At 71.9% G+C, this 405,467-nt stretch carries 373 protein-coding genes, 4 tRNA genes, 1 rRNA gene, 6 pseudogenes and 1 riboswitch; of the genes and pseudogenes, 242 read left to right on the forward strand and 142 right to left on the reverse strand.

Features of this window, described 5'->3' with window-relative positions; genetic code table 11:
- From rrf to ACZ6K0_RS31765, 9 genes are all read left to right on the forward strand, one after another.
- Positions 1-70: ribosomal RNA gene (gene rrf, locus ACZ6K0_RS31725) — 5S ribosomal RNA — on the forward strand; the annotation flags it as partial.
- A 67-nt stretch (positions 71-137) separates the two neighbouring features.
- A complete protein-coding gene (locus ACZ6K0_RS31730; protein WP_469233053.1) occupies positions 138-785 on the forward strand; it encodes an HAD family hydrolase in 648 nt (215 codons plus the stop codon).
- Positions 786-828: 43 nt separating this feature from the next.
- Positions 829-2,031 (forward strand): MFS transporter, encoded by a 1,203-nt coding sequence (locus ACZ6K0_RS31735; protein WP_376403284.1) that lies wholly within the window; start codon positions 829-831, stop codon positions 2,029-2,031.
- Positions 2,000-3,178 (forward strand): acetoin utilization protein AcuC, encoded by a 1,179-nt coding sequence (locus ACZ6K0_RS31740; RefSeq protein ID WP_469233056.1) that lies wholly within the window; start codon positions 2,000-2,002, stop codon positions 3,176-3,178. Before ACZ6K0_RS31735 ends, ACZ6K0_RS31740 begins: the two co-directional genes overlap by 32 nt.
- A 92-nt stretch (positions 3,179-3,270) precedes the next feature.
- Positions 3,271-4,086 (forward strand): phosphatase, encoded by an 816-nt coding sequence (locus tag ACZ6K0_RS31745; RefSeq protein ID WP_376403279.1) that lies wholly within the window; start codon positions 3,271-3,273, stop codon positions 4,084-4,086.
- 127 nt (positions 4,087-4,213) lie between these two features.
- Positions 4,214-4,423, forward strand: a complete 210-nt coding sequence (locus ACZ6K0_RS31750) for a helix-turn-helix domain-containing protein (protein ID WP_030223786.1) — start codon at positions 4,214-4,216, stop codon at positions 4,421-4,423.
- A 164-nt stretch (positions 4,424-4,587) separates the two neighbouring features.
- Positions 4,588-4,686 (forward strand): 30S ribosomal protein bS22, encoded by a 99-nt coding sequence (locus ACZ6K0_RS31755; protein WP_003948845.1) that lies wholly within the window; start codon positions 4,588-4,590, stop codon positions 4,684-4,686.
- Positions 4,687-4,824: 138 nt separating this feature from the next.
- Entirely contained in the window at positions 4,825-5,889 is a 1,065-nt protein-coding gene (locus tag ACZ6K0_RS31760) for an NAD-dependent epimerase/dehydratase family protein (RefSeq protein WP_469233058.1), read from the forward strand.
- 15 nt (positions 5,890-5,904) lie between these two features.
- Positions 5,905-7,005 carry a lysophospholipid acyltransferase family protein gene (locus tag ACZ6K0_RS31765; RefSeq protein WP_376403272.1) on the forward strand — a complete coding sequence of 367 codons (1,101 nt, stop codon included), beginning with the start codon at positions 5,905-5,907 and terminating at the stop codon, positions 7,003-7,005.
- Positions 7,006-7,115: 110 nt separating this feature from the next.
- On the opposite strand, the gene ACZ6K0_RS31770 is transcribed toward ACZ6K0_RS31765, so the two are convergent.
- From ACZ6K0_RS31770 to ACZ6K0_RS31780, 3 genes are all read right to left on the reverse strand, one after another.
- Entirely contained in the window at positions 7,116-8,375 is a 1,260-nt protein-coding gene (locus ACZ6K0_RS31770; RefSeq protein WP_469233060.1) for a DUF5667 domain-containing protein, read from the reverse strand.
- Between the two features lie 310 nt (positions 8,376-8,685).
- Complete coding sequence (locus tag ACZ6K0_RS31775; RefSeq protein WP_469233062.1) at positions 8,686-9,477, reverse strand: ECF subfamily RNA polymerase sigma factor, BldN family; 792 nt, start codon at positions 9,475-9,477, stop codon at positions 8,686-8,688.
- Between the two features lie 426 nt (positions 9,478-9,903).
- Complete coding sequence (locus tag ACZ6K0_RS31780) at positions 9,904-10,866, reverse strand: HAD family hydrolase (protein WP_376403265.1); 963 nt, start codon at positions 10,864-10,866, stop codon at positions 9,904-9,906.
- Positions 10,867-10,957: 91 nt separating this feature from the next.
- Here ACZ6K0_RS31780 and ACZ6K0_RS31785 point away from each other — a divergent pair, with 91 nt between their 5' ends.
- The 7 genes from ACZ6K0_RS31785 to ACZ6K0_RS31815 all read left to right on the forward strand — a co-directional run bounded on the left by ACZ6K0_RS31785 (position 10,958) and on the right by ACZ6K0_RS31815 (position 17,766).
- The gene (locus ACZ6K0_RS31785; RefSeq protein ID WP_376403262.1) at positions 10,958-11,236 is read left to right on the forward strand and encodes a glutaredoxin family protein; all 279 of its coding nucleotides are present in this window, start codon (positions 10,958-10,960) and stop codon (positions 11,234-11,236) included.
- A 272-nt stretch (positions 11,237-11,508) separates the two neighbouring features.
- Positions 11,509-12,303, forward strand: coding sequence for a redox-sensing transcriptional repressor Rex (locus ACZ6K0_RS31790; protein WP_376403259.1), 795 nt, complete (start codon positions 11,509-11,511; stop codon positions 12,301-12,303).
- Positions 12,300-13,664, forward strand: coding sequence for a glutamyl-tRNA reductase (locus ACZ6K0_RS31795; RefSeq protein WP_376403256.1), 1,365 nt, complete (start codon positions 12,300-12,302; stop codon positions 13,662-13,664). Before ACZ6K0_RS31790 ends, ACZ6K0_RS31795 begins: the two co-directional genes overlap by 4 nt.
- Entirely contained in the window at positions 13,661-14,647 is a 987-nt protein-coding gene (gene hemC, locus ACZ6K0_RS31800) for a hydroxymethylbilane synthase (protein ID WP_056648708.1), read from the forward strand. The genes ACZ6K0_RS31795 and hemC overlap by 4 nt, the downstream gene beginning before the upstream one ends.
- Positions 14,644-16,314, forward strand: a complete 1,671-nt coding sequence (locus ACZ6K0_RS31805) for a bifunctional uroporphyrinogen-III C-methyltransferase/uroporphyrinogen-III synthase (protein ID WP_376403251.1) — start codon at positions 14,644-14,646, stop codon at positions 16,312-16,314. Before hemC ends, ACZ6K0_RS31805 begins: the two co-directional genes overlap by 4 nt.
- A 115-nt stretch (positions 16,315-16,429) precedes the next feature.
- Positions 16,430-17,434, forward strand: coding sequence for a porphobilinogen synthase (hemB, locus tag ACZ6K0_RS31810; RefSeq protein ID WP_469233065.1), 1,005 nt, complete (start codon positions 16,430-16,432; stop codon positions 17,432-17,434).
- A 62-nt stretch (positions 17,435-17,496) separates the two neighbouring features.
- Complete coding sequence (locus ACZ6K0_RS31815; RefSeq protein WP_376403355.1) at positions 17,497-17,766, forward strand: DUF1876 domain-containing protein; 270 nt, start codon at positions 17,497-17,499, stop codon at positions 17,764-17,766.
- 77 nt (positions 17,767-17,843) lie between these two features.
- Here ACZ6K0_RS31815 and argS read toward each other — a convergent pair whose 3' ends face one another.
- The gene (gene argS / locus ACZ6K0_RS31820) at positions 17,844-19,616 is read right to left on the reverse strand and encodes an arginine--tRNA ligase (RefSeq protein WP_376403246.1); all 1,773 of its coding nucleotides are present in this window, start codon (positions 19,614-19,616) and stop codon (positions 17,844-17,846) included.
- Positions 19,617-19,631: 15 nt separating this feature from the next.
- Between argS and lysS the strand changes: the two genes are divergently transcribed.
- Positions 19,632-21,530, forward strand: coding sequence for a lysine--tRNA ligase (gene lysS, locus ACZ6K0_RS31825; RefSeq protein WP_469233067.1), 1,899 nt, complete (start codon positions 19,632-19,634; stop codon positions 21,528-21,530).
- Between the two features lie 82 nt (positions 21,531-21,612).
- Here the strand turns inward: lysS and ACZ6K0_RS31830 are convergent, their stop codons facing one another.
- From ACZ6K0_RS31830 to ACZ6K0_RS31840, 3 genes are all read right to left on the reverse strand, one after another.
- On the reverse strand, positions 21,613-22,899 hold the full coding sequence (locus tag ACZ6K0_RS31830; protein ID WP_469233069.1) for a DUF2637 domain-containing protein: 1,287 nt from the start codon (positions 22,897-22,899) through the stop codon (positions 21,613-21,615).
- A 154-nt stretch (positions 22,900-23,053) separates the two neighbouring features.
- Entirely contained in the window at positions 23,054-23,797 is a 744-nt protein-coding gene (locus ACZ6K0_RS31835) for a DUF3558 domain-containing protein (protein ID WP_376403237.1), read from the reverse strand.
- Between the two features lie 122 nt (positions 23,798-23,919).
- Positions 23,920-24,900, reverse strand: coding sequence for a DUF3558 domain-containing protein (locus tag ACZ6K0_RS31840; RefSeq protein WP_469233071.1), 981 nt, complete (start codon positions 24,898-24,900; stop codon positions 23,920-23,922).
- Between the two features lie 174 nt (positions 24,901-25,074).
- Between ACZ6K0_RS31840 and ACZ6K0_RS31845 the strand changes: the two genes are divergently transcribed.
- Positions 25,075-26,268: an RtcB family protein gene (locus ACZ6K0_RS31845; protein WP_469233073.1), complete on the forward strand. Its 1,194-nt coding sequence runs from the start codon at positions 25,075-25,077 to the stop codon at positions 26,266-26,268.
- 53 nt (positions 26,269-26,321) lie between these two features.
- On the opposite strand, the gene ACZ6K0_RS31850 is transcribed toward ACZ6K0_RS31845, so the two are convergent.
- Positions 26,322-27,203 (reverse strand): hypothetical protein, encoded by an 882-nt coding sequence (locus ACZ6K0_RS31850; protein ID WP_469233075.1) that lies wholly within the window; start codon positions 27,201-27,203, stop codon positions 26,322-26,324.
- Positions 27,204-27,348: 145 nt separating this feature from the next.
- Entirely contained in the window at positions 27,349-28,113 is a 765-nt protein-coding gene (locus tag ACZ6K0_RS31855) for an SDR family NAD(P)-dependent oxidoreductase (protein ID WP_376403352.1), read from the reverse strand.
- Positions 28,114-28,297: 184 nt separating this feature from the next.
- Here ACZ6K0_RS31855 and ACZ6K0_RS31860 point away from each other — a divergent pair, with 184 nt between their 5' ends.
- Positions 28,298-28,762, forward strand: coding sequence for a hypothetical protein (locus ACZ6K0_RS31860; protein ID WP_376403227.1), 465 nt, complete (start codon positions 28,298-28,300; stop codon positions 28,760-28,762).
- Here ACZ6K0_RS31860 and ACZ6K0_RS31865 read toward each other — a convergent pair whose 3' ends face one another.
- A complete protein-coding gene (locus ACZ6K0_RS31865) occupies positions 28,763-30,178 on the reverse strand; it encodes an FAD-dependent monooxygenase (RefSeq protein ID WP_469233078.1) in 1,416 nt (471 codons plus the stop codon).
- A 114-nt stretch (positions 30,179-30,292) separates the two neighbouring features.
- Here ACZ6K0_RS31865 and ACZ6K0_RS31870 point away from each other — a divergent pair, with 114 nt between their 5' ends.
- Positions 30,293-30,853: a TetR/AcrR family transcriptional regulator gene (locus ACZ6K0_RS31870; protein WP_376403221.1), complete on the forward strand. Its 561-nt coding sequence runs from the start codon at positions 30,293-30,295 to the stop codon at positions 30,851-30,853.
- Positions 30,854-30,903: 50 nt separating this feature from the next.
- Positions 30,904-31,389 (forward strand): MarR family winged helix-turn-helix transcriptional regulator, encoded by a 486-nt coding sequence (locus ACZ6K0_RS31875; RefSeq protein ID WP_376403218.1) that lies wholly within the window; start codon positions 30,904-30,906, stop codon positions 31,387-31,389.
- Between the two features lie 34 nt (positions 31,390-31,423).
- Here ACZ6K0_RS31875 and ACZ6K0_RS31880 read toward each other — a convergent pair whose 3' ends face one another.
- Both ACZ6K0_RS31880 and ACZ6K0_RS31885 read right to left on the reverse strand, forming a co-directional pair.
- Complete coding sequence (locus ACZ6K0_RS31880; RefSeq protein ID WP_469233080.1) at positions 31,424-32,161, reverse strand: Mut7-C RNAse domain-containing protein; 738 nt, start codon at positions 32,159-32,161, stop codon at positions 31,424-31,426.
- An 85-nt stretch (positions 32,162-32,246) separates the two neighbouring features.
- Positions 32,247-33,098 carry an NAD(P)H-binding protein gene (locus tag ACZ6K0_RS31885; protein WP_469233082.1) on the reverse strand — a complete coding sequence of 284 codons (852 nt, stop codon included), beginning with the start codon at positions 33,096-33,098 and terminating at the stop codon, positions 32,247-32,249.
- A gap of 144 nt (positions 33,099-33,242) precedes the next feature.
- On the opposite strand from ACZ6K0_RS31885, the gene ACZ6K0_RS31890 reads away from it, so the two are divergent.
- Positions 33,243-33,692 carry a GNAT family N-acetyltransferase gene (locus ACZ6K0_RS31890; protein WP_376403209.1) on the forward strand — a complete coding sequence of 150 codons (450 nt, stop codon included), beginning with the start codon at positions 33,243-33,245 and terminating at the stop codon, positions 33,690-33,692.
- Here ACZ6K0_RS31890 and ACZ6K0_RS31895 read toward each other — a convergent pair.
- The gene (locus ACZ6K0_RS31895; RefSeq protein WP_469233084.1) at positions 33,689-34,231 is read right to left on the reverse strand and encodes a GNAT family N-acetyltransferase; all 543 of its coding nucleotides are present in this window, start codon (positions 34,229-34,231) and stop codon (positions 33,689-33,691) included. The genes ACZ6K0_RS31890 and ACZ6K0_RS31895 overlap by 4 nt on opposite strands.
- 15 nt (positions 34,232-34,246) lie before the next feature.
- On the reverse strand, positions 34,247-35,146 hold the full coding sequence (locus ACZ6K0_RS31900; RefSeq protein ID WP_469233086.1) for a DUF6597 domain-containing transcriptional factor: 900 nt from the start codon (positions 35,144-35,146) through the stop codon (positions 34,247-34,249).
- A gap of 124 nt (positions 35,147-35,270) precedes the next feature.
- Between ACZ6K0_RS31900 and ACZ6K0_RS31905 the strand changes: the two genes are divergently transcribed.
- On the forward strand, positions 35,271-35,855 hold the full coding sequence (locus tag ACZ6K0_RS31905; RefSeq protein WP_469233088.1) for a TIGR03086 family metal-binding protein: 585 nt from the start codon (positions 35,271-35,273) through the stop codon (positions 35,853-35,855).
- Between the two features lie 179 nt (positions 35,856-36,034).
- Here the strand turns inward: ACZ6K0_RS31905 and ACZ6K0_RS31910 are convergent, their stop codons facing one another.
- Entirely contained in the window at positions 36,035-36,283 is a 249-nt protein-coding gene (locus ACZ6K0_RS31910) for a hypothetical protein (protein ID WP_469233090.1), read from the reverse strand.
- Positions 36,284-36,557: 274 nt separating this feature from the next.
- On the opposite strand from ACZ6K0_RS31910, the gene ACZ6K0_RS31915 reads away from it, so the two are divergent.
- The gene (locus ACZ6K0_RS31915; protein WP_469233091.1) at positions 36,558-37,487 is read left to right on the forward strand and encodes an ABC transporter substrate-binding protein; all 930 of its coding nucleotides are present in this window, start codon (positions 36,558-36,560) and stop codon (positions 37,485-37,487) included.
- 25 nt (positions 37,488-37,512) lie between these two features.
- Here ACZ6K0_RS31915 and ACZ6K0_RS31920 read toward each other — a convergent pair whose 3' ends face one another.
- Positions 37,513-37,929 (reverse strand): MerR family transcriptional regulator, encoded by a 417-nt coding sequence (locus tag ACZ6K0_RS31920; RefSeq protein ID WP_469233462.1) that lies wholly within the window; start codon positions 37,927-37,929, stop codon positions 37,513-37,515.
- 106 nt (positions 37,930-38,035) lie between these two features.
- Here ACZ6K0_RS31920 and ACZ6K0_RS31925 point away from each other — a divergent pair, with 106 nt between their 5' ends.
- A complete protein-coding gene (locus ACZ6K0_RS31925; protein ID WP_469233093.1) occupies positions 38,036-40,054 on the forward strand; it encodes an APC family permease in 2,019 nt (672 codons plus the stop codon).
- A 54-nt stretch (positions 40,055-40,108) separates the two neighbouring features.
- A complete protein-coding gene (locus ACZ6K0_RS31930) occupies positions 40,109-40,657 on the forward strand; it encodes a hypothetical protein (RefSeq protein ID WP_469233095.1) in 549 nt (182 codons plus the stop codon).
- 171 nt (positions 40,658-40,828) lie between these two features.
- On the opposite strand, the gene ACZ6K0_RS31935 is transcribed toward ACZ6K0_RS31930, so the two are convergent.
- Positions 40,829-41,449 carry a hypothetical protein gene (locus ACZ6K0_RS31935; protein ID WP_376403184.1) on the reverse strand — a complete coding sequence of 207 codons (621 nt, stop codon included), beginning with the start codon at positions 41,447-41,449 and terminating at the stop codon, positions 40,829-40,831.
- A 328-nt stretch (positions 41,450-41,777) separates the two neighbouring features.
- Here ACZ6K0_RS31935 and hemL point away from each other — a divergent pair, with 328 nt between their 5' ends.
- From hemL to ACZ6K0_RS31975, 8 genes are all read left to right on the forward strand, one after another.
- Positions 41,778-43,085, forward strand: coding sequence for a glutamate-1-semialdehyde 2,1-aminomutase (gene hemL / locus ACZ6K0_RS31940; protein ID WP_469233097.1), 1,308 nt, complete (start codon positions 41,778-41,780; stop codon positions 43,083-43,085).
- Positions 43,082-43,786 (forward strand): histidine phosphatase family protein, encoded by a 705-nt coding sequence (locus ACZ6K0_RS31945; protein WP_469233099.1) that lies wholly within the window; start codon positions 43,082-43,084, stop codon positions 43,784-43,786. The genes hemL and ACZ6K0_RS31945 overlap by 4 nt, the downstream gene beginning before the upstream one ends.
- A 333-nt stretch (positions 43,787-44,119) precedes the next feature.
- Positions 44,120-45,379, forward strand: coding sequence for a polysaccharide deacetylase family protein (locus ACZ6K0_RS31950; protein WP_376403346.1), 1,260 nt, complete (start codon positions 44,120-44,122; stop codon positions 45,377-45,379).
- Between the two features lie 77 nt (positions 45,380-45,456).
- Positions 45,457-46,071 carry a TlpA family protein disulfide reductase gene (locus ACZ6K0_RS31955; RefSeq protein WP_376403175.1) on the forward strand — a complete coding sequence of 205 codons (615 nt, stop codon included), beginning with the start codon at positions 45,457-45,459 and terminating at the stop codon, positions 46,069-46,071.
- A gap of 4 nt (positions 46,072-46,075) precedes the next feature.
- Positions 46,076-46,813, forward strand: coding sequence for a cytochrome c biogenesis CcdA family protein (locus tag ACZ6K0_RS31960; protein WP_376403172.1), 738 nt, complete (start codon positions 46,076-46,078; stop codon positions 46,811-46,813).
- A gap of 5 nt (positions 46,814-46,818) precedes the next feature.
- Positions 46,819-48,681 carry a cytochrome c biogenesis protein ResB gene (gene resB / locus ACZ6K0_RS31965; RefSeq protein ID WP_469233101.1) on the forward strand — a complete coding sequence of 621 codons (1,863 nt, stop codon included), beginning with the start codon at positions 46,819-46,821 and terminating at the stop codon, positions 48,679-48,681.
- A complete protein-coding gene (ccsB, locus tag ACZ6K0_RS31970; protein ID WP_469233103.1) occupies positions 48,678-49,766 on the forward strand; it encodes a c-type cytochrome biogenesis protein CcsB in 1,089 nt (362 codons plus the stop codon). Before resB ends, ccsB begins: the two co-directional genes overlap by 4 nt.
- A 69-nt stretch (positions 49,767-49,835) precedes the next feature.
- Positions 49,836-50,366, forward strand: a complete 531-nt coding sequence (locus tag ACZ6K0_RS31975) for an SRPBCC domain-containing protein (RefSeq protein WP_376403163.1) — start codon at positions 49,836-49,838, stop codon at positions 50,364-50,366.
- 12 nt (positions 50,367-50,378) lie between these two features.
- Here ACZ6K0_RS31975 and ACZ6K0_RS31980 read toward each other — a convergent pair whose 3' ends face one another.
- From ACZ6K0_RS31980 to ACZ6K0_RS31995, 4 genes are all read right to left on the reverse strand, one after another.
- Positions 50,379-51,974, reverse strand: coding sequence for a hypothetical protein (locus ACZ6K0_RS31980; protein ID WP_469233105.1), 1,596 nt, complete (start codon positions 51,972-51,974; stop codon positions 50,379-50,381).
- A gap of 4 nt (positions 51,975-51,978) precedes the next feature.
- A complete protein-coding gene (locus ACZ6K0_RS31985) occupies positions 51,979-54,042 on the reverse strand; it encodes a hypothetical protein (protein ID WP_469233106.1) in 2,064 nt (687 codons plus the stop codon).
- A 257-nt stretch (positions 54,043-54,299) separates the two neighbouring features.
- Entirely contained in the window at positions 54,300-54,758 is a 459-nt protein-coding gene (locus ACZ6K0_RS31990) for a group II truncated hemoglobin (protein WP_469233108.1), read from the reverse strand.
- Positions 54,759-55,113: 355 nt separating this feature from the next.
- The gene (locus tag ACZ6K0_RS31995; RefSeq protein ID WP_469233110.1) at positions 55,114-56,124 is read right to left on the reverse strand and encodes a quinone oxidoreductase family protein; all 1,011 of its coding nucleotides are present in this window, start codon (positions 56,122-56,124) and stop codon (positions 55,114-55,116) included.
- A gap of 286 nt (positions 56,125-56,410) precedes the next feature.
- Between ACZ6K0_RS31995 and ACZ6K0_RS32000 the strand changes: the two are divergent.
- Positions 56,411-56,575: pseudogene (locus ACZ6K0_RS32000) on the forward strand (IS481 family transposase); the annotation flags it as partial.
- Here the strand turns inward: ACZ6K0_RS32000 and ACZ6K0_RS32005 are convergent.
- Positions 56,572-57,027 carry a nucleoside deaminase gene (locus ACZ6K0_RS32005; RefSeq protein ID WP_469233111.1) on the reverse strand — a complete coding sequence of 152 codons (456 nt, stop codon included), beginning with the start codon at positions 57,025-57,027 and terminating at the stop codon, positions 56,572-56,574. The pseudogene ACZ6K0_RS32000 and the gene ACZ6K0_RS32005 sit on opposite strands and share 4 nt — an antisense overlap.
- 31 nt (positions 57,028-57,058) lie before the next feature.
- Positions 57,059-57,343, reverse strand: a complete 285-nt coding sequence (locus ACZ6K0_RS32010) for a GntR family transcriptional regulator (RefSeq protein ID WP_469233113.1) — start codon at positions 57,341-57,343, stop codon at positions 57,059-57,061.
- Between the two features lie 149 nt (positions 57,344-57,492).
- Between ACZ6K0_RS32010 and ACZ6K0_RS32015 the strand changes: the two genes are divergently transcribed.
- The 3 genes from ACZ6K0_RS32015 (at position 57,493) to ACZ6K0_RS32025 (ending at position 58,613) form a co-directional block, all read left to right on the forward strand.
- Positions 57,493-57,840, forward strand: a complete 348-nt coding sequence (locus ACZ6K0_RS32015) for a hypothetical protein (protein WP_469233115.1) — start codon at positions 57,493-57,495, stop codon at positions 57,838-57,840.
- The gene (locus ACZ6K0_RS32020; protein ID WP_469233117.1) at positions 57,837-58,175 is read left to right on the forward strand and encodes a hypothetical protein; all 339 of its coding nucleotides are present in this window, start codon (positions 57,837-57,839) and stop codon (positions 58,173-58,175) included. Before ACZ6K0_RS32015 ends, ACZ6K0_RS32020 begins: the two co-directional genes overlap by 4 nt.
- A 246-nt stretch (positions 58,176-58,421) precedes the next feature.
- Positions 58,422-58,613, forward strand: a complete 192-nt coding sequence (locus ACZ6K0_RS32025; protein ID WP_376403144.1) for a hypothetical protein — start codon at positions 58,422-58,424, stop codon at positions 58,611-58,613.
- 105 nt (positions 58,614-58,718) lie between these two features.
- Here ACZ6K0_RS32025 and ACZ6K0_RS32030 read toward each other — a convergent pair whose 3' ends face one another.
- Both ACZ6K0_RS32030 and ACZ6K0_RS32035 read right to left on the reverse strand, forming a co-directional pair.
- Complete coding sequence (locus tag ACZ6K0_RS32030; protein ID WP_469233118.1) at positions 58,719-59,567, reverse strand: helix-turn-helix domain-containing protein; 849 nt, start codon at positions 59,565-59,567, stop codon at positions 58,719-58,721.
- 16 nt (positions 59,568-59,583) lie between these two features.
- A pseudogene (locus ACZ6K0_RS32035) lies at positions 59,584-59,970 on the reverse strand (DUF6879 family protein); the annotation flags it as partial.
- 186 nt (positions 59,971-60,156) lie between these two features.
- Between ACZ6K0_RS32035 and ACZ6K0_RS32040 the strand changes: the two are divergent.
- The 6 genes from ACZ6K0_RS32040 (at position 60,157) to ACZ6K0_RS32065 (ending at position 63,386) form a co-directional block, all read left to right on the forward strand.
- Positions 60,157-60,351 (forward strand): hypothetical protein, encoded by a 195-nt coding sequence (locus ACZ6K0_RS32040; RefSeq protein ID WP_376403358.1) that lies wholly within the window; start codon positions 60,157-60,159, stop codon positions 60,349-60,351.
- Positions 60,348-60,593, forward strand: a complete 246-nt coding sequence (locus tag ACZ6K0_RS32045; protein ID WP_469233120.1) for a hypothetical protein — start codon at positions 60,348-60,350, stop codon at positions 60,591-60,593. The genes ACZ6K0_RS32040 and ACZ6K0_RS32045 overlap by 4 nt, the downstream gene beginning before the upstream one ends.
- Positions 60,594-60,712: 119 nt before the next feature.
- On the forward strand, positions 60,713-61,297 hold the full coding sequence (locus ACZ6K0_RS32050; RefSeq protein ID WP_376403136.1) for a zinc metalloprotease: 585 nt from the start codon (positions 60,713-60,715) through the stop codon (positions 61,295-61,297).
- Positions 61,298-61,320: 23 nt separating this feature from the next.
- Positions 61,321-61,788, forward strand: coding sequence for a hypothetical protein (locus ACZ6K0_RS32055; protein WP_469233123.1), 468 nt, complete (start codon positions 61,321-61,323; stop codon positions 61,786-61,788).
- Between the two features lie 111 nt (positions 61,789-61,899).
- Entirely contained in the window at positions 61,900-62,247 is a 348-nt protein-coding gene (locus ACZ6K0_RS32060) for a DUF1330 domain-containing protein (RefSeq protein WP_376403131.1), read from the forward strand.
- Positions 62,248-62,378: 131 nt separating this feature from the next.
- Positions 62,379-63,386, forward strand: a complete 1,008-nt coding sequence (locus tag ACZ6K0_RS32065) for a DMT family transporter (protein WP_469233125.1) — start codon at positions 62,379-62,381, stop codon at positions 63,384-63,386.
- Here ACZ6K0_RS32065 and ACZ6K0_RS32070 read toward each other — a convergent pair.
- Positions 63,283-64,173: a LysR family transcriptional regulator gene (locus tag ACZ6K0_RS32070; RefSeq protein WP_469233464.1), complete on the reverse strand. Its 891-nt coding sequence runs from the start codon at positions 64,171-64,173 to the stop codon at positions 63,283-63,285. The genes ACZ6K0_RS32065 and ACZ6K0_RS32070 overlap by 104 nt on opposite strands.
- Positions 64,173-64,568: a PLD nuclease N-terminal domain-containing protein gene (locus ACZ6K0_RS32075; RefSeq protein WP_376403125.1), complete on the reverse strand. Its 396-nt coding sequence runs from the start codon at positions 64,566-64,568 to the stop codon at positions 64,173-64,175. The genes ACZ6K0_RS32070 and ACZ6K0_RS32075 overlap by 1 nt, the downstream gene beginning before the upstream one ends.
- A gap of 90 nt (positions 64,569-64,658) precedes the next feature.
- Here ACZ6K0_RS32075 and ACZ6K0_RS32080 point away from each other — a divergent pair, with 90 nt between their 5' ends.
- From ACZ6K0_RS32080 to ACZ6K0_RS32090, 3 genes are read left to right on the forward strand one after another with little or no spacing between them, the layout of a single operon-like run.
- Positions 64,659-66,116, forward strand: coding sequence for a menaquinone biosynthesis decarboxylase (locus ACZ6K0_RS32080; protein WP_376403122.1), 1,458 nt, complete (start codon positions 64,659-64,661; stop codon positions 66,114-66,116).
- Positions 66,113-67,015, forward strand: a complete 903-nt coding sequence (gene mqnP, locus ACZ6K0_RS32085; RefSeq protein ID WP_376403119.1) for a menaquinone biosynthesis prenyltransferase MqnP — start codon at positions 66,113-66,115, stop codon at positions 67,013-67,015. Before ACZ6K0_RS32080 ends, mqnP begins: the two co-directional genes overlap by 4 nt.
- 38 nt (positions 67,016-67,053) lie before the next feature.
- On the forward strand, positions 67,054-67,791 hold the full coding sequence (locus ACZ6K0_RS32090) for a UbiX family flavin prenyltransferase (RefSeq protein ID WP_469233127.1): 738 nt from the start codon (positions 67,054-67,056) through the stop codon (positions 67,789-67,791).
- Here the strand turns inward: ACZ6K0_RS32090 and ACZ6K0_RS32095 are convergent.
- Positions 67,788-67,925 (reverse strand): hypothetical protein, encoded by a 138-nt coding sequence (locus tag ACZ6K0_RS32095; protein ID WP_267044219.1) that lies wholly within the window; start codon positions 67,923-67,925, stop codon positions 67,788-67,790. The two genes, ACZ6K0_RS32090 and ACZ6K0_RS32095, sit on opposite strands and share 4 nt — an antisense overlap.
- Positions 67,926-68,038: 113 nt before the next feature.
- Between ACZ6K0_RS32095 and ACZ6K0_RS32100 the strand changes: the two genes are divergently transcribed.
- Both ACZ6K0_RS32100 and mqnE read left to right on the forward strand, forming a co-directional pair.
- On the forward strand, positions 68,039-68,494 hold the full coding sequence (locus ACZ6K0_RS32100) for an Lrp/AsnC family transcriptional regulator (RefSeq protein WP_376403111.1): 456 nt from the start codon (positions 68,039-68,041) through the stop codon (positions 68,492-68,494).
- A 61-nt stretch (positions 68,495-68,555) separates the two neighbouring features.
- Positions 68,556-69,719 (forward strand): aminofutalosine synthase MqnE, encoded by a 1,164-nt coding sequence (gene mqnE, locus ACZ6K0_RS32105; RefSeq protein WP_376403107.1) that lies wholly within the window; start codon positions 68,556-68,558, stop codon positions 69,717-69,719.
- Between the two features lie 56 nt (positions 69,720-69,775).
- Here mqnE and ACZ6K0_RS32110 read toward each other — a convergent pair whose 3' ends face one another.
- Together ACZ6K0_RS32110 and ACZ6K0_RS32115 are read right to left on the reverse strand one after the other, a co-directional pair.
- Positions 69,776-70,651 (reverse strand): AraC family transcriptional regulator, encoded by an 876-nt coding sequence (locus ACZ6K0_RS32110; RefSeq protein ID WP_469233129.1) that lies wholly within the window; start codon positions 70,649-70,651, stop codon positions 69,776-69,778.
- A gap of 129 nt (positions 70,652-70,780) precedes the next feature.
- A complete protein-coding gene (locus ACZ6K0_RS32115; protein ID WP_469233130.1) occupies positions 70,781-71,314 on the reverse strand; it encodes a GNAT family N-acetyltransferase in 534 nt (177 codons plus the stop codon).
- 39 nt (positions 71,315-71,353) lie between these two features.
- Between ACZ6K0_RS32115 and ACZ6K0_RS32120 the strand changes: the two genes are divergently transcribed.
- The 5 genes from ACZ6K0_RS32120 (at position 71,354) to ACZ6K0_RS32140 (ending at position 76,650) form a co-directional block, all read left to right on the forward strand.
- The gene (locus ACZ6K0_RS32120) at positions 71,354-71,743 is read left to right on the forward strand and encodes a hypothetical protein (RefSeq protein WP_376403098.1); all 390 of its coding nucleotides are present in this window, start codon (positions 71,354-71,356) and stop codon (positions 71,741-71,743) included.
- A 118-nt stretch (positions 71,744-71,861) separates the two neighbouring features.
- A complete protein-coding gene (locus ACZ6K0_RS32125; RefSeq protein WP_376403095.1) occupies positions 71,862-72,128 on the forward strand; it encodes a DUF4229 domain-containing protein in 267 nt (88 codons plus the stop codon).
- Between the two features lie 368 nt (positions 72,129-72,496).
- A complete protein-coding gene (locus tag ACZ6K0_RS32130; RefSeq protein ID WP_469233132.1) occupies positions 72,497-73,843 on the forward strand; it encodes a dicarboxylate/amino acid:cation symporter in 1,347 nt (448 codons plus the stop codon).
- Between the two features lie 108 nt (positions 73,844-73,951).
- Positions 73,952-74,644 (forward strand): TetR/AcrR family transcriptional regulator, encoded by a 693-nt coding sequence (locus tag ACZ6K0_RS32135; RefSeq protein ID WP_469233134.1) that lies wholly within the window; start codon positions 73,952-73,954, stop codon positions 74,642-74,644.
- 149 nt (positions 74,645-74,793) lie between these two features.
- Positions 74,794-76,650 carry an AMP-dependent synthetase/ligase gene (locus ACZ6K0_RS32140; RefSeq protein ID WP_469233465.1) on the forward strand — a complete coding sequence of 619 codons (1,857 nt, stop codon included), beginning with the start codon at positions 74,794-74,796 and terminating at the stop codon, positions 76,648-76,650.
- 19 nt (positions 76,651-76,669) lie between these two features.
- Here ACZ6K0_RS32140 and ACZ6K0_RS32145 read toward each other — a convergent pair whose 3' ends face one another.
- From ACZ6K0_RS32145 to ACZ6K0_RS32155, 3 genes are all read right to left on the reverse strand, one after another.
- The gene (locus ACZ6K0_RS32145) at positions 76,670-77,338 is read right to left on the reverse strand and encodes a pyridoxine/pyridoxamine 5'-phosphate oxidase (protein ID WP_469233135.1); all 669 of its coding nucleotides are present in this window, start codon (positions 77,336-77,338) and stop codon (positions 76,670-76,672) included.
- Complete coding sequence (locus ACZ6K0_RS32150; protein ID WP_469233136.1) at positions 77,335-78,684, reverse strand: FAD-dependent monooxygenase; 1,350 nt, start codon at positions 78,682-78,684, stop codon at positions 77,335-77,337. The genes ACZ6K0_RS32145 and ACZ6K0_RS32150 overlap by 4 nt, the downstream gene beginning before the upstream one ends.
- 120 nt (positions 78,685-78,804) lie before the next feature.
- Positions 78,805-79,968: a thiolase C-terminal domain-containing protein gene (locus ACZ6K0_RS32155; RefSeq protein WP_376403077.1), complete on the reverse strand. Its 1,164-nt coding sequence runs from the start codon at positions 79,966-79,968 to the stop codon at positions 78,805-78,807.
- A 106-nt stretch (positions 79,969-80,074) separates the two neighbouring features.
- On the opposite strand from ACZ6K0_RS32155, the gene ACZ6K0_RS32160 reads away from it, so the two are divergent.
- Both ACZ6K0_RS32160 and ACZ6K0_RS32165 read left to right on the forward strand, forming a co-directional pair.
- Positions 80,075-81,322: an acyl-CoA dehydrogenase family protein gene (locus ACZ6K0_RS32160; protein WP_469233138.1), complete on the forward strand. Its 1,248-nt coding sequence runs from the start codon at positions 80,075-80,077 to the stop codon at positions 81,320-81,322.
- Positions 81,323-81,793 (forward strand): nitroreductase family deazaflavin-dependent oxidoreductase, encoded by a 471-nt coding sequence (locus ACZ6K0_RS32165; protein ID WP_376403071.1) that lies wholly within the window; start codon positions 81,323-81,325, stop codon positions 81,791-81,793.
- Positions 81,794-81,974: 181 nt separating this feature from the next.
- Here ACZ6K0_RS32165 and ACZ6K0_RS32170 read toward each other — a convergent pair whose 3' ends face one another.
- Positions 81,975-82,622, reverse strand: coding sequence for a TetR family transcriptional regulator (locus ACZ6K0_RS32170; protein ID WP_376403068.1), 648 nt, complete (start codon positions 82,620-82,622; stop codon positions 81,975-81,977).
- 330 nt (positions 82,623-82,952) lie between these two features.
- Here ACZ6K0_RS32170 and ACZ6K0_RS32175 point away from each other — a divergent pair, with 330 nt between their 5' ends.
- A complete protein-coding gene (locus ACZ6K0_RS32175) occupies positions 82,953-83,738 on the forward strand; it encodes a VOC family protein (RefSeq protein ID WP_469233141.1) in 786 nt (261 codons plus the stop codon).
- A 170-nt stretch (positions 83,739-83,908) separates the two neighbouring features.
- The gene (gene afsK / locus ACZ6K0_RS32180; protein ID WP_469233143.1) at positions 83,909-86,359 is read left to right on the forward strand and encodes a protein serine/threonine kinase AfsK; all 2,451 of its coding nucleotides are present in this window, start codon (positions 83,909-83,911) and stop codon (positions 86,357-86,359) included.
- A gap of 69 nt (positions 86,360-86,428) precedes the next feature.
- Here the strand turns inward: afsK and ACZ6K0_RS32185 are convergent, their stop codons facing one another.
- A complete protein-coding gene (locus tag ACZ6K0_RS32185) occupies positions 86,429-87,040 on the reverse strand; it encodes a hypothetical protein (protein ID WP_469233144.1) in 612 nt (203 codons plus the stop codon).
- Positions 87,041-87,162: 122 nt separating this feature from the next.
- On the opposite strand from ACZ6K0_RS32185, the gene ACZ6K0_RS32190 reads away from it, so the two are divergent.
- On the forward strand, positions 87,163-87,771 hold the full coding sequence (locus ACZ6K0_RS32190; RefSeq protein ID WP_469233145.1) for a hypothetical protein: 609 nt from the start codon (positions 87,163-87,165) through the stop codon (positions 87,769-87,771).
- Here the strand turns inward: ACZ6K0_RS32190 and ACZ6K0_RS32195 are convergent.
- The 3 genes from ACZ6K0_RS32195 to ACZ6K0_RS32205 are packed head-to-tail and all read right to left on the reverse strand — an operon-like array spanning position 87,758 to position 90,132.
- The gene (locus ACZ6K0_RS32195) at positions 87,758-88,540 is read right to left on the reverse strand and encodes an enoyl-CoA hydratase/isomerase family protein (RefSeq protein WP_376403054.1); all 783 of its coding nucleotides are present in this window, start codon (positions 88,538-88,540) and stop codon (positions 87,758-87,760) included. The two genes, ACZ6K0_RS32190 and ACZ6K0_RS32195, sit on opposite strands and share 14 nt — an antisense overlap.
- Positions 88,537-88,968 (reverse strand): Zn-ribbon domain-containing OB-fold protein, encoded by a 432-nt coding sequence (locus ACZ6K0_RS32200; protein ID WP_376403333.1) that lies wholly within the window; start codon positions 88,966-88,968, stop codon positions 88,537-88,539. The genes ACZ6K0_RS32195 and ACZ6K0_RS32200 overlap by 4 nt, the downstream gene beginning before the upstream one ends.
- A 21-nt stretch (positions 88,969-88,989) precedes the next feature.
- Entirely contained in the window at positions 88,990-90,132 is a 1,143-nt protein-coding gene (locus ACZ6K0_RS32205; RefSeq protein ID WP_376403051.1) for a lipid-transfer protein, read from the reverse strand.
- A gap of 154 nt (positions 90,133-90,286) precedes the next feature.
- On the opposite strand from ACZ6K0_RS32205, the gene ACZ6K0_RS32210 reads away from it, so the two are divergent.
- Positions 90,287-91,849 (forward strand): FadD3 family acyl-CoA ligase, encoded by a 1,563-nt coding sequence (locus ACZ6K0_RS32210; protein ID WP_469233467.1) that lies wholly within the window; start codon positions 90,287-90,289, stop codon positions 91,847-91,849.
- A gap of 147 nt (positions 91,850-91,996) precedes the next feature.
- Positions 91,997-92,656 (forward strand): LppU/SCO3897 family protein, encoded by a 660-nt coding sequence (locus tag ACZ6K0_RS32215; RefSeq protein WP_376403048.1) that lies wholly within the window; start codon positions 91,997-91,999, stop codon positions 92,654-92,656.
- On the opposite strand, the gene ACZ6K0_RS32220 is transcribed toward ACZ6K0_RS32215, so the two are convergent.
- A complete protein-coding gene (locus ACZ6K0_RS32220; RefSeq protein WP_469233147.1) occupies positions 92,644-94,035 on the reverse strand; it encodes a DUF2079 domain-containing protein in 1,392 nt (463 codons plus the stop codon). The genes ACZ6K0_RS32215 and ACZ6K0_RS32220 overlap by 13 nt on opposite strands.
- 94 nt (positions 94,036-94,129) lie before the next feature.
- Between ACZ6K0_RS32220 and ACZ6K0_RS32225 the strand changes: the two genes are divergently transcribed.
- Positions 94,130-94,819 carry a response regulator transcription factor gene (locus tag ACZ6K0_RS32225; RefSeq protein WP_469233149.1) on the forward strand — a complete coding sequence of 230 codons (690 nt, stop codon included), beginning with the start codon at positions 94,130-94,132 and terminating at the stop codon, positions 94,817-94,819.
- The gene (locus ACZ6K0_RS32230) at positions 94,812-96,392 is read left to right on the forward strand and encodes an ATP-binding protein (protein ID WP_469233151.1); all 1,581 of its coding nucleotides are present in this window, start codon (positions 94,812-94,814) and stop codon (positions 96,390-96,392) included. The genes ACZ6K0_RS32225 and ACZ6K0_RS32230 overlap by 8 nt, the downstream gene beginning before the upstream one ends.
- 260 nt (positions 96,393-96,652) lie before the next feature.
- Here the strand turns inward: ACZ6K0_RS32230 and ACZ6K0_RS32235 are convergent, their stop codons facing one another.
- Both ACZ6K0_RS32235 and afsR read right to left on the reverse strand, forming a co-directional pair.
- The gene (locus ACZ6K0_RS32235) at positions 96,653-96,874 is read right to left on the reverse strand and encodes a hypothetical protein (RefSeq protein ID WP_314613358.1); all 222 of its coding nucleotides are present in this window, start codon (positions 96,872-96,874) and stop codon (positions 96,653-96,655) included.
- 233 nt (positions 96,875-97,107) lie between these two features.
- A complete protein-coding gene (gene afsR / locus ACZ6K0_RS32240) occupies positions 97,108-100,206 on the reverse strand; it encodes an SARP-family global regulator AfsR (protein ID WP_469233153.1) in 3,099 nt (1,032 codons plus the stop codon).
- A 179-nt stretch (positions 100,207-100,385) separates the two neighbouring features.
- Here afsR and ACZ6K0_RS32245 point away from each other — a divergent pair, with 179 nt between their 5' ends.
- On the forward strand, positions 100,386-101,636 hold the full coding sequence (locus ACZ6K0_RS32245) for an amidohydrolase family protein (RefSeq protein ID WP_376403041.1): 1,251 nt from the start codon (positions 100,386-100,388) through the stop codon (positions 101,634-101,636).
- 60 nt (positions 101,637-101,696) lie between these two features.
- On the opposite strand, the gene ACZ6K0_RS32250 is transcribed toward ACZ6K0_RS32245, so the two are convergent.
- Entirely contained in the window at positions 101,697-102,227 is a 531-nt protein-coding gene (locus ACZ6K0_RS32250) for an RICIN domain-containing protein (RefSeq protein WP_376403038.1), read from the reverse strand.
- Between the two features lie 300 nt (positions 102,228-102,527).
- Here ACZ6K0_RS32250 and ACZ6K0_RS32255 point away from each other — a divergent pair, with 300 nt between their 5' ends.
- From ACZ6K0_RS32255 to ACZ6K0_RS32280, 6 genes are all read left to right on the forward strand, one after another.
- Positions 102,528-103,448 (forward strand): LLM class F420-dependent oxidoreductase, encoded by a 921-nt coding sequence (locus ACZ6K0_RS32255; RefSeq protein WP_469233156.1) that lies wholly within the window; start codon positions 102,528-102,530, stop codon positions 103,446-103,448.
- 14 nt (positions 103,449-103,462) lie between these two features.
- Positions 103,463-104,224 carry an SDR family NAD(P)-dependent oxidoreductase gene (locus tag ACZ6K0_RS32260; protein ID WP_376403032.1) on the forward strand — a complete coding sequence of 254 codons (762 nt, stop codon included), beginning with the start codon at positions 103,463-103,465 and terminating at the stop codon, positions 104,222-104,224.
- A gap of 175 nt (positions 104,225-104,399) precedes the next feature.
- Entirely contained in the window at positions 104,400-105,524 is a 1,125-nt protein-coding gene (locus tag ACZ6K0_RS32265) for an LLM class flavin-dependent oxidoreductase (RefSeq protein ID WP_376403328.1), read from the forward strand.
- Positions 105,525-105,668: 144 nt separating this feature from the next.
- A complete protein-coding gene (locus ACZ6K0_RS32270) occupies positions 105,669-107,408 on the forward strand; it encodes an N-acyl-D-amino-acid deacylase family protein (protein WP_469233158.1) in 1,740 nt (579 codons plus the stop codon).
- Positions 107,405-108,877 (forward strand): aldehyde dehydrogenase family protein, encoded by a 1,473-nt coding sequence (locus tag ACZ6K0_RS32275; RefSeq protein WP_376403026.1) that lies wholly within the window; start codon positions 107,405-107,407, stop codon positions 108,875-108,877. The genes ACZ6K0_RS32270 and ACZ6K0_RS32275 overlap by 4 nt, the downstream gene beginning before the upstream one ends.
- A 283-nt stretch (positions 108,878-109,160) precedes the next feature.
- Positions 109,161-110,726: an APC family permease gene (locus tag ACZ6K0_RS32280; protein ID WP_376403023.1), complete on the forward strand. Its 1,566-nt coding sequence runs from the start codon at positions 109,161-109,163 to the stop codon at positions 110,724-110,726.
- A 125-nt stretch (positions 110,727-110,851) separates the two neighbouring features.
- Here ACZ6K0_RS32280 and ACZ6K0_RS32285 read toward each other — a convergent pair whose 3' ends face one another.
- Together ACZ6K0_RS32285 and ACZ6K0_RS32290 are read right to left on the reverse strand one after the other, a co-directional pair.
- A complete protein-coding gene (locus ACZ6K0_RS32285; protein WP_376403020.1) occupies positions 110,852-111,067 on the reverse strand; it encodes a hypothetical protein in 216 nt (71 codons plus the stop codon).
- Positions 111,068-111,159: 92 nt separating this feature from the next.
- Positions 111,160-111,606, reverse strand: a complete 447-nt coding sequence (locus ACZ6K0_RS32290) for a carboxymuconolactone decarboxylase family protein (RefSeq protein ID WP_469233469.1) — start codon at positions 111,604-111,606, stop codon at positions 111,160-111,162.
- 59 nt (positions 111,607-111,665) lie between these two features.
- Here ACZ6K0_RS32290 and ACZ6K0_RS32295 point away from each other — a divergent pair, with 59 nt between their 5' ends.
- On the forward strand, positions 111,666-112,169 hold the full coding sequence (locus ACZ6K0_RS32295; RefSeq protein WP_469233471.1) for a GNAT family N-acetyltransferase: 504 nt from the start codon (positions 111,666-111,668) through the stop codon (positions 112,167-112,169).
- Here ACZ6K0_RS32295 and ACZ6K0_RS32300 read toward each other — a convergent pair.
- The gene (locus ACZ6K0_RS32300) at positions 112,135-112,605 is read right to left on the reverse strand and encodes a carboxymuconolactone decarboxylase family protein (protein WP_376403015.1); all 471 of its coding nucleotides are present in this window, start codon (positions 112,603-112,605) and stop codon (positions 112,135-112,137) included. The two genes, ACZ6K0_RS32295 and ACZ6K0_RS32300, sit on opposite strands and share 35 nt — an antisense overlap.
- A 140-nt stretch (positions 112,606-112,745) precedes the next feature.
- Positions 112,746-113,486 carry a GNAT family N-acetyltransferase gene (locus ACZ6K0_RS32305; protein WP_469233161.1) on the reverse strand — a complete coding sequence of 247 codons (741 nt, stop codon included), beginning with the start codon at positions 113,484-113,486 and terminating at the stop codon, positions 112,746-112,748.
- Positions 113,487-113,612: 126 nt separating this feature from the next.
- Here ACZ6K0_RS32305 and ACZ6K0_RS32310 point away from each other — a divergent pair, with 126 nt between their 5' ends.
- The 6 genes from ACZ6K0_RS32310 to ACZ6K0_RS32335 all read left to right on the forward strand — a co-directional run bounded on the left by ACZ6K0_RS32310 (position 113,613) and on the right by ACZ6K0_RS32335 (position 119,983).
- The gene (locus ACZ6K0_RS32310; RefSeq protein WP_469233163.1) at positions 113,613-114,254 is read left to right on the forward strand and encodes a hypothetical protein; all 642 of its coding nucleotides are present in this window, start codon (positions 113,613-113,615) and stop codon (positions 114,252-114,254) included.
- A gap of 196 nt (positions 114,255-114,450) precedes the next feature.
- Complete coding sequence (locus tag ACZ6K0_RS32315) at positions 114,451-115,284, forward strand: LLM class F420-dependent oxidoreductase (RefSeq protein WP_376403006.1); 834 nt, start codon at positions 114,451-114,453, stop codon at positions 115,282-115,284.
- 40 nt (positions 115,285-115,324) lie between these two features.
- Positions 115,325-115,786, forward strand: a complete 462-nt coding sequence (locus ACZ6K0_RS32320) for a prevent-host-death family protein (RefSeq protein ID WP_469233165.1) — start codon at positions 115,325-115,327, stop codon at positions 115,784-115,786.
- Positions 115,783-115,968 carry a hypothetical protein gene (locus ACZ6K0_RS32325; protein WP_469233167.1) on the forward strand — a complete coding sequence of 62 codons (186 nt, stop codon included), beginning with the start codon at positions 115,783-115,785 and terminating at the stop codon, positions 115,966-115,968. Before ACZ6K0_RS32320 ends, ACZ6K0_RS32325 begins: the two co-directional genes overlap by 4 nt.
- Positions 115,969-116,026: 58 nt before the next feature.
- The gene (locus ACZ6K0_RS32330; protein ID WP_469233169.1) at positions 116,027-118,609 is read left to right on the forward strand and encodes a bifunctional FO biosynthesis protein CofGH; all 2,583 of its coding nucleotides are present in this window, start codon (positions 116,027-116,029) and stop codon (positions 118,607-118,609) included.
- 15 nt (positions 118,610-118,624) lie between these two features.
- Complete coding sequence (locus tag ACZ6K0_RS32335) at positions 118,625-119,983, forward strand: TerD family protein (protein WP_469233171.1); 1,359 nt, start codon at positions 118,625-118,627, stop codon at positions 119,981-119,983.
- Positions 119,984-119,996: 13 nt separating this feature from the next.
- Here ACZ6K0_RS32335 and ACZ6K0_RS32340 read toward each other — a convergent pair whose 3' ends face one another.
- On the reverse strand, positions 119,997-121,067 hold the full coding sequence (locus ACZ6K0_RS32340) for a tyrosine-protein phosphatase (protein WP_469233173.1): 1,071 nt from the start codon (positions 121,065-121,067) through the stop codon (positions 119,997-119,999).
- A 165-nt stretch (positions 121,068-121,232) separates the two neighbouring features.
- Here ACZ6K0_RS32340 and ACZ6K0_RS32345 point away from each other — a divergent pair, with 165 nt between their 5' ends.
- On the forward strand, positions 121,233-122,351 hold the full coding sequence (locus ACZ6K0_RS32345) for an ADP-ribosylglycohydrolase family protein (RefSeq protein WP_469233175.1): 1,119 nt from the start codon (positions 121,233-121,235) through the stop codon (positions 122,349-122,351).
- On the opposite strand, the gene ACZ6K0_RS32350 is transcribed toward ACZ6K0_RS32345, so the two are convergent.
- Together ACZ6K0_RS32350 and ACZ6K0_RS32355 are read right to left on the reverse strand one after the other, a co-directional pair.
- Positions 122,336-123,901, reverse strand: coding sequence for a sodium:solute symporter family protein (locus ACZ6K0_RS32350; RefSeq protein WP_469233177.1), 1,566 nt, complete (start codon positions 123,899-123,901; stop codon positions 122,336-122,338). The two genes, ACZ6K0_RS32345 and ACZ6K0_RS32350, sit on opposite strands and share 16 nt — an antisense overlap.
- Positions 123,902-124,076: 175 nt before the next feature.
- Positions 124,077-124,859 (reverse strand): SDR family oxidoreductase, encoded by a 783-nt coding sequence (locus tag ACZ6K0_RS32355; RefSeq protein ID WP_376402988.1) that lies wholly within the window; start codon positions 124,857-124,859, stop codon positions 124,077-124,079.
- Between the two features lie 202 nt (positions 124,860-125,061).
- On the opposite strand from ACZ6K0_RS32355, the gene ACZ6K0_RS32360 reads away from it, so the two are divergent.
- The gene (locus ACZ6K0_RS32360) at positions 125,062-125,862 is read left to right on the forward strand and encodes a hypothetical protein (protein WP_469233473.1); all 801 of its coding nucleotides are present in this window, start codon (positions 125,062-125,064) and stop codon (positions 125,860-125,862) included.
- 172 nt (positions 125,863-126,034) lie between these two features.
- On the opposite strand, the gene ACZ6K0_RS32365 is transcribed toward ACZ6K0_RS32360, so the two are convergent.
- The 3 genes from ACZ6K0_RS32365 to ACZ6K0_RS32375 all read right to left on the reverse strand — a co-directional run bounded on the left by ACZ6K0_RS32365 (position 126,035) and on the right by ACZ6K0_RS32375 (position 128,178).
- Complete coding sequence (locus ACZ6K0_RS32365) at positions 126,035-126,235, reverse strand: DUF397 domain-containing protein (RefSeq protein ID WP_469233474.1); 201 nt, start codon at positions 126,233-126,235, stop codon at positions 126,035-126,037.
- Positions 126,236-126,426: 191 nt separating this feature from the next.
- On the reverse strand, positions 126,427-127,287 hold the full coding sequence (locus ACZ6K0_RS32370) for a helix-turn-helix domain-containing protein (protein WP_376402985.1): 861 nt from the start codon (positions 127,285-127,287) through the stop codon (positions 126,427-126,429).
- Between the two features lie 189 nt (positions 127,288-127,476).
- The gene (locus ACZ6K0_RS32375) at positions 127,477-128,178 is read right to left on the reverse strand and encodes a GOLPH3/VPS74 family protein (RefSeq protein ID WP_376402982.1); all 702 of its coding nucleotides are present in this window, start codon (positions 128,176-128,178) and stop codon (positions 127,477-127,479) included.
- Positions 128,179-128,361: 183 nt separating this feature from the next.
- On the opposite strand from ACZ6K0_RS32375, the gene ACZ6K0_RS32380 reads away from it, so the two are divergent.
- The gene (locus ACZ6K0_RS32380) at positions 128,362-130,737 is read left to right on the forward strand and encodes a D-alanyl-D-alanine carboxypeptidase family protein (RefSeq protein ID WP_469233179.1); all 2,376 of its coding nucleotides are present in this window, start codon (positions 128,362-128,364) and stop codon (positions 130,735-130,737) included.
- 508 nt (positions 130,738-131,245) lie between these two features.
- Positions 131,246-132,931 carry an MFS transporter gene (locus tag ACZ6K0_RS32385; protein ID WP_376402979.1) on the forward strand — a complete coding sequence of 562 codons (1,686 nt, stop codon included), beginning with the start codon at positions 131,246-131,248 and terminating at the stop codon, positions 132,929-132,931.
- A 181-nt stretch (positions 132,932-133,112) separates the two neighbouring features.
- On the opposite strand, the gene ACZ6K0_RS32390 is transcribed toward ACZ6K0_RS32385, so the two are convergent.
- A complete protein-coding gene (locus ACZ6K0_RS32390) occupies positions 133,113-133,550 on the reverse strand; it encodes a hypothetical protein (protein ID WP_469233181.1) in 438 nt (145 codons plus the stop codon).
- 156 nt (positions 133,551-133,706) lie between these two features.
- Here ACZ6K0_RS32390 and ACZ6K0_RS32395 point away from each other — a divergent pair, with 156 nt between their 5' ends.
- The 4 genes from ACZ6K0_RS32395 (at position 133,707) to ACZ6K0_RS32410 (ending at position 136,723) form a co-directional block, all read left to right on the forward strand.
- Positions 133,707-134,195 carry a DUF1269 domain-containing protein gene (locus ACZ6K0_RS32395; protein ID WP_376402973.1) on the forward strand — a complete coding sequence of 163 codons (489 nt, stop codon included), beginning with the start codon at positions 133,707-133,709 and terminating at the stop codon, positions 134,193-134,195.
- Positions 134,196-134,338: 143 nt separating this feature from the next.
- Entirely contained in the window at positions 134,339-135,433 is a 1,095-nt protein-coding gene (locus ACZ6K0_RS32400; RefSeq protein WP_376402970.1) for a baeRF3 domain-containing protein, read from the forward strand.
- 109 nt (positions 135,434-135,542) lie between these two features.
- A complete protein-coding gene (locus tag ACZ6K0_RS32405) occupies positions 135,543-136,184 on the forward strand; it encodes an FxLYD domain-containing protein (RefSeq protein WP_376402967.1) in 642 nt (213 codons plus the stop codon).
- Positions 136,185-136,210: 26 nt separating this feature from the next.
- Positions 136,211-136,723: a DUF1269 domain-containing protein gene (locus ACZ6K0_RS32410; RefSeq protein ID WP_469233184.1), complete on the forward strand. Its 513-nt coding sequence runs from the start codon at positions 136,211-136,213 to the stop codon at positions 136,721-136,723.
- Between the two features lie 121 nt (positions 136,724-136,844).
- On the opposite strand, the gene ACZ6K0_RS32415 is transcribed toward ACZ6K0_RS32410, so the two are convergent.
- The 3 genes from ACZ6K0_RS32415 to ACZ6K0_RS32425 all read right to left on the reverse strand — a co-directional run bounded on the left by ACZ6K0_RS32415 (position 136,845) and on the right by ACZ6K0_RS32425 (position 139,995).
- Positions 136,845-138,113: an arginine deiminase gene (locus ACZ6K0_RS32415; protein ID WP_469233186.1), complete on the reverse strand. Its 1,269-nt coding sequence runs from the start codon at positions 138,111-138,113 to the stop codon at positions 136,845-136,847.
- Between the two features lie 67 nt (positions 138,114-138,180).
- Positions 138,181-139,641, reverse strand: coding sequence for a basic amino acid/polyamine antiporter (locus ACZ6K0_RS32420; RefSeq protein ID WP_376402958.1), 1,461 nt, complete (start codon positions 139,639-139,641; stop codon positions 138,181-138,183).
- 281 nt (positions 139,642-139,922) lie between these two features.
- Positions 139,923-139,995: transfer RNA gene (locus ACZ6K0_RS32425), tRNA-Arg, on the reverse strand.
- A 204-nt stretch (positions 139,996-140,199) separates the two neighbouring features.
- On the opposite strand from ACZ6K0_RS32425, the gene ACZ6K0_RS32430 reads away from it, so the two are divergent.
- Complete coding sequence (locus ACZ6K0_RS32430) at positions 140,200-141,288, forward strand: ROK family transcriptional regulator (protein WP_469233188.1); 1,089 nt, start codon at positions 140,200-140,202, stop codon at positions 141,286-141,288.
- 16 nt (positions 141,289-141,304) lie between these two features.
- Here the strand turns inward: ACZ6K0_RS32430 and erm are convergent, their stop codons facing one another.
- On the reverse strand, positions 141,305-142,117 hold the full coding sequence (gene erm / locus ACZ6K0_RS32435; RefSeq protein ID WP_469233190.1) for a 23S ribosomal RNA methyltransferase Erm: 813 nt from the start codon (positions 142,115-142,117) through the stop codon (positions 141,305-141,307).
- 197 nt (positions 142,118-142,314) lie between these two features.
- Complete coding sequence (locus ACZ6K0_RS32440) at positions 142,315-143,331, reverse strand: LuxR C-terminal-related transcriptional regulator (protein WP_376402949.1); 1,017 nt, start codon at positions 143,329-143,331, stop codon at positions 142,315-142,317.
- Between the two features lie 236 nt (positions 143,332-143,567).
- Here ACZ6K0_RS32440 and ACZ6K0_RS32445 point away from each other — a divergent pair, with 236 nt between their 5' ends.
- A complete protein-coding gene (locus tag ACZ6K0_RS32445) occupies positions 143,568-144,695 on the forward strand; it encodes an ATP-grasp domain-containing protein (protein WP_469233192.1) in 1,128 nt (375 codons plus the stop codon).
- A gap of 65 nt (positions 144,696-144,760) precedes the next feature.
- Here ACZ6K0_RS32445 and ACZ6K0_RS32450 read toward each other — a convergent pair whose 3' ends face one another.
- On the reverse strand, positions 144,761-145,510 hold the full coding sequence (locus ACZ6K0_RS32450) for a phytanoyl-CoA dioxygenase family protein (protein WP_376402944.1): 750 nt from the start codon (positions 145,508-145,510) through the stop codon (positions 144,761-144,763).
- 81 nt (positions 145,511-145,591) lie between these two features.
- Between ACZ6K0_RS32450 and ACZ6K0_RS32455 the strand changes: the two genes are divergently transcribed.
- The 20 genes from ACZ6K0_RS32455 (at position 145,592) to ACZ6K0_RS32550 (ending at position 167,347) form a co-directional block, all read left to right on the forward strand.
- Complete coding sequence (locus tag ACZ6K0_RS32455; RefSeq protein ID WP_469233195.1) at positions 145,592-146,623, forward strand: AraC family transcriptional regulator; 1,032 nt, start codon at positions 145,592-145,594, stop codon at positions 146,621-146,623.
- Positions 146,624-146,768: 145 nt separating this feature from the next.
- The gene (locus tag ACZ6K0_RS32460; RefSeq protein WP_376402939.1) at positions 146,769-146,930 is read left to right on the forward strand and encodes a hypothetical protein; all 162 of its coding nucleotides are present in this window, start codon (positions 146,769-146,771) and stop codon (positions 146,928-146,930) included.
- Positions 146,931-147,123: 193 nt separating this feature from the next.
- Positions 147,124-148,053 carry a polysaccharide deacetylase family protein gene (locus ACZ6K0_RS32465; RefSeq protein ID WP_469233198.1) on the forward strand — a complete coding sequence of 310 codons (930 nt, stop codon included), beginning with the start codon at positions 147,124-147,126 and terminating at the stop codon, positions 148,051-148,053.
- A gap of 57 nt (positions 148,054-148,110) precedes the next feature.
- The gene (locus ACZ6K0_RS32470) at positions 148,111-149,370 is read left to right on the forward strand and encodes a hypothetical protein (protein WP_376402933.1); all 1,260 of its coding nucleotides are present in this window, start codon (positions 148,111-148,113) and stop codon (positions 149,368-149,370) included.
- Positions 149,363-150,022 carry a hypothetical protein gene (locus ACZ6K0_RS32475; RefSeq protein WP_469233200.1) on the forward strand — a complete coding sequence of 220 codons (660 nt, stop codon included), beginning with the start codon at positions 149,363-149,365 and terminating at the stop codon, positions 150,020-150,022. The genes ACZ6K0_RS32470 and ACZ6K0_RS32475 overlap by 8 nt, the downstream gene beginning before the upstream one ends.
- Positions 150,023-150,132: 110 nt before the next feature.
- Positions 150,133-150,795 carry an HAD-IA family hydrolase gene (locus ACZ6K0_RS32480; protein WP_376402927.1) on the forward strand — a complete coding sequence of 221 codons (663 nt, stop codon included), beginning with the start codon at positions 150,133-150,135 and terminating at the stop codon, positions 150,793-150,795.
- A gap of 7 nt (positions 150,796-150,802) precedes the next feature.
- The gene (locus ACZ6K0_RS32485; RefSeq protein ID WP_469233202.1) at positions 150,803-152,077 is read left to right on the forward strand and encodes an MFS transporter; all 1,275 of its coding nucleotides are present in this window, start codon (positions 150,803-150,805) and stop codon (positions 152,075-152,077) included.
- Positions 152,078-152,080: 3 nt separating this feature from the next.
- Positions 152,081-152,971 (forward strand): phytanoyl-CoA dioxygenase family protein, encoded by an 891-nt coding sequence (locus ACZ6K0_RS32490; RefSeq protein WP_376402922.1) that lies wholly within the window; start codon positions 152,081-152,083, stop codon positions 152,969-152,971.
- A gap of 182 nt (positions 152,972-153,153) precedes the next feature.
- Positions 153,154-153,855 (forward strand): hypothetical protein, encoded by a 702-nt coding sequence (locus ACZ6K0_RS32495; protein ID WP_376402919.1) that lies wholly within the window; start codon positions 153,154-153,156, stop codon positions 153,853-153,855.
- A 26-nt stretch (positions 153,856-153,881) separates the two neighbouring features.
- Positions 153,882-154,634, forward strand: a complete 753-nt coding sequence (locus tag ACZ6K0_RS32500; protein ID WP_469233205.1) for a hypothetical protein — start codon at positions 153,882-153,884, stop codon at positions 154,632-154,634.
- Positions 154,635-154,691: 57 nt separating this feature from the next.
- A complete protein-coding gene (locus ACZ6K0_RS32505; protein WP_469233207.1) occupies positions 154,692-155,762 on the forward strand; it encodes a Gfo/Idh/MocA family protein in 1,071 nt (356 codons plus the stop codon).
- A gap of 71 nt (positions 155,763-155,833) precedes the next feature.
- Positions 155,834-158,044, forward strand: a complete 2,211-nt coding sequence (locus ACZ6K0_RS32510; RefSeq protein WP_469233209.1) for a B12-binding domain-containing radical SAM protein — start codon at positions 155,834-155,836, stop codon at positions 158,042-158,044.
- A gap of 17 nt (positions 158,045-158,061) precedes the next feature.
- Entirely contained in the window at positions 158,062-159,351 is a 1,290-nt protein-coding gene (locus tag ACZ6K0_RS32515; RefSeq protein WP_469233211.1) for an aspartate aminotransferase family protein, read from the forward strand.
- The gene (locus ACZ6K0_RS32520) at positions 159,341-160,285 is read left to right on the forward strand and encodes a PHP domain-containing protein (RefSeq protein ID WP_376402904.1); all 945 of its coding nucleotides are present in this window, start codon (positions 159,341-159,343) and stop codon (positions 160,283-160,285) included. The genes ACZ6K0_RS32515 and ACZ6K0_RS32520 overlap by 11 nt, the downstream gene beginning before the upstream one ends.
- A 15-nt stretch (positions 160,286-160,300) precedes the next feature.
- Entirely contained in the window at positions 160,301-161,014 is a 714-nt protein-coding gene (locus tag ACZ6K0_RS32525) for an HAD family hydrolase (RefSeq protein ID WP_376402901.1), read from the forward strand.
- A 22-nt stretch (positions 161,015-161,036) separates the two neighbouring features.
- On the forward strand, positions 161,037-161,948 hold the full coding sequence (locus tag ACZ6K0_RS32530) for a glycosyltransferase family 2 protein (RefSeq protein ID WP_469233215.1): 912 nt from the start codon (positions 161,037-161,039) through the stop codon (positions 161,946-161,948).
- Positions 161,945-163,201 carry an MFS transporter gene (locus ACZ6K0_RS32535; RefSeq protein ID WP_469233217.1) on the forward strand — a complete coding sequence of 419 codons (1,257 nt, stop codon included), beginning with the start codon at positions 161,945-161,947 and terminating at the stop codon, positions 163,199-163,201. Before ACZ6K0_RS32530 ends, ACZ6K0_RS32535 begins: the two co-directional genes overlap by 4 nt.
- 139 nt (positions 163,202-163,340) lie before the next feature.
- The gene (locus tag ACZ6K0_RS32540; RefSeq protein ID WP_469233219.1) at positions 163,341-164,387 is read left to right on the forward strand and encodes a hypothetical protein; all 1,047 of its coding nucleotides are present in this window, start codon (positions 163,341-163,343) and stop codon (positions 164,385-164,387) included.
- Positions 164,384-165,517: a hypothetical protein gene (locus tag ACZ6K0_RS32545; protein ID WP_469233221.1), complete on the forward strand. Its 1,134-nt coding sequence runs from the start codon at positions 164,384-164,386 to the stop codon at positions 165,515-165,517. The genes ACZ6K0_RS32540 and ACZ6K0_RS32545 overlap by 4 nt, the downstream gene beginning before the upstream one ends.
- A 60-nt stretch (positions 165,518-165,577) precedes the next feature.
- Entirely contained in the window at positions 165,578-167,347 is a 1,770-nt protein-coding gene (locus ACZ6K0_RS32550; protein ID WP_469233476.1) for a class I adenylate-forming enzyme family protein, read from the forward strand.
- On the opposite strand, the gene ACZ6K0_RS32555 is transcribed toward ACZ6K0_RS32550, so the two are convergent.
- Positions 167,334-168,605 (reverse strand): M6 family metalloprotease domain-containing protein, encoded by a 1,272-nt coding sequence (locus ACZ6K0_RS32555; RefSeq protein ID WP_376402887.1) that lies wholly within the window; start codon positions 168,603-168,605, stop codon positions 167,334-167,336. The genes ACZ6K0_RS32550 and ACZ6K0_RS32555 overlap by 14 nt on opposite strands.
- Before the next feature lie 297 nt (positions 168,606-168,902).
- Here ACZ6K0_RS32555 and ACZ6K0_RS32560 point away from each other — a divergent pair, with 297 nt between their 5' ends.
- On the forward strand, positions 168,903-169,568 hold the full coding sequence (locus tag ACZ6K0_RS32560; RefSeq protein WP_376402884.1) for a TetR/AcrR family transcriptional regulator: 666 nt from the start codon (positions 168,903-168,905) through the stop codon (positions 169,566-169,568).
- Between the two features lie 74 nt (positions 169,569-169,642).
- Positions 169,643-171,169, forward strand: coding sequence for an MFS transporter (locus tag ACZ6K0_RS32565; protein WP_376402881.1), 1,527 nt, complete (start codon positions 169,643-169,645; stop codon positions 171,167-171,169).
- 133 nt (positions 171,170-171,302) lie between these two features.
- Here ACZ6K0_RS32565 and ACZ6K0_RS32570 read toward each other — a convergent pair whose 3' ends face one another.
- The gene (locus ACZ6K0_RS32570; protein WP_376402878.1) at positions 171,303-171,809 is read right to left on the reverse strand and encodes a MarR family winged helix-turn-helix transcriptional regulator; all 507 of its coding nucleotides are present in this window, start codon (positions 171,807-171,809) and stop codon (positions 171,303-171,305) included.
- 109 nt (positions 171,810-171,918) lie between these two features.
- Here ACZ6K0_RS32570 and ACZ6K0_RS32575 point away from each other — a divergent pair, with 109 nt between their 5' ends.
- The gene (locus tag ACZ6K0_RS32575; RefSeq protein WP_469233224.1) at positions 171,919-172,707 is read left to right on the forward strand and encodes a dioxygenase family protein; all 789 of its coding nucleotides are present in this window, start codon (positions 171,919-171,921) and stop codon (positions 172,705-172,707) included.
- A 3-nt stretch (positions 172,708-172,710) separates the two neighbouring features.
- Here ACZ6K0_RS32575 and ACZ6K0_RS32580 read toward each other — a convergent pair whose 3' ends face one another.
- Complete coding sequence (locus ACZ6K0_RS32580) at positions 172,711-173,772, reverse strand: questin oxidase family protein (RefSeq protein WP_469233226.1); 1,062 nt, start codon at positions 173,770-173,772, stop codon at positions 172,711-172,713.
- Between the two features lie 373 nt (positions 173,773-174,145).
- On the opposite strand from ACZ6K0_RS32580, the gene ACZ6K0_RS32585 reads away from it, so the two are divergent.
- Complete coding sequence (locus ACZ6K0_RS32585; RefSeq protein ID WP_024760604.1) at positions 174,146-175,147, forward strand: sigma-70 family RNA polymerase sigma factor; 1,002 nt, start codon at positions 174,146-174,148, stop codon at positions 175,145-175,147.
- Positions 175,148-175,292: 145 nt separating this feature from the next.
- Here the strand turns inward: ACZ6K0_RS32585 and ACZ6K0_RS32590 are convergent, their stop codons facing one another.
- Positions 175,293-176,252, reverse strand: a complete 960-nt coding sequence (locus tag ACZ6K0_RS32590) for a helix-turn-helix transcriptional regulator (RefSeq protein ID WP_469233228.1) — start codon at positions 176,250-176,252, stop codon at positions 175,293-175,295.
- Between the two features lie 62 nt (positions 176,253-176,314).
- Here ACZ6K0_RS32590 and ACZ6K0_RS32595 point away from each other — a divergent pair, with 62 nt between their 5' ends.
- A complete protein-coding gene (locus ACZ6K0_RS32595) occupies positions 176,315-177,850 on the forward strand; it encodes an MFS transporter (protein ID WP_376402865.1) in 1,536 nt (511 codons plus the stop codon).
- A gap of 94 nt (positions 177,851-177,944) precedes the next feature.
- Here ACZ6K0_RS32595 and ACZ6K0_RS32600 read toward each other — a convergent pair whose 3' ends face one another.
- A complete protein-coding gene (locus ACZ6K0_RS32600; protein ID WP_469233231.1) occupies positions 177,945-179,387 on the reverse strand; it encodes a hypothetical protein in 1,443 nt (480 codons plus the stop codon).
- A 280-nt stretch (positions 179,388-179,667) separates the two neighbouring features.
- Between ACZ6K0_RS32600 and ACZ6K0_RS32605 the strand changes: the two genes are divergently transcribed.
- Entirely contained in the window at positions 179,668-180,804 is a 1,137-nt protein-coding gene (locus ACZ6K0_RS32605) for a glycosyltransferase (RefSeq protein WP_469233233.1), read from the forward strand.
- 34 nt (positions 180,805-180,838) lie between these two features.
- Here the strand turns inward: ACZ6K0_RS32605 and ACZ6K0_RS32610 are convergent, their stop codons facing one another.
- The 5 genes from ACZ6K0_RS32610 to ACZ6K0_RS32630 all read right to left on the reverse strand — a co-directional run bounded on the left by ACZ6K0_RS32610 (position 180,839) and on the right by ACZ6K0_RS32630 (position 187,831).
- Positions 180,839-181,687: a DUF6227 family protein gene (locus tag ACZ6K0_RS32610; RefSeq protein ID WP_469233477.1), complete on the reverse strand. Its 849-nt coding sequence runs from the start codon at positions 181,685-181,687 to the stop codon at positions 180,839-180,841.
- 74 nt (positions 181,688-181,761) lie between these two features.
- On the reverse strand, positions 181,762-182,886 hold the full coding sequence (locus ACZ6K0_RS32615) for a P1 family peptidase (RefSeq protein ID WP_469233479.1): 1,125 nt from the start codon (positions 182,884-182,886) through the stop codon (positions 181,762-181,764).
- Between the two features lie 44 nt (positions 182,887-182,930).
- Positions 182,931-183,731, reverse strand: a complete 801-nt coding sequence (locus ACZ6K0_RS32620; RefSeq protein WP_469233235.1) for an SDR family oxidoreductase — start codon at positions 183,729-183,731, stop codon at positions 182,931-182,933.
- A 314-nt stretch (positions 183,732-184,045) separates the two neighbouring features.
- Positions 184,046-186,601, reverse strand: a complete 2,556-nt coding sequence (locus tag ACZ6K0_RS32625; protein WP_469233237.1) for an AfsR/SARP family transcriptional regulator — start codon at positions 186,599-186,601, stop codon at positions 184,046-184,048.
- A 54-nt stretch (positions 186,602-186,655) separates the two neighbouring features.
- On the reverse strand, positions 186,656-187,831 hold the full coding sequence (locus ACZ6K0_RS32630) for a low temperature requirement protein A (protein WP_376402850.1): 1,176 nt from the start codon (positions 187,829-187,831) through the stop codon (positions 186,656-186,658).
- Between the two features lie 169 nt (positions 187,832-188,000).
- Between ACZ6K0_RS32630 and ACZ6K0_RS32635 the strand changes: the two are divergent.
- The 10 genes and pseudogenes from ACZ6K0_RS32635 to ACZ6K0_RS32680 all read left to right on the forward strand — a co-directional run.
- Positions 188,001-188,618, forward strand: a pseudogene (locus ACZ6K0_RS32635) (nitrite reductase (NAD(P)H) small subunit); the annotation flags it as partial.
- Between the two features lie 143 nt (positions 188,619-188,761).
- Entirely contained in the window at positions 188,762-190,195 is a 1,434-nt protein-coding gene (locus ACZ6K0_RS32640) for an MFS transporter (protein WP_469233239.1), read from the forward strand.
- A 175-nt stretch (positions 190,196-190,370) separates the two neighbouring features.
- Positions 190,371-192,641 carry a formate C-acetyltransferase gene (gene pflB, locus ACZ6K0_RS32645; RefSeq protein ID WP_469233241.1) on the forward strand — a complete coding sequence of 757 codons (2,271 nt, stop codon included), beginning with the start codon at positions 190,371-190,373 and terminating at the stop codon, positions 192,639-192,641.
- An 80-nt stretch (positions 192,642-192,721) separates the two neighbouring features.
- Positions 192,722-193,507: a pyruvate formate-lyase-activating protein gene (pflA, locus tag ACZ6K0_RS32650; RefSeq protein WP_376402841.1), complete on the forward strand. Its 786-nt coding sequence runs from the start codon at positions 192,722-192,724 to the stop codon at positions 193,505-193,507.
- Between the two features lie 67 nt (positions 193,508-193,574).
- The gene (locus tag ACZ6K0_RS32655; RefSeq protein WP_469233243.1) at positions 193,575-194,735 is read left to right on the forward strand and encodes an MFS transporter; all 1,161 of its coding nucleotides are present in this window, start codon (positions 193,575-193,577) and stop codon (positions 194,733-194,735) included.
- The gene (locus ACZ6K0_RS32660) at positions 194,732-197,056 is read left to right on the forward strand and encodes a molybdopterin oxidoreductase family protein (RefSeq protein WP_469233245.1); all 2,325 of its coding nucleotides are present in this window, start codon (positions 194,732-194,734) and stop codon (positions 197,054-197,056) included. The genes ACZ6K0_RS32655 and ACZ6K0_RS32660 overlap by 4 nt, the downstream gene beginning before the upstream one ends.
- A 7-nt stretch (positions 197,057-197,063) precedes the next feature.
- Entirely contained in the window at positions 197,064-197,663 is a 600-nt protein-coding gene (locus ACZ6K0_RS32665; protein WP_055642974.1) for a 4Fe-4S dicluster domain-containing protein, read from the forward strand.
- Positions 197,660-198,328, forward strand: coding sequence for a QcrA and Rieske domain-containing protein (locus tag ACZ6K0_RS32670; RefSeq protein WP_376402828.1), 669 nt, complete (start codon positions 197,660-197,662; stop codon positions 198,326-198,328). Before ACZ6K0_RS32665 ends, ACZ6K0_RS32670 begins: the two co-directional genes overlap by 4 nt.
- Complete coding sequence (locus tag ACZ6K0_RS32675) at positions 198,325-198,741, forward strand: hypothetical protein (RefSeq protein ID WP_376402825.1); 417 nt, start codon at positions 198,325-198,327, stop codon at positions 198,739-198,741. Before ACZ6K0_RS32670 ends, ACZ6K0_RS32675 begins: the two co-directional genes overlap by 4 nt.
- A gap of 85 nt (positions 198,742-198,826) precedes the next feature.
- Positions 198,827-199,048, forward strand: coding sequence for a hypothetical protein (locus ACZ6K0_RS32680; RefSeq protein WP_469233248.1), 222 nt, complete (start codon positions 198,827-198,829; stop codon positions 199,046-199,048).
- 19 nt (positions 199,049-199,067) lie between these two features.
- Here the strand turns inward: ACZ6K0_RS32680 and mscL are convergent, their stop codons facing one another.
- From mscL to ACZ6K0_RS32710, 6 genes are all read right to left on the reverse strand, one after another.
- Entirely contained in the window at positions 199,068-199,637 is a 570-nt protein-coding gene (gene mscL, locus ACZ6K0_RS32685; RefSeq protein ID WP_376402820.1) for a large conductance mechanosensitive channel protein MscL, read from the reverse strand.
- Positions 199,638-199,709: 72 nt separating this feature from the next.
- Positions 199,710-200,240, reverse strand: a complete 531-nt coding sequence (locus ACZ6K0_RS32690; RefSeq protein WP_469233250.1) for a hypothetical protein — start codon at positions 200,238-200,240, stop codon at positions 199,710-199,712.
- A gap of 134 nt (positions 200,241-200,374) precedes the next feature.
- Positions 200,375-201,220 carry an S-methyl-5'-thioadenosine phosphorylase gene (locus tag ACZ6K0_RS32695; RefSeq protein ID WP_469233252.1) on the reverse strand — a complete coding sequence of 282 codons (846 nt, stop codon included), beginning with the start codon at positions 201,218-201,220 and terminating at the stop codon, positions 200,375-200,377.
- 115 nt (positions 201,221-201,335) lie between these two features.
- Positions 201,336-201,680: an FmdB family zinc ribbon protein gene (locus ACZ6K0_RS32700; protein ID WP_376402811.1), complete on the reverse strand. Its 345-nt coding sequence runs from the start codon at positions 201,678-201,680 to the stop codon at positions 201,336-201,338.
- Between the two features lie 68 nt (positions 201,681-201,748).
- A complete protein-coding gene (locus ACZ6K0_RS32705; protein WP_469233254.1) occupies positions 201,749-203,020 on the reverse strand; it encodes an MFS transporter in 1,272 nt (423 codons plus the stop codon).
- Positions 203,021-203,271: 251 nt separating this feature from the next.
- Complete coding sequence (locus ACZ6K0_RS32710) at positions 203,272-204,864, reverse strand: potassium/proton antiporter (protein ID WP_376402806.1); 1,593 nt, start codon at positions 204,862-204,864, stop codon at positions 203,272-203,274.
- A 259-nt stretch (positions 204,865-205,123) separates the two neighbouring features.
- Between ACZ6K0_RS32710 and ACZ6K0_RS32715 the strand changes: the two genes are divergently transcribed.
- Positions 205,124-207,883, forward strand: a complete 2,760-nt coding sequence (locus ACZ6K0_RS32715) for a penicillin acylase family protein (RefSeq protein ID WP_469233256.1) — start codon at positions 205,124-205,126, stop codon at positions 207,881-207,883.
- On the opposite strand, the gene ACZ6K0_RS32720 is transcribed toward ACZ6K0_RS32715, so the two are convergent.
- Positions 207,873-208,487 carry a 5-formyltetrahydrofolate cyclo-ligase gene (locus ACZ6K0_RS32720; protein WP_469233258.1) on the reverse strand — a complete coding sequence of 205 codons (615 nt, stop codon included), beginning with the start codon at positions 208,485-208,487 and terminating at the stop codon, positions 207,873-207,875. The two genes, ACZ6K0_RS32715 and ACZ6K0_RS32720, sit on opposite strands and share 11 nt — an antisense overlap.
- A gap of 104 nt (positions 208,488-208,591) precedes the next feature.
- Here ACZ6K0_RS32720 and galU point away from each other — a divergent pair, with 104 nt between their 5' ends.
- The 8 genes from galU (at position 208,592) to ACZ6K0_RS32760 (ending at position 215,781) form a co-directional block, all read left to right on the forward strand.
- Positions 208,592-209,503: a UTP--glucose-1-phosphate uridylyltransferase GalU gene (gene galU, locus ACZ6K0_RS32725; RefSeq protein WP_376402798.1), complete on the forward strand. Its 912-nt coding sequence runs from the start codon at positions 208,592-208,594 to the stop codon at positions 209,501-209,503.
- Positions 209,504-209,627: 124 nt separating this feature from the next.
- Positions 209,628-210,896 (forward strand): molybdotransferase-like divisome protein Glp, encoded by a 1,269-nt coding sequence (gene glp / locus ACZ6K0_RS32730; RefSeq protein ID WP_376403308.1) that lies wholly within the window; start codon positions 209,628-209,630, stop codon positions 210,894-210,896.
- A 138-nt stretch (positions 210,897-211,034) separates the two neighbouring features.
- Positions 211,035-212,690 (forward strand): nuclease/transposase family protein, encoded by a 1,656-nt coding sequence (locus ACZ6K0_RS32735; protein WP_469577495.1) that lies wholly within the window; start codon positions 211,035-211,037, stop codon positions 212,688-212,690.
- A 47-nt stretch (positions 212,691-212,737) separates the two neighbouring features.
- The gene (gene moaC, locus ACZ6K0_RS32740) at positions 212,738-213,223 is read left to right on the forward strand and encodes a cyclic pyranopterin monophosphate synthase MoaC (RefSeq protein ID WP_024754798.1); all 486 of its coding nucleotides are present in this window, start codon (positions 212,738-212,740) and stop codon (positions 213,221-213,223) included.
- Positions 213,220-213,813: a MogA/MoaB family molybdenum cofactor biosynthesis protein gene (locus tag ACZ6K0_RS32745; RefSeq protein ID WP_469233261.1), complete on the forward strand. Its 594-nt coding sequence runs from the start codon at positions 213,220-213,222 to the stop codon at positions 213,811-213,813. The genes moaC and ACZ6K0_RS32745 overlap by 4 nt, the downstream gene beginning before the upstream one ends.
- The gene (locus tag ACZ6K0_RS32750; protein ID WP_376402789.1) at positions 213,810-214,421 is read left to right on the forward strand and encodes a GNAT family N-acetyltransferase; all 612 of its coding nucleotides are present in this window, start codon (positions 213,810-213,812) and stop codon (positions 214,419-214,421) included. The genes ACZ6K0_RS32745 and ACZ6K0_RS32750 overlap by 4 nt, the downstream gene beginning before the upstream one ends.
- A gap of 136 nt (positions 214,422-214,557) precedes the next feature.
- Positions 214,558-215,613: a divisome protein SepX/GlpR gene (gene sepX, locus ACZ6K0_RS32755; RefSeq protein ID WP_469233265.1), complete on the forward strand. Its 1,056-nt coding sequence runs from the start codon at positions 214,558-214,560 to the stop codon at positions 215,611-215,613.
- Positions 215,614-215,707: 94 nt separating this feature from the next.
- A tRNA-Ala gene (locus tag ACZ6K0_RS32760) sits at positions 215,708-215,781 on the forward strand.
- Positions 215,782-215,860: 79 nt separating this feature from the next.
- On the opposite strand, the gene ACZ6K0_RS32765 is transcribed toward ACZ6K0_RS32760, so the two are convergent.
- Positions 215,861-216,340 (reverse strand): GNAT family N-acetyltransferase, encoded by a 480-nt coding sequence (locus tag ACZ6K0_RS32765; protein WP_376402783.1) that lies wholly within the window; start codon positions 216,338-216,340, stop codon positions 215,861-215,863.
- Between the two features lie 50 nt (positions 216,341-216,390).
- On the opposite strand from ACZ6K0_RS32765, the gene ACZ6K0_RS32770 reads away from it, so the two are divergent.
- Complete coding sequence (locus ACZ6K0_RS32770) at positions 216,391-217,200, forward strand: exodeoxyribonuclease III (RefSeq protein WP_469233268.1); 810 nt, start codon at positions 216,391-216,393, stop codon at positions 217,198-217,200.
- 6 nt (positions 217,201-217,206) lie between these two features.
- Here the strand turns inward: ACZ6K0_RS32770 and ACZ6K0_RS32775 are convergent, their stop codons facing one another.
- A complete protein-coding gene (locus ACZ6K0_RS32775; protein WP_376403305.1) occupies positions 217,207-217,830 on the reverse strand; it encodes a MerR family transcriptional regulator in 624 nt (207 codons plus the stop codon).
- Positions 217,831-218,042: 212 nt separating this feature from the next.
- On the opposite strand from ACZ6K0_RS32775, the gene ACZ6K0_RS32780 reads away from it, so the two are divergent.
- From ACZ6K0_RS32780 to ACZ6K0_RS32795, 4 genes are all read left to right on the forward strand, one after another.
- Positions 218,043-219,614, forward strand: coding sequence for a flavin-containing monooxygenase (locus ACZ6K0_RS32780; protein ID WP_469233270.1), 1,572 nt, complete (start codon positions 218,043-218,045; stop codon positions 219,612-219,614).
- 8 nt (positions 219,615-219,622) lie between these two features.
- Positions 219,623-220,531, forward strand: a complete 909-nt coding sequence (locus tag ACZ6K0_RS32785) for an alpha/beta fold hydrolase (RefSeq protein WP_469233480.1) — start codon at positions 219,623-219,625, stop codon at positions 220,529-220,531.
- Positions 220,528-221,418, forward strand: a complete 891-nt coding sequence (locus ACZ6K0_RS32790; RefSeq protein WP_469233272.1) for an SDR family oxidoreductase — start codon at positions 220,528-220,530, stop codon at positions 221,416-221,418. Before ACZ6K0_RS32785 ends, ACZ6K0_RS32790 begins: the two co-directional genes overlap by 4 nt.
- A 179-nt stretch (positions 221,419-221,597) precedes the next feature.
- Entirely contained in the window at positions 221,598-221,783 is a 186-nt protein-coding gene (locus ACZ6K0_RS32795; RefSeq protein ID WP_376402772.1) for a hypothetical protein, read from the forward strand.
- Between the two features lie 65 nt (positions 221,784-221,848).
- Here ACZ6K0_RS32795 and ACZ6K0_RS32800 read toward each other — a convergent pair whose 3' ends face one another.
- Positions 221,849-222,637 (reverse strand): IclR family transcriptional regulator, encoded by a 789-nt coding sequence (locus ACZ6K0_RS32800; protein ID WP_469233274.1) that lies wholly within the window; start codon positions 222,635-222,637, stop codon positions 221,849-221,851.
- Between the two features lie 129 nt (positions 222,638-222,766).
- Between ACZ6K0_RS32800 and ACZ6K0_RS32805 the strand changes: the two genes are divergently transcribed.
- On the forward strand, positions 222,767-223,261 hold the full coding sequence (locus ACZ6K0_RS32805; RefSeq protein WP_376402766.1) for a GNAT family N-acetyltransferase: 495 nt from the start codon (positions 222,767-222,769) through the stop codon (positions 223,259-223,261).
- Positions 223,262-223,279: 18 nt separating this feature from the next.
- On the opposite strand, the gene ACZ6K0_RS32810 is transcribed toward ACZ6K0_RS32805, so the two are convergent.
- Complete coding sequence (locus ACZ6K0_RS32810; protein ID WP_469233277.1) at positions 223,280-226,726, reverse strand: S41 family peptidase; 3,447 nt, start codon at positions 226,724-226,726, stop codon at positions 223,280-223,282.
- Between the two features lie 196 nt (positions 226,727-226,922).
- On the opposite strand from ACZ6K0_RS32810, the gene ACZ6K0_RS32815 reads away from it, so the two are divergent.
- Both ACZ6K0_RS32815 and ACZ6K0_RS32820 read left to right on the forward strand, forming a co-directional pair.
- On the forward strand, positions 226,923-227,495 hold the full coding sequence (locus ACZ6K0_RS32815) for a TetR/AcrR family transcriptional regulator (RefSeq protein WP_376402760.1): 573 nt from the start codon (positions 226,923-226,925) through the stop codon (positions 227,493-227,495).
- 126 nt (positions 227,496-227,621) lie between these two features.
- Positions 227,622-229,781, forward strand: coding sequence for an MMPL family transporter (locus ACZ6K0_RS32820; protein ID WP_469233280.1), 2,160 nt, complete (start codon positions 227,622-227,624; stop codon positions 229,779-229,781).
- Between the two features lie 58 nt (positions 229,782-229,839).
- Here the strand turns inward: ACZ6K0_RS32820 and ACZ6K0_RS32825 are convergent, their stop codons facing one another.
- On the reverse strand, positions 229,840-230,199 hold the full coding sequence (locus ACZ6K0_RS32825) for an SsgA family sporulation/cell division regulator (RefSeq protein WP_376402754.1): 360 nt from the start codon (positions 230,197-230,199) through the stop codon (positions 229,840-229,842).
- Positions 230,200-230,342: 143 nt separating this feature from the next.
- Here ACZ6K0_RS32825 and ACZ6K0_RS32830 point away from each other — a divergent pair, with 143 nt between their 5' ends.
- From ACZ6K0_RS32830 to ACZ6K0_RS32855, 6 genes are all read left to right on the forward strand, one after another.
- On the forward strand, positions 230,343-231,374 hold the full coding sequence (locus ACZ6K0_RS32830) for an energy-coupling factor ABC transporter permease (protein ID WP_376402751.1): 1,032 nt from the start codon (positions 230,343-230,345) through the stop codon (positions 231,372-231,374).
- Between the two features lies 1 nt (position 231,375).
- Complete coding sequence (gene cbiQ, locus ACZ6K0_RS32835; protein WP_376402748.1) at positions 231,376-232,140, forward strand: cobalt ECF transporter T component CbiQ; 765 nt, start codon at positions 231,376-231,378, stop codon at positions 232,138-232,140.
- Entirely contained in the window at positions 232,125-232,883 is a 759-nt protein-coding gene (locus tag ACZ6K0_RS32840; protein ID WP_469233283.1) for an energy-coupling factor ABC transporter ATP-binding protein, read from the forward strand. Before cbiQ ends, ACZ6K0_RS32840 begins: the two co-directional genes overlap by 16 nt.
- Positions 232,884-233,003: 120 nt before the next feature.
- Complete coding sequence (locus ACZ6K0_RS32845) at positions 233,004-234,191, forward strand: serine hydrolase domain-containing protein (protein WP_469233285.1); 1,188 nt, start codon at positions 233,004-233,006, stop codon at positions 234,189-234,191.
- Positions 234,192-234,394: 203 nt separating this feature from the next.
- Complete coding sequence (locus tag ACZ6K0_RS32850; RefSeq protein WP_469233287.1) at positions 234,395-235,384, forward strand: ArsR family transcriptional regulator; 990 nt, start codon at positions 234,395-234,397, stop codon at positions 235,382-235,384.
- Between the two features lie 69 nt (positions 235,385-235,453).
- Positions 235,454-235,939: a YbaK/EbsC family protein gene (locus ACZ6K0_RS32855; RefSeq protein ID WP_376402737.1), complete on the forward strand. Its 486-nt coding sequence runs from the start codon at positions 235,454-235,456 to the stop codon at positions 235,937-235,939.
- 36 nt (positions 235,940-235,975) lie between these two features.
- Here the strand turns inward: ACZ6K0_RS32855 and ACZ6K0_RS32860 are convergent, their stop codons facing one another.
- A complete protein-coding gene (locus ACZ6K0_RS32860; protein ID WP_376402733.1) occupies positions 235,976-236,593 on the reverse strand; it encodes a LysE family translocator in 618 nt (205 codons plus the stop codon).
- A gap of 86 nt (positions 236,594-236,679) precedes the next feature.
- The gene (locus ACZ6K0_RS32865; protein WP_469233290.1) at positions 236,680-237,336 is read right to left on the reverse strand and encodes a 2OG-Fe dioxygenase family protein; all 657 of its coding nucleotides are present in this window, start codon (positions 237,334-237,336) and stop codon (positions 236,680-236,682) included.
- Positions 237,337-237,574: 238 nt separating this feature from the next.
- Between ACZ6K0_RS32865 and ACZ6K0_RS32870 the strand changes: the two genes are divergently transcribed.
- From ACZ6K0_RS32870 to ACZ6K0_RS32890, 5 genes are all read left to right on the forward strand, one after another.
- Positions 237,575-238,375 (forward strand): SDR family NAD(P)-dependent oxidoreductase, encoded by an 801-nt coding sequence (locus ACZ6K0_RS32870; RefSeq protein WP_469233292.1) that lies wholly within the window; start codon positions 237,575-237,577, stop codon positions 238,373-238,375.
- 126 nt (positions 238,376-238,501) lie between these two features.
- Positions 238,502-238,825: a hypothetical protein gene (locus ACZ6K0_RS32875; protein WP_376402725.1), complete on the forward strand. Its 324-nt coding sequence runs from the start codon at positions 238,502-238,504 to the stop codon at positions 238,823-238,825.
- Positions 238,826-238,928: 103 nt separating this feature from the next.
- Complete coding sequence (locus ACZ6K0_RS32880; RefSeq protein ID WP_469233294.1) at positions 238,929-239,543, forward strand: RNA polymerase sigma factor; 615 nt, start codon at positions 238,929-238,931, stop codon at positions 239,541-239,543.
- Entirely contained in the window at positions 239,540-239,893 is a 354-nt protein-coding gene (locus ACZ6K0_RS32885) for a hypothetical protein (RefSeq protein WP_469233296.1), read from the forward strand. The genes ACZ6K0_RS32880 and ACZ6K0_RS32885 overlap by 4 nt, the downstream gene beginning before the upstream one ends.
- Before the next feature lie 125 nt (positions 239,894-240,018).
- A complete protein-coding gene (locus ACZ6K0_RS32890) occupies positions 240,019-240,561 on the forward strand; it encodes a hypothetical protein (protein ID WP_469233298.1) in 543 nt (180 codons plus the stop codon).
- 83 nt (positions 240,562-240,644) lie between these two features.
- On the opposite strand, the pseudogene ACZ6K0_RS32895 reads toward ACZ6K0_RS32890, so the two are convergent.
- From ACZ6K0_RS32895 to ACZ6K0_RS32905, 3 genes and pseudogenes are all read right to left on the reverse strand, one after another.
- Positions 240,645-240,896, reverse strand: a pseudogene (locus tag ACZ6K0_RS32895) (YdcF family protein); the annotation flags it as partial.
- Between the two features lie 66 nt (positions 240,897-240,962).
- Entirely contained in the window at positions 240,963-241,163 is a 201-nt protein-coding gene (locus ACZ6K0_RS32900) for a DUF397 domain-containing protein (protein ID WP_469233300.1), read from the reverse strand.
- Positions 241,164-241,178: 15 nt separating this feature from the next.
- Positions 241,179-242,042: a helix-turn-helix domain-containing protein gene (locus tag ACZ6K0_RS32905; protein WP_469233302.1), complete on the reverse strand. Its 864-nt coding sequence runs from the start codon at positions 242,040-242,042 to the stop codon at positions 241,179-241,181.
- Between the two features lie 563 nt (positions 242,043-242,605).
- Here ACZ6K0_RS32905 and ACZ6K0_RS32910 point away from each other — a divergent pair.
- The 4 genes from ACZ6K0_RS32910 to ACZ6K0_RS32925 all read left to right on the forward strand — a co-directional run bounded on the left by ACZ6K0_RS32910 (position 242,606) and on the right by ACZ6K0_RS32925 (position 244,841).
- Complete coding sequence (locus tag ACZ6K0_RS32910) at positions 242,606-243,025, forward strand: ATP-binding protein (protein WP_376402707.1); 420 nt, start codon at positions 242,606-242,608, stop codon at positions 243,023-243,025.
- Positions 243,015-243,305: a DUF7848 domain-containing protein gene (locus ACZ6K0_RS32915; protein ID WP_376402704.1), complete on the forward strand. Its 291-nt coding sequence runs from the start codon at positions 243,015-243,017 to the stop codon at positions 243,303-243,305. The genes ACZ6K0_RS32910 and ACZ6K0_RS32915 overlap by 11 nt, the downstream gene beginning before the upstream one ends.
- A gap of 79 nt (positions 243,306-243,384) precedes the next feature.
- Positions 243,385-243,984, forward strand: a complete 600-nt coding sequence (locus ACZ6K0_RS32920; RefSeq protein ID WP_469233304.1) for a TetR/AcrR family transcriptional regulator — start codon at positions 243,385-243,387, stop codon at positions 243,982-243,984.
- Positions 243,981-244,841: an alpha/beta fold hydrolase gene (locus ACZ6K0_RS32925; RefSeq protein WP_469233306.1), complete on the forward strand. Its 861-nt coding sequence runs from the start codon at positions 243,981-243,983 to the stop codon at positions 244,839-244,841. Before ACZ6K0_RS32920 ends, ACZ6K0_RS32925 begins: the two co-directional genes overlap by 4 nt.
- Here the strand turns inward: ACZ6K0_RS32925 and ACZ6K0_RS32930 are convergent.
- From ACZ6K0_RS32930 to ACZ6K0_RS32945, 4 genes are all read right to left on the reverse strand, one after another.
- On the reverse strand, positions 244,829-245,680 hold the full coding sequence (locus ACZ6K0_RS32930; RefSeq protein ID WP_376402695.1) for an EamA family transporter: 852 nt from the start codon (positions 245,678-245,680) through the stop codon (positions 244,829-244,831). The genes ACZ6K0_RS32925 and ACZ6K0_RS32930 overlap by 13 nt on opposite strands.
- A complete protein-coding gene (locus ACZ6K0_RS32935; protein WP_376402692.1) occupies positions 245,677-246,171 on the reverse strand; it encodes a YbaK/EbsC family protein in 495 nt (164 codons plus the stop codon). The genes ACZ6K0_RS32930 and ACZ6K0_RS32935 overlap by 4 nt, the downstream gene beginning before the upstream one ends.
- A gap of 92 nt (positions 246,172-246,263) precedes the next feature.
- Positions 246,264-247,910, reverse strand: a complete 1,647-nt coding sequence (locus ACZ6K0_RS32940; protein WP_469233309.1) for a penicillin-binding transpeptidase domain-containing protein — start codon at positions 247,908-247,910, stop codon at positions 246,264-246,266.
- A 116-nt stretch (positions 247,911-248,026) separates the two neighbouring features.
- A complete protein-coding gene (locus ACZ6K0_RS32945) occupies positions 248,027-249,775 on the reverse strand; it encodes a dolichyl-phosphate-mannose--protein mannosyltransferase (RefSeq protein WP_376402687.1) in 1,749 nt (582 codons plus the stop codon).
- Between the two features lie 52 nt (positions 249,776-249,827).
- Between ACZ6K0_RS32945 and rsmI the strand changes: the two genes are divergently transcribed.
- The 8 genes from rsmI to ACZ6K0_RS32985 all read left to right on the forward strand — a co-directional run bounded on the left by rsmI (position 249,828) and on the right by ACZ6K0_RS32985 (position 257,199).
- On the forward strand, positions 249,828-250,688 hold the full coding sequence (gene rsmI, locus ACZ6K0_RS32950) for a 16S rRNA (cytidine(1402)-2'-O)-methyltransferase (protein WP_376402684.1): 861 nt from the start codon (positions 249,828-249,830) through the stop codon (positions 250,686-250,688).
- Positions 250,689-250,863: 175 nt separating this feature from the next.
- Positions 250,864-251,346 (forward strand): hypothetical protein, encoded by a 483-nt coding sequence (locus tag ACZ6K0_RS32955; protein ID WP_469233312.1) that lies wholly within the window; start codon positions 250,864-250,866, stop codon positions 251,344-251,346.
- Between the two features lie 61 nt (positions 251,347-251,407).
- A complete protein-coding gene (locus ACZ6K0_RS32960) occupies positions 251,408-252,277 on the forward strand; it encodes a TatD family hydrolase (protein ID WP_376402678.1) in 870 nt (289 codons plus the stop codon).
- A gap of 72 nt (positions 252,278-252,349) precedes the next feature.
- Positions 252,350-253,663, forward strand: a complete 1,314-nt coding sequence (locus ACZ6K0_RS32965) for a ubiquitin-like domain-containing protein (RefSeq protein WP_469233314.1) — start codon at positions 252,350-252,352, stop codon at positions 253,661-253,663.
- 70 nt (positions 253,664-253,733) lie between these two features.
- On the forward strand, positions 253,734-254,606 hold the full coding sequence (rsmA, locus tag ACZ6K0_RS32970) for a 16S rRNA (adenine(1518)-N(6)/adenine(1519)-N(6))-dimethyltransferase RsmA (RefSeq protein ID WP_055643021.1): 873 nt from the start codon (positions 253,734-253,736) through the stop codon (positions 254,604-254,606).
- Entirely contained in the window at positions 254,603-255,517 is a 915-nt protein-coding gene (locus ACZ6K0_RS32975) for a 4-(cytidine 5'-diphospho)-2-C-methyl-D-erythritol kinase (protein WP_469233315.1), read from the forward strand. Before rsmA ends, ACZ6K0_RS32975 begins: the two co-directional genes overlap by 4 nt.
- A 68-nt stretch (positions 255,518-255,585) precedes the next feature.
- On the forward strand, positions 255,586-255,846 hold the full coding sequence (locus tag ACZ6K0_RS32980) for a hypothetical protein (RefSeq protein WP_469577510.1): 261 nt from the start codon (positions 255,586-255,588) through the stop codon (positions 255,844-255,846).
- 48 nt (positions 255,847-255,894) lie between these two features.
- Entirely contained in the window at positions 255,895-257,199 is a 1,305-nt protein-coding gene (locus ACZ6K0_RS32985) for an acyltransferase family protein (protein WP_376402665.1), read from the forward strand.
- Positions 257,200-257,201: 2 nt separating this feature from the next.
- On the opposite strand, the gene ACZ6K0_RS32990 is transcribed toward ACZ6K0_RS32985, so the two are convergent.
- Together ACZ6K0_RS32990 and ACZ6K0_RS32995 are read right to left on the reverse strand one after the other, a co-directional pair.
- Positions 257,202-257,594, reverse strand: a complete 393-nt coding sequence (locus tag ACZ6K0_RS32990) for a PIN domain-containing protein (RefSeq protein WP_376402662.1) — start codon at positions 257,592-257,594, stop codon at positions 257,202-257,204.
- Positions 257,591-257,878, reverse strand: a complete 288-nt coding sequence (locus tag ACZ6K0_RS32995) for a hypothetical protein (protein ID WP_376402658.1) — start codon at positions 257,876-257,878, stop codon at positions 257,591-257,593. The genes ACZ6K0_RS32990 and ACZ6K0_RS32995 overlap by 4 nt, the downstream gene beginning before the upstream one ends.
- A 94-nt stretch (positions 257,879-257,972) precedes the next feature.
- Here ACZ6K0_RS32995 and ACZ6K0_RS33000 point away from each other — a divergent pair, with 94 nt between their 5' ends.
- The 8 genes from ACZ6K0_RS33000 (at position 257,973) to ACZ6K0_RS33035 (ending at position 268,924) form a co-directional block, all read left to right on the forward strand.
- Entirely contained in the window at positions 257,973-259,778 is a 1,806-nt protein-coding gene (locus tag ACZ6K0_RS33000; RefSeq protein WP_469233319.1) for an ABC-F family ATP-binding cassette domain-containing protein, read from the forward strand.
- Positions 259,779-259,924: 146 nt separating this feature from the next.
- Complete coding sequence (locus tag ACZ6K0_RS33005) at positions 259,925-261,829, forward strand: outer membrane protein assembly factor BamB family protein (RefSeq protein WP_469233321.1); 1,905 nt, start codon at positions 259,925-259,927, stop codon at positions 261,827-261,829.
- A 13-nt stretch (positions 261,830-261,842) separates the two neighbouring features.
- Positions 261,843-263,705, forward strand: coding sequence for an outer membrane protein assembly factor BamB family protein (locus ACZ6K0_RS33010; RefSeq protein WP_469233323.1), 1,863 nt, complete (start codon positions 261,843-261,845; stop codon positions 263,703-263,705).
- Positions 263,706-263,881: 176 nt separating this feature from the next.
- Entirely contained in the window at positions 263,882-264,568 is a 687-nt protein-coding gene (locus tag ACZ6K0_RS33015; protein WP_376403298.1) for a response regulator transcription factor, read from the forward strand.
- 121 nt (positions 264,569-264,689) lie between these two features.
- Positions 264,690-265,736: a galactose-1-phosphate uridylyltransferase gene (gene galT / locus ACZ6K0_RS33020; RefSeq protein WP_469233325.1), complete on the forward strand. Its 1,047-nt coding sequence runs from the start codon at positions 264,690-264,692 to the stop codon at positions 265,734-265,736.
- On the forward strand, positions 265,733-266,731 hold the full coding sequence (gene galE, locus ACZ6K0_RS33025) for a UDP-glucose 4-epimerase GalE (protein ID WP_376402645.1): 999 nt from the start codon (positions 265,733-265,735) through the stop codon (positions 266,729-266,731). Before galT ends, galE begins: the two co-directional genes overlap by 4 nt.
- Entirely contained in the window at positions 266,728-267,876 is a 1,149-nt protein-coding gene (galK, locus tag ACZ6K0_RS33030; RefSeq protein ID WP_376402643.1) for a galactokinase, read from the forward strand. The genes galE and galK overlap by 4 nt, the downstream gene beginning before the upstream one ends.
- 241 nt (positions 267,877-268,117) lie before the next feature.
- Complete coding sequence (locus ACZ6K0_RS33035) at positions 268,118-268,924, forward strand: LuxR C-terminal-related transcriptional regulator (RefSeq protein WP_469233328.1); 807 nt, start codon at positions 268,118-268,120, stop codon at positions 268,922-268,924.
- Here ACZ6K0_RS33035 and ACZ6K0_RS33040 read toward each other — a convergent pair.
- Entirely contained in the window at positions 268,883-269,380 is a 498-nt protein-coding gene (locus tag ACZ6K0_RS33040) for a MarR family winged helix-turn-helix transcriptional regulator (protein WP_024754861.1), read from the reverse strand. The genes ACZ6K0_RS33035 and ACZ6K0_RS33040 overlap by 42 nt on opposite strands.
- A gap of 163 nt (positions 269,381-269,543) precedes the next feature.
- On the opposite strand from ACZ6K0_RS33040, the gene ACZ6K0_RS33045 reads away from it, so the two are divergent.
- A complete protein-coding gene (locus ACZ6K0_RS33045) occupies positions 269,544-270,377 on the forward strand; it encodes a trans-aconitate 2-methyltransferase (RefSeq protein WP_376402635.1) in 834 nt (277 codons plus the stop codon).
- A gap of 75 nt (positions 270,378-270,452) precedes the next feature.
- Here ACZ6K0_RS33045 and ACZ6K0_RS33050 read toward each other — a convergent pair whose 3' ends face one another.
- The 4 genes from ACZ6K0_RS33050 to ACZ6K0_RS33065 form a co-directional block, all read right to left on the reverse strand.
- The gene (locus ACZ6K0_RS33050) at positions 270,453-272,174 is read right to left on the reverse strand and encodes an FG-GAP-like repeat-containing protein (protein WP_469233330.1); all 1,722 of its coding nucleotides are present in this window, start codon (positions 272,172-272,174) and stop codon (positions 270,453-270,455) included.
- 52 nt (positions 272,175-272,226) lie between these two features.
- Positions 272,227-273,927, reverse strand: coding sequence for an FG-GAP-like repeat-containing protein (locus tag ACZ6K0_RS33055; RefSeq protein ID WP_469233332.1), 1,701 nt, complete (start codon positions 273,925-273,927; stop codon positions 272,227-272,229).
- A gap of 256 nt (positions 273,928-274,183) precedes the next feature.
- Positions 274,184-274,897 carry a TetR/AcrR family transcriptional regulator gene (locus ACZ6K0_RS33060; protein WP_469233334.1) on the reverse strand — a complete coding sequence of 238 codons (714 nt, stop codon included), beginning with the start codon at positions 274,895-274,897 and terminating at the stop codon, positions 274,184-274,186.
- Positions 274,894-275,886 (reverse strand): acyl-CoA desaturase, encoded by a 993-nt coding sequence (locus ACZ6K0_RS33065; RefSeq protein WP_469233336.1) that lies wholly within the window; start codon positions 275,884-275,886, stop codon positions 274,894-274,896. The genes ACZ6K0_RS33060 and ACZ6K0_RS33065 overlap by 4 nt, the downstream gene beginning before the upstream one ends.
- 237 nt (positions 275,887-276,123) lie before the next feature.
- On the opposite strand from ACZ6K0_RS33065, the gene ppc reads away from it, so the two are divergent.
- A complete protein-coding gene (ppc, locus tag ACZ6K0_RS33070) occupies positions 276,124-278,853 on the forward strand; it encodes a phosphoenolpyruvate carboxylase (RefSeq protein WP_376402623.1) in 2,730 nt (909 codons plus the stop codon).
- Between the two features lie 82 nt (positions 278,854-278,935).
- Here ppc and ACZ6K0_RS33075 read toward each other — a convergent pair whose 3' ends face one another.
- The 5 genes from ACZ6K0_RS33075 to ACZ6K0_RS33095 form a co-directional block, all read right to left on the reverse strand.
- On the reverse strand, positions 278,936-279,757 hold the full coding sequence (locus tag ACZ6K0_RS33075; protein WP_469233338.1) for an LPXTG cell wall anchor domain-containing protein: 822 nt from the start codon (positions 279,755-279,757) through the stop codon (positions 278,936-278,938).
- Positions 279,758-279,881: 124 nt separating this feature from the next.
- Positions 279,882-280,325, reverse strand: a complete 444-nt coding sequence (locus tag ACZ6K0_RS33080; RefSeq protein WP_469233340.1) for a hypothetical protein — start codon at positions 280,323-280,325, stop codon at positions 279,882-279,884.
- Between the two features lie 42 nt (positions 280,326-280,367).
- Entirely contained in the window at positions 280,368-280,964 is a 597-nt protein-coding gene (gene pth, locus ACZ6K0_RS33085; protein ID WP_376402615.1) for an aminoacyl-tRNA hydrolase, read from the reverse strand.
- Between the two features lie 126 nt (positions 280,965-281,090).
- On the reverse strand, positions 281,091-281,678 hold the full coding sequence (locus ACZ6K0_RS33090) for a 50S ribosomal protein L25/general stress protein Ctc (RefSeq protein WP_376402612.1): 588 nt from the start codon (positions 281,676-281,678) through the stop codon (positions 281,091-281,093).
- A 201-nt stretch (positions 281,679-281,879) separates the two neighbouring features.
- Entirely contained in the window at positions 281,880-283,502 is a 1,623-nt protein-coding gene (locus ACZ6K0_RS33095; RefSeq protein WP_376402609.1) for a penicillin-binding transpeptidase domain-containing protein, read from the reverse strand.
- Positions 283,503-283,588: 86 nt separating this feature from the next.
- Here ACZ6K0_RS33095 and ACZ6K0_RS33100 point away from each other — a divergent pair, with 86 nt between their 5' ends.
- Together ACZ6K0_RS33100 and ACZ6K0_RS33105 are read left to right on the forward strand one after the other, a co-directional pair.
- Positions 283,589-284,536 (forward strand): LysR family transcriptional regulator, encoded by a 948-nt coding sequence (locus ACZ6K0_RS33100; RefSeq protein ID WP_469233343.1) that lies wholly within the window; start codon positions 283,589-283,591, stop codon positions 284,534-284,536.
- Positions 284,533-285,411 carry a serine hydrolase gene (locus tag ACZ6K0_RS33105; RefSeq protein ID WP_376402603.1) on the forward strand — a complete coding sequence of 293 codons (879 nt, stop codon included), beginning with the start codon at positions 284,533-284,535 and terminating at the stop codon, positions 285,409-285,411. Before ACZ6K0_RS33100 ends, ACZ6K0_RS33105 begins: the two co-directional genes overlap by 4 nt.
- 61 nt (positions 285,412-285,472) lie before the next feature.
- On the opposite strand, the gene ACZ6K0_RS33110 is transcribed toward ACZ6K0_RS33105, so the two are convergent.
- The 3 genes from ACZ6K0_RS33110 to ACZ6K0_RS33120 all read right to left on the reverse strand — a co-directional run bounded on the left by ACZ6K0_RS33110 (position 285,473) and on the right by ACZ6K0_RS33120 (position 288,195).
- The gene (locus tag ACZ6K0_RS33110; protein WP_056649212.1) at positions 285,473-286,447 is read right to left on the reverse strand and encodes a ribose-phosphate diphosphokinase; all 975 of its coding nucleotides are present in this window, start codon (positions 286,445-286,447) and stop codon (positions 285,473-285,475) included.
- Between the two features lie 121 nt (positions 286,448-286,568).
- Complete coding sequence (gene glmU, locus ACZ6K0_RS33115) at positions 286,569-288,014, reverse strand: bifunctional UDP-N-acetylglucosamine diphosphorylase/glucosamine-1-phosphate N-acetyltransferase GlmU (RefSeq protein ID WP_469233345.1); 1,446 nt, start codon at positions 288,012-288,014, stop codon at positions 286,569-286,571.
- A 109-nt stretch (positions 288,015-288,123) separates the two neighbouring features.
- Positions 288,124-288,195, reverse strand: a tRNA-Gln gene (locus tag ACZ6K0_RS33120).
- Between the two features lie 146 nt (positions 288,196-288,341).
- On the opposite strand from ACZ6K0_RS33120, the gene ACZ6K0_RS33125 reads away from it, so the two are divergent.
- Positions 288,342-289,664 (forward strand): sensor histidine kinase, encoded by a 1,323-nt coding sequence (locus ACZ6K0_RS33125; RefSeq protein WP_376402595.1) that lies wholly within the window; start codon positions 288,342-288,344, stop codon positions 289,662-289,664.
- A gap of 74 nt (positions 289,665-289,738) precedes the next feature.
- On the opposite strand, the gene ACZ6K0_RS33130 is transcribed toward ACZ6K0_RS33125, so the two are convergent.
- On the reverse strand, positions 289,739-290,233 hold the full coding sequence (locus tag ACZ6K0_RS33130) for an SUKH-3 domain-containing protein (RefSeq protein ID WP_376402592.1): 495 nt from the start codon (positions 290,231-290,233) through the stop codon (positions 289,739-289,741).
- A gap of 10 nt (positions 290,234-290,243) precedes the next feature.
- On the reverse strand, positions 290,244-290,756 hold the full coding sequence (locus ACZ6K0_RS33135; protein WP_376402589.1) for a YwqJ-related putative deaminase: 513 nt from the start codon (positions 290,754-290,756) through the stop codon (positions 290,244-290,246).
- 263 nt (positions 290,757-291,019) lie between these two features.
- Here ACZ6K0_RS33135 and ACZ6K0_RS33140 point away from each other — a divergent pair, with 263 nt between their 5' ends.
- From ACZ6K0_RS33140 to ACZ6K0_RS33155, 4 genes are all read left to right on the forward strand, one after another.
- The gene (locus ACZ6K0_RS33140; RefSeq protein WP_376402586.1) at positions 291,020-292,018 is read left to right on the forward strand and encodes an SMI1/KNR4 family protein; all 999 of its coding nucleotides are present in this window, start codon (positions 291,020-291,022) and stop codon (positions 292,016-292,018) included.
- A gap of 7 nt (positions 292,019-292,025) precedes the next feature.
- On the forward strand, positions 292,026-294,533 hold the full coding sequence (locus ACZ6K0_RS33145; RefSeq protein WP_469233349.1) for an SUKH-4 family immunity protein: 2,508 nt from the start codon (positions 292,026-292,028) through the stop codon (positions 294,531-294,533).
- A gap of 160 nt (positions 294,534-294,693) precedes the next feature.
- The gene (locus ACZ6K0_RS33150; protein ID WP_469233351.1) at positions 294,694-295,677 is read left to right on the forward strand and encodes a cellulose-binding protein; all 984 of its coding nucleotides are present in this window, start codon (positions 294,694-294,696) and stop codon (positions 295,675-295,677) included.
- A 65-nt stretch (positions 295,678-295,742) separates the two neighbouring features.
- Positions 295,743-296,132 (forward strand): VOC family protein, encoded by a 390-nt coding sequence (locus ACZ6K0_RS33155; protein WP_469233353.1) that lies wholly within the window; start codon positions 295,743-295,745, stop codon positions 296,130-296,132.
- Here ACZ6K0_RS33155 and ACZ6K0_RS33160 read toward each other — a convergent pair.
- Positions 296,129-296,980, reverse strand: a complete 852-nt coding sequence (locus tag ACZ6K0_RS33160) for an ArsR/SmtB family transcription factor (RefSeq protein WP_469233354.1) — start codon at positions 296,978-296,980, stop codon at positions 296,129-296,131. The genes ACZ6K0_RS33155 and ACZ6K0_RS33160 overlap by 4 nt on opposite strands.
- 75 nt (positions 296,981-297,055) lie before the next feature.
- Here ACZ6K0_RS33160 and ACZ6K0_RS33165 point away from each other — a divergent pair, with 75 nt between their 5' ends.
- The gene (locus ACZ6K0_RS33165) at positions 297,056-298,306 is read left to right on the forward strand and encodes an MFS transporter (protein ID WP_469233356.1); all 1,251 of its coding nucleotides are present in this window, start codon (positions 297,056-297,058) and stop codon (positions 298,304-298,306) included.
- A gap of 159 nt (positions 298,307-298,465) precedes the next feature.
- On the opposite strand, the gene ACZ6K0_RS33170 is transcribed toward ACZ6K0_RS33165, so the two are convergent.
- Complete coding sequence (locus ACZ6K0_RS33170) at positions 298,466-299,665, reverse strand: serine hydrolase domain-containing protein (protein ID WP_469233358.1); 1,200 nt, start codon at positions 299,663-299,665, stop codon at positions 298,466-298,468.
- A gap of 147 nt (positions 299,666-299,812) precedes the next feature.
- The gene (locus ACZ6K0_RS33175; protein ID WP_469233360.1) at positions 299,813-301,399 is read right to left on the reverse strand and encodes an MFS transporter; all 1,587 of its coding nucleotides are present in this window, start codon (positions 301,397-301,399) and stop codon (positions 299,813-299,815) included.
- Positions 301,400-301,590: 191 nt separating this feature from the next.
- Here ACZ6K0_RS33175 and ACZ6K0_RS33180 point away from each other — a divergent pair, with 191 nt between their 5' ends.
- From ACZ6K0_RS33180 to mfd, 3 genes are all read left to right on the forward strand, one after another.
- The gene (locus ACZ6K0_RS33180; protein WP_376402564.1) at positions 301,591-302,379 is read left to right on the forward strand and encodes an ABC transporter ATP-binding protein; all 789 of its coding nucleotides are present in this window, start codon (positions 301,591-301,593) and stop codon (positions 302,377-302,379) included.
- Positions 302,376-304,949, forward strand: a complete 2,574-nt coding sequence (locus ACZ6K0_RS33185) for an ABC transporter permease (protein ID WP_469233362.1) — start codon at positions 302,376-302,378, stop codon at positions 304,947-304,949. Before ACZ6K0_RS33180 ends, ACZ6K0_RS33185 begins: the two co-directional genes overlap by 4 nt.
- A gap of 288 nt (positions 304,950-305,237) precedes the next feature.
- Positions 305,238-308,768 (forward strand): transcription-repair coupling factor, encoded by a 3,531-nt coding sequence (gene mfd, locus ACZ6K0_RS33190; RefSeq protein WP_469233365.1) that lies wholly within the window; start codon positions 305,238-305,240, stop codon positions 308,766-308,768.
- Between the two features lie 154 nt (positions 308,769-308,922).
- Here mfd and ACZ6K0_RS33195 read toward each other — a convergent pair whose 3' ends face one another.
- Positions 308,923-310,182 (reverse strand): SGNH/GDSL hydrolase family protein, encoded by a 1,260-nt coding sequence (locus ACZ6K0_RS33195; protein WP_469233367.1) that lies wholly within the window; start codon positions 310,180-310,182, stop codon positions 308,923-308,925.
- Between the two features lie 48 nt (positions 310,183-310,230).
- Entirely contained in the window at positions 310,231-310,809 is a 579-nt protein-coding gene (locus ACZ6K0_RS33200; protein WP_376402552.1) for a TetR/AcrR family transcriptional regulator, read from the reverse strand.
- A 135-nt stretch (positions 310,810-310,944) separates the two neighbouring features.
- Here ACZ6K0_RS33200 and ACZ6K0_RS33205 point away from each other — a divergent pair, with 135 nt between their 5' ends.
- Positions 310,945-311,814, forward strand: a complete 870-nt coding sequence (locus ACZ6K0_RS33205) for an SCO6745 family protein (RefSeq protein WP_469233482.1) — start codon at positions 310,945-310,947, stop codon at positions 311,812-311,814.
- A 52-nt stretch (positions 311,815-311,866) separates the two neighbouring features.
- Here ACZ6K0_RS33205 and ACZ6K0_RS33210 read toward each other — a convergent pair whose 3' ends face one another.
- Positions 311,867-313,696, reverse strand: a complete 1,830-nt coding sequence (locus tag ACZ6K0_RS33210) for an endonuclease/exonuclease/phosphatase family protein (protein WP_469233369.1) — start codon at positions 313,694-313,696, stop codon at positions 311,867-311,869.
- A 94-nt stretch (positions 313,697-313,790) separates the two neighbouring features.
- On the opposite strand from ACZ6K0_RS33210, the pseudogene ACZ6K0_RS33215 reads away from it, so the two are divergent.
- From ACZ6K0_RS33215 to ACZ6K0_RS33225, 3 genes and pseudogenes are all read left to right on the forward strand, one after another.
- A pseudogene (locus ACZ6K0_RS33215) lies at positions 313,791-314,054 on the forward strand (hypothetical protein); the annotation flags it as partial.
- Positions 314,055-314,151: 97 nt separating this feature from the next.
- Positions 314,152-314,907 carry an HNH endonuclease family protein gene (locus tag ACZ6K0_RS33220; RefSeq protein ID WP_376403293.1) on the forward strand — a complete coding sequence of 252 codons (756 nt, stop codon included), beginning with the start codon at positions 314,152-314,154 and terminating at the stop codon, positions 314,905-314,907.
- A gap of 64 nt (positions 314,908-314,971) precedes the next feature.
- Positions 314,972-316,093, forward strand: a complete 1,122-nt coding sequence (locus tag ACZ6K0_RS33225; protein WP_469233371.1) for a DUF6183 family protein — start codon at positions 314,972-314,974, stop codon at positions 316,091-316,093.
- A 111-nt stretch (positions 316,094-316,204) separates the two neighbouring features.
- Here the strand turns inward: ACZ6K0_RS33225 and ACZ6K0_RS33230 are convergent, their stop codons facing one another.
- The 3 genes from ACZ6K0_RS33230 to ACZ6K0_RS33240 all read right to left on the reverse strand — a co-directional run bounded on the left by ACZ6K0_RS33230 (position 316,205) and on the right by ACZ6K0_RS33240 (position 320,123).
- Complete coding sequence (locus ACZ6K0_RS33230; protein WP_376402544.1) at positions 316,205-316,804, reverse strand: DUF6262 family protein; 600 nt, start codon at positions 316,802-316,804, stop codon at positions 316,205-316,207.
- Positions 316,801-318,675, reverse strand: a complete 1,875-nt coding sequence (locus ACZ6K0_RS33235) for a tyrosine-type recombinase/integrase (protein ID WP_469577520.1) — start codon at positions 318,673-318,675, stop codon at positions 316,801-316,803. Before ACZ6K0_RS33235 ends, ACZ6K0_RS33230 begins: the two co-directional genes overlap by 4 nt.
- A 326-nt stretch (positions 318,676-319,001) precedes the next feature.
- Positions 319,002-320,123, reverse strand: coding sequence for a tyrosine-type recombinase/integrase (locus tag ACZ6K0_RS33240; protein WP_376402538.1), 1,122 nt, complete (start codon positions 320,121-320,123; stop codon positions 319,002-319,004).
- A gap of 123 nt (positions 320,124-320,246) precedes the next feature.
- Here ACZ6K0_RS33240 and ACZ6K0_RS33245 point away from each other — a divergent pair.
- Both ACZ6K0_RS33245 and ACZ6K0_RS33250 read left to right on the forward strand, forming a co-directional pair.
- Positions 320,247-320,687 (forward strand): annotated as a pseudogene (locus tag ACZ6K0_RS33245) (HNH endonuclease family protein); the annotation flags it as partial.
- A 60-nt stretch (positions 320,688-320,747) separates the two neighbouring features.
- Positions 320,748-321,494: an N-acetyltransferase gene (locus tag ACZ6K0_RS33250; protein ID WP_376402536.1), complete on the forward strand. Its 747-nt coding sequence runs from the start codon at positions 320,748-320,750 to the stop codon at positions 321,492-321,494.
- A 7-nt stretch (positions 321,495-321,501) separates the two neighbouring features.
- Here the strand turns inward: ACZ6K0_RS33250 and ACZ6K0_RS33255 are convergent, their stop codons facing one another.
- Together ACZ6K0_RS33255 and ACZ6K0_RS33260 are read right to left on the reverse strand one after the other, a co-directional pair.
- Positions 321,502-322,323, reverse strand: a complete 822-nt coding sequence (locus ACZ6K0_RS33255) for a hypothetical protein (protein WP_469233374.1) — start codon at positions 322,321-322,323, stop codon at positions 321,502-321,504.
- Positions 322,324-322,432: 109 nt separating this feature from the next.
- Positions 322,433-323,224 carry a DUF4190 domain-containing protein gene (locus tag ACZ6K0_RS33260; RefSeq protein ID WP_469233376.1) on the reverse strand — a complete coding sequence of 264 codons (792 nt, stop codon included), beginning with the start codon at positions 323,222-323,224 and terminating at the stop codon, positions 322,433-322,435.
- 250 nt (positions 323,225-323,474) lie between these two features.
- Between ACZ6K0_RS33260 and ACZ6K0_RS33265 the strand changes: the two genes are divergently transcribed.
- From ACZ6K0_RS33265 to ACZ6K0_RS33280, 4 genes are all read left to right on the forward strand, one after another.
- Positions 323,475-325,634, forward strand: coding sequence for an N-6 DNA methylase (locus tag ACZ6K0_RS33265; RefSeq protein ID WP_469577545.1), 2,160 nt, complete (start codon positions 323,475-323,477; stop codon positions 325,632-325,634).
- A 98-nt stretch (positions 325,635-325,732) separates the two neighbouring features.
- Positions 325,733-326,329, forward strand: a complete 597-nt coding sequence (locus tag ACZ6K0_RS33270) for a hypothetical protein (protein ID WP_469233380.1) — start codon at positions 325,733-325,735, stop codon at positions 326,327-326,329.
- The gene (locus ACZ6K0_RS33275) at positions 326,326-327,912 is read left to right on the forward strand and encodes a serine/threonine-protein kinase (protein ID WP_469233382.1); all 1,587 of its coding nucleotides are present in this window, start codon (positions 326,326-326,328) and stop codon (positions 327,910-327,912) included. Before ACZ6K0_RS33270 ends, ACZ6K0_RS33275 begins: the two co-directional genes overlap by 4 nt.
- 122 nt (positions 327,913-328,034) lie before the next feature.
- On the forward strand, positions 328,035-328,442 hold the full coding sequence (locus ACZ6K0_RS33280) for an LppU/SCO3897 family protein (RefSeq protein WP_376402519.1): 408 nt from the start codon (positions 328,035-328,037) through the stop codon (positions 328,440-328,442).
- A 77-nt stretch (positions 328,443-328,519) separates the two neighbouring features.
- On the opposite strand, the gene ACZ6K0_RS33285 is transcribed toward ACZ6K0_RS33280, so the two are convergent.
- Entirely contained in the window at positions 328,520-329,320 is an 801-nt protein-coding gene (locus ACZ6K0_RS33285; protein WP_376403290.1) for an ArsR/SmtB family transcription factor, read from the reverse strand.
- Positions 329,321-329,470: 150 nt separating this feature from the next.
- Between ACZ6K0_RS33285 and ACZ6K0_RS33290 the strand changes: the two genes are divergently transcribed.
- From ACZ6K0_RS33290 to ACZ6K0_RS33315, 6 genes are all read left to right on the forward strand, one after another.
- The gene (locus tag ACZ6K0_RS33290; RefSeq protein WP_376402516.1) at positions 329,471-329,866 is read left to right on the forward strand and encodes a VOC family protein; all 396 of its coding nucleotides are present in this window, start codon (positions 329,471-329,473) and stop codon (positions 329,864-329,866) included.
- A 412-nt stretch (positions 329,867-330,278) separates the two neighbouring features.
- Positions 330,279-331,085 (forward strand): helix-turn-helix domain-containing protein, encoded by an 807-nt coding sequence (locus tag ACZ6K0_RS33295; RefSeq protein ID WP_469233384.1) that lies wholly within the window; start codon positions 330,279-330,281, stop codon positions 331,083-331,085.
- 23 nt (positions 331,086-331,108) lie between these two features.
- The gene (locus tag ACZ6K0_RS33300; protein WP_469233386.1) at positions 331,109-331,411 is read left to right on the forward strand and encodes a ribbon-helix-helix domain-containing protein; all 303 of its coding nucleotides are present in this window, start codon (positions 331,109-331,111) and stop codon (positions 331,409-331,411) included.
- Complete coding sequence (locus ACZ6K0_RS33305; protein ID WP_469233388.1) at positions 331,408-331,824, forward strand: type II toxin-antitoxin system VapC family toxin; 417 nt, start codon at positions 331,408-331,410, stop codon at positions 331,822-331,824. The genes ACZ6K0_RS33300 and ACZ6K0_RS33305 overlap by 4 nt, the downstream gene beginning before the upstream one ends.
- A gap of 92 nt (positions 331,825-331,916) precedes the next feature.
- Complete coding sequence (locus ACZ6K0_RS33310) at positions 331,917-332,645, forward strand: DUF2625 domain-containing protein (RefSeq protein WP_376402504.1); 729 nt, start codon at positions 331,917-331,919, stop codon at positions 332,643-332,645.
- Positions 332,642-333,142 carry a GNAT family N-acetyltransferase gene (locus ACZ6K0_RS33315; protein WP_376402501.1) on the forward strand — a complete coding sequence of 167 codons (501 nt, stop codon included), beginning with the start codon at positions 332,642-332,644 and terminating at the stop codon, positions 333,140-333,142. Before ACZ6K0_RS33310 ends, ACZ6K0_RS33315 begins: the two co-directional genes overlap by 4 nt.
- Positions 333,143-333,176: 34 nt before the next feature.
- Here the strand turns inward: ACZ6K0_RS33315 and ACZ6K0_RS33320 are convergent, their stop codons facing one another.
- Both ACZ6K0_RS33320 and ACZ6K0_RS33325 read right to left on the reverse strand, forming a co-directional pair.
- The gene (locus ACZ6K0_RS33320; RefSeq protein ID WP_469233390.1) at positions 333,177-333,992 is read right to left on the reverse strand and encodes a tetratricopeptide repeat protein; all 816 of its coding nucleotides are present in this window, start codon (positions 333,990-333,992) and stop codon (positions 333,177-333,179) included.
- A gap of 9 nt (positions 333,993-334,001) precedes the next feature.
- The gene (locus tag ACZ6K0_RS33325; RefSeq protein WP_469233392.1) at positions 334,002-336,362 is read right to left on the reverse strand and encodes a YfhO family protein; all 2,361 of its coding nucleotides are present in this window, start codon (positions 336,360-336,362) and stop codon (positions 334,002-334,004) included.
- 126 nt (positions 336,363-336,488) lie between these two features.
- Here ACZ6K0_RS33325 and ACZ6K0_RS33330 point away from each other — a divergent pair, with 126 nt between their 5' ends.
- The 3 genes from ACZ6K0_RS33330 to ACZ6K0_RS33340 all read left to right on the forward strand — a co-directional run bounded on the left by ACZ6K0_RS33330 (position 336,489) and on the right by ACZ6K0_RS33340 (position 339,322).
- The gene (locus ACZ6K0_RS33330; protein ID WP_376402493.1) at positions 336,489-337,484 is read left to right on the forward strand and encodes a glycosyltransferase family 2 protein; all 996 of its coding nucleotides are present in this window, start codon (positions 336,489-336,491) and stop codon (positions 337,482-337,484) included.
- An 80-nt stretch (positions 337,485-337,564) separates the two neighbouring features.
- Positions 337,565-338,215 carry a SurA N-terminal domain-containing protein gene (locus ACZ6K0_RS33335; RefSeq protein ID WP_376402490.1) on the forward strand — a complete coding sequence of 217 codons (651 nt, stop codon included), beginning with the start codon at positions 337,565-337,567 and terminating at the stop codon, positions 338,213-338,215.
- Between the two features lie 141 nt (positions 338,216-338,356).
- Positions 338,357-339,322: a nucleoside triphosphate pyrophosphohydrolase gene (locus ACZ6K0_RS33340; RefSeq protein WP_376402487.1), complete on the forward strand. Its 966-nt coding sequence runs from the start codon at positions 338,357-338,359 to the stop codon at positions 339,320-339,322.
- 54 nt (positions 339,323-339,376) lie between these two features.
- Here the strand turns inward: ACZ6K0_RS33340 and ACZ6K0_RS33345 are convergent, their stop codons facing one another.
- A complete protein-coding gene (locus ACZ6K0_RS33345) occupies positions 339,377-340,594 on the reverse strand; it encodes a globin domain-containing protein (RefSeq protein WP_469577525.1) in 1,218 nt (405 codons plus the stop codon).
- Positions 340,595-340,675: 81 nt separating this feature from the next.
- Here ACZ6K0_RS33345 and ACZ6K0_RS33350 point away from each other — a divergent pair, with 81 nt between their 5' ends.
- The 9 genes from ACZ6K0_RS33350 (at position 340,676) to ACZ6K0_RS33390 (ending at position 351,341) form a co-directional block, all read left to right on the forward strand.
- Positions 340,676-341,923 (forward strand): cytochrome P450 family protein, encoded by a 1,248-nt coding sequence (locus ACZ6K0_RS33350; RefSeq protein ID WP_376402481.1) that lies wholly within the window; start codon positions 340,676-340,678, stop codon positions 341,921-341,923.
- A 184-nt stretch (positions 341,924-342,107) separates the two neighbouring features.
- Positions 342,108-343,208, forward strand: a complete 1,101-nt coding sequence (locus ACZ6K0_RS33355; protein WP_469233398.1) for a transglycosylase family protein — start codon at positions 342,108-342,110, stop codon at positions 343,206-343,208.
- Between the two features lie 258 nt (positions 343,209-343,466).
- Positions 343,467-343,640: riboswitch (cyclic di-AMP (ydaO/yuaA leader) on the forward strand.
- Positions 343,641-343,643: 3 nt separating this feature from the next.
- Entirely contained in the window at positions 343,644-344,384 is a 741-nt protein-coding gene (locus tag ACZ6K0_RS33360) for a transglycosylase family protein (RefSeq protein ID WP_376402475.1), read from the forward strand.
- A 370-nt stretch (positions 344,385-344,754) separates the two neighbouring features.
- Positions 344,755-346,041 (forward strand): phosphopyruvate hydratase, encoded by a 1,287-nt coding sequence (gene eno, locus ACZ6K0_RS33365; protein WP_376402472.1) that lies wholly within the window; start codon positions 344,755-344,757, stop codon positions 346,039-346,041.
- Positions 346,042-346,131: 90 nt separating this feature from the next.
- Complete coding sequence (locus tag ACZ6K0_RS33370) at positions 346,132-346,602, forward strand: FtsB family cell division protein (protein WP_376402469.1); 471 nt, start codon at positions 346,132-346,134, stop codon at positions 346,600-346,602.
- Positions 346,603-346,642: 40 nt separating this feature from the next.
- The gene (locus ACZ6K0_RS33375; RefSeq protein WP_376402466.1) at positions 346,643-347,185 is read left to right on the forward strand and encodes a DUF501 domain-containing protein; all 543 of its coding nucleotides are present in this window, start codon (positions 346,643-346,645) and stop codon (positions 347,183-347,185) included.
- Positions 347,182-348,096 (forward strand): Ppx/GppA phosphatase family protein, encoded by a 915-nt coding sequence (locus ACZ6K0_RS33380; protein WP_469233402.1) that lies wholly within the window; start codon positions 347,182-347,184, stop codon positions 348,094-348,096. Before ACZ6K0_RS33375 ends, ACZ6K0_RS33380 begins: the two co-directional genes overlap by 4 nt.
- Before the next feature lie 380 nt (positions 348,097-348,476).
- Positions 348,477-349,856: an NAD(P)/FAD-dependent oxidoreductase gene (locus ACZ6K0_RS33385; protein WP_469233404.1), complete on the forward strand. Its 1,380-nt coding sequence runs from the start codon at positions 348,477-348,479 to the stop codon at positions 349,854-349,856.
- Between the two features lie 171 nt (positions 349,857-350,027).
- Complete coding sequence (locus ACZ6K0_RS33390) at positions 350,028-351,341, forward strand: class I SAM-dependent methyltransferase (RefSeq protein ID WP_469233405.1); 1,314 nt, start codon at positions 350,028-350,030, stop codon at positions 351,339-351,341.
- Between the two features lie 62 nt (positions 351,342-351,403).
- On the opposite strand, the gene ACZ6K0_RS33395 is transcribed toward ACZ6K0_RS33390, so the two are convergent.
- Positions 351,404-353,935: an ABC transporter permease gene (locus ACZ6K0_RS33395; protein ID WP_376402456.1), complete on the reverse strand. Its 2,532-nt coding sequence runs from the start codon at positions 353,933-353,935 to the stop codon at positions 351,404-351,406.
- A gap of 87 nt (positions 353,936-354,022) precedes the next feature.
- Positions 354,023-354,793, reverse strand: coding sequence for an ABC transporter ATP-binding protein (locus ACZ6K0_RS33400; protein ID WP_030315258.1), 771 nt, complete (start codon positions 354,791-354,793; stop codon positions 354,023-354,025).
- Positions 354,794-355,172: 379 nt separating this feature from the next.
- Between ACZ6K0_RS33400 and ACZ6K0_RS33405 the strand changes: the two genes are divergently transcribed.
- A tRNA-Leu gene (locus ACZ6K0_RS33405) sits at positions 355,173-355,259 on the forward strand.
- A 45-nt stretch (positions 355,260-355,304) separates the two neighbouring features.
- Here the strand turns inward: ACZ6K0_RS33405 and ACZ6K0_RS33410 are convergent.
- On the reverse strand, positions 355,305-355,919 hold the full coding sequence (locus ACZ6K0_RS33410; RefSeq protein WP_469233408.1) for a hypothetical protein: 615 nt from the start codon (positions 355,917-355,919) through the stop codon (positions 355,305-355,307).
- A gap of 183 nt (positions 355,920-356,102) precedes the next feature.
- On the opposite strand from ACZ6K0_RS33410, the gene ACZ6K0_RS33415 reads away from it, so the two are divergent.
- Complete coding sequence (locus tag ACZ6K0_RS33415) at positions 356,103-357,002, forward strand: Bax inhibitor-1/YccA family protein (protein ID WP_376402450.1); 900 nt, start codon at positions 356,103-356,105, stop codon at positions 357,000-357,002.
- Between the two features lie 66 nt (positions 357,003-357,068).
- Here ACZ6K0_RS33415 and ACZ6K0_RS33420 read toward each other — a convergent pair whose 3' ends face one another.
- The gene (locus tag ACZ6K0_RS33420) at positions 357,069-357,626 is read right to left on the reverse strand and encodes a TetR/AcrR family transcriptional regulator (protein ID WP_469233410.1); all 558 of its coding nucleotides are present in this window, start codon (positions 357,624-357,626) and stop codon (positions 357,069-357,071) included.
- Positions 357,627-357,727: 101 nt separating this feature from the next.
- Between ACZ6K0_RS33420 and ACZ6K0_RS33425 the strand changes: the two genes are divergently transcribed.
- Entirely contained in the window at positions 357,728-358,600 is an 873-nt protein-coding gene (locus tag ACZ6K0_RS33425) for an alpha/beta fold hydrolase (protein ID WP_376402444.1), read from the forward strand.
- Positions 358,601-358,653: 53 nt separating this feature from the next.
- A complete protein-coding gene (locus tag ACZ6K0_RS33430; protein ID WP_469233413.1) occupies positions 358,654-358,983 on the forward strand; it encodes a hypothetical protein in 330 nt (109 codons plus the stop codon).
- Between the two features lie 125 nt (positions 358,984-359,108).
- Here the strand turns inward: ACZ6K0_RS33430 and ACZ6K0_RS33435 are convergent, their stop codons facing one another.
- The 3 genes from ACZ6K0_RS33435 to ACZ6K0_RS33445 all read right to left on the reverse strand — a co-directional run bounded on the left by ACZ6K0_RS33435 (position 359,109) and on the right by ACZ6K0_RS33445 (position 362,920).
- Positions 359,109-359,981: a hypothetical protein gene (locus tag ACZ6K0_RS33435; RefSeq protein ID WP_469233415.1), complete on the reverse strand. Its 873-nt coding sequence runs from the start codon at positions 359,979-359,981 to the stop codon at positions 359,109-359,111.
- Positions 359,982-360,423: 442 nt separating this feature from the next.
- On the reverse strand, positions 360,424-361,644 hold the full coding sequence (locus ACZ6K0_RS33440; protein ID WP_376402435.1) for an acetyl-CoA C-acetyltransferase: 1,221 nt from the start codon (positions 361,642-361,644) through the stop codon (positions 360,424-360,426).
- 253 nt (positions 361,645-361,897) lie between these two features.
- Positions 361,898-362,920, reverse strand: a complete 1,023-nt coding sequence (locus ACZ6K0_RS33445) for an SGNH/GDSL hydrolase family protein (protein WP_376402432.1) — start codon at positions 362,918-362,920, stop codon at positions 361,898-361,900.
- Between the two features lie 103 nt (positions 362,921-363,023).
- Here ACZ6K0_RS33445 and ACZ6K0_RS33450 point away from each other — a divergent pair, with 103 nt between their 5' ends.
- On the forward strand, positions 363,024-364,412 hold the full coding sequence (locus ACZ6K0_RS33450; protein ID WP_376402430.1) for a cystathionine beta-synthase: 1,389 nt from the start codon (positions 363,024-363,026) through the stop codon (positions 364,410-364,412).
- A 444-nt stretch (positions 364,413-364,856) separates the two neighbouring features.
- Entirely contained in the window at positions 364,857-365,702 is an 846-nt protein-coding gene (locus ACZ6K0_RS33455; RefSeq protein WP_469233418.1) for a MurR/RpiR family transcriptional regulator, read from the forward strand.
- A 33-nt stretch (positions 365,703-365,735) separates the two neighbouring features.
- Here ACZ6K0_RS33455 and ACZ6K0_RS33460 read toward each other — a convergent pair whose 3' ends face one another.
- The 6 genes from ACZ6K0_RS33460 to ACZ6K0_RS33485 all read right to left on the reverse strand — a co-directional run bounded on the left by ACZ6K0_RS33460 (position 365,736) and on the right by ACZ6K0_RS33485 (position 369,949).
- Positions 365,736-366,107 (reverse strand): hypothetical protein, encoded by a 372-nt coding sequence (locus ACZ6K0_RS33460; protein WP_376402424.1) that lies wholly within the window; start codon positions 366,105-366,107, stop codon positions 365,736-365,738.
- An 83-nt stretch (positions 366,108-366,190) separates the two neighbouring features.
- On the reverse strand, positions 366,191-366,583 hold the full coding sequence (locus tag ACZ6K0_RS33465) for a roadblock/LC7 domain-containing protein (RefSeq protein ID WP_469233420.1): 393 nt from the start codon (positions 366,581-366,583) through the stop codon (positions 366,191-366,193).
- Positions 366,584-366,624: 41 nt separating this feature from the next.
- Positions 366,625-367,443, reverse strand: coding sequence for a transcriptional regulator (locus ACZ6K0_RS33470; RefSeq protein ID WP_376402418.1), 819 nt, complete (start codon positions 367,441-367,443; stop codon positions 366,625-366,627).
- The gene (locus tag ACZ6K0_RS33475; RefSeq protein ID WP_469233422.1) at positions 367,440-367,853 is read right to left on the reverse strand and encodes a hypothetical protein; all 414 of its coding nucleotides are present in this window, start codon (positions 367,851-367,853) and stop codon (positions 367,440-367,442) included. Before ACZ6K0_RS33475 ends, ACZ6K0_RS33470 begins: the two co-directional genes overlap by 4 nt.
- A 140-nt stretch (positions 367,854-367,993) precedes the next feature.
- Positions 367,994-368,473, reverse strand: coding sequence for an SRPBCC family protein (locus ACZ6K0_RS33480; RefSeq protein WP_376402412.1), 480 nt, complete (start codon positions 368,471-368,473; stop codon positions 367,994-367,996).
- 150 nt (positions 368,474-368,623) lie between these two features.
- A complete protein-coding gene (locus ACZ6K0_RS33485; RefSeq protein ID WP_376402409.1) occupies positions 368,624-369,949 on the reverse strand; it encodes a type III PLP-dependent enzyme domain-containing protein in 1,326 nt (441 codons plus the stop codon).
- A 263-nt stretch (positions 369,950-370,212) separates the two neighbouring features.
- Here ACZ6K0_RS33485 and hutU point away from each other — a divergent pair, with 263 nt between their 5' ends.
- From hutU to ACZ6K0_RS33510, 5 genes are all read left to right on the forward strand, one after another.
- Positions 370,213-371,928: a urocanate hydratase gene (gene hutU, locus ACZ6K0_RS33490; RefSeq protein ID WP_376402408.1), complete on the forward strand. Its 1,716-nt coding sequence runs from the start codon at positions 370,213-370,215 to the stop codon at positions 371,926-371,928.
- 17 nt (positions 371,929-371,945) lie between these two features.
- Positions 371,946-373,154: an allantoate amidohydrolase gene (locus ACZ6K0_RS33495; protein ID WP_469233485.1), complete on the forward strand. Its 1,209-nt coding sequence runs from the start codon at positions 371,946-371,948 to the stop codon at positions 373,152-373,154.
- Complete coding sequence (locus ACZ6K0_RS33500) at positions 373,145-374,482, forward strand: formimidoylglutamate deiminase (protein ID WP_469233425.1); 1,338 nt, start codon at positions 373,145-373,147, stop codon at positions 374,480-374,482. Before ACZ6K0_RS33495 ends, ACZ6K0_RS33500 begins: the two co-directional genes overlap by 10 nt.
- 26 nt (positions 374,483-374,508) lie before the next feature.
- Entirely contained in the window at positions 374,509-375,756 is a 1,248-nt protein-coding gene (gene hutI, locus ACZ6K0_RS33505; protein ID WP_376413620.1) for an imidazolonepropionase, read from the forward strand.
- Positions 375,757-375,865: 109 nt separating this feature from the next.
- On the forward strand, positions 375,866-376,615 hold the full coding sequence (locus tag ACZ6K0_RS33510; protein ID WP_469233428.1) for a hypothetical protein: 750 nt from the start codon (positions 375,866-375,868) through the stop codon (positions 376,613-376,615).
- Between the two features lie 3 nt (positions 376,616-376,618).
- Here the strand turns inward: ACZ6K0_RS33510 and ACZ6K0_RS33515 are convergent, their stop codons facing one another.
- The gene (locus tag ACZ6K0_RS33515) at positions 376,619-377,251 is read right to left on the reverse strand and encodes a phosphotransferase (RefSeq protein WP_469233430.1); all 633 of its coding nucleotides are present in this window, start codon (positions 377,249-377,251) and stop codon (positions 376,619-376,621) included.
- A gap of 167 nt (positions 377,252-377,418) precedes the next feature.
- Between ACZ6K0_RS33515 and ACZ6K0_RS33520 the strand changes: the two genes are divergently transcribed.
- From ACZ6K0_RS33520 to ACZ6K0_RS33545, 6 genes are all read left to right on the forward strand, one after another.
- The gene (locus tag ACZ6K0_RS33520) at positions 377,419-378,501 is read left to right on the forward strand and encodes a GNAT family N-acetyltransferase (RefSeq protein WP_469233486.1); all 1,083 of its coding nucleotides are present in this window, start codon (positions 377,419-377,421) and stop codon (positions 378,499-378,501) included.
- A gap of 247 nt (positions 378,502-378,748) precedes the next feature.
- Positions 378,749-380,137, forward strand: coding sequence for a glycosyltransferase family 2 protein (locus ACZ6K0_RS33525; protein WP_469233431.1), 1,389 nt, complete (start codon positions 378,749-378,751; stop codon positions 380,135-380,137).
- A complete protein-coding gene (locus ACZ6K0_RS33530) occupies positions 380,134-380,943 on the forward strand; it encodes a polysaccharide deacetylase family protein (RefSeq protein WP_469233433.1) in 810 nt (269 codons plus the stop codon). Before ACZ6K0_RS33525 ends, ACZ6K0_RS33530 begins: the two co-directional genes overlap by 4 nt.
- 116 nt (positions 380,944-381,059) lie before the next feature.
- Complete coding sequence (locus ACZ6K0_RS33535; RefSeq protein WP_469233435.1) at positions 381,060-382,997, forward strand: hypothetical protein; 1,938 nt, start codon at positions 381,060-381,062, stop codon at positions 382,995-382,997.
- 116 nt (positions 382,998-383,113) lie between these two features.
- Positions 383,114-383,572 (forward strand): hypothetical protein, encoded by a 459-nt coding sequence (locus ACZ6K0_RS33540; protein WP_469233437.1) that lies wholly within the window; start codon positions 383,114-383,116, stop codon positions 383,570-383,572.
- Positions 383,569-384,630, forward strand: coding sequence for a glycosyl hydrolase (locus tag ACZ6K0_RS33545; protein ID WP_469233439.1), 1,062 nt, complete (start codon positions 383,569-383,571; stop codon positions 384,628-384,630). Before ACZ6K0_RS33540 ends, ACZ6K0_RS33545 begins: the two co-directional genes overlap by 4 nt.
- A gap of 19 nt (positions 384,631-384,649) precedes the next feature.
- On the opposite strand, the gene ACZ6K0_RS33550 is transcribed toward ACZ6K0_RS33545, so the two are convergent.
- The 3 genes from ACZ6K0_RS33550 to ACZ6K0_RS33560 form a co-directional block, all read right to left on the reverse strand.
- A complete protein-coding gene (locus ACZ6K0_RS33550; protein ID WP_469233441.1) occupies positions 384,650-386,881 on the reverse strand; it encodes a lipopolysaccharide biosynthesis protein in 2,232 nt (743 codons plus the stop codon).
- Positions 386,878-388,074 (reverse strand): DegT/DnrJ/EryC1/StrS family aminotransferase, encoded by a 1,197-nt coding sequence (locus ACZ6K0_RS33555; protein WP_469233443.1) that lies wholly within the window; start codon positions 388,072-388,074, stop codon positions 386,878-386,880. The genes ACZ6K0_RS33550 and ACZ6K0_RS33555 overlap by 4 nt, the downstream gene beginning before the upstream one ends.
- A 204-nt stretch (positions 388,075-388,278) precedes the next feature.
- Complete coding sequence (locus ACZ6K0_RS33560) at positions 388,279-389,175, reverse strand: RNA polymerase sigma factor SigF (RefSeq protein WP_376413415.1); 897 nt, start codon at positions 389,173-389,175, stop codon at positions 388,279-388,281.
- A gap of 233 nt (positions 389,176-389,408) precedes the next feature.
- Between ACZ6K0_RS33560 and ACZ6K0_RS33565 the strand changes: the two genes are divergently transcribed.
- The 6 genes from ACZ6K0_RS33565 to ACZ6K0_RS33590 all read left to right on the forward strand — a co-directional run bounded on the left by ACZ6K0_RS33565 (position 389,409) and on the right by ACZ6K0_RS33590 (position 394,696).
- On the forward strand, positions 389,409-389,780 hold the full coding sequence (locus tag ACZ6K0_RS33565; protein ID WP_469233445.1) for an STAS domain-containing protein: 372 nt from the start codon (positions 389,409-389,411) through the stop codon (positions 389,778-389,780).
- A gap of 114 nt (positions 389,781-389,894) precedes the next feature.
- A complete protein-coding gene (locus ACZ6K0_RS33570; protein ID WP_376413417.1) occupies positions 389,895-390,314 on the forward strand; it encodes an ATP-binding protein in 420 nt (139 codons plus the stop codon).
- Positions 390,315-390,433: 119 nt separating this feature from the next.
- Complete coding sequence (locus tag ACZ6K0_RS33575; RefSeq protein WP_469233488.1) at positions 390,434-391,159, forward strand: peptidase; 726 nt, start codon at positions 390,434-390,436, stop codon at positions 391,157-391,159.
- The gene (locus ACZ6K0_RS33580; protein ID WP_469233447.1) at positions 391,159-392,001 is read left to right on the forward strand and encodes a COG1470 family protein; all 843 of its coding nucleotides are present in this window, start codon (positions 391,159-391,161) and stop codon (positions 391,999-392,001) included. Before ACZ6K0_RS33575 ends, ACZ6K0_RS33580 begins: the two co-directional genes overlap by 1 nt.
- Positions 391,998-393,116 (forward strand): neocarzinostatin apoprotein domain-containing protein, encoded by a 1,119-nt coding sequence (locus ACZ6K0_RS33585; protein ID WP_469233449.1) that lies wholly within the window; start codon positions 391,998-392,000, stop codon positions 393,114-393,116. Before ACZ6K0_RS33580 ends, ACZ6K0_RS33585 begins: the two co-directional genes overlap by 4 nt.
- Positions 393,117-393,130: 14 nt before the next feature.
- Positions 393,131-394,696 (forward strand): hypothetical protein, encoded by a 1,566-nt coding sequence (locus tag ACZ6K0_RS33590; RefSeq protein WP_469233450.1) that lies wholly within the window; start codon positions 393,131-393,133, stop codon positions 394,694-394,696.
- 66 nt (positions 394,697-394,762) lie between these two features.
- On the opposite strand, the gene ACZ6K0_RS33595 is transcribed toward ACZ6K0_RS33590, so the two are convergent.
- On the reverse strand, positions 394,763-396,283 hold the full coding sequence (locus tag ACZ6K0_RS33595) for a peptide MFS transporter (RefSeq protein WP_469233452.1): 1,521 nt from the start codon (positions 396,281-396,283) through the stop codon (positions 394,763-394,765).
- Positions 396,284-396,709: 426 nt separating this feature from the next.
- Between ACZ6K0_RS33595 and ACZ6K0_RS33600 the strand changes: the two genes are divergently transcribed.
- The gene (locus tag ACZ6K0_RS33600) at positions 396,710-397,387 is read left to right on the forward strand and encodes a response regulator transcription factor (protein WP_055643128.1); all 678 of its coding nucleotides are present in this window, start codon (positions 396,710-396,712) and stop codon (positions 397,385-397,387) included.
- Between the two features lie 33 nt (positions 397,388-397,420).
- Positions 397,421-398,692 (forward strand): ATP-binding protein, encoded by a 1,272-nt coding sequence (locus ACZ6K0_RS33605; RefSeq protein ID WP_376413426.1) that lies wholly within the window; start codon positions 397,421-397,423, stop codon positions 398,690-398,692.
- Between the two features lie 73 nt (positions 398,693-398,765).
- Here the strand turns inward: ACZ6K0_RS33605 and ACZ6K0_RS33610 are convergent, their stop codons facing one another.
- Entirely contained in the window at positions 398,766-399,281 is a 516-nt protein-coding gene (locus ACZ6K0_RS33610; RefSeq protein WP_376413428.1) for a GtrA family protein, read from the reverse strand.
- Positions 399,282-399,415: 134 nt separating this feature from the next.
- Between ACZ6K0_RS33610 and ACZ6K0_RS33615 the strand changes: the two genes are divergently transcribed.
- From ACZ6K0_RS33615 to ACZ6K0_RS33630, 4 genes are all read left to right on the forward strand, one after another.
- The gene (locus ACZ6K0_RS33615) at positions 399,416-400,609 is read left to right on the forward strand and encodes a 5-(carboxyamino)imidazole ribonucleotide synthase (protein ID WP_376413429.1); all 1,194 of its coding nucleotides are present in this window, start codon (positions 399,416-399,418) and stop codon (positions 400,607-400,609) included.
- Positions 400,610-400,644: 35 nt separating this feature from the next.
- Entirely contained in the window at positions 400,645-401,142 is a 498-nt protein-coding gene (gene purE / locus ACZ6K0_RS33620) for a 5-(carboxyamino)imidazole ribonucleotide mutase (RefSeq protein WP_376413441.1), read from the forward strand.
- Positions 401,143-401,201: 59 nt separating this feature from the next.
- Entirely contained in the window at positions 401,202-402,389 is a 1,188-nt protein-coding gene (locus ACZ6K0_RS33625; RefSeq protein WP_376413443.1) for a dipeptidase, read from the forward strand.
- A gap of 123 nt (positions 402,390-402,512) precedes the next feature.
- Positions 402,513-403,433, forward strand: a complete 921-nt coding sequence (locus tag ACZ6K0_RS33630; protein ID WP_469233455.1) for a membrane dipeptidase — start codon at positions 402,513-402,515, stop codon at positions 403,431-403,433.
- Between the two features lie 82 nt (positions 403,434-403,515).
- Here the strand turns inward: ACZ6K0_RS33630 and ACZ6K0_RS33635 are convergent, their stop codons facing one another.
- Complete coding sequence (locus ACZ6K0_RS33635; RefSeq protein WP_469233457.1) at positions 403,516-404,847, reverse strand: UDP-glucose dehydrogenase family protein; 1,332 nt, start codon at positions 404,845-404,847, stop codon at positions 403,516-403,518.
- Positions 404,848-404,973: 126 nt separating this feature from the next.
- On the opposite strand from ACZ6K0_RS33635, the gene ACZ6K0_RS33640 reads away from it, so the two are divergent.
- Positions 404,974-405,467: acyl-CoA dehydrogenase family protein (locus ACZ6K0_RS33640; protein WP_469233459.1), on the forward strand; the 494-nt coding region annotated here is incomplete at its 3' end.

The following is a 405,467-nucleotide window of genomic DNA, read 5'->3' on the forward strand; positions in this document are numbered from 1 at the left end:
GGAAGCTAAGCCTTTCAGCGCCGATGGTACTGCAGGGGGGACCCTGTGGGAGAGTAGGACGCCGCCGAACAATTTTTAGCCTCAACCCCCGGACTCTGTCCGGGGGTTGAGGCATTTTTGCGTTCTAGGCTTTGTCCATGCGATACGACTTGGTCATCTTCGACAACGACGGTGTGCTCGTGGACAGCGAGCCGATTTCCAATACGCTCCTCGCCGGCTATCTGACGGAGCTCGGGCATCTGACCTCGTACGAGGAGTCGGTGCGCGACTACATGGGGTCCGCCATGCATCGCATTCACGAGCTGGTCGAGGAGCGGACGGGGGAGCGGCTGCCCGCGGACTTCGACGAGACGTTCCACGCGCGGGTCTTCGCCGCCTTCGAGAGGGAGCTGGAGGCCGTGCGGGGGGCCGCAGAGGTGCTGAAGGGGCTGGCCGAGGCCGGGATTCCGTACTGTGTGGCCTCCTCCGGCAGTCATGAGCGGATTCGGGTGGGGCATCGGAAGACCGGGCTCGACGCGTGGTTCCGGGACGAGAACGTCTTCAGCGCCGAGGACGTGGGCCGGGGCAAGCCGGAGCCGGACCTGTTCCTGTACGCCGCCGCGCGGATGGGCGTGGCGCCGGAGCGGTGTGTGGTCGTCGAGGACAGCGGGCTCGGGGTCCAGGCCGCCGTTGCCGCCGGGATGGACGTGTACGGGTTCACGGCGATGACGCCCGAGGCGAAGCTCGCCGGCGCCACGGGGTTCTTCGGAACGATGGGCGAGCTCCCCGCGACATTGGGTCTGTGATCCATCTACCCCTCGGTAGGTTCCGGCCCTACGCTGAGCCGCCATGACAGATGCGCGGTTGCGGCGTGGGCGGGGATCCCTGGCGGTCAGTTTCTTCGTACAGGGGGTCACGTTCGCCCTGCTCGTGACCCGAATACCGGGGATCCAGGACCGGTACGGGATCTCGGACGCGCTGCTGCCGGCCTTCCTCGCCGCCGTACCGATCCTTGCCGGGGTGGCGAGCGTGGCGGCCGAGAAGGTCGTCGCCCGGGTGGGGCCCGCCGTGGTGCTGCGGTGGGCTCAGCCCGTCGTCCTGCTGGCCCTCCTGGGTGTGGGGGCGGGGACGGAGCTGTGGGAGGCGGCGCTCGCGCTCGGGGTCTTCGGCCTCGCGGTGGGGGCCCTGGACGCCTCCATGAACATGCTGGGGGTGAGCCTTCAGCGGGCGTACGGGCGGAGCATCATGCTCGGCTTCCACGCCTCGTACAGCCTCGGCGGGATCGTGGGTGCCTCGCTGGCCTGGGTGGGGGCGCACTGGCACCTGTCGCTGTTCGTGTCGTATCTGCCGGTCGTCGCGCTGCTGTTGCCCGTCGCCCTCCTGGGCAGCCGGTGGTACGTGGCCGGTGAGAACCGGGGCCTGGCGGAGAAGGCGGGGGAGAGCGGGGGGAGTCGCGTCGCCTTCGCCCTGCTGCTGCCGCTCTGTCTCGTCATGACCTTCGCGTACATAGGGGACTCCACCGTCTCCAACTGGAGTGCCAAGTACCTCCAGGACGTGCTCGGCAGTTCGGAGGAGCTGGCGACCGTGCCGTACAACGCGTACATGGTGACGACGCTGCTGGGCAGGGCGGTGGGCGACTTCGGGGTGCGGAAGCTGGGGGCCGTGACCGTCGTGCGGTGCGGGGCGGTGCTCGCGGCTCTGGGGTTCGCGGTGGTGGCGGTGGCGCCGGGGGCGTGGGCGGGGATCGCCGGGTTCACGGTCCTGGGGCTCGGGCTGAGTGTGATCGTGCCGCAGACCTTCGCCGCGGCGGGAAGGCTGTTCCCGGAGGCGAGCGATGCGGCGGTGGCGCGGCTCAACGTCTTCAACTACGTCGGGTTCCTCGTCGGGTCGCCGTTGGTGGGGGCGCTCGGGGACGCGTGGAGCTATCGCGGGGCGATGCTGGTGCCGATGGTGCTGGTCCTGGTGACGGTGGTGTACGCCACGTCGTTCGGTTCGCGAGAGGCCCGATACGGTGGCGGTCATGAGCGGCCGCGCACTGTTGATGTGGGATGAAGCTGTCACGCAGTACGACTTCGGGTCCGAGCATCCGATGGATCCGGTACGGCTCGCGCTGACCATGGGGCTGGTGCGGGCGTACGGGCTCGACCGGGCCGTGGACGTGGTCGCGGCGCCGCCGGCCGGGGAGTCGACCCTGCGGCTCGTGCACCGCGAGGACTACGTGGCGGCGGTGCGGGCGGCCTCGGTGGATCCGCGTCATGCCGACCAGGCGTACGGGCTGGGGACGGTAGACGATCCGGCGTTCACCGGGATGCACGAGGTGTCGGCGCTGATCGCCGGGCAGTCGGTCGGGGCGGCGGAGGCGGTGTGGCGCGGGGAGGCCGCGCACGCGGTGAACTTCGCGGGCGGGCTGCACCACGCGATGCCGGGGAGCGCGTCCGGGTTCTGCATCTACAACGACGCGTCGCTGGCCATCGCCCGTCTCCTGGAGCTGGGGGCGGAGCGGGTCGTGTACGTGGATGTGGACGTGCACCACGGTGACGGGGTGCAGGCGGCGTTCTGGGAGGATCCGCGGGTCCTGACGATCTCGCTGCACGAGCATCCGCGGACGCTGTTCCCGCAGACGGGGTGGCCGGAGGAGACGGGTGCGGCGGGGCCGGGGGAGGGCGGTGCCGTGAACGTGGCGCTGCCGGCCGGGACGGGCGACGCGGGGTGGCTGCGGGCCTTCCACGCGGTGGTGCCGGAGCTGATCGCGGATTTCCGGCCGCAGGTGCTCGTGACGCAGCACGGGGCGGACACGCACTTCGAGGATCCGCTCGCGCATCTGGCGGTGTCGCTGGACGCGCAGCGGTCGGTGCAGTCGGCCTGCCACGACCTGGCTCACGAGTACGTCGAGGGCGGGAAGTGGGTCGCGCTCGGCGGTGGCGGGTACGCGGTGGTGGACGTCGTGCCGCGGTCGTGGACGCATCTGGTGGGGATCGCGGCGCATGCCCCGGTGGATCCGGAGTCCGTGATCCCGTCGTCCTGGCGGGACGAGGTGTACGCGCGGACCCGGCAGTTGGGGCCGGCGCGGATGACGGACGGGCGGTGGCCGGTGGGCTTCCGGGACTGGGCCGAGGGGTACGACCCGGCGGATCGGTTGGACCAGGCGGTGCTCGCGACGCGGAAGGCTGCCTTCCCGCTGCGGGGGCTGCTTCCCTAGGGGTGTGAACGTCTTCTCGTGCGTTACGCCGACTGTGCACTGTCCCGGGGGTTTCGGCTCCGGGGGCGGTGTGTTCCGGCAGCATCGGGAGGGTGTTGAGTACCGGGGCGCTGCGGGCGCATCTTTTGGCGGCGGGGTTGGCGGGGACGGTGGCGACGTCGCGGGAGGAGAGTCTGCGGAGCTATCGGCTCTTCGCCGCGCGTGATCCGCGGGTGCTGCTGGGGCTCGATCCCGCCTGGGGATGGGGTGAGGCGGATCTGCTGCGGCTGATGGCCGACAAGTGCGGGGTGTCGGGGGATCCGGCGCACCGGTCGGGGCCGGACGTCATCGATCCCGAGCGGACGCTGAGGGGGCTCGACGCCTTCGCGGCGCGGTTGGGGGCGGCGGCCGCGCGACGGGTTCCGGTGCTGTTCGGGACGGGGCATCCGCACCGTCTGCTCGGTTTCTACGTCGCGCTTGCAGACGCTTTGTCGGCGGCGGGATGTCTTGTCCTCACCCCGGCGCAGGGGCGATGTGTCGACATAACGACCCGGTTCGGCGTACGTACGTACCTCCTCGACTACGTACGGGGGGTCGCGTTGGTGCGTGAGCCCGGGCTGTCGGGGAGTGGCCGCGAGCCGGGGGCGCACTCGCACTCCGCGCTGCCGGTTAGGGCCGCGCTCGAAAGTGCGGCCGAGGGTGGCGGGCCGCTGCCGGAGCTGGTGGTCGGGGACCACGGATGGGTCTGCGGTGCAGGTCAGCTGGGTATCGAGGCCATCGGTCTTGCCGATACGGATGATCCGGCGCTGTTCGTCGGTGAGGCGGAGGGGCAGGTGTCGGTGGCCGTTCCGCTTGATGACGGCGTGCGCTCCGACTACTACCGTCCGCTCACGCGCTATGTACTCAATCGAGCGTGTCTGTCACGGTAAACGGCCGATGGCAGCTCCTCTTCCCCACTCGTACCACCCGCCCCTAGTCTGGCGAGTGAGCGCTCGGCGACGAAGAGTCACCGGAGGGGAAGCCGGTGGGCGTCGCGGCGGAAGGTACAGGTGGGTCATGGCTGCTGGCGATCGACCTCTCAACGAGGTCAAGTTTCTGACCGTGGCGGAAGTCGCCTCGGTGATGCGCGTGTCGAAGATGACCGTGTACCGCTTGGTGCACAGCGGTCATCTGCCGGCGATCCGGGTGGGCAGGTCCTTCCGGGTGCCGGAACAGGCGGTTCACGAGTACCTGAGGGAGTCCTTCGTGGGGGTGGGGACCGCGTAGCGAGCGCGCGGCCGATCAGCCGGGAATGTCGCGTACGGCCCTCGGATTACAAGCGCGGTGCTCGGGACGGTAGGCTAGGCCGACGTAGGTCGTGTGGGCCCAGACGCCCCGCACCGATCCCCGCCGGGAGGCGGGGATGTTCCGAGAAGTGAGCGAGGGTAGTCGTGGGCTCTGTTATCAAGAAGCGGCGCAAGCGGATGGCGAAGAAGAAGCACCGCAAGCTGCTTAAGCGCACGCGCGTTCAGCGTCGCAACAAGAAGTAAGGCGACAGCTGCACCGCAGCGATTCGTGCGTCAGGCGTGGCCCTTCACCGTTCGCGGTGGAGGGCCACGCTTTATTCGCGCCGAAATACGAAGGCGCTACGGTGGCGACCAACGGAAGACGGACGGAAGGCGCTGATCTTGGGCAGGGTCGTGCTCGTCACCGGTGCCGCCCGGCACCTCGGGGGCCGTTTCGTGCGGCGGATCCAGCGGGACCCGGAAGTGGAGCGGGTGGTCGCGGTGGACGCGGTCGACCCGACGCACCAGCTCGGCGCCGCCGAGTTCGTCCGGGCGGACATCCGCCGGCCGGCCATCGCGAAGGTCCTGGCCGAGCACGAGGTCGACACGGTGGTCCACATGGACGTCACCGGGACGGCGCTCGGCGCCGGCGGCCGTACGTCGGTCAAGGAGACCAACGTCATCGGCACCATGCAGCTGCTCGGGGCCTGCCAGAAGTCGCCGCGGATCAGACGGCTCGTGATCAAGTCGAGTACGAGCGTCTACGGCTCCGCGCCGCGCGACCCGGCGGTCTTCACCGAGACCACGCCGGCGAAGTCGCTGCCGAGCGGGGGCTTCGCCAAGGACGCCGTCGAGGTCGAGGGGTACGTGCGGGGCTTCGCCCGGCGCCGGCCGGACGTGGCCGTGTGCGTGCTGCGGTTCGCGAACATCCTCGGGCCGCGGATCGACTCCCCGCTGGGCGAGTACCTGTCGCTGCCGATCATGCCGACCGTGCTCGGCTACGACCCGAGGCTCCAGTTCGTCCACGAGGACGACGTGATCGACGTGCTGCGCCTGGCGGCGCACGAGCCCCGCAGGGCCACCCTGAACAGCGGCACGTTCAACGTGGCCGGCGACGGGGTGCTGCTGCTCTCCCAGTGCGCGCGGAGGCTGGGGCGGCCGACCGTTCCGGTGCTGCTGCCCGCGGTCACCTGGGTGGGGACGGCGCTGCGCACGGTCGGGATCACCGACTTCGCGCCCGAGCAGATCCGGCTGCTCACCCACGGCCGGGTGGTCTCGACGGTGCAGATGCGCGAGGTCCTCGGGTTCTCGCCGCGCTTCACGACGGCGGAGACCTTCGCGGACTTCGCGGGCAGCAGGGGGCCGGGCCTTCTGCCGCCGGAGATGCTCGCCGGGGCGGTGGACCGGCTCGCCGGCCGGCTGGCCCCGGCCACGACTGACACCGACCCACTTCACCACGGCGCCTGAGGGGACCGGACAGCGATGGCGGACGCCAAGGTCATTCCGTTCGACGACGACCGTTCGCGGGCCCGTCGTCGGCCCAGCCGGGCCGACGGGGAGGCGGCGGCCGTACGGGCGCTGCCGGGGGCGCAGCAGGGCCCTCATGAGCCGGAGGGGGCCGGGGGAGGGCTTCCTGGGGCCGAGGCGCGGTCCGGGGCCGGGTCCGGGGCCGGAGGTGAGGGCGGTGCGGGCGTGAGTGCGGGTGCGGAGGCCGGGAGCGGTGTCGAGGCCGGCGCCGGTGCCGGCGGGTGGGAGCGGCGGCTCGCGGGCGGGCTCGCGTTCCTGCGGCGGCGGATCACGGGTGAGTACGAGGTCGACGAGTTCGGCTACGACGAGGAGCTCACCGATCAGGTCCTGATGTCGCTGCTGCGCCCGCTGTACGAGAAGTACTTCCGGGTCGAGGTGAAGGGCGTCGAGAACATCCCCGACAAGGGTGGGGCCCTGATCGTCGCCAACCACTCGGGGACCCTGCCGCTGGACGGGCTGATGCTGCAGGTCGCCGTCCACGACCGGCATCCGGCGGGCCGGCATCTGCGGCTGCTCGCGGCGGACCTCGTCTTCATGCTGCCGGTGGTCAACGAGCTGGCGCGGAAGGCGGGGCACACCCTGGCCTGTGCGGAGGACGCGGAGCGGCTGCTGCGGGCCGGTGAGATCGTCGGTGTGATGCCGGAGGGCTTCAAGGGCATCGGGAAGCCGTTCTCGGAGCGGTACAAGCTCCAGCGGTTCGGGCGGGGCGGCTTCGTCTCGACGGCGCTGCGGGCGGGGGTGCCGATCGTGCCGTGCTCGATCGTGGGTGCGGAGGAGATCTACCCGATGGTCGGGAACGCCAAGACGCTGGCGCGGGTGCTCGGGCTCCCGTACGTCCCGATCACCCCGACGTTTCCGTGGCTGGGGCCGCTCGGGGCGTTGCCGCTGCCGACGAAGTGGACCATCCAGTTCGGGGAGCCGATCGCGACGGACGGGTACGCGCCGGAGGCGGCGGAGGACCCGATGCTGATGTTCAACCTGACGGACCAGGTCAGGGAGCAGATACAGCACACCTTGTACAAGCTGCTGGTGCAGCGGCGGTCGGTGTTTTTCTGAGGGAGGGGCCCTCTGAGGGGGGCTTTCTGAGGGAGGGCCCTCTGAGGGAGGAGCCTTCTGAGGACAGAGTCGAGGGGCGCCCCCGTCCGTGGGGCGCCCCTCAACTCTTGCTAGCGAGCGTCCTCGCTGTCGATGCCGAAGCCTGGTAGCAGGCCTGGCAGGAGTGGCGGAAGAGTCACGTCCGGCACCTCGGTGGGTGTCGGGGGCGTGGGTGACGGTGCCGTCGGCGGGCCGGTCGGGATGGGCTGCTGGAGCAGCCCGCCCGTGTTGCCGCCGAGGAGGCCGTCGTCCTCCGGTGATTCGGTGCTGCCGCTGTCCGTGCTCGCGCTCGTGCTCGTACCGGTGCTCGGGGCGGGACCGGACGGGCGGGGCGGGGCGGAGGTGCCGCTGGTGGGCGGCGCCTCGTGGGTGGACGGCGGATTCTGGGTGTCCGGTTCCTGGGTGTCCTGCGGGGTGCCGGTCCCGCGGGTCGGGTTCTGCGTGGTGACCCCGCCCTTCTCCAGGGTGCGGGGAAGCACCGACTGGAGGGGCTCGACTTCTTCGTCCATGGCGTCGAAGACCCCGGTCACGTCGCTGCCGACGTCCGCGAGCTGGACGGGGAGCCGGTCGCGCAGGCCGTTCCAGGTGTCCCGGTGGGCCTGGGCGAACGAGTTGAGCCGGGCCATCGGGCCGATCTCGCCGTCCCGCTCGTACGCCTGGCGGAGCAGGCGGTGGCCTTCGCTGGCGTCGTGCTTCATTCCGCCCAGGACGCGGCGGATCTCGCCGAGCGACTCGTGGTCGAGGTCGCCGGAGCGGCCGCGCTCCATGAGTCTGCGGGCCTCGCTGAGCCGGGTGGACGCCTGGTCGAGGTAGATGCCGCCGCGATCCGCGTCGTCGTCCGCCATCCCGAGCTTGATGTCCTCCATGCCTCGCTTGAGCCCGTAGAGCGAGTCACCGGGGAGGGCGTCGGAGCTGGCGGCGGCCACCCCGCCGAAGGCTCCCGCGGCCACACCGACCGTGAGCCCGCCGGCGGCGAGGCCCTTGGTCCAGCGGGAGCGGGGGCGGAGCTTGCGGAGCGGGGAGGCCCGGTGGGCTCCCTTGCCGCCCGGTGCCCGTTGTTCCGGCACCGTAGGGCCCGCGGCCGCGCTGCCCTCCATGAGCATCGCTTCCATGGCGGCGACGAGCTGCGCTCGCTGCACCACCTTGACCTCGGGGTCCAGCTGCGGCTTCGGTAGTTCACCGAGGCCGCTCGCCAAGGCCAACAGCCGCCCCTGCTCCGCCGGTTCGGCCGGCGCTTCGGGCTGCTCGGCTGCCGCGCCCTCGGCTGCCTGATCCTCCAGGGCCTGGGCGAAGGCGTTCGCCCGCCGGTGCGCCGATACGTTCGCGATCACTGGCGGCACCTCCTCTCGTCATGACGGTCGACTCCCCGGGGTGTCCGGAGGGTTGCACGCCTTGAACACATCCACACGAACGAGTGAGTGGCTGCGGGCATGGCGTGACCACAGGGAGCCTGCATTCCGCACAACGAGCGGCGCGGCACTTGGGTTACGCGCGAAAGATGATCGGACCAGTGCGTCACCGAGGGGTCACCGACTGTGAGTGGTTCGGGGGTCGTGGGGGTGTGGGGGGAGGTGCGGGGGGTGGAGCGCGCACCGGAGTGCGGACCGGGGTGTGGGGGCGCGTGTGGGGGGCGCGGACCGGTCAGCGTGCGTCGTCCGGGAGGAGGCGGGCCAGGGTGCGGACGGCCCGGTACTGGAGGGTCTTGATGGCGCCCTCGTTCTTCCCCATGACGCGGGCGGTCTCGGCGACCGAGAGGCCCTGGAGGAAGCGCAGGGTGACGCACTCCTGCTGTTGGGGGTTGAGGCGGCGGACCGCGTCGAGGAGTGCCGCGTTGGAGAGGGACTCCAGGACGGAGTCCTCGGGGCTGCGCTCGACCTCGTTGGCGTCGAGCATCTCGCCGGTGGTGACTTCCAGGCGGAAGCGGCTGGACTTGAAGTGGTCGGCGACGAGGTTGCGGGCGATGGTGACGAGCCAGGCGCCGAAGTCGCGACCCTGCCAGGTGAAGGTGGAGATCCGGCGCAGGGCGCGCAGGAACGTCTCGCTGGTCAGGTCCTCCGCGGTCGCCTTCCCGCCGACGCGGTAGTAGATGTAGCGGTAGACGGTGTCGCTGTACTGGTCGTACAGGCGGCCGAAGGCCTCGGCCTCGCCGGCCTGGGCGCGCTCGACCAGGTCCATCATGCGAGCGCTGTCGCTGTCGGCGGTGGGGCGGCGGGCGGCGGTCGAGGTTCCGGCGCCGCCGCGGGTTCCCCGTCTGCCCACGGCGGCGCTGCCGTCGGCCAGGGCATAGCAAGGACCGGCGGGTGTCGGTGAGGCGAAGGCGAAGGCGGGGACAGGGCCGGCGTACGCGGTGGGGACGAAGCCGCGCAAGTGGTCGAGGACCGTTGCGCGCAGCGTAGCCAGGCCCGAGGTGTCAACCCCGACGTGTGGGTACACGGGACTCCCAGAGGCAGAGCTTCCATCACGTGCAGTGCGGGACCGTTCACTCGTCGTGGCGACGGGAGGGGTCCTTTGTGCGTCTGAGGAGAATAACGCTTCGTACAGGCAGCGCTACACCCAGTTGCTCAAATCACCGATTACGTCGTTTCCGTTACTGCTTGCAGTCGTAACTGGTCGCTGTTCGTGACCGGTTGTTGATCGGATTGCTTCCGAGTGTGACTGCGGCGGCGTTGCGTTGTGCTCAAGTGCAGAACGGGTGAGTGATCGGGGCCGCTGCTGGGTAAGGAGTCCGGAATGCCTGGGAGTCGACCTGTGCGGGGGTGTTCGACCACGGACGGGTGAGGGTCGCTGGTCCGGGGTTGTCGCAGATGATCGCAGCCGAAACGTATCGGCAGGGCGGCGGCGCGCCGGGTGGCGGCCGCGTCAGTGGCGGCGGCGGTGCAGGGCGACCGCGGCGGCGGTGCCGCCGGCGAGCGCGCCCAGTCCCGCGGCGGCGGGGATGCCGACCTTGGCGGCCTTGCGGCCGGTCCGGTAGTCGCGGAGTCGCCACTCCCGGGCCTTCGCGTACTTGCGCAGCTTGGTGTCCGGGTTGATCGCGTACGGGTGCCCGACGAGCGAGAGCATCGGGATGTCGTTGTGCGAGTCGCTGTAGGCGGCGCAGCGGTTCAGGTCGAGGCCCTCCGCGGCGGCGAGGGCCCGTACCGCTTCGGCCTTGGCCGGTCCGTGCAGGGGCTCGCCGACCAACTTGCCCGTGTAGACGCCGTCGACGGACTCGGCGACCGTGCCGAGTGCGCCGGTCAGGCCGAGTCGCCGGGCGATGATCGTGGCGGTCTCGACCGGGGCGGCCGTGACGAGCCAGACCTTCTGGCCCGCGTCCAGGTGGGCCTGGGCGAGGCCGCGGGTGCCGGGCCAGATGCGGTCGGCCATGTACTCGTCGTAGATCTCCTCGCCGATCGACATCAGTTCGGAGACGCGGTGGCCCTTGACGATGGACAGGGCGCTGTCGCGGGCGTCCTGCATGTGCTCGGGGTCCTCGACGCCGGCGAGCCGGAACCAGGCCTGCTGCCAGGCGAAGCGGGCGAGTTCGCGGCGCTGGAAGAACTTCCGCTTGTACAGGCCGCGGCCGAAGTGGAAGATCGCGGCGCCCTGCATCACGGTGTTGTCGAGGTCGAAGAAGGCGGCCGCCTGGACGTCGCCGACGACCGGGAATTCGGGTTCGGCCGGGGCGGTGGGCTCCGCGGCGGCCGTCTCGGCCGCCGCCTCCTCCCGCTCCCGTTCCAGCTGGAGCGAGGACTTCCGCGCTGCCTCGGCAGCGGCCTCGCCTGCGAGGACGCTGCGCGCGGTGGCGGAGCGCCTACGAGGGGTGAGCCATCCCAGAGCGGCCATGCCTGGAGCATAGCCAGTCTGTTCGGTACTTCCCGACTTGTGACGATGCCGGGTCGTGAACACTGCGGGGCTCCCCTGTTAATTGGACAGAATGGACGTCATGTTCGGACGGACGAAGAAGAAGGACGCCGCATCGCGCACCGTGACGCTGATCGGCAAGCCGGGATGTCACCTCTGCGACGACGCCAGGGCGGTGATCGAGGCCGTGTGCGCCGAAACGGGGGCACGATGGGAGGAGAAGGACATCACGCGCGACGAGGAGCTCCACCGGGCGTACTGGGAGCAGATCCCCGTCGTTCTGATCGACGGCGAACAGCACACCTTCTGGCGCGTGGACCCCGGGCGGCTCCGGCGCGAACTGGGTGTGTGACCGAAAGGCGGTTACCATCGTGGACGTTTTGTTGGGTTTCGGGGGTGACGTCGTGAGGAGTGTGTGCGGCTTTGCCCCCTTCGGGATCCCAACGCTCTGACCTGCTCCGCGGTTCCGTGACGATAGGAACCAGCCGCGTGACCCCGGTCACTTTGGCCGGACAAAACGGACACCATCTTTGTGCACGCGTTCACAAAGACATAGCCTGCATTCGACGGGGCGGTCTTGGGACATACGGCCGCCTGCAGCCCCGCTCATCCCGCAGGAGCACCGTGGCAACTGGCCGAACTCACCGACCGGCGACCCGTAGCCGAGGAATTCCCGAGGCCACCGTCGCCCGGCTTCCGCTGTATCTGCGCGCACTGACCGCGCTCTCGGAGCGCTCCGTACCCACGGTCTCCTCCGAGGAGCTCGCGGCCGCCGCGGGCGTCAACTCCGCGAAGCTGCGCAAGGACTTCAGCTACCTCGGCTCGTACGGCACCCGTGGTGTCGGTTACGACGTCGAGTACCTCGTCTACCAGATCTCCCGCGAGCTGGGGCTCACCCAGGACTGGCCGGTCGTCATCGTCGGCATCGGTAACCTCGGTGCCGCGCTCGCCGGCTACGGCGGCTTCGCCTCCCGTGGCTTCCGGGTCGCCGCGCTGATCGACGCCGACCCCGCCATGACCGGCAAGCCGGTCGCCGGGATCCCCGTCCAGCACAGCGACGACCTCGAGAAGATCATCAACGAGGACGGCGTCTCCATCGGCGTCATCGCGACCCCCGCAGGCGTCGCCCAGCAGGTCTGCGACCGGCTGGTGGCCGCCGGGGTCACCTCCATCCTGAACTTCGCCCCGACCGTGCTCTCCGTGCCCGACGGCGTGGACGTCCGCAAGGTCGACCTCTCCATCGAGCTCCAGATCCTCGCCTTCCACGAGCAGCGGAAGGCCGGCGAGGAGGCGGGCGCCGAGAACGGCCCGGAGACGGGTACGGACACCGGCGCGCCCGCCGCACCGCCCGCCGCCCGCGCCGGGGGCAGCAACCGCAAGGGACCCGACGGGGACGTCCCCGCCGTGATGCCGGCATGAGCCTCCTCGTCGTCGGGCTGAGCCACCGCAGCGCCCCGGTCTCCATCCTGGAGCGGGCCGCGCTGTCGGCGGACACCCGGATCAAGCTGCTCCAGGACACCCTCGCCGCCGAGCCGGCCGCCGAGGGCACCGTCCTGGCCACCTGCAACCGCATCGAGCTCTACGCCGACGTGGACAAGTTCCACGCCGGTGTCGCCGAGCTGTCCACGCTGCTCGCCCAGCACAGCGGCGTCGGCCTGGAGGAGCTCACTCCCTATCTCTACGTGCACTACGAGGACCGGGCCGTCCACCACCTCTTCTCGGTGGCCTGCGGGCTCGACTCCATGGTCGTCGGCGAGGGCCAGATCCTCGGCCAGATCAAGGACGCGCTCGCCCTCGGCCAGGAGCAGCACACCGCGGGACGCCTCCTCAACGACCTGTTCCAGCAGGCCCTGCGGGTCGGCAAGCGCGCCCACAGCGAGACCGGGATCGACCGGGCCGGGCAGTCGCTCGTCACCTTCGGCCTGGAGCAGCTCGCCCAGGGTACGGGCGACGCCGACGTCGACACCTGGGCCAAGGGCAAGCGGGCCCTCGTCATCGGGGCCGGTTCGATGTCCTCGCTGGCCGCCGCCACGCTCGCGCGCTCCGGTGTCTCCGAGGTCGTCATCGCCAACCGCACCCTGGCCCGCGCCGAGCGGCTCGCCCAGATCCTGAGCGAGCCCGGCGGCACGGGGGTGGCCGCACGCGCGGTCGAGATGGTTGCCGTCGGCGACGAACTGACACGTGCCGACGTCGTCGTCTCCTGCACCGGCGCCACCGGACTCGTCCTCACCGGCGAGGCCGTCGAGGCCGCCGTACAGGGCCGCCGTGCCCCGCTCGGCCTGCTCGACCTCGCCATGCCCCGCGACATCGACGCCGCCGCGCACCGGGTCCCCGGAGTCCGGCTCGTCGACATCGAGTCGCTCGCCGAGGCCTCCGCCGACGCGCCCATGGCCGCCGACGTCGACCAGGTCCGCGGCATCGTCTCCGACGAGGTCGCCGCCTTCGGCGCCGCACAGCGCGCCGCGCACATCACTCCGACCGTCGTCGCCCTGCGCACGATGGCCGCCGATGTCGTGGCCGGCGAGGTCGCCCGGCTGGAAGGCCGGCTGCCCGACCTCGACGACAAGCAGCGCGCCGAGATCACCCAGACCGTGCGACGCGTGGTCGACAAGCTCCTGCACGCGCCGACCGTGCGGGTCAAGCAGCTGGCCAGCGAGCCCGGCGGCGCCGGGTACGCGGACGCGCTGCGGACACTCTTCGACCTCGACCCGGAGACGGTGGCATCCGTCAGCCGGGCCGACCTGAATGACGCCGACGTCAAGAACCGAGGGCGAGTATGACCGAGAGGGCACTGAGGCTCGGGACCAGGCGCAGCAAGCTCGCCATGGCCCAGTCCGGGCACGTGGCCGACGCCGTCCGGCAGCTGACCGGCCGGCCCGTCGAGCTCGTGGAGATCACGACGTACGGGGACACCTCCCGGGAGCACCTCGCGCAGATCGGCGGCACCGGCGTCTTCGTCGCCGCCCTGCGCGACGCGCTGCTCGCCGGTGAGGTGGACTTCGCCGTCCACTCGCTGAAGGACCTGCCGACCGCCCAGCACCCCGAGCTCGTGCTGGCCGCGATCCCGAAGCGCGAAGACCCGCGCGACGTGCTGATCGCGCGGGAGGGCGTCACGCTCGACCGGCTGCCCAAGGGTGCCCGCGTCGGCACCGGTTCGCCGCGTCGCATGGCCCAGCTCCACGCGTACGCGCGCAGCCACGGCCTGGAGATCACCTGTGTCCCGATCCGGGGGAACATCGACACCCGGGTCGGCTACGTACACAGCGGTGAACTGGACGCGGTGGTTCTCGCCGCGGCCGGTCTCAACCGCATCGGCGGGACCGCGGAGCTGACCGGCTCCCTGTCGCTCGACCACCTGTCGGTCGACTCGGTCCTGCCCGCCCCCGGCCAGGGGGCCCTGGCGATCGAATGCCCGGCGTCCGACGCCGAGCTCGTCGCCACGCTCGCCGCTCTCGACGACCCGCACACGCGGGCCGCCGTGACGGCCGAGCGATCCCTGCTCGCCGCCCTGGAGGCCGGCTGCTCCGCACCCGTGGGTGCGCTGGCCGACCTGCTGGCCGACGACCCCGGTCACGGGCAGGTTGTCACCGAAATGCGCCTGCGCGGCGTCGTCGGCACCACCGACGGCTCGACGCTGGTGCAGCTGTCCACCACCGGTCCCGTACCCACGTCGCACGACGAGGCGATGGCACTCGGACGCGAACTCGCGGACGAGATGCTCGCCAAGGGTGCGGCTGGTCTTATGGGGGAGCGAGCACTTTGAACCCCACCCGCCCGACCACCAGCCCAGTGTCCTCGGCCTTCACCGGCCACGGGCACGTCACGTTCCTCGGTGCAGGACCGGGAGACCCCGGACTGCTGACCCTCAGGGCCGTCGAGGCCCTCGCGGGCGCGGACGTCCTGATCGCCGAGCCGGAGGTGCTCGAGGTCGTTCGCGACCATGCGCGCGCGGGGGTGAGCACGCCTGAGCTGACGGTTGTTGACGAGGCGTCAACAGCCGCCGGAGTCCCCGTGTTGAGGGATGCCGCCAATCTTGTCATGGAGGCCGCGAGGGGCGGCAGGCGGGTCGTCCGTGCGGTGACCGGCGACCCCGGTCTCGACGGGAACGCGGGCGCCGAGATGCTGGCCTGCGCCGCCGAGGGCATCCCCTTCGAGGTCGTCCCCGGTGTCGCCACCGCCGTCGGCGTGCCCGCGTACGCCGGTGTCCCGCTTCGCGACGCGCAGGGCACGGACGTGCGGTTCGTCGACGCCAGGACCGCCGACGAGCGGTGCTGGTCCGAGGTCGGCGCCTCCGACGGCACCGTCGTCGTGTCCACCTCGCTCGACTCGGTGGCCGCGGCCGCCGGTGAACTGGTGGCGGCTGGCCGTAAGCCGGACACCCCGCTCACCGTCACCATCGCCGGTACGACCACCCGCCAGCGGACGTGGAACGCGACGCTCGGCACCATCGCCCAGGTCTTCAAGCAGGGCAAGATCCTCCCCTCGCCCGAGGGCCACCGGCCGGTCATAGCCGTGGTCGGCGAGCGCAGCGCCCCGGCGCAGCGGGACCAGCTGTCGTGGTTCGAGTCGAAGCCCCTCTTCGGGTGGCGGGTGCTCGTGCCGCGTACCAAGGAGCAGGCCGCCTCGCTCTCCGACCAGCTGCGTTCGTACGGCGCGGTGCCGCACGAGGTGCCGACGATCGCCGTCGAGCCGCCGCGCACCCCGCAGCAGATGGAGCGTGCCGTCAAGGGTCTGGTGACCGGGCGGTACGAGTGGATCGCCTTCACCAGCGTGAACGCCGTGAAGGCGGTGCGGGAGAAGTTCGAGGAGTACGGGCTCGACGCGCGCGCCTTCGCCGGGATCAAGGTCGCGGCCGTGGGCGAGCAGACCGCCGCGGCGCTCGTCGACTTCGGCGTGAAGCCCGATCTGGTGCCGAGCGGTGAGCAGTCGGCCGCGGGCCTCCTTGAGGACTGGCCGCCGTACGACCCCGTCTTCGACCCGATCGACCGGGTGTTCCTGCCGCGGGCCGACATCGCGACGGAGACGCTGGTCGCCGGGCTCATCGAGCTCGGGTGGGAGGTCGACGACGTCACCGCCTACCGGACCGTACGGGCGTCGCCGCCGCCGGCGGACACGCGCGAGGCGATCAAGGGCGGCGGCTTCGACGCCGTGCTCTTCACGTCGTCGTCGACGGTGCGGAACCTGGTGGGCATCGCCGGGAAGCCGCACAACGTGACCGTGATCGCGTGCATCGGCCCCGCCACGGCCAAGACGGCCGAGGAGCACGGGCTGCGGGTGGACGTGCTGTCGCCCGAGCCTTCCGTGCACAAGCTCGCGGAGGCGCTGGCCGACTTCGGGCTGCGGCGCCGGGAAGCGGCGCTGGAGGCGGGGGATCCGGTCACTCGGCCCTCCGAGCGGCGGCCGGGCGCGCGGCGGCGTCGTACGACGTAGTCGGGTTTCACGGGGTGCGGGGCCTTGCGAAGGTCCCGCACCCTTTGCTTTGCGTGGCTTTCCGGCAACAGGTTGTCGGTAAAACCACTGTTTGGGCGGGCGTAGCCTCGGGCCTATGAACTCGTACGGATCCTTTCCCGGGGCACGGCCGCGGCGGCTGCGGACGACGCCTGCCATGCGGCGCATGGTTGCCGAGACGCGGCTTCAGCCGGCCGACCTGATCCTTCCCGCGTTCGTGCGCGAGGGCATCGCCGAGCCCGTGCCGATCACGGCCATGCCCGGCGTCGTCCAGCACACGCGGGACACCCTGCGGAAGGCAGCGGTGGAGGCCGTGGAGGCCGGCGTCTCCGGGATCATGCTCTTCGGCGTGCCCGAGGACGCCAAGAAGGACGGCGCCGGCACGGCCGGGACCGACCCGGACGGCATTCTGCAGGTCGCCATCCGTGACGTGCGGGCCGAGGTCGGCGACGACCTGGTGATCATGTCGGACCTCTGCCTCGACGAGTACACCGACCACGGGCACTGCGGCGTCCTCGACGCCGACGGCCGCGTCGACAACGACGCCACGCTGGAGCGGTACGCCGAGATGGCGCAGGTCCAGGCCGACGCCGGCGTCCACGTGGTCGGACCCTCCGGAATGATGGACGGCCAGGTCGGAGTCGTCCGCGACGCCCTGGACACCATCGGCAAGGAGGACGTGGCGATCCTCGCCTACACCGCGAAGTACTCCTCCGCCTTCTACGGCCCCTTCCGCGAGGCCGTCGGCTCCTCCCTCCAGGGCGACCGCAAGACCTACCAGCAGGACCCCGCCAACCTGCGGGAGTCGATGCGGGAGCTCGCCCTCGACCTGGAGGAGGGCGCGGACATGGTGATGGTCAAGCCCGCCGGACCGTACCTGGACGTCCTCGCCAAGGTCGCCGCGGCGGTGGACGTCCCCGTCGCCGCGTACCAGATCAGCGGCGAGTACGCGATGGTCGAGGCCGCCGCCGAGAAGGGCTGGATCGACCGCGACCGGGCGATCTTCGAGACCCTGACCGGCATCCGGCGCGCCGGCGCGAAGATGATCCTCACGTACTGGGCGACCGAGGTCGCGCAGAAGCTGGGGTCGGCTCGCCCCTGAGGGCCGGGCGGCGCACTCTGGAGAGGTACCCGACAGGTACCTCGCTGGAGGTGGTCCTCATGATGAACACGCTTGTCGGATGGCACGTGGAGATGGAGTTCCAGGAGGAGGGCGACCGGACGAGGGCGGCGGCCATGGTCCGGCTCACCGACGGCACCGAGTTCCGGGCCCACGGCACGGCCAACCGGCACCCCTCCGATCCCGACCAACTGCGGGTCGGCGAGGAGATCGCGGGCGCCCGCGCGCTCATGGACCTCGCCTCGCAGCTGCTCCAGAAGGCCCACACGGAGATCGACGAGGTCTCGGGCAGGACCTCGCACAATCTGCGATGACGACGAAGCCCCCGGCACGGGATTCCCGCGCCGGGGGCTTCGCTTCGCTGCTCTCTACGGCTCCGAACCCCCGAGCCTCAGAGGCGCTCGGGCGTCCGGATGCCCAGGAGGGCCATGCCCTGGTGGAGCGTGCGGGCGGTCAGGTCGCAGAGGAAGAGGCGGTTCTCCGCGATCTCCTTCGGCGGCTCCGGCTTGATGACGGGGCACTGGTCGTAGAACGTCGTGTACAGCGACGCCAGCTGGTACAGGTACGCGGCCAGCTTGTGCGGGGCGTACTCCGCGGCGGTCTCGGCGATCACCTCGCCGAACTGGTCCAGGTGCAGACCGAGCGCGCGCTCGGCCGGGGCCAGCTCCAGTTCGGGGTGGGCGAGCGGCGAGCGGTCGCCGGCCTTCCCGAAGATCGACTTGATGCGCGCGTACGCGTACTGGAGGTACACCGAGGTGTCGCCGTTCAGCGAGACCATCTGGTCCAGGTCGAACTTGTAGTCGCGCGCGGCGGACGTCGACAGGTCGGCGTACTTGACCGCGCCGATGCCCACGTACTGGCCGTTCTCGACGATCTCCGACTCGGTCAGGCCCACCTTCTCGGCCTTCTCGCGCACGACGGCCGTGGCGCGGTCCACGGCCTCGTCCAGCAGGTCCACCAGCCGGACCGTCTCGCCCTCACGGGTCTTGAACGGCTTGCCGTCCTTGCCGAGGACCGTGCCGAACGCCAGCTGGACGGCCTTCACGCCGTCGTTCAGCCAGCCCGCCCGGCGGGCCGTCTCGAAGACCATCTTGAAGTGCAGCGACTGACGCGCGTCCACCACGTACACCAGGGACGTCGCCTTCAGGTTCGTCACCCGGTCGCGGATCGCCGACAGGTCCGTCGCCGCATAGCCGAAACCGCCGTCGGACTTCTGGACGATCAGCGGCGTCGGGTTGCCGTCCGGGCCCTTCACGTCGTCGAAGAACACACACAGCGCACCCTCGGAACGGACGGCGACGCCCGACTCCTCCAGCAGGCGGCACGTCTCGTGCAGCATGTCGTTGTAGCCGGACTCACCGACGATGTCCGGGTCGCTGATGTCCATGTCGAGCTTCTCGAAGACCGAGTAGAAGTAGATCTTCGACTCGTCCACGAACCGCTGCCACATGGCCAGCGTCTCCGCGTCGCCCGCCTGGAGGTCGACGACCCGGGCACGCGCCCGCGTCTTGAACTCCTCGTCCGAGTCGAACAGCGCACGCGAGGCCTTGTAGAGCCGGTTCAGGTTCGACATGGCCTCCTCACCGGAGACGTCGGCACCCTCGACCTTGTGGTCCAGCTCGTGCGGGTGCTCGATCAGGAACTGGATGAGCATGCCGAACTGCGTGCCCCAGTCACCGATGTGGTGACGACGGACCACCGTCTCGCCCGTGAACTCCAGGATCTCCACCATCGCGGCGCCGATCACGGCGGACCGCAGGTGACCGACGTGCATCTCCTTCGCCACGTTCGGCTGGGCGTAGTCGATCACCGTCGTGCCCGCCGACTCGTTGAACGGCACGCCGAGACGCGCGTCCGCGGCACGGGCCGCGAGCGTGTCGATGATCGCCGAGTCCGTCACCGTGATGTTCAGGAAGCCGGGGCCCGAGACCTCGATCTCCTTCAGCACGTCGTTCGCCGGGATCGCGTCGACGACCTTCGTCGCCAGCTCACGCGGATTGCCCTTGAGCTGCTTCGCCAGCGCCAGGATGCCGTTGGCCTGGAAATCGGCCCGGTCGCTTCGTCGCAGCAGCGGGTCGGCGGACGCGGCCTCCGGCAGAGCTGCCGAGAGTCCGTCCGCGAGGCGCTGCTGCACGGTCGAAGCGAGGGAAGGGACCGAGGCCATGAGCTTCCGTTCCTGTTGAGTTCGTCAGGTCTATTTCGCTTGTCAAGTGTCCCATGGGAGAGCAACGTGTTTTCTCCGCCTGTGGACAACCACGGAGTGCGTGCTTCCGTCTGGGAGAATGGCTCACGTAGGGCTGTACCGCAGCGAGGCCATCCAGCAGGACCCCTCAGGAAGAAGGACGTACCGACCGTGGCTCAGAGCAGCACCGAGACCGACTGGGTCTCCCGTTTCGCGGACGAGGTCATCGCCGAGTCGGAGCGACGTGCGCCTGGCAAACCGGTCGTCGTCGCCTCCGGCCTCTCCCCGTCCGGCCCGATCCACCTGGGCAACCTCCGCGAGGTCATGACCCCGCACCTGGTCGCCGACGAGATCCGCCGCCGCGGGTACGAGGTCAGGCACCTCATCTCCTGGGACGACTACGACCGCTACCGCAAGGTGCCCAACGGCATCGAGGGCATCGACGCGTCCTGGGCCGAGCACATCGGCAAGCCGCTGACCTCCGTCCCGGCCCCGGCCGGCTCGCCCCACCCCAACTGGGCCGAGCACTTCAAGGCCGCCATGGTCGAGTCGCTGGCCGAGCTCGGCGTCGAGTACGACCCGATCAGCCAGACCGAGCAGTACACCGCCGGCGCCTACCGCGAGCAGATCCTGCACGCCATGAAGCACCGCGGCGACATCGACGCCATCCTCGACCAGTACCGGACGAAGAAGGCACCGAAGAAGCAGTCGCAGAAGCCCCTCGACGAAGCCGAGCTGGAGGCCGAGGAAGGCTCCGGCGCGGCCGCCGAGGACGACGGCTCCGGCGGCGCCTCCGGCTACTTCCCGTACAAGCCCTACTGCGGCCGCTGCGAGAAGGACCTCACCACCGTCACGTCCTACGACGACGAGACGACCGAGCTCGCCTACACCTGCACGAACTGCGACTTCGCCGAGACCGTGAAGCTCAGCGAGTTCAACCGCGGCAAGCTGGTCTGGAAGGTCGACTGGCCCATGCGCTGGGCCTACGAGGGCGTCATCTTCGAGCCCTCCGGCGTCGACCACTCCTCGCCCGGCTCCTCCTTCGTCGTCGGCGGCCAGATCGTCCGCGAGATCTTCGACGGCGTCCAGCCCATCGGCCCCATGTACGCCTTCGTCGGCATCAGCGGCATGGCCAAGATGTCCTCCTCCCGCGGCGGCGTGCCGACCGCGGCCGACGCACTGAAGATCATGGAAGCGCCGCTGCTGCGCTGGCTGTACGCCCGCCGCAAGCCGAACCAGTCCTTCAAGATCGCCTTCGACCAGGAGATCCAGCGGCTCTACGACGAGTGGGACAAGCTGGAGGCCAAGGTCGCCGACGGCTCCGTCCTGCCCGCCGACGCCGCCGCCCACACCCGCGCGGCCCGCACCGCCGCCGGCGAGCTGCCCCGGACGCCGCGCCCCCTGCCGTACCGCACGCTCGCCTCGGTCATGGACATCACGGCCGGCCACGACGAGCAGACCCTGCGGATCCTGACCGAGCTCGACCCGGAGAACCCGGTCACCTCCCTCGACGAGGTCCGGCCGCGCCTCGACCGCGCCGAGAACTGGATCACCAACCAGGTCCCGGCCGACCAGCGCACCATCGTCCGCGACGAGCCCGACACCGAGCTCCTCGGCACCCTCGACGACGAGGGCCGCGAGTCGCTGCGCCTCCTCCTGGAAGGCCTGGACACCCACTGGTCGCTCGACGGGCTCACCACGCTCGTCTACGGCGTCCCGAAGATCCAGGCCGGGCTCGACCCCGAGGCCAAGCCCACGCCCGAGCTGAAGCTGGCCCAGCGCGCCTTCTTCGCCCTGCTCTACAAGCTCCTCGTCAGCCGCGAGACCGGACCGCGCCTGCCCACGCTGCTCCTCGCGGTGGGGGCGGAGCGGGTGAGGAAGCTGCTCGGCGCGTGAGCGTGAGCGTGTGAGCACGTGAGCACGTGAGCACGCGAAAGGGCCGCCACCCGGATCCGGGTGGCGGCCCTTTCACATCGACCTACGGGGTGTCGACGTCGGCCCTCGCCTGCTGCACCCGCTCCTGCGCCCGCGGGATCGTCTGCCGCAGCAGCTCGATGTCGGTCGCGGGGTACTCCTGGAGGCCGTACTGCTCGGCCACCAGCTGCGCCAGCTCGTCCTCGTCGGGGAGACGCTCGTGCTCGAGCACGTACGCCCCCAAGACCTTGTAGACGACATCCTCGAACTCGTCGGCCTGCGGCTCCTGCCGCTCGACGTACTCCGGATACTCGACGAACTGCTCGGGGCCCGGCGCGGGAACGTCCTCGGGACCCTGCGGCACCGGGACCGGCGTCGGCTCCAGACCCTCCACGATCCGAGGGTTGTACGTACCCTCGTACGACTCCGGGGAGACCTGCTGCGCGGCGAACCACTGGCTCTCGTGGCTCGACTCACCCGGCGCACCCGGCTCACCCGGTGCGCCGACCTGACCCGGCTGACCCGGCTGACCGGCCTGCCCCGGCGCGCCCTGGGGGAGCTGGGGCTGCTGGAGCTGTTGCGGCTGGGGGAGCTGCTGGGGCACGGACGCCCCGACCGCCACCGGCTGCGCCGCCTGCTGCACCTGCGGAGGCAGCACCGCCGGTTCGATACCCGCCGCCGCCAGGCCGGCCGCCGCCGTCTCCGCCAGCGGCACCCCGTACCGCGCCAGCCGCAGCGGCATCAGCGCCTCCACCGGGGCCTTGCGCCGCCAGCTACGGCCGTAACGGGCCTGCAGCCGCGCCTGGTAGATCAAGCGCTCCTGCTCCAACTTGATGACCTGCTCGTACGAGCGGAGCTCCCAGAGCTTCATCCGGCGCCACAACCGGAACGTCGGCACCGGAGACAGCAGCCAGCGCGTGAGCCGGACACCCTCCATGTGCTTGTCCGCCGTGATGTCCGCGATGCGGCCCACCGCGTGCCGCGCGGCCTCCACGGCCACCACGAACAGGATCGGGATCACCGCGTGCATCCCGACGCCCAGCGGGTCCGGCCAGGCGGCCGCGCCGTTGAACGCGATCGTCGCCGCCGTCAGCACCCAGGCGGTCTGGCGCAGCAGCGGGAACGGGATCCGCAGCCACGTCAGCAGCAGGTCGAGCGCGAGCAGGACACAGATGCCCGCGTCGATGCCGATCGGGAAGAAGTACGAGAAGGTGCCGAAGCCCTTGTCCATCGCGAGCTCGCGGACCGCGGCGTACGAACCCGCGAAACCGATCCCCGCGATGATCAGCGCACCGCCGATGACGAGGCCGATGAGTATTCGGTGTGTGCGTGTCAGCTGCATCGCGGCCACCCGCGATCCCCTCCCCGTCAAACGACATCTCGCGCGCACAGAGTGGCACATGCACACGGAGCCCGGCCCTCGGGGGAGGGACGGGCTCCGCGCGGACGTGGCGGTCTGCGCTGGTTTGTGACTACTTGTTGGCTACCCGTCGGCTGCTTGCCGGCTACTTGTTGGCTGCCGCGACGGCGGCCACGGCCTCCTTGGCCGCCTTCACCGCGCCGTCCATGACCTTCTTGTCGGACGGGGCGTCGGCACCCGCGTAACCGGCGCCGTTGTACGAGAGCAGGACCAGGACGTTGCCCGTACGCGCGACCACGGAGGCGTAGACGAAGTCCTCGTCCGTCTTGCGCAGCTTGTACGCGACGGCCTTCGCCTCGTCGCCGATGCCCGAGGCCGTCGTGGTGCGGAGGTTCTTCGCGCCGGACGTCTCCTGGATCTTCGCGAGCTCCTTCGTCAGGTTCTCCCGCGCCCGCTCCTCGCCGCTGCCGAGCGAGACGTCCGACTCGTACCGGTAGAACGACACGTCGAGCCAGCGGTACTGCGAACCGTCCACGCCGTTGTCGTCGAGACCGTTCCACGAGCAGCCACCACGGCTGGCCAGGTCACTGGAGGCGGCCGGCGTGCCCTTCTTGCTCTTCGCCTTGGGCACCAGGGACGCGGTCGTCTTGGCGGAGATCGCCTTGCAGACCTCGGGCAGCTTCGCGAACTTCGCCGGCGCGACCGTCGGCGTCGGCGAGGGCTTCGGAGCGGCGGAGGCCGACGCCGACGCCGACGTCTTGTCCTGCGTCCCCTTCTTGCCGGAGTCGCCACTGTCGCCGGAGTCCGACGAGCAGCCGGCGACGACGAGCATCACCGGGACGGCTGCGCAGGCGAGTATGCGGGGGAGTCGCGGGGCTGATCGCTGCATGGTTCCTTCAGTCGCTTGTCGTACGGTCCGGCCGGCCGGTCGGCGGCCACGGCCATCGGGCGGCCACGGGTACGCCGACACGTTACGTGGTCGCCGTCCGCTCACGGATCGTCCGCGAACGGCTACTCCTCCAGGCGCTCGGCGAGCGTCCGGGCCAGGTTCCGGGCCCTGTCCTGCAGTTCCTTGCTGTCGGGAGCCTCCACGGAACCGGTGGTCTGCTCCCGGTAGGAGACCGTCACGATGACGTTGGATGTGCGGAACACCACGCTGACGGCACGCTGGTGGCCGTTCGCCGTGACGGTGGTCAGGGCGTCGTCGACGTACGCGATGTCGCCGAGACCGTCGAGGACGCGGGGCTCCAGGCCGGTGGAGGTGGAGGTGGGCCCGGTGGACGGCGTGCCGCCCGAAGGCGCTCCCGTGGCGGGCGCTCCCGACGTCGGATCCGCGGGGCCGGTGGCGGTGCGGCCGTCGGCGGGCGGGGTCTTGCTCGGCGGCGCGGTGGTGTCCGTGGTGTCCGCGGTGTCCGCGGTGTCCGTGTTGGTCGTGGTGCTCTTGGGGTCGGCGGTGCCGGTGGCCGTGGCCGTGGCCGTGTCGGTGGGGGTGGGCGAGGCCGTGGGGGGCACCGGGATGCCCGCCGCGAGCTGCTTGCGGAGGTACACCTCCTGCGCCCGGGCGTCGTCGCTGACGGCGGGGTCGTACGACACGACCCGCTCGATGTCGAGGACGAGCCGGTGGGAGACCTCGGGGCTGTCGGCCTTCCACGTGCAGCCGACGCGCCGGTCGGTGTCGTACGTGACGGCCGCGGCGCCGCGGTACGCCTTGGCGCGCTCGGGGTCGGCCAGGGCGGTGGCGCCCGGGAGCAGCTCCTTCAGCATGGCCTGCGAGACGGAGCCGCAGGGCTCGAAGAGGGTGCGGTAGCGGCCCGGTGGTGCGACGGGCGTGACGGGGCCGGCCTTGGCGTCGACGGCGATGTCGTCCGTCGTGGTGCCGGCCGAGCATCCCGTGAGGCCTAGCCCGAGGCCCAGTCCGAGGACGCTGGTGAGGACGGCGGCGGTACGTGCCGTGGACCCGGTTCGGCCGGGGGCGTACCTCTTTCGCTGCACGGTCCCAGGCTCCCTTCTCCCGAAGTCTTTCCCGAAAACTGTTTGCCGCGCGAACCCGGCCGGTGGACACAATGTCTATCGCACACGCAGCTGTTGATGCCGGTCCGCTGTCACCTGTACGGGCTTTGGCTCCGGTTTTTGCGTTATCAGACTTTTCGGGGGAATTGAGGAAGTATGTCGTACGTAGAGGTACCGGGGGCGAAAGTACCCATCCGGATGTGGACCGATCCTTCCACGGTGGACGACGGCGCCATGCAGCAGCTGCGGAACACGGCGACGCTGCCGTGGATCAAGGGCCTGGTCGTGATGCCGGACGTGCACTACGGCAAGGGCGCGACGGTCGGTTCGGTGATCGCGATGCAGGGGGCGGTGTGTCCGGCGGCGGTCGGTGTCGACATCGGCTGCGGGATGTCGGCGGTCAAGTCCTCGCTGACGGCGAACGACCTGCCGGGTGATCTGTCACGACTGCGGTCGAAGATCGAGCAGGCGATCCCGGTGGGCCGCGGCCTGCACCGGGAGGCGGTGGACCCGGGGCGGCTGTACCAGTTCCCCACGGCGGGGTGGGACGACTTCTGGTCGCGGTTCGACGGGATCGCTGAATCGGTCAAGTTCCGTCGTGAACGTGCAGGACAGCAGATGGGAACGCTCGGCTCCGGAAATCATATGATCGAGGTCTGTCTCGATGAGTCGGGTTCGGTCTGGCTGATGCTGCACTCCGGCTCGCGCAACGTTGGCAAGGAGCTGGCCGAGCACCACATCGGCGTGGCCCAGAAGTTGCCGCACAACCAGGGCCTGGTCGACCGCGACCTGGCCGTGTTCGTCTCGGACACCCCGCAGATGGCGGACTACCGCAATGATCTGTACTGGGCTCAGGAGTACGCCAAGTACAACCGCGCGCTCATGATGGCGCTCCTGAAGGAAGTGATCCGCAAGGAGTTCCGGAAGGCCAAGGTGACCTTCGAGACCGAGATCTCCTGCCACCACAACTACGTGGCGGAGGAGCAGTACGAGGGTATGGACCTGCTGGTTACACGGAAGGGCGCGATCCGGGCCGGCCGTGGCGACTTCGGGATCATCCCCGGGTCGATGGGCACCAGCTCGTACATCGTGAAGGGGCTCGGCAACGAGAAGGCCTTCAACTCGGCCTCGCACGGCGCGGGACGCAGGATGAGCCGGAGCGCGGCGAAGCGGCGCTTCACGGTGCGGGACCTGGAGGAGCAGACGCGGGGCGTGGAGTGCCGTAAGGACTCCGGCGTCGTGGACGAGATCCCGGGCGCGTACAAGCCGATCGAGAAGGTGATCGACCAGCAGCGGGACTTGGTGGAGGTCGTCGCCAAGTTGAAGCAGGTCATCTGCGTGAAGGGCTGAATGTGAGCAGCAGTCGACCCCGGCACCATGTGTCAGGGTCGATTGTTTGTGGCCTACAGGCCGTATGGAGTCGTTGACGGACCGGTGCCGTTCACCAGGCGCCAGCGACGGACCTTGCAGCTGCTTTGGGACCGGCCCAGTTCTGCGGCCGCTTGGGAAAGAGTGGGCGCGGTGAGCAGGATGCGGTCGGCTTCGGCCGTCCAGGGCTTCCGGGGAGGCCGAACCTTCATCCCGGGTGGGCGTACCCAGGAGGCAAGGGCCGCGGCGGCGCTCCTCTTGCGTTCCAGGGCGAGGCAGCCGGGGGAGTAGAGGTGCTCGGCCAGCTGGATGGCCGCCTCCTTCGTGTACAGGATGTTGTAGACCCCGTCACGGGTGTTTCGCTTGATCCGGCGTTCTGCGCCGGTGACCTTCTTCGCGTAGTGGCACAGGTAGGCGCCGACAGCGGTGCTGGATGTGGTGAGCGAGACGAACGGGAGGCCTTGGCCCGTGAAGCCGACCGACCCGTCTGCGTCGATGACGCCGCGGAGGTAGTCCCGACGGGAGAAGGGCACGCGGGGCGGGGTGATCTTCTTGGACTTCTTGCCGTAGGGCAGGCCGAGCTGGTTGAGCGTGGTGCGTGCTTCCAGCGCGCACAGGGTCCAGGTCGCCGAGTGGTGGCTCTCCGAGAAGTTCGTCGAACGAGTGCGCTCGGTGATGCTGGTGTTGTACGGGGTCAGGTCCTGGAACTCGCGGAGGATCTGGATGTCCCGTGCATTGAGTTCGACGGTGAGGGATCCCCTCAGGCGCGTTCCTGCTGCCATGTGCCCGTCTGCCTGGAGGAAGCCGAACATGTAGGCGTAGTTGGGGTCTTCGAGGTCCATGAAGGACCGCGGTGCTGCGGGCGTGAGGGCGCTCATGTCGAAGAGCGCGGGCGCGCTAGGGTCCTGTTCAGCCATGGGAAGTGTTGCCTTCCTGATGGTGAGGCCCTCGGCCGGGACGGGAATCCCGGTCGAGGGCCGTTCTGTATGGAGTTGTCTTCGACGTTAGGCCTGGTCTTCGGGGGTCGTGCCGGTGATCGAGTGGGTTCACTCGATCGGGGGGTTACAGCTCGCGGTGGACCTTGGTGTTGGAGGCCTGGGCTCGGGGGCGGACGACCAGGAGGTCGATGTTGACGTGCGGGGGGCGGGTGCAGGCCCAGGTGATGGTGTCGGCCACGTCGTCCGCGGTCAGGGGTTCGGCCACGCCCGCGTAGACCTTGGCCGCCTTGTCGGTGTCGCCGCGGAAGCGGGTCGTGGCGAACTCGTCAGTCTTGACCATGCCGGGGGCGATCTCGATGACGCGGACCGGGGTGCCGACGATTTCCAGGCGGAGGGTCTCGGCGAGGACGCGGGCGCCGTTCTTGGCGGCGACGTAGCCGGCGCCGCCCTCGTAGGTGGAGTGGCCCGCGGTGGAGGAGAGGACGACGACCGTGCCGTCGCCGCTCGCGGTGAGGGCGGGGAGCAGGGCCTGGGTCATGTGGAGGGTGCCGAGGACGTTGACCTCGTACATCTGGCGCCAGTCGTCGGGGTCGCCGGTGGCGACGGAGTCGGCGCCGAGGGCGCCGCCGGCGTTGTTGACGAGGACCGCGAGGGTGCGGAAGGCGGAGGCGAACTCGTCGACGGCGGCGCGGTCGGTGACGTCGAGGGCGTAGGCGGTGGCCTGGTGGCCGGCGTCGTTGATCTCGGCGGCGAGGGTCTCGATGCGGTCCTTGCGGCGGGCGGTGAGCACGACGCGGTAGCCGGCGGCGGCGAGCTGCTTGGCCGTGGCGGCGCCGATTCCGCCGCTCGCTCCGGTGATGACGGCGATGGGGGTCCCGGGGGCGGTCATGGCGTGCTCCTCGCGCAGGTGGTCGATTACGTGCATCGCCCGGTCAGGATAGGTGGGGGTGCCGATCGGTGGCCGCGTGGGTGGCTGCGTGGATGTCCGGGGAGTGGTCCGGGACACGCTGACTGACTGGGTGTCAGGTTGTTGAGTGCTATTTAGGTATTTTGTGCTTATGCGTGGAATGCGGATGGCTGTGCTCGGGGTCGTGCTCGCGGTCTCGGTGGTGATGGGTACGGGGACGGGTGCGAGTGCCCGTGTCGTGGGGCCCGAGGCGGATCTTGCTCATCATGGGCATGTCTCCCTGTGGGACGGGCGGGTCGGTGTCTGGCTGGTCAGCGAGAACCACGGACCCTCCGATCTCTCCCAGGCGACGGTCCGGCTCGCCTTCTCCGAGCCGATGGCGGGGGGTCACGAGCTGCCGCCGGCCTGTCTGTGGAGCAGTGACCGCGTGGTGTCCTGCCGGACGGGTGAGCTCCGGGCCGCCGGGGGCGTCGGTGAGCTGGCGCTCGACCTGCGGACCGCGGGTCTCCCGGACGAGCTGATGGTGGAGATCACCACGGCCTGGCGGGACGGGGCCGCGGTCGACCGGAATCCGGGGAACGACCGGCATCGGGTTCTGGTGCTCGCCACCGGGGATCCGTACGTCTTCTGATCAGCGGGTCGTCCAGTGGACGTAGCCGTCGGGGCGGATCAGTACCGCCTCGCGCCGGGATCGGTCCGGCCAGGTGGCCCGTATCAGCCGCTCGGGGGCGAACGGGGCCGTCGGCGGCAGGGCGGGGGTCGTGCCCTCCGGGGCGATCAGGACGAACTCGCCCGCGCGCAGCAGCTCGTGGAGCCGGCCCTCGCGCAGGTGTAGGTCGGGTGCGCGGCGGCCTGCCGGGCGGCGGGAGCCCGTCGGCGGGGCGTAGGCGATGCCGAGTCCGCTGATCATGCCCAGGGCTCGGGCGGAGGCGGGGGCGACCGTGTTCAGGAAGCGGGCGGCGGTGGCGCGGGCGGCTCGGGTGAGGGGCGTGCGGGCCATCGCGAGGCGCACGATCGCCCCGCTGCTGCGCAGCACCATGGCGCCGACCGGATACCGCTCGGACTCGTAGCTGTCGAGGAGTGCCTCGGGGTCGGGGGCTTCGCCGCGCAGGACGGCGGTGAGCTTCCAGGAGAGGTTGGCGGCGTCCTGGAGGCCGGTGTTCATGCCTTGCCCGCCGGCGGGGGAGTGGACGTGGGCGGCGTCTCCGGCGAGGAGGGCGCGGCCCACGCGGTACGCCGGGGCCTGGCGCTCGTCGCTGTGGAAGCGGGAGATCCAGCGGGCGTCGTGCATGCCGTAGTCGGTGCCGAAGGCGGTGCGGGTGATCTCGCGGACCTCGTCGAGGTCGACGGGCTCGCTGTCGGGGACCTGGCGGGTGCGGCTCCAGCCCATGGCGCGGTACCAGCCGTCGCCGAAGGGGGCGAGGAAGGCGAAGGTGTCTCCGGAGCTTCGGACGGTGAGCAGTTCGGCGGGCTCCTCGGCGAGGCGGACGTCGGCGAGGACGAGGGAGCGGATCACGGAGCCGCCGGGGAAGGGGAGGCCCAGGGCGGAGCGCACGGTGCTGCGGTGGCCGTCCGTGCCGACCAGGTGGAGGGCGCTGAGGGTGCGGGGGGTGCCGTCGGGGTCGGTGAGCTCGGCGGTGACCGTGTCGCTGTTCTGGTGCAGGCCGCGGAGCGTCGTCCCGTACCGGAAGGTGACGCCCGCTGCGGCGGCCCGGCGCTCCAGGAGTCGTTCGACTTCGTACTGCGGGGTGATGAGCAGGTGGTTGAAGCGGCTGGGCAGGCGGGTGAGGTCCATTTCGAGGGCGCCGAAGAGGCTCATCCGGGTGAGGGTCGTGCCGGTGGCGAGGAGTTCGTCGGCGAGGCCGCGGGCGTCGAGCTGTTCCAGGGTGCGGGCGTGGACAGTGAAGGCCCGGGTCATGTTGCCGAGGCCGTGCGGGCGGCGCTCGACGAGGGTGACGCGGCTGCCGGCGGTGGCGAGGTCGCCGGCGAGGAGCAGGCCGGTGGGTCCGGCGCCGATAACGAGTACGTCCGTGTCCGTGGTGCTCATGGCTGCCTCCAGGGTGCCCACGACCGTTTGCCAACAGGTGTTGGTCAACGCTTGTTGGCAAATGTAGGCCGCTCGTGATGGTGTGTCAACGCTTGTTGGCCTACAGTTGTTGATATGACTGCAGTACGCCGTTCCGACGCCACCCGGGCCGCGATCCTGGAGGCCGCCCGCGAGCGGTTCGCCTCCGATGGATACGAGCGCGCCACCATCCGGTCCATCGCCCGCGACGCCGGGATCGACCCGTCGATGGTCATGCGCTACTACGGCAACAAGGAGGGGCTGTTCGCCGCCGCCTCGGAGTTCGAGCTGCGGCTGCCCGAGCTCGGCGCCCTGCCTTCGCAGCACGTCGGGGCGGTCCTGGTCACCCACTTCCTCGACCGCTGGGAGCGGGACGAAGTCCTGACCGGGCTGCTGAGAGTGGGGGTCACCAACGCCGCCGGAGCCGAGCGCATGCAGGCGATCTTCGCCGAGCAGCTCGGCCCCGTCACCCTCGGCGTCTGCCCCGACCCCGCGGACGCTCCGCGCCGGGCCGCGCTCGCCGCGTCCCAGATCCTCGGCATGGCGCTCGTCCGCTACGTGCTGCGTCTCCCGCCGGCCGTCGAGATGTCCCGCGAGGAGGTCGTCGCCTGGCTGGGTCCGACCGTGCAGCGCTATCTGACCGCCGAGGCGCCCTGAGGCGCGGAAGCGGAGCCCGCGGGCCGGTGGCTGGTTCGTACAATTTCTGCATGCCGCAGAAGAGTTCCGCCCGGCGCGACGCGCTGATGACCGAGCTGTACGGGGAGGCCCGCCGCTACATGGCCTCCTACGCCCTGTTCAACCAGGCCGTCGCCGACCATCTGCGGCTCCACCCGACCGATGTGCAGTGTCTGAACCTGCTCAGCCTGGAGGAGGGGCCGGTGACCACCGGCCGGGTGGCCGAGCTGACCGGGCTCACCACGGGCTCCGCGACCCGGCTCGTCGACCGGCTGGAGCGGGCCGGGTACGTGACGCGCGAGCGGGACACCGAGGACCGCCGTCGTGTCCTGGTGGCGCTCGTGCCCGGGCGGATGGCCGAGCTCGCCGCTCTGTGGCGCAAGCTCAACGGGACCTGGGGCACGATGTTCGACGTCTACAGCGACGCCGAGGTCGCCCTGCTCATCGCCCATATGCGGCGCACCGTCGAGGTCAGCGCCGCACAGGTCGAGCGGCTGCGCGGCGGCGAGTTCGGCTGACCGGGCCGGCCTGGCCGGCCCGGCCGGGCGGCCCTCAGCGGGCGGGCGCGCCGCCGAACTCGCGGACCGCTTCGGAGACGATCGCCTCCAGGCGGGCGTGGTGGGCGCCGCGCCAGTAGACCCGGCCGCACTCCACGCACTCCGCGAAGACGTCGTAGGTCTTCTCCGTGCCCTGCTCCAGCCGCTCGCGGACCGCGTCCTTGTCGGTGTCGGACAGCTGTCCGTTGCACGCCGTGCAGCGGGTCCAGGGCGTCAGTGGCGGCGCGAACCGCTCCAGTACGTCGCGGAGCTGGTCCTCCGGCCGGTCGCTGTACACATAGGCGCCTGCCCACAGCTCCCGGCGGCGCAGCAGGCCGCGGTCGCGCGAGAGCATGACCCGCCGCTCGCGCGCGGAGAGCGCGGCCAGGGCGGCGTCGCCGATGTCCTCGCTCTCGTACGCCGCGTCCACGCCGAGCAGGCGCAGCCGGCGGGCCAGCGTGCCGAGGTGCACGTCGAGCAGGAACCGGAGCGGCGCGCCCGGCACCGGCTGGGGGCGGGCGACGTCCTCCACCTCGACCGTCTCGCCCGCGGCCGGGACGTGTGAGTGGTCCACGGGCCGGCCGTCGACGAGGAGCCGTCCCGCCTCGGTGAGCGGCACGCCGAGCGACTCCACCACGTGCCCGAGGGAGGAGGTGCCGTCGGTGGCCACGGGGGTGTGTCCCGAGCGTCGCTCCGCCGAGACGAAGATCCGCAGGCCGGGGGCGAATCTGATGTTGATCTCCGGTCCGTTCACGGGGACAGGATGGCACCGGGGGTCGGGCGGGGGCCAGGAGGATTCGCCCCGAGGGGAGGGGGGGGCCGGTTTCCGGAGGGGGCTGTCAGGGGCGGAAGGCGTCGGCGTGGTCGGTGACCCAGGCGGCGAAGGTGCGGGCGGGGTGGCCCGTCAGTTCCTCGACGGTGCGGGTCAGGGGCGTCGGCCGGCCGTCGTGCGCGGCCCAGTAGGAGAGCAGGGCGTCCGCGAAGGCTTCCGGTATGAAGCCGGCGACCGACTCCTTCCACTCCTTAGGCGTGGGCACGGTGTGGGGCGCCGGCCGGCCCGTCACCTCGGCCAGGATCGCGAGCTGCTCGGTGAAGTCCAGTGACTCGGGGCCCGTCAGGACGTAGGAGGAGCCTCGCAGCCGGGGCTCGGTGAGGACCGCGAGGGCGGCCTCGGCGATGTCGCGCTCATGGATCGGGTCCCCGTACGCGTGCGGATACGGCAGGGCCGGCGCGCGGCCGTCCCGGAGCGCCCACGACCACTGCAGGGCGTTGGAGGCGAAGGCGCCCGGCCGCAGGTGCGTGGCCTCGAAGGCTCCGGTGTCGGCGACGGCGGACAGGGCGCGCTCGGCGGTGAGGTGGGAGGCGGCGATCGCATTCTCCGCGGCGTCCGGGGCGAGGACGGAGCTGGAGGAGAGGAGTACGACGTGCTCGACGCCGGCGGTCCGGGCCCGGTCGGCGAAGGTGTCGGCGTGGGCGGCCTCGGCGTACAGGAAGACGGCGTCGACGCCGGTCAGGGCGGTGTCGAAGGTGCTCGGGTCGGTGAGATCGCAGCGCACGGTGTCGACCCCGGGCGGTGGGGAGAGGTCGGCGGGGTTCTTGGAGGCGGCTGTGACCTTGACGCCCGCGGCGTCGAGCAGGCCGATCAGGGTGGAGGCGACGCGGCCGCGGCTGCCGGTGACGAGAACGGTCATGGGGTGTCCTTCCGGAGGGAGATGGATCGCAAGACGATTGCTTGCGTGATTCATTGCGTAGAGAAGAATCTGCGTGACGCAGATAAATATCCGTGAGAGTGCCTCGTCCGTCAACCCTGAAAAACCCTGGGGTACCGTCCCGGCATGAAGATCATCGACCTGGAGCCGGGCGATCCCCGGCTGGAGACCGACCTCCTGCCGGTTCTCTCCGAACTCCGCCCCCACCTCACCCCGGAGCTCTTCCGCGAGGTGTACGAGGCCGGGCACCCGCAGGGGCTGAGGTTCAGCGCCGCCTACACCGACGCCGGGCGCTGCGTCGGCGCCGCCGGCTGGCGGATCGTCGACAACACCAGCTCCCTGCGCCAGCTCTACGTCGACGACCTGGTGACCGCCGCCGCCGACCGCTCCACCGGCGTCGGCCACGCGCTCATCGCCTACCTGGAGGGCCACGCCCGCGCGGCCGGCTGCCACGAGCTCAACCTCGACTCCGGCACCCACCGCACCGGAGCCCACCGCTTCTACCTGCGCGAGCGCTTCGACATCGTCGCCTTCCACTTCACCCGGTCGCTGACCGCGCAGGAAGACGCCTCCTAGCCGGCAGCTGGTCCCGGGGCGGGGCGCAGGTCGAGCCGCCAGTCGTTGCAGAGCATCGGACGGCCCGGCGGGTACTCGAAGTCGCGCTCCCCGAGCAGCTCGAAACCCGCCTTGCGGCACACCGCGTTCGACGCGGTGTTGTCCGCCGACGGGAACGCGTGCAGATGGCGGCGGAGGCTCGCGGCCCGGGCCTCCGCCGCCACCGCGCGCGTGGCGGCCGTCGCGACGCCCCGGCCCTGGAAGCCGGGCAGCACGGTCCACCCCGTCTCGTACACCGCCTCGCCGTCCCAGGTCTGCGCCCAGAAACCGATGCTGCCCACGACCACGTCCTCCGGCAGCAGCCGGATCCGGAACATCCGCCCCGCGCCCGTGTCGTCGGCGCTCAGCGCCACGTACCGCCGGTGGCGGCCGGCGAGCTGTTCCTCCGTCTCCGGGCCGCCGAGGTGCTCCATCAGCTCCGGTGCGTTCAGCGCGCGCAGCAGCCCCGCGTCCTCTTCGGACCAGGGCTCCAGGCGTACGGGAGAGGTGTCGTCGTCCATGGTCCGTACGGTAGGTCAGGGCACTGACACTCCGCGGGCGTACGCCGTCGGCGGCACCCCGATCGTCGCCGTGAAGTCCCGTACGAGATGGGCCTGGTCGCTGTAGCCGAGCTCGGCCGCGAGCCGGGCCCAGTCGGGGACGACCGCCGTCCCGGCGGACTCGGCGCGCTCCAGGGCCTCGTGGATGCGGTAGCGCAGGATGACCCACTTCGGCCCGACGCCGACGCAGGTGGCGAAGAGGCGCTGGAGCGAGCGGGCCGACAGGCCGGAAGCGGCGGCCAGCCCGGACACCCTGCGGAGCCCGCGGTCCGCGCGGATCAGGTCCACGAGCTCCATGGCCTGTTCGGCGGCCGGGTCGGGCGCCGGGCCGTGCGCCAGGAGGAAGGCGTCGAGCGCCGCCACGCGCGCGTGGTCGCCGTCGGGGGAGAGGACCGCGGACAGCGGGTCGGGACTCCCGTCCTCGCCACCCTCCGGGAACACCTCGGTGAGGGGAATCCGGCGGCCCGTCCACGTCGAGACCGGCCACGCGGGCGCGAACGGCCGGAAGCCGCCGGGCCGGAACTGCACCCCGCAGACCCGGCCCACGCCGGTCAGCTTCTGCGTGAACAGGCCGAGCCCGATCCCGGAGACCTCGGCGGAGATGTCGGCGGACGGATGGGCCCCGTCGGGGGAGCCGTCGAGCGGGGCGTACCGCTGGAAGACGACGTTCACCGACGGGTGCGGGACGACATGGCTCGCGTACGGCTCCGTCAGCTCCCAGTCGATCAGCCAGTAGTGCTCCAGGTAGGGCCGCAGCTCCGGCGCCGGCGTGTGGCGGCGGAAGCGGACGCGGGCGAGCAGCTCGGCGGGGTCGACGATGCCCCGGGTGTCCCGGCGCGGGGCGGAGGCGGCGGAACCGGAGGAATCGACGGACATGATCCGCATGCTAGGGGCCGTCGGCGGCGGCTCGGGGTCTTCCTTAGGGGATCTTTCGGGGGCGGGGGCCGGCCTCGGCGCGTTTCTTCAAGACCGGGGCGGGCAGATTCTCTAGCGTCGACGCATGACCTACGACGCCCCGCCCCGCATCGGCGATCTGCTTCGCACCGCCGCCGCCCACGCCGCTCCCGTGGTCGGTGGCACCACCGACGCATCGCTCGGCGCGCCCACGCCCTGCGCCGCGTACGACGTGCGTGCCCTGCTCAACCACCTCTTCGCCGTCGTCGTGAACTTCCAGGCCCTCGCGGCCAAGGAGGGGGCCGACTTCACCGAGACCCCGGACCGGCTCGCGGAGGACGGCTGGCGCGAGCGGTTCTCGGTGGAGACCGGGAAGCTCGTCACCGCCTGGTCGGCGCCCGGCGCGGAGGAGGGGACCTCCGGGGCCATGGGGCTGCCCGCGCGGACGGTCGGCTCGATGGTCCTGCTCGATCTGACCGTGCACGCATGGGACCTGGCCCGTGCCACCGGACGCGGCTTCGAACCGGATCCGGCCGTGGTGGCCGGCCTTGTGGAGGAGGTGGAGCGGATGGCGCCGATGGCCCGGAAGATGAACGTCTTCGGGGAGGGCGTCGACCTGCCCGCGGGGGCGACGGCGTTCGAGCAGCTCCTCGCGGCGACGGGGCGCGACCCGCGCGCCTGGGCGGCCTGAGGTCGCGTGCCTGGGGGCGCGAGCGTGAGGTCACGAGCCTGAGGTCACGAGCCTGAGGTCACGAGCCCGAAGTCGCGAGCCTGGGGGGCGCGAGCCCGAAGTCGCGAGCGTGAGGTCATGAGCGTGCCACAGCGAGCCTGGGGTCACGAGCGTGCCGCCGCGAGTGTGCCGGGCGCGGCTCAGCGCAGGCGGCCCGGGGCGCCCAGGGAGAGGCGGGAGACGACCTGGCCGAAGGCGTGCTCCTCCGCGGGGGTCAGCGGCACCGACTCCTGCGGGTGCCAGACGCGTGCCAGCGGCCCGGCGGCCCGGTCGCGGCGGGCCCGGGCGCGGGCCCGCAGGCCCAGCGCCAGCCACACGGCCGTCGAGACGGCGAGCAGGCCGAAGAGCGTGAGGACACGGGGGTCGGAGAACTGGCCGGGCAAGGACATGGCTCACTCCATGGCGTGAGGGCCGTCCGTACGCGCTGCGCCCCGGCAGGTGGCGCGCGGGCACGAAGGCGCTGGCGATTCCTACTACTTCCTCCCGACCTGTTCAGTTAACACCACGCCGGGGGCCTTTCGGCAGGGGGGTTCGGGGCCAAAGTCCCGGGCGGTCGGCGGGCGGAGGGGGCGCTCGCGGGTGGTCGCAGGCCCTCTTGTGCGGGCCGGGGAACCGTTCCAAGGTGGCGGAGGAGGCAGTCTCGGCCGGGGAGGGAGCAGCCGCATGTCCGGAGCGCAGCCATGGGGATTCACGGACGACAGGGGTACGGAGCTGGGGGCGGCCCGCGTGCCGGAGCGCGTCGTCGCGTACGTACGGGCCGGGGCGGCGCTGCTCGACCTGGGGGTGACACCGGTCGCCGTCTACGGATCCGGGCACGACGGCCCCGGGTACGACCCGGCCAAGGCGGGCGGCCTCGACGCTGCCGGGGTGCCGTACCTCGGTCCCGGCCGGGCCCTGGACGAGGGGCTCCTGCGGGAGCTGCGGCCGGATGTGATCGTCGACGTCACGTACGACGGGAAGAGTCCGTACGCGCTCGACGAGGCGGTCGCCGACCGGCTCGGGGTGCCGCTCGCCGCGCTCTCCGTCGGGAACGAGCTCACCCTTCCGGAGATCCTCGACCGCTTCGGTGAGCTGAGCGGCTCGCTCCGGGCGGCCGAGGTGGCCGGGGTGGCCGGGGTGGCCGGGGTGGCCGGGGTGGCCGGGCCGGTCCCGTCGGCCGGGGCGGCAGACGGGACCGGCCCGACGGCTCCGACGGCTCCGGCGGGGCTGAGGGATCTGGTGGAGGCCGAGGCCGTCCTCCGGGGGGTCGCCGGGCGGACCGGGCTCGCCGTGCTCGCGCTCTCCGGGGCCGGCCCTGACCAGGTCCATCTGGCCCGCCCGCAGGCCTGGCCCGAGCTGGCGCGCCTCGCGGCGCTCGGCGTCCGGCTGCTCGACCCCGGTCCGGGGCCCGGCGCCAACTGGCTCACCGCCGACTGGGGCCGGGTCGCCGAGCTCCGTCCCGATCTGATCCTCTTCGACGACCGCTTCCACGCCGTCCCGCCGTACGAGACCCCGCCCGGTACCCGCCTCGCCGCGTGGAACCCCGAGACCCCGCCGAGCCCGGCCGCGTACGCCCGCTTCTTCCGCGATCTCGCGGAGGTCCTGGCCGCGTAGGGCTCCGAGGCTCAGGGGCTCAGGGTCAGGCCGGGGTGGACGTGAGGCGGCCGCGGAGGGACGTGGCGAACTCCTCCGCGCGGGCCAGCTGGGTCCGCAGTTCGGTGACCCGCTCCGCGGCCGCCTGCTCGTAGCGGCGGACGCGGGTCACGAGCGCGGCGCGGTCCTCCGGGGCGAGCTCCGTCTCCGTGCCCGGGCGGTCGGCGGTGAGCCGGTCGATGGCCGTGAGCAACTCGCGGGTCTCGTCGAGGGTGAAGCCGAGCGGCTTCATCCGGCGGATCACCATCAGCCGGGAGACGTCCGCGTCCGTGTAGAGGGGGAATCCGCCGGGCGAGGCCGCCGACGGCACCACCAGGCCGTTGTCCTCGTACTGGCGGATGGTGCGCAGGGACAGTTCCGTCCGTGCGGCGACCTCGCCGATCTGCATGGGTTCGCCGGCCATTCGTACTCCGCTCACGCGTGACGTCCTTCCTCGTACAGGGCGTACAGGGCTCCCACAGGGCGCGGCTTCCGCGCATTACATACCATTCGTCCTAACTTCAGCACTTATGAGAGCTGGAAGTGCGGCGAAACGCCTGCTCGTAGGACGTCCGTTGGACAGCGGTCGGCTCGGTGAGACCCTGCTGCCGAAGCGGCTGGCCCTGCCGATCTTCTGCAGCGACCCGCTCTCCTCCGTCGCCTACGCGACCGAGGAGATCCTGCTGATCCTCGCCCTCGGTGGCCTCGCCGTGCTCCATCTGACCTGGTACGCGGCGGCCGGCATCGTGATCCTGCTGCTGGTCGTCGTCGCGTCCTACCGGCAGACCTGTTACGCCTACCCGGGCGGCGGCGGGGCCTATGTCGTCTCCGCCGAGAACCTGGGGCAGACCGCCGCGCTCACCGCCGCCTCCGCCCTGCTCATCGACTACGTGATGACCGTCGCCGTCTCCGTCGTCTCCGGGGTCGCCGCGATCACCTCGGCCGTCCCCTCGCTCGACGGGCACGCCGTGGCCCTGTCGGTGGGCTTCGTGGCGGTGCTGGCCTGGCTGAACCTGCGCGGCGTGCGCGAGTCGGGGCGGTGGTTCGCGCTTCCCACGTACGCCTTCATCGCCGTCATCTACGTCATGTTCGCCGTGGCGGCCGTCCGCATGGCGACCGGGACCACGATCCGCGCCGAATCCGCCGACCTGCCCGTCAACGCGGTCTCGTCCTACTCCGGGCTCGCGCTCGTCCTCCTCGCCCTGCGCGCCTTCGCCTCCGGCTGCACCGCGCTGACCGGCGTCGAGGCCGTCAGCAACGGCGTCCCCGCCTTCGCCAAACCGAAGAGCCACAACGCGGCCATGACCCTCGCGATCATGGGCGTGCTCTCGGCGACCATGTTCTCCGGGATCACCGTGCTCGCCATGGTCTACGAGGTCCACGTCGCCGAGGACCCCACCGAGCTCGGGCTCGCTCCCGGCACCCCGATGTCCACGGCGCTCGCCCAGATCGGCCGGGCGACCTTCGGCGACTGGCACGTCCTCTTCTACGCGCTCCAGGCCGTCACCGCGGGCGTCCTGATCCTGGCGGCCAACACCGCCTTCAACGGCTTCCCGATGCTCGCCTCGGTGCTCGGCCGCGACCGCTACGCGCCCCGCCAGCTCTTCCACCGCGGGGACCGGCTCGTCCACTCCAACGGCATCGTCCTTCTCTCGCTCGCCGCGATCGTCCTCATCGTCGCCTTCGACGCGCAGCTGACCCGGCTGATCCAGCTCTACATCATCGGCGTCTTCGTCTCCTTCACCCTTTCCCAGGCCGGGATGGTCAAGCACTGGCGGCGAGAACTCGCCGCGCCCACCGGGGCCGACCGCCGCCGCCCCGCCCCGGCCCGCCGCCCTGCCCCGTCCCGTAGCCCCGCCCTGACCCGTCGCTCCATCAGGATCCGCCTCGCGATCAACGCCTTCGGTGCCTGTCTGACCGCGGTCGTCCTCGTCATCGTCCTCATCACCAAGTTCACGCACGGCGCCTGGCTGGTCGTCATCGCGATGCCGGTGCTCTTCGCCGGGATGAAGGGGGTGCGGCGGCACTACGACGCCGTCGCCGCCGAGGTCGCCGTCGGCCCCGGCGCACGCCCCCACGCCCTCGCCGAGAACCACGTCCTCGTGCTCGTGGCCTCGGTCAACGCGCCCAGCCTGCGTGCCCTGTCGTACGCGAAGACCCTGCGACCGGCCTCCCTCACGGCCGTGACCGTCGCCGAGGACCCGGCGGAGGTGGAGGTGCTCCGCGCGACCTGGGAGGCCCACGGCATCGACGTGCCGCTGCGGGTGCTCAGCTCCCCCTACCGCTCGCTCGTCCAGCCGATCCTGCGGCACGTCAGGGAGACGACCGAGCGGGCGCCCGACTCGGTCGTCTCGGTGGTCATCCCCGAGTACGTGGTGGGGCACTGGTGGGAGCAGCCCCTGCACAACCAGAGCGCGCTGCGCCTCAAGACCCGGCTGCTGTTCATGAAGCACGTCGTGGTCATCGACGTGCCGTACCGGATCGCCTCCGCCCGCGAACTCGCCGAACAGGAGCGAGAGCAGAGAGAGCAGCGAGAGCAGAGCGAATGACAAGGCTTCCAGTTCGGCTAGTTGTGCCCTATCCGTGATCGATACCGTGACCGCATGCGCCACTACTCCGAGCCGCGGCGGGGCCGCAGGGCCCTCGTCATCGGCCTGATCACGCTGGTGGTCCTGGCCGTGCCGGCCGCGCTCGTGTTCCTCTGGGTCGCCGTCGTGCGCGGCATGTCCGACCCCGTCGGCCCCAGCCTCCTCGGGCTGCGGATCGACGGGGACACGGTCACGGTGAAGGCCGCCCAGTGCCCGTCGGAGCGGGTGCGGCGGGTGGAGCTCCGGGACAGCGACAAGGAGAAGCTCGTGTGGCGGGCCGACGGGCCGCTGACCGAGGAGGGGCGGGGCGGGGTGCTGCGGCTGTGGGCCGCGGAGGAGTACCGGACGTCCCTTCCGGCCACCCGTCCCGCGGAGCTGCCGAAGCTGCTCGACGTGTCGGTCGGCTACGGCTCCGAGGACGGGGCGGGCGCGGTCTTCGACCTCGCGGCGGTACGGGCGGCCGCGCCGCCCGCCGGCTCGTACTGGACTGCCCAGGGGGTCGTGACGGGCCGGGAGCTCGACGAGCTCGTCGACTGCGACGGCGGAGGCGAGAAGGCTCCGTAGGAACGAGACGGCCCCGTAGGAGTGCGACGGCTCCGTAGGAACGAGACGGCCCCGTAGGAGTGCGACGGCTCCGTAGGAACGAGACGGCCCCGTAGGAGTGCGACGGCTCCGGAGGAGCGGGAAGGCCGCCTGTGGTCGTACCACCGGCGGCCCTTTCCTCTCGGAGCGGGGTTACGGCCAGACCAGGCAGTACGGCTGGTGGCCCGCCTCGTGGAGGCGGACCGAGAAGTCCTGCCACTCGTGGAGCAGCTGGTAGACGTCGAAGGCGTCGCGCGGGCCGCCGCGGTCGGGGACCGTGGACCAGATGAAGGCGGCGGCGCCGACCGACTCCTCGCCGATCCCGCGCAGCGGGTCGACCACGGTCATCGGGAGCTTCACGACGGCGTAGTCAGGGTGGAGGACGACGAGCTCCAGCGGGGGCACCTTGTGCAGGGGCATGCCCTGGATGCCCGTCAGGACCATCGCCGCTATGGTCTCCGGCTTGATCTTGGTGAACATGCCGCCCATGCCGAGCTCGTCACCGCCGAGTTCCTCGGGGCGCATCGAGATCGGGACGCGGGCCGCCGTCGCGCCGTCGGGCGCGCCGAAGTACTTGTACGTCACTCCCAACGACCGGCCACTCCCGCTTCCGGGTCCGGGATCCGCCTCGGGGCCCTGGCCGCCGGGGTTCCCCGGAGTGCCGGGCGCGCCCGGAGTCGGCCCGTCCGCCCGCCGGCGCCGGTGCCTCCCCCGCCGGGCAGACTCCGGACCCAGGTCGTCCGTCCCCTCGCCCGGTCCGCCACCGCGATGCATATCTCCACCCGACTGCTTTTTCTCGGCAACACGACCCCGCCGCGCAACCCGATCATCGTGTCAGTGACCTCCCCCACGTTCGTACGGTGAAACACCTGTCCGCAAGAACGCCGTGGCCTCTGACACCATGGATTCCGTGAGCCATCCCTATGACGCCCCAGTTTCGCAGACGCGGCGGACAGCCGCCCCGGCGTCATACCAGGGTGTTCACGCCGTTCCTCCGAACTCGATGCCGTACCCGAAGTAGCACCCGAAGCCGTTCCCGAAGTCGTCACCGAAGCTGTAACCGAAGTCGTACTCGCAGCCGTACTCGCAGGTCAGGATCACAGTGCCGTATTCATACGAAGCCCCAGTCTCACAGACGCTTTTCGACCGCGCGTCCCTCGTGACGCCCGGCGGCGTGAACTCACCGGTGCGTGCCTTCCGAGCCGTGGGCGGTACGCCCCGGTTCATGGTCTCCGGTACCGGTCCGTACCTCACCGACGCCGACGGTCGTGAGTACGTCGACCTGGTCTGCTCGTGGGGGCCGATGATTCTCGGCCACGCGCACCCCGAGGTCACCGCCGTGGTGCAGGCCGCCGTGGCCCGCGGCACCTCCTTCGGTACGCCGGGCGAGGGCGAGGTCGCGCTCGCGGAGGAGATCGTCGCGCGCGTCGAGCCGGTCGAGCAGGTCCGCCTCGTCTCCTCCGGTACGGAGGCCACGATGTCCGCGATCCGGCTCGCCCGCGGGTTCACCGGGCGGGCAAAGGTCGTCAAGTTCGCCGGCTGCTACCACGGTCACGTGGACGCGCTGCTGGCCGCGGCCGGTTCCGGTGTCGCCACCCTCGGCCTCCCGGACACGCCCGGCGTGACCGGCGCGCAGGCCGGGGACACGGTCGTGCTGCCGTACAACGACCTCGAAGCGGTGCGGGCGGCCTTCGCCGCGCACCCGGGCGAGATCGCCTGTGTGATCACCGAGGCCTCGCCCGGCAACATGGGCGTCGTGCCGCCGGCGGCGGGCTTCAACCAGGGCCTGGCGGACCTGTGCCGGGAGAACGGCGCGCTGTACATCTCCGACGAGGTGATGACCGGTTTCCGTACGTCGCGGGCCGGCTGGTACGGCGTCGACGGCGTCAAGGCCGACCTGCTGACCTTCGGCAAGGTCATGGGCGGTGGCTTCCCGGCCGCCGCGTTCGGCGGCCGCGCCGACGTCATGGGACACCTGGCCCCGGCCGGGCCGGTCTACCAGGCGGGCACGCTCTCCGGTAACCCGATCGCCACCGCCGCCGGTCTCGCGCAGCTGCGGCTGCTCGACGACGCCGCGTACGAGAAGGTGAACGCGGTGTCGAAGGAGATCCAGGGGCTGGTCACGGGCGCCCTCGCCAAGGAGGGCGTCGCGCACCGGCTGCAGACCGCCTCCAACATGTTCTCGGTCTTCTTCACCGCGGACGAGGTGCGGAACTACGACGAGGCGAAGCAGCAGGAGGCCTTCCGCTTCAACGCCTTCTTCCACTCGATGCTGGCCGACGGCGTGTACCTGCCGCCGTCCGCCTTCGAGTCCTGGTTCGTGTCGGCCGCCCACGACGAGCGGGCGATCGAGCGGATCGCCGCCGCGCTGCCGGCCGCCGCCCGCGCCGCCGCGGAGGCCACGGCATGAGCGAGACGACGAACACGCGGAAGGCCGGCGAGGACATCACCGTCGTCCACCTGATGCGGCACGGCGAGGTCCACAACCCGGACGGGGTCCTCTACGGCCGCCGCCCCGGCTACCACCTCTCCGAGCTCGGCCGTCAGATGGCGGACCGGGTCGCCGAGCACCTGGCCGGCCGGGACGTCACGTACGTCGTCGCCTCCCCGCTGGAGCGGGCGCAGGAGACGGCGATGCCGGTCGCCAAGGCGCACGGGCTCGACCTGGCGAGCGACGAGCGGCTCATCGAGGCGGCGAACGTCTTCGAGGGCAAGACCTTCGGCGTCGGCGACGGGGCCCTGCGCAAGCCGGGGAACTGGAAGCACCTCACCAACCCGTTCCAGCCGTCGTGGGGCGAGCCGTACGTCGAGCAGGTCGTCCGGATGATGGGCGCGCTGGACGCGGCGAAGGACGCGGCCCGCGGGCACGAGGCGGTCTGCGTCAGCCACCAGCTGCCGATCTGGATCGTCCGGAGCTTCGTGGAGAAGCGGCGCCTCTGGCACGACCCGCGGCGCCGGCAGTGCACGCTGGCCTCGCTGACCTCGTTCACGTACCAGGGCGACCGGATCGTCTCGGTCGGGTACAGCGAGCCGGCCCGGGACCTCGTCCCGGCGCACCTCCTCGCCGGGGCGAAGCCGGTGAAGGGGAAGTCGAAGGCTTTCGGGGCGTAATTCCGACGGAATCTTCGGAGCGTGGTTCCGAGGGTCTTCGGGGCGTGGTTCCGGGGATCATCGGGACGTGGTTCCGAGGATCTTCGGAGCGTGGTTCCGGGGATCTTCGGGGCATAGCCGTAGTCCTGGGATCTTCGGGAACGGCCCCACTGGACACGGCGCGCGAAGAGGTCCATCGTCAGGGCGGTCAGGTGGTGTACATGCCATCCGGCCGCCCTTGAAATTTATGTGCGAATTTCCGGAACCTCCGTGTTCCTCCCTGCATCTCACTCATTGTCGGTTTGGATGACGTTTAGGTCATACGTCAGCGCGAATGGGGATGTCATGCGCGGGATCAGCGGAATCAGTCGAAGGGGGCTCCTCGGGGCAGGCGTTGGCGCCGCCGCGGCGATGGGAATCGCCGGCTGCGGCAGCAACAACGAGGACAAGCCGGGACGTTCCGGACCCGGCAAGGGAGGCGACGCGTCAGCGCAGCCGACCACACCCGCTCCGACCAAGGACGACGCCAAGCTCATCGGCGACGGTTCCACCGCCGACACCGGCAAGCAGCCGCACCAGCCCGACGCCCCCGTGCCGCTCGAACCCGGCCAGACCCCGCCGCAGTTCGTGATCTTCTCCTGGGACGGCGCCGGAGAGGTCGGCAACGGCCTCTTCCCCCGCTTCCTCGAACTCGCCAAGAACCACGACGCGGCGATGACCTTCTTCCTCTCCGGGATCTACCTCCTCCCCGAGTCGAAGAAGGACCTCTACCGCCCGCCGAACAACCGCGTCGGCGCCTCCGACATCGGCTACCTCACCGACGACCACATCAAGGACACGCTGAAGTACGTCCGGCAGGCCTGGCTCGAAGGCCACGAGATCGGCACCCACTTCAACGGGCACTTCTGCGGCGGCTCCGGCTCCGTCGGCAACTGGACCCCGGCCCAGTGGCAGAGCGAGATCGACCAGGCGATGAAGTTCGTCACCGAGTGGAAGACCAACAGCGGCTGGACCGACCTCGACCCGCTGCCCTTCGACTACTCGAAGGAGCTCGTCGGCGGCCGTACCCCCTGCCTCCTCGGCCAGGACAACCTGCTCCCCACCGCCAAGCGGCTCGGCTGGCGTTACGACGCCAGCTCGCCCGGCGGCCGGCAGACCTGGCCGGTCAAGCGCCAGGGCATCTGGGACCTGCCGCTCCAGGCGGTGCCCTTCCCCGGGCACTCCTTCGAGGTCCTCTCCATGGACTACAACATGCTCGCCAACCAGTCGAAGAACACGACGAAGGGCATGCCGTCCCGCTACCCGGGCTGGCGCAAGCAGGCCACCGACGCCCTGCTCGGCGGCTTCAACCGCGCGTACGAGTCGAACCGCGCGCCCTTCTACATCGGCAACCACTTCGAGCAGTGGAACGGCGGCATCTACATGGACGCCGTCGAGGACGCCATCAAGGGAATGGCCGGAAAGAAGGACGTCCGGCTCGTCTCCTTCAAGCAGTTCGTGGACTGGCTCGACGTGCAGGACCCGAAGATCCTCGCCACGCTGCGCTCGCTGGAAGTGGGACAGAAGCCCACGGGCGGGTGGAACACCTTCCTCAAGCCCACCCCGACGCCTTAAGCGACCTTGACAAGGGGCTTTACGGGCACGTAGGGGGGTGCCCAAGATCCCCCAAACGCCCATGCGAAACTTTTCACATGAGCCTTAGCCGTGCCAGCCGTGCCCCACGACGCACCCTGCTCGCCGTCGGAGTGCTGTCCGCCGCCCTCACGCTCTCGGCCTGCGGCGGCGACAGCAACGGCAAGTCCGGCGGCGGTGGCAACACCAACTTCGTGACCAACACGGGCGGCATCTCCACCGCCGCCAAGGGCGAGCGGGCGAGCACCGGGAAGCTCGCCGGCGAAACCCTCGACGGCAAGCAGCTCGACGTCGCCGACCTCAAGGGCAACGTCGTCGTCCTCAACGCCTGGGGCTCCTGGTGCGCCCCCTGCCGTGCCGAGGCTCCCCACTTCGCGAAGGTCGCCAAGGACCTGGAGGGCAAGGGCGTCGAGTTCGTCGGACTCAACACCCGCGACCCCAACAAGCAGCCCGCGCTCGCCTTCGAAGAGGACTACGGGGTGCCCTACCCGAGCCTCTACGACCCGCAGGGCAAGCTGATCCTCTTCGGCTTCCCCAAGGGCACCCTCAGCCTCCAGGGCATCCCCTCCACCGTCGTCCTCGACAAGGAGGGCAAGATCGCCGCCCGTTCCCTCATGGCGCTCGACGAGGAGAAGCTCCGGTCGATGATCGAGCCTCTCCTCAAGGAGAAGTGAGCCCGTGATCGAGACGGTCAACAGCGGAGCCCTGCTGCTCGCCCTGCCCATCGCGGTCCTCGGCGGTCTGGTCTCCTTCTTCTCGCCGTGCGTGCTCCCGCTCGTCCCCGGTTACCTCTCGTACGTCACCGGGGTCACCGGCGCCGACCTCGCGGAGAGCCGCCGCGGCCGGATGACCGCCGGCGCCGTCCTCTTCGTCCTCGGCTTCACCGCCGTGTTCGTCTCCGGCGGCGCCCTCTTCGGCTACTTCGGGTCGACCCTCCAGAAGTACAGCGAGACGCTCACCACGATCCTCGGCGTGCTCATGATCCTCATGGGCGTCTTCTTCGCCGGCCTGATGCCCTGGTTCACGCAGCGCGAGTTCCGCTTCCACAAGAAGCCCGCCGCCGGACTGATCGGCGCCCCGGTGCTCGGCGCGCTCTTCGGCATCGGCTGGGCCCCGTGCATCGGCCCGACCCTCGCCTCCGTCCAGGCGCTCGCCTTCCAGGAGGCCAGCGCCGGACGCGGCGCGATACTCGCCTTCGCGTACTGCCTCGGCCTCGGCGTACCGTTCGTGCTCGCCGCCATCGCCTTCCGCAAGGCGCTCGGCGCGTTCGGATGGGTCAAGAAGCACTACGTGTGGGTCATGCGGATCGGCGGCGGCATGATGATCGTCACCGGCCTCCTGCTCCTCACGGGCGCGTGGGACGACATGGTCGCCACGATGCAGGGCTGGTCCAGCGGTTTCACGGTGGGGATCTGAGTTCCATGAGCACGACCGATACATCCGGTAAGCCCGGCACATCCGGTAAGCCCGGCACGGCTGACACGCCCGACACCCCCGGTGCACCCGGCGCGGCTGACGCGTCCGGCGCGGCGGAGACCGAGCGCAAGGCCGACGAAGCGGCCGGCGCCCAGCTCTCCACCGCCCCCGCCGAGGACCGCGGCGAGACCCCCCTCGGCGGACCCGTCCTCGGGGTCGTCGGCTGGATCCGCTGGTTCTGGCGGCAGCTGACCTCCATGCGGGTCGCGCTGATCCTGCTCTTCCTGCTCTCCCTCGGCGCCGTCCCCGGCTCCCTCATCCCGCAGACCAGCGCGGACGAGCTGAAGGTCCAGGCCTTCAAGGACGCCCACGAGACGCTCACGCCGATCTACGAGAAGCTCCAGTTCTTCGACGTCTACAGCTCCGTGTGGTTCTCCGCGATCTACATGCTGCTGTTCGTCTCCCTCATCGGCTGCATCGTGCCGCGCAGCTGGCAGTTCGTCGGCCAGCTCCGCAGCCGTCCGCCGGGCGCCCCCCGCCGCCTGGACCGGCTCCCCGCGTACACCACCTGGCGCACCGAGGCCGAGCCCGAGCAGGTCCGCGCGGCCGCGCTCGCCGTCCTCAAGGGCCGCCGGTTCCGCGCCCACACCGCCGGCGACGCGATCGCCGCCGAGAAGGGCTACCTGCGCGAGGCGGGCAACCTCCTCTTCCACGTCGCCCTGATCGTGATCCTCGTCGCCTTCGCCTGGGGCCAGCTCTTCAAGTCCGAGGGCGGCAAGCTGATCGTCGAGGGCGACGGCTTCTCCAACACGCTCACGCAGTACGACGACTTCAAGTCCGGCTCGCAGTTCGGTACGGAGGACCTGGAGCCGTTCACCTTCACCCTCGACGCCTTCGACGGCACGTACGAGAAGAGCGGCCCGCAGCGCGGCACCCCCCGCACCTTCGAGGCGAAGGTCCGGTACTCCGAGGCCGACGGCGCGGAGAAGAAGGCGGTCATCCGGGTCAACGAGCCGCTCAAGGTCGGTTCGTCCAAGGTCTATCTGATCGCCCACGGCTACGCGCCCGTCGTCACCGTCAAGGACGGCAGCGGCAAGACCGTCTACCACGGCGCCGTGCCGCTCCTGCCGATCGACAACAACATCACGTCGACCGGCGCGATCAAGGTGATGGACGGCTACCGCGCCGGGAACGGCAAGGGCAAGAAGGAGCAGCTGGGCTTCCAGGCCTTCTTCGTGCCGACCTTCGCGGGCGCGGGCGCGGGCACGATGTTCTCGCAGTTCCCGGCGCTCGACTTCCCGGTCATGGCACTCACCGGCTACCACGGCGACCTGCGCGTGAACTCCGGTCTGCCGCAGAACGTGTACCAGCTCGACAAGTCCAAGATGACCCAGTTCACGGACGAGTCGGGCAACAAGCTCGCCGACCGCCTGCTGCCCGGCGAGACGATGAAGCTCCCCGACGGGGCCGGCTCGATCACCTTCGAGAAGGACGTCAAGGAGTGGGCCAGCTTCCAGATCTCGCAGCAGCCGGGCAACGGCCTCGCCCTCGCGGGTGCGATCGCGGCGATCGCCGGTCTGGCCGGTTCGCTCTTCATCCAGCGGCGCCGGGTCTGGGTCCGTGCCGTACGGGGTGAGGACGGCGTGACCGTCGTCGAGATGGCCGGCCTCGGCCGGAGCGAGTCCGCCAGGCTCCCGGAGGAGCTGGGCGACCTCGCGGTCGCGCTCACGGCGCAGGCGCCCCCGGCTCACGACGCGCCGCCGCCCACAGCGCCAGAACTCGCGCCAGAACCCGCGCCAGAACTCGCGCCAGAACCCGCGGAAGAACCCGCAGAAGACCCTGCCCCTTCTGGAGAGGCCGACAAGTGATCCTCGCCGCCACCACCAACGAAGGCCTGGCGAAGATGAGCGACCTGCTCATCTACTCCTCCATGGCCGTCTACACCCTGGCCTTCTTCGCGCACATCGCCGAGTGGGTCCTCGGCAGCCGCAGCAAGGTCGGCCGCACCGCCGCCGCCCTCACGCGGCAGACCCCGGCCGCGGCTGCCGCCGTGACCGTCCAGGTCAAGCAGGCGGCCGGCGCCACCGCAGTCCTCGACAAGCCGAAGATCGTCACGCGCTCCGCGGCCGGCACCCGGGACGTCCCGGACGGCCCCGGCGCGTCCGGCGGCACCTTCAAGGGCGACCTGTACGGCCGGATCGCCGTCTCGCTCACCGTCCTCGCCTTCGCGGTCGAGGCGGCGGGTGTGGTCAGCCGGGCCCTCGCCGTGCAGCGCGCCCCCTGGGGCAACATGTACGAGTTCTCCACCACCTTCTCGACGGTGGCGGTCGGCGCGTACCTCGGCTTCCTCCTCGCCAAGAAGAACGTCCGCTGGATCGGCCTGCCGCTGGTCACCACCGTCCTGCTCGACCTGGGCCTCGCCACCACCTGGCTGAAGACCCCCAGCGACCAGCTGGTGCCGGCGCTCGACTCGTACTGGCTGTGGATCCACGTCTCGACCGCGATCTTCTGCGGCGCGGTGTTCTACCTCGCGGCCGTCGGCACCGTCCTGTACCTCTTCCGCGACTCGTACGAGAGCAAGCTCGCGAGCGGCGGCTCCCCGAGCGCCTTCGCCCGCTCCGTCCTGGAGCGGCTGCCCTCGGCGGCCTCGCTCGACAAGTTCGCGTACCGGGTCAACGCCGCCGTCTTCCCGCTGTGGACCTTCACGATCATCGCGGGCGCGATCTGGGCCGGCGACGCGTGGGGCCGCTACTGGGGCTGGGACGCCAAGGAGGTCTGGTCCTTCATCACGTGGGTCGGCTACGCGGCGTACCTGCACGCGCGCGCCACGGCCGGCTGGAAGGGGCGGAAGGCCGCGTACATCGCGCTCATCGCCTTCGGCTGCTTCCTCTTCAACTACTACGGCGTCAACATCTTCGTCACCAGCAAGCACTCCTACGCGGGCGTGGAGTAACGGAGCAGGTAGCGGAGTCGCGGTAGGCGCGGAGTCGCGGGCGGGGGACCCCGGGGCCACGCTGGAGGTATGAGCGAGATACCCCGGGGCAGGTGCGAGACCCACGACGGCGACACGCACCTGCTGCGGTACGTCATGGAGCTCCCGCATCCGCCGGCGGAGGTCTGGGAGGCCGTCTCGACCCCCGAGGGCCTGCCGGGCTGGCTGTGCGCGGCGGACCCGCTGGAGCCCCGGCTCGGCGGCCGGGTCACGCTCCGCTGGCTCAACAGTGAGACGGAGGTCTCGGGGCGGGTGACCGCCTGGGACCCCGAGTACGTCGCCGAGTACACGGTCGATCCGCCGCACGGCCGGATCCGGTTCCATCTGGAGCCGGGGTCCGGGAGCGGCGGGTCGACCGTGCTGCGTTTCACCAACGAGTTCCGGGGGACGCGGGAGTACCGGCTGGACTGCCTGGCGGGGTGGCACGACCACTTCGAGCGGCTTGCGGCGGCGCTGGAGGGCCGCCGGACGGACTGGGCCGCCTGGTCGCCCGAGCGGTGGCGGGACCTGCGGGCGCTGTACGAGCGGGACGAGGCGCCCTGGCCGAAGTGGGTGCCGTAGGCGGCGAGCTCCTCACCCCCGCTTCGGCGGCAGGCAGGACGTGCTCGGGGGGTTCTTCTCCGGCCAGGCGATCTGGACGAAGCGCTGGGAGCCGTCCAGGGCCAGCTCCACGATCGGGACGGCCTTGTTGTACGGGTTGCCGTAGTTGTCGAGGCAGATCCAGCCGCTCGCGCCCTGCACCCGCAGCGAGCCCTTCACCTGCGGCCACTGCGTGACCACGTCCGAGAGCTCCGGGTACCGGGCGTCGAGCGGTGTGGCCTGGCGGATCGCGTGGACGGCCGTCGCCATCGCGTCGTACGCGACGATCGCCTGCCCGTCCGCGAGCGCCACCGGCTTCTTCGAGGCGCGGGCGATGTCCGTCTCGAAGGTCGTGTACGCCACCACCGAACCGCCCGTCGCCGGGACCGTCCGCCCGGGCGCCGGCTTCCAGGCGTCGGGGTGGGCGAGCGCGGCGTAGCGGACGGTCAGCTTCGCCTTGAGCGCGTTCCGGTCGAGCTGCTTGTCGGCGCCCAGGTACGAGCCCTCGTCGCCGGTCAGGATCGTGAAGGCGCGGTCGGTGCAGCCCCGCGATCCCAGCGCGTTGATGAACTGGCGCAGCTGGGTGTGGCGGCCCGCGAAGAAGACCGTCTCGGCGCGGGTGTCGCAGATCAGGTGGGTGATCTGGCGGAAGGTGTTGGCGGTGGTGCCCTCGTCGGTCGGATCGGGCGGCGAGGTGAACAGCTGCGGCTCGTAGGGCGCGCCCTTGAGGGAGGCGGCGAAGGCGGACTTGAGGGTGTCCGTGTAGTGGTCGCCGCTGCGGGTGTCCTGGACGAGGAGGGCCTTGGCGGCGTTGACGCGGCCGAAGTGGGCGAGGGCCTTGGCCTCGTCGCTGTTGGTGGGGGAGACGCGGGCGAGGCCGGGGTAGCGGTTGTTCCCGGTGCCGGGGCCGTTGGCGATGTCGTCGGCGGTGATGGTGGTGCCGACGACGGCGATCCCGCCCTGGGTGAGGGCGGTCACGGCCTCCCGCATCGCGGTCGAGGAGGTGGCGACGCCGGAGACGACCCGCAGCCGGTCCGGGGCGCCGGTCATCGACGCGAGCTGCCGGGTGGTGGCCTGCCAGTGGGCGTTGCCCCGGCCGGTGTTGGCGAGGACGAGCCGGATCTTCGGGGTCTGGCTGTTGGACTCGTGGTTGGCGCGGTACTGGTAGGCGTAGGCGCCCTGGACCTCGTGGAGCACCTTGGTCCGCATGCCTCCGTCGGGGGAGGTCAGGGGCAGGAGCACGGCGACGGTCGCGTACTCGTCGGGCTTGAGCGTGGCGTTCTCGCGGCCGATGGCGCCGGCGACCTCGGTGAGTTCGGCGATGCCGAAGTCGTGGCCGTCGCCGTTGACGCCGACGCACTCGGAGCTGCCCTCGGGGCGTTCGACGCCGGCCGCGCAGGAACGGTCCTCCGGGGTGGTGAGCCGGGCGATCCCGTATCCGCCGAGACCGATGACGACGGCGGCCGTGGCGAGTGAGGCGACGAGCTTCTGGCGGGGGGTACGGACGCGGCGGCGCAGCCGGCCGGGAAGGCTGCCGGGGATGCGGCCGGGGATGCGGCCGGGGACACGGCCGGGGGCACGGTCGGGCATGGCGTCAGACTCCGTCCTCGCGGCCCGGCGGCAGCGAGAGCTCCCGCCAGGCGCGGATGTCGCGCGGCCAGTGGGTGGCCGCGTCCCAGAGCGAACCGCTGCCCGTCAGATGGCGGCCGGAGAGCCTGCGCAGTTCGTGCGCGAGGCGGTCGGCCACGTCGTCGTCGGGCAGTGCGAGCGGATCGGTGAGCAGCCATACGGCGTGCAGCAACCGCCGTACGGACAGGTGGAGTTCGGTGCTTTCGGGGTCGAGCCCGGAGAAGGCCGGGTCGCCGACCGGTTCCTGGCCCAGGGCGATCGCCCGGCGCGGGTCGGGCCCCGGCCGGCCGCGCTCGCGCGGGTACGGGGCGGCGGCGACGAACCGCAGCCGCCCGAGCCAGCCGAGGACGTCCTGCTCGGGGAAGGTGACCCGCAGGTGGGTGACGGCCTCCTCGGTGCGGCCGAGCGCGAGGTCGTGATGGAGGCGGTACGGGCCGGGCGCGGGCCCGTAATGCCGGTGCAGGGTCTCGTGGGCGGCGCGCCAGGCCGCGTAGCGCGGATGGTCGTCGTCCTCGAAGCGGAGCCGGTGGAGGAGCAGGGATCGCAGGAGGGGGTCGGCGACGAAGTGGCGGGGGCCCTCCTGCCAGTCCTCGGAGCGGAGCTGGTCGCGGACGCGCAGCGCCACGTCCCCGTCCAGGGACTCGCCCTGGAGGCGGGCGTGGGCGAGGAACCGTGCGGACTCCTCGTCGTGGGTGGCGGCGAGCACGGCGTACGGTCCGGGCCGCCGTACCGGGAGGAGTTCGGCGAGGAGGGTGGGGGCGACGGGCACCGGCGGGGCGTCCTCGCGCAGTTCCACCGTCAGGTCGAGGAGCCCGCCCGGGGTGAGGTCGGCCCGGAGCTCCGCGGGGGCCTCGCCGGCGGCCCGGCCGAGGAGGGCCACGCCGAGCGGCCGGCCGCCGGTCAACCGGTGGACGGCGCGGGCGAGTTCGGCGGGGGTGCGGCCGGCCGGGTCGTGGTGGTCGAAGGCGGTGCGGGTCTGGGCGGGGGAGAGCGGCGTGAGCTCGACGGCGAGGATGCCGGAGCCGACGCTCGTCCCGCGCGGGCAGGGCGCGCGGTGCGCGGTCTCCGGTAACCGGGTCCGGACGGCGTGCCGCAGGCCCTCGTGCTCGCGGACCCGGGAGGTGGCGAGGACGACGACCCGGTCGCGGCGGCCGTCGGCGCGGGCGCGCAGGATCGGCTCGACGAGCTGCCGGCCGAGCGGTTCGTGGGCGTTGTCGAAGAGCAGGAGGGGCCTCCCGATCCGGGTGCCGCGCCGGAGCCCCGTATAGGCGTGGAGCAGGTCCTCGGTGAGGGCGCCGACGAGGAAGTCCTCGGCCTCGCGGCGGCGCCGGCCGCCCTGCTCGAAGTCGATCGCGAGCTGCTGGAGCCCGGCTTTGCCCCGGCCGCCGGCGTTGCGATAACTGCCGTACCAGTTCTCGGAAGTGCGCTGGAACCGCCCGAAGACCTCCTCCAGGACGGTCTCCACCGTCGCCTCGGCGAGCAGCCCGGCGAGCGGCGCGGCGCTCTCCGCGAAGGTGGCGGCCAGCTTGGAGAGGACCTTGGAGACCCAGTTCCCGGCGGCGCCCTTCGTCGCGTCGACGGTCGCGAGCAGCGGCCCGAGCCGCTGGAGGTCGGTACGGGCCCGCTCGTCGTCCTCCTGGGACCAGCCGAGCGAGGCGACGGCCACGAGCCCCAGCGAGAGCCTCGGGAACTGCACGGGCTTCGCCGCGAGCACCTTCGGCGACAGCTGCACGGCCAGCTCGGTGAGCGCCCCGGTGACCTCGCTCCAGCCGGGCCCGTGCTCGGCGGGCGGCTCGACGTGGGCGCAGTCGAGCAGCGCGAGCGGCGTGTACCCCTTGTACCGGTTGCGGACCTCCTTGAGCAGGGCGGTCTTCCCCATGCCGCGCCCGCCGGTGAACACGGTCACGGGCGGATCGTCACCGTGCTCGTACGCGACCCGCGCGGCACCGTGCCGGGTGAGCCCGCTGAGCCGTGCGACCAGACCACCGTCGTGCAGGACCGCCTCGCGGCCGTAGAGCTCCCTGTCCACCCGCCACCCCCCTGCTTCCCCCTGCTACCCCACGAGATGCGCCCCGTCACATCTCAAATCAAGGATATCGACAGGGTGTTGGGATCACGTCAACCTTTGCGAGGTTGTTGTGAGGACCCGTCAGGGACCTTCGGCAGGGATCTGCCCAGCGGGGCAGGCCGCCTCACCGGGGCGAGCGCCTCGGTCGAGCGCCTCGGGCGCGCACCCGGTCGAGCGCCTCGGCCGAGTGCCGGGGGCGAGCACCCCGGTCGAGCGGCTCAGGCGAGGCCGTCCCAGCCCCAGCGCGGGGTGGGGCCGGGGTCGCCGAGGTCCGTACCCGGGGCGGAGGCCGAGACGTCCTCGGCGATCCGCGTGCCCCAGTCGAAGTACTCCAGCACCCGGCGGCGCAGCAGGGCGTCGTCCGGCAGCTCCTTCTCCACGGCCGCCGTCATCAACTCCATCCAGCGCAGCCGCTGCTCCTCGGTGATGCCGAGCCCGAGATGGGCCCGGAGGAGGGCCTGGTGCCCGCCGTGCTCCGCCGTGAACGCGGCCGGCCCCGAGAAGACCTCCGCCAGCCACACGGCCACGTGCTCCACATGGGTGGCGGTGAAGTCGGCGAAGACGGGTGCGAGGAGGGGGTCGGCCAGGACCCCCTCGTAGAACGTCTCGGAGAGCCGGCGCAGCGCGTCGGCGCCGCCCACGGCCTCGTACAGGGTGTTCGTGTGCTCGGCGCTCATGGAGGGCCTCCGGGATCAGGGATGTGTCCCGCCCCAGCTTTCCCGCAACAGGGCCTGGATCCAAGGATGTTCACTCTCGGCGGGGCTGATTGGTCTGCTGCCTCGCCGTCGCCGGATGGGTAACGACCGACGCAACGACCCACCACGTCACAGGTGTTCTGTCCCGGGAGGTTGTGGACGGGTGAGCCAGGTCTCGGCTGAGGGATCTTGAAGGGGCGTGACCCGGATGCGCGAAACCCGCCAGAACTTGATCTTGGCCTGCTGAGTGCCTGACGCTGTCGGGGATCTTGGCGATGACGGTCGGCCATGCCTTCGACATCTCAGTCTCCAAGATCCCCGACCTCGTCACCCGCGATCAGCTCTGCGTCTCCTCGCGGCGTCCAACAGCGGCCGCATCGGGTATGACGAGCAGCTTGCCGGTGGTACGCCGAGCCTCCAGATCGCTGTGGGCCTGGGCGGCCTCGGACAATGCGTAGCGGCCCGTTACGGTGACCTCAAGCGCCTTGGAGCGCACCCACTCGAACACATCGGCGGCCCGTCGGAGCAGTTCGGACCGATCGGCGACGAAGTCCCCGAGGCTGGGCCGGATCAGGGTCAGCGAACCGCCGTGGGCGAGCCGAATCGGATCAAACGGCGGCACGGCACCACTTGCCGCGCCGAAGAGCACGAGATGGCCGCGGGGTCGCAGGCTGGCGAGGCTCGCATCGAAGGTGTGCGCGCCGACGCCGTCGAAGACAACCGGCAGTCCCTGACCGCCGTTGAGCCGCCTCACCTCGGCTGCGAGATCGTCGACCGCGGAGGAAAGGATCACCTCAGCGGCCCCGGCACGCTTCGCCAGCTCGGCCTTCGCCGTGGTCGACGTCGTGCCGATCACCCTGCCGCCGAGATGGGTGATGAGCTGGGTCAAAAGCAGCCCCATGCCGCCGGCAGCCGCATGCACGAGCACCGTGTCGCCCCCCTGAACCGGGTAGGCGTCCTTGACGAGATAGTGCGCGGTCATGCCTTGGAGGAGCACGGCGGCGGCTGTCTCGAAGCCGATGTCGTCGGGCAGCGGCACCAGCCGGGAGGAGTCCACGACGGCCCGCTCGGCATACGTGCCGGGAATCTCCACCCAACCGACCCGGTCCCCGACTGCGACGTCAGCGACGCCGGGTCCGACTTCGACGACCGTGCCGGCGCCCTCAGCGCCCGGGGTGAAGGGCAGCGGGAGGCTGTACCGGCCTTCGCGGTGGTAGACGTCGAGGAAGTTGACCCCGGATGCGGCGACCTCCACGATCGCCTCGCCCGGACCCGGCCGCGGCTGGTCCACCTCGGCCTCCTGCAGCACCTCGGGACCGCCCACTTCGTACACCTGAATCGCTCGCATGACCCTCCAATAACGGCTCGTCCCCCACCAACCCCGTTGATGGCGATCCGATTCCCGGCAAGCAGACCAGCCCGCTGCCCCCGCCGAGAGCCGAGACGCCTGCTTTGCACCCGGGTCCGGGACAGGAGGCCGAGGCCGTCAAGGGCCGAGGAATGCACCACCCGCCGCTTCCGCACCGCCGTACGGCCACCCTCCATAACCGGCGTAGCCTCCGGCAGCTCCACCGCGCGGCGCACGAAATCGACCACCGCCTCCGGATACTCCTCCGGCCTCGGGAACCGGCCCCCTGCTCGACGAATGGGCCTACGCCCGCCCCTACCGGTCAGACATCGAACTCCGCGAAGCGTTCCCCGGCTGGCTCCGCTCCTGCAATCACCACCGCGGACACACCGCACTCACAGGCAAACCACCCGCAAGCCGCGTCCCCAACCTAGCGAGGCAATACAGCTAGGGCTCTTCTCCGATGTCCTCGTGCCAGAGGGCGGGGTGCGCGGCGATGAACTCGGTCATGAGCGTGACGCACGCGGGATCGTCGAGCACGATCACTTCGACGCCGTGCCGGGCGAGCCAGTCGTGCCCGCCGTGGAAGGTCTCGGCCTCGCCGATGACGATCCGTGAGATCCCGAACTGCCGGACGAGGCCGGAGCAGTACCAGCACGGCGACAGGGTCGTGACCATGGTCGTCCCCCGGTACGAGCGCTGCCGGCCGGCGGCCCGGAAGGCGGCGGTCTCGGCGTGCGTCGACGGGTCCCCGTCCTGCACGCGCCGATTGCGCCCGCGCCCGAGGAGCGCGCCGTCGGCCCCGTAGAGCGCGGCGCCGATGGGGATGCCGCCTTCGGCGAGCCCGGCCCGTGCTTCGGAGAGGGCTGTGGCCAGCCACCTGTGGGCCTGTTCGTGATCCATGCGGGGAGCCTTCCCCGCCGGACCCGGGCCGTCACACCTGCTGGGGGCCCTCGTTCGTCGGCAGCGGATCGACGACGAAGGTGCCCTTGCCGTGGACGGTCAGGATCAGGCCCCGCTCGCGCAGGACCCGGGCCGCGCGGCGCACCGTCAGGTAGGCGACGCCGTACTCCTCGGCAAGGTCCCGTTCGGCGGGCAGACGGGCGCCCGGGGCCAGCTCTCCTGCCGCGATACGGGCGGTGATGTGGTCGGCCACCGCGACGTACACCAGTTGGGGGCCCTGCGGGTCGAACTCGGGGATCTGGCTGCGGTCGGTCACACGACCAACGTAAGCATCGAAGACCTGTGCGAACCATTAGTGAGCTATGCAGAGCTATACATGCCTTATAGGCTCGTGTGACACGAGACCCCGGCGAGGTGGCTAGACCTCCCGGGGCATGGCCACCAACTATCAACGGAGTTGATGACGTGCGGAACACTATCGCGCGCGTACTGGGCAGGGTGCTGATCCCCCTTTTGCTCGGGCTGCTGATGCTGAGCCTGCCGCCCACCGGCAGGCACCGGCCTCGCCCGGTCACCCACCCGCGCCCGGCGGCGCCGACCCCCGGGCCCCGCCACCGCGCACCGACCCGGCGATCCCCCTACGCCCGGGAGCAGACCGCGCTCCTCGACGGCGCCCGGTCACCGCTGGAGCGCCCGTACCTGGCGGCGGACTCGGCCCGGGCCGTGCAGCGGCGGCGTCGGCGGGCGTTGTGGCTGGCCACGGTCGGGGTGGACGTCGACCACCGGAACATCCACGCCGGGAGCGCCCGATGAGCCGCTGCGGGGCGAGGCGGTCCGTGCTCGACGTCGCCGAGGTGGTGCGGCCGGTGTGGGGCGGCTCGGTCTGCGTACTCACCGCGGGGCACGAGGGCCCGCACCGCGACCGCGCGGGCGACGGCTGGTGGGTGACGCCGGAGGTCGCCGACGCGGTGACCGTGTCCCTGCTGACCCGCGCCCTCGCCTCCGCGCCGGAGCCGGAGTTCCGGTCGCCACGGTGCATCGTCGGCCGCCATGACCGCTGCCGGGACCACGTCCCCCGCGACAGCGGCGTACAAGGAGTCCGCTACCTCGTGTGCGAGTGCCTCTGCCATCCGGCGCCCCTCCGCTGACCGACGACTGCCCTTGTGCCGCCGCCCCGGCACAAGGGCCTCAGGGGTCAGAGTGCCCCGGCCTCGGCGTCCTGTCGCGCACCCTCGTCCATGCCGGGACTCTTCCCCCGGCGGACCGCCGACAGCACGGGCCGCTGCCGCCGATCGGTTGAGGCTCCGGGCCGTACCGGCCGGGTGCGGGGACGGCGGGCGGCGGGTGGCCTTAGCTGGCGGGGTGCTCTGCCGTCCTACTGAGAGGTCTCTGCCATGCGTTCCCTGCTGACCGCCCTCGCCGCCGGTGCCATCGTCTTCGGCACCGCCGGCGTCGCGAGTGCCGATGTGTACGTCGACTTCGAGCCGGAGGCCTCGCACACCATCGTCTTCGGTGACTGGCTCCAGTTCGCGAAGGACGACGTGTTCAACGCCGGCCGTGACAACACCGTCGGCTCCGACAACTGACGCCTCCCGTTCGTCACCGCGCCCCGGGAGCAGGCTTTCCGGGGCCGCAGGCGGGGTTCGGCGTAAGCCGCGTCCAACAGGCCGGCGCGTAGCGGCGTCCTGCCCTCATGCGTTCAGCGTCCGCCGCACGCTTCTGATCAGGTTCTGGGCGTCCGTTCCGAAGGCGGCGGATTCGCGGAGCGTCTTCCACGCTCGCAGGTAGAGCGCGAGGGAATCGGCATCGTCGAGCCATAGCTCCGCGTGCCAGTCCTCGGTGATCACGAGTCTCTCGTCGAGGACCCAGAAGCCGTTGGCGGTCGGGATCTTCAGGGGTGCCCCGAGCGGGATGATGCCGAGTTCCACCGTGTCCATCCCGATCACGCCTGTGAGACGGTCGAGCTGGGCTGCCAGCACCGAGGGAGGGCAGATGCGGGCGTGCAGCGCGGCTTCCCATACGAGCGCACGGAACTTCCTGCCCGACTCGTAGAGCCAATCCTGGCCCTTCACCCGCGCACGCACGGCCGACTCGGTGTCCCGCGGCGAGTTCTGGAGCTCTGCGGAGCGCGTGAAGACGTGCCGCGCGTATTCGGCTGTTTGCAGCATGCCCGGGACGACGGCCTGTTCCCACGCGTGGATGACCGTGGAGCGCGAGACCTCGGCGCTCCAGTTCTCCTGTACCGGCCGGTGTCCTGCGGCCAGCTGGCGGCGCCATGAACGGATGTGGGACTCGAACCCCCTGAGCCGGTTCTCCAGCTCTTCGCACGCCTCCGGCAGGCCGGTTGCCTCGGCCCAGGCCCTGAGGTCCTCGGGTGTCGCTGTCTGGCGTCCGTTCTCCAGCTTGGAGATCTTGGAACGGGGCCAGCCCAGCTGCTGAGCCAGCGCCGTACCGGTGAGCCGGCCGCCAGGGCCGGAGACGCGCAGTTCCCGGAGTCTCGCCCCGAGGGCTTCCCGCGCCTGCTGGTAGTCCGTGCTCACCGGTACACGCTAACCGCTATTCGCGTTGGGGCAGTTGTGCCGCGAACCGGCTGTACGGGGTGGCGTGGTGCATCGCAGCATCGCGCACCTGGACGTACCGCAGGACCTCGGACGGCTCCGTGATCACCTCGATGTCGAGCAGGTTGTCGGCGTCGTCGAAGTCGAGGAGCGCGACCAGGCGCGAGTCGAAGATCCAGAAGTCCTCGGCGGGCAGCCGAATCCGGTCGGCGTCCGCCCGCCACAGGTTCCGCACGTCCTCGCCCGTGGCGGCGTTGCACGCCGCGTAGCCCAGCAGGAACAACTGCCCTTGGGTGGGAGGGTCGTCGACGACGCGTACCCGCCCCACGGTCTTGCCGGTCGAGGTCTGGTGCCGGATGTTCGTGCACCACTCGCTGTCGAGGTCCCAGCGTCGCGGCATGGGTGTCCTCTCCACAGGTGGATGTCCGTTCAGCATCCCCGGAGCCCGGAGCCGCACACCAGAAGACGAAGGGCTTCGCATGAGAACGTACGAGAACATCTCGCCGGGAAGCGAGAACAGTCGAGAACACTGCGTGGTGCGCGTCAACTCCTCGTCCCTAGCGTCAGGTTCATGGAGAACGCCAAGACGACCATGTGCGACCCCGTCCACCTCACTCTCCCTTCCCCCGACCCGGAGCCGGTCGAAGGCTGTGCCGGCTGCGTCGAGCTCGCGAACGTGCGGGACCGCGCGCGGGCCGGCGGGGACTTCACCACCGTGTCCGACTGCAACGTCTTCCTGCGGCGGCACCCTCAGGGGCACACGTGATCACGGCCGACGACATCGGGAGGCGCGTCCAGGGCGGTGCCGGACGGGTCGGCATCCTGCGCGATGTCATCGCCGACTACGAGGACCCGGCGGAGCTCCCCGGTGAGCGCCGGAAGCGGGCCATGGCGTTCCTGGGGGCCGAGCGCGGTGACAGGGAGTGGGCGGTCCCGCCGGACGCGGTCGCGCCGGCCGCGGCGGGCCCCCGGGGAGGGCGCCCTGTCGGCCCTTCACCAGTGCGATAGGGGGCGTGAACCGGCGTGCGGGGGAGGTGAAGGGGAGTGCGGCGGGCGGTGGGGTGGCTGCTGGAGGTGGGTCATTACGCGACATCGTCACGGAACGCTATCGTCCGGTGACTATGAGGATGGATGACTTAGCTCTGGCAGCCGCTTCCGCCGCCGTCGTCCTGCTTGCCGTCCCGGCGCCGGTGCACGCGGCTTCGGTTGCGGCTCCGCACAAGTGCGAGAAGGGAGAGGTCGATTCCCGTGGCCGCTCCTCCGTCGACGGCAACGAGATCGCGTGGGACGACGAGTCGAAGTTCGACGACGCGCGCAAGCATGCGGTCAAGGTCTGGACGGCGGGCACGCTCAAGCAGGTGAAGATCAAGGCCGACGGGGCGACGTCGTACGCCGACCTGGAGTGGCGGGACGCCAACAGCGTCACCGGCAAGTGGAGCGACGTGTACGGCATGTGGGCCGCGAGGCACGGGACGGATCACCTGTTGCTCAATCGCGCCTACCTGGACGACGGGAAGCGGTACGGCAAGACCGAGCATCGCAGGCGGGTCGCCGCCCACGAGCTGGGCCACGCGCTGGGGTTCTGCCACAAGGAGTACGGGTACGGGATGTACCCCTCGCTGCTGTGGGCGGACTACGGCCACATCGAGGGGAAGCGGATCGACGCTCCGACCTCGCACGACGTCAATGCCTATCACGCACTGTGGGGATGAGTATGAGCACGAGCAGGAAAGCGATGGCTTTGGCGGCGGGAGCCGTGGTCGCCGGGGCGCTGGCGCTGGGCGGCTGGTTCGGCTACCAGCAGCTGGAGGAGCAGGTCGGGGCGGGCGAGGTCCTGCGGGGCTATGACGCCACCAGCCCGGCCGGCACCGCCCCCCACACCGAGAACGTCTTCGCCGGACGCGTCGCCGCGTTCGAGGAGCAGCGCGACATCGAGGGGTGGACACAGGACGTCTACCAGGTCGAAGTCGCCTCCGTCCTGCGGGGGACCGTGCACGGGACGGTCCGCGTGACGTACGGCCTCGACGAGGGCACCGCCGACCGGCTGGAGGAAGGCAGCACGTACGTGTTCGCCACTCACGCCTGGGCGGACGCCACGAAGGACGGTCACGCGCAGCTGTACCAGGGCGACATGAAGCCCGTGGACGACGCGCAGTTGGCCGTGTGGCGGAAGGCGGTCGCCCTTCCGATGGCGCCGCGGTAGTCGGGCGCGGGCGGCCCCGGGGGATTACCTGGCAGGTCATCGACCCCTGTGCGTGTCGATGCCACGATCAGTTGCACAAGGAGCCCGAACGACCGGAAGGACATCACCACCATGACCGCCTACGCCATAGCGAAGCTGTTCAACGTGACTCCGCACATCGAGGTCGTCGAGTACATCGAGCGCATCTCCGCCACCTTCGAGCCGTACGGCGGCCGCTTCCTCGTGCACGGGGCGACGCACGAGGTGAAGGAGGGCAACTGGCCCGGGCCGGTGGTGGTGATCGGGTTCCCCGGGATCGCCGAGGCGCGGGCCTGGTGGGACTCGCCCGCGTACCAGGAGATCGCGCCGATGCGGTTCCGGCACATCGACGGCGACATCGTCCTGGTCGACGGCACCCCTGACGGCTACGACCCGGCCGCCACCGCGAAGGGCCTGCGGGACGCCCTGCCCGCCGACTAGGCCGCGCCCATCGGCCGCCCCGCATCGGCTCTGCCGATGGACCGCCCATCGGCCGCGCCGATCGGCGTCATCGGGAGGACGCCCCACTGGCTCGTGGACCGTCCCCGGCCCCCGCTCGTAGCGTCGCAGTCATGAGAAACGAGACCAGGGGAACCGTCGAACTCACCCTCGCCATGGTGCTCTCCGGCACTCTCGGCGTCTTCGTCGTCGAGTCCGGGGCATCGCCCTTCGAGGTGGTGTTCTTCCGGTGCTTGTTCGGGGCCGTCGCACTCGGGGCGTACAGCCTCGCCCGGGGGTTCTTCACCGGGCACGGGTTCACCGCGAAGAAGCTGGGGCTCGCCGCCCTCGGCGGCGTGTTCATCGTCTTCAACTGGGTGTTCCTCTTCGAGGCTTACGAGGCCACCTCGATCTCCCTCGCCACCGTCGTCTACCACACGCAGCCGTTCTTCCTCGTGCTGCTCGGGGCGGTGTTCATGCGGGAGCGGATCTCCGCGGCCAAGCTGGGGTGGCTCGCTCTCGCCTTCTTCGGGCTCGTGCTCGTCTCCGGTGTGCGGCCCGGGGACACCGCCTCCCTCAAGGGGCTCGGGTTCGCGCTCGCCGCCGCCGTGCTCTACGCCCTCGCGACCTTCGTCACCAAGCGCGTCACCGGCGTACGGCCGCATCTCGTCGCGCTCGTCCAGGTCCTCGTCGGCCTGCCGCTGCTCCTGCCCTTCGCCGACTTCGGCGCCGCCGCCGGGCTCGGGGGCGGATGGTTCTGGCTCGTCGGGCTCGGGCTGATCCACACCGGGCTGATGTACGTGCTCATGTACGCCGCTTACGCCAAGCTGCCCACCGCCAAGATCGCCGTCCTCGCCTTCACCTACCCCGCCGTCGCCATGGGCGTCGACTGGGCGGTGTACGGGCACCACATCGGGCTCGTTCAGGCGCTCGGCGTGCCGCTCATCGTCCTCGCCAGCCTCAAGGTCACGCTGGCAGGCAAGGCCACGCCGGCCGGCACGGTCAGGTCGGGCGGCGCGGTCACGCCGGCCGCCACGGTCACGCCGGGCGGCTCTGCTCGGACACCAGTCGCCGCGCCTGCTCCACGAACAGCCGGACATGCGCCGGAAGCTTCTTCCCCCGTCGCCACGCGAGCTGTGTGAAGAGGGTGAAGGGGGCTTCCCAGTCCAGGGCGATCAGGGTGCCGGAGGTCAGTTCCTCCGCCACCGCCACCTGGGGGAGGAGAGCTATCCCCAGGCCCGACGTCACTCCGCGCTTCGTCGCCTCGATCGTGCCGAACTCCATGAACGGCGGCGCCCACTCCCGCAGCTCCTCCTCGAAGAGGTCGCGGTACGGGCAGCCCGGTTCGGTGCCCACCAGGTGGGCCGCCGCCAGGTCCGCGCTCGTCAGCCCCGTACGGCCCGCCAGGGGGTGGCCCGGGCCGGCGACCAGGACCAGGGGTTCGGGTGCGAGGACCTCCGACTCCAGGCCCTCGTGCTCCGTGTCGGGCTCCATCAGGAAGCCCACGTCGTACGTGCCCTGCCGCAGCGCCTGCCGGGTCGCGTCGCCGAGCGTCGGGCGCAGCGTCAGCCGCACCTTCGGGTAGCGGTGGTGGAAGTACTCCAGAAGCGGCGGCAGGCGGTACGAGGTGAGGGACTCCATCGTGCCGACCGCGATCGTTCCCGACGGGTCCCCCGCGCTCGCGACGGCCGCCCTGGCCTCCTCGGCCAGCTCCGTCATCCTGCGGGCGTACGGCAGGAGCCGCTCCCCGGCCTCGGTGAGCCGGATGCGGCTGCCGAGCCGCTCGAAGAGCTCCACGCCGAGCGAGGTCTCCAGGGAGCGGATCTGACCGGTGACGCTGGACTGGGCATAGCCCAGGTCGGCGGCGGCACGGGTGAAGGAGAGGACGTCGGCGACCTTCTCGAAGGTGACGAGGAGCCTGAGCTCCATCACGCGTCGGAGTCCTCGCCGCTCTCGCGCTTCTTCAGCTCTTCCTCGCGGCGGCGCAGGTCCGCCTCCCAGTCCTTGAGCGCGGCCGCCTCGTCCGGGCCCTCCTGCTTGAGGGCGGACGCCTCGTCCGGGCCCTCCTGCTTCAGGGACTTCAGGAACTCCGGGTTGTCGTCGGGGGCCACCCAGCCGCCCGCACGGCCCCGCGCTCCGGCGGGGCGCCGCACCTTGCCCGCGAAGAACCAGACGATCGGCCCGACGATCCAGAACAGCAGGATGATGATGACCCAGACCACCTTCGGCAGGTGCTTGGTCTCTTCTTCCGGCGTGTTCAGGCAGTCGATGAAGGCGTAGATCGTCAGCGCCAGCGGCAGGATGTACAACAGCGCCCTGAGCATGTGGGACGGCCCCCTGGAAGCGGTGGCGGAGGCGCGTTTCGGCGGCCCCGGTGACAGGTCAAGGGTAGCCGGTGACCGATACTGGCCCTTATGGCTTACGACGATCTCCGCTCGCTGCTCAGGGCCCTTGAGCGCGAAGGCGACCTCAAGCGCATCAAGGCCGAAGTCGACCCGTACCTGGAGGTCGGGGAGATCGTCGACCGGGTGAACAAGGCAGGAGGCCCGGCGCTTCTCTTCGAGAACGTCAAGGGCTCCTCGATGCCGCTCGCGATGAACGTCTTCGGGACCGACCGCCGGCTGCTCAAGGCCCTCGGCCTGAAGTCGTACGGCGAGATCAGCGAGAAGATCGGCGGGCTGCTCAAGCCCGAACTTCCGCACGGTTTCGTCGGGGTCCGCGAGGCCTTCGGCAAGCTCGGCTCGATGGTCCACGTGCCGCCGAAGAAGGTGAAGGCCGAGAACGCCCCCGTGCAGGAGGTCGTCCTCACCGGGGACGACGTCGATCTCGACCTGCTTCCCGCGCTGTTCACCTGGCCCAAGGACGGCGGCTCCTTCTTCAACCTCGGGCTCACCCACACCAAGCACCCCGAGACGGGTGTGCGGAACCTCGGGCTCTACCGCCTCCAGCGCCACGACAAGCGCACCATCGGCATGCACTGGCAGATCCACAAGGACAGCCGCAATCACTACGCCGTCGCGGCCGCCCGCGGCGAGCGGCTGCCGGTCGCCATCGCCTTCGGCTGCCCGCCGGCCGTGACGTACGCGTCGACGGCCCCGCTGCCCGGCGACATCGACGAGTACCTCTTCGCCGGCTTCGTGCAGGGCAAGCGGATCGAGATGGTCGACTGCAAGACCGTGCCGCTCCAGGTTCCCGCGCAGGCCGAGGTCGTCATCGAGGGGTGGCTGGAACCGGGCGAGACGCTGCCGGAGGGTCCCTTCGGCGACCACACCGGCTTCTACACGCCGCAGGAACCGTTCCCCGCGCTGAAGATCGACTGCGTGACCATGCGGAAGCGTCCGCTGCTCCAGTCGATCGTCGTCGGCCGGCCGCCGACCGAGGACGGGCCGCTCGGGCGGGCCACGGAGCGGTTCTTCCTGCCGCTCCTCAAGATCATCGTGCCGGACATCGTCGACTACCACCTGCCGGAGTCGGGCGGCTTCCACAACTGCGCGATCGTCTCGATCGACAAGAAGTACCCGAAGCACGCGCAGAAGGTCATGCACGCCATCTGGGGCGCGCACATGATGTCGCTGACCAAGCTGATCATCGTGGTCGACAAGGACTGCGATGTGCATGATCTTCACGAGGTGTCCTGGCGGGCGCTCGGGAACACCGACTACGCCCGTGACCTGACGGTGGTGGAGGGGCCGGTCGATCACCTCGACCACGCCTCCTACCAGCAGTTCTGGGGCGGCAAGGCCGGTATCGACGCGACCAAGAAGCTGCCCGAGGAGGGCTACACCCGGGACGGCGGCTGGCCGGACATGGTGGAGTCGGACCCGGCGACGGCGGCCCTCGTGGACCGCCGCTGGAAGGAGTACGGGCTGTGACCACGGCCGCCGTACCGGGCGCACAGCCGGGACGTACGAAGGCGTTCCTGCGCCTCGTGATGATCGAGCACTCGGTCTTCGCGCTGCCCTTCGCGTACACCGCCGCGCTCACCGCGATGTTCCAGCTCGACGGGAACATCCACTGGTGGACGCTCTTCCTCGTCACCGTCTGCATGGTGGGCCTGCGGACCTTCGCCATGGCCTGCAACCGGATCATCGACCGCGAGATCGACGCCCGCAATCCGCGGACGGCGGGGCGCGAGCTGGTGACCGGTGCGGTGTCCGTGCGGTCCGCGTGGACCGGGGCCGGGATCGCCGTCGTGGTGTTCCTGGGGGCCGCGGCCCTCCTCAACCCGCTCTGCCTGGCGCTCGCGCCGCTCGCCGTCATCCCGATGGTCGTCTACCCGTACGGCAAGCGGTTCACGAACTTCCCGCACGCGATCCTCGGGCTCGCCCAGGCCATAGGGCCCATCGGCGCCTGGCTCGCGGTCACCGGCGAGTGGTCCTGGGACGCGGTCCTCCTGGGCCTCGCGGTCGGCGTCTGGATCGGCGGCTTCGACCTGATCTTCGCCTGCCAGGACGTCCAGGCGGACCGCGCCCACGGCGTGATGTCCGTCCCGGCGCGCTTCGGCATTCCGGCGGCCCTGTGGGGCGCACGCGCCTCGGCGGTCGTGACGACGGGTCTGCTCGTCTGGTACGCGCTGGCGACGGACGCGGGCGGCTTCTTCTGGGTCGGCCTCGTGATCGTGGCGGCCGCGTTCTGTTACGAGCACTCGATCGTGAAGCCGACCGACCTGTCCCGGCTGAACCGGGCGTTCTTCACGGTCAACGGCTTCATCGGGATGGCGCTCTTCGTGTGCGCCCTGCTGGATCTGCTGGTCCGCGGGCTCACGCCGTAGCCCGGGCCGGTTGACGGATGACGGATAGGCTCGACCGCATGAACGACGGCAAGCGGACCCCTTGGGTCGTGGGGGTCTCCGGGGCATCGGGTACGCCGTACGCGGCCTCCGTCCTGCGGGGGCTGCTCGCCGCGGGGGAGAGCGTCGACCTCGTCGTGTCGCGGTCCTCGCGGCTCACGCTCCTCGACGAGACGGGGATCTCCTTCCGGGACGCGCACTGGCGCGAGGACCTGGCGGCCTGGCTGGCGCGGGGCGCCGACGGGAAGCCCGACACGTTCGACGTGTCGTCGGCCCTCGGGGACGTGCGGTACTGGGCGGCCGGCGATCTGGCCGCGGGGCCGTCGTCGGGCTCGTACCCGGCGAAGGGGATGCTGGTGGTGCCGGCCTCGACCGCCGCGGTGGCGGGAGTGGCACTGGGGCTCTCGAAGGACCTGTTGCAGCGGGTCGCGAGCGTGACGCTGAAGGAGCGGCGGCCGCTGGTGGTCGCCGTGCGGGAGACCCCGCTGAACGGTCAGACGCTCAGGCACATGGTGACGCTGGACGAGGCGGGCGCCGTGGTGCTGCCCGCCTCTCCGGCGTTCTACGCGGGGGCGACGCACATCCAGGATCTGGTGGACTTCGTCGCCGGGCGGGTGCTGGACGCGGCGGGTGTGCCGCACCAGCTGTACCGCCGGTGGGAGGGAGAGCTGGGCGGAGGCGGTGCCTCGGCGCGAGCTCTCCCGGCCGATCGGGCCGATCAGCGCGGTGTGCGCGATCAGCGTGACCGGCGTGATTAGCGCTTCTTGGCGCGCTTCTTCGCGGCGCGCTTCGAGGCGGAGGTCGACTGGTGGGCACGCGAGCGGTTGGCCAGGTCCTGCAGCTCGCGCATACGGGCGTAGGCCATCTCGATCGTGTACACGGTGAACACCACTCCTGAAAGATCGTCTTTGATCAGCTGAAAGATTCGCAGGGCTTCTTCCCTGTGTACCTTAGATTCTACACCTAAACTCGCGGTATCGCTGGACAATGGAAGGCTTCATACCTATGGACGCCGTGGACAGGCAGCTCATCCAGGCTCTGCGCGAGAACGGTCGTGCCTCGTACGCCGAGCTCGGCCGGCTCGTCGGGCTCTCCGGCCCCTCCGTCACCGACCGCATCAACCGCCTTGAGGTCGCCGGGGTCATCACCGGCTACCGCGCCACCGTCGACGCCGCCTCGCTCGGCCTCGGCGTCACCGCCCTCATCGGCATCTCCCTCTCCGACGCCGCCGACCACGAGGACGTGGCCCGCCGCCTCAAGGACCTGGCCGAGATCGAGGACTGCTGGTTCATCGCCGGCGACGACTCCTTCATGCTCAAGGTCCGCGTCGGCGACGTCGACGGCCTGGAGAAGACGATCCGCCGCCTCAGCGGCACGAAGGGCGTCTCCCGCACCCGTACGACGATCGTGCTCTCCACCAAGTGGGAGAACCGGGTCGGGGACCTGCCCGAAGAGGGCTGAGAGTACGGTGGTGGAGCCTGATTTCGGAGACGTTGGAGACAGAAAAGGGAGGCGGCCGTACATGGACGCTGGACTCAAGCGCGAACTTGAGCAGAAGGTCCGGGACGGTGAGCGGCTGAGCCGCGAGGACGGCATCGCCCTGTACGAGTCCGACGACCTCGCCTGGCTCGGCGGTCTGGCCCACGAGGTCCGGACCCGCAAGAACGGCGACGTGGTCCACTTCAATGTCAACCGGCATCTGAACATGACCAACGTCTGCACCGCCTCCTGCGCCTACTGCTCCTTCCAGCGCAAGCCGGGCGAGAAGGACGCGTACACCATGCGCATCGAAGAGGCCGTGCGCCTCGCGAAGGCGATGGAGAACGACAACCTCACCGAGCTGCACATCGTCAACGGGCTCCACCCCAACCTGCCCTGGCGGTACTACCCGCGCTCGCTCTCCGAGCTCAAGAAGGCCCTGCCGAACGTCTCCCTCAAGGCCTTCACGGCCACCGAGATCCACCACTTCGAGACGATCTCCGGGATGTCCGCGTCCGACATCCTCGACGAGCTGATCGAGGCCGGTCTGGAGTCCCTGACCGGCGGCGGCGCCGAGATCTTCGACTGGGAGGTCCGGCAGCACATCGTGGACCACCGCACCCACTGGGAAGACTGGTCGCGGATCCACCGCCTCGCGCACTCCAAGGGCCTGAAGACCCCGAGCACGATGCTGTACGGCCACATCGAGGAGCCGCGCCACCGCGTCGACCACGTGCTGCGGCTGCGCGAGCTCCAGGACGAGACCGGCGGCTTCCAGGTCTTCATCCCGCTGCGCTACCAGCACGACTTCGTCGACATGCAGGACGGCAAGGTCCGCAACAAGCTCCAGGCGCGCACGACGATGGCCACCGGCGCCGAGGCCCTGAAGACCTTCGCGGTCTCCCGGCTCCTCTTCGACAACGTGCCGCACGTCAAGGTCTTCTGGGTCATGCACGGCGTCCAGACCGCCCAGCTCGCGCTCCAGCACGGCGCGGACGACATGGACGGCTCGGTCGTCGAGTACAAGATCACGCACGACGCCGACAACTACGGCACGCCGAACAAGCTGGGCCGCGAGGACCTGCTCGAACTGATCAGGGACGCGGGCTTCCGGCCGGTCGAGCGGAACACCCGGTACGAGATCATCCGCGAGTACCCGGGCCCGGACGCGGACCGGCGCGAGACGCCGCAGTCGATGCGGTTCTGACGACGTGTGACGCGTAGGGAAGAGGGCCGGCGGGGACATCCCGCCGGCCCTCTTTCTCATTCCTCCGTGCGCTCCACCGGGATCCACAGCTCCGCCCGCGCCGTCGTCCAGTCCGCCGACGGCGCGACGGTCAGCAGCTCGGGGCCCGGCCGGCTCGCGTACGGGTTCGACGGGAACCACTGGGTGAAGATGTCCCGCCACAGGTACTGCAGGGTCTTCGGGAACGGTCCCTCGTTCTCGAAGACGGCCCAGGTCCCGGCGGGCACGTCGAGCGCGTCGAACTCCTCGGGGACCGCGCCGCCGCTCACCACCCCGTGCCAGTAGTCCAGCTCCGCCCCCTCCTCCCGGCTGTCCGTGAGGTGGACGACGGCCGAGAGGACGCCCGCCGGTTCCGCGTCCGACAGGCGCGCGAGCCGGTCCAGGGCCTCCTGGCCGATGGACCGGATGTGCGCGGCGATCGCCGGGTTCTCGCCCTCGTGGACGAGGGGCACCCGGGCCCCGCGCCCGACGATCCGGAAGTCTTCCCGCTCCACGATCCTGTACCGCATGGTGCTGTTCCCTTCGACGACGAGGCGGAAGGACATCCGCGGCTGGGAGTGGAGCGCGGCGCCCGTGCGGCGGGCGTCGCCGGGGCCGATGCCGTGCACCGCGCGGAACGCGCGGGCGAAGGCCTCCCCGGAGCCGTAGCCGTACCGGACCGCGATCTCCAGGAGCGTCCGCTCGCCGGCGAGCACCTCGGCACCGGCGACGGTGAGCCGCCTGCGCCGTACGTACTCCGACAGGGGCATCCCCGCCAGCGCCGAGAAGAGGCGCCGGAAGTGGTACTCCGAGGTCATGGCGATCCGGGCCAGCTCGGCCGTGTCGAGGTCGCCGCGGTCGCCGCGGAGATGGTCCTCGATGTGGTCCAGGGCCTGGTTGAGTCGCTCCAGCACGTGGGGTCCTTCCTCTGCTGTGCCTTCACCGTAGGAAGGGTCACGGGGTGCCGACCCGACATCCTGTGCCCGTTCCGGTCGGGTGCGGGCCACCCAGGGCCTGTCCGGCCCTGATCCGCCTGACCGGCGCTAGTTCAGGGGCAGCAGCATGATGATGTCGTCGCGGTCGTCGCCGGGGGCGACCCGGATCGCGTCGGGGACGCGGCCGACCTCCTTGTAGCCGGACCTGGCGTAGAAGGCGTCGACGCCGGTGCCGCCCCGGCAGGTCAGGCGGATCGCCTCGATCGCCTCGAAGCCCACGGCGGTACGGGCGGCGTGCTCGACGGCCGCCATGAGGTCGGTGCCGTACCCCTTGCCCTGGTGGCGGGGGTGGACCATCACCGTGTAGAGCCACACCCAGTGGGTCATCAGCGGGTGGGTGTTGAAGGTGAAGAAGGCGGTGGCGGCGACCTCGCCGTCCTCGTCGCGGCCGACCAGCAGGCGCGTACCGCCCTCGGCCATGCCGACGAGGTGCCTGAGGAGCGCGGGGCGGATCTCGTCGGGGGTGACGGGGGGTACAAAGCCGACGGCGCCGTCCGCGTTGGAGACGTCGGCCCAGAGGGCGAGCACGCCGTCGCGCAGGGTCCGGTCGACTGCCGGGTCCAGCTCGAAGGTAAGGGTCATGTGTAGATCTTAACTATTACTTGGGGGAGGGCTCAAGAGGTGGCGACCTCGGCCGGAGCGTGGATCAACGGCGGGCACCCCACCGAGGGCTTCCTCCTCCACGGCACGAGCGGCCCCTTCGCCCACCTCTTCGACTCGGTCGCCGGAGCCTGGTGGCTCGACACCCTCTTCATGCTCGGCCTCCTCGGCGTCGGCCTCGCGATGATCCTCGGGATCGGCATGCGCGTCGCCGCCGGCGCGGGCACGCTGATGATGGCCTTCATGTGGCTCGTCACCCTCTGGCCCGGCGCCAACCCCTTCATGGACGACCACTGGATGATCGCCCTGGTCCTGCTGATCACGGCCGCGACCGGCGCCGGGAGCCACTACGGCCTGGGCGCGAAGTGGGCCCGGCTCCCGATCGTCCGCGACCACCGCTGGCTGGTCTGAGCCACGGAACCTCCGGGCTCGACCCCCCGCTCCCGGCGAGCGCCCCTCCCCGTGCTTCACTGGAGGGGCGCTCGTCCCGTATGGGAACTTTTCGGAACGGAAGAGTGGACTGACTGACATGCTCCGCTACACGCTGATGCGGCTCGGCATCTTCGCCGGGTGCTTCTTCGCCCTGTGGGGTCTCGTCTACGTCGGCGTGCTGCCGCGCGGCCTGGGCGACTCGAACCTCCTCTGGGTCCTCGTCCTCGCCATCGTCGTCTCCGCCCCGCTCAGCTTCGTCCTCCTGCGCAAGCAGCGCGACGACATGAGCGTCGAGATCGTCGAGAAGGTCGACCGCGCGAAGGGCCGCCTGGCCTCGAACAGGTCCCAGGAGGACGCGCTCTAGCCCTGTAAGGGCCGCGTAAGCTTCATCACAGATCCCCACAGATCCACCCACCCCAGTCGGAGCTTCCCAGGCTCCCGCCTGGGGTGTTCTGCGTTTCGGAGGCGCGGAGGCCTCTTCAGGTCCCAAAGAATGGCTTTGAGGATCTCAAAGTTCAAGTGTTAACGTGTTCGACATGACGACAGCAGTGCGCCCCTCTCATGCCGCGAGCATCCCGCTCGTGGCGCGCCTGCACGTCGATCTGTGCCGCTGTATGTCCGCGGTCTGTTGCCGCGAGCTCTGACCCGGCATCATGCAGCGGCCCGCGTGAAAACGCGTGTGTGCCGCACCCCCGTCCCGTATTTCCCGATACGCACCTGTGGAGTGTGTCTGTGTCCGCGTCCGCGACCACACCCGAGCAGAAGTCCCCGGCTTCCTCGCGCATACCGAAGGTCCCCTTCTGGGCCCAGATCATCGCCGGCCTCGTCCTCGGCGCCCTGCTCGGCTGGATAGCCCGCAGCCAGGACGTCGCCTGGCTGAAGGAGACCCTCGGCCAGATCGGCGACATCTTCGTCCAGCTGCTCAAGCTGGCCGTCGCCCCGCTCGTCTTCTTCGCGATCCTGGTGTCGATCACCAACCTGCGGAAGGTGAACAACGCCGCCAGGCTCGCCACCCGCACGCTGCTCTGGTTCATGATCACCTCGCTGATCGCGGTCGCCATCGGCCTCGCGATCGGCCTGATCACCAACCCGGGCGCCGGTACCGGCCTCACCCCGCAGGACGGCAAGCTGCCGAAGCGCGAGGGCTCCTGGATCGACTTCCTCACCGGCATCATCCCGTCGGACGTCATCACGCCCTTCACCGAGCTGAACGTCCTCCAGATCGTCTTCATGGCCGCCGTCGCCGGCATCGCCGCCCTCAAGCTGGGCGACAGGGCCAAGCCGATCCTCACCCTCTCCGAGTCGATCCTGGAGCTGCTCCAGAAGGCCCTGTGGTGGGTCATCCGCCTCGCCCCGCTCGGCACCGTCGGCCTCATCGGCTTCGCCATCGCCGACTACGGCTGGGACCTCATCGGCAAGTACGCGACCTTCACCGCCGACGTCTACATCGGCTGCGCCCTGGTGCTCTTCGGCGTCTACCCGCTGCTGCTCGCCACCGTCGCCAAGGTCAACCCGATCCAGTTCTTCAAGGGCGCCTGGCCCGCGATCCAGCTGGCCTTCGTCTCCCGCTCCTCGGTCGGCACCATGCCGGTCACCCAGAAGGTCACCGAGCGCCTCGGCGTCCCGAAGGAGTACGCCTCCTTCGCCGTCCCGTTCGGCGCCACCACCAAGATGGACGGCTGCGCCGCGATCTACCCGGCGCTCGCCGCGATCTTCATCGCGCAGATCTTCGACGTGCAGCTCGGCATCGGCGACTACCTGCTGATCGCCTTCGTCTCGGTCATCGGCTCGGCGGCCACCGCCGGCCTCACCGGCGCGACGGTCATGCTGACGCTGACCCTCTCCACCCTGGGCCTCCCGCTGGAGGGCGTCGGCCTCCTCATGGCGATCGACCCGATCCTGGACATGATCAGGACGGCTACGAACGTGGCTGGCCAGGCGCTCGTCCCGGTGATCGTCTCCGCCCGCGAGAAGATCCTCGACCACACCGCGTACGAGAACGCCTCCGCGTCCCCGATCGACGAGCTGGTCACGGTCGGCGAGACCGACCAGAAGGTCGCGGTCACCGCCGCCGCCTGACGTACGCGACCCGCCTGAACGCCTTCGTGCCCCCTGCCCCCGTCCGGGCAGGGGGCACGTAGGCTTTCGCGGGGCATCCGGTTGATCTTGGAAACAGGGGTGGGCGCCATGGCCGACGGAGTGAAGGTGCGGCGGCTGCCGCGGGTCGTGCGCGAGCGGCAGATGATGGACGCGGCCGTGACGTGCTTCGCCCGGCACGGGTACCAGTCGGCGTCCATGGACGAGATCGCCGAGCTCGCGGGGGTCTCCAAGCCGCTGGTCTATCTCTATCTGGGCTCCAAGGAAGAGCTGTTCACCGCCTGCATCCGGCGGGAGGCGGGCGCGCTGCTCGCCGCCGTGGCCGCCGGGGTCGAGGACCGGAGCCGGCCCGCCGACGAGCAGCTGTGGGCCGGGCTGCTCGCCTTCTTCACGTACGTGGCGGACCATCCGGACGCCTGGGTGGTGCTGAGCCGGCGGGCTTGGACGCAGGGCGAGCCGTTCGCGGGCGAGGCCTCGCGGATGCGGGAGGAGATCGCCGCCTTCGTGGCGGGGCTGATCGGGGACGTGCACGGGGGTGTCGCGGGGCCGGGCGTGGAGGTGCGCGGGGGTGGTGCCGGGCCGGACCCGGACGGGCACGGGGGCGGGGTCGGCCGGGGTGTGGACGCGCTCGCGTTGGCGCTCGTCGGGGCCGCCGAGTCGCTCGCCGACTGGGCCGCCGAGACGCCCGGGACCACGGCGAGGGACGCCGCCGCGACGCTGATGAACTTCGCGTGGGCGGGGCTCGGAAACCTCGTGAAAAGCGAGCGCTGGTCTCCCCCTTGAGGCTTACTCCGCAGTAAGGTTACCGGCTAGTCAACACCTGGCACGGCCACCGTCACGGGTCCCCAGGAGCGCAACGTACCGACGCACGACCTCAGTTCATCGCGAAGACCGAGGAGTCGCACGTGTCCGTCGTCACCGCCGCATCCGGGATCGAGCCGGTCGAGCCGCAGAAGATCCTGGTGGACGGGCGGGTACGGGAGGTCTCCGTCCCCGCGCTCGTGCCCCGGGTGGCCCGCGGCTCCCTCGCCGACCTGCCCTACGACAACGCCCGCCAGGACCCCGAGGCCCCGCTCTTCTCCCGCAAGGGGCCGCAGGGCGAGTGGTACGACGTCACCGCCGCCCGCTTCGCCGCCGACATGCACGCCGTCGCCAAGGGGCTCATCGCCCACGGGCTCCGCCCCGGCGACCGGCTCGCCCTCATGGCCCGCACCACCTACGAGTGGACCCTGATCGACTTCGCCGCCTGGGCCGCCGGACTCGTCACCGTCCCCGTCTACCCCACCTCCTCCGCCTTCCAGACCCGCTGGATCCTCCAGGACTCCGGCGCCGCGGCCTGTGTCGTCGAGGACCCCGAGCAGGCCCGGCTCGTCTCCGCCGAGCGCCGCCAGCTGCCCGGCCTCGCCCACCTCTGGGTCCTCGACACCGGCGCCGTCGACCTGCTCCGCAGGGCCGGGACGCGGGTCGCCGACGAGGCCGTCACCGCCCGGCGCGGACTGCTCACCCCCGAGACCCTCGCCACCCTCGTCTACACCTCCGGCACCACCGGCCGCCCCAAGGGCTGCGCCCTCACCCACGCCAACTTCTTCGCCGAGGTCGACAACGCCGTCCGGCTCCTCCACCCCGTCTTCGTCTCGGAGAGCAAGGACCCCGCCGCCACCCTCCTCTTCCTGCCGCTCTCCCACGTCTTCGGACGGATGGTCTCCATCGGCTGCGTACGGGCCCGGGTCCGCGTCGGCCACGCCCCCTCCGTCGAGGGCGAGGAGCTCCTCGCCGACCTCGCCGCCTTCCGGCCCACCTTCCTCCTCGCCATCCCGTACGTCCTGGAGAAGGTCTTCAACACCGCCCGCGCCACCGCCGAACGCGGCGGCAAGGCCGCGGCCTTCGACCGGGCCGCCAGGATCGCCCGCCGGTACGGGGGGACGTCCGCGCCCTCGCTCCCGCTGCGGGCCGCGCGGGCGCTGTACGACCCGCTCGTCTACCGGCGGATCCGGGCCGCGCTCGGCGGCCGGGTGAAGTACGTGGTCTGCGGCGGCTCCCCGCTCGGCGCCCGGCTCGCCGAGTTCTTCACGGGCGCCGGCGTCGAGGTCTTCGAGGGGTACGGCCTGACGGAGACCACGGCCGCCTCGACGGTCACCCCGCCGCAGCGGCCGCGCACCGGCACCGTCGGCTGGCCGCTGCCGGGCACGGCCGTCCGGATCGCCGGCGACGGGGAGGTGTGGCTCAAGGGCGCCCACGTCTTCGCCGGGTACTGGGACGCCCAGCGCGGGGCGGCCGTGCCGTATACCGACGACGGCTGGTTCCCCACCGGGGACCTGGGCTCGCTCGACGAGGACGGCTATCTGCGGATCACCGGCCGCAAGAAGGACATCCTCATCACCTCGGCAGGGAAGAACGTGGCTCCGGCCCCGCTGGAGGACTGGCTGCGCGCGCATCCGCTGGTCTCCCAGTGCATGGTCGTGGGCGACGACCGCCCGTACGTCACGGCCCTGATCACCCTCGACCACGAGGGGCTCACGCACTGGCGGCGGATGCGGCACAAGGACCATCTGGCGCTCTACGAGCTGACCGGGGACGAGGAGCTGGTCGGTGCGGTCCAGCGGGCCGTGGACGACGCCAACCGGCTGGTCTCGCGGGCCGAGTCGATCCGCGCCTTCCGGCTCCTGACGACCGACTTCTCGGAGAGGTCCGGGCACCTGACCCCGTCGCTGAAGCTCAAACGGCGGGCGGTGCTGCGGGACTTCGCGCGGGAGATCGAGGAGATGTACGGGGCGGGGGGCGTCCTCTAGGGGGGGTGTCTTGGGCCTTTCAGGGCCAGAGCAGCTCGCGGACCCAGCCGGCGCCGGTGCCCGTCGCTTCTTCCCGGCGGTAGCGGAGGCGGAGGTGGCGGCGCCGGGCGTCGCCCTGGAAGAACTCGACCTCGGTCGGTTCGACCACGTACAGGGTCCAGGTGGGGGCGTGGGCGGCCGGTTCGGCCTCGGCCCGGAGCCAGGCCGCCGCGCTCGCCTCGGCGAGGGCCTCGGGGGAGTCCAGGACCTCGCTCTGCCGGCCGACGAGCGCCGAGGCGAGGGCGCCGGTGGTGCGGGCGTGGAGGTCCGCGTACGCCTCCTCGGGGGTGGCGGTGGTGACGTGGCCCCGGATCCGGACCTGGCGGCCCTGGACCGGCCAGTAGAAGCCGAGCGCGGCCTCGGGGCGGGCGGCGAGCTGGCGGCCCTTGGCGCTGGTGGCGTGCGAGGCGAAGTGCCAGCCGCGCTCGTCGGCGTCGTGCAGCATCACCGTACGGACGTCGGGCCTGCCGTCCTCGTCCGCGGTGGCCAGGGAGAGGGTGTGCGGCTCGGTCTGGCCGGCCGCGACCGCCTCCGTGAACCAGCCGTGGAAGAGGGCGAGGGGCTCGGGCGGGGCGCCCGCCGGGTCGAAGGAGGGGAGCTCGGTGTCCCAGACCCGGAGGGAGTGGAGGGCTTGCTGGAAGTCGGTCATGCCGTCACGGTAGGGCGCGGGGCGGCCGGGGCGGGAGTGGCGTTCCGCGTGGTGGTCGGTGCGGCGGGCGTCGTGGTGGCCGGTGCGGCGGTCGGCGTGACCGTCAGGGCGCTGTAGTCCTCGATCGGGACCGCGTTGGCCGCCGACTGGATCCCGTCGCGGATCTTCTTCGCGATGAGGTTCTTCCAGGGGGTCTTCGGCAGGGTCCGCACCATGAGCATGCGCAGGGCGATCTTCCACTTGGAGCCGACGGTCATCTCCTTGACGAAGCCCTCGGCCATCTTCTGGTTCTGCTCCACGCCCGGCCGCATCCGCTCCTCGTAGCGGGCGAAGGCGACCGTGTGGTCGCCGCCCGCCCGGGCCAGCTCGCCCGCCAGGACGTAGGCGCCGGTGAGGGCGAGGCCGGTGCCCTGGCCGGAGGCGGGGGAGGAGCAGTGGGCGGCGTCGCCGAGCAGGACGACGCGCCCCCGCGACCAGCTGTCCATCTCGACGATCGACATGGAGTCGAGGTAGAAGTCGTCGGCGTCGGCCGCGTGTCCGAGGAGCCGGGGGACCTCCCAGCCGTCGCCCGCGAACGTGTCGGCGAGCAGCCGCTTCTGGTCGGTGACGTCCCGGAGGTCGTAGGGGACGTCCTCGGGTGCGGAGAAGATGAAGAGGTTCTTGGCGTCCGTCTCGCCGCCGGCGCTGTAGACGCAGAGCAGCTTCTTCGGGAGGGCGTGGTACGTCTCCCAGCGGTCCAGGCCCAGGTGGTTGGGGGCGGTGAAGATGGAGATGTACGCGCCGAGGTGGCGCTTGAACCGCTGCTCGGGGCCGAAGGCGAGCTTCCGGGTGTTCGAGTGGAGTCCGTCGGCGCCGACGACCAGGTCGAAGCGGCGGACGGTGCCGCTCTCGAAGGTGACGGTGACGCCGTGGGCGTCCTCGTCGAGGGCGGCGATCGAGTCGTCGAAGAGGTACTCGACGTCGTCGCGGGTCCGGTCGTAGAGGATGCGGGCGAGGTCGCCGCGCATGATCTCGTCGTCCTCCTCGACGCGGCCGCCGAAGATGTCGGCGGGCAGCTCGCCGATGGTGCGGCCGGCGTCGTCGACGTACGAACCGCCGCGCATGTCGGTGGACTTGGCGCGGATCTCGTCGAGCACGCCCATCCGCCGGCAGACCTCGATCGCGGTGCCGCGGATGTCGACCTTGTAGCCGCCGGTGCGGAGTTCGGGGGCGCGCTCGACGACGGTCGGGGCGAAGCCGTAGCGGTGCAGCCAGAGGGCGAGGGCGGGGCCGGCGACCGAGGCGCCGGAGATCAGGACGGTCTTGGCGGTGGTCTTGGCGGCGGTGCCGGTGGTGTTGCTGTTCATGGCAGGACTCCTTGTCGGGTGTCTGCGGGCCGTTCCCCTGCCCGCAGACATGACTATACGGATGTCCTACACGGTTGTCTATGACGCTTGTATAGATTCTTGCCCGGGGGTCGGCCGGGGTCAGTCGCGGCCCAGCACCACCGTCCCCGAGGAGCAGAACCAGCCCCCCGTCCCCGAGGCCACCGCCAGCCGCGGCAGCGAGCCGTCCGGCCGGCGCACCTGGAGTCCGGGCGCCTCCCCGCGCAGCTGCCGTACCGCCTCCACCAGCAGGAACAGCCCGCGCATCCCCGGGTGACAGGCCGAGAGGCCGCCGCCGTCCGTGTTCACCGGAAGGTGGTCCTTGTCCGCGAAGAACGCCCCGCCCTCGCCCTTCGCGCAGAAGCCCAGGTCCTCCAGGGTCACCAGCGTCATGTAGGTGAAGGCGTCGTAGACCTCGGCGAGGTCGATGTCGGCGGGGGTCACCCCCGCCCGCTCGAAGGCGAGCCGGCCGCTGACCGCCGCCGGGGAGACCGTGAAGTCCTCCCACTCCGACATCGTGGTGTGCGAGACGTGCTCGCCGGTGCCGAGGACCCAGACGGGCTCGGTCCTGCAGTCCTGGACGTACTCCTCGGCGACGAGCAGCACCGCGCAGCCGCCGTCGCTGCGCAGGCAGCAGTGCAGCTTGGTGAACGGGTCCGCGATCATCGGCCCGTCCAGCACCTCGTCGACGGTGATCGGGTCCCGGAACATCGCCTCGGGGTTGAGCGCCGCGTTCGCCCGCGCCTGCACGGCGACCTCGGCGAGCTGCTCCAGGGTCGTCCCGTACTCGTGCATGTGGCGGCGGGCGGCCATCGCGTACTTGGCGATCAGGGTGTGCCCGTAGGGGACTTCGAACTGGAGCGGGCCGCGCGAGCCGAAGGAGAGGTTCGCGGTCCTGCGCCGGGCCCGGATGTCGGCGCGGGCGGTCGAGCCGTACACGAGCAGGACCGCGTTCGCGTGGCCCGCGGCGATCGCGTCGGCGGCGTGTGCGGCCATGACCTCCCAGGTGGCGCCGCCGACGGCGGTGGAGTCCACCCAGCGGGGGCGCAGGCCCAGGTACTCGGCGACCTCGACCGGGGCGAGGGTGCCGAGCCCCGCCGAGGCCAGGCCGTCGATCAGCGAGCGGTCGAGGCCGCTGTCCGCGAGGGCGCGACGGGCGGCCTGGGCGTGGAGCGCGTACGGGGTGGCCTCGTCGACGCGGCCGCAGTCGGAGAGGGAGACGCCGACGACGGCGACGCGGCGGGGGCTGCGTGGAGTGGCAGGCATGAATCTGACGGTACATCAGATTTGCTGAATCGGGACCGGCGCCTCTCTGGGCAACCGGCCCCGTACCGCCCTAGCATGACGCACCGTCAGATACGGAGGGAGCTCCATGGACGCCGCCGACACCGCAGCGCTCGCCGCCGCGCTCACCGAGGAGCAGCAGGAGATCCGCCGCACCCTGCGGGACCTGCTCACCGAACGGGCCGGGCCACGCGAGAACCGCGAGGCCACCGCCACCCCCGAGGGATACGACACCGCGCTCTGGGCCCGGCTGTCCGGCACCCTCGGCCTCGCCGGGCTCGCCCTTCCCGAGCGGTACGGAGGCGCCGGCCGCGGGCCCGCCGAACTCGCCCTCGCCTGCGAGGAGGCCGGCCGCGCCCTCGCGCCCTCGCCGCTCCTCGCCACCGCCGTGCTCGCCGCCCCGCTCGTCGCGGCCCTCGGCACCCCCGCCCAGCGCGCCGAACTCCTCCCGCGCATCGCCGACGGGAGCCTGACCTGCGCCCTCGCCGTCCCGGGCGGCTCGCTCGCGCTCGCCCTCGGGCTGACCGGCGACAACACGGCGGAGGACTGGTCGGGCGGCGGCCGCGCCGGCGGGATCCAGGCACGGGCCGCGGATGGGGGCGGGGAGGGGAGTGGGGCCGGGGCCGGGGGCTGGCGGCTTTACGGGGAGGCCGCCCAGGTCCTCGACGGGCACAGCGCGGACCTGCTGCTCGTCGCCGCCCACGCCGGCGGCTTCGCCCGGAGCCGTACCCTCCTCTTCCTCGTACGGACGGATCCGGCGACCCCCGGGCTCGTACGGACCCGGCGGACCGCCCTCGACCCCACCCGCCCGCAGGCCGCCGTCGAACTCCGGGACGCCGAGGCCGAACTCCTCGGCGAGGAACCCGTCGACGCCCTCGGCGCGCTCGCCGCCGCCGGCCGCACCGCCGCCGTGATGCTCGCCGCCGAGGCGGTCGGCGCGGCCGGGGCCGTACTCGACCGGACGATCGCCCGCCTCGGCGCGCGCGAGCGCTTCGGCCGGCCCGCCGGCCCGCTCCAGGCGGTCAGGGGCACCCTCGCCGACCTGTACGTCCAGGTCGAGGCCGCCCGCTCCCTGACGTACGGCGCGGCCCGGGAACCCGGGCCGGGGCCCGAGGGCGGGCCGCTCGCGCTCGCCCAGGCCCTGGAGGCCCTGCGCGCCACGGCGGGCGAGAGCGTCCGCCTCGACGACGGCGCCGGTGCCGGCGGCGGCGGGGAACACGAGGCGCAGCTCTTCTTCCAGCGGGCCGCCTCCGACGAACTGCTCTTCGGGCCCGCCCGGCGACTGCGCGCCCGGGCGGCGGAACGGACCGGACTCTTCGGAGAGGTGGCGGCGTAGATGCCCGTCGGCGTGAGACTGATGCAGAAGGTGTCCTCGACGAGGACGTTCGCCCGGATCGCCCCGCACGTGATCCCGGCGATGGACAGGACCGTGCACCGGCTGACGCGGGGGAAAGTGCTGCTCAGCGCCCGGATGCTGCCGGGGGTGATCCTCACCGCCCGGGGCGCGAAGACCGGACAGCCCCGGGTGACGCCGCTCGCCTGCATGCCGGAACCGGACGGCGGCTGGCTGCTCATCGGCTCCAACTTCGGCCGACCGGGTCACCCGGCCTGGACGGCGAACCTGCTCGCCCATCCGGACGTCGAGGTCAACTGGCGGGGCGAGGACGTCCCCGTACGGGCGGAGCTCCTCGCGGGGGAGGCGCGGGCGGCGGCCTGGAAGGCGGCGCTGGCGTTCTGGCCGCCGTACGCCACGTACCAGCAGCGGGTGGAGCGGGAGATCAGGCTCTTCCGGCTGACCCGACGCTGAAAGCCGGCGCTGAAGGCCGGGGGCGAAGGCCAGGGGTGAAAGCCGGCGCTGAAAGCGCGACGCCGCCGGGGACGAATGAGGGGGAAACGCCGACGCCGACGGCAGTCGTGCTCCGTGGGGGCGGAGCGGGACCGCCGTCGGCGTCGACGACAGGACGGGGGAAGGAGGGGTGGGGGAGGGGCTATCTGGTCGGCTTCTTGCCGGTGATGCCCAGGTGCACCAAGAGGGCGAGGTTCGGCTTGAGTTCGGCCTGCTTGACGCCCCAGGTCTGGAAGCCCTTCTGGTGGCCGGCGACCGAGGCCAGCATCGCCACCAGAGAGCCCGCCATGGCGGCAGGGTTGACGTCCTTGTCGACCTTGCCCTTGGCCTGGAGCTCCTTCACCGAGTCCGTGAGGGAGTTGGTGACCGAGTTCAGGATCTTCATGCGGATCTTGTAGAACCGCTTGTCTCCCTCGGCGGCGCCGAGGTCCACGACCCGGAGGATCGCGTCGTGCTTGCGCCAGAAGTCGAGGAAGCCTTCGACGAGTTCCTCGGAGGTCTGCCAGCCGGCCTTGCCGACCCAGGAGCGGCCGGAGACCAGCTCGGTCAACCCGGCGCCCTCCTTGGCCATTTCCTCCGCGATCTCGAGAACCGCGCCCTCGACGTCCGGGAAGTACTGATAGAACGTCGCGGGTGAAGTACCCGCCTTCCGGGCCACATCGATGACCTTGACGTCCCGGTAGGGCGAGGAGCTGAGCATCTCACCGAGGCAGTCGAGCAGCTTCTGCCGCGTCGCCTGGCCGCGTCGTCCGGCCACGCGGCCGTCGACGGTGCGTACTTGTCCTGTCATGCCGTCAGCTTACCGAGGGGCGATCGGCGCGCGATTCGGCCGACTGCAAATGGGGTGCGGCCCTGCGCCGGGAGTGTTCCGGGAGGTGGGGGCGGGTCTGCGGCCCGGGGCGGAGGGGCGGGTTCAAGCCACGTCGGTGGCGTCACGGTGTCGTGGCGGTGGCGTCTCCGGGGCGGCCGGGGGAGTCCCGTACCCGAATAGGCTTATGAACAGCCTGTGGAAAACTTCGGTGGACAACTCAAGCGCCCCAAGGGTTCCGGACCCATAAATCGCCTTTATGTTCCCATGTCAGGGCGTGCGGGAGATCCCCCGCCGACCTAGCGTGGAACCATGGCGGCACGCACTGAGGGCACCCCCTGCTGGGTGGACGCACAGCTCCCCGACCTGGAAGCGGGCAAGCGCTTCTACGGCGAGCTCTTCGGCTGGACCTTCGACCCCGACCGTGACGAAGCCCTCCTCGACGGGCGCCGGGTCGCCGGGCTCCTCCCCAAGCGGGACGGTCGCATGCCCACCACCTGGACCCTCTACCTCGCCACCGAGAACGCGGGCACCCTCGCCGAGCGGATCAAGGCCGCCGGCGGCCAGATGGTCATGGAGCCGTACCCCGTCGGCCCGTTCGGCGTCCTCGCGCTCGCCGCCGACCCCGGCGGCGCCGTCTTCGGAATCCGTCAGTCCGGCGACGACGACGGCTTCGAGAAGACGAACGAGCCGGGCGCCTTCTGCTGGATGGAGGTGTACACGCGGCGGCCGGACGCCGTCGACACCTTCTACGCCACCGTCTTCGGCTACCTCGGCCGTCAGGCCGACCCCGACGAGGAGGGCCGCAAGGCCGGCTTCGACTACCGCGTCTGGTCGCCCCCCGGCTCCCGCCCCGGCGACGACAGCGCCTTCGGCGGGCGGGCCGTCATCACCGACGACTTCCCCGCCGAGATGCCCGGCCACGTCCTCGTCTACTTCGTCGTCGACGACTGCGACGAGGCCTGCGCGACCACCGTCCGTCTCGGCGGCCGGGTCGCCACCCCGCCCTTCGACACCCCCCACGGCCGCATCGCCGTCCTCCACGACAACCAGGGCGCCCGCTTCGCCGTCCTCGCGGAACCCGCCGATACGCCCTGATCCACCCCGATACGCCCCTGCCGGGGGGCCCGGAGCACCCCGCATCGGCCGACCCGATATGACCTGTGACACCCCGATCCGCCCCCGGGTTCGCAACCGGGCCCTCGGACAGGAAGAATCAGGGCCACGGGGCCGTACCCTCATGGCCCGTACGGGGAGGTGGCAGGCAAGTGGAACAGCTGACGCAGCACGACCCGAGACGTATCGGGCCCTTCGAGGTGCTGGGCCGGCTCGGCGCGGGCGGAATGGGCCTGGTCTATCTCGCGCGCTCGGCCTCGGGCCGGCGCGTGGCGATCAAGACCGTGCGTACGGAGCTCGCCGAGGACCAGCTGTTCCGGGTCCGTTTCACCCGGGAGGTGGAGGCCGCCCGGGCGGTCTCGGGCTTCTACACGGCCGCCGTGGTGGACGCCGACCCGCGGGCCGCCGTGCCGTGGCTGGCCACCGCCTACGTCCCGGCGCCCTCCCTCGAAGAGATAGTGAACGAGTGCGGGCCGCTCCCGGCCCAGGCCGTCCGCTGGCTCGCGGCCGGTGTCGCCGAGGCCCTTCAGTCCATCCACGGCGCGGGCCTGGTCCACCGCGACCTCAAGCCGTCCAACGTCCTCGTCGTCGAGGACGGCCCCCGGGTGATCGACTTCGGCATCGCGTCGGGCGTCTCCAACACGCGCCTGACCATGACCAACGTCGCCGTCGGCACCCCCGCCTACATGTCGCCCGAGCAGGCCCGCGACTCGCGCAGCGTCACCGGCGCGAGCGACGTCTTCTCGCTGGGCTCGATGCTGGTCTTCGCCGCCACCGGCCACGCGCCCTTCCACGGCGCCAACCCGGTCGAGACCGTCTTCATGCTGCTCCGCGAAGGCCCCGACCTGGAGGGCCTGCCCGACGAGCTGCGGCCCCTCATCGACTCCTGCATGCAGATGGACGTCACCCGGCGACCCAGCCCGGCCGACCTCCAGGCCCAGCTCGCCCCGCACCTCTTCGGTCCCGGCAGCGACGACAGCGGCACCGCCTCGGCCTGGCTGCCCCGCAGCGCCACCGAGATGATCGAGATCCGCCGCAACGGCGGCCGTCCGGCCCCCGGGCCGACCGCGCCGCCGATGCCGCCGCGCCCGCCCCGCGAGCCCGCGGACTGGTCCGGCGACCCGCGCTCCCCGGAGCCCGCCGCCCGGCAGCCCTCGCACGTCGGTGGCGGCCGGCAGCCCGAGCCCGCGCACAACGGCGGCCGGCACGCGGGCCCCGCCGAGAGCGCCGGCGGCCCCGTCCGGCTCGGCGGCGCCACCGTGCCGATCGGACCCGGCCCCCGGGTCTCCGACACCCGCGCCGCGCTCGCCGTCGGCCGGAGCGCCGACGCGGGCCCGGCGACCGGCTGGATCCGGCCGCCCGCCGGCGGCCCGCACGGCGCCGAACCCGGCCCGCTGCCCGGCTCCCGCCCGGTCTCCGTGCCCTCCCAGGGCGCCGAGCAGGCCGCCCCGCCGTCGGAGCCGGGCCCCTGGCGGCCCTGGCGCTTCCGGATGTCGAACGACGTCTGGGGCACCCCGGTCGTCGACGGCGACCTGCTCTACGTGACCTCCTTCGAGGTGCACGCCCTGGACACCGGGAGCGGCCGCCGCCAGTTCAAGACCCGGGACGTGGCCTGGTCGATGGCCGTCGCCGCGGGCCGTATCCACGCCTCCGACGGGCCCACGCTGTACGCGCTCGACGCGACCGACGGCAGCGAGCGCTGGCGGCTGCACACGGACGCCTGGGTGTACTCCCTCCGGGTCGACCGGGGCACGGTCGTCACCGGTACGCGCGGCGGCGGGGTCCAGGGCTGGGAGGCCTCCAACGGCGCCAAGCTGTGGGAGGTCACCGGCGCCCAGACCGACTTCGAGACCCCGGAGGCGGGGCCCGCCGTGCACGGCGACACCGTGTACGTGTGGCGGGAGGCCCGGCTCCAGGCCCTCGACGCCCGTACGGGTGTGGAGCGCTGGTCGTACCCGATCGGCGACGCCGCCTCCTGCGCCAACGTGCCCGTCCGGGTGGCCCCGGCCGAGGACGGCTGCGTGTACGTCTCCGCCGGCACCCGGGTCCTGTCGATCGACATCGCCTCCGGGCACGTCCGCTGGCACTTCGAGGCGCCCGCCGTCTTCCTCTCCCCGCCCGTGTTCGCGCCGGGCCCGGCCGTCACGGGCGGCGGGGTGTACCTCTCCGACCACCTCGGCACGGTGTACGCGCTCGACGCCACGACCGGCCAGGACCGCTGGCGGATCGCGACCGAGCCGCGCCAGTCGGCCGAGCCGGTGCTCGTCGCCGACGGCAACGTCCACGTCGGCAGCGGCAGCGCGCTCTACACGCTCGACGCGGTCACCGGCACCCCGAGGTGGCGGTTCGCGGCGGGCGGCGAGCTCGTCGGCTCCCCCGTCGTCGCCGACGGACGGGTGCACTTCGGCTCCGCCGACCACGTCCTGTACACCCTGGACGCGACCGGCGGCCAGCTCCGCTGGAAGCTCGCGACGGGCGGCGAGATCACCGGCTCGCCGGTGGCGAAGGGCGGGGTCGTGTACGCGTGCAGCAAGGACCGCTGCGTGTACGCGCTCGACGCGGTCAAGGGCACGGCCACCGGCAGGGGGTCCGCGCCCCGCTGACGCGTCGGCTCCCGCTGACGCGCGCCGGCTCCCGCCGACGTGCCGGCTCCCGCTTCCCGCCGGACAGGCCTAGCGCTGCTGCGGGGGCGGGCCGTCCCGGTCCGGGTCCCAGACCGGGACCTCGAAGGGCTGGGTCGGCGCGGCGTACGGGGGCGAGGCCTGCGGGTGCGGGCGGGGCCCGTCGTCGGGGAGGTCGCCGACGGGCGGGCCGTCCAGCGTGGGGTGGGTGGGCCGCGGCTTGTGGGCCACCGGCTCCACCCGGTGCGCGCGGACCCGGCCCGACATGACGAGCGCGCCGAGCAGCAGCAGGACCCCGCCGCCGAAGGCGTTCGCGACGCCGTCGCCGAGACCCCGGCCGTCGCCGGAGACCACGAGGCTGCCCTCGGCCTGCCCGACCCGCACCATCCAGAAGACCGTGAAGCCGAGGACGACGAGCCCGGCGAGGGCGACGAGCAGCCGCGAGCGCAGGACGACGCCCACCACGGTCACCAGGGCGGCGAACGCGAAGGGCAGCAGGATCGAGCCGATCACCTCGGCCTTGGCGTCCGTGATGCCCGTGAACAGCTCGTCGATGGCGTAATCGCGTCCGTGACGGCCGTCGTACCAGGCACGGAAGGGGCTCCAGACGGCGGCCGTCGCTCCGGTGAGGGCCAGGACCGAGCCGACGACGTTACGGATCATCGATCGGCCTCCTAGACGGTCCGGCTCTCGTTCACGACGCTACGCCGGGTGTGGGGGGCCCGCCATGCGGCCCGGACCATGGCCTAGGGTGTGGCGCGAACACGACAGAACGGGGAGGGCCGATGGTGCGCACGCGCCTGAAGATGGCGGCGACGCTCACGGTGGTGGTGCTCGCGCTGACCGGATTCCACACCGGCCACGGCCACGGCAGCAGCAGCGGCGGCGGCAGCGGGAAGAGCAAGAGCGGCAAGAGCCGCAGCCACTCGGACGACGACGATTCGGGCGGCGGCTGCTCCAGCGACGAGAAGGACAACGACGACTACAGCGGCTCGGGCGGCTCCGGATCGCAGACGACGGCGCCCACCCCCACCGCCTCCCGCGCGGTGGCCGAGGTCGTGGTCGTCGACTGCGTGAAGCCCGCGCAGAAGAAGCGCAAGGGCAAGCCGGCCCGCAAGGCGGACACCACGGCGACCCTGCGGATCACCTCGAAGAGCGCGTACACGGAGACGTTCGAGGTGACCCTGGAGTTCAAGGGCTCGAACGGGTCCGCGGTGGACTCGGCCGACGCCCTCGTCACCGTCGAGGGCGGCGGGACGAAGACCTTCGAGGTCGCGATGAAGACCCCGAAGGCCGTCGGCCAGGTGAAGAACTGCTGGGTGTACGACGTGCGCGAGGACGACAGCGCGACCGACATCCCCTCGGAGACCCCCTCCGCCACTACCTCGTCCTGAACCCCGGCCCCCGCCCCCGCCCGGTGAACAGCTCCGCCTGACGCTCCGGCGTCAGGTTCCCCAGGGTGACCAGGTGCGGCGCGTGGGCGAGGGCCGGGGCGCGGGACGGCTCGGTGACCGACCAGAGGGCCCGGACCGTGCCCTGGACGGCCTCGGTCGGGTGCGCGGCGATGACGGCCGCGGCCTGCCGGGCGGCCTCCAGGGCCCCGCCGGTCGCGGTCAGCTCGGAGACGAGCCCCGTCTCGTACGCGCGCCGGGCCGAGATCCGCTCCGCGCTGCCCATCAGGGCCATCCGGGCGATCTCCCCGTAGGGCATCCGCTGCGCCATGTGGACGGTCTCGAAGGCGCTGACCATCCCGTAGGTGGTGTGCGGGTCGAAGAAGGTGGCGTCCTCGCCGGCGATCAGGAACTCGGCCTCGCCGAGCAGGTAGAACGCCCCGCCGCAGGCCATGCCCTCGACGGCGGCGATCACCGGTTTCCACAGGTCGTTCGCCTTGGGGCCGATCGTGAGGAGGGGGTCGTCGATCGTGTACGGGGAGGAGGGCTGCGGGATGTTCCCGACGGCGTCCCGGTCGATCCCGGTGCAGAAGGCCCGCCCGCCGGCCCCGGTGACGACGATCGCGCGGACCTCGTCCTCGTACCGGAAGCCCCGCCAGACGGCGGCGAGGTCGCGGGCCATGTCGAGGGTGATCGAGTTGTGCTTCTCCGGCCGGTCGAGGGTGACGACGGCGACCCCGGTCTCCTTGTCGCGCTCGACGCGTACGGTCATCCCCGCTCCAGGAGCCAGCGGGGGACGGTGACGCCGTCGACCTCGGTGAAGGCGACCTTCACCGGGGCGCCGATCCGCAGCCGGCCCGCGTCGACCGAGTTCAGGGGTGCGTCGGGGGCGGCGACGACGTTGCCGACGAGGCGGATGCGGGGTGCCTCGGCCAGTTCGACGAGGACCGCGTTGTACCCGGGCTGGGCGGCGTAGTCGGGCAGGAGCGGCGGGTGGGGCAGGACGTACGACCAGATGCGGCCGCGTCCGGACATGAGCCGCCACTCGCTGTCGAAGGAGCGGCAGTGCGGGCAGCAGGGGCGGGGCGGGAAGCGGAGCTCTCCGCAGTCGGGGGCCGCGCAGGCCTGGACGCGGAGTTCGCCCCGGGCGGCGTACTCCCAGAAGGGAGCGCCGTCCCCGTCGGCGACGGGTGTCAGCATCGGCATCGGTGTCTCGGCTCCTCAGGCTCGTAGGAGGATCGCGGAGGTGGGGACGCCCTCGCCGGCCGTGACCAGGCAGGTGGCGGCGTCGGGTACTTGGGCGGTGGAGGTGCCGCGGAGCTGCTTCACGCCCTCGTTGATGAGGTTGAAGCCGTGGACGTACGCCTCGGAGAGGCCGCCGCCGCCGGTGTTGAGGGGCAGCCGGCCGCCGATCTCCAGGGCGCCGCCCTCGGTGAACGCGGCGCCCTCGCCGCGCCCGCAGAAGCCGTAGCCCTCCAGGGAGAGCGGGACGAGCGGGGTGAAGGCGTCGTAGATCTGGGCGACGTCGACGTCCTGGGGGCCGAAGTCGGCCTGTTTCCAGAGGTGTCGGGCGGCGGTCCAGGCGGGTCCGGAGAGCGGGTCGTCGTTCCAGTAGTTGACCATGCCGTGGTGCTGGGCGGGCAGGCCCTGGGCGGCGGAGTGCACGTACACCGGCTTCCGGCGGCAGTCGCGGGCCCGTTCGGCGGAGACGATGACGCAGGCCAGCGCGCCGTCGGTCTCCAGGCAGTTGTCGAAGAGGCAGAGGGGTTCGCTGATCCAGCGGGAGGTCATGTACATCTCGCGGGTCAGCGGGCGCTCGTACATGATCGCGGCGGGGTTCTGGTTGGCGCGGTTGCGGCAGGCGAGCGCGACGTTGAAGAGGTGGTCGCGGGTGGCGCCGTACTCGTGCATGTAGCGGCGGGCGAGCATGCCGATCTCGTCGGCGGGGCGGAGCAGCCCGAAGGGGCGGGTCCACTGGCCGGGGGTGGCGAGCTGGGCGGCCGTGTTGGTCCAGGGCCGGGGGCCGCTGCCCCGCTTCCGGGAGCGCCAGGCGACGCCGACGCTCGCCTGGCCGGTGGCGACGGCGGCGGCGAGGTGGCCGACGGTGGCGCAGGAGCCGCCGCCGCCGTAGCCGACCTTGGAGAAGAAGGTGACGTCGCCGGCGCCGATGGCCTTGGCGACCTCGACCTCGTCGGTCTCCTCCATCGTGTAGGAGGCGAAGCCGTCGACCTCGGAGGGGTCGATCCCGGCGTCGTCGAGGGCGGCGAGGATCGCCCGGCAGGCGAGGGCCTTCTCGCTCTCGGGGAGCTGTTTGGCGAAGTCGGTCTGTCCGATCCCGACGATGGCCGTGGCGTCCTTGAGCAAGACAACCTCCCGGAGTGGCAACGCTACTGACAGCGCGTCAGGTTACAACTAATCTGACGGATAGTCAGCTCACGGGAGTGGGCGGAGTGGACTGCCGGAGGTGGAGATGCGCGGTGAGATGCGCGGTGAGATGCAGGGCGGGATGCCCGGCGGGATGCGTGGCGACCTGGAGTGGGGCACGATCCCCGGGCTCGTACGGGCGGCGGCCGGGCGGTACGGGGAGCGGGAGGCCGTCGTCGACGGCCGCGTCCGCGTCACGTACGCCGAGCTCGGCGAGCGCGTCGAACGGGCCGCCGCGGCCTGTCTCGCCACCGGGATACGGGCGGGGGACCGGGTGGCGGTCTGGGCCCCCAACACCCTCGACTGGATCGTCTCGGCGCTCGGCGCCGTCACCGCGGGCGCCGTCCTCGTCCCCCTGAACACCCGCTTCAAGGGCACCGAGGCGGCCTACGTCCTCCGGAGCTCCCGGGCCCGGCTGCTCTTCGTCACCGGAACCTTCCTCGGCACGTCGTACGTGGCCTCCCTGCGCCGCTCGGGCGTCGAGCTCCCCGACCTGGAGAAGGTCGTCGTCCTCGGCGACACCGCGCCCGACGAGGCGGGCTGGACGACCTGGAAGGCCTTCCTCGCGGAGGGCGACCGGGTCCCGGCCGCGCGGGTCCGCGCGCGGGCCGACGCGATCGACCCCGCCGACCCCTCCGACATCATCTACACCTCGGGCACCACGGGCCGGCCGAAGGGCGCCGTCATCGGCCACGCCCAGACGCTGCGCTGCTACGCGGTCTGGTCCGAGCTCGCCGGCCTCCGGGAGGGCGACCGCTATCTCGTCGTCAACCCGTTCTTCCACACCTTCGGCTACAAGGCCGGCATCCTCGCCTGCCTCATGCGCGGCGCGGTGATCGTCCCGCAGCCCGTCTTCACCGTGGACACCGTCCTCGCCAACATCGCCGCCGAACGCGTCACGGTCCTGCCCGGTCCGCCCACCCTCCACCAGTCCCTCCTGGACCACCCCGCCCGCCCGGCGCACGACCTCTCCTCGCTCCGGCTCGTCGTGACGGGCGCGGCGGTGGTCCCGCTCCGGCTCGTCGAGCGGCTCCGCACGGAGCTGGGCGTCGGCACGGTCCTCACGGCGTACGGACTCTCCGAGGCGAGCGGCATCGTCACGATGTGCCGCCGCGACGACCCGGACGAGACCGTCGCCACCACCTCGGGCCGCCCGATCCCGGACACGGAGGTCCGCCTCTCGCCCACCGGCGAGGTCCTCGTCCGGGGCCACCACGTGATGCGCGGCTACTTCGAGGACGAGGGGGCGACGGCGGCGGCGGTCGACGAGGACGGCTGGCTCCACACCGGGGACATCGGCGTCCTCGACGAGGCCGGCAACCTCCGCATCACGGATCGCCTGAAGGACATGTTCATCGTCGGCGGCTTCAACGCCTACCCGGCCGAGATCGAGCAACTCCTCGGCCTCCACCCCGACATCGCGGACGTCGCCGTCGTCGGCATCCCCGACCCGAGGCTCGGCGAGGTCGGCAAGGCCTTCGCGGTGCGGAGGCCGGGGGCGCGGGTGACGGCGGACGATCTGATCGCCTGGTCGCGGCGGGAGATGGCGAACTACAAGGTGCCGCGCGAGGTCGAGTTCGTGACGGAGCTGCCGAGGAACGCGAGCGGGAAGGTGGTGAAGGGGGAGCTGAGGGAGAGGGCGGCGACGGGGGGCTGACGGCGTGGGCTGACCGACGGGGGCCCGCGTGGGGCTGACCCACGCGGGGCCGGCACGCGTGGGGAGTGCAACCAACTCCCCACATGCACACGTCATACGGGCAGTCTTACGCCTCCTTTACCCCGCCCCCTCCTCCAGGAGCAGCCGGTGTCGACGCAAGAGATCCGCCTCACCCTCACCCCGCAGCAGGCCGCGACCGGCGTCGTCATCCCGGTCAACCTGCCGACCGGCCCCGCCCAGCTCAGCGTCCCGCCCTGCCGCCACGGCGACCTCGTCCCGGCCCGGCTCGGCAACGACACGGTGTACGTGCGCATCACGGTCGGCGGCGGCCCGCAGCAGGCCAAGAAGTCCGGCGTCCTCGGCTGCCTGGTCCCGCTGATCGTGATCGGCGCGCTCGTCGGCGGCGCGTTCCTCCTGGACGACGACAAGGACTCCGCCGGCTCCCGGGGCCCGGGCCCGATCCCGACCTTCTCGGTCTCGCCCTTCCCGAGCCTCGACCTCGACCCCACCGCGACCGCCGCCCCCACCGAGAAGGAGCCCGACCCGTTCGAGAAGGGCACCTGCCTCAACGGGCAGCTGCCCGACTCCGAGACCGCGCAGAGCGTCGAGGACGTCGAGGAGGTCTCCTGCTCGGCCTCCGACGCCCACTACAAGGTGATCCAGACCTTCCCGTTCACCTCGGACATGAACAAGTGCAACGCCAACCCCAAGACGGAGTACGCCTTCTCGCACCGGTACACGATGAACGGCGCCGTCATGAGCGAGTACGTGTACTGCCTGGTCGGCCTCGGCTCCTACGCCCGCTGATGTACGAGCACGACGACCCCGGCCTCCTCCCGCACGACCCGCCACCCCCGCTCCCCGGCCCGCGCCAGGACACCGCCGACCGCGCCGACGGGGAAGTCGTCCCGTACGTCGGCCACGATCCACTCCACCGCCGGGCGCCGGTCGAGCACCCCGTCCGCGACCAGGTGCACGGTCGCCCGGTCGGTCAGGTGCGGGGCCAGACCGTTGCTCGCCGCCACCCGGGCCCCGTCCGGCACCAGCTCCACGGCCCGGCGCGCGGCGGCCTCCCGGGGCGTGTCCCGCCAGAAGCCCGGGGTGACGAGCGCGGCCACCGGCTGCGTGGGCAGCAGCAGGAGCGCGACGGCCACCGGTACGGAGAGCGGCAGCCGCACGCCCCGGCGGAGGGCGTCGACGAGGGCGGCCAGGGCGATCGGCACGAGGACCGCCGAGTAGTGCAGGCCCGGCTCCCAGTGCGCCGGGTTGGCGGAGGTGAACCGCCAGGCCAGGGTCGGCAGGAGCAGCCAGGCGAGCGGACTGCGCACCACGAGCCCGCCGGTCACGGCGAGCAGGAGGAGCACGGTCAGCGCCTTCACGTGCCAGCCGTCGAGGAGCCCGTACGCCGGTGAGGCCTGCGCCAGGTACACGTACCGCCCGTCGGCAGCGAAGGACGGGATCACCCCGTGCACGATCAGCGCGGCGCCGAGGAGCGACCCGGCGGTGAGGGCGAGCCCGGTGCGGCGATCCTGCCGGGCGAGCAGCAGCCCGAAGACGGCGGCCGTCGCGCCCAGGTCCTCCTTCACGAGGAGCAGGGCGGCGGCCCAGCAGGCGGCGGCCCGGGTCCGCCCGTCGAGGTAGGCGCGGCAGGCGAGGGCGAGCAGGGGGACGGCGAAGGCGACCTCGTGGAAGTCGAAGCCGATCAACTGCTGCACGCCCCAGCCGAGCCCGCACGCCGTCCCGATGGCAAGCGGCGCGAACGCCCGTCCCGGCAGCTGCTGTTGGGCGGTCCGCGCGAGGACGTACACGGCGAGGGCGACGAGCGCGGCCTGCGCGACGAGGAGCGTCTCGACGTGCGGGGCCAGCCGGTAGAGCGGCGCGAGGAGGGCGAGGACCGGGTGGAAGTGGTCGCCGAGGAGCGGGTAAGCGTCGCCGGCGAAGCCGGGCGGGGCGGTCGCGGCCCGGATCTCCGAGGCGGGCGCCCGCCCTTCCGCGTACGCGCGCACGGCCTGCCCGAAGATCCCGAGGTCGTAGCCGGTCGTCCGGAAACGGGCGTGCTCGCGCAGTGCGAACACCGTGTACAGGACGAGGAAGCCGGCGGCGAGGAGGGCGGGGAGGACGCGGGAGGGGGTGGTGCCGGTGGTCGTGGACGTGGTGGTCAAGGGCTCGGTGATCAAGGCGGCCATGCGGGGGACCCTCGCCGCCCGCACCTGAGAGGGTCCTGAAGGACCCTGAGGATTTCCTCAGCACCGCCTTCGCCGCCCCGGCGATACTCGGCCCATGCGCGTACTGGTGATCGAGGACGAGGAGAGGATCGCCGCCTCGCTGCGGCGCGGCCTCTCGGCCGTCGGGTACACGGTCGACGTCGCCCACGACGGCGTCACCGGGCTCCACCTGGCCCGGGAGCACCGGTACGCGGCGGTCCTGCTCGACATCATGCTGCCCGGCCTCAACGGCTACCAGGTCTGCTCCCGGCTGCGTGCCGAGTCCAACGACGTGCCGGTGATGATGCTGACGGCCAAGAACGGCGAGTACGACGAGGCCGAGGGCCTCGACACGGGCGCCGACGACTACCTGGCCAAGCCCTTCTCGTACGTCGTCCTGGAGGCCCGCCTCCGCGCCCTGCTCCGCCGGGGCGGCGCCCGCACCCGCACGCTCCTGGAGTGCGGCGACCTGTGGCTGGACCAGGCCCGCAGGGCGTGTGGCCGGGGCGCGACCGACATCGCCCTCACGCCGAAGGAGTTCGGGGTGCTCCAGTGCCTGTTGACGCGCCTGGACGAGGTCGTCCCGACGCTCGACATCCTCGACGAGGTGTGGTCGGCGGACTTCACCGGCGACCCGAACATCGTGCACGTCTACATCAGCGCCGTACGGCGGAAGATCGACGCGCCGTTCGGACGGGAGACGATCGAGACGGTACGGGGGGCGGGGTACCGGGTGGCGGGGAACAGCGGGGGCGGCCGTGGCTGAACAGCGCTACCCGTACCGGCCGGTGTGGGCGTCGGGGCTCGCGGCGTGGCTCGTCGTGTCGGTGTCCGTGTGGTGGCTGGAAGCGGCGGACCAGGCGGTGGGCCCGCTGCCCTGGGTGATCCCCGAGGTGATCGCCACCGACCGGGTGGGCCCGCAGATCGCGTACCTCGCCTGGCCGGGATGCGCGCTCGGCGCGCTGTGCGTGGTCGTCGCCGGCTGGCTCGCCGGCCGGGGGCACGGAACGGCGGCGCGGCTCCGGGCGGCGCCGACCGCCGGCCTGACCTCGGGGGCGCTCTTCGCGACGTACGCGCAGTGGCTGGTCAGGGAGAACCCGATCAAGCCGTGGCTGGTCGCGAAGGAGGCGTTCCGCTGGGGCCTGATGTTCATCGGCCCCTCGGCGGGCCTCCTCACGGCGGCGGCGGTGTGGGCGGCGCTCGGCAGCGGAGCGGGCCGGCTGCCGTACCGCGGCCGTACGGTCCTGGCGGCGGCGACCACGACGGGGGTGCTGTTCGCGGCGGCCGTCGAGGTCCTGCGCCGGGCACAGCCGGAGCACCAGGAGCCGTGGAGCAACACGTACTGGATCATGCTGACCACGGGGGCGCCGCTCATCGCCCTGCTCACGGGGGCGCTGGTCCACGTGGCGGCGGGTCGGGCGCTCCGCCCCGTCGAGGCGATCCGCCGCGAACTCGCCGACATCACGGGCCAGTCGCTCGACCGGCGCGTCCCGGTGCCGCCGACGGACGACGTGATCGCCCGGCTCGCCGAGACCACGAACGACACGCTCGACCGGCTGGAGCAGGCCTCGGCGCGACAGCAGGAGTTCGCGGCGGACGCCGCCCACGAACTCCGCAGCCCCCTCGCGGCGTTGCGCGCCCAACTGGAGACGGCGCTGCGGCACCCGGACTCGGTCATCGACTGGCCGGAGGTGGTGGCCGGGGCGGCGGCCGACGTCGTACGGCTCCAGACGCTCGCCGACGACCTGCTGCTCCTCGCGAGCCACCGGGCCACGGCGGCGGTGCGGGAGCCGGTGGACCTGGCGGCGCTCGCGGAGGACCTGGTCCGCGAGCACCAGCACCTCCCGGACGCGGCCCACCTCGGCCTCACGTGCGAGGCCCCGCTCCCGGCCGTCGTCCACGGCGACGCGACCCGCCTGGAACGCCTCCTCCGCAACCTCCTGGCGAACGCGTGCCGCCACGCGACGACGAAGGTCGGGGTCAGTGTCGGTGTCACCGGGGCCACGGTCACCCTGACCGTTGAGGACGACGGCCCGGGCATCCCACCCGCCGACCGGTCCCGCGTCTTCGACCGCTTCACCCGCCTCGACGCCTCCCGCACCCGCGCCTCGGGCGGCGCGGGCCTGGGCCTCCCCATTGCCCGCGACATCGCCACCCACCACGGCGGCACCCTGACGATCGAGGACGCGGCGCGGGGCGCACGCCTGGTGGCCCGCTTCCCCGCAGGTCCCGCCCGCCCGGCCGACGCCATCCAGGAACCGGTCTCTTCCCGCGACCGCTGGACGGCCTGCGTGTCCCGGGGGAGCGTGGCCCCGACCCGAAGATGCACCGAGGCGTAGACGCCGGCCGGGGATCCGGTGAGATCAGGATCTGTCAGGTCGGTCCGCCGGCCGTCCGCGCACGCCAGAGGGGCCGGGCAGCTGCCCGGCCCCTCTTCGCGGTGGTCCGATCGCGTTGCGCACGGGCCCTGCCCGGACGGATCCCCCCTGGGTCCGTCGGGTGTCCCCCGAGTCCGTGTGCTCCCCCGTCGACCGGACCTCCCTGGGCCCCGGCAGCTCCCCCGAAGTCGCCGCCGCGGCCTTTCCCCGTCGGGAATGGTCTACTTGGCCGGCTCCGTGGTGACGTGGATGTTGCCGAGCGGAGCGGCGGTCTCCGTGTCAGCCGGCTCGCCGGTGACGTGGATGTTCTTGACGCCGATCTTCTCGGCTATGGAGTCGCCGGCTTCGCCGCCGGTGACGTGGATGTTCTTGGTCTCGATGTCAGCGGCCTCGCCGCCGGTGACGTGAATGTTCGTCGGCTTGACGATCGACTCGTCGCTCATCGCAACCTCCCGTGGTTCTTCTTGAGACAGATGGGTCGTCGAGCCCCGCCCGGCTGTTCCCCCGTGGACTGCCGGGCGGGGTCTCTCTACAGGGCCGCTCACCCTAGTGCTTCGGCCGAACGGCCTCTTCGGCGACCCGTCTGCCCCCCGAGGCGACGGATCGATGAGTGAAGCATGTCCGGCGGCGATAAACGAACGATGAACGCCCAGCCCGGGCCGGTGATCCCGGGCCGTCAGGCGGCTGCCACGGGCGTGAGGAGAGCCCGGACCTCCGTGGCCTCGGGGGAGTGCAGCTCCTCGTAGATGGCCAGGGCGTCCCGCCAGCAGACCTCGGCCCGGCCCGACTGGCCGATGCCGGTGAGGGCGCGGCCCAGCACGGTGAGGACGTTGCCGCGCCGCCACTCGCCACCGATCCCGCGCAGGACGGTCAGCGCCATCTCCGCGTTGGCGGCCGCCTGTGCGTATCGGCGTCCCGCGACGTCCACCTCGGCCATGCGGAACAGCGTCATGCCCTCCCACAGCCGCTGCCGGCTGTCCCGGAAGACCTCCAGAGCAGCCGCCAGGCTGGCGTAGGCGTCGGTGAGCTGGCCGCTCTGCGTCAGCGCGACTCCCATGGCGTACCGGCCGTTGGCGCCCTTCAGGGCGTGGCCCATGCGGTCGTACATGTCCGTGCCTCGGCGTGCCAGGACGACGGCGCTGCCCGTGCGCCCGGTGAGCAGGTGGATACGGGAGAGGTTGCACAGGGCGCTGGCCTCGCCCGGTTCGTCCTGGCAGTCCCGGAACTCCTCGATGGCACGGTTGAGGAACTCCTCGCCCTCCTCGTACCGGTTGCGGTAGACCGCCATGACGCCGAGGGTGTTGGCGGCCCAGGAGCGCGGCATGCGGTCGTCGACCCGGTCCGCCAGCCCCATGGCCTCACGGGCCTCCTGGTCGGCCTGGTCGAACCGGCCGGACACGTGATGGACGTAGGCCGACGTGATCGCCGCGCGCCCCGCCGCCTTGGTGTCGCCCGTGCGCCCCGCCGCCTCCCGGAGGACCGTTGCCACCGCCTCGTACTCCTTCGAGTTCGCGCCCGACTCCGCGAGGTCGAGCGACGCCCACAGCAGGTCCACCGCGCGGCGGAGGGTGCCGGGGGAGGAGGCGGACTGGCGGACCGTCGCGAGGAGGCAGTTGGCTTCCGCGTAGAGCCAGTCCTGGGCCGTGTGGCGGTCGGTGAAGGTGAGGCCCTCGTGGGTCGTGGGTTCCAGGTGGTCGACCAGGCGGTCGCCCGGGCGCTCGATGGCGTACACCCGCGCCGCCGTCGACAGGTAGAAGTCCAGGAGGCGGGAGAGGGCCGATTCCTTCTCCGACGGCGGTTGTTCGTCGCGATCCGCGCAGGCACGCGCGTAGAGCCTGACCAGGTCGTGGTAGCGGTAGCGGCCCGGCGCCGCCGATTCCAGGAGGGACGTGTCGACCAGGGCCTCCAGGAGGTCCTCCGTGTCCCAGAGGGGGAGGTCCAGGACGGCCGCCGCCGCCGCGAGCGAGATGTCCGGGCCGTCGGCGAGGCCGAGGAGGCGGAACGCGCGGGCCTGGGCCGGTTCGAGCTGGCCGTAGCCGAGTTCGAAGGTGGCCTTGACCGCGAGGTCGCCCGCCTGGAGTTCGTCGAGGCGCCGGCGCTCGTCGGCGAGCTTCGCCGCCAGGACCGAGACCGTCCAGGTCCGGCGGGCCGCCAGGCGGGACGCCGCGATGCGGATCGCCAAGGGGAGGAAGCCGCAGGCTGCCACCACGTCCAGGGCCGATTCGCGTTCCGCCTGGACCCGTTCCTCTCCGACGATCCTCGTGAAGAGCTGGAGCGCTTCCTCCGGGGACATCACGTCCAGGTCCACCAGGTGCGCGCCCGCCAGGTCGACCATGCGGATACGGCTCGTGACCAGGGCCGCGCAGCCCGCCGTGCCGGGCAGGAGGGGGCGGATCTGGGCGGCGTCCCTCGCGTTGTCCAGGAGGACCAGGACCCGGCGGCCGTCGAGCGTCGAGCGGTAGAGCGCGGCGCGGTCGTCGAGGGAGTCGGGGATGGCCGAGTCGGGGGTGCCGAGGGCGCGGAGGAAGGAGCCGAGGACGGTTTCCGTGGCGGCGGCGCGGTTGCCGGCGCCCTGGAGGTCCACGTACAGCTGCCCGTCGGGGAAGTGCGGCCGTGCCTCGTGGGCGACGTGCACCGCGAGGGTCGTCTTCCCGACGCCGCCGATTCCCGCCAGCGCGGAGACGGCCATGACGTGGCCCTCGGCGGTGGCGAGCCGGGCGCCGAGTTCCCGTACGAAGGAGGCCCGGCCCGTGAAGTCCGGGACGGTGGCGGGGAGCTGCGCGGGGCGTGCGACGGGCGCGGCCGCCGGGGCCGCCTCCTCGACAGGGCGGGCCAGTTCGGCGTCGCCCTGGAGGATGCGCTGCTGGAGCCGGGAGAGTTCGGGGGTCGGGTCGACGCCGAGTTCGTCGGCGAGGAGCCGGCGCGTGTCCGCGTACACGGCGAGCGCCTCCGCCTGCCGTCCGCTCCGGTAGAGGGCGAGCATGAGCAGCTCGCGGAGCCGCTCGCGCAGCGGGTGCGCGGCGGTCAGCGCGGTCAGTTCGGAGACGGCCTCGGCGTGCGCGCTGACCTCCAGGTCGATGTCCAGGCGGGTTTCGAGGAGCGTCAGCCGCCATTCCTCCAGGCGGGTCCGCTGCGTCTCGGCGTACGGGCCGGGTACGGAGGCCAGCACCTCGCCGTCCCACAGGGCGAGGGCCTCGGCGAGCCGCGCCCTGGCGCCCGCCCGGTCCCCGGAGGACCGCAGCTTCTCGGCCTCGGTGGCCAGTTCCTGCGCGGTGAGGAGGTCCAGGGCCTTGGTGCGCAGCGCGTAGCCGCCGGATTCGCTGACGAGGACCTTCGGGTCGAGGGCCTTGCGGAGCCGCGAGGCGTAGGTCCGTACGGCCGCGAGGGCCTGCGAGGGCGGTTCCTCGCCCCACAGCGCGTCGATCAGTTCGGAGGCGGTGGCGGTGCGTCCGCCGCGCAGGAGCAGGGCGGCGAGCAGGGCGCGCTGTTGGGGCGAACCGGTGGACAGCGCCTCGCCGCCACGCCAGGCCCGCACGGGCCCGAGCACCCCGAAGCGCAGCTCACCGCCGGTGGCGCGCTCGATGCCGGTACTCGTGCCGGTGCTCTTGTCGGTACTCGTGCCGGTACTCGTTTCGGTACCCGTGCCGGTGCTCTTGTCGGTTCTCTTGCCGGTGTTCGTGCGCACCTCGGAATCCGTGCTCGCGCCCGCGTCGGCACCCGCGCTCGCCTTCGGAGCCCGCTGCGCCGGAACTCGCTGCCCGTCTTCACGGTGCATAGCTCCCCCTGCCCGTACCGCTGGTTTCGCCCAGGACAGTCTGCCTTGTCCGGAGGGAGTCCGTCAGCAGCGGGTCGGCCCGGAGGCGGGGCCGGAACGGGGCTGGAACGTGGCCGTTGCGCGACCGTTGTACGCCGCGATAGCTGACGGGCCGTCAGATCGGCGCTACCGTGAAAGCCATGGAGAGCATGGAGAGCATCGAGACAGCCGCCGAGGCCTTCCCGAGGATCATCTCGGTGGACGACCACACCGTGGAGCCCCCGCACGTCTGGCGGGACCGTCTCCCGTCCCGCTTCCACGACACCGGGCCCCGGATCGTCCGCGCCCCCCTCAAGGAGATGACCTTCCTCGGCGGCAAGTTCGCCCCGGTCATGGGCGCCAAGGGCGACGACGGGCCCATCGGCGACTGGTGGGTCTACGAGGACCTGCACCGTCCCCTCACCCGGCTCGACACCGCCGTCGGGTACGACAGGGACGAGATACGCCTCGAAGTCATCACGTACGAGCAGATGCGGCCGGGCTCCCACTCGGTCCCCGACCGCCTCGCCGACATGGACGTCAACCACGTCCAGTCCGCTCTCTGCTTCCCGACCTTCCCGCGCTTCTGCGGCCAGACCTTCACCGAGGCGAGCGACCGCGAGCTCGGACTGCTCTGCGTCCGCGCCTACAACGACTGGATGGTGGAGGAGTGGTGCGGGCCCGAGGCCCACGGGCGGCTCATCCCGCTCACCCTCATCCCGCTCTGGGATCCCGAGCTCGCCGCCGCCGAGGTGCGCCGCAACGCCGCGCGCGGGGTCCGGGCCGTCGCGTTCTCCGAGATCCCGCCGCACCTCGGGCTCCCCTCGGTCCACACGGACCACTGGGACCCCTTCTTCCGGGCCTGCGACGAGACCGGCACCGTCATCGCCATGCACATCGGCTCGTCCAGCCGGATGCCGTCCACCTCCGCCGACGCCCCGCCGGCGGTCGGCTCCACCATCACCTTCGCGAACTGCTGCTTCTCGATGGTCGACTGGCTGATGAGCGGCAAGTTCGAGCGCTTCCCGAACCTGAAGATCATGTACGCGGAGGGCCAGATCGGCTGGATCCCGTACATCCTGGAGCGCGCCGACGTCGTCTGGGAGGAGAACCGCGGCTGGGGCGGGGTCGCCGAGAAGGTGCTGCGCCCGCCGTCGGAGCTCTTCGCCGGCCATGTCTTCGGCTGCTTCTTCGACGACGCCTTCGGGCTCCGCAACCTCGACGCCATCGGGGCCGGGAACGTCCTGTACGAGACGGACTACCCGCACTCCGACTCGACCTGGCCCAAGTCGAAGGAGGTCGGCGAGGCCCAGATGGGTCACCTCGCGCCGGATGTCGTCGAGCGGATCGTGCGCGGCAACGCGATCGATCTGCTGGGGCTGACGCCGGAGGGGCTGTGGCCCGGGCGGTGAGGCCGGGTGGGGCGGATCAGGGTCCGTTCGGCGCCCTGATCCGCCCGGTACGGGCAGGTCTCAGCGCGCCGCCCACATCTGATTGGTGCCTCCGGTGCACTCCCACTGCTGGGCCCGGGCGCCGTTGGCCTTGCTCCAGCCGGAGATCTCCAGGCACTTCCCGCTGTTCCTGTTGATCAGGTAGAAGACGTTGTCGTCGATGAAGTGCTCGTCCCACACCTGGTTGGCTCCCCCGTGGCAGTCCCACTGCCGGACGGTCGCGCCGTTGTCCTTGCTCCAGCCGGCGACCTCCAGGCACTTGCCGCTGTTGGCGTTCTTCATGGTTCCCCACCAGCGGTTGCCCTCCCAGCCGCCCTCCGCGACCCAACGCTGGTTGGCGCCGTCGTGGTAGTCCCACTGGTTGACGAGGGCGCCGTCGTTCATGGCCCAGCCGCCGACTTCCAGGTACCTCTCGCTGTACAGGTTCTGCCAGTGGTGCCCGCCGAGGTCCTGCGCGGCGGCGGGCGCCGCCTGGGCGCCGGCGACGAGCCCGAGGGCCGCGGCGGCCGTCCCGAGTGCGCGCAGTGCGGTGGCCGTCTTCTGTCCGAGCATGCTTCCCCCGTGGGCTCTCCCTGATCGGGGCCGCTTACCGGTGCGGTCCCGATGTACGGCGCCGAGCGTAGGGTCCCGGATCCGACCCGGGCTCCTGCGGAGGGCGGATCCCCGTCCCGGGATGCCCGTGGGCCGTCCCAGGGACGCCCGGGACGCCTGTAACCCCTCCCCGGGACGTCCGTAACCCACTGCCTGGACTCCCGAACCCATCCCGCGCGAGCCTTGCCTGATGGGGCGTCAGGTACCAGCATGGGGGCTCGCCCGCACACGTGACGGTTCGTCAGATCGAGGGGGTTTCCCATGGTGGTCTACGGGATGCAGCTGCCCGTCCAGTCGCAGTCCACCCTCTACGCCGAGGCCTGGGAGGCGGCCGCGGGGCCGGCGGACCTGCTGGCCGTCGCCCGGGCCGCCGAGGCCCACGGTTTCGACTACCTCGCGAGCTGCGACCACGTCGCCATCCCGCGCCGCCTCGCCGGGGCGATGAGCACCGTCTGGTACGACCCGGTCGCCACGCTCTCCTTCCTCGCCGCCGCCACCGAGCGGGTCAGGCTCCTCTCGCACGTCGCCGTCGTCGGGCTGCGCCATCCGCTCGTCACCGCCAAGGCGTACGCGACCCTCGACCACCTCTCCGGTGGCCGGCTGGTCCTCGGCGTCGGCGCCGGGCACGTCCAGGAGGAGTTCGAGGCGCTCGGCGTGGACTTCGCGCGCCGGGGCGCCGTGCTCGACGAGACCGTCGACGCGCTCCGGGCGGCCCTCGGCCCCGAGGAGTACCCCGAGCACCTGGGCGAACTCTTCGCCTTCAAGGACCTCGGGCAGCTGCCCCGGCCCGCCCAGGAGCGGGTCCCGGTCTGGGTGGGCGGCTCCTCGCCGGCCGCCGTGCGCCGCGCCGCGCTCCGGGGCGACGGCTGGCTGCCGCAGGGCGACCCGCGCGACAGGCTCGCCGAGCAGATCCAGCGGCTCCTGCGGCTCCGCGCCGAGGCCGGGATCGCCGAGCCGATCACGGTCGGCGCGATCACCGAGGCGCTGTACGTCGGCGAGCCCGGCTGGGCGGTCGGCCGCCGCACCCTGAGCGGCCCACCGGAGGAGCTCGCCGCCTCCCTGCGCGCGTACGGGGAGATGGGCGTGCACCAGATCCAGGTCCGGTTCCGCTCCCGGAGCCGTACCGAACTCATCGACCAGATGGCGGCCTTCGGCACGGAGGTCGCCCCCCACCTGAACTGAGGAGCGTGGCAGGCATGGGCAAGCTGGACGGACGGGTCGTCCTCGTCACCGGCGCGGCGCGCGGGCAGGGCGAGCAGGAGGCGCGGCTCTTCGCCGCCGAGGGGGCGCGGGTCGTCCTCGCGGACGTGCTCGACGAGGCCGGCGAGGCGCTCGCCAAGGAGCTGGGGGAGGAGCGGGCCGCGTACGTCCGGCTGGACGTGACCGGCGAGGACGACTGGGCGGCGGCCGTGGCCTTCGCCAAGGAGCGGTTCGGGAAGATCGACGGGCTCGTCAACAACGCCGGGATCCTCCGCTTCAACGAGCTGCTCTCCACTCCCCTGGAGGAGTTCCAGGCGATCGTCTCGGTCAACCAGACGGGCTGCTTCCTGGGCATCCGGACGGTCGCGCCCGAGATCGCCGCGGCCGGCGGCGGGACGATCGTCAACACCGCCTCGTACACGGGGCTCACCGGCATGGCCGGGGTCGGCGCCTACGCGGCGAGCAAGCACGCCGTCCTCGGGCTGACCAAGGTCGCGGCGCTCGAACTGGCCGCGCGGAACATCCGGGTGAACGCGGTCTGCCCCGGGGCGATCGACACCCCGATGAGCAATCCGGAGGGCGTGGACCCGGCCTCCACGGCCGAGCTGTACCGGAAGCTCGTGCCGCTCGGGCGGATCGGGCGGCCGGCGGAGGTGGCGGCGCTCGCGCTCTTCCTGACGGGGGAGGACTCGGCGTACATCACCGGGCAGCCGTTCGTGATCGACGGCGGCTGGCTGGCGGGCGTCAGCCTGTTCTGAGTCCGCTCGGAGTTCGCTCTGCGTCCGCTCTGCGTCCGCCCCGAGTCCGCTCCGAGTCAGCCAAGAGTTCTGTTCTGACGAGTCGTCAGGTATTGACGCACCCACTCCGTGGTGCGAAAGTCGGGCACATCAGAGATCTGACGGTTCGTCAGAAATAATGAGGACGGTGAACCCCTTGGAATTCGGGATCTTCGTACAGGGATACGTCGGCAAGCGCGCCGAGACCGATCCCGAAGCCGAGCACAAGGCCCTCATGGAGGAGACCGAGTACGTCATCCAGGCCGACAAGTCCGGGTTCAAGTACGCCTGGGCCTCCGAGCACCACTTCCTGGACGAGTACTCGCACATCTCGGCCAACGACGTCTACCTGGGCTACCTCGCCCACGCCACCGAGCGGATCCACCTCGGCTCCGGCATCTTCAACCCCCTCGCCCCGGTCAACCACCCGGTGAAGGTGGCCGAGAAGGTCGCCATGCTCGACCACCTCTCCGGCGGGCGCTTCGAGTTCGGCTCGGGCCGCGGCGCGGGCTCCCACGAGATCCTCGGGTTCATGCCGGGCATCACCGACATGAACCACACGAAGGAGATCTGGGAGGAGACGATCGCCGAGTTCCCCAAGATGTGGCTCCAGGACGAGTACGTCGGCTTCCAGGGCAAGCACTGGTCGCTGCCGCCCCGCAAGATCCTGCCCAAGCCGTACGGGGCGTCCCACCCCGCCATGTGGTACGCGGCCGGGTCCCCCTCCTCGTACGCCATGGCCGCGAAGAAGGGCCTCGGCGTCCTCGGCTTCAGCGTGCAGAAGGTCTCCGACATGGAGTGGGTCGTCGAGTCGTACAAGACGGCGATCAAGGAGGCCAAGGCGGTCGGCGACTTCGTCAACGACAACGTCATGGTGACCTCCACCGCGATCTGCGCGGAGACCCACGAGAAGGCCGTCGAGATCGCCGTCTCCGGCGGCCTCAACTACCTCCAGTCGCTGCTCTTCCGCTACCACGACACCTTCCCCCGGCCCGAGGGCATCCCCGAGTGGCCCGAGCTGCTCCCCGAGTACTCGGCCGAGATCATCGAACTCCTCATCCAGGAGGAGCTGATGATCTGCGGCGACCCCTCGGAGGTCCTCGCCCAGTGCAAGCGCTGGGAGCAGGCCGGGGCCGACCAGCTCTCCTTCGGCATCCCGATCGGGATCTCGTACGAGGACACGATGAACTCGATCAAGCTGATCGGCGAGCACGTGATCCCCAAGATCGACACGGACCCGGTGCACCGCACGACCCGCTTCCGCCAGGCCGCCGGTTCCTGACGGCAGCGCGGGGCGCAGCCCCCTCGTACGAGCGCGGGGCGGTGTCTTCCCGGACCGCCGCCCCGTACCTGCCCCGGCCGGTGGCCGTTCCGCGGCGGCCCCGGTCCGGGGCACACCCGCGTCCACGGACAGAAAGGGACCGTCATGCTCGACCACCTGATCACCGGCGCCACCGTCGTGGACGGCACCGGCGCCCCCGCCTTCACCGCCGACGTCGGGATACGCGACGGACGCATCGCCGTCGTCGCCGAACCCGGGACCGTCAGCGAGGAGGCCCGGACCACCGAGGACGCCACCGGCCTCGTCCTCACCCCCGGCTTCGTCGACCCCCACACCCACTACGACGCCCAGCTCTTCTGGGACCCGTACGCCACCCCCTCCATGAACCACGGCGTCACCACCGTCGCCGGCGGCAACTGCGGCTTCACCCTCGCCCCGCTCCACCCGGACCGGCCCGAGGACGCCGACTACACGCGCCGCATGATGTCCAAGGTCGAGGGCATGGCGCTGGCGGCCCTTGAGGAGGGCGTCGACTGGGGCTGGTCCTCCTTCGCCGAGTACCTCGACGCCCTCGAAGGGCGGATCGCCGTCAACGCCGGCTTCATGGTCGGCCACTGCGCCCTGCGCCGGTACGTGATGGGCGAGGACGCCGTCGGCGGACAGCCCACCCCCGAGCAGCTGGAGCACATGGTCGCCCTCCTCAAGGAGGCCATGGAGGCCGGGGCCTGGGGACTCTCCACGACCCAGTCCTCCACCCACTCCGACGGCGACGGCGCCCCCGTCGCCTCCCGGCACGCCACGCCCGCCGAGCTCATCGCCCTCTCCCGGGCCGTCGGCGAGCACGAGGGCACCCAGCTGGAGGCGATCCTCGCGGGCTGCCTCGACCAGTTCTCCGACGCCGAGATCGACCTGTTCGTCGAGATGACGGCGGCGGCCGGACGCCCGCTCAACTGGAACGTCCTCACCATCGACGCCGCCGTCCCCGAGCGCGTCCCGCGCCAGCTCACCGCCTCCGACCGGGCCCGCAAGTCCGGCGGCCGGATCGTCGCCCTCACCATGCCGATCCTCACCCCCATGAACATGTCGCTCGGCACGTTCTGCGCCCTCAACCTCATCCCCGGCTGGGGCGAGATCCTCGCCCTCCCCGTCCCCGAGCGGATCGCCGAGCTCCGCGACCCCGACGTCCGGGCCGAGATGCTGCGGCGCGCCGACTCCAAGGAGGCCGGGGTCTTCCGGCGGCTGGCCCACTTCGGCCGGTACGTCATCGGCGACACGTACAGCAAGGAGAACGAGGGCCTGAGCGGCCGGGTCGTGAAGGACATCGCCGCCGAGCGCGGCCAGGACCCCTTCCAGTGCCTCGTCGAGATCTGCGCCAACGACGACCTGCGGACCGTCCTGTGGCCGATGCCCAGCGACAACGACCCGGCCTCGTGGGCGCTGCGCCGCGAGACCTGGGACCACGAGGACGTGCTGCTCGGCGGCTCGGACGCCGGCGCGCACCTGGACCGGATGTGCGGGGCGCCGTACACGACCCGGTTCCTCGGCGACTGTCTGCGCGGCCGGAAGCTGGTCCCGCTGGAGCGGGCGGTGCGGATGCTGACCGACGAGCCGGCCCGGCTCTTCGGGCTGCGCGAGCGGGGCCGTATAGAGGAGGGCTTCCACGCCGACCTCGTCCTCTTCGACCCGGAGCGGATCGAGGCGGGCCCGGCGACCCTCGTGCACGACCTGCCGGGCGACAGCCCGCGGCTGGACTCGCGGGCGATCGGGATCGTCTCGGTCCGGGTCAACGGCGTGGAGACCGTACGGGACGACGAGGTGACCGGCGCGATCCCGGGGAGGGTGCTGCGCTCCGGCCGTGACACGAGGACGGTGGCGACACGATGACCGGTACCGCGAAGGTGAGGACCGAGCGGCTCTTCATCGGCGGCGAGTGGGTCGAGCCCGACGGCGGCCACTACGAGGTGATCGACCCGGCCACGGAGGAGGTCGTCGGCCTCGCGCCGGAGGCCTCGCGCGCCCAGGTGTACGAGGCGGCCGCCGCGGCCCGCGCGGCCTTCGACTCCTGGTCGCGGACGAAGCCGGAGGAGCGGGCGGCGATCCTCGACCGGGCCGCGGACCTCATGGCCCGGGACGCCGAGGAGAACGTCCTGCTCGCACGGGCCGAGACCGGCGCCACCACCGGCACCGCCCGCGGCATGCAGGTCGCGGTCGGCTCCTCCCGCTTCCGGCGGTACGCCCGGGGCGCGATGGAGCCGGTCGAGCAGGCGCTGCCGCCGCAGATCAACGAGGCCGGTCCGATGGGCAAGGCCGGGGTGTTCGGCGCGGTGGCGGTGCGGCGCCCGGTCGGCGTCGTCACCTGCATCACCTCGTACAACAACCCCTGGGCCAACCCGGCGGGCAAGATCGCGCCGGCGCTCGCGATGGGCAACACGGTCCTCGTGAAGCCGGCCCCGCAGGACCCGCTGTCGGTGTACGCGATGACCCGGGCCCTGGCGGAGGCCGGCGTCCCCGCGGGCGTCGTGAACGTCGTCACCGGCTCCTCCGTGGAGTCCGGGCAGGCGGCCGTCGACTCCCCGGACGTCGACATGGTCTCCTTCACCGGCTCGACGGCCGTCGGGCAGGCGATCGGCGAGGTCTGCGGGCGCTCGCTCAAGCGGCAGCTGATGGAGCTGGGCGGGAAGGGGGCCGCGCTCGTCTTCGACGACGCGGACCTGGACTCGGCCGTCATGGGCATCGGGACGACCTTCGCCTTCTACAGCGGGCAGATCTGCACGGCCCCGACCCGGGTGCTCGCGCAGCGCGGGATCTACGAGCAGCTCGTCGAGAAGCTGACCGGCTTCATGGCCTTCATGACGGTGGGGGACCCGGCGGAGCGGGGCACGGTGGTCGGCCCGGTGATCTCGGCGGCCCACCGCGACCGGGTGGAGTCGTACGTCGAGCTGGGGCGGAAGGAAGGGGCGCGGGTCGTCGCGGGCGGCGAGCGCCCGGACTTCGCCAAGGGCTTCTACGTGGCCCCGACCCTGCTCGCGGACTGCACCAACGAGATGCGGGTGGTCCGGGAGGAGATCTTCGGTCCGGTGGTCGTGGTCGTCCCCTTCGACGGGGAGGAGGAGGGCATCGCGCTCGCCAACGACAGCGACTACGGGCTCATCGACTACGTGTGGTCCGGCGACGTGGCCCGCGCCTTCCGTGTCGCGGCCCGGCTGCGGGCCGGCGGGGTGGGCGTGAACACGATCGGGCGGAACATGGAGGCGCCGTTCGGCGGATTCAAGAAGAGCGGGGTCGGACGGGACGTCGGCTCGTACGCGCTGCACGCGTACAGCGAGCTCCAGTCGGTCGTCTGGCCGGGCTGAACCCGGGCCCGGCCCGGGCTCTCCCCGGGTCGACGGCATCCCGGGGAACCGCCCGGAAAATTCCTCGGGAAATTTTGAAAACGGACATTTGGGGTACTGCTGCGGTTCCCGCATATCGGACACGGATCGACCGACCTACCAGTTGGTCGGTCCGTTCCGGTCGTCGATCTTTCAATCATTGGTCGGTGTCCGCTTCGACCCGCGCAATGCAAGGCGATGATCGATCAAATGAGCGGAGTTCGATCTTCCGGATATGGAAACCGCAGCATTTAACGTCCTGTTCATGACTCAGGTGGATGTGCGGCCCCAGGCCGGAGACACGGTAAGGCCAGTCGAGGACCCGGGCGGCACCCAGGCTGTCCGCACCAAGGGCCTCGGAGGCAACTCCGTCGGCCTGCTCGGCAGTGCCGTCATCGGCATCTCGACCGTCGCCCCCGTCTACTGCCTGACCTCGACGCTCGGCTCCACCGCCGGCGAGGTCGGCCTGCAGATGCCGGCGATCTTCCTCGCGGGCTTCCTCCCGATGCTCCTCGTCGCCTTCGCGTACCGGGAGCTCAACAAGGTCATGCCCGACTGCGGCACCTCCTTCACGTGGACCGTGAAGGCCTTCGGCCCCAAGATCGGCTGGATGTGCGGCTGGGGCCTCGTCATCGCGACGATCATCGTGCTGTCCAACCTCGCCGGCGTCGCGACCTCCTACTTCTGGCTCCTCGCGGGGGAGATCAGCGGCAGCGACTCCATCGCCGCCCTGGACGACAACAAAGCCGTCCACATCATCACGTGCCTCACGCTCATCGCCGTCGCCACCGCGATCAGCTACCGCGGCATGACCGCCACCAAGGGCCTCCAGTACACCCTCGTCGGCCTCCAGCTCGTCGTCCTCGTCGTCTTCGTGGCGATGGCGCTGTCGAAGGCCGGCGACTTCGAGACCTCGGTCTCCTTCTCCTGGTCCTGGATGAACCCCTTCGCGGTCCAGTCCTTCGCCGCCTTCACCGCCGGCCTCTCGCTCTCGATCTTCATGTACTGGGGCTGGGACGCCTGCATGGCGACCAACGAGGAGACCACCGGCAGCGCGAAGACCCCCGGCCGCGCCGCGCTCATCGCGATGGTCGTGCTCGTCGCCTCGTACCTCGCCACCGGCATCGCCGCGCAGATGGTCGTCGGCTCCGGCGAGGAGGGCCTCGGCCTCGCCAACCCGGAGACCTCCGACAACGTCTTCGCCGCACTCGCCGGCCCCGTCATGGGCCCGACGCTCGGCATCCTGCTCTTCGTCGCGGTCCTCGCCTCGGCGGCCGCGAGCCTCCAGACGACCTTCATCCCGGTCGCCCGCACGGTGCTCGCCATGTCCACGTACGAGGCGCTGCCGAAGTCCTTCACCAAGGTCCACCCGGTGTTCAAGACCCCCGGCAAGGCCACGATCGTGGCCGGCGTCGCCACCGGCGTCTTCTACACCGTCATGACCCTCGTCAGCGAGAACGTCCTGGTCGACACGATCTACGCGCTCGGCCTGATGATCTGCTTCTACTACGCCCTGACGGCCTTCGCCTGCGTCTGGTACTTCCGCGGCGAGCTCTTCCGCTCCGGCCGGAACTTCGCCTACAAGGGCCTCATGCCGCTGCTCGGCGGGCTGATGCTCACGGCCGTCTTCGGCAAGACCCTGTACGACATGTGGGACCCGGCCTACGGCTCCGGCTCCGCCGTCTTCGGCGTCGGCTCGGTCTTCGTGATCGGCGTGGGGCTGCTGCTCCTCGGCGTGGTGATCATGCTGGTCATGCAGCGGAAGAGCCCGGCGTTCTTCCGGGGCGAGATCCTGACGAAGGAGACCCCGTCGCTGGTGGTCGCCGACTGACCGGTCCGGTAGCCGAATCCTGAGTCATCCGAAACGCGAAGGCGGCGGGCCCGTGGGGGGTCCCGTCGCCTTCGTCATTCCGCCGTACGGGGTAGGGGGTACGGGGTCGGGCCGGGGTGCGGGGGTCAGTGCCCGGGGAGCAGGTGCTCCACGGCCGCGTTGGCCGGCGGCAGGTCGGGGGTGCCGGCCGGCTTCGCCTTGGGGGTCAGGACGCCGCTGAGCGGGACGACGGAGGGCAGGTTCATGCCGCCGGTGTCGGCGGCGGCGGTCCCGGCGGTGGCGCCCGCGGCACCCGCGGCGGCGAAGACGGTCAGGGCGGCTGCGGTGAGGATCCTCTTCATGCCCGCTCCAACGCGGACGGGTCGGATCCGGTTACGACCCGTCCGGGGCGCCGCCCGGGCCGACCGGCCGGGCCGCCACCGCCCCCGGCCGACTACCAGGAGGCCCCGGCCGGCTGCCGGGTCGTCGCGTTGAGCCGGTTGAAGAGGTTGGTGACCCCGAGCCACAGCACGAGCTGGGACAGCTGCGTCTCGTCGTAGTGGCGCGCGGCCTCCTCCCACACCTCGTCCGGCACGGCGTCCGCGCGGTCCGCGAGCCGGGTCGCGTGCTCCGCGAGCGCGAGCGCCGCCCGCTCCGCCTCGGTGAAGTACGGGGTCTCCCGCCAGGCCGCCACCGCGTGCAGCCGCTCGTCGGTCTCGCCCTCCTTCTGCGACTTCAGCGCCCCGCCGACCACGCAGAAGCCGCAGCCGTTGATCTGGCTGGCGCGGAGGTGGACCAGGTCGAGGGTGGTGGCGGGTATGTCGCCGCCGGCCTGGACGGCCTTGACCAGGCGGAGGATCGCGGGCAGGGCGTCGGGGAGGACGGTGGCGGGGTTGGACATGCGGGCGGCGGCCACGGCGGGCTCCTTAGGATGCGTGCGTGGATTACGTGTATGGGGAAATGAACTGGTCGCTGCGCCCGGGCACGGCGGAGGACGTCGAACCGGTCGCCGAGCTGAGGGCGGTCGTCATGCGCGACGACCTCGTGCGGCTCGGGCGCTACGACGAGCACCGGGTACGGCAGCGGCTGCGGGACGGGTTCTCGCCCGCGTACACCTCGGTGATCGAGGTCGGCGGCGCCTTCGCGGGCTGCGTGACGCTCCGCCCGTACGGGGAGGGCGACGGGGCGGGGGCCGAGTCCGGGGTCTACCTGGAGCACTTCTACCTCGCCCCGGAGGTGCAGGGGCGGGGCCTCGGGACGGCGGTGCTGCGCGGCCTCCTCGACCGGACCGACGCGGAGGGGATAGCCGTCCGGCTGGTGGTCCTGAAGGGGAGCGCGGCCCGCCGTCTCTACGAGCGCGAGGGATTCACGGTCGAGTCCGAGGAGGACCCGGTCGACGACCTGATGGTGCGGGAGGCGGCCCGTACCGTCAGAAGCCCGCGCCGGCCGGCTGCCGGACGGTGACGTTGAGCCGGTTGAAGAGGTTGGTGATCCCGACCATCAGCACGATCGACGCGAGCTGCTTCTCGTCGAAGTGATCGGCGGCGGCGTCCCAGACCGCGTCCGGTACGGCGTCCGAGACGTCGGCGAGCCGGGTCGCGGCCTCGGCGAGCGCGAGGGCCGCACGCTCCTCGTCGGAGAAGTACGGCGCCTCGCGCCAGGCGGCGACGGCGAACAGCTTCTCGTCGCTCACCCCGGCCTTCCTGGCGTTCTTCGCGCCGATGTCGACGCAGAAGCCGCAGCTGTTGATCTGGCTGGCCCGCAGGTGCACGAGCTCCAGGGTCGACTCGGGGACACCGCCCTGCCGGGCGGCCTTCACCAGGTTCATGATCGCCGGGCCGGCGTCGGGCAGGACGTAGGCGGGGTTGGTCATGCGGGCCTTGGGCTCGTGCGTCGCCATGATGATCGCTCCTCAGCGTCTCTCGTCAGCGTCTCTCGTCCGTCGCTTTCACTGCAATGACGGAGCGCGCGCCGAGGATGTGACACGACGGGAGAACTTTCTTCGAGGAACTTTTCGCGGACGCTCCTACGCCTCCGCGATTACGCCTCCGCGATGAGGGCGGTCGCGATCGTGCGGAAGCCGAGGCGCCCGTAGAGCCGGGCCACGTCCGCGTCCGACGCCGTCAGGAACACCAGCTCGGCGCCCCGGGCGCGGGCGTCCGCGACGAGCGCGGCCGTCACCGCGAGCCCGAGGCCGCGACGGCGGGCCGCCGGGACGGTGCCGACGCCGACGACCTCGGACACCGGTCCGACGGGCTGGTGCTGCCCGGCCGCGAGGGCGGTGCCCGCGCCGTCGAGGGCCGCCGCGAGCCGGGTCAGACCGGCGGTGATCCGCTCGGCGACCAGCGGGGCGGTGCCGGGCGTCGGGTCCATGCCGAAGGCCGCGTACGGGGCGGCGACGGCGGTCTCCAGCGCGGCGTCGTCCGGGTCGACGAGCCGGACGGTGACTCCCTCGGGGTCGGGTACGGCGAGCCCGTCGCCCTCCAGGACCATCAGCGGGTGCTCGTGCACGGTGAGGCCGCTCGCCTCCACGGCCGCCCGCAGCCCCGGCGTCGTCTCGGCGACCCACTCGAAGGCCTCGGGCACCCCCAGCTCGCGCTGCCGGGCCCGCACCTCCTCCACGGCGTCGGCCGGCACGTCGCCGGTGTGGCCGAGGGCGGGGCGGGCGTAGTAGGGCCAGCCCTCGCCCTCCCGCACGAACAGGGTCAGGGGCCCGTGCGGCTCGGCGCGGGCGGAGGAACGGGGGACGGCGTCGTAGAACGCTTCGATTCGCTGGAGCACCGGGCCACGGTAGGCGGCGGGGCGGAACGGCGCAGGTGGTTATCGGGCGGGCCGGACAGGAACCGTTGATGGCATGATCCCGTCACCCAGTGCAGGATGTGACGGGGGAACAGCCGAGGGGGAGCCATGAGCGGGACGCACACCTGTCCGGGATGCGGCAAGGACGACCGGGTGCAGGCCGTTCCGGCCGTCTACCTCGCCGGTCAGGACGCGGTCACGAGCCGGGAGCGGAACCGGGACGGCGACATGCGGACCGTGACGCGGACGGTGACCACCGGGCTCTCCGACGCGCTCGCGCCGGCGCCCCGGGAACCCGTCCACCGCATCGGCGCGCTCGGCTTCCTCGCCGGGTTCGTGTGCGTCGGCTCGTTCCTGGGCTGGGTCTTCGTCGGCGGCGCCCTGGAGGACGAGCAGGCCTCAGAGGAGGACTTCGGGATGTTCGGGACGCCGCCCGAACCCGGTCCCGACCTGGGGTTCCTGGGCTGGGTCTCGGCCCTCGCCCTGGTCGTCACCGTCCTGGTCCTCCTGGAACTCCGGCGCCGCCGGACCGCTTTCGCCCACCTCACACGCGGCCGTGGGCGCGCCGAGGAACTGTGGTCGCAGGGCTGGTACTGCCACCGCTGCGGCACGGTCCACCTCGCGGACGTCCCCGGCGAGGACCGCGCCCCGCTCACCCTCCAGCGCTTCCGCGAGCGGGTGTGGGAGGAAGGCGGCTACGGCGACCTGGCGGCGGAGCAGCGGGCGACGGACCCGGTACGGCGCCGCTGACCGGCCGGGCGCGACTCCGCGTCGGGGAGGCGACTCCGCGTCGGGCAGGCGACTCCGCGTCGGGCAGGCGCGCCCGCCCGTGTCGTATCGGGCAGGCGCGCCCGCCCGTGTCGTAGTCGTACCCGACCGGAAGGCGCGCGCCCGCGCCGTGTCGTACCCCTCGGAAATCCACCCCGCACCCCCTACCGTGCCGCCTATGCGGATCTCGACCACGATTTTCCTGACCGACGAGACCATCACCCCCGTGCGGCTCGCGCGCGAGCTGGAGGAGCGCGGCTTCGCCGGGCTGTACCTCCCCGAGCACACCCACATCCCCGTCGAGCGGACCACGCCCTACCCGCAGGGCGGCGAACTGCCCCGGGAGTACAGCCGCATCCTCGACCCCTTCGTCGCGCTCGGCCAGGCCGCCGCCGTCACCGAGCGGCTCGGGCTCGGCACCGGCGTCACGCTGATCGCCGAGCACGACGCCATCGCCCTCGCCAAGCAGATCGCGACCCTCGACCACCTCTCCGGGGGCCGCTTCACCCTCGGCGTCGGCTACGGCTGGAACCGGGAGGAGGCCGCCGACCACGGCGTCGACTGGTCCACCCGCCGGGCCCTCACCCACGACCGGCTGGCCCTGATGCGGGCCCTGTGGGCACCGGAACCCACGGCGTACGAGGGAGCGTTCGGCCGCTCCGTCCGCGCCTCGGAGGCCTGGCCCAAGCCGCCGCGCGGCAACGCGCCCCGCATCCTGTTGGGCGGCGCGGCGGGCCCGAAGCTCTTCGCACGGATCGCCGCGGAGGCGGACGGCTGGATGCCGATCGGCGGCCGGGGCCTGACGGAGTCGCTCCCGGTCCTGCGCGAGGCCTGGGAGTCCGCCGGCCGCGACCCGAAGACCCTCCGGCTCGTCCCGTACGCGGTCCTCCCGAACCCCGGCAAACTCGCGCACTACGCGGACCTGGGCTGCGACGAGGTCGTCCTCCAGCTGCCCCCGGGCGACGAGACGGAGGTCCTGGGGGTCCTCGACGCGTACGCGGCGTACCTCTGAGCGATTGACTTCGGAATACGTTCCGAAGTACCGTCGGTCCATGCTGACCCCGACCGTCTCCTTCTCCGAACTCTCGAAGAACTCGAAGCGGGTCGCCGAGCGGCTCGACAGCGAGCACCGCCTGCTCGTCACCCGCCGCGACGGGCAGGACCTCTACCTCACCACCGCCGGCTACGACCAGGACCGCGAGGAGACGGCCGACGTCACGGCCCGCCTCCTCGCCGCGCTCCTCGTCGCGGACGACGGTGCGCGCGTCATAGGGCGCGCCCTTCCCGCGGTCTTCCCCTGGGTGCGGCACCTGTCCGTCGAGGAGTCGCGGGAATTCGTCCAGGACCTGCTGGACGCGACGCACGACGCCGCGCAGCTCGACGTCCACGCCACCCTGCACCGCACGATCGTGGAGTGGCGGGCGACGGCGCGCATCCTCGCCGACCCGGGCCTCACGGCCCAGCTCACGCGGGCCCTCCCCGACGAGGACCACGGCGAGGTGACGGCGCCGTGACACCGAAGCGCGGCGACGACGTCGCCCCGCCACCGGTCGGCGACGAGTGGCGTCTGCGCTTCGCGACGAACGAGGCGGCCAAGGGCTGGGGCGAACTCGCCGCCGAAGCCCCTGGCAATACGCGGCGCTGCTTCGAAGCCCTGCGCGGCGACCCGCTCCGGCATCCCAAGGACACCGACTGACCGTCCTTCCTACGGGGACCCGAACCCGCCCCGTGGCGCCCGCTCGTATGCTCGGTTCATGACGGATCACCAGGCAGCACGTCCCACCGAGAACGCCATGCGTCGCGCACTCAAGCGGGCCAGGGACGGGGTCGCGCTCGATGTCGCCGAGGCCGCCGTCCTGTTGCAGGCGCGCGGGGAGGACCTGGCGGACCTCGTCGCGTCCGCCGGGCGGGTGCGGGACGCCGGACTCGAGGCCGCCGGGCGGCCCGGGGTCATCACGTACTCGAAGAGCGTGTTCATACCGCTCACCCGGCTCTGCCGTGACAAGTGCCACTACTGCACCTTCGTCACCGTGCCCGGCAAGCTGCGCCGCGACGGGCACGGGATGTTCATGTCGCCGGACGAGGTCCTCGACATCGCCCGCCGCGGGGCCGAGCTGGGCTGCAAGGAGGCCCTGATCACCCTCGGCGACAAGCCCGAGGACCGCTGGCCCGAGGCCCGCGAGTGGCTCGACGCGCACGGCTACGACGACACCCTCGCGTACGTACGGGCCATGGCGATCCGGATCCTGGAGGAGACGGGTCTCCTTCCGCACCTCAACCCCGGCGTGCTGTCCTGGACCGACTTCCAGCGCCTCAAGCCCGTCGCGCCGTCCATGGGCATGATGCTGGAGACCACCGCGACCCGGCTGTGGAGTGAGCCCGGCGGCCCGCACTACGGCTCCCCCGACAAGGACCCCGCCGTGCGGCTGCGGGTCCTGGAGGACGCCGGCCGCTCCTCCGTGCCGTTCACGAGCGGGCTGCTGCTCGGCATCGGCGAGACCGTCGAGGAGCGCGCCGAGTCGCTGTTCGCGCTGCGCCGCGTGGCCCGCGCGTACCACTCCGTCCAGGAACTGATCATCCAGAACTTCCGCGCGAAGCCGGACACGGCCATGCGCGGCATGCCCGACGCCGAGCTGGACGACCTCGTCGCCACCGTCGCCGTCGCCCGGCTCATCATGGGCCCCTCCGCCTGCCTCCAGGCCCCGCCCAACCTGGTCGACTCCGAGTACGAGCGGCTCATCGCCGCCGGCATCGACGACTGGGGCGGCGTCTCCCCGATCACCATCGACCACGTCAACCCCGAGCGTCCCTGGCCCCGGATCGAGGAGCTCGCCGAGCGGTCCGCCGCCGCCGGCTTCGAGCTGCGCGAACGCCTCTGCGTCTACCCGGAGTTCATCCAGCGCGGCGAGCCCTGGCTCGACCCCCGACTCCTCCCGCACGTCCGCGCCCTCGCCGACCCCGAGACCGGCCTCGCCAACCCCGACGCGCCCGTGCGCGGCCTGCCCTGGCAGGAGCCCGACGAGGCCTTCACCGCCACCGGCCGCACCGACCTGCACCGCACCATCGACACCACGGGCCGCACGCACGACCGGCGCGACGACTTCGACGAGGTGTACGGGGACTGGGAGGCGCTCCGCGAGGCCGCCGCCCCCGGCATGATCCCCGAGCGCATCGACACCGACGTCCGCGAGGCCCTCGCCGTCGCCGCCGACGACCCGACGAAGCTCACCGACGCCCAGGCCCTCGCCCTGCTGCACGCCGACGGGCCCGCGCTCGACGCCCTCACCCGGATCGCGGACGACGTCCGCCGCGCGGCCGTCGGCGACGACGTCACGTACATCGTCACGCGGAACATCAACTTCACCAACGTCTGCTACACCGGCTGCCGTTTCTGCGCCTTCGCCCAGCGCCGCACCGACGCCGACGCGTACACCCTCTCCCTCGACCAGGTCGCGGACCGCGCCCAGCAGGCCTGGGAGGTCGGCGCCGTCGAGGTCTGCATGCAGGGCGGCATCCACCCCGACCTGCCCGGCACCGCCTACTTCGACATCGCGCGCGCGGTGAAGGAGCGCGTCCCCGGCATGCACGTGCACGCCTTCTCGCCGATGGAGGTCGTCAACGGCGCGACCCGGACCGGTCTGTCGATCCGGGAGTGGCTGACGGCCGCGAAGGAGGCCGGGCTCGACTCGATCCCCGGCACCGCCGCCGAGATCCTCGACGACGAGGTCCGCTGGGTCCTCACCAAGGGCAAGCTGCCGACCGCCACCTGGATCGAGGTCGTCACCACCGCCCACGAGCTGGGCATCCGGTCGAGCTCGACGATGATGTACGGGCATGTGGACCAGCCCCGCCACTGGCTCGGCCACTTCCGCACGCTCTCCCGCATCCAGCAGGAGACCGGCGGCTTCACCGAGTTCGTGACGCTCCCCTTCATCCACACCAACGCGCCCGTCTACCTCGCGGGCATCGCCCGCCCCGGCCCGACCGCCCGCGACAACCGCGCGGTCATCGCCATGGCCCGGCTCCTCCTCCACCCGCACATCCCCAACATCCAGACCAGCTGGGTGAAGCTGGGCACCGAGGGCGCCGCCGAGATGCTCCGTTCGGGCGCCAACGACCTGGGCGGCACCCTGATGGAGGAGACCATCTCCCGTATGGCCGGGTCGAGTTACGGCTCGTACCGCTCGATCCGCGACCTGGTCGCCATCGCCGACGCGGCCGGCCGCCCCGCGAAGCCCCGGACGACGCTCTACGGGGAGGTCCCGGAGGAGCGGCAGCGGACGGCGGCCGCCTCCGACGGCCACCTCCCGGAACTGCTCCCGGTCCTGGAGAGCTGAGTGCATGATGCGTCCATGACGCAGATCATCAAGGGGGGAAACCTTCCGCTGAGCGGCGAGCCCATGCGGGTCGCCGTCGTCCGCCGGTCCGGCGGTCCGGGAGAGCCGCAGGTCGACGCGGCGGCGCTGCTCGTCGCCGCCGACGGCACGGTCAGGAGCAGGGACGACCTCGTCTTCTACAACCAGCCGGAGCACGCGGGCGGCGGGGTCCGGCTGCTGGGCCCCGCCCACGGTGAGGACGGGGTCCTCGCGGACTGGCTGGAGATCGACCCCGGCCGCGTGGAGCCGTCCGTGGAGCGGATCGTGGTCGCGGCGTCCTGCGACGACGCGACGTTCGGTGAGGTCGAGGACCTGTACCTGCGGGCGGTGAGCGCGACCACCGGGGAGCAGCTGGCGCTGTACGCGGTCGAGGACGCGACGACGGAGACGGCGATCCTGCTGGGCGAGTTCTACCGCAGGGCCGGCGGGTGGAAGTTCCGCGCGGTGGGGCAGGGGTACGACTCCGGACTGCCGGGCCTGGCCGAGGACTTCGGGTTCTCGGTGCCGGAGGTGACGGTGCCGGAGGAGACGGTGGAGGCGGAGCGGGAGCCGGAGGATGCGGTGGTGCCGGCTCAAGCCCTCGCGCCCGCACCGGCCCCCGTAGAGGCACCTGCCTTCGTGCAGGCACCGGCTCCCGTCCCCCTCGCCGTCGGGGCCGTCGGCAAGCTCCACGGGCACGTCCCCCTCTCCGTGCCGTCCCTCGGCGTGCCCCTGGCGCGGTGCAACGACCTGCCGGGGGAGATGGGTCCGGAGTTCCCGGCCGTCGAGTTCTCGGGGCGCGGGAAGGAGGACGTCGACCCCGGTCTCACCCTTCCCAAGGGCTTCGTCGTCGTCGACGTGCTGAGGAAGGGCGACGGGTACATCGAGGTCGTCACGCTGACCGTGCGCGGGCGCCGATGGCGGGAGGTCCTGGGCAGCGGCCTCCCGGACCTGAGCGGGGTGGGCGTCTTCCACCACGACGGCCGGACGCCGCTGCGGCTGCGGGTCGACGCGCCGGGCATGGCCGCGTGGACGATCAGGCTCCGGCCGGTGTCGACCCTGCGTACCTTCGACGGTCCCGTGGAGGGGTACGGGCCGGACGTCCTGGCCCACACCGGCGACGAGACCGACCTCAGGTTCCGGTTCCGGGGCGACGAGGACAAGGAGGGGTACTTCGGCGTCCACGTCCACCGGCGCGGCGGGCACGCGCAGCACACGTACAGCAGGCGGGACCGGGGGCGCGGCAGCGGTTCGATTCCCCGAGGCCCTCGCCTGCTGGTGATCGAGGCCGACGGCGGCTGGTCCATGGAGCCCGGCGCGTCGAGGATCACGAGCTTCTGGACCCGCCGCCGCTAGGGGGTGTCGTGAGCTACCCGACCAGCAGGTCCTCCTTCAGCTCCTTGAGCTCCTGCCGGTCGAGGCCGAGGCCCTTCCGCAGGTACGCGCGGAAGGAGCCGTACTCCTCCTCGACCTCCGCGAAGCTCGCGTTGAGGTAGGCGGGGCGGACGTCGAGGAGCGGCTTGTAGACGGCGGCCTGCGGGGCCGGGAGGTGGGAGAGGATCGCCTCGTTGGCGGCGGCCCGGTAGGTGTTGCTGGCCAGGTAGTCCGCCATGACCGTCTCCTCGGGGACGCCGAGGGCGGTGAGCAGGGCCGCGTTCGACCAGCCCGTGCGGTCCTTGCCCGCGGTGCAGTGGAAGAGGACGCCCCGGCGGTCGTCGTCGGCGATGCCGTCGAGGACGGCCGTGTAGGCGGTACGGGCGGTGTCGCCGCTCACCATGAAGCGGTTGCCCTCGACCATCATCGCCTCGGCCTCGGCGGGGCTCTTCGGCATCGAGGTGAAGGTGCCGCTGCCCGCGAGGACGTCGGCGACGACGTGGGTCGCGCCGGCCGGGACCCGGTCGGGGGCGGTGCTCCGCTCGGACTCCATGCGCAGGTCGAAGACGGTGCGGACGCCGAGGCGCTTCAGCTTGGCGAGGTCGGCGTCGGTGAGCTTGTCCAGGGAGTCGGAGCGGTAGACCTCGCCCATCTTCACCCAGTGGCCGTCGCGTGTGCGGTAGCCGCCCGCGTCACGGAAGTTGACCGTGCCCTGGAGGCGTATCAGCCGGTCGGCGAGGTGCAGCGGCGTGCCCCGGTCGGGGACGAGGTCGAACCAGCGGCGGTCGGCGGCGGCCAGGCCGGAGACGGTGACGGAGCCGGTGGCGCCGCCGCGGGCGACGGTCCGGCCGCCGGTGCGGACCGTGACGCCGTGGGTGCCGGGGGCGGACCACGTGACGGTGTAGGTGCCGCCGGTGTTCTCGGTGACGGTCGCGGAGGCGAAGGGGATCCGCCGGTCCGACCGGGAGTGCGGGTGCGCGGAGGCGGCGGGCGCGGTGATGCCGAGGAGCAGCGCGGCGGCGAGGGCCGCGGTCGAGAGGGCCTTGACTCGTGTCACGGGGTTCATGCCGCGGATGGTTCAAGTCGCAACCGAACCTCGGGTGAACTGCGGTCAAAAGTGGACTGAAGGGCGTCGGATCACATAACGTTCCGGCCCCTGAACACGCCTACCCGGTCGATTACAGTGCGGCAAGGAACCGTCAGCGAACCGCCGACCGGGGGAGGGCACGTCGTGGCCACGACAGCCGCAGCCGTGTGGGGCCGTGCCGAACAGCAGGACTTCCGGGCCCGCGTACGGGGCTGTCTCCTCGGTGGAGCCGTCGGCGACGCGCTGGGCGCCGGGGCCGACGGACTGACCCTCGCCCAGGTGCGGGAGGCCCACGGACCTGACGGACTGACGGAGCCCGTGCCCGCGTACGGCCGGCGGGGCGCCGTCACCGCCGCCACCCAGATGAGCCTGTTCACCGTCGACGGCCTCGTCCGCGCCCAGGTCCGCCGCGACACCGGCGCCTGGCACCCGCCGACCGACGTCCACCGGGCCCATCTCCGCTGGGCCGCGACGCAGCGCGACTGGGGCCCCGACGAGCGCCGCAAGGACAACGGCTGGCTCGCCCGCGAGGAGTGGCTCTACGCCCGCCGCAACCCGCCCCGCGCCTGCCTCACCGGCCTCGGCGACGAGCTGCTCGGCACCCTCGACAAGCCCAAGAACCCGCAGGCGGCCGACTCCGGCGCGCTCGTCCGCTCGGCCCCCTTCGGGCTCCTCGTCGGCTGGGAGCCGCAGCTGGTCTGCCAGCTCGCGGTGGAGTGCGCGGCGCAGACGCACGGCGCCCCGGAGGCCACCCTCGCGGCGGGCGCCTTCGCCGTCACGGTCCACGGGCTCGCGCGCGGCGGCTCCGTCGAGGCGGCGGTGGCCCGGGCGGTGGAGCAGCTCGCGGAGCGCCCCGGCCACGAGCCGGTCACCGAGGCCCTCACCGGGGCCCTCGGAGCCGTACGGGAAGGGGCGCCGGACGCGGAGCGGGTGGCCGGTCTCGGGGCGGACGAGGACCGGGCCGAGGGGCAGTTGGCGGCGGCCGTCTACTGCGCGCTGGTCGGCGAGGACGTCCGGCACGGGCTGCGGCTCGCCGTGAACCACGACGGGCCCTCGTCGGTCACGGGGGCGCTCACCGGCGCGCTGCTCGGCGCCCTGCACGGCGAGACGGCCCTCCCGCCGGCCTGGCTGGCCGAACTGGAGGGCCGTGCGACGGTCCTCGAACTGGCCGACGACTTCTCGATGGAGATGACCCAGGGCGCCGCCCTCCACTCCGCGACCGAGGCCTCCCCGGGCTGGCTGGCGCGTTACCCGCGGGGTTGATCGGCGGTCCGCCCGGGCCCGCCCTGCGCGGGTACGGAGGCGGCCCCGGCGCTCCCGTCCTCGTCCCCGTCCGGGTCCGTGCCGATCCGGTCCAGGAGGGCGTCCCGCTCCGGGGTGTCCTCCGGGCGGAGGAAGCCGATGAGGACGTACAGGACGAGGGAGGTGGCGAGCGGCGAGACGATCTGGATCTGGAGCTCGATGCCGTCGAGGCCGTAGTTGGTGAGCCAGAAGACGAAGAGCCCGGCCGCCCAGGAGACGAGGGCCGCAGTCGGGCCCGACTTCCGGAAGGCCTTCAGGAGACCCAGCATGAAGGGGATGGCGATCGGGCCCATCAGGCCGGCCACCCACTTGATGACGACGGTGATGATGTCCTTGAAGGTGGGGGAGTTGACCTGGGTGGCGACCGCCATCGACAGGGCGAGGAAGGCGATCGTCGACCAGCGCGCGGCGATCAGCCCGGCCCGCTGCGTCCAGCTCCGCGCGGCCTTGCTGAGGACGGGGGCGATGTCCCGGGTGAAGACGGCCGCGATGGCGTTGGCGTCGGAGGAGCACATGGCCATCGTGTGCGAGAAGAAGCCGACGACGACCAGGCCGAGCAGTCCGTGCGGCAGCAGTTGCTCGGTCATTAGGGCGTAACTGTCGGAGGCGTCGGGCTTCTTCGGGTCGACGAGCAGCGGCGCGACCCACATGGGGAAGAAGAGGACGAGCGGCCAGACGAACCACAGGACGGCGGAGAGCCGGCCGGAGCGGGTGGCCTCGCGGGCGTTGGGGGTGGCCATGTAGCGCTGGGCCTGGTTCCACATGCCGCCGCTGTACTCGAAGGTCTTGATGAAGAGGTACGCGAGGAGGAAGGTCAGGGTGTACGGGCCGGCGGTGGGCGAGGTGTGCCCCTGGAGCTCGGGCCGGTCCCAGACGTCCCACAGCGCGCTGAACCCGCCGAGCTTGGCGAGGACGGCGACGAGCATGGCGATGCCGGCGAAGAACTGGATGACGAACTGGCCGAGTTCGGTGAGCGCGTCGGCCCACAGGCCGCCGACCGTGCAGTAGATGCCGGTGATGACGCCGGTGATGAGGATGCCCTGGTTGAGGGAGATCCCGGTGAAGACGGAGAGCAGGGTGGCGATGGCGGCCCACTTGGCGCCGACGTCGACGATCTTCAGGAGGAGGCCCGACCAGGCGAGGGCCTGCTGGGTGGGGAGGTTGTACCGGTTCTTCAGGTACTCCAGCGGGGAGGCGACGTGGAGCCGCGAGCGGAGCCGGTTGAGGCGGGGCGCGAAGAGGTGGGCGCCGATCGCGATGCCGATGGCGATGGGGAAGGACCAGGTGACGTACGAGGTGACGCCGTAGGTGTACGCGATGCCGGCGTACCCGGTGAACATCACGGCGCTGTAGCCGGACATGTGGTGCGAGATGCCGGAGAGCCACCAGGGCATCTTGCCGCCGGCGGTGAAGAAGTCGGAGACGTTGTCCACGCGCTTGTGGGACCAGACGCCGATCGCGACCATCACGCCGAAGTAGCCGATGAGCACGGCCCAGTCGAGACTGTTCATTGAGCCCCCTCCAAGGGGTCCGGTCCGCCTTGTGAACGCCGTTCATGGTGTGGCGAGTTACAAGGCAGGGACAAGGCAATGGAGGGTCAAGGGACAGTAAAACCGTTCTGTTTACTGACCCTTGTTCACATCTATGAATTTATGGAGGGGGCTCCGGAGCAGACTCCGGCCGGTGTCAGCGCATCAGCTCCCCGGCGTTGACCAGCAGCGACTGCCCCGTGATGGCCCGCGCCCGGTCCGAGGCGAGGAAGGCCGCGGCCTCCGCCACGTCCCCGTCCGTCGCCAGCTCCGGAAGCGCCATCCGCTCGGTGAGCCGGGCGAGGACCTCCGCCTCCGGTACGCCCTCGGAGTCCGCGGCGAACCGCACGTACGCCTGGACCGGCGGCCCCCACATCCAGCCCGGCAGCACGGTGTTGACCCGGATCCGGTGCGGCCCCAGCTCGTGCGCGAGGGAGTACATCGCCGAGGTCAGCGCCCCCTTCGAGGCCGCGTACGCCGCCTGCCGCACCTGCGTGGGGGCGGCGATCGCCGACTGCGTACCGATCAGGACCACCGAACCGCCGCGCTCCTTGAGGGCGGGGAGGCAGGCCCGGGTCATCCGCAGCGTGCCGAGGAGGTTGACGTCCAGGACCGCCTGCCAGGTCGCGAAGTCGGCGTCCTCCAGGCCTCCGAAGTAGGAGTCCCAGGCGGCGACGTGGACGACCGCGTCGACCCCGCCGAAGCGCTCGACCGCGATTCCGGCGAGCGCCGCGCACTGCTCCTCGTCGGTGATGTCCGTGACCCGGTAGGCGGTACGACGCCCCTCCGGGTCGATCTCGGCGGCGGACTTGGCGAGGTTCGCCTCGGTGCGGGCGCCGAGGACCGCGTTGCCGCCGTCCCGCACCACCGTCTCGGCGATCCGGTGCCCGAGCCCGGCCCCGACACCCGACACGACGACCGTCTTCCCCTGGAGCAGCATCCGGACCCTCCTCGACCCTGGCGAAGCATCTGACGGTCCGTCAGAGTAGGTCTCCGTCACCGACTTGGGAAGGGATGCGCGAGTGAGCGACACGAACGATGCGAGCGGGACGAGCAGTACGAGCGATACGGGCGGAACGGGTAGTACGAGCAGCACGGGCAGCGCGGGCAGCACGGGCAGCGCGAGCGACACGTATGCGGAGCTGGCCGCCGTCGGCCCGTACGGCGTGCGCCCCGGCCACGCCCTGATCACCATGGTCGAACCGCACGCGGGCCACGAGTACGCGTACAACCGCTGGTACGAGGACGACCACTACTACGCGGGCGCCATGGCCATGCCCTGGATGTACGCGGGCCGCCGCTGGGTCGCCACCCGCGAGCTCCAGGAGCTGCGGCGCCCGGAGAAGTCCGCCGTCGCCCGGCCCGTCACCGCGGGCTGCTACCTCTCCACGTACTGGATCACCGACGGCCGCTACGACGAGCACATGAAGTGGACCGTCGCCATCAACAAGCGCCTCAACCGCGACGCCCGCGTCCACCAGGACCGCACGCACGTCTTCACGGCCTTCCAGGACCACGAGGCGACCGTGTACCGCGACGGGGCGGGCGGCCCGCGCGACTTCCACGCCCTCGACCACCCCTACGCCGGCCTGATCCTCCAGGTCGTCGACACCGAGGGACCCGAGGCGCGGGCGGAACTCCTCGACGGGCTGCGCTCACGCGAGCTGCCCCGGCGGCTCGCGGGCTCACCGGCGGCGATGGTGACGGTCTTCCGTCCGACCCCACTGCCCGGCGACCGCATGACGTACGTGAAGCAGGTCGAGGGCGTCGACACCCGGCTGACCCTGCTCTGGTTCCTGGAACGGGACCCGAGGGAGTGCTGGGCGGACCACTTCGCGGACCTGGAGACCCTCGGGGCGACCGCCGGCGGCCGGGTGGAGCTGGTGGCCCCGTTCATCCCCACGATCCCGGGCACGGACCGGTACGTGGACGAACTGCGCTGACAGGGAAGGGGAAAGGGAAGGGGAAGGGAGGAGAAAAGGGCTGAGCCCCCTCGGCCAGGACGGCGGACCGGTCGAGAGGGCTCTTCGGGTACTGCGGGTCGTGCGGGTACTGCGGGTCGTGCGGGTACTTCGCGTCCTGCGGTGCTTCGGATGAAGACGGGCGCATCGGGGCTCAGAGGGCCCCGATGCTCACCTCGCCGACGAACGCGTTCCACGAACCCGGTCCGAAAGAGAGGGACGGGCCTTCGGGAGCCTTGGAGTCACGCACCGCGATGGCGGCCACGACGGGGGACTTCACCTCGACGCAGGCGCCGTTCCCGCCGGAGTACGAAGACTTCGTCCACACGTCCGTTGCACCCTGAAAAATCGCCATTATGCTCAACTCCCGGTCAGCCAGTGGGGGTGTCTTGCCGACGTTCTTGCCGACGTGATCGACGTTACTTGCCGACTCCGCCCGGCGGGACCGGCGTTCACCCGACCGGGTGGCATATTCCAACTGCGCTTCCATGGGAGCGATCACGCGGTGTACGGTGCCTGACCCGCCCGCCCGTGACCCGTCCGGGCTCAGCCCTGGGCGTGCTTCTTGGCCATCTTCGCGATGAACTCACGGGTCTGGTCGACGTTCAGCGCCTGCGCCCTGAGGTGCTCGTACATGACGCTGTACTTGCCGACGTCCTGGGCCTTCTCCAGGTACAGGTCGCTCGTCACGCCCTCGATGTAGACGACGCTGGAGTCGGACGTGTCCGGGAACTCCAGGATCGAGTACTGGCCGCTGATCCCGGGATGCGCGCCCATCTCGAAGGGGATCACCTGCACGGTGACGTGCGGCAGGTGCGACTGCTCGATGAGGTGCTCCAGCTGCTGCACCATCAACTGCCTGCTGCCGACGATCCGGTGCAGGGCGCCCTCGTCGATGACCGCCCACAGGCGCAGCGGACGCTCCTCGTCCCGGATCCGCTCCTGACGGCGGGTGCGGACCGTGACGCGCTTGTCGATGTCCGCCGGCGTCGACTCCGGCATCGCGCCGGAGATCACGGCCTCCGCGTACGCGGGGGTCTGCAGCAGCCCGGGGATGATCTGCGACTCGTACATCCGCAGGCTCTCGGCGTCCGTCTCCAGGCCGATGTAGACGCTGTACGGGATGTCGCCGAAGGCGTGCCACCAGCCCTGCTGGCGCGAGTCCTTCGCCATCTGCATCAGCGAGTCGACCATGCGCTCGTCCTCGACCTCGTACACCCCGCAGAGGTCGCGCACGTCGCGCTGGCTGATGGAGCGACGGCCGTTCTCCAGGCGGCTGATCTTGGACTGGGAGACGAGAAGGCGCTCGGCGACCTGCTCGGCCGTCATGTTCTTCGCTTCTCGGAGCTTGCGCAGCTCCTGGCCCAATCGGCGTCGCCTGACGGTGGGGTTGACGTTGGACGCCACGGAAACTGCACCTCCGGCTGCTGTCTGCCTGCGTAGCTGTGAGTATCTACTGCTTGGCAGACTGCCACCAAAGGTCCGGTGTGCGCTGGGAAACCGGCACAACGTACGTGTGCGGGGCGGTCGTCACGACCGCCCCGCACACCTGTGCGGCTCCCGGAAGGGTTCCTTTGTGGTTCCTTGCGCGTCGGCTCAGTGAGCCGCCGCGCGGGCCATGCTGCCGCGGGGCTGCGCCGGTACGCCCGCGGCGGGCGCACGGCGCGGCTGTGCCGCCGCACCGTTCTGGACGTCCATGACGGCGTGCGCCACGAGACCGCCCATCGGGTCGTGCCGGATCAGATCGCGCAGCCGGGACCGCGACGAACGTCCTTCATTGCCGGGGTACAGGTGCTTCCCGAGACCGACCGCGTGGGCCAGTGCGGCAAGCGCCGCGGTCCGCGGGTCCGGCGGTACGCCGGTGCGGATCGCATTGTCCAGCCGGGAACGGATCTCCCTGCTGATCGCCGTCTCCGTCGCCTGGTAGCGAGTCGTCGGCAACACCCCGCACATCTGGGTCTCCACGGCATGCACCATGCCGCATCGCTCCAGATGCGAGAGATACGTCTGACGGAGCCCCAGTCGGGGTCCGCCGATCCAGTGGACGGCCCGAACCGGGCTGCCGCGCCTGCGCAGCAGCTCCAGCGCGGAGTCCAGTGTCGGATCTCCGGTCGGCCGTGGCATCACCACGGCGATACGATCCCCGTCAGGGGCTATCCGGCCTGCCAGCGCCAGCTCTACTAGCTGTGCTCCGGCCAGACCGAGGTCGAGCGACTGCGGCTGCGCTGTGGTACCCGTGGTCGGGTCCAGAGCGAGCAGTAGAAGCTCTTCCGGAATGGTTCTGCGGCTCCTGCCCATCCATGCCTCCCCGCGTGGATGAATGACAGGGTGACCCCTCTCACATTCATCTGTCGAGAGTGCCTGGGTGGTTCATCCGGGAACCAGTAGGTATGTCGTTCTCGTCTAGCACGGGAGCCAAGGGGTTCACACAGGACACTGGTAGACGGTTCGGACGTACGCATGACGCATGGAGGAGGCACGGTGGCGGGCGAGTCCCCCGACAAGTCGGAGCAGCAGGGGTCGTCGGAGGAGACGGCGGCCTCGGGCGGCGGCGGCCGGGATCCTCGGCTTTCCGCCCTCCGCGAGTCAAATTCCGCGTCGTCTTCGTCGCAGTCGTCGTCGCTTTCGTCGTCTTCATCGTCTTCGTCGTCTTCGTCGGTTCAGGTCGATCAGCCGACGGCCGTGTTCAAGACGCTGGCTCCCCGGACGCCGGAGGACGACGCGCCGAAGCCGGCCGCGTCCGCGTCCGCGGACGAGCCCGAGAGCGAGCGGCTGAAGGCGGCTGTGGCGGCGTGGGTCGCGTCGGCGGACGACGAGGACTCCGAGCGCGCTTCCGAGCCGGAGAGCGCCGCCGAGGCCGAGGACGCCGCCGAGAGCGAGGCGGAGCCGGAGCCGGAGTCGGAGGACGGGGCCGAGGTCGAGGCTGAGGCCGAGGCTGAGGTCGAGGCTGAGGCCGAGGAGTCCGACGTGCCGGACGCGGAGGCCGCGGCGGACGAGGCTCCCGCCGACGAGCCCGCCGACGAGCCCGTCGAGGACAAGGCGCCCGCCGCGTCCTGGTTCGCGGCGCGGAAGCCCGGCGAGGCCGAGAAGGCCGAGAAGGCCGCGGAGAAGCCCGCCGCCGAGTCCGAGCCCGCCGCCGAGTCCGAGCCCGAGCCCGAGGGTGAAGGCGAGCCCGCGGCCGATGAGCCCGCCGACGAGCCCGTCGATCAGCCGACCGCCATGTTCAAGATCGTCCGGCCGCCCGTGGCGCCCGCCGTCGATCAGCCGACGACGGCGCTGAAGCTCCCGCCCACCCTGCGCGCGGAGTCCGCGTCCGGGTCCGCGGCCGATTTCGACAGCGAGCGGACGAGCACCTTCCTGCCGCTGCGTGCGGACATCCCCGCCGAGCGGAAGGCCGAGGAGGCCCAGGAGGCCCGGAAGGCTCCGAAGGCCCCGGAGACCCCCAAGGCGCCCGCGCCCGCCCCGAAGGCCGCGACAGGGGCCCCCAAGGCCTTCGCGCCCGCCGCCGACGCCCCCGTACCGCCGGCGTCCCTCGTCGAGGCCGAGCGGACCCGGCAGCAGCCGCTTCCGCCGCTGCCTCCGCTGGACCTGCTCGCGGAGCTCACGAACACTCCGCCGCCGAAGCCGAACGCCCTGCGGACGACCGTGCGCCGGGTGCGGATCTGGACCCCGCTGGTCGTGCTCGTGCTGATCGTCTTTGCGATCGTGCAGATGGTCCGGCCGCTGCCCGCGCCCGCTCTGACCCTCTCCGCCGCGCCGACGTTCACCTTCGAGGGCGGCGAGCTGAAGATGCCGTGGCCCACCGAGGGCCAGGGCGCCGTCGAGGTCGAGGGCGTCGGTTCCATGGGCACGTACGGGGCGCAGAAGCCGGCCCCGATCGCGAGCGTCACGAAGACGATGACGGCGTACGTGATCCTCCGCGACCACCCGCTCAAGGGGAGCCAGAAGGGCCCCGAGATCGAGATCGACCAGAAGGCCGCCGATCAGGGCAAGGCGGCGCACGAGTCGACGGCGGCGGTCCAGAAGGGCCAGACGTACACGGAGAAGGAGCTCCTGGAGCTCCTCATGATCCCGTCCGCGAACAACGTGGCCCGGCTGCTCGCGCGCTGGGACGCCGGTTCGGAGGCCGCGTTCGTCGAGAAGATGAACGCCGCCGCGAAGGACCTGGGCATGACCCAGTCCACGTACACCGACCCGTCCGGTCTGCTCGACAGCACCGTGTCGACCCCGCAGGACCAGCTGAAGCTGGCGAAGGCGGTCATGCAGTACGACGTGTTCCGCGAGATCGTGAACATGCCGAACGTGACGGTGGACGGCATCCCCGGCCGGATCGAGAACAACAACAACATCCTGCTCCAGCCGGGGGTGAGCGGCATCAAGACCGGCTCCTCCACCCCGGCCGGCGGCAACCTGCTGTGGTCGGCGAACACCGTCGTGGACGGCGAGACCCGCCGCGTCCTGGGCATCGTGATGGGCGCGAAGGACGCGGACCAGCTCGGCGAGAAGCTCCAGCTCGCCATCGACAACAGCCTGAAGCTGATCCAGCAGGCCCAGAAGGACGTCACCTCCGCCGCCGTGGTCCGCAAGGGCCAGGTGATGGGGTACATCGACGACGGGCTCGGCGGCCGGACGCCGGTCGTGGCCACCAAGGAGCTCAAGGCCATCGGCTGGCCGGGCCTCCAGGTGAAGCTGACGCTCACGGACGGCGGCAAGGCCGTCCCGCACGCCGGCAAGGCGGGCGACATCGTCGGCCAGGTGTCCATCGGTACGGGTGTGGGCAAGGTCAGCTCGCCGGTCGCCCTCCAGGCGGACCTGGTCGAGCCGGGCTTCGACAAGAAGCTGACGCGCGTCGGCTGAGCCGGCGCCGGCCCGGCCGCTGCTGCCGCCGCGGCGGCAGCCACCGGCTGGGCGGCCACCGCCCTGGCCACCTGCCCGGGCCACCCGCCCCGCCACCCGCTCGGCCGGGTGCCCCGGACCTCCGGGGCACCCGGCTGTTAGCGTTTCCGGGGGACGAGAAGCGAGACGGTACGGGCAAGCACGGGAAAGGGCAGCAGTGACCACCGCTGAGCCGACACGCGCGGACCGCGCCGACCACGCCGACGGCGAGGACCACACGGATGAAGCCGACCGAGCAGCAGACCGCACCGATTCCCTTCCCGAATCGGCGGCCTCTTCCCTTTCGCGAATAGTGCTTCCGTCCCAGCGGCCCGCCCCGGAGCCCCCGGCGTCTCCGGCCCGCCCCCAGCCCGCCGCACACCAGACGCCGACCCCGTCGACCGCTCCGACTCCGTCGACCGCTCCGACCCCGCCGACTCCGCTGACCCGGTCGACCCCGTTCTGGCGGCGGAAGCGCCGCTACACGGTCATGGCGGCCACCGGCGTCGCGGCCGTCACCCACATCCTCTGGTTCTTCTTCTTCGCGAACAGCGGCGGCGACCTGGCCGCGCAGGACGCGTGGGCCGAGTTCGTCGGACGGCACCCGGACTCCGCGTACAACCTTGCCTGGTACGGCGGGATGCACCCGGTCTCGTACAGCGTCGTCTCGCCGTACCTGATGTCGCTGCTCGGCGTCCGCAGCACGATGATGGTCGCCGGGACGCTGTCGGCCGCGCTGACCGCGCTGATCCTGGTGCGGGTGCCCGCCGTCCGCAACCCCATGGCCTGCTCGCTCGCGGGTGTCTTCGCCTTCCTCTGCAACGCCATGTCGGGGCGGGTCACCTTCGGCCTCGGCATGATGTTCGCGCTCGGCGCGGTCGCCGCCGTCTTCTGCTGGCCGCACCGCTGGCGCCGCAAACGCTGGGCCAAGGCGGCGGTCGCCGCCCCCCTCGCCGGTCTCGCGACCGCGTGCAGCCCGGTCGCCGGGCTGTTCCTGGGGGTCGCGGCGGCGGCGCTCTTCCTCAACAAGCGGCGCCCCGGCGCGTACGCCCTCGGCCTCGCGCCGGTCGCGGTGGTCGCGCTCTCCTCCTGGCTCTTCCCCTTCTCCGGTACGCAGCCGATGGCCTTCGGCTCGACGGCGCTGCCCCTCCTCTTCGGGGTCCTGGTCTTCGTCCTGGTCCCGGGGGACTGGCGGACGGTCCGCACCGCCGCGGCCGTCTACACGGTCGGCACGCTCCTGACCTGGCTGATCGACTCCCAGATCGGCTCGAACATCTCGCGGCTCCCGATGCTCTTCGCGGGCGTCGTGCTGCTCGCGGCCCTGCCGTACACGGCGCCGCGCTCGCGCCGCTGGTACGCGCTCGTGCTCGCCTTCGCCGGGCTCAACTTCTGGATCGGCTTCAAGGGCGTCGACGACGTCATCCGCACCGCGCCGGACGCGTCCTGGGCGCGCGAGCTCGCCCCGCTGGTCAACCAGCTCCAGGTGCGGGACGCGGGCAAGGCGCGGGTCGAGGTCGTGCCGGCCTCCAGCCACCGCGAGTCCTCCGCGCTCAGCCCGTACATCAACCTGGCGAGGGGCTGGAACCGCCAGGCCGACATGGAGCGCAACCCGCTCTTCTACGACGACACGCTCAACGCCGTGAACTACCAGGACTGGCTCGACCGCTGGGCCGTCCACTACGTGGTCCTGCCCACCGGCGCCCCCGACTCGGGCGCGGAGCAGGAGGCGGAACTGGTCGGCGAGGGCCTGTCGTACCTGAAGCAGGTCTGGTCGGACGAGAACTGGCGGCTGTACGAGGTCGAGAACCCGACGCCGCTCGCGGACGCTCCCGCGCAGGTGATCAGCGCGGAGGAGAACGAGGTCGTGATCCGGGTGGGCAGCCCCGGCCGGGTCCAGATCCGCGTCCCGTACTCGCCGTGGCTCGCGCTCATGGACGAGAACGGCGGCAAGATCGAGGCGCCGCAGGAGACCGAGGCCTCGAAGGCGGCCCGCGAGGAGTCGGAGACGGAGCTCCCGAAGGCCTTCGCCAACGAGGAGGGCTGCCTGTTCAAGGCGGAGGCCGACGCGGAGGGCGACGAGTGGACCGAACTGGTCGCCCCGAAGGCGGGCGTCTACCGCCTGGGAGCCCCGTACAAGCTCTCCCGGGGCACGCCCTGCCCGGAGGAACTCCGCTGAGGCGCCCAGGGCCTTTCCGGCGGTTCATGGCCGGGGTCGGCCCGGATGGCCGGGGCCGGCCCGGATCCGCGGGACAGGCGCTGTCGGGGCAGGCCCTGGCGGGACAGGCGTTGGTGGGACAAGCCCTGGTGGGACAAGCCCTGGTGGGACAAGCCCTGGCGGGACAGGCCCTGGCGGGCCGTCACGGGCGCCGGTAGCCGGCGAGCAGCCGTCGCATGCCGAAGGCGTGCCCGCCGCTGCCGATGACGAGCAGCCGGTAGACCCGCCCTGCCGGCCCGGGGAACACGGCCCGCGTCTCGGCCGTCAGCCGCGACCGCCCTTCCCCGAGCTCCTGGAGCCGGAAGACCAGGCTGTACGTGGAGAACCGGTGACGGCCCTCAAGGGCCAGCTCCCGCCCCGGTACGACCCTGACGGCGCGGAACCCGGGGTACCGCGAGCCCTCGGCGAGCGGCCGCGGCCCGGCCGGCTCGCGGGGGTCGGCGCGGACGAGCCGGGCGTACCGGGCTCCGGCCTCCCGCGACAGTGACCTCTCCAGGCCGTCGAGGAGCCTGCGCCACAGTTCCTCGACCCCGGCGTCCACGTCCACGGCGTGCTCGTCGACGTACGGAAGCGTGCTCATGCCGTCACCCTATGGGCCGCCCTCGGGGCGGAGGCGGGGTCGCCCGCTCGGTCCCGCTGCGGGATCTGCCGGACCCACCAGGTCGCGAACCATCCTATTTCGGGCAAAGATGTCGAATCGTGGACCGGCTGTCGTCGAACCTTCTGGAGGGCAGGGATGTCCGAGCTCATCGTCATCGGATACGACGATCCCGACGTGGCCGAGAAGGCGTTCGGCACCGTGCAGGAGCTGCAACGCGACTACGTCGTGCACCTGAACGGGCTCGCGATCGTCTCCGTCGACGCCGACGGCAGGACCCACGTCGACACGACGAGCCGCATCGTCGGCGTCTCCGCCGCCTCGGGCGCCCTGTGGGGAGCGATCTTCGGGATCCTGTTCCTGCTGCCCGGCGTCGGGCTCCTGACCGGTGCGGCACTCGGCGGCCTGGTCGGCAAGCTCAGCAAGTCCGGTGTGGACGAACGGTTCCGCGAGCAGGTGCGGGATCTGCTGAAGCCGGGCTCGGCGGCGGTCGTGATCATGGCTTCGAAGATCACGGACGACAAGTTCACCGCGGCGATGCAGCCGCACGGCGGCACGGTCCTGAAGACGTCGCTCAGCGACGAGGACGAGAAGGAACTGGCCGAGCAGCTCGCCGGCCCCCAGTAGCGACCGCGTAGCCCCCCGCCCGTAGCCCCCTCGTAGCCCGCCCCTCGTCGCACCCGCCCATAGCCCCCTCGTCGCACCGAACCCCTCGCCGTACCCCGCGTCACGGCCCCGGGATCCCGGGGATTCCCACGAAAGGTTCCTTCATGCACCCCGCGCTCGACTCCGACGCCCTGGCCGAGCTGCGCCGGCCCCGCCCCTACCCGGCCGTGTCGGTCGTGATGCCGACCCACCGCCGTGAGCCGGACAACGCCCAGGACCCCGTACGGCTGCGGAACCTCCTGGCCAAGGCGGCGAAGGCCGTCCAGGACGACCCGGGCGTGACGCGGGAGCGGCGCGCGGACGTGCTGGAGCAACTGGAGCGGGCCGCCGCCGAGATCGACCTCGTCCACGCCGAGGACGGCCTGGTGATCTACGCGGCCCCCGGAGAGCACCAGGTGTGGTCGGTCGCCCGAACGGTCCCCGAGCGGGTGGTCGTCGCCGACACCTTCCTCACCCGCAACCTCGTCGCGGCCCAGGCCGCCGAACGGCCGTACTGGGCACTGACCCTGGCGGCGGACCGGGTGTCGCTGTGGAGCGGCGGGCCGGAACGGGCCGTCGAGCACACGGCGGACGGCTTCCCGCTGACGCGGAGCCTGGAGGACCCGGACGCGGAGCGCAAGGAACAGGTCGGCGACCTCCCGAGCACCTTCCGCGACGAGGACGCGCGCACCTTCTACCGCGACGCGCACGAGGCCCTGCGGACCGTCCTCGCCGCCGAGCCCCGCCCGCTGTACGTGCTCGGGGAGCCGCCCGCGGTCTCCCTCCTGGAGGAGACCGGATCCCTGCCGCTGGGCACGACGTCCCTCCACCAGGGCGGCCTGGGGCGCGGGCCCGAGGCGGCCGTGCGCAAGGCCGTGGCCCCCCTGCTCGCCGCCCACGAGGCGGCCCTGACGGCCACCGTCGTGGCCGAGCTGGACGCGGCACAGGGCCGACGGGAGTACGCCGGCGGTCTCGACGAGGTGTGGAAGGCCGTGAAGGAGGGCCGGATCCGTCTGCTGGCCGTCGAGGAGCACTACCGCACCGCCGTCCGCGACGCCGGCGACCACCTCGAACCCGCGGACGCCTCCGACCCCGGCTCCCGGGACGACATCGTGGACGAGATCGTCGAACAGGCCCTGGAGACCGGCGCCGAGGTGAGGTTCGTACGCGACGACACCCTGGCCGGCAACGGCCGCGTCGCAGCCGTACTGCGCTACTGACCGCGACGGGACCACCAGGCCTCACCCAACCCAACGCAACCCAACCCACCCCAACGCAACGCAACGCGATCAGGACCCGACCCCACCCATCACGCCGGAGGAACCCACCGTGAACCCGTCATCGTCCCGCGGGAGGCGACCGCTCCGCGTCCGGGCCGCCGGCGCCGCCGTGGCCGTCGTCGTCACCGCCCTCGGCGCGGCCGCCCTCGTGTCCTGCGACTCGGGCGGTGACGACACCGGCGGCCCGACGTTCAGCGAACGCCCCACGGCGCCCGACACGGCCTCCTTCTCCGGTGAGCATCCCTCCTCCGTCGCCTCGGCGGCGAAGTCGGCGGTCGCGTCCGTGCAGGCGTCGGCGTCGTCCGCCGCGGCCTCGGCCTCCGCGCGGGAGGCCGAGCGCAAGGCGTCGATCGGAGCCGAGGTCGAACGCTCCCGGCAGGCGGCCCAGGACGCGCTCAAGGGCGTCGAGGGCAGCGGGAACGCCCTGAGCGAGGTCGGGATGACCGGCAAGCCCCGGGCCGACACGGGCGGCCTGCTCACCGTCGTCGTCACCATCACCAACAACACGGACGCGACGGCGTCCTACGCGGCCCAGGTCGACTTCCTCGACCCCTCGGGCAAGGTCGTCGAGACGCAGTTCGTCGGAGCCGAGGACCTTCCGCCGGGCGAGCGGAAACAGCCCCTGGCCATCAGTCGGCAGCCGGCCGACACACCGCTGACGCCGAGGCTCACCAAGGCGCAGCGGTACTGAACGCAGAGACCCAGGAGGAGAACCGCATGTCCGAACTCATCGTCATCGGCTACGACGACCACGCGGTCGCGGCCAAGGCCTTCAAGGCGGTCCAGAAGCTGCGTGACGACCACGCCGTCGAACTCAAGGGTCTCGCCGTCGTCAGGGTGGACGCGGACGGCGAGACCCATGTGGACACCCCCAAGAAGTCCGAGGAGGTCGCGCTCTCGGCCACCGCCGGCGCCCTGTGGGGGCTGGTTCTCGGCATGGTCATCCTCACCCCGGGGATCGGTGTGGTGGGTGCCGCGGTCGGGGGCCTCATCGGCAAGCTGAGCCAGATGGGCGTCGACAACGGCTTCCGCAACAAGGTGAAGGAGCTGCTGGAGCCCGGCTCGGCGGCCGTCGTGATCATGGCCTCCCGGATCACCGAGGACCGGTTCGCCGAGGCCATGGAGCCCTTCGGCGGCACCGTCCTCAAGACCACGCTCCCGGAGGACCGCGAGCGGGAGCTCGCCGAACAGCTCACCGGTTCCGGCTCCGACACCGAGACGGCGGGGTGACCCGGAGCCGTACGGCCGTACGCACCACCGCTCGACTCGGAACGGACGCCCGCAACCCGCGGGCGTCCGTTCCGGCGGTCTTCCGGCGTCTTCCGGCGTCCGTTCCGGCGTCCGATCCGGATCAGAAGTCGACCGCGTCGCGGATCAGCGGGCAGGTCATGCAGTGGCCGCCGCCCCGCCCGCGGCCGAGTTCGGCGCCGACGATGGTGATGACCTCCACGCCCGCCTTGCGCAGCAGGGTGTTGGTCTGGGTGTTGCGGTCGTAGGTGAAGACGACGCCGGGTTCGAGGGCGACGGCGTTGTTGCCGCTGTCCCACTGCTGGCGTTCGGAGGCGTACACGTCGCCACCGGTCTCGATCACCCGGAGCCCGGGCAGCCCGAGGCCCTTGGCGACGACGTCGACGAAGGGGGTGGTGCCCTCGTCGATGATCTCCACGCCCGGCGCCTTGTCGCTCGGGCGCAGGGAGAACGTGCGAACGGCGTCCATGATCGTCGGGTAGAGCGTGACGATGTCGCGGTCGGCGAAGGTGAAGACGGTGTCGAGGTGCATGGCCGAGCGCAGCTTCGGCATGCCGGCGACGATCACGTGCTGGGCCGCCCCGTTCGCGAACAGGGAGGCGGCGACCTGGGTGATGGCCTGGCGTGAGGTGCGTTCGCTCATGCCCATGAGGACGACTCCGTTGCCGACGGGCATGATGTCGCCGCCTTCGAAGGTGGCCTGGCCCCAGTCCTGTTCGGGGTCCCCCCACCAGACGGTCGAGCCCTTGAAGTCGGGGTGGAAGGCGTAGACGGCCTTCATGAGGAGGGTCTCGCCGTGCCGGGCGGGCCAGTACAGCGGGTTCAGGGTGACGCCGCCGTAGAGCCAGCAGGTGGTGTCGCGGGTGTAGAGCGTGTTCGGCAGCGGCGGCATGAGGTACTCGCGGGCCCCCACGCCCTCCCGGGCCAGCGACACGTACCCGGAGCGGAACTCGTCGGGCAGGTCGGCGGTGGACAGTCCGCCGATGAGGAACTCGGCCAGCTCGCGTGGGGGGAGGGAGTCGAGGAAGGCCCGGGTGTCGTCGACCAGACCGAGGCCGACCTCGTTGGGGACGATCTTCCGGTCGAGGAGCCACGCCCTGGCCTCGGGGAGGGCCATGGTCTCGGCGAGCAGCTGGTGCAGCTCGACGACGTCGACACCGCGCTGGGTGAGCTTGTTGACGAAGTCGGCGTGGTCGCGCTGGGCGTTCTCCACCCACATGACGTCGTCGAAGAGCAGGTCGTCGGAGTTGGTCGGGGTCAGCCGCCGGTGCGCGAGGCCGGGGGAGCAGACCAGGACCTTGCGGAGCCGCCCCACCTCGGAGTGGACGCCGAGCGCGGACGGGGCGGTGCGGGAATCGGTGGGGGTGGTCATGGTCAGCCTTTCCGATGGAGCGTCGGACGTGTCTTCTCGGAGGGGGCCGGAGGTTCCCGGCGGGGGGTCAGAGCTCGATCCAGCCGACGGCGAGGGCGACGACGCCGATCACCGCCCCGATGACGGAGACGGCGCAGATGACGGCCTCGCCGGGGGAGAACAGGCGCCGGTTCTGCTCGCGCCTGGCCTTGATGAACAGGAAGGTGGCCGGGGCGTAGAGGATGAACGAGACGAGGACGAACTTGAGGCCGGCCGCGTACAGGAGGAAGGCGGTGTAGAGGGTGGCGAGGGCGCCGACGACCAGTTCGCGCCGGGTGCTTCGCCCCGCGACGTTCTCCGCCCCGGGCCTCCGCGCGATCTTCACGGCGAACGCGGCGGCCAGGAGGAACGGGATCAGGCTCAGGGCGCTCGTCAGGTCCAGCGCGAAGTTGAAGGCGTCGTCGGAGAAGGCCGTGACGATCAGTACGACCTGGCTGAGCGCCGTCGTCATCAGCAGCGCCGGGACCGGGACGTCGTCGCCGCTGGAGCGGCCCAGGAAACGGGGCATGTCCTCGTCCTTGGCGGCGACGAACAGCACCTCGGCGGCCATCAGCGTCCAGGCGAGATAGGCGCCGAGGACGGAGATGATGAGGCCGACGCTGACGAAGACCTTGCCCCAGGTGCCGACCGCCGCCTCCAGGACGCCCGCCATGGACGGCTGGCGGAGCTCGGCGATCTCGCTCATCGGCAGGATGCCGTACGACACGATCGTCACCGAGGCGAAGACCGCGAACACGCTGACGAAGCCCAGGAGGGTGGCCCGCCCGACGTCCTCGCGGCGCTTGGCGTGCCGCGAGTACACGCTCGCGCCCTCGACGCCGAGGAAGACGAAGACGGTGGCGAGCATCGTGCCCCGGACCTGGTTGAACAGCGAGCCCGCGTAGTCGGCGCCCGCGAAGTTGTCGGCGAAGACGGACGGATCCAGGTAGACGAGCGCCAGGACGATGAAGACGAGGATGGGGACGACCTTGGCGACGGTCACGATCCTGTTGATCGCGGCCGCCTCCTTCACCCCGCGGCGGATGAGGAGGAAGAACCCCCACAGCCCCGCGGAGGACAGGACGATGGCGAGGGCGGTGTCGCCGTCGCCGAGCGCCGGGGCGATCGCCCCGATCGTCGACATGATCAGGACCCAGTAGGTCACGTTGCCGACGCAGGCGCTGGCCCAGTAGCCGAAGGCCGAGAAGAAGCCGAGGTACTCGCCGAAACCCGCCTTCGCGTACGCGTAGACGCCGGCGTCGAGGTCCGGCCGCCGCACCGCGAGGGTCTGGAAGACGAAGGCGAGCATCAGCATGCCGAGGCCGGCGACCGTCCAGGCGATCAGCGCGCCGGCGACGCCCGTCTCCTGGGCGAACCGCCGGGGCAGCGAGAAGACACCGGCCCCGACCATGGAGCCGACCACCATGGCGGTGAGCGTCAGCAGGGTGAGCTTGGCCGTCGGCGGTGTTCCACCGGAGGCGGTCTCGGTATCGGTGTCCGCACGGGTCATGGGGTGTCCTCGTAGACGGGGCCGGTGCCGGTGCGACAGCGGCTGGGGCCTGGGCGGCACATGCCCAGCAGCCAGGACCGGCCGACACCTCAAGGAAGCGGCCGACCGGACGCCTCGACCGCCCATTGCCACGAAAATCTAATCCGAATGCCCCGCTTTGTCCTGATAAACACGAGCCCGTACGCCACCAGGACCCCCCACTGGCACCCCCGCCCGGCTGCTGCGCCCACCCCGAACGCCAAAGGGCACCCCTCGACATCGAGAGGTGCCCTGTGCGCTTGTGCCCCCGGCAGGATTCGAACCTGCGACACCCGCTTTAGGAGAGCGGTGCTCTATCCCCTGAGCTACGAAGGCGTGGCGTGCTTGCCGCCGCCAGTGTAGCGGGTGGTGTGCTTGGCGCACGGTGGAGACCTTCATGGCAGCTAGTGGACTTGCACGTTGGTGAGCGGGGATGCGCTGGACCCGGTCGGCGGGGCTGGTCGAGCATGGAACGCGTGGTGGGGCGGGGCGCGTGTCAGGTGTTCGTGCGCCGGGAGCTGGGACTAGGGCGGTGGGTCCATGGGGCGTCATGACGTGTCGACGGCCGGTGGGACGGCGGCGGTCGGGGTTCGGCAGATCCGGGAGATGAACGACGAGGCGGCGCTGTCGGCGCTGCTTCGGCGAGGGCGGGCCACCGCGGGGGAGCTGAGTTCCGAGCTCGGGCTGTCCCGGCCCACGTCCTACGCGCTGCTGTCCCGGCTCGAAGCCGCGGGGCTGGTCGTCGAGACCGGGCGTCGCGGGGGGAGGACCGGGCCCCGCGCGAAGGTGTACGAGGTCGCCCCGGGGCTGAACCAGATCGTGGGGATCGAGCTCTCCTCGACGCGGATCACCGTGGCTGTTGCGGATCTCGTCGATCTTGTGGAATGTGCGGGCCGGCCTCTGGCCACTGCTTCCTGGCCGCTCCTTGAGCGCGAGCCCGAGGCCGTGGCGCGGTTGGCCGGAGCCCTTGTGCGGCGGTTGAGCGGGGCCCTTCCCGCCGGGGGGCGCGCGGTGCGGCACGCCGTCGTCGGGCTTGAGGCCGTTCTGGATCCGGAGACGAACGCCGTGACCTCGGCGGTGGTGCCCGTGTGGGAGAAGCCCCGCTTCCGGGAGCTGCTCGCCAGGGAGCTGCGTTCCGAGGTGACGTTCGCCCGGGGTACTGAGCTGGCCGCGATCGCGGAGAACACCGAGGGCGTCGCGCGGGGCGCCGGCTCCTGTGTGCTGTTCACGGCGGGGGAGCGGGTCGGTGTGGCCGTGTCCGTGGACGGGGTCGTGCGCCGGGGGGCCCGGGGGCGTGCCGGGGATGTGGGGCGCGTTCCGCTCTTCTCGGCCGGTGAGCTGTCGCGGCGGTACGGGGCCGGGGTCGCGGCCGTCCTCGCGCCCGTGGTGGTGGTCCTCGATCCCGAGATCGTGGTGCTGGCAGGGCCGCTCTGCGCGGCCGGCGGCGAGGTCCTGCGCGGCGAGGTCGAGCGGGACCTCCGGGGCCTCCTGCCCTCCGTGCCGCGCGTGCTGCTGTCCCGGCTCGGTGATCAGGCCGTGCTCCGTGGCGCCCTCCACGTGGGACGGCGCCATGCCCGGGAGTCCGTCTACGAGACCGCTCGCGTGTACGCGCTGTCGTCGGGGCGATGACCGGCGCGGCACTCCCTCAGCGGCGCTTTCGGCCGCCCCGGCCTCGGGCGCCCTGCGTGCGGCCGCCGTGGGTTCTGGCGCCGGGCGGGGGGTTGCGGGCCATGTAGAGCTCCACCCAGTCCTGCGGATCGAGTTGCTTGACGAGCGCGCCGGCCGGGACCTGGGCGCGGCGCAGCCAGTGGCTCGTCGAGCCGCGGGCCGCCTTGCGGAGCGCCGTGCCGATGTCGGCGTGGCCCGTGTCGTACACCGCCGCGACGAAGTCCTGGTAGGTGCGCCGCTCCCGCCAGTCGATCTCCCATTCCTCCCGGGGGATCACGAACAGCGTGGACGTGTCCGCCCGGGGGACCGGCTGGAAGGCCTGGCGGGGGAAGGCCCGGCCCTCGTGGAAGGTGTACCAGGGCCACCACTGGGCGTTGAAGGAGTTGCCCCCGTACCGGCCGACGCGCTTCGAGACGTACTCCTGCTGCATGAGGAAGACGGCTTCGAGGAGGGAGTACGGGCTGAACTCGAGGCATCGGCGCAGGATGTCGGTGCCGGTGCCGAAGGGGAGGTTGCCGATGGCCACGAAGGGGTCCTCGTGGGGTTCCCATTCGAGGAAGTCCCCGCACTGCACGTCGACGTTGGGGAGGCGTAACGCCTGGAGCTTCTCGTGCCAGTGCTCGTCGATCTCTACGGCGACCACGGGATGGCCCAGGCGGGACAGGGAGGTCGTGATGCGGCCGGAGCCGGGGCCGATCTCGACGACGCACCGGGCGTCCTCGGGGTACGTCAGCTGCTCGGCGAAGGCGCCGGCGTCGGACGGGCTGCGGAAGAAGTTCTGGCTGAACACCCTTCGCCGTGTCCCGGGATCGGGGTCCGGCGCGATCCCCTCGGGTTCCGGGCGCGAACTCCCCCGCTGCGGATGGAGAGTTCCGGAGACGTTCGGCCGGTCGGCCTTACGCGTCGACTTGTTGGGCATCCCTGAGTTCCAGCCTTATGTCCGTGCTGATGTCCGTGCTGAGGTGTGTGCTTGGCGCGCGGCGTTCGTTATTTCTGGGCGTCCGGCTGGCGGGCCGCGGGGTCCAACGCGCCCGTGCTGGCGGCCAGATATCCGCCTTGGAACCTGCTGTTCGCCCCCATGCCCTGGAGGAGTTCGGCTATGTGGCGGCGGCAGGTGCGTACGGAGACGCCGATGCGGCGCGCGATCAACTCGTCCTTGTTGCCCTCGATGAGCATCTGGAGGATCGTCCGCTTGGTGTCGTCGAGGTCGTCGGCGAGCGGTTCGGTGAAGGGGTCGGCGCCGTGCCATAACTGGTCGAAGACACTGCAGAGGAACTCGACGATCGACGGTTCCCTGGTGAGCACCGCACCGTCCTTGCCGGTGTGCGCCGGAATGAAGGCCGCTTCGCGATCGAAAATGATCATGCGTCCGAAGAGTTCGCCCACGGTCCTGACCTCGCCGCCGATTTCCTCGATGGTGGAGACGTACTGCTGGGTGGGAAAGCTGAATCGCGCGGTGTGCTGATAAAGGACGCGCATGCGGACGCCCCGTGCCAGCATGGCGCGGTCGCGCTCCACGGCTTCCTTGAGGATGTGGGAAGGCCGGCCACCTCCCGGCTGGATGGTCATGACCTCCTTCTTGCACTGCGCGGCCATCCGGGAGAGCACGGAGACGACGGTCGGAGCGTCGTCGAGAATGTCCACGGCCTCGCGGGGGCGGCGCAGTTGCCGCCTTTCGAAATACAGCGGTAAGAGGGAGGAGAGGTCCGAACGGATCTGCTCGGCCGCTTCCTTGTAGCTGCGGATCTCGGCTTCCAGCGGGGTGATCAGCTGGGCGACGGCCGCCTCCGGACTCACGGGGACCAGTCGGCTGTCCACGCTGCCGATGGGGCGGAGAAGATGGAGGGAGAGGAGTTTCCGCAGCGTCTGTTCGACCTGTGCGCGAGGCAGTCCGGTCATCTCCGGGACGGCTTCGGGGTCGAGGTAGCCGTGATCCAGGGCGAGCTGGTAAACCACGGTGCAGAATTTGTCGAGCTGTGGAACGGGACGTTCGCGGTCGGACATCCATCCCCCCTGATTTCGAGTCTTCGCCAGATTGGGAACCGGTTTCAGGTGGGTGCGTCGGACGCGCTGGAAGCTCCGACCCTGGCCGAGCCTCGGTCGCCCCAATCCCCGGTAAACGAAAGGGACTTGATCCTTCGCAATCGTAGTGGATCAGCCTAGCAGCTCGCCCGGACGGGTCAAGATGATTAAGGCGGGCGTGAGCAATAGCGCCTCATGTGCGCATTTGTCATCGGAATATGGAATCTTTCCGTCAATATCTTGCCGTGTCGGAGGGGAATCGAACCTGCATTTGGGGGAGAGGGGTGGCGGGTGGCCGGCGGGTCGGAGCGCTTCACCAAGCTGCACGACCTCTAGCTGTCACATGTCCCGATGGCCTGGCCTCCGGTGCGGCGGCGCCCTACCGTAAATCCACTATGAAGAAATTGGATTCCCGATCCGTCGTCGTGCTCGCAAGAGACCGGGACGACTTCGACCTGAAGGTCCTCTCCTCGATGCTGGGAAGTCGTGGGATCGAGTTGCAGATCGCGGACCCGTTGGATCTCGCCATCCAGTGCGAAGGCCCCGAGATCAGAATGTGGAACAACGACTCGCCGGTCCGTCCGGGCCTCGTCATCGGCTGGCGGAGCGGGGGTGCGGCCCTGCATGCGATAAAGCAGTTGGACGCGATCGAGCAGGCGGGTATCGACGTGCTCAACTCGGCTGTCGTTCTGCTGCGCGGGCTCAGTCCGTTCCTGAAGAGCGTCACGTTGCAGACGAATTCCGTGCCGCACTATCCCATCATCTCGGGAAAGGCTCCCTCGGGGGTGATGAGCATGGCGGACCGGGTCGGATATCCGATGGTCGCCCGGCCGCTGATGACCCGGGATCTGGACGCGAACGCGGCGGTGCGCGGTCAGGACATCGTCTTCGAGGACGCGTCCACGCTCAAGGAGTTCGTGACCGGAAAGGCGGCCAGCGGGCATTTCTACATGCAACTGCGGCCGCCCAGGACCGGGCAGCGGCTGAGGGTGTTCTGTGTGAACCATCATCCGGTGGCCTGTCTGCCCGACGTGCCGGACGAGCGGCAGTCCGATCCGCTGGCGATCCTCTCGGAGCCGGCGGCGCACGTGGCCGGCCTCGCCTCCCGGGCGATCGGCGGCCACCCGTCCATGGTCGAGATCTCGGAGGACCGGCCGGGCAGCCGCAACTGGCGGGTCGAGGACGTCACGGTGTGTCCCGGACCGGACCCCGATCTGTCGAGATCAGGCCTCCACGAGACCGTCATGCGGGCGCAGGCCCGGTTCCTGGCCGCCCGGCTGGAGGAGGGCCCGGCGGCGCGGGGCGGCCGGCGGTCGTCGTCCGCGGCGCACGATTCGTGGGCGTAGGTGTGTGGGCGTAGCTGTGTGGGTGTGGGTGTGGGTGTGGGCGTGGGTGTAGGGGGTGGGGGTGCTCAGGTTTGTGCGAGTCCGTGGTCCATGCCCTCTCGGCGTTCCAGGGCGACCATCGCCGCCGGGCGGAAGTTGAGGAAGTAGGCCCGCCGTTGGCGGTCCGGTGTGGTGTTCCCGCGCGAGTAGTGGAGAGTACGTCCGCCGTGGGCGGCGGCGAAGCCCGGCTCCAGCTCCACCCAGGTGGCGCCGGGATCGGTCTCCGACCCGTCGCACTCCAGCGCGTAACCGGTGCCCGCCTGCCGGTGGGGGCGTACGGGGCCGAGGTGCGAGCCCTTGATGTACCACATGCAGCCGTTGTCGAGGACGGCCTCGTCCAGGGCGACCCAGATCGAGGCCTCGCGCTGGTCGGGAAGGTCGATCTCGTAGGAGATGTCCTGGTGCCAGGGCGTGACGGTGTCCGTGCCCGGGGCCTTGTTGATGAGCATGTCGAAGTCGAACTCGGCGTCCGGGCCGATGAGTTCGCGGGCGAGCGCCAGAGCCCGTCCGTGCAGGGGGAGATCGAGCAGCTCGGGCGCCAGGACCGACGGCCACATGATCTGGGTGATGCGCTCCGGGGCGCCGTCGGGGCGGTCCTCGCCCGCGAGGTCGCAGCGCTTGGTCCCGCAGTGGATCTCTCCGTTGAGGAACCGGTCGTAGATCTTCAGGTAGGCCCGGACCTCGCCGGGTTCCAGTAGCCGGCCGAGCTCGGCATAGCCGTCTCGCCGAAAGGCGGCCCGGACGTCGGGGGCGGTGAGCGCGGTGATCGTGTTCATGGTCGCGACGGTAGGCCGGTGGACGAGAGGTGGCGTTCCTCCCTCTCCTGCGGAATCTCGTGGACACGAAGGAGGGCGCGCGTGCTGCCGACCGGTCGTACCACCGCGGCTCCGGCCGAGGGGCTGGGCGTCGTGACCCTCTCCGGACGGGGGCTCGACCCGCTGCTGACGTTCCGTCACCACCGGTACCCGGACGGCTGGTCGGCGCGTTCCGTGCGACGTGACAGTAGCCGCATTCTGCTGGTCCTCCCGTCGCGCGGCGGCATCGGGTGCGAGGTCGACGGCCAGGCGTACAGCCTGCGGCCGGGGCAGTCGCTGCGGATCCCGCCCGGTGTCGCGTACCGGACCCGGCACGCCCGGCCCCACGACGCCTGCTGGACGCTCGCGATGGGCGCGCCGCGGGGCGCGCCCGCGGTCACCGCGCTGGAGCGGGCCGCGGTCCTGCTCGCCTCCGCCCCCGGGCCGCTGCTGCGCCGGACCTCGCGGGAGGCCGACGCGGCCCTGGCCCGGCTGCGGGTCCCCCGGCAGCCCGTCCACTGGCTGGCCGAAGGGCTGTGGGAGCACACCCTCGCCACGCTCGTGCTGCTGCTCGCCCGTGAGCACGCGACGGCCGTCCCCGCTCCTCTCCGGGAGCTCCACCCGGCCGTCGCGCGCGTGATCGGCTGGATCGAGGACCACGTGGAGGAGGCCGTCGACGTCGCCAGGCTGACGCGGATCTCGGCGCTGTCGACGAGCAGGTTCTACGACCTGTTCACCTCGCAGGTGGGCACGAGCCCCAAGGACTACGTGCTGCGGCGCAAGACGGAGGTGGCGCGGGACTGGCTCCTGGCGGACCCCTCGGTGACGGTGACCCAGGTGGCTCACGCGCTGTCCTTCTCGACCTCGCAGCACTTTGCCACGGTCTTCCGGCGCTACCAGGGCACGTCGCCCTCGGGCGTGCGCCGGCCGGCTGCGGCGACCCCAAGTGGAACATACGTACGACTTCGGGAGGTGCAGCTCGGCGGGCCGGCCGGTGGGGAAACGGAACAGTGCGAAACGCCCGTACGCCGCTCCATTCGGCCGGCCGGAACTCCGTCACGCACCGGCTTCTCCGCCCGCCCGTCCGGTTGTTGACATGCATCTTGTTGAGGCCGGGGCGTGTAGACGGAGGTCGGAGCGATGGTCAATAGTCGATTGGGCCAGAGGCGAACGGGAGTTCCGGACATCGGGACCCGGTGATCTGGTTCCATTCCTCGACAACGCAAACGGGAGATTCGACGTGCACTCTGAAAGGCTCGCCGGTGTCATCTGCGCAGTCATCGCCTGTGTCGCCCTCGCGTACTCCGGAGGACACACCGACGAATCCGACGCCGGCAGCACCACCCACACGGCGTCCGCGATCAACGGCCAGGACATCGGGGACGACACCGGCTGGGGATGAGAAGCGAATACACCCGGCGCGCCTAGGGTGGGAAAGCGGTATGCGAAGCGGTACGGAGAGTGGTCCAGCAGGCTTTGAGGGGGGAGCTGAGATGTGGTCGGCCGGAATCTCGTGGGACGTCCTGGGATACGAAGTCTCCTGTGTGCACGACGACGGCAGAGTGCTCCGCCCCGCACGTTTCGCGTCGAATGAGGTGCCCCTTCTCGCCGCCTATCTGAACAGGATGTGCGGCGACCGGGTGATCGCTGTCGTCGACAGCACCAACGGCCTTCTCGACGGCCCTCTGCGCCATGCGGGAATCCGTGTCTTCCGGGCCGATCCGTGGGATCTTCCGCAGCGTCCGGTCGCCGGATCCGTCTCCGCGCACGCCCTCGCCCTCCGGGGGAGGGAACGTGCCGGCGGACTCGTCGAGACCGACACCGAGAACGGCACGCTGAAGGGCCGCTTCGACGAGCTGGACCGGGGCGTCGAGAGCAGCGCACCGCGGGAGGCCGAGCTCACCCGGCGGGGCTACTGCCTCACCCGCGGCGCCACGACCGCCCCCAGAGTGGCGCTGACCTTCGACGACGGACCCAGCGAGCCCTACACGGGCCAGGTCCTGGACGTCCTGCGCGACTACGGCGTGGCCGGCACGTTCTTCTGCGTGGGACTGCACGCGAGTACGGCCCCGGGGACGCTCTCCCGGATCCGGGAGGAGGGCCACGCCATCGGCAACCACACCTGGTCGCACCCGTTCCTTCCGGACCTCACGCACGACGAGATGCTGTTCCAGCTGGACGCCACCAACAAGTCCATCGCCGACGTGACGGGTGAGGCTCCCACGCTCATTCGTCCCCCTTACGGCTCCCGCACTCCCGAGACATTGCGCTGGACCGCGGACCACGACATGACCACGGTGCTGTGGGACAGGGATTCGTGGGACTGGGCAAAGCCCGGCCCGGAAACCATCGTGGAAAACGCGCTGGACGGAATCTCCAACGGCTCGATCGTGCTCATGCACGACGGCGGAGGCGACCGTTCGCAGACGATCGCGGCGCTTCCCGTGGTCATCGAGTCGCTCCTGACCGACGGATTCCGGCTGGTGACCGTCGACCAGTTGCGCGGCAGCCTGCTGCAGAGCTGAAGAAAAGGACTGCGAAAGATGCCTGCCCCACCCGAAATACGTCTCAGTACCGTCGTCATGCATCACCCCTCGCGCGCCGCCGAATTACCGGAGCTGCTCTCCCGGCTCGCCGCTCTCCGGCCGCGCGTCGTGTGCGATCCCGACCCTTCCGGCCCCCCGAGCCCGCTGCGTACCGCGAAACTCGCCTGGGCCGCCATCGAGCCCGGAGCCACCCATCACGTCGTATTCCAGGACGACATCCACCCGGTCGCGGAAATAGCCCAGGACCTGCTCGCCGCGGTGGCGGCCCGGCCGGACCACGGAATATCGCTCTACGTCAACTGGAACAGCCCCCAGAATTCCTACCTGGTCCGCAGAAGCGCCGCTCTGGGCTCTCCCTGGGCCCCCCTCTCGCCCAGGGAGTACACCCCGACCCTCGGCCTGGTGCTGCCCGCCGGCGCCGCCGCCGACCTCGCCGCGTACCTGAGCACCCTGCCCGACCACCTGCGCGACGACGACGAGATGGTCACCCTGTTCTGCCGCGGGGCCGGCATCCCGGTCGTCGCCGCCGTGCCCCACCTCCTGGACCACGGCGGCGACCGGAGCCTCGCGGGCAACGACAACCACGGCTCCCGCCACGCCACGGTCTTCCGGCCGGAGCGGCGCACCGGCAGGGGTCACTGGACGCCGGAGCCGACGGTCGCGGAGCTTCCCGCCCGGCAGCCGGGCTCCGGACCCGCCCCGCGCTACGCCGTGGAGCTGACGGACTCGACCTGCCGCATCCGCTTCGTGCTCGCCGGCGTCGACGAGCCGATCGAGCACCCGCTCGGCTGGTACTGGTACGACTGGTGCGCGCTGCTCGGCATCGACCGGGACCGTGTCGTCGACTCCTGGCGCGCGGTGGTCTCCCCGCCGACGTCGCTTCCCGGTGCCGGCCCGTTCGCCACGACCGGCGACCACGCCGCACTGGGCCTGGAACTGTGGGCCGCCTGCTACCTGTTGGGCGCCGACGCGGCCGGGCTCGCCGAGGGTCGCGACGTGACGGGCACAGCCATCGCCGCACACGCCACCGCCACGCACGCCGCCACCGCCGCTCACGCCACCCCCACGCACGCCGCCACCGCCGCTCGCGCCACCGCCGACCTGGCGCGGAAGGCGGTCGGGTCCTGGGTCGCCTCGGGGCTCGGCGTCCGTGACCACGAGCTCCTCGGCGCAGAGGAGCGACGCGGCCTCGTCGAGCTCGGCATGGCTGCGCTGGACCGGGGATGGCGCGACCGCGCGGCCGGCCCCGGACACCGGCCCGGCACACGGTCCGGACTGGAGCAGGTCCATGCGTGAACCGGCGCTCGCGCTCCCGCAGCGCGCGGCGATCGAGCGGATGGCGCGGCGGGAGGCGGCCGCCCAGCTGCTTCCAGCCCTCGACGCCGCGGTCGTCACGGTCGACGTGCTGGAGTGCCCCACCTGCGGCGGCGGCGAAGAGGCGTCACGCGCCTCCCCGTTGGCGGTGCGGCCGGGCCTCACCGTCTTCGGGGACGTACCGGACCCGACCGCCGTGGTGGGGCCCGCCGTCACCGTCCTGGGCTGCGAGATCCTCACCCCCCGTGCCCTGCTGCCCGCCCTCGTGCTCCGCCACCACGACGGATCCCCCGCCGTGTGGCGGACCCGGGCGGTCGCCTGGGCGCAGTCGGCCGGTCCGGGGGTCGACCGGCGCGGTGACGTGGAACAGCTCATCGTCGAACTCGCCGAGGAGGAAGCCGAGTCGGACGTGGCCCTCGCTCCGGCGGGCGGCCACCGCCTGCCGCCCCGCACCTCGCCGCGGGCGCTGGTCCTCCCCGCGTCGACCCGGCTGAACCCGGCCGCCGTGGGGCTGCGGGAGAGCGCCCCACCGGCCGCCCGCTTCCTCTCCCCGCACCTGGACGGGCCCCAGGCGCAGCTTTACGAGAAGGCCTACCGCGGCTCTCTTCTGCGCACGGTCGCCGCCCACCTGTGACCGCCGCCCATCCGTGACGCCCGCCCATCCGTGACGCCCGCCCATCCGCGACGCCCGCCCATCTGTGACCGCCGTCGGCGATCAGGCACATCCCCTACCGAGGAGCTTCGATGTCCCCGTCTACCTGGACCGGCAGCGCCATCCTCTTCGACCTGGACGGAACGCTGGTCGAATCCATGAGCACCATCGAGCGGCACACCCGGCTCTGGGCGCTGCGCCACGGCCTGGACCCCGATCACACCCTGGAGGTCTGGCACGGGCGCCGTGACAGCGACGTCATCGCCGACTTCGTACCCCCCGACCAGGTCGAGGCCGAGCTCCAGTGGATGCGGGACCTGTCGTGCCGCGACGTCACGGGCATAGCCGCCGCACCGGGCAGCCGGGAGCTCGTCGCCGCGCTGCCCGAGGACGCCTGGGGCATCGTGACCTCCGGCGAGCGCGAGGTGGCCCGGTGCCGGCTGGCCGCCGCGGGCATCCCGGAGCCCCGGGTCCTGGTGTCGGCGGACGACGTCGTGAACGGGAAGCCGCACCCCGAGGGCTTCCTCAAGGCCGCGGCCGCGCTGGGCGTCGATCCCACCGGCTGCCTGGTCTTCGAGGACGCGATGGCGGGCGTGGAGGGCGCGCGGGCGGCCGGCATGGAGGCGATCATGCTGGGCGACGCGGCGACGTCCGGTGCCGGTGTCCGGTACCTGTCCGGCTTCAAGAAGGTGCGCGCGGCCGTGGCCCCGGAGCCCGGGACGCCGAGCCGCCTGCTCCTGCGCTTCACGGCCTGAGCCGGCCGTGACCATCACCCCCACCGCCCCGGTCGACCCGCGGTCACGGCTCGGCGGCGCGCACCGGGCCACGGCCGTGACCTTCTTCCTCAACGGACTGCTGCTGTCGACCTGGCTGATCCGGATCCCCTCCATCAAGGAGGCGACCGGGCTCGGCACCGGCGCGTTCGGCACCGTGCTGATCACCCCGGTGATCGTCTCCCTGCTGTCCATGCAGTTCGCGGGCCGCCTGCTGGCCCGCATGAGCAGCCGGACGTTCGTCCGGGTCAGCGTGGTGGCGACGGCCGTCGCCCTCGTGGCGACCTCCCTGGCGCACACAGGGCTCCAACTCGCCCTGGCGCTCGCGCTCTTCGGGATCTTCGACGGTCTGCTGTTCGTCGCGTCGAACGTGCAGGGCGTGGCGGTGGAGCGGCTCACGGGCAGGCCCTGCCTGAACTCGTTCCACGCCGCGTGGAGCATCGGCAACCTTTCCGGGGCGCTCGTCGGCAGCGCGTTCGCCTGGTTCGGAGCCGGTACGACGACCCAGTTCGTCCTCGTGGCCCTGCTGGCCACGTGGGCGTCCGGCGCGCTCCTCCGCCCGCTGCTCCCGCCGGCCGAGGCCCCGGCGCCCGGTGCGGAACCGGGGTCCGGTCCGCAACCGGCATCCGGGTCCGCGTCCGGGTCCGGCGGGTGGCGTGCGGGCTGGAACGGCCGGGTGCTCCAGCTCGGACTCCTCGGGCTGTGCTGCCTGGTGGCCCAGGGGGCCCTGGAGGACTGGGGAGCCGTCTACCTCCGGGAGGAGCGCGGCGCCTCGACCTTCCTGGCCATGGCCGGCCTCGTGGCCTTCAGCGGCACGCTCGTCGCCGGCCGTCTGATCGGCGACCGGCTGCGCGAGAAGTACGACGACGGCACGCTGCTCCGCGCGTTCGCGCTGCTTGCGGCGGCCGGCCTCGGACTCTCGCTGGCGACCTCGTCGTACGGGGTGTCCCTCGCCGGATACGCCCTGTTCGGCGCCGGGCTCTCCGTACTCGATCCGATCGTGTCGAGCGCGGCGGGCCACGCGGCGGCCGACGACCGCGAGGAGACCATCGCCTCGGCCGTCGCGCACGTGGCGACGCTCAGCCACACCGGGCTCCTGCTGGGGCCGCCGGCGATCGGCTGGCTCGCGCACGGGGTGGGCCTGACCCGGGCCCTGGTCCTCCCGGCGCTGCTCGTGCTGGTCGTGGCGGCGGCGGCGCCCGCCGTCTTCCGGGCCCTGAGGAACAGCGCACCCACACAAGGACACATCTCAGCCGAAAGGTAACCGGTGACCAGTCTGCCTACCAGCCTGCGGAACACCCCCCTCACCTCCGACGAGATCGCCCGGTTCCACAAGGACGGGTACCTCCACCCCAACCCCGTCCTGACGCAGGACCAGATCGACACCGTCCTCCAGGCCGTCGACGAGCACCGCGCGGGCCTCTTCGACTCGAAGACGTTCGAGCTGACCGACCCCGTCGCGATCCGCCGCAGCCAGGGCGAGGAGGGGCAGGACGTCTTCGAGTACGAGAGCAACGAGGGGACGGTGGGGCACACCTTCTCGTTCCTGTTCAACATGCGCCTGCGCGACGAGCGCATCCGCGACCTCGCCGCCGACCCGGTGATCGCCGGCATGGCACGGCAGCTCCTGGACGCCGACGAGGTCGTGATCATGGAGGACAACGTCGTCGTCAAGGAACCGGGCTCGAAGCTGCTGCCCTTCCACCAGGACTACTCGTACTGGCCGCTGGCGACGCCCGACGCGGTGACGGTCTTCATCGCCCTGGACCGGATCACCGTCGACAACGGGGCCATGATGGTGGTCCCCGGTTCGCAGAACGCCGGCGAGCGCCTGCCCGTGTCGTTCGGCGAGGTCGAGTCGTACATGAAGGACGAGCGGCCGGGCGTGCCCGAGGTGCCGGCCGACCCGGCGGCCGAGGGGCATCCGGTCTCGTACATCGAGCTCCAGCCGGGCGAGTGCTCCATCCACAGCTCGATGGTGTGGCACGGGTCGACGCCGAACACGACGCCGAACCGGCGGCAGGCGCTGATCCTGCGCTACGTGAAGGCCGGGACGATCTGGCTCGGCAACGAGCGTTTCCCGTACGACGAGGTGCAGTGCGCCGTCGGCGACCCCATCGGCGGACCGGTCTTCCCGGTCGTGCCGACGGCCTTCTAGGGCCGCCCGTCCGTCGACCGGCTCGCCCGTCCGCCCGTCGATCCACCGGGGCCCGCCCGTCCGTCGATCCACCGGCCCGTCCGCTCGTCCGCCCGTGCGGCGCCCGGTCCCGTTCCCGTGGGCCGGCGCCGCACCGGGGCGGCGCACCCTTCCCCGATCCGTACCAACCGAACGGAGGCGTGATGGAATCTCCGCGCATTCCCCAGCCGAAGATCATCCTTGAGGGAACGCATCTGACGCGCAAGACCGACATCGCCTTCGCGCTGGCGGAGCACCCCCGGATCATCGGCGAGCGCAAGCACCGGTGGCACATCCCGCTGGTCTCCTCGGAGTGGGACACCTTCTCGGACGAGCAGCCGACGAAGGCGAACCCCGGGCGCAGCATGATCGAGTACGAGCCGTACCAGGAGGCCCGGGCGCTGGAGGCGTTCCACACCTACACCCGGCTCTTCGAACTCCAGCGGGACTACTACTGGATCGTCGACCGCTTCCACATCTCCACGCTGTCCTACCAGTCGACGGAGCGGGGCCGGGAGGTCGACTTCGACTGGCTGGAGGAGCGGCTGCTCGCCCTCGACTTCCACCTGGTGCTGTGCAGCCGGCGCCCGGAGACCTTCGAGCGGGCCAGGGCCGAGCGCCTCGTCTACTCGGAGAACCCGCGGCGCTACGACGACCTCCAGGTCTTCGTCGACGAACAGGACACGATGCGCCGGTTCTTCGAGAAGTCACGCCTTCCGAAACTGGAGATCGACGTCTCGGACCACGACGAGCACCGGGCGGCCGACAGCATTCTCGACTGGGTCGAATCGACCGGCGGATTCTGGCGCAAGGAAATCGACGAAGAAGCAATCGGAAACAACGACACGACTGGGGGAGCGCGTTGAGCAACTCGGCAGGAATCCAGGTCGGAATGCCGGACGTCGTCGCCGCCTCCTCCTTTCCGCAGTACGCGTACGGGACCCTGCTCGCCGCCTTCCTGGCCCGCCGGCTGGGGCTCGGCGAGGTCTCCGTCGCGGAGCTGGGGGTGGCCGGCGGCAACGGTCTGGTGGAGCTCGAACGGGTCGCCGCCGAGATCGGCGCGGCGCAGGGGGTGAAGGTCGGCACGTACGGCTTCGACCTCGGCAGCGGCATGCCCACCCCCGTCGACCACCGCGACAACCCGTCCATGTGGCAGCACGGCTTCTTCAGGATGGACGAGGACCTGATCAGGTCCCATCTGACCTCGGCCGAACTCGTGCTCGGCGACATCGCCGACACCGGCCCCCGCTTCATGCGGTCGGGGGCGCCGCCCATCGGGTTCCTCTCCTTCGACCTCGACTACTACTCCTCGACCGTGGTCGCCATGAAGGCCCTGCTGGACGAGTCGCCCGAGCACTACCTCCCGCGCATCGTCTGCTACTTCGACGACACCGTGGGACCGCACGAGGAACTGCACTCCGAATTCACCGGCGAACTGCTGGCCATCAAGGAGTTCAACGCGGCGCACGAGCACCGGAAGATCGGCCGGATCAACGGCCTCCGGTACAAGCTGCTGCCTATGACGGAATCCAACGACGAATTCTCGTGGATCGAGGGAATGTATGTCCTTCACCTTTTTGATCACCCGCTCTACAACCAGTACGTCTACCCGGAGGCCGACCGGCAGTTCCCCCTCGGCGGCTGAGGGCGCGGCGGCTCACGGCCAGGAGACTCGCGACGAATCGGAGAGGCAGGGAGAGCGGTGGGATTCCGGCAGCTGGTGGAAGAACCCGGGCCTGTGGGGGCGCGGCAGGGGAAGCCTGGGCTCCGGGGCGCTCTGATCGGCTACGGCACGATCGCCGAGGGCCATCTCACCGGGATCTCGCGGACGGACGGCCTGGAGATCACCGCGGTGGTCGACGTGTCCCCCGCGCGCCGGGCGGCCGCGCGCCGCGAACTGCCCGGCGTCCGGGTCTTCGCGGAGCTCGACGAACTCCCCGTGGAGGAGCTCGACTTCATCGACGTGTGCACGCCGCCCCACGCGCACCTCGACGGCATCCGCTTCGGACTGCGCCACGACCTGGCGGTCCTCTGCGAGAAGCCGCTGCTCCTCGACCGGCAGGAGCTGGAGGCGCTGGAGCCGGCGGAGAAGGCCAGTCGCGGATTCCTCTTCCCCTGCCACAACTACCGGTTCGCCCCCTCCGTGATCGCCATGAAGGCGGCGCTGGACGGCTGCGGGGCCCCGGACGGCGACTTCCGCGGACACTTCCGCACGCTGCGCACCTCGCACGCCCGGGGGACGGCCGACTGGCGGCCCGACTGGCGGCGCGAGCGGTCCGTCGGCGGCGGCGGGATCCTGCGGGACCACGGCCCGCACAGTGTGTACCTCGCCGCGCACCTCGTCGGCTCGCGGCCCGACCGGGTCCGCTGCGACCTGCGCCGCCCCGAGGGCGGCCCGTACGCCGACACGGAGGAGTACGCCTTCCTCTCGCTCTCCTTCGCCTCGGGCGCCGTCGTCGACTTCGAGCTGGACTGGACGGCCGCCGGCCGGCAGACCAGCTACCTGGTCTCCGGCTCCTGGGGTCATGTGCGGCTCATCGACGACGAGTTGGAGCAGTGCGTCGACGGGGCGGCGCTGCGGAGCCGGCTGCCGTCGGACTTCAACGACCCGCGGCACGGCAACTGGTTCAAGGGCGTGTTCGAGGAGTTCCTCGCGGAGGTCTCCGAGGGCGGCCGGAGCGCCCGGCTGCGGGAGGACGCCGCCGTCACGATCCGCGTCATCGAGGCGGCCTACCGGTCCGCGGCGCTCGGCGGCCGCTGGATCGACGTGTAGCCCGGCGACGCGTCACCCGCCGTTCGAGAGACCCGCCGTTCGAGACCGACAGCGAGAAGGGGATGGCACGGATGCAGAGCGAGACCACGCGGGGCGAGACCACGCGGAGCAAGGCAGCCATGCGGAGCGAGACCACGCGGGGCGAGACAACCATGCGGAGCGAGACCACGCGGGGCGAGACAGCCATGCGGAGCAGGACCATTCTGATCAGTGAGCCGCAGGGCGCGACCGGCGAGCTGCAGTTCGACAACGCGAAGCCGTACTTCCCGTACATGTGGGCGATCCTCAAGTCGTACTGGGAACGGAACGGCGACGCCTCGGCGGGCTACGAGTGGCTGGAGCCGATCTGGCGCAACGACGCGCCGAGCGTGCTCCTCGACCCGTACCGCGACACGGAGATCGGCGTCCTCGGGCTGAGCTGCTACACCTGGAACTGGGAGATCCAGTGCGAGCTCGCCCGCGAGGTGAAGGAGCTCAACCCGGACTGCCTGGTCGTGGCCGGCGGACCCGAACCCGACTACAAGGACCCGGAGTTCTTCGCCAAGCACCCGTACATCGACGCGGTGGCGATCAAGGACGGCGAGATCACGTTCCGCGAGATCCTGGTGAAGGCGGCGCGCGGCGACCGCGACTTCTCCGACATCGGCGGGCTCTACCTGCCGGGCGGGGAGGGCGGGACGATGGTCTTCACGGGCCCGCCCGAGGTGCCGACCGAGTTCGAGCACAGCCCGTACCTGGACCAGGCCGCGTACTACGACCGGCTCGTCGCGGAGCACGGCTCCGACGCCTTCGAAGTGATCATGGAGACCAACCGGGGCTGCCCCTACGGCTGCAGCTTCTGCGACTGGGGTTCCAACACCAACTCGAAGGTCCGGCGCTTCGGCATGGAGCGCGTCGCCGCGGAGATCGACTGGCTCGGCCACCTCAGGATCGAGAGCGTCATGCTCGCCGACGCCAACTTCGGGATCCTCCCGCGCGACCTGGAGATAGCCGACAAGTTCAACGAGGCCCGCGACGACCACGAGGGCTACCCGAAGTACATCTTCTACAGCGCGGCGAAGAACAACCCCGACCGGGCCATCGCCATCGCCATGAAGTTCGCCAAGAGCGGCATCTGCACGGTGCACTCCCTCTCCGTCCAGCACACGAACAAGGAGGTCCTCGCGGCCACGGCCCGCAAGAACATCTCCGCCGACAAGCAGGTCCAGGTCGTCAAGCACATGATGGACGCCCACGTCCCCGTCGAGGTCCAGCTCATCCAGGGCATACCCGGCGACACGTACGACATGTGGAAGGGCTGCCTCGCCGACCTCATGGAGTGGGGCATCCACGAGGACTACCTGATCCAGGCCTACCGCCTCCTGCCCAACGCGCCCGCCGGCGAGCGCGCCTTCCTGGAGGAGTGGCAGGTCGAGACGATCGACCGGATCACGTACGACCTCACCACCCGGGAGATCGACGAGACCCGCCGGGACGTCTTCCGCAAGCCGGAGCGGATCCTCGCCTCCACCAAGTCGTACACCCGCGAGGACTGGGTCCGTACGTCCGCCTACTCGGCCTTCATCAAGGCCCTGCACAACTCCAGCGCCACCCAGCGCGTGGCGACGTACCTGAGGCTCACCCACGGCGTCCCGTACCGGGACTTCTACGAGAGCCTCCTGGAGGACCCCGCGGTCCGCACCCCGCTGCTGCGGGAGTGGCAGCTCAAGGTCCTGGACCACTACCAGTACTTCCTGACGCACGACGACGCCAGCGACCACATCCGCGTCGACGAACTGCCGAGCCTGGCCTACACCCTGCACCCGTCGCGCTGGCTCTACATCCAGGTGTGCCTGCACCTCGAACGGTTCTACGACGAGCTGAAGGAGTCGCTCCTGAAGCGCTACCCGGAGGTGGCCAACCTCGCCAGTGTCATCGACTACCAGCGCGACATCGTGATCATGCCCGACTACGACCGCGAGGCCGGAAAGCTCATCGAGTCGGACTTCGACTGGCCGGCGTACTTCGAGCAGGCCCGGGTCAGGGACGGCTCCCAGCCGCTGCTCGACGAGCCGGCGCCGCTGGACGGAGCGGTGCTCCAGGCGGTCGACCGCGTCTCCGGCGAGCGCCCCACGATGCGCGACGGCGTCCGGATCGGCGGCTTCTACGGCGAGCCCCTGGAGTGGGGGACCGGCGACCTCGGCGAGCGCTGGGCGACCTGGGTCCAGCGCGTGGCCATCGGCCGCAGCTCCGCCGGCATGCACAACCACAAGGAGTTCAAGGTCCTGGGGCAGCGGCCTTGACCAGGAGGGAGGAAGACATGGACGCGGACGTGAAGGAGCTGGACGCGGACGTGAAAGGCATGGACGCGGACCTGGCCGGCCGCCGGTTCGCGAAGTCCGAGGAATGGGCCCGCCGGGGGGAGCGCAGCGACGCCTGGGCCGCCACCCGGGGCGACATCCTCGCCGACGACCGGTTCACCCGCGGCTATCCGCGGTACGTGAGCCGGGCCCAGGGCGCCTACCTCTGGGACGTCGACGGGAACCGGTACGTCGACTACATCCTCGGCTACGGGCCCGCGATCCTGGGCCACGCGCACCCCGAGGTGACGGCGGCGGTCACGCGCGAGCTCGCGCTCGGCAGCTGCATGTCCCCGCTGTGGAGCCCCCGGCAGGTCGAGCTGACCGAGCTCCTCACGTCGGTGATCCCCGGCGCGGAGATGGCCTATCTGATGAAGACGGGCTCCGACGCCACCAGCGCGGCGGTACGTCTCGCACGCATCCACACCGGCCGGTCGAAGGTGGTGCGCTGGGGGTACAACGGCTGGCACGACTGGACGGCGCCGCGCCCGGCCGGGGTGCCGGAGTCGGTCCTGGCCGACACCCTGAAGTTCCGCTACAACGACCTCGACTCGCTGCGGGCGGTGTTCGCGGAGCACCCCGAGTCCGTCGCCTGCGTGATCATGATGCCCTTCGAGGTCGAGCCGCCCGAGCCCGGTTTCCTGGCCGCGGTGCGGGACCTCGCGCACGCCCACGGCGCGCTGTTCGTCCTCGACGAGATGCGGTCGGGATTCCGGATGGCGCTGGGCGGGGCCCAGGAGTTCTTCGGGGTCCGGCCCGACCTCTCGACCTTCAGCAAGGCGATGGCGAACGGCTTCCCCATCTCGGCCGTGGTGGGCCGTGAGGACGTCCTGCGCGGCCTGAGCGAGACCCACATGTCGTCCACGTTCTACGGCAACCCCGCCGAGATGGCCGCCGCACTCACGACCGTCCCGATCCTGCGGGACACCGACGCCCTCGCCACGGTCTGGCGCCTCGGCGAGGCCCTGCGGACGGGGCTCGCCAAGCTGGTGGCGGAGTCCGGTCTGCCGGCCGAGGTGGTCGGCTACGCGCCGGCCCCGTTCCTCCGCTTCGACGACGGTCACGAGGCGCTGAAGCTCTCCTTCTACGAGGAGACGACGCGCCGGGGGGTCCTCCTGCACCCCAACCACCAGTGGTTCCTCTCCGCCGCGCACACGGACGAGGACGTCGAGTTCACCCTGGACGCGATCCGGGAGGGCCTCGGATCGGCACAGGTCGCCCGGAAGCTGGAGACGCTCGATGCCGGCTGACGCGCCGGAGGCGGGCCTCGCTGAGGAGCGGGGCCCCGCCCCGGAGGTCGACCTCCACATCCACACCCACTTCAGCAGCGACGCGGACCATTCCCCGGCCGAGGTCCTGGGGATGGCCGCGGCCCGGGGGCTCAGGGCCGTCGCGATCGCGGACCACGACGTCGTCGCCGGCTCGGCGGAGGCGCTGGGCCTCGCGTCCGCGTACGGCGTGGAGGTCGTCCCGTGCGTCGAGCTCACGACCTTCCTCGGCGGCCGGGAGTTCCACGTCCTCGGCTACTTCGTCGACCCGGCGGCCCAGGGCTTCACGGACAGGCTGGCCGAGGTGCAGCGCCGGGACGAGGCACGCGCCCGCGCCCTGGTGGACGCCCTGGTGCGGCTGGGCGTGGACTGCACCTACGAGGAGGCCCGGGCGCTGACCCCGCGGGCCGTGCCCAAGTGCTCCGTGGTGGTGCGGGCCGCGATGACGAACGGCCGCAACGACGACCTGGCGCTGTTCGACGACTACCGGGAGGGCGGGCCCCGTGCGGGCCAGCCATACCACAACTTCTTCCTCGACCACATGCGTCCCGGTGGCACCGCCTATGTGGAGTCGGACAGTTCGTTCTCCACGGTGGCCGCCGTCGCGCTGGTGCGGGAGTACGGAGGCGTGTCCGTCCTGGCCCACCCGGGCGGAAGCCTGCCCCGCGGCGAGGGCACCGCACTGCTCGACGAGCTGCGCGCGGCGGGCCTGGACGGCATGGAGGTGTTCTCGCCGTACCACTCGGAGCAGGACGTGGCCGGGCTGTCCGCGTACTGCGAGGAGGCCGGTCTCGTACGGACGGCGGGCTCCGACTTCCACGGCGAGACCGTGAAGCCGGGGCTGCGGATCGGTGGTCCGGCCCGGAGCCCGTACAGCGTGGTGGAACAGCTCAGGGAACGGGCCGCGTATGTATGAGAGGGAGTGGCGTTCGTGAGTCTTCTCGCCCGGCGGCTCGCGGCCACCGAGGCCGTCGTCTTCGACTTCTACGGGACGCTCGTCGAGCACGACACGGAGTTTCCCGCCATGTGGGAGTTCCTCGACGGCCTCGGCTACCGCAGCCACCCGGAGCTGGAATCGGCCTTCGAGCCGAACGCCTTCGACGGGTGCCTGACGCCGGCCGTCACGGACGATCCGGACCACCAGAGCTGGCTGGAGGGGAACTGGCGCGGCTTCCTCCGCCTGAGCGGGGTGCCGGAGGCCGACGTCGACCAGGTCCTGAAGCGGCTCCAGGAGTTCCAGGCCACCTATCGTCCACGGGCCGTCGCGTGCGCGAACGCCCTCATCGGAGTCGTACGGGAACGGGGGCTGAAGGTCGGGCTCTGCTCCAACTGGGAGACGCCGATCCAGCCTTGCCTGGACGAGGCCGGACTGGCGCCGTTCGACGCGGTGACCGTGTCGGCGGAGGAGGGCGCGCGCAAGCCGCACGGTCTGCTCTTCGCCCGCGTCGCCGCCGAACTCGGCGTCGCCGCCGACCGGATCGCCTTCGTCGGCGACACCTGGTCGGCGGATGTCGTCGGCGCCCTGCGCGCCGGCATGTCGCCGGTGTGGATCCGGGGAGGCCGGCCGTCCCGTGGACTCCCCGACCTCGTCGCCGAGTTCGACACCCTGGGTGATTTCCACCGATATATACGCGATTCCCTGTGACGAGAGCGAGGATGGGAAAGCCATGGAGAAGATCACCGTCATCACGCTCACCCGAGGACGCCCGGACATGCTCCGGCGGTCGATCGAGTCGGTCCGACGCCAGGACTACCCCGGCCCGGTCGAGCACCTGGTCGTGATCGACGACTGCGAGCGGACCGCGCGCGAGATCGCCGACGAGGTGAGCACGGACCACCGGAGGCTGACCACCCACCTCGTACGGCGCCCGGGCGACGGGGGCGACGAAGGCGACGGGGGCGCCGGAGGCGACGGGGGCGCCGGAGGCGACGTGGGCGACGGGGGAAGCGCGGGGGGTGCCGGCGACACGGACTCCCGGGCGTGGATCTACCCGCGGATCTCCCGCCTCCTGAACAAGGGCGCCGCCCTGGCCGATTCGACCTGGATCTCGTTCCTGGACGACGACAACGAGTACCGGTCGGACCACCTGCGCGGACTCATGGCGCTCGTCGAGAAGACCGGCTACCCCGCCGTGCACTCGGCGCGCAGCATCCACTGGGCGGACGGAACCCCCTACCTGGAGCCCCGCTTCCCGTGGGCCCATGTCCCGGGGACCGCCGAGGAGATCTACGAGCTCATGTGCGCGCGCGGCATCTGGGTGCGGGGCACGAACGTCCTCCGGGACAGGGCCGTCCCGATCGACGTCTCCGTCTTCCGCAACAGCACGATCATGACGTCACGGGACGCGCCGTTCCTCGTCGACCAGAACATCTGGCTGATGCGCCGCGACCTGATGCTCGCGCACCCGATCCCCGACGCCTTCTCCGCGCGCGACCTGCACGAGAACATGGGGCCGGACGACATGCAGCTGAAGGTGCTGCTCTCCCAGCGGATCCCCATCGCCTCCACGGGCGAGCCCACCGTCCGGTACTACCTCGGCGGCGTCTCCAACAACCTGAGGCCGGTGCCTCGCGGGTGACTCACGCGCTTCATCCCGGATCCGGATCCGGATCAGAGTCAGGACCCGCGTCCGCGTCCGCATCCGCCTCCACCAGACGGCGCCAGTTCTGGGCCGCGTCCTCGCTGTTCGCCGTCATGGGCTTCCACACGGGCGTGTGGACGGTGCTGCTCGTCGACCTGTCCCACTGGTTCGGTCTCGACCTGCAGACGCTCGGTACGTTCATGACGCTGGCGTGCGTCGCGTCCGTACCGGTCCAGCTCGCCGGCGGATGGCTCTCGGACCACTTCGGACGGCGTCCGCTCCTGTTCGTGGGGCTGGTCTGCATGGGCCTCACGCTCACGCTGCTCACCGTGGCCCGCAGCGACGTCCTGGCGTTCTCCGTCTTCGCCCTCATGGGGCTCTTCGGAGGAATCCTCGACCTCGGCGTGAACAGCATAGGGAGCGACTACGAGAGCCAGTACGACGTTCCCGTCATGACCCAACTCCACGCCGGATTCAGCGGTGGAGCCATAGGCGGGGCGCTTTTCGTGGCCCTGGCAATGGGGGGCCTCGGCTGGGATTTCCGGGTCGTCTACGGAATCGACGCGGTGCTCCTGGTGGCGTTCGGCGTACTGGCGCTGCTGCTCCCGCTCTCGGGGCGCGTATCCAAGCCCGACGGAAAACTCCGCGGCGGTTTTGCGGAACTGCGCAAGCTCGCCGTGGTCCTGCCCGCTTCCCTGCTGTTGGCGCTCTATTTCTTCAGCGACAGCGCGATCGAGAACTTCTCCTCCCTCTATCTCCGCGATCTCCTCAAGGGCGGGGTGGTGGTCAGCGCCGTCGGCGTCGCCGGTTTCTATTTCGCCTCCTTCGTCGGCCGGCTGTGCGGCAGCGCGATCATCGGACGGCACGGCGAGGCGCTCCTCGTGAGAGCCGCGGGACTCGGCATGTTCGCCGGCATCATCCTCATCGTGACCGGCGGATCCCCTGTGGTCGCGGCGGCCGGGCTGCTGCTCTTCGGCCTCTCCGAAGCGCCCGTCGCACCGGTGGGATTCTCGCTGGCGGGGCGGGCCACGTCCGACCGGGCGGGCCTGGCGATGGCCGTGGTGAGCTCGATCAGCTTCGGCGCGTACAGCCTCAGCCCGCTCGTATTCGGGGTCATCGCGAGTACGTCGTCCTATCAGGTGGCTTTCTCCACTCTCGCCGGAACGGCACTTCTCATCTTCTTCTTCGGGTTTTCGCGAAAGGCCGGACTCTCGGGCGCCGCGCCGGTGTTCACCTCGCGACGTCAGTGAACCTCCTGTTAAAGTTCGTGACCGGCTGTTGAGTCAAGCCCGCGGAAGAAGTGTGGTCATGCTGAGCGGTGCGATTGTTTCAGGGCGCGAGAAGACGGAAAGCGCGACCCTGGCGCAGGCCCTCCTGGGGGGAATGCCCGTGATCGGGAGAGGTGATCGCAGCCGGCTGGAAACCTTCTCGACCGCCTGGTCCACGCGTGACGGGAAGGCGACGCACCATGTCGTTCTCGGCGAGGGCGCCGAGCCCGGCCGGGGTGCCCTGGAGAGTCTCCGGCTGGCGGCCGAGACCTTTCCGGAGGCCGCCGTCTCCCTCTACGCGGGATGGGACGAGCCGAACGGCTCGGCGGTCCGCCTGGCGGCGCTCTCCTCCTGCTCCTGGGTGGAGGGAATCCAGCTGCATTCCTTCCCCGCGACGGCCGTCATGCTCCCGATGGGGCAGGCGGAGGAGTTCTCCCGGTTCCTGGAGCGGTTCAAGGAGCTCGAACCGAGCTGCGACGCGGCGCTCTTCGACTTCCTCCAGCTCGCCGGCATCGACGTGTACACGATCCTTCCCTCGCCGGTGGAAGCCGAGGGGAAGGCAGCCTGGTTCGCCCCCGAAGCGGGCCGTCCTTTCGCGGGCGGGGGCGCGCGGGGCGCGGGAGGCGCACGGGGCGCGGGAGGCGCGCGGGGCGTGCTGCGCGGCTACCGCGTCGTCCCGCACTTCCAGCGAGGCGTTCCGTACTGCCTGATCCGGTACGGCGGCGGGGGCGCGGGCGCCGACGACCACACCTGGCGCCACTTCCACTGGACGCGCCAGGCGCCCGAGTTCGGTCTCGACCCGGCGCAGCTGCGGCACGACTTCGACACGACGATCGCGAAGTCGGCGTGGGTCGAGGAACGGCCGGTGGCGGAGCGGGAGTTCCTCTTCGGCTTCTGGATCACCGCGCTGCTCCTCGCGGTCGTCGCCCGCCGCACGACCGCGGAACCCGCGTCGCAATCCGGGTCGGAACCCAGGTCGCAACCCGGGCCGCAATCCGGGCCGGAACCCGCGGCGGCGATCCCCGACCGGCTGGTGGAGACCCTCGCCCTCGGCGGTCTCGTCGGGTCGGCCCTGCCCGCGGGCACGTTCACGGGCCTGGAGCCCGAGCTGAAGTCCATCGCCCTGGACGGGTACGCGGCCGGAACGGCGCAGGGGGTGGGCGTGTGACCGCCGCATCGCCGCGCCTCTCGCCCGACGGCCTCGTCTCGCTCGACGGTGTCGTGATGACCCATCCGCGCCGGAGCCACGCGGCACGGGCGCTGTCGGCCGAGCTGGGGGACCTGCGGATCGTCATGGACCCGCACCCCGGCGGGTCGAACGCCCTCATCACCTCCATCGAGGCGTGGGGGGCCTACGCGGCCGACGCGACCCACCACCTCGTGCTCCAGGACGACGTGATCGTGCGCCCCGACCTGCTCCGGCAGGCCCGGCGCGCCGCGGAGCTCTTCCCGGACGCCGCCCTCTCGTTCTACGCGAACTGGGACAGCCTCAACGGCGCCGCCGCGCGGCTCGCCCTGATGGCCGGCTGCGGGTGGGTCGAGGCGGTGCGGTGGGAGTTCTTCCCGACGCTGGCCACGGTGCTGCCCGTGCGGCTCCTCGACGAGTACGGACGGTTCGCGGAGGCCGCGGCGCAGGTCCACTTCGAGGACGACGAGGTCCTGTTCGACTTCCTCCAGGTGAAGGGCGTGCCCGGATACGTGTCCGTGCCCGCGCTCGTGGAACACGGCGACCTGGCCAGTCTCGTCGGCAACCCGAAGCGGAGAGCGGCCTGTTACGGAGGCGGCGAGCCGCTGCGGGGGCCGGGGCAGGACCGGCTCGCCCACTCGCTCACCCTCTGCCCGTTCTTCTACCGGGGCATGGCCTTCCTCCTGGTCAGGGTCGGGGAGCCGGACGATCACGCGTGGCGGTACGTCCACTGGAGCCGCGTCGCCCCGCGGCTCGGCCTCGACCCCGAGGCGCTGCGCCGGCGCTTCGACCGCGAGTTCGCGGCGTCCGTCGCCCCGTGGGCCTCCCCGGGGCAGAGCGAGTTCCTGTTCTCGCTGTGGATCGTCGCGCTGCTCCTCGGCCTGATTCCGCGCACCGGGCATCTGAAGGTCTCCGGACCGCCGGATTCCGGCGCGGAGGGAGAGGCCGACGAGGCACAGCACCAGGCCCTGATCGCCGAGGCGCTCGGCACCCTGGCCCCGGGGGCGCTCATGGACTCGGCGCTCCCCGACGACGCCTTCGCGGGCCGGAGCGAGTGGCTGCTGAGGATCGCGCATGATGGTTACGAGGCGGGCCGCGCGGGGTTGACCTGACACGGGGAGGCGCATAGCGTCGCGGCGCTGGGGTGAGCAAGCGCTTAGGAGGTCCTCGTGGTGGTGTCCGGTGGGCAGACGGGCGAGGCGGGCCGGACGGGCGGCCAGGCAGGCCGGGCGGGCCGGACCGGGGAAGCGCGGCTCAGCGAGCCCGGGGCGCCCTTCGCCGTCGAGGACGGGGTGTACGCCGTCGGGCCGCGGACCCTGCGGGAGTTCGTGGAGGCCGTCTGGGCCTACGGGGACCGGGTGTTCCTGGTGTCCGAGACCGGGTCGACGACCTATCGGGAGTTCTTCGACGCCGCCTGCGGGCTCGCCCGGCAGCTCGTCGGGGAGTACGGGCTGCGGCCCGGTGACCGGGCCGTCGTCGCCATGCGGAACCTTCCCGAGTGGCAGGTCGCCTTCTGGGCCACCCAGCTCGCCGGCCTCGTCGCCGTACCGCTCAACGCCTGGTGGACCGAGGACGAGTTCACGTACGCCCTCGACGACTGCGCACCCGGCGTGCTGCTCGTCGACGGGGAGCGCGTCGGGCGCGTGCGGGCCTGGGCGCGGCGGCACGGCGTGCCCGGGGTCGTCTTCCAGGGCGAGGCGGAGGAGGGGTTCGCGGCGTACGTCCCCGATCGTGATCCCTTCCTCGGGCCGCCGCAGGTCGACGTCCTGCCCGAGCACGACGCCACGATCATCTACACCTCCGGCACCACCGGCCGGCCCAAGGGCGCCGTCGCCACCCACCTCGCGCAGGCCGGGGCCGCCATGCACCCCCGCTTCTTCGCCGCCGCCGCGGCCCTCGCGCGCGGGGAGGTGCCCGGGACGGGACCCGCGCCCGTGTCGCTGACCACGTTCCCCTTCTTCCACGTCGCCGCGTTCACGTCCTTCTACGCCGTCATGGCGGCCGGCGGGACCCTGGTGATGATGCGGAAGTGGGATGCCGGGACCGCCCTCGGGCTGATCCGGAAGCACGGCGTCACGCATTACGCCGGGGTGCCGACCACCGCGCTCCAGCTGATCGAGGCCGCGCACGACGCCGGCGACGAGCTGAAGAGCCTCGTCCTCCTCAGCACGGGAGGCGCCGCCGCCCCGCCCGGGATCGTCGCGGGGATCACCGCCGCGTACGGCGAGCGCGTCGAGCCCCGCAACGGCTACGGGCTGACCGAGACCTGCGGCGGCGTCCTGTCGAACGTCGGCGCCGAGTACCGCGCCCACCCCGGGAGCGTCGGCCGCCCCTCGCCCGCCACCGAGGTGCGGATCGACCGGCCCGACGCGGAGGGTGTGGGGGAGCTGTGGCTGCGGGGGCAGTCGTTGATCCGGGGGTACTGGGGGAACGAGGACGCGACCCGCGCCGCCTTCACCGACGACGGGTGGTTCCGGACCGGGGACCTCGCCCGGGTCGACGCCGACGGGCGGGTCAGCGTCGTCGACCGGCTCACGGACATGGTGATCCGCGGCGGCGAGAACGTGTACTGCGTCGAGGTCGAGGCCGTGCTCCACGAGCATCCGGACGTCCTCGACGCCGCCGTCCTCGGCGTCCCGCATCCCGTGCTCGGCGAGGAGGTCGTGGCCGTCGTGCGGCTGCGCCCGGGGGCCGCCGGCACCGACGGGGAGGCGCTGCGGGCGCACGTCGGCGCGCGCCTCGCCGCCTTCAAGGTGCCCGCCCGTGTCCTCGTACGGGAGGAGGAGCTGCCCCGGAACCCGACAGGGAAGATCCTCAAGCGCCGGCTCAGGGACGACTTCAGCGGGTTCGACGGGGCCGACGGAGCCAACGGAGCCAACGGAGCCGACGGGGCCAACGGGGCCGACGGGGCCGACGGGGCCGACGAGTTCAGGACCGCGTGACGCGGATGCGGTACGCGCCCGTCGGCTCCTCGGCGAGGACGCTGATCCGGATGCCGTTGGCCCGGTCCGTGAAGATCTCGCCCGGACGGTACGGGGCGTCCGACAGCTCCGCGTGGACGTTCGGGCGCCGCGTGCAGCCGCCGCTCGTGTGGTCGCTGTCGGACACGGTCACCGGGCCGTGGCCGGTGTCCACGTCGGACTCGACCCGGTAGACGAGGACACCCTGCTCGCAGACCGCCTCGTCGTTGCCCTCCTTGCTGCGGACCTCGACCGCGTACCCCGAGGTGCCGGAGAGCGGGACGAAGGTGAGCTTGGGGCCGCCGGGGACGGCCAGCGGGGTGAGGGTGTAGTCGGTGCTGCCGGGGCTCGACGCGCAGTTGATCTGGTCGTTGTCGAGCCAGCCCAGCTTCCACTTGTGCCAGCCGAGCAGGTCGTTGTTGGCCCCCCAGTCCTCCGACATGATGTCCCAGTGCCCGACGGTGCCGCCGCCGTCCGAGGTGTAGAGGTCGGGCAGGCCGAAGACGTGGCCGTTCTCGTGGGGCAGCACCCGGTAGCCGGTCTCGTCGAAGTTGCCGGAGCCGTCGTCCTGGCGGCTGTAGACGAAGGACGTGTTGGCGAGCGGCACGCCGTCGGCGTAGGGGGCGTCGTCGTTGCCGGAGAAGGTCACGGACAGGACGGTGTCGAGGGCGGACGGCCCGGCGTTCGGCGTCACGAGGACGTTGACCAGGTCGTACGCGCTGAAGTCCACCTTCGCGTCGGCGGCCTTCACGATGTCCTCGACGAGGGAGCGGTAGCCCGGCTCGTACGGTGAGCCGCGCTCGATCCCGTACGCGGAGAACGGCCGGGGCATCCGCAGCCAGTCGGTCATCGGGACCTCGGCCTGGTACTTCAGGCGCCCGTACGAGCTGGTGCGGAACCAGTCGGCGGTCTGCGGGAAGAACTCGCGGAAACGGTCCACCGCGGGGCCCTCCCCGACGGCGTCCGGGAAGTCGACCATCAGGGTGAGGGCCCTGACGCGGCCCGTGGAGCGCACGTATCCGGGGGCGGTGGGCAGCCCCTCCGACATCTGCACACCCATCGTGGTGGCGATCCGGCACGGCCCGAGCTGCGCGTTGCGCGGCGCGGCGGCCACGGGGCCCGCCGACGCCGGTGCGGGGTCGGGGAGCGTCGTGCTCGCGGAGGCGAGCAGCGCGAGGGAGAGGGCCGTGGTCGCCGCCAGGGCGACGGGTCTGCGTATCCGTCGGCGGGGGTGCTGCATACGGGCGCCTCTCCGGTGGGGGCAGGTCTGCGGCACGGATCTCCTGCGCGGGGAGGCATCTCCTCGGGGGAGACGGAGATCCGTGCCGTGCGATCAGCCTGTGGTGATCGGCTCGGAGGCGCGCGCCGGGTGGACCGATCGTGTGGGCATCCCGCGCGGCGTGTCGCATGTGATCCAGGTCACACGATGAAGGGGAAATAAGCGGGGAGCCCGTCCCCGTTTAACCCTGTGTTCCACGAAGTGGGGAGTCCGTCCCCGGATACGTCCCCGGATACGAGTCGTAGAGGAGGCTGTGGCGTGATCAGCACCCCGGACACCGCGCCCGCCCGCCGCGTACCCCGCCCGCGCGCCGACGCCCTGCGCAACCGCGAGCGGATCGTGACGGCGGCCCGCGAGATGTTCGTCGAGTTCGGCCCCCAGGTGCCGTACGACGAGGTCGCGCGCCGCGCCGGCGTCGGGAACGCCACGCTCTACCGAAACTTCCCCGAGCGCGCCGACCTCGTCCGCGAGGTCGTCCTCTCCCTCATGGCCCGCGTCACCGAACTCGCCGAGCGGGCCACCGAGGAGGAGACCGACACCTTCGCCGCCCTCCGCCGCTTCACCCACGCCGCCGCCGACGAACGCATCGGCGCCCTGTGCCCGATGCTCGACGGGGCCTTCGACAAGGACCACCCCGACCTGACCGTCGAGCGCGACCGCCTGGAGGAGGCCGTCCAGGGCCTCGTCGAGCGGGCGCAGCGCGCCGGCCGGCTCCGCGCCGACGTCGGCGTCGGGGACCTGATGGTGGCGGTCTCACAGCTGACCCGCCCGCTGCCGGGCACCGCCTGCGTGAACTTCGACCAATTCGTCCACCGTCACCTGCAGCTGTTCCTCGACGGCCTGGAGGCGCCCGCGCGCTCCGAGCTGCCGGGGACGGCCGCGACGCTGGAGGACCTGAGACGCGACTCCTGCCGGCGGTCGTGACGCACTTCTAGCACTTTCGCCTGACGCCTTTACGTCCTTTTTTCACCTGTACGCGCCAAGAGGTGGCTACCCCCATGTCCAAAATCCCCGAGAGCCCCGCGATCCAGGGAGCCGACCCCGGCCGCTGGAAAGCGCTCGTCTTCATCGCCCTCGCCCAGCTGATGGTCGTGCTCGACGCGACGATCGTGAACATCGCGCTGCCCTCCGCCCAGCAGGACCTCGGGATCTCGGACGGCAACCGGCAGTGGGTCATCACGGCCTACGCCCTCGCCTTCGGCGGTCTCCTCCTCTTCGGCGGCCGCATCGCCGACCTGTGGGGCCGCAAGCGGACCTTCGTCGTCGGACTGATCGGCTTCGCCGCCGCCTCCGCCCTCGGCGGGGCCGCGAACGGCGAGGCGATGATGCTCGGTGCCCGCGCGCTCCAGGGCGCCTTCGGCGCGCTCCTCGCGCCCGCCGCGCTCTCCCTGCTCGCCGTGACCTTCACCGACGCCAAGGAGCGCGCGAAGGCCTTCGGCATCTACGGCGCGATCGCCGGTGGCGGCGGCGCCGTGGGCCTCATCCTCGGCGGCTTCCTCACCGAGTACCTGAACTGGCGCTGGACGTTCTTCGTCAACATCCCGTTCGCGATCGTCGCCGCCGTCGGCGCGTACTTCGTGATCCGCGAGCCCGCGGGCGGCCGCAACCGCTCCACGCTCGACATCCCCGGCGTGATCCTCTCCACCCTGGGTCTGGTCGCGCTCGTCTACGGCTTCACCCGCGCCGAGTCCGAGGGCTGGAGCGACGCCGGCACGATCGGCCTGTTCGTCGGCTCCGCCGTGCTGCTCCTCGCCTTCGTCTTCACCGAGGCGAGGGTGAAGTCCCCGCTCCTGCCGCTGCGCGTCCTGACCGACCGCAACCGCGGCGGCGTCTACCTGTCGCTGGGTCTCGCCGTCATCGCGATGTTCGGCCTGTTCCTCTTCCTGACGTACTACCTCCAGGTCGTGAAGGGGTACTCGCCGGTCAAGACGGGCTTCGCGTTCCTGCCCATGATCGTGGGCATGATCGTCGGCTCGACCCAGATCGGTACGCGGCTGATGACCCGGGTCCCGCCGCGGCTGCTCATGGCCCCCGGCTTCCTGACCGCCGGCGTCGGCATGCTGCTCCTGACCCAGCTGGAGATCGGCACCTCGTACGCCGGTCTGATCCTGCCTGCGCAGCTGCTGCTCGGTCTGGGCATGGGTACGGCGTTCATGCCGGCCATGTCGCTGGCGACGCTCGGCGTGGACCCGCGGGACGCCGGTGTGGCCTCCGCGATGGTCAACACCTCGCAGCAGGTCGGCGGCGCCATCGGTACGGCCCTGCTGAACACGATCGCCGCCTCGGCGACCACCGCCTACCTGGTCGACCACGCGGCCGGCGCGACCACCCCGGCCGCGCAGAAGCTGGTCCAGCTCCAGGGCATGGTCGAGGGTTACGCCGCGGCCATCTGGTGGGCCGTCGGCATCCTGGTCCTCTCGGCCACGATCGCCTTCGTGCTGATCAACACCGGGAAGCCGGAGATGGGCGTCGTCGCCGGGTCCGGTGCGGACGACGAGGTGAAGGTCCCCGTCATCGCCCACTGATTCCCGACACCCCGCAGTCCCTGCCCTGGCCCCTGCCCTGGCCCCGCGTATTCAGCGGGGCCGGGGCAGGTCCGCGTCCTGGCCCCGCGTATTCAGCGGGGCCGGGGCAGGTCCGCGTCCTGGCCCCGCGTACTCAGCGGAGCCAGGGCAGGTCCGCGTCCGGGTCCGACGGTTCGAGGCCCTCGGCCATCACGCGCATGATCGCCCCGAGCTGCTCGACCTGCTCCTGCGAGAGCCGGTCGAACAGGGCCTGGCGGACGGCCGTCACGTGGCCGGGCGCGGTGCGGCGCAGGACGTCCATCCCGTCCTCCGTGAGCCGCGCGAACTGGCCCCGCTTGTCGGAGGGGCAGTTCTCGCGTGCCACCCAGCCGTTCGCCTCCAGCCGGGCGACCGCGTGGGAGAGGCGGGAGCGGGTGATCTTGGCGCTCTTGGCGAGCTCGGTCATCCGCAGCCGCCGGCGCGGCGCCTGGGAGAGCTGGACGAGCAGCCCGTAGTAGATGTGCGGCATCCCGGCGTCCCGCTGCAACTGGCGGTCGAGGTGATCCTCCAAGAGCGTGGTGGCGTGCAGGTAGGCGCGCCAGGTGCGCTGTTCCTCGTCGTCGAGCCAGCGCGGTTCGGTCATGTCTCCCATGGGTCCCATCGTACGACTCGTTCTTGAAAGTTGAACTACATAGGTTTACTCTGCAGATATCGAGCTTGAAGTTTCAAGTACTCGCCCGCACGTCACGAGGATGCCGGAGGCCGTCGCCATGGACGCCACGCTGGAACGGATGCCCGCCCTCTACCTGTCCCACGGCGCCCCGCCGCTCGCCGACGACCCCGTCTGGCCCGGCGAGCTCGCCGCCTGGTCCGCGGACCTCCCGCGCCCCAAGGCGATCCTCATGGTCTCCGCCCACTGGGAGGAGGCCCCGCTCGCGCTCGGCGCCACCGAGAACGTGCCCCTCGTCTACGACTTCTGGGGCTTCCCCGAGCACTACTACCAGGTCCGGTACGGGGCTCCCGGCGCCCCGCGGCTCGCCGACGCCGTCCGCAAGCTGATCCGCGGGCCCGGCACGCCCGTGCAGGACATCCCCGACCGGGGGCTCGACCACGGCGCCTACGTGCCGCTCGTCGAGATGTTCCCGGACGCCGACATCCCCGTACTCCAGATCTCCCTGCCCACCCTCGACCCGCGCCGGCTCATGGACATCGGGCGCAAGCTCGCCCCGCTGCGCGACGAGGGCGTCCTGATCGTCGGCAGCGGCTTCTTCACCCACAACCTCGCCGCCCTCCGGCACACCGGCGGCGGGGTGCCCGGCTGGTCCGCCGAGTTCGACGACTGGGGACACCGCGCCCTGGAGGCCGGTGACGTCGACGCGCTCCTCGACTTCGCGCACAAGTCCCCGGCCGGACGCCTCGCCCACCCGCGCACGGAACACTTCGCGCCCCTCTTCGTCACCCTCGGCGCGGCGGACGCGGCCGGCGACCTCGACTCCGAGCGGTCCGTGATCGACGGCTTCTGGATGGGGCTCGCCAAGCGTTCCGTCCAGTTCGGCTGAGGGCTAGAAGATCGAGGGGTTCAGCTCGATCGAGCGGACGGCGGCGGCCAGCGCGAGCGGGTCGCCGACGTCGAGCGCCGCGTCGGTGAACTTGATCGTGTGGTCGTCGCCGTGCGCCGCCGCCCGCTCGAAGACCTCCTCGGAGGTCAGATCGGTCTTCTTGTACGGGAGCGGGTCCCTCGGGGCGTAGGCCGCCGTCACCGCGGCCGCGGCCGCCCAGGCCGCGCCCAGGCTCGGTACCCACAGCTCGCGGGGGAGCGCGGGCAGCGTGCGGAGCACCGCGTTCGGTGCCGTCGCCGCGTGCACGAGCATGATCGGCTCGCCGTGGCCGTGCGTCGCGTACCGGTGCGTCGCCGCCGTCACCAGCTCGGTGAGCTGCTCTTCGGCCGTGTCGGGATCCGGAGCCGCGCCCCACTGCGGGAACGCCGTCAGCTGGTCGAGCCGGGCCGGCATCCCGCCGTCCTGCTGCGCGACGGGCGGTACGGCCTCCAGGGCGGCCGCCGCGCTCGGCGCCACGGCCAGCGGGGCGAGCGGCGGCAGCGGCTGGTGGCGGGCCGCCCAGTAACCGAGGGCGTGCGCCAGCTCGGCGCGGCGCGGGGCGGTCGCTTCCCCGTCACCGCCGCTCAGGAGCGTGCGTACGGCGTGACCGGTACGGATCACCGGATGCGTCGACCCGCCCGCGATCCCCGGGAGCAGCCGCGGCCACCACTCGGCGAGGACCTCGCGCCAGGGGCGGGCGTCGGGACCGTCGAGCCGCCGCGCGAAGAAGCGCGTCCAGTCGGTGATCCGGGACGGGTCGCCGAGCGCCTCGCGCCAGTCGTCCGCCGTGACGGGGCGGTTCGCGGGCGGCAGCTCCTCCAGCTTGTGCGCGTAGTGGTCGAGCCAGCGGTGCACGGCCGGGGCCTGGCCGTGCCGGACGAGCGCCTCGACGGCCATCGGTGCGTGATTGGTGAGCCGGCCGTTGCGCTCGGGGCCGGTGGTGTGGAGGCGTTCGAGGGCCTCGTCGAGGGTGCCGGACGTGTCGTTGCTGCCGCTCTTGCCGTTCTTGCCGCTCGTGTCGCTCATGGGGACGACGCTAGGGCGGGGCGCGCGGCGGCGTAACGGGCTGCGGACCTAGGCCTGGGGGCCGAGGACCGCCACGGGCAACCCGATCGCCGGCGATGACGTCTGAACAGATGGCGCCGCATGTGATCGCGGTCTCACCGACAGTGTGGTCGGAGCCCCCGCGAGCGGCGCCGCAACACCCTCCGTGCCCGGTCTGACCTGCACCTCCGTGGGTTTCCCCGGCATGCCCGAAGGGGCGACGGGCGCGCAGGATACTGCATGATCGCGAAAATCCATGTGCCGGGTGGGAATTCTGTCCTGATTCCAGTCGTTGTTTCCGTCGGATGCAGGGCACCCGAAAAGGTGTCGCGACCTACTCAGCAAGGGAGCACGCATGGCAACCCGTGCCGTCGCCCGTCGTCAGACCTCCGCCAAGAGCGGGGCGAGCCGGGCCAGCAGCGTTCGCGCCGTGGGCGGGGACATCGCCGACCGCGACCTGGTCGGCATGTACCTCGACGAGATCGCGCGTACACCCCTGCTCGACGCCGCCAAGGAGGTCGAGCTCTCCCAGACGATCGAGGCGGGCGTCTACGCCCAGCAGATCCTCGACGGAGACGTAGAGAGCGAGGGAGGCGGAGCGGCCCGTGAGGAGCTCGAAGCGCTGGTCGCCGAGGGCGAGCGTGCCAAGGACCTCTTCATCAAGTCCAACCTGCGGCTCGTGGTCGCCGTCGCCCGGCGCTATCCCCGCAGCGGTCTGCCGCTGCTCGACCTGATCCAGGAGGGGAACGCGGGCCTGGTGCGCGCGGTCGAGAAGTTCGACTACGCGAAGGGCTTCAAGTTCTCCACGTACGCGACGTGGTGGATCCGGCAGGCCATCACCCGCTCGATCGCCGACCAGTCCCGTACGATCCGGCTCCCCGTCCACCTCGTGGAGGAGCTGGGCCGCATCCGGCGCGTGCAGCGCGAGTTCAACCGGGAGCACGGGCGCGAGCCGGAGCCGGCCGAGATCGCGGCCGAGCTGGACACGAAGCCCGAGCGCGTCGTGGACGTCCTGGACTGGGCGCGCGACCCGGTCTCGCTGAACATGTCGGTGGACGACGAGGGCGAGACCCAGTTCGGCGACCTCCTGGAGGACACCTCGGCGATCTCGCCCGAGCAGTCGGTGCTCACGCTGCTGCGCAGCGAGGAGCTCGACGACCTCATCGCCAAGCTCGACCACCGCACGGCCTCGATCATCCGCATGCGGTACGGCATCGAGGACGGGCGCGAGCGGACACTGACGGAGGTCGGCAAGCAGCACGGCCTGACGCGCGAGCGGATCCGCCAGATCGAGAAGCACGCCCTGCTGGAGCTGAAGAAGATGGCCCACGACACCGGCTTCGACGCGGTGGCCTAGAGCGGCCGGCGCGTCGAGTGTCACTCCGCGGAGGGGTCTTCCGGGGCCCTCCGGGGTTCCGCGCGCGGCGTGCTCGCGCCCGCGGCGAAGGGGCTCGGGGACTTCGGTCCACGGGCCCCTTCGCGTACGGCCGCTCCGGCCTCCCCTACCCCCGCGTCGACGCCGCCAGGCGGGTCGACAGCTCCTCGACGTAGCCGTGGAGGGCCGGCGGGCCGTGGATCGTGAAGGGGGCGTCCACCAGGGCCAGGCGGAGCGCCAGCCACTCCACGGAGTCGGCGGAGCGGGTGCGGAGACGGCAGGTCGTCGGTCCCGTCGCCGTCGGGACCAGATGGGACGGGAGCCGCGCCGTCACGAAGTCGGCCGGGGCGTCGAAGTTGACGTCGAGCTCCAGCTCGGGCTGCGCCCGGGACATGGAGCGGACCAGGAGCTGGGCCGCGTCGCCGGCCGGGAGCTCGCGCGGGGTGAAGCGGGCGCCCGTCGCGAGCGGGTCGCTCACCCGGTCCACCCGGAAGGTCCGCCAGTCCTCGCGCGCCAGGTCGTACGCGACGAGGTACCAGCGGCGCCCGGTCGAGACCAGCCGGTACGGCTCGACCAGCCGCTTCGACTCGGCGCCGTCGCCCGCCCGGTAGCCGAAGCGCAGCTTCTCCCGCCCCGTGACCGTGCCGGCGAGCGTCGTCAGGGTGGCGGGCGCGACCGTGGCGCCGTCGCCCCTGGTCAGCGGGAGCGTCGCGTTCTGGAGGGTGGAGACCCGGTGGCGGAGCCGCGCGGGCAGGACCTGCTCCAGCTTCGCCAGGGCCCGTACGGACGCCTCCTCGATGCCCTCGATGGCGTGGCCGGCGCCGGCGCGCAGGCCGACGGCGATGGCGACGGCCTCCTCGTCGTCGAGGAGGAGCGGCGGCATGGCCGTACCGGCGACGAGACGGTAGCCGCCGACCGCGCCGAGGGTCGCCTCGACCGGATAGCCGAGGTCGCGGAGGCGGTCGATGTCCCTGCGGATGGTGCGCGCGGAGACCGAGAGCCGTTCGGCGAGCTCGCTGCCGGGCCACTCGCGCGGGGTCTGGAGGAGCGACAGCAGATTCAGGAGTCGAACCGGGGTATCTGTCATGTCTCCCAGAATGCGGCCCATCTAGGTCATCATTTGACCTAGATGACTTCTATCTTCTTCGTATGAGTTCACACGAAGCCGTCACGGATGCGGCCCCCACGGACACGAGCGACAAGAGGCGGTGGATCGCCCTCGCCATCGTGATGACGGCCGCCTTCATGGATCTGGTCGACGCCACGATCGTCAACATCGCGATCCCCAGCATCGAGCGGGACCTCGGCGCCTCCTTCGGGGCCATCCAGTGGATCACCGCCGGCTACGCGCTCGCCTTCGCGGCGGGGCTGATCACCGGCGGCCGGCTCGGTGACATCTACGGCCGCAAGCGGCTCTTCCTCCTCGGCACCGCAGGCTTCACGCTCGCCTCGGCGCTCTGCGGCTTCGCGGCCAACCCCGAGATGCTGGTCGCCTCCCGCCTCCTCCAGGGCGCGGCGGCGGCGATGATGGTGCCGCAGGTCCTCTCGATCATCCACGTCACCTTCCCGGCGCACGAGCGCGGCAAGGTCTTCGGGATGTTCGGCGCGATCATCGGTCTCGGCGCCGTGTCCGGTCCGCTGCTCGGCGCGCTGCTCACGCAGTGGAACATCGCCGGTCTCGAGTGGCGCCCGATCTTCCTGATCAACCTGCCGGTCGGCATCGCGGGCCTGATCCTGGGCCGGAAGTTCATCTCCGAGTCGAAGGCGCCGAAGGCGCTCCGGCTCGACATCGTCGGCATGCTCCTGGTGACGGCGGCGCTGCTGATGCTGATCTACCCGCTGACGCGCGGCCGTGAGCTGGACTGGCCGCTGTGGGGCCACCTGATGATGGTCGGCAGCCTCCTCGTCTTCGCGGCCTTCGTCTTCTACGAGAAGTACAAGACGGCGAAGGACGGTTCGCCGCTCGTCGAGCTGTCGCTGTTCAAGGTGAAGAGCTTCGCGGCCGGTATCGCCGTGCAGCTGACCTTCGGTGTCGTGCTCGGCATCTTCTTCCTGGTCTGGACGCTGTACATGCAGATCGGGCTCGGCTGGACCCCGCTGAAGGCGGGCGTCACCGGAGTGCCGTTCTCGATCGCGGTCTCCGTGGCCGCCGGTCTCTCGGTGCAGAAGCTGGTGCCGCGCTTCGGCCGCAAGGTGCTCCAGGCGGGTGCCCTCACGATGATCGCGGGCGTCCTCCTCTACCTCTTCGAGGCGGGCCGGTACGGGACCGCGATCGAGTCCTGGCAGATGATCCCGCCGCTGGTGATCATGGGTCTGGGCATGGGCCTGATCGTGGCGCCGCTGACGGACGCGGTCCTCTCGGAGGTGCCGAGGGAGCACGCGGGTTCGGCCTCGGGCCTCATCAACACGACGGGCCAGATGGGCAACGCGCTCGGGCTCGGCCTGGTGTCGGTCGTCTTCTTCGGCGTGATCGACGACCGGAACCTCGCGCAGGCTCCGGCCGAGGTGGGCGCGGCCTTCACGGACGCCTTCCAGAACTCGCTGGGCTGGGCGGCGGGCGTGCTCGCCGCGATCTTCCTGGTGATGTTCGCCCTGCCGGCGAAGCCGAAGCAGCACCTGGAGGGCGGCGGCGATGACGACGACGCCCCGGAGACCGTGGCGAAGGAGCCGGTGCTGACGCACTGAGTCCGACGCCAGGCGTCAAGCGAAGGGCCCTGATCCCGGGAGTCGTCCCGGGACCAGGGCCCTTCGTGCTTGCTCCGCGGTCCTTGCCGTGCGGTCAGCTGCGGTTGACCACGCCGCCGGTCTTCAGGTCACCCTTGAAGGGGATGGCGCGCAGGGCTCCGGGTGTCGGGGTCGTCTGCTGGACCCAGGGCTCGTTCCAGAGGAAGACGTTGCCCATGATGTTGCCCTTGGTCTGGAAGACCTTGCCGTCGACGGTGACCACCTTGACGAACGCGTCGTTGCCCTGGGCCTCGATGGCGATGCCACAGGCGTTGGACGGGTAGTTGACCGGGACGTTCTCGTTGGGGGGCAGGAGCGCGTCGGTGAGGTCGTGCCAGACGATCGTCCCGCCCGGAACGCTCGCCTTGCCGGCGTAGGCGACACCGTTCGTGAGGACGGCCTGGAAGTCCTCGGTGTTGGACGGGCTGTAGGTGTCGATGTCGGAGCAGGGCCCGGTGGGCCCGGTGTCGCCGGTGGCGCCGGTCGCACCGGTCGCTCCGGTCTCGCCCGTGGCTCCGGTGGCTCCGGTTTCGCCGGTGGCGCCCGTGGCGCCTGTCGCTCCGGTCTCGCCAGTCGCACCCGTGGCTCCGGTCGCGCCGGTTTCGCCGGTCGCACCCGTGGCTCCGGTGGCTCCGGTTTCGCCGGTGGCGCCCGTGGCTCCGGTGGCTCCGGTCTCGCCCGTGGCTCCAGTGGCTCCGGTTTCGCCGGTGGCTCCCGTCGCTCCGGTTTCGCCGGTGGCTCCGGTCTCGCCGGTCGCTCCGGTGGCCCCGGTCTCGCCCGTGGCTCCGGTCTCGCCGGTGGCTCCCGTCGCTCCGGTCGCTCCGGTGGCTCCGGTCTCGCCCGTGGCTCCGGTAGCGCCCGTCTCGCCCGTGGCTCCGGTGTCGCCCGTGGCGCCCGTCGCTCCGGTCTCGCCCGTGGCGCCCGTCGTACCGGTCGCGCCAGTGGCCCCGGTTTCACCCGTGGCTCCCGTTGCTCCGGTGGCGCCGGTCGCCCCGGTGGCGCCCGTGGCGCCCGTGTCGCCCTTCGGGCCGGGCGGTCCGGTGGGGCCGGTCGGGCCTGTGGGGCCGACCTTGCAGTCGTCGCCGCCGGCCGGGACCGTGCGCAGGGCACGGATGTCCTGGCCCTCGACCAGGGGCTGGATCGCGTCGTCCAGGAACGCCTGGAGGCCGTCGACCTCCGGCGAACCGCTCTGGTCGGCGCTGCGGGGGCCGCCCTCGTGCTCCCAGGGCGGCGGGCCGTCCTCGTGGTGCGGGGGAGGACCGTCCTCGTGGTGCGGGGGCGGGCCGTCCGGGTGGTGCGGGGGGCGTTCCTCGCAGTGGCCGCCCGACGGCGGGCCCGCCGCCGTCCTCTCCGGGGAGCCCCAGGCGGCGGCGGTAGCCGCCGGTGAGGCGAAGCCCGTGAGGACGAGTGCGACGGAGGCGATGGCCCCGCCGACGACCCAGGGGCGTCGTCGGGGCAGGGGACCCAGCGGGGACCTGGTCCTGGCATCAGGACGCATGCATGCTCCTTCCTCCACCGGCCGCGCCGCGGCCGGTCCGAATGATGTCCGGGAAGCCCGTTCGAGCTTCCTAGTCGGATCATCGGATCGCGCTTGCGAAGGCTTGACGGTCTGGCGGCACTCCCAACGCCATGGCCTATCGCCCCTAGCCGAACGGATGCGTACACGAAGGCGAATTTCGAACCGCTCATCGGCGTGCCGACACCGCTCCTTCCGTAGGCGCCCGTAGGGTCGCCCACCCCCCGAGCGCTCTCCCGTCCCCACCGGAAGTGGTGTTGCCGTGCAGCCGTCCATCTGCCTGTGCATGATCGTCAAGAACGAGTCCAAAGTCATCGAGCGATGCCTCGCCTCCGTCCGCGGTCTCGTGGACACCTGGGTCATCACCGACACCGGTTCCACCGACGGGACCCAGGACCTGATCCGCAGCGCCCTCGCCGGCATCCCGGGCGAGCTGCGGGAGGAGCCGTGGGTGAACTTCGGCCACAACCGCAGCCTGAACATCGCGCGGGCCCGCGGCAGGGCCGACTACCTCCTGCTCCTCGACGCCGACCACGTCCTGCGGCAGGACGGCCCGCTGCCGGAGCTCACCGCGGACGCGTACATGATCCGCCACGAGGGATCCCTGGAGTACCGCATCAAACGCCTGGTTAGGGGCGATCTGCCCTGGCGGTACGAGGGAGTCACCCACGAGTACCTGACGGCCGACCGGGACCATGCGCAGCGGAACCTGGACGTGCTGGCCATCGAGGACCACGCCGACGGCGGGTCACGCCACGACAAGTTCGAGCGGGACGCCCGCCTCCTGGGCGCCGAGCTCGACCGGGACCCGACCAATCCCCGTACGGTCTTCTACCTCGCCCAGACGCTGCGGGACATGGGCCGCCACGACGAGGCCGTCACCCTCTACGAGCGGCGCGCGGCCATGGGCGGCTGGGGCGAGGAGGTCTACCACTCCCTCTTCCAGTCCGGTGTCCTCCAGGCCGCCGATTCCGGCGCGTGGCCGTCCGCGATGGACGCCCTCTCGCGGGCCTGGGAGTCGCGGCCGGAGCGGCTCGAAGCCTGCTACGAGCTGGTGGCGCGGCTGCGGAAGATGCGCCGGTACCGGGCCGCCCACGCCATCGTGTCCGCCGTCCTGGACGGGAAGCAGCCGGACGACCTGCTGTTCATGCAGCCGTGGGTGTACCGGTACGGGCTGCTCTTCGAGTACTCGATCACCGCGTACTGGACGGGCGACCACGCCGCCTCGCTCGCCGCCTGCGACCGGCTGCTCGCGCTGCCGGAGCTGCCCGCGGCGTACCGCGAACAGACCCGCGCCAACCGTGCGTTCGCCGTGGGGAAGCTGGCGGAGGCCGGCGTCCACGTGCCCGACACCGTCACCCCGGACCCCGCGCCCGACCCCGCCCCCGCGCTCGTCTGACGGTCAGAAGAGGTACGGGGGCAGGGCAGGGGCGTCAGCGGACCCGTGCGCGGGTCTCCATCGCCGCGCGGGCCGAGCGCTCGTCCTCGTACACCTCGCACATGTGGCGGCCGTCCGGGGTCGCCGTGTGCTCGATCTCCCAGAGGCTGACCTCGCTGCCGTCGAGCAGCAGGAACTGGTGCTCGTAGAGGGTGAAACCGGCGTCCCGGCCTCCCTTCACCGTGCACTGGCGCCCGAAGGCCTGCGTGATGTGGTGGGCGAAGGCCAGGCGGAGCCGCCGGGCCGTGCGCTCGCCCGGTCGGTCCACGTTCTCCGCGCGCCGCAGGACGCGGCGGGCGTGGTCGGCGGAGTTGTCCGGCACGTACATCCGGGGCTGGGCCGGTATCGGGCGGGCGAGCAGGGCGCTCAGGAGCGCCATGTCATCGTCGTCGTCACTGTCGAGGGCGGTGCCGTCGGCGCGCTCCGCGGTCCAGCCCGGCAGGGGCCCTGCCGGCAGGCGGGAGGCCGCGAGCCGGGCCTCCGACTCCTCGGCGTACAGCTCGTGCTGATCGGTGCCGTCCCGGCCGGTGTTGTGCGTGAGCTCCCACAGGCTGAGCGCACTGCCGTCGGCGAGCAGATACGTGTGGCGGTAGGTGGTGCGGTGCAGCGACGCGCTGTGGTGCGAGGAGTGCAGCGCGCTGGAGTGGGCGAGCGCCGTGCCGAGGCGCTCGACGGTGGAGTCGGGCAGGTCGAAGGAGTTGAGCGCCCTGCCGAGGAGCCGCTCAAGGTGCGTCTCGGTCGTCTCGTACGGATCGTGAGGATCCCGCGGATCGTTCAAGAGGGTCTCCAGGCCGTCGCCGCATGTCACTTGGTGCTTGCTAAACGTAGTCCCTGGGTCTGACATCTTGTCCTGGGTTCCGGAAAACGAAGGGCGCGCACCGGAAGTTCCCTCCGGGTTCTTCGTCAACTCCCTTGTGGTTACCGGGAGTACGGGGGTGGGTCGGCGGGTCGGTCCGTCTCCCCGGCGTACAGCTCGCCGTACGAGGGGAAGTCGCCGCCCGGGCCGCGCAGCCCGCCGGGGGCCGCGAGCAGCGCCCGGACGATCGCCCGCGTCACCAGGTCCGCGCCGGCCGCCAGGATCTCGTTCAGGGCGAGCGGACCGGGCTCCTCCGGCAGCTCCCGCCGCCCGGTGGCGAGCGCGAAGACCGTGTCCCCGTCGTTCATCAGGTGCACCGGACGCACGGCGCGCGCGATGCCGTCGTGCGCCGTGCCCGCGACCTTCTGCGCCTGCGCGCGGGTGAGCACCGCGTCCGTGGCGACGACGGCGAGCGTTGTGTTCAGCGGGGGAGGGGCGCTCGCCGCCCGGGCCTCCGCGAGCCGCCGCAGCGCCGCCTCGTGCACCGCCTCCGCCGGGAAGGCGGGCCTGCCGCCCCCGAACCAACTCCCGTACGGGACGCCCGTCGCCGGGTCGACGGCCGAACCGACCGCGTTCACGACGACCAGGGCGCCGACCGTGATCCCCGAGGCCAGGACCGTGCTCGCCGTCCCCACCCCGCCCCGCAGCCCGCCGACGACGGCCCCGGTGCCCGCGCCGACCGCGCCCGTCTCCACGCGCGCGTGGTCCCCGCTCGCGTCGGCCGCCTCCGCCGCCGCCCGTCCCGTCGCCGCGTCCGGCCTGGCGGAGAAGTCGCCACCGCGCCCCAGGTCGAAGACGCACGCGGCGGGCACGACCGGCACCACATGGGACGGGTCGGGACCCACCCGCACGCCCCGGTGCCGCTCCTCCAGCCAGGCCATGACGCCGGAGGCCGCGTCCAGGCCGTACGCGCTGCCGCCGGTCAGGACGACCGCGTCGATCCGCTGGACCACGTTCCGGGGGTCGAGGGCGTCCGTCTCCCGCGTGCCGGGGCCGCCGCCCCGTACGTCCACGGCGGCGACGGCCCCGCCCTCCGGGGCCAGGACGACCGTGGTCCCGCTCAGCGCCCCGGCCCCGGCCACGCGCGCGTGCCCCACGCGCACCCCGCTCACGTCGGTGATCGAGTCAAAGCCGCCGTCAAAGCCGCCGTCCAGGCCGCCGTCCGCGCCGCCGTCCTCGCCGTCCATCTGCTCGGGCTGTGTCATGTCCCCTGCCTACCACGCGGCTTGGCTCAGCGCTTGGGGCCGAGGTAGGTGCCGCCCGAGGCGTCGATCACGGTCCCGGTGATCCAGCGGCCGTCCTCGGAGGCGAGGAAGGCGACCGGGTCGGCGATGTCCTCCGGCTGCCCGACCCACGGCAGCGCCTGGCCGCCGATCAGCATTCCCTCCAGCGCGGGCATCGCCGCCATGGCGGCGGTGAGCGCGTCGGTCTGCGTCGGTCCCGGCGTGACCGTGTTGACGGTGATCCGACGCTCCCCGACGACGTTGGCGAGGGTACGGGTGAAGGTCTCCATCGCGCCCTTCGACATCGCGTACGCCAGCTCGTCGGAGAGCGCGATCCGCGTGACGGCCGACCCGATGTTGACGATCCGGCCGCCGTCCCGGAGCACCGGCAGGAGCCCCTGCACGAGGAAGTACGGCGCCCGGACGTTGACCGCGAAGAGCCGGTCGAACAGCTCCGGGGTCTCGTCCCAGAGGTGCCCGCCCGAGGAGGTCGTGGCGGCGTTGTTGACGAGGACGTCGAGCGCGGCCTCCCCGGTGTGGGCGGCGAGCCCGGCCCGCACGCCCTCGACGAGCGCGAGCACCCCGTCGTGCGTGGCCAGGTCGGCGCCCACGGAGAAGGCCCGGCCGCCGTCCCGCACGATCAGGTCCACGGTCTCCTGCGCGGCGGCGGCGTCCTGTCCGTAGTGGACGGCGACGACCATCCCGTCGGCGGCGAGCCGCCGGGCGACGGCCCGCCCGATACCGCGCGACGAACCGGTGACGAGGGCGGTACGGGTGGTGGCGGTCCGGTCGTGGGTCTGCTGCTGCATGACGGTCTCCTCGGGCGAGCTTCCGGTGCGCCCGGGGCGTTTCCCCGAGGCACAGAAGAAGACTCGCGCCGACCGCTGACGAGCCGCTGACCGACCACTGACAGCCCCTGACGGCACCTGACAGGGCAGCCCCTGACGGTCTCTGACGGCCCTAGAGGAGCGCGCCGACCTCCTCGCCGAGGGAGTCGTACAGCGACTCCAGGATCACGTCCTTGTCGACGACGGGGAGGCCCAGCCGCGGGGCGCGAGGGCGCGGGTCAGGGTGCGGTTGCCGCCGGCCGGGAGGCCGGCGACGACCACGAAGGCGCGACGGGTCATCGCGGCACCAGCCCGGCCCGGCGGGCCGTGTCCGCCGCGCGGGCGCGGTCGGCGGCCGCGGCGGTCGGGTCGCCGGCCGCCTCGTGGACGGCGGCGCGGCGGTGGAGCAGGTCCACGACGTCCTCGGCGACGCCCAGGGAGGCGAAGAGCGCCAGGGCCTCCGCGAGCAAGGGCAGCGGATCGGGGGAGAGGGCCGCCAGGCCCTCCAGGGCCGTCGCCGTGCCCCACCGGTCGCCGAGCGCCCGGAATCCGGCCAGGGCCTCCGTCAGGAGCGCCTCGGCGGTGGGCCGTACGTCCTCCCCGTGGCCGGTCGCGGTCATCAGGACGGCCCGGCCCACGAGGGCCAGCGACCGGGACCAGGGGTCGTCGCCCAGGCGCAGGCCCTCGACCGGGCCCACGGTCGTCGACCACAGGAACGCCGTGTACGGCTGCCGGAGCGGAGCCGTACGCGAGCCGAGGAACTCCCGGGCGCGCTCGACGGGTCCGCCCTCGCGCAGCCCCGCCGCGAGCACGCACAGCGCGTACTCCTCGCCGAGCTCCGCCGTCGGCTCCACCCGGTCCAGGAGCTCCGCGACCGGCGCGGCGACCCGGCCCCGGAGCCCGCGCAGCCACCAGTACGGGGTGAGCGCGGCCACCAGCCGCAGCCCGTCCTCCGGCGCGCCCCGGCGCAGCGCCGCCCGCAGGTTGGCGTCCTCGGCGTCCAGCCGGGCCAGCCACTCCAGCTGCGCGGAGCCCCGCAGTTCGGGGTCGGCGGCCTCCGCGAGCTCGCGGTAGTACGCGTGGTGGGCGGCGGTCGCCGGGTCCTCGTCCGGCAACTGTCCGGCGGCGTAGGCGCGGATCGTCTCCAGCATCCGGTAGCGGCCGTCCCGCGCCTCCAGCAGCGACTTCTCCACGAGGGAGGCCAGCGGGCCGGCCCCCGCGCCGCACACCCGGGCCACGGCCTCCGCCGTGGCGCCGCCCCGGAACACCGAGAAGCGCGCGGCCAGTTCCCGTTCGCCGGGTGCGAGGAGCGACCAGCTCCACTCCACCACCGCGCGCAGGGTGCGGTGCCGCTCCGGCGCCGTACGATCCCCGCGCGACAGCAGCTCGAACCGTTCGAGCCGCTCGCCGAGCCCGTCGGCGAGCTCGTCGACGGAGAGGGTCCGCAGCCGGGCCGCCGCGAGCTCGACGGCGAGCGGCAGCCCGTCGAGCGCGGCGCAGAGCTCCGGCACGCGCGCGTGGCCCGTGAATCCGGGTCGTACGGCTGCGGCCCGCCGGACGAACAGCTCCTCGGCCGCCTCGGGCGTCAGCGCCCCGAGCGGCAGCAGCGACTCCCCGGTGATCCCGAGCGCCTCCCGGCTCGTCGTCAGGACCCGCAGGTCCGGACAGACGGCGAGCAGCCGGCGTACGAGGACGGCCGTCTCGTCGACGACGTGCTCGCAGTTGTCGACGATCAGCAGCACCGGCCGCCCGGCCAGTGCCGTCTCCAGCCGCGGCGCGCCCCCGCCCCGCACACCGACGGCCACCGCGAACGCCTCGGCGACCTCGCCGGAACCGGGCCGCCCCGCCACCGCCCCGAGGTCCACGAAGCGCACCTCGCCCGGCAGGCCCGCGCCCACCTCCAGGGCCAGCCGGGTCTTGCCCGCGCCGCCCGGTCCCACCAGGGTCACCAGACGGGCGGCCGTCACCAGCGAGGCCAGGCGGTCCCGTTCCCGCTCCCGTCCCACGAAGTCCGTCAGCGGCGCGGGAAGGGAGGCGGGAAGCGTCCCCGTCGACGGACCCGTCGGCGCCCCCGCCCCGCCGCCCCGCAACAGCTCCAGGTGGACGGCGGACAGTTCCGGTGACGGGTCGGCCCCCAGCTCCTCGGCGAGCGCCGCCCGCACCTCCTCGTACACGGCGAGCGCCTCGGCCTGCCGTCCCGCCGCGCGCAGCGCCCGCATGTGCAGGCCGCGCAGCCGCTCCCGCAGCGGGTGCTCTCGGGACGACGACTCCAACTCCCGTATCAGCGGGGACGGGAGGTCTCCGCCCACGGCCAGTTCCGCCGCCGCCCACTCCTCCACCGCGTCGAGCCGCAGCCCTTCGAGCCGGGCCGCCTGACCCGCCGCGAAGGGCGCGTCCCGTACGTCGGAGAGCGCCGGCCCGCGCCACAGACCGAGCGCCTCCCGCAGCAGGTCCGCCGCGCGTACGGGGTCGCCCGCCGCCCTGGCCCGGGCGCCCTCCCCGGCGAGCGCCTCGAACCGCAGCGCGTCCACGTCCGCCGCCGGGTCCGCGACCGCCAGCCGGTACCCGGCGGGCGAGAACTCCAACGCCACCCCCGGCGGCAGGACCCTGCGCAGCCGGGAGACCTGCGCCTGGAGCGCGCCCTGCGCGCCGGCCGGCGGCTCGTCCCCGTACAGCCCGTCGACGAGCCGCTCGACGGGGACGGTCCGGCCCGCGTCGAGGAGGAGCCGGGCCAGCAGGGCGCGGACCTTGGGGCCGCCGACGGCCGCCGTCGGGGCGCTGGTGTTGTCGGTGGCTCCGGTGGCTCCGGTGGCGTCGGACAGCGCGAGCGGTCCGAGAAGGCGGAAGATCATGGGCGGGATTGTCGCGCAGGGACGGCCGGCGCCTCCAGGGTGTCTCCAGGGCCCTCAGGCGGTCGTGGACCGGGTCGCCGGGTTCCGGGAGGTCAGCGTCACCCCGGTCGCGACCGTGGCCGCCGCGACGAGGCCCGCGGCGAGGACCGCCCACCGGCCCGCGAACGTACACATCAGGATCGCGAACGACGCCACCGGCAGCACCAGTTGCTGCGCGATCCCGACCTTGAAGTAGCGCGCGTGCAGCAGCCAGACGGAGAGCAGGAACACGGCCGAGGGGATCGTCACGGCGGCGGACGCGGCGAGCGTCGAGAGGTGGGCCTCGCCCACGGCCTGCTCGACGGCGATCTCCAGGCCCGCGCCGACGGCGGCGGCCGAGGCGAAGATGACGTAGTGGCCGTAGCCCCACAGGAAGCCCTGGCGGCTGGAGGTCAGCCGGTCGTGGGCGGGCACGACGAAGTAGATCCACCAGGCGGAGAAGACGAGGAGCAGGCCGCCGACGGCGATCGGCAGGAGCTCGCCGAGGGCGTCGTTCTCGACGACGCCGGACTTCACGGCGACCGTCGCGGCGGCGACGGTCTCGCCGAGCACGATGATGGTGAACAGGCCGTACCGCTCGGCGATGTGGTGCGGGTGCCAGGTGCTGGGGGCGTCCTTCTCCGCGTACACGGGCACGGCCATCTCGGCCAGCGCCATGACGAGGAAGACCCAGCCGCGCGCGGGCTCGGGCGCGAGGACGAGTGCGAGCCAGCCGATCTGGACGGCGACGACCCCGCCCGCGTACCGCCGGCACATCGTCCGCTCGGCCGGGTCGGTGGCGTGGTGGGCGGCGCGCAGCCACTGGGAGGCGAGCGCGAGCCGCATGACGACGTAGCCGATGAAGACGACGAGGAAGTCGTGGTCCTGGAAGGCGCGCGAGACGCCGGCGGCGAGGACGAGGACGCCGGCGATCTGGACGAGCGTGACGACGCGGTAGAGGACGTCGTCGTTGTCGTAGGCCGAGGCGAACCAGGTGAAGTTCATCCACGCCCACCAGATGGCGAAGAAGACCATCGCGTAGTTGAGGATCCCCTCGCCGGTGTGGTGCTCGGCGACCGCGTGCACGAGCTCGGCACCGGCCTGCGCGACGGCGACGACGAAGCACAGGTCGAAGAAGAGTTCCAGGGGCGTGGCGGCCCGGTGCGACTCCTCGCGGGAGCGGGCGGTGAGGGGGAGGAACGGTTGTGTCATGCGTCCCAGGACAGCAGAGCGGTCGGCGCGACGCGCCGTATGCCACGCGGTACGCACCCGGGGACGGCTCCCTCCGCTGCCCGCGCGTACCGCGCCACCACGAGCCCGGCCAGGCGCGGATGGCCGGCGAGCGGCTCCCCGACCGCCCAGGTGTCCGGGACGGACGCGAGGGTGGAACCTCTACGTCTGCGGCAACGGCGGCACCAGCCCCCGCCACGCCGACCTGCTCGCCTCCGACCTGTCGGCCGCCGAGCTGTTCGCGCTGATCGACCGCTTCCTCATGTACTACGTACGGACCGGGGAGCGCCTGGAGCGCACCTCGGCGTGGCTGGAGCGGCTCGGTGGGACCGATCACCTCAAGGAGGTCCTCATCGAGGACTCCCTCGGGATCGGCGCGGAGCTCGAAGCGCAGATGGAGCGGCACGTCGCCGCGTACCGCGACGAGTGGCAGGCCGTCCTCGACGACCCCGCGGCCCTGGCCCGCTTCGCGCCGCACGTCGCCGGGGTGGAGTTCCTGGAGCCGGGGCGCGGGCGCGCCGCCGTCCTCGCGGACGGCACGGAGGCGGCGCTCTTCCGGGACGGGGACGGCGCGGTGTACGCGGTGGGGAACCGGGACCCGCTCTCGGGTGCCGACGTCATCGCGGACGGGATCATGGGCAGCCGCGGCGGGGTGCCGGTGGTGGCCTCCCCGATGCACAAGCAGGAGTTCGACCTGCGGACCGGGGCGTGCCTGGACGACCCGGAGGTGTCCCTGCCGGTGTTGCCGGTCCCTCCGGCCTCCCGCTGACGGGACCTACGCCCGCCCGTCCGGCGACCATCGGCTCTCACTTCCCCTTCATGCCGGGGCGCAGCCTGGAAGAGCAAGGAAAGTCCGCGAAGGGCCGACAGGCGAAAGCAGACAGCCGAAAGCCGAAAAGGCAGGGAAGCGCCATGAGTTCCGTAGTCCAGTCCCAGGACCAGGGCAGCAGAAGGACGGGCGGGCCCGCTCCGTCGTACGACACGGAGCAGTACCGCCCCGGGAAGCCGATCACCGACTGGGAGCCCGAGAACGAGCTCTTCTGGAAGTCCATCGGCAAGAAGGTCGCCACCCGCAACCTCTGGATCGCGGTCCCCGCCCTGCTCGTGGCCTTCGTCGTCTGGCAGGTCTGGTCGGTCACCGCGACCAACCTGAAGGACGTCGGCTTCGGCTTCTCCACCTCCCAGCTGTTCTGGCTGACGGCGATCCCCGGTCTGACCGGCGGCACGGCCCGGATCTTCTACACCTTCCTCGGCCCGATGGTCGGCCAGCGCCGTTTCACCGCGCTGTCGACGGTCGTCCTGATCGTGCCGCTGATCTGGCTCGGCATCGCCATCCAGGACCCGACGACCCCGTACGGCGTGATGGTCGCCATCGCCGCGCTCTGCGGCATCGGCGGCGCGAACTTCGCCTCCTCCCTCGCCAACATCGGCTTCTTCTTCCCCAAGGCGAAGAAGGGCAGCGCGACCGGCATCAACGGCGGTCTCGGCAACCTCGGCGTCTCCGTCGTCCAGCTCCTCACCCCGATCGTCATCACCTGGTCGACCATCGCGATCGGCTCCGCCCAGCACAAGGCCGACGGCACCCCCGTCTACCTGCAGAACGCCGCGTTCCTCTGGGTCCCGATCCTGCTGATCCTCGCCGCCGTCGCCTGGTTCGGGCAGAACGACCTCAAGGTGGCCTCCACCCCCTTCAGCCAGCAGAAGATCATCTTCAAGCGCAAGCACAACTGGCTGATGACCTGGCTGTACGTCGGCACCTTCGGCTCCTTCATCGGCTTCGCCGCCGCCCTGCCGATGCTGATCAAGACCACGTTCCCGGACTACTCCGTCGCCACCTACGCCTGGATGGGCCCGGCCGTCGGCGCGCTCGCCCGCTGGGGCGGCGGCTGGATCGCCGACAAGTGGGGCGGCGCGCGGGTCACGATCCTGTCGTTCGTGGGCATGGCCGTCTCCCTCGTCGGCGTGATCGACTTCCTGCCCTCGGGCAGTGACGGCGGCTCCTTCTACGGCTTCTTCTTCTGCTTCCTCGCCGCGTTCTTCTTCTCCGGCATAGGCAACGGCTCCACCTTCCGCCAGATCCCGGTCATCTTCCGCGGCACCCACCTCAAGGGCCTTGAGGAAGGAACTCCGGAATACGCAAGGGCGCTGAAGCAGGCGGAAATGGAGTCCGGCGCCGTCACCGGTTTCACCTCGGCCATCGCCGCCTACGGCTTCTTCTTCATCCCGGCCCTCTTCGGCTCGGTGGCCGTGACCAGCGCGATGTGGGGATTCGTCGCCTTCTACCTCAGCTGCATGGTCGTGACCTGGTGGTTCTACGCCCGCAAGAGCGCGGAGGCGCCCAGCTGAGTGTGTGTTTCCCTCCAGGAGAAGGCCCCGCCACGGCGGGGCCTTCCGGCGTACCCGGAACAGGACCAAAGCCCGTCGACCGGTGACCAATGCCGACCGGAATGATCGATCAAAAGGAGTGAAATGGAGGTAAGCAACGACGCGATCGAATGAATCGAAGAAGGCGGTGCGGGCAGTGACTGCAACTCCTGCTGAGGCAACGACGACCGAGCGGGCCTGGAAGGGCTTCAAGGGCGGACTGTGGCGCGACGGCGTCGACGTCCGCGACTTCATCCAGCAGAACTACACCCCGTACGAGGGCGACGACTCCTTCCTGGCCGGCCCCACCGAGCGGACCACCGCCGTGTGGAAGGCCATCACGGACAAGTTCCCGGAGGAGCGGGCCAAGGGCGTCCACGACGTCTCGTACGACATCCCCTCCACCATCACCGCCCACGCGCCCGGTTACATCGACCGCGACAAGGACCTGATCGTCGGCCTCCAGACCGACGCCCCGCTGAAGCGCGCGATCATGCCGTACGGCGGCTGGCGCATGGTCGCCGGCGCGCTGGAGACCTACGGCTACCCGGTCTCCGAGGAGCTTGAGAAGGTCTTCACCGAGTACCGCAAGACCCACAACGCCGGTGTCTTCGACGCGTACACCCCCGAGATCCGCGCCGCCCGCAAGGCCGGCATCGTCACCGGTCTCCCCGACGCCTACGGCCGCGGCCGCATCATCGGCGACTACCGCCGCGTCGCGCTCTACGGCGTCGACCGGCTGATCGCGGTGAAGAAGGAGGAGAAGGAGGAGCTCAACGCCCTTCCCGCCGGGAACCGCTCCCTGGAGGAGACGATCCGCCTCCGCGAGGAGCTCTCCGAGCAGATCCGCGCCCTCGGCGAACTCAAGGCGATGGCCGCTTCCTACGGCCACGACGTCTCCGCCCCCGCCACCACGGGCCGCGAGGCGATCCAGTGGCTGTACTTCGCCTACCTCGCCGCCGTGAAGGAGCAGAACGGCGCCGCGATGTCCCTCGGCCGGACGTCCACCTTCCTCGACGTCTACCTCCAGCGCGACATCGAGGCCGGTCTCCTCACCGAGGAGCAGGCCCAGGAGCTCGTCGACGACTTCATCATCAAGCTCCGCATCGTCCGCTTCCTGCGGACCCCCGAGTACGACGAGCTGTTCTCGGGCGACCCCACCTGGGTCACCGAGTCCATCGCCGGCATGGGCGAGGACGGCCGCCCGCTGGTCACCAGGACCTCCTTCCGCTACCTCCAGACGCTCTACAACCTCGGCCCGGCCCCCGAGCCGAACATGACCGTCTTCTGGTCGCCGCGGCTCCCGCAGGGCTTCAAGGAGTTCTGCGCACGGGTCTCCATCGACACCTCCTCCGTGCAGTACGAGTCGGACGAGCTGATGCGCCCGCGCTTCGGCGACGACACGGCCATCGCCTGCTGCGTCTCCGCGATGCCCGTCGGCAAGCAGATGCAGTTCTTCGGCGCCCGCGTGAACCTCGCGAAGACCCTCCTCTACGCGATCAACGGCGGCCGCGACGAGAAGTCCGGCGCCCAGGTCGGCCCGGAGAGCGGCCCCATCACCTCCGAGGTCCTCGACTACGACGAGGTCATGGCCAAGTTCGACGAGCAGATGGAGTGGCTCGCGAGCGTCTACGTCCACGCCCTGAACGTCATCCACTACATGCACGACCGGTACGCCTACGAGCGCATCGAGATGGCGCTCCACGACCGCGACGTGCGCCGCACCATGGCCTGCGGCATCGCCGGCCTCTCCGTCGCCGCCGACTCCCTCGCCGCCGTCAAGTACGCCAAGGTCACCCCGGTCCGGGACGAGACCGGCCTCGCGACCGACTACGTGATCGACGGCGAGTACCCGGCGTACGGCAACAACGACGAGCGCGTCGACGAGATCGCGGTCCGGCTGGTCGAGGAGTTCATGCGGAAGGTGCGCAAGCACCCGACGTACCGCGACGCCGAGCACACCCAGTCCGTCCTGACCATCACCTCCAACGTCGTCTACGGCAAGAAGACCGGCAACACCCCCGACGGGCGCCGCGCCGGCGAACCCTTCTCGCCGGGCGCCAACCCGATGAACGGCCGCGACACCCACGGCTACGTCGCCTCGGCCCTCTCGGTCGCCAAGCTCCCGTACGAGGACGCCGAGGACGGCATCTCGCTCACCAACACCGTCACCCCCGACGGCCTGGGCCGCACCCCCGAGGAGCGGATCAAGAACCTCGCGGGCGTCCTCGACGGCTACATGGCGAGCGACGGCTTCCACATGAACGTCAACGTCCTCAACCGCGACGTCCTCATGGATGCCATGGAGCACCCGGAGAACTACCCGCAGCTGACCATCCGGGTCTCCGGATACGCGGTCAACTTCGTCCGGCTCACCCGCGAACAGCAGCTCGACGTCCTGAACCGCACCTTCCACGGCTCCCTGTAGCCCCCTCGACGCACCCGGGGCCGGCGGCCCTCACCCCCGGCCCCGGGTCGCGCCCGACACCCTCCTGAGGAGGCCCTGCCATGACCAGCCTCACCGTCGGACCCGCCACCCCGGCCGCCGCGGCGACCCACCGGCCCTCCGAGGGCTCGGTCCACTCCTGGGACCTGTCCACCGGGGTCGACGGACCCGGCACCCGCTTCGTCACCTTCCTCTCCGGCTGCCCCCTCACCTGTCTCTACTGCCACAACCCCGACACCTGGAGGATGCGCAACGGCAAGCGCACCTCCGCCGACGACGTCATCGCCGAGGCGGGCAAGTACGTCCGCTTCATCGCCGCCTCCGGCGGCGGGGCCACCCTCTCCGGCGGGGAGCCCCTCCTCCAGCCCGTCTTCACCGGCGAGCTCCTGCACCGGATGAAGCACGAGCTCGGCCTCCACACGGCCCTCGACACCTCGGGCTTCCTCGGCGTCCGCGCCACCGACGCCCTGCTGCGCGACACCGACCTGGTCCTTCTCGACATCAAGTCCTGGGACCCGGACACGTACAAGAAGGTCACCGGGCGGCCGCTGCGGCCGACCCTGGACTTCGCCCGGCGCCTCGCCGACCTCGGCCAGGAGGTCCACGTCCGCTTCGTGCTCGTCCCGGGGCTCACCGACGACCCCGCCAACGTCGAGGGAGTCGCCGCCTTCGCCGCCGGCCTCGGCAACGTCTCCCGCGTGGACGTCCTCCCCTTCCACAAGCTCGGCGAAGCGAAGTGGCAAGCACTCGCCAAGCCGTTCACCCTGCACGACACCCCGTCCCCGACGCCCGAGCAGGTCGCCGAGGCCCGCGAGATCTTCCGCTCCCACGGCCTGCACGCCGTCTGAGCGACGCACTCACCCCGCCACCTCGCAAAACAGGACGAAACGGTACGCACGCCCTTACCGTGGCCGCGTGACCGAGCCACCCCAGACAGCCGATCCGAGCCCAGCCCCCGGCGACCCGGCAGCAGGAGCCCCCGCCCCCGGCGCCCTCACGTCCGGAGAACCCGAGGCCGGCGGACGCGCGCCGCAGACCCCCGCCGACGTGCGCCGCCGCGCCGCCGTCGCGGGCACCCTCGTCTCCGTGCTCCTGATCCTCGCGATCGTCTTCGGCAGCCGACTGCTCCGCGACTTCGACTCGGCCCTCCTGCCGTACGCCGTCGCCACCGTCTTCCTCGCCTTCGGCGTCGCCTACCGGTACACCGTCTGGGTCTCCGCCCCCGGCGCCCGACGCCTCTTCCGGAAGGGCTGGGGCTCCTTCTTCTCCGCCGCGAACTTCCGCAAGGCCCCCACCGCCCTGCCCCGGATGATCGCCACCTACCTCGGCTTCCAGAAGTTCCTCGGCGCCCGCTCCCACGCCCGCTGGGCCGCCCACCAGCTCGTCTTCTGGGGCTGTCTGCTGGCCGCCGCGATCACCTTCCCCCTCACCTGGGGCTGGTTCACCTTCACCTCGTCCACCGGCTCGGGACCCGGCTACGAGATGCGGATCTGGGGCTTCAAGGTCATCGGCTTCGACGCCCTCAGCGTCCTCGGCTGGCTCATGTTCCACGGCCTCGACATCGCCGCCGTCCTCGTCATCGCCGGCGCCTCCTACTTCCTCCGGCGCCGCATGAAGGACCGCGCGGCCATCACCGGCCAGCGGTTCGCCTACGACCTGGTGCCGCTCCTCGCCCTCATCGTCATCTCCGTGACGGGGCTCCTGCTCACCTTCTCGTCGATCTTCCTGCACGGCGGCGGCTACGAGTTCCTCGCCATCCTCCACATGGTGTCCGTGGTCTTCACCCTCATCTACATCCCCTTCGGGAAGTTCTTCCACATCGTCCAGCGGCCCGCGGCCGTCGGCATGCAGCTCTTCAAGTACACCTCCCGCGACAAGGGCGGAGCCGCCGACACCGTTCTCGCCTGCCGCCGCTGCCAGGAGCCCATCGACACCGCCCCCTACGTCGAGAACCTCCAGGGCACCATGCGCGACCTCGACCTCGGCTTCGACGAGTGGACCGAGTACTGCCCCCGCTGCAAGCGCGTCCTGCGCGGCACCGCCTACCTCGACCACGTCAAGAAGGGCTTCAAGTGACCGCGACCGACCCCGCGACCATCTCCGGGCAGGCGCTGCCGCTCGACCCCTCCCTCGCCCCGCCCGGCACCCGCGCCTTCCGCGACGCCGGGGGCATCCCCGCCGACCGCTGGCGCGCCGACCAGAACGGCGAGACGCTCGTCCCCACCCACTGCTGCTTCTGCGGCGTCCAGTGCGGCATGTACCTCCGTGTCGACCGCGGCGGCAAGGTCTTCGGCGTCGAGCCCCGCAACCACGACATCAACCGCATGCGGCTCTGCCCCAAGGGCATCAACGCCTACCAGCAGGTCAACCACCCCGACCGGCTCACCGCACCCCTCATGCGGAGCAACCGCGACGAGGAGTTCCGCGAGGTCAGCTGGGAAGAGGCCCTCGACCACACCGTCGCCGAGATCCGCCGCATCCAGGGCGAGTACGGCAACGACGCCTTCGGGCTCCTCGGCGGCGCCAGCCTCTTCTCCGAGAAGACCTACCTCGTCGGCAAGTTCGCCCGCGTCGCCCTCAAGTCCCGGCACGTCGACTACAACGGCCGCCTCTGCATGGTCTCCGCCGCCGGAGCCAACAAACTCGCCTTCGGCATCGACCGCGCCGGCAACCCCTTCTCCGACATCCTCCTCACCGACTGCCTCCTCATCGCCGGCTCCAACGTCGGCGAGTGCTTCCCCGTCATGACCCAGTACCTGTGGGGAGCCCGCGACCGGGGCGCCAGCCTCATCGTCGTCGACCCCCGCGAGACCGCGATCGCCCGCACCGCCGACGTCCACGTCGCCCTCAAGCCCGGCACGGACTCCGCCTTCTTCAACGCCGTCCTCCACGTCGTCGTCGCCGAAGGTCTCACCGACGAGGCCTACCTCGCCGCCCACACCACCGGCTGGGAAGAGGTCAGGAGGACCGTCGCCGACTATCCGCCCTCCCGCTCCGCCACGATCTGCGGCGTACCCGAGGAGCAGATCGTCCAGGTCGCCCGCATGTTCGCCGGCGCGGGCAAGGGCATGGCCTGGCACGCCCGCGGCGTCGAGCACCACTCCCAGGGCGTCGAGAACTGCCTGTCGATCATCAACCTCTGCGTCGCCACCGGGAACATCGGCAAGCCCGGCGCCGGCTACGGCACCATCACCGGCCAGGGCAACGGTCAGGGCGGCCGCGAACACGGCCAGAAGTCCGACCTCCTGCCCGGCGGCCGCTCCATCACCAACCCCGAGCACCGCCGGCAGATCTGCGAGATCTGGGGCGTCGACGAGACCGAACTCCCGCTCGCCGGCACCTCCATGATGGAGATGGTCTGGCAGATGCAGCGCCGGGAGATCCGCGGACTCGTCGGCATCTGCAACAACCCCTTCGTCTCCCTCCCGAACTACGCCACCGTCAAGGACGGCTACGACACCCTCGAATTCCACGCCCAGTTCGACTTCTTCCTCTCCGAGACCGCCGCCAACGCCCACGTCGTCTTCCCCGTCACCGTCTGGGCCGAGGACGAAGGCGTCATGGCCAACGCCGAGGCCAGGGTCGTCAAGCACAACAAGGCCCAGGAACCCCCCGCCGGCGTCCGCACCGACACCTGGGTCATGTGCGAATTGGCCAAACGGCTCGGCGCGGGCGACAAGTTCGACTTCCCCGACTCCCGCTCCGTCTTCGAGGAGCTCCGCATCGCCTCCGCCGGCACGGTCAACGACTACTACGGCATCACCTACGAGCGTCTGGAGGAGACCGGCGGCATCGCCTGGCCCTGCCCGACCACCGAGCACCCCGGCACCCCGCGGCTCTTCGAGGACGGCACCACCTACCACCCCGACGGCAGGATCCACCTTCAGGTCGTCGAGTGGCACCCGCCCATGGACCCGTACAGCGAGGAGTACCCCCTCTCGCTGACCACCGGCCGGACCGTCGCCCACTTCCTCTCCGGCAACCAGACCCGCCGGCTCGGCGCCCTCGTCGAACAGACCCCCCGCCCCTGGGTCGAGGTCCACCCCTCCCACGGCTTCCGCAACGGCGACCCCGTCCGCGTCGTCACCCGCCGCGGCAGCGAGGTCTTCCCCGCCCTGGTCACCGAGGCCATCCGCCCCGACACCGTCTTCATCCCCTACCACTGGCCCGTCCCCACCTCGGCCAACGCCCTCACCATCGACGCCCTCGACCCGCGCTCCAAGATCCCGGAGTACAAGGTCTGCGCCGCCCGCATCGAGGCAGCCGAACGCGTCGACGAGGTCCCCGCACCGCCCACCGCCCCCGGACAGCAGGCCTACCCGGAGACCCAGGTCTCCCGCACCGACCCGCTGCCCCCGACCTCCCCCCAGGGCCGCGGTACCGCGGAGAGGAGCTGACCCGCACATGATGGGCCGCACGATCTTCATCGACCCGGGCCGCTGCATCGGCTGCCAGGCCTGCGTCTCCGCCTGCCGCGAATGCGACTCCCACCGCGGCAAGTCGATGATCCACCTCGACTACCCCGACGAAGGCCACTCCGTCGCCTCCCTCCCCACCGTCTGCATGCACTGCGAGGACCCCGTCGCCCCGTGCGCCGAGGTCTGCCCCGCCGACGCGATCCTCGTGACCGCCGACGGCGTCGTGCAGCAGGCCGACACCACCCGCTGCATCGGCTGCGCCAACTGCGTCAACGCCTGCCCCTTCGGCGTCCCCAAGATCGACCTCCAGGCGAAGCTCCAGATGAAGTGCAACCTCTGCTACGACCGCACCGCCTACGGCCTCGCCCCCATGTGCGCCACCGTCTGCCCCACCGGCGCCCTCTTCTACGGAACCCTCGAAGAGCTCCAGGCCGAACGCCCCGGCGTCCAGGTCGCCGACTCCTTCACCTTCGGCACGACCACCGTCACCACCGGCGTCGCGATGGTCGTCCCCGCCGACAAGGTCCAGTGGCCGGTCCCCGGGGGGCTCCCCGTCGTCGAGATCAACGGAAGAGATGTCCGATGAGCGTCACCGACCCCCAGCCGCCGGCGCCGGACCCCCGCGCCGACGCGGCCCAGGAGGCGCTGCGCGACCGGATCGCCGCCGACTCCCTCACCACCCGCCGCGACTACCTGCGGATCGTCGCCACCGTCTCCGGCGGCCTGGCCGTCGGCGGCGTCGCCGTCGCCTCCGGCATCCTGCACCGCCACGGCGACAGCGAAGGGGCGCCCGAGGCCAAGAAGGTCGCCGACCGGATCGAGCCGGGGGAGTCGCTCGCCTTCCGCTACCCCGGCGACGAGGACAGGGCCATCGCCGTCCGGATGGACGACGGCACCCTCGCCGGATACTCCGCCGTCTGCACCCACCTCGCCTGCGCCGTGCTGTGGCGCAAGGAACGGGGCAGCGAGGGCGAGCTGTACTGCCCCTGCCACGAAGGCATCTTCGACGCCCGTACGGGCGAGGTCACCGCCGGCCCGCCGCCGAGGGGCCTGCCGAAGGTGATTCTGGTCGAGCAGGTCGACGGCAGCGTCTGGGCCGTCGGCACCGCCCGCTCGGGCGAGAGCGCCGTCGAGGGCTTCTGCCGCCAGAACGGCGACGACCGTCCGGGCTGCCCCGGCTTCGGCGCAGGCGGCCCGGCCGTCCCGGGCGTCCCCGGCCGGAAGCCGGCCGAGAGGAGTGAGCGGACATGAGCGAGACCCCGTTCCCGAGAGACCCGGGAGCACCGGAAGCCGCCCCGGCGGCGCCGGAGCCTCCGCGCCCGCCCGCCTACACCCCCGGCAGCGCCCAGCCGCGCCTGAACCGGCCGGTGCACGAGCGGTATCCGCAGATCCGGCCCACCAGCGGCTACGGCGACCCGCGGATCCGGCACACCGGTCCGGGCCCGGGAGCCGGCACGGAGCAGGAGCCGGAGCGCTCCTCGAAGCTGTCCGCCCGTCTCGCGCTGGCGCTCACGGTCGTCATCGGCCAGCTCTGGGGGCTGACGATCGTGGTGGACGAGTGGATGACGGGCGACACCGGCACCGCGTGGTGGGGTGCGGGTTTCCTCGTCCTGTCGTTCCTGGTCGTGCTCGGCATCTGGCTCATCGACCCGAAGGACCGCTGAGCCGAAGGACCGCTGAGCCGAAGCCCACTGATCAGAGGCGTACGAGGCGGGGTACGGGGCGGGGGGAGCGGCGTACCCTGAACGTATGAGTACCGCCCCCGCCCACGGACCGCGAGACGCGAAGCAGCCCGGCTCCCGACTCACCCCCGAGAACACACCGAAGCCGGTACTCGTCTTCGACGATCCGCTGGACCAGCAGTCCGCGGACGACACGGACCGCGGGTGGGGCGAGCGGCCTCCGGACGGCAGCGACAGCGCCGCCGACCTCGCGCGCTTCCTCGACGAGAAGCCGCCGCACCACCTCTGATCCCGGCGTGCTCCGCCGGTCAGGAGGTGGGGTGCGTCCCCGTGCCGCCGCCGGAGCCCGAACCGGATCCCGTGCCCGTGCCCGTCCCCGTGGACGGACCGCGCTGCGCGACGAGGTGGTCGCGGATCTCCTTGAGCACCTCCAGCTCGCTGATCTCCATGGTCTCCGCGACGCCTTCCTTCGCCTTGTCGTGCGCCGCACGCTTGGCGAGGATCTTGGCCATCGGCAGGACCATCAGGAAGTAGACGACGCCCGCGGTGATGATGAAGCTCAGGACCGCGCTGAGGACCAGGCCCCACTGGAGCTGGACGCCCTGCACCTCGCCGTTGACCACCACGCAGCTGCCCTTGATGCAGGACGAGTAGCTCTCCAGGTCCTTCGTGCCGAAGGCACCGACGACCGGGTTGATGAGGCCCTTGACGACCGAGTTCACGATGTTGGTGAACGCGGCGCCGATCACGACCGCGACCGCCAGGTCGATCACGTTGCCACGCATCAAGAAGGCCTTGAAGCCTCCGAGCAAGCTTTCCTTCTTCTCGGCCACCGAAGTGCCTTTCGTTCTCGTCAGGTGTGCTGTGTGCGGAGCCATTACGCCGTGAACGGCGCAGAGGCGTCCAATCCGTACACACGGACCGGTGACTTGACAGTGAGTCAGTGCGAATCAGCACAGTGTCACCGCCAGTGGGGACGTGACACCGGCACCTGCCAGCGCCGCCGCGGTCGACCGTGGCACGGACAGGACGACGAGTGCCCCTCCGTCCGAACGATCCTCGCCCGAGCGCGGAACTTCGGCCACTCGGGCGCCCGTCGCCACCACGCGGGCCTCACCGGCGCCGCCCATCGGGGAGTTGGGCGCGGCGATCACGTCGACCCGGTCGCCGGCGCGCAGCAGCCGTACGGTCTCGGCGTCGGCGATCCGCACCGGCGCGGACACCAGCCGTACGGCGAGGCCGGCGGCGGGCGGCCGCGCCCGAGGCGCCACGGCGGCCCCCGGCGGCGAAGCACCCGAGTGGGAGGCCGTCGCCGCCGCCAGCGCGGCGACCGTCAACGCGAGCAGCACGACCGGGGCGCGCCGCCCCCGGCGCAGGGCCCTGAGCGGTCCGCGCCGCCCGCGCCGACTCCGTACGGGCTCGAAGGCCGGCACGACGCACTGCGCCGGAACGGGGGAGAGGAAAGCGCTGGTGGTCGTCATCGTGGGTACCGCCTGTCCTGGTCGGGAGAAGGGCCACGCCCCACTCTCCCGGCCTCGCCGGATCCCCGCTCCGGCCTGGGGATCACCCGCCGCCTGTGGACAACTCCCTCACCCCTGCGGGTGGTTCGACCGCGCTACGGCAGGTCGATCCCCAGGTCCCAGCCGTCGTGCACCCGGGTGCACGGACAGTCCCGGTCGATCGTCGCCGGGAGCGCGCCCACCGCGTCGAACAGCACCTCCCGCAGCCGCTCCACGTTCTCGCCGAACACCCGCAGCACCTCGGTGTGCGAGACGCCCTCGCCGGTCTCGGCGCCCGCGTCCAGGTCCGTGACCAGCGCGAGCGAGGCGTAGCAGAGGCCCAGTTCGCGGGCGAGGACCGCCTCGGGGTGCCCGGTCATGCCGACGACCGACCAGCCGGCGGCGGCGTGCCACCGCGACTCGGCCCGGGTGGAGAAGCGGGGCCCCTCGACCACGACCATCGTGCCGCCGTCCATCGGCTCCCAGTCCCGCCCCCGGGCGGCCTTGACCGCGACCCGCCGCGCGTCGGGGCAGTACGGGTCGGCGAAGGTCACGTGGACGACGTTCGGTACGGCCCCGTCGGCCCGCCGCTCCCCGTCGAAGTACGTCTGCGCCCGGGTCTTCGTCCGGTCGACGAGCTGGTCCGGTACGACGAGGGTGCCCGGCCCGTACTCCTCGCGGAGCCCGCCGACGGCGCAGGGCCCGAGGACCTGCCGGACGCCCACGGAGCGCAGCGCCCACAGGTTGGCGCGGTAGTTGATCCGGTGCGGCGGGACGGTGTGGCCCCGGCCGTGCCGGGGGAGGAACGCGACCTGCCGGCCGGCGATCGAGCCGAGGAAGAGGGAGTCGCTGGGGCTGCCGTACGGGGTGTCCACGGACACCTCCGTGACGTCCTCCAGGAAGGAGTAGAAGCCCGAGCCGCCGATCACGCCGATGTCCGCGTACGCACCATGGGTCGTCATGGCGGTCACCCTATGCGCGGCGCCGGGAAACACCGGGGCCGGGAAACACCGAAGGCGGGAAACACCGAGGGCCCCGTCGCGTACACGCGACAGGGCCCTCGGTGAAGAGAACGGATCAGGCGGCCGAGGACGAGCTTCCGGCGCTCGACGACGAAGAAGACGACGACGCGGCAGAGGTCGAGGACGACGACGCGGCCGGCTTTGAATCCGACGTCGAGGACGTCGAGGACGAAGACGACGGGGTCGAGGACTTCGACGCGGCCGGCGAGCTGCTGGACGACGAGCCGCGGCTGTCGTTCCGGTAGAAGCCGGATCCCTTGAAGACGATGCCGACGGCCGAGAACACCTTCTTCAGGCGTCCCTGGCAGCTGGGGCACTCGGTCAGCGCGTCATCGGTGAACTTCTGGACCGCCTCAAGGCCCTCGCCACACTCGGTGCACTGGTACTGGTAGGTCGGCACGTGACTTCCTCCTGGCACTCACACTCATCGAGTGCTAACGACGATCCATCTTGACGTATTCCGTGGGTTCAGTCCACCGCCACCGGCACGCGGTGACCGATACCACGTGCCGCGACCCGGCTGGTCTCGCGCGGCTTCAGCCGCGACCGGAGGGCGAGGAGCGTGGTCAGGGCGAGCACGGTGCCCGCCATCGGCACCAGGAACCCGGCGCTCGATCCCTGGGAGTCGGCGAGGCGGCCGGCGATCGTGACGGCCGCGGCCTGGCCGAGCGCGACGGCGCCGGTGAGCCAGGTGAAGGCCTCGGTACGGGCCGACGCCGGGATCAGCGTCTCGACGATCGTGTAGCCGGTGATCAGGGCGGGGGCGATGCACAGACCCACGACCAGGCCCAGGGCGCCGAGGAGGAGCACCGAGTGCGCGGTCCAGAGCAGGGAGGCCGCGACCGTGAGGCCGGCGTAGCCGAGGATCAGGCGGCGGCGGGGGCCGGTCTTCCAGGCGACGGCGCCCATCGCGATGCCCGCGAGCATGTTGCCGGCGGCGAAGACCCCGTACAGGAGGCCGTTGGCGCCGGGGTTGCCGATCTCCTCGGTGAAGGCGGTCAGGGAGACCTGCATGCCGCCGAAGACGGTGCCGATGCCGAGGAAGGCGACGATCAGGACGCGGACGCCGGGGATGGAGAGGGCCGAGCGGTGCGGGCCGGCGGCGGTGGCCGCGGAGATCCCGAACGGCGGCTGGGTGGCGCGCTGCGCGGCGAAGAACAGGCCGCCGACGAGGGTGAGGGCGGCCTCGGCGATCAGGCCCGCGGCCGGGTGGACGCCGGTGCACAGGGCGGTCGCGAGGACGGGGCCGACGACGAAGGTGAACTCGTCGGTCACGGACTCGAAGGCCGCGGCCGTCGGCATCAGCGGCTTGCCGTCGAGCTTCGCCGCCCACCGGGCCCGGACCATCGGTCCGACCTGGGGCACGGAGGCGCCGGCGGGCACGGCGGCCAGGAACAGCGCCCAGAGCGGGGCGCCGGACAGGGCGAGGACCACGAGCAGCGAGACCGAGGCGGTGTGCACGAGGACGCCGGGGATCAGGACGGCGCGCTGGCCGTACCGGTCGGCGAGCTTGCCGCTCTGCGGGGCGAACAGCGCCATGGAGACGCCGGTGACGGCGGCCACGGCGCCCGCGCTGCCGAAGGAGCCGGTGGTGTGCTGGACGAGCAGCACGATGCCGATGGTCAGCATCGCGAAGGGCTGCCGGGCGGCGAACCCGGGAAGCAGGAAGGACAGCGCACCGGGTGTGCGCAGGAGCTGCCCGTAGCCGGGCCGCTTGTCCGAGATGACCGTGGACGCCACGGTCCTGGCCTTTCTGCCGCCTGGTAGCGCGCCCCGGCACGGTGGTGCGGGTGTCGCCGAGAGCTGTCCTCATGCGCGTTACTGCGGTAGATACCGGGCCGGCCCCACGGTGGAGGGGCGCCTCGGCCGCCATACGGTCGCGCCAGCTCTGCGTCAGGCAGAGTTGGTTCGATCAGGTGTGCCTTCATGGTACAGGGAGGAGCGTCTTCCCGCCTGGGAAAACGCTCCCGCACCTGAATTAATGCCTGCGATTAACCGGATGTTTTCTTCTCGGGCCCACGAGTGGAGTGCTCGGGACCGTTCCCGCGCCCGCTTCCGTGGCCACTTCCCTGTCCGGTCGCGTGTCCGCCCGGCAGGTGGAAGCGCGTCGCCGTACCCGCGTGCGTCCTGACCTGCGCGGCACCGCCCGTGCCGAGCCAGCCGGCGAGCTTGCCGCCCTGGCCGACCGCCCGCAGGCGCCGCTCCGTGGCGTCCCGCACCGGGTCGGTCGCGACGACGAGGAGCTCGTCGCCGCGCCGCAGGACGGTCGCGGGCCCCGGTACAAAGCTCGTCTCCTCGCGGACGACGAGGGTGACCGCCGCTCCGGCCGGCAGCCGCAGCTCCGCGACCTCGACGCCGTGCATCCGCGATCCCTCGGGGATGGCGACGGAGAGCAGGTGCCCGCGCAGCCGTTCCAGGGGAGCCGACTCGACGCCGAGGTCGGCGGCCTCGGCCGAGTCGCCCAGCTTCAGCGCCTTCGCCAGCCAGGGCAGGGTCGGGCCCTGGACCAGGGTGTAGACGACGACGAGGACGAAGACGATGTTGAAGATCCGCTCGCTGCCCTCGATCTGCGACACCATCGGGATGGTGGCGAGGATGATGGGGACGGCTCCGCGCAGGCCGGCCCAGGACATCAGGGCCTGCTCCTGCCAGGGGATCCGGAAGGGCGCCAGGCTGACCAGGACCTCCATGGGCCGCGCGACCATCGTCAGGACGAGGCCGATGACGACGGCCGGCCAGAAGTCGTGGACGAGCTCGTGCGGGGTGACGAGCAGGCCGAGCAGGACGAACATGCCGATCTGCGCGATCCAGCCGAGCCCCTCGGCGAAGCCGCGGTTGGCGGGGGCGTGCGGCAGCTTGGCGTTGCCGAGGACCATCGCGGCCAGGTAGACGGCGAGGAAGCCGGAGCCGTGGGCCAGGGCGCCGGCCGCGTACGCCACCACCGCGATGGCCATGACGGCGATCGGGTAGAGGCCGGAGGCCGGCAGGGCCACGTGCCGGAGGCCGTACGCGCCGAGGAAGCCGACGGTCAGGCCGACGGCGACGCCGATGGCGAGCTCCAGGGCGATCGTGCCGACGAGGACGTACCAGGCGTCGACGGGTCCCGCGGTGGAGAAGGCGACGACGAGGATGACGACGGGGGCGTCGTTGAAGCCGGACTCGGCCTCCAGGACACCGGTGACCCGGGACGGCAGCGGCACCTTCCGCAGGACGGAGAAGACCGCCGCGGCGTCGGTGGAGGAGACGACGGCGCCGATGATCAGCGCCTGCTGCCATTCCAGACCGACGAGGTAGTGGGCGGCCGTGGCCGTGATGCCGACGCTGACGGCGACCCCGACGGTGGAGAGGACGACGGCGGCGGGCAGGGCCGGCTTGATCTCCTTCCACTTCGTGCCGAGGCCACCCTCGGCGAGGATCACGACGAGGGCGGCGTAGCCGATGACCTGGGTCAGTTCGGCGTTGTCGAAGGCGACGTTGCCGATGCCGTCCTGCCCTATCGCGATCCCGATCCCGAGGTAGAGCAACAGGCTGGGAAGCCCGCTCCGGGACGAGATCCGTACGGCCGCGACGGCGATCAGCAACACGAGGGAGCAGATGAGCAGGAGTTCGTTGAGCTGGTGGACAGTCAGTGGCCGATCCTTCCCCTCGCATGCAGCTGGATCGTTCCTCCAGCGGCCGACACTTCGTTACCTTACCTAATCTTTAACGTTTTCTTGACGCCTCCTTTGCATCGGCCCGCTCATCAGTACGGTTCTCTTCCTGACACCGAGTCCGGGCCCTCCGGGGGCTGCGCCTAAGGTTGCTCCCGTACTCCAGGACCACCCTGCCCCTCGAAGGACAGCGATGCCCTCCAACACGACCGCGCCCCCCGCCAAGAAGAAAGGGCGGCGCGCCCGCCTGCTCCTCCTCGTCCTGGTCCTTGCGCTGGTCGCGGGCATCGGGTTCGGCGGGTACTGGGGTGTCAGCACCGTCCGGGCCTCGTTCCCGCAGACCACGGGCGAGATCCGGCTCGACAGCCTCTCCGCCGACGTCGAGGTGAAGCGGGACGCGAACGGCGTCCCGCAGATCTACGCGGACAACGAGACGGACCTCTTCCGCGCCCAGGGCTACGTCCAGGCGCAGGACCGCTTCTACGAGATGGACGTCCGCCGGCACGTGACCGCGGGCCGCCTCTCCGAGATGTTCGGCGAGAGCCAGGTCGAGACCGACTCCTTCCTGCGCACGCTCGGCTGGCGCCGGGTCGCGCAGCAGGAGTACGACACGGTCCTGTCGGCCGAGACGAAGAAGTACCTCAAGGCCTACGCGGAGGGCGTCAACGCCTACCTGAAGGACCGGGCCCCGGCGGACGTCTCCGTCGAGTACGCGGCGCTGTCCTTCACCAACGACTACGCGATCGAGCCGTGGACGCCGGTCGACTCGGTGGCCTGGCTCAAGGCGATGGCCTGGGACCTGCGCGGCAACATGCAGGACGAGATCGACCGCTCGCTGATGACGAGCCGGCTGAGCGCGAGTCAGATCAAGGAGCTGTACCCGGAGTACCCGTACGCGCTCCACCAGCCGATCCTCGACCGGGGCGCGGTCGACGGGTCGACCGGCGCCTTCGACCCGAAGGCCAAGCCCGGCGAGGGCGGCGACGGCGACGGGTCGACGACGGGCGACACCCCGGGCACCAACCCCACCGGTTCCGGTTCCTCCGCGGACAGCGGCGTGGACGCCCAGCTCAGCGGGCTCTCCGAGGTCCTCGACGGCATCCCGGCCCTCCTCGGCCCCAACGGCAACGGCATCGGCTCGAACTCCTGGGTCGTGTCCGGCGACAAGACGACCTCGGGCAAGCCGCTCCTGGCCAACGACCCGCACCTCGCGCCGCAGCTGCCGTCGCTCTGGTACCAGATGGGTCTGCACTGCCGCTCGGTCTCGGCCACCTGCCGCTACGACGTCGCCGGCTACACCTTCTCCGGCATGCCCGGCGTGATCATCGGCCACAACGACAAGATCGCCTGGGGGCTCACCAACCTCGGCGCCGACGTCACCGACCTCTACCTGGAGAGGATCGGCCCCGACGGCTACCTCGTCGACGGCAAGGTCAAGCCGTTCACGGTCCGCGACGAGGTCATCAAGGTGGCCGGCGGGGACGACCGGAAGATCACGGTCCGCTCCACCGACCGCGGCCCGCTCGTCTCCGACCGTTCCTCCGAGCTGGAGAAGGTCGGCCAGAAGGCCCCCGTCGGCAACGCCGCCCCCGACCGCGGCACCGGCTACGGCGTCTCCCTCCAGTGGACCGCGCTCCAGCCCGGCAAGTCGATGGACGCGATCTTCGCGCTCGACCGCGCCAAGGACTTCACCACCTTCCGGGCGGCGGCCAGGAACTTCGAGGTCCCGTCCCAGAACCTGGTCTACGCCGACACCGCGGGCAACATCGGCTACCAGTCGCCGGGCAAGATCCCGCAGCGCGGCAAGGGCGACGGCACCCTCCCGGCGCCGGGCTGGGACTCCACGTACAAGTGGAAGGGGTACATCCCCTTCGAGAAGCTGCCGTACGAGTACAACCCGGACCGCGGCTACATCGTCACCGCCAACCAGGCCGTGATCGACCAGAAGACCTACCCGGACCTGCTCACCAAGGACTGGGGCTACGGCTCGCGCAGCCAGCGGATCAACGACCTCATCGAGTCGAAGATCAAGGACGGCGGCAAGATCTCGCCGGACGACATGCGGACCATGCAGACGGACAACCGCAGCGAGATCGCGACCCTGCTCAACCCGCTCCTGCTGAAGGTCGACATCTCGGACCCGTACGTCCGCGAGGCGCAGAAGCTCCTGGAGGGCTGGGACTACACCCAGGAGCCCGACTCGGCCGCCGCCGCCTACTTCAACGCGGTCTGGCGCAACGTCCTCAAGCTCTCCTTCGGCGACAAGCTGCCCAAGGAGCTGCGGGCCGAGGGCGACTGCATCACCGTCCGCCCGGCCGACGCCACCGGCCCGGTCGACGAGCAGAACAAGCTCGTACGGGAATGCGGCCAGCGCGACCCCGACTCGGCGCAGCCGGACGGCGGCGACCGCTGGTACGAGGTGGTCCGCCCGCTCCTCAAGCAGGAGAAGAGCGAGTGGTGGACGACCCCGGGCAACCGCACGGACTCGGCCACCGAGACCCGTGACCAGCTGCTCGCGCGGGCCATGAAGGACGCGCGCTGGGAGCTGACCGCCAAGCTCGGCAAGGACGTCTCCACCTGGAGCTGGGGCCGGCTGCACCAGCTGACCCTGAAGAACCAGACGCTCGGCACCGCAGGACCGGGAGTCGTGCAGCAGCTCCTCAACCGCGGCCCGTGGAACCTGGGCGGCGGCGAGGCGGCGGTCGACGCGACCGGCTGGAACGCGGCCGGCGGTTACGAGGTCATCTGGGTGCCGTCGATGCGGATGGTGGTCAACGTCGGCGACTGGGACAAGTCCCGGTGGATCAACCTGACCGGGGCCTCCGGCCACGCCTTCCACGACCACTACACCGACCAGACGGACAGGTGGGCGAAGGGCGAGCTGTACGACTGGGCCTACGGCAAGGCGGCGGTCGACGCGGCGACGAAGGACACGCTGGTCCTCAAGCCGTAGGGGCCGTACGGAATCGGGTGACCCCCTCCGGGGTCACCACCGCGTGCACGGGGTGGTCGTGCGGTTCCTCCGGGACCCGGGCGACCACCTCGTCCGCGTACAGGAGCACGACGAGCGCCGGGTCGGCGCCCGCCCGCGCGAGCCGGGCGAGGACCCGGTCGTACGAGCCGCCGCCCCGCCCGAGCCGCATTCCTCGCCCGTCGACGGCGAGGCCCGGCAGCAGGACGGCGTCGGCGGTGCAGACGGCCTCGGGACCGAGGCGGGGCCCGACCGGTTCGAGCAGTCCGCGGCCGGCCTTCGCGAGCCGCTCCGGACCTTCGTACGAGGCCCAGTCCAGGTCGTTGTCGGGGAGCAGTACGGGGAGCAAAACCCGCACCCCGCGCGCGTGCAGCGCGTCGAGCAGCGCGCGCGTGCCCGGCTCGCGGCCCACGGAGACGTAGGCGGCGACGGTGGACGCCTCGGCCAGTTCGGCCAGTTCCACTCCCCGGCGGGCGAGGGATTCGGCCGCGGCGGTGAGGGATTCGACACTCAGCGCGGATCGGGCGGCCAGAAGTCGACTGCGCAGCAGGGTCTTTTCGGACAACTCGGGTGCCTCGGGCGTCATGACGGCCTCCTCTGAATTCACGAAAGTCTCGTAACTGTCTTTATGTGGATGAAGTTAATCGAACCCACATCTTTCTCTTATTCCGAACGACTAAGGTGCACCTCATGAATCAGTCGCTCCCCAGGCTCGGCCGGATCAGCAAGGCTGTCATCCCGGCCGCGGGCCTCGGCACCCGCTTCCTCCCGGCGACCAAGGCGACGCCGAAGGAGATGCTGCCGGTCGTCGACAAGCCGGCCATCCAGTACGTCGTCGAGGAGGCCGTCGCGGCCGGCCTCTCGGACGTTCTGATGATCACCGGCCGCAACAAGCGTCCCCTGGAAGACCACTTCGACCGGAACTACGAGCTGGAGGAAGCTCTGATCCGGAAGGGCGACGCCGAGCGCCTCTCCAAGGTCCAGGAGTCCAGCGACCTCGCCACCATGCACTACGTGCGCCAGGGCGCCCCGCGCGGCCTCGGCCACGCGGTGCTGTGCGCGGCCCCGCACGTCGGCGACCAGCCCTTCGCGGTGCTCCTCGGCGACGACCTGATCGACCCCCGCGACCCGCTCCTCGCGCGGATGGTGGAGGTCCAGGAGCGCGAGGGCGGCAGTGTGATCGCACTGATGGAGGTCGAGCCCTCGCAGATCCATCTGTACGGTTGCGCGGCCGTCGAGGCGACGGCGGACACGGACGTCGTGAAGGTGACGGACCTGGTCGAGAAGCCGGAGCCGTCGGAGGCGCCCAGCAACTACGCGATCATCGGCCGCTATGTGCTGGATCCGGCCGTCTTCGGGATGCTGCGGGAGACCGAGCCGGGCCGCGGCGGGGAGATCCAGCTGACCGACGCCCTGCAGAAACTCGCCACCGACGAGAAGATCGGCGGGCCGGTGCACGGTGTCGTGTTCAAGGGGCGCCGCTATGACACCGGTGACCGCGGGGACTATCTGCGTGCCATTGTCAGACTCGCGTGCGAACGTGAAGATCTGGGACCGGACTTCCGGGCCTGGCTCCGGAGATACGTCAGCGAGGAGATGTAGGACCTTGAGCAGCAGCGCGGGACCGTCGCCGTCCCACGACGACCACGAGCAGGGCCACGAGCACGAGCACGGCCATGAGCACGAGCACGGGCCTGCGGACCCCTGCGCGGGCCCCGCCCGCGGGCTGTGGTCGGTGGACGAGCACCTGGCCGACATCCTCGCGACGGTCGGCCCGCTCGAACCCATCGAGCTGCAACTCCTCGACGCGCAGGGCTGTGTCCTCGTCGAGGACGTGACGGTGCCGGTCGCGCTGCCGCCCTTCGACAACAGCTCCATGGACGGGTACGCGGTGCGGGTCGCCGATGTCGCCGGTGCCGCCGAGGAGTTCCCCGCGGTCCTCACGGTCATCGGCGACGTCGCGGCCGGTGACGGCGGGCTGCCGACCGTCGGCCCCGGGCAGGCCGCCCGGATCATGACGGGCGCCCCGCTGCCGCCCGGCGCCGAGGCCGTCGTCCCCGTCGAGTGGACCGACGGCGGTACGGGCGGGGGCGCGGCCACCGGCATGCGCGCCGCGAGCACCGCCCCGGAGGGCGCGGGCGGCGAGGTGCGGGTCCACCGGTCCGCCGAGGCCGGCGCCCACGTCCGCAGGGCGGGCAGCGACGTCCGGGCCGGGGAGCTCGCCCTCGCGGCGGGCACGGTCCTGGGGCCGCCGCAGATCGGTCTCCTCGCCGCGATCGGCCGGGGCACCGTGAAGGTCCGCCCCCGGCCCCGCGTGGTCGTCATCTCCACCGGCAGCGAGCTGGTCCAGCCCGGCGAGCCGCTGGGCGAGGGCCAGATCCACGACTCCAACAGCTTCGCGCTGGCCGCGGCCGCGCGGGACGCCGGAGCCCTCGCCTACCGGGTGGGCGCGGTCACCGACGACGCCGAGACGCTGCGGGCGACGATCGAGGACCAGCTCATCCGGGCGGACCTGATCGTGACGACGGGCGGGGTGAGCGTCGGCGCGTACGACGTGGTGAAGGAGGCGCTGACCGCCGACGGCCAGGTCGACTTCCGGAAGCTGGCCATGCAGCCGGGCAAGCCGCAGGGCTTCGGCGCGGTCGGCGCCGAGCAGATCCCGCTGCTCGCGCTGCCGGGCAACCCGGTCTCGTCGTACGTCTCCTTCGAGTTGTTCGTCCGGCCCGCGATCCGGGCCCTGATGGGCGTAGAGGACCTGCACAGACCCCGGGTCCGGGCGGTCCTCGCCGCCGACAAGGCCCTCTCGTCGCCGGCCGGCCGCCGGCAGTTCCTGCGCGGCACGTACGACCCGGAGGCGGGCACCGTCACTCCGGTGGGCGGTGCCGGCTCCCACCTCGTCGCGGCCCTCGCGCACGCGGACTGCCTGCTCGTGGTCCCGGAGGAGGCGGACGGCGTGGAGCCGGGCAGCGAGCTGGAAGTGGTCCTCCTCGGCTGAGGGGGCGAGGGTGCCATGGAGGCGGTGACGGGCGGGGTGGTTGCGTGTTCGGGGTGGGAACGGGTGACCTTCTCCGGTGTGGTTCGTTGACCAGTGCGATCTGTCGGGGGTATCGGGCCGTGGGTGGGGGTGGCTGCGGTGGCGCGTGGGGTGCGGTCGGTTTCGGGTCTGCGTGTGCTTGCTGCGCCGTTCGTGGTGTCCGGTCCCACCGGTGTCGCGGTGCGGGACCGGTTGAAGGGCCTCGCCGAGGGTGAGACGGACGTTCTGCGGTTGGTGGGCGCGCATCTGGGTGTGCTGGCCTCGCGGGACCTGAGGGTGCGCTGCGCGGATGGTCTGGAGCATTCCACCCGGTCTTGGGCGGCTCGGAAGCGGTCCCTGACGCCCGTGTCGTCGTCGCGGTGGGCGGGTGCGGTGACGAAGGCGTCTCATGATCAGTGGGCGTTGGCCCGGCGTTGTCAGGCCGCGCATGTGCAGGGGCTTGAGGCGGGGATCCGGGTGCTGCGGCACCGGCTGTCGTTGCCGGTCGGTGAGCGTGGTTCGAAGCGGGTGCCGGGTGGTTATCGGTCGCGGCGGGAGTGGCATGCGAAGTCCCGGCGGCTGGCCGCCTTGGAAGCCCGGCACGCTGCCGCTGTCGCGGACTGGCGGGCGGGACGCGTGCGGGTGGTCCGGGGCGGCAAGCGCCTGCTGAACACCCGCCACCACCTCCCCGACGCCCGACTCGTCGAGGCCGAGTGGCGGGAGCGGTGGGAGGCGGAGCGCTGGTTCCTGGCGGCGGACGGGGAGTCGGGGAAGCGGTACGGCAACGAGACCGTCCGCGTCACCCCCGACGGCGAGGTCAGCATCAAGCTCCCCGTGCCGCTTGCCGGGCTGGCGAACGCCCCGCACGGCCGCTACGTCCTCTCCGCGCGGGTGCGGTTCGCGCACCGGGGCAGCGAATGGGCCGACCGCGTCGAGACGAACCGCGCTGTCGCCTATCGCATCCACTACGACGCGGCGCGCGGGCGCTGGTACCTCACCGCCTCGTGGCAGATTCCACCCGCGCCCACGCCGGTCCCCCTGAAGGCGGCGCTCGCGCACGGCGTGATTGGGGTCGACACCAACGCCGACCACCTCGCCGCCTGGCGCCTCGACACCCACGGCAACCCGATCGGAAACCCGCGCCGCTTCTTCTACGAGCTGTCGGGCACCGCCGAGCACCGCGACGCGCAGGTCCGCCACGCCCTCACCCGCCTGCTGAACTGGGCGAGAACCTGCGGCGTGAAGGCCATCGCGGTGGAGGACCTGGACTTCCAGGGAGAGAAGACCCGGGAGAAGCACGGTGGCAGGCGCCGATTCCGACAGGTGATCTCCGGCATGCCCACCGCGAAACTCCGCACCCGTCTCACCTCCATGGCAGACCGGAGCGGCATCAGCATCATCGCCGTCGACCCCGCCTACACCAGCAAGTGGGGCGCTCAGCACTGGCAGAAGTCGTTCACCGGCACCACCCGTAAGACCACTCGTCACGACGCTGCCGCCGTGGCGATCGGACGACGCGCCCAAGGACACCCGATCCGGCGACGGACGGCACCGCCCCCACACGACCGGAGCGATCGTGTGGGGCATCGGACCGTCCAGGCCCGACCGGATGCTCTTGGGCGTGAGGAACCCCGCCCCCGCATCCCCGGACCACGCACACGATGCGTGCCGCCCGGACGCGGAGCGAAAGCGGGCGACCAGCGTGCCCAACACCGCTCGGGACACGCGACTGATCAGGGGTTCTGGCAAAAGGCCTCACTCCCGCTCAGTCTGTAGGAACGGTACGGTGTCGTCCCCATACAGCGACCGGGAGTGTCACGGCCATGAGCACGCAGCAAGGTCTCACCCACATCGACGAGGCGGGTGCGGCCCGCATGGTCGACGTCTCCGCGAAGGACGTCACGGCCCGCACGGCGCGGGCCAGCGGACGGGTCCTCGTCTCGCCGCGCGTGATCGAGCTGCTGCGCGGCGAGGGCGTCCCGAAGGGCGACGCGCTGGCGACCGCCCGCATCGCCGGGATCATGGGCGCCAAGAAGACCCCGGACCTCATCCCGCTCTGCCATCCGCTGGCCGTCTCGGGCGTCACCCTGGACCTGGCGGTCACGGACGAGGCGGTCGAGATCCTGGCGACGGTGAAGACCACGGACCGCACGGGCGTCGAGATGGAGGCCCTGACGGCGGTCTCGGTGGCGGCCCTGACGGTCGTCGACATGGTGAAGGCGGTCGACAAGGGCGCGGTCATCTCCGACGTACGGGTGGAGGAGAAGACGGGCGGCAAGTCGGGTCACTGGACGCGGAGCGGGTCGTGACGCGCGGGGGCCGGGTGGCCGGGGCCCACGAGCACGGGGCCGAGGCGCCGACGGCCGAGTCGTTCCCTGCCGCGCTCGGCGACGAGGCCGGCGGCGCGTCGACCGCCCCGTACTCCGCGCTGGTCGTCACCGCCTCCAACCGGGCGTCGGCCGGGGTGTACGAGGACAAGGGCGGTCCGCTGATCGCCGAGGGCCTGACCCGGATGGGCTTCGCCGTGGAGGGCCCGCAGGTCGTCCCGGACGGGGCGCCGGTCGAGGCCGCGCTGCGGGCCGGGGTCGCGGCGGGGTACGACGCGATCGTCACCACGGGCGGTACGGGCATCTCGCCCACCGACGAGACGCCCGAGGTCACCCGCCGGGTCCTGGACCGCGAGATCCCCGGCATCCCGGAGGCCATCCGCGCGTACGGCCGCGAGAAGGTGCCGACGGCGGCGCTGTCGCGCGGGCTCGCGGGAGTCGCGGGCGGGACGCTGATCGTGAACCTGCCGGGGTCGCCGGGCGGCGTACGGGACGGGCTCGCGGTCCTGGAGCCGATCCTCCGGCACGCCGTCGACCAGATCCGCGGCGGCGACCACCCGAGAACGTCATGATCCCGTCCTGGCCCGTGGTCCTGGTGGACGGGGACGTCGTCCTCCGCCCGATAAAGATGAGCGACCAGCGGGTCTGGCGCGAGGTGAACCGGCGCAACCGCGAGTGGCTGCGGCCCTGGGAGGCGACGGTGCCGCCCCCGGCGCCGGGCGGCCCGGTCGCGCAGCGGCCGACGTACCGTCAAATGGTCCGCCATCTGCGGTCGGAGGCGAAGGCGGGCCGGATGCTGCCGTTCGTCATCGAGTACCAGGGGCGTCTCGTCGGGCAGTTGACCGTGGCGGGGATCACCTGGGGCTCGATGTGCTCGGGGCACGTGGGCTACTGGGTGGACGGCGAGGTGGCCGGGCGCGGGGTGATGCCGACGGCGGTCGCGCTCGCCGTCGACCACTGCTTCCGCGCGGTCGGGCTGCACCGGATGGAGGTGTGCATCCGCCCGGAGAACGGCCCTTCGCGCCGCGTCGTGGAGAAACTCGGCTTCCGCGAGGAGGGGATGCGCCCCCGCTATCTCCACATCGACGGCGCGTGGCGGGACCATCTGGTCTTCGCGCTGACGGTGGAGGAGGTGCCGGAGGGATTGTTGCGACGCTGGCGCCAAGCCCGAATGGCATAAATGTTCGAATTTTATCGGCAGTTGGCACCGAACGATCCGAACAATCACAAAAAAGTTCAGTGATATCAGCCAGATCGTGCGACACACCGGGCCAATTGGCCGATGCCCGTAACGGAACCCCTCTACCGTGTGAGGCGTGAGCAGCAGCGGCCTCATCTACGCAGTCATCGTCGGGGCCTGGGCCGCCTACTTGGTGCCGATGTGGCTCCGCAGGCAGGACGAGCTGAACGAAGCCCGTCCGACGGAACGCTTCAGCACCGCCATCCGGCTGCTGTCCGGACGGGCGGGAATGGAGCGCCGGTACGCCAAGGAGCTCAAGGAGCGGGACCGTACGGCGGAGGGACCGACGCCCGACGTGGACCCGGACGCGGAGACCGAGCATCTGAGCTCGGTCGACGTCCGGGCCTTTTCCGCGCCCGCGGCCAGGACCGAGGCGCGCCTCGAACTCCCGGCCCCCGTGCCGGAACCCGCGCCGGAACCCGCCCCCGCACCCGCCCCGCAGCGCCCCTCCACGAGCGGCGCTGCGGCCGAGCGGGCCCGCCGGGGCAAGGCCCTCGCCCGGCGCCGGCGCGTCACGACGCTCCTCTTCGCCGGGTTCACCCTCGGCGCGGTCGTCGCGGCCGTCGGCGGCGTTCCCTTCCTGTGGGCGCCCGCGGTCCCGGCGCTGCTCCTCAGCGCGTACATCGTGCATCTGCGGGTCCAGGAGCGGCGGCGCTTCGTGTACGTGATGGACCGGCGCCGCGCGGAAGCGGCGGCGGCCCGGCTGCGCGAGAGCCGGCGGCCCACCCCGACGCCCGAGCTCGAGGCCGAACAGGCCCCGGTCTCGACTCCGCCGGTGTCGCCGCAGGAGGCTGGCCGGCGCGCCCTGGTCGAGCAGACGGACCACGCGGAGTGGGTGGACCAGCAGCGCGAGCGCGGTCCGGCCCGCGGCGACAGCTGGGAGCCGGTGCCGGTCCCGCTCCCCACGTACGTGACGGCGCCGGTCGCCCCGCGCGCGTCGAGCGGCGTCGACATCACGGACCCGGAGACGTGGAGCGCGGCCCGCTCCTCCACGGCGGCGGACCCGACCCCCGCCCCGTCCCCGGCCCCCCGCCGCCGCCCGGCCCCGCCCCGCCGCGGCCGGGACAGCGGCCGCACGCCCCTCTTCGACCAGTACGCGGAGGACGACCGCCCCCGGGCGGCCAACGAATGACCCCCACCGGGGGCCCGCGACGGCCCCCGGTGACCTGCGGCGGAACGGATTTTTGCGTGAGCCGGTCGGGATGCTAATGTTTCACACGTCGCAAGGGCCTGTGGCGCAGTCTGGTAGCGCACCTCGTTCGCATCGAGGGGGTCTGGGGTTCAAATCCCCACAGGTCCACAGACACGGAAATCCCGTCCGATCGAAAGATCGGGCGGGATTTCTGCTTTCCTGTGCCCTACGGCGCGTCAGGTCGGTGTCAGGTCAGCGGCTTCGCGAAGCAGCGGCTGTTGGGGTAGTCGCGGTAGTGGCCGAACTTGGCGCAGGGCTCGTAGCCGCTGGACGTGTAGAGGCCTATCGCCTCCGGCTGGGCGCTGCCCGTTTCGAGGACCATGCGGGTGCGGCCGGCCGTGCGGGCGTCGGATTCCAGGGCGGCGAGGATGCGGCGGGCCAGGCCCAGGCCGCGGGCCTCGGGGATCACGTACATGCGCTTCAGTTCGGCGTCGCCGTCCGCGTAGCCCTCGTCGTTCCGGTTCTGGGTGCGCCAGCCGCCGGTGGCCACCGGGTGGTCCTCGGGGTCGTATGCGAGGAGGTAGAGGCCCTGCGGGGGAACGAACATCGTGGCGTCCAGCGGTGTGACGTCGCCCTCGTCGCCATAGCGGGCGACGTATTCGAGTTGCACCGCGTCGTTGAGTTTGACGGCGTCGGGGTGGTCATAGGGCGTGGGCTGGATGTTCATGCGAAGGATCGTACATGTATGCGATGCGGTGGTGTCGGTATTCTCCCGGGATGCTCACTGTCACGTCCGTGAATGTCAATGGTCTCCGTGCCGCCGCCAAGAAGGGCTTCGTCGAGTGGCTGGCCGGCACCTCCGCCGATGTCGTGTGCCTCCAGGAGGTGCGCGCCGAGGAGGCCCAGCTGCCCGCCGAGGTGCGGGCGCCCGAGGGCTGGTTCACCGCGCACGCGCCCGCCGCCGCCAAGGGCCGCGCCGGCGTCTCCCTCTACACGCGCCGCGAGCCCGACGCGGTGCGCGTCGGCTTCGGGTCGAGCGAGTTCGACGACAGCGGGCGGTACGTCGAGGCCGACCTGCCCGGTGTGACCGTCGCCAGTCTCTACCTGCCCTCCGGCGAGGTCGGCACCGAGCGCCAGGACGAGAAGATGCGGTTCCTGGGCGAGTTCCTGCCGTACCTGAAGGAGCTCAGGGGCCGGGCCGCCGCCGACGGGCGCGAGGTCGTGGTCTGCGGCGACTGGAACATCGCCCACCGCGAGGCCGACCTCAAGAACTGGAAGGCCAACAAGAAGAGCGCCGGCTTCCTGCCCGAGGAGCGGGAGTGGCTGGGTCGCGTCTTCGAGGAGGGCGACGGGGGGTACGTGGACGTCGTGCGGGCCCTGCACCCCGAGGAGGAGGGGCCCTACTCCTGGTGGTCCTACCGCGGCCGCGCCTTCGACAACGACAGCGGCTGGCGCATCGACTACCAGGTCGCCACCCCCGGCCTCGCCGGCAAGGCCGTCAAGGCCTACGTCGAGCGGGCCGCCACCCATGCCGAGCGGTGGAGCGACCACGCCCCCGTGACCGCCGTGTACGAGCTGTCCTCGTAGGCGGAATCAGGTGCTGTCGGGGCGCAGGCGTCGGTCCAGGGCCATCGACAGCTCCGCCTCGACGACGCTCTTCGCGAGCGGGCGCAGCCGCCCCAGGTCGTCCTCGGCCGCGTGGGCGCGCAGCAGGTCGGTGAAGAGCTCCGCGAGGGCGTCGGCGTGTTCGCGGACGCGGGCGCCCGCCTTGAGGACCTCGGCGAGCGGGACGCCCTCGCGGACGAGCGCGGCGGAGACGTCGAGCAGGCGGCGGCTGATGTGGATGATCTCCTCGCCGTCGGTGACGAGGTAGCCGAGGTCGAGGGCGGCCGCGAGGTTCTCGGGGGTGACCTCGCCGGCGAAGTGGTCGGCGAGCTCCTCGGGGGTGAGGCGGACGGGCTCCTCCTCGGTGGGGGAGCCGAGGGCCAGGACCTCGCGGACGTTCCGGCCGCTCTCGAAGGCGGTCGTGAGGTCGGCGATGCCGTTGAGGGTGTGGCCGCGCTCCAGGAGGGCGGCGATGGTGCGCAGCCGGGCCAGGTGGTGCTCGTCGTACCAGGCGATGCGGCCCTCGCGGCGCGGCGGCGGGATCAGTCCGCGCTCGCGGTAGAAGCGCAGGGTGCGCACGGTGATGCCGGCGGCGGTCGCCAGCTCCTCCATGCGGTACTCGCGTACGCCGTCGGGCACGGTCTCGTGTGCGCCCGTGCCGGGTCCCGGTTCTTCTGCTGATCCTTCTGCCACGCACGCCAGCCTATGTTGTACCGCCGGTAACTTTCCCTCGCCGTACCCCTACCGCTCGGTATGGAGCTGCTCTACAGTCCCGACTGTGCCAGTGATTGCTGGCGTGATCTGCCGGGCGTTCGGGAGGCGGCATGGCGAAGCACGAGCACGTACGGGTGGCGGTGATCGGATCGGGATTCGGTGGCCTGGGGGCCGCCGTCCGGCTGCGCCGCGAGGGAATCACCGACTTCGTCGTCCTGGAGCGGGCCGACTCCGTGGGCGGCACATGGCGCGACAACAGCTACCCCGGCTGTGCCTGCGACGTGCCCTCGCACCTCTACTCCTTCTCCTTCGCGCCCAACCCCGACTGGCCGCGGACCTTCTCGGGACAGCGCCACATCCGCGCCTACCTGGAGCATGTCACGGACACCTTCGGGATCCGTCCCCACCTGCGCCTCAACCACGAGGTGCGGCGGATGGCCTGGGACGCCGAAGCGCTCCGCTGGGAGATCGAGACCAGCCAGGGCTCCTTCAGCGCCGAGGTCGTCGTCTCCGCGACGGGCCCGCTGTCCGACCCCAAGATCCCCGACATCCCGGGGCTCGCCGACTTCCCCGGCAAGGTCTTCCACTCCGCCCGCTGGGACCACGACTACGACCTCACCGGCAAGCGCGTCGCCATGATCGGCACCGGCGCCTCCGCCATCCAGATCGTGCCCGCGATCCAGCCCCTGGTCGGGAAGCTGACGCTCTTCCAGCGCACGCCCCCGTGGGTCATGCGCCGCATGGACCGCGCCATCAGCGGCCCCGAGCGCTGGCTCCACCGCGCCGTGCCCGTCACCGGCACCCTCCGCCGCGGCCTGCTCTGGGGCATCCGCGAACTCCAGGTCGGCGCCTTCACCAAGCACCCCAACGAGCTCGGGCTGATCGAGAGGCTCGCCAAGGCCAACATCGCCAAGGCGATCAAGGACCCGGCGCTGCGGGCCAAGCTGACGCCCTCGTACCGCATCGGCTGCAAGCGCATCCTGCTCTCCAGCACGTACTACCCGGCCGTCGCCCAGCCCAACGTCGACGTCGTCGCCTCCGGGCTCCGCGAGGTCCGCGGCTCGACCGTGGTCGCCGCCGACGGCACCGAGACCGAGGTCGACGCGATCGTCTTCGGCACCGGCTTCCACGTCACCGACATGCCGATCGCCGAGCGGGTCGTCGGCGCCGAGGGGCAGACGCTCGCCGAGGCCTGGAAGGACGGCATGGAGGCGCTGCGCGGCGCCACCGCCGCAGGCTTCCCCAACTTCATGACGGTCATCGGCCCCAACACCGGCCTCGGGAACTCCTCGATGATCCTGATGATCGAGTCCCAGCTGAACTACATGGCCGACTACCTGCGCCAGCTGAACATGCTGGGCGGGCGCGCCGCGCTCGCCGTCCGACCCTCCGCCGTCGGCGCCTGGAACCGCAAGGTGCAGACGCGCATGGAGCGGACCGTCTGGAAGGCGGGCGGCTGCGAGAGCTGGTACCTCGACGCCAACGGCCGCAACACCACCCTGTGGCCGGGGACGACGGGCGAGTTCCGCAAGGAGACCCGGCAGGTCGACCTCTCCGAGTACGAGGTGCTGAGGGCCCCCAAGGCCCCCAAGCCCGCCGAGGCCCCCAAGCCCGCCGAGGCCGCCGAGCCCGCCCCGGCGGAGAAGACCCGCCCGTCCCGCACGAAGGAGGCCGCCAAGTGAGCCGGCACCTGACCTCGCTGCCCGCGTCCCGCGAACTCACCGCCGTCTCCGCCGACGGCTCCCGGATCCACGTCGAGGTGTACGGCCCCGAGGGCGCCCCCGCCGTCGTCCTCTCCCACGGCTGGACCTGCTCGATCGCCTTCTGGGCCGAGCAGATCCGGTCCCTCGCCGCCGACCACCGGGTCGTCGCCTACGACCAGCGCGGCCACGGCCGCTCCCCGCTCCCCGCCGGACCCTCCGGATACTCCGTCAGGGCCCTCGCCGACGACCTCGAAGCCGTCCTCGCGGCCACCCTCGCCCCCGGCGAGAAGGCCGTCGTCGCCGGGCACTCCATGGGCGGCATGACCGTCATGGCGGCGGCCTCCCGCCCCGGCTTCCAGGAGCACGCGGCGGCCGTACTGCTCTGCTCCACCGGGCCCTCGCGGCTGACCGCCGAGGCCACCGTCGTCCCGCTGCGCCCGAGCGAGCGGCGCACCCGGCTGACCCGGGGCGTCCTCGGCGCGAAGGCCCCCCTCGGGCCCGTCACGCCCGTCTCGAAGAGGATCCTCAAGTACGCGACGATGGGACCGGGGTCCGCCCCCGAACGGGTCGACACCTGCGCCCGGATCGTGCACGCCTGCCCGCGCGGCGCCCGCGTCGGCTGGTCCCACGTGCTTTCCGCGCTCGACGTCGAAGCGGGCGTGCGGGAGCTGGACCTGCCGGTGGCCGTCCTCGTCGGCACCGCCGACCGGCTCACCCCGCCCGTCCACTCCCGGGCCATGGCCGAGGCGCTCCCGCAGTGCGTGGGGCTCCTCGAACTCGCCGGCGCGGGCCACATGACGCCGGTGGAGGCCCCCGAGGCCGTCACCGCGCGGATCCGTGAACTGACCGACACGTACCTGACCGACACGCGTCAGGAAGCGAAGGAGAAGGCATGAGCCGGGTGAGCCTGGAAGGACAGGTCGCGGTCGTCACCGGAGGGGCCCGCGGCGTCGGCGAACTCCTCGCCCGCAAGCTCTCCGCGCGCGGCGCGAAGATCGCGCTCGTCGGCCTGGAGCCCGAGCAGCTCAAGGAGGTCGCCGGGCGGCTGCACACCGAGGCCGACTGGTGGCACGCCGACGTCACCGACCACGAGGCGATGGCGAAGGTCGCGGCCGAGGTCAAGGAGCGGTTCGGGAAGGTCGACATCGTCGTCGCCAACGCCGGTGTCGCGGCCGGCGGCCCGTTCGTCGAGTCCGACCCCGACGCCTGGCGTCGGGTCATCGAGGTCAACCTCATCGGCGGCGCCGTGACCGGCCGGGCGTTCCTGCCCGTCCTCATGGAGTCCCGGGGGTACTTCCTCCAGATCGCCTCGCTCGCGGCGCTCACCCCGGCCCCGATGATGACGGCGTACTGCGCCTCCAAGTCGGGCGTCGAGGCCTTCGCACACAGCCTGCGCGCCGAGGTCGCGTACAAGGGCGTGCGGGTCGGCGTCGGCTATCTGTCCTGGACCGACACCGACATGGTGCGGGGCGCCGACCAGGACGACGTGATGCGCGAACTCCGCTCCCGGCTGCCGTGGCCGGCGAACCGCACGTACCCCCTCGGCCCGGCCGTCGACCGGATCGTCGCGGGCATCGAGCGGCGCTCCTCCCACGTGTACGCGCAGTGGTGGCTGCGCGGGATGCAGTCGGTCCGGGGCTATGTCCCCGGGGTGATCGCGGCGGTCGGGCAGCGCGAGATGCGGCGCTTCGAGCCGCGCCTCGGCTCCGTCTCCAAGGGGCTCGTGGGCGCGGGCGGCGCGGCCGACGAGCAGGCACGGGCGGGGGACACGAACCGGCGGTGACGGGGGACGCGACCCGGCGGTGACGGGGGACCGGCCCGACGGCGAAGGGGAGTCCGGTGACGGGGAGTGAAGGGCGGTGGCTGATCGAAATGCGTGGGATGTGCGCCCGTGCAAGGCTGGTCGAGCCCGATGGGGCATGACGCCCCGTCGCCCCCACACCCTTCTAGGAGTGAATCTTCATGGGCATGAAGGACCAGTTCCAGGACAAGGCGGAGCAGCTCAAGGCGCAGGCCAGGCAGGCCGCGGGCAAGGCGAAGGACGAGGCGTCCGAGCGCGCCTCCCAGGGCCGCGGCCGCTCCGAGGACGAGACGCGCAAGGCCCAGCAGGAGGCCCAGGACCGTTTCGACCAGGACTACGACGCCTGACGTCCGTCTCTGAGGCGTTCGGCTGAGGAAGGCGCATCCGGGACGCCGGGTGCGCCTTCGCGTGGTCAAGGCTCCGGCGGGCGGGGAGCGCGGGGCACGATCGAGAAGGTCCGGTCGAGGAGGACGCTCTCGGCGCGGTCCTGGAGGCGGCGCGCGAGCTGCTTGAGGTCGGCGGTCCGGGTGGTCGGGAGCGAGATCGCGAGGGCGGCCGCGGAGGAGCCGACCGTGATGGGGACAGCGGCGCAGACGGTGCCGAGGGCGTACTCCTCGTACTCGAGGTGGGGCAGCCCGCGCCGTTGGGAGGCGAGGCGGCGCTCGACGGCGGTGCGGCCCGCCACGGTGTGCCGGGTGAGCGGCGTCGCGGGGTTCCGGTCGAGGTGGGCGGCGCGCTCCTCGTCGCCGAGCTGTGCGAGGAGCGCCTGCCCGGCGGCGTGCGCGTGGCCGGTGAGTCCGAACTCGGCCCACTCGGTGACGGGCGGGCAGTCGGGGTTGCGGGAGACGGCCGTGACCCGTATCTCGCCCTCGCGGTAGATGACGAAGTACACGGCGGCGTCGAGTTCCAGACTGAGGGCGTCCGTCCACTCCTGGGTGGGGAGCCCCTCGGGCGCGGAGGCCTGCGGGACCGCGAGGCCGGCCGGATCCGCGAGGGCGTATCCGTGGCGGTCCTTGCTCACCAGTCCCTCGTGGCAGAGGGTCCGCAGCAGGTGGTACGCGGTGGGAAGCGGCAGGTCGGTGTCGCGCGCGAGCTGCTTGGCGCTCGCGCTGCCGCCCCGGTGGTTCAGGGCGCGCAGCAGGTGGACGGCGCGCTGGACGGACTGGATGAGGGTCTGGCCGGTAAGTGAGCGTTCGGGCATGCGGGTTCCTGTTCTGCATCTTCTGCATCCTGGACGGCGTGCTCCGCCCGGCGGGTTTCCGCCGAATCCGGCCCCGGGCCGCAGGATATTAGGGCGCCCTTTCCCCGGGCGAGCGCATAGCGTGCCCCCATGCCTGAACTGCAGCGACTGCGCCCCGACCACGCGCCCGCCCTGCTCGCGTTCGAGCGCGAGAACAGGGCCTACTTCGCCGCCTCCGTGCCCGACCGGGGAGACGCGTTCTTCGAGGAGTTCGAGGACCGGCACCGGGCCCTCCTCGACGAGCAGGAGACCGGTGCGATCCATTTCCATGTCCTGGTGGGGGAGGGCGGGGAGATACTCGGCCGGTTCAACCTCGTGGACGCCGTCGACGGGGCCGCCGACCTCGGGTACCGGGTCGCCGAGAAGGCGACCGGGCGGGGCGTGGCGACGGCCGGGGTGCGCGAGGTGTGCCGGCTGGCGCGGGAGGCGTACGGGCTGACCAGGCTGACCGCCGCCACGACCCTCGACAACGAGGGGTCGAGGGCCGTGCTCGGGCGGGTCGGTTTCGGCGCGGTCGGGAGCGTGACGCTGGACGGGAAGCCCGGGACCTCCTACGAGCTGGACCTCGGCGCGGCCCACGCGTAGGCCGCCCACGCGGGCCTGTTACGTGGTGGACCTCGGCGGCAGTTTCGGGCGGGAGCGGTCGGGGACTGCCTCGTAGCCCGGGGGGCTGGCCGCCGGGGTCTCCTCAAGGAGCGCGAGGGCGACGTGCACGGCGTCGTCGAGCTGGGCGTGCCGTCCCTCGGCCCAGTCGAGGGGGGTGCGCAGGACCGCGAGGTCGGGTTCGACGCCGTGGTTCTCCAGGGACCAGCCGTACTCGGGGAACCAGGCCGCGTTCATCGGGACCGTGATCTGGGTGCCGTCGCCGAGCCGGTGACGGCCGGTCATGCCGACGACCCCGCCCCAGGTGCGCTGGCCGACGACGGGACCGAGGCCGAGGAGCTTGAAGGCTGCGGTGATCATGTCGCCGTCGGAGGAGGTGGCCTCGTCGGCGAGGGCGACGACGGGGCCGCGCGGGGCGTTCGAGGCGTACGAGACGGGCTGGGCGTTCCGGGTGAGGTCCCAGCCGAGGATCTTGCGGGTGAGTTTCTCTATGACGAGCTCGCTGATGTTGCCGCCGGCGTTGCCGCGGACGTCGACGATGAGGGCCGGCCGGGAGACCTCCATGCGGAGGTCGCGGTTGAACTGGGCCCAGCCGGAGCCGCCCATGTCGGGGATGTGGAGGTAGCCGCAGCGGCCCCCGCTGATCTCCCGGACGACGGCCCGGCGTTTGGCGACCCAGTCCTGGTAGCGCAGGGGCCGTTCGTCGACGAGGGGGACGACGGCGACGCGGCGGGGGCGGCCCTCGTCCTCGGCGGGGGTGAAGGTGAGCTCGACGGTGGTGCCGCCGGTGCCGGAGAGCAGCGGGTACGGGCCGGTGACCGGGTCGACGGGCCGGCCGTCGACGTGGGTGAGGACGGCGCCCTCGCGGATGCCGGTGCCGGCGAGCGGGGAGCGGGCCTTGGAGTCGGAGGACTCGCCGGGCAGGATCCGCTTCACCGTCCAGCCGGTGTCCCGGGGCACGAGGTTGGCGCCGAGCAGGCCCATGGGCCGCTGGTAGTGCGGCGGGCCCTCGTTGCGGCGGGCGGGGGTGACGTACGCGTGGGAGGTGCCCAGCTCGCCGACGACCTCGCGGAGCAGGTCGGCGAACTCGTCGGGGGAGGAGACCCGTTCGACGAGCGGCCGGTACTGGTCGAGGACGGCCGTCCAGTCGACGCCGCCCATGCCGGGCTCCCAGAAGTAGGCGCGGACGATCCGGCCGGCCTCGTCGAAGGCCTGGCGCCACTCGGCGCCGGGCTCGACCTCGTGGAGGATGCGCCGCAGGTCCAGGTAGACGGTGGAGTCGCCGTCCCCGGACTCGGTGGCGGGTACGGCCCGCAGCTCGCCCTCGTCGGCGACGACGAGCCGGGTGCCGTCGCCGCTGACGGCGAACCAGTCGAGGTCCTTGGCGAGTTCGGTCTTGCGGGCCTTGGTGATGCTGAAGTGTTCGAGCGAGGGGCGGCCCGAGGTGTCGGCGGGGTTGGCGAAGGTCTCGCCGAGCGCGCCCGAGATGGGCCAGCGCAGCCAGACCAGACCGCCGCCGCTGACGGGGTGCAGCGCGGAGTACTTGGAGGCGGTGACCGGGATGGGGGTGACCCGGTCGGGGAGCCCCTCGATCTCGACGGTGACGGTGCCGTCGCCGGTGTCCGTCTCGTCGTCGGCGGGGTCGAGGCCGCCGGCCGCCGGGCGCCCGTCGGGCAGCAGCGCGAAGGGGGAGGGCGTGGCGGAGGAGAGCGGTACGAGGTAGGGGCGGCAGCCGAGCGGGAACGACAGGTCGCCGGTGTGGACGTCGTACACCGGGTCGAAGCCGCGCCAGGAGAGGAAGGCGAGGTAGCGGCCGTCGCGGGTGAAGACGGGGTTCTCGTCCTCGAAGCGCCCGTTGGTGACGTCGACGACCGTCCGGGGGCCGGGGCCGGAGATGCGGGCCATCTTGATGGAGCGCAGGGAGCGGCCGATGCCGGGGTGGGACCAGGTGAGCCAGGCGCCGTCGGGGGAGAAGGCGAGGTCGCGGACGGGCCCGTTGACGGACCGGATCAGCTCGGTGACCCCGCCGTCCGCGGAGTCGTTCCCGGGCCCTTCTCCGGGCCCGTCCCCCGCCCCGCCGTCCGCGGAGTCACCCCCGGCCCCTTCTCCGGGCCCGTTCCCGGGCCCGTCCCCCGCCCCTTCGGTCGGGGCGGGCTCCCCGGCCTCCTCCTCCGTCGCGTCGATGAGGAGGAGCCGGCCGTCGTGGGAGGCGATCGCGAGCCGCTCGCCGTCCGGGTCGGAGATCAGCTCCTCGACGCGGCCGAGGCGGCCCGAGGCGAGCCGGCGCGGCGGCCGGTCGCCGCTGGCGCGCGGCAGGTAGGCGACCTCGACGGCGTCCTCGCCGTCGGCGTCGGTGACGTACGCGACCTGGCCGCCGCTGCCGAGCATCTCGGGCAGCCGGACGCGGACGCCCGGCGCGTCGATGATCGTCCGGGCCGGGCCGTCGCGGTGCGTGAGCCAGTACAGGCTGCCGCGTACGGAGACGGCGCTGGCCCGGCCGGTCTCGTCGACGGAGACCGCGTCGACGTGGTGGGCGGCGGGCACCTGGTAGGAGCGCCGGCCGACGCGCTGGCCGCCGAGCCGGACGTCCAGCTTCCGGGGGCGGGAGTCGGCGGTGAGCTCGTCGACGATCCACAGGTCGCCCGCGCACTGGTAGACGACCCGGCGCCCGTCGGTCGACGCGTGCCGGGCGTAGAAGGCGTCGTGGTCGGTGTGGCGGCGCAGGTCGGTGCCGTCGGGGAGGCAGGAGTAGAGGTTGCCGACGCCCTCGTGGTCGGAGAGGAAGGCGACCCGGCCGCCGACGGCCATGGGGGAGTCGAGGTGGCCCCCGATGTCGGGCAGGAGCCGTTCGCCGTGCAGCCAGAGCCGTCCGGTGGCGCCGCCGAGGTACCGCTTCCAGGACGCCGGCTCGTGCGGCGGCTTCCCGGTGAGGAGGATCGTGCGGCGCTCCGCGCCGGTGGCGTCGCCGGTGATGCCGGCGTCGGCGGTGACGGCGATGTCGGAGACCGGGCCCCAGGGCATGCGGCCGCCGGGGGAGCCGTCGGTGGAGACGGTGTAGGCCCAGGAGTAGTACGAGAAGGGCTGCCCGTGCGAGGAGACGGCGAGGATGTCGGAGTGGCCGTCCCGTTCGGGGTCGGGGGGCGTCCAGCCGCAGACACGGGTGTCGGTGGAGCCCCAGTAGGTGAGGCGCCGGGCGGATCCGCCGTCGATGGGGACGAGATGGATCTCCGGGTCGAGGCTGCGCCAGTTCGTGTACGCGATGTGGCGGCCGTCCGGCGAGAAGCGCGGGTGGCCGACCCGGGTGCGGTCGACGGTCAGCCGCCAGGCCCGGCCGGGGCGGAGTCCCTCGGGGACGAGGGGGGCGATCCAGAGATCGTCCTCGGCCGCGAAGCACAGCAGGTCGTCGTGGAGGTGCGGAAACCGGAGATACGCGACGTCGTCACTCACCTGTACATGCTTTCCGCGCGGAGGGGGTGCGGCAACTCGTACGTGTATACGGGCTTCCGGCGCGGTGTGGTGCGGCGCGGTGTGGTGCGGTGTGGTCCAGGACACGTACGAAACGGTTTCGTTTCGCTGGGGCCGCGGGTACCTTCGTACTGTACGAAACCGTTTCGTTCGCACTGTCGGATCGGAGGAGCCGTTCATGGCTCGCAGCAGACTCACTCCCGAGCGGGAGTCCGAGCTGTACACAGCCGTGCTCGACCTCCTCCGCGAGGTCGGTTACGACGCCCTCACCATGGACGCCGTCGCCGCCCGCACCCACTCCAGCAAGGCCACCCTCTACCGCCAGTGGGGGAGCAAGCCCGAGCTGGTCGCCCGGGCGCTGCGCGCCAACAAGCCCGCCGATCTCGCCGAGATCGACACCGGCTCGCTGCGCGGCGACTTCCACGTGCTCATGGAGCGGACCGACGACTGCCAGATGGAGAAGGACTCCGCACTGATGCGGGGCCTGGCCCATGCCGTCCACACCCACCCCGAACTGCACCGGGCGCTGCGCGAGCTGCTCATCGAACCCGAGATGAACGGCCTCGACGAACTGCTGCGCCGAGCGGTCCGCAGGGGAGAGGTCGACGCCGACAACCCGGCGCTGAAGCTCCTTCCCCACATGCTGATCGGTGCGTTCATCGCCCGGCCGCTGATCGAGGATCAGCCGGTCGACCGTGCCTTTCTCACCGCCTACGTCGACGCCGTCGTGCTCCCCTCACTCGGCGTCTGACCCCACCCGCACCGGCACACCCGGCCGGAGCACCCACACGACACACCACACCACCTGACGCGCACCGCTCACCCGTCGGGCCGGCTCCCCATGTCCTGTCCCACCCCACAATGGGAGTACGCCCCCGTGGCCACGTTCCTCTACAAGCTGGGCCGTTCCGCCTTCCGGCGCCGACGGCTCGTCGCCCTCCTCTGGGTGGCGCTCCTGGCGGTCGCCGGCATCGGCGCCGCCACCGCGCCCGCCCCCACCTCCGGCTCCTTCTCGATACCCGGCACCGAGGCCCAGCGCGCCTTCGACCTGCTCGAAGAGCGCTTCCCCGGAGCCGGCGCCGACGGCGCCACGGCCCGTGTCGTCTTCAAGGCCCCCGAGGGCCAGAAGGTGACCGACCCGGCCCACAAGGCCGTCGTCGAGGAGACCGTCGGCGCGCTGAAGTCCGGCTCGGACCAGATCGTCTCGGTCGCCGACCCGTACACCGCGCACGCCGTCTCGCAGGACGGCTCCACGGCCTACGTCTCCGTCGCCTACAAGGTCAACGCGATGGAGCTGACCGACGAGACCCGCGAGGCGCTCACCCAGGCCGGTGAGCACGCGCAGGGCAAGGGGCTGACCGTCGAGGTCGGCGGTGACGCCCTCCAGACCATGCCGGAGACCGGCGCGGGCGAGATCGTCGGCGTGGTCATCGCCGGCATCGTGCTCGTCGTCACCTTCGGCTCGCTCGTCGCGGCGGGGCTCCCGCTGCTCACCGCGATCATCGGCGTCGGCATCGGCGTCTCCTCGATCGCCGCCCTCGCGAACGTCCTCGACCTGGGCTCCACCACCTCCACCCTCGCGATGATGATCGGCCTCGCGGTCGGCATCGACTACGCCCTCTTCATCGTGTCCCGCTACCGCGCGGAGCTCGCCGACGGGCGCGAGAAGGAGGAGGCCGCGGGCCGCGCGGTCGGCACGGCGGGTTCGGCGGTCGTCTTCGCCGGACTCACCGTCGTCATCGCCCTGGTCGGCCTGGCCGTCGTCAACATCCCGATGCTGACGAAGATGGGCTTCGCCGCCGCCGGCACGGTCGTCATCGCCGTACTGATCGCCCTCACCCTCATCCCGGCGCTCCTCGGCTTCGCCGGGGACAAGGTCGTCGGCCGCAAGCAGCGCAAGGGCACCGCGAAGGTGAGCGACAAGCCCAACGGGGGCACCCGCTGGGCCCGGTTCGTCATCCGGCGCCCCCTGATGGTGCTGCTCGTCGGCGTCATCGGCCTCGGCGCGATCGCCGTGCCCGCCGCCTCCCTGGAGATGGGCCTGCCGGACGACGGCGTCAAGCCCACCTCCACCACCGAGCGCCGCGCGTACGACACGCTGTCGGACGGCTTCGGCCCCGGCTTCAACGGCCCGCTGCTCGTCGTCGTCGACGGCGACAAGGCCACCGCGGACAAGACCGTCTCCACGATCAAGGGCCTCGAAGGCTGGGCCGCCGTCACCCCGGCGACCCCGAACAAGGCCGGCGACGCCGCGATGATCACGGTGGTCCCGAAGGACCGTCCGTCCTCCGTCGCCACCGAGGACCTGGTCCACGACATCCGGAACGCCACCGGCGACGAGGTCCTCGTCACCGGCGCCACCGCGATGAACATCGACTTCTCGCAGAAGATGAACGACGCGCTCGTGCCCTACCTGGCACTCGTCGTCGGCCTCGCCTTCCTGCTCCTGACGGTGGTCTTCCGGTCGATCCTGGTCCCGCTGAAGGCGGCCCTCGGCTTCCTGCTCTCGGTCGTCGCGGCCCTCGGCGCGGTCGTCGCGGTCTTCCAGTGGGGCTGGCTCGGCAGCCTCTTCGGGGTCGAGCAGACCGGCCCGATCATGTCGATGATGCCGATCTTCATGGTGGGTGTCGTCTTCGGTCTCGCGATGGACTACGAGGTCTTCCTCGTGACCCGCATGCGGGAGGCGTACGTGCACGGGGAGCGGCCCGGCGAGGCGATCGTGACCGGCTTCCGGCACAGCGCCCGGGTGGTCGTCGCCGCGGCGGTCATCATGATCGCGGTCTTCTCCGGCTTCATCGGCATGACCGACCAGATGATCAAGATGATCGGCTTCGGCCTGGCCGTCGCGGTCCTCTTCGACGCCTTCGTGGTCCGGATGGCGATCGTCCCGGCCGTGCTCGCGCTCCTCGGCCACAAGGCCTGGTGGCTGCCGAAGTGGCTCGACCGGGTCCTGCCGAACGTCGACGTGGAGGGCGAGGGTCTCGCCGCGTCGACGGGTGAGCCCGCGCCCGCGAAGCCGGACCTCGTGAAGGTCTGACCTCATGAAGGTCTGAACCTCGTGAAGGTCTGACCTCCGGGTCCACTCCGTTACGCCGTCAGTGTGTCGTCAGCGACGTACTGGCGGCGTACGTGTGCCGGAGGAAGCGGAGCAGGGGAGCGGTGTCGAACTGGACGACCGCGACCCCGTCGGCCGTGTGGAACTCGACGACCGTCTGCACCCGGCCGCAGGGCCACACCCCGATGTCGCCGCGGCGGGTCGGGGTGCGCAGCCCGGTTTCGAGGAGCGCGCGCGGGAAGGACCACTCGACGCCGTCGGGGAACCCGAAGCGGACGGTCGCGGGGGAGAAGTCGGCGTCGTAATGGAGGGTCACGGGCACGGGCCGGGAGAGGGGGGCGTCGCTGATGATCCGTCCTTTGGCGTGGTCGTCGACTGCGTGTTCCTCTACGGCGGCCATCGCGGGCTCCTCACGTTTTGTCCTGCTATCAGCCAATGTGTCACTCCTTCCCGCCGTGTGCGAGGGGCATGCTCCGTCTGCCCTGTGATCTGTGACCTATGCGCTCTTGCAACTGGTTCGCAAGAAGGCTCATCATTCGGGACGTGCATGTACCTGACGGATTCATCAACGCCCCCGTATCGGCCGCCGCCGGTGTCGTCGCCGCCGGCGCCGTCGCCGTCAGCCTGCGGGGGGCCCGCCGCGAGCTGGACGAGCGGACGGCGCCGCTCGCCGGGCTCGTCGCGGCGTTCATCTTCGCCGTGCAGATGCTGAACTTCCCGGTCGCCGCCGGGACCAGCGGACACCTGCTCGGCGGCGCGCTCGCCGCGATACTCGTCGGCCCGTGGACCGGCGTCCTGTGCATCGCCGTCGTCCTGCTGATGCAGGGCATCCTCTTCGCCGACGGAGGCCTCACCGCCCTCGGCGTGAACATCACCGTCATGGGCGTCGTCACGGTCGTCGTCGCGTACGCGCTCTTCCGGGGCCTCGTCCTCGTGCTGCCGCGCACCCGCCGCTCGGTGACCGTGGCCTCCTTCGTCGCCGCGCTCGTCTCCGTGCCGTCCGCGGCCGCCGCCTTCACCCTCGTCTACGCGATCGGCGGCACCACCGACGTACCGCTCTCCAAGGTCCTGACGGCCATGGTCGGCGTGCACGTCCTCATCGGCATCGGCGAGGCCGTCATCACCATGCTGACCGTCGGCGCGGTCGTCGCCGTCCGCCCCGACCTCGTCTTCGGCGCCCGCGGTCTGACGTCCCCGCTCAAGCTGCGGGTCGACGGCGAGCTCGTCGACGCGGCGGCCCCCGCTCCCGTCGCGCCCGCGGGCTCCCCGAAGAAGCTGTGGATCGGCGGTGTCGTCACCGCGCTCGTCCTCGCCGGCTTCGTCTCCTTCTACGCCTCCGCCAGCCCCGACGGCCTGGAGAAGGTCGCCGCCGACAAGGGCATCGACGCCAAGGTCGAGGAGCACGCCGCCGCCGGCTCGCCGCTCGCCGACTACGGCGTCAAGGACGTCGACAACGCCCGGCTCTCCGGCGGCCTGGCCGGCGCCATCGGCGTGGGCGCGACCCTCGCCGTCGGCACGGGCGCGTTCTGGGTCGTGCGCCGACGCCGTACGGGCCAGGAAGCCGCGGCGGTCTGACATGGGAGCCGGGCACGCTCACAAGCTCTACCGGCACGCGCACTCGCCGGTGCACGCGCTGCCCCCGCACACCAAGCTCGCGGCCGTCCTCGGCTTCGTCGTGGTCGTCGTCTCGACGCCCCGCGAGGCCGTCTGGGCCTTCGCCCTCTACGCCCTGCTCCTCGCGGCCGTGGCGGCGAAGGCCCGCGTCCCGGCCGGCTTCCTGCTGAAGCGGCTGCTCATCGAGGTGCCGTTCGTCGCGTTCGCGCTGCTCATGCCGTTCGTGGTGCCCGGCGAACAGACGACCGTCCTCGGGGTGTCGCTCAGCGTCCCCGGCCTGTGGGGCGCCTGGAACGTCCTCGCCAAGGGCACCCTGGGCGTCGCCGCCTCCGTACTCCTCGCCTCCACCACCGAGCTGCGCGCCCTGCTCCTCGGACTCCAGCGGCTGAGGCTGCCCCCGCTGCTCGTCCAGATCGCCTCGTTCATGATCCGGTACGGCGACGTCATCACCGACGAGATGCGCCGCATGTCCGTCGCCCGCCGCTCGCGCGGCTTCGAGGCGCGGGGCGTCCGCCACTGGGGCGTCCTCGCGAAGTCCGCGGGCGCGCTCTTCATCCGCTCGTACGAGCGTGGCGAACGCGTCCACCTGGCCATGGTCAGCCGCGGCTACACGGGCACCATGCCGGTCATCGACGAGGTGACCGCCACCCGCGCCCAGTGGACGTACGCCGCCGCGCTGCCGCTCACCGCACTCCTGATCTGCCTCCTCGGATGGACGACGTCATGACCACTCCCCCCTCCCTAGAGGTCCGCGGCCTCGCGTACGCCTACCCCGACGGCCACCAGGCCCTCTTCGGCGTGGACCTGACCGTCGGGCGCGGCGAGCGGGTCGCCCTCCTCGGCCCCAACGGCGCCGGCAAGACCACCCTCGTCCTCCACCTCAACGGCATCCACACCGGCGGCGCGGGCACGGTCACCGTCGCCGGGCTCCCGGTCGGGAAGAAGCACCTCGCCGAGATCCGGCGGAAGGTCGGCATCGTCTTCCAGGACCCCGACGACCAGCTCTTCATGCCGACCGTCCGCGAGGACGTGGCCTTCGGCCCGGCGGCGGCGGGCCTCCGGGGCGCCGAGCTGGAAGCCGTCGTACGGAAGGCCCTCGACCGGGTCGGCATGGCGGAGTACGCGGACCGGCCGCCGCACCACCTGTCGTTCGGGCAGCGCCGCCGGGTCGCGGTGGCCACCGTCCTCGCCATGGAGCCGGAGATCCTCGTCCTCGACGAGCCGTCCTCCAACCTGGACCCGGCCTCGCGCCGCGAGCTCGCCGACATCCTCCGCTCCCTCGACGTCACGGTCCTCATGGTCACCCACGACCTGCCGTACGCCCTGGAGCTCTGCCCGCGCGCGGTGATCCTCAGCGAGGGCGTCATCGCCGCCGACGGGCGGACCGGCGACATCCTCGCCGACACGGAGCTGATGGCCCGGCACCGCCTGGAGCTGCCGTTCGGCTTCGTGCCGAGCTCCGTGGTCTGACGGCCGTCCTTCTCGTGGCCTGACGGCCGTCCTTCTCGTGGCCCGACGGCCCCGGAATCCGTCCTTCTCCCGCCGCGTTGCACCATGGAGGGTCGGAACGACGAGTGAGGGAGTGGGGACGTGGACGTCCAGGGCACGGTGGCGGCGGGCTGGGAGCCGGTCAGGGACGCGTTCCTGCGCAACTTCGAGCAGCGCGGCGAGCGCGGGGCGGCCCTTGCCGTCCACCGCGACGGCGAGAAGGTCGTCGACCTGTGGGCGGGCAGGAGGGATGCCGACGGCGGGGCGGAAGCCGGGACGGACCCGTGGACGGCCGACACCGCCCAGGTCGTCCGCTCGGCCACGAAGGGCGTCGCCGCGGCCGTCCCCCTGCTCCTGCACCAGCGCGGCCTGCTCGACCTGGACGCCCCCGTGGCGACGTACTGGCCGGAGTTCAAGGCGGCCGGCAAGGACCGGGTGACCGTACGGCAGCTCCTCGCGCACCGGGCGGGCGTGCCCGTCCTGGACCACCCGCTCACCCTCGCCGAGGCCGTCGACCTGCCGACGGCGACCCGCGCGATAGCCGCCCAGGCCCCCGTCTGGGAGCCCGGCACCGCCCACGGCTACCACGCCCACACCTTCAGCTGGCTGCTCTCCGGCCTCGTCCACCGCGTCACCGGCCGCACCATCGGCCGCTGGGCCGCCGAGGAGATCACCGGCCCCCTCGGCCTCGACCTGTGGATCGGGCTCCCCGAGGCGGAGGCCCACCGGGTCGGCCGCCTCGGACCCGTCGAGGAGATCGACCCGCCCGGCAGCGGCGCCCTCAAGCTTCGCCCCAAGCGCTCCGTCAGCGAGGCCTACCGGGACCCCGGCTCCCTCACCCGGCGCGCCTTCGGGGTCATCGAGCCCCAGCCCGACGAGAACGACCCCGTCTACCGGGCCGCCGAGCTGCCCGGCTCCGCGGGCGTCGCCACCGCCCGCGCACTCGCCCGCTTCTACGCCGCGACCCTCGGCCCCGTCGACGGCGCCGAGCGCCTCTTCGCGCCGGCGACGCTCACCCTGGCCCGTACGGAGGAGTCGGCGGGACCGGACAAGGTGCTGCTGGTCGGCACCCGCTTCGGCCTCGGCCACATGCTGCACGGACCGGCCTCCCCGCTCCTCGGCCCGTCCTCCTTCGGCCACCCCGGCCGCGGCGGCTCCCTCGGCTTCGCCGACCCCGAGTCCGGGATCGCCTTCGGGTACGTCACCAACGGCATGCGGAAGACGGTCACGGCCGACCCGCGCGCCCAGGCCCTGGTGCGGGCGGTGCGGGCGGTCGTGGACCGGCCCTGACCTGACTGGACCTTGATCTGACCGGACCTTGACCCTGGCTTGACTTGACCTGACATTCTGAGCCACCGCCCGGCGGATGCGGGGGTGCGTGGCCAGTACCTTGTGCCTGCCCGCTGACCGGTGGGCAGGCACGGGGGTGCATGCAGGTGAGCGAGATTCCGTCGCGGCCGTCCGACTGCGCGACGAGGAGCGATCCGAACCGCGTGACGGTGCGGATCGCGAGCAGCCGGCTCTGGGAGATCTACGGCAGCATCGGGCTGCTCTCGGCGCACCGGGGCCTCGTGCCCTGGCCGTACGCCAACTGGGACAAGGCCGCCCGTCGTTCGCTGAGCCGCTCCGACGTGACCATCCCGGGCTGGCTCGTCCACCTCTTCCGGACCGGCGCCGGGACCCTCCCGCCGTTCCTCCTCACCGTCCCCGCCTCGGACGGGCCGGACCTGGCCGAGGAGCTCGCCCCCCTCGCGGCGGTCTGCCACGACCGGGCCCGCGCGGAGCTCGAACAGCGCTTCCCGCGGGGCGTGCCCGCCGAGGTGCGCCCGCTGTACGCGGACCCGGCGGCGCGCGTCGCCGAACTCCGTGCCTTCCTCCCGCGGTACTGGCGGGCCGCGCTGGCCCCGTACGCGGCGACCCTGCGGGCGACGACGGAGGAGGACATCCTGCGCCGCGCCCGCACGCTGGCCACGCAGGGCCCGGAGGCGCTCCTGAACGCGGTGGGCGGGATCGCGGTGCCCGGCGGGGTGGCCGTGCCCGGTGTGATGGCCGTGTCGGGCGTCTCCCGGCTCGTCCTCGTACCGCTGCTGTTCGGCCGCGGAGCTCCTTTCTCCACGGCGGCCCGCGACGGCACCGAGGCGGCCCTGTCCTACCCGGTCGACGGGTCCGCCCTCCTCGTCGCGGAGGCTCCGCCCGAGCGGCGCGCGGACGCTCCCGTGCGCGGCGACCGGCTGGAGATCCTCATCGGCAGGAGCCGGGCGGGTGTCGTACGGGCCCTGGTGGCGCCCACGACGACCTCGGACCTGGCGACGGCCCTCGGCCTCGCCCCGAGCACGGTCTCCCAGCACCTCACGGCCCTGGTGGCCGCGGGCGTGGTGCGGCGGCGCAGGGCGGGCGTCCGCGTGCTGTACGAACTGGACCGCCCGGGCGTCGTGTTACTCAGGCATCTGGACCACGCGCGCGGCATGCACACGGCCCGCTGACCGGCCAGTAGGGTCGACGAGCCGTACAACTCGCCGTACACGTACATCGGTTGCAACAGGAGAGAACGCATGTCCCAGGAAACGTACGAGAAGCTGGTCGCCCTGCTCGACGAGCGCGGCGCCGCCTACCGGGTGATCGAGCACGCGCCCGAGGGCGCCACCGAGGCGGTCAGCGCCCTGCGGGGGCACGCACTCGCCCAGGCGGCCAAGTGCATCATCGCCATGGTCAAGATCGGCAAGAAGGAGAAGCGGTTCGCGCTGGTCGTCGTCCCCGGTGACAAGCGGATCGACCTCGCGGCGGTGAAGGCGCTGTACGGCGGCACCTACGTCTCGTTCGCGTCCCCGGAGATCGCCGAGGAGCTCGCGGGCTCGGAGAGCGGCACGATCCTGCCGTTCTCCTTCGACGAGCGCCTGGAGCTCTTCGTCGACCCGGACCTCCTGGCGCACGGGGAGTTCTACTTCAACGCCGCCCGTCTCGACCGCTCGATCGCGCTCTCCAGCGCGGACTACCGGTCGATCGCGGAGCCGCGCGTCGAGAAGGTGTCGACGGACTGACGTCGACCGGCTGAGCTCCTTCTGCAGAGCTCGCCGTCAGGCCATGGCCGGCGTGAGCGCGAGCAGCATCCCCAGGCCGACGAGCACGGTGCCGATGACCTTGTTGAGCACGGTCTGGCGCTGCAACAGGCGGGACCGCAGGCTCTGGTTGGAGAAGAGGAGCGCGGCGAGCGCGAACCAGACCAGGTGGGCGAAGGACATGAAGAGGCCGTAGCCGACCTGCTGGAAGACGGGGGTGTCGGCGCTGACGACCTGCGTGTACGTGCTCAGCACGAACAGCATCGTCTTCGGGTTGAGCGCGTTCGTCAGGAAGCCGGTGCGCAGCGCGCCGGCCTTCGACAGGCCGTCGCCGCTCGACAGGTCGACGTCCACCTGGGTCTTGGTGACGAACGTCTTGTACCCGATGTACACCAGATAGGCGGCGCCGATCAGTTTCATCGCCGTGAAAAGCATCGGGGTCCGGGAAACCAGAAGCCCCACGCCCAGCATGGTGTAAGTGACATGGACGAGAACGCCCAGGGAAATTCCGACGGCGGCGAGAACGCCGGCGGTCCGCCCGTACAAATAGCTGTTGCGGACGGTCATCGCGAAATCCGCGCCGGGGCTGATGACAGCCAGAATGGTGATGACCGCCACGGCGATGAGCTGACCCATGTACCCGTCTTCCCGTTCTTCTCACTCAAGGGGTGCGCGGGCGGGGGCGGCGCCTCGCGGACGCCGGCCCCCACCCGCGTCTGACATCAGGGCTTGTGACGGTAGGTCACGACCAGCACGTCGCGCGAGGCCGGGGCGGTCGAATCGATCTGCTCGATGGGCGTGACGCCGTGGTAGACCCGCTCGTCGTTGACGAGCGCCAGGTCGAGGGGGTCGGTCAGGGCGAACTTCTCGACCGGCTGCTTGTCCAGGTTGAAGACGGTGCTCTCGCCGCCGGTGGCGTTGGTGCGGCCGATCATCGCCATCAGGACGAAGGTGACGCCGTCGCGGTGGACGCCCTCGGGCGTCGGCAGGCCGACCTCCTCGCCGTCGACCTCGATGCGGAACTGGTGGGCCTCGATGTGCCACGCGGAGTACGGGGCGAGCCGGCCGAAGATGTCGCAGCCCAGGGTGACCAGGCTGCTCATCGTGGCGCCGCGCAGCGACGCGTCCTCGAACGGCTCGTAGTGCCGGGCCACGCCGCCGTTGAGGTTGTTGTAGTCGAGCCCCTGGTAGTGCGGCTGGTGGGGCTCGACGCGGTAGTCGGCGCTCGACCGGGGCGCGCTCAGCGTGGCGTGCCGGCGGCGGCGGTAGCGCCCGCCGTCCGCCATGTAGCTGTCGAGCGGCATCCGGCCCCAGCTGTCGCGGAAGGGCTCCAGGTCGTCGAGCGCGTTTTCCGAGCGCTGGAGGAGAAGCTGCTTCACCTTCTCGCCGGAGCGAAGGTCAAAGCTCCGGGAAGAAAGGGACTCGCATATTTCCTCTACTCCGGATTCGTACGTCGAAGACATTGTTCCCCCTGTGTCCACGTGGTCATCGGCGTAGTCGATCGTGGTATTTGCGACGGGTGCATGTCAAAGCCTTTCGGTCGTGGCCGAATTGTCACAACTCCCTTTTGTGAACGGAATGTTGCGAGCGGATGGTGCGATGGGTAGGGGAAGCCACATGGATCTCAGGGAGAACGCGGAACACGCGAAACGCTTCGACGGGTACGCGGTACTGATCACGGGCGCGGCCCGCGGCATCGGCGCGGCCACCGCACGGCGCCTCGCGGCGGAGGGCGCGCGGGTGCTGGTCACGGACATCGACGAGGACGAGGCCGCGCGGACCGCCGCCGAGCTGCCCGGGGCGGTGGCCCTGCGCTGCGACGTCGGCGACCGGGACGCGGTGGAGGCGGCCGTCGCGTACGCGGTGGAGACCTTCGGCGGCCTCGACGTCCTCGTCAACAACGCCCTCGCCCCCGTCGCCCCCGACCGCGACCGCTTCGAGGACGAACCGGACGGGGGCTGGGCGGGCCAGCTCGACGTGACGCTGATGGGCGCGGTCCGCTGCTCCCGGGCGGCGCTGCCGCACCTCGCGGCGGCGGGCGGGCGCGGGGCGATCGTCACCATCGGCTCGGTCAACGCCGAGGTGGACTTCGGCAACCACGCCTACAGCGCGGCCAAGGCGGGCCTGGCCTCCCTCACCCGGACCCTTGCGGGCGACGCGGCACCGCGCGGTGTCCGCGTCAACCAGATCAACCCGGGGACGATCGCGACGACGGCCTGGGCGGGCAAGGAGGCCGGACTCGCGGCCCTCGCGGACCGCGTCTACCCCCTGGGCCGGGTCGGCACGCCGGAGGACGTGGCCGCCGCCGTCGCGTTCCTGGCGTCGCGGGACGCGTCCTGGATCACGGGCACGGTCCTGCGGGTCGACGGCGGGCTGCTTGCGGTGAACTCGCACTTCGCGGAGGTCCTGGCGGACTGAGGGGTCAGGAAACCTCTTGGCCCGAGAACTTCTTCGACGGGAGACGCAACCTCGGGAGGTGCCACACGTCTGGTGGGTTGAAGGCGCCCTTCACGTCCCGTCCCACCTCCTCCCTTGGAGAACCTCATGAACCGCAATTCCCGCCGCGTCCTGGGCGCCGTCGCCGGTGCCGCGCTGCTCCTCGGCGGTGCCTTCACCGCCCAGGCCGTCGCCGACTCCGGCGCCAAGCCGGCGCCGAAGGTCGTCACCCCCGCCGACTCCGGGGCCAAGCCGGCGCCGAAGGTCGTCACCCCCGCCGACTCGGTCCCGCAGCCGGCGACGAAGCCGGTCGTGGTGAAGCCGGGCACGGCGCAGCCCGCCGCCGGCGAGAAGGGCGTCCCGGCCACGAAGTCGGTCCCCGCGGAGAACGCGCCCCGCGTGGTCAGCCCGGGCACGGGCGCCAAGAAGTAACACCGGAGCGGGGGCGGACCGGTCACCCGGACCGGCCCGCCCCACCCCGCTCCCGCCCGACCCGCTCCCGCCCAATCCCCTCCCCACACCCCGAACGAGGCCCATGCAGTACGCGATAGCCGCGGCACCCTCCTGGTGGTCCCGTCTGCTCGCCCGCGTGTCCGGGACCGAGGGCGGGGCGGTCGTACGGGAACTCCGCCCGCGCGCACGGGTCACGCCGCACGACGAGGGGCCGCCCACCCTGACCGACCTGTACAGGGCCCGCCGGCTCGACATGGTGCGGCTGGCGCTCTTCCTGGTGGACGACCTGCACACGGCCGAGGACGTCGTCCAGGACGCGTTCGCGGCGCTGTGCCGCGCGTACGGGACCTCGTTGGACGGCCTCCAGGACCCGGGGGCGTACCTGCACACCGCCGTGGTCAACGCGGCCCGCTCCGTACTGCGCCGCCGCCGCACGGCCCGCGGCTACACCCCGCCCCACCAGCCGGCGAGCGCCCCGGTGGACGAAGGCCTCCTCCTCGCGGAAGAACACCGCCACGTCCTCGACGCGCTGGCCCAGCTCACCGCCCGCCAGCGGGAGGTCCTCGTCCTCCGCTACTGGTCGGAACTGACCGAGGCGCAGATCGCCCGGACCCTCGGCCTCTCGCGCGGCACGGTGAAGTCCACGGCGAGCCGGGCCCTGGACGCCCTGGAGAAGAGACTGGAGGCGTCCCCATGACCCCCCGACCACCCACCGAAGACCGCCACGCCACGACGGAGACCCGCCTCAGAGCGGCCCTGACGGCCCGGGCGGCCCAGATCACCCACCACGACCTACGCCGGGAGGACCCGCCGCAGGGCCGCGGCTGGACCGTCCGCACGCTGCGCGGCCCCGGCCTCGCCGCGCTGGCGGCAGCGGCGGCGGTAGCGGCCGTCTGCCTCCTGTACCTGTTCCCCGGCAGCCCCCTGGCCCCCACCCCGGTCCAGCCTGCCCGCCCCCCGGGCATCAGCGACCCGGCACCACCCGACGCGACGCCGACCACCCCCGTACCGGCGTCGACGCCCCGGGTCGTCAAGCCGTCGGAGTGATCCTTTCGTGGGCGCGCCGTCCGGGGTGAGGGAGCGCGCCCACGACGGAGTGAATGGCGCGAGGGGGCACACACCCCCACTTGACTGGCCTGCGTAAGTCCCGACTCACGTAAGGCCCTTGCGACATGCATGCACTTCCGCCGATCGGCGCCGAGATCCCCTGCTCCCGCCTCGCGATCAACACCCCGCTCCGGATCAAGGACGAGCTCGTCACCGTCGACTTCCGGGGCGGCATCAAGCACCGCGTCGACGTCAACCCCGACGACCCGATGAACTCCGTCCGCATGCGGACCGTCGGACACAAGATGAGCGCGGAGCTGCCGGGAGAGGACGGGAAGAGCCCGGGCACCATCACCATCGAGCAGAACGACGTCGACGTCGACGCGCCCACCATCCTGCGCCTCACCCAGAACTTCCCGCCCAAGTACGAGTTCCGCGAGGTCTCGACCTTCACGATGGTCATCGAGCGGCCCGGGGACGGGAACGGATACGCGCCGCTGGTTCTGACCACGAAAGAGCCGATGGTCCTCATCGGACAGCTGACCCAGTACCCGCCGCGCGGCGACCTCTACAAGCTGGAGAAGCCGGTCGAGCTGGTCGACCTGGAGGACCCGACCAAGGTGCTCGCCGTCATCGAGCAGTTCCCCGTCAAGGTCGGCGGCCTCTAGGCGCCGGGCGCGACGAGACGGCTGGTGAACCCCTGGTCCCGAAGGCGCTCGAAGGCGCCGACGACGGGCCGGGGGATCTCCGTCTCGCCGGCGTTCCGGGCCCGGGGCTCGACGAGGACGACGTCCTCCGGCACCCCGGACTCGAGCGCCCGCTCCCGATAGTGCTCGGCCTCGCCCCGGGGCATCCGCTCCCGCGTGGTCGGGCTGGTGGCCCCGGTGAACACGATCACCGGCGCCAGCCCTTGCCGGTACAGCCCGACGGCCACGTCGGCGACCCCGAGGTCATGACTCCCGAGCCCGACGGCGACGGAGCAGGGCCGGGGCGTGTGCCCCATCTGCTGGAAGTCCCAGAGGAGTTGGGCGTCGGCCCGGGTCCCGGGGGCGGTGCCGGTCGCCACGGCCTACAGCCGCTCGGCCTTCACGGCCCCGACGAACGACGCCCACGCCGCCGCCTCGAAGAAGACGCACGGCCCGGCGGGGGCGGCCTTGCTGTCGCGTACGGGCACGGTGCCCGAGAGGTCGTCCCTGACCTGGACGCACTGGCCGTTCCCGCTGCTGTAGCTGCTGCTTCGCCACGTGGGCTCGGCGGGGTCGTGCTGCACTCCGAACACCTTCTCTCAGTCTTTCGCTTCCGCAACCTTAGCCAGCAGGTCGGCGCTGTCGTTCGGTCCCAGCGCCACCGCCTGAAGGTGCTCGAACATCGACTTGTAGCGCCGGATCTCCGCCTCCGACTCCAGGAACAGGTCACCGGCGGGCGTGTCCAGGTAGACGAGCTCGGGGTCGTCCGCGTCCGGGAAGTCCATGTGGACGAAGCTGCCGGTCATGCCGGCGTGCGCGCCCTTCTCGAACGGGATCACCTGGAAGGTGACGTGGGGCTCGGCCATCAGGTCGAGCAGGTGCCGCGCCTGCCCGCGCATGACGTCGCGCCCTCCGACTGCACGTCTCAGGGCCGCCTCGTCGACGATGGCCCAGAGCTGCAGAGGCTGCTCCTTGGTGAGGACGGACTGCCGTTCCATGCGCGCCTGGACGCGCTGCGCGACCTCCTTCTGGCTGGCCATCGGCAGGACGCCTTTGACGACTTCCGAGGCGTAGGGCTCGGTCTGGGCGAGCCCGGGGACGAACAGCGACTCGTAGTTGCGGACCGTCCGCGCTTCGGCCTCGAACCCGATGTACGCGGTGTACTCCTCGGGCAGCTCCGAGTGGTACGGCCGCAGCCACCCCTGGTCGTTCGATCCGCTCTGGAGCGCCAACAGGTCGTTTCGCTGGCCATCGTTGGCCTGGTACAGGTCCAACAGGCTGACGAGGGTGCGCTTCTGCGGGCGCGCACGTGATCGCTCGATCCGGTAGAGGGTCGCCTCGTTGATCCCGGTCCGCTCCGTGACGTCTTCACGGGTGAGCCCCGCCTCGGCGCGGAGCTTCCTCAACTCGGCCGCGAGACGCCGGAGTCGGACGGTCGGTGGTCGCGGTCGCTTGTCCGGCATGCTGCGTCCCTTCTCTGCCGGGCTGATACCCGCGAGTGTGCGTGGTCACCGCGCAATCGCTCAACTCGATTCGAACGCCGAGAGGTATTTCGCAAGGCTTGCATTCTTTGGTGAGGCGCGGGCATTCTGTGACTGAGGTCACCCGCCGTCGCCAAGTCGTGACGATGGGTTGATCTTGCTGGCCTGTGCGCGAAACAGGCAGACCCCCGCGACCGTGCGACCGGTCCGGGGGCGTGGCCAACGCTTTCAAGGAGCGTCAACATGAGTAACCCTATCGTCCGCCTTGTCGGACTGGTCCTGCGGCTGTTACTGCCCCCGTCGGGGCGGCGGCGTTTGGGTGGGGCTCCGGTCCCGACCCCGCGCGGGTGCGTCGCTCGAACCGCAACTGATCGGTGCCGCACCCGCGTTCCCCTCCTCCGAGGGGAGGACAACCGACTCGTACGCCCCTACCTCGACGCGCACGAGACCGCGCGGGCCCAGCGTCAGCGGCGGCGGGCCCTGTGGTTGGCCACGCACGGGGTCGACGTCGGGGCGCGGCGGATCCACGGCGTGGAGGTGGCCTGATGGGGCCCGCACCCGACGGCGCCGTGGTGCTGCGCTGGCAGCCCGCCGCCCGCAGTGTGCCGCTCGCCCGGCGGGAGTTGCGCCGCGCGCTCGCCCGGTGGGAATGGGGGGCCGTCGAGGACGTCGCCTCGCTCGTGCTCTCCGAGCTGCTCACGAACGCCGTCCGGCACGGCCGCGTGGCCGGCCGCGAGGTCGAGACGCACTTCGCTCAAGTGCCGGGCGCCAGACTGCGTATCGAGGTCCATGACGCCTCCGAGCGGCGGCCGTTGATGGCGCTGCCCGACGGCGTCGGCGACGGCGGGTGGGGGCTTCCGCTCGTCGACAGTCTCGCCGTCAAGTGGGGGGTCTGCGACCGCCTCGGGACGGGAAAGCTGGTGTGGGCTGAGCTTGCCGTGGAGGGGGAGTCGGATGCGCCGTGAGGGTACTGCGTTAGGCCGGGTTGCGGGGCCGTACCACCGGGGCGCCCGGCGGCCGAAGCTCTGGGCGTTACGGGCCGACCGCTCCGGGAGCGGGCCGATCACCGAGGCCGAGTGCACCACCTGCCTGGACGGTTCCGGCGCGGCGGACGACGGGCGCGGGCCCGCCGTCTGGTGCCTGGCCCACGCCGAGGAGACCGGGCACACCGGCTTCCGCCGTATCCGTACCGACTTCTTCCGGGCGACCTCGTCCGTACCCGGTGACGGCGACGGTCCTCGCTGAGCGCGTGAGCGCGTATTTCGTTTGCTGTTCCTAGGGGTCCTAGGTTAAACCTAGGACCCCTAGGAACGGTGGAGGACACATGGCGGCGGCGCGGGCAGGGCTGACGGCGGATCGAGTGACCCTCGCGGGCGCCGAGTTGGCGGACGAGGCGGGGCTCGACCAGGTGACCATGTCGCAGGTCGCGCGGCGGCTGGGCGTCAAGGACGCGAGCCTCTACTCGCACGTCCGCGGCCTGGAGGACCTACGCGGCCGGATCGCCCTGCTGGCGGCCGACGAGAAGACCCTCCGCATCGCGGAGGCGACCGCCGGCCGTTCGGGCAAGGACGCGCTGGTCGCCTTCGCGAACGCCTGGCGGCAGTACGCCCACGCGCACCCCGGCCGCTACACGGCGACCCAGATTCCGATCCGGATCGATCCCGAACTCGCCGCGAACGCCCCCGGCCCGCGCCGCGCCGTCGAGCTGACCTACGGCATGCTGCGCGGCTACGGGCTCGCCGAGCCGGACCTGACCGACGCGGTTCGGCTGCTGCGGAGCACCTTCCACGGCTTCGTCGCCTTGGAGGCCGCTGGCGGGTTCGCGCACCAACGCGCGCCGCAGCAGTCCTGGGAACGCGCTCTCGACGCCCTCCACACCCTCCTGGAGCACTGGCCCCCGTCCCGAGAAGGAGACTCCGTATGACCGCCCCGACCCCCGGCAGCCTGCGCGTGAACGGCGCGACCCTGCACTACGAAGTACGTGGTCACGGCCCGCTCCTGCTCCTGATCTCCGGCGGGACGGGCGGCGCCGCCGCCTTCGACGGCTTCGCCGACGACCTGGCCGCCACGTACACGGTCGCCACCTACGACCCGCGCGGAATGTCCCGCAGCACGCTCGACGACCCCGAGGCCGAGCAGACCGTCGCCGAACACGCCGACGACGCGCTCCGCCTCCTGGACCTGCTCTCGCCCCACGAGCCCGCCCAGGTGTTCGGCGCCAGCTCGGGCGCGATCACCGCCCTGCACCTGCTCACCACCCGCCCCGAACGCGTCGCACGCGTCGTGGCGCACGAGCCCCCGGCGATCATGGTCCTGCCGGACGCCGCCGACCATCGCGCGTTCCTCGCACGCGTGCAGGAGACCTTCCGTACGCAAGGGCTCATGCCGGCGTTGACCGTGTTCGGCGCAGGTCTCAAGGCGGACGGTGGCACCACCGAGCCGGAGCCCGAGCCGAAGGCGGCCGACATCGAGCTTCCGCCGCAGGCCGCGGCCAGGGCGGAGCAGACGATGGCCAACCTGCCGTACTTCGTCGGGCGGATCGTCCCCGCCTTCATGTCCTACACCCCGGACCTGAACCGGCTGGCGGCCCTGTCGGACCGGCTCGTGCTCGCCGGCGGCGAGGACTCACGCGGCGAGTTGGCCTACCGCCCGGCCGCGCTCATGGCCGAGCGTCTCGGCCGGGAACTGCTCCACTTCCCCGGCGGGCACGTAGGTTCGACGACGCATCCGACCCCGTTCGGCGAACTCCTCCTTACCGCGCTCCGGGTTCAGCCCGCCTGAAGCATCAGACCGATGCCGATGACCATCAGGCCCGCCGCCGCGACCCGCGGGGCACCGAAGCGTTCCTTGAAGAAGAGCGCGCCGATCGCCGCGCCCACGATGATCGAGGACTCGCGGAGCGCGGCGATCGGGGCCAGCGGGGCCTTCGTCTGGGCCCACAGGACGAGGGCGTACGCCGTGACGGAGAGGACCGCGCCGAGGGCGCCCCGGGCCGCGTACGGGCGGAGTTGGGGGACGAGGTCCGCGCGGCGCCGCCACAGCGCGTACGCCGGGACCGCGGAGCCTTGCAGGATCATCAGCCACGCGATGTAACCGAGCGACGTGCCGGAGGCGCGGACGCCGACGCCGTCGACGACCGTGTAGAGCGCGATGGACAGCCCCGTCGCGCCGGCGGCGACCAGCGCCGGCCAGTGCGGGCGGGCGTCCTTGCCCCGGATGCCCCAGAGCGCGAGGCCCGTCAGGCCCGCGCACGCCACCGCCACCCCGAGCAGCTGCCAGCCGCCCGGCACCTCGTGGAGGAAGACCGCCGCGAGGACGGTCACGACGAGCGGGGCCGTACCGCGCGCGATCGGGTACATCTGCCCGAAGTCGCCCAGCGTGAACGAGCGCATGAGCAGGGCGTAGTAGCCGACGTGGAGCAGCGCGGACGCGACCAGGTACGGCCAGGCACCGGCCGCCGGGAGCGGCACGAAGACGGCCATGAGCAGGCCGACCAGCACTCCGCCGCCGGAGATCAGCGTGAAGGACAGCAGCTGATCTTTGATGTGGTGCGCGATGGCGTTCCAGCTCGCGTGCGTGACGGCGGCGACGATCACCGCGAGGGTGACGAGCGGCGTCACGCGGAGGGCTCGCGGACGTCCACCAGGGTGGCGCCGGCGTGGGCGACCAGCGTCTTCGGGTCGATCGCGAAGACGGTGTGCGGGGTGCCCGCCGCCGCCCACACGACGTCGTGGTCGAGGACGCCCCGGTCGGCGAGGACCCGGGTCCTGGTCCGGTGACCGAAGGGCGGGACGCCCCCGATCGCGTACCCGGTCGTCTCCCGGACCGCCTTCGCGTCGGCCCGGGTGACCTTCTCGGCGCCCAGCTCCTCCCGTACCCGCTCGACGTCCACCCGCGAGGCGCCGTCCATGAGGACGAGGACCGGCACCCCGTCGGCGGCGAAGATCAGCGACTTCACGATCTCGGCGACCTCGCAGCCGATGGCCTCGGCGGCCTGCTGGGCGGTGCGGGTCTCGTCCGGGAAGCGCCGCACCTCGACGTCGAGGCCCAACTCCTGGAGAGCGGCGGCGAACTGGGGGTGCGCGGGGGAGGTCTCGTCAGCGGTCGTCATGGCCCGCACGCTAGCGGTAGCTGTACGGGCCATGCGACAGGGTTCCAGGGGTCGGTCAGCCGGGGCGACCGGGTCGGCGAGTCGCCTGTCCGTCAGCCGGCCTTCAGGACCTGCGCGACCACCGGGCCCGCCGCGTCGCCGCCGTGACCGCCCGACTGGACGACCGCCGCCGCAGCGAGGTCGCCGGAGTAGCCGGTGAACCAGCTGTTGGAAGTGGCCTGGCCGTCGATCTCGGCGGAGCCGGTCTTCGCACCCTTGGGGGAGGAGACCCCGGCCATCGCCTCCGTCGCGGTGCCGTCCGAAGCCGTCGCCGCTGCGTTCATCATCTTCCGCAGCCCCGTGGCGACCTCGGGGTTGAGCCGGTCGGCCTGGGCGAACTCCCGGTCGTCGAGCTCCTTCGCCACCAGGTACGGCTGGAGGAAGCCGCCGTTCTGCACGGTCGCGGAGAGCGAGGCGACGTTGAGAGCGCTCATCGTGATCTTGCCCTGGCCGATGTACGAGGCGGGCGTCTCGCTGCCGGCCGACTCGGGGACGCTGCCGTCCGCCGCCGTGACGCCCACCGCCCAGCTCTGGCCGATGCCGAAGGAGTCGCGGGCGGTGTCGCCGAGGGCGGTGTCCGCGATGCCCTTGTCGCTGAGGGTGCTGATCGCCTTGATGAAGGCGGTGTTGCAGGAGCGGCGGAACGCCGCGGTGAGGGTGCCGTTGGCGATGCTGAACTTGTCGAGGTTCTGGAAGGTGCGGCCCCTCGACAGCACGGTGGAAGGACACTCGACCTTGCTGTTCGGCGTCGCGATGCCGTTCTGCATCATCATCGCCGCCGTGACGATCTTCATCGTCGAGCCGGGGGCCTGGGCGCCCCGGAACGCGGTGTTGAAGTCGGTGGCCGGGTTGTTGGCGACCGCCCGTATCGCACCGGTCGACGGCTCTATCGCCGCCACCGAGGCGTTCCCGAACCTCTTGACCGCCTTCTCGGCCGCCGCCTGCACGCCCGCGTCGATGGTCGTCCTGAGCGTGCCCGGCTTCCCCTTCGACAGGACGAGGAGGGTGGTGTCGGGCACGGACTCGCTGCCCGATTCGATCCACGTCTCGACGCCGGTCGCGCCGCCCGCCTTCGCCCCGTACCGGTCGCGCAGCGTCGCCAGGACGGGGCGCAGCGAGGGGTACTTCTCCGCCGTCAGCTCCTTGCCGTTCCGGTCGACGGCCTTCACGGAGGGGGTCTTCGCCACGCCCGTCCGCAGGGTGGCGTCGGCGGTGAGCAGCTTCGGGTGGAGGACGGAAGGCGCCCACTTCACCAGCGGCCGGCCGGTGGTCTGGCCCCGGACGACGGTCAGTTCGGAGGCGTACGACCAGGGCTTCGACACGCCCTCGAACGTGATCGTGGCCTTCACCGTGAACGGCACCTTCGCCCCGACGGGCGTCCCCGGCGTGATCTCGGCCGCCGAGACGCTCGCGCCGTCCCGGTAGGCCGCGACGGCCGACCCGGCCGTGACCGGGTCGTTCGTCAGCTGCGCGGCCTTCTCCGGCTCCCCGGCGGCCCAGGCCGCGAGGAAGTCCTTCGCGGTCGTCGTCACCTCGTCACCGGTGACGGGCCCGGTCTTCGGCGCGCTGCCGGAGTTGGACTTCACGGACGTGTCGCCGCCCGTGATCCCGTTGTAGAGGTTGAGCCCCCCGTATCCGACACCGCCGGCCACGACGAGGAACACGCCCCCGACGATCGCGGTCTTCGCTCCACTGCGCATGACTGCGCCTCCCCTCCCCAGGTGGCCGTCCAGTCAAGCAGCGTCCCTTCCGTGTGTCGAGCAACTACCGCCATATCCGTCACACTTGGCCGTCATCCCGCCCCGTGCGGGATCCGTCAAACCCAGGTGTCGAGCCACATCCGGCCCCGCCATTGGTCTATCGGAATCGGCGTTCCCGTGTAGATGGGCCAGAAGTAGATGAAATTCCAGACGATCAGCAGAACGAGACATCCCGCCGCCACCGCGCCGAATGTCCGGCGCCTTTCCGATGAACCCCGGGGGCCGATGATCGCGCCCAGCATCATGGCCACCGCCAGGCACAGGAAAGGCACGAAGACGACCGCGTAGAAAAGGAAGATCGTGCGTTCCTGGTAGAGGAACCAGGGGACCCAGCCCGCCGCGATCGCGCAGGCGATCGCGCCCGCGCGCCAGTCGCGGCGGAAGGCCCAGCGCCACAGGATGTACAGGATCGCGAAGCAGGCGGCCCACCACAGGAGCGGGGTGCCGAGGGCCAGGACCTCCTGGGCGCACTTCTCCTTGGTGGTGGCCGGGCAGCCCGCGGTGCCGGGGGCGGGGGACTCGTAGAAGTACGAGACGGGGCGGCCGAGGACGATCCAGGACCAGGGGTTCGACTCGTACGTGTGCGGCGAGGTCAGGCCCACGTGGAACGAGTAGACCTCGGACTCGTAGTGCCAGAGGCTGCGCAGCCACTGCGGCAGCCAGCCCCAGGTGCTGTCCCCGCCGCCCGGGAGCTTGTCCTGCTGGGCGGCCCAGGTGCGGAAGTAGCCCTTGTCCGAGACGAGCCAGCCCGTCCAGGTCGCCAGGTACGTGGCGAGCGCCACCGGCACCACCGACACGAACGCCGGCACCAGGTCCTTCTTGATCACCGAGAGGTACGGGCGGACGGCGCCGCCCGTGCGGCGGCCCGCCACGTCCCACAGGACCGTCATCAGGCCGAACGCCACCATGACGTACAGGCCGTTCCACTTGGTCGCCGCCGCGAGGCCCAGCATCACGCCGGCCGCGATCCGCCACGGCCGCCACCCCATGCGCAGGGTCTCCGCGATCTCCGCGTCCGGCCGCAGCACCCCCTCCTCGTCCTCGGGGAGCGCCGCCGCGAGCCGTTTCCGGTTGCGGTCGCGGTCGACGACGAAACAGCCGAAGGAGGCGAGGACGAAGAACATCAGCACCTGGTCGAGGAGCGCCGTGCGGCTCATCACGAAGTGCAGTCCGTCGACGGCGAGCAGCAGGCCCGCCAGACAGCCCAGGAACGTCGAGCGGAAGAGCCGCCGGCCGATCCGGCACAGCATCAGCACCGACAGGGTGCCGAGCAGCGCCACCATGAAGCGCCAGCCGAAGGGCTCGAAGCCGAAGATCTTCTCGCCGACGCCGATGACCCACTTGCCCATCGGGGGATGGACGACGTACCCGGGGTCGGTCGGGATGAGCACCGCGCCCGGGTCGTTCAGGATCGTCTTGTCGATGTCCTTCGGCCAGGCCCCCTCGTACCCCTGGTTGATCAGGGCCCACGAGTCCTTGGCGTAGTACGTCTCGTCGAATATCACCGCGTGCGGCTTGCCCAGGTTCCAGAACCTCAGCAGCCCGGCGACCGCCGTGACCAGGAGCGGACCGCCCCAGGCCAGCAGCCGCCACAGCCGCTCGGCCGGTCCCGGGCCGATGCCGAGGAGCGACCACATGCGCGCCGACGGGCGGGCGTACGGGGGGTCGAGCCGCTCCCGCAGCCCGATGGGAGCGGGGTTCTCGGCGCGCGGCGCGTAGCCGAAGCGCCGCAGCCTCTGCTGCCACGAAGAGGGCTCTGCCACGGCGTGCCGGCCCTCCAGGGTCTCGGGTGCGGTACTGGTCACCGCGCCATCGTAGGGAACGCGCCTGTGCGCGTCGCCTGTCCGGGCTGGGAGGATGTCCCGTGTGACAGGAACGCTGGTACTCGCAGGGACCCCCATCGGTGACATCGCGGACGCTCCGCCCCGACTCGCCACCGAACTGGAGAACGCGGACATCGTGGCCGCCGAGGACACCCGGAGGCTGCGCGGCCTGACCCGGGCGCTCGGCATCCACACCTCGGGACGGGTCGTCTCGTACTTCGAGGGCAACGAGTCCGCCCGTACGCCCGAACTCGTCGAGGCGCTCGTGGGCGGCGCCCGTGTGCTGCTCGTCACCGACGCGGGCATGCCGTCCGTCTCGGACCCCGGCTACCGTCTGGTCGCCGCCGCCGTCGAGCAGGACATCAAGGTCACGGCCGTCCCCGGCCCGTCCGCCGTGCTCACCGCGCTCGCCCTCTCCGGGCTGCCCGTGGACCGCTTCTGCTTCGAGGGCTTCCTGCCCAGGAAGGCCGGGGAGCGGCTCGGACGGCTGCGGGAGGTCGCCGACGAGCGCCGCACCCTCGTCTACTTCGAGGCCCCGCACCGGCTCGACGACACGCTCGCCGCGATGGCCGAGGTCTTCGGCGCCGAGCGCCGCGCCGCCGTCTGCCGCGAGCTGACCAAGACGTACGAGGAGGTCAAGCGCGGCCCGCTCGCCGAGCTCGCGGCCTGGGCCGCCGAGGGCGTACGGGGCGAGATCACCGTCGTCGTCGAGGGCGCCCCGGAGGCCGACCCCGGCGAGCTCGACGCCGCGGAGCTGGTGCGCAGGGTGCAGGTGCGCGAGGAGGCGGGGGAGCGGCGCAAGGAGGCGATCGTCGCGGTCGCGGCCGAGACGGGGCTGCCCAAGCGCGAGGTCTTCGATGCGGTCGTCGCGGCAAAGAACGCGGCAAAGGGCTGAGGGACCATTCCCCGGAAACGGTAAAGGACTAATCTGAAAGGCAAAGCCGAACCCGGCGCCGGGACTCTTCACAGGGCGCTTGGCAAGGGAAGAGCCAAAAGCCTTCCATGGTTCGTCTCCTGCTGATGCGCTCCGGCCCGAAAAGGCGTCCACTGATCAGTGGAGAGGAGCTGGCATGAGCGAGATCACCGGCACCGGCATATCCGTCGCCCATGAGGCGTACGCCTTCGCCTGCATGCGCTGTGGATACGGCTGGGAGCAGGCGTACGACATCGAGCACCACGTCGACGCCGCCGGCCACGAATTCGTCGTCTACAAGGCCGAAGGGGAGCGGGTCCCGTCCCCGCTGTCCAGTCCCACCTGCATGAACTGCGGCGGTCACGTCGTCCGGATCATGCGTGCGGGGCAGGTGTCGTCGGTGCTCGACCTGATCGCCGCGACGGAGAAGCACCAGCACGGGGCGAAGGCCACCAAGCCCGTCTCGATGGCCGGGCCCATCGGGCAGGAACTCACTGAAGACACTGTGGACACCGTGGGCACGGCGGACACCGTGGGCACGGCGGGCACGGCGGGCACCGCGGGCCAGGAGACCCCGCCGGTGCCGCACCACTGGCACCTCTCCGACCTCCTGCACCCCTTCCGCAACCGCGAAAGGTAGTCGCCGGAAGTCGCCGGTATCCGCGAGCGTCGGCACTCGTGGCCCTCGTACGATCGGGACCATGAGTGCCAAGGACGCCCCGCCGCCGCTGCCCGAACCCCTCCTCGTGGAGGTCGCGGACTCGCACACCCACCTGGACATGCAGTCCGGGACCGTCGAGGAGGCCCTGGTCAAGGCCGCCGCCGTCGGTGTCACCACGGTCGTGCAGGTCGGCTGCGACGTGAAGGGCTCCCAGTGGGCCGCCGAGACCGCCGCCGCCCACGCCCACGTGCACGCGGCCGTCGCCCTGCATCCCAACGAAGCGCCCCGGATCGTGCTCGGGGACCCCGACGGCTGGTCCCGGCAGGGTGCGCGTGAGGGGGGCGGGGACGCCGCCCTCGACGACGCGCTCGCCGAGATCGACCGCCTGGCCGCCCTGCCGCACGTCCTCGGCGTCGGCGAGACCGGTCTCGACTACTTCCGTACGGGACCCGAGGGCATGGCCGCGCAGGAGCGTTCCTTCCGTGCCCACATCGAGATCGCCAAGCGGCACGGCAAGACGCTCGTCATCCACGACCGCGAGGCGCACGACGACGTGCTCCGCGTCCTCGACGAGGAGGGCGCCCCCGAGCGGACCGTCTTCCACTGCTACTCCGGCGACGCCGCCATGGCCGAGATCTGCGCCGCCAAGGGCTACTACATGTCCTTCGCCGGCAACGTCACCTTCAAGAACGCCCAGCACCTGCGGGACGCGCTCGCCGTCGCCCCGCTGGAACTCGTCCTCGTCGAGACCGACGCGCCCTACCTCACCCCCGCGCCCTTCCGGGGCCGCCCCAACGCCCCGTACCTCATCCCCGTCACCGTCCGGGCGATGGCGGCCGTGCGCGGGATCGGGGAGAACGACCTCGCCGAGGCGCTCGCCGTCAACACGGCCCGCGCCTTCGATTACTGATCCATAACGGTTACGTGTCGTAGCCGGATGGTTCGGGAGAGTGACCGTGGCCGGGGCTAGTGTCCCGGCCTCGTGAGTACTTCCCAGGGCAGTCACCGAGCCGGACGGCGAGCGGCGACCCTGCCCGTCCACGAGCAGCCGACCCAAGCCGCGCCGCTCGTCGCCCCCGGACTTGGTGCCGGAGCCCCCGGTGCGGGGGCCCCCGGTGTCGTCCCCGGTGTCGTCCCCGGTCAAGGCGGCTCCCGCGCCGGGGCCCGGCGCGCCGCCCGCCGCCGCAAGACCTCCGGCGCGACCCGGGACGGCCTCCGGCGGCTCGTCCCGCAGGCCCTCGTCGTCGCCTTCCTCGCCGGCGGCACCAGCGCCTTCGTCGCCAACGACAAGGCCGTCCGGCTCTCCGTCGACGGCGTCCCGCGCAGCCTCCACACCTTCGCCGACGACATCGACGAGCTCCTCGCCCACGAGGGCCTGACCGTCGGCGCCCACGACATCGTCGCCCCCGCCCCCGGCGAGGCCCTGGCCAACGGCGACGAGGTCGTCGTCCGGTACGGGCGGCCGATCACCCTCACCCTCGACGGGCGGCGCCACCAGATCTGGACCACCGCCAGGACCGTCGAAGGCGCGCTGCGCCAGCTCGGGGTCCGCGCCGAGGGCGCGTACCTGTCCGTCTCCCGCGCGGCCCCCATCTCCCGCCAGGGCCTCGCCCTCGACGTCCGCACCGAGCGGGCCGTCACCTTCCTCGCCGACGGCCGCGAGCGCGTCGTCCGCACCAACGCCGCCACCATCCGCGAGGCCCTCGCCGAGGCCGGGATCACCCTCTCCGGCCAGGACACCACCTCCGTCGCGGCCGACGCCTTCCCCCGCGACGGCCAGACGGTCACCGTGCTGCGCATCACCGGCTCCCGGCAGGTACGGGAAGAGGCCATCCCGTACGCCGTCGAGAAGGTCCGCGACCCGGAGCTCTTCGCGGGCACCGAGACCGTCGAACGGCAGGGCGTCGCGGGCGTCCGCCGCGTCACGTACACCTTCCGCACGGTCAACGGCGTCCGGCAGAAGCCCCGCAGGACCGGCGAGGAGATCGTCCGCGAACCCGTCAGCCGCAAGGTCCGGATCGGCACCCGCGCGCTGCCCACCTCCGTCGCCGGGGCCGACGGCCTCGACTGGGGCGCGCTCGCCGCCTGCGAGTCCGGCGGCCGCCCGAACGCCGTCGACCCCTCGGGGACGTACGGCGGGCTCTACCAGTTCGACCCCGGCACCTGGCGCTCCCTCGGCGGCACCGGCACCGCCCAGAACGCGCCCGCCTCGGAGCAGACCTTCCGCGCGAAGAAGCTGTACGTCCAGCGGGGGGCGAGTCCGTGGCCCCACTGCGGCAGGCGACTGCACGGGTGAGACGGGGTGAGACGGGGTGAGACGGGGTGAGACGTGGGACTGCCCCACGGCTGCCCCGTAGGCTGTACCGGTGAGCACCACCACCGGCCCCGAAAGCCCCGACGCCCTCCTCGGCCCCGCCGACATCCGTGAGCTGGCCGCCGCCCTCGGCGTGCGCCCCACGAAGCAGAAGGGCCAGAACTTCGTCATCGACGCCAACACCGTCCGGCGGATCGTCCGCACGGCCGAGGTACGGCCCGACGACGTCGTCGTGGAGGTGGGGCCCGGACTCGGCTCCCTCACCCTGGCCCTCCTGGAGGCCGCGGACCGGGTGACGGCCGTCGAGATCGACGACGTGCTGGCCGCCGCGCTGCCCGCCACGATCCAGGCCCGCATGCCCGCGCGCGCCGACCGCTTCGCGCTCGTCCACTCCGACGCCATGCAGGTGCAGGAGCTCCCGGGCCCGGCGCCCACGGCGCTCGTCGCCAACCTGCCGTACAACGTCGCCGTGCCGGTCCTGCTCCACATGCTGGAGCGGTTCCCGACCATCGAGCGGACCCTCGTCATGGTCCAGGCCGAGGTCGCCGACCGGCTCGCCGCCAAGCCCGGCAACAAGGTCTACGGCGTCCCGTCGGTCAAGGCGAACTGGTACGCGGAGGTGAAGCGGGCCGGCTCCATCGGCCGCAACGTCTTCTGGCCCGCGCCGAACGTCGACTCCGGTCTCGTCTCCCTCGTCCGCCGCACCGAGCCGCTCGCGACCACCGCCTCCCGCAAGGAGGTCTTCGCGGTCGTCGACGCGGCCTTCGCGCAGCGCCGCAAAACCCTGCGCGCGGCCCTCGCGACGTGGGCGGGCTCGCCCGCCGCCGCCGAGGAGGCCCTGGTCAAGGCCGGGATCTCGCCGCAGGCGCGCGGCGAGGCGCTGACGGTCGAGGAGTTCGCGAGGATCGCGGAGGCGAAGGCGTGACCACTCCCAGCAGCGTGACCGTCCGCGTACCGGCGAAGGTCAATGTCCAGCTGGCCGTCGGCGCGGCCCGCCCCGACGGCTTCCACGACCTCGCCAACGTCTTCCTCGCCGTCTCCCTGTACGACGAGGTCACCGCCGCCCCGGCCGCCGAGCTGACCGTCACCTGCGAGGGCCCCGACGCCGACAAGGTGCCGCTGGACCGCACGAACCTCGCCGCGCGCGCCGCCGAGCTGCTCGCCGCCCGGCACGGCATCTCCCCGGACGTGCACCTGCACATCGCCAAGGACATCCCGGTCGCCGGCGGCATGGCGGGCGGCAGCGCGGACGGCGCGGGCGCCCTGCTCGCCTGCGACGCGCTGTGGGGCCTGAACACCCCGCGCGCCGAGCTCCTGGACATCTGCGCCGAACTCGGCTCCGACGTGCCGTTCAGCCTGGTCGGCGGGGCGGCGCTCGGCACCGGCCGCGGCGAGAAGCTCACCGAGCTGCCGGTCGGCGGCGCCTTCCACTGGGTGTTCGCCGTCGCGGACGGCGGGCTGTCGACCCCGGCGGTGTACGGCGAGTTCGACCGCCTCACCGAAGGCGCCGACGTCCCCGCCCCGACCGCCTCCCCGCTCCTCCTGGACGCCCTCCGCGCCGGCGACACCACCGCGCTCGCGGGCGCCCTCGTCAACGACCTCCAGGCGGCGGCGCTCTCCCTGCGCCCGTCCCTCGCGGCGACCCTGACGGCCGGCACGGACGCGGGCGCACTCGCCGCCCTGGTCTCCGGCTCGGGCCCCACGACGGCCTTCCTGACGAAGGACGCGGAGACGGCGCAGTCCGTCGCGACGGCCCTCATCGCCTCGGGCACGTGCCGCACGGCACGCGTGGCGACGTCGCCGGCGGCGGGCGCGGTCGTCCTCCCGACTGCCTGACACCTTCCCGTTCACTTGCGCCTGCCACCCTGGGCCCGTCGGTTCGGACGAGCCCAGGGGGGCATCGCGTGACGGTGTGGCGGTGGTGGAAGTCGACGACGGCGAGACACCGGCCGGTGCTGAAGATGGTGGACGAGTGCGGCCAGGTCGTGTTCTTCGCCTTTCTCGGCGTCCTGTGGGTTCTGATCCCGCCCTGGGACGGGTTCTGGCGGTGGCCGGCCGTCGCGGTCGACACCCTCCTGTTCCTCGGCGCCTGCCGAGGCGCCCGGCACGCCGTGCGTGTCTGGCGGAAGTGGCGCGACAACCCCGGCTACTCACTTACCGGTTGAGTATCCGCACCCTGTCGGGCCCCGGCCCCCGCGCGGGACCGTACGAGCATGGGAATCAGCGCTCGTGAACTCGCCGCCGCGACACCCGCGACCCGGGACCGGTACATCGATCTGCTGCGGGTCGCCTCGCTCGCGGTCGTCGTGCTCGGGCACTGGCTCATGGCGGCCGTCGCCGGGGACGGGCAGATCGGGAACCTCCTCGCCGTCGTGCCCGAGCTCCAGCTCGTGACCTGGGTCTTCCAGGTCATGCCGGTGTTCTTCTTCGTCGGCGGCTTCTCGCACGCCCTCGCCCACCGCTCCCGCCCCGCGTACGCCTCCTTCCTGCGGGCCCGGCTCCAGCGGCTGCTGCGGCCGACGATGGTCTTCGTCGCGGTGTGGGGTGCCGCCGCGCTCGTGCTCCAGCTGACCGGGGCCGACGGCGGGCTCACCGGGGTCGCGCTGCGTCTGGTCACGCAGCCGCTCTGGTTCATCGGGATCTATCTCGCGATGGTCGCCTTCACCCCGCCGCTGCTGCGGCTGCACGAGCGGTGGGGCTGGGGCGCGTTCGCCGCGCTCGCGGGCGGGGCGGTCGCCGTGGACGTGCTGCGGTTCGCCGCCGGGGTGCCGTTCGTCGAGTTCCTGAACTTCGCGTTCGTGTGGCTGGCGGTCCACCAGCTCGGCTTCCTGCGCGCCGACGGCATGATCCGCCGCCCGGCGCTGCTCGCCGGCGCGGGGCTCCTCGGTGCCGCCGCGCTCGTGGCCCTCGGCCCGTATCCGCTCTCGATGGTCGGGATGCCCGGTGAGAAGGTCTCGAACATGGCCCCGCCGACGCTCGCCCTGCTCTGCCACGGCCTGTGGCTGGTCGGCGCGGTCGAGCTGCTGCGGGGGCCGGGGGCGCGGTTCGTCGCGCGGGCCGGGGTGTGGCGGGCGGTGGTCGCCGCCAACGGGATCGCGATGACCGCGTTCCTCTGGCATCTGACGGCGATGCTCGGCGTGTACGGGGCGCTGCTCGGGTCCGGGGTCGGCCTGCCCGCCCCGGCGTCCGGCGCCTGGTGGGCACAGGTCCCGCTCCGGATGGTGGCGGCGGTCGTCCTCACCGCGGTACTCGTCGCCGTGTTCCGCCGCTTCGAGGCCCCGGTCCCGGCCGCGCCGGCGACCGGCGAGGGCGGCCCTGTCGCGGCCCTCGGCATCACCCTCGCGCTGCTGGGGGTCCTCGGCCTCTCCATGACGGGCTTCGCGGGTCTCCTGACCGGCCACTCGGCGACCCTGATCGCCGTCCCGGTCACGGCCCCGGCGGCCGTCGGCCTCGCCCTCGCGGGCTGGCTGCTGGTGGAGCGGGCGGGGCGGCGCGGGGCCGGGGGCGGTTGGCGGTGACGTCAGTCGTCGAGACGCTCGTCGTCGATGTTCACGGTCACGGTGCCCGGGGGGTAGAGGTCCTCCCGGTCCGTCAGGATCAGGTCCATGGTGGGACGGTGCGGTGCGGGCAACGCGGTGTAGAGCGCGTGGCAGACGTCGGGTCCGCCGAATCCGCCGCGAACCATCCGCGCGACGGTCACCGACGCCACCGTGTCGAGAGGGACGACGTCGATGCCGGGGAGCGCCAAGGCCGCGTCACCCGCCCCTTCGTCCTCCGTCTCGGCTTGGAGCAGGCACAGGGCAGGCACCTGGAGATGCCGAAACGGCGAGGCCGCCGCGTTGTCGGCGACGCGCTGGAGCTTGCGGTGGCCGCGGGCGAGGGCGAGCACGGCGGAGGTGTCGAGAATGATCACGCCGCCGTGTCTCCCAGGGCGCGGCGGGCGTTCGCGGCGGCGATCTCGTAGACCTTGTCGAGGGCGTTCGGCGTCGCGTCGAACTCTTCGTCGGTGAGCGTGGAGTGCATGCGCTCGCGCATGATCCGTCGGCTCTCGGCGACCTTCTCGCGCGCCTGCGCGGCCGTGAGCTGGGACGCGGCCAGTTCGGTGACCAGCGCTCCTATCGTGGTGCCCCGCTCGCGGGCCAGCGAGGCGAGGTGGTCGCGGGTGGTGTCCGGCACCTTGATGGTGGAGTCAGCCATACCTCCACGGTACACCGCTGGTGTACCGGAGGTGTACTCGCGGCGGCAACGTACTCTGGGACGTCGATCGATCCCCCGTACAGGAAGAGTCAACGTGGCCGTCAACCTGGTCAATGTCGAGGCCGTCAGCAAGGTGTACGGCACCCGTGCCCTGCTCGACGGGGTCTCGCTCGGTGTCTCCGAAGGGGACCGGATCGGGGTCGTCGGGCGCAACGGCGACGGCAAGACCACCCTCATCCGCATGCTCGCCAAGCTGGAGGAGGCCGACACCGGCCGCGTCACGCACATCGGCGGGCTGCGGCTCGGCGTGCTCACGCAGCACGACTCGCTCGACCCGAAGGCCACCATCCGGCACGAGGTCATCGGCGTCATGGCCGACCACGAGTGGGCCGGCAGCGCCAAGATCCGCGACGTGCTCACCGGGCTCTTCGGCGGGCTCGACCTGGCCGGCTTCGAGCAGGGCCTCGACACCGTCATCGGTCCGCTCTCCGGCGGCGAGCGCCGCCGCATCGCGCTCGCCAAGCTCCTCATCGAGGACCAGGACCTGATCGTCCTCGACGAGCCCACCAACCACCTCGACGTCGAGGGCATCTCGTGGCTCGCCCAGCACCTCCAGGAGCGCCGCTCGGCGCTCGTCTGCGTCACCCACGACCGCTGGTTCCTCGACCAGGTCTGCACCCGCATGTGGGACGTGCAGCGAGGTGACGTCCACGAGTACGAGGGCGGCTACTCCGACTACGTCTTCGCCCGCGCCGAGCGCGACCGCATCGCGGCCACGGAGGAGACCAAGCGCCAGAACCTGATGCGCAAGGAGCTGGCCTGGCTGCGGCGCGGCGCCCCCGCCCGTACGTCCAAGCCGCGCTACCGCATCGAGGCGGCCAACGAGCTGATCGCCGACGTGCCGCCGCCGCGCGACACCAGCGAGCTGATGAAGTTCGCCAACGCCCGCCTCGGCAAGACGGTCTTCGACCTGGAGGACGTGACCGTCACCGCCGGTCCGAAGACGCTCCTCCAGCACCTCACCTGGCAGCTGGGCCCCGGCGACCGCATCGGCCTCGTCGGCGTCAACGGCGCGGGCAAGACCTCACTCCTGCGCGCGCTCGCCGACGCCGCCGTCTCCGACGGCGAGCAGCAGCCCGCCGCGGGCAAGGTCGTCGTCGGCAAGACCGTCCGCCTCGCCTACCTCTCGCAGGACGTCACCGAGCTCCCCGGCTCGCTGCGCGTCCTGGAGGCCGTGCAGCAGATCCGCGACCGCGTCGACCTCGGCAAGGGCCGCGAGATGACGGCCGGCCAGCTCTGTGAGCAGTTCGGCTTCACCAAGGAGAAGCAGTGGACGCCGGTCGGCGACCTCTCCGGCGGTGAGCGCCGCCGCCTCCAGCTGCTGCGCCTGCTCATGGACGAGCCGAACGTCCTCTTCCTCGACGAGCCCACCAACGACCTCGACATCGAGACCCTGACGCAGCTGGAGGACCTCCTCGACGGCTGGCCGGGCTCCATGGTCGTCATCTCCCACGACCGGTTCTTCATCGAGCGCACCACCGACAAGACGCTCGCGCTGCTCGGCGACAAGACGCTGCGGATGCTGCCGCGCGGCATCGACGAGTACCTGGAGCGCCGCCGGAAGATGATCGAGGCGGCCGTCCCGGCGCCCGCCGCCGCGGCCGCGCCGCAGAAGGCGGGCGTCTCCGCCGCCGACGCGCGCGCCGCGAAGAAGGAGCTCCAGAAGGTCGAGCGGCAGCTCGACAAGGTCGCCCAGAAGGAGGCGAAGCTGCACACGCAGATCGCCGACAACGCGACCGATTTCGAGAGGGTGGCGAAGCTCGACGCGGAGCTCCGGGAACTGGTCGGGGAGCGCGAGGAGTTGGAGATGCGCTGGCTCGAACTGGCCGAGGACGCCTAAGGCCGACCGGCCCCGACGTCGACAGGACGCATAACAAGGGCATCACGGGCCGGTCCTCCCTTGGGTACAAGGGGCGGACCGGTCGCTTTTGCGCCATCGCGTGAGTGGTAGAAAGAAAAGTCGCTCACGTCAAGGGGGAACCGCTGATGACCCAGCCGCCCAGCAACCAGCCGCCGGGGGGCTTCGGAGCCCCTCAGGACCCGAACCAGGTCCCGGCCCCGGGCATGCCGCCCGTCCCGCCCGTCCCGCCGCAGGCACCGCCGGTGCCGCCGCAGGCCCCGCAGGCGGGCGCGCCCGGCGCACCCGGCCAGCCGGCCCAGCCGGGCCCGTACGGGCAGCCTCCGCAGCCGCAGCCGCAGCCGCAGCAGCCCGGCTACGGATATCCGCAGCAGCCCGGCCAGCCGGCCCAGCCCGGTCCGTACGGGCAGCCGCCGCAGCAGCCCTACGGCTACCCGCAGCAGCAGCCCGGCCCGTACGGCCAGCAGCCGCAGCAGCCGGGTCCGTACGGCCAGCAGCCCGGCCCGTACGGCGGCGGCTACCCCACGCAGCCCATGTACCAGGGCGGCCCCACCCCGCCGCCCGCGCCGGGCGGCGGTGGCCTCAAGGGCCGGACCGGTCTCGTCGCGGGCGTGGCGGCCGGTGCCGTCCTGATCGCGGCCGTCACCACCTGGGCGGTCGTCGGCGGCGGGGACGACGAGAAGACCCCGATCTCCCAGCCGACCGTGACCGCGAGCCCCTCGACCTCGGGGTCCGACGCCCCGAAGCCGACCGAGTCGGTGGACGAGGGCGACGGTTCGGGCGACGGCCGGGGCGGCGACGACGACCTCAACGCCGGCCGCAAGCCCGGCGAGGCGAAGGTCGGCTGGCTGCTCAAGAACAACGTCGACCTGCCGCGCAACGGCGCCGACGTCCTCGGCCCGTGGATCGTCGGCGACGTCGTCGTCAAGGCGATGTACAAGAGCATCGACGGCTACAGCCTCAGCGACGGCTCCCTGAAGTGGCACGTCGACGTGCCGTTCGAGCTGTGCGCGGCCCCGCCGGCCCCCTCCTCCGGCGGCTTCATGGTCTTCGGGCACAACGACAGCGCCAAGGACGGCGCCAAGTGCCTCGGGCTCCAGCAGGTGAACCTGAAGACCGGCAAGGTGGGCTGGAAGAAGTCCGTCCCCAAGCCGACCGGCCTCTTCGCCTTCTCCGACAACACCCTGGCCATCAGCGGCAACACGGTCACCGCGGCCGGTTCCAGCACCGCGTACGGCTTCTCCCTCGCCGACGGCAAGCAGCTCTTCAAGGGCGCCACCACCGGCTGCAAGCCCTTCGCCTTCGCCGGCGGCAGCAAGCTGATCGCCGCCATGGACTGCCCCTCGGGCAGCACCACGAAGAAGATCCAGGCGGTCGGCGAGGTCGACCCGGCCACCGGCAAGCCCAAGTACACCTTCCAGCTGGAGGCGAACTGGGAGGTCGACAAGGTCTACTCGGTCGACCCGCTGGTCGTCTCCGCCACCCAGCGCGATCAGAAGAAGTGGACCATCTTCGCGCTCGACGCCAAGGGCAAGCTCCGCTCGCAGATCCAGGGCGGCAAGGACAAGTTCGCCCCGTCCTGCGGCGGCAGCTTCGTCATCTTCGGCAAGAACCTCCAGGGCTGCACGGGTGTCGCCGCCGACGCGAACACCTTCTACATGGCCACCGAGACCTCGTACGGCAAGTCCAACGAGGTCGTCGCCTTCGACCTGAAGACCGGGAAGCCCAAGTGGCGTTCCAAGGCGCCGGAAGAGCAGTCGATGACCCCGCTGCGCATGGAGGGCGGCCAGGTCCTGGTCTACGTCGACCCGAAGTACGACAAGGGCGGCGCCGTCGCGACCATCGCCCCGACCGGCGGTGCGCCGAAGATCGTCCTCCAGCACCCGGCCTCGACCGCCGAGATCGAGAACAGCTTCTACGACCCGGGGTTCGCCTACGGCAGCGGCACCTTCGTCGTGACGAGCGGGCGCGTCTCCGCGTCGAACGACAAGGAAGAGAAGCAGGTCAAGACGATGATGGCGTTCAGCAAGTGAGGTATTCGGACCGATGACGCAGCTACCTCCGCCCCCGCCGAACCAGCCCCCGGATCCCCAGGGCGGCGGCTTCGGCGCGCCCACGCCCCCGCAGCAGCCGCCGGGTTACGGCTACCCGCAGCAGCCGCCGGCCCCGCAGCCCGAGCCCGGCTACGGCTACCCGCAGCAGCCGCCGGCCCAGCAGCCCGACCCGGGTTACGCCTACCCGCAGCAGCCCCCGGCGGCTCCGCAGCAGTCCCCGTACGGCTACCCGACGGCCCCGCAGCAGCAGCCCGTCCAGCCGCCGTACGGCTACCCGGCGCAGCCGCAGCAGCCCTACGGCGGTCACCCGCAGACCGGCTACCCGCAGACCGCCCCGATCCCGGCCGCGGCGCCCGGCGGCAAGAAGCTGTCGGCGCAGCTCCAGATCGTGATCGCGGCGGCCGTCGCCGTCGTCCTGATCGTCGGCGCCGGCATCTGGTACGCCAACTCCGAGAGCGGCGGCGGCAAGGACGACGAGGCCAAGACCTCGGCCGGCACCTCGCAGGGCACGTCGCAGGGCGGCTCCGGCGGCGACGGCGGCAACGGCGAGTCGAAGGGGACGGGCGGCGGCGGCAGCGAGAAGGCGCCGGCCGAGACCCAGGCGAAGCTCACCTTCCAGCTGCCCAAGCCCGGGGTCCCGGACGTCACCGACGTCTCCGGCTCCTGGGTCACCGACAAGGCGTACGTGAAGACGGGCGTGAACTCGCTCGCCGGCTACGACCTCGCCAAGGGCACGCCCGTCTGGACGCTGCCGCTGACCGGCCAGATCTGCGGCGTCTCGCGTCACGTGACCGCCGACAACAAGCTGCCGATCCTCTTCGAGGCCACCAAGCGGGTCCCGCCGCGCTACTACCAGCAGTGCACCGAGGTCGGCGTGGTCGACCTGAACTCGGGCAAGCTGCTCTGGTCCACCTCGGTCACCGGTGGTTCCGCCGGCGACCAGAAGGCCCGGTTCAGCGAGGTCACGGTCAGCGGCAAGACGGTCGCGGCCGGCGGCAACGACGGAGGCGCCGCCTTCGACATCGCCAACGGCAACCCGCGCTGGAAGCCGCAGGCCAACGACGAGGACTGCTTCGACCTGGGGTACGGCGGCGGCGAGGGCCTCGTCGCGGTCCGCAAGTGCGGCCCGTACGACACCCAGTACGTGCTGATCCAGAACCTCAACCCGACGACGGGCGCGCCGCTCTCGCAGTACAAGATGCCCACGGGCGTGAAGTACGCGTCGATCGTCTCCACCAAGCCGCTGGTCGTCGCGGCCGACGTCGGCGACAGCGCCGGCGACGGCAGCGGCATCTCGGACTTCTTCTCCCTCGACGAGAAGACCGGCAAGCTGAAGGCGAAGATCACGGCGGACGCCGACCAGTACGCGGGCCGCTGCCGCTCGACGAAGGTCGAGTCCTGCACCAAGGTCCTCGTCGGCAACGGCCGGCTGTACGTGCCGACCGAGGAGCACGAGGGCTCCACCGGGGAGTACGGCGACGAGACCAACGAGGTCATCGCCTTCGACCTGGCCACCGGTCAGACGGCGCCGGAGAAGGCGGACGCGGGCGACAAGTACACACTCGTCCCGCTCCGCATGGACGGCGGCAGTCTCATCGCCTACAAGGCCCCGCCCTACGACAAGGGCGGGCGGATCGTCTCCCTCGACGGCGTCACCATGAAGGAGACGCTGCTCCTGGAGAACCCGGCGGACGCCACGGTCAACGACATCGAGAACTCCTTCTCGCCGGACTACTCGGAGATCCTGTACCGCGACGGAAGGGTGTTCATGTCCGCCATGATGCTCTCCAAGCCGCGGGCGTCGGCATCGCCGGACGACAAGGAACCTCTGGCGGTGTCGTACAGCACCCGCTGAACCCGCCGACGCCGTACGGAACGCCGTACGGGCGTCCGTGGAGACTCGCGCGGCCCGGCGCATCGGTTCACCCCGATGCGCCGGGCCGTTTGCGTGGTGCGCGGGCTGGTGAGGAATTCGAGGTCGAGCGGGCCGTGCCGGGTGACGGCGGGCCCGGAGGATGGGGGATGACCGGGATGGGCGTACGCCTCGTGGTGGTCGACGACCACCGACTGCTCGCCGAGGCGCTGGCCTCGGCGCTGAAGCTGCGCGGGCACCGGGTGCTCGCGGCGGCGGCGCCGGTGGCGGGTGCGGCGGAGCTCGTGGTGAGCAGGGCGCCGGAGGTGTGCCTGCTGGGCACCGCGGCCCCCGCCGAACCGGGCGCCTTCGACGTGGTCGTCCGGATCAAGCGGGAGCGGCCGCAGGTGGCCGTGGTGGTGCTCGGTCCCGTGCCGTCGCCGCGCGGGATCGCGGCGGCCTTCGCGGCCGGGGCCTCGGGGTACGTCCGGCACGACGAGCGCATCGAGGGCGTGGAGCGCGCGCTCGTGAAGGTCCGGGCGGGGGAGACGGCGGTGGCGCCGCAGCTGTTGCAGGCGGCCTTCGCGGAGCTGCTCAACCCGGCGGTGCGGCAGGACGACGAGGGGCAGCGGCTGCTGCGGCTGCTCACGCAGCGGGAGGTGGAGGTCCTCGTCCGGGTTGCGGAGGGGGAGGACACCCGGCTGATCGCGGCGGGGATGCGGATCGCGCCGAGCACGGCGCGGACGCATGTGCAGCGGGTCCTGATGAAGCTGGGCGTGGGCTCGCGCCTGGAGGCGGCGGCGCTCGCGGCGCGCACGGGGCTCCTCGACCGGGCGGTGCCGACGCAGCGCGGCACGTTCTCGTAATCCTTCGGTCAGATGTCCGTCCGTCCGTGTGAGCGGGCGGTGGAGCTTCGCCATTGACGGTGATGTTTGAATGTGATTCTTTGTGCGTGGTTCTGTTTGATCCCGCCCGGAGGGCACCCCCGTGAAGAAGACCGTCACCACGCTCGCCGACGGGCGCGAGCTCATCTACTACGACTCGCGCGACGACGCCGTCCGCGACGCCGTCGACCCGCGCCCCCTCACCCCCGTCGTCTCCCGCTCCGAGATCCGGTACGACGAGCTCACCGGCGACCCCGTCGCCGTCGCCTCGCACCGGCAGGCCCGCACCTACCAGCCGCCGGCCGACGCCTGCCCCCTCTGCCCCGGCGGCCGGGACGGCCACGAGAGCGAGATCCCCGTCGCGGACTACGAGGTGGTGGTCTTCGAGAACCGCTTCCCGTCCCTCTCCGGCGGCGTCGGCCGCTGCGAGGTCGTCTGCTTCACCGACGAGCACACCGCCTCCTTCGCCGGCCTCACCGAGGAGCGGGCCCGGCTCGTCCTCGACGCCTGGACCGACCGGACCGCCGCACTCTCCGCGCTGCCCGGCGTCGAGCAGGTCTACTGCTTCGAGAACCGCGGCCAGGAGATCGGCGTCACCCTGCCCCACTCGCACGGCCAGATCTACGCCTTCCCGTACGTCACGCCCCGCACGGCCCGGATGCGGAGCCGCCTCGACGAGCACCGCGCCGCGACCGGACGGAACCTCTTCGACGACGTCGTCGCCCGGGAGCGGGCCGACGCCGAGCGCGTGGTCCTGGAGACCGCGCACTGGATCGCCTTCGTGCCGTACGCCGCCCACTGGCCGTACGAGGTCCACCTGTACCCCAAGCGCCGGGTGCCCGACCTGCTCGCCCTCGACGAGGCCGCCCGCACAGAGTTCGCACAGGTCTACCTGGAACTCTTGAGGCGCTTCGACCGGCTCTTCGGCCCGGACGAGCCGCCGACGCCCTACATCGCCGCCTGGCACCAGGCGCCCTTCACGGACGAGCGGCGCGAGGACTTCGGACTGCACCTGGAGCTTTTCACCGTCCGACGGGCCTCTGGCAAGCTGAAGTTCCTCGCGGGCACCGAGTCCGGCATGGGCGCGTTCATGAACGACGTACGGCCGGAGGACGCGGCCCGACGCATCCGAGAGGTGGCCACCGCATGACCACGACCGCGAAGAAGTACCTGGTGACGGGAGGGGCCGGGTACGTGGGCAGCGTCGTCGCCGCCCACCTCCTGGAGCGGGGCCACCGGGTCACCGTCCTCGACGACCTCTCCACCGGCTTCGCCGAAGGCGTCCCGGACGGCGCCGAGTTCATCGAGGGCCGCATCCAGGACGCCGCACGGTGGCTGGACTCCGGTTACGACGGCGTCCTGCACTTCGCCGCCTTCTCGCAGGTCGGCGAGTCCGTCGCCAAGCCCGAGAAGTACTGGGAGAACAACGTCGGCGGCACCATGGCCCTCCTCGCCGCCATGCGCGCGGCCGGGGTGCGCCGGCTCGTCTTCTCCTCCACCGCCGCGACCTACGGCGAGCCGGAGTCCGTGCCGATCACCGAGTCCGCGCCGACCGCGCCCACCAGCCCGTACGGCGCGAGCAAGCTGGCCGTCGACCACATGATCGGCGGGGAGTGCGCCGCGCACGGCCTGGCCGCCGTCTCGCTGCGCTACTTCAACGTGGCCGGGGCGTACGGCTCGCTCGGCGAGCGCCACGCGCCCGAGTCGCACCTGATCCCGCTCGTCCTCCAGGTCGCCCTGGGCGAGCGCGAGGCCATCTCCGTGTACGGCGAGGACTACCCGACCCCGGACGGCACCTGCGTCCGCGACTACATCCACGTCGCCGACCTCGCCGAGGCCCACGTCCTCGCCCTCGACGCGATGACGGCGGACACCGTGCCGGCGGGGGAGCACCTGGTCTGCAACCTCGGCAACGGCAACGGCTTCTCCGTCCGCGAGGTCGTCGAGACCGTACGGAAGGTCACCGGCCACCCGATCCCGGAGATCACCGCCGCCCGCCGCCCCGGCGACCCGGCCGCCCTGGTCGCCTCCGCCGAGGCCGCCCGCGAGCGGCTCGGCTGGACGCCGTCCCGCCCGGACCTGGCAGACGTGGTCGCCGACGCCTGGGCCTTCGCACGCCTTCGCGCCGAGGGGGTCCGGCCATGACGTCGACGAGTGTCGCCGCCGGCTTCGAGGCGCTGTACGGCGCCGCCCCCGACGGGGTGTGGGCCGCCCCCGGGCGGGTCAACCTCATCGGTGAGTACACCGACTTCAACGACGGCTTCGTGCTGCCGCTCGCGCTGCCGCACACCGCCGTCGCCGCCGTCTCCCGCCGCGACGACGGAATCCTGCGCCTGCACTCCGCCGACATCGACGGCGGGATCGTGCAGCTGGAGACCGACGCCCTGGAGCCGCTCTCCGGCGGCGGCTGGGCGGCCTACCCGGCCGGTGTCGTCTGGGCGCTGCGGGAGGCCGGCCACCCGGTGACGGGGGCCGACATCCACCTCGCCTCGACCGTCCCGACGGGCGCGGGGCTCTCCTCCTCGGCGGCCCTGGAGGTCGTCACCGCGCTCGCCCTGAACGACCTCTTCGGCCTCGGGCTCTCCCGGCCCGACATCGCGCGGCTCGCCCAGCGCGCGGAGAACGCCTTCGTCGGCGTCCCCTGCGGGGTCATGGACCAGATGGCCTCCGCGTGCGCCGAGGAGGGCCATGCCCTCCATCTGGACACCCGTGACCTCTCGTACCGTCAGGTCCCCTTCGACCTGGCGGGCGAGGGGCTCCGGCTGCTCGTCGTCGACACCCGCGTGAAGCACGCGCTCGGGGACGGCGCGTACGCGGAGCGGCGCGCCGGTTGTGAAGCGGGTGCGCGGGCGCTCGGCGTGCGGGCCCTGCGCGACGTGAGCGCCGCGCACCTACCCGAATCCCTCGCACTCCTGAGCGACGAGACGGTTCTGCGCTATGTCCGGCACGTCGTCACGGACAACGCCCGGGTCGAGCGCGTGATCGCGCTGCTCGACGCCGGGGACACCCGGGCCGTCGGCCCGGTCCTCACCGAGGGCCACGCCTCCCTCCGGGACGATCTGCGGGTCTCCTGCCCCGAGCTGGACCTCGTGGTCGAGGCGGCGAACGCGGCCGGGGCGCTCGGCGCCCGTATGACCGGCGGCGGCTTCGGCGGCTCGGCCGTCGTCCTGGTCGAGACCGACCGGGCGGAGGCGGTCACCGCCGCCGTCGGGAAGGCCTTCGCCGAGGCCGGGTACGCGGCCCCCGGGGTCTTCCCCGCCGTGCCCGCGGAGGGCGCGCGCAGGATCTGAACCCGGTCAACCGTACGTACGACTTCGGACAGTTCCGCCAAACGGCCCCCGCCGCGACGCCCCGCCCCTAACCTGAGGGGCAGCGCCGGTGGGGGCCGGTGCTGTTCAGGGGTCGAGACCTGCCGGGTACGGCGCCACAAGCGGGGGTAACAGTCAACGCACGGCGGCGGCCGCGCGACCGGCGGACCCGCCTCCGGCGCCGTGCCCGCGCCGGTCCGTTCCTCGACACTTGGGGGTGTCCGTGGCACGTATCCGGGTCCTGGTGGTGGACGACCACCGCATCTTCGCCGAGTCGCTGGCCGCCGCTCTCGCGGCGGAGCCCGACGTCGACGTCTCCGCCGCGGGCAGCGGCCCGGCCGCCTTGCGCTGCCTGGACCGCGCGATCGCGGAGGGGCGGCGCTTCGACGTGCTGCTCGTCGACGCCGAGTTGGGAGCGGGGACCACCGGGACCGCGGCGGGCGCCGCGGCGGCGCGCGCGGTGCCGGACCAGGCGGAGCCCGCCGTCGACGGGATCTCCCTGGTCGCGGGGGTGCGCAGGGCCCAGCCCGCCGTCCGTACCGTCGTCCTCGCCGAGAAGGACGACCCGCGCAGGGCGGCGCTCGCGCTCCAGGCCGGGGCCTCCGGGTGGGTGGCGAAGGACTGCTCGCTCCAGCGCCTCCTGGCGGTGGTGCGCGGGGTGCTGCGGGACGAGACGCATCTGCCGCCCGCGCTGCTCACGGGCGTCCTGCGGGAGCTGACGGCGGCCCGCAAGCACCGGACGGACAGCGAGCGGCTCGTGGAGGCGCTGACCCCGCGCGAGCGGGAGGTGCTGCGCTGCATGGTCGCGGGCCTGGGCCGCAAGGCGGTCGCCGAGCGGCTCTTCCTCTCCCCGCACACCGTCCGTACGCACATGCAGAACGTGCTGGGGAAGCTGGGCGTCCACTCGACCCTCGCGGCGGTGGCGCTGGCCCGCCGCGCGGGCGTCGGCCCGGCGGCGCTGGAAGCGGACGGACCGCCCGCGCAGGCGCTAGCCGGGGACGTTGTCGAACGGGGCGGTCAGCCGGCGTAGCAGCGCGGCCAGTTCGCCGCGCTGGGCGCGGGAGAGCTGCGCGAGGATGGCGCGCTCCTGGGCGAGGAGCCCGGCGAGCGCCTCGTCGGCGCGGTCGCGGCCCTCGGGGGTGAGCCGGACGAGGACTCCGCGCCGGTCGCTGGGGTCGGGGAGCCGCTCGACCAGGCCCTTCTTGGTGAGCCGGTCGATGCGGTTGGTCATGGTGCCGGAGGTGACCAGAGTCTGCGTCAGGAGCTGGCCGGGGGAGAGCTGGTAGGGAGCGCCGGCCCGGCGGAGCGAGGTGAGGACGTCGAACTCCCAGGGCTCCAGCTGGTGCTCGGAGAAGGCGAGCCGACGGGCGCGGTCGAGGTGCCGGGCGAGCCGCGAGACGCGGCTGAGCACCTCGAGCGGTTCCACGTCGAGGTCGGGGCGCTCGCGGCGCCATGCTGCGACCAGTCGGTCGACCTCGTCCTCCATGACGATCAGTGTAGAGGGTCTGTTGACATAAAGTCTCTTGTGTTCGAGTTTCTCGATCTCAAGAATCTTGATTACGAGATATATTTCCCCGGAGTGTGGGGAAGAGACCGGGCCGGAACACCGTTCCGCTTCGGCAACTCGTTCCAGCAAGGGGGCTTCGAACATGCATTCCGTGGAATCCGCCGCGCCAACCTGGGATCCGCAGCAGTACCTCCGCCACTCCGGCCACCGCACCCGTCCCTTCCTCGACCTGCTCGCCCGAATACCGCGCCTGCCGGCCCAGGGCCGGCCCGCCCGCATCGCCGACCTCGGCTGCGGCCCGGGAAACGTGACGGCGCTCCTCGCCGACCACTGGGCCGACGCCCACATCACCGGCTTCGACCTCTCACCCGACATGCTGGAGCGCGCCGAGAAGGACTGGTCCGGCACCACCCGGGGCGGCGGCTGGCTCGACTTCCGGCCCGCCGACGCCGCGCACTGGACGCCCGACGAGCCGTACGACCTGATCGTCTCCAACGCGGCCCTCCAGTGGGTGCCGAACCACCCCGAGTCCTTCGCCGCGTGGATCGACGGGCTCCGCCCCGGCGGCACCCTCGCCTTCCAGGTCCCCGGCAACTTCACCGCGCCCAGCCACGCCCTCATCGGCGAGCTCTGCGACACCCCCGAGTGGCGGGACCGCCTCGGCGACCAGGGCCGCCGCTTCGTCCACATCCTCGACGCGGCCGAGTACCTCACCCGGCTCAGCGACCTCGGCTGCGAGACCGAGGTCTGGGAGACGACCTACTGCCGGCTCCTCCAGGGCGAGGACCCCGTCCTCGACTGGGTGATGGGCACGGCGCTGCGGCCCGTCCTCACGACCCTGGGCGACGACCACGAGGCGATCGACGCGTTCGTCGCGCAGTACCGCACCCGCCTCCGCCAGGCCTACCCGCCGGGCCCGCACGGCACGGTCTTCCCGTTCCGCCGCGTCTTCGCCGTCGCGCACAAGCCGGCGTGAGCGCCTCGACGCACGGACGCTTAAGCACGGGCGCCCCGCACCGGAGAACCGGTGCGGGGCGCCCGTGAGCGTTTTCTAGTACAGGTCGGCGTAGGTCTGGAAGCCGTGGCCGATGTTCACCCGGGGGGTGAGCGTGGCCTTGCCCGTACCCAGGTAGCGGTACAGGTCGCCCGCCGCGTTCACCGCGACCAGGTCGGCCTTGCCGTCGCCGCTCAGGTCGCCCGGCACCGCCAGCTTGTTGTACGTGCCCCAGCCGCCGCCGAGGCTCACGCGCCCGGCGAACGGGGTGGTCTTGGAGCCCGTGCCCTTGTACAGCCACAGGGTGCCGGCGCCGTCGCGGGCCAGCAGGTCCGTACGGCCGTCGCCCGAGAAGTCGCCCCCGCCGAGGATGCGGTTGTAGGCGCTCCAGCCGTCACCGACGCGGATACGGGGGCCCACGGCCGTGCCCTTGCCGTTGCCGGGGTACAGGTAGAGCACGCCTGAGGCGTCCCGGGCGACGAGGTCGCCCTTGCCGTCGCCGGTCAGGTCGCCGGGGCCGACGATCCGGTTGTAGATCTGCCAGCCGCCGCCGAGGTCGACGTTGCCGTTGCTGTACAGGTGACCCTGGTAGACCTCCAGGATGTCGGCGAGCGAGCCCGGGTCCAGCGCGGAGACGTACGCGATGCTCGCGCCGGCCCAGCCGCCGGTCGTGCTCACCTGCTGGCGCGCGGCGAGCTTGCCGGTGTTCTGGCTCCGGTACTCGAAGAGCGTCCCGGCCTTGTCCCGGCCGTAGAACGCGTTCTTGCCGACGGCGGCGGGGATGCTGCCCGCCCCGGCGAACTGGTCCACGTTGTTCCAGCTGCCGGAGAGCTTCGCCGGCGCCGAGAACGTGCCGTTGCCGTGACCGCTGTAGGCCCAGAGCGCACCGGCCTGGTCCCGGGCGAGCAGGTCGGCCTTGCCGTCGCCGTTGCGGTCGTCGGGGGCGATGATCTGGTTGTACGTGTTCCAGCCCTGGCCGAGCAGCTTGGGGGCCTTGAAGGGCGCGGCGTAGTTGCCGGTGGAGGCGTAGAAGTACAGCCGGCCGTCCGTGGCCCGGGCCACGACGTCGCCGCGGCCGTCGCCGCTGTTGTCGCCGACGCCCACGAGCTGGTCGTAGACGCCCCAGCCGGAGCCGACCTTCGTGCGGCCCGCGAACGGCGCCGTCGTCACGCCGGTCGACCGGTAGTAGTAGAGCTCGCCGTTGTACTGGCGGGCCATCAGGTCCGCCCTGCCGTCACCGTCGACGTCGCCGGGCGAGAACACCTTGTTGTAGATGTTCCAGCCGTTGCCCGACCAGGCGAGCGCGCCGGAGGTCGCGGTGGCGTCCTTGTACAGCCGGAGCACGCCGTCCTCGGCGAGCGAGAGCAGCTCGGGCTTGCCCGTGCCGTTCTGGTCGCCGAGCGGAACGAGGTCGAGGTCCACGGGCGAGCCCGCGGTCTCGAACACGGTGGTCGTCGCCGCCGGCTTGCTCGGCGCGACGTACGTCCAGCTGTTCCACTTGCGGTGGATCAGATCGGTCTTGCCGTCGCCGTCCACGTCGAAACGGGACGGCACGACGGCCGTCGCCGCGGCGGCACGGGCCGTGCCCGACTCCACCGCCGGCTGCGTCATGTCCAGCTTCGGCGTCGAGGTGTCGCCGCGCTGCGGCTGCTCCAGGACGGGCCGGGGGCCGGACTCGGCCACGGCCGGCGAGGCGAGGAGCATGCCGGCGGAGAGGGCGAGCGCGGTGCAGGTGGTCACACGGCGGGCGCGGGTACGCCCGAGGAATGCGGAACGCAAAGGTCTCCCTGGGAAGGTGGAATCAGGAGAAGGGGAAAGAGGCCCGGGGGCGTCAGGACATCGAGTTGTAGATGCCGTAGCCGTTGCCGATCTTGGAACGGCCGGCGAACTTGCCCGGGGTGGTGTTCAGGTACCGGTAGAGGTCACCGGCCGAGGTCACACCGAGGATGTCGGCCTTGCCGTCGGCGTTCAGGTCGCCGGGGGCGGTGAGGTGCTTGTACGTGTTCCAGCCGAGGCCGACGCTGATGCGCGTCGTGAAGGGCGTGTTGGCGTTGCCGCTGCCCGGGTAGAGGAACAGCTCGCCGCCCGTGGTGCGGGCCAGCAGGTCCGCCCGGCCGTCGCCGGTGTAGTCGCCCGCGCCGAGGAGCTTGTTGAAGCCGCCCCAGCCGCCGCCGACCCGGATCCGGGTCGCGAAGGCGTCGCCCTTGCCGTTGCCGCGGTACAGGTAGAGGACGCCGGAGCGGTCGCGGGCGAGCAGGTCGGCCTTGCCGTCGCCGCTCAGGTCACCGGGGCCGACGAGGGCGTTGTAGACGCCCCAGCCGCTGCCGATGGGGCTGTAGTCGATCCAGAGGCTGCCGTCGCTCCAGACGTCGGCGATGTCGGAGTAGCTGTCCGAGTTGAACGAGGACGTGTTCGTGAAGCTGCTGTCCGCGTACTCGCCCGGGTCGCTCACGTCACCGGCCGCGATCAGCTTGCCGGTCGTGTCGGCGAAGTACCCCTTGAGCGTGCCGGCGCCGGTCCGCCCGACGAGGGTGTCCTTGCCCGTGTACGGGTTGCCGCCGCCGCCGGAGAACTGGACGATGCCGAGGCCGTCGCCCGGGTTGCCGAGCTGCTGGCGCCCGGCGAGGGTGCCGTTGGAGCTGGTGACGTAGGTGTAGAAGGTGCCGTCGTTGGTCCGGGCGAGGAGAACGCCCTGGCCGAAGTTGGTGATCTGGTTGTACGCGCCCCAGCCGCCGCCGATCAGCTTCTTGCCGGCGAACGGAGCGGCCGTGCTGCCCGTGCCGGAGTAGAAGAAGAGGCTGCCGGAGCGGTCGCGGCCGTACAGGTCGGCGCGGCCGTCGCCGGTCACGTCGCCGGCGCCGACGAGCTGGTCGTAGGCGTTCCAGCCGCCGCCGACGCTGATCCGGCCGCCGAGCGGACGGTCCAGGTCGCCGGTGGCCAGGTACAGGTAGAGCCGGCCGTCCTTGGCACGGGCGACCACGTCGGCGCGACCGTCGTTGTTCACGTCACCGGGCGACACGATCTTGTTGTAGACCTGCCAGCCGCCGCCCACCGTGCTCTCGTACGGCGTGCCGGTCGGGCCGACGTCGGTGTACAGCTTCAGCGTGCCGTTCTCGGAGAGGACGAGCACCTCGGGCTCGGCCGTGTCGCCGCCCTGGTTGCCGATCGGGATGATCTCCGTCGCGACGTCCTCGAAGCGGAAGAGATCGAAGAACTCCTCCTCCGCCAGCGGCGCGGTCGAGTAGAGCTCGCCGTCGATGGCACGGTAGATGAGGTCGTCGGCGCCGTCGCCGTCCAGGTCGGAGAGCGGCAGCGAGGACGCGGTCCCGGCGGCGGCCACGCCCGCGCGGGTCGTGCCCTGCTTCGGGTGCGTCAGCTGAGGCGGCGCGAAGGAACGCTCCACCTGCTTGGCCGCCGGCGTCGGCGCCGGCTCGTCCGCCGAAGCAGGGCCCGCCAGGATCATGCCGGCGGAGAGGGCGAGTGCGGTGCAGGCGGCGATGCGGCCCGCGCGCTTGGAGTTACGGAAACGCAAGGAGATCCCCCCCAGGGATCAGAGGTTCGACTGAACCGGGTTGGGGGGCTCGAGCAGCGTCGAACGGTGTCAGCGCAGGCCAAGCGCCTGTTCAGGCGAGCACGCGGAGACGGCCTCGCCCGACGGTCGGAACACCCCCCTGGATGTTGAAATGGATTCTACCCACGGGGGGATGTCGCGCCAGAGCTTTACTGAACGCATTCGAAATCAGACCGTCCGGTCCGCCTGTTCGGCGGGATGTACCCGGACGATCCGGTCAGTTCTTGCGATGCCCTATCAACCGCGGCTTCTGCTCCAGACCGTCAAGTCCGTGCCACGCCAGGTTCACCAGGTGCGCCGCGACCTCCGCCTTGTCCGGCTTCCGTACGTCCAGCCACCACTGGCCCGTCAGCGCCACACTGCCCACCAGCGCCTGCGCGTACAGCGGGGCCAGCTTCGGGTCGAAGCCGCGGTTCTTGAACTCCATCCCGAGGATGTCCTCGACCTGCGTGGCGATGTCGCTGATCAGCGAGGCGAACGTGCCCGTCGACTGCGCCACCGGCGAATCCCGCACCAGGATCCGGAAACCGTCCGTGTAGTTCTCGATGTAGTCGAGCAGCGCGAACGCCGCCTGCTCCAGGAGCTCCCGCGGATGGCCCGCGGTCAGCGCGCCCGTCACCCCGTCCAGGAGCTGCCGCATCTCCCGGTCGACGACGACCGCGTACAGCCCCTCCTTGCCGCCGAAGTGCTCGTACACCACCGGCTTGGAGACCCCGGCCTTCGCCGCGATCTCCTCCACCGACGTGCCCTCGAAGCCCTTCTCGGCGAACAGCGTGCGGCCGATGTCGAGGAGCTGCTCCCGGCGCTCCGCGCCCGTCATCCGCACCCGGCGGCCACGCCGGGGCTTCTGCTCGCCACCGCTACTGCCGCCGGCACTGTCGGTGCCGCCGGTGCCACTGGTACTGCCGTCGATCGCCACGTCTTCCATCATGCCGCTTCTGCGGACGGGTTCTGCCGCCGGGCTTCGAGGCGTTCCTTCGCCGGCCAGCGCACGTCCGACGCCCAGCCCGCCAGCTCGAACCAGCGGATCAGCCGCGCGCTGGAGTCGACCTGGCCGCGCAGCACCCCGTGCCGGGCCGAGGTCGGGTCCGCGTGGTGCAGGTTGTGCCAGGACTCGCCGCAGGACAGCACCGCCAGCCACCACACGTTGCCCGAGCGGTCACGCGACTTGAAGGGACGCTTGCCCACCGCGTGGCAGATCGAGTTGATCGACCAGGTCACGTGGTGCAGCAGCGCCACCCGGACCAGCGAGCCCCAGAAGAACGCGGTGAACGCGCCCCACCACGACATCGTCACCAGACCGCCCACCAGCGGCGGGATCGCCAGCGACAGGATCGTGAAGGAGAGGAACTGGCGCGAGATCGCCCGGATCGCCGGGTCCTTGATCAGATCGGGGGCGTACTTGTGCTGCGGCGTCCGCTCCTCGTCGAACATCCAGCCGATGTGCGCCCACCACAGGCCCTTCATCAGGGCCGGGACCGTCTCCCCGAAGCGCCACGGCGAGTGCGGGTCGCCCTCCGCGTCCGAGAACTTGTGGTGCTTGCGGTGGTCCGCCACCCAGCGCACGAGCGGACCCTCCACGGCCAGCGAGCCCATGACCGCCAGCGCGATCCGCAGCGGCCGCTTCGCCTTGAAGGAACCGTGCGTGAAGTAGCGGTGGAAACCGATCGTGATCCCGTGGCAGCCGATGTAGTACATCGCCACCATCAGCCCGAGATCCAGCCAGCTCACCCCCCAGCCCCAGGCCAGCGGCACCGCCGCGAGCAGCGCCACGAACGGCACGGTGATGAACAGCGCCAGGGCGATCTGCTCGGCCGATCCCTTGCTGTCACCGCCCAGCGTGGCGGAGGGCAGGGCCGTGGCGCCGACGGGCGCCTCGGGTGCCTCGGGCGCCGAGGTCACCTCGGGGCTAGTGGTCATGGGTGTCCCCTGGGGATGAGGGTGAGGGTGAAAGAGCGGAAAACCAGGCCGTGGCTACGCTTCCGTAACCTACGGCGTCGTAAGTATGGCAGCGCCGTGACGCGCGGCAAGAGGGCACGAGAGGGGCGTTGGCCATGCCGCCCCGGCGGACACCTATCCTGGGTGCGTCGGACAGCGCGGTCCGCAAGCCTCCAGTACCCCTCCAGACGTGCTCAAACACTGCAAGGAGCCGCACCTGTGAGCAGTGCCGACCAGACCCCCACCGCCAGCACCGAGCTGCGAGCCGACATCCGCCGACTGGGCGATCTCCTCGGCGAGACCCTCGTCCGCCAGGAAGGCCACGAGCTCCTCGACCTCGTCGAGAAGGTCCGCCGCCTCACCCGCGAGGACGGCGAGGCCGCCGCCGAGCTGCTCCAGGGCGTCGAGCTGGAGACCGCAGCCAAGCTGGTGCGCGCCTTCTCCACCTACTTCCACCTGGCGAACGTCACCGAGCAGGTCCACCGCGGCCGCGAGATGCGCGAGAAGCGCGCCGCCGAGGGCGGCCTCCTCGCCCGCACCGCCGACATGCTCAAGGACGGCGACCCCGAGCACGTCCGCGAGACGGTCAAGAACCTCAACGTGCGCCCCGTCTTCACCGCGCACCCCACCGAGGCCGCCCGCCGCTCCGTACTCAACAAGCTGCGCCGGATCGCCGCCCTCCTGGAGACCCCGGTCATCGAGGCCGACCGGCGCCGCCACGACCTGCGACTCGCCGAGAACATCGACCTCATCTGGCAGACCGACGAGCTCCGGGTCGTCCGCCCCGAGCCCGCCGACGAGGCGCGCAACGCCATCTACTACCTCGACGAGCTGCACGCCAACGCCGTCGGCGACGTCCTGGAGGACCTCGCCGCCGAGCTGGAGCGCGTCGGCGTCGAACTGCCCGCCGGGACGCGCCCGCTGACCTTCGGCACCTGGATCGGCGGCGACCGCGACGGCAACCCCAACGTCACCCCGCAGGTGACCTGGGACGTCCTGATCCTCCAGCACGAGCACGGCATCACCGACGCCCTCGAACTCGTCGACTACCTGCGCGGACTGCTCTCCAACTCCATCCGCTACACCGGAGCCACCCAGGAACTCCTGGACTCCCTCCAGCGCGACCTGGAGCTCCTCCCGGAGATCAGCCCCCGCTACAAGCGCCTCAACGCCGAGGAGCCGTACCGCCTCAAGGCGACCTGCATCCGGCAGAAGCTCGTCAACACCCGCGAGCGCCTCGCCACCGGCACCCCGCACCAGGACGGCCGCGACTACCTCGGCACCGCCGAGCTGATCCACGACCTCACCCTGATCCAGACCTCGCTGCGCGAGCACCGCGGCGGCCTCTTCGCCGACGGCCGGATGGACCGCACCATCCGCACCCTCTCGGCCTTCGGCCTCCAGCTCGCCACCATGGACGTCCGCGAGCACGCCGACGCGCACCACCACGCCCTCGGCCAGCTCTTCGACCGCCTCGGCGAGGAGTCCTGGCGGTACGCGGACATGCCCCGCGACTACCGGCAGAAGCTGCTCGCCAAGGAGCTGCGCTCGCGCCGCCCGCTCGCCCCGACCCCGGCCCCGCTGGACGCCGCGGGCGAGAAGACCCTCGGCGTCTTCCACACCATCAAGCAGGCCTTCGAGCGCTTCGGCCCCGAGGTCATCGAGTCGTACATCATCTCGATGTGCCAGGGCGCCGACGACGTCTTCGCCGCGGCCGTCCTCGCCCGCGAGGCCGGCCTGATCGACCTGCACGCCGGCTGGGCCAAGATCGGCATCGTGCCGCTCCTGGAGACCACCGACGAGCTCAAGGCCGCCGACGTCATCCTCAACGACATGCTGGCCGACCCCTCCTACCGGCGCCTCGTCTCGCTCCGCGGCGACGTCCAGGAGGTCATGCTCGGCTACTCGGACTCGTCGAAGTTCGGCGGCATCACCACCAGCCAGTGGGAGATCCACCGCGCTCAGCGTCGCCTCCGCGACGTCGCCCACCGCTACGGCGTGCGCCTGCGCCTCTTCCACGGCCGCGGCGGCACCGTCGGCCGCGGCGGCGGCCCCTCGCACACCGCGATCCTCGCGCAGCCCTGGGGCACCCTGGAGGGCGAGATCAAGGTGACCGAGCAGGGCGAGGTCATCTCCGACAAGTACCTGATCCCGTCCCTGGCGCGGGAGAACCTGGAACTGACGGTGGCCGCCACCCTCCAGGCCTCCGCGCTGCACACCTCCCCGCGCCAGTCCGACGAGGCCCTCGCCCGCTGGGACGCGGCCATGGACACCGTCTCGGACGCCGCGCACACCGCGTACCGCAAGCTCGTCGAGGACCCGGACCTGCCCTCGTACTTCTTCGCGGCCACCCCGGTCGACCAGCTCGCCGACCTCCACCTGGGCTCCCGCCCGTCGCGCCGCCCCGACTCGGGTGCCGGTCTCGACGGACTGCGCGCCATCCCGTGGGTCTTCGGCTGGACGCAGTCCCGGCAGATCGTCCCCGGCTGGTTCGGCGTCGGCTCGGGCCTCAAGGCCCTGCGCGAGGCCGGTCTCGACGCGGTCCTCGGCGAGATGTACGGGAACTGGCACTTCTTCCGGAACTTCCTCGCCAACGTCGAGATGACGCTCGCGAAGACGGACCTGCGGATCGCCCGCCACTACGTCGACACCCTGGTCCCCGACGAGCTGAAGCACGTGTTCGACACCATCGAGGCCGAGCACGCGCTGACGGTCGCCGAGGTCCTCAAGGTCACCGGCGGCGAGACGCTGCTCGACTCCAACCCGGTCCTCCAGCAGACCTTCGCCATCCGCGACGCCTACCTGGACCCGATCTCCTACCTCCAGGTCGCCCTCCTCGCCCGCCAGCGCGCGGACGCCGAGCGCGGCGCGGACCCGGACCCGCTGCTCGCACGGGCCCTGCTCCTCACGGTGAACGGTGTCGCGGCGGGCCTGCGCAACACCGGCTGATCCACCCCCTGCTCATGACGGTGCCCCCGTCGGAATCCTCGGACTCCGGCGGGGGCACCGTCATGTACGGGCTACGTGTACGTCAGTGCTGCTGCGCCTTGCGGCGACGGCTCACCAGGAACGCGCCGGCACCCGCGAGGGCCACGGCGACGGCGGCGAGGACGCCGACGGGGGCGCTGGAACCGGTCTCGGCGAGGTTGCCCTCACCCGTGGAGCCGGTGGAGCCCGCCGAGCCCGTGGAGCCGGTCGAACCCTCGGTGCCACCGGTGCCGGCGGTCTCGCCGGCCGGGGTGGTCACGGACGGGGTCGCGGAAGGAGCGGGGGACTCGGTGCCGCCGGGCGTCGTCTCGGACGGGGCCGGGGACTCGGTGCCCGGGGTCTCCGTACCGGGGGTCTCCGTGCCCGGAGTCTCGGTGCCGGGCGTCTCCGTGCCGGGGGTCTCCGTACCGGGAGTCTCCGTACCAGGCGTCTCCGTGCCGGGCGTCTCGTCCGGGCAGTCGACCTTGAAGACCTTGTGCTTGGCCTTGCCGTGCTCGCCCTCGAAGTTCCAGAACAGCTTGTACTGGCCGTCGGCGAGGGTCAGGTCCTCGGTGCGGCCGTGGCCCTCGGCGTCGAGGGTGATGGAGCCGTCCTCGACCTCGGCGCCCTTCTCCTGGTCGTTGTTCGCCCAGGCCTCGATGTGCCAGGTCGCCTTCTGCTCGGCGTCGAAGTGGAAGGCGTCGAGGTAGAAGGTGCAGACCTTCGGCTCGTTGGCCTTGATCTCCTCGCCGGTCTTCGCGTCGTGGATCTTGACCGTGCCGTTGTCGCCCTTGGGGCCTTCCGAAGCGGAGGCGGCGGGGGCCAGCACGAGGGAGCCTGCCATGGCCGCGACAAGCGCGGCGGAGGATATGAGGGTACGTCGCATGTGCAGTCGTCCATCTCGGAGATGAGGATGCCGTGGGGGGCAGCGGACGCAGCCTAGCTGTCGCTTTAAGTCAGCCTTAACCCAGAGGTCCATAACGATCGCGCCATGAATCGACGGAATCCGGTCAGATCGTGAGGAACGCCGCCACCAGCAGCGCCCCGCCCACCCCCGCGAGCGACCACGCCGTCCGCGTCATCCGCAGCCCGCCGCCGATCACCGGCGCCGCGAGCAGCAGCGCACCGCCCAGCGGCAGCCACGCGTGCAGACCGCCGCCCCACCCCGTCCGTACGCCCTCGTCCGTGCCCGGCTTCACCACCACCGGGATCGTCACGCCCTTCTCCGCCGCGATCGAGGCCTCGATCGTCAGCGTCCGCCGCGTCGACGCCGGGTCCTCGGAGGCGTACGTACCGCTGCACGTCTCCTCCGTGCAGCCGGTCACCGTCAGCGTCCCGTGCTCACGGCCCTTGGCGAGCAGGACGTGCTGGGCCGAGTCCCACGACGCCCACGCACCCCCGACGACGAGGAGCAGGGTGACCAGGGCCATGGCGGCGTTACGGACGTGCGTCATGACCCGCGATCGTACAGTCGTACGTTCCGGGCGCCAGGGACCCTACGAGTTGTACGCGGACTGGGCCCGCTCCAGGCCCTCCGCGACCAGGCACTCCACCGAGTCCGCCGCCCGGTCCACGAACCAGTCGAGGTCCTTGCGCTCCGTCGACGAGAAGTCCTTCAGGACGAAGTCCGCGACCTGCATCCGGCCCGGCGGACGCCCGATCCCGCACCGCACCCGGTGGTACTCGGGACCCATCGCCTTCGTCATCGACTTCAGACCGTTGTGCCCGTTGTCGCCGCCGCCGATCTTCAGCCGCAGCACCGCGTAGTCGATGTCCAGCTCGTCGTGGATCGCCACGATGTTCGCCGTCGGCACCTTGTAGAAGTCGCGCAGCGCCGTCACCGGACCGCCCGACAGGTTCATGTACGACATCGGCTTCGCGAGGACCACCCGGCGGCTCGAAGGCCCGGGGGGACCCATGCGGCCCTCGACGACCTGCGCCTGGGCCTTCTGCGCCCGCTTGAACGAACCGCGGATCCGCTCGGCCAGCAGGTCCACGACCATGAAGCCGATGTTGTGGCGGTTGGCCGCGTACTCGGGCCCCGGGTTGCCGAGGCCGACGATCAGCCAGGGGGCGTTGGCGTCGTCCGTCATGTGCGTCAGGTCTCCTCGTATGCGTATCCGTACGCGTATCCGTACGCGCGTCCGTGCGGGGGCAAGAGAAACGGGGTGACGGGCCGTACGGCCCGTCACCCCGTCACGTCAGGCAGAGCCTACGGCTCAGGCCTCGGCACCCTCGGTGGCCTCGGCCTCGGCCGACGGCTCCTCGGCCTGCGCGGCCAGGACCTGGAGGACGACGGCGTCGGCGTCGGTCACCAGGGTGGAGCCCTTCGGGAGGGTGATGTCCTTGGCGAGGACGGAGGCGCCGGCCTCCAGGCCCTCCACGGAGACCGTGACGGACTCGGGGAGGTGGGTGGCCTCGGCCTCGACGGAGAGGGTGTTGAGCACGTGCTCCAGCAGGTTGCCACCGGCGGCGAGCTCGCCCTCGGCCTGCACGGGGATCTCGACGGTGACCTTCTCGCCGCGCTTCACGAGGATGAGGTCGACGTGCACGAGCGAGCCCTTGATGGCGTCACGCTGGACGGCCTTCGGGATCGCCAGCTCGTTGGCGCCGTTGATGTCCAGGGAGAGCAGGACGTTCGGCGTACGCAGCGCCAGACCGAGCTCGTGGGCCGGGAGGGAGATGTGGACCGGGTCCGTGCCGTGGCCGTAGAGGACCGTGGGGACCAGGGAGGCGCGGCGCAGCTGGCGCGAGGCGCCCTTGCCGAACTCCGAGCGGACGGTGGCGGCGAGCTTGACCTCGGACATGTTGCACTCCTCGTAGATGGTGACGAAACAAGTGGTCACCCGGCCACGACTGGCGATGGCCTGCTACGAAGAGCGCGTCGATAACGGACCGCCGTGACCCTGTACATCCGTACGGGTACGGCCTCCCTCGCCGAGCAACTACGGCAGTCTACCCGCCGCCGCCGGACCGCCCAAATGGATCAACCGACACCCCGCCGGCCGTCAGCCCGCCGCGCCACCCCCGGCCAGCTCCGCCAGCAGGTCGCGGAGGACCGGACCCGCCGACCCCGAACCGCTCTCCGCCCCCTCCACCACGCACGCCACCGCGATCTCGCCGTCGTACGCGACCAGCCAGCCGTTGTTGTTCCCGTCCTCCGTCACCTCGGCCGTTCCCGTCTTCGCCCCCACCTCGCCGGGCACCCCAGCCAGCACCTTCGCCGACCCGTCCGTCACCGTGTCCCGCATCAGCGACCGCAACTGCTTCACCACCGCCCCCGGCAGCGGCTTCGTCGCCACCGCCGGCTGCTCCGCCCCCTTCACCAGCAGCGGCTGGTGGAACGTCCCCGACACCGCCGTTGCCGTCACCGACGCCATCGCCAGCGGATTCGTCCGCAGCCGCCCCTGCCCGAACAGCGCCGCCGCCTTCTCCGTCTCACTCGCCGGCACCGGCACCTCGGCGTCCACCGAGCCCACACCCGTCTTCCACTCCGGACCGATCCCGAAGTACTCCTTCGCGAACACGGTCATCTCGTCGTTCGCGAGACGCCCCCGCAGCGCCACGAACGCCGTGTTGCACGAATGGATGAAGTCCTCACGGAACGAGGCACCCGGGATCTCCGAGGTCTCCACGTTGTGGAACTGCTTGCCGACCGTCAGGTACTTCGGACAGTCCACGCGTGTCTCCGGCGTCACCGCCCCCTTCGCGAGCAGCGCCGCACTCGTGACCACCTTCCACGTCGATCCCGGCGCGTACGTGCCCTGGAAAGCCCGGTTGAAGCCGCCCGCCGGCCCGTTCGCCACCGCGACCACCTCGCCGCTGTCGATCCGCACCGCGACCAGACCCGCGTTCCGCCCGTCGAGATGCCGGGCCAGCGCCTTCTCCGCCGCCGCCTGCGTCCGCGCGTCGATCGTCGTCCGCAGCGGACCGCCGCCCTCCCCGGGATCCGGCCCGAACCGCACCGCCGTCGCCCGCGTCTCGCCCGTGATCCGGTCCACGACCTGCACCTCGCCCCGCGGCTTCCCGCCACCGAGACCCAGCACCGACACCAGCGAAGGATGCTCCGCCGCCGAGATCGCCTTCCCGTCCCGGTCCACCGCCGCCAGTTCCGCCGACTCCTCCTCCACCAGCTTGAACCGCTGCTTGTCGTTGAGCTGCGGATGGATCAGCGGCAACTCCCACCGCACCCGCCATCCCGCGTCCGTACGCGCCACCGCGAGCTCGGAGCCGTACGACCACGTCCCCAGCTCCGCCACCGGCATCCGCGCCCGGTACGGGACCCGGGCAGCGGCACCCGCCGCACCGTCCACACGGGCCGCGCCCGCCGTCAGGACCGGCTTCGCGATCTCCAGACCCGCCGTGAAGTTCCGCAACGTCTCCTCGGCCTTCGCCGGCGAGTCCGTCAACCGCGCCGCGGCGGCCAGATCCCCCGCCGCCCAGCTGCTCAGGAACGCCCGCGCCGTCCGCACCGCCTCGGGATCCGCCGTCCTCGGCGCTTCCGCACCCTTCAACGGGCCGTACGCGACCGCCCACCCGGCGGCCCCCGCCACCAGCACGCCCGTCACCACCACCGCCGGCCACCGGCGCCGCCGCCTCGCCCGCCCCACCCCTGCCCGATGTGTCGTCATACCGGCAGGGAAACAGACACGCGTACGACCAGTCCAAGACTCATATGGCCATGCAAGGCATAGTCGAATGCCTATCCTTGCTGCTCATGGACCTGCTCCTGCACCTGCGGTACTTCAGGACCGTCGCCGAGGAACAACACTTCGGACGGGCCGCCGCCCGCCTGCGCATGGCCCAGCCCTCCCTCTCCCAGCGCATCCAGCGCCTCGAACGCGAACTCGGCGTCCGCCTCCTCGACCGCGGAGCCCGCGGCGCCACCCTCACCCCCGCCGGCCGCCTCGTCCTCGCCGAGGCCGACCTCCTCCTCGCCGCCGCCGACCGGCTCACCGCCACCGTCGCCCGCGTCCACAGCGGCGCCGCCGGCACCCTCCGCGCCGCCGTACCCCCCGGCCTCGGCGCCACCGCCGTCAGCGCCCTCCTCACCGCCTTCCGCGAACGCTCACCCGGCGCCACCCTCGACCTCCGCGAACTCCCCACCACCGAACAGACCGCCGAACTCACCGCCGGCACCCTCGACGTCGGGATCGTCCGCCACCCCTGCCCCGCCCCCGGCCTCGCCTTCGGACCCACCCTCCACCAGTCCCTCGGCGCCCTCCTCGCCGCCGACGACCCCCTCGCCACCCCGCCCGAACTCCCCGCTGCCGCCCTCACCGGCCGCGACCTCGTCCTCTTCCCCCGCGCCGAGGCTCCCGCCCTCCACGACGAGACCCTCACCGCCTGCGCCCGGCACGGCTGCACCCCCGCCGCCGTCATCGCCGCCACCGGAGCCGACTTCACCCGCGGCCTCGTCCTCTCCGGCGGCGCCGTCGCCCTCGTCCCGCGCACCCCCGACGAGGCCGGCACCGTCTGGCGCCCCCTCCACGGCTCCCCCGTCACCTGGCGCACCACCACCGCCTGGCCCGAGGGCAAGGACAGCCCCGCCGTACGCCTCTTCGCCGACACCGCCCACGCAGTCCTTCGCGCCCACGCGGACATGCGCACCGCCCCATCCGCGAGGATGGTCTTCCCCCGCCCCGCATCGGAGTTCCCCCTGTGACCGCGCACGCCGCAACCCGCCGCCGCATCACCGCGGCCTTCGCCGACGCGGGCGTCACCGGACAGCTCCACGCCACCGACATCGACACGGGCGCCGCACTCGGCATCGGCTCCGACACCCTCGTACCGACCGCCAGCGTCCACAAGCTCTGCCTCGTCGCCACCCTCTACCGGCAGGCGTCACTCGGCCTCGTCGACCCCACCCGACCCGTCGACATCCCCGCCGAAGACCGCGCCCCCGGCGCCACCGGCCTCTCCGTCATGCGCGACGCCGCCCGGCTCTCCCTCCGCGACCTCGCGAGCCTCGCCGTCGCCGTCAGCGACAACACCGCCGCCGACCTCCTCTGGGACGCCCTCGGCCTCGACACCGTCAACGCCACCATGACCGGCCTCGGGCTGACCCGCACCCACGCCGTCCAGACCATGCGAGAACTCCTCACGACCGTCCGCGAGGACGCCCACGGCGAACCCACCGCACTCACCGACCCCGCCGTCGTCGCCCGGCTCCGCGCCCTCGACCCGACCCGCACCAACCGCTCGACCCCCCGCGAGATCACCGCCCTGCTCGCCGCCGTCTGGCGCGACGAGGTCTGCCCGGGGGAGTACGGGGAAGAGCTGCGGGCCCTCCTCGGCCGCCAGGCCTGGAGCCACCGGCTCGCCGCAGGCTTCCCCTTCGACGACGTCCGGGTCAGCGGGAAGACCGGCTCCCTGCCCACGCTCCGGCACGAGGCGGGCGTCGTCGAGTACCCCGACGGCGGGCGGTACGCCGTGGCCGTCTTCACCCGCGCGGCCTCCACGGACGTGACACTGCCCGCGGCGGACGCGGTGATCGGCGCGGCGGCGAGGATCGCGGTGGACGCGCTCAGGACCCCGTGAACGCGGAAGAGGCCGCCTCCCCCGAAGGGGAAGCGGCCTCTCTCACTCACCGAACCGTGGCTCAGTGCTCCTCGAAGAGGCTCGTCACCGAACCGTCCTCGAACACCTCGCGCACGGCGCGCGCGATCGTCGGAGCGATCGACAGGACCGTGATCTTGTCGAGCTCAAGGGCGCCCGGCACGGGCAGCGTGTCCGTGAAGACGAACTCGCTGACCTTGGAGTTCTTCAGGCGGTCGGCGGCCGGGCCCGACAGGATGCCGTGCGTGGCCGTCACGATGACGTCCTCGGCACCGTGCGCGAACAGGGCGTCCGCGGCGGCGCAGATCGTGCCACCGGTGTCGACCATGTCGTCCACCAGGACGCAGACGCGGCCCTTCACGTCACCGACGACCTCGTGGACGGTGACCTGGTTGGCGACGTCCTTGTCGCGGCGCTTGTGCACGATCGCCAGCGGCGCGTCGAGACGGTCGCACCAGCGGTCGGCGACGCGCACGCGGCCGGCGTCCGGGGAGACGATCGTCAGCTTGGCGCGGTCGACCTTCGCACCGACGTAGTCGGCGAGGACGGGCAGCGCCGACAGGTGGTCCACCGGGCCGTCGAAGAAGCCCTGGATCTGGTCGGTGTGCAGGTCCACGGTCAGGATGCGGTCCGCACCGGCCGTCTCCAGCAGGTCCGCGACCAGACGGGCCGAGATCGGCTCGCGACCGCGGTGCTTCTTGTCCTGACGGGCGTAGCCGTACGACGGGATGATCACGGTGATGCTCCGGGCCGAGGCCCGCTTCAGCGCATCGACCATGATCAGCTGCTCCATGATCCACTTGTTGATCGGAGCCGTGTGGCTCTGGATCAGGAAGCAGTCCGCGCCGCGGGCCGACTCCTGGAAGCGGACGTAGATCTCACCGTTGGCGAAGTCGAACGCCTTGGTGGGAACGAGACCGACGCCCAGCTGGTGCGCGACCTCCTCGGCCAGCTCGGGGTGGGCGCGGCCGGAGAAGAGCATCAGCTTCTTCTCGCCGGTCGTCTTGATCCCGGTCACAGCACTGTCTCCTCAGACGTGTTCTCTGGCCGCGGACCCACGCCCTGCGAGCGCGTGTGCGAACCAGCCGAATTTGTGTGCACGTATCACGGTACGCCGAGTTCGACGCACCCGTTTCCGGTCAGCTTTCGCTTGTGGGGTTCTCCGAGGCGACCTGAGCGGCCTGCGCGGCAGCGCTGCCGGGCCGCTTCCGGGCCACCCAACCCTCGATATTCCGCTGCTGGCCCCGGGCCACGGCCAGCGCACCGGCCGGGACGTCCTTCGTGATCACGGAGCCGGCGGCGGTGTAGGCGCCGTCCCCGATGGTGACGGGAGCCACAAACATGTTGTCCGAACCCGTCTTGCAGTGGGAGCCGACCGTCGTGTGGTGCTTGGCCTCGCCGTCGTAGTTCACGAAGACGCTCGCGGCGCCGATGTTCGTGAACTCGCCGATGGTCGCGTCGCCCACGTACGACAGATGGGGGACCTTGGTGCCCTCGCCGATCGTCGCGTTCTTCATCTCGACGTACGTGCCGGCCTTGGCCTTCGCGCCGAGGTTCGTGCCCGGACGGAGGTACGCGTACGGCCCCACGGAGGCGCCGTCGCCGACCACGGCGGTGTCGGAGACGGTGTTGTCCACGCGGGCGCCCTTGCCGACCCGGGTGTCCTTGAGGCGGGTGTTCGGGCCGACCACGGCGTCCTCGGCGACGTGCGTCGCGCCGAGCAGCTGCGTACCGGGCAGGATCACGGCGTCGGCCTCGAAGGTCACCGTCACGTCCACGAAGACGGAAGCGGGGTCGACGACCGTGACGCCGGCCATCATGGCCCGCTCGAGGAGGCGCTGGTTCAGCAGCGCACGGGCCTCGGAGAGCTGCACCCGGTTGTTGATGCCGAGGATCTCGCGGTGGTCGCCGGCGACGGAGGCACCGACGCGGTGGCCGGCCTCGCGCAGGATCGACAGGACGTCGGTGAGGTACTCCTCGCCCTGGCTGTTGTCCGTCCGCACCTTGCCGAGCGCGTCGGCCAGCAGCTTGCCGTCGAACGCGAACACGCCGGAGTTGATCTCGCGGATCGCGAGCTGCTCGGCGGAGGCGTCCTTGTGCTCGACGATCTCGGTGACGGCGCCGGAGGCGTCCCGCACGATCCGGCCGTAGCCGGTGGAGTCCGGCACCTCGGCGGTCAGCACGGTCACGGCGTTGCCGTCGGCGGCGTGCGTGCCGGCCAGGGCCCGCAGCGTCTCCCCGGACAGCAGCGGGGTGTCACCGCACACGACCACGACGGTCCCGTCCGGCGCGGAGCCCAGCTCCTCCAGGGCCATCCGCACGGCGTGCCCGGTGCCGTTCTGCTCCTCCTGCACGGCGGTCCGGGTCCCGGCGTAGTGCGCCTCCAGGTGACCCTTCACCTGCTCACGGGCGTGCCCGACGACCACGACGAGGTGCTCGGGCTCCAGCTCCCGGGCGGCGGACACGACATGTCCGACGAGCGAACGCCCGGCGATGTCGTGCAGGACCTTGGGGGTCTTCGACTTCATGCGGGTGCCCTCACCCGCTGCGAGGACGACGACGGCTGCCGGGCGGTTGGCGCTCACGGGAATGCCCTTCGGCTTTGGGTGGTGGACGCACGAAGGATACCGGGGGGCCGGGGGGCGGACATGAGTGCGGGTCCCGACCGTGGTGGTCAGGACCCGAATGAAGAAGCTCCCCCGCCAGGACTCGAACCCGGACATAAGGCACCAAAAGCCTCAGTGCTGCCAATTACACCACAGGGGATAGCACCTGGGGCCAAAACGGACATGCCGTCAGTCCTGTGCCCCGGCGGCATCCACTATGCCGTACCAGCAGCCTTCCGTGCGACGGTATAGCCCGGTGCTCCGCGCGACGCAAAAGCGCAGACGGGCGCCCGTAGGGTGGAGGGCATGACCACAACGGGGGCAGATCGGGACGCTGCGGGCGTTCGTTCGGGGAGTTGGTGGTGGTGGGGGAGACGGCGGAGTGTCGTTCTTGATGTGGGGCTCGCCCTCGTGTCCGCGCTGGAGTGCGGGTTCGAGGGGGTCGGGTTCGCCGAGAAGGCCGGGCTTCCCGTGCCCGTCGGGGTGCTGTTCGGGCTGATCGTCGGGTCCGCCCTGCTCGTGCGGCGGCGGTGGCCGATTTCCGTCGTCCTCGTCTCCATGGCCGTCACGCCCGCCGAGATGGGCTACCTGATGGGGATCGTCGGGCTGTACACGCTCGCCGCCTCCGAGGTGCCGCGCCGGATCACCGCCGTCCTCGCCTCGATGTCGACCGTCGCCGTCTTCGTGGTGACCGTGGTGCGGATGCGCCAGGACGTCGCACAGGCGGACGTCGGTCAGCCGGACCTCGATCCGAGCGGCTGGTACGTACTCGTCGTGTCGCTCTTCATGACCCTCGGGCTCAACGCGCCGCCGGTCCTCTTCGGCCTCTACATAGGGGCCCGGCGCCGGCTCATGGAGAGCCTGCGCGAGCGGGCCGACAGCCTGGAGCAGGAACTGTCGCTCCTCGCGGACCGGGCCGAGCAGCGCGCGCAGTGGGCGCGGCAGGAGGAGCGGACCCGGATCGCCCGGGAGATGCACGACGTGGTCGCCCACCGGGTGTCGCTCATGGTCGTGCACGCCGCGGCGCTCCAGGCGGTCGCCCTGAAGGATCCGCAGAAGGCCGTGCGGAACGCCGCCCTGGTCGGCGACATGGGGCGGCAGGCCCTGACGGAGCTGCGGGAGATGCTGGGCGTGCTCAGGGAGGAGACCGTGCCCGTCGCTCCGGCCGCGGTCCCGCTCGCCGCCGTGGGGCGGGCCGCTGCCGCCGCCGCGGAGGCCGCCGCGGACGACGGCCCGCGCCTCGACGCCCTGGAGGCGCTGTGCGAGCAGTCGCGGCTCGCCGGGGCGGTCGTGGAGCTCGTGGTGCTGGGGGAGGCGCGCGCGTATCCGCCGGAGGTGGAGCGTACGGCGTACCGGGTGGTGCAGGAGGCGCTGACCAACGTCCACAAGCACGCGGTGGGCGCCGCGGTCGTGGTGCGGCTCGCGCACCGGGAGGCCGAGGTCGCGATGCAGGTGGAGAACGGCCCCTGTCCGTCGGACGCCGGCGGCTCGGACGCACGGCTGCCGAGTGGCGGGAACGGGATCGTCGGGATGCGGGAGCGGGTCTCGCGGCTCGGCGGCGTGTTCGTGTCCGGCGCGACGGACGCGGGCGGGTTCCGCGTGTCGGCCGTGCTCCCGACGGGGGAGTGACGGGGGAGTAGGGGGTCCGGGGCCCTCGGTTTCCCGGTCCTGCCCCGCCGTGAGGGCCGAAGGGCGCCCGCTTCCTATCCCGCCGTCGTCAGGCGCGTCGGCTGGACGCCCGTGATCAGTGTCGACAGGGCCGCGTCGATGTCCTTGCCGAGGTACCAGTCGCCGGCGTGGTCGAGGCTGTAGACCCGGCCCTCGGCGTCCATCGCCAGGACGGCCTGGTGTTCGCCCTCCTCCCCGAGCGGCGCCAGCTCGCTCTCCAGCGCGCGCCCCAGGTCGGCGAGGGTGCGCGCGAGGTGGAGTCCGGCGAGCGGGTCGAAGCGGACGGTCGTGGGCGCTATCGTCCGCCCGTGCCCGGGCGAGGTGATCCGCAGGCCGCCGAACTCCGCCCAGGCCTCGACCGCCGCGGGGAAGACGCTGTGCCGGTGCCCGGCGGGGGAGACGTGGGCGCGCAGGGCGTCCGCCCACTCCTCGGCGAGCTTGATGTCCCAGCGGCCGGGCTGCCAGCCGGCCTCGCGGAGGGCGGCGTCGACGTTGACCGGGAAGCGCGTGGTGCTGAGGTGGTCGGGCATGGGGGTGCGGTCAGCCGTTCTCGACAGGTGTCGTGGGGTCGACGGTGCGGACACCGAAGTGGGCGAGCATCGCCGTACAGGAGCGACAGGGTGCCGCGTAACTGCCGTGGAGCGGGTCGCCGTCCTCCCTGATGCGCCGGGCGGTGAGCTTGGCGTGCTTGAGGGACCGGCGGGCCTCGCCGGGGGTCAGCGGCTTGCGCTGGGCGCGCTTGGAACGGCCGTTCTCGGTGGCGGTGAGGTGCCGGGAGAGCAGGATCGCCTCGGGGCAGCGCCCGGTGAAGCGTTCCCGCTGGTTGCTGGTGAGGGTGTCCAGGAAGTCCTGGACGAGCGCGTGCAGGAGGGGTGGGCGGTCGCCGCGGCCCGCGGTGCACGTGAGGGTCTCGCCGCGTACGGAGAGGGCGGCCCCGACGGTGGGGAGGATTCCGTCGCGGCGGTGTCGCAGTAAGGGCGCACGCGTGGCCTCGGCGCTGCTGCTCCAGTTGAGGCGTGGGTCACCCTGTGTGGGCGTCGTTGCTGTCTGCATGGTGCTGGTCTTCCCCTCCTGCAATCCCCCGAGTTGCGTGCACAGCCTGCCAAATAGGGAGCCATATGGGGAAGCTGGGGGCGCGATTGGTGGGGCCGGTGTGTCGGAATCATGGTGCAACTGTCATGGCGTCGTGACACTTGGTCACCGTCGGGCGGGGGCCGTTCGGGCTCTTGTGGCAGCGCATAGGCTGTGCCAGATCAGTCGGTAGCAGCAGTAGCAGCTAGCAGCAGTCAGCGACGCCAGTGCAGGGGGCAACCGCCATGACGACAGGTCGGCTCGGGCAGGACACCGCGCCACCGAACGCGGCCTACGCCGGGCAGGTCGTGCATTTTCCGGATCCGGTCCGCGCCGGCCGTCACCCCAGAGGGGTACGGATCGACGAGCACGGCCACCCGGACTTCTCGCCGTACGCGCGTGCGGCGGCGGAGATCGCCGACCCTCCGGAGGGCTTCGGCGTCGACGAGCTGCGTCTCACGGACTACGTGTCGGCGAACGCGGCGATGGCGGCGACCGGTCATGAGCTGTGGGACACGATCCCGTCGGTGGCGACCCCGCACGGCTGGACCTGGCACCACGTGGCGCGCAGTCGTCGGATGGAATTGGTCCCGGTCGAGGTGAAGGCGCTGCTGCGCCACCACGGTGGGGTGGCGACGGCCGCCGTCGATCACGGGAAGCGCGGCACGCGGCCGCTCCAGGAGACCCGTCCCGCGCACTTCGGCCTGCCGAAGACGCTCGTGTCGGTGTCGGAGTCGCAGCTCCAGGGCGTCGAGGAGGACCTCGGCTACCGGCTGCCCGGCGCGTACCGCTCGTTCCTGAAGGCGGCGGGCGGGTGCGCGCCGGTGGGCGCGGCGCTCGACGCCGAGCTGGGGCTCCTGGTCGACCAGCCGTTCTTCACGGTGCGGGAGCAGGCGGGGGTCAACGACCTCGTCTACGTCAACAAGTGTCTGCGCGACCACCTGACCAAGGACTATCTGGGCGTCGCCTTCGTCCAGGGCGGTCTGGTCGCGGTGAAGGTGCGGGGCGACGCGATCGGCTCGGTGTGGTTCTGCGCGTACGACGACGCGCGGGACTCCGGGCCGGAGGCGGCGGGCTGGACGGTGGCCGAGCGGGTGCAGCGGCTGCTGCTGCCCTGCGGTGAGGACTTCGACGCGTTCCTGCAGCGCCTCGCCGGCAATCCGCCGGAGCTGGAGACGGTGGCGAACCTGATGGTGGACGGCGGCTTCGCGCGTGCCGTGCCCGTGGTCGCGGTAGGGGAGTGAGCTGGCTGTGGTGACGTTCGCGCAGGCGCAGGAGCGCGCCGAGGAATGGATCAACGGCGACCTGCCGGCGTACCAGCACCGTGAGGTGCGGGTGCGGGAGTTCGAGCTGGGCTTCGTGGTGTGGTCGGAGGACCGCCAGGGCGGTCCGGTCTCGGACGGCGGCCGGCAGCGGCTGGTCATCGCGCGGGACAGCGGCGAGGCCACGCTGTGGCCGGGGCTGCCGGTGGGCGAGGTGATCCGCCGGTACGAGGAGGAGTACGGGTCGTCGGAGGAGGCGGCCGCTCCGGCGGCGCCCCAGGCGGCCCGGATCGATCTGAACCAGACGTCGTTCCTGCTGAGTCCGCCGGAATGGCTCCAGGACGCGGCGGACCGGATCGGACTGCCGCAGGGGCCGAACGCGTCGCAGGAGGGCGGGAGCTCGTCCGCGCCGGTGGATGACGCTTCGGATGCGGTGGCTGTGCCGGTGGCTGTGGCTGATGCGGGAGCTTCGGTTTCTGCTTCGGCCTCGGCTTCGGTTTCTGTGGCGTCGTCGGTTGGTGCGGAGGAGCCGACGGCTCCGGTCGCGGCTGCTCCGGTTGCGCCGGTGGCTCCGGTGGCTCCGGTTGCTCCGGTGGCTCCGCCGGCGCCGCCCGCTCCCGTACCCACCCCCGCTCCCGCGGCGAGTCCGTGGGCGGATGCGAACGCGAGTTCCGGTGGTGTGGACGGGGCGGTGCCGCTGCCCGCGACCGTGTTCGCGCCGCCGCTGTCGGGGACGGACGACGAGGACACCCCGCCCCCGTCGGTGGGTGCCGACGCGCCGACCGCCCTGATGAAGGGGGGCAGCGCGCTGCCCCCGACCGCCGTGGCCCCGCGGCTCGACCCGGCCGCGCCGCCGCCGGTGGCTCCGGTGGCTCCGGTGGCGCCTCCGGTGCAGCCCGTGCCGCCCGTTCCGCCGGTGCAGGCCGCCGGGCCCGGTGTGCCGCCGCCTCCGCCGCCCGCGCCCCGGGCGCCGGGTGCCGGGGACATCGCGGACGCCGCGACGAGCAAGGCCGCGCTGTCGCCGAAGAGCGGGCGCGGTCCGGCGACGCCGCCTCCGCCGCCGGGCGCTCCGGGTGTGCCGGGTGTTCCCGGTGGGTCGGGCGCCCCCGCGTACGTACCGACGCAGCTGGTGTCGCAGCTCGGGCCCGAGGGGCTTCAGCCGCCCGGTCCGCCCGGGCCTCCGTCCCCTCCGGGGCCTCCTGGGCCTCCCGGCCCTCCGTCTCCTCCCGGTCCGCCGACTCCGCCGCAGCCCGTGCACCAGGCGGCGACGATGCTGGCGCACCCGGGTCAGGGTGGTCCGGGCGCGCCTCCGCCGCCCCCGCCGCCGCCGGGTGTGCCCGGTGGGACGCCCGCGGGCGGTGTCGCGCATGCGGCGACGATGCTGGCGCACCCCGGTCCGGGTGGTCCGGCGGTGCCGCCGCCTCCGGGTCCGCCGGCTCCGCCGCCCCCGGTGCACGGCGGGCAGACGCCGCCGCCCGGCCCCGGTCCGGTCCCTCCCGCGTACGGGTACCCGCAGCCCGCCGGTCAGCCGACCGTCGGCCCCGGCTACCAGGCGGTGCTGCGCTACCGGGCGCCCGACGGTTCCGAGGCGCAGATCATCCGGCGTTCGGCGCCGGGCACCCCGCACCCGGAGTGGCAGATCCTGCACGAGCTGCGCGCGATGAACGTGCCGCCGCAGCAGGTGCTCGAACTGCACACCGAGCTGGAGTCCTGTGAGCTGCCGGGCGGCTACTGCGCGCGGATGATCCGGGAGACGTGGCCGCAGGCGCGGATCACGAGCATCGCCCCGTACGGCCGTGATCACACGGGCCGGCAGCAGGGCATGCGGCAACTCCTCACCCACCAGGGTGAGTTGCACCAGGTCGCGGACGGTCCGGCGCGTCCGGCGCCGGTACGGGCTCCGCTGCCGCAGGTGCAGCCGGCGCCGCCGGTCCCGCCGGAGGCGATCGCGCAGGAGCTCGCGGGGGCGTTCGGTCCGGGCATCCTCCGCTTCGACCAGCACGCGGTGTCCCGTCAGGGCGTGCCGGAGCTGGTGGCGCGGACGCTGATGTGGGCGGGCCTTCCGGCGGACTTCGGTCCGTTCTTCTGGGCGCAGCCGGCCGTGCCGGTGGTGCCGACGCTCGCGGAGCTGGCGGCGCAGCGGCAGGTACAGCCGGCGCCGGACGCGAGCTCGTACCTGGTGCTCGGTTCGGACTTCGGGCGGGCGATCTGCGTCCAGTACGGGACCGCGCACATCGTGGCGGTGCCGGTGGAGGCCGGTCCTGGCGGGCAGTCGGTGCCGCCGCAGTTCGTGAACACGGGGCTGCCGGAGTTCACGCGTGCGATGGCGCTGCTCGGCCGGATGTGGCGGCTGCGCTTCGGGCTCAACCCGGAGCAGGCGGGGCGCTGGACGGTCGACTTCCAGGCGCAGCTCGCGATGCTGGACCCGGCGGCGCTGTCGTCGCCGGAGAACTGGTGGTCCGTGCTGCTTGAGCAGATGTGGGACGGCCTTCTGTAGTCCGTTCTGCAGTCCGTTCTGCCATCTGTTCTGTAGGCACAGTTGGACAGAATGTGATGAAAGGCGCTCGACGTGTATCCACGTTGGGCGCCTTTTGTCCGTTCTCATGACGCATCCTGGACGTTCGGGCCGTTGGGGTCACAGGGAAGGGGCGTCAGGGATGAATTTCGCTGTCGGACGGGGGCGCGGATACCGCCCCGAGCAGGTCGACCGCCACCTCGCCGCGCTCTCCGAGGAGAGGGACGGGGCGTGGGAGCGGGCGGCGCGGCTCACCGTCCTCGCGAAAGACATGGAGACGGAGGCCGCGCGGCTGCGCGAGGCCGTCGCGGCGCTCGCGCCCCAGCGGTACGAGGCGCTGAGCGACCGGGCGCGGAAGATCCTGGCGATGGCCGAGCAGGAGGACGAGACGCTCGTCCGTGCCGCGGAGGCCGAGGCGCAGGCCCTCGCGGAGGCGGCCGATGCGGCGGCCCGGGAGGCGGAGGAGTCGGCCCGGGCGTACGCGGAGGGTGTCCGGGCGGCGGCCGAGTCGGCGGCCCGCGCGACCCTGACGGCCGCGGGCGAGCGGGCCGAGGAGCTGACGACGGACGCGGGACGCGAGGCGGCGGAGCAGCGGTCCGCGGCGCGGGAGGTCTTCGAGGAGACCAGGCGCCGGGCGGCGGAACTCCGCGCGGAGCAGCGGGACGAGCAGACGGCGGTGGGGGACGAGGCCGAGCGTACGGCGGAGGGCAAGGCGGCCGAACTGGACGCGCGCCACGAGGAGCTGTTCGCCCGCGCGGAGGAACGGCTCGCGGAGGCCCAGCGCGCCCTGGCGGAGACCGAGGAGCAGGCCCGGCACGGCCAGGAGGACGCGGAGGCCCGTGGGGAGGAGATCCTCGCGGAGGCCCGGATGAAGGGGGAGCGGGCCGAACGCGAGACGGAGCGGGTGCTGCGGGAACACGACGAGGCGCGGGACGAGATCCACGGACACATGGAGCACATCCGCAACTCGCTGGCGGCGCTGACGGGGCGGGTGGCACCGCCGTCGGAGCAGGAGCAGGAGCAGGAGCAGGAGCAGGACAAAAAGGTGGAGGGGCCGGACCCGGACCCGGACCAGGGCCCGGACCAGAACCCCGACTCCGACCCCGACCCGGAACAGGGCTCTTAACAGGCTCCGGAGGGCGGGGAATTCGGCTCGCGAGGGGTCGAACGGCCGGACTAGTGTCCCTCCCCATGTACATGAAGCTGACAGCCGTCACGCTCGACTGCGCCGACCCGCTGGCACTGGCCGACTTCTATCACCGGGCCACCGGACTGCCGCTCCACGAGCGCTCGGACGCCGAGTTCGCGGGCCTCGCCCGCGGCCCCGGCGGGTCCGGCCTCTTCCTCGGCTTCCAGCGCGTCGACGGTTACAGGCCCCCTTCCTGGCCCGGCCAGGGCGTCCCGCAGCAGCTGCACCTCGACTTCGACGTCGACGACCTGGACGAGGCGGCGACCCGGCTCGTGGAGTGGGGCGCGACCGTGCCCGCCGCCCAGCCCCGCCCCGACCTGTGGCGCGTGGTCCTGGACCCGGCGGGGCACCCGTTCTGCCTCACGCTGCCGCGCAAGCCCCAGGAGGGCTAAGGGGTTCGTTCGAGCAGGGCGAGGCCGAGTTCGCTGGCCCGGTAGTACACCTCGCGCCGGTACCGGTGCCCGGTCACGAGGCCCGCGTCCCGCAGCACCGCGAGGTGCTGGGAGACCGCGCCGGGGCTCAGCCCGGTCTGCCGGGCGAGGCCGGTGGTCGTGGTCGGGGTGCTCGTACGGCCGAGGAGCCCCGCACGGCTGCGCCCGAGGAGCCGCGCGAGCCCGTCGCCGGGTTCCGCGTGCCGCTCCCACAAGGTGCCGACGGCCCGCGCGGGGTAGACGAGGCACGGCGGAACGCCGTCCCGCCCGGGGAGCAGGACGCAGCGGGCCGCGAAGGCGCTCGGGGCGAGGGTGATCCCGCCCCCGTCGAGCGTGAGCCGCCCGACGGGCGGGCCGGTCCAGCTCAGCCGGTCGTCCGACCACCGCAGGCTCGGGTGGAGGTGGGCGAAGACCTCCTGGATGCCGTCCTCGGCGAGCTGCCGGGTGCGGTACGCGAGGTCGGCCTCCAGTACGGCTCGGATCCGGGGCCAGTGGGGGCGTACCCCTGCCTCCCACCAGGAGAGAAGGGCCTGGGCGAGCTCAGCCTGCCCCCGGAGGGCGGTGAGCTCCTCCTCGATCTCGGCGAGCGGGCAGCGCGGGGGAGGAGCGAGGGCGTCGAGCTCCGGGAGGCGCGGGAGCAGGTCGGTGCGTTCCCTGCTGATCGTCAACGCCTGTTTGATCCAGGGGAGATGGAGGGCGTGGCGGCCGGGGTCCGCGCTCGCCCGCAGGGCGGCGATCGTCTCCCACAGCGGCGACACGGCGAACCGGAGCTGTGCCAGGTCGTCGACCCCGAACCGTATCTCTCCCATCAGACCCCCTCGTGAGCTTTTCGCCCAGACTAAAACAATGGTCGGGTCGGGCCGTGGGTGATGGTGTTCGCCGACATGACGACCACCTCCACTGCGCCTCCCTCCCCTCCCCACCCCCGGCTCTTCCGGCTGCCGGACTTCCGGCGGCTGTGGATCGGCGACACCGTGAGCCAGGCCGGCACGGCCGTCACCGTCCTCGCGCTGCCCCTCGTGGCGATCGGCCCGCTCGGCGCGTCCCCCTTCGAGGCGGGGCTGCTCGTGATGTGCGAGTACCTGGGCTTCCTGCTCCTCGGGCTGCCCGCCGGGGCGTGGGTGGACCGGATGCGCAGCCGCCGGGTCATGATCGTGGGGGATGTCGGCAGGGCCGCGCTCCTCGCGACCCTGCCGCTCGCCGCCTGGCTGGACGTCCTGACGCTTCCTCAGCTGTACGGCGTGGCCTTCGGGTTGTCCGTCCTCACGGCGTTCTTCGACATCGCGTACCAGACCCAGCTGCCCCGGCTCGTCGACGAGGACCGGCTGGTGGAGGCGAACGTGGCCCTCGAAGCGTCCCGTACGGTCACGGCGGCCGGGGGCCCCGGTGCGGGCGGCGCGCTCGTCGCGGCGGTGACGGCCCCGGTGGCGCTCGTCGTCGACGCTCTCACCTTCCTCGCCTCCGCGCTCTTCCTCTCCCGGATCCGGCGCCCCGACCCCCGGCCCGAGCCGCGCCCGGGGGCCCGGCTGCGGGACGAGATCGCCGAGGGGCTCCGGTTCGTGTTCCGTGACCGGCTGCTGCGGGCGCTGACGCTCACCGCCGCGATCTCCAACCTCTGCGGCACGATCGGCACGTCCATGCTTCTCGTGCTGCTCGCCGGGGAGTTGGGGCTTTCGCCGTTCCTGTGCGGGCTCGTGTTCACGGCGGAGGCGGTCGGCGGCTTCTTCGGCAGCCTGCTCACGACCAGGGTCGCCGCCCGTCTCGGCCAGGGGCGCGCGATGTGCGCCTCGGTGGTCGTCAGCGGCGTGCTGTGGCTGCTCGCGTTGCCGTTCTTCCACGCGGACTGGCGGTACGCGGTGGCCTGCGTGCTCCAGGGCCTCGGCTGGACCGCGTTCATGACCTTCAAGATCAGCTCGGTGGCGCTCCGCCAGCGCCTCAGCCCGGCCCCGCTGCTCGGCCGGGTGACGGCGACCTTCCGGTTCGTGGTGTGGGGCTGCATGCCCCTGGGCGCGCTCGCCGGCGGTCTGCTCGGCCAGTACGCGAGCGTCCGGACGGCGCTCTGGACGGGAGCCCTGGGCGAGCTCCTCGCGGTGGTGCCGCTGCTGCTGGTGGTACGGGGCCGGCGGGACGTCTGAGGCGCGCCGCCCCCACCCCCACCGGCGCCCTGGAAGACGGCGGCCGGCGCCCCGCTGGGTGCTGCGTCAGCTGTCGGCGGGATCCCGTGGGGCTGCGGCGACCACGTCGTAGGTGCGGCCGCCCGCGACGAACTCGCCGAGCGGGCTCATGCCCACGCCCTAGCTGCCGAAGGCCGCGAGGGCCAGTCGCTGGGCCGCCGCGGGAACGCCGTCGACGGGACCGGCGGTGCCCACCGCGTAGACCGCGCGCAAGCCGAGGTCCCGGGAGGCGAAGACACCGCTGCGGTACCCCGGATCCGATCCCGTCTTGCCCCACAGGAGCGATCCGTCGGGCAGGGGCGTGGACATCAGCCCCACGCTGAAGCAGGCCGTGCCCCTGCCCGGCCCGGTGTTGCACTGGGAGTCGTCCGCGTACGGCAGGGGCTTGCCATCGGCGCCCTTCGGTAGCGAGAACAGTTCGGCGGTCTGCGCCGGGCGCAGCAGCCGGCCGTCGAACAGGCCGGATATGAACCGGTCCAGATCCGCTGTGGTCGAGGTCATGCTCGCGGGCAGCCCACCCTGCACGTTGACGTCGACCAGACCGCCCCCGCTCCTCGCCTGATAGCCGGGCAGGTACGGCCGGGGCACGGGTGTGTTGCGGTTCGGCACGGCGGCTCGGGTGTCCCGCATCTTCAGCGGCTTGAGGATGCGGGTGGTCACCTCGTACTGGTACGAGTGTCCGGTGATCTCCTCGATGAGCTTCCCGGCGATCCGGTAGCCGAAGGAGTTGTACTCCTGCCGTGTGCCGGGGCTGAAGTGCGGTCCCGGGCCCGGCCGGCCCTCGGGGCGGAGCGTCTCCCGGATCACCTCGTCGAAGGTGACGTAGTCCAGCCGGCGCTCGATCTCCTCGTCCGGCGTGCCGGCCGGCGCGCCCTCCAGGTCCTGCGGGAGCCCGCTGGTGTGGTCGAGCAACTGCCGCACGCTGACCGGCTCCTTGAACCGGTCCTCCGGCAGAAGGCCGGGCAGATGGCGCTGAATGCTCTCGTCCAGGTCGACACGGCCCTCGGCGGACAGCTGGAGCAGGATCACCGCCTCCATGGGCTTGCTGATGCTGCCGATCCTGAAGTGCGCGCGCGGTGAGACGGGCCGGCCGGTGACGACGTCCCCGACCGCACCCCGCCAGGTCTCCCCGCTCTTGTGCACCTCCGCCACGACGCCGGCCGCACCGTCGCCCGGACGCGGGACGATCGCCGCGCGCAGAGCGGCCCGGTCCAGTGCCGGGGAGGGGCCGGTGGCGGCGGCCTGGGCGGGCGCGACGACACCGAACGCCAGGGCGGCGGACAGGGCAAGGGCCGAGGAACGACGCGTGGAACGACGCATGGGACGACGCATGGGGAGACTCCACCTCTCGAAGCGGTGATCAGGTTCGGTTCGAGTCTGTCCGCCCGGTGCGCCCGGGCCGACGGGGATCACCCCGGTTCAACCCTGAGACGACCCTGACCCCTCATCAGGGAGACGGGCTCCGCCTCAGCCGCGTGCCTCTTCGCTCCGGTCGTCCTCCGTCGCTTCCGTCAGGACCGGGAAGCGGCGTGGTGCCAGGGTGAGGAGGGCCAGGAGGGCCAGGGCGGCCGCGGCCGCCGCGCCCAGGTAGACGTAGTCGACCGCCGCGTCGACCGCCCGGCGCAGGTGGTCCATCGTCTCGGCGGTGAGGGACGCGGGGGCGTCCAGGGCGCGGGCCAGGGTGTCCAGGTCGGTGCCACCGCCCAGGCGGGCCGCCAGGACGCCGTTCGCGACCGCGCCGAAGAGGGCCGCGCCGACGCTCTGGCCGACCTGGCGGCAGAAGAGGACGGAGGCGGTGGTCGTGCCTCGCTCCTCGTACGGGACGGTCGACTGGACGCCGACGATCAGGGGGAGTTGGAAGAGGCCGAGCGTCGCGCCCAGGAGCAGCATCAGGAGCGCGGGCTGCCACGGTTCGCCGGGGAACGGCAGGAACGGGAAGGCGAGCAGCAGGAGTAGTGCTCCCGAGATGCCGAGGATCGCGGTGGCGCGGAAGCCGATGCGGTTGTAGACGCGGTTGGAGAGCGCCGCCGAGATGGGCCAGCTCAGGGTCCAGGTGGAGAGGACGAAGCCGGCGGCTATGGGTCCCAGGCCGAGGACGGACTGGGCGTATGTCGGGAGGAAGACGGTCGGGGCGACCATCAGCAGGCCCAGGGCGCCCAGGGAGAGGTTGACGGCGGCTATCGTGCGGCGCCGCCAGACCCAGCCGGGGATGATCGGTTCCGCCGCGCGCCGTTCGATGACGACGGTGAGCGCGCCGAGGGCGGCGGCTCCGCCCAGCAGGCCGAGAGACGGGGCGGAGAACCAGGGCCAGGCGACGCCGCCCTGGACGAGCGCGGTGATGAGCAGCGCGCCGGTGGCGAAGACGGCGAGCGCGCCGGCCCAGTCGATCCGGGGCTTCTCGCGGGGCGTGGTCGTGGTGCGCTGGGGTTCTACCAGGTGGCGGGTGACCAGCCAGAGCGCGACGAGGCCGACCGGCAGGTTGATCAGGAAGATCCAGCGCCAGTCGGCGTACCCGGCGAGCAGGCCGCCGACCGCCGGGCCGGCGACGGAGGACGCGGCCCACACGGAGGAGAGCCGCGCCTGGATCTTCGGGCGCTCCTTCAGCGGGTACAGGTCGGCGGCGATCGTCTGGACCGTTCCCTGGAGGGCGCCGCCGCCGAGGCCCTGGACGACGCGGAAGGCGATGAGGGAGGCCATGCTCCAGGCGGCGGCGCAGAGCAGCGAGCCGATGAGGAACAGGACGATGCCGGCGACGAGGACGGGCTTGCGGCCGAAGGTGTCGCTGAGCTTCCCGTACACCGGCAGGGTCACGGTCACGGCGAGCAGGTAGCCGGAGAACAGCCAGGAGAAGACGGTGAGTCCGCCGAGGTCGCCGACGATCTGGGGGACGGCGGTGGAGACGATCGTGCCGTCGATGGCGGCGAGCCCCATGGCGAGCATGAGCGCGGCCACGACGGGGCCTCGGCGTGCGGCCGTGCGGGGGTCGGGGGGTGCGGTGGCGGCCGGTGTCCCGGGCCCGCCCGCTCCCGCCGGTGTCGTGGACGCCTCGGTCACCGCGAGATTCCTTTCTTCGTACACCTAAATGTTCGCGGTCAGGGTCTCACCCGTACCAGGGTCGTAGGAACCCCTAGGGGGCTCTCCCCCATACGGGCCAGGGGTCGTTCGTCCCGTCGGAGGAGGAGAAGTCCCGTTCCCGGTTCTTAACTTGAACCTACAAACCCACCCACTGCTCCTAGGAGAAGACCGTGACTTCGGCTGTGACCATCCCCAGGCACGGGGGTACTGGAGGGCGTACGGCCGTCGCCGCTCGGGCGCGTCAGGTCGTCAAGGCGTACGGCACGGGGGAGACCCGGGTCGTCGCGCTGGACGCCGTCGACGTGGACATCGCCCGTGGCCGCTTCACCGCGATCATGGGGCCCTCGGGCTCCGGCAAGTCGACCCTGATGCACTGCCTCGCCGGGCTCGACACCGTCACCAGCGGCGAGATCCACCTCGACGAGACCGAGATCACCGGGCTCAAGGACAAGAAGCTCACACAGCTGCGCCGGGACCGGATCGGCTTCATCTTCCAGGCGTTCAACCTGCTGCCGACCCTGAGCGCCATCGAGAACATCACGCTCCCGATGGACATCGCCGGGCGGAAGCCGGACGCCGAGTGGCTGCGCCGGGTCGTCGACACCGTCGGGCTCTCCGACCGCCTCAAGCACCGGCCGAACGAGCTCTCCGGCGGTCAGCAGCAGCGTGTCGCCGTGGCCCGCGCGCTCGCCGCCCGGCCCGAGATCATCTTCGGCGACGAGCCGACCGGAAACCTCGACTCCCGGGCCGGCGCCGAGGTCCTCGGCTTCCTGCGGCAGTCCGTCGACGAGCTGGGCCAGACGATCGTCATGGTCACGCACGACCCGGTCGCCGCCTCCTACGCCGACCGGGTCCTCTACCTCGCCGACGGGCGGATCGTGGACGAGATGGAGCGGCCCACCGCCGACGCCGTCCTCGACCGCATGAAGGACTTCGACGCGCGCGGGCGGACGTCATGACCGTCCTCAAGACCTCCCTGCGCAACTTCCTCGCACACAAGGGACGCATGGCGCTCTCCGCCGTCGCCGTCCTCCTCTCCGTCGCGTTCGTCTCGGGGACGCTCGTCTTCACCGACACGATGAACACGACGTTCGACAAGCTCTTCGCGTCGACCGCCTCCGACGTCAGCGTCAGCCCGAAGGCCGCGGCGGCGGACGACGAGACCCCGCAGACCGGCCGCCCCGAGTCCCTCCCCGCCTCGCTCGTCGAGCAGGTCAGGAAGGCGGAGGGCGTCCAGGGCGCGCAGGGCGCGATCGCCTCCACCAGCGTCACCGTCGTCGACGCCGCGAACAAGAACGTCGGACCCACCAGCGGCGCCCCGACCATCGCCCTCAACTGGAGCCCCAACGAGCTCCGTTCGGTGGAGCTCGTCTCCGGCCACGAGCCGCGCGGCCCCACCGACGTGGTCGTCGACGGCGCCACCGCCGAGAAGCACGGCCTGAAGATCGGCGACGAGCTGCGGACCATCGCCGTCGACGGCGACTTCACCGCGAAGATCTCCGGCATCGTCGACTTCAAGGTCACCAACCCCGGCGCCACCCTCGTCTACTTCGACACGGCCACCGCGCAGCGCGAACTCCTCGGCAAGGAAGGCCTGTTCACCCAGGTCCAGGCCGACGCGAAGCCCGGTGTCAGCGACGACGCCCTCAAGGCGGGCATCGCCGCGGCCATCGGCGACGGCTACAAGCTCCAGACGGCCGCCGAGGCCGCCGACGCGGGCCGCGAGGACGTCGCCGGCTTCCTCGACGTCATGAAGTACGCGATGCTCGGCTTCGCCGGGATCGCCTTCCTCGTCGGCATCTTCCTCATCGTCAACACCTTCTCCATGCTGGTCGCCCAGCGCACCCGCGAGATCGGCCTCATGCGGGCCATCGGCTCCAGCCGCAAGCAGATCAACCGCTCCGTCCTCGTCGAGGCGCTGCTCCTCGGCGTCGTCGGCTCGGTCGCCGGCGTCGCGGCGGGCGTCGGACTCGCCGTCGGCCTCATGAAGCTCATGTCCTCCATGGGCATGGAGCTCTCCACCCGCGACCTCACCGTCGCGTGGACGACCCCCGCCGTCGGCCTCGCCCTCGGCATCGTCGTCACCGTCCTCGCCGCCTACATCCCGGCCCGCCGCGCCGGGAAGGTCTCCCCGATGGCCGCCCTCCGCGACGCGGGCACCCCCGCCGACGGAAAGGCCGGACGGGTCCGGGGCGGGCTCGGCCTCGCCCTCACCGCCGCCGGAGCCGCCGCCCTGTGGGCCGCGACCCGCGCCGACGAAGCCGGTCCCGGCTCCCTCTGGCTCGGCCTCGGCGTCGTCCTCTCCCTCCTCGGCTTCATCGTCATCGGCCCGCTCCTCGCGGGCGGCGTGGTCCGCGCCCTCGGCGTCGTCGTCCTGCGGGTCTTCGGCCCCGTCGGCCGGATGGCCGAGCGCAACGCCCTGCGCAACCCGCGCCGCACCGGCGCCACCGGCGCCGCCCTGATGATCGGCCTCGCCCTCGTCGCCTGCCTCTCGGTGGTCGGCTCCTCGATGGTCGCCTCGGCCACCGACGAGCTGGACCGCTCCGTCGGCGCCGACTTCATCGTCCAGTCCGGCACCGGCCAGCCGATCGTGCCGCAGGCGCAGGCCGCCCTGGAGAAGGTCCCCGGCCTCGACCACGTCACCGAGTACAAGTGGGTCGACGCCAAGGTCACCGACACGCGCGGCCGGACCACGACGGCCGACCTGGCCGCCACCGACCCGACGTACATGAAGGACCTCCGCCGCGACGTCACCGCCGGCACGCTCACCGACGCCTACGGCGCGGACGCGATGTCCGTCGGCAGCGACTACGCCGCCGAGCACGGCGTGAAGGTCGGCGACGTGCTGACCCTCGCCTTCAAGGGCGGCGAGACGGCGAAGCTCAAGGTCGCGGCGATCACCGCGGACACCGGCCAGGTCGACAAGGGGGCGATGTACATCAACGTCACCACCCTCGCCCGGTACGTCCCCGCCGACCGGACGCCCCGCAGCCTGCTGATCCTCGCCAGCGCCAAGGAGGGCCAGGAGACCCAGGCGTACGAGGCGGTCAAGGACGCCCTCGCGCCCTACCCCCAGTACAAGGCCAGCAACCAGGCCGACTACAAGGAGGACCTCAAGGACCAGGTCGGCCAGCTCCTCAACATCGTGTACGGGCTCCTCGCCCTCGCGATCGTCGTGGCGATCCTCGGTGTCGTGAACACCCTGGCCCTCTCGGTCGTCGAGCGGACCCGCGAGATCGGCCTCATGCGCGCCATCGGCCTCTCCCGCCGCCAGCTGCGCCGCATGATCCGCCTGGAGTCGGTGGTCATCGCCCTCTTCGGCGCCCTCCTGGGCCTCGGCCTGGGCATGGGCTGGGGCACGGCCGCCCAGAAGCTGCTCGCCCTGGAGGGCCTCGGCGTCCTGGAGATCCCCTGGCCGACGATCCTCACCGTCTTCGTCGGCTCGGCCTTCGTCGGCCTCTTCGCGGCCCTGGTCCCGGCCTTCCGCGCGGGTCGCATGAACGTCCTGAACGCGATCGCGAGCGAGTAGCGGTCGCGGGACGGCAACGGGGGAGCGGCCCCGGTGGACCCTGCCAGGTCCACCGGGGCCGCTTGGTGTCGCCGGCTCCGGTGGTGCCGCCTGGTGTCGCCGGCTCCGTCACTCTCCCGAGTGGCCCCTTTCCTTCGGGCGAGTGACAGCGGCACGTCGTAGGCTGAGGGACGCACCGGGCGGCCGTACGCGCCCGGGACCACCCGGCCCGTGAGACGTGTCGGGCTGTTCGCGTTGCCCGCCCCGCGCCACCGCGCCCCGTACTCCGAACCCGGGATGGAAAGCTCCATGAGCCTGCACGGCCTGCTTGATGTAGTCGTCAAGGACGCGGCCCTCGCCGAGGCGGTGAAGGCCGCCGCCGACGGGAACCGCCCGCACGTCGACCTGGTCGGGCCCGCCGCCGCGCGGCCGTTCGCCGTCGCCGCGCTCGCCCGCGACTCGGGGCGCCCGGTCCTCGCCGTCACCGCGACCGGGCGGGAGGCCGAGGACCTGGCCGCCGCGCTGCGCTCGCTCCTCGACCCGGACACGGTCGCCGAGTACCCCTCCTGGGAGACCCTCCCGCACGAGCGGCTCTCGCCCCGCTCCGACACCGTCGGACGCCGCCTCGCCGTGCTGCGCCGCCTCGCGCACCCGCGCGACGACGACCCGGCCGCCGGCCCCGTGAGCGTGGTCGTCGCACCCATCCGCTCCGTGCTCCAGCCGCAGGTCAAGGGCCTCGGCGACCTGGAGCCGGTCTCGCTGCGGTCCGGCCAGAGCGCGGACCTGAACGAGATCGTCGAGGGGCTCGCGGCCGCCGCGTACTCCCGTGTCGAGCTCGTCGAGAAGCGCGGCGAGTTCGCCGTCCGCGGCGGCATCCTTGACGTCTTCCCGCCCACCGAGGAGCACCCGCTCCGCATCGAGTTCTGGGGCGACGACGTCGAGGAGATCCGCTACTTCAAGGTCGCGGACCAGCGCTCCCTCGAAGTCGCCGAGCACGGCCTGTGGGCGCCGCCCTGCCGCGAGCTGCTCCTCACCGACTCCGTACGGGAGCGGGCTGCGGCGCTCGCCGAGGAGCACCCTGAGCTGGGCGAGCTCCTCAACAAGATCGCGGAGGGCATCGCGGTCGAGGGCATGGAGTCCCTCGCCCCCGTCCTCGTCGACGACATGGAGCTGCTGCTCGACGTGCTGCCGAAGGGCGCCATGGCCGTGGTCTGCGACCCGGAGCGCGTCCGGACCCGGGCCTCGGACCTGGTGGCGACCTCGCAGGAGTTCCTCCAGGCCTCGTGGGCGGCGACCGCCGGCGGCGGCGAGGCCCCGATCGACGTCGGCGCGGCCTCCCTGTGGGGGATCGCGGACGTCCGGGACCGGGCGCGCGAGCTGGACATCGCCTGGTGGTCGGTGTCGCCGTTCGCGGCGGACGAGGTCCTGTCGGGCGACACGCTCGTCCTCGGCATGCGCGCCCCGGAGTCGTACCGCGGCGACACCGCCCGCGCGCTCGCCGACACCAAGGGGTGGCTGGCCGACGGCTGGCGCACGGTGTACGTGACGGAGGCCCACGGCCCCGCGACCCGTACCGTCGAGGTCCTCGGCGGCGAGGGCATCGCCGCCCGCCTCGACGCGGACCTGGCGGAGATCTCGCCGTCCGTCGTGCACGTGTCGACCGGCTCCATCGACTTCGGCTTCGTCGACCCGGCGCTCAAGCTCGCCGTCCTCACCGAGACCGACCTGTCCGGCCAGAAGGCGGCCGGCAAGGACGGCCAGCGGATGCCGGCCAAGCGCCGCAAGACCATCGACCCGCTGACCCTGGAGGTCGGCGACTACATCGTGCACGAGCAGCACGGCGTCGGCCGGTACGTGGAGATGGTCCAGCGGACCGTGCAGGGCGCGACCCGCGAGTACCTCCTCGTCGAGTACGCCCCCGCCAAGCGCGGCCAGCCCGGCGACCGGCTGTACATCCCGACCGACCAGCTGGAGCAGGTCACCAAGTACGTGGGCGGCGAGGCGCCGACGCTGCACCGGCTCGGCGGCGCGGACTGGACGAAGACCAAGGCGCGCGCGAAGAAGGCCGTCAAGGAGATCGCCGCCGACCTGATCAAGCTGTACTCGGCGCGGATGGCGGCCCCTGGGCACGCCTTCGGCGAGGACACCCCGTGGCAGCGCGAGCTGGAGGACGCCTTCCCGTACGTGGAGACGCCCGACCAGCTGTCCACCATCGCCGAGGTGAAGGAGGACATGGAGAAGACGGTCCCCATGGACCGGCTGATCTGCGGCGACGTCGGCTACGGCAAGACGGAGATCGCGGTCCGCGCGGCCTTCAAGGCGGTCCAGGACGGCAAGCAGGTCGCCGTCCTCGTCCCGACGACGCTCCTCGTGCAGCAGCACTTCGGCACGTTCAGCGAGCGGTACTCGCAGTTCCCGGTGAAGGTGCGGGCGCTGTCCCGGTTCCAGAGCGACACCGAGTCCAAGGCGACCCTGGAGGGGCTGCGGGAGGGTGCGGTCGACGTCGTCATCGGCACCCACCGCCTGTTCTCGTCCGAGACGAAGTTCAAGGACCTGGGCCTGGTCATCGTCGACGAGGAGCAGCGCTTCGGCGTCGAGCACAAGGAGCAGCTGAAGAAGCTCCGCGCCAACGTCGACGTGCTGACGATGTCGGCCACCCCCATCCCCCGTACGCTCGAAATGGCGGTCACGGGCATCCGCGAGATGTCGACGATCACCACTCCGCCGGAGGAGCGGCACCCGGTCCTCACCTTCGTCGGCCCGTACGAGGAGAAGCAGATCGGCGCGGCCATCCGCCGTGAACTCCTGCGCGAGGGCCAGGTCTTCTACATCCACAACCGGGTCGACTCCATCGACCGCGCGGCCGCCCGCCTCCGGGAGATCGTGCCGGAGGCGCGGATCGCGACGGCCCACGGCCAGATGTCGGAATCGGCCCTGGAGCAGGTCGTCGTCGACTTCTGGGAGAAGAAGTTCGACGTGCTCGTCTCGACGACGATCGTCGAGTCCGGCATCGACATCTCCAACGCCAACACCCTCATCGTCGAGCGCGGCGACAACTTCGGCCTCTCGCAGCTCCACCAGCTGCGCGGCCGTGTCGGCCGGGGCCGCGAGCGCGGTTACGCGTACTTCCTCTACCCGCCGGAGAAGCCGCTGACGGAGACCGCGCACGAGCGGCTCGCGACGATCGCCCAGCACACCGAGATGGGCGCGGGCATGTACGTGGCGATGAAGGACCTGGAGATCCGCGGCGCGGGCAACCTGCTCGGCGGCGAGCAGTCCGGTCACATCGCGGGCGTCGGCTTCGACCTGTACGTACGGATGGTCGGCGAGGCGGTCGCGGACTACCGGGCGCAGATGGAGGGCGGGGTGGAGGAGGAGGCGCCGCTGGAGGTCAAGATCGAGCTCCCGGTCGACGCCCACATGCCGCACGACTACGCGCCGGGCGAGCGGCTCCGCCTCCAGGCCTACCGCTCGATCGCCTCCGCGAACTCGGAGGAGGACATCAGGGCCGTACGCGAGGAGCTCACCGACCGGTACGGCAAGCTCCCGGAGCCGGTCGAGAACCTGCTCCTGGTGGCGGGCCTCCGCATGCTGGCCCGCGCGTGCGGCGTCGGCGAGATCGTCCTCCAGGGCCCGAACATCCGCTTCGCCCCGGTGGAGTTGAGGGAGTCGCAGGAACTGCGCCTGAAGCGCCTCTACCCGCGCACGGTCATCAAGCCGGCGGTCCACCAGATCCTGGTCCCGCGCCCGACCTCGGGCAAGATCGGCGGCAAGCCGGTCGTGGGGCGCGAACTCCTCGCGTGGACGGGGGAGTTCCTGACGACGATCCTCGGCTCGTGAGGTCGTGAGGTCGTGAGGCCGTGTGGCCGTGTGGCCGTGGAGTCGTGAGCTCGTGAGGCCGTAATGTCGTGCGGCCGTGAGGTCGTGCGGCCGTGAGGCCGTGCCCGTGCCCCGGGTGGTTCCGCCGAACCGCCCGGGGGCACGGACGCGTCCGTCAGAGCTCGTCGAGGTCGAGGGCGTCGGCCATCGCCTCGTAGCCCGCGTCGTTCGGGTGGAGGGCGTCGCCCGAGTCGTAGGCCGGGAGGATGCGGTCCCGGTCCGTCGGGTCCGCGACCGCGCGGTCGAAGTCGACGACCGCGTCGTACGCGCCCGACGTGCGGATCCAGTCGTTGACGGCGTCCCGCTTGGCCTCGTTCGCCGGGGAGTCGTAGAAGGAGCCCTTGATCGGCGTGAGGGTCGCGCCGACGGCCTTGAGGCCCTTCGCGTGGGCCTCGCGGATCAGGGTGCGGTGACCCGCGATCAGCCGCGCGGCGGAGACGTCGGGGGTGGGCGCGGCGGGGAAGGTCGTCGTGCTGCCGCCGATGTCGTTGATGCCTTCGAGGATGATCACGGTCCGGGTGCCGGGCTCCGTCAGGACGTCCTGCCGGAAGCGCGTGAGGGCCTTCTCGCCCGCCCAGGTGGTGTCGTTGACGACCTGGTTGCCGGCGATGCCGTGGTTGACGACGGCGCGCGGGCGCCCGGCCTCGGCGAGGCGTTCCGCCAGCTGGTCGGGGTAGCGGTTGTCGGTGTCGACGGTGGAGCCGACGCCGTCGGTGATGGAGTCGCCGAAGGTGACGACGCCGTTCCGGCGTCCGGCGTCCCGGCCGCCGGTGACCTCGATGCCGGAGAGGAAGTACCAGGACGAGCTGGTCTCCTGGAAGGCCGCGCCGGTCAGGTCGGCGCGGTGGTCGCCGTCGGCCCGGTAGCTGGTGGCCGAGGAGATGTGGTGGAAGGTGGCGGGGCCGGTCTTCTCCGCCAGGTAGAGGGTGACGGTCAGGGACTCGAAGGCCGCGACGGGGAGGTTCGCGGCGTCGCTGAGGAGCGTGCCGCCGGCCGGGATCGTCACGGACGCCTGCCCGTCGAAACGGAGTTGGCGTACGGAGCCGGGGCGTACGGCGCTGCCCTCGGCGGTACGGGCGACGGTCGCACCCGTGATCCGCAGGGGCGTGGAGCCGTAACGGTTCGTCAGCTCGATCCGGGCCCGGGTGCCGCCGGTGGTGACCCGGACGACCTGGCGGACGGTGTGGTTGTCGAAGCCCTGCTGCGACCAGTTGGCGGCGAAGGGTGCGGTCGCCGACTGCGGTGACGCGGCCCAGGCGGCGCGCCAGGAGGGGCCCTGGTGGCCGGTGTCGGCGAGGGCCGTGGGGGCCAGTCCGAGGGCGGCGGCGGTGAGGAGGGCTATGGCGGAGCGGCGCAGGGTGTTCGTCGTTTGCATGCTTGGGTCAATTACGGGCTGGCGCGGGGTATTCCCGGGGAGTAGCGGCTAGTTCCGCTGTTCCGTGGCCAGTTGGGCCGTGAAGAGCAGGCCCGTCAGTGAGCGGAAGTACTCCTCCGGGTTCCGGTCGCCCAGCGCCGACGCGATGTTCTGCGTCAGGAGCAGCGTCGCGAAGCCGTGGGCGAGCGACCAGGCCGCGATGCCGGCCGTGCGGGCGTCGGGGACGTCCGGCAGGCCGGCCACGCCCGCGCGGAGTTCGGCGGAGGCGCGCTCCTTGGCGGCGAGGAGGGCCGGGTCGTCCGTGCGGAGCAGCTCCGGCTGGAACATGACCTGGAAGTGGGCGGGGTGCTCCGTCGCGAACCGCACGTACCGCACGCCGCGTTCGCGCAGCTCGGGCGTGTCGGCGAGGGCGTCGGCCAGGAGGTCGTACCCCTCGGCGGCGATCGCGGTGAGGAGTCCGGTGCGGTCCTTGAAGTGGTGGGCGGGGGCGGCGTGGGAGACGCCGGCGCGGCGGGCGAGGTCGCGCAGGCTCAGCGCCCCGGGGCCCTCGGCGGCGATCACGTCGAGGGCGGCGGCGAGGACGGACTGTCGCAGGTCGCCGTGGTGGTAGGTCTTCCGGCTCGTCATGGCAGCAGCCTAGCCGGTATCTAGGCATTGACAAGTTCGCGGGGTCGAGGGCAATCTTGTCAGTGACAAGTCGTTGGGTCAGTCGAACGCTCGATCACTGGGGAGACAGCTGTGGAAACCGGACGCGTACGCCAGATGTGGCACCTGCTCGAACCCCTGCACGCCCTGCTCTACTACGCCCCCGAGGCCTTCGACGAGGCCGCTGCCCTCGGCTACGACACCGCCGAGCGCTGGCCCTCCTACTTCGCCTGGCGCTCCGCCCCGCTCGGCGCGCCCGGCCCGGCCCGGGTGGCCTCGGCCTTCTACAGCTTCAGCCCCGCGATGGTCGCCCGGTACGTGCCGGCGGGCGACGGTCAGGAGGCCCGGGGCCCCGCCGTGAGCCCCGTCGCGAGCGCCGCCGACGTCCTCGCCGCCCGCCTCCGGGCCGTCGACCGCACCTGCCGTGCCGTCCTCGGCGAGGACGCGGTCAAGAGCTCCGAGCTCGTCGCGGCCGCCGCCCTCGCCCGCCGCGCCGCCGAGGCGGCAGGGACGGAGGGGCGGCCCCTCGCCGCCGCCAACGCCGGCCTGCCCTGGCCCGACGCCCCGCACCTCGTCCTCTGGCAGGCCGCGACGATCCTGCGCGAGCACCGCGGCGACGGACACCTCGCCGCGCTCCTCGTCGCCGGGCTCGACCCGGTCGAGGCGCTCGTCTCCTTCGCGGCGATCGGCGCCGCCTCCGAGCCGGTCTTCGAGAGCCGGGGCTGGAGCCCGGCCGAGTGGGCGGCCGCGCGCGAGCGGCTCGTCGCCCGCGGGGTCCTGGGCGAGGACGGGGACGTCACCGACGAGGGCCGCGCCCTGCGCGCCGAGGTCGAGCTCCGTACGGACGAACTGGCCGCCGCCCCCTGGGCCGCCCTCGGCCCCGAGGACACCGCCCGGCTCGCCGAACTGCTCGGCGGCCCCTGGCTGTCCGCGATCGGCTCCGGCCTCCTCCCCGCCGAGAACACGCTGGGGATCGGCAAGGTGTGAGGCCGGCGGCCGGAGACCGGTGACCTGCATGTCACGGGATCGACCGGCGGGATCAGAAGAGCAGTTCGCCCGCCGGGAAGCTCGAACCGATCTTCACGCGCGGGGCGTACCCGCCGGTGCCGTTGCCCCTGTACGAGTACAGGCCGCCCCCGGCCTCGCGGCCGACCAGGTCCGGCTTTCCGTCGCCGTCCAGGTCGCCGGGGGCGACGAGGACGTCGTAGACGTTCCAGTTCGTGCCGATGGCCTGGCGGGCCGCGAACGTCCCGTCGCCGTTGCCCCGGTGGAGCCAGAGGCGGCCGGTGCCGTCGATCGCGACGAGGTCGGCGGCCTTCGGGCCGGCAAGGTCCTGGTCGAAGTCGACGGCGACCACGGACCGGTAGCCGCCCCAGGTGCTCCCGTCCCCGCCGGTGTCGGCGATCCGCGTGCGCGCGGCGTAGGCGTGCGCGCCGGTCCCCTTGTGGAGCCAGAGCCCGCCCGCGGTGTCGCGGGTGATCAGGTCGGGGACGGTGTCACCGTCGACGTCGCCGGGGGCGAGGAGCAGGTCGTCGTTCCCGAAGCCGGTCCCCGCCGCCGTGCGGCCGGAGCCGCCGGAGTACGAGCCGTCGGAGGCGGCGGCCTCGTAGTGCCACAGGTCGCCGGCCGCGTCGACGGCGGCGAGCGTCGTTCCCTGGCGGGCGACCAGCCTCATCCCCTTCCAGCCGGTGCCGACCTTGCACGGCTTGGCCAGGGCGGCGGTGGTGCCGTCGGCCCGGCCCTCGTAGCGGTACAGCCCGCCGACCGCGTCCCGCCGGAACACCGCGCCGGGGGTGGCGCCGTAGGCGACGCAGTCCTCCCAGGAGGCCGCGCCGCGGATCGGCAGGTGGTCGGAGACCCATCGGCCGGCGGTCGGGGTCGTCGGCTCGGGAGGCACGTCGCCCACCTCGCCGCGGAAGTACCGGGAGCTGAAGAAGGTGTAGTCGAGCTTCTGCGTCCGCGCCGTGTGCGCCGCGTCGAGCTTGGTCTGCTGCCCGCTGCGGCACCGCACGGCCGGGGCGGCGCAGAGCGTGCCGCGCATACCGAAGCGGTCGGCGTCGGTCTCGTCGGCCTCGGCGAACGTGCCGTGGCCGCCTTCGCCGGCCTCGTAGAAGCGGTCGAGCACGTCACCCCAGGGGGAGGAGTTGAAGTCGCCGCCGAGGACGACGGGGAGGCCCGCGTCCTCCCACGCCTTGGCCTGCGCGGCCAGCTTGTCGGCCTCCCTGGCCATCACCGCGTGCATCGCCCGCTGCTGGGCGGTGGGGTCGGCGGGCAGGGTCGGGAGCCCCCACCAGAGGTGGACGGAGCACGCCCAGGTCAGCCGGGACTGCACCCAGGCCTTGACGCAGGGGGCCTTGATGTCCTCCGCGTTCGAGCCCGGGACGGTGGCCAGGATCGCGGCCCGCGTGTCCAGGGCGAGGTCGACGCCGTCGACGACGACGCCCCTGACGAAGGTGGCCATCCCGTAGCTCGGGGTGGTGGTGCCGACCGGGTCCTCGCAGAGCGACCCGAGGCTGCCGGCCGGGACGGTCTCGACGTACCGGCCCGTGTATCCCCGGCTGCCGAGGCGGGCGTTCAGGTCGTCGAACTGGTACCTGCAGACCTCGACGAGGAAGAGGTAGTCGGCGTTCCAGACGCCCGCCGCCGTCTCGTCGACGATCGCGTCGTACCGCGCCTCGTTGCCGGCGGCGCTGACGTCGCACCCGCCGGTGCCGCCGCTGCCGCACATGTTGTACGTGTACGTCCTGACCGGCGGCGCGGTCGACGGGCCCACCGTGTCCGCCTGGGCCTGAGGCGCTGTCAGCACCGGACCCGCGCACAGGACGGCCAGTACGGCGGTCAGCGCCCGGAACACTCCGGACCTTTGCATGCGTCCCCCTGAGGAATCGTGTCGGAAGGTCGGAACGCTACCTTCCGGCGGTGGGGGGCGAATGCCTCATATCCACCCAGCCTAGGATTCCAGGGTGCTGACGTATCGAAAGACCCTGACCGCCGCCGCGCTCGCCGTCGCCGCCGCCCTGGTGACCACCGCCTGTACGCCCGGAGCCGGCTCCCCGTCCTCCGGGGCGTCCGACGGCGGCCCGGCCGGCAAGCCCGCCGCGCGCGGGTCCGCGCTCGCCGCCGTGGACACCCTCACCGTCAAGGGCCGGGCCCCGAAGACCGGGTACGAGCGGGAGAAGTTCGGCCGCGCCTGGGCGGACGTCGACGGCAACGGCTGCGGCACCCGCGTTATCTCTATGCTTCGCGCCGTGATGGGGCTGTTCTCGCAGCGTATGCAGGGTGTGGTCGGCTTTGCGTACTGAGAGGCACGTGAGTCACAGCGCCATGCGCACTCACCGGAAGAGGGCCGCGGTTGCGGTCGCCGTTGTCGCCGCGTTCGTCGCAGGCTGTGATGCCATCGAGCCGGGCGGAGACTCCCCGGGGTCTGGACCGGGCACCTCTGCCGGGCGTGCGGTGAGCCCGCTGGCGAATCCCGACGGGACGAAGCCGGGTCTCGCCGCACTCGCGTCGGAGACGGACAAGGCCAACGCGCGCAAGCTCATCGAAGGACTGACCACGAAGGGCCGTGGACCGAAGACGGGCTACGACCGGGACGAGTTCGGGTACGCCTGGATGGATACGGCAGACGGCGTTCCGCTCGCTCGGAATGGTTGTGACACTCGAAACGATCTTATGAATCGCGATGGTCAGGACGTGCGTTTCCGTGCGGGTTCCGACTGTGTGGTCGTCGCCATGACCCTGCACGACCCCTACACCGGCCGCACCATCGAGTGGCGTAAGCAGCAGGCCACCGAGGTCCAGATAGACCATGTGGTGCCGCTGTCCTACAGCTGGCAGATGGGCGCTGCCCGGTGGCCGGAGAACAAGCGCAAGCAACTGGCGAACGATGTGCTCAATCTGCTTCCTGTTGAAGGCCGCGCCAACTCGGCAAAGCAGGACTCAGGACCCGCCTCCTGGTTGCCGCCGAACAAGAAGATCCGATGCGCGTACGCCGTGCGGTTCGCGCAGGTCGCCGACAAGTACGAGCTCCCGGTGACGACGGCGGACAAGGCGATGATGCTGAAGCAGTGCGAAGACTGATAGTGCCCAGTGACCTGGGAAAATGCGATCGGTTTCGGGCTGTCCGACGCGTACGCTCCACACCGTGGCTGACCGCATACAGAAGATCGTGACGAAGCTGCCGGGCCTCAAGAGCGTCACCGACGTGTGGAAGATGGCCGACCGCCATCTCGCGCGGGGGGATGCTGCGTTCCTCACGGACCTCGGCATCGCGCTCGCCGGGGCTTACGGCTCCGACGCCGGGCGGATCTGGCAGTACAGGAGCGTCTTCGACCATCTGCTCCGGCTGCTGGCCACCACTCCCGGTCCTGGGAACGTCGCCCAGGCGCTGCGGCTGGTCTCCTCGGCGGAGGCCGCTGACAGGAAGCTGGACCGTTACACGGCCTCCCTGCTGGCCTCCAGCCATCCTGCTGAGGAACTGGCCGTGGCGTTTACCGGGAACGCCACGGAGGAGCTGCGTGCCTGCCTGGTCCATGAACTGGTGCTCAGGGGCGTCGGCGTCACGGAGACGCCGGCGATCGCAGGGTGGGCGACATCGCTGCACTGGAGGCACCATCCGCTGGGATGGCTGCCGTTGGCGCTGTCCGATGTGGAAGGACAGCCGGATCTGCCGAGCTACAGCGCGCGCGGCGGCAGCCACTCGATGCCATACGGTCCGTCGGCGAACCGCCGGGTGGGGGTTGATGCCGGGGCCCACGTGCCTTCGGTGGAGGAGACGACGACCGAAGCCGCTGCCAAGGGCATCGGCGCGGCTGTGGCGAACTGGGCCGAGGAGTCGAACGGCCGGGTCGAGGCACGAGTCTTCGACCTGCCAGCTTCTCTGGAGGCCGAGTCGGTACCGAGCGCGTTGCTGGCGCTGGGGCTGGAGTGTCTGAAGGGTGCGGGGAAGACCTTCTCGGTCGCGGCCTGTCCGCCGGGCCAGGCATGGCGGGTGCTCTTCGCCGCCGCGTCCACGGGAGGGGCCTACAACTCCGGCGCTCGCTGTGCCTACGGCCGTCTGGCCGCGTGGCAGTCCCTGGCCGGCCTCTCCGGGGCCGCAGAGGGCAGCCCTGCGGAGGAGGTCGAGGCACGTGCACGGGAGTGCACCTGGTACGGCTTCGGCGCCGACACCAAGTGGTTCGAGCGCGTGGCCTGGGACATTGGCCTGGCCGTGGTCCGTTCAGAACGCCGACGGCTGGCGGTGCTGGCCGCGACGGACACCGATTGATCACGACCGGGACCGTGCATCGGCGAAGCCCTGACCACTTCGCCGATGTCCCTCGCGGCTGTCCGGCAGAAGGCACGGAAGACGCTGCGAGCTATGGCCGTACAGCATGGGCTATGGAGACGGAACGGCCCGCATCGCACGGCGGAGACTTGCCCGCGCGGCGGTGAGATCGTCTTCCGCCTCGTGCAACTGGCCCTCCAGGGAGGCGATCCGATCCCTGGCCACTGATAGCTCTTGGTCCAGAGCGGTGTTCCGCCGCTCCAGCTGCTGCACTCGCTCGATCAGCTCGTTTCGGTTCACCCCGTCCAGCTCGGCACCGAGAGACAGCCGGACCCGGTTCCGGAGCCGGTCGCGTTCCTTCTTGAGGTCCTTGATCTCTTCGCGTGCCAGGGCGAGATCCGTCCGCAGCCCGGCAGGGGACACCTGTTGTGCTTCCGAAACGGTGGAGTTCTGACGTCCCTGCTCTCGCTGGGTGGTGATGCCGTCCTGAACGGCCTGGTGCACCTGGGGCTGGTTGTAGACGAACCACGTGGACACGGCCGCCTCCCGCGCCACCTGAGCGACGGTGACACGCCGTCCCGTACGGAGAAGGCCGTCTACTGCCTCAAGCGAGCGCCTGGTCTTGGCCTCACTGTCCTTGGCGCGGCTGGTGCGCAGACGCTCGACTCGCGCATCCCGGTCGTTGGAGCTGGAAGAGTCGGGGCGTTTCATTCAGGGCTCCGTGTTGTCAGCGCTTGCAAGGGGACGAAAGCCGCCGCGGAACGCGCCTTGCGCAGCTCGCGCGAAGCGGATTCGACGGCTGCCCGTTCCTCGGCGGGCATCGCTTCGAGTTTCCGCCGCATCTCGTCGGCCGACTTCGAATAGGCGCGGATCTGGTCGTCGAGATTGCGCACGACCCAGTCGGCAGCCTCCATCGCCCGGGCGGCCTCCTTGTCGGCCCGCAAGTCCGCGATCTGCTGTTCCAGGGCTGGCAGGTAGGAGGGATCGGGTCGGTAGAAGTCGCAGCCGGCGCACTGGAAGCGGATGCGACAGTGCCCACCCCCGGCCTTGACGTTGCTCGGTTCGGTGCAGCCGCCGTACGGAACCCCGACGCTCTCCACCTCATAGGCCAGAGGGTCGCTGAAGCCACGGGATGCACCGTGCCGGTCGACGGCGAGCGCCGCGACCGTTCGTACGGCCTCCTGCTTCCGGCTGAGGGAGACCTTGTAGTACCCCATGGTGACGTCCAGCGAACGGTGGTCCATGAGTTCCCGAAGGACATCGGGGCGGGTGCCCGCGTCCGCGTGACGCTGGGCGTACGCGTGTCGGAAGCCGTACGGAACGACCTGGGTGCGGTCGTGGGCAAGCGGGGCGCCGTCCTCGTCGAGTCGGTCGTCCACGAGGTCCGGGATCAGCTCGTCGACCCAGTCGCGGAAGATCCTGTTGCAGAATTGCGCGGCAGTCAGATGACCACGGCGCGGGCGGTTGCGCTGCCCTGGCGAAGGAAACAGCCACTGGGTACATCCCGGTACGGTCGGCAGCGTGTCGAGTTCCTTCTGCCAGGCTTCGACCACCTGGGCGGTGCTCTCCGAGACCGGCAGCCGACGGCCGTGCCGTCGCCGCTTGTGGTTGTCGTAGATCAGCGTCGGTTTGCCGTCGACTCGCTGAAGGCAGTCGCGGCGCAGGCTGGTGACCTCACCTGGACGTCGACCGGTGTCCCGGAGGACTGCATAGACCACCTGGTACATCCGCGTGAAGTCGGCGGCCGTCCAGCCGCCGCTCGCGTACGCCGTCGAGGTGCCCAGCAGGTCGAGGTGCGCGTCGAGCTGGGCGATGACGTGCTCGGGGATCGCACGGCCGAGGTCGTCCTCGGTCACCTCCACGGCGGCGATGGAATGGAAGCGGGGATTGAGCGCGAACCCGCCGGGCACGTGGTCCATCATCCCGGCCTGGCGTGCGTACTCCAGGAGCGTGCGCCAATGGCGGAGCAGAGCCCGGCGGTGACTGGTGGAGTAGTCGTGGCCGTCCTCGGGACGCTTGGTGATCCGGAACATGTCCACCACGGCGTTCATGTCCGCCATGGCGAGGAGCTCCGGCTCCTCCCCATGAGGCCTTTCTGCCAGGGCGGAGGATGCGATGGTCGCCGCGTAGACGGTCTGGCGAAGATCGATGACGTTGGGGCGTGCGGTACGGCCGTACTCCTTGACCAGCTCCCGCAGCCATCGCTGCCGTACCGGGCGGAAGTCGATGTCGCCGTGGACAGCGGCGTACTTGCGGCCACGCCCGGCGGTCAGTCCGATCAGGGCGCATTGCCACACGTCGCCCGAGCTCGGGTCGACGCCCTCGAACTCGACGCGGGCGCGGCGGACATGCAGGAGGATTCCGTTCAGGACACCAGCGGTTGCCGCGGGGAGCCCAGCGGGGAAGTTGGCGTCCAGGTCGAGGAGTGAGCTGAGACCGGCGGGGAGACCGGCCACGATGCGGCGTACGCGCTGGGGGCCCAGGCTGATCCCGGCGGCGTCACGCTGCTGAAGCCCGTACAGGATCTCCTGGCGAACCGCCGGGCTCGCACCGGCGAGCGAGAACTGGGAGACGCCCGGCATCGCCCCGCCCACCGAGGTGTTGGGCCTGCGGCGGGACGGAACCGGGGCGTGCGTGGTGTCGAAGTCCGCAGGGTTTCCCTGGAGGTAGCGGGCTTTTCTGCAGGCATCGCAGCGGGACCCATTGCTGGCCACATGGGTGGGACAGGCGGCCACGAAGCAGACGAACACGCTGGTCGTCGGGTTGCCGGGAGCGGCAGTGAACAGTGCCTGGTTGGGGTCCCATTCATCTGCGCGCCAGCCGGAGAGGAGACGTGCTGCGAGCCACGACGGCCACTTTGACCCGCTGGGGTCGGGAAGAACGGCAGCGGAGCGAAGGAGCGCATGGGTCATCGCCCTACCTCCAGCGGGAGGCTGTCGACGGCTGCGCGGAGATCCTCGTCCTGGGCGTGCAGGTACACGGCGGTACTTGCCGAGGAGGCGTGGCCCAGGAGGGTCTGCACGACGTCCGGAGCGACTCCGTTACGGATCCAGCGGGTGGCGGCCGTGTGCCGCATCATGTGCGGTCGGGCGCTCAAGCCACAGCGCCTCCCGATCCGTTCGATCACCTGCTTGGCGTTGGAGTACGACAGGGGACGTCCCGCGTGGATGCCGACGAGATTGACGAAGACGTAGTCGCACGCGTCCGAGCCGGCCATCTGCTCCCGCTCGGCGAGGTGCTCGCGGTATCGGTGCACCACTTCCGGCGTGAGCGGAACCATGCGATGACGCCCGGCCTTGGCCCGTGCCCCGTTGCTGTTGTCCTGCCGGGGCCTGACGTGCAGGTGTGCGCCACCGGTTCGACAGCCGAGGTGTGTGGAGTCGGGGAGCAGATGCATGTCCTCACGCCGCAGCCCGAGGACTTCACCGATGCGGAGGCCCGCCGCCACCAGGACGGTCAGCAGCAGCCGGTCACGCGCGGTACGAGCGGCATCGAGGACCTGATCCATCTGGGCGCCGGTGAGAGTCTGTGGCGCCTGCTCGATCTCCGGCGCCTTCAGTACACGGGCTTTGACCATCAGATGCTGGCCACCCTCGCCGGGGTTGAAGCCGGCCGGGGCGTGGGTGAGGAAGCGCGGCTCGCTGAGACGGGCGGCGACCTCGTGATCCACGTGGCCCTGGACGGCGCAGAAGCGGAGGAACTCGCACACCGCAGTGAGCGTGGCGTTGACCGTCTTGCCGGACGGAAGCCGCCCGTACCGGGTCGGTGTCCGCTCGATGTGGAACTTGAACAGACTCATGTCCCCGAGCCGGACGGTCCTCCAGTCGGTGCCCCGCGCCGCGCACCAGTTGAGGAAGCGACCGATTCTGGGGATGTACGCGCGCTGTGTCTGTGGTGATCGCCCGACTCCGCGCAGGTACAGGGAGAACTCGCGGGCTTCGGGATGAGGCGCGTACGTCTCCTCCTCGACCAGGAGCCAGGTGACCTCGCCGGTGGCAGGTGAGACGGCCTTCTCTGTGCGTAACGTCACGGGATCTACTTCCTGTCTCCAATGTCTCTCATGTGCCTCATGGCATGACTGATAACAGCGAGGGACAGGAATGGGTTACGCCTGTGCCTCATGTGCATCGGACTCAGGAGGGAGATAGAGATAACCCGCGACGACATACTCAAGCGCGACCTGACCGGCGTCCGCTTCACGGACGGCCACTGCAAGGTCGCCTCCGGCACCCTCACCGACGACCCGTACACCGGCACGACCGTCGCGTACGTCCGCGGGCGCAGCAAGGTCGACATCGACCATGTCGTGGCGCTCTCCGACGCCTGGCAGAAGGGCGCCGGGAAGTGGGACGCGGACACCCGCCGCCGCTTCGCCAACGACCCGCTCAACCTGCTCGCCGTCGACGCGTCGACGAACCGGCGCAAGTCCGACGGCGACGCCGCGACCTGGCTCCCGCCGAACAAGGCGTACCGCTGCACGTACGTGGCCCGGCAGGTCGCCGTGAAGAAGAAGTACGGGGTGTGGGTGACCGGGGGCGAGCGGGACGCGATGAAGCGGGTGCTCGGCGGCTGCCCGCAGCAGAAACTCCCGTAGGGAGCCGACCCGTCGGGAAAATCGTTTTGGCGGGCCGAAAATGATCTTTATCCTGCTCGCATGGACCTGAACATATCGACCCTCGCCGCACGCCCCGAGCTGGAAGGGCCGATGTGGAGCATGCTCGACCTCTGGCCCGAGTTCATGATGTACGACCCGGTCGGCTGGGCGAACATCGGCCGGATCGTGCGCGAGCTGCCGGAGTACGTCCTCGTCGCCACCGACACCGAGGGCAAGGTCGTCGCCCGCGGCTTCAGCGTCCCCTTCCGGATGGACGTCGACGGCCGCCGCGAGCTGCCGCCCCGGGGCTGGGACGAGGTGCTGCTCTGGGCCTTCTCGGACCTGAGGGCCGGCCGTGAGGCGGACACCGTCAGCGCGATCGAGATCACGGTCGACACGAGCGCACTGGGCAACGGCGTCTCGCACCGGATGCTGGCCGCCATGCGGGAGAACGTGAAGCGGCTCGGCTTCTCGGAGCTCGTCGCCCCGGTCCGTCCCAACGGCAAGCACCTGGAGGCCGGGTCCTCCATCCACGAGTACGCCTTCCGCACCCGCGAGTCCGACGGCCTGCCCGTCGACCCGTGGCTGCGGGTCCACGTCCGCGCGGGCGGTGTCATCGAGGCGGTGGCCCCGGCGTCGATGACGGTCTCCGGCTCCGTCGAGCAGTGGCGGAAGTGGACGGGCCTGCCGTTCGACACGGACGGTCCGGTCGAGGTCGACAAGGCCCTCGTCCCGGTCCACTGCGAGGTCTCGCGCGGCTACGCGGTCTACGTCGAGCCGAACGTCTGGGTGCGTCACACCATCTGACGTTCTTTCAGTCGAGGGCGGCGATGTCCTTGGCCGGCGGGGCCTTCACCTCGACCGGCCGGTCGTAGTGCGAGAACGTGATCGCCCCCGGCTCGTCGCCGCCCGTCGTGACGATCCTCAGGATGTACGGCTCGCCCTCCGTGGCGACGTAGACGGTGTTCGTCTCGGCGCCGGCCGTGCCGCCGGCGGTGCCGCCGGCGGTGCCGCCGGCGGTGCCGTCGGCCGTGCCGCCCGGCTCCGTCAGCTTCAGCGCCTTCCGTCCGCCGACGGTGGTCTCCCCGCCCTTCGCGATGCCGCTCCCGCCCTGCTCGAACTCGGCGAGGAGCCCCTTCAGGTCGCAGAGCGCCAGCATGTCCCGGGTGTCGGGGTCGTTCACGGGCGTCTTCGTCCAGCGGCCCCTGAGCTGCGTGAGCAGCGCCTGCTGGACCTCCGGGCTCTCGCCCTTCCCCTGCGCGCGCAGGAACGACTCGTCGAAGCGCAGGTACGCGTTCTCGTCGTCGGCCTTGATCAGCTCGACCGTGCCCGTCGCGCCGACGGTCAGCGTGCCCGTGCACTTCCCCCGGGTGTCCACGGAGAGGTAGGCCTTCAGCGGCTCCCCGTCGGACATCACGTCGACGTCCAGCGTCAGGGACTTCGCCGTCTTCGTCGCCGCGACGGCCCGGTCCAGGATCTGCGGGCCGGTCGACTCCCCGAAGGGGCCCGTGGGCCCGGGCGCGGGCTTCGCGGACGCCGGGCCGCCCCCGAACGGTCCGCAGGCGGTGGCGGAGAGCGCGACGGCCGCGCAGAGAAGGCTGACGGCGAGCGGGCGGCGGCGGGGCGTGACGTGCATGGTGACGGTGTCTCCGAGGGGATGGTGCGGGGGAGTCGTACGGGGGATGGGGGCCCCGCGGGGCCCCCGGTCCGGGTGGCGGCCGCCCTGGGCGGCCGGTGGTCCTGCGTCAGCCGAGCTTCAGCTCCCACTGCGAGGCGTTGTAGTCGAAGCCGGGGTTCACCTCGACGGTCAGGTTCTTGGCGTCCTTCGGGGCATCGAAGGCGACGGTGAGGGTGGCCTTCTTGCCGGGCAGGACGGCGCCCTGGAAGCCCGCGCCGACCTTCTCGTCGAAGATCTGCTCCGCCTCGACACCGTTGGCGCCGGCCCGCGCGCTCAGCTGGACCCCGACGGCGTCGAAGTTCTTCTTGCCGCCGTTCTCGACGACGACCGTGACCTGGTAGGCCTTGTTGCCCTTGGTGTGGCCGACCGCGTACTCGCTCGCGGTGTACGGCTTCGGGGCCGAGACCGTGACCTTGAGGTCGTCGTCGTAGACCGAGGTGTCGCCGTCCTCCAGGGCCTTCCCCTTGTCCGCCGCGCCGGCGTCACCCGACGGGGCCTCGGCCTTCTTCGGGTCCTTCGGGGCCGAGTCCTTGATGCTCTTGTCGATCTCGTCCACCGCGTCGCTGACCGCCGTGACCGTGATGATCAGGCCGACCGTCGCGAGGATCAGGGACACGAGGCCGAGGATCGCGCCGGTGAGCGTCACGCCCTTGTTGTTCGCCTCGCCCCGCTTCACGCGGCCCTTGCCGACGAGGCCCAGGACCAGGGCGATGAGGCCGAGGGTGCCGGCCAGCCAGAAGAGCAGCGGGATGAGGCCGGAGACCGTACCGATGATGCCGAGGATCAGGGCCGCGGTGCCGAGCCCGTTGCGCATGACCTGCCGCGGGGCGGCGGCCGGGACCTGGGTGTCGTACGACATGGGTGTGTCCTCCCGGACAGAGAAGCTGTCTGAAGCGATGGGTCAATCACAGCAGAGCTTGTGAACCGAGTCAACACGGTTCACGGAAAACGAGTTCGCTCACACTGTGAAGTGGTTTCGTGGGCCTTCGGCAGTAAGATCGATGTCACACGAGGGCGTGCATGCGCGCGGACGAGGGCGAGTCAGGGAGATGAGTCAGGTGCCGGAGAGGGCAGCAGACGCGGGCTCGGGAGACGTGGGCTCCGGAGAGGTGACCGCCGCCGGGATCGCCCGGCTCGCCGGGGTCGGCCGGGCCGCCGTCAGCAACTGGCGCCGCCGCCATCCCGACTTCCCCAAGCCCGTGGGCGGGACGGAGGCCAGCCCCTCCTTCGCCCTCGCCGACGTCGAGCGGTGGCTCCGCGACCAGGGCAAGCTGGCCGAGGTCCCGCTGCGCGAGCGCGTCTGGCAGCAGATCGCGGGCCACCCCGCCGGCGCCGTCACCGCCCTCGTCCACGCGGGCTGCGCCCTCCTTCTCGTACGGGACCGGTCGGCGGCCTGGCCGGCGCTCGCCGCGCTCCCGGACGAGCGGCTCACGGGCGTGCTCCCCGTCGCCTTGGAGGAGACGCTGACCGAGCGCCTCGGCCCCGAGCGGGCCGTCCTCACCCCCACCTCCTCCGCGCTCGTCCCCTCCGTCCCGCTCCTGCGCGGCGTCGCCGAGCTCGCGGCGGAGACGGGCGGGGTCCGGCCCGCCTTCGAGTTCCTGCTCGGCCGGCACCTCGACGCCAACCCCCGGCAGTACACGCTGACGCCGCCCGGCCCCGCCTCCCTGATGGCCGCCCTCGCGACCGGCGTCCCGGCCGGGGGCAAGGACGGCGCCGCCGGGGGTACCTCCGACGGCACTCCCGGCAGCACCCCCCACGGCTTCGCCGCCCCGCTCACCGTCCTCGACCCGGCCTCCGGCACCGGCGGCCTGCTCAGCGCGGTCGAGCGGCCCGGCGCGCTCAGCGGCCAGGACGCCGACCACGACCTCGCCGCGCTCACCGCGCTGCGCCTGGCCCTCGCGACCGACGCCGACATCCGTGTCCGCACCGGCGACAGCCTCCGTGCCGACGCGTTCCCGACGCTCGCCGCCGACGCCGTCCTCTGCCACCCGCCGTTCAACGAGCGCAACTGGGGCCACGACGAACTGGCCTACGACCCGCGCTGGGAGTACGGATTCCCGGCCCGTACGGAGTCCGAGCTCGCCTGGGTGCAGCACGCCCTGGCCCGCCTCCGCCCCGGCGGCACCGCCGTCCTCCTCATGCCGCCGGCCGCCGCCTCCCGCCGCTCCGGCCGCCGGATCCGCGCCGACCTGCTGCGCCGGGGCGCCCTCCGCGCGGTCGTCGCCCTCCCGGCCGGTGCCGCACCCCCGTACGGCATCCCGCTCCACCTCTGGGTCCTGCGCAAGCCCGTACCCGGCGAGCGCCCCGCCGCCGAACTGCTCCTCGTCGACACCGCGTCCGAGCACACCGGCCAGGGCCGCGACGGCCAGGGCAGGGACGGCAGGGACAGCAGGGACCGGCTCGACTGGCCGGCCGTCCACGCGGCCGTACTGGACGCCTGGACGGCCTTCGACCGGGACGGGACCGTCGTCCCGACGCCCGGGGAGAGCCGCGCCGTCCCCGTCATCGAGCTCCTCGACGACGACGTCGACCTCGCCCCCGCCCGTCATCTGCCGCCCCCGGCCGCCGCCGAGGGAGCGACCCAACTGGCCCTGGTCCGCGAGCGTCTCGCCGAGACCCTGCACCGGACCCGCGAGCTGACGCCGCCGCCCGTGACCGGCCCGGCCACGGCGGCCGGCGCCACGGCGGGACCCCTCACGGCCACGGCCGGCACGACCACCGTCGGTGAACTCGCGCGCGCCGGGGCCCTGACCCTGCACGCGGGCGGCGCGGGAACGGCCCCGGCCGGCGCCCCCGTCGCGGTCCTCACCGACCACGACGTCCTCGCCGCCCAGCAGCCCTCCGGCACGCTCCCCGACGGCCCGCCCGAGGAACCGGTCCTCCTCGCCGCCGGTGACGTCGTCGTCCCGGTCCTCGGCGGCGGCGCGGCCGTCCGGGTCGTCGACGCCCACGCCGAGGGCGCCGCCCTGGGCCGGAACCTCCAGCTCCTGCGCCCCGACCCGGCGGCCCTCGACCCGTGGTTCCTGGCCGGATTCCTCCGGGCCACCGCCAACACCCGGCAGGCCAGCAGCTACGCCTCCACCGCGACCCGGCTCGACGTGCGCCGCCTCCAGCTGCCGCGCCTGCCCCTGGCCGAACAGCGCCGGTTCGGCGAGCGGTTCCGCGCCCTCGCGGAGTTCGAGGAGAGCCTGCGGCAGGCCTCGCGGCTCGGCGAGCAGCTCGTGCAGGGCCTGTACGACGGCCTGGCGGACGGCACGGTCGCGCCCTGATCCGGTTCGACAACGGTTCCGGACAACCCGGAACCGTTGTCGGCGACGGTGTATACGCTCGTACTCGACCCGATCCGTTCGAGCAGGAGCAGCAGCCGATGTACGGCCCCCCGCAGGCCCCGCAGCCGTCGCCGACGCCGCCAGGCCCCGCCTCCGGCGGCCTGATCGCGCTGCGCGTCCTCTTCGTCGCGCTCCCGCTGCTCAGCTGCGGCTTCCTGGCCTGGGCGCCGATGCTGCGGCTCGCGATCCTCACGGGCAAGGTGCGGGACTGGGTGTTCTGCGGCCTGGCCTTCGTCGTGGCCACCGCGCTCTTCGTGTACATGGGCGTCACGGGCGAGAAGGAGAGCAGCGACCTGGAGGCCTTCGTCGGGGTGGGCACGATCCTGGCGCTGGGGGCCGGTTCGATCGCCTACTACCTGGTGGGGGAGATCCGGCACCACGACCGCCGCCGCGCGATGCCGCTGCCGGGTCCGGTGCCGCCCCCGTACCGGCCGCTCGGGTACGCGTACGGGCCGGACGGAGCCCCCGTCACGACGACACCGAGCGGGGGCCCGGCTCCGTACATCTGCGCCCCTCCGGCACCGGCCCAGCCGCAGCCGCCCACCGCGCCGCGCATCGAGCAGGTCCGTGCCGAGCTCGACGAGCTGAGCGATCTGCTGCGCAAGGACGGACGGGAAGGCGAAGGCCGCAGGTGAACGGACGTGTCATCGGCGGGCGTTACGAGCTCGCCACCGTCATCGGGCAGGGCGGCATGGGCCAGGTCTGGACGGCGTACGACGGGCGGCTCGACCGCCGGGTCGCGGTGAAGCTGCTGCGCCCCGCCGGCATCGCCGGGCCCGCGACCGCCGCCGGCGAGCTGCGGCGCCGGTTCGTGCGAGAGTGCCGGGTCACGGCGCAGGTCGACCACCCGGGCCTGGTCACCGTGCACGACGCCGGCAGCGACGGCGAGGACCTGTACCTCGTCATGCAGTACGTGGACGGCGCGGACCTCGCCGACCACCTGGCCGAGAACGACCCGTACCCCTGGGCGTGGGCCGTCTGCGTCGCCGCGCAGCTGTGCGCGGTCCTCGCCGCCGTCCACGCGGTGCCGATCGTGCACCGCGACCTCAAGCCGCGGAACGTCATGGTCCGCCCCGACGGCACGGTGACCGTCCTCGACCTGGGTGTCGCCTCCGTCCTGGACACGGACACCACCCGTCTCACCCACACCGGTTCCCCCATCGGCAGCCCGGCGTACATGGCGCCCGAGCAGGCCATGGGCGGCGCCGTCGGCCCGTACACCGATCTGTACGCGCTCGGCGCGCTCCTCCACGAACTCCTCAGCGGGGACGTGCCGTTCTCCGGTTCGACCGCGCTCGGCGTGCTGCACCGGCACCTGTACGAGCCGCCGCGCCCGATCCGCCAACTCCGCCCCGAGGTCCCCGAGGTGCTCGAAGCGCTCGTGCTGCGCCTCCTCGCGAAGGACCCGCGCGACCGGCCGTCGGGCGCGCAGGAGGTGTACGAGCACCTCCTTCCGCTGCTGCCGGCGCGCGGCGCCCCGGCGGGTCCGATGGACCCGACCCGCCCGTTCCTGCGCCCGCACGCGCCGTGGCCGGACCGGAGTGCGCCGACGGTGGCGGCGACCCCGGCTCCCGTCCCCGTCCCCGTACCGCCCCTGCCCCCGTCCCCACCCGCCGATCCCCGGATGTACGCGACGCCGCCGCCACCGACGCCGCCCAAGCCCGACGTCGCCGCCGTCGTCGACGAGGTCAAGCGGCTGCTCGGGGAGGGCTCGCTGACGCAGGCCGTGGACCTGCTCGGCGGCATCCTGCCCGCCGCCGCCGCGGAGCACGGCGAGCGGTCGCCGGTCGTCCGCATCCTGCGCAAGCAGTACGCGTCGACGCTGATGGACGACGGCCAGTACCGTCGCGCGCTGCCGGAGCTGCGCCGCCTCGCGGAGGACCGCGCGGCGGAGGCGGGCCCGGCGGACCCGCAGACGCTCCAGTTCCGGTACGACGCGGCGGTGTGCCTGGAGCAGCTGGGCGAAACGGCGGCCGCGCTCGCGGAGTTCCGCGCGGTCCTGCCGTTCTACGAGCAGGGCACCGATCCTGCCCGGGCCTTCGACATCCGGCACCGGACGGGGCTGCTGCACCTGGCGACGGGGGAGCACACGGCCGGACAGGCGGAGCTCCAGCGGCTGTTGTTCGACGCGGAGCGCGCGTACGGCCCGTATCACCCGCTTCCGGCGGACTTGCGCAGGGCCCTGGAGCACCAACGGCAGCTGGGACCGCGATCCTGACGTTGTACCAGGGTCACGACTCGGCATCTGATCCGGAAGTGGATCTTCGTGATCCGTTTTGCCTGTTTTGGCGGATGTAACGTTCGCGTCTGATCATGTCCGCGTCCCCCAAGGAATCCTCAATGACGACGCCGCCCGCGCCCTTCACTCCCGAGCAGCAGCCCGCCGCCTTCGGCGCCCCCGAGGCCCCCGCGGCCCCCTCGAAGGGCAAGAAGATCCTCAAGAAGGTCGGCGGCGTCCTCGTCGCGATCGTGGCCGTCCTCGCGTGGAAGCTCGGCGTCCCGTACCTCACGGGTGAGGCGCCGGTGCACGCCGAGGCGGGCGAGTGCGTCACCGTGACCGGCCCCGACAACGACCCGAAGGTCGACACCGTCGACTGCGGCTCCGGCAAGGCCGACATGTTCAAGGTCGCCAAGGTCATCGACGACACCTTCGACGTGAACGCGTGCGGCGAGGGCTTCGCGGCGCTCGCGCAGCAGCTGGAGTCGGACAAGTTCGTGCTCTGCATGACGCCGGTCACCGCGAAGTAGTCCTGCGGACGCGACGTTCGGAGAAGGGCCGGAACCCCACGGGGTTCCGGCCCTTCTCGCGTCCTGCGCTCCGGCCGTCAGGCGTGGGAGGCCGGGGACATCTCCCACGGCGCCTGCGGCAGGACCTCGCCGGTTTCGAGCAGCGACTTGAGGTTGGAGAGCACGGCCGGCCAGCCGCGCGAGATCCCGTTGAGCATCTCCGTGTTGGGGAGGTTCTCGTGGGTCACGGTGAGCCGGACGATGTCCTCGTGCGGTTCGGCGAGGAAGGTCACCACCGAGGGCCCTTGCGGCTTCTCGGTGTCGACCGAGTCGTCGAAGGTGATGACCAGGCGGTTCGGCGGCTCGGCCTCGATCACACGGCCGACGACGTCGACGGCGCCCGACCCGTCGACGCGCCGGTGCTCCCAGTCCGAGCCCGGCTTCCAGTCCGAGACGTTGGCGTGCGCCCAGTAGCGCGCGGTCAGGTCGGCGTCGGTCAGCGCCTGCCACACCTGGTCGGCGCTGGCGCGGATGTAGGTGACGTAGACGTAGGTGGGCACGGGCGTGGGCGTGACGGTATCGGTCGTCATGGCGTACTCCTCTGCCTGGTGCTTGATGCTGCTGAGGGTGAGCAGGCGGGGCCTGTCGAACCCGGCGATCCAGCGCTCCTCGATCTCGTGGATCGGTGCGGGGTTGAGGTAGTGGAGCCGTTCGCGTCCGCGTCGTACGACGGTGACGAGTCCGGCCTGGCCGAGGACGTCGAGATGCTGGGTCGCCGACTGGCGCGCCATGTCCAGGTGCTCGCACAGGTCGCGGAGCGTCTGGCCGTTGTGCTCGCGCAGACGGTCGAGGAGGAGTCGTCGGGTGGGGTCGGCCAGCGCTTTGAAGACCGCGTCCACCGCTCTCGCTTCGAGGGCCATGATTCGATTATGCAGGTAGTTACCTGCATATCGTCAAGCGCGGCAGAACGGCCGGAAACCGCGTGTCCCCGCGCGCTTCCCCGCGCAGCCCCCTTGGCTCGCCCGCGGGCGAGGCCTACCGTCGGCCGGATGGGACATCCCTCTGATGCGATCCAGCTCAACCACACCATCGTCCGTTCCTACGACCGCGCCCTCTCCGCCCACTTCCTCGCGGACATCCTCGGCCTGGAGGTCGGCGCCCCCTTCGGCCCGTTCCTCCCCGTCGACCTCACCAACGGCGTGACCCTCGACTACTGCGAGTCGAAGGACGCCCCGATCCAGTCGCAGCACTTCGCGTTCCTCGTCCCCGAGGAGCGCTTCGACGCGATGATCGACCGCCTGGAGGCGGCCGGCGTGACGTACTACGCCGACCCCGGCCACACGGCACCGGGCAAGGTGAACGACCTCTTCGGCGGCCGGGGCGCGTACTTCGACGACCCGGACGGCCACAACATGGAGATCATGACGAGGCCGTACGCGCGGTAGCGGCGGTAGCGGGTGCGGGCGCGGGTACGCGGAAGGGCCGGGCCGCGGGATTCCGCGACCCGGCCCGCGTTCTCGTAGCTCCAACTGGTCATGCTGCGGGGCGCATGGCTCGCGCCGCTCAGCGTGTGCGGCTTCGCGGTGGGCGCTCCACCGGGGCGTGAGGGGGCGCGACGCGGTCGCTCACGACATCCCTTAAGTACCCCGGCAATTACCCACCCCACCCTTCCCGTCCCCCGGTGGTCACCTTGAGGAGGGGCGTCACCCACACGAGCGAACTCTGCCAACTGGGCTGGATCTGAGGCCGGTTGCCTGGCATATGCTCGCGGCGACCCCAACTGAAAACAGTTCGGCCCCCGCCCGGGACTCGCAATCCCGATCGAGGGCCTGACCACGAGGAAGAAGACGCTTCCCCATGGATACCCGGCACTTTAGCGCGCCCGTTTCTCGCGGGGGCGTCATCCACGTCAACGTCCCCCATACGACGGACTACGTCGTCGTCGGCAACCACCTCGCGCAGAACCACGGCCTCTCGTTCAGGGCCAGGGGCCTGGGTGCGTACATCCAGTCGCTGCCCGCCGGTCGGAAGATCGGCATCAAGACGCTGGCGAGTGTGGCCAAGGAGGGCGAGATCAGCATCGCCGCCGCCCTCCGCGAGCTGGAGGCCGCCGGCTACGTGAAGCGGATCCGCGTACGGCTCCCCGGCGGCCGGATCGTGACGGAGACGTACTCGTACAACAACCCGGGCGCACTACGGGACGTGGAGCCGGACCCGGACGCGGGGGGCGTCCCGGAACCCGAGCCCGCACCGGCCCCGGCCCCGGCACCCGCACCCGCACCTCACGGGACCGTGCGGCTCCCCAAGGGCCCGGCCGCCGACCTCCTCGCGGGCCTGCGCCGCACCGACCCCCGCCTGCTGCTCTCCGTACGGGACATCGCGAAACTGGCCCCGGCCGTGGACGCCTGGTTCGCCCGGGGCGCGACCCCGGAGGCCGTGACCCGCACGCTGACGGCCACCCTCCCCGCGACCCTCCAGCGCCCGGCGGGCCTGCTCGCCCACCGCCTGACCACGCTCCTCCCGCCACCCGTACCGGACCGGCCCCGCGCGCCCGCCCCGCACCCCATCCAGTTCTGCGTGACCTGCGACGAGACGGCCTTCCGCGCCCCGCAGCCAGGCCAGTGCCCGGACTGCGCCGCCCTGTCGAGAGGGCGTGCGGCGTGACCGGCGTGGGTATGCTGGCATACATGAAGCGGACGACGATCAAGATCGACGAATCGCTGGACGCCCGAATGCGTCACGAGGCCGCACGGCGAGGCATGACCGTCTCGGAGTGGACGCGCGAGGCCATCGCCGCGCACCTGCCCGGTGACGAGCGGGGAGACACGGCTGTGCGACGCCGGTTCCACTCCACCGCGTCGGGGGCCAGTGGACGCAGTGACATCGCGGAGCGCATGGAGGAACTGTTGGCCGGACTGGCCGACGGGCGGGACCTCATCGCCGAGGAAGAGGGCGAGGCCGCGCGCGACGCGCGGCGACGCACCGCATGAGTGCACTGATCGTCGACGCCGGTCCGCTCTACGCCCTGCACGACAGGGACGACGCGTGGCACCACCGCTGCGTCCGCCTCCTGGAGACGCACCCGGGCCCGCTCGTCGTTCCCACGCTCGTCATCGCCGAAGTGGCCCACCTCCTCGGACGGCGGCTCGGGGCCCGCTCCGAACTCCTCCTCGCCCAGGACTTCGCCGAAGGCCTCTTCACGGTGGAACCGGTACACCCGGGGGACTGGCTCAGGATCGCCGAGCTGACAGCCCGGTACGCGAGCTTTCCGCTCGGCCTCGTGGACGCGTCCGTCATCGCCTGCGCGGAGCGCCTCGGTGTGCGGGAGGTCGCCACCGTGGACCGCCGCCACTTCGGTGCCGTCCGCCCCGCGCACGCCGAGGCCTTCACGCTCCTGCCCTGACCTGCGGCGCGTGGTTCTGGAAGCACGGTCCCTGCTCCGGCGCCCTCTCGCCCAGGAGCACCCGTACCGCCCGCACGTGCGAGCATGCTCCGGTGCGTGAACTGAGTGAGTTGATCGAGGTGGAGGACCCGGCGTGGCCGGTTCTCGGTGGGGAGCTGCGGGACGCGGCCGTGCCCGTCGAGGTGCTGGACGCCGACGCGGAGCGCGCCGCCGCCGCGCTGGTGCAGACGCAGGTGACCGTGCGGTCGTTCCTGGGGGCGTTCGTGCTGCACAGCGGCGGGGCGTTCGTCGACGACGGCTGGCTGCGGGTGTACGGGAGCCCGGCCGCCGACAACGACCGGCGGCTGCCCTCGCTCGCGCGGGTCAACGGCTACCCGCCCGTGACGATCCCCGACTGGCGGCCCCGGGCCGGGCTCGTCGTGGCGCACGACGTGCTGGGCGGGGTGTTCGTCATCCAGGGTGGACCGGCCGATCAGGTCGGGCTTCCGGGGCAGCCCGGGGAGATGGTCTACTTCGCGCCGGACTCGCTCCGGTGGGACGCGCTGGGCGCCGGGTACGGGGCCTGGCTGTCATGGATGCTCGCCGGCGGCACGGAGGAGTTCTACGAGGGGCTCCGCTGGCCCGGCTGGCGCGACGAGGTCCGTGAACTGGACGGCGACCGGGGGCTCACGCTCTACCCGCCGCTGTGGTCCGCCGAGGCGCACCAGGACCTGGCGGCGACGAGCCGGCGGATCGTGGAGATGGCGGAGCTGCTGGATTTCGAGAAGGACATGAGCGTGCAGTTCGACGAGGCCGACCCCGGATTCCTGGGGGCGCTGTGAGGGAGACGGTCACACGGACCGAGCGGCTCGATCTGGTGCCGCTGGCCGTCGCGCACGCGGAGGAGATGGCCGGGGTCCTGGGCGATCCCGCCCTGCACGTGTTCATCGGCGGCGAGCCGCTGCCCGCGCCCGAACTGCGTGCCCGGTACGAGCGGCTGGCCGCCGGGTCGCCGGACCCCTCGGTCGTCTGGTGCAACTGGGTCGTGCGGCTGCGCGACGAGGACCGGCTCACCGGGACCGTACAGGCGACGGTCACCGACGGCGGGCGGGTCGCGGAGATCGCGTGGGTCGTCGGCACGGACTGGCAGGGGCGGGGGATCGCCCGCGAGGCGGCCCGGGGGCTCGTGGAGCTGCTCGCGGCCGGGGGAGTGCGGACGGTGCTCGCGCACGTCCACCCCGAGCACGCGGCCTCGGGCGCGGTCGCCCGCGCGGCCGGCCTCGCCCCGACGGAGGAGTGGGAGGACGGGGAGGTCCGCTGGCGCCTGGACCTCCCCTGACGGCCGTAGCGGGCCGCCGCCCCGCCCGGCGGCGTCAGCCGTCGTACGCGCCGCCGCTGCCGCCCCACACCGTGGCGATCAGGGAGTCCGCCGCCTCGGCGTCGCCGGCCAGGCGGCCCGCCTCGCGGACCTGCTCGGCGTCCACGGCCCCGGACTTGGCCATCTCGATCGCCTCGTGGACGCCGTCCCCGTCGCCGTGCGCGAGCATCGCGAAGAACCAGCGGACCGCCTGCACCGGGTCCGGCTCGGTGCCGAAGCCGTCGCGGTACCAGCAGGCGGCGGCCTGCATCGCGCCGGTGTGACCGCGCTCGGCCGCCCAGAGGTACCAGGTCAGCGCCTCCTCGTCCCGGTCCAGCTCCGACAGCCGGTCGGCGAGGAGCGCGCCGGCGATGTCGACGCCCTCCCGGGTGGCCGTCTCCAGAAGGCGCATGGACTCGTCCGGGTCGTCGACGAGCTGGGCGAGATTGAGGCAGGCGTACGCGTCCCCGGCCTGCGCGGCCGCCCGGAACAGCTCGGTGGCGAGGCCGTCGTCCTCCTCGACGCCGATCCCTTCGAGCAGCATGTACCCGTATGTGCGCTGCCCCGCCGGATGCCCGGCCTCGGCCGCCGCCCGGGCGTACCGCACGGCGTCGGAGAGCGCCGACTCGTCGAAGTACTCCAGGTAGATCCCGGCCAGCAGCGCGGCGGCCTCCGCCGACCCCGCGTCGGCCAGGGGCACGAGCCCGACGGTCACCTGCGTCGCCAGCTCGGCCCCTTCGGCACTGCCCTCCATCGCGGCCCGCACGAACGCGTGTCCCGCGGCCACCCAGTCCCCGGCCTCGACGGCCTTCCGTCCCTCGTCCAGATGCATGCGACGACCTTAAGGCCGACCCCGGGAACGTCTGAGGGCGGCCAGACGCCAGAGCAGGAGACCCGTCAGCGCCGCCGCCCCTCCCGCCAGGCCCGCCCGCAGTCCCGGCGGGCGGAACACGCAGTCGACCGTCCCCGACGCGGCCGGGACGGCGAGGAGACCGCCGTACGAGGTCGTCCGTTCCGTCCCGGTGGTCGCGCAGTGCCAGCCCGCGATGCGGGGGGTCGCCATGACGACCGTTCCCGAGGACGCGGGGACCGTCGCGGTGATGCCGTTCGGGGTGGGGGTGATCGCCGTGGCGGAAGCGGTGCGGAGGGACCGCACCGCCGCCCGTAGCCGCTCGTGGTCCAGGCAGCCGACCTCGGCTCCCCGCCCTCCGCCCGGCACCTCCACCCGCGTGCCCGCCGTCCGCTGGACTCCCAGCGAGGTCATGGCCGCGCTGCGCTTCGGCCGGCCGCCCAGCAGGTCGGCCGTGCGCGTGCCCAGGCGGGCCCGGCCGCTCGCGTCCGGCGCCCAGAGGAAGACCTCGGTGCCGACCCGGCAGGCGCCCGCGCGCGGAGCCTCGTACACCCGGGCTCCCAGCAGGAGTTCCTGGTTGCGGAAGGGGGACGGGCCGTAGGCCGGGGGCGGGCCCGGCGGGCGCACCGTCACCAGCGGGAGGTACGTCTCCGTGCGGACGACGTCGCCGTCACGCCAGCGCGCCCCCACCCCGAACACCGCGTCCGTCACCGGATTGTCCAGGCTCAGCAGGTTCCGGCCCCGCGAGGTCCAGCCGCCGCCGAGCGCCGTCAGCGTCTCCGTGAGGACCGCCGGGGTGTGGCTGCTGTAGTACGCCGCGCCCTGACCGCCCAGGAGCAGCGGGTCGTTCCCGGCGAACCGGGGGAGGCCCGTGTCCGTGCGGTACGCGGGCCAGCCGTCGGCCGCCGCCAGGGCCGCCGCCCGGCGCTGCTGCTCCGGACCCAGCGGCGGGTAGTCGTCGAGCCGGGTCAGCCGCTCCCGGTCCGCGTAGGCCGTCGTCGCCGCCGCCTGCCCGACGAGCGTGCCCGTGACCAGGAGCGCGGCGAGCACCCCGTACCGGCCCCGGCGGGGGAGGAGCAGCGCGCCCGCCACCGCCGCGAGGCCCGCGCCCGCGAGCAGCAGCGCCCAGCGGGTGACGACCGGGCTCGGCAGCGCGCCCGCCGCGAGGGCCACGACCACGCCCGCGCCGCCGAGCAGCGCCCGGCGGTCCGGGAGGCCGTGGGAGAGGGCCGTCCAGGCGGCGAGGACGAGGACGCCGGAGAGGACGAAGGTCTGCCGGTACGGGCTGCCGTTCGGGGTGGCGAAGACATGCCAGACGAGATGGGTGGGGCCCCACTGCATCGACAGCGCGACCGCGGCGCACAGGGCCGGCCACAGCCACCGCTCACGGCCCGGGACGTCCCGGCGGAAGAGCAGCGTCCCCGCGAGCAGCGGCACCGCCGTGCAGACGAAGGCCGCCGGGGTCGCGAAGCTGTACGTCGCCGGGAGCAGCCGCGCGAGCACGTCCGTACCGGCCGCCGGGTCGAACTCCCTGACAACGCCGGGGTACGCGTGACGCGAGCCGAGGAAGACGGGGACGAGGACGGGGGCCGCGAGGCCGATCCCGAGCGCCGTCGTCGCCGCCGCCCGGAGCAGTGTCCGGAGCGGAGTCCGGAGCGGAGTCCGGAGCGACGTGCGGAGCGGCGTCCGACCCCGGGAGACGTCCGTCGTCGCCAGCCGGACCAGGAGCACGAGGGCCGCGCCGAGCGTCGCCATGTACGCCGTGTAGAAGTTCGCCAGCCAGCAGACCGCCACCACCAGCGGCCCCAGGAGCGGCCTGCGGCCCTCCCGTACCCACTCGCCGACCAGACAGAGCAGCGGGAACGCGATCAGGCCGTCCAGCCACATCGGGTTGTACGTGCCCTCCGCGAGCGACCAGCCGCACAGCGCGTACGCCGCGCCGAGGACGGACGCCCACCACCAGGTGCCACCCCCCAGGCGGCGCAGCAGGAACGTCATCGCGGCCGCCGCGACCGCCGTCTTCAGGACGGTGACCGCGTACACCGCGTACTCGATGTCCGTACGCGGGAAGAGGGCGACCAGCGGGGCGAAGGGGCTCGACAGGTAGGTGCCGTAGTCCGGGAGGAAGCTCGTGCCCCAGCCCGCCCGCCAGTCGAGCAGCAGCCCGCCGTCCGCGCGGCCCCGCAGCAGGTCCCAGAGGTGCGCGTGGAACGGCACGAACTGGTTCGCGAGGTCGTTGACGGCCCGGTGGCGCGGCCCGAAGGGGAAGACGCGGGCGACGGCGTCCCCGGCGCAGACGGCGGCCGTCGTGAGGAGGGCCGCGAGCGAAAGGGAGCGGGTGGTGTTCGGCATGACGGGTCGAATATGCCAGCGCCCACCCGGGAAGGGCCCGGCCCGGCGGGCCAGTTCACGCGATGGTCGCCTGCCCGTCATCCGCGCGGACCGGCCGGGTCACCGGGCTCCGTTGTCGTGGTCCGCGTGCTGCTCTCGATCGTGGTCCCGTGCTTCAACGAGGACGACGTCCTCACCCGCTTCCATGCCCGCGTGACCGACGAGTTCTCCCGTCTCGACGGGGAGTTCGAGCTGGTCTACGTGGACGACGGGAGCCGGGACCGGACCCTCCCGCTCCTCCAGGAGCTCGCCGCCGCCGACCCCGGCCGCGTCCGCTACGTCTCCTTCAGCCGCAACTTCGGCAAGGAGGCCGCGATGCTCGCCGGGCTCCGGCACGCCGCGGGGGACGCCGTCGTCATCATGGACGCCGACCTCCAGCACCCGCCCGAGCTCGTGCACCGCATGGTCGCCCTGCACGCCGAGGGGTACGACCAGGTCGTCGCCCGCCGCACCCGCGAGGGCGACCGCGTCACCCGCACCCTGACCGCCCGCCTCTACTACCGGGCGATCAACCGGCTCGTGGACGTCGAGCTCGTCGACGGCGTCGGCGACTTCCGGCTGCTCTCCCGCCGCACGGTCGACGCCCTCCTCGGCCTCGGCGAGTACAACCGCTTCTCCAAGGGCCTCTTCGCCTGGGTCGGCTTCCGCACCACGACCTTCTCCTACGAGAACGCCGTGCGCGAGGAGGGCCGCTCCAAGTGGACCTTCGGCAAGCTCCTCAACTACGGGCTCGACGGGCTGCTCTCCTTCAACAACAAGCCCCTGCGGGCCGCCGTCTACCTCGGCCTGCTCCTCGTCTCCCTCGCCTGCGTCTACGCCGCCTGGATCGTCGCCGACGCCCTGGCCAACGGCGTCGACACGCCCGGCTACGTCACGCTCCTCGTCGCCGTCACCGCGCTCGCCGGCGTCCAGATGGTGATGGTCGGACTCATCGGCGAGTACGTCGGCCGCATCTACTACGAGGTGAAGCGGCGCCCCCACTACCTGGTGCAGGAGACGGAGACGGGTCAGGAGGAGAGGGAGTTGCGGGCCGACACCCGGCGGTCCGGTGAATCGTTGTGGGAAACAGTCGCTCCGAAGTAGTGGCTACGGCCCCGGCGACTCCCTACCATCGATCACCGCAAGGTCGTTCAACTGACGCACGACCCGCCCGGGAGGCTCCTGTGCACCGCCGCGATCGCCGCATTGCTCTCTCCGTCTCCGCCGCGCTCCTCGCGGCGCCGTTGCTCACCGCCTGCGGGAGTGACGCCCATCCAGGAGCGGCGGCCGTCGTCGGCGGCGACCGGATCGAGGTCTCCACGCTCCAGGCGCAGGTCAAGGACGTGCGGGCCGCGCAGGCCGCCTCGCCGCAGGCCGCCCAGCTCCTCGGGGCCAGTGGCGACCTGAACCGCCGCAAGCTCAACGGTCTGATCTTCGACCGGGTCGTGGACAAGGTCGCCGAGGACAGCGGCGTCAGCGTGACCCGCGCCGAGACCCAGCAGACGCGCGCCGCGTTCGTCCGCCAGAGCGGCGGCGAGGACCGGCTCGCGGCCGTGCTGCTCCAGGAGCAGGGCGTGGCTCCCGACCAGATCGACGACGTCGTCCGCCGCAACGTCCTCATGAACAAGATCGCCGCGAAGCTGGGGATCGCCGAGACCCCCGAGGGCCAGAAGAAGCTGACGGACGTCTTCACCGCCGCCTCGAAGTCCCTCGACATCGACGTGAACCCGCGCTTCGGCGCCTGGGACGACGCGCAGGTCCAGTTGGCCGCCGCGACCAGCCCGTGGCTGCGGCAGATCAGCCGGGACCCGGGCGCGACCCCGGCCGGAGCCTGACGCCCCGGTCCGGCCGCCGGGTCCGACGCCTCCGTCCGGTCCCGGGGCCCGAGTGCCGTGTCCGGTCCCTGGGTCCGAGGGCCGTGTCCGAGGTCCGGGCCTCCGTCCGGGCCCGGGCCCGGCTCCGGGTAGGTTCGAGGGGTGACATCTGAGAGCCCCGGCCGCATCGTCCTGCTGACCGCCAGCCACCGCGTGGCGCCCGGACTGCTGTCCTGGCCCGCGTGGCAGGCGCTGCACGGAGCGGACCGGGTGCTCTGCCCCGACGCGCACCACCCCCAGCTGCCGTACCTGACGGAGGCCGGGGTCGCCGTCGAGCACGTCCTGCCCACCGCGCAGGAGCTCGTCGAGGACTGCGCCGGAGGCCGGACGATCGTGCTGCTGCCCTCCGGCGAGGGCGACCGCGCCCTGACCGACGGGCTCGCCCGACTCGCCGGCTCCGGCCGGGTCTCCATGCCCGACCTGGAGCTGCTCCCCGGCTCGTACGACCTGCCCGGCTCCCGCCTCCTCGACCTGGTGCAGGTCATGGACCGGATCCGGCGCGAGTGCCCCTGGTCCTCGCAGCAGACGCACAAGGCGCTCGCCAAGTACGGCATCGAGGAGGCGTACGAGCTCGTCGAGGCGATCGAGGAGGGTGACCGCGAGGAGCTCCGCGAGGAGCTCGGGGACGTCCTGCTCCAGGTCGTCTTCCACGCCCGGATCGCCGAGGAGGACCCGGAGGAGCCGTTCTCCGTGGACGACGTCGCCGGCACGATCGTCGAGAAGCTGATCCACCGGCACCCGCACGTCTTCGGGGACGCGACCGCCGAGACGCCGGAGGAGGTCAAGGCCCACTGGCTGCGGACCAAGGCCGTCGAGAAGCAGCGGGAGTCCGTGACCGAGGGCGTGCCGCTCGGCCAGCCGGCGCTCGCGCTCGCCGCGAAGCTCGCGGGCCGGGTGCGGACGGCGGGGCTCGGCGTGGCCCTGCCGGAGGGCGAGGGCATCGGGTACGAGCTCCTCGGCCTCGCCGCACGCGCGGAGGCGGCCGGCGTGGACCCGGAGGCGGCGCTGCGCGCGGCGGCCCGGACGTACCGCGACGCGATCCGCGCGGCGGAGGGCCTGTCCTCGTAACAGCGTCTCGTCACAGCGCTTCGTCACAGCGCCTCGTCACAGCGCTCGCGGTTTCTACGGCTCGCGCGGCGCCCGGGCCTCCGGGTTGTGCCAGAGGAGCTGCGGCGGGCCGAGGAGGCGTTCGGCCGCGGTGCTCGGGCGGACCGTGAAGCGGCCGACGGCCGGCAGCGTGTCGTGGTGGATCCGGTGCGGGTCGGTGCCGAGCTCCGTCAGGACCTCGACGACCTCCGTGAGGAAGCCGGGCGGCCCGGCGAGGTAGACCTCGTGCGCGGCCCACTGCTCGCAGGCCTGGAGCGCGTGGACCAGCCGCTCGGTCGCCTGGTCGCGGCGGCGGCCCGGGGCGGCGGTGATGTAGGTGACGTTCAGTCCGGGGAGACGTTCCTTCAGGGACTCGGCGTCGGGGCGTCCGTACAGGTGGTCCTTCGCACGGGCCACGACGAACAGCCGGCCCTCCAGCTCCGGCTCCGTCTCGGCGGCCTCCTCCAGGAGGGCCTTCACCGGCGCCCAGCCCGTACCCGCGCATATATAGGAGCGGAGTCCGGCCGGGGGCGTCCGCGCGGTGAGGCCGCCGCCCGCCGCGCTCAGCCGCAGCACCTCGCCGGGGCCGGTCTCCCCCACGAGCGCCGTGCTCATCGCGCCGCCGGGTATCCGGCTCACATGGAGGTCGAGCGTGCCGTCCTCGCGGGGCGCGTTCGCGACGGAGTAGGTGCGCCAGACGCGGGGGACGCGCAGCGAGCTGACGCTGACGTACTGGCCGGGGACGTACGGGAAGGGCTGCCGCGGCCGCAGCGTCAGGACGGCCAGGCTGTCGCCGTACCGCTCGTGGCGGACGACGTCCGCGTCCCACCACGCGGGCTCCCCGACCCCGGCGGCCTCGTCGGCGCCCGCCTGCATCAGCTCGACGACGAGCCCGTACGCCTCGGTCCAGGCCTTCTCCGCCTCGATGGTCCACGCGGAGCCGGCGGCGTGCGCGAAGGCGCCGATGAGGCTCTCCCCGACGGCCGCGTACAGCGCGGGTGACGCCAGGAACTTGCGGTGGTCGCGCCCCAGATGCCCCAGGTAGGCGGCGAGTGCGGGGTCCTCCAGGTGGGTCACCACATGCGTCAGCGCGGCGAAGAGCCGGTCCCGCTGCGGAACCATGTCCTCGGGGAAGAGCTCGCGCACACCGGGGTTGTTCCAGAACAGGTGCGAGTAGAAGAAGGTGACGGCATGCTCGGCCCGTCTCTCGACGACCGCGAACGTGCTTCTGATCAGCTGGGGATCCACTGACATGAATCTAGGGCACGTCCGGCGCCTCTTGATCACAGGTTCTCCACATACGTGCTCCTCCGGGCCTCCCTGTACGGTCGGACAGTGAGTACTAGCCCCGCCCCCGAGCTCTTCACCTGGGAGTTCGCCAGCGATCCGTATCCCGCCTACGCCTGGCTGCGGGAGCACGCGCCCGTGCACCGGACGAAGCTGCCCAGCGGGGTCGAGGCCTGGCTCGTGACCCGGTACGCGGACGCCCGCCAGGCCCTCGCCGACCAGCGTCTCTCCAAGAACCCGGCGCACCACGACGAGTCCCCGCACGCGAAGGGGAAGACGGGGATCCCGGGCGAGCGCAAGGCCGAGCTGATGACGCATCTGCTCAACATCGACCCGCCCGACCACACCCGGCTGCGGCGGCTCGTCTCGAAGGCCTTCACGCCGCGCCGGGTCGCGGAGTTCGCGCCGCGCGTGCAGGAGCTGACCGACCGGCTCATGGACGACTTCGTGGAGAAGGGGAGCGCCGACCTCATCCACGAGTTCGCGTTCCCGCTCCCCATCTACGCGATCTGCGACCTGCTCGGCGTGCCCCCGGAGGACCAGGACGACTTCCGGGACTGGGCCGGGATGATGATCCGGCACGGCGGCGGGCCGCGCGGCGGGGTCGCCCGGTCGGTGAAGAAGATGCGCGGCTATCTCGCGGAGCTGATCCACCGCAAGCGCGAGGAGCCCGGTGAGGACCTCATCTCGGGGCTCATCAGGGCCTCCGACCACGGCGAGCACCTCACCGAGAACGAGGCCGCCGCCATGGCGTTCATCATTCTCTTCGCCGGTTTCGAGACGACCGTGAACCTCATCGGCAACGGGGTCTACCAGCTGCTCCGGCACCCCGAGGAGCGGGAGCGGCTCCAGGCCTCGATCGCGGCGGGGGAGACCGGGCTCCTGGAGACGGGCGTCGAGGAGCTGCTGCGGTACGACGGGCCGGTGGAGATGGCGACCTGGCGGTACGCGACGCAGGCGCTGACCGTCGGCGGGCAGGAGATCCCGGCGGGCGACCCGGTGCTCGTGGTCCTCGCCGCCGCCAACCGGGACCCGGAGCGGTTCGCGGACCCGGACACGCTGGACCTTTCCCGGCGCGACAGCCAGCACCTCGGGTACGGGCACGGCATCCACTACTGCCTGGGGGCGCCGCTCGCCCGGCTGGAGGGCCAGGCCGCGCTCGCCACCCTGCTGACTCGCCTGCCCGACCTGCGACTTGCGGCCGATCCGGCCGAACTGCGGTGGCGCGGAGGGCTCATCATGCGGGGATTGCGCACGCTTCCGGTGGAATTCTCCCCTTCCGTACGGCTGCGGTGAACTGACGGATCGTCAAGACTGTGATCTTTACGTGATCGGGGGGCCATCGACTTGTGATGGGTGTTCGAATGCCGCTACGTTTCCCGGCAGTCTCAGCCGTCACGCGAAAGGCCTCCCTATGCGCTCCGGGAACGGACGACACCGTCGCCCCCGTCAGGCCCCCGCCATCGTCGTCGCCGCGGGAGTGACCGGATCCGCCCTGGCGCTGCCGCTGCTCGCCACCGGCTCCGCCTCCGCCGCCGACGCGGCCACCTGGGACCGGGTCGCCGAGTGCGAGTCCGGCGGCCAGTGGAGCGCCAACTTCGGCAACGGCATGTACGGCGGTCTCCAGTTCACCCAGGACAGCTGGGAGCGGAACGGCGGCCTCGCCTACGCGCCCAGCCCCGACCTGGCCAGCCGCGCCCAGCAGATCGCGATCGCCGACAAGGCGCTCGCCGCCGGCGGCACCGACTGGGCCACCTGCGCGCCCATCGCCGGCCTCACGAACGACGGCAGGGCCACCGGGATCAACCCCGGCCCGGCCGCCGCCCCGAAGGCGCCCACCGGGCCCGTGGCGGAGTCGAACCGGACCGCGGGCGTCCCGATCACGCCCTCGGAGGCCGCCGCGGCCGAGAAGGCCGCCGAGAAGGCCGCGGAGAAGACCGCCGGGTCCACCGGGTCCGCCGAGGCCGGTACGCCGTCGAAGGCCCCCACCGGGTCGACCGCCTCCGCCACGCCCACCGCGCCCGCCACCACGGGCACCCCGACCGCTCCGGCGACGGGGGCCACCACGGGCACCCCGACCGCTCCGGGTACCGCCGGTACGCCGACGGACCCGACCACGCCGACGGGCGGCTCGACCACCCCGGCCACGCCCGATGCGTCCCTTACGCCCGTATCGCCCGAAACGCCGACAGGTGACACCTCGTCGGCCACGCCCGGCACCGGCAAGCACCGGGGCGAGGCGGCCCCGGAGGAAACCGGCAAGACGGACACCTCGGCTGAATCCGGCCGACACGCCTCATCGACGGACGAGCTGGCGGAAAGCTCCGCCGCCACGCCCACGACTGACGCAATGAAGGATTCGGACACAACGGACAGTCAGGGTGCTTCGGGCGCGTACACCGTGCAGCCCGGTGACAACCTGTCCGAGATCGCGCAGGAGAACGAACTCCCCGGCGGATGGAACGCCCTCTACGACGCCAACCGCGGCACCGTGGGTGTCGACCCGGACCTCATCGTCCCTGGTCAGAGCCTTGACCTGACGATCGGTTCGGAGAAGAAGGCGGAGACGAAGGCCGGGTAGTTCGGGGGCGTATGTCCGGTTCTGGGTAAGTGAGACATGGGTCTCTTCGCCCCAACTGGCGTGTCACGTCCGCGAACTTTGCTCCCGTCACCTCTCACCTGCGCAAACACCCCCCGCCGGAAGGCAAGTAGGGGCGATATTTCCGCAATACGCCTCTTTGAACTTCCGGTGGGTCTGTGTCTACGGTCGTAACCGCTCGCCACCGCGGGCCCCGTCGACCGAAACGCCGAATCCTGCCGTCGGCCGATGGGAACAGTCGTCGCGTAAGCGCCGAAGGCAGGAGTGGGGGACCCAAGGTAAGTGCCGGTCCCGGCCGTTGAGACAGACGGCCGATGACCGGCTTGGGGTGAAGCCGCGTGCTAGGACACGCGGCCGGGCAACTTTCCGGCCCGAACCCGACAGCTCACCTCACAGGCGTCGGTGAGGAGAATCTCCATGCTGTTTTCCGGTAAGGGCAAACACCGTCGTCCCTCCAAGGCCACCCAGGTCGTCACCCTCGTCGGTGTCACGGGTGTCGCCGTCGCCGCCCCGCTGATGACCGCGGGCACCGCCTCGGCCGCCACGGTCTCCGAGTGGGACACCGTCGCCGCCTGTGAGTCCGGCGGCAACTGGGCCATCAACACCGGCAACGGCTACTACGGCGGCCTCCAGTTCTCGGCCTCCACCTGGGCCGCGTACGGCGGCACCGCCTACGCCTCGACCGCCAACCAGGCGTCGAAGTCCCAGCAGATCGCCATCGCCGAGAAGGTCCTCGCGGGCCAGGGCAAGGGCGCCTGGCCGTCCTGTGGCGTGGGCCTTTCCGGCGCCTCGTACGACGGCGGCTCCGCCGAGAGCGCGCCGCAGCAGGCCGCGCCCCAGCAGCAGACGCAGCAGCCGCGCCAGGAGCGGAAGGCCGAGCAGCCGACCACCCGCAGCGAGCAGCGCCAGGCCCCGAAGCAGTCGACGCAGCAGCACGCCGCGCCGAAGGCCGCCACCAAGAAGACGGTCACCACCCCGACCGGCAAGGTGGTCAAGAAGGGTGACGGCGAGTACAAGGTCGTCGCCGGCGACACCCTCAGCAAGATCGCCGAGGCGCACGGCGTCAAGGGCGGCTGGGCCAAGCTCTTCGAGCTGAACAAGGACGTCGTCGAGAACGCCGACCTCATCTACGTGGGCCAGCAGCTCCACCTCAAGTGAGCCCGGCGGCTCGGGTGAGTCCGGCGGCTCACCCGACCCAGACGACCCTCCCGCGGTGACCACCCCGGTCCGGCGCACTCTCCCCCGTGCGCGCCGGACCGGGGTTCCGTGCGTCCGGGGTTCCGTGCGTCCGGGGTTCCGTACATACGGGGTTCCGCGTCTACCGGGACCCTTTGGGGAGGACTTCGTAGTTACCGTCCAGTAGATCTGGGGTCCTTCGTCCCGAGATGCATGCCCTTGGGTCCTTTTTCGTCCCAGGGGGCGGGCGCACGGCCGACCGGACCCCCTGAGCCGGTTAGGCTCTTGTCGCAAGGCCGAGCGACCCTGCACCGGCCATGCGTCACATCCAGCGTCACATCCCAAAAAGGAGATGCTCGTGCCGTCCATCGACGTCGTCGTAGCCCGGGAAATCCTGGACTCCCGAGGCAACCCCACGGTCGAGGTCGAGGTCGGCCTCGACGACGGCAGCACCGGCCGTGCTGCTGTTCCGTCCGGCGCCTCCACCGGTGCGTTCGAGGCCATCGAGCTTCGCGACGGTGACCCGAACCGCTACCTGGGCAAGGGTGTCGAGAAGGCCGTCCTCGCCGTCATCGAGCAGATCGGCCCGGAGCTCGTCGGCTACGACGCCACCGAGCAGCGCCTGATCGACCAGGCCATGTTCGACCTGGACGCCACGGAGAACAAGGGCTCGCTCGGCGCCAACGCCATCCTCGGCGTCTCCCTCGCCGTCGCGCACGCCGCGGCCGAGGCCTCCGACCTCCCGCTCTTCCGCTACCTCGGCGGCCCGAACGCGCACCTGCTGCCCGTTCCGATGATGAACATCCTCAACGGTGGGTCGCACGCCGACTCCAACGTGGACATCCAGGAGTTCATGATCGCCCCGATCGGCGCGGAGTCCTTCTCCGAGGCCCTCCGCTGGGGTGCCGAGATCTACCACACGCTCAAGGGCGTGCTGAAGCGCAAGGGCCTCTCCACCGGCCTCGGCGACGAGGGCGGCTTCGCCCCGAACCTCGAGTCGAACCGCGCGGCCCTCGACCTCATCATCGAGGCCATCAAGGAGGCCGGCTACACCCCGGGCTCCGACGTCGCGCTCGCGCTCGACGTCGCCGCGTCCGAGTTCTACAAGGACGGCACGTACGAGTTCGAGGGCAAGTCCCGCTCGGCCGCCGAGATGACCGAGTACTACGAGGAGCTCGTCTCCGCGTACCCGATGGTCTCCATCGAGGACCCGCTGTACGAGGACGACTGGGCCGGCTGGAAGGTCCTCACCGACAAGCTGGGCGCCAAGGTCCAGATCGTCGGCGACGACCTCTTCGTCACCAACCCGGAGCGCCTCGCCCGCGGCATCGAGGAGGGCACCGCCAACGCCCTCCTGGTCAAGGTCAACCAGATCGGCTCGCTGACCGAGACCCTGGACGCCGTCGAGCTCGCCCAGCGCAACGGCTTCAAGTGCATGATGTCCCACCGCTCCGGCGAGACCGAGGACGTCACCATCGCCGACCTCGCCGTCGCCGTGAACTGCGGTCAGATCAAGACCGGTGCCCCGGCCCGCTCGGACCGCGTCGCCAAGTACAACCAGCTCCTGCGCATCGAGGAGATCCTCGACGACGCCGCGGTCTACGCCGGCCGCAGCGCCTTCCCGCGCTTCAAGGGCTGAGCCTCTCCGTAGGGCAGCTTCCGTACGTCCCCGTACTCGGTCCCGTACCGTGTGCGGGGACGTACGCATGAACAGGGGAGGCGACACGACATGGCCGCGAAGGACCGGGACCGGTTCTCGACCGCGACCCGGATCAGACTGCTCGGCGAGCAGACAGCCGCCCGTGTCTACCGCTCCCAGACCCGCCGGCAGGCCCGCCGCTCCCGGCTCACCGGCCGCGCGGCCTTCCTCGCGCTCGTCGTCTGCTCCCTCGTCGTGGCGCTCGCCTACCCGATGCGGAGCTACGTCTCCCAGCAGGGCGAGATCGCCGACCAGGAGCGCCGGGCGGCCGAGGCCGCACGCCGGGTCGAGGAGCTGCGGGACGAGAAGGCCCGCCTCCAGGACCCGTCCTACGTCCGCCGGCTCGCCCGCGAGCACCTGCACTACGTGCGGCCCGGCGAGACCGGCTTCACCGTGAACGACCCCGACGCGGAGCAGCGGCCCCGCGCCGACCAGGGAGCGGCGGAACGCCCCTGGTACGACAACCTCTGGGACGGCGTCGACCACGCCGACCGTCCCTGACCCCTCCTCCGCGACACACGAGCAAGGCAACCGAAAAAACATGGAAACGCCCCCTCCGCAGACCGAACGCACCGAGCCCACCGAGAAGGACATCGCCGCCTTCGAGCTCCAGCTCGGCCGGCCGCCCCGCGGCCTGCGCGCCATCGCGCACCGCTGCCCGTGCGGCAACCCGGACGTCGTCGAGACCGCGCCCCGGCTCCCTGACGGCACGCCGTTCCCGACGACGTACTACCTGACCTGCCCCCGGGCGGCCTCGGCCATCGGCACCCTCGAGGCCAACGGGGTCATGAAGGAGATGCAGGCCCGGCTCGCCACCGACCCGGAGCTGGCCGCCGCCTACCGGGCCGCGCACGAGGACTACATCGCCCGCCGTGACGCGATCGACGTCCTGGAGGGCTTCCCGAGCGCCGGCGGCATGCCGGACCGGGTCAAGTGCCTGCACGTCCTCGTCGGCCACTCGCTGGCCGCCGGACCGGGCGTCAACCCGTTCGGCGACGAGGCGCTCGCGATGCTGCCGGAGTGGTGGGCGAAGGGCGCCTGCGTCACGCCGTGCGCCGACAAGGAAGAGGAGAAGGGCGAGTGACCCGGGTCGCCGGAATCGACTGCGGTACGAACTCCATCCGCCTCCTCGTCGCCGACGTCCACCCCGAGACGGGTGACCTCGTCGAGCTGGACCGGCGGATGACGATCGTCCGGCTCGGGCAGGGCGTCGACAAGACGGGCCGGCTCGCGCCCGAGGCGCTGGAGCGGACCTTCGCGGCCTGCCGCGTGTACGCCGAGGTCATCAAGGAGCTGGGTGCCGAGCGGCTCCGCTTCGTCGCCACCTCCGCCTCGCGCGACGCCGAGAACCGCGACGAGTTCGTGAACGGGGTCGTGGAGATCCTGGGCGTCGAGCCCGAGGTCATCACCGGCGACCAGGAGGCCGCGTTCTCCTTCACCGGCGCCACCGGAGAGCTGCACGGCCCGGAGACGTACCTCGTCGTGGACATCGGCGGCGGCTCGACCGAGTTCGTCACCGGCAACAAGCACGTCGAGGCCGCCCGCTCCGTCGACATCGGCTGCGTCCGGCTGACCGAGCGGCACGTCCGGCACGACCCGCCGACCGCCGAGGAGGTCGCCGCGATCCGCGCCGACGTCCGGGCCGCGCTCGACCTGGCCGCCGAGACCGTGCCGATCGGCTCGGCGGAGACCCTCGTCGGGCTCGCCGGCTCGGTCACCACCGTCGCCGCCATCGCCCTCGGGCTCACGGAGTACGACTCCGAGAAGATCCACCACTCCCGGATCTCCGCCGCTCAGGTCGCCGAGGTGACCGACCGGCTCCTCGCCTCCACGCACGACGAGCGGGCCGCGATCCCCGTCATCCACCCGGGCCGGGTCGACGTGATCATCGCCGGTGCGCTGGTCCTGAGGGAGATCGTGGAGCGGGTCGGAGCGAGCGAGGTCGTCGTCAGCGAGCACGACATCCTCGATGGGATCGCCCTATCCGTGGCATAGCGGGCATCTATCGAGCCTCCCGGCGACATGCCGTCGGGAAAGTTCGTGAAGTTCTTCACAAGGAAAAAGGCCCTGATGGCGTCGGAAGAGGGTCCGAAGGGGGTCTTTGGGCCCTCCGAGGGGCGTCTCAGGGCCCTTTCGTAGGTACGGGGGCCTCTTCGCTCGTTGTTTCCATCGCGTGAACGCACCCGGTGGTTCGGCGTTAACGAGGCCTCTCCAGGCCAGTTCACGAGGGGTGAACAACGTTCACCACCGCACCCCGGTTCCTTTGCAACGCCATGACATGGATCACGTGGGCGGCGGAGTGTAGCAGAGGTGTGCCAGGACCTTGTGAAGGGGCGCACGAGCACCCCCCTCGGACGGGGTGGATACTCGATCCCATGAGCACCACGGAGCGTCCCAGGATCCTCGTAGTAGGCGGCGGGTACGTAGGCCTGTACGCAGCTCGGCGCATCCTCAAGAAGATGCGCTACGCGGAGGCGACCGTCACGGTCGTCGACCCGCGGTCGTACATGACCTACCAGCCCTTCCTGCCCGAAGCCGCCGCCGGCAGCATCTCGCCGAGGCACGTCGTCGTCCCGCTGCGACGCGTCCTCCCCAAGGCCGAGGTGCTCACCGGTCGGGTCACCACCATCGACCAGGACCGCAAGGTCGCCACCGTCGCGCCGCTCGTCGGCGAGGCGTACGAGCTGCCTTTCGACTACCTCGTCATCGCCATGGGCGCGGTCTCCCGCACCTTCCCGATCCCCGGTCTCGCCGAGCAGGGCATCGGCATGAAGGGCATCGAGGAGGCCATCGGCCTGCGCAACCACGTCCTCGAGCAGCTCGACAAGGCCGACTCGACCACCGACGAGGAGGTCCGCCGCAGGGCGCTGACCTTCGTCTTCGTGGGCGGCGGCTTCGCCGGCGCGGAGACCATCGGCGAGGTCGAGGACCTGGCCCGTGACGCGTCGAAGTACTACCAGAACGTCAAGCGCGAGGACATGCGCTTCGTCCTGGTCGACGCGGCCGACAAGATCCTCCCCGAGGTGGGCCCCAAGCTCGGCCAGTACGGCAAGGAGCACCTCGAGGGCCGCGGTATCGAGATCTACCTCGAGACTTCGATGGACTCCTGCGTCGACGGCCACGTCGTGCTGAAGAACGGCCTCGAGGTCGACTCCAACACGATCGTGTGGACCGCCGGCGTGAAGCCGAACCCGGCGCTCTCCCGCTTCGGTCTGCCGCTCGGCCCCCGCGGCCACGTGGACTGCAACGAGAAGCTCCAGGTCAACGGCCTCGACTACGCGTGGGCCGCGGGCGACAACGCCCAGGTGCCGGACATGGTCGGCCGCAAGGCCGGCAACCCGAACGCCTGGTGCCCGCCGAACGCCCAGCACGCGCTGCGTCAGGCGAAGGTCCTCGGTGACAACGTGGTGGCCGGCATGCGCGGCTTCCCGCAGGCCGAGTACAGCCACGCCAACAAGGGCGCCGTGGCCGGCCTCGGCCTCCACAAGGGCGTCGCGATGATCGTCATGGGCAAGGTGAAGATCAAGCTCAAGGGCCGTCTCGCCTGGTACATGCACCGCGGCTACCACGGCATGGCCATGCCGACCTGGAACCGCAAGATCCGCGTCTTCGCGGACTGGACCCTCGCGATGTTCCTCAAGCGTGAGGTCGTCTCGCTCGGCGCCATCGAGACGCCGCGCGAGGAGTTCTACGAGGCCGCCAAGCCCGCCCCCGCCCCGGCCGCGCCGGCGCAGGAGAAGGCCAAGGCCTCCTAAGGCACCGCCGTACACGCAGTACCCCGAAAGGGCCGTCCGCCATCCGTGGTGCGGACGGCCCTTCGCGTGTTTTGCCGACTCGTTGCGCTGCGCCGGGATGGGAAACCCCTACAGAGGGTGTTCCCTTGGTGACGAGCATTTCTGGGGCACGAGATCACGGAGGTGTGCACCATGGCCGACGCCGCGTCGCGGCTGACGACTCTCGCCGAGGAACTCCTCGGAGGACCGCTCCCGGTCCGTCTGCGAGCCTGGGACGGCAGTGAGGCCGGACCGGCGGGAGCCCCCGTCCTGATCGTCCGCGACCGCCGCGCCCTGCGGAGGATGATCTGGAAGCCCGGCGAACTGGGCCTTGCCCGCGCCTGGGTGTCCGGGGAGCTCGACGTCGAGGGAGACCTGTACGAGGTCCTGGACCGCATCTCGGGCCTCCTCTGGGAGCGCCCCGAGGACACGAGGAGCCGCCTCACGGCCCTGCGCGACTCCGTCCGCGACCCGAAGCTGCGCGCCGCCGCCCGCGCCCTGCTGCGGCTCGCCGGGCCCCTGCCGCCCCCGCCGCCGCCCGCCGAGGAAATGCGCGGCCGCAGCGGCAGCAGCCACAGCAAGCGCCGTGACAAGCAGGCGATCAGTCACCACTACGACGTGGGCAACGACTTCTACGAGATCGTCCTCGGCCCGTCCATGGTCTACTCCTGCGCCTACTGGACGGAGGACGGGACCCTGGAGGACGCCCAGCGCGACAAGCTGGACCTCATCGCCCGCAAGCTGAACCTGAAGGAGGGCGACCGGCTCCTCGACGTGGGGTGCGGCTGGGGCTCCATGGCCCTGCACGCAGCCCGCGAGTACGGCGCCCGGGTCGTCGGCGTCACCCTCTCCCGCGAACAGGCCGCCTACGCCCGCAAGCGCGTCGCCGACGAGGGCCTCACCGACCTCGTGGAGATCCGCGTCCAGGACTACCGGGACGTCGCCGACGGCCCGTACGACGCGATCTCCTCGATCGGCATGGCCGAGCACGTCGGGGCCGTGAAGTACCGGGAGTACGCCGACACGCTGTACGGGCTCCTCAAGCCCGGCGGACGGCTCCTGAACCACCAGATCTCCCGCCGCCCCGAGCCCGACGAGGAGGCCTACGAGATCGACCCCTTCATCGACGCGTACGTCTTCCCCGACGGAGAACTCGCCCCCATGGGCCGGACGCTGTCCACCCTGGAGGACGCCGGCTTCGAGGTCCGCGACGTCGAGGCGCTCCGTGAGCACTACGCGCTGACGCTGCGCCGGTGGGTGGCCAACCTGGAGCGGGAGTGGGACCGGGCGGTCCGGCTCACCTCGCCCGGCCGGGCGAGGATCTGGCGGCTGTACATGGCGGCCTCCGCCGTCTCCTTCGAGCGCAACCGGATCGGCGTGAACCAGTTCCTCGCCGTGAAGACCCCGCTCGCGGGGACGAGCGGGACGGCGCTGCGGCCGCGCGTCTGGAACGAGAAGACGGCCTGACGCACGTACGGCGAAGGGCCGGCCTCCCAGGTGGGAGACCGGCCCTTCAGTCGTATCCGTGGCTACTCGGCCTTGATGGCCGAGAGCATGTTCAGCCGCGCCGCGCTCCGGGCCGGCCACAGGGAGGCGAGGACGCCGACCAGGGCGGCCAGGACCAGGAAGATCCCGATCCGGTCCCAGGGCAGGACCAGGGCGTAGCCCGGGATCTGCTCCTTGATGGTCTCGCCGATCGCCCAGCCGAGGAACGAGCCGAGGCCGATGCCGACGACCGCGCCGAACACCGAGATGACCACGGCCTCCAGCCGGACCATCCGCTTCACCCGGCGCCGGTCGAGGCCGATCGCCCGCAGCATGCCGATCTCCTGCTGGCGCTCGAAGACGGACATCGCGAGGGTGTTGACGACGCCGAGGACCGCGATGATCAGGGCCATGCCGAGCAGGCCGTACATGATGTTGAGGAGCAGGTTGATCGGGCCGCCGAAGGCGTCACGGATGCCCTTGTGGTCCAGCACCGTGATGTCGGGGTTGTCGCCCATGGCCTTGGCCAGGGCCCGCTCGTTGGCCGCGCTGGCGCCGCCCTCGGTGGAGACGAAGATCTGACGGATCTCCGCCCGCTCCTCGTGCGCGGTGACCAGCTTGTGGTCGATCAGGACCGGCGAGAGGAACTCGTTGGGCTCGAAGACCGCGCCGACCGTCAGCTTGGCCTTCTGCTTGTCGAGGTACTCGACCGGGACGGTGTCGCCGACCTTCAGGCCGCGCTTCGTGGCGGTCTTCTCGTCGACGGCGATCGCGCCCTTGCCGAGGGAGTTCAGCGAGCCGTTCACGACGCTGAGCTTGAGGACCTTCTCGATGTCGCCGGGGGTGACGCCGGAGGCCGAGACGTACGAGCCCTTGATCTCCAGCGCGCCCGCCTGCTGCGGGGAGATCGCGGTGACGCCCGGAGCCTTCTCCAGGGCGGTCAGCGCCTCCTGGCTCAGGCTGTTGCCACTGGCCATCGAGACCATGTAGTCGGCCTTGACCTGGTCGGTCGTCGCCTTGTCGAGGGCCGTGCCGACCGTGGCGCCGAGCACCGAGAGGCCGGTGACGAGGGTCAGGCCGATGGCGAGCGCGGAGGCGGTGGCGCCGGTGCGGCGCGGGTTGCGGACCGCGTTGAGGCCGGCGAGCTTGCCGGAGACCCCGAAGAGGTTCACGAACAGCGGGCGGATCACGGCGATCACGGGCCGGGACAGGAACGGGATCAGCACGATCACACCCATGAGGGTGAGGAACGCGCCACCCGCGATGAGCATGCGGCCGTCGTCGCCGCCCTGGCCCGCGCCGAGCACGATCAGGACCGCGCCGAGCGCGGTGAGCGCGGCACCGATGGAGTTCCGTACGACGAGCGACTTCGTGCTCGCGGTGGCGTGGACGCTGCTCATGGCGGCGACCGGCGGGATCTTCGCGGCGCGGCGGCCGGGCAGCCAGGCGGCGAGCATCGTGATCAGGACGCCGACGGCGAACGCGCTGACGGCCGGGGTGGCGGTGAGGACCAGATCGCCGCCCGGGACCTTCATCTCGAAGGCGCTCATGGCCGAGCGGAGGGCGACGGCCAGGCCGATGCCGAGCACGTAGCCGACGGCGGAGGCGACCAGACCGACCAGGCCGGCCTCGGCGAGGACGGAGCGGGTGATCTGCTTGCGGGAGGCGCCGACGGCGCGCATCAGGGCCAGTTCCTTGGTGCGCTGCGCGACCAGCATGGTGAAGGTGTTGGAGATCAGGAAGATCCCGACGAAGAGCGCGATGCCCGCGAAGCCGAGCAGCACCTGGTTGAGCGCGCCGAGACCGGCTTCGATGTCCTTGGCCTGCTGCTCGGCGAGGTCCTCGCCGGTCTGCGCGGTGGCGGCCTTCGGGACGACCTTGAGGACCTCGTCGAGGAGCTTGTCGGCGTTCGTGCCGGGCGCGGCGGTGACGGTCAGGCCCCGGTAGTACCCGGGCTTCAGGTAGAGCTGCTGCGCGACGGAGGAGTCGAAGACGACGAGGCTGCCGCCGGCGTTGACGGCGCCGTCCTCGGTGGTGAAGACGCCGGAGAGCTCGTACTCCTTCACGGGTCCCGTGGTCGCGACGCGGACGGTGTCGCCGACCTTGTAGCCGCCCTTGTCCGCGGTGTCCTTGTCGAGCGCGACCTGTCGGTCCTCGACCGGGCCCGTACCCGTGGTGAAGGTGTACGCGCGGTCCTTGCCGTCCTTGCCGGGGGCGAAGTTGGTGCCCTTGTTGGACCAGCCGACGCCGATCAGCTTGCCGTTCTTGTCGGGCACGCCCGCGAAGCCGTCGACGCGGGGGGTGACGGAGGCGACCCCGTCGAGCCCGGCGACCTTGTCGACGTCCTTCTGGGAGAGACCGGGGGCCTTCCGGGCCTGCTCGGCGTTCGGGTACATCTCGACGGCGACGGCGACGTCGTCGTAGCTCTTGGCCGACTGGTTGCGGAAGGCCTGGCCGAGGGTGTCGGTGAAGACGAGGGTGCCGGAGACGAAGGCCACGCCGAGCATCACGGCGAGGACGGTCATCAGCAGTCTCGCCTTGTGCGCGAGGACGTTGCGCAGGGCGGTACGGAACATGGGTGTGTCCTGAAGGAAGGGTGGGGCGGGACGGAGGGACGGGGACGCGGGCCTGACCGGTTCGAGGCCGGTCGCGGCGCTACGGCGTCAGCTCGTACGGCCCTTGGCGTCGAAGGCCTTCATGCGGTCGAGCACCCCGTCGGCCGTCGGGTGGAGCATCTCGTCGACGATCCGGCCGTCGGCGAGGAAGATCACGCGGTCCGCGTAGGAGGCGGCGACCGGGTCGTGGGTGACCATGACGACGGTCTGGCCCAGCTCGCGCACCGAGTTGCGGAGGAAGCCCAGGACCTCGGCGCCCGAGCGCGAGTCCAGGTTTCCGGTCGGCTCGTCACCGAAGATGATCTCGGGGCGGGAGGCCAGGGCACGGGCCACGGCCACGCGCTGCTGCTGGCCGCCGGAGAGCTCGGTGGGGCGGTGGCTGAGCCGGGCGGACAGGCCGAGCATGTCGATGACCTGCTGGACCCACTGCTTGTCGGGCTTGCGGCCGGCGATGTCCATCGGCAGCGTGATGTTCTCCAGGGCCGTCAGCGTCGGCAGCAGGTTGAAGGCCTGGAAGATGAAGCCGATCTTGTCGCGGCGGAGCTGGGTGAGCTGCTTGTCCTTGAGAGTGGAGAGCTCGGTCTCGCCGATGCGCACGGAGCCGGAGGAGAAGGAGTCCAGGCCGGCGACGCAGTGCATCAGGGTCGACTTGCCGGAGCCGGACGGGCCCATGATCGCGGTGAACTCGCCCTGCCGGAAGTCCACGGTGACGTGGTCGAGCGCGACCACCTGGGTCTCGCCGTGTCCGTAGACCTTGGAGAGATCCGTGGCGCGGGCGGCCACCGCGGTGGCTCGGGACACGGTGGGGGTGGTGGTCACGAGGAGGACTCCTGTCACTGCGGGGCTGCTGCGGGAACCCCTCCATCGTCTCGACCGTTCCGGCCCGGAGCGTCCGCCCACGTGCCCGTTCTCGGGGCAGTCTCGAGTCGGACCGGAGCCCTCGTCCGTCCTCCTGAGGTATGACGGCACCCCTGAGAGGCTGCTTCGAGCCGAGGTGACAGACCTGCGATGACTTTTCGTCATTCCGATGGGCTCGGCTTTGCGCCTGCGACCCCCGTCACAGTTGGGGGAAAACGCCCTCACCTGCACTGACGCACCCTCAGGCGTCAATAAAATAAGACAACATCGGGCCGATGTTCCGCTGAACGAGGGAAGGGGCCCGGATAGGCTCCTGTGCCAACGCGGAGCTTCGCGGAACGCCCGGATGGTGGAATACGCAGACACGGCGAGCTTAAACCTCGCTGGCCCTCGGGCCGTACCGGTTCAAATCCGGTTCCGGGCACCACCCCGGGCCACAGGCGAGTGCCTGGGGCCCGGCGCAGTCCCTCCGTCAGGCCTTCGGCAGACGGTCGAGCAGCCAGGTGCCGAACTCCTTGGAGAGCAGCGCGCCGCCCCCGCTTCCCTCGCCGGTCGTCGTCTCGTCGGCGAGCTCGTCGCTCAGCCCGTCCTCGACGCCGCTCTCCACCAGCCGCAGGAACAGAGGCATCTGCGGCCGGTCGCCCATGCGGTCGAGCTCGGCCGCCTCGTCCAGGTCGGGCGCGGCGGCGTCGTGGCAGAAGAGGACGGCGGTCCGGTGGTCCACCCGCTGGTACTCCAGGCTCGCCAGGCCGTAGCGGGCGGCGAGGGCGCCGCGCCCGGTGCCGCCGACGGCCAGCCGCTCGCCCGATCCCTCGGCGATCGCGCGCGTGACGGCCTCCGTCACGGCCGAGCCGTGACCGGAGAGACCGGTGTCGGCGGGCAGTCCCACCAGGACCAGGTCGTTGCCGCGCGCCTTCAGCTCCGCGAGGAGCGAGTACGAGCCGTCGTCCACGCTCGCGGCCAGCGCCTCCAGGTCCTGGCCGGCGTCGCCGACCAGGACGACGGGCGCGGCGAGGTGCCTGCCGGCGCGGAACGCCCACGCGGTCCCGTTGCGCAGCTGCCAGGTGTCATGCGGTGCGGTGGTCATCGGCTCTCCTTGTAAGGGGGGGTGTGCCTGACAGGGCGAGCGTCGCGGAGCGGGGTCCTCCGGGGTGGGCGAAGATCGGAATCTTCCGGGAAAAGATCCTCCCCGAGCACTAGGGAGTTTCTTTTGCCTACCCATTACCCTTGACGCAAGGCCGCGCCGTGCGGTCTGCCATGGAGGAGTGAGATGAGGAGCAGCAACCCGGTCTTCTCGCGACGGGGGTTCAGCCGCGACAACGGCTACGCGGTGAACGCGCAGCAGCCGCAGGCCGGGGGCCCCGCCGTCGGAACCAACCCGTACGCCACCGGCAACCCGTATGCCGAGGGCGCGACGAACCCGTACGCCACCAACCCGTACGCCCCGCAGGACGCCGCGCTCGGCGCCCCGCCGCAGGCCCGCGGCAACGTGATGACGATCGACGACGTCGTGAGCCGTACGGCCATGACGCTCGGCACGGTCGTGGTCACCGCCGTCCTGTCCTGGTTCCTGCTGCCGGTCGACTCGGCCAACCTGGGCAAGTCCTACGGCATCGCCATCGGCGCCGCCATCGTCGCGTTCGTCCTGGCGATGGTGCAGTCCTTCAAGCGCAAGCCGTCTCCCGCGCTGATCCTGGGCTACGCGGCCTTCGAGGGTGTCTTCCTCGGCGTGATCTCGGCCGCCGTCTCGACGTACATCGCCGACGGCGTGGTCATCCAGGCGGTCCTGGGCACGATGGCGGTCTTCGCCGGCGTCCTGATCGCCTACAAGATGGGCTGGATCCGGGTCAACCGACGCTTCTACGGCTTCGTGATGGCCGCCGCCATGGGCTTCATGCTGCTCATGGTGGTGAACCTGCTCTTCGCCGTCTTCGCCGGCGGTGACGGCCTGGGCTTCCGCAGCGGTGGCCTCGGCATCCTCTTCGGTGTCATCGGCGTCATCCTGGGCGCCTGCTTCCTCGCCCTCGACTTCAAGCAGGTCGAGGACGGCGTGAACTACGGCGCGCCGCGCGAGGAGGCCTGGCTGGCCGCCTTCGGTCTCACCATGACCCTGGTGTGGATCTACCTGGAGATGCTGCGTCTGCTGTCGATCCTGCAGGGCGACGACTGACGCGTCTGAGCTCGGGGGAAGGGCCCGTCCGGCTTCGTGCCGGGCGGGCCCTTTCCGCGTTCCGCGTCAGACGGCGGCGTCGATGAGGACGCGGGCCGCGGCCTTCGCCTGGGCGGCGGGCTCGGGGGAGCCGGTCATGCCCGCGACGACCATGGCCCCGTTGGCGAGCAGGGCGAGCTGGTCGGCGAGGGCGGGCGGGGCCCCGAGGGCGTCCGTCTGGGCGGCGAAGTACGCCCGCAGGGCCTCCTTGTGGTCGCGGGCGAGGCCGGCGACGTTCGGGGCGACGCCGCCGAGCTCCCCGAACGTGTTGATGAACGCGCACCCCCGGAACCCGTCCTCGGCGAACCAGGCGCCGAGCCAGTCGAAGACCGCGAGCGCCCGCTCGTACGGGCCGTCGGCGACCCGGTCGCCGTGTGCCGCGAGGGCGTCGCGCACGGTGCCGTCGCGGCGCCGCAGGACCGCCTCGACGAGGACGTCCTTGGACGGGAAGAGCTGGTAGAGCCGCTTGAGCGAGACCCCGGAGGCGGTGCGGAGCGCGTCCATGCCGACCGCCTGCACCCCGCGCTCGTCGAAGAGCCGCTCGGCGGTGTCGAGCACCTTCAGTTCGGCGGCTTCCGCGTCCATCTGCCGATCACCCCTTGCGTAGAGAACCATCGTTCTCGTAGCCTACAGGGCGTCGGGAGAACGATCGTTCTCCCGACGGGAAAACGAAACGGGGAGTTCCCATGTCCGCCTTCGCCCTGCGCGCCCGCACCGTCACCGTCGACGGGCTCGACGTCTTCTACCGGGAGGCCGGCGACCCGGCCAATCCCACGCTCGTCCTGCTGCACGGCTTCCCGTCCAGCTCGCACATGTACCGCGGGCTCATGGCCGAGCTGGCCGACTCGTACCACCTGATCGCCCCTGACCACATCGGCTTCGGCGCCTCGGCCGCCCCGGCCGTCGAGGACTTCGCGTACAGCTTCGAGAAGCTCACCGAGATCACCCTCGGACTGCTCGACAAGCTCGGCGTCGACCGGTTCGCGCTCTACATCCAGGACTACGGGGCGCCCATCGGGCTGCGGATCGCCTCCCGCGACCCCGAGCGGGTCACCGCGATCGTCACCCAGAGCGGAAACGCCTACCTGGAGGGCTTCACGCCCTTCTGGGACGTGCTCTTCGCCCACGCCAAGGACCGCGAGGCGAACGAGGCCGGGGTGCGGGAGCTGCTGACCGCCGAGGCCACCCGGTGGCAGTACACCCACGGGGTGCCGGCGGACCGGCTCGACCGGATCGGCCCGGAGGCGTGGACCCTGGACCAGGCCGGCCTGGACCGGCCCGGCAACAAGGAGATCCAGCTCCAGCTCTTCTGGGACTACCAGTTCAACCTGGACGGCTACCCGGCCTTCCAGGAGTACTTCCGCACCCACCGGCCGCCGCTCCTGGCGGCCTGGGGACGCGGCGACGAGATCTTCGGACCCGCGGGCGCGGAGGCCTTCGAGCGGGACCTGCCGGAGGCCGAGATCCACCTCCTGGACGCCGGGCACTTCGCCCTGGAGACGCACGGCGAGGAGATCGCCGGGCTCGTCCGCGACTTCCTCGGCCGGCACGCGAAGTGAGGCGCGGGGCGGGCTGTTGGTCAGGGTCCCCGGGCGGCGCGTAGGGTCGCGGGGTGCGTGATACGAGTGAACTGACCGCCGCCGTCGAGCGCTTCGCCGACCGGCTGCGGGCCGCCCCGCAGAGCCGCCTCCAGCGCGGGGCGGCGGCCGAGGGGCTCGCGCTCGCCCGGGAGCTCGCGACGCGCGCCCAGCGCGCCGAGGACCCGGAGCGGGAGCCGCTGACGATGCCGGACGCGGGGGTCTTCACCGTCGCCGACCAGCTCGTCGTCGCCGGGAACGACCTGGCGGAGATCCTGCGAACGGCCCCGGCCGATTCCCGCGAGGGGGACCTGGGCGAGGCCGTGAGGCTGGTCCGGGAGGCGGCGGAGCGCTCGGGGCTCTGAGGCCGCCGGGCTCTGAGGCCGCCGGAGCTCTGGTGCTCCAGGGCCTACGCCGCCTTGCTGCGGGGGTCACACGCCCCCGCCTTGCTGCGGGGGGTCAACACCCGCCCCGCTGTGCGCTGTGCGGGCTACAGCGAGGCGATGACGCGGTCCGCCAGGATGTAGACGTTCTCCTCGTCGGTGTCGCCGTACGAGAAGGTCAGGGCGAAGGCGCCCGAGACGCCCGAGCCGCCGAGCAGGACCGGGGTGCGGCCGGCGCGCAGGGCCTCCGCGAGGCGCTCCGCGGTCTCGCGGTGCCCGGGGGTCATACAGAGCGTCGTGCCGTCCGCGAAGACGTACACGTCCAGGGTGCCGAGCGGGCCGGGGCGCACGTCGGTCAGCGCGGTACCGGTGTCCGCGAGCTCCTCCAGGCGGGACACCGTCCGCTCGTGGTCGGTGACGACCGGGGTCTGCACCGGCACGAAGTCCGGGTGCGAGGGGTGGCGGCGGCGGGCCGCGGCCAGCTCCGCGGAGTCCTCGGGGTACTCGTCCAGCGCGTCGGCGAGCTCGCCGAGGCCGTCGACACCGTCGAGCCCGCCGAGTCCGCCGGAACCGTCGAGCGCGGCCGCCTCCGCCTCCATGGCCTCCAGGGCCATCGCCTCCAGGCCCACGAAGTCGGCCTGGCGCGGGACGAAGAAGGCGCCGTCCTCGCCCGGGCCGCCGAGGCCACCGAGCAGGGACGGGGCGTCCGCCGCGTCACGGGCCTCCTGCGCGGCCCAGAAGGCGCGGGCCTCCGCGAGCTCGCGCTCGCGCTCCTCGGCCAGCGCTTCGGCGACCGCGGCCCGTATCTCCGCGGCGGGCGTGGCCCTGGCCGCGGGGACCGTGATGCCGCGGGCGGCCGCCAGCTCGCTGCGGAGGCCGGTGACCTCCTTGCGGAGACCGTGGACGGCGTGCAGGGCAGCAGCGCCCACGGCCGTGGCAGCGGCCGTGGTCAGCAGCAGGGCAAGAGGCATGGCGCTCACTGACGTACTCCCGATTCCGAGTCGATCCCCCGACTTCCTACATCAGCTTGTCCTGGGGTGGTGCTCGCTGTCAGTGCATTACGTCACGAATTGGACAGGTATTTCGGCCGGGTGTTTAGTCCCAAAGCGCCTCTGACCTGGGAAAACGAACTCCCCCGGGACGTAGGTCACATCCTGGGGGAGATTCGGTCACGGCTCGGACGCGGAGCGGTTAGCCCCGGGCCGTCAGGACAGGCGCCGCCTTAGTTCAGGCGCTCGCTTCTTTGGTCGCGCTGAGCCTCGCCACCGCTGCGGGCAGGTGCCGCCTTCGTTCCTCAGGCGACCCCTACCCTTCGCTACGGCTCAGCTCAGCCGCTCGCTTCTTTGGTCGCGCTGAGCCTCGCCACCGCTGCGGGCAGGTGCCGCCTTCGTTCCTCAGGCGACCCCTACCCTTCGCTACGGCTCAGCTCAGCCGCTCGATGACCATGGCCATGCCCTGGCCGCCGCCGACGCACATGGTCTCCAGGCCGAACTGCTTGTCGTGGAACTGGAGGCTGTTGATGAGCGTGCCGGTGATCCGGGCGCCCGTCATGCCGAAGGGGTGGCCGACGGCGATGGCGCCACCGTTGACGTTGACCTTGTCCAGGTCCAGGCCCAGGTCCTGGTAGGACGGGATGACCTGGGCGGCGAAGGCCTCGTTGATCTCGGCGAGGTCGATGTCGCCGATGGTGAGGCCGGCGCGCTTGAGGGCCTGCTTCGACGCCTCGACCGGGCCGAGGCCCATGATCTCGGGGGAGAGGCCGGAGACGCCGGTGGAGACGATGCGGGCGAGCGGGGTCAGGCCGAGCTCGCGGGCCTTCGTGTCCGACATGATCACGAGCGCGGCGGCGCCGTCGTTCAGCGGGCAGCAGTTGGCGGCGGTGACCAGGCCGTCGGGGCGGAAGACCGGCTTGAGGCCCTGCACGCCCTCCAGGGTGACGCCGGCGCGCGGGCCGTCGTCGGCGGAGACGACGGTGCCGTCCGGGAGCGTCACCGGGGTGATCTCGCGCTCCCAGAAGCCGTTCTTGATGGCCTGCTCGGCGAGGTTCTGCGACCGTACGCCGAACTCGTCCATCTCCTGGCGGCTGATGCCCTTCCAGCGGGCCAGGTTCTCGGCGGTCTGGCCCATCGCGATGTACGCGTCCGGGACGATGCCGTCCTCGCGCGGGTCGTGCCACGTGGAGCCCTCGGAGGCCGCGACCTCGGCGGTACGGCCCTCGGCCTCGGCGAAGTACGGGTTGTGGGTGTCGGGCCAGGAGTCCGAGTTGCCCTTCGCGAAGCTGGAGACCATCTCGACACCGGCCGAGAGGAAGACGTCGCCCTCGCCGGCCTTGATGGCGTGCAGCGCCATGCGGGAGGTCTGGAGCGAGGAGGAGCAGTAGCGGGTGACCGTGCAGCCCGGCAGGTGGTCCATGCCCATCTGCACGGCGACGATCCGGCCCAGGTTGTTGCCCTGCTCGCCGCCGGGCAGACCACAGCCCAGCATCAGGTCGTCGATGTCCCGGGGGTCGAGCTCCGGCACCTTGGCCAGGGCGGCCTGGATGATGGTCGCGGTGAGGTCGTCCGGCCGCAGGTCCTTCAGGGAGCCCTTGAAGGCCCGGCCGATGGGCGAGCGGGCGGTCGAGACGATCACGGCTTCGGGCATCACGGCTCCATGAGGGTGCGGAGTGAGCGGACTGAAAGGGAAGTTACCCGTACGTACCGCACGGGTCACCGCCCTGGCGGTGTGACGCGGGCCTCTTTTCTAAGCGGGCGCTCAGTCGGCCCGGGCGCCCTTGTGCGCAATCGTCCCGCAGGGCTGGGGCCCTGGGGGAGGGTGGGAACACGGGACGGCGCCCTGGCGGGCGCGTCCGCTCCCTGTACCCCGAGCCGTTCCCGGGCGTTCCCGGGCGGTTCCGTCACGGGTTGCGGGCGTCCTCCGGGGCCTCTTCCGAGCCTGCCTCCGGTCCGCCGGCCGCAGGCACCGGCAGTCGCCGCCTCCGGCGGTGCTTGAGCAGCGCCCACGGCGCCCGCGCGCCCGTGACCTCCGTGCCCGCCTCCTTCGCCGCCTCCGCCGCCGCCTTCGCCACCGGCAGGATGTTCTCCCGCCGCGTGGGCTCCAGCCGGTCGGTTTCCGGCCACACGCCCAGGGACGCGCACAGCGTCGGCAGCACCGCCATCGCCGCCGTCGCGTACCCCTCCGCCGACGGGTGGAAGTTGTCCACCCCGAACATCTCGCGCGGATTCGCCGCGAACTCGGGGCCGAGCAGGTCGCCCAGCGACACCGTCCGCGCGCCCTGCTCCACCACCACGATCGTCTGCGCCGCCGCCAGCTGCCGCGAGGCCCGCCGGGCCAGCCAGCGCAGCGGCTGGTAGACCGGCTCGATCGTGCCCAGGTCCGGGCAGGTCCCGACCACCACCTCCGCGCCCGCCGTCCGCAGCCGCCGCACCGCCGCCGCGAGGTGCCGCACCGACTCCGTGGGCGGCATCCGGTGCGTCACGTCGTTCGCGCCGATCATGATCACGCAGACGTCCGGCGGCCCGACCGGCCGGGCGAGGAGAAGCGACACCTGACGCTCCAGGTCGTCCGAGCGCGCTCCCGACAGCGCCACGTTCCGCAGGACCACCGGCCGCTCCGCCACCGCCGCCAGCCCCGAGGCGAGCAGCGCGCCCGGCGTCTGACCCGTGCGGCGCACCCCCTGACCCGCCGCCGTGGAATCACCCAGAAGGGCCAGTCGCAGGGGCCCCTCCGTACCGAAGGACCGGCCGTAGAGGCCGTCCGCCACCGGCGGCAGGGGTGCCGTCCCGTTCCCCACCGACCTCTTCGCCAGCTGCATCTCGGTCAGCAGCAGCCCCACCGCGGCCACGCCGAGAAGCCCGATGCTCCCGCCGCCGTAGGCCGCACCCGCCGCGATCCGCCGCGCCACCCTCGCCCTCGACATGAGGCCGTCACCTCCTTCAAGCCGTTCAGGGTCTAACTGCCCCGTAAGCCGCTCCGACTACGCATACGCTGGCCACACCATTACGGAGACCCCGGAGATTACGGTGCAATTCCACGACTCGATGATCAGCCTCGTCGGCAACACCCCGCTGGTGAAGCTCAACAGCGTCACGGCGGGTATCCAAGCGACCGTCCTGGCCAAGGTCGAGTACTTCAACCCGGGCGGCTCGGTCAAGGACCGCATCGCCGTCCGCATGATCGAGGCGGCCGAGCAGAGCGGCGCGCTCAAGCCCGGCGGCACCATCGTCGAGCCCACGTCCGGCAACACCGGCGTCGGCCTCGCGATCGTGGCCCAGCAGAAGGGCTACAAGTGCATCTTCGTCTGCCCCGACAAGGTGTCCCTCGACAAGATCAACGTGCTGCGGGCGTACGGCGCGGAGGTCGTCGTCTGTCCCACCGCCGTGGATCCCGAGCACCCGGACTCGTACTACAACGTCTCGGACCGGCTCGTCCGTGAGACCCCCGGTGCCTGGAAGCCCGACCAGTACTCCAACCCGAACAACCCCCGCTCCCACTACGAGACCACCGGTCCCGAGCTCTGGGAGCAGACGGACGGGAAGATCACCCACTTCGTCGCGGGCGTCGGCACCGGCGGCACCATCTCCGGCACCGGCAACTACCTCAAGGAGGTCAGCGGCGGCTCCGTGAAGGTCGTCGGCGCCGACCCCGAGGGCTCCGTCTACTCGGGCGGCTCCGGCCGGCCGTACCTGGTCGAGGGCGTCGGCGAGGACTTCTGGCCGACCGCGTACGACCAGAACGTCACGGACCGGATCGTCGCCGTGTCCGACAAGGACTCGTTCCAGATGACCCGCCGCCTCGCCAAGGAGGAGGGCCTCCTCGTCGGCGGCTCCTGCGGCATGGCCGTCGTCGCGGCCCTGGAGGTCGCCAAGGAGCTCGGGCCCGACGACGTCGTCGTCGTCCTGCTGCCGGACTCCGGCCGCGGCTACATGTCCAAGATCTTCAGCGACGAGTGGATGGCCGGCCACGGCTTCCTGGAGGACACCTCCACCGCCACCGTCGCGGACGTCCTGCGCCACAAGGAGGGCGTCATGCCCTCCCTCGTCCACATGCACCCGGACGAGACGGTCGGCCAGGCCATCGAGGTGCTGCGCGAGTACGGCGTCTCCCAGATGCCCATCGTCAAGCCCGGCGCCGGCCACCCCGACGTCATGGCCGCCGAGGTCGTCGGCTCGGTCGTCGAGCGCGAGCTCCTCGACGCCCTCTTCACGAAGCGCGCCTCCCTGGAGGACCCGCTGGAGCGCCACATGTGCGCGCCGCTGCCGCAGGTCGGCTCCGGCGAGCCCGTCGCCGACCTGATGTCCGTCCTGGGCGAGTCCTCCGACGCGGCGATCGTCCTCGTCGAGGGCAAGCCGACCGGTGTCGTCAGCCGCCAGGACCTGCTGGCCTTCCTGGCCAACGGCGGCGCGAAGTAGGTCGTGGCGGGGTACGTGGAGCCGTTCGTACAACTGGTACGAGGGCGACACGTACCCGCAGCACCCGCTTAACACGCGTCCGGCACATTGGTGGTTGTCGGCGTCACGGACTTCCGGAGCGGCTCCCGGGCCTCCACAGACGCCGCGGACGCGGAGACCGGCCCTGACCCGGGCCCGTGTCCCACGCGGGGACCGCCGTCGTCCCGCCCCCCTTCACCGGGGGTGCGGCGGTCCCCGCGTCACGCTTCTTCCCCGCGCGGCTCTTCTCTGCGCGGTTCTCCTTTCCCGCGCCGCTCTCCTTCCGCCGCGCGCGGCCCTCCTTCCCCGCGCCACCCTTCTCCTCCTGTGGCTGCCCTTCCCCTGCCCGTTCCCCTCCCGGCGCCCGGCTGCATATCCTTATGCAGAGATATTCGAGGGTGAATAGGTGGAAGGGGGACGGACGGCATGAGCGACAGCCCGGCCGGACGGCTGCAGGCGCTCTTCGAGGGCCACCGGCTGACGCCGACGCAGCGACGGATCGCGCACTGCATGGTGCGGCGCGCAGCCGACGTGCCCTTCCTGTCCAGCGTCGAGCTCGCCGAGCTCGCCGGGGTCAGCCAGCCCTCCGTCACCCGCTTCGCCGTCGCGCTCGGCTTCGACGGGTACCCGGCGCTCCGCCGGCACCTGCGGGAGGTCGCGCCCCCGGAACCCGGCGCCGCCGAGGGGGAGCGCGCGGGGGACAACGAGTACCAGCAGGCCGTGCTCGCCGAGATCGAGAACCTCCGGCACCTCGCCGGGCTGCTCGCCGACCCCCGGCCCGTCGAACGGGCCGGCCGGGTCCTCGCCGCCTCCCGCCCGCTGCTCGTGCTCGGCCTGCGGGCCGCCTCCTCGCAGGCGCGCGGCTTCGCCTACTTCGCCGCCAAGGTGCACCCCGACGTCCGGCTCCTCGACGAGGGCGGCTCGATGCTCACGGACCGCGTCGACGCGGCCGTACGGGCCGGGGCCACGGCGCTGCTCTGCTTCGCCCTGCCCCGGCACCCCCGGGAGGTCGTGGAGGCCCTGGAGTACGCGCGGGCGGCCGGGCTCACGGTCGTGGCCGTCGCCGACTCGGCCTTCGCGCCCGTCGCCGCCCACAGCGACCTGCTGATCCCCGCCGCCGTCGGCACGGGGCTCGCCTTCGACACCGCCTGCGCGCCGATGATGCTCGGCCGGGTCCTCCTGGAGGCCATGGCGGACGAACTCCCGGACGCGCAGGCGCGTCTGGAGGAGTTCGACAGCAAGGCGGCCGCGCGGGGCCTGTTCGTCGAGTAGCCGGGCAGGGCGCGCGCGGAGGCGTCGCGCGCGTCAGACCTGGAGCTCGGCCGCGATCTTCTTGAGCTGGTGGCGGGCCATCGCGAGGTTCGAGCGCTCCTTGTCCAGGGCGAGGTACAGGAACAGGCCGTTCGAGCCCTGGCCCTTGAGCAGCAGGATCAGGTGGTACTGCCGGCCGAGGGTGATCAGGATGTCCTCGATCGCGTCGCCGAGGCCGAGCATCTCCATCGCCCGGGCCTTGGCCCGGACCACGTCGGTGTTGCCCGCCGCGGCCACGTTCAGGTCGAGCTCCTTGCTGCCGCCGATGGTGCCGAGCGCCATGCCGCTCGTGTAGTCGACGAGCGCCGCGCCGATGGCGCCGTCGATCGCGGCGGCTTCCTTGAGGGAGGTCTCGGTGTTCGCCATGGTGTCGCACTTCCTTTTCGTGATCTTCTGTGTGATTTTCTGCGTGAGCTGCTTGAGCTTCTTGAGGTGTGTCAGGAGTCGGTTCAGGTCGGGTCCCTGCGCTCCAGCGCCCCGTCGACGAGCTCTCCTATCCGGGCGCTGGACCTGCGGGCCTCCAGGTGGAGCCGCCCCACGTTGATCCGGGGCTCCGCGAGGAGCGTCAGGACGGCCGCGCCGCCCGCCGCGTACGTCGCCACGTAACCGCTCTCGCCGCGGACGAGGAGCTCGCGGAAGCGGCCCTGGCCCGTGCAGTCGGTCAGCCGCTGTCCGACGCCGAGCGCCGCCGCCGTCAGCGCGGCCACGCTCTCGGCCTCGCCGTCGACGGTGTCGTGGGCGAGCACGAGGCCGTCGGCGCTGGCGGCGAGGGCTCCGGTCAGCTGGGGCAGCCGCGCCCGCAGCCGTCTGAGCTCGCCGAGGACCTCGATTTCTGCCGTCATGAGCTGTTTCCTTTCGGCGCGCAGGCGCAGGGCACGCCTCATCACAGGTGTGCCTCCAGGGCGTCACGGAGCCGGCGCAGCAGGGCGATGTCGGGGTCCGCCACCGGCACGGCGGACAGGGGGAGGGGCAGCGGTACGGACTCGGGGCCGGGCTCCGGGTCCGGCGGGGTCTCGACGAGCCCGGCCGCGGCGAGCCGCCGGATGTCGAGGAGCGTGTGGAAGGCGGGGCGGCCGAGCAGCCGGGCGAGTTCCGCCGGGGTCCGCTCCCCGTCGGCGGCGGCGAGCAGGGCCCGCTGCCGGGCCCCGACGGTCTGGCCGGGGGCGGCGGGGCGCGGGACGACCGGGGCGCTGTCGACGGAGGCGTACGGCCAGACGGCGTCGAGGAGTTCGCGGCGGCGGAGGGTCTCGCGCTCGACGGCCTCGGCGGAGACCGGTCGCACCGTGCCGAACCAGTGGCCCACCCCGTACCGGAAGCGGGTCGGCCCGCTGGTGGGGGAGAGGGCGAAGAAGGCCGCGTCGAAGACGGCGCCGAGGTGGCAGATCTCCAGCTCGCCGTCGTGCAGCCGGCCGCTGTCGACGAGGAAGCGGCCGACGGCGCGGTGGGCGCCGGCCCGGTCGACGGCCTCGTCCCAGCCCTCGCGGGGGAGGCGTCCGCCGGTGGTCAGGAGGACGTCGACGCCGGGGGCGGCGGGGCTCTCGGCGTGCACGACACGGCCGTCGACGAGGTAGAGCGTGCCGTGGTCGCGCAGCAGCGCGCCGGTGGCCTTCTCGGCGGCGAGCCGGACCAGCATCGGGGAGACCGGGGGAGCGGGCGGCCCTGGGGCGGGAGCGGCGGCGGGGGCCGTGGCGGCGGGGCTCATCCGAGGACCAGCCTCTCGGCGAGGTCGCGGAGGCGTATGCGGGCGAGGGCGAGGTTGCCGGTGTCGCGGTCGAGCCAGAGATGGAGGAAGACGCTGCTGTCGAAGGAGGTCTCGACGAAGCGGAGCACGTGGTAGCCGGCGCGGGTGGTGACGATCAGATCCTCGACGGGTGGGCCGGGCGAGTCGGGTGAGCCGGGTGGGGGATCCGTCTCCCCCGCTATCGCGAAGGAGTCGAACTCGGCCGCTGCGCGGGCGAGTTCGGCGGTCTCGGCGGCCGTCGTCTCGTGGTCTCCGGTCGGGGACTCGCCCGCCGTCCCGAGGGCGAGCCCGCTGGTCCAGTCGACCAGGGAGGCTCCGCGAGCGCCTGGCAGGGCCATGGCCTCCAGCAGGCACTCGTCGATTCCGGGCACGCGGATTCCCCTCCCGATACGGCGCGCGAACGAACGGCGGTGACCGCGACGTTACTGAACGTTCCGGCCCGTGGGGGTCGTTCTGGCATTTTCCATCGGAACATGCCGGAGGCTGGCGGGAATTGACCGATCCGTTTGCCTCAGGCGTGGGACTCGACGGCGTTCGCGATGTCGGAGAGGTCCTTCGCGAGCGCCTTGGCGACGGCCTTGGCGCCGAAGCGGGCGAGCAGCCGGGCGACGAAACCGGGGGTGCGGCCCTGCGCCGGGCGGGCCGAGAACGCCATCCGCAGGGTCGTGGCGCCCTCGCCGTCGGCCGTGAGGGTGAGCTCGGAGACGTAGTGCATGCCGTGCGAGTCGGCGACCGTGACGTACCGGTCGGGCGGCTCGCACTCGGTCACGGTCATCACCTCCGTCGCCTCCTTGCCGAGCATCCGCCGCGTCTCGCGCCAGCGCGTACCCACGGCGAAGCCTCCCTCGGTGAGCACCTCGACCTTCTCGACGCCCGAGAGGACGCGGGGCATGTCCCGGAGGTCGGTGATCGCCTCCCAGACGCGCCCGGGGGAGGCGGCGACCCGGCGCTCGACGACGACGGAGGTGGTGTCCGTACCCGTTCCAGTCATGTCCTCATCGAACCGGGGCCGCCGCGCCCGCGCTACCCGGCGCACGCGTCCGGCGTGCCTTCCGCCGGGCTTTCCGCCGTGCCGTCCGCCATGCCTTCCGCCGTGCTTCCCGCCGTGCTTCCCGCCGCGCTTTCCGCCGGGATTCCGGCGCTACCGGACCAGCGCGTCCGGCTGCGCCCCGCCCGCCTCCGCGACGATCTCGTCGAGCGTCTGGGCCTTCCGGACGGTCGAGAAGGTGACGGCCCCGTCGTCGGCCACCGTGAAGCCGTGGATCCCGGGCCGGGGCAGGCTGTTGTACGCGTAGTGGTGGGCGAAGTAGTACGCGCCGGTGTCCGGGACCGCGACCACGTCGCCGGGATGCAGCAGCGGCAGCGCCCGGCCGGTGGCGAGCAGGTCCCCGGCGAAGCAGGCGGGGCCCGCCACGTCCTGGACGGTGACGTCCCCGGCGCGGGGGCGGCCCTCGGCGTCGTACGCGAGGATCCGCAGCGGCCAGGAGTCGGGGGCGTAGACCGTACGGGTGGCGAGCTGGACGCCCGCGTGGGTGACGGCGATCGGGCGGCCGCCGGAGGTCTTCGTGTACTCGACCCGCGCGAGGACCGTGCCGTGCTTGGCGAGCAGGGAGCGGCCGAACTCGGTGACCAGGCGGTAGCGGCCGTCGAGGAGGCCGGGGGCGGTGTCGGCGAGCAGCCGGGCGTACTCGGCGTACGTCGGCGTCTCCTCGTCGGAGGCGAAGTTGACCGGCAGGCCGCCGCCGATGTCGAGGGTGTCGATCTGCTGCCGGCCCGCCTTGTGGTTGATCTCCTCGGCGAGCGCGTACGCCTCTCCGACGCCCTCCGCCATCAGGGCGAGCGGAACGCCCTGGGAGCCGGTGTGGGTGTGCAGCCGGGTCAGCCAGGGGCGGTCCAGGTACGCCTGGACGACGGTGGCGCGGGCGCCCTCGTCGCGGAGCGCCACGCCGAACTTGGAGGTGGCGGTCGCGGTCGAGAGCGCACCGATGGAACCGGCTCCGACCTGCGGATTCACCCGGAGACCGAGGGGTGAGGCGGTGGGCGCGGACGCGACGAGCGCGTCGAGCCGGTCCAGCTCCTGGAGGTTGTCGGCGTTGACGGCGATCCCGAGCGCGAGGGCCTGGCGCAGCTCGGCCGGGGTCTTCGCGGGGGAGTCGAGCACGGTGTGGGTGGGCGGGATCCCGGCGGCGCGGGCGAGGGCGAGCTCACCGGGGCTGGCGACCTCGACGCCGAGCCCCGCGGCGTGGAGGAGGCGCAGGACGGGGACGAGCGGGGCGGCCTTGACGGCGAAGGCGTGGAGGACGTGGGCGTCGGTGACGGCGGCGAATGCGCTGGTCAGGGCGGCGGCGGAGGCGCGGATGCCGACGGTGTCGAGGAGGGCGACGACCGGCTCGCCGGGGGAGAGGAGTCCTTGGTCGACGGAGGCTCGGACGGCGAGATCACGACGGTAGGAGGCCATACGGCCCATCCCATCACAGGGCCTGTCCGGCGGGTCGGGGTCGGGGCCGCGGCGTCTGGCACGGCACCTCGCCGCGTTGCCGAAACGCCCCCATAGCTCCGCTATGAGGGCGCTCCGGCGCCTTGCGATGCACCGCACCAGACGCCGCGGCCCCGACCCTGACCCGCCGGACAGGCCCTACTCACCGGGATGGGTGAAGCCCGTCCTGTTGACTACAACTATTCAGCGCGCCAAGATGTGAATATCTGATCGACATTCGAGGAGGCACCCCCATGTCAGGACCCCGCCCCGTCCGAGCAGCACGCGGTACGGAACTGAGCGCCCTGGGATGGCAGCAGGAAGCCGCCCTCCGGATGCTCCAGAACAACCTCGACCCCGAGGTCGCCGAGCACCCCGACAAGCTCGTCGTCTACGGCGGCACCGGCAAGGCCGCCCGCGACTGGCGCTCGTACGACGCCATGGTCCGCACCCTGCGCACCCTGAAGCAGGACGAGACGATGCTCGTCCAGTCCGGCCGCCCCGTCGGCGTCATGCAGACCCACGAGTGGGCCCCGCGCGTCCTCATCGCCAACTCCAACCTGGTCGGCGACTGGGCGAACTGGGAGGAGTTCCGGCGCCTGGAGCAGCTCGGCCTCACCATGTACGGCCAGATGACCGCCGGCTCCTGGATCTACATCGGCACCCAGGGCATCCTCCAGGGCACGTACGAGACCTTCGCCGCCGTCGCCGCGAAGAAGTTCAACGGCACCCTGGCCGGCACCATCACCCTCACCGCCGGCCTCGGCGGCATGGGCGGCGCCCAGCCGCTCGCCGTGACGATGAACGACGGCGTCGCCATCTGCATCGACGTCGACCCGCGCGCCATCGAGCGCCGCATCGAGCACCGCTACCTGGACGTCAAGGCCGACAACCTCGCCCACGCCCTCCAGCTGGCGACCGAGGCCCGCGACGCCCGCCGCCCGCTCTCCATCGGCCTCCTCGGCAACGCCGCCGAGCTGCTCCCGCAGATGCTCGCCGAGGGCGCCCCGATCGACATCGTGACCGACCAGACCTCGGCCCACGACCCGCTCGCCTACCTCCCGGTCGGCATCGCCTTCGAGGACATGGCCGACGCGGCCGCCAAGGACCCGGCCGGCTTCACCGTCCGCGCCCGCGAGTCCATGGCCAAGCACGTCGAGGCCATGGTCGGCTTCATGGACGCCGGCTCCGAGGTCTTCGACTACGGCAACTCGATCCGCGGCGAGGCGCAGCTCGCCGGCTACGACCGGGCCTTCGCCTTCCCCGGCTTCGTCCCCGCCTACATCCGCCCGCTGTTCTGCGAGGGCAAGGGCCCGTTCCGCTGGGCCGCCCTCTCCGGCGAGGCCTCCGACATCCACAAGACGGACAAGGCGCTCCTGGAGCTCTTCCCGGAGAACGAGTCCCTGCACCGCTGGATCAAGATGGCCGGCGAGCGCGTCCACTTCCAGGGCCTCCCGGCGCGCATCTGCTGGCTCGGCCAGGGCGAGCGCGACAAGGCCGGCGACATGTTCAACGACATGGTCGCCAACGGCACCCTCGCCGCCCCGCTCGCGATCGGCCGCGACCACCTCGACTGCGGCTCGGTGGCCTCCCCGTACCGCGAGACCGAGGCCATGCTCGACGGCTCCGACGCCATCGCCGACTGGCCGCTGCTCAACGCCATGGTCAACGTCGCCTCCGGCGCCTCCTGGGTCTCGATCCACCACGGCGGCGGCGTCGGCATGGGCCGCTCCATCCACGCGGGCCAGGTCACGGTCGCCGACGGCACCCCGCTGGCCGGCGAGAAGATCCGCCGCGTCCTCACCAACGACCCGGGCATGGGCGTCATCCGCCACGTCGACGCGGGCTACGACATCGCCGAGCGGGTCGCCGACGAGAAGGGCGTCCGCGTCCCGATGCGCGAGGGCGACACCGAGGGCGACACGAAGGGCGACACCGAGAGCCACACCGCGTCCGAGGCCTCCGCGTGAGCGCGAGCTTCCACGCCATGTGGCAGTCGCTGCGGCCCATCGGCCGCAGCGACGCCTCGGGCGGCTACCGCCGCTACGCCTGGACGGGCGCCGACGCCGACTGCCGGCTCTGGTTCCGGATGCAGGCCGAGGCCCGCCGCCTCGACGTCGAGACCGACCGGAACGGCAACCAGTGGGCCTGGCTCGGCGACCCGACGGCCGGAGACGCCGTCGTCACCGGCTCCCACCTGGACTCCGTCCCGGACGGCGGCGCCTTCGACGGCCCCCTCGGCGTCGTCTCCGCCTTCGCCGCGCTCGACGAACTGCGCGCCCGCGGCGCGGTGTTCAGGAAGCCCCTCGCCATCGTCAACTTCGGCGACGAGGAAGGCGCCCGCTTCGGCCTCGCCTGCGTCGGCTCCCGCCTCACCGCCGGCCGGCTGACGAAGGAGCAGGCGTACGAGCTCCGCGACGCCGACGGGATCAGCCTCCCGCAGGCGATGGAGGCGGCCGGCTACGACCCGGACGCCATCGGCCCCGACCCGGAGCGCCTCGCGCGGATCGGCGCCTTCGTCGAGCTGCACGTCGAGCAGGGCCGCGCCCTGGACCTGTCCGGGGACGCCGTCGGTCTCGCCTCCGCGATCTGGCCGCACGGCCGCTGGCGGTACGACTTCGCCGGCGAGGCCAACCACGCCGGCACCACCCGGCTCGTCGACCGCCGCGACCCGATGCTCACCTACGCGGAGACGGTCCTCGCCGCCCGCCGCGAGGCCGAACTCGCGGGCGCCGTCGCCACCTTCGGCAAGATCGCGGTCGAGCCGAACGGCGTCAACGCCATCCCGTCCCTCGTCCGCGGCTGGCTCGACGCCCGCGCCGCCGACCAGGGCGCCCTGGACAAGGTGATCGCGGGCATCGAGTCGGAGGCCCGCGGCTACGCCGAGCGCCACGGCATCGACCTCACGGTCGTCCGGGAGTCCTTCACGCCGATCGTGGACTTCTCGCACACGCTGCGGGACGAGCTGTCCCACCTCCTGGGCGAGAAGGCCGGGTCCACCGGCAAGGTCCCCGTCCTCGGCACGGGTGCGGGACACGACGCGGGAATCCTCTCCGAATCGATCCCGACCGCCATGCTGTTCGTACGGAACCCCACCGGCGTCTCGCACTCCCCGGCCGAATTCGCGGCCGAGGACGACTGCGCGGCCGGGGTCCTCGCACTCGCCGACGTACTGGAGGGCCTGGCGTGTCGCTGACGACGTACTGGCTGGAGCACGCCTGGCTCGACACGAACGTCGAGCCGGGCGTGGCCCTGGAGGTAACGGACGGCCGCATCACCGCCGTACGCACCGGGGTCGACGCCCCGCCCCCGGGCGCGGTCGTCCTGCGCGGCCTGACGATCCCCGGCCTCTCCAACGCCCACTCGCACGCCTTCCACCGCGCCCTGCGCGGCACCGTCCAGGTCGGCTCCGGCACCTTCTGGACCTGGCGCGAGGTGATGTACACCGTCGCCCAGCGCCTCACCCCCGACAGCTACTTCGCCCTCGCCCGCGCGGTGTACGCGGAGATGGCACTCGCCGGCATCACCTCCGTCGGAGAGTTCCACTACCTCCACCACGCGCCCGGCGGCACCCCGTACGCCGACCCCAACGCCATGGGCGAGGCCCTGATCGCGGCCGCCGCCGAGGCGGGCATCCGCATCACTCTCCTCGACACCGCCTACCTCTCCTCCGGCTTCGGCGCCGCGCCCGAGCAGCACCAGCTCCGCTTCACCGACGGCACGGCGGAGAAGTGGGCGGAGCGGGTCTCGGCCCTCAAGGACCGGGACGGGGTACGGATCGGCGCGGCGATCCACTCCGTACGGGCGGTCCCGGCCGACCAGCTGTCGACGGTGGCCCGCTGGGCCCAGGACAGGCAGGCCCCCCTCCACGTCCACCTGTCCGAGCAGACCGCCGAGAACGACGCCTGCCTCGCGGCGCACGGCCTCACCCCGACGCAGCTCCTCGCCGAGCACGGCGTCCTCGGCCCTCGCACGACGGGTGTCCACAACACCCACCTGACGGGCGGCGACATCGGCCTCCTCGGCTCGTCGACCACCGGCACCTGCATGTGCCCGACGACCGAACGCGACCTGGCGGACGGCATCGGCCCGGCGGTCGCCCTCCAGCGCGCCGGCTCACCGCTCTCCCTGGGCAGCGACAGCCACGCGGTCATCGACCTCCTGGAGGAGGCGCGGGCCATGGAGCTGAACGAGCGCCTGCGCACCCGCACCCGCGGCCACTGGACGGCCGCCGCGCTGCTCAGGGCCGCCACCGCCGACGGCCACGCGGCCCTCGGCTGGGCGGACGCGGGCGTCCTGGAGACCGGCGCGCTCGCCGACTTCACGACGATCGCCCTGGACACGGTCAGGACAGCGGGACCGGTACCGCGTCTGGCAGCCGAGACGGCGGTATTCGCCGCGTCGGCAGCGGACGTCCGTCACACGGTCGTGGCCGGCCGCCACGTCGTACGGGACGGGGTCCACCACTCCGTACCGGACGTGGCCGGCGCCCTCGCGGACTCGATCGCCGCCCTGCGCGGCTGAAACGGCTGAAGGAGACACCCCTCACCATGAACACCGGCCCTGCGGCGACGAACAACCCGGCGGCGACCTCCGCCCCCACGAGCGCGAACAGCGCCGTGGCGACGGCCGCCACCGCCATCGTCAACATCGCCAGTCTCGTCACCAACGATCCCTCCCTCGGTGATGGCAGCCCTCTGGGTCTGATCCAGGACGCGGCCGTCGTCATCGAGGGCGACCGTGTCGTCTGGGTCGGTGAATCCAGCAAAACACCCGCCACTGACAACCGGGTCGACGCCGCCGGCCGGGCCGTCCTCCCCGGCTTCGTCGACTCCCACTCCCACCTCGTCTTCGCGGGCGACCGCACCGCCGAGTTCAACGCCCGCATGTCCGGCCAGCCCTACGCGGCGGGCGGCATCCGCACCACGGTCGCGGCCACCCGCGCCGCCTCCGACGAGGCCCTGTCCGCGAACGTCGCCCGCTACCTGCGCGAAGCCCTCCGCCAGGGCACGACCACCTTCGAGACGAAGTCCGGCTACGGCCTGACCGTCGAGGACGAGGCCCGCGCCCTGCGGATCGCGGCCGAGCACACCGACGAGGTGACGTACCTCGGCGCGCACATCGTCTCCCCGGACTACGCGGACGACCCGGCGGCGTACGTGGAGCTGGTGACGGGCGAGATGCTCGACGCCTGCGCCCCGTACGCCCGCTGGGTCGACGTCTTCTGCGAGAAGGGCGCCTTCGACGGCGACCAGGCCCGCGCGATCCTCACCGCCGGCAAGGCGAAGGGCCTGCACCCCCGGGTGCACGCCAACCAGCTGACGTACGGCCCCGGCGTGCAGCTGGCGGTCGAGCTGGACGCGGCGAGCGCCGACCACTGCACGCACCTCACCGACGCCGACGTCGACGCCCTGGCCTCCGGCAACACGGTCGCGACCCTCCTCCCCGGCGCCGAGTTCTCCACCCGCGCCGAGTGGCCGAACGCCCGCCGCCTCCTGGACGCGGGCGTGACCGTGGCCCTCTCCACGGACTGCAACCCGGGCTCGTCCTTCACGTCCTCCGTCCCCTTCTGCATCGCCCTCGCGGTACGGGACATGGGCATGACCCCCGACGAGGCGATCTGGTCCGCCACGGCCGGCGGCGCCGCCGCCCTCCGCCGCACGGACGTCGGCCGCCTCACGGCCGGCGCCCGCGCCGACCTGACCTTCCTGGACGCCCCGTCCCCCGTCCATCTGGCGTACCGCCCGGGCGTGCCGCTGGTGACGGAGGTCTGGCGCCAGGGCGTGCGGGTGGTCTGACGTCACTGACGGAGCGTCAAAAGTGGTGATCGACAGTCCGGTTGATCACGGTGTCCGTTGAGTACGGGTACTCATGTGGGCGGCCCCCGGTCGCTCGCATGATTCCCGCATGAGAACTCCGAACCGCCTCGCGAAGATCGTCCTGACCGCCGCGCTCGGCAGCATGGCCCTGACCGCCTGCGGCACGGAGGACGCCACCGGCAAGCCTCCCGCCAAGGCGTCCGCCGTGGATGTCGGTGCATCTGCGAATCCGGCGCCGAACCCGACGACGCGGATGATCCCGTCGGATGCTCTGGAGACGCACCCCGACCCGGAGATCCGGGCCCTGGCGCTGGTCACCCGCATCACGAACGAGTGCGCGCCGGGCACCATGCCCGAGTTACCCGCTCTCCCGGCGGACGACGACATCTCCAGGACGGTGGGGCCGGAAGAGCAGCCGACAACGGGCCCCGAGCCGCTCCCGCTTCCCACGGACATCCCCGAGCCGCCCTCCTCCGATCCCAAGGGGCCGGCCGAGGAAGTGCCCCTGGGCCCCGTCGACAAGTGCGGCGCAGACGCTCACGCCGAGCGCATCCGGAAGGCGTTCGACGGCGAGAGCCCGGCCGACTACGCGGATCTGCGAAAGAAGCTGACCGCGCTGGACTACCTGCCGGACGGCATCCACCGGATGCCGGACCACGGCGGCGAGCCCCGGGCCCGGATCGACCTCCGCGACATGAGCATGAGCGACAACCTGGTCCTGGAGGTCACCGGAACCGCCCGCGGGGTGACCGCCGCATACTTCGGGGCCCCGGTGGCGGGTGATGTGAAGGTCACCGAGGTACGGCGGAAGCCCGGCGCGGACGCCACCGCGTCCTGACCGTCAGGCGGTCGCCAGGGACTCCACGAGGGACTCCGCCGCCCCCAGGGCAGCCACCTCGGCTTCCGTCAGGTTCGGGTCCGCCGCGCGGCGGGCGCGGGCCGTCGGGAGGTGGGGGAGGACAGGCGTGCGGACCGCCGCGAGGAGGGCGGCGAGGCCCGCGCGCGCTCCCGGGGCGTACGGGACGGGGGAGACCGCCACCTCCGCGAGGATCAGCGCCGACATCGCGCAGTCCAGGCCCGGCCGGCCCTCCTCCGCCGTCTGCCAGTCGATGACGACCGGGCCCCGGGCCGCCGTGACGATCACGTTCCCCGGGTGCAGGTCCAGGTGCAGGAGGCGCGTGCCCGGCAGGGCGTGGAGGCGGGTGAGGAGCTCCGCGATCAGTTCGCCCGCCGGTTCCGGCTCGTACGTCCCGTCCAGGAGCGCGTCCAGGAGCGACGGTCCGGCGAGGCGCTCCATCACCAGGTCGGTCCCCTCGGCGCGTATCACCGCCGGAACCGGATAGCCGTGGCCCGCCAGCCGCCGCATCACCTCGGCCTCCCGGGTCGCGTCGTCGCCGCCCCGGTACCTCCGCAGCACCCGCGTCCCGTCGAGTGCGTAGACGTCCGCGGTCCTGCCCTGCCCGATGATCTTCAACTGCCCTGCCCCATCCGCCTCTTGTCCGCCTTCGCCGCCACGTGACCGCTGCTTCCAGCGAGGCCACGGAATGGCCGAGTATGCCTGCCAGGGAGGGGTTCGGACCGGTACCGTCCTGTCCTGGCAGTACTCAGGGGGTAGACCGGGGGGTCGGCAAGGTGAGTGCTTTGCGTGTGCGGGTCGTACGGCCCGAGGAGCTGGGCGCGCGCGAGATCGAGGCGTGGCGGGAGCTGCGCGCGAAGTCCGGTGCCCCCGCGAACCCCTTCATGGAGCCGGAGTTCACGCAGACGGTCGCCGCCGTGCGGCCCCGCTCGCGGGTCGCCGTGTGGTGGGAGGGGGACGAGCCGGTCGGCTTCTTCCCGTACGAGAAAGGGCCGTTGGGTCAGGGTCGGGCCATCGGCTTCGGCGTCTCCGACAGCCAGGGCGCCGTCCTGCGCCCCGGGCTGCGGCCCGGCTCCCGCGCGGTGCTGCGCGCGTGCGGCGTCGCGGTGTGGGAGTTCGACAACCTGGAGGCCGGCCAGCCCGTCTTCGAGGGCGCCGCCACCGGGTCCTTCGCCTCGCCCGTGATCGACGTCGGCGAGGGGTACGCGGCCTACGAGGCGCTGCTGCGCGTCCAGTCGCCCAAGTTCCTCAGAACCACCCTCGCCAAGGAGCGCAAGCTCGGCCGCCAGGCGGACGGCGCGGTGCGCTTCGTCTTCGACGAGCGCGACCCGGCCGCCCTGCGCACGCTCATGGAGTGGAAGTCCGCCCAGTACCGCAGGACCGGCCGCGGCGACCGCTTCGCCAAGGAGTGGATCACCACCCTCGTCCGCCGCCTCCACGCGCAGCGCACGCCCGGCTGCTCCGGCGTCCTGTCCGTCCTGTACGTGGGGGAGCGGCCCATCGCCGCCCACTTCGGGCTGCGGTCCGGGACCGTGCTGTCCTGCTGGTTCCCGGCGTACGACCCCGAGTTCGCGAAGTACTCGCCCGGGCTCGTCCTCCATCTGCGCATGGCCGAGGCCGCTGCCGCCGCCGGGATCGGGACGCTCGACCTGGGGCGCGGTGACGCCGAGTACAAGGACGCCCTGAAGACGGGGGAGTTGACGGTGTACGAGGGGGCCGTCTTCGTCCCGGACGCGCGGGCCGCCCTGCACTGGCTCGGGCGCGAACCCGCCCGGCGCGCCCACCGCTTCGTCCGCGACCGGCCGGCCCTCGCGGCCCGAGCGCGCGCCACCCTCAACGGACTCGCCCGGCTGCGGGGCCACCGATAACCGCCCCGGCGGCCGCACCCGTCCCTCCGGCCCCGCACCCGCACCCATCCCTCACGCTCCCGCACCCGCACACGTCCCTCCCGCTCCAGCTCCCGCACCCGTCCTTCCGGCCCCCGCTCCCGCGCCCGTCACCCCCGCACCCGTCACCCCCACACCCCTCGTCCCTCCTCGCGCCGGTTCCGCCTCGCCGCCGCCTCCCTGGCCGCCGAGCCCGCGCCCACCGCCGTACTCCCCTGGGGGATCCCCGTTGAGCACCCGCCCCGACCCGACCGCTTCACCACCGCGCGCCGCCTCCGTCTCAGCCTCCGCCTCCGTCTCCTCCGTCTCCGTCTCCGTCGCCGAGCTCGATCTCGACGCCCCCGACGGGCCCGTCACGGCCCTCCGCCCCGCGCCCGGCGGACCGCCGCTCGTGGCGGGTGACGTGTACGCGCTCGTACGGCTCCGGGGGCGGCCCGCCGCCACCGTCATCGGGGCCGTGCGGGAGGGCGAGGACACCGCCGAGGTGCTCGGAGCCCTCGCGCGCGAGCGGGTCGAGGCCGCCGCCCGGCCGCGCGCCGACGCCGAACGCCTCGCCGCGGCAGGTCCGTTGCCCCACGGCGAGGCCGCCCCGCCCCGTACCGCCGTGATCGTCGCCACCCGCGAGCGCCCCGAGTCCCTCGCCCGTGCCCTCGACTCGCTCCTCGCCCAGGACCACCCCGACCACGAGCTGATCGTCGTCGACAACGCGCCCCGCACCACCGACACCCACGACCTGGTCACCCGGAAGTACGCCGGCCGCGTGCGCTACGTCCGCGAGGACACCCCCGGCCTCGCCGTCGCCCACAACACCGGCGCGGCCGCCACCGACGCCGCCGTCCTCGCCTTCACCGACGACGACGTGATCGCCGACCCGCACTGGCTGACCGCCCTCACCGCGCCCTTCGCCGCCGACCCCGGCCTCGGCTGCGTCACCGGCCTGATCCTGCCCGCCCGCCTGGCCACCCCCGCCCAGATCCTCCTCGAATCGCACGGCGGCTTCGCCAAGGGCTTCGCGCCCCGCCTGTACGACCCGGCGCGACCGCCCGCCGACGAGCCGCTCTTCCCGTTCACCGCGGGCAGCTTCGGCTCCGGCGCCAACATGGCCTTCCGGGCCTCCGCCCTCCGCCGGGCCGGCGGCTTCGACCCGGCGACCGGCACCGGGACCCCGGCCCGGGGCGGCGACGACCTGTACGCCTTCGTCGCCGTCCTCGCCGCCGGCTTCCGCCTCCGCTACGCACCCGAGGCGCTCGTCTGGCACCACCACCGCGAGACCTGGCAGGACCTGCGGAACCAGGCGTACGGCTACGGCGCCGGCCTCACCGCCTACCTCACCGCGACCCTGGTCCGCCGCCCCCGCCTGCTGCCCGCGCTGCTCGCCCGGCTGCCGCGCGGCCTCGCGTACGCCCGGAGCATGACCGCCCAGCGCGGCGCAGGCGGCGACGGCGACGGCGACGGCGGCCAAGGCGGCATCGGCGGAGTCCCCGGCGAGCACGGCACCCAGCACCATCCCTGGCCCAGGAGCCTCTCCCGACTGGAGCGACGCGGCATGTTCTACGGACCGATCGGCTACGCGCGAGCCCGCGCGCGGGCCGGTCTGCGGAAGGCGGCGGTCCGATGACGAGCGCACCCCTCCACAGCCGGATACCCGTCCTCCTCTACCACGCCGTGATGGACGACCCGCCGGACTGGATCGCCGAATTCACCGTCACCCCCAGGGAGTTCGCCTCCCACCTCGACGCGATCGTCGCCAGCGGCCGCACCGCGATCACCGTCGGCACCCTCGCCGCGCACTTCGCCACCGGCGCCCCGCTGCCGCCCCGCCCCGTCGTCCTCACCTTCGACGACGGCTTCGCCGACCTCGTCGGACCGACGGCCGAGGCGCTCGCCGCCCGCGGCCTGCCGTCCACCGCGTACCTCACCACGGGGGCCATCACCCCCGGCCGGCCCTGTCTGCTGCCGCCGGCGCCGATGATGACCCTCGCGCAGGCCCCGCGCCTGGAGCAGTACGGCATGGAGGTCGGCGCCCACACCGTCACGCACCCGCAGCTCGACACCCTCGCGCCCAACCTCCTGCGGCGCGAACTGCGCGAGTCGAAGGCGGTCCTGGAGGACGTCCTCGGGCGCGAGGTGCGACACCTCGCCTACCCGCACGGCTACAACAGCCCTGCCGTACGCCGGGCCGTCGCGGCGGCCGGGTACACCTCGGCGGTCGCCGTCCGGCACGCGCTCAGCTCCGACACGGACGAGATCTACCGCATCGCCCGGCTCATCCTGCGGCGCGCTCACACCGTCGCCGACGTCGAGCAGTGGATGGCGGGACGCGGCGCGAAGGCGGCGCCGTACCCGGACTCGCTGCCGACGATCGGCTGGCGGATGTACCGCAGAACCCGCGCCCTGCTCAAGGGGCACGAGTTCGCCGGCTGAGCCGTACCGCCCCGCATGATCGGCAACTCCCGTTCCGGGGACGGGGATTGAATGTGCGTACAAAACCGAAGTACGTTCCTTTGTTTCACCAAGGGGACAGTGGGGGGAGAGCCGTCGTGCAGCACCACGTGCCAACAACACCGGTCACCGGGAGCGACGGCGTCCCTGCGCAGCCCTCCTCGAAGGACCGGGAGGCCACGGAGCGGCAGGCCGCCCGGCGGGGAACCGGGGCTGCTCCGGCCCCCCGCCCCCGGACCGGCCCCCTCGCCGCGCTCCGCACCCCGGCCGCCGTCAACACCGTCCCGCTCCTCCTCGCCGCCGGGCTCTGGCTCTGGGCCCTGCCCCGCATCGACTTCCGGAGCATCGAGGAGTTCGGCCTCCTCGACCGCTTCCCCCTCGGCTTCTACGCCGCCCTCGCCGTCCTGACCGTCGGCTTCGTCCTCACCCTCCGCCGCGCCGGCACCGCGCCCCTCTGGCCCGCGACCTACTGCGCGGCGATGCTCGTCGCCCTCAAGGCGCCGCCCGCGATCCTGTACGACACCGTCCGCTACGCCTGGGCGTCCAAGCACGACGCGATCATCAGCAGGCTGCTCACCGAGGGCACCGTCCACCCCGGGCGGGAGCTCTCCGGCGGCATGTCCGCCTACGACCAGTGGCCCGGGTTCTTCTCCCTCGACGCGGCCCTCGTCCGCGCCTTCGGCGTCGACGGCGCCGCCTCCTTCATCAACTGGGCGCCGGTCGCGCTCGGTCTGCTCACCGTGCCCGTCCTCATCCTCGTCTACCGCACGTTCAGCGACGACTGGCGGCTCGTGTGGACCGGCGTGTGGATCTTCCAGCTGGCGAACTGGGTCGGCCAGGACTACCTCTCCCCGCAGGGTTTCTCGTACCTGCTCTACCTCACCGTCTTCGCCGTCGTCGTCCGGCACTTCGTGCTGCCCGGCTCGGCGGGCGCGCTCCGCGACCGCTCCGCGCTCGACCCGGCCGCCGCGGCCGTCCCGCCGCCCACGACGACCCGGCAGCGCGCGGTCGCCGTCCTCTTCCTCGTCCCGATCATCGCCACCATCAACGCCTCGCACCAGCTCACCCCCGTGATGCTGTGCGCGAGCCTCTTCGCCCTCTGCCTCACCCGCCGCTACCGCAACCTCGGCCTCCTCGCCACCACCGGCCTGATCATGCTGGTCTGGAACCTCACCATGGGCCGGGAGCTCTTCCTCGACACCCTCGGCACCCTGCGCGAGAAGGCCGGCGACCTCCTCGGCAACTCCCGTCCCGGCTTCGCCGGCGACCCCACGGGCCCCGGACCGGAGCTCGTCGGCAGCGCCAACGTCCTGATGGTCCTCGCCCTCGGCGGGCTCGCCGTCGCCGCCGTACTGCTCCGGCGCAGGCTGGCCCGCAGCGCACTGCCGCTGGTCCTCGCCGCCGCGGCGCCCCTCCCGATGTTCGCCGTCAACGACTACGGCGGCGAGATGATCTTCCGCGTCTACCTCTTCGGCCTGCCCGGCTCGGCCTTCTTCGCCGCCGCCGCGCTCGTTCCCGCCGTCGGCGCCGCGAGCCGGGCCGCCGCGATCGCCCGCCGCACGGCCGCCGTCGCCCTGCCCGTCACGCTCGTCGCCCTGCTCGCCGGCTTCCTGCCGTCGTACTACGGCAAGGAGGGCATGCACTACGCGCCGCCCGGCGAGACCGCCCTCACGCGCCGCGCCTTCGACCGGGCGCCCGAGGGGGCCCTGGTCCTCGCCGCCACCGGCGCCTTCGCCGACTCGTACTACCGCTACGACCACTACGAGCGCTGGTTCTTCACCGAGCAGGAGGTCGACGAGAACCTCCGCATGCTGAAGGACCCGGCGGGCTACCTCGCCGGCGGCATCCCCGCGGGCCGCCCGGCCTACGTGATCCTCACCCCCACCCAGGGCGAGGCCGTCATCGGCGAGGGCTACCTCCCGGAGGGCGGCTTCGACACCCTCCGCGAAGCGCTCAAGAAATCCCCGCTCTTCGCGGTCGTCGAGGAGAACCGGTACGGACTCGTCCTCCGCTACCGGCCCACGACCGGCGGCTGACCCCGCACCCCGCACCCCGCGCACCCGCACCCCGCACACCCGCCACCCGCACACATCCCGGACCGCATGCACGCACGCACGTACGCATGCACGCACGCACGAGGAGTTGGTACGCCATGGCCGGCCCACGTCTGACCCCCCGAGTCCAGCGCAGAGCCGCCCTCGCGGCCTCCGGATGGATCGCCCTCGCCGCGACCGCGCTCCCCGGCGGCTCCCCCCTGCGCTGGATCCCCGTCCTCGCCTTCGTCGTCCTCGCGCCCGGCCTCGCGCTGCTGCTCCCGCAGCCCCTCGGGCTGCGGCCCGGCGCCCGTCTGGAGGCCCTGGCGCTCGCCGCGCCCGTCAGCCTCTCCGTGGCCACGCTCACCGCGACGCCCCTGTTCCTGACGAAGGCCTTCTCGCTCACCGCCTTCCTCGTCGTCCTCGCCCTCTTCGTGACCGTCGCCGCCACCCTGCCAGGAGTGCCGCTGCCGGCCGCCACGCGCGGCGCCGTCGAGCGCGACGGCGCCCGCCCGTCCGGCCGCACCTCTCCGCGCGCCGCCCGGTTCCGCAAACGTAGGCCCGGTGGGGGAGCGTGACCGGGCGCCACGGCAGGGGCGACCCCTGGGCCCGGCTCGCCGTCGCCCTCGCCGCCGTCGGCGCGCTGGTCGCGGGCTTCGGCGTCTGGTCGACCCTCACCGAGGACGGCGACCGCTGCGCGCCCGACACCTCGCTCGTCGCCCCGTGCGGCGCCTGGTGGGGCGCGTACATCCCGTACGACAGCGACAGTTCGCTCACCCGGCCGGTGTACGCCTTCGAGAAGAAGATCGGCCGCAAGCTCGACCTCGTCTACACGTACCACGACATGTCGGGGAGCGAGGCCGACGGCCGGCTGCTCACCCCCGACGAGCGGGAGCTCGGCCGCGACCGACTCCTCATGCTGGCCTGGGAGTCCACGGTGTGGACCGAGAAGCACCACGCAGGCTGGACCGAGAAGCAGCTCGGCTGGAAGAACATCGCCGCCGGCACCTACGACACCTCGGTCATCGACCCGCAGGCCCTCCGGGTCAAGGAGTACGGCAAGCGGGTCTTCTTCTCCTTCGACCAGGAGGCCGACTTCCGCATCGAGCAGGGCGCGGGGACCCCGGAGGAGTACGTCGCCGCCTACCGTCACGTCCGTGACCGCTTCGAGAAGCTGGGCGTCACCAACGTGGTGTGGGTCTGGACCGTCTCCGGCTGGCTCGGCAACGCCGCGCTCATGAAGAGGCTCTACCCCGGCGACGACTACGTCGACTGGATCGGCATGGACCAGTACAACTACTACCTCTGCCACAAGTCGTCGAACTGGCTCGACTTCGACGAGAGCCAGCGTCCCGGCTACGACTGGCTCCGGAAGAACATCTCCGCCGACAAGCCCGTCATGCTCTCCGAGTTCTCCACCGCCCCCGATCCGGAGCGGCCCGAGCGGCAGCGCGACTGGTACACCGCGATCCCGGAGGTCGCGCCGACGCTGCCGAAGGTGAAGGCGTACGTGCACTGGAACCGCGCCGTGCCCGGACCCGGCTGCGACCTGACGATCGACGCGGGCCCCGGCCTCGACGGATACCGGATCGCCGGCCAGGACCCGTACTTCAAGCAGCCTCTGCCACGCCGCTGACCGCCCGACAGGACGCTCTCTAGCGGCGGGCCGTCGTCAGGCCGCGGAAGGCGCAGACCGCCATCGTGGCCCCGGCCAGGCCCAGGAAGAGCGGGAGCGGGGCGGCGGCGAAGGCCTGCTGCCCCGCCCACCCGGCCCAGACGAGCACCCACACCACCCCGGCCGTGACCCGCTCGCCCACGCCCAGGACCCGCAGCAGCAGGGCCGCGAGCAGCAGGCACAGCGCCTGGAGCGCGATCGGGCCCACCGTCGTCGCCAGACCGCCCGCCTCGCCGAGGAGTTCCGCGCCGGGGCCGCTCGCCTCGGCGGGCAGCAGGCCCAGCAGGGGCGGCGCGGTGTGCAGGGCGAGGAAGGTCGCGAGCAGGACCGTTCCGGCGAAGGCCGGCCGGAAGACGCGGAGACCGACGGCGGCGCCCTGGAGGGCGACGAGCAGCAGCCCCGCGAGGAGCGTGACGGGCGGGAGCGCGGTCAGCAGCCCGGTCCCGGAGAGCCGCTCCACCGCGAGCTCGCCCGAGCGCGCCAGCGGGAACCAGAAGAGCCCGGCGCAGACGCCGAGGCACAGCCACAGGCCGAGCAGCAGCCGGCCCGGCGACGCCCCGGGCGCGCCCGCCCGGTCCGTGCCCGGCCTCGCCCGGCCGCTCGGCTCCGCCCGCGCGGAGACGGCCGCCGGCTCGTCCGTGCGCTGCCGGGGTACGAACACGGGGATGCCGAACGCGGGCGTCACCGAGTCGTGCGTCCCGCGCAGATAGGCGCTCTCCCGTGCCCAGTTCGTGCCGTACCCGTCCTCCGCGCGCTCCTTCACCCGCGCCGCGGCCCGGACTCCCTCGGCCGGCGCCCGGCCCTTGAGGGTGGCCCGCAGGCCCGGCACGGTCACCACCGCCATCAGGGTCATCGCGCCGAGGACGGCGTACCCCGCACCGGCGATGCCGAAGGGCCCGAGGAGGACGACCGCGCTGCCGAGCACCAGGACGCACATCGCGCCCTGGAGGGCGGCGAGCATGCCCGTACGCCCCTGGACGCGCAGCACCCCGATGTACAGCTCGACGGCGACCCGGGGGAGCGCGGCCGCGGCGAGCAGCCGCAGCACGGTCGTGCCGTTCTCGGCGTACTCCGCGCCGAAGGGCGTGAGGATCAGCGGCGCGAAGACGACGAGGACGAGCACGACGGGGACGAGCAGCAGCGTCATGCGGCGGAGCGCGCCCCTGACCCCCTCGGCGAGGGACTCGGGGCTGTGCGAGGCGTGCGCGGTGAGCGAGGAGGCCATGTTGATGGCCATGAACTCCATCGTGCCGCCGACGGTGTACGCCGTGTAGAAGAAGGCGTTGTGGGCGGCGTCGAAGCGGACGGCGACCATCATCGGCAGCAGGCTGATCATGAGGAGGCTGAAGACCGAGCCGACGGAGTCCCCGGCGAGGAAGCGGCCGATCTCGCGCATCGTGGGCGGCTCGCGGTCCCGGTCGGCGTGCGCCTGCCGGGGGATCAGATGCCGGAACACGAGCCAGCCGACCGGCACCACGGAGAGCACGATGGCCGCGGCCCAGGAGACGAAGACCCCGAGCACCGGCAGGCCGACGGCGAGGACGACGAGCAGCACGAGCTTGCCGAGCGAGAAGACGGCGTTGCCGACGGGCACCCAGATCGCCCGTCTGAGCCCGGTGAGGACCGCGTCCTGGAGGGTGAGCAGCGCCCAGCCGACGCTGGCGGCGGTGAAGAAGATCCCGGCGGACACCGTGCCGAGCGGGGCGTACGTAGGTCCCCACCAGTCCAGGGTGAGCAGGAAGACGCCGCAGGCGACGGCCACGACCGCCGTGCTCACCAGGTAGAGGCGGACCACGAGCGGCCCGGTGGCGCGCCCGGCCCGGGGCACGTACCGGACGACGGCGCCGGTCAGCGTCGTCGCCGTGAGGGAGGCGAGCATCCGCTGGGCGGCGATGGCGGCGGAGCCCTGGCCGACCGCCTCCTCCGTGTAGTAGCGGGCCGCGACCAGCCAGAAGCCGAGGCCGAGGGCGGCGGAGACGCCGGTGGAGAGCATCAGCGCGTAGGCGTTGCGGAACATGGAGCTGTCGCCGCCGGAGTCGCCGCCCGAGCCGCCGGATTCGCTGCCGGGGTCGTTGCCTGCCTGCGCCCCGGCCTGTGTGCCGGCCTTCGCTCCGGCCGCCTGCGCCCCCGCCTGCGCGCCGGTCTTCGCCTCCGGCACGGCGGCCGAGTACTCCCGGTCGTCCGTGTCCCGCAGTCGTACGGTGTCGGTCACCGCGCGCCGCCGGGGGCCTCCGACAGGCGGGCGGGCCGGGCCCCGGTCGCGCGCAGCACGCCGAGGACCTCGTCCGCGCGGCGCGGGTCCACCGGCAGGGCGTGCCGGGCGAACCGGGCGGCGGCCTCCGGCGCGGGGGAGGGGTCGGTGAACTCCTCGCCCGCGTAGCCGTCGAGCGGCGGGTCGTAGACGTAGCCGGTGGTGATCCGGTGCCGGGCGAGGGCGGCGATCGCCGCGTCCCGGTCCTCGACGAGCAGCGGCACCCGGAACAGCGGCTGCTCCGGGCCGTCTTGGGCCCCGGGCGTGCTGTACTCGCTCGCCCGGAGCCGGGCCGTGCCCGCGTGGTGGGCGGCGAGGACGTCGTCGAGCCGGGCCAGCCTGCGGGTGGTGCGGCGGAGCCGTCCGGGGCCGGGGCGGAGCCGGTAGGCGTGCATGTCGACCCGGACCCAGGAGTGGAAGGGGGCGAGCGCGGGCGCGGCCGGCAGGGCCCGCCGCAGCTCGTCGGCGCGGAGCGGCATCCGGATCTCCTCCCGCTCCTCCATCCCGAGCAGCCGCACCGTCGCGCGCGCGGCCTTGACGAGGCGCGTGCCGCGCAGGGCGGCCTCCGCGTACGGCCGTGCCAGGTAGACGAGTTCGTCGACCGTACGGGTCGGGTGCAGCAACGCGTCGCGGGCGGCGGCGAGTTCCTCGCGCAGCGCCGGGTCGGCGAGGGCGAGGAAGCCGCCGGTCTTGGCGCCGGTGTGCTTCGAGAGGCTGAAGACGGAGGCCTCGCCGTACGTGCCGACCGGGCGCCCGCCGACGGTGGAGCCGATCGCGTGGGCCGCGTCCTCGATCAGCGGGATGCCGAGCCGGTCGCAGTGGGCCCGCAGCTCCGGTGCCGGGTCGGGGTTCCCGTACAGATTGGTCGTGAGGACGGCGGAGAGGCCGCGCCAGACGGACTCGGGGACGGCCGCCGTGTCGATCGAGCCGTCCCGGGGGTCGAGCGGCGCCTGCACAGGGCGGAGTCCGGCGGCGAGCACGACGAAGAAGATGACGTCGTCGTTGACCGGCGACATCAGCACCCGGCCGCCGGGCTCGCACCAGTGGCGCAGCGCGAGGTAGAGCCCGAAGCGGCACGACGGCACGTAGAGGCACTCCCTGCCCCCGAGCCGGTCCCGCATCCGCCCTTCCAGTTCCGCGTACGCAGAAACCATGTGATTCCCCCCTGAATCCCCGGGCTCAATGTGGCCCAATCCGGACGACCCGTCAACAAGGCCTTCCGGTCGCGCGGCCGGCCGTGCGAGTGGTCCTGCGGACGGCTCGGCGCGCGGTCGTACGGGAAGGGCCCGTCCTGGTCGGTCGACCGTGAACGGGCCCTTTCCTCAGTCATCTTGACGGCTCGGGGAAGCCTGCGGAGGTCATTCCTCCAGAGTGAGGCCGCGGCGCAGCCGGGCCAGGGTGCGGGAGAGCAGCCGCGACACGTGCATCTGCGAGATGCCGAGTTCCGCGCCGATCTCCGACTGGGTCAGGCCGGTGACGAAGCGGAGGGAGAGGATGTGCCGGTCGCGGGCGGGCAGCGAGGCGATCATCGGCTTGAGCGAGGCGATGTACTCGATCCCGGTGAGCCCGTCGTCCTCGTAGCCGATCTTGTCGGCGAGCGCGGTGTCCCCGCTGCCGGCCTCGTCCTCCTCGGTCCTGGCGTCGAGCGAGCTCGCGGTGTACGCGTTGCTGGCGGTCATGCCCTCGACGACCTCCTCGGGGGAGATCCCGAGCTCCGCCGCGAGTTCGGCGACGGTCGGGGCGCGGTCGAGGTGCTGGGCGAGCGCGTCACCGGCCCTCGCGAGGTCGAGCCGGAGCTCCTGGAGCCTGCGGGGCACGTGCACGGACCACGAGGTGTCGCGGAAGAACCGCTTGATCTCGCCGATGATCGTCGGCATGGCGAAGGTGGGGAACTCGACGCCGCGGGTCAGTTCGAAGCGGTCGATCGCCTTGATGAGGCCGATCGTGCCGACCTGGACGATGTCCTCCATCGGCTCGCTGCGGCTGCCGAACCGGGAGGCGGCGAACTTCACGAGGGCCAGGTTGAGTTCGACGAGCGTGTTGCGGACGTACGCGTGGTCGTGGGTGCCCTCCTCCAGTACGGCGAGCCGGGCGAAGAGCTCCTTCGACAGGGCGCGCGCGTCGACCGCTCCGATGCGGTCGAGAGGCAGGTCGGGCAGGTCCGGCATGGCCGGGCGCTGGGCGGGCAGGTGGTCGAGGGGGACTGCTGCCGACGGCGCGTCGGGGGTACGCGGGGCGTCGAGCCGGGGTGACATGGGTCTCCTTCGTCGGTCTTCTGCTGCGGTTTGCGGCGCCTCCGAGGCCGGTCGTGTCGGGTGGACGTGCGGGTGTTCTCCTCTAGCCCTACCTGGTGGACCACGATGGTTGCAAGTACCAATAATCCGCTTTGGTGGTATTTGCGTAGGCCGTGTGTGCACGAAAGGGGGCCCCGCTTGTAGGGTTCGACGCACGTCAGTCGGCAGCCGCGAGAGCGAGAAGAGGCATGGCCATGGACCGCCAGCACATCGGCAGCGCGCAACCCGCGCGCCTGCGGGTCGAGGTCCGGACCGTGGACGCGGCGAGCGAACTCCTCACACCCGTGGGTGAGCTCGACCACCACACCGCCGAACTGCTGCGCGCCCCGCTCGACGCCGCGCTCGACGCGGGCCGCTCCCGGCTCGTCGTCGACTGCTCGGGCCTCGACTTCTGCGACTCGACCGGGCTCAACGTGCTGCTCGGCGCCCGGCTGCGGGCGGATGCCGCGGGCGGCGGGGTCCATCTGGTGGGGATGCGGCCGGCGGTCGCCAGGGTGTTCCAGATCACCGGCGCGGAGGCCGTCTTCACGCTGCACGACACGCTCGGCACGGCCCTCCCCGGCTGAAGCGGGCGGGCCTGTCCGCGACCGGCCCGCGCGACCGCCCGCAGGCCCCGCCCTGCCCCGCACGCTCCGTACGTCCCGCCCCTCTGTCTCGTCGATCGGTGAGGTGAAGCGCTGATGGACCAAGCTTCCGACGTCCGTACGCTCGCCCTCGGCGAGACCAGCGGCACCGTGCCGCTCGCCCGCGACTTCACGCGGTCGGCGCTCCAGGAGTGGGGATGGCTCCCGGCCGCCACCGCCGACCGCAGGGCCGCCGCCGAGGACGTCCTGCTCGTCGTCTCCGAACTCGTCACCAACGCCTGCCTGCACGCCGAGGGCCCCGAGCGCCTGCGCGTCCTGCGCGGAGACCACGTCGTACGCCTCGAAGTCACCGACCGGGGCGCCGGCCAGCCCGCACCCCGCACCCCCCACCGCTCCGGGCGGCCCGGCGGCCACGGCATGTTCATCGTCCAGCGGCTCTGCCTGGACTGGGGCATCGACCGCACCCCCGGCGCCCCCGGCAAGACGGTCTGGGCCGAACTCGCGGCACCCGCGTAGCACTTTCACAAGTTCACCCGTTCCCCTGCCTTCCCTCCGCAAGGCCCCGGGCGTACCTTGACGGCCAATCTGAAAGACCGTCAGTTACGTTGCGGTGAGGGGTGCTCGGGGTGTCCAAGGTGCCGAACCGAAGGAGAACGGCCGCCGGTCTCACGGCGGCGGTCGCGGTGGCGGGTGCCGCCGTGCTGGCCGGCGCGCCGGCCGCCCAGGCGACCGTCGTCGATGTGAGCTACGCGTGCGTGACGAAGATCGGGCCGAAGAGCGCCGTCTCGCCCGTCGACATCAAGGCCGTCAAGAGCGGCAGCGGCTACACGATCACGATGTCCTTCGAGAAGGGCGTCTCCGACAGCCCGATCGAACTCCCCAAGGGAGTCATGACCCCGCGCGCCGAGCTCGTCCTCGGCGGCGCCGCCGAGGGCACGGTGAAGGTCAAGGGGACGCCGAACACGGTGGCCATCCCGCCGGACACTCCGATCAGCATCGGCACGCTGACGGGGACGTTCACGCCGAAGAAGAACGGCAAGGTCACCTTCACGGCCGGCACGCTCATCGTGCACGCCCTCGGCATGGACGCGGCCGAATGCACCCCGAAGAACAACCCCAAGCCCTCGCTGGAACTGGAAGTGACGGGGCTCGCGGGCGGCGGCGACACCCCGCCGGCCGACGACGACAACGGTGACGACGGCGGCGACGGCGGCAACGGCGCCGGCGACGACAACGGCGCCGGCGAACTGCCCAAGACCGGCCCGCTCGACTCCGCCATGGCGCTCGGGACCCTCGGCGGAACGGTCCTGCTGACCGGCGCCGCCGGAGTCCTCTGGCTCACGCGGCGCACGGCACGCTGATGCGGGCGGCGGTGCGCTCCGGGCTCGTGGCCGCCGCGACCGCCCTCGTCGGCGCGGTCGCGGCGGCTCCCCCCGGGGACCGGGCCTGGACGGCGGCGCCCGCCGCCGGACGGCCGTACGCCTATCTGGAGGGCCCCGCGGGGAGCGTCCTCCAGGACACCCTGTCGGTGACCAACCCGGGCGCGGGGCCGCTCACCGTGCGGCTCGCGGGGGAGGGCGCGCCGGTGGCCTTCGCCGCGCGGACCGTCACCGTGCCCGCCAGGACCCGTGCGGACGTGCCGTTCGCCGTGACCGTCACCGCGGACACCCCGCCCGGCGACCACCGGGGCACCGTGCGCGCCACGGCCGCCGGACGCGAGCTGAGCGTGGAGCTGCTCCTGCGGGTGAGCGGCCCGCGCCTCGCCGCGCTCACCGTCGAGGACGTCAGCGTCGACGAGGCCGCGGGCACCCTCCGCTACACCCTGGTCAACCGCGGCACGACGGTCCTCGCTCCGACCCTCGCGGTCCGCGCCGAGGGCCTCCTCGGCACGGTCCTCGACCGGCCGGAGCGCACCCTGCCGCTCACCCTGCGCCCCGGCGAGCGGACCACCCGCACCGAACCCTGGCCCGATCCGCCCGCCCTCGACTCCGTCACCGTCCGGCTCACCGCCGGCGCCCCCGGCGCGGCCCCCGCCACCGCCCGCACCGAGGCCGCCTTCGCCTCGGGCCCCGCGCTCGCGGGCGCGGCCGGGCTGCTCCTCGCGGCCGCGGGCGTCGGGGCGTACGGGATCCGGTACCGGTACGGGACGCGGCGGCGCGGCGGGCCCCGTACCCAGCGAGCGTCGACGGGAGCGACAACATGAGGCCGACGAGGCCGACGAGGCCGACGGGACCCACGAGGTCGACACCCACGGCCGCCGCGCTGCTCACGGCGCTGCTCACGGTCCTCGCCCTCGCGCTGCCGCCCGCGGCCGCCGCGACGGCCGCGACGACCGCGCCCGGGCCCGTCGTCGAGCTCTCGCAGGCCGAGGGCGGCAAGGGCGGCACCATCACCGTCAGTGGCAGCGGCTGGAAGCCGGGCGCGCTGCTCATGCTCCTGATCTGCGGCCAGTCCGCGCCCGGCAAGGGCGTCATCGGCGGCACCAACTCCTGCGCCAACAGCGAGGGCCGGGCCGCCACCGTCGACGCCAGGGGCGCGTTCAGCGCGAAACTCCCGGTCGCCGAACCGCCCAAGCCCTGCCCCTGCGTGGTGCACGTGGCCGGCGTCACGGGCCAGCAGGACGCGGTCGACAAGGAGTTCACGGTCGCCGGACACCCCACGGCCCCGCTCCCCGAGGCCTCGGGCAACGGCCGGCTCGCCGTCCTCGCCTCCGTCCGCCTCGACGGCTCCAGCGGCCTCCTCGTCTGGTTCGGCGCACCCCCGAGCCGGGAGGTCGTCTTCACCGTCGGCAACCTCGGCTCGGCCCCCGTCAAGGACCCGGTCTTCGAGGTCGGCACGAGCCACGGCGTCTTCGCGCCGCAGTACGAGGAACGCCAGTGGCGCGGCACGATCGCACCCGGCAAGAAGGCCCTGATCCGCCTCCCGGCGGAACTCACGGCGGCCGCGCACGGCGACTACCAGGTCTCCGTGCGGTACGCGGGCAAGGTCCTGGTCGAGCAGCCGTGGGGGGTGGGCCGCCCCTGGGGCGTGACGCTCTTCTGGGTGCTGCTCGCCGTCGTCGTACCGGCGGCGCTCTTCCGGATCGGGATGGCCGTGGTGGACCGCGCCCGCCCCGCCGCCGGCCGCCCCGCTGCCGGCCACGCGGCCGCCCGGCTTCCCCGTACGGCCGCGCTCCGCCGCCGTACCCGTACGTCCGTCCCCGCCCCCGCAGACGCGGACGCGAGGGACGACGAACCGACCACGGCCCTGCCGTGGTTCAGCCCTGACTCCGCACCGTCAGCGCCAGAGAGCAGTCCGACGACGAAGGGACATGCGTGAGTACGCAACGGAGGATGAGCGCGGCCGGGGTCGCGCTGATGCTCGGCGGCGCGGGGATCCTGATTTCCGCCGGCCCCGCACAGGCCGCCGAGGTCTCGTACAAGACGGAGTGCATCCCGCCGTCCATCTCCGGGCTCCCGCCCGTGCAGGGCACCACGAAGGTGCTCGTCACCGCACCGGCGGAGGCCAAGGTCGGCGACGAGGTCGAGATCGTCTGGAAGACGGTCCAGGCCGCCTCGAAGAATCCCGACGTGCTCGACCTCGGAGCGGACACGGTCAAGCCGAGCGGTGTCCTGAAGGTGGGCGGCGCGGGGAGCGGCACCGTCGCGATGGAGGGACCGCGGAGCAACCCGCCGATCCCCAAGAACAGCCCGATGCTGCTGCCCGAGATGAAGGGGAAGCTGAAGCTGGACAAGGCGGGCGACATCACGCTGACGCCCGACAAGTACACGATCAACGTGTCCAAGCCGCTGTCGACGGACACGAAGTGCACGCCGAAGGAAGCGGTCCCGGTCGCCGCGACGATCAAGGTGACGGCGGCCGGGGGCGGCAGCAGCTCCGGCGGCTCGACGTCCGGCGGTTCGACCTCAGGCGGTTCGACGTCCGGTGGTTCGACCTCAGGCGGTTCGACGTCCGGATCCAGCACGACCACCTCGGGCGGCTCCAGCACGACGACCTCGGGTGGTTCCACCACGACGACCTCCGGCGGGAGCAGCACGACCACCTCCGGCGGCAGCTCCACCAACGGCGGGAACACGGGCGGCGCCGCGGCCAGTTCCAGCGGCGGTACGGGCGGCTCGACGACGACCTCGGGCGGCAGCGCGACCTCCGGCGGCAGCGCGACCTCTGGAGGAAGCTCCAGCTCCGCCACCGGCGGCAGCGGCGGCAGTGGCGGTTCCGGCGGCGGCCAGACCGACTTCCCCGGCAAGGAAGTCGCGGTCGCCTTCGCCTGCCAGTCCCCGGGCCCGCCGAACATCAGCTCCAAGGTGACGATCAGCGCCAAGAAGAACGGCGCCGTCTACGACCTCACGGTCAAGACGGCCAAGGGCGTCATGGACAGCCCCGCCCCCCTTCCGAAGGGGGCTCTCGTCCCGACGATGGTGGTGAAGATCGGCGGGGCCGACAGCGGCTCGGTGAAGGTCACCGGCGCCCCCAACCCGACCGCGGTCGCGGCGGGTGCCCCGGTGAGCCTGGAGGACATGAAGGGCACGTACAAGCCGGGCGCGACCGGGAAGTCCACCCTCAGCGCGGGCGCGCTGACCATCCACGTCACGCTCGGCGCGGCGAAGATGGAGATCCCCTGCACGGTCAAGGGCACCGCCCCGGTCTCCCTGGAGCTGGACACGAGCAAGCAGGCCGGCGGGGCGAGCGGCGGCTCCGACGGCGGTTCGAGCACCTCGGGCTCCGGCTCGACGTCCGGCGGCAGCACGTCCTCCGGCGGCTCCTCCGGTGAGAGCCTCGCCGAGACCGGCGCCGAGAGCGACGGCGCCCTGCGCGCCCTCGCGCTGGTCGCGGGCACGGTCATCCTCATCGGCGGCGCGGTGTTCACCTTCACCCCGTGGGCGCGCCTGAGGCGCTGAACAGCCCCATAACGGCGAAGGCCGCCGCACCGAACCGGTGCGGCGGCCTTCGTACGTCCACCAGGGTCAGTGGACGCTGCCCATGAGCCCCTGGACCTTCTTGCGGTACATGTAGATCGCGAAGCCCGCGAGGACGGCCAAGGAGGCTTCCATTGCGATGATCCCCGTCCCGTTGAGGTCGACGCCGGCCAGCGAGAGCAGACCGGTGGTGCAGTCGCCGGCGGTGACGGCGAGGAACCAGACACCCATCATCTGGGAGGCGTACTTCTGCGGCGCCATCTTCGTCGTGACGGAGAGGCCGACGGGGGAGAGGCACAGCTCACCGATGGTCTGGATCATGTAGATCGAGACGAGCCACATCGGGGAGACCTTGGTGCCGTCGCCCGCCATGTTCATCGGGACGATGAAGACGAAGAAGGACGCGCCGACCAGGACGAGGCCCATCGCGAACTTCACGATGGTGTTCGGCTCCTGGTTCTTGCGGGCCAGCCACAGCCACAGCCAGGCGAAGACCGGGGCCAGCGCCATGACGAAGAGCGGGTTCAGGGACTGGTACCAGGTGGCCGGGAAGCCGAAGCCGAAGACGCTGTCGGCGGTCTTGCCGTCGGCGAAGAGCGCCAGGGTCGAGCCGCCCTGGTCGTAGATCATCCAGAAGACGGCGGCGGCGACGAAGAACCAGATGTAGCCGGTCATCTTCGACTGCTCGGTCTTGTCCAGGTCCTTGTCGCGCTTGATGCGGACGAGGACGGCGACCGGGATGATCAGGCCGGCGAGGGTGATCGGGACGAGCGCCCAGTTCAGGGTGTACAGGCCCAGGGCCACGACGACGCCGTAGAAGGCGGCGGCGAGCACGACGACGAGCGCGACCTTCACGAGGACGGCCTTGCGCTCCTCCGAGGAGAGCGGGTTCGGGACGACGTTGCTCTTCGGGCTCAGGCTCTTCGAGAACGACAGGAAGCAGGCGAGGCCGAGGGCCATGCCGGCGGCGGCGAGGGCGAAGCCCAGGTGCCAGTTGACCTTCTCGCCGATGGTGCCGACGACGAACGGCGCCACGAAGGCACCGAGGTTGATGCCGATGTAGAAGAGCGTGAAGCCACCGTCACGGCGCGGGTCGTCCGGGCCGTTGTAGAGGTGGCCGACCATCGTCGAGATGTTGGCCTTGAGCAGACCGGAGCCGGCCGCGACGAGCGCGAGGCCGAGGAAGAACATCGCCTGGCCCGGGAGGGCCAGCGAGACGTGACCGGCGATGATCACGAAACCGGCGATGGTGACGGTCTTGCGCGCGCCCCAGACGCGGTCGCCGAACCAGCCGCCGGGCATGGCCATCAGGTAGACCATCGACACGTACACGGAGTAGATGGCCGTGGCCGTGGCCGCGGTCATCGCGAGGCCGCCGCCCTGGCTGCCGGTGGCCGCGTCCGTGCCGCCGGAGACCAGGTACAGAACGAGAAGGGCCCTCATGCCGTAGTAGGAGAAGCGCTCCCACATCTCGGTGAAGAAGAGGGTGGCCAGGCCGCGGGGGTGGCCGAGGAACGTCTTCCCGGAACCAGGGGTTCCGGTCGAAGCCGTCGTCAGGCTGGACGCCATGTCGATCCTTGCTCTGTCGGGACGCTCGCCTTGTGAGCGGGGTGCGCCCGGTGGGGGAGGCCGGCACCGGCGGAGCCGTTGGACTCCACCGGGATCCACGCACCGGGAGTCGCGTCATCGCGTCCCGGAACCCGGCCCACAGGTCGTTCACCGTCCTAGAGGCCGGCTGAGCCGACCCCGCGCATAAAGAGGACCCCGGGGCGCGAAGCTGCCCAAAGGTCCCCGATTACCGCTACAGACGTCGAGCCACCATACGACACGACACTGCCCGATATGGAAGGACTTGAGAGATGGATCACAGGCGACGGCGCAACCGTGCAAGGCTATTCGAAGGTCATGCACAAGATGCCCACAAGATCCCCAGGGGTCACTCGGGCCGGACGGATCCCGCCGCGGCCCGGCGGCCGTGCGGACTACCATCACCCCATGACCCGTGTACTGCTCGCCGAGGACGACGCATCCATCTCGGAGCCGCTGGCCCGCGCCCTGCGGAGAGAGGGGTACGAGGTCGAGGTCCGCGAGGACGGCCCGACCGCCCTCGACGCCGGACTCCAGGGCGGAGTGGACCTCGTCGTACTCGACCTGGGGCTGCCCGGCATGGACGGCCTGGAGGTCGCCCGGCGGCTGCGCGCCGAGGGGCACGCGGTCCCGATCCTCGTCCTCACCGCGCGCGCGGACGAGGTCGACACGGTCGTCGGGCTCGACGCGGGCGCCGACGACTACGTCACCAAGCCCTTCCGTCTCGCCGAGCTCCTCGCCCGGGTCCGGGCCCTGCTCCGGCGCGGCTCCAGCGAGCCCGTCGCCGCGCCCTCGACCCACGGCGTACGGATCGACGTCGAGTCCCACCGCGCCTGGATGGGCGACGAGGAGCTCCAGCTCACGGCCAAGGAGTTCGACCTGCTCCGGGTCCTGGTCCGGGACGCCGGCCGGGTCGTCACCCGCGACCAGCTGATGCGCGAGGTCTGGGACACCACCTGGTGGTCCTCCACCAAGACCCTCGACATGCACATCTCCTGGCTCCGCAAGAAGCTCGGCGACGACGCCGCCAACCCGCGCTACATCGCCACCGTGCGCGGAGTCGGTTTCCGCTTCGAGAAGAGCTGAGCGACCGTTGAGGCCTACCAGCAGGTCTGAGCCGTGCGCCGCCGTCTGATCAACTCCACGCTCGCCGTGGTGCTCGTCGTCATCGCCGTCTTCGGCGTCTCCCTCGTCATCGTCGAGACCCGCACGATCTCCAGCAGCGCGCAGGAGAGCGTGGACTCGGAGGCGCTGCGGATCGTCTCCATCGTCGACAGCCGGCTCATCGGCGGGGAGCCGGTCAACCCGGACATCCTGGCGGAGCAGAGCGGCGCCAAGCGGTACGCGCAGATCCGCATCCCCGGCCGGGACACCATCGAGATCGGCGTCCGCCCCGACGGGAACGTCATCCGGGGCCTCGCCGAGGGCGAGCGCGGCGAGACCGTGCTCGTCGAGGAGTCCCGCTCCACGGTCACCGCCGAGGTCGGCCGCACCCTCCTGATCATCGGCGCGGTGGCGCTCCTCGCCGTCCTCGCCGCCGTCCTCCTCGCCGTACGCCAGGCCGACAAGCTGACGTCCCCGCTGACCGACCTCGCGGAGACCGCCGAGCGCCTCGGCTCCGGTGACCCGCGGCCCCGGCACAAGCGGTACGGGGTGCCCGAGCTCGACCGGGTCGCGGACGTCCTCGACGCCTCCGCCGAGCGCATCGCCCGGATGCTCACCGCCGAGCGCCGGCTCGCCGCCGACGCCTCGCACCAGCTCCGTACGCCCCTCACGGCCCTCTCCATGCGCCTGGAGGAGGTCGCCCTCGCCGACGACCTGGAGACGGTCAAGGAGGAGGCGACGATCGCGCTCACACAGGTCGAGCGGCTCACCGACGTCGTCGAGCGGCTCCTGACCAACTCCCGGGACCCCCGTACGGGCTCCGCCGTCGCCTTCGACCTCGACGAGGTCGTCAAGCAGCAGCTGGAGGAGTGGCGGCCGGCCTACCGCAGCGGGGGGCGCGCCATCGTGCACTCGGGCAAGCAGGGGATGCGGGCCGTCGGCACCCCGGGCGCGGTCGCCCAGGTCCTCGCGGCCCTGATCGAGAACTCGCTCATGCACGGCGGCGGCACCGTCGCCGTACGGACCCGGGTCACCGGCAACCAGTCGGTGATCGAGGTCACGGACGAGGGCCCGGGCGTCCCGGCCGACCTCGGCGCGCGGATCTTCGAGCGGGCGGTGAGCGGCCGCAGCTCCACGGGGATCGGCCTGGCCGTCGCCCGTGACCTCGCGGAGGCGGACGGCGGGCGGCTGGAGCTGCTCCAGCAGCACCCGCCGGTCTTCGCGCTCTTCCTGAGCCGCGAGGTCAGGAGCATCTCGGAGGACACGCAGGACCGCCCCGTACGGTAAAAGCGCAGGCCCGTGCGGTAAAAGCGCAGGCCCGTACGGTAAAAGCGCAGGTCAGGCGAGACCCAGACGGGACTCAGACGCGGTTGGGCTGGCGGCGGGTCGCCTGGCGCGGGGGCTGCTCCAGGAACGATTCGGCGGCCTGCACCGCTTCCTTCGCGGGCAGCGCGCGGAACACCCAGGTGCGGTACGACCAGAAGCGGAACAGCGTCGCGATGCCGATGCCGAAGAACTTGAAGAAGTTGCTCGCGAGCGGGCCGTCCCAGCCGAGGCCGTACGTCGCCGCGTAGAGCAGGCCGTTCTCGATGACCATGCCGATCAGGCTGAACAGCAGGAACAGCGTCAGTTCCTTCGTCCGCCCCGACTTGTCCCGGTCGCGGTACGTGAAGTAGCGGAACCCCACGTAGTTGAAGACGATGGCGACCGCGGTGGCGATCAGGCTGGCCCGCACCACCTGGAGGTCCGAGAAGTGGCGCACCAGGTTGAAGACGCCGAGGTTGACGAGGACGCCGAGACCGCCGACCACTCCGAACTTGGCGACCTCACGGAAGAGCCCGTTGAGTCGCATGCGCAGCGCGCCGGGTTCACTCATGGTGATGGCTCTGTCCCGTCCGTCCGGGTGACGTCCGGGCGACGTCAACCCAACCATGCTAACCAGCCCCCCTGTCACCCGCCCGGGTACCTCGTAAACCACGGGGAAACCCGGCCCCGACCTGCACTGTCCTTGTGACAAACCACAGGCGGACGAGTGTTCCCCGGTGGTGCGGATACCCTAAGAGAGTGACGTTCCCGGTAGTCGGCATGGTCGGTGGCGGTCAGCTCGCCCGTATGACCCACGAGGCGGGCATCCCCCTCGGCATCAAGTTCAAGCTCCTCAGTGACACCCCGCAGGACTCTGCGGCGCAGGTGGTGAGCGAGGTCGTCATCGGCGACTATCGCGACCTGGCTACGCTGCGTGACTTCGCGCGCGGATGTGACGTGATCACCTTCGATCACGAGCACGTCCCCACGGAGCACCTGCGGGCCCTGGAGGCGGACGGCATCCCCGTCCGCCCGGGGCCCGACGCGTTGGTGCACGCCCAGGACAAGGGGGTGATGCGCGCCAAGCTCGACGAGATCGGCGCGCCGAGCCCACGCCACCGCATCGTCGCGGACGCGGCGGACGCGGTGGCCTTCGCGGCCGAGGTCGGGGGCTTCCCGATCATCCTCAAGACCGTGCGCGGCGGCTACGACGGCAAGGGCGTCTGGTTCGTCCGTACGGAGGCGGAGGCCCGCGACCCGTTCCTCGCGGGCGTCCCGGTGCTCGCCGAGGAGAAGGTCGACTTCGTCCGCGAGCTCGCGGCGAACATCGTCCGCTCCCCGCACGGCCAGGCCGTGGCGTACCCGGTCGTCGAGTCCCGTCAGGTCGACGGCGTCTGCGACACCGTGATCGCGCCCGCGCCCGACCTCGACGGCGAACTCGCCGGGCAGGCGCAGGAGCTCGCGCTGCGGATCGCCAAGGAGCTGGGGGTCGTCGGCCACCTCGCCGTCGAGCTCTTCCAGACCACCGACGGCCGCATCCTCGTCAACGAACTGGCGATGCGCCCGCACAACTCCGGCCACTGGACCCAGGACGGCGCGATCACCTCGCAGTTCGCCAACCACGTCCGGGCGGTTCTCGACCTCCCCCTCGGCGATCCGCGGCCGCGCTCCCGGTGGACCGTGATGTGCAATGTCCTGGGCGGCGACTACCCGGACATGTACTCCGCGTACCTGCACTGCATGGCCAGGGACCCGCAGCTCAAGATCCACATGTATGGCAAGGACGTGAAGCCCGGCCGCAAGGTGGGGCACGTCAACACCTACGGCGACGACCTGGACGACGTGCTGGAGCGCGCGCGTCACGCCGCCGGCTATCTGCGAGGAACGATCACCGAGTGAGCAGCAACAGCACCGCCCCCGTCGTCGGCATCGCCATGGGATCCGACTCCGACTGGACCGTCATGGAGGCCGCCGCGCAGGCCCTCGACGAGTTCGAGATCCCCTACGAGGTCAACGTCCTCTCCGCGCACCGGATGCCGCGCGAGATGATCGCGTACGGCGAGGAGGCCGCGGGCCGCGGGCTCAAGGCGATCATCGCGGGCGCGGGTGGCGCCGCCCACCTGCCCGGCATGCTCGCCTCCGTCACCCCGCTCCCGGTCATCGGCGTGCCGGTGCCGCTGAAGTACCTCGACGGCATGGACTCGCTGCTCTCCATCGTGCAGATGCCGGCCGGCATCCCCGTCGCGACGGTCTCCGTCGCCGGCGCGCGCAACGCGGGCCTGCTCGCGGCCCGGATCCTCGCCGCGCACGACCCCGAGCTCCGGACCCGGATGAACGACTTCCTCCAGGAGCTCAACGACCAGGCCACGGAGAAGGGCAAGCGCCTGCGGGCCAAGGTCGAGGGCGCCGACTCCTTCGGCTTCGGCAAGTGAGCGCGGCGGCGGGCAGCGCGACGGCCGGCGGTACGGCGGCCGGCAGCGCGGCGGACCGTCTGGAGGAGGCCCGCGAGCTGCTCGCGGGCCACCCCGTCGTCGACGGCCACAACGACCTCCCGTGGGCGCTGCGCGAGCACGTCCGGTACGACCTGGACCGCATGGACATCGGCGCGGACCAGACCGGAGCGCTCCACACCGACCTCGCCCGGATGCGGGCCGGCGGCGTCGGCGCGCAGTTCTGGTCGGTCTACGTGCCCTGCCGGCTGGCCGGGGACGACGCGGTCAGCGCGACCCTGGAGCAGATCGACATCGTCGACCAGCTCCTGGAGCGGTACGCGGGCGACCTCGCCCCGGCCCTGACGGCGGACGACATGGAGGCGGCCCGCGAGCAGGGCCGTATCGCCTCCCTCAAGGGCGCCGAGGGCGGCCACTCGATCAACAACTCCCTCGCCACCCTGCGCGCGCTGCACGCCCTGGGCGTCCGCTACATGACGCTCACGCACAACGACAACAACGACTGGGCGGACTCGGCGACCGACGAGCCGGGCGTCGGCGGGCTCTCCGCCTTCGGCCGGCAGGTCGTCCGCGAGATGAACCGCTCCGGCATGCTCGTCGACCTCTCGCACGTCGCCGCCACCACCATGCGCGACGCGCTCGACGCCTCGACCGCGCCGGTGATCTTCTCGCACTCCTCGGCCCGGGCCGTCTGCGACCACCCGAGGAACATCCCGGACGACGTCCTGGAGCGGCTGCCCGCCAACGGCGGCGTCGCGATGGCCACGTTCGTGCCGAAGTTCATCCTCCCCGCGGCCGTCGAGTGGACCGCGCGGGCGGACGACAACCTCCGCGCGCACGGCTTCGACCACCTCGACACCACCGCCGCGGCGATGAAGCTGCACCGCGCCTTCGAGGCGGAGAACCCGCGCCCGATCGCCACCGTCGCCACGGTCGCCGACCACCTCGACCACCTGCGCGAGGCCGCCGGCATCGACCACATCGGCATCGGCGGCGACTACGACGGCACGGCCTTCACCCCGGCCGGCCTCGACGACGTCGCGGGCTACCCGAACCTGATCGCGGAGCTCCTGCACCGCGGCTGGTCGCACCCGGACCTCACCAAGCTGACCTGGTCCAACGCGGTCCGCGTCCTCCGCGACGCGGAAGCGGTCTCCCGGGACCTCCGCTCCCGCACGTCCCCGTCGAACGCGACGATCGACGCGCTCGACACCGCCGACGCTCCGTAACGGATCGCTCACCCGGACGGCGCACTCCGCCGCGCCCCCGCCCGGGGCCGGTGGCACGGTGGAACGTACTGCCCCGCCGCAATTGGCGGGGCGGTACTGCACCACCGAGTTCGGAGTAGCACCATGGCAGATCTCGACGATCATTCCCCCTTCTCTGCCGCCCCCGCCGCCGTCGGCGCGCTCGATCCCCCTGAACCACCGCCCCCGCTCGACGAGACGGCCCGGGCCCGCGCCCTCCTGGCCGCCCAGCCCGTCGTCGAGGGCCATACGGAACTGCCCCCGGCCCTCGACCCCGAGGACCTCCCACCCGTCCGCGCGGGGGAGGCCGGAGCACAGTTCTGGTCCCTGCACGTGGAGGCCGACGAGGGCGTCATCGGGACGCTGCGGCGGATCGACGCGATCCGCGCCCTCGTCGCCGCCTGTCCCGAGGACCTGAGGCTCGCGTACACGACGTCGGAGATGGCCCACGCCGGGAACTGCGGCCGGGTCGCCGCCCTGCTCGGGCCGGTCGGCTGGCCCGCGCTCGGCGGCTCGGCGGCCACCCTCCGGGCCTACCACGCCCTGGGCGTACGGGCCGTGAACCTCACCCGCTTCGACCGCTTCGCCCGCGACGCCGTACGGGAGATGAACCGGCTCGGCCTGGCCGTGGACCTCTCCGGCGCCGACCAGGACACGATCCGCCGCGCCCTCGCGGTCACCCGGGCCCCGGCCCTGCTGACCAGGGCGGCGCCGGAGGGCCTTCCGGACGAGGTGCTGCGGCTCCTCGGCGGGAACAGCGCCGTCTGCATGGTCACGGTCACCGACGACCCGGCCGCCGACGCCGACGTCCTCGACCGCGTGCGTACGGAGGCGGGCCCGCGGTCCACGGGCATCTCCCACACCACCGCCCCGGCCCTCGGCTACGTCCCGCTCTTCGCGGAGCTCCTCCGCCGGGGCTGGCCCGCCCAGGACCTCGTCGGGCTCGCCCACGCCAACGCCACCCGGGCGCTGCGCGAGGCGGAGTTCCTGTCGAGAACGAACCGGATCCGCCCGGCCGCGGCCTGACCGTACGAAAGGCCTGACCGCACGAAAGGGGGGAGAGGGGGCGTGTGACGGCGCCCTCTCTCCCCCTTCGCGTGCGTACGTCTCAGGCGCGCGGGCGGCCCATCGCGCGGTACGTCCAGCCCGCCGCCCGCCAGAGCTCCGAGTCCAGCGCGTTGCGGCCGTCGAGGATCACCGGCGACGTGACGACCGCGGCGAGCTCCGCCGGGTCGAGCTCGCGGAACTCCCGCCATTCGGTCAGGTGCAGCACCACGTCCGCGCCGCGCACCGCGTCCAGGGCCGTGTCGGCGTACCCCAGGGTCGGGAAGAGGCGGCGCGCGTTCTCCATGCCCTTCGGGTCGTAGACGGTGACCTGGCCGCCCTGGAGGTGTATCTGGCCGGCCACGTTCAGGGCGGGGGAGTCGCGGACGTCGTCCGAGTCCGGCTTGAAGGTCGCGCCGAGCACGGCGACCCGGCGGCCCAGGAAGGAGTTCCCGCCGAGGACCTCGCGCGTCATCTCCACCATCTGGCCGCGCCGCCGCATGTTGATCGAGTCGATCTCGCGCAGGAAGGTCAGCGCCTGGTCGACGCCCAGCTCGCCCGCCCGCGCCATGAACGCCCGGATGTCCTTGGGCAGACAGCCGCCGCCGAAGCCGACCCCGGCCCGCAGGAACTTGGCCCCGATCCGGTCGTCGTGGCCGATGGCCTCCGCCAGCTTGGCGACGTCGCCGCCCGCGGCCTCGCACACCTCCGCCATCGCGTTGATGAAGGAGATCTTGGTGGCGAGGAAGGAGTTCGCGGCCGTCTTCACGAGCTCGGCCGTCGGGAAGTCGGTCACCACGAACGGCGAACCCTGGCCGACCGGCACGGCGTACACCTCGCGGAGCGTCTTCTCGGCCCGCTCGCCGAAGTCCCGCACGCCGACCACGATCCGGTCGGGGCGCAGGGTGTCCTGCACGGCGAAGCCCTCCCGCAGGAACTCCGGGTTCCAGGCGAGGTCGACGCCCTCGGGCAGCAGGCCCGCGAGCCGCTCCGCCGAGCCGACGGGCACGGTCGACTTGCCGACCACCAGGGCGCCCTCGCGCACGACCGCGGCGAGGGAGGCGAAGGCGGCGTCGACGTAGCTCATGTCGCAGGCGTACTCGCCGTGCTTCTGCGGGGTGTTCACACAGACGAAGTGCACGTCGCCGAAGGCGCCGACCTCCTCCCAGGAGGTGGTGAACCGCAGCCGGCCGCTCGATCCCTCGATGCCGGCCACGTGCTTCGCGAGGAGGTCCTCGAGGCCCGGCTCGTACATCGGGACGCGCCCGGAGGACAGCAGCTCGATCTTCTCGGGGACCACGTCCAGGCCGAGCACCTCGAAGCCCAGTTCCGCCATGGCCGCGGCATGGGTGGCGCCGAGGTAGCCGGTGCCGATCACGGTGATCTTGAGGGCCATGCGGTACTCCAGTGACGTCGGGCGGAATGCCTGCCCGAGCATAGTCGTGCCCTGGCCCGGGGCCCGGGCCACGCCCTACCCTTTGGGTTACTTAACGGTAGTTAGCAAGCGTGGGAGTGAGTGAACGTGGCGGGTTCGACTGATTTCGACCTGTATCGGCCTTCCGAGGAGCACGACATGCTCCGGGAGTCGGTGCGTGCGCTGGCGGAGGCGAAGATCGCGCCGTTCGCCGCGGCGGTGGACGAGGAGGGCCGGTTCCCGCAGGAGGCGCTGGACGCGCTGGTCGCCAGCGATCTGCACGCGGTGCACGTGCCCGAGGCGTACGGCGGTGCGGGGGCGGACGCGCTGGCGACGGTGATCGTGATCGAGGAGGTCGCGCGGGTGTGCGGCAGTTCCTCGCTGATCCCGGCGGTGAACAAGCTGGGCTCGATGCCGGTGATCCTGTCCGGTTCGGAGGAGCTGAAGGCGAAGTACCTGGGCCCGCTGGCCAAGGGCGACGCGATGTTCTCCTACGCCCTGTCCGAGCCCGACGCGGGCTCGGACGCGGCCGGGATGAAGACCCGCGCGGTCCGTGACGGCGACTTCTGGGTCCTCAACGGCGTCAAGCGGTGGATCACCAA

This window comes from Streptomyces sp. NPDC042346 (genome assembly GCF_055581845.1).

Excerpts from the sequence above, each read along its gene's own strand:
- ACZ6K0_RS31730 (WP_469233053.1), top strand. The coding sequence starts at position 138 with ATGCGATACGACTTGGTCATCTTCGACAACGACGGTGTGCTCGTGGAC.
- ACZ6K0_RS31735 (WP_376403284.1), top strand. The coding sequence starts at position 829 with ATGACAGATGCGCGGTTGCGGCGTGGGCGGGGATCCCTGGCGGTCAGT.
- ACZ6K0_RS31740 (WP_469233056.1), top strand. The coding sequence starts at position 2,000 with ATGAGCGGCCGCGCACTGTTGATGTGGGATGAAGCTGTCACGCAGTAC.
- ACZ6K0_RS31750 (WP_030223786.1), top strand. The coding sequence starts at position 4,214 with ATGGCTGCTGGCGATCGACCTCTCAACGAGGTCAAGTTTCTGACCGTG.
- ACZ6K0_RS31765 (WP_376403272.1), top strand. The coding sequence starts at position 5,905 with ATGGCGGACGCCAAGGTCATTCCGTTCGACGACGACCGTTCGCGGGCC.
- ACZ6K0_RS31780 (WP_376403265.1), bottom strand. The coding sequence starts at position 10,866 with ATGGCCGCTCTGGGATGGCTCACCCCTCGTAGGCGCTCCGCCACCGCG.
- ACZ6K0_RS31785 (WP_376403262.1), top strand. The coding sequence starts at position 10,958 with ATGGACGTCATGTTCGGACGGACGAAGAAGAAGGACGCCGCATCGCGC.
- ACZ6K0_RS31795 (WP_376403256.1), top strand. The coding sequence starts at position 12,300 with ATGAGCCTCCTCGTCGTCGGGCTGAGCCACCGCAGCGCCCCGGTCTCC.
- hemC (WP_056648708.1), top strand. The coding sequence starts at position 13,661 with ATGACCGAGAGGGCACTGAGGCTCGGGACCAGGCGCAGCAAGCTCGCC.
- hemB (WP_469233065.1), top strand. The coding sequence starts at position 16,430 with ATGAACTCGTACGGATCCTTTCCCGGGGCACGGCCGCGGCGGCTGCGG.
- ACZ6K0_RS31815 (WP_376403355.1), top strand. The coding sequence starts at position 17,497 with ATGAACACGCTTGTCGGATGGCACGTGGAGATGGAGTTCCAGGAGGAG.
- argS (WP_376403246.1), bottom strand. The coding sequence starts at position 19,616 with ATGGCCTCGGTCCCTTCCCTCGCTTCGACCGTGCAGCAGCGCCTCGCG.
- ACZ6K0_RS31835 (WP_376403237.1), bottom strand. The coding sequence starts at position 23,797 with ATGCAGCGATCAGCCCCGCGACTCCCCCGCATACTCGCCTGCGCAGCC.
- ACZ6K0_RS31845 (WP_469233073.1), top strand. The coding sequence starts at position 25,075 with ATGTCGTACGTAGAGGTACCGGGGGCGAAAGTACCCATCCGGATGTGG.
- ACZ6K0_RS31850 (WP_469233075.1), bottom strand. The coding sequence starts at position 27,203 with ATGGCTGAACAGGACCCTAGCGCGCCCGCGCTCTTCGACATGAGCGCC.
- ACZ6K0_RS31855 (WP_376403352.1), bottom strand. The coding sequence starts at position 28,113 with ATGACCGCCCCCGGGACCCCCATCGCCGTCATCACCGGAGCGAGCGGC.
- ACZ6K0_RS31860 (WP_376403227.1), top strand. The coding sequence starts at position 28,298 with ATGGCTGTGCTCGGGGTCGTGCTCGCGGTCTCGGTGGTGATGGGTACG.
- ACZ6K0_RS31865 (WP_469233078.1), bottom strand. The coding sequence starts at position 30,178 with ATGAGCACCACGGACACGGACGTACTCGTTATCGGCGCCGGACCCACC.
- ACZ6K0_RS31870 (WP_376403221.1), top strand. The coding sequence starts at position 30,293 with ATGACTGCAGTACGCCGTTCCGACGCCACCCGGGCCGCGATCCTGGAG.
- ACZ6K0_RS31875 (WP_376403218.1), top strand. The coding sequence starts at position 30,904 with ATGCCGCAGAAGAGTTCCGCCCGGCGCGACGCGCTGATGACCGAGCTG.
- ACZ6K0_RS31885 (WP_469233082.1), bottom strand. The coding sequence starts at position 33,098 with ATGACCGTTCTCGTCACCGGCAGCCGCGGCCGCGTCGCCTCCACCCTG.
- ACZ6K0_RS31890 (WP_376403209.1), top strand. The coding sequence starts at position 33,243 with ATGAAGATCATCGACCTGGAGCCGGGCGATCCCCGGCTGGAGACCGAC.
- ACZ6K0_RS31895 (WP_469233084.1), bottom strand. The coding sequence starts at position 34,231 with ATGGACGACGACACCTCTCCCGTACGCCTGGAGCCCTGGTCCGAAGAG.
- ACZ6K0_RS31900 (WP_469233086.1), bottom strand. The coding sequence starts at position 35,146 with ATGTCCGTCGATTCCTCCGGTTCCGCCGCCTCCGCCCCGCGCCGGGAC.
- ACZ6K0_RS31905 (WP_469233088.1), top strand. The coding sequence starts at position 35,271 with ATGACCTACGACGCCCCGCCCCGCATCGGCGATCTGCTTCGCACCGCC.
- ACZ6K0_RS31910 (WP_469233090.1), bottom strand. The coding sequence starts at position 36,283 with ATGTCCTTGCCCGGCCAGTTCTCCGACCCCCGTGTCCTCACGCTCTTC.
- ACZ6K0_RS31915 (WP_469233091.1), top strand. The coding sequence starts at position 36,558 with ATGTCCGGAGCGCAGCCATGGGGATTCACGGACGACAGGGGTACGGAG.
- ACZ6K0_RS31920 (WP_469233462.1), bottom strand. The coding sequence starts at position 37,929 with ATGGCCGGCGAACCCATGCAGATCGGCGAGGTCGCCGCACGGACGGAA.
- ACZ6K0_RS31925 (WP_469233093.1), top strand. The coding sequence starts at position 38,036 with ATGAGAGCTGGAAGTGCGGCGAAACGCCTGCTCGTAGGACGTCCGTTG.
- ACZ6K0_RS31930 (WP_469233095.1), top strand. The coding sequence starts at position 40,109 with ATGCGCCACTACTCCGAGCCGCGGCGGGGCCGCAGGGCCCTCGTCATC.
- ACZ6K0_RS31935 (WP_376403184.1), bottom strand. The coding sequence starts at position 41,449 with ATGCATCGCGGTGGCGGACCGGGCGAGGGGACGGACGACCTGGGTCCG.
- ACZ6K0_RS31945 (WP_469233099.1), top strand. The coding sequence starts at position 43,082 with ATGAGCGAGACGACGAACACGCGGAAGGCCGGCGAGGACATCACCGTC.
- ACZ6K0_RS31955 (WP_376403175.1), top strand. The coding sequence starts at position 45,457 with ATGAGCCTTAGCCGTGCCAGCCGTGCCCCACGACGCACCCTGCTCGCC.
- resB (WP_469233101.1), top strand. The coding sequence starts at position 46,819 with ATGAGCACGACCGATACATCCGGTAAGCCCGGCACATCCGGTAAGCCC.
- ACZ6K0_RS31975 (WP_376403163.1), top strand. The coding sequence starts at position 49,836 with ATGAGCGAGATACCCCGGGGCAGGTGCGAGACCCACGACGGCGACACG.
- ACZ6K0_RS31980 (WP_469233105.1), bottom strand. The coding sequence starts at position 51,974 with ATGCCCGACCGTGCCCCCGGCCGTGTCCCCGGCCGCATCCCCGGCCGC.
- ACZ6K0_RS31990 (WP_469233108.1), bottom strand. The coding sequence starts at position 54,758 with ATGAGCGCCGAGCACACGAACACCCTGTACGAGGCCGTGGGCGGCGCC.
- ACZ6K0_RS31995 (WP_469233110.1), bottom strand. The coding sequence starts at position 56,124 with ATGCGAGCGATTCAGGTGTACGAAGTGGGCGGTCCCGAGGTGCTGCAG.
- ACZ6K0_RS32005 (WP_469233111.1), bottom strand. The coding sequence starts at position 57,027 with ATGGATCACGAACAGGCCCACAGGTGGCTGGCCACAGCCCTCTCCGAA.
- ACZ6K0_RS32020 (WP_469233117.1), top strand. The coding sequence starts at position 57,837 with ATGAGCCGCTGCGGGGCGAGGCGGTCCGTGCTCGACGTCGCCGAGGTG.
- ACZ6K0_RS32025 (WP_376403144.1), top strand. The coding sequence starts at position 58,422 with ATGCGTTCCCTGCTGACCGCCCTCGCCGCCGGTGCCATCGTCTTCGGC.
- ACZ6K0_RS32040 (WP_376403358.1), top strand. The coding sequence starts at position 60,157 with ATGGAGAACGCCAAGACGACCATGTGCGACCCCGTCCACCTCACTCTC.
- ACZ6K0_RS32050 (WP_376403136.1), top strand. The coding sequence starts at position 60,713 with ATGGATGACTTAGCTCTGGCAGCCGCTTCCGCCGCCGTCGTCCTGCTT.
- ACZ6K0_RS32055 (WP_469233123.1), top strand. The coding sequence starts at position 61,321 with ATGGCTTTGGCGGCGGGAGCCGTGGTCGCCGGGGCGCTGGCGCTGGGC.
- ACZ6K0_RS32060 (WP_376403131.1), top strand. The coding sequence starts at position 61,900 with ATGACCGCCTACGCCATAGCGAAGCTGTTCAACGTGACTCCGCACATC.
- ACZ6K0_RS32065 (WP_469233125.1), top strand. The coding sequence starts at position 62,379 with ATGAGAAACGAGACCAGGGGAACCGTCGAACTCACCCTCGCCATGGTG.
- ACZ6K0_RS32070 (WP_469233464.1), bottom strand. The coding sequence starts at position 64,173 with ATGGAGCTCAGGCTCCTCGTCACCTTCGAGAAGGTCGCCGACGTCCTC.
- ACZ6K0_RS32075 (WP_376403125.1), bottom strand. The coding sequence starts at position 64,568 with ATGCTCAGGGCGCTGTTGTACATCCTGCCGCTGGCGCTGACGATCTAC.
- ACZ6K0_RS32080 (WP_376403122.1), top strand. The coding sequence starts at position 64,659 with ATGGCTTACGACGATCTCCGCTCGCTGCTCAGGGCCCTTGAGCGCGAA.
- ACZ6K0_RS32090 (WP_469233127.1), top strand. The coding sequence starts at position 67,054 with ATGAACGACGGCAAGCGGACCCCTTGGGTCGTGGGGGTCTCCGGGGCA.
- ACZ6K0_RS32100 (WP_376403111.1), top strand. The coding sequence starts at position 68,039 with ATGGACGCCGTGGACAGGCAGCTCATCCAGGCTCTGCGCGAGAACGGT.
- mqnE (WP_376403107.1), top strand. The coding sequence starts at position 68,556 with ATGGACGCTGGACTCAAGCGCGAACTTGAGCAGAAGGTCCGGGACGGT.
- ACZ6K0_RS32115 (WP_469233130.1), bottom strand. The coding sequence starts at position 71,314 with ATGACCCTTACCTTCGAGCTGGACCCGGCAGTCGACCGGACCCTGCGC.
- ACZ6K0_RS32125 (WP_376403095.1), top strand. The coding sequence starts at position 71,862 with ATGCTCCGCTACACGCTGATGCGGCTCGGCATCTTCGCCGGGTGCTTC.
- ACZ6K0_RS32135 (WP_469233134.1), top strand. The coding sequence starts at position 73,952 with ATGGCCGACGGAGTGAAGGTGCGGCGGCTGCCGCGGGTCGTGCGCGAG.
- ACZ6K0_RS32145 (WP_469233135.1), bottom strand. The coding sequence starts at position 77,338 with ATGACCGACTTCCAGCAAGCCCTCCACTCCCTCCGGGTCTGGGACACC.
- ACZ6K0_RS32150 (WP_469233136.1), bottom strand. The coding sequence starts at position 78,684 with ATGAACAGCAACACCACCGGCACCGCCGCCAAGACCACCGCCAAGACC.
- ACZ6K0_RS32155 (WP_376403077.1), bottom strand. The coding sequence starts at position 79,968 with ATGCCTGCCACTCCACGCAGCCCCCGCCGCGTCGCCGTCGTCGGCGTC.
- ACZ6K0_RS32160 (WP_469233138.1), top strand. The coding sequence starts at position 80,075 with ATGGACGCCGCCGACACCGCAGCGCTCGCCGCCGCGCTCACCGAGGAG.
- ACZ6K0_RS32165 (WP_376403071.1), top strand. The coding sequence starts at position 81,323 with ATGCCCGTCGGCGTGAGACTGATGCAGAAGGTGTCCTCGACGAGGACG.
- ACZ6K0_RS32170 (WP_376403068.1), bottom strand. The coding sequence starts at position 82,622 with ATGACAGGACAAGTACGCACCGTCGACGGCCGCGTGGCCGGACGACGC.
- ACZ6K0_RS32175 (WP_469233141.1), top strand. The coding sequence starts at position 82,953 with ATGGCGGCACGCACTGAGGGCACCCCCTGCTGGGTGGACGCACAGCTC.
- ACZ6K0_RS32185 (WP_469233144.1), bottom strand. The coding sequence starts at position 87,040 with ATGATCCGTAACGTCGTCGGCTCGGTCCTGGCCCTCACCGGAGCGACG.
- ACZ6K0_RS32190 (WP_469233145.1), top strand. The coding sequence starts at position 87,163 with ATGGTGCGCACGCGCCTGAAGATGGCGGCGACGCTCACGGTGGTGGTG.
- ACZ6K0_RS32195 (WP_376403054.1), bottom strand. The coding sequence starts at position 88,540 with ATGACCGTACGCGTCGAGCGCGACAAGGAGACCGGGGTCGCCGTCGTC.
- ACZ6K0_RS32200 (WP_376403333.1), bottom strand. The coding sequence starts at position 88,968 with ATGCTGACACCCGTCGCCGACGGGGACGGCGCTCCCTTCTGGGAGTAC.
- ACZ6K0_RS32210 (WP_469233467.1), top strand. The coding sequence starts at position 90,287 with ATGCGTGGCGACCTGGAGTGGGGCACGATCCCCGGGCTCGTACGGGCG.
- ACZ6K0_RS32220 (WP_469233147.1), bottom strand. The coding sequence starts at position 94,035 with ATGGCCGCCTTGATCACCGAGCCCTTGACCACCACGTCCACGACCACC.
- ACZ6K0_RS32225 (WP_469233149.1), top strand. The coding sequence starts at position 94,130 with ATGCGCGTACTGGTGATCGAGGACGAGGAGAGGATCGCCGCCTCGCTG.
- ACZ6K0_RS32235 (WP_314613358.1), bottom strand. The coding sequence starts at position 96,874 with ATGAGCGACGAGTCGATCGTCAAGCCGACGAACATTCACGTCACCGGC.
- afsR (WP_469233153.1), bottom strand. The coding sequence starts at position 100,206 with ATGCACCGTGAAGACGGGCAGCGAGTTCCGGCGCAGCGGGCTCCGAAG.
- ACZ6K0_RS32245 (WP_376403041.1), top strand. The coding sequence starts at position 100,386 with ATGGAGAGCATGGAGAGCATCGAGACAGCCGCCGAGGCCTTCCCGAGG.
- ACZ6K0_RS32250 (WP_376403038.1), bottom strand. The coding sequence starts at position 102,227 with ATGCTCGGACAGAAGACGGCCACCGCACTGCGCGCACTCGGGACGGCC.
- ACZ6K0_RS32255 (WP_469233156.1), top strand. The coding sequence starts at position 102,528 with ATGGTGGTCTACGGGATGCAGCTGCCCGTCCAGTCGCAGTCCACCCTC.
- ACZ6K0_RS32260 (WP_376403032.1), top strand. The coding sequence starts at position 103,463 with ATGGGCAAGCTGGACGGACGGGTCGTCCTCGTCACCGGCGCGGCGCGC.
- ACZ6K0_RS32270 (WP_469233158.1), top strand. The coding sequence starts at position 105,669 with ATGCTCGACCACCTGATCACCGGCGCCACCGTCGTGGACGGCACCGGC.
- ACZ6K0_RS32275 (WP_376403026.1), top strand. The coding sequence starts at position 107,405 with ATGACCGGTACCGCGAAGGTGAGGACCGAGCGGCTCTTCATCGGCGGC.
- ACZ6K0_RS32280 (WP_376403023.1), top strand. The coding sequence starts at position 109,161 with ATGACTCAGGTGGATGTGCGGCCCCAGGCCGGAGACACGGTAAGGCCA.
- ACZ6K0_RS32285 (WP_376403020.1), bottom strand. The coding sequence starts at position 111,067 with ATGAAGAGGATCCTCACCGCAGCCGCCCTGACCGTCTTCGCCGCCGCG.
- ACZ6K0_RS32290 (WP_469233469.1), bottom strand. The coding sequence starts at position 111,606 with ATGTCCAACCCCGCCACCGTCCTCCCCGACGCCCTGCCCGCGATCCTC.
- ACZ6K0_RS32295 (WP_469233471.1), top strand. The coding sequence starts at position 111,666 with ATGAACTGGTCGCTGCGCCCGGGCACGGCGGAGGACGTCGAACCGGTC.
- ACZ6K0_RS32300 (WP_376403015.1), bottom strand. The coding sequence starts at position 112,605 with ATGGCGACGCACGAGCCCAAGGCCCGCATGACCAACCCCGCCTACGTC.
- ACZ6K0_RS32310 (WP_469233163.1), top strand. The coding sequence starts at position 113,613 with ATGAGCGGGACGCACACCTGTCCGGGATGCGGCAAGGACGACCGGGTG.
- ACZ6K0_RS32315 (WP_376403006.1), top strand. The coding sequence starts at position 114,451 with ATGCGGATCTCGACCACGATTTTCCTGACCGACGAGACCATCACCCCC.
- ACZ6K0_RS32320 (WP_469233165.1), top strand. The coding sequence starts at position 115,325 with ATGCTGACCCCGACCGTCTCCTTCTCCGAACTCTCGAAGAACTCGAAG.
- ACZ6K0_RS32330 (WP_469233169.1), top strand. The coding sequence starts at position 116,027 with ATGACGGATCACCAGGCAGCACGTCCCACCGAGAACGCCATGCGTCGC.
- ACZ6K0_RS32335 (WP_469233171.1), top strand. The coding sequence starts at position 118,625 with ATGACGCAGATCATCAAGGGGGGAAACCTTCCGCTGAGCGGCGAGCCC.
- ACZ6K0_RS32340 (WP_469233173.1), bottom strand. The coding sequence starts at position 121,067 with ATGAACCCCGTGACACGAGTCAAGGCCCTCTCGACCGCGGCCCTCGCC.
- ACZ6K0_RS32350 (WP_469233177.1), bottom strand. The coding sequence starts at position 123,901 with ATGAACAGTCTCGACTGGGCCGTGCTCATCGGCTACTTCGGCGTGATG.
- ACZ6K0_RS32355 (WP_376402988.1), bottom strand. The coding sequence starts at position 124,859 with ATGCTGCTCCAGGGGAAGACGGTCGTCGTGTCGGGTGTCGGGGCCGGG.
- ACZ6K0_RS32365 (WP_469233474.1), bottom strand. The coding sequence starts at position 126,235 with ATGGCGATTTTTCAGGGTGCAACGGACGTGTGGACGAAGTCTTCGTAC.
- ACZ6K0_RS32375 (WP_376402982.1), bottom strand. The coding sequence starts at position 128,178 with ATGGGCAGGAGCCGCAGAACCATTCCGGAAGAGCTTCTACTGCTCGCT.
- ACZ6K0_RS32385 (WP_376402979.1), top strand. The coding sequence starts at position 131,246 with ATGGCGGCCACCGGCGTCGCGGCCGTCACCCACATCCTCTGGTTCTTC.
- ACZ6K0_RS32390 (WP_469233181.1), bottom strand. The coding sequence starts at position 133,550 with ATGAGCACGCTTCCGTACGTCGACGAGCACGCCGTGGACGTGGACGCC.
- ACZ6K0_RS32395 (WP_376402973.1), top strand. The coding sequence starts at position 133,707 with ATGTCCGAGCTCATCGTCATCGGATACGACGATCCCGACGTGGCCGAG.
- ACZ6K0_RS32400 (WP_376402970.1), top strand. The coding sequence starts at position 134,339 with ATGCACCCCGCGCTCGACTCCGACGCCCTGGCCGAGCTGCGCCGGCCC.
- ACZ6K0_RS32410 (WP_469233184.1), top strand. The coding sequence starts at position 136,211 with ATGTCCGAACTCATCGTCATCGGCTACGACGACCACGCGGTCGCGGCC.
- ACZ6K0_RS32415 (WP_469233186.1), bottom strand. The coding sequence starts at position 138,113 with ATGACCACCCCCACCGATTCCCGCACCGCCCCGTCCGCGCTCGGCGTC.
- ACZ6K0_RS32420 (WP_376402958.1), bottom strand. The coding sequence starts at position 139,641 with ATGACCCGTGCGGACACCGATACCGAGACCGCCTCCGGTGGAACACCG.
- ACZ6K0_RS32430 (WP_469233188.1), top strand. The coding sequence starts at position 140,200 with ATGGGGCGTCATGACGTGTCGACGGCCGGTGGGACGGCGGCGGTCGGG.
- ACZ6K0_RS32440 (WP_376402949.1), bottom strand. The coding sequence starts at position 143,331 with ATGTCCGACCGCGAACGTCCCGTTCCACAGCTCGACAAATTCTGCACC.
- ACZ6K0_RS32445 (WP_469233192.1), top strand. The coding sequence starts at position 143,568 with ATGGAATCTTTCCGTCAATATCTTGCCGTGTCGGAGGGGAATCGAACC.
- ACZ6K0_RS32450 (WP_376402944.1), bottom strand. The coding sequence starts at position 145,510 with ATGAACACGATCACCGCGCTCACCGCCCCCGACGTCCGGGCCGCCTTT.
- ACZ6K0_RS32470 (WP_376402933.1), top strand. The coding sequence starts at position 148,111 with ATGCATCACCCCTCGCGCGCCGCCGAATTACCGGAGCTGCTCTCCCGG.
- ACZ6K0_RS32475 (WP_469233200.1), top strand. The coding sequence starts at position 149,363 with ATGCGTGAACCGGCGCTCGCGCTCCCGCAGCGCGCGGCGATCGAGCGG.
- ACZ6K0_RS32480 (WP_376402927.1), top strand. The coding sequence starts at position 150,133 with ATGTCCCCGTCTACCTGGACCGGCAGCGCCATCCTCTTCGACCTGGAC.
- ACZ6K0_RS32495 (WP_376402919.1), top strand. The coding sequence starts at position 153,154 with ATGGAATCTCCGCGCATTCCCCAGCCGAAGATCATCCTTGAGGGAACG.
- ACZ6K0_RS32500 (WP_469233205.1), top strand. The coding sequence starts at position 153,882 with ATGCCGGACGTCGTCGCCGCCTCCTCCTTTCCGCAGTACGCGTACGGG.
- ACZ6K0_RS32510 (WP_469233209.1), top strand. The coding sequence starts at position 155,834 with ATGCAGAGCGAGACCACGCGGGGCGAGACCACGCGGAGCAAGGCAGCC.
- ACZ6K0_RS32515 (WP_469233211.1), top strand. The coding sequence starts at position 158,062 with ATGGACGCGGACGTGAAGGAGCTGGACGCGGACGTGAAAGGCATGGAC.
- ACZ6K0_RS32520 (WP_376402904.1), top strand. The coding sequence starts at position 159,341 with ATGCCGGCTGACGCGCCGGAGGCGGGCCTCGCTGAGGAGCGGGGCCCC.
- ACZ6K0_RS32530 (WP_469233215.1), top strand. The coding sequence starts at position 161,037 with ATGGAGAAGATCACCGTCATCACGCTCACCCGAGGACGCCCGGACATG.
- ACZ6K0_RS32555 (WP_376402887.1), bottom strand. The coding sequence starts at position 168,605 with ATGCAGCACCCCCGCCGACGGATACGCAGACCCGTCGCCCTGGCGGCG.
- ACZ6K0_RS32565 (WP_376402881.1), top strand. The coding sequence starts at position 169,643 with ATGTCCAAAATCCCCGAGAGCCCCGCGATCCAGGGAGCCGACCCCGGC.
- ACZ6K0_RS32570 (WP_376402878.1), bottom strand. The coding sequence starts at position 171,809 with ATGGGACCCATGGGAGACATGACCGAACCGCGCTGGCTCGACGACGAG.
- ACZ6K0_RS32575 (WP_469233224.1), top strand. The coding sequence starts at position 171,919 with ATGGACGCCACGCTGGAACGGATGCCCGCCCTCTACCTGTCCCACGGC.
- ACZ6K0_RS32580 (WP_469233226.1), bottom strand. The coding sequence starts at position 173,772 with ATGAGCGACACGAGCGGCAAGAACGGCAAGAGCGGCAGCAACGACACG.
- ACZ6K0_RS32585 (WP_024760604.1), top strand. The coding sequence starts at position 174,146 with ATGGCAACCCGTGCCGTCGCCCGTCGTCAGACCTCCGCCAAGAGCGGG.
- ACZ6K0_RS32590 (WP_469233228.1), bottom strand. The coding sequence starts at position 176,252 with ATGACAGATACCCCGGTTCGACTCCTGAATCTGCTGTCGCTCCTCCAG.
- ACZ6K0_RS32595 (WP_376402865.1), top strand. The coding sequence starts at position 176,315 with ATGAGTTCACACGAAGCCGTCACGGATGCGGCCCCCACGGACACGAGC.
- ACZ6K0_RS32600 (WP_469233231.1), bottom strand. The coding sequence starts at position 179,387 with ATGCGTCCTGATGCCAGGACCAGGTCCCCGCTGGGTCCCCTGCCCCGA.
- ACZ6K0_RS32610 (WP_469233477.1), bottom strand. The coding sequence starts at position 181,687 with ATGTCAGACCCAGGGACTACGTTTAGCAAGCACCAAGTGACATGCGGC.
- ACZ6K0_RS32615 (WP_469233479.1), bottom strand. The coding sequence starts at position 182,886 with ATGGACGGCGAGGACGGCGGCGCGGACGGCGGCCTGGACGGCGGCTTT.
- ACZ6K0_RS32620 (WP_469233235.1), bottom strand. The coding sequence starts at position 183,731 with ATGCAGCAGCAGACCCACGACCGGACCGCCACCACCCGTACCGCCCTC.
- ACZ6K0_RS32625 (WP_469233237.1), bottom strand. The coding sequence starts at position 186,601 with ATGATCTTCCGCCTTCTCGGACCGCTCGCGCTGTCCGACGCCACCGGA.
- ACZ6K0_RS32630 (WP_376402850.1), bottom strand. The coding sequence starts at position 187,831 with ATGACACAACCGTTCCTCCCCCTCACCGCCCGCTCCCGCGAGGAGTCG.
- ACZ6K0_RS32640 (WP_469233239.1), top strand. The coding sequence starts at position 188,762 with ATGAGTTCCGTAGTCCAGTCCCAGGACCAGGGCAGCAGAAGGACGGGC.
- pflA (WP_376402841.1), top strand. The coding sequence starts at position 192,722 with ATGACCAGCCTCACCGTCGGACCCGCCACCCCGGCCGCCGCGGCGACC.
- ACZ6K0_RS32665 (WP_055642974.1), top strand. The coding sequence starts at position 197,064 with ATGATGGGCCGCACGATCTTCATCGACCCGGGCCGCTGCATCGGCTGC.
- ACZ6K0_RS32670 (WP_376402828.1), top strand. The coding sequence starts at position 197,660 with ATGAGCGTCACCGACCCCCAGCCGCCGGCGCCGGACCCCCGCGCCGAC.
- ACZ6K0_RS32675 (WP_376402825.1), top strand. The coding sequence starts at position 198,325 with ATGAGCGAGACCCCGTTCCCGAGAGACCCGGGAGCACCGGAAGCCGCC.
- ACZ6K0_RS32680 (WP_469233248.1), top strand. The coding sequence starts at position 198,827 with ATGAGTACCGCCCCCGCCCACGGACCGCGAGACGCGAAGCAGCCCGGC.
- mscL (WP_376402820.1), bottom strand. The coding sequence starts at position 199,637 with ATGGCTCCGCACACAGCACACCTGACGAGAACGAAAGGCACTTCGGTG.
- ACZ6K0_RS32690 (WP_469233250.1), bottom strand. The coding sequence starts at position 200,240 with ATGACGACCACCAGCGCTTTCCTCTCCCCCGTTCCGGCGCAGTGCGTC.
- ACZ6K0_RS32695 (WP_469233252.1), bottom strand. The coding sequence starts at position 201,220 with ATGACGACCCATGGTGCGTACGCGGACATCGGCGTGATCGGCGGCTCG.
- ACZ6K0_RS32715 (WP_469233256.1), top strand. The coding sequence starts at position 205,124 with ATGCCCTCCAACACGACCGCGCCCCCCGCCAAGAAGAAAGGGCGGCGC.
- ACZ6K0_RS32720 (WP_469233258.1), bottom strand. The coding sequence starts at position 208,487 with ATGACGCCCGAGGCACCCGAGTTGTCCGAAAAGACCCTGCTGCGCAGT.
- galU (WP_376402798.1), top strand. The coding sequence starts at position 208,592 with ATGAATCAGTCGCTCCCCAGGCTCGGCCGGATCAGCAAGGCTGTCATC.
- moaC (WP_024754798.1), top strand. The coding sequence starts at position 212,738 with ATGAGCACGCAGCAAGGTCTCACCCACATCGACGAGGCGGGTGCGGCC.
- ACZ6K0_RS32750 (WP_376402789.1), top strand. The coding sequence starts at position 213,810 with ATGATCCCGTCCTGGCCCGTGGTCCTGGTGGACGGGGACGTCGTCCTC.
- ACZ6K0_RS32765 (WP_376402783.1), bottom strand. The coding sequence starts at position 216,340 with ATGAACATCCAGCCCACGCCCTATGACCACCCCGACGCCGTCAAACTC.
- ACZ6K0_RS32770 (WP_469233268.1), top strand. The coding sequence starts at position 216,391 with ATGCTCACTGTCACGTCCGTGAATGTCAATGGTCTCCGTGCCGCCGCC.
- ACZ6K0_RS32775 (WP_376403305.1), bottom strand. The coding sequence starts at position 217,830 with ATGGAGGAGCTGGCGACCGCCGCCGGCATCACCGTGCGCACCCTGCGC.
- ACZ6K0_RS32780 (WP_469233270.1), top strand. The coding sequence starts at position 218,043 with ATGGCGAAGCACGAGCACGTACGGGTGGCGGTGATCGGATCGGGATTC.
- ACZ6K0_RS32790 (WP_469233272.1), top strand. The coding sequence starts at position 220,528 with ATGAGCCGGGTGAGCCTGGAAGGACAGGTCGCGGTCGTCACCGGAGGG.
- ACZ6K0_RS32795 (WP_376402772.1), top strand. The coding sequence starts at position 221,598 with ATGGGCATGAAGGACCAGTTCCAGGACAAGGCGGAGCAGCTCAAGGCG.
- ACZ6K0_RS32800 (WP_469233274.1), bottom strand. The coding sequence starts at position 222,637 with ATGCCCGAACGCTCACTTACCGGCCAGACCCTCATCCAGTCCGTCCAG.
- ACZ6K0_RS32805 (WP_376402766.1), top strand. The coding sequence starts at position 222,767 with ATGCCTGAACTGCAGCGACTGCGCCCCGACCACGCGCCCGCCCTGCTC.
- ACZ6K0_RS32815 (WP_376402760.1), top strand. The coding sequence starts at position 226,923 with ATGGCTCGCAGCAGACTCACTCCCGAGCGGGAGTCCGAGCTGTACACA.
- ACZ6K0_RS32825 (WP_376402754.1), bottom strand. The coding sequence starts at position 230,199 with ATGGCCGCCGTAGAGGAACACGCAGTCGACGACCACGCCAAAGGACGG.
- cbiQ (WP_376402748.1), top strand. The coding sequence starts at position 231,376 with ATGGGAGCCGGGCACGCTCACAAGCTCTACCGGCACGCGCACTCGCCG.
- ACZ6K0_RS32840 (WP_469233283.1), top strand. The coding sequence starts at position 232,125 with ATGGACGACGTCATGACCACTCCCCCCTCCCTAGAGGTCCGCGGCCTC.
- ACZ6K0_RS32855 (WP_376402737.1), top strand. The coding sequence starts at position 235,454 with ATGTCCCAGGAAACGTACGAGAAGCTGGTCGCCCTGCTCGACGAGCGC.
- ACZ6K0_RS32860 (WP_376402733.1), bottom strand. The coding sequence starts at position 236,593 with ATGGGTCAGCTCATCGCCGTGGCGGTCATCACCATTCTGGCTGTCATC.
- ACZ6K0_RS32870 (WP_469233292.1), top strand. The coding sequence starts at position 237,575 with ATGGATCTCAGGGAGAACGCGGAACACGCGAAACGCTTCGACGGGTAC.
- ACZ6K0_RS32875 (WP_376402725.1), top strand. The coding sequence starts at position 238,502 with ATGAACCGCAATTCCCGCCGCGTCCTGGGCGCCGTCGCCGGTGCCGCG.
- ACZ6K0_RS32880 (WP_469233294.1), top strand. The coding sequence starts at position 238,929 with ATGCAGTACGCGATAGCCGCGGCACCCTCCTGGTGGTCCCGTCTGCTC.
- ACZ6K0_RS32885 (WP_469233296.1), top strand. The coding sequence starts at position 239,540 with ATGACCCCCCGACCACCCACCGAAGACCGCCACGCCACGACGGAGACC.
- ACZ6K0_RS32890 (WP_469233298.1), top strand. The coding sequence starts at position 240,019 with ATGCATGCACTTCCGCCGATCGGCGCCGAGATCCCCTGCTCCCGCCTC.
- ACZ6K0_RS32905 (WP_469233302.1), bottom strand. The coding sequence starts at position 242,042 with ATGCCGGACAAGCGACCGCGACCACCGACCGTCCGACTCCGGCGTCTC.
- ACZ6K0_RS32910 (WP_376402707.1), top strand. The coding sequence starts at position 242,606 with ATGGGGCCCGCACCCGACGGCGCCGTGGTGCTGCGCTGGCAGCCCGCC.
- ACZ6K0_RS32915 (WP_376402704.1), top strand. The coding sequence starts at position 243,015 with ATGCGCCGTGAGGGTACTGCGTTAGGCCGGGTTGCGGGGCCGTACCAC.
- ACZ6K0_RS32920 (WP_469233304.1), top strand. The coding sequence starts at position 243,385 with ATGGCGGCGGCGCGGGCAGGGCTGACGGCGGATCGAGTGACCCTCGCG.
- ACZ6K0_RS32925 (WP_469233306.1), top strand. The coding sequence starts at position 243,981 with ATGACCGCCCCGACCCCCGGCAGCCTGCGCGTGAACGGCGCGACCCTG.
- ACZ6K0_RS32935 (WP_376402692.1), bottom strand. The coding sequence starts at position 246,171 with ATGACGACCGCTGACGAGACCTCCCCCGCGCACCCCCAGTTCGCCGCC.
- ACZ6K0_RS32940 (WP_469233309.1), bottom strand. The coding sequence starts at position 247,910 with ATGCGCAGTGGAGCGAAGACCGCGATCGTCGGGGGCGTGTTCCTCGTC.
- rsmI (WP_376402684.1), top strand. The coding sequence starts at position 249,828 with ATGTCCCGTGTGACAGGAACGCTGGTACTCGCAGGGACCCCCATCGGT.
- ACZ6K0_RS32955 (WP_469233312.1), top strand. The coding sequence starts at position 250,864 with ATGAGCGAGATCACCGGCACCGGCATATCCGTCGCCCATGAGGCGTAC.
- ACZ6K0_RS32960 (WP_376402678.1), top strand. The coding sequence starts at position 251,408 with ATGAGTGCCAAGGACGCCCCGCCGCCGCTGCCCGAACCCCTCCTCGTG.
- ACZ6K0_RS32985 (WP_376402665.1), top strand. The coding sequence starts at position 255,895 with ATGGGAATCAGCGCTCGTGAACTCGCCGCCGCGACACCCGCGACCCGG.
- ACZ6K0_RS32995 (WP_376402658.1), bottom strand. The coding sequence starts at position 257,878 with ATGGCTGACTCCACCATCAAGGTGCCGGACACCACCCGCGACCACCTC.
- ACZ6K0_RS33005 (WP_469233321.1), top strand. The coding sequence starts at position 259,925 with ATGACCCAGCCGCCCAGCAACCAGCCGCCGGGGGGCTTCGGAGCCCCT.
- ACZ6K0_RS33010 (WP_469233323.1), top strand. The coding sequence starts at position 261,843 with ATGACGCAGCTACCTCCGCCCCCGCCGAACCAGCCCCCGGATCCCCAG.
- ACZ6K0_RS33015 (WP_376403298.1), top strand. The coding sequence starts at position 263,882 with ATGGGCGTACGCCTCGTGGTGGTCGACGACCACCGACTGCTCGCCGAG.
- galE (WP_376402645.1), top strand. The coding sequence starts at position 265,733 with ATGACCACGACCGCGAAGAAGTACCTGGTGACGGGAGGGGCCGGGTAC.
- galK (WP_376402643.1), top strand. The coding sequence starts at position 266,728 with ATGACGTCGACGAGTGTCGCCGCCGGCTTCGAGGCGCTGTACGGCGCC.
- ACZ6K0_RS33040 (WP_024754861.1), bottom strand. The coding sequence starts at position 269,380 with ATGGAGGACGAGGTCGACCGACTGGTCGCAGCATGGCGCCGCGAGCGC.
- ACZ6K0_RS33045 (WP_376402635.1), top strand. The coding sequence starts at position 269,544 with ATGCATTCCGTGGAATCCGCCGCGCCAACCTGGGATCCGCAGCAGTAC.
- ACZ6K0_RS33060 (WP_469233334.1), bottom strand. The coding sequence starts at position 274,897 with ATGATGGAAGACGTGGCGATCGACGGCAGTACCAGTGGCACCGGCGGC.
- ACZ6K0_RS33065 (WP_469233336.1), bottom strand. The coding sequence starts at position 275,886 with ATGACCACTAGCCCCGAGGTGACCTCGGCGCCCGAGGCACCCGAGGCG.
- ACZ6K0_RS33075 (WP_469233338.1), bottom strand. The coding sequence starts at position 279,757 with ATGCGACGTACCCTCATATCCTCCGCCGCGCTTGTCGCGGCCATGGCA.
- ACZ6K0_RS33080 (WP_469233340.1), bottom strand. The coding sequence starts at position 280,325 with ATGACGCACGTCCGTAACGCCGCCATGGCCCTGGTCACCCTGCTCCTC.
- pth (WP_376402615.1), bottom strand. The coding sequence starts at position 280,964 with ATGACGGACGACGCCAACGCCCCCTGGCTGATCGTCGGCCTCGGCAAC.
- ACZ6K0_RS33090 (WP_376402612.1), bottom strand. The coding sequence starts at position 281,678 with ATGTCCGAGGTCAAGCTCGCCGCCACCGTCCGCTCGGAGTTCGGCAAG.
- ACZ6K0_RS33095 (WP_376402609.1), bottom strand. The coding sequence starts at position 283,502 with ATGACGACACATCGGGCAGGGGTGGGGCGGGCGAGGCGGCGGCGCCGG.
- ACZ6K0_RS33100 (WP_469233343.1), top strand. The coding sequence starts at position 283,589 with ATGGACCTGCTCCTGCACCTGCGGTACTTCAGGACCGTCGCCGAGGAA.
- ACZ6K0_RS33125 (WP_376402595.1), top strand. The coding sequence starts at position 288,342 with ATGACCACAACGGGGGCAGATCGGGACGCTGCGGGCGTTCGTTCGGGG.
- ACZ6K0_RS33130 (WP_376402592.1), bottom strand. The coding sequence starts at position 290,233 with ATGCCCGACCACCTCAGCACCACGCGCTTCCCGGTCAACGTCGACGCC.
- ACZ6K0_RS33135 (WP_376402589.1), bottom strand. The coding sequence starts at position 290,756 with ATGCAGACAGCAACGACGCCCACACAGGGTGACCCACGCCTCAACTGG.
- ACZ6K0_RS33140 (WP_376402586.1), top strand. The coding sequence starts at position 291,020 with ATGACGACAGGTCGGCTCGGGCAGGACACCGCGCCACCGAACGCGGCC.
- ACZ6K0_RS33150 (WP_469233351.1), top strand. The coding sequence starts at position 294,694 with ATGAATTTCGCTGTCGGACGGGGGCGCGGATACCGCCCCGAGCAGGTC.
- ACZ6K0_RS33155 (WP_469233353.1), top strand. The coding sequence starts at position 295,743 with ATGTACATGAAGCTGACAGCCGTCACGCTCGACTGCGCCGACCCGCTG.
- ACZ6K0_RS33160 (WP_469233354.1), bottom strand. The coding sequence starts at position 296,980 with ATGGGAGAGATACGGTTCGGGGTCGACGACCTGGCACAGCTCCGGTTC.
- ACZ6K0_RS33165 (WP_469233356.1), top strand. The coding sequence starts at position 297,056 with ATGACGACCACCTCCACTGCGCCTCCCTCCCCTCCCCACCCCCGGCTC.
- ACZ6K0_RS33170 (WP_469233358.1), bottom strand. The coding sequence starts at position 299,665 with ATGCGTCGTTCCACGCGTCGTTCCTCGGCCCTTGCCCTGTCCGCCGCC.
- ACZ6K0_RS33185 (WP_469233362.1), top strand. The coding sequence starts at position 302,376 with ATGACCGTCCTCAAGACCTCCCTGCGCAACTTCCTCGCACACAAGGGA.
- mfd (WP_469233365.1), top strand. The coding sequence starts at position 305,238 with ATGAGCCTGCACGGCCTGCTTGATGTAGTCGTCAAGGACGCGGCCCTC.
- ACZ6K0_RS33195 (WP_469233367.1), bottom strand. The coding sequence starts at position 310,182 with ATGCAAACGACGAACACCCTGCGCCGCTCCGCCATAGCCCTCCTCACC.
- ACZ6K0_RS33200 (WP_376402552.1), bottom strand. The coding sequence starts at position 310,809 with ATGACGAGCCGGAAGACCTACCACCACGGCGACCTGCGACAGTCCGTC.
- ACZ6K0_RS33205 (WP_469233482.1), top strand. The coding sequence starts at position 310,945 with ATGTGGCACCTGCTCGAACCCCTGCACGCCCTGCTCTACTACGCCCCC.
- ACZ6K0_RS33210 (WP_469233369.1), bottom strand. The coding sequence starts at position 313,696 with ATGCAAAGGTCCGGAGTGTTCCGGGCGCTGACCGCCGTACTGGCCGTC.
- ACZ6K0_RS33220 (WP_376403293.1), top strand. The coding sequence starts at position 314,152 with ATGCGCACTCACCGGAAGAGGGCCGCGGTTGCGGTCGCCGTTGTCGCC.
- ACZ6K0_RS33230 (WP_376402544.1), bottom strand. The coding sequence starts at position 316,804 with ATGAAACGCCCCGACTCTTCCAGCTCCAACGACCGGGATGCGCGAGTC.
- ACZ6K0_RS33235 (WP_469577520.1), bottom strand. The coding sequence starts at position 318,675 with ATGCCGGGCGTCTCCCAGTTCTCGCTCGCCGGTGCGAGCCCGGCGGTT.
- ACZ6K0_RS33250 (WP_376402536.1), top strand. The coding sequence starts at position 320,748 with ATGGACCTGAACATATCGACCCTCGCCGCACGCCCCGAGCTGGAAGGG.
- ACZ6K0_RS33255 (WP_469233374.1), bottom strand. The coding sequence starts at position 322,323 with ATGCACGTCACGCCCCGCCGCCGCCCGCTCGCCGTCAGCCTTCTCTGC.
- ACZ6K0_RS33260 (WP_469233376.1), bottom strand. The coding sequence starts at position 323,224 with ATGTCGTACGACACCCAGGTCCCGGCCGCCGCCCCGCGGCAGGTCATG.
- ACZ6K0_RS33270 (WP_469233380.1), top strand. The coding sequence starts at position 325,733 with ATGTACGGCCCCCCGCAGGCCCCGCAGCCGTCGCCGACGCCGCCAGGC.
- ACZ6K0_RS33280 (WP_376402519.1), top strand. The coding sequence starts at position 328,035 with ATGACGACGCCGCCCGCGCCCTTCACTCCCGAGCAGCAGCCCGCCGCC.
- ACZ6K0_RS33290 (WP_376402516.1), top strand. The coding sequence starts at position 329,471 with ATGGGACATCCCTCTGATGCGATCCAGCTCAACCACACCATCGTCCGT.
- ACZ6K0_RS33295 (WP_469233384.1), top strand. The coding sequence starts at position 330,279 with ATGGATACCCGGCACTTTAGCGCGCCCGTTTCTCGCGGGGGCGTCATC.
- ACZ6K0_RS33300 (WP_469233386.1), top strand. The coding sequence starts at position 331,109 with ATGAAGCGGACGACGATCAAGATCGACGAATCGCTGGACGCCCGAATG.
- ACZ6K0_RS33305 (WP_469233388.1), top strand. The coding sequence starts at position 331,408 with ATGAGTGCACTGATCGTCGACGCCGGTCCGCTCTACGCCCTGCACGAC.
- ACZ6K0_RS33320 (WP_469233390.1), bottom strand. The coding sequence starts at position 333,992 with ATGCATCTGGACGAGGGACGGAAGGCCGTCGAGGCCGGGGACTGGGTG.
- ACZ6K0_RS33325 (WP_469233392.1), bottom strand. The coding sequence starts at position 336,362 with ATGCCGAACACCACCCGCTCCCTTTCGCTCGCGGCCCTCCTCACGACG.
- ACZ6K0_RS33345 (WP_469577525.1), bottom strand. The coding sequence starts at position 340,594 with ATGTCAGTGGATCCCCAGCTGATCAGAAGCACGTTCGCGGTCGTCGAG.
- ACZ6K0_RS33360 (WP_376402475.1), top strand. The coding sequence starts at position 343,644 with ATGCTGTTTTCCGGTAAGGGCAAACACCGTCGTCCCTCCAAGGCCACC.
- eno (WP_376402472.1), top strand. The coding sequence starts at position 344,755 with ATGCTCGTGCCGTCCATCGACGTCGTCGTAGCCCGGGAAATCCTGGAC.
- ACZ6K0_RS33370 (WP_376402469.1), top strand. The coding sequence starts at position 346,132 with ATGGCCGCGAAGGACCGGGACCGGTTCTCGACCGCGACCCGGATCAGA.
- ACZ6K0_RS33375 (WP_376402466.1), top strand. The coding sequence starts at position 346,643 with ATGGAAACGCCCCCTCCGCAGACCGAACGCACCGAGCCCACCGAGAAG.
- ACZ6K0_RS33385 (WP_469233404.1), top strand. The coding sequence starts at position 348,477 with ATGAGCACCACGGAGCGTCCCAGGATCCTCGTAGTAGGCGGCGGGTAC.
- ACZ6K0_RS33390 (WP_469233405.1), top strand. The coding sequence starts at position 350,028 with ATGGCCGACGCCGCGTCGCGGCTGACGACTCTCGCCGAGGAACTCCTC.
- ACZ6K0_RS33395 (WP_376402456.1), bottom strand. The coding sequence starts at position 353,935 with ATGTTCCGTACCGCCCTGCGCAACGTCCTCGCGCACAAGGCGAGACTG.
- ACZ6K0_RS33410 (WP_469233408.1), bottom strand. The coding sequence starts at position 355,919 with ATGACCACCGCACCGCATGACACCTGGCAGCTGCGCAACGGGACCGCG.
- ACZ6K0_RS33415 (WP_376402450.1), top strand. The coding sequence starts at position 356,103 with ATGAGGAGCAGCAACCCGGTCTTCTCGCGACGGGGGTTCAGCCGCGAC.
- ACZ6K0_RS33420 (WP_469233410.1), bottom strand. The coding sequence starts at position 357,626 with ATGGACGCGGAAGCCGCCGAACTGAAGGTGCTCGACACCGCCGAGCGG.
- ACZ6K0_RS33425 (WP_376402444.1), top strand. The coding sequence starts at position 357,728 with ATGTCCGCCTTCGCCCTGCGCGCCCGCACCGTCACCGTCGACGGGCTC.
- ACZ6K0_RS33440 (WP_376402435.1), bottom strand. The coding sequence starts at position 361,644 with ATGCCCGAAGCCGTGATCGTCTCGACCGCCCGCTCGCCCATCGGCCGG.
- ACZ6K0_RS33445 (WP_376402432.1), bottom strand. The coding sequence starts at position 362,920 with ATGTCGAGGGCGAGGGTGGCGCGGCGGATCGCGGCGGGTGCGGCCTAC.
- ACZ6K0_RS33455 (WP_469233418.1), top strand. The coding sequence starts at position 364,857 with ATGAGCGACAGCCCGGCCGGACGGCTGCAGGCGCTCTTCGAGGGCCAC.
- ACZ6K0_RS33460 (WP_376402424.1), bottom strand. The coding sequence starts at position 366,107 with ATGGCGAACACCGAGACCTCCCTCAAGGAAGCCGCCGCGATCGACGGC.
- ACZ6K0_RS33465 (WP_469233420.1), bottom strand. The coding sequence starts at position 366,583 with ATGACGGCAGAAATCGAGGTCCTCGGCGAGCTCAGACGGCTGCGGGCG.
- ACZ6K0_RS33470 (WP_376402418.1), bottom strand. The coding sequence starts at position 367,443 with ATGAGCCCCGCCGCCACGGCCCCCGCCGCCGCTCCCGCCCCAGGGCCG.
- ACZ6K0_RS33480 (WP_376402412.1), bottom strand. The coding sequence starts at position 368,473 with ATGACTGGAACGGGTACGGACACCACCTCCGTCGTCGTCGAGCGCCGG.
- ACZ6K0_RS33485 (WP_376402409.1), bottom strand. The coding sequence starts at position 369,949 with ATGGGCCGTATGGCCTCCTACCGTCGTGATCTCGCCGTCCGAGCCTCC.
- hutU (WP_376402408.1), top strand. The coding sequence starts at position 370,213 with ATGTCAGGACCCCGCCCCGTCCGAGCAGCACGCGGTACGGAACTGAGC.
- ACZ6K0_RS33495 (WP_469233485.1), top strand. The coding sequence starts at position 371,946 with ATGTGGCAGTCGCTGCGGCCCATCGGCCGCAGCGACGCCTCGGGCGGC.
- hutI (WP_376413620.1), top strand. The coding sequence starts at position 374,509 with ATGAACACCGGCCCTGCGGCGACGAACAACCCGGCGGCGACCTCCGCC.
- ACZ6K0_RS33510 (WP_469233428.1), top strand. The coding sequence starts at position 375,866 with ATGAGAACTCCGAACCGCCTCGCGAAGATCGTCCTGACCGCCGCGCTC.
- ACZ6K0_RS33530 (WP_469233433.1), top strand. The coding sequence starts at position 380,134 with ATGACGAGCGCACCCCTCCACAGCCGGATACCCGTCCTCCTCTACCAC.
- ACZ6K0_RS33540 (WP_469233437.1), top strand. The coding sequence starts at position 383,114 with ATGGCCGGCCCACGTCTGACCCCCCGAGTCCAGCGCAGAGCCGCCCTC.
- ACZ6K0_RS33555 (WP_469233443.1), bottom strand. The coding sequence starts at position 388,074 with ATGGTTTCTGCGTACGCGGAACTGGAAGGGCGGATGCGGGACCGGCTC.
- ACZ6K0_RS33560 (WP_376413415.1), bottom strand. The coding sequence starts at position 389,175 with ATGTCACCCCGGCTCGACGCCCCGCGTACCCCCGACGCGCCGTCGGCA.
- ACZ6K0_RS33565 (WP_469233445.1), top strand. The coding sequence starts at position 389,409 with ATGGACCGCCAGCACATCGGCAGCGCGCAACCCGCGCGCCTGCGGGTC.
- ACZ6K0_RS33570 (WP_376413417.1), top strand. The coding sequence starts at position 389,895 with ATGGACCAAGCTTCCGACGTCCGTACGCTCGCCCTCGGCGAGACCAGC.
- ACZ6K0_RS33580 (WP_469233447.1), top strand. The coding sequence starts at position 391,159 with ATGCGGGCGGCGGTGCGCTCCGGGCTCGTGGCCGCCGCGACCGCCCTC.
- ACZ6K0_RS33585 (WP_469233449.1), top strand. The coding sequence starts at position 391,998 with ATGAGGCCGACGAGGCCGACGAGGCCGACGGGACCCACGAGGTCGACA.
- ACZ6K0_RS33590 (WP_469233450.1), top strand. The coding sequence starts at position 393,131 with ATGAGCGCGGCCGGGGTCGCGCTGATGCTCGGCGGCGCGGGGATCCTG.
- ACZ6K0_RS33595 (WP_469233452.1), bottom strand. The coding sequence starts at position 396,283 with ATGGCGTCCAGCCTGACGACGGCTTCGACCGGAACCCCTGGTTCCGGG.
- ACZ6K0_RS33600 (WP_055643128.1), top strand. The coding sequence starts at position 396,710 with ATGACCCGTGTACTGCTCGCCGAGGACGACGCATCCATCTCGGAGCCG.
- ACZ6K0_RS33610 (WP_376413428.1), bottom strand. The coding sequence starts at position 399,281 with ATGAGTGAACCCGGCGCGCTGCGCATGCGACTCAACGGGCTCTTCCGT.
- purE (WP_376413441.1), top strand. The coding sequence starts at position 400,645 with ATGGGATCCGACTCCGACTGGACCGTCATGGAGGCCGCCGCGCAGGCC.
- ACZ6K0_RS33630 (WP_469233455.1), top strand. The coding sequence starts at position 402,513 with ATGGCAGATCTCGACGATCATTCCCCCTTCTCTGCCGCCCCCGCCGCC.
- ACZ6K0_RS33635 (WP_469233457.1), bottom strand. The coding sequence starts at position 404,847 with ATGGCCCTCAAGATCACCGTGATCGGCACCGGCTACCTCGGCGCCACC.